Genomic DNA, 455,915 nt, shown 5'->3' on the forward strand with positions numbered 1-455,915 from the left:
GCCCAGGCGGCTGCCCGCTGTGGCGAACAGGAAGTTCTCGACGCCGTTCTCGCCGATGAACGCCTGAACCAGGTTCTCCCCGTGGGCCTGCACGAGAAGCCACGTCAGTGCGAAGTAGAAGAGCGTCATCGCGATGACGGCGACATAGGTGGCGCGCGGGATAGTGCGGTTCGGGGTGCGCGCCTCGGCGCGGTACAGCACGGTCGACTCGAAGCCGATGAACGCGCCGAACGCGAGGCCGAGCACGACGGCGAACTGCGGAGTGAACACGTTGGCCGCAGCGAAGGCGCCCGTGCCGAATCCTTCGGGCAGCTGCCCGGTGGCCAGGATGGCGACTCCGAGCACGATCAGCGCGAGCGTCTCCGCCACCAGCAGCACGCCGAGCACCTTCGCTCCGACGTCGATCCCGGTGAAGCCCATGGCCCAGACGCCGGCGATCGCGGCGAAGGCGAACAGCGGCCAGGGCAGATCGATGCCGAACACCGTCGCCACCATCGCCTTCGCATTGACGGCGAACAAGCCGTAGATCCCGATCTGCATCGCGTTGTACGACACGAGCGCGAGGATGCCGGCGCCCAGGCCCAAATGACGTCCGAGCGATTCCGCGATGTAGGTGTAGAAGCCGCCGGTCTTGGTCACGTGCCGGGTCATCGCCATGAACCCGACCGCGAACACCACCAGCGCGACGCCGACCAGCAGATAGGCGGTGGGGGCCGCCGGCCCGGCGATCAGGATCGCGAGGGGCACGGTGCCGGCGATCACGGTCAGAGGGGCTGCGGCCGAGACGACGAGGAAGGTGATTCCTCCCGCTCCCAGCGAGTTCTTCTTCAGGGCGCCGACGGTGCCGGTGGTCTCCGCGGGTGCGGAGGGGGTGTTCGTCCTCATTGACATGACTCCTCCAGAGGTCATTTATCTAACAGTGTTAGGCAGTATGTCGATCGATTGAGTCCCCGACAAGTACGCTGTGTAACTGTTCTGTTTCGGGGGTGCGTGTGGGAAGACCGAGGACCGCGCTGCTGTCGAGCGAGCGGATCGTCGACGAGGCGCTCGAGCTGTTCGACAGCGGCGAGCCGTTCTCGATGCGCGCCCTGGCGAAGCGTCTGGGTGTCGCCGCGGCCTCGCTGTACTACCACGTCGACGGGATCGACCACCTGATCGACGTGATCCGCGACCGCATGGTGCGCGACGATCCGCCTCCGGCTCCGGACGTGCATCGCGGGTGGCGCGAGGAGGTCGAGGCCATCCTCCGTGCCATGCACGCCGGATACGCGCGGCACCCACGCCTCGTGTCGGCGCTGGTGGGAGCTCCCATCACGTCGCAGAGTGTCCTCGATCTCTACGAGCGGCTCGCTTCCGCGCTGCAGCGCGCCGGCTTCGCGCCGGTGCAGGTCGCGGTGCATCTCGAGGTGCTCGACAGCTTCGCGCTGGGGGTGGCCCTCGAGCGGGCGGCGCCTGCCGAGGTCTGGCGGATCGCGAGTCAGGACGGCGCCCTCTTCGCTGCCAGCCGCGCCTGGGCCGATCCCGATGAGCGGCTCGATGCCGCGTTCGAGCACGGGCTGCACGGACTGCTCGACGCGATCGAGGCGGGGGTGCGGTCGCAGATCGCCGACGCGTGACGCCCGACACGGATTCAACGAAAAGCAAACGGGCGTCACGAATCTCTTGACTTTCACCGGTCGAACCCCGCACCATGAGGGGGTCAGCACGCTGCGGTGCCGACGCGTCGGGGGCTCGAGGTGGTGACTCCGCGTGACGGATGCTTCGCGTTGGCGTCCTGCTTACCCGTCACTGAGAGGCACTTCGATGAAGAAGACCCTTGCCGCCGTCGCTCTTGCAGCCGTGGCCGCCCTGACCCTGTCCGGTTGCACCGATTCCGCCGCGCCCGCCACATCCCCCTCGGGCGACTCCACCGCCGGCAGCGGCGAGATGCGCCAGGTGCGCGTCGCAGCTCTCCCCATCGCCGAGACGGGGGCCCTCTGGGCAGCCATCGACGCGGGCATCTTCGAGGACCACGGCCTCGACGTCGAGGTCGTCCCCGCACAGGGCGGTGCGCAGGCCATCCCCGCGCTGCTCAGCGGCGACATCGACTTCGCGATCGGCCAGCCCATGGGCCCGATCCGCGCCGCCCTGCAGGATCTCGGCGTCGTGATCTTCAGCAACTACGCGTCGAGCCTTGCCGACGGCGAGGACGTCAACTCCGTCGTCGCCCTCGGCAACTCCGGCATCACGAGCCCCGCCGACCTCGCAGGCAAGCGCGTCTCGGTCAACAGCATCGGCGCCGCCGGCGACCTCACCATCCGCAAGGCGGTCGACGACGCCGGCGGCGACTCGTCCACCATCCAGTTCGTCGAGGTCGCCTTCCCCGACGTGAAGGCCCAGCTCGAGGCGGGCAACATTGACGCCGGCTGGGTGCCCGATCCCTTCCGAGGCCTCATCGTCTCCGGCGGTGGCGTCGACGTCGTCTCGCCGTACCAGGCCACCATCCCGGGCCTGACGGTGCTCACGAACTTCACCACTCAAGAGAAGATCGACGCCGATCCGCAGCTCGTCGCCGACTACGCCGCGGCGATGGCCGAGGCGCAGCAGTACGCGACCGACAACGAGGATGCCGTGCGCGCCGCGATCGTCAAGAAGCTCGAGATCCCGGAGGCCGCGGCCGCCAGCATCACGCTGCCCAACTTCACCTCCGACCTCGACGACGCCGGCATCGAGAAGCTCGCCGCCCTCGCCGTGCAGTACAAGTACATCGACGCGGAGCCCGACTTCACGAAGCTGATCCAGCCGCAGTGATCCCGAGCGGGGGATGCGGCACGCGCCGCATCCCCCGCATCCCCTCTGGAAGGCCCCCCATGACCCTCGCTCCGCCTGCGCCGGTGCACACGTCGACGGTCGTCGTGCCGCGTCGTCGACGTCGACGTTCGTTCCGCGCACCGCTGCTCGGACTGCTCGGTGTCGTCGTGTTCCTCGGCACCTGGCAGCTCATCTCCGCTGCCGGACTCATCAATCCGTCGCAACTGCCCTCGGCCGCCGACACCTTCACGCGCCTCGGCACGATGGCGGGCGACCTCGAGTTCTGGCGCAACGTCGGGCGCACCCTGACCGCATGGGCGATCGGTCTCGCGATCGCCTCGGTGCTCGGCATCCTGCTCGGCGGGCTCATCGGTCTCGTGCCGGTGCTGCGTCGCGCAACCAACACCACCGTCGAGTTCCTGCGCCCCATCCCCTCCGTCGCCCTCATCCCGCTCGCGATCCTGACCTACGGCATCCAGATCCCGGCGGCGCTGGTGATCATCGTCTACGCCTGCTTCTGGCAGGTGTTCGTGCAGGTGCTCTACGGCGTCGCCGACATCGACACGGTCGCCCGCGACACCGCGCGCAGCTACGGTCTCACCCGGGGCGCGCAACTGCGCTCGCTCGTGCTGCCGACCGCGCTGCCCTACATCTTCACCGGGCTCCGACTCGCCGCATCCGTCGCCCTCATCCTGGCCATCACCGCCGAGATGACGATCACCAACCCCGGCCTCGGCAACGTCATCATCGTCGCCGCCAGCAACGGCAACATCGCGACCGTCTACGCGGTCGTGATCGTCACCGGTCTGCTCGGCCTCATCATCAATCTCGTCTTCCGCGTGCTGGAGCGCCGAGCGCTCGCCTGGCACCAGTCGGTGCGAGGGGAGGAGGTCCTGTGACCCTCTACACCAGCACCGTTCGCACGCCCCCGCGCGCGCCGCGGGTGTGGGCTCGTGTCACCGCCAGCACCGCCTACGCGCTCGCGCTGCCGATCGTCCTGCTCATCATCTGGGGCGTGTGGGGCACGATCGCTCCGGGCAAGTTCTTCCCCCCGCCGGGACGCATCGCCGAGGCCTTCGTGAAGACCTGGGTGGGCCCCGCGTTCCTCACCGACGTCGTGCCGAGCCTGACTCGACTGGCGATCGCCATCCTGCTCGCGATCGCCGTCGGCGTCGCCCTCGGAACGCTCATCGGACTCACGCGGTGGCTGCGCGAGCTCGCCGAGCCGCTGCTGGAGTTCTTCCGCGCGATTCCGCCGCCCGTGCTGATCCCGGTCTTCGTGGCCCTGCTAGGCGTGACCGACAACATGAAGATCGTCGTCATCGTCTTCGGATCGTTGTGGCCGGTCCTGCTGAACACCGTCGACGGGGTGCGCGGCACGGACTCGGTCATGACCGAGACGGCCAAGTCGTTCTCGCTGACTCCCGCGCAGCGCCTGTTCTCGCTCGTGCTGCCCGCGGCGAGCCCACGCATCATGGCCGGTGTGCGTCAGACGCTGTCCGTCGCGCTGATCATGATGGTGATCTCCGAGATGTTCTTCTCCTCGTCGGGCCTCGGGTTCCAGATCGCCTACTTCCAGCGCAACTACCTCATCGCGGAAATGTGGAGCGGCATCGTGCTGCTCGGCTTGGTCGGCGTCATCCTGTCGGTCATCTTCACCATCGTCGAGCGCAGGGTCCTGCGCTGGTACCACGGAATCAAGGAGGTCGAGCGTGCCTGAGACGCTCCTGCAGGTCGAGCACCTGAAGAAGGTCTACGAGTCCTCGACGGGTGTCGTCGAGGCGATCGGCGACATCGACTTCTCGATGCGCCGCGGCGAGCTGGTGTGCATCGTCGGTCCGTCCGGATGCGGCAAGACGACGCTGCTCAAGTGCATCTCGGGGCTGCTGCGCCCCACCGCGGGAAGCGTGGTGCTCGACGGCAAGCAGGTCACCGCACCGCCCCCGAACATGGCGCTCGTGTTCCAGGAGTACGGGCGCAGCCTGTATCCGTGGCTCACGGTGCGCGGCAACGTCGAGCTGCCGCTGAAGCACAAGAAGCTGTCGAAGAGCGAGCGCAACTCTCTCATCGACGACGCGCTGCTCGCCGTCGGACTCGACCACGCCGCCGACAGCTACCCCTGGCAGCTCTCGGGCGGCATGCAGCAGCGCGTCGCGATCGCGCGCGCCGTCGCCTATCAGCCCGAAGTGCTCATCATGGACGAGCCCTTCGCGGCGGTCGACGCGCAGACGCGCGCGGACCTCGAAGACCTCGTGCGGCGCCTGCACCTCGAGCGCGGCATGTCGATCCTGTTCGTGACGCACGACATCGACGAGTCGGTCTACCTCGGCGAGCGTGTCGTCGTGCTCTCCAAGTCGCCGACATGGGTGCAGGAGGATCTGGTGATCGACCTCGCGCCCGAGCGCGACCAGATCACGACGCGTGCGCTGCCCCGCTTCACCGAGCTGCGCACGCACGTGTACGAGCAGATCCAGCGCGCCAAGCGCGGCGAGGCCGTCCGTCCGGCCGCATGATATGTCGGTGACATCGGTGCAATCCCTCTCGCGGGAGGTCGAAACGACCCAGCGCGCGCCGCAGCGTCTGCTGCTCGCGCTGCTGGGCGAACTCCTCGAACGGGGGATCTCCCGCCCCGTGCGCGCGAGCTTCTATCTCGACGTGCTCGAGAGCGCGGGGGTGGCCGCTCCCACCACGAGGGCGGCCCTGGACCGGATGGCCGTCACCGGGCTGCTCTCTCGTGCGCGGGTCGGTCGGGGGATCGAGTTCGCCCTCACCGATCAAGGCCGCGCGGTGCTGGAGGAGGCTTCCGAGCGCGTGCACTCCCCGCATCCGTTCGATCCGGTCGGCAGCGGCTGGACTCTGGTGACCTTCACGGTGCCCGAGGATCAGCGCACGCTTCGCCACCGCCTGCGCGCGGCGCTCGCGTGGGAGGGGTTCGCCGCCGTGCGCGACGGCCTGTGGATCGCGCCGGGAGAGGTCGACCTGGTCGCCGCCCTCGGCGGCCTCAAGGATGAACTGCCGGCCGGCGCGGTAATCGCGTTCCGCGCGCGGGACCTCGCCGCGTTCCCGGTGGCGGATGCGGCGCGCACCGCGTGGGACCTCGCCCGCATCCGGGCCGCGCACGAGCGCTTCGCCATGGAGTGGAACACGGCCGAGACGATCGAGGCCCCGCCGCTGGCCGCGCTGACGATGCTGGTCGCCGACTGGCTGGAGCTGCTGCGCAGCGACCCGCGCCTGCCGTTCGACTACCTCGGCGAGGACTGGCCCGCCCAGCGCACGACGGAGATCTACCGCGCGCGCCGTGCGGCCTGGTCGGCGGCGGCCGCGGAGGCCCTGGCGGCCGCGCTTCCCGGGGACTGATCCCCGGCCTCGGGCCTCGGGTCTCGGCTCTCGGGTCTGCGGCACAGTTCAGCCGGGTCCGGCCGGAGCGGGGCCGTTTGCTGCCGGTGGTGTCGGTTCTGGCTGAGTCGCGCCCGAACTCCTGCAGAACCTGCTCGTCGGTGGGTTCCCGGGTGCCGGCTGCCGGTTTTGCAGGAGTTGGGGCCCGGATGCGGGGGTTGGGTACAGCGGGCCGGCACAGCTCAGCCGGGTCCGGCCGGAGCGGGGCCGTTTGCTGCCGGTGGTGTCGGTTCTGGCTGAGTCGCGCCCGAACTCCTGCAGAACCTGCTCGTCGGTGGGTTCCCGGGCGCCGGCTGCCGATTCTGCAGGAGTTCGGGCACGGAGAGCTCCGGCGGATGCGGGAAGGTGACACCATTGCGGCACCGGCGGCCGACCGGCTGTCGAACCAGAGGGGCTTCTCGTGTGGTCGGAAAACTCGAAGATCGCGATGATCCTCGTTGTCCTTGTGCACAGCCTCACTCTGTGGGTGCTGGTCCCCGTGGGGTTCGTCGTCTGGCTTGTCGTCGTGCCCTTCACGTTCCGGCGTCCGATACGCCCGGGCGCGTTCTTGGGGTGGTTGGCCTTCAACAACGTCGTCCTTCTTCAAAGGGTCCTGTTCCGTCCGTTGTTCAGGTTGCCGTTGAACTGGCTCGGACCGCGGGAGATGCGTGACGTGAAGCACCGCATCAGCGTTCATGATCTGTTCCTGATCCCACCGTTCTGAGGGCCGGCTTCGGGTACGTCTCAGCCGGAAGGCCCGCTCCTCCGCGTCGCCTCGTGTCACGCCCGTAGCTGCCCGAACTCCTGCAGAATCCGACCGCTCGTGCGGGGGCGGGCTGCCACCGGCCGGTTCTGCAGGAGTTGGAGCCTGGATGTGGGGTGTGGGCGCAGCGGGCCGGCACAACTCAGCCAGAACCTGCCGCATGGGGCGGGGTGCTGCCAGCGGTGGCGGATGCGGCTGAGTCGTGTCCGGGGCGCAGTAGCCTGGCCATCCCAGGAGGGGGAGAGATGAGCGAGTCCGAGATCACGGTGACGCCGCTGAACGCGCAGGTCGTGCTGTCGGCCTCGGAGGGCGCGGAGTTTCCCGAGTGGGTGACGGGCGAGGAGTCCGCCGTCGCAACCGACTCGGCGATCCTGGTCGCGACGCGAGAGGACCTCGACGGGAATGTGACGGTCCGCGTGCTGATCGACGAGTTCGCCCCGGAGGGCGAGAAGGTGTTCGAGAGCACCCTGTCGTTGCCGACGCCGACGCCGACGCCGACGCCGTCGGTGCGATTCGGGAGCTTCCTCTCCGGCGAGCTCGCCGAGATCGAGTTGCCGGGCGCGGGGGAGTACACCGCGCAGGTCTATGTCGACGATCCGGCCGGAGCCTCCACCGTGCTCGTGCTTCTGCGCCGACGCGAGGGGTGAGCGCAGGCCCTGGCGCACAGGGAATCCCGGGGCTACCGTGGAGCATGGCGCTCTATCGCTGGCGGCGGGCGCTCATCGTCGCAATCGTTCTCGGTGGCTTCGGCCTGTACTGGGCATCCATCGCCTTCGCGTGGCGGATCCCGCTCTGGGCGGTGATCATCGCCGCGGTCCTTGCTCTGGGCGCGGTGTCGCTCCTCTCGTTCCGGCCCCGCCGCAGCAGGAGCATCGAGAGCGAGACGCTCTACGCATCCGATCCCTATAGTGATGCCTACCTCGGGCGCAGCGCACCGAGGCCCCCGCACCGCGACGCGAAGCCCACGTCGCAGATCGGGCCCGCCTTGCCCGTCGACCCGCTCGCAGACGCGATCGACCAGGAGCCCGAGCGAGAGCAGCGCTGAGTCCGAGCGGTCAGGGCGTGGTGCCCGGCGCCTGCCATGCGGTCACGGAAACAGCGGTGCCCGCGACCACGTCGAGTTCCACCGGCCAGGAGCCGCGCGTCTCGCCCTCGACGACTGCCGCCCACAGCGTGCGTGCGATGAGGGCGCCGTGGGTGGACTGGGCATCCCAGCCGAGGTAGGCGACAGCAGAAGCACCCGCCGGAATGACGACGGATGCGGGGCCTGGATCGGTCGCCATGAAGGAACCACCGTGCTCGATCGTGGTGTCGAGCAGGTGGCCGTTCTGGTCGCCGAAGGCGATGTCGGGGTACCCCTCGATCGTGCAGGGAGCGTCGGAGAAGTTCATGAGTTCGAGCCGCAGACCTCGATGCCCGGTCGCCGCGTCGGGCTCTCCCTTCAGGATCATGGCGCGATCCGGGGTGCAGCCGTCTGCGCTCGTCACGCCGGCGCCCGCGGCGCGCTCCGGAACCGGGTCGCCCTCCGCCTGTGGGTCGGGCGGAATCGAACCGTCCGCGGGAGCCGGTTCCGCGGCGGCCTGATCGGCCCGCACCTGGGCTTGCGACGCCTCGTCGCCCAGCGCCTGCGTCGCGACGAGCAGGATGAGGGCCGCGACCGCAGCTCCCACGGCCAGAGCGCCGCGGAGCCGCATCGCTCCACCGGAGCTCTCACCGGCCGCCTCGCGTCGCGACATTCGCGAGGCGAGCAGCGCCGGCAGCCAGCCGTAGAGCAGCCCCCAGTACGCACCGATCGCGGCGCGGCTGCCGAGGTCCACAGCCCAGAGCGCCCAGCCGTGCGTGAAGAGCGTGCCGAAGACGAGCTGCGCATCGATCGTCATCCCGGTGATCGCCCCTGCCGCGACGACCGCGAGCCAGGTCGCGGCGAATGACCCGCGTCGGCGTACGACGTGCAGGACGGCTGCGACACAGGCCGCGACGGCGAGGGCCGCAACGAGAGGGGAGAGCAGCGACCACGGGGCGGGCCAGGACCAGGCATAGGGGCTCGGCGTCGGCAGGACCGCCTGTTGCACCCGCTGCAGCGGTGTGAGCGACACTGCCGCTGCGAGCCCGACCACCGCCAGCCAGAGGGCTCCCGCCGTGGCGGAGACCAGCCAGATTCCGCGTGATCTCCGCATCCGTCTCTTCCCCCGTCGGCCGCCGGGCGGCCCCCTCGGGAGCCTAGCGTGTCGACGGTCCCCGGATGCGGGCGAGCCGTCAGCCCTGCGCGGCGCGGATGTGCTCGGCGATGCGCAGGTAGTTCTCCCTCGCGAGCGTGTCATTGCCACCGTCGTAGCCGTGGTCGGCGCCCTCGACCTGCCAGAACTCCGCCAGGGCGCCGACGCGCTCGAGGCGCCGGGCGTAGCGCTCGTCCTCGTCGCGCAGGATGTCGTCGGATGCGGCGATGACGACCGTCGGGGCGATGCCCGTGAGATCGGCGGTGTCCGACGCGGCCGCCGGCGAGACGAGGGGATCGGCGCGGGTGGCCGGATCGGGAACGTAGGAGCCGTCGAAGACCTCCGACATCCAGGGACGCAGGAGGGGCTTCGCGAGCGGCGAGTGCTTCTCGGCCGCGGGGACCGTGAGATCCAGCGGCGGGTAGTGCAGCACCTGCAGGCGGATGCGGGGACCGCCCGCATCCAGTGCCTGCCGCGCGACCGCGGCGGCGATCGCTCCGCCCGCGCTCTGTCCGCCGACCGTGAGCCGCGTGGCGTCCCACCCCTGCGCGTCGGCATTGTCGATGACCCACTGCACGACCCGCATCGCCTGGTGCACCGCGGCGGGGAACGGATGCTGCGGAGCGACGGCGTAGTCGACGTCGATCACCACGACGCCCGCGCGGCTGGCGATCGCACGGCAGAGGGCATCGTCGCCGTGCAGCTGGCCGAGGATGTAGCCGCCGCCGTGGAAGTTCACGTGCACGCCCGGGGCGGCGGCCGCATCCGCCGCGCGATAGATCACGGCCGGCGCGGGCGGATCGGCGGGGATGATGAGCTCGCGCCGCTCGGCGGTGAACTCGGGCAGACGTTCGCGCGGGTCTACTCCGCCCGCCTGCGCCGCCATCATGCGCGGCATCGCCTTCTGCAGCCGACGCGCGACGAATCGTGCGACGGCGGGACGCGACAGCAGCGACACGATCAGTGCTTCCGGCCGAACAGCTCGCGCAGCGCGGCCTTGCGGACCTTGCCGGATGCGGTGCGGGGCAGATCCTCGACGACGACGACGTTCTTGGGGAGCTTGTACCGGGCGAGTACGCCGTCGAGCTGGGTGCGGACGGACTCTGTCGTCACCTCGGCCCCCTCTTTGACGGTCACCACGGCCCAAGGGACCTCGCCCCACCGCTCGTCGGGCACCCCGATGACGGCGACTCCGGAGATCCCGCGGATGTCGTTGATGAGGTTCTCGACCTCGGCGGGATAGATGTTCTCGCCGCCGGAGATGATCATGTCCTTCAGTCGGTCGGAGATGAACAGGTAGCCGTCCTCGTCCAGATAGCCGAGGTCGCCGGAGCGGAACCAGCCGCCCTCGCGGAAGGCGGCGGCGGTCTCGCCGGGGAGCCCGTGGTATCCGGGGAACACGTTGGGTCCCGCGATCTCGATCTCTCCCACCGTGCCCGCAGGCACCACGGCGCCGGTGTCGTCGGTCACGCGCACCTCGGTGAAGAAGTGTGGCAGGCCGACGCTGCCCTGCTTCGCGCGGGTCATCGCCGGTGCCAAGGATGTGGCACCCGGGGAGGTCTCGGTCATTCCGTAGCCCTGCGAGAACGACAGTCCGCGCGCTTCGAAGGCGTTGAGGATGCGGGTCGGCACAGCCGAGCCGCCGCACGTCAGCTTCTGCAGGCTCGACAGGTCGGTCGTGGGCCAGTCCGGATGATCGGCCATCAACTGATAGGTCGTCGGCACACCGCTGAGCATCGTGACGCGGTGACGTTCGATCAGCGTCAGCGCCCGACCGGCATCGAACCCCTTCTCCAGCACGAGGGTGGCGCCCTTGAGGATGACCGGCAGTGCGCCCATGCCGAGGGAGGCCACGTGGAACAGCGGCGAGATCATGAGCGCGATGTCGGTCGAGACCACGTCGTAGTCGATGATGCAGTTCAGTGCGACCCAGGTGAGGTTGCCGTGCGTGAGCACCGCGCCTTTGGCGCGACCCGTCGTGCCCGAGGTGTACACGATCGCAGCCGGGTCCTCGTGCGTGACTTCAGTGGTGCCGACCGAGGCGCCGTCGGCGTCGCGCACGAGCGCGGACAGACCGGGGTGGTGCGAGATGCCCTCCCCGGTGAGGATGACCTCGCCGATGGATGCGGCCTCGATCCCCGGGATGATGCGCTCCGCGAACTCCGGGTCGTGGATGAGCACGCGCGCACCCGAGTCCGTCAGCACGTGCTGGATCTCGGGAGCCGCGAGGCGTGTGTTGACCGGCACGAACACCGCCCCGAGCCGGGCGCACGCGAAGAGCACCTGCAGGAATGCCGGGCTGTTCTCGCCGAGGTAGGCCACCGCATCCGCCTTGCCGATGCCGCGTGCGCGCAGCACGGCGGCCGTGCGATCGACGGCGTCGGCGAGCTCGGCGTACGACAGCGTCTCGCCGCCGTCGACGATGATCGCCGGCTTGCCGGGGTTCTTCAGTCGTCTCTTGGTGATCCAGGATCCCAATCCGTGATCATGCATCGTTGCATCCTCGTGGTGGTGGGTTCGGAGCGGAGCCCCGGGGGAGGGGTCAGGCGTAGAAGCGATACAGCCCGCGAGCGACGGCGGCGGGCTTGGTGGCGCCCTCGATCTCGATCGTCTGATCGACGGCGAACTGATAGCCGCCGGGCACTTCGGTGACCTCGGCGATGACGGCTCCGCCGCGGATGCGGGCGCCGACGGCGACGGGAGAGACGAAGCGCACCTTGTCGAGGCCATAGTTCACCTTGGTGGTGACGCCATCGAGGTCGAAGAGCTCGGACCAGAACTTCACGGTCAGCGACAGCGACAGGAAGCCGTGCGCGATCGGGCCGCCGAAGGGGCCCTCCTTCGCGCGCTCCGGATCGACGTGGATCCACTGGTGGTCGTCGGTGGCGTCCGCGAAGAGGTTCACCCGGTCCTGGGTCACCTCGAGCCAGTCGGTGAAGCCGAGGTCGGTGCCCGCGAGGGATGCGGCGTCGGCGTAAGCGGCGGTCGTGGTCATGGTGGGTTCCTTTCGGTGGATGTTCAGACGAAGGCGGAGGAGCCGGTGAGCCCCCGCCCGACGATCAGGGCGGTCATCTCGTGGGTGCCCTCGTAGGAGTAGACGGCCTCGGCGTCGGCGAAGAACCGTGCGGCGCCGTGCTCGAGGAGGATGCCGTTGCCGCCCTGCACCTCGCGGGCGAGAGCGACGCTCTCGCGGGCGAGACGGGCGGTCTGCATCTTCGCCAGCGCCGAGTCCTCGTCGCGCAGCACGCCCGCATCCTGCCGTGCGGACAGGCGCGTGACGATGCCGAGGGATGCGGTGAGGTTGCCGAGGATGCGGGCCAGCTTCTCCTGCACGAGCTGGAAGCCGCCCAGCGGTGACCCGAACTGCTCGCGCTCGCGCACGTACGCGACCGCCGCGTCGAGGGCGCCGGCCTGCAGACCCGTCGCGATCCAGGCCACATCCGAGCGCAGCGACCGCAGGATCTCGGCCACGTTGCGCCAGGTGTCGACCCGCTGAAGGCGGGCGCTCTCGTCTACCCGCACACCCTCGAGGCGGATGTCGAAGTTCTGCATGGGTCGCAGCGACACCTTGCCCTCGATGCGGGTGAGGGTGACGCCCGGTGCGTCCCGCGGCACCAGGAACGCCTTGACCTCGCCGTCGTCCGTCGCGCGCGCGAACACGACGAGCACGTCGGCGGTGTCGGCGCCGCCGATCCACCGTTTCGCGCCGTCGATCACCCATCCGTCGCCGTCGCGGGTCGCGGTCGTGGCGAGTCCGCCGGCGATGTCGGAGCCGTGGTCGGGTTCGGTCAACGCGAAGACGCCCCGCAGTGCGAAGCTGCGGATCGCGTCGTCGAGTGCCGCCACCTGTTCGGGGGAGCCCCCGCGGCGCACGGCGGTGCGGAACAGGCCCGACTGCGCGTTGTACGCCGTGGCGACCGAGACGTCGGTGCGGGCGAGGACGAAGGCCCGGTATCCGGAGAAGACGGAGGATGCGGCCTCCGCAGGCTCCACGCCGACGGGCTGCATGAGATCGAGAGGGGCGAGGGCGTCGATGATCGCGGAAGGCAGCGTCGCCGTCTCCCACGCGGCCGGAAGCAGGGGCGCGACCTCGGCACGCAGGGTGTCGTCGAGTCGCGCCAGGGCCGCCCGGGCGCCCTCGCTGAGCGTCGCGTCGGCGAACCCGAGCGGATCGTGACCGAAAGGCGCTTCGCTGCGCAGTCTCGGAAGCATGGTCTACCCCAGCCCGAGCAGACGCGCGGCGTTGGCCTTGAGGATACCGGGCATGACCTCGGGCTTCATCTCGATCTGCTCGACGTCGCGCAGCCATCGGTCGGGAGTGAGCAGCGGAAAGTCCGAACCGAACAGGATGCGGCTCTTGAGGAACGAGTTCGCCGCGCGCACGAGCTGCGGCGGGAAGTACTTCGGGCTCCAGCCCGACAGGTCGATCCAGGTGTTGTGCTTGTGGGTCGCGACCGAGATCGCCTCGTCCTGCCACGGCACCGAGGGGTGGGCCATGATGATCTGCAGGTCGGGGAAGCGGGCTGCCACCGTGTCGAGCAGCATCGGGTTCGACAGGGCGAGGCGGAAGCCGCGACCGCCCCGCATCCCCGCGCCGATCCCTGTCTGCCCGGTGTGGAAGAGCGCCACGACGCCCGCCGCCTGCAGCGTCTCGTACAGCGGGAAGTACTGCTCATCGCTCGGGTCGAAGCCCTGCACCGTGGGGTGGAACTTGAAGCCGCGCACGCCGTAGTCCTCGATCAGGTGCCGCGCGCGATCGATCGCGGCCTGCCCCTGACGCGGGTCGACGGAGCCGAACGGGATCAGTACGTCGTTGTTGCGCGCCGCGCCCTCGGCGATCTCCTCGCTGGAGAGCGCCGGGTGCCCGAGCTCGGTCTGCGCGTCCACGGTGAACACCACCGCGGCCATGGAGCGCTCGCGGTAGTATGCCGCGACCGAGTCCAGGTCGGGGTGGCCCGCGTCGGCGCTGAAGTAGGCGGATGCTGCCTCGGCGAGGTCTTCGGGAAGCGAGGAGTGGCCGTGCGCGTCGACCTCGATGTGCACATGGACGTCGATCGCCGTGATGGCGGACAGGTCGATCGCGGGTTCGTAGCGCGTGGTCATCGGCGTTCCTCGTCGTCGGGGATGCGTGGTGCGAGGGGCCCGAGCGGGCCGGGCCCCTCGAGTCTCAGGGGCGGGGGCGCTGCAGCTCTTCGGGAAGCGCGGGGAAGCGCTCGCCGACCGACTGCAGGTTGTCGCCGACCAGGTCGGCGAACTCCGACTCCAGGGCCTCGGCGCTCCACCCGCCGTCGCGGTAGGCGGTGACGACGGGCTCGGGGTGCGACCAGAGTTGGATGCGGTCGCCGCCGACGCCGATCGCCTGGCCGGAGATGTTCGCCGCCGCATCCGAGGCGAGGAAGGCGATGAGGCCGGAGACGTCGTCGGAGGTGCCGAAGCCGAGATCGTGGCGGTAGAACGCGGGCATGGGCTCGCCCGCCGCGTCCGCCTCGACCGCCGCGGCGAAATACGGCAGGGTCGCCGTCATGGCGGTGGCGGCCACGGGGATCACCGCGTTGGCGGTGATGCCGGCCTTCTTGAGCTCGAGCGCCCAGGTGCGCACCATGCCGACGATGCCCGCCTTCGCGGCGGCGTAGTTGGTCTGTCCGAAGTTGCCGCGCTGCCCGGTCGGTGAGCCGATGCAGATGATGCGACCGGCGATCTCGTTCTCGCGCATGTAGGTCGCGGCCTCGCGAACGCAGGTGAAGGTGCCGCGCAGGTGCACGTCGATGACGGTGTCGAAGGCCTCGTCGCTCATCTTCCAGAGCACCGTGTCGCGCAGGACGCCGGCGTTGGTGACGAGGATGTCGAGCCGGCCGTAGGTGTCGACCGCGGTGCGGACGAGCTCTTTCGCGGTCTCGGAGGAGCCCACGGGGGCGACGACGGCGACCGCCTGCCCTCCCTCGCGCTCGATCGATGCGACCGCCTCGGCGGCGGTGGCCGCATCCACGTCGTTCACGACGACGCGCGCGCCCTGACGGGCGAGCTCCTGGGCGTAGGCGAGACCGAGGCCGCGGCCGGATCCGGTGACGATGGCGACTTTGCCGTCGAGGGACATGGGGGACTCCTTCGTTCGTGCTCTCATTGAAACCGGACTAGTTGAAATTGTCAATTATTGTTTCCCGCACCTTTTGTTAGGATCTGTCTATGCCGAAGAGCGAGGATGCTGCAGCGCAGGCCGACGCGCGCGCCCGGCTCACCGACGACGTCAGCTTCTTGCTGGCCCGCGCCAACGCCCTCTCGCTCGCCGCGGGGAACGCGGCTCTGGCCGCCGTCGGACTGAAAGTGCGGTCGTACTCGGTGCTGGCGCTGGCCTGCGACACCGCGGCGGGCCCCTCGCAGCGTGAACTCGCCGAGTTCCTGCGCCTCGATCCCAGCCAGGTCGTCGCCCTCGTCGACGACCTGCAGCGCCGGGGCCTGATCGAACGGCGGCCCGACCCCGCCGACCGACGCGCCAACGTCGTGGTCGCCACAGCCGAAGGTCTGGCCCTCCACGAGCGTGCGCTCGCCGCCGCCGAGGCCGCCGAGCGCGACCTGCACGGCAACCTCTCTGCCGCCGAGCGGGCGCAGCTCGCCGACCTCCTCCGCCGCATCGCCTTTCCGTGAGGCGGGATGCGTCTAGCCGCGTGTCAGCACGCGGTCCGGCACCCAGCCTTCGCGACCCGCGGCGTTGCGGCACCACGACCAGCCGCTCTCGGTGTCTTCGGTGAGGATCTCCACCACATCACCCGTGCGCGCGGGCAGTTCGGTGGTGTCGTAGCCGGTGCGCACGATTCCCGCCGCGCCGTCGATCTCGATGTGCCGAGCCGGCACCCACCCGCATCCGTTCGCCGCCGTGACGAACACGAACGCGGGCCACTCGGTGTCGCGCTCGCCGACCGCCACCCGCTCACCGGGCTGCACGTTCAGCGGGGCGCGCTCGGGGATCTCGTGGTCGGCGATCAGCTGCGCACGCATGACGTCAGCGTCGCAGGTACCGCCGACATCCGCTCACCGGCCATCGAGCACGTAACGGTCGCGGCCCACCGAGACCCCGACCACACACTGCCCGACGACCACGGCGATGTAGAGCAGCAGGGGCGCGGTCCAGCCGCCGTCGAGCGCATGGAGGGCGCCGAAGGAGATCGGCCCGGCGGCGGCGAGCAGGTATCCTACCGACTGCGACATTCCGGAGAGCGCCGAGGATGCGGCGGCGTCCCTCGCGCGCTGCGCCATCAGGGTCAGCGACATGCTCAGCGACGCTCCCGCCGACAGCCCCGAGATGAGGGCCCACGCGGTCAGGAGCTGCGGTGCGAGGATCATGCCGATCGCGGCGGCGATCGCGAGCAGTGGGAGGGCAGCAGGGACCGCGCGGCGCAGGCGCCCCTGCAGCGCGAAGGCGACGGCGAACGAACCGACCACGCCGAGGATCTGGTACAGCGCGACATCGACGCCTGCGGCGACGGGAGACTTGCCTGTCGATGCGGCGAGCGGTGCCATCCACGTCACGAGCATGTAGAACGACGCCGACTGCGCTCCCATGTACGCCGCGATCTGCCACGCGAGGCGGTCGCGCCAGATGCCCGTGCTGCGCGAGGTGCCCGGCGCGGGTGCCGCCGTTGTCGGCCCTCGACCGTGCTGCGCCCATGCCCACAGGGCGATCGTGAGCGGGAGGAGCGCGGCGGTCGCGGCCAAGGCCACGCGCCACCCGGCATCCGGATCGCCCACGGCGTGCGAGATCGGCACGACGACAGCCGAGGCGATGGCTCCCACGCCGCCGAGCAGCGCCGTGTACATGCCCATCATCACCGGCACGCGCCCCGGGAAATCGCGCTTGATCACCGCGGGCATGATCACGTTGGCGACGGCGAGAGACGCGCCGATCAGGCCCGTCCCCAGCCACAGGTTGACCTCGGTGCCCGGCAGCGACCGCCAGGCCGTTCCCGCCCCGAGCGCGATGAGGGCGACGAGCAGCACGCGCGACATCCCGAACCGGCGTGACAGTCCGTGGGTCAACGGCGAGACGATCGCCCAGGCCAGGAGGGGTACCGCGGCGAGCGAGCCAAGGGCTGCTGCCGTCGTGCCGAGGTCGTCCGCGATCTCCTCGAGCAGCGGGCCGACACCCGTGATGGTGGCGCGCATGTTGGCCGCGACCAGCGCCACGGCGATGAGCAGCAGCAACGCCCGACCGCGTCGATGCGGGCGCCCGCCGGGGGTCTGAATGCTCACGAGCACCGGACTCTACCCTGCCGGCCCGCGGCCACCGCTCCCGGTTTCGTGCGGCGGATGCGTGCGGGGCGGTGCGACATCTGCACGACGCGTGGTGCGGATGGTGTCCGGTGGGGCTGTTGGGGCGGCGCGGGTCGGGCTGGTCGTGCAGATGTCGCGGTACCCCGCGCGGCGCCGGTCAGGGCTCCGCTGGGCGGGTCAGCTGAGGCGGGTCTCGAACGGCCAGCCGGTGTACGCCTCGGCGAGGTAGGTGCGGCCGGCATCCGAGTCGATGACCGAGCGGAGTTCCCCGAGCTGTCGCTGGCGGTCGAAGTCGGATGCGTCGGGGGTGCGGTGGAGCATGCTGGTCATCCACCACGAGAAGTGCTGTGCCTTCCAGATCCGCCGCAGCGCTGTTTCGGCGAACGCGTCGATCGGCCCTTCGTCTGCCTCGAGCAGTAGCGCGCGTAGTGCGATATCGAGCAGCACCACGTCGGCGACGGCCAGGTTCATGCCCTTCGCGCCCGTCGGCGGCACGGTGTGCGCCGCATCGCCGATGAGCGCGACGCGGCCGCGGCGGAGTTCGCCGGCCACGAAGCTGCGGAAGCGCAGCACGTCGCGCTGGAAGATGGGTCCCTCGTGGAGGGTCGTCCCAGGGACGCGTGCCTGCAGCTCGTCCCAGATCTGCGCCTCGCTCAGCGCGTTCGGATCCGCCTCGGGGTCGCACTGGAAGTACATGCGCTGCACCGTGCTGCTGCGTTGGCTGATGAGGGCGAAGCCCGCATCCGAGTTGCTGTAGATGAGCTCCTCGGAGCTCGGCGGGGCCTCGCACAGGATGCCGAACCACGCGAACGGGTACTCGCGGAACGACCCGGCCGCCGATCCGCCGAGCGTCTGGCGCACGACCGAGCGCGAGCCGTCCGCGCCGACGACGAACTCGGCCTCGATCTCGACGCGGCGCCCGTCCGCATCCTCGCCGATGACGCGCGGCCGATCGGATGCGGCGTGCTCCACCGCTTCGACGCGCACTCCGAAACGCACGTCCTGCCCGGCTGCGAGGCGCGTCGCGACGAGGTCCTTGAGAACTTCGTGCTGCGGGTAGAGCCAGACGCTGCGGCCGGTGAGGGAGGGGAAGTCGATGCGATGACCCTCGCCGGCGAAGCGCAGCTCGATGCCGTCGTGCCGGTTGCCGTCGGTGAGCACGCGCGTTGATGCGCCGCTGTCGACGAGGAGGTCGACGGTTCCCTGCTCGAGGATGCCGGCGCGGATGGTGGTCTCGATCTGTTCACGCGTGCGGGAGTCGACGACGACCGACTCGATGCCTGCGTCGGCGAGCAGGTGGGACAGGAGGAGCCCTGCGGGACCGGCGCCGACGATCGCGACACGGGTGCGGATGGCGGTCATGACGTCTCCTTCGACGGCTGCCTGTGGGGTGCTGAAACAGTGTGCCCCGGGCTCCCGCATCCAGCACAGAACCTCCCGTTGAATGGGATTGCATCTCGTCGCGGTGTATCTGCCCGAGTTGCGGCGCATATGCGCAATTGCCACACCTTTGCGCATATGCGCCAGGAGTGAACTGTGGCGGATGCGGAGAAGTGTGGCGGATGCGGTGCGGATGCGGTGCCCCGCCCCCGGGCACGGCGCGCTCAGGCCCGCGTGGCGCGCAGCCCCGCCTCGATCTCGGCGGCGGCCTTCCGCAGGGGCGAGAGGGCGAGCTCCGCGTCGGCCTCTCGCGGCAGCACGACCGAGAGGGCAGCGATCACCTCGCCCTCCTCGCGCACCGGCACGGCGACCCCCGTCGACACCGTCTCGATCGAACCGGGCGCGATCACGTATCCGTCGCGGCGGATGCGGGTGAGGATGTGACGCAGCTCCGACGCATCCGTCACGGTCTCGCGCGACATGCGTCGCAGCGGTGCTGCGAGCACTCGCTCGCGAAGCGCGGCGGGGGCGTGCGCCAGCAGCACGAGTCCGGCGGACGATGCGTGCAGGGGGAGTCGGCCCGCGATGCGGGTGATGTTCGCGCCCGCATCCGGGTGTGAGAGCCGCTCGACGAACAGGGCCTCATCGGCCTCGAGCACGGCGAGCTGGGTGTGTTCGCGGACGACCTCCTGCACCGCCGACATCGCGGGAAGCGCCGCCTGTCGCAGTCGCAGCGCCGTCGATCCGCGCAGGGCGAGCTCCCACAGGTGCATGCCGATGCGGATGCGCCGCTCCTCGTCACGCTCGAGCAGGCCCTCGCCGACGAGGTCGTCGACGATGCGGTGAGCGGTGGATGCGGGAAGCCCCGCGCGGCGCCCGATCTGCGCCGCGGTCTGCACCGTGCGGTCGGCCGTGAACGTCTCGAGCACGCGCACGATGCGTGCCGTCATCGAGTCGCCGCTCGGCGAGTTGGCCATGCCGCCACCATCTCATGCGTCTGCCCGCATCCGTGTCCCACTTTCTGCAGGCCCCCGCCACTGGGCATGTCCCACTTTCTGCAGGTCGCCCATTGGCATGTCCCACTTTCTGCAGGTTTGGGGGTCGATTCTTGCGGCAAGTGGGACATGCGCTGCGGCAAGTGGGACATGCGCTGCGGCAAGTGGGACATGCGGGGACGCGAACCCCCGCGGCTAGGGTGAGGGCATGGCGGATGGCGTGCTGCGTCGGGCGATGGCGCTCATGCGGGCGTTCGACGAAGATGCTCCCGAACTCACCGCCGCCGAGCTCGCCGATCGTGCTGCCCTGCCGCTGTCCACGGTGCATCGCCTCCTCGCGCAGCTCATCGAGGAGGGCCTCGTCGAACGCACGTCGGCGCACACGTACGCCGTCGGCGCCAGGATGTGGGAGCTCGGCGAGCTCTCGCCTCTCGCCCTGCGGCTGCGCGAGCAGTCGCTGCCCCACCTCGTGCGGTTGTACGAGGCGACGGGGGAGAACGTCCACCTGGCGGTGCTGGACGCCCCGACCCCGCCGGAGGCGGTCGTGCTGTTCGCGGGCCGCATCACCGGCCGAGCCTCGGTGCCGACCCTCGGCCGGGCCGGCGGGCGCCACCCGCTGCACACGACGGGCGTGGGTCGTGCACTGCTCGCGACGTGCGACGAGGGTTGGCTGGACGCGTACCTCGCAGCCCCCCTCGTGCCCGAGACGCGGCACTCGATCACCGACCCCGCGGTGCTGCGCGCAGACATCGCCCTCACCAGGCGCCGCGGATACGCCGTGACCCGCGAGGAGATGACGCTCGGCAACATCTCCGTTGCCGCCGCTCTCGGCACGATCTCGGGGCTGCCGGCCACAGCGATCGGCGTCGTCACCCACCTCGACGGCGCCGACGAGAGGCGCCTCGCCCCGCTCGTCGTGCAGGCAGCGAAGGATCTGACGAAGACTCTCCGTGGCGCCAATTCTCACTGAGTGAGAATCGAAGAGAGAGCGCCGGACGCGTCGGGTGACGCTGGATGTCCCACCCGTGTGACGTCGAAGGAGACGGTTCCATGTCCACCCCTCCGCCCCAGGCTGCGGCTCCCGAGTCGCTGTTGGCCTCGGCCGACATGCCCACGCAGTCGAAGATCAACCAGGAGATCGCCGACGCGCACGCCGACGCCGCCCGGCGTGTGGCCGCCGGCGAGGACGTGCCCACGACGCTCTACGACTTCGCGCCGTACCGCTCGAGCCTGCTGCGCCACCCCACCAAGAACCCGCGACTCGTCGATCCCGAGACGATCGAGCTGTTCTCGCCCGCGTACGGGCAGCGGGATGTCGCCCAGATCGAGTCCGACCTGACGCTCCAGCACCGCGGCGAGCCGCAGGGTGAGCGCATCACGGTGACCGGGCGCCTCCTCGACAGCTGGGGCCGGCCGCTTCCCAACCAGCTCGTCGAGATCTGGCAGGCCAACGCGGCCGGTCGCTACATCCACCAGCGCGACCAGCATCCGGCCCCGCTGGACCCGAACTTCACCGGCGCCGGTCGCACGATCACGGGCGACGACGGCGGCTTCACCTTCACCACCATCAAGCCCGGCCCGTACCCGTGGAAGAACCACATCAACGCCTGGCGCCCCGCCCACATCCACTTCTCGCTCTTCGGCAGCGGATTCACGCAGCGTCTGATCACGCAGATGTACTTCCCCGGCGACCCGCTGTTCGCGCTCGACCCGATCTACAACACCATCCGCGATCAGCGCGATCGTGACCGCCTGATCGCCGCCTACGACCACGACCTCACGGTGCCTGAGTTCTCGATGGGCTACCGCTGGGACATCGTCGTCGACGGTCCGGATGCCACCTGGTTCGAGCCCGAGGGAGAGCACTGAGATGTCCGAATCCACGCGCCTTCCCGCGACCTCCGGTCAGACGGTCGGTCCCTTCTTCGCCTTCGGTCTCGAGTACCCCAAGATGCACGAGGTCGTCTTCCCGCACTCCAGCGGCGCGATCGTGCTGTCCGGCACGATCTACGACGGTGCGGGGGCGCCGATCCCCGACGCCGTGATCGAGATCTGGGGCGCCGACACCGACGGCACGATCTCCCGCGCACGCGGCTCTCGGCGCCGCGACGACCACACCTTCACCGGCTTCGGTCGCAGCTTCACGACGGATGAGGGTGCGTACGACTTCTGGACGCGCAATCCCGGTCCGATCGACGGCAAGGCGCCGTTCTTCGCCGCGGTCGTGTTCGCACGGGGGCTGCCGAACAAGCTGCACACCCGGATCTACCTGCCCGACGATGAGGAGCTGCTCGCAGCGGACCCGCTGCTCGCCTCGCTCGAGCCCCACGAGCGCGCTACGCTCATCGCGACGCGCACGCCCGAGGGTGATCTCACCCACGACATCCACCTGCAGGGCGAGAAGGAGACCGTTTTCCTTGCCTTCTGACGAACCCGGGGCGCCCTTCCAGGATGTGGGGCTGCTGTCCCCGGTGACGGTGTGGCACGACGCTCTCGTGGCCGACGACGCTGTGGCTGACGCCCTCGTGACCGCCGAGGTCGCTCTCGTGCGGGCGTGGGCGGCGGTCGGTGTCGCGCCGGATGCGGTCGCCGCGGCCGCATCCGAGGAGTTCGGATGGCACGGGGCCGGAACGCTCGTCGATGCCGACTGGCTCGATGCGGCCCGGCTGGCGGGCGCCGCTGTCGCCGGCGGAAATCCCGTCATCCCGCTCATCGCCCGGCTCGACGATCGTGCGTCGATGCAGGTGCGGCCCTGGCTGCACCGTGGTGCGACGAGCCAGGACATCCTCGATTCGGCTCTCATGCTCCTGTCGCGGCGTGCGGGGCTGCACCTGCTGGGTGTGCTGCGGCAGGTCGAGGCGCAGCTCTCCGGGTTCGCCGTCGTCCACCGCGGCATGGTCGCCGCTGCCCGCACGCTCACGCAGCATGCCGTGCCTACGACGGTCGGCGCCCGCGCGGCGGGGTGGCTGCGCGGTGTCACCCGCGCGCGCGTCCGCCTCGGTGACGCCGTCGGACAGCTCCCCGCTCAACTGGCCGGCGCGGGCGGCACCCTCGCCTCCTTCGTCGAGATCGGCGGGACGGATGCGGCATCCGCTCTTCCGTCGGCCTACGCCGCAGAACTCGCGCTCGCCGCCCCCGACGCGCCGTGGCACGTCTCGCGCTGGCCCGTCACAGAGCTCGGCGACGCCCTCGTGCAGGCGATCGACGCGCTGGGCAAGCTCGCCACGGATGTCGCAACCGGCTCGCGCACCGAAATCGGCGAGCTCGCCGAGGGTGTCGGCGGCGGATCGAGCGCGATGCCCCAGAAGCGCAACCCCACCGGTGCCGTGCTCGTGCGTTCGGCGGCGCTGCGTGCGCCGCAGCTGGGCGCGACCCTGCACCTCGCGGCCGCGCTCGCCGCGGACGAACGCCCCGACGGTGCGTGGCACGCGGAATGGCCGACGCTGCGGGAGCTGCTGCGCCTCGCGCTCGGCGCGGCCGAGACGACCCGCGCGCTCGTGACCGGGCTGCGGGTGGACGAGGCCGCCGTGGCCCGCTCGCTCGCAGTCACCGACGGGCTGCTGGTGTCGGAGCGGCTGTCCATCGTGCTCACGCCCGTCATCGGGTCAGACGACGTGCGCCGCATCGTCGGGGCCGCAACCGCGGGGGGCGACCTCCGCGCGCTCGTCCGCGAGGCGCTCGAGGCGGCGCTCGACCGGGTGCCGGGCGCCCCGCATCCTGCCGACGATGTCGACGCTCTGCTGGATCCTGCCGCCTACACCGGTCTCGCGGGCGTGCTGGTCGACCGGGCCGTCGCCGATGCGCCCGCGGATGCCGCTCGCGAGAGCATCGAAGCGCCGACGGAGGAGCCTGAATGACGCAACCCGCGATCGCACTCACCGAGGTCACCGGTCCTGCCGGTGCCCCGCTCGTCGTGCTCGGCCCGTCGCTGGGTACGTCCACCATCCTCTGGGAGGACGTCGTCCCGCTCCTCGCGGACGACTACCGCGTGGTGAGCTGGGATCTCCCCGGCCACGGCGCCGCCCCCGCGCCGACGGCGCCGTTCAGCGTCGGCGAGATCGCCGATGCCGTCGCGGATGCGGTCCGCTCGCTCGGCGGCGAACGCGTCCTCTACGCCGGGGTCTCCCTCGGCGGCGCGACCGGGCTCGAACTGCTCCTGCGCCATGCGGGCCTCGTACGCGGCGCGGCGATCATCGCCTCGGGTGCTCAGCTGGGCGATGCGGCGAGCTGGCGAGAACGCGCCGCCCAGGTGCGTGCGCAGTCGACGTCGTCGGTGATCATCGGCTCGGCGCAGCGCTGGTTCGCGCCGGGATCGATCGAGCGTCGGCCGGAGCTCAGCGGACGGCTGCTGCACGCGCTGCAGGATGCCGACGACGAGGGGTACGCCCGGTGCTGCGAGGCACTCGCCGCCTACGACGTGCGTCCGCGGTTGGGTGAGATCGCGACTCCGGTTCTCGCGGTCTTCGGGCGAGACGATCAGGTGGCGCCCGAGTCGAAGAGCGTCGAGATCGCCGAGGGCGTCCGTGACGGGCGCGTCGCCGTGATCGAGTCCGCCGCGCACCTGCCACCGGCCGAGGAGCCGGAGCAGACCGCGGCCGTGCTGCGGGAGTTCTTCCGCGAGGTCGCGCGATGAGCCGGCCGAGCGGTGAGGGACGCACCGACGAGCAGCACTACGACGACGGGATGCGGGTGCGCCGCGAGGTGCTCGGCGACGCCCACGTCGATCGTGCCGTCGCCGGCACCGTCCCCGAGACCGCGGACTTCCAGGACCTGATCACGCGTTACGCCTGGGGTGACATCTGGTCGCGGCCGGGTCTTGCCCGACGCGACCGCTCGATCGCGGTGCTGACGGCGCTCATCGCTCTCGGTCATCACGAGGAGTTCGCGATGCACGTGCGCGCCGCCCAACGCAACGGACTGAGCCGCGACGAGATCGTCGAAGTCGTGCTGCAGTCGGCGATCTACTGCGGCGTGCCGGCGGCGAACACCGCGTTCCGCATCGTCAAAGACGTCTTCGCGGAGGAGTGATCAGTCGGCGGCGCCGGGCTGTCCCTGACGCTGCAGGTCTGCCCGATACCGCCGAGGCGAGGTGCCGTATCGCCGGGTGAAGGCGCTCGAGACGGTGGCGGGGTCGGGAAAGCCCCACCGCGCGGCGATCGTGCCGATGCTCTCGCGGGCGTGGGCCGGGTCGACGAGTTCGTCGCGGATGCGCTCCAGTCGGCGCTCGCGCACGAGACTCGACACCGTCACGCCGTTCGCGGCGAAGACCCGCCGCACCGCGCGCGGCGACAGCTCGTGCGCGCGCGCGATGCGTGCCGCGTCGAGTTCGGCATCCTGCAGGTGCTCCTCGATCCACAGCACGAGCGAGTGGAACAGCGAGAGCACGGTCGCGGTGCCGGGCTCGCGACCGTCGGCGAGCACCGCGTGCACGGCGGCGACGAGCGCGTCGGCGACATGGCCGGTGGCGGCGGGGGATGGGCGGAACTCGGGTGACGCCAGCGTCGACATCGCCGCGCGGAGCAGAGGCGTCGAGCCGAGCGCGGAGAGGTCGGTGGCGAGCAGGGTCGTGAGTTCGCCGTGGCGGAGCGCGAGGACGGAGGTCGGGATGCGCACGAGAAGGTACTCGTGCGCCCCCGGCGTGCTGATGCGGTAGCCGTGGGCGCCCGTGTAGAGCACGACGTCGCCGGGGCCGAGGGTGACCGTCCGCTCCTCCTGCGAGACGCTCATCGATCCCGAGACGAGGTAGCCCACCACGACGCCCTGCCACTGGCGCGAGCTCTCCCAGGGCTCCACCTCGACGGCTCCGCCCGCGACGAGGGCGGCTTCCAACGCGCCGAGGGCGAAGCTCGCCCGTACCGAGGGCGTCTCGCCCGTCACCCCGGATACGACGATGACGTCGTCGTTGTCCCGCGCGTCGCTCTCTGCGGATGCGGGGTTCAGCCACCCGTAGACGAGGTCAGGCCCCTGCGGGTCATTCGACTCCTCGCGCGGCACCATGATGTGCCCATTCTGCCGGTCGTGCGGGCTTTCAGTCGGTCACCCAGTCGGGGTGGGCGAGGAACTCGCGGAACTCGGCGACGAGCCGCGCCGTGTGGAACCCGTCGGCGACGGCATGGTGGATCTGGACAGCGAGAGGAAGCAGCAGGCGATCTTCACGCTCGACGTACCGGCCGAGCGTGAAGATCGGGGCCAGGTGCCCGGAGCCGCCGTCGATGTTGAGGGTGAATCCGGTGAACGAGGTCCACGGCAGGCTCGAGACGTCGAAGCTGTTGGGCGGCGGGGCTCCCTGCGGGAAGAACTCCGTGGTCCCGGCGTGCTCCGCGATGACCTGCGCGGCCGCGTCATGGAAGGCGGCGTAGTCCGGGTCGAAGGGCGTCCAGACGCTCGCGAAGGTCTCGCGTTCGGCGTTGAAGATCGTGAACGAGGGATGCGTTCGCCCCCACACCGCCGGAGCGTCGGCGGCGTCGAGCGTCATCCGGAACTCGTCGTGGCGGTTGACGAGCTGGGCGAGCGCCCAGATCTGCGAGATGTAGGTGCGCCGTCCGGCCCGTCGGACGGCGGCGGCGAACTCCGTCGCGTCGACCTCGACGGTGATCGCATACGTGCACGGAACGGTGCGGAGGTAGTGCTCGAAGTGCTGGCGGCGCGGCCACGTCTCGAGATCGATCGGTTGCGGAGCGTCCATGCATCGATCGTCTCAGGTCGTGCACCCCGTCTCCATCCTCACGGGTTGCAGACCTCGCACGACGCGGGGTCGGCGCTCGTCACGGCCCGCGGGCGTTCACGGCGCTCGGGGCACGCGGCACAGCCGTCCACATCCGCTCGCACGCGCGAGGTGCGAGACCCGCATCCGGCGCAGCGGAGCCCGCGCACCACGTCGACGGGCCCGAATCCCGGGCAGTCGCAGACGGGGCACGGTGTCCGAAGGCGCGCCGCCATCACCCAGCCCAGGCGCCGGAGCGTCCGGCGCCGATCGGGGTTCATGTGCGCCCGGAGGTCGGGTTCGAGCCCGATCGAGCCGTGGCGCAGGAACGCGAGTACATCCGCTTCCTGCTGGAGGCCCTTGTGGATCTGTCCCTGTGCCCGCACCACGACGCCCTGGAGGGGGAAGCGGATGCGCGCGAGGTATCGGCGGGCCTCCGCGGCGTCGGCGACGACCTGCGCGGGTGCGACGCGCGCGTATGAGCGGAGTGGATGCGGCACCCGGATGCCGCGTTCGAGGTCGACGAACACTGCGAGCTCCTCGTGCGCGACCGGCCCGAAGCCCCCGAACGTCATCGAATAGGACGCCTCGGTGGCGAGTCCGAGCCCGGTGCCGAGCTCGGCCGCCGCCGCGGTCGCCTTGGCCGTCGCCGCATCCGCGGGGCTGAGCGCCCTCGGCACGTCTCGGGTGAACGTGCCGAGGGCGTCGGTGTCGAGATCGACGGTGGGGCGTACCTCCGCATCCAGCCAGCGGCGGAAGGCGGGAGCGAACGCCGACTCCTTCCCGTGCAGCGTGCCGATCGCGACGGTCATCCCGGCGTAGGGCGAGTTCGCGAAGCGGGCCGCGGCCATCACGCGAAGTAGTCGGGGCGGCTGACGGCCGTCTGAGAGACGAACATCACGCCCGAGGTGCGATCGAGCAGCGGCCGGATGCCCGCGATGATGGCGTCGGCGCGCTCCTCGGCGACGACCGTGACGAGCAGGGTGAGCGCGTCGTGGTCGTTGAAGAGCAGGCGCCCGCCGCGCATGCCGTGGTGGCCGAGTCCCGCGACGCCGGTGATCGCGGTGTACCCGCGGGCGCCCAGTGCCTGCATGAGTTCGGCGACCTCGGCGACGTCGTCGCTCGCGACGACCACCTCGATCTTGGTCATCGGGGTCAAAGCGGAAAGGCTCATGAACGGTTCTCCTTCTTACTGACGGTCTTCTGCGTGTTCGGCGGGTGCACCGAGACGTTCTTCGAGGGGGGATTCGGGCTCGCTCTCCCATCCGTACGCGCCGAAGCGCATCCAGCGGGCGGTGTCGTGCTCGCGCGCGCGGAGCGTGATCCAGCGGTTCATCACGAGAGTGCGCACCACGTCGGAGGACTGCACGATCTCGTTGACCCGCGACAGCGGGGCCTGCACGAAGACCTGCAGCCGCACCGGTTCGTGCCGGGGGTCGACGCCCACCCCGACCGACTGCCAGGGCAGGCCGATCCGCAGGTCGCCGCCGTAGCCGGAGAGCACCCCGACGGTTCCGACGACGTTGTGCAGGGGCTTCGGCCCCGCCCCGAAGCGGTCGGGCGCCGTCGTCGAGACGCCGTACTGGGCGTTGATCCACTGGGCCACGATCATCGGCGCGGTCAGGATCGTCTCCAGCCCCGCCCCGTCGGGGTCGGCCTGCGCATCGTAGCTGTGCAGGAACGCGCGGCGACCGAGATCCATGCCTGCCGTGATCGAGCGCGGACCGACGATGAACGCCGCGTTGCCCACGAGCCCCCACTCCGGATACGCCTCGGCCCAGTCCGTCGCCCGACGCATCGTGTCCTCGAGCGCTGCGGCGCCCTCCGGATCGCTCGGGGCGCCAGGGAGCGCGACGGTGCGGTCGACGGCATTCGCCGCCCGCGCCGTCTCGAGGTGACCGGCCAGCTCGAGCAGCGCCTTCTCGTGTGTCGCCGGAACGGTCCACGGCTCCAAGAGGGTCACCTGGTCGGTCACGGTGTCCATCTGCGCGGCGACGAACAGCGTGTCCTCGGGGATGCGGATTCCGCGCGCTGCGAGTCCTGCTCGCGTCGCCGGGTCGTTGAAAATCATGGCCGCGGCGCGGGCGTTCGGCTCGCCCTCGTGCCCGCCGCATGCACCGCACTGCAGGCTCGACGCGAAGGGGTTGTTCGTGACGGACGCGCCGTGGCCGGCCAGCAGCACGATGGGGGCGAATCCGTCGACGAGTCCCATCATCCGCAGTGCCGTCTCGGCGTAGAGCACGCGCTCGTCGAGGCTGAAGACGACATCCGCATCGACGTGCGTGGCGGGCTTCGCCCGCTCGATCGCGCGACGCACACGGTGCCACGTCGTCGGTGCGATCGTGCGCGCCAGCATGACGGCACCGAGGAACCATCCCGACGCCTCGGCGAACGCGTACGGCGCGACGGGAGACTCCTTCAGCGCATGTGCCGCATGCCCCCGCTCGGCGGCCGCGGTGCGCTGTCGCCGCCACCGGTCGATCTCGCCCCGTTCGATGGATGATTCGGTGATCGCCACGCGCGGCGTCAGCAGCACGGGGCACGACGCGACCTCGGGGGATCCGTCGGCGGGGCGGAAGGCGATCGGCACCGCGAAGAATCCCGCAAAGCCCAGGGTCTCCACCTCTCCCGCTGCCTCCAGATGCCGGCGGAAGCTCTCCGAGCGCGTGTCGATGCAGAAGACCGCCTGCGCGAGCGGACGCCGAGTCGGCGCGAGGTCGCGCAGCACCGGGGCTGCGGGCGGGGTGAGCTGCCGCGCGGTGCCCCGCTCGTAGGCCTCCTGCCAGACCGCGAGTCGGGTGAATTCGTCCGTGAGCGACAGGATGCGGCCGAGGGTCGTGCGTACGCGCGGGTGGGACGCATCGGCGGAGAGTGCGGCGGCGACCGCATCCAGGCGCGCCTTGTCCGGTGCCGCTGCGGATGCGAGGGCGGGAAGGTCCGCGTCGGCGGGCAGCAGGAGACGTTCCAGCGTGGCGCGGATCGCGACGAGGGAGGTGAGATCGACCGATCCCGAGGTCGCGGCGCTCTGGCGTACGAGGGCCGACCAGCCGGGCTGGGCGAGAACATGTGCGCGGATGAACTCCTGCGCCCGCTCACCCTCCAGGCCCCAGCGCGTCAGCGCCTCGTCGATGGCTCCCGCGGGGTCTGCGGGCGTGCGGCGGATGCCGGAGCGTGCGCGACGGGGCAGCGTCGGGTCGAGCGCCGCCAGGCGCCGCCAGGAGTTCCACATCCCCTCGCCGCGCACCGGCGCCGACCACGAGGGGGAGCCGAGCGCCGCGGCGAGCCACCGGGCGGTGAGGTCGTCGACCCGTGCCTGCACTCGCGGTGAGAGCACGCCGGCGGGAGTGACGAGGGTCGCCCCCGCATCCCGGAGCGGCGGTGAGACGAGCAGATCCTGCAGGAGAACCTCGCCCACGGTGGTGAGCAGGTCGTCGACGACTACAGGGTCCGTGACGCGCGCCTCGCGCACGGTGAACCGGAGCGCGGCGACCAGGTCGTCGTGCGAGATGCGTCCCTGCGCGTAGAGCTCCCGGAAACGCTGCTCCCCGAAGGTCAGCAGCACGCCGTGATCCTGGGCGATCCGGCGCATCGCCTCTTCGTGGTCGAGGTCCTCGTAGCTCGCCAGGGGGTTGCGGGCGATGAAGGTTTCGAGGGGGAAGTTCGGGGCGATCGCCCGTCCGGAGGCTGAGACCCAACCCCGGATCGTGGCGTGCCGTTGCGGTGGTGCGGTGGTGGTCATCAGAGTCTCCCGTACTCGAGGGGGCCGAAGGGTGCGGACGTGGATGCAGCGGCGCGGCGTGCGGGCAGGGGCGGTCGTCCCCACGAGAACGCGAAGGCGAACACGCGGTCGGCGACGGGACCCGTTCCCCGGGCGATGACCCCGAGGATGCAGGCGCTGACGAAGAGCGCCGCCGCGAAGGCGATCGGCAGGGTGCCGCCCGTCGCCTCGGCGGCGAGCGTCTCAGCGGCGGGGAACACGATCGCGAGGTAACCGATCGCCGCGAGGGCGACCGCGGCGATCCACGCGGCGCGTACCCCGGCGGCGACCGCGCCGGCGCCGACGGCGGCTCCTGCGACGACCGCGGTCGCGACCACGAAGAGCAGCAGGACGGATGCGGGGTGGCCGAGCGCGCCGGTCGCCACGGCGGTCCCCGCAGCAGCCACGAGCACGACCACGGCGCCGGCGACGGCACCACTCCGGGACCGCTTCGTGGGAACCGTGGTGCGCTGGGCGAGCTCGCGCTCGAGCGCGGATCCGGCGCCGAGGAACAAACTCGCCTTGAAGAGCGCGTGACCCATCACGTGGAAGAGCGCGACGCCGAAGGCGCCCATCGCGCAGGCCACGAGCATGAAGCCCATCTGCGCGGCCGTGGACTGAACGAGTCGTCCTTTGACATCGGGGCGGGTGAGCATCGCCACGGTGGCGACGAGCATCGTCGCACCGCCGGCGAGGCCGAGCACCCAGGGACCGAGTGACGACGGCACCGGCTGGAACCGGAGGAGCAGCAGAGCGCCGCCGTTGACGAATCCCGCGTGCAGCAGCGCCGAGACCGGTGTGCTCGTGGCGGCGGTGGCGGGCAGCCAACCGTGGAAGGGGAACGAACCGGCGCGCGCGACCGCCGCGACGGCCACGAGAACGCCCACGACCACTGCCGTGGAACCGCTCAGTCGACCCAGAGCGGTGAACGCGGATGAGCCTGTCGTCGAGACGGCCAGGATCACCGCCGCCCACAGCGCGCCGTCGCCGACGAGCAGCGCCCACCCCGCACGCCGTGCCGCGAGGCGCGTCTGCGGATGCGTGCCGCCGGTGCGGATCAGAGCGATCGTGCTGACGGTCGCGAGCGTCCAGCCGGACACGAGCAGCAGCACGTCCTGAGCCGCGATGCTGGCGACAGTGCCCGCGGCCGCGAGTGCGGAGAGGGCGAAGAACGCGCGGGCGCGGGGGTCGCCGCGCAGGTTGCGTGCCGCGTAGAGCTGCACGACGGCCGTCAGTGCGGTGACGAGCAGCATGAGCGCTGCGCCGGCGACATCGTGACGCTCGACGATGGCGTCGACCGTGCCGACGGCAGCGGCGACGGCGGCGAGGGCCACCGCCCAGGGGGTGAGCGAGCCGGGCGTGCGTCGGGGCGAGGTGGGGAGGAAGGCGACCACGACGGCGGCGACCAGCGCGGCGGCCGTGAGCGAGGCGAGCGGGGACATGTGCAGGACAATACCGGTAATGAAATGCAGGTGTCAAAGTGCAGGAGTAGCAAAACAGGTAATCCATAACCTGTTGCCCTGCTCCGCTATGCTGAGCCGATGGGCCAGTGGACGTTCCTCACGAATCACGCCCATGTGCTGATCTACGTCTCCCGCGACCCCGGTGCCCGAGTGCGGGAGATCGCGGACGCCGTCGGCATCACCGAGCGCACCGCGCACGGCATCCTCACCGACCTCGTCGACGACGGGTATCTGCGCCGCATCAAGGAAGGGCGACGCAACCGCTACGAGTGCGTCGAGAACCTGCCGTTGCGCCATCCGGTCGAGAGCGACCACCGGATCGGGGAGCTCCTGCGCGCCCTCGGTGGTCTGACGCCTTCGAGCTGAAGCCCATGAGCTGACGTGCGGCCGGTGGCCGGCGTCGCTGTCGGCCGGCTCCCCGGCCGATCCGGCGTGCGCATCGCGAGCCATCGAGCTGTTGCCCACATGGCGCACAAGTTGCCTGAGGAGAACCAATGTGCAGCAAATGAGACGAATGTGAATCAGAATGATGTGCGCGCATGCACATCGGTGCAGAACGGCACCTCAACCCGTTCTCGGTGTCGCCGCATCCCTACACTCCGAGGCAGGCCAGGCCCGAATGAGCCCGGCCGCGCTCCTCGCACACAACAAGGAAGTTGGTTTCGATGTCCTCTCCTCGAACCCTCGTGAGGCTGTGGTCGCTGTTCGCGATCGCGGTCGCGCTCGTGCTCGCCGGCGGCGCCACGGCCGCCCTCGTCCAGACGTCGGCGGGTTCCGTCCAGGTGCGTGATGTCACGTTCACCGGCACCGCGGGCACGAGCGTCTCCGGGCTGCTGTACGTGCCCGCCACGGCCACCCCTGAAACGCCGGCGCCCGCGGTGCTCGCGGTGCACGGCTACGTGAACTCGCGCGAGATGCAGACGGCGAATGCGGTCGAACTGAGCCGCCGCGGCTACGTCGTGCTCGCGCTCGACCAGGCGGGGCACGGTCGTTCGGACGCGCCCGCCTTCGGCAACGGCTTCAACGGTCCCGCGGGCCTCGCCTACCTCCGGGGTCTGGACATCGTCGACCCCGACAACATCGGCCTTGAAGGACACTCGCTGGGCGGATCGACCGTGATGAACGCGGCGGCCGCCTTCCCCGAGGGATACGCGTCGATGGCCCTGTTGGATTCGGCCACCGGCTTCTTCGGCCCCGAGGGGACGCCCGACTTCCCGCGCAACACCCTCGTGGTCTTCGCCGAGTGGGAGGAGTTCTCCGGAACGATGTGGGCCTCCCCGAACACGCGGGATCTGACGTCGAGCCCCAAGCTCATGACGATGTTCGGAACCGACGAGCCGGTCGTGCCGGGGCAGCTGTACGGCTCGATCGATGACGGCACCGCGCGCGAACTCCTGCGACCCGCCAACAACCACCCCGGGGTGACGCACGATCCGGCCGTGACGCAGGAGATCGTGGCGTGGTTCGACAAGACGCTCGAGGGCGGTCACGACGCGGCCGGCCAGACGTGGTGGATCAAGGAGCTCGGCACCCTTGTCGCGATGATCGGCGGCGTGCTCGTGATCTTCGCCACGGGCGGACTTCTGCTGGCTACCGGATTCTTCTCGGCGATCCGTCGGCCCGTTCCGTCGGCCGCGGGAAGCCGCTGGGGTTGGCCGTGGATCGTCTCGGCGATCCTCACGACCGGCATCCCCGCGCTCACGTTCTTCTGGTTCAACACCTGGGGTGCCGCGTGGATCCCGGCAGGTCCCGTGTTCGGGCAGTCCTATTCGACCGGCATCGTCGTCTGGGCGCTGTTGAACGGACTCATCGGCCTCGCGATCTACGCGGTCACCGCGTGGGTGCAGCGGCGCCGCAACCCGCTCGCATCCGTGCGCGCGGCGGAGGTCGAGGGCGCGCCGGGGCTTCGGCGCGGCGCGCTGATCGGTCGGGCCGCGGTGCTCTCGCTGCTCAGTGTGGGTGCGGCGTACCTGCTCGTGGTGATCTCGGACTGGCTGTTCAAGAGCGACTTCCGCTTCTACGTCCTGCAGCTGCAGCCGCTGACGGCGACGCGCTTCGCGTTGTTCGTGCTGTACCTGCTGCCGTTCACGGCGTTCTTCCTGATGCTCACCTTCACGCTTCACCGCACGCTCCGCTGGAGGGGGCGCCCGTCCACCATGCGGTCGGAGATGATCGCCTCTGCGATCGTGCTGCCGGCCGGCTTCGTCGTGCTGGAGATCATCAACTACGTCCCGCTCTTCGTCAGCGGTGAGCTGGCGCTGCCGGGTGAGTCGCTGCTGACGATCATCGGCTACCCGTTCATCGTCGTGCTGGCGGTCGTCGGTGCGCTGTCGACGTACTTCTTCCACAAGACCGGAACCATCTACGTCGGAGCGTTCGTCTCGGCGCTGCTGGTCACGTGGAACGTCGTGGGCGGCACGGCCGTGCAGGGCGACGTGCAGGAGTGGGGCGGCCTGGCGATGACGGTTCGGGTCGTCCTCCCGCTGCTGCTGTCCCTCGTTCTCGTCGTGGTGGCCGTGCGCCTACGTCGGCGCTCCGCCGACAGGAGCGAGATCGACGCCTGATCCGAACGGCGTCCGACGCGGGCGGTGGGGGAGTGCGATCCCCCACCGCCCGCGGTTCGTCAGCCGTCGAGGAATCGCTTCGTCGCGGCGGCGATCTGTGCCGAGAGCGTGTGGTGCAGGTAGTGGTCCCCGGTCATGACGACGGCCTCGCCGCGGTCGACCGACGCCGCCTGGCTTTCGTGCAGCGACACCCAGTCCGCCACATCCGTGTCGTTCTCCCGGACGAACAGCAGCACAGGGAGGGAAGCGGGGAATCGCGCGCCGCTCGCATCCGCGAAGTTCCGGCTCGCGTGCTGCATCTCATCGACCATGGTCGAAGCCGTCGTGTTGCGGGTAGCGAGCATGCGCATCTGCTGCTTCGTCTGCTCGTCGTAGGGAAGTCCCTCGTAGGGATCGGGCGAGATCGCCTGCAGTGCCCGGGTGATGCCGAGGTCGTTGAGCAGCACCATCGCGTCGGTGGGGATCGGCTCGTCCGATCCCGGCTGGTCCGGCACGCTGTTGTCGATGCCCACGAACGCGGTGACTTCGTCGGGGAACAGCGAGGTGTAGGTGAGCGCGTAGATCCCGGCGATCGAGTGCCCCATGAGCACGTACCGATCCGCCCCGAGCTGCTGCAGAGCCTCGTGCACCTCACGGGAGATGTTCTCGGAGGTGCGGGGGACGTCGGTGCCGTCGCTGAGCCCCGTGCCGAACGGCTCGACGGCGATCACGCGGTAGTCGTCGTCGAGCCGGTCGATGAGCGGGGCGAAATCGAGACCGGGGGCTGCCGTCCCGAGCCCGGGAAGCAGCACGATCGTCTGCTCGTGATCGCCGCTGACGACGACGTTCATCTCACGGCCGTCGACGCTGACACGCTGCCCGTAGGGGGTGATCTCCGAGGCTTCGGAGTTCGTGGCGACGGCGTTCACGGTCGCCATCGCACCGACGGCGACCGCCGGTGCGAGGACGAGGGCGGCGGCGACGGTGAGCGTGATCTTGGTGCGTTTCTTCATGGTGTCCTGAGGTGCGTGTCTCCTGCGCGACGCGGGTGGCATCGCCCCTTCAGCACATCAGTCGGGCGGCGATCACAGCAGTGTCGCCGCGTCATCGTCTGAAGTGACAAATGTCACCGGGCTGGTCTGCTGTGGTCGTCGCGCGCATCCCACTCATGTTCGAGGGGCTCGAAACGTCGCGTTTTTGTGCGAGCGGCCGCGTTTCGCGTCTCTCGGACAGGCGTTCAGTCGCGACGCCAGGTCTCGAATGAGTCGGCGACGGTGTCGATGGCCCTAGCGAAACTGCGCTCGATGTCGACGGGGAGTTCGAACGCGTGCGAGGTCTCAAGGGAGAGGAAACCGTGCAGCGAGGCGCGCAGGAACCGGATCGCATCGACCGCGTCGTCGCCCTCGAGGCCGTACCCGACAAGCACGCCCGCGACCACGGAGAGCACGGATGCGGATGCGCGCTCGTCCTCTTCGTCGCCCGCCACCGGGGCGGCGATCGTCAGCGGGTACTGGCCGGGGTGGGCGAGGGCCCAACCTCGGTAGGCGTGCCCGATCGCCCGGATGGCGTCGCCACGGGATCGTCCCACGGCCGCGCGAGCGAGCGTGTCACCGAGCTCGGTCTTGGCGCGCAGCATGATGCCCCGCTCCAGTCCGGCGAGCCCGTCGACGTGCTTGTAGAGCGACGGCGCGCGCACACCGAGGTCGTCGGCGAGCGCGGCGAAGCTCAGCGGCCCCGCATGCGGAGCGTCGAGCAGCGCGGCGGCGCGCTCGATGACGAGCGCGGGCGTGAGCCCCGCCCTAGGCACGGTCGACCCCTTCTCGCAGGAAGGCGAGGATGGCGTCGGCCGTGCGCTCAGGCCGCTGGGACTGCGGGTAGTGACCCGCATCCTCGACCATGACGGCCGTGCCGTGCAGCGTCTCGGCGATCCATGTGGCCTCGGCCGCGGGATCGGCGAAGTCGGGGTCGGCGTCGCCCATCACGACCAGCGCGGGCGCGGTGACACGTGCGAGGCTCCGCTCGGCGTCGAGGTGGTCGGTGCGTGTGGTGAGGCGGAAGGCCCGGGCATAGCCGGGGCGTCGGAGCGCCCGGATCATCGTGGCACGGTAGGCCTCGAAGTCGGCGGGCTTCTGGCCCGAGTACAGGGTGGGCAGGTACGCGTTCCACGCGGCGACGGCCCAGGGGCGCGCCATCAGCATCCGGAACATCAGTGCCGCCATCGCGCTCTGGTTCGGCGGGGTGCGCACGAAGGGTCCGACCAGCACCAGCCCCGAGACGAGCTCGGGGTGCTCGGCGGCGACGATCACGGCGGCTCCGGCCGCCATCGAGTTGCCGACGATCACCGCGGGGGCGCCGAGATGCCGGATGAGGGCGGCGATGTCGGATGCGGTGGGCACGTCGCCGTAGGCGTCGAAACCGGCGGAGCTGTCGCCGTGTCCGCGGAGGTCGGCGGTGGCGACGCGGTAGCCCGCCGCGACGAGCAGCGGTGCGAGGTGCCGGTACGAGGAGCGCAACTCGCCCATTCCGGGCACGAGCAGCAGGAGCGGGCCCTTGCCCGCGACGTCGAAGCCGATCTCGCCGCCCTCGACGCGAAGGTGCTGCGTCGAGGTGGCGGAGGAGGATGAGGGGGTCATGTCCGAAACATTACATAGCCTTCCAGCTATGCGCAATAGCCAACCCTGATCTCCCCGGATCGACCCACATGTTCAAGGGACTCGAAATGCGGCGATTCCGCCCGAATCGCAACGACTCGCGTCCCTCGAACAAGAGGGTGTCGTGTTCAAGGGACCCGAGATGTGGTGTTCCCGGCGACGGGGGCGCACTTCGGGTCCCTTGAGCACGGGTGAGGGGGTGACGAGCATGGGGGAGCGGGCATACAATGTTCGCTAGACGTACTTACGTTCGCAGAGCGAACATCCCGAGAGGGAGCGAGCACTTCCGAAGGAGGATGTGTGATCGACAAGACTGTCGCCGACGTCGCGTCGGCGGTCGCAGGCATCGAGGACGGCTCCACCGTCATGATCGGCGGGTTCGGCCGCGCAGGTCAGCCCGTCGAACTCATCGACGCCCTCATCTCGAACGGCGCGAGCGACCTCACGATCGTGAACAACAACGCCGGCAACGGCGACACGGGTCTCGCCGCCCTGCTCGCCACCGGTCGTGTGCGTCGTATCGTGTGCTCGTTCCCGCGCCAGTCGGACTCCTGGGTCTTCGACGAGCTCTATCGCTCCGGACGCATCGAGCTCGAGCTCGTCCCGCAGGGCAACCTCGCCGAACGCATCCGCGCCGCCGGCGCCGGGATCGGCGCGTTCTTCTCCCCGACCGGCGTGGGCACCGCGCTCGCCGAGGGCAAGGAGCACCGTGAGATCGACGGGCGCACGTATGTGCTCGAGCACCCCATCCGCGCCGACTACGCGCTGATCTCGGCGCGCGCCGCGGATCGCTGGGGCAACCTCGTGTACCGCGAGACCGCCCGCAACTTCGGCCCCATCATGGCGGCCGCGGCGACGACGACCATCGTGCAGGTCGACGAGATCGTGCCGCTGGGATCGATCGATCCCGAGACGGTCGTGACCCCGGGGCTGTACGTGGATCGTGTGGTCGCGGTCGGCGAGCGGCGCTGGTTGAAGGACGGCGTGTTCGTCGGCGGCACCGACCTGGAGGGCCGCCCGCTCGAGAAGGAGGAGCAGCGATGACCACCCGTGTCTCCCGCGCAGACCTCGCCCGCCGCATCGCGGCCGACATCCCCGACGGCGCGGTCGTGAACCTCGGCATTGGAGCGCCGACGCTTGTCGCCGATCATCTGCCCGCCGACCGCGAGATCGTGCTGCACACCGAGAACGGCCTGTTGGGGATGGGGGCGGCCCCCGCATCCGATCGCATCGATCCCGACCTCATCAACGCCGGCAAACAGGCCGTCACGGCCGTCGCGGGGGCCGCGTACTTCCACCACGCGGACTCCTTCGCGATGATGCGCGGCGGGCATCTTGACGTGTGCGTGCTCGGCGCCTTCCAGGTCGCGCAGAACGGCGACCTGGCCAACTGGTCGACGGGCGAGCCCGGTGCGATCCCCGCCGTGGGAGGGGCGATGGATCTCGCCATCGGAGCCAAGTCGGTCTACGTCATGACGGATCTGCTCACCCGCGCGGGCGAGCCGAAGCTCGTCGCCGCGTGCACGTACCCGCTGACCGGCGTGGGCTGCGTCTCGCGCGTCTACACGGATCACGCGGTCTTCGAGATCACGGATGCGGGCTTCGCCGTCATCGAGGCCTTCGGCGACAACACGATCGAGCAGCTGCGCGAGCTCACCGGTCTTGCGCTCATCGATGCGACGGATGCGGCCGCATCCGCGCCCCAGGAGGAGAAATGACCGCGAGCTTCGTCTACGACGCCGTCCGCACGCCGTTCGGTCGAGCCGGGGGCGCGCTCTCCGGCATCCGGCCGGACGATCTCGCCGCCCTCGTCATGCGCGCGACCGTCGAGCGCGCGGGGCTGGACCCGGCGCGCATCGACGACGTGATCTTCGGTGACGCGAATCAGGCCGGCGAGGACAACCGCAACGTCGCCCGATTCGGCGCGCTTCTGGCAGGACTCCCGACGACCGTCACCGGTGCGACCGTCAATCGCCTGTGCGCCTCGTCGGTGGAGGCCGTCATCCAGGCTTCGCGCGCGATCGAGTCCGGCGACGCCGATATCATCCTGGCGGGCGGCGTCGAATCGATGAGCCGCGCGCCCTTCGTCGTCGAGAAGTCGGCCAAACCCTGGCCCGCCGTCGGCAACCAGACGCTGTGGAACACGGCGATCGGCTGGCGCATGACCAACCCCGCGCTGCCGAAGCCCTGGACGATCAGCAACGGCGAGTCGGCGGAGAAGATCGCCCGCGAGTGGGGCATCTCTCGCGAGGCGCAGGATGCGTTCGCCGCGCGCTCGCATCGCCTCGCCGCCGAGGCCTGGGCTGCCGGTGTCTACGACGGTGAGATCGTGCAGGTTCCCGGCGCCGAGCTCGCCCGCGACGAGAGCATCCGGCCCGACACGTCGGTCGAGAAGCTCGCGGGCCTGCGGGCGTTGTTCGCCGCTGACGGTGATGGCTCTGTCACGGCGGGCAACTCCTCGCCCATCAACGACGGCGCCTCCGCCGTGCTCGTCGCGGCGGAGGGCGTGCTGCCCGGTGAGCCGCTGGCGCGCATCGCCGCCCGTGCGGCCCACGGCGTCGACCCCGACGTGTTCCCGATCGCCCCCATCGAGGCGGCGAACAAGGCGCTCGCCCGCGCCGGCTACACGTGGGGCGACGTCGACGTCGTCGAGCTGAACGAGGCGTTCGCCTCGCAGAGCCTCGCCTGCCTCGCCGGATGGCCCGACCTGGACCCGGAGCGGGTGAACATCCACGGCGGCGCGCTGGCCATCGGTCATCCCCTCGGCGCGTCGGGGGGTCGCATCATCGGCCACGCCGCACACGAGCTCGCGCGCCGCGGCGGGGGCATCGCGGTCGCCGCGATCTGCATCGGAGTGGGGCAGGGGCTCGCTGTCGTCCTCGAGAGGTGACCGGCGCCGATATGGTGAGCGGATGAGCGAGCAGGGTGACGCATCCGGCGAGTTCGTGCAGTCGCTCGCCCGGGGCCTCGCCGTCATCCGCGCGTTCGATGCGGAGCACGCAGAGCTCACCCTGAGCGATGTCGCGCGCCGCGCCGAGGTCACGCGCGCGGCCGCCCGCCGCTTCCTGCACACCCTCGTGAGTCTCGGCTACGTGCGCAGCGACGGACGCCTGTTCGCCCTCACGCCGCGGGTGCTCGAGCTCGGCTTCAGCTACCTGTCGTCGCTGTCGCTGCCCGAAGTGCTCCAACCGCACCTCGAACTGCTCTCGCGCGAGGTCGGAGAGAGCGTGTCGGCGGCGGTGCTCGACGGCGCCGACATCGTCTACATCGCCCGCGTGCCGGCCCGGCGCATCATGAGCGTGCGCATCACGATCGGCACCCGCTTCCCGGCGTACGCCACGAGCATGGGGCGCGTGCTGCTGGCGGCGTTGCCGGCATCCGCTCGAGCCGAGGCGCTGGCGGACCTGCATCCGCTCACCGATCGGACCGTGACGGATGCGGCGCGCCTGGCCGCCGAGCTCGACCGGGTCGCAGAGCAGGGCTGGGCCGTCGTGGACGGTGAGCTCGAGGCCGGGCTGCGCTCCATCGCCGTCGGAGTGCGCGACCGCAGCGATCGAGTGGTGGCCGCGATCAACGTCTCGTCATCCGCGACCCGCGACAGCGTCGAGCACCTCGTGCAGCACTACCTGCCGGCGCTCGTGGCCGCCGCCGATCGGGCGAGCGACGAGCTGCGCCGCGTTTGAGCGCTCAGCGCACACCTTTCATGAGTCGCAGCACGGGCTTCACCGCGAGCAGCAGCGCGACGCCGAGTGCGATCGCGATGAGTCCGAGGATCGAGAAGTAGCCGACCTCGTTCTCGGGGTCGTAGAACTCGCCCAGCGCGCCGGCGATCGCGGTGCCGAGCGCGACCGAGAGGAAGAACAGCGCGACCATCTGCGTGTGGAAGATCGTGGGCCCGAGCTTCGTCGACACCGACAGCCCGATCGGTGAGATGAACAGCTCGGCGACGGTGAAGACGAACAGGATGCCGATGACACCCAGCAGCGGTGTGGCGTTCTGTCCGCCGTCGGCCCAGATGAGGAAAAGCCAGAATGCGACGCCCATGACGATCGCCCCGATCGCGAACTTGACCGGCGTCGACGGCTGCCGTCGGCCGAGCTTCGTCCACAGGGCGGCGAAGACGCCCGAGAGCAGGATGATGAACACCGGGTTGATCGACTGCACCCACGAGACGGGCATCTCCCAGCCGAACAGGTCGCGGTTGAGTCGTTCGTCGGAGTAGATCGTCAGCACCGTGAACTGCTGCTGGTACAGCGACCAGAATCCGACGCTCACGATGAAGAGCGGAATGAACGCGTAGACCCGTGAGCGTTCGGTCGCGTCGATCCGCCGCGAGCCCAGGATGACGGCGAAGTAGGCGATCGCGGCGACGATCGTCACGACGATGACGACGAGTGCCAGGTTGTCGGCCCGCACGATGCCCAGCAGCACGCTCGCCGCGATCACGACCACGCCGGCCACGGCGATGCCGATCCACAGGGCGCGACGCTCGCGCGGCAGCGGGTTCGGCACGGCCCGCGCCTCGGCGGGCAACTGGCGGCGGCCGAACGAGTACTGCACGAGACCGATGGCCATTCCCACCGCCGCCAGACCGAAGCCCCAGTGGAATCCGGCCAGCGACTGCAAGAGCCCTGTCAGCAGCGCCCCGAAGAAGGCGCCGAGATTGATGCCCAGGTAGAACAGTGAGAACCCGCCGTCGCGGCGGGGATCGTCGTCGGTGTACAGCGTGCCGACGACGGATGTGGCGTTGGCCTTCAGTCCGCCGGAGCCGAGGGCTACGAGCGCGAGACCGATGCCGACGCCCACGAAACCGGGCAGGAGGGCCAGCGCGATGTGACCTGCCATGATCACGATGGCGCTGAAGAAGAGCACGCGTTCGGAGCCGAGCAGGCGGTCGGCGATCCACGCGCCGAGGATCGTCGAGAGGTACACGGCGCCGCCGTAGGCGCCGACGATCCCGGTCGCGACCGCCTTGTCGAGACCCAACCCTCCTTCGGTGGCGGAGTAGTACAGGTAGATCAGCAGGATCCCCTGCATCCCGTAGAAGCTGAAGCGTTCCCACATCTCCACGCCGAAGACGTGGGCGAGTGCCCAGGGCTGTCCGAAGAAGCGGGTGTCGCGCGTGGTGCTCTCGGGCGCAGTCATAACCGCCACCGTATCCCCGCGGCCTCAGTCGGCGCGGGAGGTTGCCTGCGGGGCTTTCAGCCCGCGACGGGTACGGATGCGGTCGCCGCTGCCCGGAGCTCGCTCTCCACCGCATCCAGCCAGAGCGTGAGGGAGGCACGCGCCTCGGAGGTGTCGGGGTAGCGGCAGCGCAGGTGCAGACCCGTGTCGTTGATCACGAACCAGACCATGACGCCGTTCGTGCGGATCACCGCGGAGATCCACGATGCTTGCGGGTCGTCGACCGAGACGGGCAGGCGTCGTGTGTCCAACCACGACAGCGCGAACATGCCCGGCGTTCGGGGCATCCCGCCGCGGGGCGCGAACACCGGAGCCAGCGGATGCGAGCCGAGCTGCAGCGCGCGGCGGACATCGGCGGCGCAGGCTGCCGGGTCGCCGTCCTCGCACTCGATGACCGAGTTCGTGATGAACCAGCCCACCGCATCCATCCACCGCGGATCGTTCCGGCTGTGCACGGGGAAGACGGCACGAAGCGGCGCGTCGGCGACGCGACGGGTGGCGCGCGTGACCGCCGCCAGCGCGACCGCCGTCGCCCGAACGCCTTGCTCCTGGGCGACCCGGGTCAGCTCCACCACCTGCGCGGGATCGAGCACGTCGCGCATCTCCACGACCTCGTCGTGCACTCGGCTCATGTCGCCGAGGGGGAGCGGGAAGCGCGGCATGGCCTGCTCGCCGGCCGCGAGCAGGCGCTCCCACTCGTCGCGCACGTCGGCGGGAGATTCGCCCATCGCCTCCAGCAACGCGGTGTGCTCGGCGAACGGATGCGCCGACCCTAGGTCCGGCTCGTCGCCCGCCTGCACGCGGCGCAGCGCCCGATCCAGGTCGCGACCCAGCACGAGCAGCGACCACATGTCGACGTGCGCGTGGTCGCTGCCGATGACGACGACCGGCTCGCCCGCATCCGGTTCCACGAGACACAGGAGGAAGGAACCCGCTGCATGCGGGCGGCAACCGGCGTCGAACGCCTCCCGCAGTGCCGCCGCGAGGTCGGTGGCGGCGGAATGTGCGCGCCACACGCCGGGGGTCTGCTCACCCGCGAACAGCCGCACGCGCTCACCCGCGCGGAAGACGGTGCGCAGGGTTCCGTGGCGGGCGACGACCGCATCCCACGCGCGGCCCAGGGCTTCGCGCTCGGCGCCCGGGATGCGGAACGACATCGCCATCCACGACCCCGGCCGGTCGCCTTCGCCCACGTGGCGGCCCTGATCGAACGAGACGGGCAGCTCCTGATCCGTCGCTTCGATGACGACGTCGTAGCTGTGCAGCCGCCCGGCCGGGAGCCGGAGGTGGGCGACATTGGTCAGGCGCATGGCGCCGTAGTCTAAGGGGCGCAGATTGCGCGCAGTGGACGGGTGGGAACGGAGACGCGGATGCCGGCGCTACGTGTGCGGGGCGCGAGCCTCGACTACGACATCACCGGCGACGAGGGGCCCCTCGTCGTGCAGCTGCACGGGCTGACCTCGAGCCGCAGTCGCGACGCGCAACTGGGCCTCGACCTCGGTCGTGCGCTGCGCGGCCACCGCATCCTGCGCTACGACGCGCGCGGACACGGCCGATCGAGCGGCACCGACCGAGAGTCGGACTACGGCTGGGACGCGCTCGCCGAAGACCTGCTCATGCTGCTGGACGCCGTCGCACCCGGTGAGAAGGTGCACGGCGTCGGTCCGTCGATGGGAACGGGAACTCTGCTGCACGCGGCGGCCGCCGACCGGCGCCGGTTCTCGACGCTCACCCTCGTCACGCCCCCGACCGCCTACAAGCGGCGCCGGGCCCAGGGCGACGTGTATCGGGCGAACGCCCAACTCGTCGAGCGCGGGGGCCTCGCCGCTCTCCTCGAGATCGGCAACACGGCCCCCGTTCCACCGGCCCTCGCGGACGCACCCGAGACGCGCCCCACCGTGCCTGCCGAGCTGCTGCCGACCGTGCTGCGGGGAGCCGCCGCCACGGATCTTCCGCCCAAGAAGCGCATCGCCCGCATCGAGGTGCCGACCCTCATCCTCGCCTGGACCGGCGACCGCACGCATCCGCTCAAGACCGCGCGAACGCTGCGCGAGCTCATCGACGACAGTCGCCTGATCGTGGCACGCAGTCCCTACGGGGTGATGGCCTGGCCCGGCCTGTTCGCCGAGCACGTCACCACCCGCGCCTGAGCCCCGACGGCCGTCTCTTTCCGGGTCCCACCCCTCTTCCTTCCCGCTCGCGGTCGAGAGGCGGGACGGGGTCGGATGCGGGCGCGTTCTACAGTGAGAGCATGCGGCTGCGGTTCTTCGGCGGTTTCGCGGCCGAGGATGCGGCGGGTACGCCCATCGAGGTGCGCGGATCACGCCAGCGTGCGCTGCTGCTGAGGCTCGCGCTGGATGCGGGAACGACCGTCAGCTACCGCGCTCTCGCCGAGGACGTATGGCCCGACGACGCCCCGGAGGACCCGCGCGCCTCGCTGCAGTCCCTCGTGTCGCGGATGCGGCGGACACTGCCGGACGGGGTCCTCCGTGCAGAGCCCGGCGGTTACACGCTCGACGTCGCCCGCGACGACGTCGATCTCGTGCGCTTCGCCGACCTCGTGCAGGCGGCACGCGCGGGCGCAGACCCCGCGCCCCTTGCCCGCGAGGCGCTCGCCCTGTGGCGCGGTGAGCCCTGGCTCCCCGACGGCTTCGACTGGGTGCTGCGGGACCTTCTCGAAGACCGCGCGCACGCGGAGCGGCTCTCCAGCGACGCGCCGCCGCGACAGGTGCCGCCGGATCCGGTCTCGGCCATCCCCGCAGCCCTCACGCCGCTCGTGGGGCGTTCGGCGGAGCTCGCCCTCATCTCGTCGCAGCTGCAGACGTTCCGACTCGTCACTCTGCTCGGGCCAGGCGGCGCCGGCAAGACGACCCTCGCCCTCGAGACGGCCCGCCGGCTGCCGCCCGCCGTCTTCGTCGAGCTCGCACCGGCCCAGCCGGGCGAGGTCTGGAGCACGGTGGTCACGGCCCTCGGGCGCAGCATCCGGCTCACCGACAACCCCGCGGGCGAGCTCTCCGCGGCGGACAGTGTGCTCGCCGCCCTCGCGGGTCGCTCCGTGCTGCTGGTGCTCGACAACGCCGAGCACGTGCTGCAGGAGACGGCCGAGGTCGCGGGGACCGTGCTCACGACGCCAGGCGTCAGGGTGCTGGTGACGAGCCGCGAGCCGCTGGGGCTGCCCGGTGAGGCGTTCGTCGAGCTCGGTCCGTTGCCGGATGCGGATGCCACCGCTCTCCTCGTGGCCCGCATCCTCGCCGCGCGCGGCACGCAACCGACCCCCGAGGAGCTTCCGGCCGTCGCGCGCATCGCCCGGCATCTCGACGGGCTTCCGCTCGCTCTGGAGCTGGCCGGCGCGAAGGCGCGCACGCTCGGTATCGACGAGCTGGAGTCCGGCCTCTCCGACCGGTTCGCGCTGTTCGATCGCGGCCCTCGTTCGGCGGCGGCCCGCCATCAGACGCTGCGCTCGGTCATCGACTGGAGCTGGGACCTGCTCGGCGAGCCGGAGCGTGAGGGACTGCTGGCACTGGCCGTGTTCCCGGACGGCATCGACGCGGCGGATGCGGGCGCGGTCGCCGCGGTCTTCGCCCTGCCCGCGAGCGTGTTCGACGAGCTCGTCGACCGCTCGCTCGTGCAGCGGGCGCGCGGGCGGTTCCGCGTGCTCGAGACGGTGCGCGAGTACGGCATCGAACAGCTGCGCCGCCGCGGGTCTGAGGAGCGGGCGCGCGATGCGCAGGCGCGGGTGCTCGCCGGGCGGGCCCTCGAGCGCGACGCGGAGCTGCGCACGCCCGCGGTGCGTTCCGCGATCGCGTGGTTCGATGCCAACGAGGAGAACCTGGCCGCCGCCACCCGCTGGAGCGGTGCGCGGGCGCAGATGAGCGAGACGGCGGTCGAGCTCGTGCGCGCCCAGATCTGGGTGTGGATCATGCGCGAGCGGCTCGAAGCACTGCGCACCGCCCTCGAACTCGTCGGCGAGGCCGCCACGCTCGATTCCGAGGCGGGCGTGGTCATCACCGGCGTGCGACTGATCTTCGCCTCGGCCGACGCGCACGTCTCTGGCGGGTTCACCGCCGAAGACGCCGATCGGATCGCGCAGGCCGCTGCGGCGCATCCGTCGGAGCTGACGCTGATCCTGCCCGTCCTGCTCAAGGCTCAGGCCCGCGCGATCGGCGACGGTCGCACCGGCACGCCCTGGCTGCCCAACTTCCGGCTGGACCCTGCCGATCTCGTGGGGGCGCCGACCTGGTCCCGCGGTGTCGTCGCCGCGATCGAGGCGGCGATCGCCCAGAACGGCGGCGACATCGAACGGCTCGACCGTCAGAGCGAGCAGGCGCTGCGTCTGCTGCGCGAGGTGGGCGACACGTGGGGCATCGCCCTGGCCAGTCAGATGCGCTCGGAGTGGCTCATGCTGCACGGCCGACTCGAGGAGGCGCTGGAGATCACGGATGCGGCCAGCCGTGCACTCGAGGGCCTCACCTCGGCATCCGACCAGCTGCAGCAGCAGGCCTTCGCGATCGTGCTGCTGGTGCGGCTCGGTCGCGTCGATGAGGCGCGGGCGCGCCTGGTGGGGATGCAGGAGGCGGCCCGCCGAGACGGCTCCGACCGCGCCATGCTCCAGGCGGCCATCACCGTGGTCACCTTCGAGGTGATCATGGGCGACGGGCAGGCCGCCCTGAGCATCCTGGACACCCTGCCGCTCGCACTGCGCGACGGGACGTTGCCGGGGATTCCGCCGCAGATCCACGCCTGGATGCACGCGCGTCATGCCCAGGCGCTCGTGCTTGCGGACCGTTTCGATGAGGCGCGCGACGAAGTGCGCGTCGGCATTGAGCTCGCGATCGGATCGGGCGACCAGCCGATCATGGCGGATGCGGCGCTCGCCGCGGCGGAGCTGTTCGCCGCGACCGATCGCCCGGACGACGCGCGGCACGCTCTGGCTCTCGCGGCGGCGCTGCGGGGCCGAGCCGACGAGACGGATCCCGTCGTGCAGCGCGTACGGGCCAAGATCGGAACGGATGCGGGGCCGGACGCTTCCGCATCCGGCCCCGCAGATCTCGCCGACCTGGCGGCGCTGCTCTGAGTCAGGCCTTGCGCATGTAGGCGCGCACGGTCAACGGAGCGAAGATCACCACGATGACGGCGGCTCCTGCGAGCGAGACGAACAGGTCGCTGCCGACGACGCCCGAGTTCGCGAGGTCTCGCACGGCGGTGATGAGGTGGGAGATCGGGTTGATCTCCGCGAACCAGCGCAGCACGTCGGGCAGCGTGTCGACCGGGACGAAGGCGTTCGAGAGGAAGGTCAGCGGGAACAGCGCCAGCATCGAGATGCCCTGCACACTGGCCGCCGTGCGGGCGATCACACCGAAGAACGCGAAGATCCAGCTCATCGCCCACGACGACACGATCACCAGCAGGCCCGCGCCGATCACGGCGAGCACGCCGCCGCCGGGACGATAGCCCATGACGAAGCCCATCCCGAAGGTGAGGGTGGTGGCGATCGTGTAGCGCAGGGTGTCGGCCAGCAGTGCGCCCGAAAGGGGTGCGATGCGGGCGATGGGCAGGGAGCGGAAGCGGTCGAACACGCCCTTGTCCATGTCTTCGCGCAGCTGCGTGCCGGTGACGACGGAGGTGGTGACGACCGTCTGCACGAGGATGCCGGGGATCAGCAGCGGCAGGTAGTTCTGCACGTCGCCGGAGATCGCGCCGCCGAAGATGTACGCGAACATCAGGGTGAAGATGATCGGCTGCAGCGTCACATCGACGAGCTGCTCCGGCGTGCGCCGGATCTTCACGAGACCGCGGTACGCCATCGTGAGGGTGTTGCTCACCGTCTGCGACAGGCTCGTGCGGTTCTTCAGTGCTCGCTCGGTCGCGGGCACGATGCGGTGGGGGGCGAGGGTGGTCATGCGGTCACCATCTCTTTCGTCTCGGTCTCGTCGGCGGTGTCCGCTCCGGTGTCGTGACCGGTGATGGTGAGGAACACCTCGTCGAGGGTGGGTTTCTGCACGCTCATCTCGGCCAGGCGCACGCCGCCGGTGCGAAGAGCCAGGAGCAGGTCGGTGACGCGGTCCGCATCCGCCATGGGGGCCGTGATGCGCGAGGCCTCGGGGGAGAGTGTCGCGCGCACCCCGAGCACGGTCTCGACGATCTCGAGAGCGGATGCGGTGTCGGCCGTCTCCGAGACGCGAAGCTGCAGGCTGGCGGTGCCCACGGATGCCTTGAGCTCGTCCGAGGTGCCCTCGGCGACGACGCGGCCGTGATCGATCACCGCGATGCGGTCGGCCAGCTGGTCGGCCTCGTCGAGGTACTGCGTGGTCAGCAGCACGGTGGAGCCACCGGCGACCAGCTCGCGGATCGTGTCCCACATCTGCCCGCGGGTGCGGGGATCGAGGCCCGTCGTCGGCTCGTCGAGGAAGATGAGCGGCGGCTGCGCGATGAGGGACGCGGCGAGATCGAGGCGCCGCCGCATCCCGCCGGAGAACTTCTTCAGGGGACGTCGTGCGGCCTCGGTGAGCCCGAAGCGCTCGAGCAGCTCGGTCGACTTCGCGCGTGCCTCGGCACGGCTGAGCCCCAGCAGCCGCGCGAAGATCATGAGGTTCTCGGTGGCCGAGAGGGTCTCATCGACGGAGGCGAACTGACCAGTGACGCCGATGAGCTGGCGCACGACCTGCGGCTGGGTGGTCACGTCGTGACCGAAGATCTCGGCTCTGCCCGCATCCGGACGCATGAGGGTTGCGAGCATGTTGATGGTGGTGGTCTTGCCGGCGCCGTTGGGGCCGAGCACGCCGTAGACGGTGCCGGTGGGAACGAGCAGGTCGACGCCGTCGACCGCGCGGTTGTCGCCGAACACCTTGACGAGGCCTTCGGCCCGGACGGCGGGAGGGGGTGTGGTGGTCATGGGGAGCCTTTCTGCTGGCGTGCTCCCAGAGTGCGCCGCACCCGCCGTCATGCCGCTGTCACGCCGCCCCCACCGCTGTCACCGCGCTGTCAGCCCCGACCCCACGGCCCGCGTCTCCTCTCCCCACCCTCCCCTACTTCCTCCGCGAGACTGCATTTCCATCACGAGATCACTGTCATTACCCGTGATCTCGTGCTCGAAATGCAGTCTCGCGGGCAGGTGGGCGGAGCGCGAGGGCGGTGCGGAGGGCGGATGCGGGGTCGTAGGGTGGCGGGATGAACCCGGACTGGACCCCGCACCGCCGCGACGACGGCGAGCTGCTCGGGTGGATCCGGCCGGAGGGATCCGGCTGGGTCGCCGTCGATCTTCTCGGCCACGACATGACCGCGCCCCTGGAGTGGCTCGACGCCGAAGAGGCGCTCGAGGCGCGCGGCCTCGGCTGGCTCGCCGACAAGTGGATGCTGGAGCGCGAGGGCGCGGCCCCGGTGGCGGTGCGTCTCGTGGAGGTGACGCCGGAGCGCATCGTCGTCAAGAGCGAGGACTTCGGCGCGATCGACGCGCCCCTTCGCACCTACGAACTCGGCTGGCCGGCGCCGGCGGCGCTCCGACCGCGTACGCCGGCGGACACCCCGCTCACCTTCTGACCACGCGGGCGGAGCACCGCGATGCCGACACCGATCAGCAGGACGGCACCGCCGACGAGCTCGGCGGGCGCGGGTGTCTCGCCCAGCGCGAGCCATGCCGCCGCGATGCCGACGGGCGGTACCAGCATCGTGAACGGGACGACGGCGGATGCGGTGTGCCGGGCCAGCAGGGTGTTCCAGATGCCGTAGCCGACGAGGCTCGCCAGCCACGCGGTATAGGCGGTCGACAGCAGCTGCGCCGTGGTCAGGTGCGTGAGCGCGGCGCCGACCGCATCCGCTCCGTCGAGCGCGACGGCGAGGAGCACCATCGGTACGGGGACGACGAGCGCCGACCAGGCGGTCATCGACAGTCCCGCGAGCGCGCCGCCCCGCCCTGCGCCGCCGAGCCGGCGTGCGATGACGTTGCCGATCGCCCACGAAGCAGCCGCCGCGAGCGTCACCACGAGGGCGAGAGCGGGTGTTGCGGCGTCCCGTCCTGCGGCGACGATCCCGAGGCCGGCGGCCCCGACGACCACGCCCACGACCTGCGTCCGGCGCGGAGTCTCGCGCAGGGCCAGGGCGGCGAACACGATCGTGAAGGCCACCTGGGCCTGCAGCACGAGGGAGGCGAGGCCCGGCGGCATCCCCATCGCGAGGGCCGTGTACAGCAGCCCGAACTGACCGAGGCTCATGAACAGTCCGATGAGCAGGATGTCCCGCATCCGGCCCTGGGGCCGCGGGATGAAGAAGATGGCGGGGAAGAGGACGGCGATGAAGCGCAGGGCGACGAAGAGCGCGGGCGGCATGCCGTCCAGGCCCGCATCGATGACGACGAAGTTCACGCCCCAGATGACGGCGACGAGGGTGGCGAGGAGTGAGGAACGAAGGGGCACCCGCCCATCGTGACCGAGCGAGTTCGTGCAGCACCAGCGCACGGTTCTGCATGGATCCGTGCAGCCTGGTGATACGTTCTGGTCATGATCGATCTCGCCGCCGTCGACGCGCTGCTCGCCCTCGCACGCACCGGCACCGTCCATGCCGCCGCGGCCGAGCTCGACTACACGCCGTCGGCGGTGTCGCAGCAGATCAAGCGTCTCGAGCGCGACCTCGGCGCCCGCCTCATCGATCGGCAGGGTCGCGGTGTGGTGCTCACCGCTGCGGGCCGCCGCCTCGTGGAAGAGGGGGCGCAGTTGCGCACCCAGGTGGAGCAGCTGCGCTCACGGCTGCACGACGCGGGCGCCCGGCCCACGGGCACGTTGCGTCTCGGCGTCTTCTCGACCGCCGTGCGCGGCGTCGTGCCCGGGCTCGTCACGCGGGCGGCCGTCGAAGCGCCCGATCTGCGCCTGACCGTCACCGAGATCGACCCATGGGATGCGGTCGCGGCGGTCACTGCCGGCACGCTAGACCTCGCGATCGTGCACCACTGGGAGGGCGTCACGCTCACGCTGCCGCCGAGCGTGCGCAGCGTCGAGTTCCTCCGCGACACGGCGGATCTGCTCGTCCACCGCGACGACCCTCTCGCGTCGAGGGATGCGGTCAGCCCCGCCGACGTCCGCGATCACGTGTGGTCCAGCACGCCCGACGGAACCATCTGCTACGAGTGGTTCTGCCACATGTTCCGGGGCGAGCCGCATCCGCCGCGCATCGACTTCTGGTGCCTCGAGTTCGCCTCGCAGATCGAGCTCGTGGCGCACGGGCTCGCCGTGGCGCTCGTTCCGAAGCTGGGGCGCGGACAGCTGCCGGACTCCGTGGTCGCGGTGCCGGTGCGCGATCCCGAGCCGACGCGTCCGGTCGCTCTCGTGTGGCGCACGAGCATGACCGACTCGCCCGCTGTGCGCCTCATCCGCGAGCTGCTCCCCGCATCCTGACCCCGGGCCCGCCCCGTCTCATTCACCGCGAGACTGCATCTTTGTCACGAGATCACGGGTAATGACCGTGATCTCGTGCTCGAAATGCAGTCTCGCGGGAACGATGACGTCAGTGGTTCGAGGGGGAGAAGGCGAGCTGGGCGGAGAGCAGACCATGCTCACGGCTCACGATCTGGGCGCGACCCGGCGCGGCGGGAGCGGCCTTCACACGGCCGATCAGCGGGCCCTCCTCGGGGTTTCCACCCAGCAGGATGCCCGTGACACCCAGATCGGTGAAGCGCTGGATGATGGGGTCGTAGGCCGCGCGGCTGGCGCCACCGGTGCGGCGGGTGAGGACCACGTGCAGGCCCAGGTCGCCCGCCTGCGCGAGCAGCGGCTGCAGCACGGCGAGGGGGTTGCCCTGACTCGTCGCGACGAGGTCGTAGTCGTCGACCAGCACGAAGCCCTCGGCGCCCTTCCACCAGCTGCGCTCGCGCAGCTGCTCGGGGGTCACATCGGGCCCGGGGATGCGGCTCGAGAAGAACTGCGCCAGCTCGGCGAGACCGCTCGTCGCCGGCTCGTGCGAGGTGAGGTATGCCCCCAGGTACTCCTGCGGAATCTCGCCCAGCAGCGAGCGACGGTAGTCGACCGCGAAGATCTTCGCCTCGGTCGGACCGTACTTGCGCATGATCTCCTGGGCGATGCCCCGCAGGAACGACGACTTGCCCATTCCCGAGTCGCCGTACAGGAACAGGTGGGGTTCCTTGCGCGAGTCGATACCGAACGGCGCCAGCTGGGCTTCGTCGACACCGAGCAGGATGCGGGGGTCGTCGGGTGTGGTCTGCGCGCGCACCTCGTCGAGCGTGATCATCTCCGGCAGCAGCCGTAGCTTCGGACCCGCCGGGCCCTGCCAGGCGGCGCCGACCCGGGCGACCATGTCGTCGACGCCGTCGACGAGGGCGGCCACATCCGAGGAGCCGTCGATGCGCGGCAGCGCGGCGAGCATCTGCAGGCGCTTGGCGCTCAGGCCTCGACCGGGCTGACCGGCCGGAACGTTGGCCGCCTGCTTGCGGTCGATTTCGGAGTCCGTCGGGTCTCCCAGACGCAGCTCGAGGCGGGTCTGGATGAGGTCCTTGAGGCTCGCACGGATCTCGAGCCAGCGGTTGGCGGTCACGATCACGTGCACGCCGAAGCTGAGGCCGCGCGCCGCGATGGTCTGCACGCGCGTCTCGAGCGCCTCGTAGTCGGCCCGCAGCGTCGCCCAGCCGTCGACGACGAGGAACACGTCGCCGTAACCGTCGTCGACGACGCCCTGGCTGCGGCGCAGGCGGTAGGTGTCGATCGAGTCGATGCCGTTCTGGCGGAAGTAGCGCTCGCGGTCGTCGATGATGGACTCCACCTCGGCGACCGTGCGGCGGATGGCCTCCGCCTCGGTGCGGGTGGCGACGCCCGCGACGTGCGGGTGGCGCTGCAGACCCGTGAAGGTGCCGCCGCCGAAGTCGAGCACGTAGAACTGGAGTTCGAGCGGAGTCGCCGTCAGGGCGAGTGCCGACACGAGCGTGCGGGCCAGCGTCGACTTGCCGCTCAGCGGGCTTCCGACGATCGCCACGTGACCGGCCGCGCCACCGAGCGAGACCACGAGGTTCTCGCGGCGCTGCTCGAGCGGCACGTCGACGATTCCGAGCGGAACCGTGAGGGCTCCGGCCGCTCGCCAAGCCGGCGAGTGCAACCCCATCCGCGGGTCGACGACGAGATCGGGCATGAGCTCGTCGAGCGACGAGGGCTCTTCCAGCGGCGGCAGCCAGACCTGGTGGGCGGCGGGGCCGCGTCCCTTCATCCGCTCGACCGCGATCTGGAAGGTGGAGCGCTCCTCGACCGGCTGCGACACGATGTCGCGCGAGTCGTCGACCGGCTCCTCGACCAGCTCGAGCGGCTGAGGCGCGGCCGTGAAGACCTCGATGCGCGCGGCCTCGCCGGAGCTGTCCGCCGACTCGCTCGAGCGTCCGCCGGTGAGCTTCGTCTTCGGCGTTCCCGACACGTAGGCCGCGCGGAACTGCACCAGGTTGTCGGTGTCGGCCTTGAGATAGCCCACACCGGGCTCCTGCGGCAGGGTGTAGGCGTCGGGGGTGCCGATGATCGTGCGCGACTCGGCGGCGGAGAACGTGCGCAGACCGATGCGGTACGACAGGTAGGTGTCGAGGCCGCGCAGCTTGCCCTCCTCCAGACGCTGCGAGGCCAGCAGCAGGTGCACCTGGAGCGAACGGCCGACGCGGCCGATGTTGATGAAGCTCTCCACGAACTCCGGCTTCGCGGCGAGCAGCTCGCTGAACTCGTCGGCCACGATCAGCAGGGCCGGAAGCGGCGCGAGGTCGGTGCGGCCGCCGCGGCGCGCCTTCTCGTAGTCCGACACGTTGGCGAAGTTGCCGGCGGCGCGCAGCAGCTCCTGGCGGCGCACGATCTCGCCCTGCAGCGCGTCCTGGAAGCGGTCGACGAGGGCGAGTTCGCTGCCGAGGTTGGTGATGATCGCCGAGACGTGGGGCATCCCCGCCATACCGGCGAAGGTCGCGCCACCCTTGAAGTCGACGAGCACGAAGTTCAGCTGCTCGGGCGAGTGGGTCAGCGCGAGGGCGAGCACGAGGGTGCGCAGCACCTCGGACTTGCCGGAACCCGTGGCGCCGATCATCACACCGTGCGGACCCATACCCTGCTGGGCGGCTTCCTTGAGGTCGAGCACGAGCGGGGCACCCGTCGTGTCCTGACCGATCGGCACGCGCAGGCGGTCGCGTTCGAGGCGCCCCGACCAGGTGCGGTCGAAGTCGATCTCGCGCACGTCGGGCATGCCGAGCAGCTCGACGAGCTCGCGCTGGCCCTGCTGGGCGCCGGGCGTCTCGGCGAGGGCCGCCGGGTTGGAGTACAGCGGCATCAGGCGGCGTGCGGTGGCCTCGGCGACGGCGATCGAGGTCGTGTCGGGGGTGAAGGTGCGCGAGCCCGACACGACGTCGATGAGCTCGGCGTGGCGATCGGATGCGGCGGCCTCCGGCATCACGATGCGGAGGACATCGGGGTTCTCGAGTTCGCCCCAGCGGCCGGGAAGCTCCACGACGGTGACGCCCAGCATCCCGTCGCCGCCGACGACGGGGTCGCCCATAGGCAACTGCACGCCGTCGACGACGAGGATCACGTGCGGGGTTGCGCCGCCGCCGCGGGCGAAGCGTGCGCGCTCGCGGAGTCCGGCGGGCAGGAGATCCTCGAGGTCATCCAGCGAGGAGGCGATCATGCGTGCGGGGCCCAACTTGTCGCTCGAGCGCGCCGACAGCGCGTGCGGCAGCCACTTGGCCCACTCCCACGCGGGCAGCTGGTCCGGGCCGGCGAGGATCGCGACCACGACGTCCTCGGGATCCTGCAGGGTCGCAGCACCCACCACCATGGCGCGGGCGAGCGCGCGGACGGAGTCCTCGTCGGGGCCGACGATCTCGATCCGCGCGTAGTCGGTCAGGGTGACGCCCAGCGGCAGATCGGGCTGGATCTCGTGGGTGAGCATGAAGCGGTGGGCGGCGGATGCGGCGACCGGGTCGAGCTGGGCGAGAGGGGGAAGCTCGGGAGCCTCGAGCGAGATGCACAGCGGCTGGTCGCACGCGCCGATGCGGGTGAGCAGGAAGTTCTCGTCGCCGGGCTGGCGTTCCCAGACGCGGGTGCGCTCCTCCGCGATGAAGGGCAGTGCCGACGGTGAGGGCGTCACCCACGCGCCGTGGCGCCGCTGCTTGCGGGCGGCCGTGCGCACGGTCTCGCGCAGGTCGCTGAGGTAGGCGAGGTACTCGCGGCGATTGCCGAGCACTTGGGCGTTGCGCTGCGCGCGCTGGCGCCAGCCGTTGACGGCGACGAATCCGAGCGAAGACAGCAGGAACATGCCGCCGGTGATGAAGCCGGTCGGTCCGTGGTTGGAGATCGTCACCATGACGATCGCGCCCACGCTGCCGAGCATCGGCAGCAGCGAGGTGAGCATGCTGCTGCCGCCCTCGTTCGGAACGAGCTCCGGCGGTGGCTGCACGACGATGCGACCACTCGGCACGGACGGCGGGGCCAGGCGTGGTCCCTTGCTCACGAAGCGGCTCCGATCAGTCGGCTGACGGTGAAGATGCGATTCCCGATCCGGATGCGGGTGTCGTCGTCGACGAAGGTGCGCGCGTGGGGCGCGAGAGGCACCACCTGGCCGTCATCGTCGAGCAGCTCTGTCCCGTTGGTCGAACCCGTGTCGGTGACCCAGAGGCCCGCGTGATCGAACTCGAGGCGGAGGTGGGTCTTGGAGACGCTCGAGTCCGGGTCTGCCACCGTCACCAGCAGATCGGTCTGCTCGGTCTGCTCGGGGCTGCGGCCGAGGTTGACGGCCATGGGCAGGGGCAGGCGCGCGCGCTGACCGGTGTCGAAGATGAGCAGCAGCTCTCCGGTGGGGCGCTCGCCCGACTCGGGCTGGTCGAGGACGGGTGCCGCGGCAGTGGGTCCCGCCCATCCTACAACCGCAGCGGCGGGAGCCTGGGCATCGGGGGCGACGCCGGCGGCGACGGGCGCTGCCGGCGGCTCGACGGGTGCGGGCGCGGCGATCGGTCCACGGGCCTTGCCGGACTCGACGGGTGCCGGCGACCAGGGGCGTGCGATCACGGTCGGGGACGGCACGGCGACGATCTCGTCACCGGAGTGCCGTCTGCTGCGACGCTCCGCTGCGGGGCGGCGGGGTACCGCGACCACGACGGTCTGCGCGGCGCGGTCGGCCCAGGAGCGGCGCAGCCCCGAGCGGTCGGCGGTGGCGGATCCTTCGACGACCCACGCTCCCGCGCCGAACACGAGGGAGCCGATGCCGACCAGCAGACCGCGTACGAAGCTCCGCCCTGCGCCGGGCGAGTACGGGGCATCCACGCGCGCGACGCGCAGTCCGAGCAGGGCCTTTCCCGGACCGGATCCGGTACGCGCCTGCAGCACCCACAGTGCAAGGACGGCCTCTGCTCCCACGAGTAGCCCGAACACGGCGGACCCGCTCACGAGGGCGACAGTGACGCTCAGTGCGACCACGATCGCGACGTCGATCGTGAAGGCGGCGAGTCGCGCTCCGACCCCGGCGGGCTCGCCCGTGAACTGCGGCGGGAGGCTCATGCGCCCATCATTCCACGCAGGATATCGACGGTATCGGCGGCGAGCAGGCCGGCAGGCAGTGACAACGCGATCGCAATCCATTCGATGACGTCCCCGAACCGCGACCAGCGCAGCGACTGCGCACCGCGGCTCGTGGGGATGATGACCAGGGCGGCGATGGCGCCGATGGCGAGGAAGATGCCCGCCAGAACGGTGAGCAGCGCAGGATTCGCTCCGCGGGTCGCGGTGAGCACCATGACGACCGCCACGGCTCCCGCGGCGAGCCGAGGCAGCCACCTCAGCAACGGGACCGAGAAGCGGCGCGCTCCGAGCAGGAGGGCGAGCACGACCGTGATCGCGAGGGCGATGCGGGCCGAGAGCACGAGCGGATCGAAGTCGTCCATGTCCGGCAGAGCGAAGGGGGCGCTCAGGGCGACGGCGACCGTCAGCACGAATGTGCCGGCGACGAGTCGCCCGGTGGAGCGCGCGACGAGGTCACGGGCGTCGGCGGCACCGATGGAGTGGATCTCCTCCGGAAGCTGCTGGCGCACACTCCAGCGGGTCGTCTGGTATCGCTCGTAGTCGATGAAGATGCCCGGTGGAACGTCGACGAGGGTTGCGAGCAGGATGCGCAGCGCCACGGGCGCGAGGCCGAGCGTGACGGCGGCGGGTGCGGCAAGCGGCAGCGAGAGGATGAGCGAGAAGCCCCACACCCCCGCCAACACGAGCAGCAGAGTCGTGGCGGCCGACAGGCGCGCGTGCAGTCCCGCGGGGCGTCCCACGAGCGCGAGCATGCCCGCCAGGACCGCTGCCGAGAGCAGACCGACGAACACCTGCAGCGTCGAGGTGGCGGCGGGGAACGCGGGCACCATGCCGGCGCCCGCGGCGAAGGCCAGTGTGAGGACGGCGACGAGTGCGGCGTCCGTGCCGTTGGCGACCCCCGTCGCACGGACCGCGAGCGCCATGCCCGCCGTGACGGCGAACGCACCCATGGCGAGCGCCAGCGGGAAGCGCAGCGATTCCCGGACAGCGTCGGGGGCGATGAGTGAGAACACCGCGAGCACGAGCGCGATGCCGCCGAGCACCCACCAGGCGCCAGGGGCCTCACCGCGAGAGGGGTCGCGGCGGCGTCGGCGATCCTGCTTGACCTTCTGCGAGAGATCGACGAGCGCGAGAACGGTGCCGTCGCTGAGGTCGTCCACCCGCAGCAGAGGACTCACTTCCCGTCCATCGACCTCGAGCAGCACGTCGCGTCCGACCTCCTGCCGGATGCCGAGCGTGGCGAGCGCATCGGCGATGCTCGCCGCGGGCGGGATGAGCAGATCGTGGCGCGCGGCTCCGTCGACGATGGCGATCCGGCGGCGTTCCTCGGTGTCGGCGGGCGTGGTCACTGCTGCCCTCCAGCCGCGGTGTATCGCCACGGCGCCCGGTGTGCGCCTGCCATCGTCGTGCCGCCCCCCACTTCTCACGTCTCGACAGCGTATCGTCCGGCGCCATTGCCCGATGCCCGCGCGCGGATTGTCCACAGAACCGCTACGATTCTGCGTCCGCCTCGATCAGGCGTCCAGTGCCGCCTCGGCGATGGCGCGCGTCGCCTCCACGTCCCGCATCCACAGCGGCGCGACGACCGACCGGATCCCGAGAGCGTCCACGGATGCGGCGGCGTCGGCATCCTCCTCCGCCAGGAGCCACGCATTCAGCACCCCGCCCGCGGTGCGGCTGCCGTAGTGGGCGGCCACTGCGGCGGCGGAGGTCTCGACGCCGATCGCGGTGAGGCACACATCCGCCATGCCGCGTACGACGCGCCCACCGATGATGGGCGAGACGCCGACGACTCGGGCCGAGGTCGCGGCCAGCGCCTCGCGGATGCCGGGGACGGCGAGCACGGGACCGACCGACACCACCGGGTTTGACGGTGCCAGCACGACGACGTCGGCCTGCGCGATGGCCTCGACCACGCCGGGGGCGGGTGCGGCCGCATCCATTCCCGGGTTCTCGAAAGCGCGCGGTGCGAGGGTGGCGCGGTGGCGCGTCCACCACTCCTGGAAGTGGAGGCGGCTGCCGTCCTCGAGGAGCACGTGCGTGTCCACCTCGGCGTCGGTCATCGGCAGCAGGCGGACTCCGAGCGGCCATCGCTCGGATAGGCGCGCGACGACTTCGGACACCGTAGCGCCCTCGCGCAGCCAGCCGGTGCGCGCGAGGTGGGTGCCAAGATCCAGATCGCCCAGCGTGAACCAGGGCCAGCCCGCTCCCCACGACTGGAGTTCCTCGTTGACCCGCTCGGTGTCGCCCGCGCGTCCCCAGCCGCGCACCATGTCGTTCTGGCCTGCGAGGCGGTAGAGCACGGAGTCGATGTCCGGCTGCAGGCGCACGCCCGACAGCCACAGGTCGTCGCCGGTGTTGACGATGATCGTCGCGGGGTCTGCGCCGCGACGGGAGAGCTCCGCCCGCATCCCTTCGCTGAACGTGGATCCGCCCACGCCGCCGGCGATGACGACGACACGGGGTTGCTCGCTCTGTGTCATCCGACAAGTCTCCCAGAGCGTGTGATGCGCTCCGCGGGGCGTCGCGCGGCGGAGTTACGCTACCCGCATGCTTTTCGGGAAGAAGAAGCGCGAGGCCGAGGCCGAACTCCGCCGACAGATGCGGCCGCAGGTGCTGGCGAACGGCTGGCAGTGGGAGGACGCCGCTCCGCCGCCCCCGATCGAAGTGCAGGAGGCGGTCCTGCGCATGACCCGGCCGTACGGCCGCATATGGACGGTCGGCATCAGCGAGAGCGTGTCGGGCGCGTTGCGCTCGCACACCTTCCGGGCCGGGAGGCTCGTGGGCTACGCCTACGGGACGACCAACAGCGGCACTCCTTACGGCCGGCTCGCGACGGCCAATGCCGTGTGGATGACGCTGCCGGGGGTCCTGCCCGAGATCCGTCTCGAGGATGCGACGCTTCCCGCGTGTGACGATCTCGGCCTGCGTCTGCCGCCCATCCCGATCGACACGGGCGGGCGCTGGATCGTGCAGGGCTTCATCCCTTCCTTCGCGACGGATCTGCTGACCCCCGACGTGGTCGCACTCCTGGCCACGGCTCCGCCTCGCTGCACGCTCGTCATCCGCGCGGGCTACGCGATCGCCTACGGCGCCGAGGCGTCCGACGCGCAGGAGATCGCGAGTCGGGTGGAGCTGCTGGCGGGACTGATCGAACGCGTGCCTGCGGGGGCGTGGAACCGCGCCGACGCTCTCGTCGCCGGAACGGGGGTCTTCCCCGTGGAGGCTGCGGACGGTGCCGCGCTGCGCCTCGATGAGCGCCTCGTCGCGCGCGACTGGCAGGGTTACGGCCTGCAGCGCATCCCGTGGGAAGACTCCCCGACGGCCGAGAGCTCCGTGGTGCTGCGCCACAGGGATGCGGTAGACGTCTGGCCAGCGGGCGAGACGCCGGCCGCGCCGTCCGGGCCTTCGCTCGGGTTCCGCATCGGAGGGGGCGCGATGATCGGTGCCGCGCCGCGGCCGCGCGTCGCGACGGTCGCGAGCACGCTCGCATCGAGCGGCTCCGCCGAATCCTGACCCAGCCGACAAGTCTTCCAGAACCCGGCGTGCTCATGGAGGCGCGCGGTTACGCTGAGCGCATGCTGCCGTTCGGTTCCAGGCGCCGCGAAGCTGATGCCGCCGCACGACGGGCCACCAGGCCGGTGTTCGAGTCTCGCGGGTGGCAGTGGGAGGACGCGGCGCCGCCGCCGTCGATCGAGATTGCGGAGGCCGCTTTCCGCGCCACCACGTCGGACGAGATCTGGCCCACGGGGATGAGTGAAGTGGTGACCGGGCAGGTGAATGGTCGCGAGATCACGGCCGCGCGCCTGGTCGGCTACGTGCAGAATCGCGGCAACCTGGGCAATGCGTGGGGCGATCGGTATGAGACGAACCTGGTCTGGATGCGGCTGCCCGCGTCGTTGCCGGAGATCCGCTTCGGTGATCAGACGCTGCGCCGCCGTAACGACTACGGCATCAAGCTGACGCCGCGCCGCCCTAACGATTACGGCATCAAGCTGCCGCCGATTCCGCCCCTCGGGCCGGTGTGGCCGAGCACACGCTGGAGTGTGGAGGGTTTCATTCCCGCGTTCGCGCAGGATCTGCTCACGCCCGCGTTCGTCGCGGCGCTCGAAGCGGCGCCCGAGCGCTCCCCAATCGTCATCCGTGCCGGGGTCATCCTCACCTACGGTGCCGAAACGCTCGACGTCGCTTCCGTCGACGCTCGAATCGCTCTGCTCGCGAGCCTCGTTGACGCGGTTCCCGCCGCGGCGTGGGGCCGGGCCGATGCGCTTGTGGCGGGCACGGGTGTTTTTCCGATCGTCATGCAGGATGGGGCCGCGCTGCGTCTCGATGATCGGCTCGTGGCCCGCGACTGGAAGGGCTACGGCTTGAGCAAGGTCGATTGGCGGGACACCCCGACGGCGAAGAGCTCGGTGGTTATGAAACTGGGCGAGGTACGCGAGGTATGGGACGAAGAGCCCCCGAACGTCGCCCCCACCGGGTTCACCGTCCGCTTCGACCGCACAGTGTTGGCGGGCGGACCGATCGACCGCGGCATCCCCACCGTCAAGTCGACCCTCACCCAGAGCTGACGGCGCGGTAATACCCTGGGCGCATGCTGTTCGGACAGAAGCTCCTCGAGGCGGAGGCTGCCACTCGGCAGGCGACACGACCGGTCTTCGAAGCACGCGGGTGGACCTGGCAGGACGCCGCGCCGCCCCCGGCGATCGAGATCACGGAAGCCGCGATGCGCGCCCGGCGTTCGTCGGATATCTGGCCCACGGGGATGAGCGAGGTGGTCAGCGGGCAAGCGCACGGCTATCAGGCCCATGCCGCGCGTCTCGTCGGCTACGAGCACACGATGGGCAGCGGCGGCAACGCGTGGGGTGAACTGCGCGAGGTGAACCTCGTCTGGATGCAGCTGCCCGCGGCTCTCCCCGAGATCCGGTTCGGAGACGGCACGCTTCGGCGCGGCAAGGACTATGGCATCCGCCTCCCCTGGATTCCTCCCCAGAGCCCAACGTGGCCGAGCCAACGGTGGAGCGTCGAGGGATTCATCCCCGCGTTCGCGCACGACCTGTCGACTCCCGGCTTCGTGGCGGCTCTCGAGGCGGCCCCCGAGCGGTGCCCGATCGTGATCCGTGCGGGATTCATCCTCTGCTACGGCGCCGATACTCTCGACGTGGCCACCGTGGATGCACGCCTCGCCCTGCTGGCTACGCTTCTGCAGCACGTGCCGGAGGGGTGCTGGGGGCGTGCCGACGCGCTGGTCGCCGGCACCGGAGTCTTCCCCCAGGAGCAGGGAGACGGAGCTCGCTTACGGCTTGACCAGCGCCTCATCGCCCGGGATTGGAAGGGGTATGGGTTGAACAAGGTGGACTGGCGTGACACACCCACGGCCGAGGACACGGTCTACCTCAAGCACGGGGAGTCGCACGATGTGTGGGACGACGACCCGCCCGGCGACGGCATCATCGGGTTCAGCATCGGCAAGACGAGGATTCTGGGCAGCCCCACCAATCACGGTATTCCGACGGTCGCGTCGACGCTCGATCCACAGTGATGTCCAGCCCCCTGCGCAGGCGGACGCCGTTTGCGATGATTACTCGGAGTCGTATCGTCCGTCATGACCAGGGGGTCGCGAATGTCTGATCACATCACCATCGACTTCGACCGCGTCGCACAGTCGGTGCAGGCGATTCAGCAGTCGTCGGCGGAGATCCGCGGGGTGCTCGACGAGATGGATGCGCAGCTCGCGCACCTCGATTCCGCATGGCAGGGACGTGCCTATCAGGCCTACGTCGGGATGCGGGTGCACTGGGAGGCCCAGATGCGCGCCATGCAGCGTCAACTCGACGCGTACGCGCGTGTGATGGAGGAGGCCGGCGGCGCCTTCGCCGAGCAGGAGCGCACACTCGCCCGCTCGTTCTGACTCGCAGCCTCAGCGTTCGCGTATGTCGGAGGCATCCGCATCCAGCGAGGCGATCGGTGCAGCCAGCGCGGTTCGCAACTCCGCCAGCATGGCGCCGCCTATCACGCCGCCATCTGCGTCCTCGACGCTCTGTGCGGCGCTGTCTTCGAGGTTGATCAGGGCCTGACGCAGCGTCGAGGTGAGCAGGCGGGACAGCGCTGCCGACCCCAGATCAAGCCCGGCCTGCTGGATATGAATGTCCTCGAGCAGCCCGGATGCGGTCACTCTGACGGTGACCTCTGCACGAAGAGACGTAGCGGAGGCGCCGCCGCGCTCTGCGAACTCGTGTTGGACACGCTCGGCGGCCTGCCCGCGCTCGAGGGCGGCGCCGTACTTGGCCGTGTGTGCGGCGACGAGGCGCTGGATGTCCTCAGGAACGCCGGCGAAGTCTCGAGCTTCTGCCATGCTCACTTGGCCTCCGCGTAGTTATTGTCGTAGCTGGTGCGCACGGCGTCGAAGATGTTCACGAGATCGACAACCGGCACCCTGATGGTGTCCGTGTTGCGGAACAGCACAGCGTCCACCTTCTTCAGATCGACCTTCAAGATGTCCTGGAACTGCGTGAGCTCTTCCACGGCCTTACTGATCTTCGTCATGAACTTCTGGATCTTCTCGACCCACTTCATGACCATGTCGATGGCCTTTGCGATCTTCGGGGAGCATTGCGCCACCACCGCGGGGGCCCCGAGGCCGACCGTGGCAATGGCGATGATCGCAGATTGGATGATCTGTCCGACGAGGTCGGAGATGATCGATTTCACGATCTCGTAAACGATCTCGACGACCATCGCCGCCATCCGCATACCGTTGGCGACCCCGTGGCATGCGCCGCCTACAGTCGCGGTAATCTGCGAGAGACCCTGCGCCACCCGTGCGTAAGCCTCCGACGCGACGCCCGCCCACCCGGCGCCGAGGGCAGCGATAGCCGCGTCGCGTTCGGTAGCGACCTCCTGGAGCGCAGTGCCGAGGTTGTCCCAGGTCTCGCCCAGAGCGCGCACCATCTCAGGGCTTCCGGTGATGAACTCGAGAGTCTCATGAAGCGGCGAGATGTAGTCGAGCATGAAAGACGCGCACGAGGAGATCAGTGTCGCGATGGGATTGACAACCATATCGACGACGTCAAGGGCGGTGCCCGCTGTATCGATGATTGCGGAACCGATGTCGCCATTGCCTAGGCTCTCCGCTGCCGAGGCGAAGTTGCCGGCGACCGGGATGGCTTCCAGGATGGCTTCGCCGGTCACGCCCTCATGGGACGGAGCGACCCACAGATCCGCCATCAGGCCACCGATCCGATCAGTTGGCGGATCTTGTCCGCCAGCTCGGAGTCCGCTGCGCGGTATCCGATCGCCGTAGCTTTGACCGCTGCGGACTCCGCCTTCACCGCACCTGAGAGTGCCGCCATCCCGGCGAGTGTGGCGCTCTGCTGCAGGGCGACCATCGGAACGAGGAAGGAGCACAGCAGTCCGAACGCTGCGGGCTGCAGCGCGACGGCGGTGAGTGCCGTGGACGACACTTCCCCGATGCGCGCGCCGGCCTCATCGATCTTCGAGGCATGGGCTTCTAGAGCTTCTGCTTGAACCTCCAGTTTGCTCATGGTTGGTCCCCCTTCGCATCATCGGCGGCTGCATCCTGCCCGGATGCCGTTCCGCGTTCGTATTCCTCGATCCGGTCGTAGAGTTCCTGGATCCGGTCGCCGAGATCCTCGCGCATCGGCGTCGCGGTGTGCGGCTGCAGCAGCGCGAGCCGGAGCGGCTCCGCCTTCTCCTGAACGTCCTGGATGGCACGTTGCGTCGCGTCGAGCACCATCGCCGACACCTGCGCACCGTCGTAGGCGAGCGCTTCGTCGTGCACGGTGATGTCGAGAGGGATGCCGTGATGGTCGACTGTGACCGTCACTTCCCCCTCCTCACTCGATCCGACGCCCTGCAGTCGGGCGATCTCCGCCCCGACTTCCTCCGCTACCGCCGACAACTGGGCAGCCTGCGCCAGTTGCGCCGTGATGGCCGTGATGATCTGTGCGGCAGTCTCCACGCAGAGCCTTTCCCTGGACGCGAATTTTCCCTCGGAGCCTACCCAGATTCAGCAACTGTCGTGAGGCACTTGTGGATGCGGTCACTTGAAGGGCATGCGCACCGCCGACCGCGATCGTGTCGACGCCCGCTCAGCCCTGAGCGGTGGCTTCCGCGGCCGCGCGCGCGGCCGCGGGGAGCGCCGAAAGCACGGCGGCAAGAGCGTCGTCGTCGTGCGCGGCGGTCAGGAACCAGGCCTCGTACACGCTCGGCGGCAGCGAGACGCCCGCATCCAGCATCGCGTGGAAGAACGCGGGATAGCGCCACGCCTCCTGCGTCTGCGCGGCCGCGTACGACAACGGCGCCTCCGGGAGGAAGGCCACGCCGAACAGCGAACCCGCCCGCGGCACGGCATGGGTCACACCGGCCTGTTCGAGCGCGCCCGACAGGGCCGCCGCGACGGTGGATGCGGCGGCGTCGACCCGCGCGTACACCTCGGGGGTGGCCAGGCGCAGCGTCGCCAGGCCGGCGGCGACCGACAGCGGGTTTCCTGACAGGGTGCCCGCCTGGTACACCGGGCCCACCGGCGCGAGGGTGTCCATCACCTCGGCGCGACCGCCGAGGGCGGCCAGCGGCATCCCGCCGCCCACGACCTTGCCGAATGTGAAGATGTCGGGGACGTAGTGCTCGCCTGCCTCCTGCTGCAGCCCCCAGAATCCCGCCGGGTGCACGCGGAAGCCGGTCAGCACCTCGTCGAGGATGAGCAGGGCGCCGTGCCGATGAGCGATGTCGGCGAGCGCGGCGTTGAAGCCCGGCGCGGGAGGGACCACGCCCATGTTCGCCGCGGCGGCCTCCACGATGACGGCCGCGATCCGGTCACCGTGCACCGCGAAGACCTCGCGCACCTGCGTCAGGTCGTTGTAGTCGATCACGAGCGTCTGCGCCGCGATCGGCGCGGGCACACCGGCAGATCCGGGGAGGGCGAGGGTCGCGACACCCGAGCCCGCCGCCGCGAGCAGGCCGTCGGAGTGGCCGTGATAGTGGCCGGAGAACTTCACCAGCAGGTCGCGGCCCGTGTAGCCGCGGGCGAGCCGGATGGCGGTCATCGTCGCCTCGGTGCCGGTGGAGACCAGGCGCACACGGTCGATCGGCGCGGCGTCGCCCACGCGCACGCGCTCGGCGATCAGGGCGGCCAGCTCGACCTCGGCCTCGGTCGGCGCGCCGAAGGAGAGCCCGCGCGCGGCCGCATCCTGCACGGCCGCCACGACCTCGGGGTGCGCGTGGCCGAGCAGCGCCGGCCCCCACGACGCGACGAGGTCGACGTAGCGGCGGCCGGCCGCATCCGTCACGTACGGACCCGAGGCGGACGCGAGGAAGCGCGGCGCTCCGCCCACCGAGCCGTAGGCGCGGACGGGGGAGTTCACGCCGCCGGGGATGACCTCGCGGGCGTGCGCGAACAGTTCGTCGTTGCGGTCGGTCATGAGTCGTCCTTCCGAGGATCTCGCCGCACCCCGCATCGCAGACGCGGCGTGATCGGATGCGGTGTCAGAGGCTCTCGCGCAGCCAGCCGGCCGCCTCGAGCGCCCAGTAGGTGAGGATGGCGTCGGCGCCCGCGCGGCGGATCCCGAGAAGGGACTCGGTGATGGCGCCGCGGCGGTCGATCCAGCCGTGCGCCGCTGCGGCCTCGATCATCGCGTACTCGCCCGACACCTGATACGCCCAGACCGGGACCTCGACGGATGCGCGCACGTCGGCGAGCACGTCGAGGTAGGGCATGGCGGGCTTGACCATGACGATGTCAGCACCCTCGGCGACGTCCACGACGGCCTCGCGCACGCCCTCGCGGCCATTCGCGGGATCGAGCTGATAGGTGCGGCGGTCGCCCTTCAGCTGCGAGTCGACGGCCTCGCGGAACGGGCCGTAGAAGGCGCCCGCGTACTTGGCCGCGTAGGCGAGGAGGATGGTGTCGGTGAAACCTTCGGCGTCGAGGGCGGCGCGCACGTGCGCGACCTGGCCGTCCATCATCCCCGAGAGCCCCAGCAGCTGGCTGCCGGCGGACGCCTGCGCGACGGCCATCGCGGCGTAACGTTCGAGGGTCGCGTCGTTGTCGACGGTGCCCTGCGGAGTCAGGACGCCGCAGTGCCCGTGATCGGTGAACTCGTCGAGGCACAGATCGGTCTGCACGACGAGAGCGTCGCCGACCTCCGCGACCAGCGCCGCGGTGGCCACATTGAGGATGCCGTCCGGGTCGTCCGCTCCCGAGCCCACGGCGTCGCGAACCGTCGGTACGCCGAACAGCATCACTCCGCCGACGCCGGCCGCCGCCGCATCCGCCGTCGCGCGACGCAGCGAGTCGAGCGAGTGCTGCACGACACCCGGCATGGAGCCGATGGGCTGGGGTTCGCTCAGGCCTTCGCGCACGAACATCGGCAGCACGAGCTGCGAGGGTGCCAGATGCGTCTCGCGGACCAGTCGCCGGACGGCGGGGGACTGGCGGAGTCTGCGCAGGCGATGGGTGGGAAAGCTCACGGCTGGAACTCGTCGGCAGCGTGCGGAAGTGCGAAGTGCGACACGGCTTCGATCAGCGCGTCGACGGTCTGCCGGTCGGCCACGACGGAGACACCGAGGCCCGCACGGCGTGCATCGTTCGCGGTCTGCGGACCGATCGCGGCGATGACGGTCGATTCGGGGATGTCGGGGAACTGCAGCTGCACCTGCTCGGCGACCGAGCCGCTCGTGACGAGGATCGCGTTGATGCGGCCCGATGCCACGTCGTGGGCGATGCGTTCGGTGACGGGCACGCCGACCGTGCGGTAGGCGACGACGCTGCGCACATCGTGCCCGGCCTCGGTGAGCTTGCGGGTCAGCACGGGCTTGGCGATCTCGCTGCGCAGCGTCAGGATGCGGCGGGGTTCGGGCTCGAGCGCGATCATCTGCTCGGCCATGCCGGCAGCGGAGTTGTCGCGGTCGGGAACCAGATCGACGCGGTAGCCGGCGGCCTGCAGTGCGGCGGCGGTCGTCTCGCCGACGGCGGCGACCTTGGTGGAGGGGGGAATGACCGCACGGTAGGCGAAGAGCACATCGACCGTGGTCGCGCTGGTCATGGTGACCCAGTCGAACCGGCCGGCGGCAAGGTCGGCGAGGGCCGCCTCGAGCGTCTGCTCGTCGTTGGTGGGAGCGAAGTTGATGAGGGGTGCGACGACGGGCACAGCACCCTGCGAGCGCAAGGTGGCTGCCACCCCGTCGCCCCAGGGGCCGCCGCGGGGCACGAGCACGCGCCAGCCCGTCAGGGGCTTGGCGGCTTCGTGCCGTCGGGGCTCTTCGTGCATGGCTTCGGCTTTCATGGTGAGACCTCGGCTGCTCCACGCTCGAGCAGCTCGCGTGCGACGTCGCTCCCGGTTTCGCGTGCACCTGCGATCGGGTCGTCATCGCCGGCAGCTCTCGCACCATCGCCGCTGCCCGTCGGCCCAGCATACCCGTCCCTCACGCACAGGTTTCTCTCAGCTTCGATCGCGCGGCTGCCGTCGGCGGCGTAGACCGCGGCCCGCACCCGCAGGTGATCGCCTTCGAGCACTGCGTGCACGCCGACCGGCGCCGAGCAGCCCGCATCCAGCCCTGCCAGCACTGCCCGCTCGAGGGTCACCGCGACGCGGGTCGCGGTGTCGTCGAGTCGCCCGATCGCCGCGAGCAGGTCGGCGGGTGCGTCCTGGCGTGCTTCGACGGCCAGCGATCCCTGTCCCGGAGCAGTGGGCCACTGTGCGAGCTCCAGAGGCTCGGAGAAGAGCTCGTTCGCGGCGCCGCCGAGGCGCGAGAGTCCTGCCGCGGCGAGGATGACGGCATCCAGCTCGCCGTCGCGCACACGCGAGAGTCGCGAGTCGACGTTGCCGCGGAGGTCATGGGCCACGAGACCGGGGTTGCGTCGGCGCAGCTGGGCGATACGGCGCGGCGAACCGGTGCCGATGACGCTGCCCGCGGCCATCTCGGCGATGGGGGTGCCGTCGCGGGTGATCACGACGTCGCGGGCGTCTTCGCGCCGAGGGGTCGCGGCGATCACGAGCCCGGGTGCCTCGGCGGTGGGAAGGTCCTTGAGGGAATGCACGAGCAGGTCGCACTCGTCGGCCAGCAGGGCCTCGCGCAGACGCGTGGCGAACACGCCGCGTCCGCCCAGCTGAGACAGCGAGGCACGCGAGACGTCGCCCTCGGAGGTGATGGGAACGAGCACGACGTCGCGGCCGGACACCGTCGCCAGCAGATCGGCGATCTGCTGCGACTGCGCGGTCGCGAGAGCGCTGCGCCGAGTACCCAGGCGCAGCGGTGCGCTCACGCCCGGCTCCGGCGATGGCATTCGTGGGTCACGACAGCACCTCGGCGATGGCCGAGGTGGGGATGAGCCGGCCGGTGAAGAAGGGGACCTCCTCGCGCACATGGCGGCGCGCCTCGGTGTACCGCAGGGCCCGCATCATGTCGACCAGGTCGCTCAGCTCGTCCGCCTCCATGGGCAGCAGCCACTCGTAGTCGCCCAGGGCGAAGGAGGCCACGGTGTTCGCGACGACGTTCGTGTAGGCGGCGCCCTTGCGGCCGTGGTCGGCGAGCATCGCGCGACGCTCCTCCTCCGGCAGCAGGTACCACTCGTAGCTGCGCACGAAGGGATAGACCGTGAGCCATTCGCGGGCATGCTCGCCGCGGAGGAACCCGGGGATGTGGGAGCGGTTGAACTCGGCGTCGCGGTGCACACCCATCGCGTTCCACACCGGAAGCAGGTCCTGCAGCAGATCGGTGCGGCGCAGGCGTCGCAGGTCTCGCTGCAGGTCTTCGGCGACGGGACCGTGCATCCACACCATGAGGTCGGCGTCGGCGCGCAGCCCGCTGACGTCGTAGAACCCGCGGATGGTGACGCCGCCGGCCTCGATCAGCTCGACGAGAGCGGCGAGCTCCGTGTCGTCGGTCGCGGTGACGGGCTTCGCGGGGTCGCGGCGGAAGACCGCCCAGAGGGTGAACTGCGTGGACGTCGACTCGGGTGCGGAGCTCATGACCTCCAGTCTCACCCCGTCGTCGTCAGACGCCAAACGGCGAGCGCCGGTGCTATCCGCGATGCGTCGACGCGGACGGCGGGATCAGCGCACGTAGGCGCGGATGGCGCCCCACACGATGACGCCGACGGCCGCCGCCGTGCCGATGACGGCCAGCGTCGCCGCCGCCGGTTCTTCGCGAGCGAAGCGGCGGAACTGGGCGATGCGGCGCTCGGCCGCCGTACCCACGCGGCGCGGGACGTTGGCCTTCTCCTCGATCGCGGCCAGGGTCGCCTTGAGCTCCGCGCGCGCCTTCTCGACGGGATCGGTGATTCCCAGGGGGACACCGGTGCGGGGAACGGGAACCGGAGCGGTCATTCGCCTGCCTCCTTCACGACGCGCACGTCTTCGGCGATGTGGGATGCGGGGTTGTCCTTGCCGATCCTGCGGAAGCGCAGGTACCCGAGCAGCGCCAGGACGATCGCGATGACGAGCATCGCGCCGAACAGAACGAGGGCGGCGACCCACGGCTGCCACCAGGACGAGAGCCCGATGATGATGAACGCGCCGAGCGCCGGGATCGACCAGAACAGGATGATCAGGGCGCCGAGCATGAGGCCGCCGCCGATGCCGGCGTTCTTGGCCGCCTTGCCGAGCCACTTCTTCGCGGAGTCGATCTCCGCCGTCACGAGGTTGCGGACGAGCTCGGGGACCTCACCGACCAGGGTCAGCAGGCTCTTCTCCGACTTGTCACGGAAGCCGCGGGGGGTGGTCATGTCACTTCCCGCCCGACGAGGAACCGCCCGTGCTGCGCTTGGCGGCGGGACGCTTCGTGGTCGTTGCGGACGTGGACTTCTTCGCGGCCGCCGCCGTGGTCTCTGCGGCGTCCGCCACATCCTCGGCCGCGTCAGCGCCGGCATCGAGCGCCGCATCCAGACGCTGGCCGGGGGTGCCGTCGGTCGTGACGGCCTTCGTGATCTTCACCGCACCGCTGAAAAGGGCGCTCGGCACTGCGAGGAGGGCCGACTTGCCCAGATCCTGCAGCTTGCCGACCTGCTTCTGCACGGGCGCCAGGTTCCACACCTTCTGCGCCTGCGTCTTGATCTGTTCGTAGCGCTCACGGCCTGCGCGCGTTCCGAGCACGTAGCCCGCTGCCAGTCCGATGACGAGTCCAGCCTTGCCCCTCATGGGGTCTCCTCACGTTCGGGGTGGATCAAGCGAGTGTGCGCCCAGCGTAGCGCCGTATGCCGTTCGGGGTATCCGGTTGACATGTGCGATCACTCCTGAGAACGCTGCGACCCCCACAGGGCCGAACGGCGCAGCCGATCGGTCTCTTCGCGAGCGTCGGGGACGACCTGGGCGAGCCCGGTTCCCGACAGCCACGCACCGACGGCGCCCAGGCCCGGCACGGCCCGGATCGCGCCGCGTGCGACGGCGGTGTGCTCCGCACGCCCGATCACGGATGCGGGCTGCGACTGCACCCAGCGGGCACGATGCGAGCCACGGACCGACGCCGGGTCGAGGCGGATGCCGAGGAGGGCGGACGCCTCTTCGAGCGCGAGGGAGGCGGCCGCGTCGTCGCCGAGTGGGGCGGTCGCCGGGTCTTCGCCCTGGGCGCCAAACGAGACGCGGAGGACGTGCACATCGGGGTCGGCCGCATCCGCGATCCACTCCCACTTCGCGCTCGCGTGCGTCAGCGCCTTCGCGCGGTGCGAGCCGGGCACCGTGAGCACCCCGGTTCCCCGCGGTGGGGTGTTCAGGCTCGGCTCGTGAACGACGAGGGTCACGATCTCGACCACGGGCGGCGCGGTCGTCATCGGCTCCAGCGCCGGAACGACCGGCGCGAGCAGGCGGCGTGCCTCGTCCTCGGTCGTCGCGACGACCACGAGGTCGGCCTCGATCTGCTCCTCACCGACCGTGAGCGACCACAGATCGCCGTCGCGCTCGAGCAACGTCACGGCGGCATCCGTGCGCAGTTCGACCCCCAGCTCCTCGAGGCGGGTGACGAGCGCCCGCACGAGGCGCGTCATGCCGCCGCGGAGCCCGGCGACCGCGCTTCCGGGCGTGCCGGTGCTGCGTCCGCGAAGCTCGCCCACAGCGCCGCTGAGCGAACCCGCGCGGGTGAGTGCGGCGTTCAGGCCGGGGGCCGCGAGGTCCACGTCGATGTCGTCGGGGCGCGCCGAGTAGACGCCGCTCGTGACGGGAGCGACGAGGCGGTCGAGCACGGCCTGGCCCATGCGGCTGCGCACGAGGTGGCCGAGGCTGCGGTCGTGACCGATCGTCAGCGGGGGGCGCAGACGATCCAGGTAGGCGCGCCAGGCGCCCGACCATCCGATGACGCGACGCACACTCGGATCGAACGGATTCTCCGGGATGCCGAGCACGCCGCCGCGCGGCAGGGGCGCGGCGCGCCCGCCGGGAAGGCCCGCGACCCAGGCGCCGCCGGCGGCAGGGGTCACCACCTCGTCGCCGATGCCGAGCTCGTCGATCAGAGCTCGTACCGTGCCGCCGCGCGTCGCGTAGCTCTCCGCTCCCACATCCACCGAGAGTCCCGCGACCTCTGCGCTGCGCAGCACGCCGCCGGGCTGCGCGGATGCTTCGAGTACCGTCACGCGGAAGCCCAGTTTGGCGAAGTCGAGGGCTGCGACGAGACCGGCCACGCCGCCGCCGACCACGACGACGCGTGTGGCCTCCGCCCGCGCGGCGAGATCGTCGAGATCGGCCGCGCTCACGCCAGCTCCTCGTGCGCCAGCTCGACGATGCGCGTCAGCACGTCGGGGTCGGTCTCGGGCGGCACGCCGTGCCCGAGGTTGAGGATGTGGGCACGCGCGGCACGCCCGCGCGCGATGACGTCGCGCACGTGTTCCTCGACGATCTGCCACGGCGCCTGCAGCAGTGCGGGGTCGATGTTGCCCTGCAGGGTGACGTCCTGGCCGAGGGTCGCGGCCGCCTCGTCGAGCGGTGTGCGCCAGTCCACGCCCACCGCATCCGTCGTGCCGTCCAAGCGCATGTCGGTCAGCAGGTGCCCGGTGCCGACGCCGAAGTGGATGCGGGGGGCGTCCGTTCCGGCCAGCGCCGCCCGCGAGTGGGGGGCGACGTAGGTGCGGTAGTCGGCGACCGACAGGGAGCCCGCCCAGGAATCGAACAGCTGCACGGCGGAAGCTCCCGCATCCGTCTGCGCGGCGAGGAACGTGCGCGACACCTCCGCGAGCCAGCCGGCCAGCGCGTGCCATGACTCCGGGTCGGCGTGCATGAGCGCCCGAGCGCGCAGGTGCTCCTTCGATGGTCCGCCCTCGACGAGATACGCAGCGAGCGTGAAGGGCGCGCCCGCGAAGCCGATGAGCGGAGTATCGCCGAGCTCGTCCACGACGATGCGCACGGCCTCGCGTACCGGTTCCGCGGCGGCGGCGACCGCCTGCGGATCGATGTCCACGATGCGGGCGACGTCGGAGGCGGTGCGCACCGGGTCGGGGAAGACGGGCCCGCGTCCGGGCTCGATCTCCACGGCGATGCCCGCGAGGCGCAGCGGCACGACGATGTCGCTGAAGAAGATGCCCGCATCCACGCCGTGGCGGCGCACGGGCTGCAGGGTGATCTCGGCCGCGAGGTCGGGGGTCAGGCAAGCGTCGAGCATGCGGGTCCCCACGCGCAGATCGCGGTACTCCGGCAGCGACCGCCCCGCCTGACGCATGAACCAGACCGGGAGGCGGTCGGTGCGCTCGCCCTTCAGGGCGCGGATGAGGGGGGAGGAAGCGGGTCCGGTGGAGCTCACTCCGACATCCTCGCATCCGGTGGGTGAGGGCCACATGTCGAGCAGGTGCACGTTCGTGCGCAACCTCCCGCGGCCGGTGATTTCGACGCGGCGTACAATCGATGCGTGCTGTTGTGTGTCAGCGCGAGTCACAAGACCGCGTCCTTCGAGCTCCTCGAGCGACTCAGCATCCACACCACCCGCGTCGCCCCCTTGATCGCCGAGCACGACGAGTGCGTGCAGGGTGCTGTCGTCGTGGCGACCTGCAACCGCTTCGAGGCGTACGTCGACATGGACGAGCCCGTCACGGCTGCCGAGGCCGTGGGCCTCGAGGCGGCACTGTCGGCGATCGAGTCCGCCACGGGCGTCTCGGCCGAGGAGTTCTCCGGCTCCTACGAGGTCATCTCCGGCCCCCGCGTGGCTCAGCATCTGTTCGCCGTCGCATCGGGTCTCGAATCGGTCGTCGTCGGCGAAGGTGAGATCGCCGGTCAGGTGCGTCGGGCGCTCACCGAGGCCCGCGGCGACGGAACGACCTCTCCCGAACTCGAGCGCCTGTTCCAGCGCGCGTCCGAAACGCAGCGCGGCGTCAAGAACAGCACCGCGCTCGGCCGCGCCGGCCGTTCGCTCGTGCGGCTGTCTCTGGACCTCGCATCCGCGCGGTTCGCCGATTGGGCCACGCTGCGGGTGCTGCTCGTGGGTACCGGCGCGTACGCGGCCGCCACCCTTGCTGCCCTGCGCGAGCGCGGCGTCACCGACATCACGGTGCACTCGCCGTCGGGTCGGGGCGAGCGCTTCGCCCGCAAGCACGGCCTCGCCGTCGCGGATGCCGCGGGCTTCGCCACGGCCGCCAAACTGTCGGACCTCATCATCACGTGCACCAGCGTCGAGCACCCCGTGCTCAGCGCCGCGACCTTCGGCGACGAGGCGTCCGTGGCGCGCACGGCTCCCGGTCACGACCGGCACCGCCGTCTCGTGATCGACCTGGGCCTGCCGCGCAACGTCGACCCCGACGTCGCGACCGTCAGTGGCACCGACCTGCTCGATCTCGAGACCATCCGCGTGCACGCGCCGCTCGAAGAGCTGCAGGCGACGGATGCGGCACGCGCCCTCGTGGCCGACGCGGCCCAGCGCTTCACGGTCGTCGGCGAACGCCGCACGGTCGCGCCGGCCGTCGTCGCGCTGCGCACGCACATGTTCGAACTCCTCGAGGCGGAGATCGCCCGCGGGCGCCGTCGCGGCGACGACGAGCGCACCGAGCAGGCGCTGCGTCATCTCGTGGGCCGCCTGCTGCACACCCCCACGACCCGCGCGCACGCGCTCGCCGAGCAGGGTCGTGCCGACGAGGTGTTCGCCGCGCTGGAGGTGCTCTACGGCCTCGCGCCGGAGGATGCCGCCTCCGAGGACGACGGCGACGCCGCCGCATCCGAGCTCGCCGGCTGACACGCCCGCGCCGCCCCACCGCGGACGCCCCTGCCGCCCCCGTCGGGCGGGTGGCACCATGGAGGCATGAGCGTCGAGCAGCCCACCGGCCCGCGCTGGGCACCTGACGTGCTGGAAGCGATGAAGGGCCGGGCGAACTTCAGGGTGAGTGCGCCGATCACGCTGATCGCCGGGTGCCTGTGGGACTTCGGCGAGGACGAACTCGCCGAGCGCGCTCTCGCCATGAGCGACGACGATCACGCCGCCATCCTGCGCATCGCCGCGGTCTACGAGAACCCGCGCTATCCGCTCCCCGTGGTGGGGCGCAACATCACGCATGGGCACGTGGACGCCCTGGCGGCGATCGCCTACTTCGAAGGTGCGCTGCGGCCGCTCGCGCAGAACAGGCGCCGGGCGCAGAAGAACCGCCCGGATCGCTTCCGCACGCCTCTCCCTGTCCGCGACCACGAAGGAGACGCATGAGCGCCGACCTGCACATCACCGCCGACGAGAACGCCGATGCGCTGCTGACGCGCGACCCGTTCGCCCTGTTGATCGGGATGCTGCTGGATCAGCAGGTCGCGATGGAGACTGCCTTCGCCGGGCCGCTCAAGATCCTCGACCGGGTCGGGACCCTCGACCCGGCCTCGCTCGCGGCGTACGACCCCGAGGCCTTCGCCGCATCGTTCGGGCAGACCCCGGCCGTGCACCGTTTTCCGGGATCGATGGCGGAGCGGGTGCAGAAGCTCAGCGCCGAGATCGCCGACCGCTGGCACGGCGATGCGGCGGCCATCTGGACCGACGGCGACCCCGACGGTCGGGAGGTGCTCAAGCGGCTCAAGGCGCTGCCGGGCTTCGGCGAGCAGAAGGCGAAGATCTTCCTCGCGCTGCTGGGAAAGCAGCGCGGTTTCTCCGGCACCGGGTGGCGGGAGGCATCCGCTCCGTACGGCGAGGACGGCTCGTTCCGTTCGGTCGCCGACATCACGAGTCCCGAATCCCTCACGAAGGTCCGCGAGACCAAGCGGGCCGCGAAAGCCGCCGCGAAGAGCTGAACCCTCAGGGAAGCCATAGGCGCCCCCCGGTTACAGTGCAGGTATGCCGAATGGGGGAGATGCCGCGTCTGCGAGGCCCGCGCGCCGTGGGGCGGCGCGTACTGGAGCAACGGCGGCGGCACTGCTGATCGCGGCTCTCGCGTTGGCCGGATGCGGCGCCCAGCCGCGCCCGGCGCCCAGCGCGACGGCGCTTCCGTCCGGCATCACGGCGACCCTCCTGCCCGCGACGCCTGCCCAGAGCGCCGACGAAGTGCGACTGTGGGTGGAGAACACCACCGACGAGAATCTCGCGCTCTCCCGCATCCGCATCGACGCTCCGGGATTCGCCGGCATCGGACGCAAGGTCGGGTCGGGAAGCATCGAGGTCGCGGCGGGGCAGAGCGCTGAGATCGTGGTCTCGCTGCCGCAGATCCGTTGCGAGGCGGACGCGAGCGCGCCCGCCGGAGCGGATGCGGCGCCGTTGCCCACTCCCTCGCCGTCGGCGAGCGGCGCGAGCGAAGACCCCACAGCGACGATCGGATTCGCGCTGGGCGCGGCCATCGGTGTCGCGGTCACGCCGCTGGCCGACCCCGAGGGCGTCGTGGCGGCTCGGATCGCCGCCGCGTGCGCCGCCGCGCCCGCCGGCTAACCCCCGTAGAACGCGCGGCGGAGCGCCGCACTGGCGCGGATAGAATCGGATGATCCCGCGCCGCATCTCCGATGCGCCCGCGCGCCCTTCGCACAGCGACCATTGGAGCCACCGTGGCCGAGCAGTCCCGTCTCGACAAAGTCATCGCCCTCGCCCGCCATCGCGGGTTCGTCTTCCAGGCGGGGGAGATCTACGGCGGATCGCGTTCCGCCTGGGACTACGGCCCCCTCGGCACGGAGCTCAAGGAGAACATCCGCCGCGAGTGGTGGCAGACCTTCGTCCGCGGCCGCGGCGACATGGTGGGTCTGGACTCGTCGATCATCCTGCCCAAGCGTGTGTGGGAGGCATCCGGCCACGTCGCGACCTTCACCGACCCGCTGGTGGAGTGCCTGCACTGTCACAAGCGGTTCCGCGCCGACAACCTCATCGAGGACTTCGAGGCGCGCAAGGGTCGCCCGGCGGAGAACGGGCTGGCCGACATTCCGTGCCCGAACTGCGGCACGAAGGGGCAGTACACCGAGCCCAAGGCCTTCTCCGGCCTCGTGAAGACCTACCTCGGCGTCGTCGACGACGAGTCGGGCCTGTACTTCCTTCGCCCCGAGACCGCGCAGGGCATCTTCATCAACTTCTCGAACGTGCTGACCGCGAGCCGTAAGAAGCCGCCGTTCGGCGTCGGCCAGGTGGGCAAGGCGTTCCGCAACGAGATCACCCCCGGAAACTTCATCTTCCGCACGCGCGAGTTCGAACAGATGGAGATCGAGTACTTCACGCCGCCGGCAGAGGCGAACGAGTGGTTCGAGCACTGGGTCGAGGCCTGCTGGAACTGGTTCATCGATCTGGGCATCGACGCCGACAACATGCGTCGGCTCGATGTGCCCGAAGAGGACCGCGCGCACTACTCCGCCGGCACGATCGACGTCGAGTACCGCTTCGGGTTCCAGGGCAAGGAGTGGGGCGAGCTCATGGGCGTCGCCAACCGCACCGACTACGACCTGTCGAGCCACGCCGAGGCGTCGGGCACCAAGCTCGCCTACTTCGACCAGGCCTCGAATACCACGTACACGCCGTACGTCATCGAGCCCTCGTTCGGTCTGACGCGCGCGATGATGGCGTTCCTCGTCGACGCCTACCGCGAGGAAGAGGTGCCGAACGCGAAGGGTGGCGTCGACACCCGCACGGTGCTCAAGCTCGACCCGCGTCTCGCGCCCGTCAAGGTCGCGGTGCTGCCGCTGAGCCGCAACGAGAACCTCTCGCCGCTGGCTCGGCGTGTGGCGGACGAGCTGCGCGGCCGCTGGAACGTCGACTTCGACGACGCCGGAGCCATCGGTCGCCGCTATCGCCGTCAGGACGAGATCGGTACACCGTTCTGCGTCACGGTCGACTTCGATTCGCTCGAAGACGACGCCGTCACTGTGCGCGATCGCGACACCATGACGCAGGAGCGCGTGCCGCTCGAGAAGCTGCACGCCTATCTGGCGGAGCGCCTGCGCGGCGCCTGAGGTCGATCAGCGTCGGAGGACGCATGGAGACGGACGCGGCGGGTCGCTTCCCGATAGAGGGCGGCCCCTTCATCAAGCCGACGTGGATCGTGCGAACGACGGCGCCCGCATCCGTCGCGCTCGACGCGTTTGCCCGAGGGCTGGTCGACGCGAAGTACCGTGTGATCGACTCCACGCCGTCGATGCGCCGGTTGAAGGCCGGCTCCGCGCTGCGTTTCATCGCCTCCAACGTGGTCGGCGTCGAGCTCATCCCGGGGATGCGGTCGTGGGGCTTCGAGGCGCGCGCGACGATGACGGCCCAGACGGATGCGGGTCGCACCCGCGTCGTGATCACGATCGACCGCCTCGCGCACGGAAGCATGGTCGCGGTGCCCTACACGGCCGACGCTCTCGACCGCGGGGCCGCGGCGCTCGTCGCGGCCGGCTACGAGTTCGAAGTGGCTCCGCTGATGGAAGGCAAGGGGCTACGACCGTCGGATGCGGGCCGGTAGCGTGGAACGAGGGCCCTCGAGCGTGCGGCCCGAGGGGAGACGGAGAATCCGTGGATGACAGCTCGGTCGTGCTGACCGTCATGATCGTCGCCGCCGTGGTCGTCGGCATCTTCGCCGCCGGCTGGCACGTCTGGTACGCCATCGGACTCTCGCGGGTGCTCCAGGAGCGCGAGACCGAGCCCTGGCGGGCCTGGGTGCCGATCATGAACGAGGCGGAGCTCTTCCGGCTCGGCAACGTCGATCCCGTGAAGGCCGCGCTGCTGCTCGTGCCCTTCGTGAACGTCTACGCCCTCATCCTCAAGATCATGGCCGTGCACCGCATCAACAGCGAGGCGGGCCGCGGTGCGGGAACCACGGTGCTGGGTGTGCTGCTGCCGCCCGTGTGGGCTGCGGTCCTCTCCGGCGGTCGTGCTCCGGCCGCGCCGCAGCAGCCGGCGGTGGCGCCCGGGCGTCCCGCCCCCGTGTTCGCCGTCGCCCCACCGGCACAGCGCCCGCCTGCGATCCCGGATGCGGTCGTCGCGCCCCCCGTGCCGCCGGTCGCTCCCGCCCCGATGGGGCCCGGTGCGGTTCCCCCCGCTGCCGCGCCCTCGGCGCCCGCGCCGAGTGGATACGGCCCCAAGCGACGCGGCGTGACCCCGGGAGTCCCCGCGGCTCCGACTGCAGCGGTGCCCCCCGCGGCAGCGCCGTCGGCGGTCCCCGCGCCTGCCGTCGCTCCCGCGGCAGCGCCGGTCATGCCGCCCGCACCCGCTGCGCCGCCGACTCCGGTGGCCCAGCCGCAGAGCGCGCCGTCGCCCGCCCCCGCCCAGCCCGCACCTGTCCTGCGCTCGGGAGCGGTCGAGCCGGAGCCCGCGCCTCTCACCCGACGCGCCCGACGCGGCGCGGAGGAGACGCCGGTGCCCACCGGATGGTCGCTCGCGCTCCCGTCGGGCGAGGTCGTCGCTGTCGCCGCCGCAGCCCTCGTGCTCGGACGCAACCCGCGTGCGACCGAGAGCGGCGTGCAGTACGTCGCGGTCACGGATGAGGCCCGCACAGTCTCGAAGGAGCACGCACGTCTCGTATGGGACGGCGCGGCGTGGACGATCACCGACCTCGGGTCTACGAACGGCGTCAGCCTGCTGGACGCCTCCGGCGCCGAGCAGGCCGTCGCGGCGGGCGGATCCGCCCCGGTGACTGATCGCTTCGTGCTCGGCGACGCCGTGGTGCAGATCCGCCGCGCGAGCTGATTCTCAGTCGCGCGGTTCGTCGTCGCGGTAGAGCCCGCCTCCGCGCCGCACAGGCTGCGCGGACGTCGCCGCCTGTCGGCGACGCGAGACGAACACTCCGAGCGCTCCGGCGCCTCCGATCGCGATGAGAGCCCCGACCGCAGCCGTGGTCCCGAAGAGGATGGCCTCCTCGTCGGGTGCGGGCTTGTGCACCACGACGACGGGGTCGGCGGCAGGTTGCTCCGGCGCGGCGGACTCGCTGTCGGGGAACGGACTCGCGGGTCCGCGAAGTCCCGGTCCCGGCTGCATCACGATGGCGTCGTACGGCTGCACGACTCCCCAGCCCGCCCGGTCGTCACGGGTGTCAGGGTCGCTGCGCACGGCCGTCGCGGTGAGGCGGTAGGCCCACTCGGCGGGGGTCTCGTCGGGATGCGCGGCCGCCACGAGCGCTGCTGCCGCCGACACATATCCGGCGGAGTAGCTGGTGGCCGGGGCGTCGTCGGAGTACACGCAGTCACCGCCGAACTGCGAGGTCGTGATGATGCTCTGCCCGGGGGCGGCGATGGCCACGTGCGAGCCGTGGATGCTGTCGTCGGTGACGACGCCCTGCAGATCTGTGGCCGAAACGCCCAAGACGCCGGGATAGTTCGCCGGATAGCGCGGAACGTCCGCCTCCGTCTGCACGAGCGAGAGGACGCTGTTGCGGTTGCCCGAGCTGCCGATCACGAGACTGCCGCGAGAGGTCGCGTAGGCGACCGCATCCGCCACTTCGGGCACGTCGTCGGTCGTGCTCATCGACACGTTGATGATCTGCGCCCCGGCGTCGGCCGCCCAGCGGATGCCGGCCGCCAGCTTGCCGATCTGCGGGCCGAAGCCCGCCTCGGCCGTCTGCTTGTCGTCGCTGGCGAAGACCCGCACCGAGAGGATCTTCGCTTCCGGAGCGAGGCCTTCGACACCAGAGGCGTCGAGCTTGCGCGCCGCGATCTGTCCGGCGATGGCCGTACCGTGGCCGTACACGTCGGTCGACCCGTCGGGCGCCCCGCCGTCGCCGACGAGGTTCACCCCGCCCGCGAACGCGTCGACGAGATGAGGGTTGATCGCGAGGACGCCGGAATCCACGACCGCGACGGTGACGCCCGCGCCCCGGGTGATCGTCCACGCCAGATCGCTCTGCAGCATCGACAGCGCCGGGGGTGCTGCTCCGATGCGTGTCGCGGCGTTGCAGCCCTGCGAGGACTGCGCGGATGCGGCGGGCGCATCCACAGGGACGGTGCCCAGCAGCAGGCCCGCGAGGGCCGCCGCGGACACCGCCGCGGCGGCGCGTCGGAGCGGTCGCGGACTCGTCGCGTGTGCGGAATGCACGCGATCAGCCTCCCGCCGTGGGGGTGGGGAGCGGACGGGATCCGTCTGTCGACAGGCCGGCCGCATCCTCGGTCAATGCGGGACCGGTGCGCAGCAGGTCGATCCACACGTCTGCGGCGGTGCCGATGTCGTCGGGAGTGAAGCCGAGTCGGGCGATGGTCTCCTCCGTGGCGCCGGGCAGCGCGTAAGAGGTTCCCGTGGCGTCGACCAGTGTCACCAGGGCGGTGTTCTGATCGCCGCGGCCCCCTGAGCGCACCAGTGCTCCCGCGCCGGCGGTGACACGCACCTGCGCGGTGACGTTGTCTGAGCGCGGCTGAGTGGCGAGCACGGTGCGGGTCTCGGTGTTGTCGCCGACGAGTGCGGCGCAGGGGCGGTCGTCGGTGTCGATGGCGGTGAAGCTCTGCGTGGGCCAGTCCGCTCCGCCGGCGCGCTTGTCGGCGGAGGGAAGGCTGCCCGTCTCGGCCTGCGTGACCTCGCGAACCTGCGAGGTCTGGCCGCCGAGCTGGTAGAGCTGCCAGGCGAGCGGCGTCAGTTCGGCGAGGGTGCCGTCGGATTGCACGAGAGAGCGCCTGTCTTCGGGCTCGCCCGCGGCGTGCACGACGTCACCGACGCGCAGCGACGTGCCTTGTACGGCGGCTCCCGCGTTCGACACGCGTAGGGGGGCGAGGTCCGCGCCCGGTGTGAACAGGTTCAGCCAGTCGACCGGTACCTTCACCGGGTTGAGTGTTGCGATGCCGGCGGCGCGCAGGACAGCATCGCCGTCGTTCGCAGAGACCGCGAAGCGCAGCCCGTCGGAGATGACGTAACGCGAACCGGCGGCATCGACGACGACCGCGCGCCCCGTCGCCTCCTGCGGTGTCGCGCCGCCGATGCGCACGTCGAGGGCCGCATCGTCGGTGACGCAGGCGCCCCATCCGCTGTTGGTCAGCCCTTCCGGCGTGGGAATCTCATCGGGCGCACCGACGATTCCGAGGGTCGGCCCGAGGCGCACCCCTTCGAGGTTCTGCTGATCGGTGTCGATCACCTGGAAGTCGCTGGAGGGGAGCAGGAGGCGGGCGCTGGCAGTGTTGATGACCGGGTACAGGACGCCGTCCTGGGTGATGAAGCGGGAGCCGGTGTCTTTGACGATGACGAGCTTGCCGTTGTCCCAGCCGTTCGGCAGCCCCGGCCGGATGAGACCGTAGAACACCCCGACGAGGATGACGCCGACGGTGAGCGCGATGGCGGCGATGACCGCGCGAAGCGGTGCGGTGGGCTCGAGTTCCTTGCCTCCGGGAGCGCCGCTGACGAAGGCGGTAAGCAGACGTCGGCGCGAGAATGTCTGCGCCTCGATGAGGTCGTTCTTGGTCGCCATGGATCAGGCCAGCCCAGCCGCGATGACACCCAAGGGCAGCAGCAGCGCGAGCAGCACGAGTTCGACCGTGTCGGACAGCCGTGCGAGGCGGGTGCGGGCCTTCGGCGAGAGCAGCGTGACGGTCACCACGATCGCTGCGGCCACCCCCAGCGCGATGAGCAGCGCGGCGCGCAGGTCGGGCTGAGTCAACGAGATCGTCAGGCCGGAGACGGCGAGGCCGGCGGTGCCCACGGCCATGATCGCCAGCACTCCCGAGCGGGCGTAGGTCTGGCGCGACGGGAACATCATTCCGAGGAACGCGAGCGTGCACAGGATCGCGCCCACAACGCCGTCGGACGCCACGAGCGGGGTCGCGGCGAGCACGGCGATACCGAGCGCGACGCGGAGGGCGACGAGGGTGCGCTGGCCCCGCGCCGTGCGCGCCCGCACGTCGGCGGCGTCGATCGGCTGCGGGTCGGCGAACATGTCGGCGTCGCTCTGGGGTGAGATGACGCGGAGTCTCGTCGAGCTGAGCACCAGCCAGGGCAGCGTGCCGGAAAGCGTGCCGACGATTCCGATCATGAGTGCGTAGGGGGCGACCGTCCCTTCCGGGAGCAGTGCCGTGATGGCCGCTGCGATGCCGACCACTCCGCCCAGAGCCACGGGGACGAGCTGCACCTCGGCGCGGTCGGGCATGAGTGCGAGCGTGGCCCCTCCCACGACGAGCATGCCGAGCCCGGCGGCGGCGAGCGGCCAGCCCCACAGATCCAGTGATGCGGGCACGGCGAGGTATCCCGAGAGAGCGGCGAAGACGGATGCGGCGATGCCGAGCCCCTGGCCCGCTTCGAGCTGCCCGAGTCGAGCGACCACGGCGGCGACGGTCGCAAGGATGACGGCTCCGCCGCCGGCGATGAGCGCGCCGAGCCCCAGCGAGGGGCCGGCCGCGAGCAGCAGCAGTGCGCACAGGCCGAGGAGGGTGAGGCTGACGGCCAGGGCGGTGCGGGCGTTGTCTCGCGCGGTCCACGGTCGGTTCTGCTGGCCGGTGGCGTCGATGACCGCTTCGACGATGTCGTCGTAGACACGTGGCTGGGCGATGAGACCGCCACGAGCCAGGGTGAGCACGTCGCCGTCGGACACGCCCTGGGGAGCGGCGCCCTGCGCCGCATCCAGCACAGTGCCGTCGGCCTTCTGCAGCGCGTAGCCCGCGTAGGTCATCGTGGGGTCGAGCACGCCGAGGCTGCGCGCGAAACCGGGCATGAACTCGATCAGCGGCACGTGCGCCGGAACGCCGATGTCGAGCCGGCGCCCCTCGCTCTGCACAGAGATGCGGAGTAGCGCGCGCGGCGCGCTGATCGTCTGGGCCACGGTGCGGGCTCCCCCTCCAGCTCGGGCGAATGCGCTGTCCTCGCGCGCGGCCATTCTATTGGCCGACGTGCGGCGGTCGTGGCTGCTGGACGATGAGGAGAAGGTGGGTTATAACGTGAGAGAAGTCTCATGGCAATGCCCTGTGGAGAGCTTGCTCACCCCTCCGAAACCTCCCTAGCTTTAGATCGGTCGGTTTCCTACGCCCTTCACATCAGGAAGAGCGGCCGGCTGGCGGGAACGCCGATGATGAGGGATGAGGGGGAAGTCGTGGCAGATGTGATCTCCGCTGAAGAGGGTGCTCTCAAGCGCGGCGCCCAGGCAGTCAACACGGCCAAGGCCGGTGTTGACCAGCAGGTCAAGAAGGTCCGTTCCGAGATCGAGCAGGTCTCCGGATTCTGGACGGGCGCCGCAGCCGGCGCTTACACGCAGCTCATGGCGCGGTGGAACCAGGAGACCACCAAGCTCAACGAGGTGCTGGTGACGCTCGAGGAGGCCCTGTCGGGCACGGAGCGCGACCAGGCCGCCTCGGAAGAGTCGCACCAGCAGACGATCTCCGGTCTCAACTCGATGATGGGCGCCTGACGCTTCGGCGCAGGCTTTCGGAAAGGAAACCTCAATGCAGTCCATGTCCGTCCGTCCCGAGCAGGTCATCGCGCTCTCGCAGCAGATCCGCGGCGGCGCCAACGGGATCAAGTCGCAGCTCGAGACCCTCGAGTCCGAGGTCGGCAAGCTTCGTGCTTCCTGGAACGGTGAGGCGCAGAACGCCTACGACGACGCTCAGCGCAAGTGGAACCAGTCGCTGATCGCCCTCAACACGCTCCTCGAGCAGATCGCGGCGAAGACCGAAGAGATCTCGCAGGGCTACGTCTCGACCGACCGTTCGGCTGCCGGGCGCTTCGCGCTCTGACACACCTCGTGTTGCGGGTCGGCCGGTGATCACCGCGCCGGCCCGCATCCGACTTTCACATACAGACTTACCGGGGGAACACCATGAGCTCCATCAGTCAGATCGCGTTGGACCTCGCGCAACTCGCGCAGAACATCGTCCGTCTCCAGGAGCAGGCGTCCGCGATCCCTGAGCGCGCACAGGTTGCCCAGGTGGAGGGAGCCAACCAGGAGGATGCGCAGCAGACATATCTCCTCAACTTGAAGACCGTTGCTTCCAAGGTGGCCGCTAAAACCGAGGTGATCAGGCTCTACATAGAGCACAACGCACAAGCGCTTCAAAAGGCAGCCGACGCCTTACAGAACACCGACGGCGACAACTCGCTCGCTGCGCGCCGTGCGACGGCATTTATCGACGCTTCGATCACCAGCGCTACGCCCCCGGCGACTCCCGGGGGAGTCGCCGCCCCGCAGACCTCCGGCGCGACTCCCAAACCGTGGTGATGCCTGCTGGGCGGCGCGGCCCGACTCGCCCATTACTCCTCAGTCTTCTTGCCATATCTTCGGTCGGGCTCTTGGCTTTCGGAGCTTCCGGCTCGGCCGCCGGGGCCCAAGACGACGGGCAGTGGTGGTACTCGGCCTACGGCGTGGCCGATGTCCACGCGGAGGGGTGGACCGGCAAGGGCGTGAAGATCGCTGTCGTCGACACACAGATCAATCCGGATCTGCCGGACTTTCAGGGTGCCGATCTGACGGTGGCTGAGGGGTCGGCGTGTGTCGGGAAGGATCCGTCGACGTCGGTTGCGAGTGCTGGGGCTCAGCACGGGTCGACGGTGACCGCGATGCTGATCGGCAACGGCACGGGTGTTGCGGGGACGAAGGGGATCGTACCGGATGCGTCGGTGACGTTCTACGGCGTCGGCGCGACCGCGGACTGTGACCCGCTGCCGGAGGTTGCGGAATCGAAGCTGACACCCATCATGTGGATGATCAAGCGCGCGCTAGAGGATGGTGCCGACATCATTTCCGTGTCGATGGTTGAGGGTGAAGTTAGCGTCCCGGGCAGTGAGGTTCTTGCGGAGGCTGCGGCGAAGAGGGTTCCTGTGGTCGCGGGCAACCCGAATGATGTGTTCAAGGAGGGTGGCAATCCCGCGGCGATGAACTCTGTCGTTGGGGTGAGTGCGGTTGACTCCGATCAGAAGCTTCCGATTGCCGCGCTGGGAGTAGAGAACGTTGTCACGAACACGACGGTGGTGGCTCCTGGTGTGAACATTGCGACGATAGGTGATGGCTCGGATCCGGGATCATGGGACGTGTCGGGGCGTGCAACGGGAACGTCGTTGGCGACGCCGCTGGTGGCAGGGATTCTCGCAGCGGCGAAACAGAAGTACCCCGATGCGACAGGCAACCAACTGATTCAGTCGTTGACGCACAACACGGGTGCCGATGATCACGAGCTCCAGTACAGCGACACCGACGGTTACGGGTACGGTGTGGCGTCGCTGCGTCACACTCTCAGCAAGGACCCGACACAGTACGAAGACGTCAACCCGCTGCTCAACAAGGACGTCGGGCCAACGCAGGAGGACATCGATGAGGCAGCTGCGGCGTTGGCGTCGCCACCGGCAGCGGGTCAGCCCTCGCCGGACGGGATCGGTGCTTTCCTGCCCGTGATCATCGGGATCGGAGTGGGAGTAGGAGTTTTAGTCATCGCGGGGGTCATCGTGACCGTCGTGCTCGTTCGAAGAAGTAATCGCACCCAGCGAAAGGGGCAGTCATGAGCGAATGGGAGCAGCGTCTCCGCAATCTCGCGGAGGGCCCGGCATGGGAGATGCCGAATCTCTCGGCGGTGGGGCCAGCGTTGACGTCGCTGACTACGTTGATGAACCGCGTGGCCAGTGAGACCGGGTTCACCGGGGAAACCGAGCGCGAAGCCATCGATCAGATGCAGAAGGCCAAGGCGGACATCGAGGATCTCCGTCGCTATGTCGAGCAGGACCTCCCCACGGCGATCAACGCTGCGAACGCCCGCAGGGAGGAAGCGCAGCGCCACCTCGAGGCGCTCGACTCAGGATCTTTGAGCGCAGACGCGCAGCAGACGATCCGCAACGCCGCTGCCGGCGCGACGATCGTCTTCCCGGGCTTCTCGGTGATCGCCGGTGAAGGAGCGATCGCAGCCGCCAACTGGTTCCTCGGCTCGCAGCGAGAGGCGCAGGCGAAGTCAGCCGTCGAGGCGGTGAGTAATGCGCTTGATCAGGACTCCGGCGCGTTCCCGGAACTGCCGCCGATGGAGAACGTCTACGGCAGCATCCCGAACATCCCCGACGAACTGCGCGACACGAACATCGACACGGGTGGGCCGTCAAAGCCGAGCTTCCAGAACTATCCGGATTACAACACCCCGATCGGGGTCCCGCCGGGCCAGGGCGGTGTGATCATGCCGGGTCCGGACGGTGGCGACCCGCGTTTCGTGCCGAACGACCCCGACGGGAGCGGCCCCAACGGCACGGCGCGCCCGCCGATCTACAACGCTCTGCCGGCTCCCGGTGTCATCGTGCACCCGGACGGCCCGGTCGACGGAGGCGTGGGCAACTACCCCGGCGGTGGGCTCGGCACGATGCCCGGTGGGGGGTCCGGAGGACTCGGAGGCAGCGGTTCGGGCGGGATGGGATCCGGTGGTCTCTCCAGTGGATTCATGGCGGGCGCCGGTGGCGCTGCCGCACTCGGCGGTCTGGGTAAGGCGGCCGCGGCCGGTGGTCTCGGTGGGCTTCGCGGTGCCGGTGGTCTCGGCGGCGCTGGTCTTGCCGCGCGCGGCGGTGCCGGCGGCCTTGGCGGTGGTCTCACCGCCAACGCCGGAGGCGGCGCGGGTGGTGGACTGCTCGGCAAGGGCGGTGCCGGTGGCGTCGGTGCTGGTGCAGGGGCTGCGGGTGAAGCCGCGGGCGGCTCGCGCGGTGCCACGGGCATGATGGGCGGCGGTGGGGCCGGTGCGGGCGCTGGCGGCGGAGGCCGTAGCGACAAGAAGGGTCGCGGTCTCGGTGGTCCGATCGCGCCGTCGATCGAAGACGATGCAGAGTTCGGCCCTCGCTCCGAGGGCGCGGGCGCAGGGGGAAGGGACTGACACATGAGCGAGAAGATCTCCGCAGAAGAGGGAGCGCTGCTGCGCGGTGCCGAGGCGGTCTCTGCGACCTACCTTGACATCGCCGACAGCACCCGACGCGTGATCGCGGAACTCGACCAGATCCAATCGATCTGGCAGGGGGAGGCTTCGCAGTCCTACGCGCAGATGATGCAGACCTGGACGGCGGGCGCGCAGAAGATCAACCAGACGCTGGTCCACCTGGAGGAGGCGTTGCGTTCGACAGAGCGTTCGCAGAGCGCTCTGGAGGAACAGCACCAGTCCACCATCGGTGGTCTGGGCGCGATGATGGGAGGTGCGTGAGATGGGCGATCTGAGCATCACGCCGGCGGCACTGACCGCATCCGCAGGCGAGTTGCGCCGCGAGTCGCAGCGCATCGAGGGCGCCTTGCGTGCTCTCGAGCAGGAGGCGAACCGCCTTCGCGGTAACTGGGACGGTGCGGCCCGCGTGGCCTATGACAACGCGCAGCGCGCGTGGTCAATGGAGTTCGAGCACATGAAGACGGTGCTCGCCCGCATCGCGTCGGCGACCGAGTCGATCGCTGAGGACTACGTCACGACCGACCGCAACTCGGCGAAGCTGTTCCAGCGCTGACGACAGCGCGAGCCCGCGAGACGCGGCTCGATCTTGGTCTCGGGGAGTGAACGCGCGCGTTCGCTCCCCGAGACCGCTTCCGGGGGGAGAAGACTTGCGAACGCGAACGCTTCGCGGGTACGTCATGACCGCGCTGCTTGTGGTCGCCGCGACGAGCACCACGGCTCCCGCGTCCGCTGCGGATGGCGGGCAGTGGTGGTATGAGGGTTACCACGTTCAGGATGCGCATGATGCTGGTTGGACCGGTAAGGGCGTGAAGATCGCGGTCGTGGACAGCCAGATCAATCCGGAGTTGCCGGATTTCGCGGGAGCAGACCTGACTGTCGCACCCGGTGCGGCGTGTGAGGGTGCGGAGCCGTCGACGACTGAGGCGAATGCTGAGTCGGAGCATGGGTCGACGGTGACGGCGATGCTGATCGGTAACGGCACGGGTGTGGCGGGAACGAAGGGTATTGCGCCTGAGTCTTCTGTGACTTTTTACGGGGTGGGTGCTCTGGCGGATTGCACGCCGACGCCCGACGTTGAGGCTTCTGGGCACTCGCCGTTGATGTGGATGATCCAGCGCGCCCTCGACGACGGCGCCGACGTCATCATGACTACCGTCGTCGTCGGTGAGGTTACGAGGCTCGACAGCGAAACGGTCGCCCAAGCGGTCGCGAACAAGGTTCCGCTCGTGGCGGGTAACCCCAACGACGCATTCAAGCAAGGCATCCTCCCCGCTTCCTTCAACGGCGTAGTCGCTGTGAGCGCGATTGACAGCAGTTCGAATCTCCCCTTGGGGGCTCTGGGAGTCCAGAACGCGATTCCTCAGACGACGGTGGTTGCCCCCGGTGTGGACATATCGACGATCGGTGACACCACCGGTTCATGGGACGTCGCGGGAATCGGTACTGGGACCTCGCTGGCGACGCCGTTGGTCGCGGGCATCCTGGCCGTCGGGATGCAGAAGTACCCCGACGCGACGGGCAATCAGCTGATTCAGTCGCTCGTGCACAACACAGGAGCCGAGGAACACCCGCTCCAGTACAACGACAGTGATGGATTCGGGTACGGGACGGCCTCCCTGACGCGCGTCTTGTCGGCGGACCCCCTGCAGTACACCGACACGAACCCACTCTTGGAGAAGAGCTCACAAGACCCGTCAGTTGAGCAGATCGCCGACGCAGAGAAGGTGCTCGCTTCAGCCGTGACGACCCCGCCCGCGGAATCAACCGGCGGGTCGCCGTTGCTCCCTGTCTTCATCGGGGTTGGCGTGGGGCTCCTGGTTTTGATCGTGGTGGGTGTGGTCGTGACCGTGGTGCTGGTTCGGCGGAGTCGTCGGCGGGTGGGGGCGTGATGGTGGTGTCGCGGAGGCGTTGGGTGCGTGCTGGTGCGGTGGTCGCGGCGGGGCTCGTGGGGGTTCTGGTGGGTGCGGCTCCCGCATCCGCTGCGGATGACGGGCAGTGGTGGTACCAGGCATACGGTGTTTCCGATGTCCACGCGGAGGGATGGACGGGCAAAGGCGTGAAGATCGCCGTGGTCGATACGCAGATCAACCCGAATCTCCCTGATTTCCAGGGCGCCGATCTGACGGTGGCTGACGGGGCGGCGTGTTCCGGTACGGAGCCCTCGTCTACGGAGCCCAGTTCGGGAGCACAGCACGGCTCGACGGTGGCGGCCATGCTTATCGGCAATGGCACTGGTGTCGCGGGGACGAAGGGGATCGTCCCGGATGCATCCGTGACGTTTTACGGAGTCGGCGCGACGGTGGGCTGTGAGCCTCTGCCGGAGATCGCAGAATCGAAGATCACGCCGATCATGTGGATGGTGAAGCGTGCCGTGGAGGACGGTGCCGACATCGTGTCTGTGTCCATGGTGACCGACGACGGCGGCATTCCGGACGATCTCGTCCTCGCGGAGGCCGCAGCTAAGAAGGTGCCCGTGGTCGCAGGAAACCCCAACGATGTGTTCAAGGAGGGCGGTTACCCGGCGAACTTGAACACCGTCGTGGGCGTGAGTGCCGTTGATTCGGATCAGAAGCTTCCGATCGCGGCGCTGGGTGTCGAGAACGCCGTGACGAACACCACGGTGGTCGCCCCAGGTGTCAACATCGCGACGATCGGCGATGGTTCTGACCCCGGGTCGTGGGATGTGTCGGGTCGTGCGACGGGAACGTCGTTGGCGACGCCGTTGGTGGCGGGGATTCTCGCGGCGGCGAAGCAGAAGTACCCCGATGCGACGGGCAATCAGTTGATTCAGTCGTTGGTCCGCAATACAGGTGTCGAGGATCACGAGGTGCAGTACAGCGACACCGGCGGTTACGGATACGGTGTGGCATCGCTCGGGCACACGCTCAGCAAGGACCCCACGCAGTACGAAGACATCAACCCCCTGATGTCCAAGGGCGTCGGGCCTACCCAGGGGCAGATTGACGAGGCGGCTGCGGCGTTGGCGTCGACGCCGACATCGGAGCAGCCGGGGCCTGGTGGCGTCGCGGCGTTCCTGCCGGTCGTCATCGGGGTCGGTGTGGGCGTGGTCGCACTGATTGTGGTGGGTGTGGTGGTGACGGTTGTGCTGGTGCGGCGGAGTCGTCGGCGGGTGGGGGCGTGATGGTGGTGTCGAGATCGCGTTGGGTGCGTGCTGGTGCGGTGGTCGCGGTGGGGCTTGTGGGGGTGCTGTTCGGTGCGGTTCCCGCGTCCGCTGCGGATGACGGGCAGTGGTGGTATTCGGCTTACGGCGTGGCCGATGTCCACGCGGAGGGGTGGACCGGCAAGGGCGTGAAGATCGCTGTCGTCGACACGCAGATCAATCCGGATCTGCCGGACTTTCAGGGTGCGGATCTGACGGTGGCTGAGGGGTCGGCGTGTGTCGGCAAGGATCCGTCGACGTCGGTTGCGAGTGCCGGGGCACAACACGGCTCTACCGTCACGGCGATGCTGATCGGCAACGGGACGGGCGTCGCGCAGACGAAGGGCATCGTTCCGGATGCATCCGTGACGTTCTACGGTGTGGGGGCGACCGCGGACTGTGACCCGCTGCCGGAGGTTGCGGAATCGAAGCTGACACCCATCATGTGGATGGTCAAACGAGCGGTAGACGACGGCGCGGACATCGTTTCAGTCTCGATGGTCACAGGTGAAGGCACGACTCCGGACGACCGAGTTCTCGCGGAGGCTGCGGCGAAGAAGGTCCCTGTGGTCGCGGGCAACCCGAACGATGTGTTTAAGGAGGGCGGCCTCCCCGCAGGACTGAACTCTGTCGTTGGGGTGAGTGCGGTTGACTCCGATCAGAAGCTTCCGATTGCCGCGCTGGGAGTAGAGAACGTTGTCACGAACACGACGGTGGTGGCTCCTGGTGTGAACATTGCGACGATCGGCGATGGTTCCGACCCGGGGTCGTGGGATGTGTCGGGGCGTGCGACGGGAACGTCGTTGGCGACGCCGCTGGTTGCGGGGATTCTCGCAGCGGCCAAGCAGAAGTATCCCGATGCGACAGGCAACCAACTGATTCAGTCGTTGACGCACAACACGGGTGCCGAGGATCACGAGCTCCAGTACAGCGACACCGACGGTTTCGGGTACGGTGTGGCGTCGCTGGGTCACGTGTTGAGCAAGGATCCGACGCAGTACGAAGACGTCAACCCGCTCCTGAACAAGGACGTCGGGCCAACGCAGGAGGACATCGATGAGGCGGCTGCGGCGTTGGCGTCGCCGCCAGCAACGGATCAGCCCTCGCCGGACGGGATCGGTGCTTTCCTGCCGGTGATCGTCGGGGTCGGTGTGGGTGTGGTGGTGCTGTTCGTGGCGGGTGTGGTGGTGACGGTTGTTCTGGTGCGGCGCAGTCGTCGGCGGGTGGGGTCGTGATGGTGGTGTCGCGGATGCGTTGGGTGCGTGCCAGTGCGGTGGTCGCGGTGGGGCTTGTGGGGGTCCTGGTGGGCGCGGTTCCCGCGTCCGCTGCGGATGGCGGGCAGTGGTGGTACGACATTTACGGTGTCGCGGACGTTCATGCGGAGGGGTGGACCGGTGCGGGCGTGAAGATCGCGGTGATCGATAGTCAGATCAATCCTGAGTTGCCGGATTTCGCGGGCGCAGACCTGACCGTCGCTCCAGGTGCGGCGTGCGAGGGCGCCGAGCCGTCAACGACGGACGCGAACGCAGAGTCGGAGCACGGGTCGACGGTGACGGCGATGCTCATCGGCAACGGAACGGGGGTTGCTGGCACGAAGGGCATCGTTCCGGATGCGTCGGTGACGTTCTACGGTCTGGGTGCGACGGGGGATTGTGAGCCGACGGCCGAGGTGAAGGATTCCGGTCATGAGCCGATGGGGTGGATGATTCAGCGCGCCATCGACGATGGAGCCGACATCATCACCACGTCGACGGTCGTCGGAGTCAGCACTGTTGCGGACGTGGAGACGATCGCTGAACTCGTCGCGAAGAAGATCCCCTTCGTGGCGGGAAATCCGAACGACGCCTTCAAGGAGGGCGCGCTTCCGGCGGGCTTTGCGGGCGTCGTCGCCGTCAGCGCCGTCGATCAAGAAGGAAAACTCCCGCTCGGAGCGCTCGGGGTGGAGAACCAGATCGGCGAGACGACCGTCGTCGCACCGGGCGTCGACATCTCGACGATAGGTGATGGTTCGGCATCCTGGGACGTAGCGGGTCGAGCGACTGGTACCTCGCTGGCGGCACCGCAGGTCGCCGGCATTCTGGCGGCGGCGAAGCAGAAGTACCCGGCAGCCACGGGGAACCAGCTCCTGCAGTCGCTCACTCGCAACACAGGCAACGAAGACCACGAACTCCAGTACAACGACAGCGATGGTTTCGGGTATGGGACCGCATCGTTGCGTCACGTGCTCAGCAAGGACCCGCGCGGGTACGAGGATGTGAATCCCCTCCTGAACAAGACGAGCCCGCGGCCTTCTCCCGAGCAGGTGACGGCGGCCGAGCAAACCCTTGCATCTGCGGAGTCCGATGGCCAGTCCGGCGGCACCGACGCCGATGGCATCGCGGCGCTCCTGCCCGTGATCATCGGGGTCGGCGTGGGCGTGCTCGCACTGATTGTGGTGGGTGTGGTCGTGACCGTGGTGCTGGTTCGGCGGAGTCGTCGGCGGGTGGGGGCGTGATGGTGGTGGCGAGATCGCGTTGGGTGCGTGCTGGTGCGGTGGTCGCGGTGGGGCTCGTGGGGGTTCTGGTGGGCGCGGCTCCCGCCTCCGCTGCGGATGACGGGCAGTGGTGGTACGACGCATACGGTGTCGCGGATGTGCACGCGGAGGGGTGGACCGGTGCGGGCGTGAAGATCGCGGTCGTCGACACGCAGATCAATCCGGATCTGCCGGACTTTCAGGGTGCCGATCTGACGGTGGCTGAGGGGTCGGCGTGTGTGGGGAAGGACCCGACCTCGTCGGTGGCGAGCGCCGGTGCGCAACACGGGTCGACGGTGACCGCGATGCTGATCGGCAACGGGACGGGCGTCGCGCAGACGAAGGGCATCGTTCCTGACGCTTCGGTGACGTTCTACGGCGTGGGCTCGGCCGCGGACTGTGACCCGCTCCCTGAGGTCGCCGAGTCGAAGCTGACACCGATCATGTGGATGGTCAAAAGGGCGGTAGACGACGGCGCTGACATCGTCTCAGTGTCCATGGTCGAAGGACAGAGCGGCCTTGCCAGCTATGGGGTCCTTGCGGAGGCTGCGGAGAAGAAGGTCCCCGTGGTCGCGGGCAACCCTAACGACGGATTCAAAGAAGGCCTGTACCCAGCCGGATTGAACTCGGTCATCGGCGTCAGCGCCGTTGATTCGGATCAGAAGCTTCCGATCGCGGCGTTGGGGGTCGAGAACCAGATCGGTGATACGACAGTGGTGGCTCCGGGTGTGGACATCGCGACGATCGGTGATGGTTCGGATCCGGGTTCGTGGGATGTGTCGGGTCGTGCGACGGGAACGTCGTTGGCGACGCCGTTGGTGGCGGGGATCCTCGCGGCAGCGAAGCAGAAGTACCCCGATGCGACCGGTAACCAGTTGATTCAGTCGTTGGTCCGCAATACAGGTGCTGAGGATCATGAGGTGCAGTACAGCGACACCGGTGGGTACGGGTACGGCGTCGCTTCGCTGCGTCACACGCTGAGCAAGGATCCGACGGAGTACGAAGACGTCAACCCGCTGCTGAACAAGGGTGTTGGTCCGACGCAGGAGGACATCGATGAGGCGGCTGCCGCGTTGGCGTCGCCGCCAGCAATGGATCAGCCCTCGCCGGACGGGATCGGTGCTTTCCTGCCCGTGATCATCGGGGTCGGTGTGGGCGTGCTCGTGCTGATTGTGGTGGGTGTGGTGGTGACGGTGGTTCTGGTGCGGCGCAGTCGTCGGCGGGTGGGGGCGTGATGGTGGTGTCGCGGACGCGTTGGGTGCGTGCTGGTGCGGTGGTTGTGGTGGGGCTTGTGGGGGTGCTGTTCGGTGCGGTTCCCGCGTCCGCTGCGGATGACGGGCAGTGGTGGTATTCGGCTTACGGCGTTGCCGATGTCCACGCGGAGGGGTGGACCGGGAAGGGCGTGAAGATCGCCGTTGTCGACACGCAGATCAACCCGGACCTGCCGGACTTCCAGGGCGCGGATCTGACGGTGGCTGAGGGGTCTGCGTGTGTCGGCAAGGACCCGTCGACGTCGGTGGCGAGCGCCGGGGCACAACACGGCTCTACCGTCACGGCGATGCTGATCGGCAACGGAACCGGGGTTGCGGGGACGAAGGGCATCGTTCCGGATGCATCCGTGACGTTCTACGGTGTGGGCGCGACCGCGGACTGTGACCCGCTGCCTGAGGTCGCGGAATCGAAGATCACGCCGATCATGTGGATGGTGAAGCGCGCGCTCGACGACGGCGCGGATATCGTCTCGGTGTCGATGGTCACCGGTGATGGCAATATCCCCGATGACCGTGTTCTCGCGGAGGCCGTGGCCAGGAAGGTGCCGGTGGTTGCGGGTAACCCGAATGATGTGTTCAAGGAGGGCGCCTTCCCGGCAGCGCTGAACTCTGTCATCGGTGTGAGCGCAGTCGACTCGGACCAGAAGCTACCTATTGCTGCACTCGGGGTCGAGAACGCCGTGGCGGGGACGACGGTCGTGGCTCCGGGTGTCAACATCGCGACGATCGGCGACGGCTCCGACCCGGGTTCGTGGGATGTGTCGGGTCGTGCGACGGGAACGTCGTTGGCGACGCCGTTGGTGGCGGGGATTCTCGCTGCGGCGAAGCAGAAGTACCCCGATGCGACGGGCAATCAGTTGATTCAGTCGTTGGTCCGCAATACGGGTGCTGAGGATCATGAGGTGCAGTACAGCGACACCGGCGGGTACGGGTACGGCGTCGCTTCGCTGCGTCACACACTGAGCAAGGATCCGACACAGTACGAAGACGTCAACCCGCTGCTGAACAAGGGTGTTGGTCCGACGCAGGAGCAGATCGATGAGGCGACTGCCGCGTTGGCGTCGCCGCCAGCAACAGATCAGCCCTCGCCGGACGGGATCGGTGCTTTCCTGCCCGTGATCATCGGGATCGGAGTTGGCGTGGTGCTGATCGTGGTGGGTGTGGTCGTTACGGTGGTTCTGGTGCGGCGGAGCAACCGGTCACGCTCAACGAACCCGTAGCGGCCCGGGCCGCATCCGAGTCAGGACTGGGCGAGACCCCGTGCGGCGTCCAACTCCTGGCGGAAGGCGGCGAGGCCCGCGGCGGGAAGCTCGAAGCCGACGCTCGAGCCCGCGTTCACAACGAGCCCTTCGCCTGCCGGCATGCGGCGGATGAGGTCGGCCCCGGTGAACGTCACCATCCACGGCGCGAGGGCGTCGAGCTCGCTCGCGAGGTCGGGGTCGGTGAACACGGCCAGCACACGCTCGGAGGCGCCCGGGTAGTACACCGGTTGGAAGCCGCGGAAATCCTCGCCGGGGTCGCCGCCGCTGGGCACGTAGACGGTGGATGCGGCGAACGTCCACAGCACGGTCTGCATCGTCAAACGCTGCTCGCGCGCCTGCAGGATCGCCAGATCGACGACGGTCGGTTCAGTCATTGCCCACCTCGTTCGGGAAGCGCTCGCGCGCCTCCTCGTCTGTCATCGGACGCAGCCCCCGACTGTTGTCGAACCACCACGTGCGGCACACCTCGCAACGATAGAGCAGGTCGACCGGCGAGGTCGACGTCACAAACCGCGGCTGCCCGCCGCTGTACGCGCCCTCGCGGCACACGGGGCACCCGAGCTCCGTCGCGGTGCTCAATACCGTCTCACGAGCACCCACGCTCCATTCTCCAGCTTCGTCAGCACCGCATTGCTGCGCATCGCGTCGCCGCCGGCGATCAGCGTCTCACGCGTGGAGTTCACCAGGTAGGCCCCCGTGCCCGTGTTGACGGCGGTGTGGCCGTAGGTGGTGCTCGTGTTCGTGGGGTCGGGATAGAAGTGTTCCCACCCGCCCGAATCCGCAACCGTCGGACGGCGCAGCTCACTGGGGTCGACCGGGAAGTGCACGGCGTAGATGTCGCCGCCGTTGAGGTACGCGTCCTGCGCCATCGGCGCCATGCCGGTCTCGCGCGCCGCCTGCGCGGGCGTGTGGATCTTGGCCGCATCCTCTGTGGGCATCGCCCACACATCCGAGCCCGACCGGCCGAGCGTCGCCGCCGAGTGGTCGTAGTGCTGCACGACCTTGTCGCTGAAGATCGACGTGTGATAGCCCTCGTCGATCATGCTCTTCAGGTCGGCGGGGGAGAGCGGTTCGCCGACGCGGGCACGGATGGTGGGGCCGTCCGGAACGCGCACCGACGGACCCGAGCCGCCGCCCTTCAGCACGCTGCTGAACAAATCGCCAGCCCGCTGCAACAGGCCCTTGAGGTCGTCGAGGAGCTTGCCGAGGTTCTTGCACGAGCGCAGCACCTTCGTGACCGTCTCACCGACCGTGGTCGCGAGCTGGCTGACGCGGGTCGTCACCTGGCCGATGACGACGGGGGTGGCAAGGCCCACCGTCACCACGAGCTCGGCGACCCACGAGATGATCGCGCCGGCGAGCTGCGACAAGACATCGCGCACCAGATCGTGCACGACCTGCACGATCGTCGACGCCATCTGAAGACCCGTCGACATGGCACCGGCCCAGGATGCGGCGCCCGAAAGGTGCTTGGCCGCATCCTGCTGGAATCGGCGGTAGGCCTCCATCGCCTCGCCCGCCATGTCGTCGACCTGGCCCACGACATGGGCGAGCTCCTGCGCCGAGGTCTCCAGCTGGGTCTGGATGTTCGACCAGGTCTGCGCGAACGCGGCGACTTCGCCCGCGTTGCCCGCGAAGTCGTTGAGCCAGCCCTTCAGCGGTTCGAGATGATCGATGATCCAGCCGAGACCCGCCCCGATCAACGACCCGAGCGGGTCGATCGCCGTCGCGGCCACGTCGATCGCGAAGCCGACGCCCGCAAGTCCCCCCTCGACCCAGGACCCGGAGTCCACCGCGGCGACGAGCTGGCTGCCCGAATCGAGCAGCCCCGCGCCGCTGAACGGTGTCGCCGTGTCGATGGGCGCCGCCACCAGCACGTTCGCGGTGCTCATCCGAGTCCCTGACCGAGCGTGTGGATGCCCTGCACCACGTCATCCTCGAACGAGGCCATGTCGCTGCCGACGCCGCGCAGCTCGGTCGCCGACCGGCGCAGCATCTGCTCCGCCGAGCCGATCGCCTGCTGCGCCATCGCCGCCGCGATCTGTGCCGGCGGAACGAGGAACGCGCACAGCACCCCGAAGGCGCCGCCGCCCATATTCGTGGAGCCGGCCGCATCCCGCGCGACCGAAACGTCGGACGCCACGAGCTCGACCCGCGACGCCTGTGCGGCGATCAGATCGCCGTCGAGCGCGATGTGATCCGCCATCACGACCACCGCACATTCGTGCCGCCGCCCTGCGGCAGGGCGTCTGCGATCTCGGCGCGCAGCCGTTCGGTCGCGCCGGCCTGCTCGCCGAACAACTCCGCGGCGATGCGCACCGCCTGCTCACCCGCCTGGCGCTGTGCGGCGCGGGCAGTGTCGACGAGTAAGCGGGACAGGGTCTGTGGGGAGAGCTCCATCGCCGCATCCGACAGGTCCGCATCGAGCAAGCGGCCCGAGGCGTCGACCGTCACGCGAAGCTCACGCCGGGGCGAGCTGGCCGTGGCGCGCACATCCGCGACGTCGCGCTGGAACTGCTGACCGCGCCTCGCCTGCTCCTGGGCGGCCGCGATCTGCTGCTCGACACGGGCGATCGACGCGTCCGCATCCCGCATGAAATCGTCGCTCACCTTTGGCACGTTACGCCTCTCGGGGGTGGCCTCCCTGCGAAAGGGCGCTACCTGTGGAGAACCGAACGGAGCGGGGTCCGAGCCCCAACGCGGCTGCCTCGGCGAGCTGCGCCATCGTGTCCACATCCCGACGCAGCGTCGACTGCTCCGACACATCCAGACGCACGCATCCGAGCGCCAGGTGGCGGGCCAGCGAGCCCTCCCCGAACGCGCTCTCCCACGCCACCCCCGCCCGCGCGGTGACGAGGGTCGAGCCGGTTCCCTCAGCGTCGGCGACCACGGCACGGTCGACGGATGCGGCCGCATCCAGCGCTCTGCGCAAGTCATCGGGGCGCAGCGCAGGCAGGTCGCCGAGGAGCGCCGCGCGAGGCACATCGGCCGCGGGCATGCCGAGCGCGATCGCCGCGTTCAGGCCGCGCGGTTCCTCTTCGGTCACCACGGTCACGCCGCTGATCGCGGCCGCATCCGCTGCCGTCCGTGGATCCGCCGTCACGACGACCACCCGCGCCACCGCGGCGGCCGCCGCCACCGTGTCGAGCCCGATGGCCCGCACGAGATCGGCGCTCGCCCCCAGCCGCGACTTGCCGGATGCCGCCGCCTTCAGCGGCACGACCACCGTCCAGTCGCGGTTCACGCGAAGCGCGCGCGCAGACGCGGAAGGATCTCCTCGCCGTAGGTGCGTAGGAACTGCTCCTGATCCTCACCCGGATCGTGGAACACCAGGTGCCGGAAGCCGAGGTCGACATAGCGGGCGATCTGCTCGACGTGCTCGTCGGGATCGGTCGAGACGATGAAGCGGGATGCGGCGCGCTCGATGGGCAGTTCGGCCGCCCGACGCTGCATCTCGATCGGATCGTGGATGCCCATCTTCTCCTCGGCGCTCAGCGCGAGCGGAGCCCAGAAGCGCGTCTTCTCGAGCGCCGTCTCGCGGTCGGCGGCGTACGAGACCTTGACCTCGATGAGGGTGTCGACGTCGTCGCTGGAGCGCCCCGCCTTCTCGATGCCCTCGGCGAGGGCGGGCAGGAGCGTGTCGGTGTAGAGCTTCGGGTCCTTGCCGCTCGTCGTGATGAAGCCGTCGGCGATGCGGCCGGCCAGACGCGTGGCCGCAGGCCCCGCCGCGCCGATGTAGATCGGCACCGGGGCCGTCGGGCGGTCGTAGACCGTCGCGTCGCTCACGCTCCAGAAGGTGCCCTCGAAGGTGACGCGCTCGCCGGCCCACAGCTTCTCGATGAGAGTGATGGCCTCCTTGAGACGCTGGAAGCGCTCGGGCGGCTCGGGCCAGTCGAGACCCAGGGTCACCTCGTTGAGAGCCTCACCCGTGCCGACGCCCAGGATCACACGACCGGGGAACATCACCCCGAGCGTCGCGAACGCCTGCGCGACGACGGCCGGGTGGTAGCGGAAGGTGGGCGTGAGCACGCTCGTGCCCAGCAGCACCCGCGAGGTCCGCGCTCCCACGGCCCCGAGCCAGGGCAGCGCCGCCGGGGCGTGGCCGCCCTCGTGCATCCACGGCTGGAAGTGGTCGGAGATGAAGACCGAGTCGAACCCGACCTCCTCCGCCAGCACGGCGAAGTCGGCGAGTCGATCGGGGGAGAACTGCTCGGCCGAGGCCTTGTAGCCCAGACGCAGGGGAACGGTCATGACTCTCCTCTCGCCCGCGACGCATCGCGGTGCAGCGGGGCCGGCAGGAACTCCGACCCGTCGGTGGAACTCAGCATGGCGCGGAACGCGTCGACGGTGTCGGGCCACAGCAGAGTGAGCCTGCCCGACCGGGCGTCGACGTACCAGTTGTCGCAACCCCCGGTGAGCCAGGGGCGGGATGCGGCCGCCGCATCGATGCGGGCGGTGTAGGCCTTCTCCGCATCCGGACGCAGCCGCAGAACGCCGTCGCCGGCGCGGTCGAGGCAGCGCGTCACGTACTCCGCCTGCGCTTCCAGCATCAGCAGCGACGAGTTGTGCCCGAGCGACGCGTTGGGGCCGTTGAGCACGAACAGGTTGGGGAAGCCCGCGACCACGGTGGACGCGTACGAGGTCATCCCTTCGCTCCAGTGCTCCGCGAGCGTCTCACCCTGCTCGCCCGTCACGAGTTGCGCGTACGGCTGCTCGGATGCGGCGAACCCGGTCGCCAGCACGAGCATGTCGGCGAGGTAGCGGGCGCCGGACGCGGCCACCAGCTCGCCGTCGTCCACGCGCGCGAGCGCCGACGGCTCGAACGCGACCGCATCCGAGGCGACGGCAGGGTAGAACTCATCCGACAGCAGCACGCGCTTGCAACCGAACGCGTAATCCGGGGTCAACGCGCGGCGAAGCGCCGGGTCCGCCACCTGGGCTTCCAGGTGGGCGAGCGCGACCGCGCGGGCGGCGCGCGCCGCATCCGCATCGCCCGAGCGTGAGGCGAAGCGTTCCTCGCCCTCGCGGTACAACTCGTCGCGCAACCGTGCCAGCTCGTCCGGATGCTGGGCGAACCGGCGCCGGTCGGCGGCCGTGTAGTCCACGTCGCCGCGCGGCACGATCCAGGCCGGTGTGCGCTGAAACAGCACGACCTCGGCGCCCTGCGCGACGAGCGCGGGAACCAGCTGCACGGCGGACGCGCCCGTTCCGACCACGGCGATGCGCCGGCCGGCGAGAGGTGCGGTGTGGTCCCACCGCGCGGAGTGGAACAGGGGGCCCTCGAAGGTCTCGAGCCCCGGGATGTCGGGGATCGACGGCTCCGTCAGCCGTCCGCATGCGAGCACGAGGCGGCGGGCGCGCACATCCTCGCCGCGTCCGGTCTCGACGACCCAGCCCTCGCTGTCCCACGCCGCCGACTGCAGCGGCGTCTCCAGCAGCAGGCGCTCGCCGAGCTGTTCCGCCTCCGCGATGTGCTGCAGGTAGCGGTGGATCTCGTCCCCGCGGGCGAAGAGCCCCGACCAGTCCGGCCACGGGTGGTTCTCGAGCCCGTACAGGTGAGAGGGCACATCGCACGCGACGCCCGGATACGTGTTGTCGCGCCAGGTGCCGCCGACCGAGTTGCCCCGGTCGAGCACGGCGAACGACTCCCGTCCCGCCCGCCGCAGCGCCGACGCCATCGCGAGCCCGCCGAAACCCGCGCCGACGATCGCGACGTCGACCTCGCGCGTCATCGCACCGCCGCCTTGCGCTCGTCCGACGGCTCGCCGTACGCCGTGGTGCGCTGGCGCAGCGGGCGGAAGAGTCGGCGGGCGATCCGCGCCGCATCCGTCAATGGAAGCTCGTTGCCCGACTCGATGCCGGCCTCGGGGCGCACGCGGCCGTCGAGCAGCGTGCCGCCGAGGTCGTCGCCGCCGGACTGCAACAGCACGGCGCTCGTTTCGAGGCCGTGCCTGGTCCACGGGATCTGGATGTGCGGGATGCTGCTCGAGAGGAACAGGCGCGAAACCGCTGCCATTGCGCGGTGCTCATCGAGCGCCGATCGTCCGGCGACCAGGCCGACCCCACCCGCTGGGCCGGGGAGGGGGATCGGCACGAACTCCGTGAACCCGCGCGTCTCGGACTGGATGCGGCGGAGAGCGCCCAGGTGCGCGATGCGCTCCGCCGCGGTCTCGATATGCCCGTAGAACAGCACGCTCGTCGAACGGAATCCGGCGCGGTGCGCGGCCCTGATCGTCTCGATCCAGCGGTCGATCTCGACGTCGCCGGGGGCGATGAGGCCGCGGACCCGCTCCGAGAGCACCTTGATCCCGGTGCCGGGAACGGTGTCGACGCCCGCATCCCGCATCGCGGCGAGAGCCTCGTCGAGCGTGAGGCCGTTGCGGGCGGCGAGGTCCCGCACATCCTGCGGACGGTAGGCATGCAGGTGGATGCCGGGTGCTCCGGCGCGCGCGGCCCGGACGATGTCGAGGTACGCGGTCGGCGCCTCGCCTGTGGGGATGAGGCCCTGGATGCAGAGCTCTGTCGCGCCGAGGTCCCACGCGTCGGCGGCGATCGCTGCCGCATCCGCGAGGTCGAACTGCTCGGGCGCCTGCGCGCCCGCAGCACGGAAGCCGGTCGAGGTGAGATTGCGGTTCACGGCGATGGTTATCGCCTCGCCGACCGTGTACCGGCGCACGTCGTCGGCGATGCGGGCGAGGTCGTCGAGGTCGGTACCCGTTGCCAAGAGCAGCCGCTGCCATTCGGTGTCGTCGAGCGCGAGCGGGTCGGCCGCCGCACGCTCCGCCAGCCCCCGCACGGTGCCGCCCGTGCCCGTGCCCGTGCCCGTGCCCGTGCTCGTGCTCGTTCCGTGTTCGAGGGACTCGTTTTGCGTCTCCGGGGCGTCCGGCGTCGCATTTCGGGTCCCTCGAACACGGGATGCGGCGGCCACTCCCTGTTCGAGGGACTCTTCTTGCGGCTCCGGGGCGTCCGGCGTCGCGTTTCGGGTCCCTTGAACATCGGAGGGGGCGCCGGCCCCGGACGCGCCGCTTCCCTGTTCGAGGGACTCTTCTTGCGCCCCGGAGCCCGCGGAGGCCACATTTCGGGTCCCTTGAACAGGGGAGGTGCGGGCGAGGTGGGTCGCGGGGTCGGCGAGGGCGGCGGTCGGTGCGTGCATCGCCGGGTCGAGCCAGGTCTCCGGATCGGCGAGGTACTCGGGGTGGGCGGTCAGGCGCTCGCGCAGTTCGTATCCGAGGGATGCGGTCGCCGCCGCCAGATCGTCGACGTGCGGCCACGGGCGCTCCGGGTTCACGTGGTCCGCGGTCAGCGGCGACACCCCGCCCCAGTCGTCGATCCCGGCGCCGACGAGCAGGGCGAACTCGGCCGGATCCGACAGGTTCGGCGGTACCTGGATCCGCATCCGCGCGCCCATCACGACCCGCGCCGCAGCGACGACCGTCGCGTACTCGAGCAGGTCCGCATCCGGGGCGTCCTGCATCGCGGTGCGCGGCTTCGCGCGGAAGTTCTGCACGATCACTTCCTGGATGTGGCCGTGCCGCTCCTGCGCGTCGCGCAGCGCGATGAGCGACTCCGCGCGATCCAGCGGGGTCTCGCCGATGCCGACGAGAATGCCGGTCGTGAACGGGATACGGGCAGCCCCCGCATCCTCGATCACCTGCAGTCGGAGCGCGGGATCCTTGTCGGGCGAGCCGAAGTGGGGCTGCCCCGGCGTCTCGAAGAGAGCGCGAGAGGTGGTCTCGAGCATCATGCCCATCGACGGCGCGACCGGGCGGAGCTCCGCGAGCTCGTGGGCGTGCATGACGCCCGGGTTCAGGTGCGCGAGCAGGCCGGTCTCCGCGGTGACGAGACGGGCGATCGCGGCGACGTAGTCGAGGGTCGATGCGTATCCGTGCTCGTCGAGCCAGGCACGCGCCTCGGGCCAGCGCTCCTCGGGGCGGTCGCCGAGCGTCAGCAGCACCTCTTTGCACCCCAGCGCCGCGCCCTGGCGCACGACCTGCAGCACCTGCTCCGGCGACATGTACGCGGGCTTGTTCTTCTTCAGGAGCTGGCCCGGGGTGTCGACGAAGATGCAGTAGTGGCAGCGGTCGCGGCACAAGGTCGTGAGCGGCACGAACACTTTGCGCGAGTAGGTGATGACGCCGGGGCGCCCGGCGAGAGCGAGGCCCTCGTCGCGCAGAGCGGATGCGGCCGCGAACAACAGGTCCCGGTCGGCGTCGTCCGCGGTCACGAGGGCCAGAACCTCGTCGACGCGCAGTCGCTCTCCGGCGCGCGCGCGATCGATCACGTGGGCGACGAGCACGGGAGCCTTCTCGGGCCCCACATCTGACCGGAGGTCGGTTCGAGGCGTGGGCACCGATACAGTCTTCCACCGCCGTGCGGGGTCGGGGTCGCACGAAGCTGGCGGATCGTTGTCCGTCTGTGAGCAAATTCGCTGCCGCGGTCGAGGGGTCGCTGGCAGACTTGGACCATGGTGACGCTCATGCTCGACTCGGGACACCTCGAGATCGTGCTGTCGGGCGCCGAGAAGGCGCTGGCATTCCGCAAGCGGAATGTGACGCTCGATCGTGCCGCGATCTCGCGGGTGCAGCTGACGGACGACCCCTGGACGTGGTTGCGCGGGGTCCGTTCCCCGGGCACGTTCATCCCAGCGACCCTCGCCATCGGCACCTGGCGGTACGCGGGCGGCAAGGACTTCGCCGTCATCCGCAAGAAGCGTCCCGGCGTGGTGATCGACCTCGAGGGCGACACCGAGTTCCAGCGGCTCGTGCTCGGTACTCGTCACGGCGAGGCCCTCGTGCGTGCGCTCCGCGTCGACGCGGGCGACGACCCGACCGACATCGTCGAGCTCGCCTCCAGCTGAGCCCGCATCCCCGGGAGCCTCCCGGGAGCCTCCCGCATCCCTCCGCATCCGCCGAGCGAGCATCCGTTCGCCGAATGAGCACTGAATGGGGTGCTCACTCGATGAATGAATACTCACTCGGCGAGGTCGTGCGGGTCCCCGCGGGCGAGGGTCAGCCGACGTCGCGGCGCCAGCTCGAGAGGTAGCCGAGCACGGTGAACAGCAGACCATAGGCGAGCAGCACGAGGCCGCCGACCCACCACTCCAGCGGCTGGCCCGCATCCCCTCCCGCGCTGGCCGAGAACAGGCTCGCGCCGACGAGGGTGTCACTCGCGGCGCCCGGAAGGAACCGGGCAGCGTCGCTCAGGCCGGAGACGAAGGCGCCGCCGAAGCGCAGCAGGGGCTCGACGAACTGCGTGAAGGCGAGCACGATCACGACGGCCGCGACCTGGTTGCGCACCACGAGACCCACACCGATGCCGACCACGACCCACAGCACGAAAGAGATCACGATGCGGCCCAGCATCGCCCACGTGTCGGACGAGTCGAGGCCCGTGTGCTGTCCGAATCCGGCCAGGATGCCGGCGGCGGGACCGACGGTGACGATCAGCGCGAGGGCGGCGTAGACCAGGCCCATGACGGCCCCGGCCAGGACCTTCGCCGTGAGCACCCGTCCTCGCTTCGGAGTGGTGAGGAACGTCGGGGTGAGCGTGTTGTGGCGGAACTCGCCGGTGACCAGAAGTGTGCCGATCAGCAGCGGGAACACATAACCGACGGATGCGGCGAGGCTGTAGATCAGGGCGCTGACATCACCCGGCACGCCCGTCGCCGTGAGGCCGCCGCCGCTCGAGGGCAGCGCGCCGCTCGCGGCCAGCGCGAACACCACGGTCAAGCCCGCCGCCGTGAACCCGACGTATCCGGCGAGGACGATGCCGAGGATCCACCAGATCGAGGTGGTGAACTGCTTGGTCAGCTCGGAGCGGGTGACGTTCACGAGGCTCATGCCCGGCCCCCTTCCTCGCGGTCGTCGGCTTCGGGATGCGGCTCGGCCTCATCCATCGGCTCGCTGATCTGGATGGCCTCGGTCGGGGCGGGCTCACCCTCGTGCACCGTCTCGCCGTCGGATGCGGGGGCACCGGCATGCTCCTCGCTCGAGGGTGACGCGACCTCGTCGGGGACGGTGACATGCTCCTCGTCCGCCGTCGATGCGGGCGTCGTCGCCCCGGGCTCATCCGCCGCTGCGGGCTCGTCGGTCGGTGCACCCTCGGCAGCATCCTCGCGGGCGGCCTCGGCGGCGCCCTCGGGGACGGGCGTGTCCAGCGGCACCTCCACGTCGGGCGCCTCGGTGATCTCCGACGTCTCCGGGGCGGGATCGTTCTCGGGCGCGAGCGGCGCGTCTTCGTCGACCGCAGGGATCGCGCCGGCCTCGCCCACCGGTCGGTGCACCCGGGTGCCGTCGACCAGCGCGAGGAAGATCTCCTCGAGCTCAGGGCCGCGGCGCTGCAGGCCCGACAGGGCGATGCCGGATGCGGCGGCGAGTGCGCCGACCTCCACGGGCTCCGCTCCGCGTACCGTGAGCCCCGAGCGCAACACCTCGAAAGAGTGCCCCGCGGCGGTCAGCGCGGCCTCGAGGGCGGCGCGATCGGGGGCATCGACGACCGTCGCGTACTCGTTGGGATCGGCGAGATCTTCGATGCCGCCGTCGAACACGAGCTTTCCCCGGGCGAGGATGAGCAGGCGATCCGCGGTCTGCTGGATCTCCAGGAGCAGGTGCGAGGAGACGAGCACCGTGCGGCCCTCGTCGGCGAACGCGCGCAGCAGCATCCGCATCCACTTGATGCCCTCGGGATCGAGTCCGTTGGACGGCTCGTCGAGCACCAGGATGCCCGGGTCGCCGAGCAGCGCCGTGGCGAGCCCCAGCCGCTGCCGCATGCCGAGGGAGTAGCCGCCGACCTTGCGCCCGGCCGCATCCGAGAGGCCGACGAGAGCGAGCGTCTCGTCGATGCGGCTGGTCGGCAGCCCCGCCGCCTGCGCGTAGACCTTGAGGTGGTTGGCGCCGCTGCGGCCCGGGTGGAAGCTCGAGGCTTCGAGCGCCGCGCCGACTGTGCGCAGCGGGTGACGCAGCTCGCTGTAGTGCGAGCCCCCGATCGTCGTCGTGCCGGAGGTGGGCCGAACCAGCCCCAGCAGCATGCGCAGCGAGGTGGTCTTGCCGGCGCCGTTCGGGCCGAGGAATCCGGTCACGAGGCCGGGCTCGATGCGCGCGCTCAACCGGGACACGGCGTCGATCGCGCCGAATCTCTTGGTGACCTCGGAGAACTCCAGGATCTGGCCGTCGGGCATGGGAACCTCCGTCAAGGTCAGAACGTTTCTCCATTCTGGCGGAAACACGCGGAAAAACGGGGATCGACTCTCATTGATCCCTGTCAGGGCGCGCCGGCGGCGCTAACGTGGCGGGCATGAGCGGTGCGGATGCGACGGTGCTGGTGCGGTCGGATCAGGGGGTGGGGCGGTTGACGCTCAACCGTCCGCGCGCGCTCAACGCGGTCGACATCGACATGGTGGGCCGGCTCGCTGCCGCACTGGATGCGTGGGAGCGAGACGCCGATGTCGAGGTCGTGCTGCTCGACGGCGCGGGCGAGCGTGGCTTCTGCGCGGGCGGCGATGTGCGTCTCCTACGCGAGCAGGCGATGAGCTCCGACGCGGAGCGCACCGCCGACTTCTTCCTCGCGGAGTACGCGCTGAACGCCCGCCTCGCCGAGTACCCGAAGCCGGTCGTCACGATCGCAGACGGGATCACGATGGGCGGCGGCGTGGGACTCGCCTCGCACGCCGGACACCGCGTGGTCACCGAGCGTTCGCAGGTGGCGATGCCCGAGACCCGCATCGGTTTCACCCCCGACGTCGGCGGCACCTGGTTGCTCGCCCACGCCCCCGGGCGCATCGGCGAGTACCTCGCGCTCACCGGCGGCACGATGGATGCGGCTGATGCGATCTACGCAGGCTTCGCCGACCACCTCGTTCCCGCTGACCGCATCGAGGCCTTCCGCGACGCGCTCGAGACCCGCGCGGACCCGCAGGGTCCGGCCGAACTCGTGCTGCTGTTCGACGAGACGCCGGAGACCTCTCGTCTCGAGAAGGCGAGGCCCTGGATCGACGACGCGTTCGCCGCCGACTCGGTGAGCGAGATCCTCACACGGCTGCGCGCGCACCCCGAACCGGATGCGGCCGCCGCCGCCGAGCTGATCTCCTCGCTCTCGCCGACCGCGCTGACCGTGACGCTCGAGGCCGTGCGCCGCGCGCGGCGCAAGCGGTCGCTGCGCGAGGTGCTGGAGCAGGAGTACGGGCTCGTGATGTGGTTCGCCCTCACGCAGCCCGACCTCGTCGAGGGCATCCGTGCACAGCTGGTGGACAAGGACCGCTCCCCGCGCTGGCAACCCGCCTCGCTCGACGAGCTCGATCCCGAAATCGTCGACCAGGCCTTCGCCTTCCGACCTCCGCGGGCGCTCTGGGGCTGATCGTGGCTGCGGGGGAGAAGGGCAAGCGCCGGGCATACTCGATCGGCGTCGCGCTCGACGGCTTCTTCTTCGTCTTCGCCGGCCTCGCCTCCATCTGGCTCGCGTATCTGAGCTTCACCGAGACGTTCCGTGTCGGATGGTGGGGCATCCCGCTCGCGGTCGCGTTCTGGGCGCTGCTGGCGTACCTCGTCCTGCCGCGGCTGCACCGCATCCTGACGATGATCTACGTGCCCGACTACTTCATCGGCCGCACGCGCACGAGCGACGGACTGCTCGGCGATCCGGTGAACCTCGCGTTCATGGGCAGCGCCGAGCAGATCGAGGACGTGCTGCGCCGCGCGGGCTGGACGAAGGCCGACCCGGTGACCCTCGCATCGTCCTGGCGCATCATCACGTCGACTGTGACCAGGCGCAGCTACGACGAGGCGCCCGTCAGCCCGCTGTTCCTGTTCTCGCGCCAGCAGGACTTCGCCTACCAGCAGGAGGTGGACGGCAATCCCGCGCAGCGGCATCACGTGCGCTTCTGGCGCTGCCCCGACGACTGGCTGCTGCCGGGCGGGCGTCGGGTGGACTGGCTCGCCGCCGGCACTTTCGACACCGCCGTCGGACTGTCGCTGTTCACCCTCCAGGTGACCCACCGCATCGACGCCGACACCGATATCGAGCGCGACCACATCGTGCAGACGGTGACCGCGGCCGAGCCGCGGGTGAGCGTGGACGTCATCGCAGACTTCTCCACCGGCTATCACGCCCGCAACGGCGGCGGCGACAGCATCCGCACCGACGGCGATCTGCCGATCGTGGACGTGCGGGGGGTGGCGGCGTGAGCGAGAGAGTCCCGCGCAAACGCGCGGCGTTCGAGTCGCCGGTGCGTCTCGCGCGCCCGCTGGCCTACGACCCGGACATGCCCCGGCCCGCTGCGACCGTCGCCGGCGGGCTCCTCGTGCTGCTGCGTGTGCTCGCGGGCGTGTTCTGGCTGCTGTCGATCAGCCTCGAGTGGCGTCACATCGTGCACGACGCGTCGCTCGTGATCGACGGCGTGCCCCTGAGCGAAGAGGAGCGGGCCCTCGGACTCGGGTTCGTGTGGGCCGTGGGCGGAGCCGTCCTGCTGTTCGACACCGTCATGGCGATCTTCGTTCTGCGCGGCGGAAACCGCTCGCGGGTCACCGTGCTCGTCTTCTCGGTGCTGTCGATCAGCTTCGCCTTCTTCACCTGGTGGGTGCAGGGGCAGGACATCCGCATCAGCGGCACCCTGCTGAACCTCGGCTTGGACATCCTGGTGCTGCTCGCGCTGTCCAGCCGCAAGGCCGCGGCGTACGCGCGACGCAACGAACGCCGCTGAGCTCACGGCGCCCGAACAGGCACGGGCCGGTAGCCTGGACGCTGCCGTGCGGCAGGTGAAAGCGAGGCGGCGTGTTCGACAGTCCCCTCTCCGCATCCGCGTACGACATCCTCCAGGTCGCGGCCGATGCCGATGACGAGACGCTGCGCCGTGCCTTCCGGGTGCGGTTGCGCGAGACGCATCCCGACACCGGCGGCGACGCCGTGCGCTTCGTCGAGGTGCAGCGCGCGTGGGAGCTCGTGGGCACGCCGGAGGCGCGAGCGGCGTACGACCGCGGCCGGGGCGCGGTGAGTGCCGCACCCGAGGCGGAGGGCGCGTGGACGCCGCCGCGTGCGCGGCAGGACACGCGTCCGCGCGCACGGTCGGCCGGCCAGCCCGGCGGATGGCGACGCGAGCGCTACCTCACCCTCATCCGTGAATGGGTGGGACGCGGCACCGAAGTGCCCGACCCCTACGACGCGCAGCTGGTGCGCTCGGCGCCGCGCGAGATCCGTCGCCTCCTTGCCGACGCGCTCGCCGAGGAGGCGACCGCGCGCATTGTTGCCGACCTCGGCATGGGCTACAGCGTCTGGCACGACGTCGCCGCATCCGGTCGCAGCGGAGATCTCGACGAGAAACTCGATCACATCGTGCTCGGTCCGAGCGGCCTGTACGGCGTGCTGTCGGAGGACTTCGGCGGCCCCGTCGGCTTCCGCCGCGGCGAGATCATCGGCCCCGCCGTCGTCGGCGCTCCCGTCAGCGACCTGCTCTCGCGGATGCGGGTCGTCGCCCGTGCCGCGCGGGTGCGTTTCAGCGGCGCCATCGTCGTGCTGCCCGACAACGACCTCGCCCAGCAGATCACCGAGCTCGGCAGCGTACGCGGCACACCCGTCGTGGTCGCCGGCCGCTCGGCGCTGGCCACCGTGCTGCGCCGCGGCGTGACGGGGGCGCGCGACATCGGCGGCAACGAGGTCTTCGACGTGCGCACGCGGCTCGACGCCACGGTGCGCTTCGTCTGATCGCACGGTCTCGCACCGGATGCGGCGAACGGCCCGCCGCTAGCGTGGAGGTATGGACCCCATCGCCGCCACGTTCCTCATCCTGGGGCTGGCGGTGCTCGCGTTCCTCTCCGGCCGCGTGCCCCTGGAGGTCGTGGCGATCGGCGTCGCGCTCGCCCTCTGGGCAACGGGTGTGCTCACCCTTCCCGAAGCACTCGCCGGCTTCGGCGATCCCACGGTGCTGTTCATCGCCAGCCTGTTCGTCGTGGCCAGCGCGCTCGAGCGCAGCGGCATCACTCGCTGGCTCGGGGGCCTGATCGTCGCGCGCGCCGGTCATCGCCGTAGCCCGGTCATCGCCGCGCTCGGTGCCCTCGTCGCGGTGCTGACCGCCTTTCTCAGCATCAACGGCGCTGTGGCCGCCCTGGTGCCCGTCGCCGCAGTGATCGCCCGGCGCGCCCGCATCCCCGCGTCGAAGGTCATGATCCCGCTGGCCTTCCTCGCATCCGCGGCGTCGCTGCTCACGCTCACCGGGACGCCCGTGAACGTCGTGGTCTCGGAGCTCGCCGAGGCGGAGACCGGTCGCGGATTCGGCTTCGCGGAGTTCGCGCTCGTCGGCCTGCCGCTGCTGGGCGGCGCCCTTGCGGTCATCATCCTGTTCGGCGACCGTCTGCTGCCCGCCCGACCGGATGCCCTCCCGGACCCCGTGCCCGGTCCTCGTGAGGCGGAGACGCTGTCGCTGGTGCCCGAGACCGTGCGCACGGGCGCCGTGCGGACCGTGCGCACCGGGATGCGGCGCGGGGCCCGGCGCACACTCGTCATCACCGGCATCATGGTTGTCCTTCTGGCGACCGGACTCACGCCGCCCGCGGTGGCGGGCCTGGTGGCGGCCGGTGCCCTCGTGCTCACCCGCGTCGTCACGCTTCCCGCCCTGTATCAGGACATCTCGTGGACGACGCTCGTGCTCATCGCCGGCATGATCCCGCTCTCGGCAGCCTTCTTGCAGACGGGCGCGGCGGAGGTCGTGGCCGACGGCGTCCTCCGCGTCGTGGGCTCGGCCGATCCGCATCTCGCCCTGCTCGCCGTCTGCGTGGTCACCGTCGTTCTCGGCCAGTTCATCTCGAACGTCGCGACGGTACTGATCGTCGCGCCCGTCGCCACGGCGATCGCGGTGAACCTCGGGGTCAGCCCCATCACCTTCCTCATGGCGCTGACCGTCGCGGGCGCCGCATCCTTCCTGACGCCCGTCGCGACCCCGGCCAACCTCATGGTCCTGGCCCCCGGCGGATACCGCTTCGGCGACTACTGGCGCCTCGGGCTCCCGCTCGCCCTGCTGTTCCTCGCCGCAGCCGTGCTGTACGTGCCGCTCATCTGGCGGTTCTGAGCCGACGCCTATCCGGCTCTGGCAGGCTGATGCGGTGATCACCGATGCCGCGCGCGCGTTCCTGTCCGAGTACCACCTCGCCACGCTGTCCACGCTGGACCGGCAGGGCCGCATCCACTCGGTGCCGGTCGGCATCACCTACGAGGACGGCATCGTGCGGGTGATCGGCTCCCGCGGCACGCAGAAGTTCCTCAACGTCGAGCGCACGGGCCGGGCGAGCGTCAACACCGTCGACGGTCGCCGCTGGCTCAGCTTCGAGGGTCCGGCGCGCGTCGTCGAGGATACGGATTCGGTGGCCCATGCGGTCGAGCTCTACACCCGCCGCTACCGCGAGCCCCGCCCGAACCCCGACCGCGTCGCGCTGGAGATCACGGTCGAGCGCGTGCTCGGCTCCCCCGACTTCCGCGTCTGAGCCCCCTCGGCCGGATCGTTCAGACGAGGCCGAACAGCTCGAGCGGGTGGGTCAGACGCCACCAGGGGCTCGGTCCGTCCAGTTCGCCGTCGAGAACGACGTCCACCGTCGACTGGTCCTTCGGGCCGGTCGCGACGAGCGAGCCGACGACGTCGCCCTGCTCGCTCGCGTCGCCGAGATCGAACGAGGTCGCCACGGTCGCGGCGGAGCCGTTCCACAGCACCACGTCGGCGTCGGCCGCGGTCACGATCGGGACCGTCGCGCCCCACTTCGTCTCGACCTGACCGACGGTCGTGCCGGCCGCGACGGAAGGCTTGAGCTGCAGCTCCTGCTCGACCTGGGCGAACAGTGCGCGCGTGGCCGCATCCCGCGTCTCGACGTCGGGCTGTCCGAGCGTCGCGGCGTAGATGCGCACAGTGGTGTCGCCGATTGTGACATCCTTCGCGGCGAGCAGGTTGTAGGAGTCGAGGGTACCGGTCTTGAGGCCGACGACGCCGGGGTCCGCGAGCAGTTTGTTCGTGTTCTCGACGAGACCGGCGCCGGGAAGCTCGACGGAGGGTGTACGCACGATCTCGGCGATGACGGGGTCGGCCAGCGCGCGCTTGGCGACCTCGAGCAGCGCCTCGGGGGTGGCCGCGTTCTCCGCCTCGATGCCGGCGGGGCCCGCGATCGTGATGCCCGAGACGCCGTGGGCGGCGAGCCAGTCGTTGGCTGCTCGCGCGTACACCGCGTTGTTGGGCCAGATGGTGTCGGCGAGGCGATCGGCGTAGTTGTTCGCGGAACCCATGAGCATGCCCTGCAGCATCTGGTACTCGGTCAACGTTCCGCCCACCGGAACGTTGAGAGCCGACTCGCCGTTGCGGCGATACGACCAGTAGCTGCTCTCATCGGCCGCGCTGAACGCGAACTCCTGGCCCTGTTCGCCTGGGGCGAGGGGCAGCTGGTCGAGCACGACCATCGCCGTCACGACCTTGGTGATGCTGGCGATCGAACGCGCGTCGGCGCTCGACGCGATGGGCGAGCCGACGCCGTCGACGACGACGGCGGCACTGCCCGCGCCGGGCCATGCCCCGACAGCCGCCGCCGAGGGAGTGGCCTCGACCGCGGACGCCTGCACCGTGGGGGCGACGGCGTGCAGCGGCCACAGCAGCGTCGTGCCGCAGTACGCCGCGATCACGGCGACGATCAGCGCGATCGGAACGAGGACGCCGGGACGCCATGGGGTGCGGCGGGGTGCGCGGGCGAGCAGGTCCGCGGCGACGGGGGTGAACGACGCCGCGCCGGCGGCCTCGAGCTGGGGGACCGCACGGGACGCGTGGGTGACGGTCGTCTCATCGACCCAGCTCAGCGCCGTGGTCGCCGGCGGCACGACGACCGGCACGGATGCGGCCGCATCCTGCGCTGGGGACGGGGTGGCGCCATCGGTCGTGTCGTCGAAGCTCGCGGCGGCGATGAGCGCGGGCGTGGATGCGGCATCCGCCGGCACGGAAGGCACCTCGATCTCGAGGTCGTCGGGCGGCAGCGGCGCCTCGTCGACGTGCGGCTCGTCGCGGCCGCCGCGGCGCAGCGAACGCCGAGTGGGCGGGGTCGGGCCAGTCACGGTCACCCGCCTACGGTAGCGCGAGCTGCGGGTCTATACTCGGCACGTCAACCACGGGAGTCCGGTGAGCCGGGCTGAGAGGAAGCGGATCCACGCTTCGACCGTCGAACCTGATCCGGATCATGCCGGCGCAGGAAGGAGCATCAATGCACACGTCCACGTCCACATCCGCTCGTTCATCCCTCGCCTCCCGGTGGCGGTGGCGAGTGGTCGACATCGTCGTCGCCAGCGTGATCGGTGTCGCGGCGGGTGTCATCTTCTGGGTCTGGGGCCAGGCCTGGACGCCGCTGAGCACGGCGCTCGCGTTCCTGCCGGGGCTCGAGGGTGTGCTCGCCGGGGGCTGGCTGTTCGCGGGTGTGCTCACGGGGCTCATCATCCGCAAGCCGGGTGCCGCGCTGTACGGCGAGATCGTCGCCGCCGTCGTCTCCATGGCGCTCGGCACGCAGTGGGGCTTCACGACCTTCATCTGGGGTGTCGTGCAGGGCGTGGGCGCCGAGCTCGGCTTCGCGCTGTTCGCCTACGCCAACTACCGGCTCTGGGTCGCTCTCGTCTCGGGTGCGCTCACGGGGCTGGCCGTGGCGCTGCTCGACACCAACTTCTCCTCTATCGCCGCGTACGACATCGGTCCCCGTGCGATCTACTTCGTCTCGGCGATCGTCTCGGGCGTCCTCATCGCGGGCCTCGTCTCGTGGCTCATCGCCCGGGCGCTCGCCGCGACGGGGGCTCTCGACCGGTTCGCCTCCGGACGTCAGGCGCGCATCGTCGAAGCCGCCGACGCGGCGTGACGCACGGCGCGCGGGTCGTCGCCCGCGGGTGGGGGTGGCGGCACGCGGGCCGCAGGCGCTGGGCCGTCGCCGACATCGACCTCACGATCGAGCCCGGTGAGCGGGTGCTGCTGCTGGGAGCGAGCGGTGCGGGCAAGTCGACGCTGCTGCGCGCCTTCGCCGGGGTGCTGGGCGGCGACGAGGACGGCGAGGCCACGGGGGAGCTGACCGTCGACGGCCAGCTCCCCGCATCCGTCCGCGGTGTCGCCGGCATGGTGCTGCAGGATCCCGACGCGCAGGTGATCCTCGCCCGCGTCGGCGACGACGTCGCGTTCGGCTGCGAGAACCTGGGGGTTCCCGCCGACGAGATCTGGTCGCGGGTCGGTGAAGCCCTGGAGGCGGTGGGTCTGTCGGTGCCGCTCGACCACCCCACGTCTGCACTGTCGGGCGGGCAGAAGCAGCGGCTCGCGCTCGCCGGTGCACTGGCCATGCGTCCGAAGCTCCTGCTGCTCGACGAGCCCACGGCCAATCTCGATCCCGACGGCGCGGTGCAGGTGCGGGATGCGGTCGCCGCCGTCGCCGCCCGCACCGGGGCGACGCTCGTGGTCGTCGAGCACCGTGTCGACCTGTGGGCCGAGCTCGTCGACCGTGTCGTCGTGCTCGCTCCCGACGGCGGGGTACTTGCGGACGGTGTCCCCGCCGACGTCTTCGCCGCGGCCTCGGATGCCCTGACCGATGCCGGCGTGTGGGTGCCCGGGGTGCCGGTGCAGATCAGCCCGCGTCCGCGCACCGGCGCGGCATCGTCGCTCGTGGTCGGCACGGGCCTCGCCGTCGGACGCCGGCGGGCGGCCCGTCGTGAGGCGCTCGCCGCCGCATCCGGGATCGACGTGCAGCTGAGCGCGGGTCGGGCGCTCGCGATCACGGGAGCCAACGGCGCCGGCAAGTCCACGCTCGCGCTCACCCTGGCGGGGCTGCTGCCGCCGATCGGCGGTCAGGTGCGAGCGGCGGATGCGTTGGCCGCCGGCATAGGACCCGATCCGTCCCGATGGCGCGCCGCGCAGTTGCTCACCCGCATCGGCACCGTCTTCCAGGAACCCGAGCACCAGCTGCTCACCGCGCGCGTGCGCGACGAGCTCGCCGTCGGTCCTCGCGCGCTGGGGCTGTCCGAAGCGGAGGTGGCCGCGCGGATCGATCCGCTGCTCGAACGCCTGCGCCTGGGACGCCTCGCTGAGGTGAACCCCTTCACGCTCTCCGGCGGGGAGAAGCGTCGGTTGACGGTTGCGGCCGTGCTCGCGACCGCGCCCCGCGTCATCCTGCTCGACGAGCCGACCTACGGCCAGGACGCGCGCACCTGGCGGGAGCTCGCGGAGCTGATCGACGAGCTGCGTGCCGACGGCACCGCGATCGGCTTCGTCTCGCACGATCCCTCCCTCGTCGCGCAGCTCGCCGACGACGAGCTGCGGCTGGGGCGGGCCTCATGAGCCTGTTCGCGATCGACGCCTCGGCGAGCCCGCTGGGCCGGATCAACCCGGTCGCCAAACTCGCCGCGACCCTCGTCGTCTCGGTCACCCTGCTGCTCTCGATCGACCCGGTCTCGGCAGCCGTCACACTCGCGGCCACCCTCGTGCTGCTGGCGTTCTCGCGGCTGCGGGCGCGCGAGGTGTGGCTGCGCGTGTGGCCGATCGCGGTCGCCGCGCTCATCGGCGGTGCCGCCACCGTGCTGTACGGCCGGCCTTCCGGCGCGGTGTTCTTCGAGTGGGGGCTCGTGCGCGTCAGTGAGGGCTCGCTCTCCCTCGCGGCCGCCATCGTGCTGCGTGTGCTGGCGATCGCACTGCCGTCCGTCGTCCTGTTCATCACGACCGACCCCACCGACCTCGCCGACGGTCTCGCCCAGCTGCTGCGTCTTCCCGCCCGCTTCGTGCTCGGTGCACTCGCCGGCCTGCGCCTGGTGGGCCTGCTGGTCGACGACTGGCGTGAGCTCGCCCTGGCCCGGCGTGCACGAGGGGTGGCCGATCGCGGCCGCATCCGCCGCTTCCTCGGTCAGGCGTTCGCCCTCTTCGTGCTCTCCATCCGCCGCGGCACGAAGCTCGCGACGGCCATGGAGGCCCGCGGCTTCGGGTCCGACGCACCGCGCACGTGGGCCCGGCCGTCGCGGCTGGGCTGGCGCGACGCGGTGCTGCTCGCCCTCGCCGCGGTGATCGCCGCCGCATCCGTGACCGCGGCGGTGCTCGCCGGCACCTGGACCCTCGTCTTCGCCCTCTGACCCGGGGCGGCGCTCCGGGTGCCCGCTGAGGGGCGTGACGATGGGACCGGGTGCCGCGTAAGGTGGAACCCGATACCGACGTACGAAGGAGAACGTATGGATGTCGCGGGCGCATCCGCGCTGATCACGGGCGGCGCGAGCGGACTCGGCTGGGCCACGGCTCAGCGACTCGCCGCCGAGGGGGCGCACGTCGTCCTCGTCGACCTGCCGTCCTCGGCGGGCGCGGAACGCGCGGCCGAGCTGGGCGGCACGTTCGCTGCGGCCGATGTCACGAGTCCCGAGCAGATCGCGGATGCGGTCGCCGCCGCATCCGCCGTCGCGCCCCTTCGCGTGGTCGTCAACTGCGCGGGCATCGCGCCGCCGGCCAAGGTTCTCGATCGAGAGGGCGTCCCGACGCCTCTCGCCGACTTCGAGAAGCTCGTGCGCGTGAACCTCGTCGGCACCTACAACGTCATCGCCCAGTCGTCGGCCGCGATCGCCCGCACCGAACCGACCGCGGGCGGTGATCGGGGCGTCATCGTGAACACGGCGTCGGTCGCCGCGTTCGACGGGCAGATCGGGCAGCCGGCGTACTCCGCGTCCAAGGGCGGCGTGCACGCCATGACCCTGCCGATCGCCCGCGAACTCGCCCGCCACGCGATCCGGGTCGTCACGATCGCGCCGGGCATCATGGAGACGCCGATGCTCGCGGGTCTGCCGCAGCCGGCGCAGGACTCGCTCGGTCAGCAGGTGCCCTACCCCGCCCGCCTCGGACGGCCCGACGAGTATGCGGGTCTCGTGGCCGAGATCGTGCGCAACGGCTACCTCAACGGCGAGACGATCCGTCTCGACGGCGCGATTCGGATGGCTCCGCGATGAGCGCCGACTCGATTCGGGTGGAGATCGCCGACGGTATCGCCCGCGTGACGCTGAATCGTCCCGATCGCCTGAACGCGATGGACTTCGCCATGGGCGAGCGCTGGCGGGACGTCGCCCGGCAGGTCACCGCCGATCCCGCGGTCGGCGCCGTGCTCCTGGATGCGGCCGGCCCCGCCTTCTGCGCCGGCGGCGACGTGATCTCCATGGCGACCTCCGGCGCCGCGGGCAGCGATGTCACAGCCGCAGCCCACGTGATCCACGAGGGCATCCGTGCCTTCACCGAGTCCCACGTGCCCGTCGTCGCCGCCGTTCAGGGGGCGGTCGCCGGCGGCGGACTGGGGCTCATGCTCACGGCGGACTACATCGTCGCGACCGAGGGGGCGAAGTTCGTCAGCCGGTACGCGAACATCGGCCTCACGCCCGATCTCGGCGTCTCGACCCTGCTGGCCGCCGCCGTCGGCCCGCGCCGCGCGCTGCAGCTGCTCCTCCAGGACCGCACGCTCTCGGCGGTCGAGGCGCTCGAATGGGGACTGGTCGCGGAGGTGGTCGCCGACCCCGCATCCCGTGCTCTCGAGATCGCCCGCTTCTGGCTCGACGGTGCGACGGGCGCGTTCGGCCAGGCCAAGCGGCTCGTCCGCTCCGGCGCCGACCGCTCCTTCGCCGAGAACCTCGACGACGAGGCGCGCACGATCGGCGCCGCCTTCGACACCCCCGAGGCGAAGGCCCGCATCCAGGCGTTCGCCGCCGCATCCGCCCGCCGCGGGTGAATCCGACGCACCAAGGAGACCCATGACCGAGCAGAAGCCGCTCGCCGGCAAGACCATCCTCATGTCGGGCGGCAGCCGCGGCATCGGCCTCGCGATCGCGCTGCGCGCGGCCCGCGACGGCGCGAACATCGCCCTGCTCGCCAAGACCGACACCCCGCATCCGAAACTCGAGGGCACCGTGCACACCGCCGCGGCGGCGATCGAGGAGGCAGGCGGGCATGCGCTGCCTCTCGTCGGCGACGTGCGCAACGAGGACGACATCACGCAGGCGGTGCTGACCGCCCACGGCGAGTTCGGCGGCATCGACATCGTCCTCAACAACGCGTCGGTCATCGATCTGTCAGGCTCTCTCGAGCTCACGACGAAGAAGTACGACCTCATGCAGGATGTCAACGTGCGCGGCACGTTCCTGCTCTCCCGCGCCGCGGTGCCGATGCTGAAGGATGCGGAGAACCCGCACATCCTGTCGCTGTCGCCGCCGCTGAACCTCTCGCCCCGCTGGCTCGGAGCCCACACCGGCTACACGCTCGCGAAGTACGGGATGACGATGGCGACCCTCGGCATGGCCGCGGAGTTCGCGGATGCGGGCATCGCCGCCAACACGCTGTGGCCGCGGACGACGATCGCGACCGCCGCCGTGCAGTTCTCGCTGGGTGGCGAGCGGATGATGGCCGTCAGTCGCACGCCCGAGATCTATGCGGATGCGGCGTACGAGGTGATCACGCGGCCCGCACGTCAGTACACGGGCCAGACGCTCATCGTCGAAGACGTGCTCGCCGATGCGGGCGTCACCGACCTCTCCGGCTACGCCGCCGTGCCCGGCACCCCCGACTCGGCGATGTTCCCCGACATCTTCCTCGACTGAGCGCGCTCGGGCGGCTCGCACCTGTCACACAGGCAGGGCCTCCTACCCTTGCGCAGTGTCATTCTCCGCGCATCGACCCGGCCGCTTCGGCTCCGACGGCCGCATCGACCTCGAGTCGCAGCCCGAAGAGGAGGCGTTGTACCTGAGCGACGTCCGCCCCTCCGACGACGTCGCGACCGGTCCGACCGAGGTGATCGACCCGATCGACGAGCCCGAGGCTGAGGCCTCCGTTCCTGACCCCGCGCCTCCCGTGGTGCGCGAGCGACGGAGCCCTCGCCGCCGTCCTCGTCAGCCGCTCTCGCGCACCCTCGCGGTGCTGGGCGGCGCCGAAGGCGAGGTGCTCGATGACGTTCCGAGCGAGACGCCGCGCTTCGTGCAGATGTTCTTCGTGCTGGTCGGCACCGCGCTCGTCTCCGCTCTCTCGATGGGGTTCGCACTCGTCACCGGTGTGCAGATCGCCGTCTGGGCCGCTGTGCCGCTCGCGATCATCTGGGCTCTCATCATCTTCAACCTCGATCGCTTCCTCACCTCCACGATGCGCTCGACCCGCAACGTGTGGCGCCTGCTCGGTCTCGCGTTCCCGCGCGTCATCATGGCCGCACTCATCGGCATCGTGGTCGCCGAGCCGCTCGTGCTGCAGGTGTTCCACAACGACATCGCGCGAGAGGTCAACTCGACCAACGTCGTGCAGGCGCAGTCCGACCAGGATGCGGTCGCCAACGGTCCCGAGAAGCAGGCGCTGGATGCCGCATCCGCCTCGCTCGCAGCCCTCCAGAACCAGGCGGCGACCGGCATCGTCGCGGGAACCTCCTCGACCTCGGCCGAGTCCGTGGCGGCGCAGGCGAACGTCGACCAGCTCACCCAGCAGCTCGCCGCGCAGCAGGGCGTGATCGATCAGGCCCGCGCGCTGTACCAGTGCGAGCTCACCGGCGAGGGAGCGGGCACCGTCCCCGGCTGCACCGGCGTGCAAGGATCGGGGACGAGCTCGGACGCCGCCCGGGCGCAGCTCACGCAGGCGCAGTCCGCGTACGACGCCCTCGCCACGCAGCTCAGCCAGGCGCAGGCGGCCCTCACCGCGGCCAACGCGGCCGGGACGGATGCGGCCGCCGCATCCGCCGACCAGAACAAGAAGCAGGCCGAGGACCAGCTGCCCGCCGCGCAGGCGCAGTACGACGCAGCGCTCGCCGCGTACAACGAGCGCGCCGCATCCATCGCCGGAGGCAACGCGCAGGCGGTCGGGCTGCTCAGCCAGATCAGCGCGCTGGAACGGCTGTCCGAGCGCGAGCCCACTCTTGCCTGGGCGCACTGGCTCATCGCGGCGCTGTTCTTCATGATCGAGCTGCTGCCGGTGCTCGTGAAGGTGCTGACGAGCTTCGGCGACCCTTCGATCTACGAGAAGGCCGATGCCCTCCGCCGGCAGGTGTCGCTCGATCGGGTCACCGCGAAGACGTGGCACGAGCGTGCGGCGATCGTCACCGCGCCCGCACCGCCCGCATCCGGCCCTCCCGCCGCCGCGGCGCCGTAGCGCGGAATCCTTCCTCCAACCCGCGAGACTGCATTTCGATCACGAGATCACTGTCATTACCCGTGAATTCGTGCTCGAAATGCAGTCTCGCGCCGGGAGGCTCGGCGGATGCCGGCTACGCAGGATCCCAACGGAGGACGGCATCGAGCAGGTCCGCCGTCGGGTGCACGCCGTCGAGCCGGAGGACCGGTTTGCCGAGCGCGGCGAGCCACGCTTCGTGGGTCGCTCGGCTCCGCCCGTCGAACGTCGGATCGTCGTAGCTCTGCGCCCAGTCCCGGAACACTTCCCAGGCCGGGTCATCGAGGGGGCGGCCCTCCCGCCGGCGCCGCTCGCGGGCCTCGAGCCGCCGCATCCGCTCCGTGGGATCCAGCGTGACGAACACGACGGCATCGCACTCCGCGGCGATGCCGTCGCCCCAGCCCATCATCGATCCGGAGAGCACCCATGCCGGACGCGGCACGAAGATCGCTCGCATGAGCGCCACCCGATCGGCATCCGCGCGCTTCTCGGTGAACGGCGGGTCGGTGGGTAGCCAGAAGTAGTCGTCGGCGTCCGCGTGCGGCACGCTCCATGCCGAGGCGAGGGCCGCGCCGAGCGTCGTGGTGCCGCTGCCGCTCGCTCCCAGGATGTGGATCCGTGCGCGTCGCATGAACCCATCCTCGCAACGCGCGCCGCACCCGTCACCCCGACCCGTGAGTTCGGCCGGGGCAGGATGCGGGCCGGGACAGGATGCAGTGGCGTGCCTCATCCGTCCGGGGGGCGACCGGTCGCCGCGCGCGTGCCGCCACACTTCTGCGCAGATGCGCCAGTCAATGACAGCTGCATCTGCGCAGAAGTGGCGCATCTGCGCAACTGCGACGCAACTCGGGCACGGAGGAGAGGGAGCCCCCGGGGTCAGATGAGGCCGTGGCGGACGAAGGCGTTGTGCACGCCGTCGTCGAGCACCGCGGTCGTGACCTCGTCGGCCAGGTCCTTCAGCTCCTGCGCCGCGTTGCCCATAGCGATGCCGGTGCCGCACACCTGGAACATCTCCACGTCGTTCCAGCTGTCGCCGATGCCGATCGCGTCGGCGGCATCGATTCCGAGGTGGTCGAGCACGGCGGTGATCGCCGAGCCCTTCGTGACGCCCTGCATGCCGATCTCGCCGTTGGTGCCACCCGGAAGCGGGATGCTGCCCGGCACGACGTGGAAGCGATCGCCGAGTTCGGACTGCGCGCGCGAGACCGCATCCGTCGAGTCGCTGAGGAAGACCGCCTTGGCGACGCGGGTGCGGTCCACAGTGGCCAGATCGCGGAAGCGGGGTCGACCCTGCGGCGCCGTCTGCGGCTCGTCGCCGGCGAGCTGAGCGCGCAACGACGAGAGCATCGCGACGACCGCGGCCTGCACCTCGGCCGAGGCATACACGGCCTCGTCCGTCTGGAGGAAATAGTGGATGCCGTGCGAGTCGAAGAATCGCTCCAACCGGTCGACCGCATCCGCCGGCATGGGATCGGCGACGATCTCCTCCTCGCCTGCAACGGCGTACGCACCGCCGTTGGTGATCGCCCCGTCGAAGCCGATCTCCCGCACGGCGGGATGGATGTCGCCGGCCGAGCGGCCCGTGCTGAGGTACACGAGCGCGCCGCGCTCGCGGGCGGTGCGGATCGCCGCCACCGTGGAGGGCGCGATCGTGGTGCCGTGATCGAGGATCGTGCCGTCGACGTCGAGGAATGCGATGCGGGGAGGGGTCACGATGATCCATTCTCCCCGCTCCCGCCTGGGAGGCGCGTCGGGGTGAGTCGGGCAGGACGGCACAGGCGTGTGCCCACGAGACGTTCCGCGGGGAACGGTCGTGGGCACACGCGCGGCGTGGTCTCAGCGGGTGAGGCTGGCGCCGTTCGTACGGATGACCTCGGCGTACCAGCCGAACGACTTCTTCTCGAAGCGCTCGAGCGTGCCGGTGCCGTCGTCGTTGCGGTCGACGTAGATGAATCCGTACCGCTTGCTCAGCTGGGCGGTGGAGGCGCTGACGATGTCGATGCAGCCCCACGAGGTGTAGCCCAGCACGTTCACGCCGTCGGTGATGGCTTCGCCGACCTGCACGAGGTGATCGTTGAGGTAGGCGATGCGGTAGTCGTCGATGACGGTCTTGACGCCGTCGACCTCCACCAGCTCGTCCCTGGCGCCCAGGCCGTTCTCGACGATGAACAGCGGCTTCTGCCAGCGGTCCCAGAACTGGTTGAGCACGAGACGCAGACCCACCGGATCGATCTGCCAGCCCCACTCGCTCGCCTCGAGCGTGGGATTGGGCACGCCGCCCATGATGTTGCCCTCACCGGTGACCTTCTTGGCGGGGTCGGCAGTCTGAGCGACCGACATGTAGTAGCTGAACGAGACGAAGTCGACCGTGTTCGTCAGGTCCTCGCGGTCCTGATCGGTGATCTCGAGCTCGATGCCCTTCTCGCGGAGAGTGCGCAGGAAGTAGCCGGGGTACGCACCGCGCGTGTGCACGTCGCCGTAGACGAGGTTGGAGTGGTCGAAGTCCATGACGGCGAGGGCATCGGCGGGCGACGGCGTCAGCGGGTACACGGGCATCGACAGCACCATGCAGCCGATCTGCGCGTTCGGGGCGACCTCGCGGGCGATGCGCGTGGCGCGAGCGGATGCGACCAGCTCGTGGTGCATGGCCTGGTACAGCTGCGCGTCGCTCAGCTGCTCCTTCGGGGTGTTGATGCCGCCCGACATGAACGGGGCGTGCAGCAGCGAGTTGATCTCGTTGAAGGTCAGCCAGTACTTCACACGCGAGCCGTAGCGCTCGAACAGCGTGCGGGCGTAGTTCTCGTAGAAGCCGATGAGGCGGCGGTCGGTCCAGCCGTCGTAGGTCTCGGCCAGGTGCAGCGGCGTCTCGTAGTGCGAGATCGTCACGAGCGGCTCGATGCCGTGCTTCTCGAGCTCGTCGAGCACGCGGTCGTAGAACGCGAGGCCTTCCTCGTTCGGCTCGGTCTCGTCGCCCTTCGGGAAGATGCGGCTCCAGGCGATCGAGAAACGGTAGACCCCGAAGCCCATCTTGGCGAACAGGGCGATGTCCTCCGCGTAGCGGTGGTAGAAGTCGACGGCCTCGAGCTTGAGGTTGTCGGCCGTGGGCTCGGCCGTGCGCGGGCCGACGATGCCGCGGGGCATGACGTCCTGGACCGACAGGCCCTTGCCGCCCTGATCGTAGGCGCCCTCGACCTGGTTGGCGGCGGTGGCGCCGCCCCAGAGGAAGCCCTGGGGGAACGGGGTGGTGGTGCTCATGGTTCTCTTCCGTTTCGTATCTCGGATGCGGCGTGCGGGCGGGAGCCTCGGCCCCCGCCCGCACGGGGTGTCACTTGGCGGCGACGACCTGCTCGACGGCGACGGCGAAGAACAGCGGCTCACCGTGTGCGATCGGACCGGATGCGGGCGAGCCGACAGCCGGGTACAGGTCGGCGTTGGTGACGATGACGGGGGTCGTCAGGTCGTAACCGGCCGCGGCGATCGCCTCGAGGTCGAACTCGACGAGCAGGTCGCCCTTGCTCACCTGCTGTCCGCTGGTGACCTTGAGGCTGAAGTGCTCGCCCGCGAGCTTGACGGTGTCGATACCGATGTGGATCAGCACCTCCGCGCCGTCCGCGTGACGCAGGCCGATGGCGTGACCGGTCGGGAACGCGGCGACCACGGTCGCATCGAACGGGGCGTAGAGCGCGCCGCTGCGAGGGATGATGGCGACGCCCTGGCCGAGCGAACCGTCGGCGAAGGCCGCATCCGGCGTCTCGGACAGCGGGACCACGGTGCCGTCCACCGGGCTGAAGACCTCGAGGTCGGTGCTCTCCGCGGGGGCGACGGCGTCCTCGGCCGGCTCCTTGAAGCCCACGATCACCGTGAGCAGGAAGGGAACGATGATGGCGGCACCGAGGCCGAGGGCGAGGAAGACCATGTTGCCGTTGCCGAGCAGGGCGGGGATCGCCAGGCCCGACGGCACCACGAACGCGGTCGAGAAGACGCCGCCGAGCGAGATGATCGCGCCGCCGATCGCGCCGCCGACGATACCGAAGGCGAACGGGCGCTTGAGGGGCAGGTTCACACCGTAGATGGCGGGCTCGGTGATGCCGGCGAGGAAGCCCGAGAGCGTCGCCGGGGCGGCGAGCGACTTCAGGTTCTTGTTGCGAGCGCGCAGCCACACGCCGGCCACCGCGGCTGCCTGCGCGAGGACGGCCGCGAAGACGGGGGCCACGAGGAACAGCTGACCGTTGTTCTGCAGTTCGAGCTGGAACAGCGGCACGAGGCCCCAGTGCAGACCGAAGATCACGAACACCTGCCACAGGCCGCCCATGACGGCGCCACCCAGCCACGGCACGGTCTCGAAGACCCAGCCGATGCCCGAGCCGACCCAGCCGCTGATGATGGCGGAGATCGGGCCGATGACGACGAAGACGAGGGGCACCGCGATGAGCACCACGATCATGGGGGTGACGAACCGGCGGACCGCGGCCGGGAGCTTCGCGTAGAGGAAGCGCTCGGCGTGGCTCTGCAGCCAGACCACGATGATGATCGGGATGACGCTCGAGACGTAGTTGACCATCGTGAACGGGATGCCGAAGAAGGTGAGATCCGGAGCTCCGACGAGCGCCGTGATGCTCGGATACAGGAGTGCGCCGGCGATGGCGAGCGAGGTGAACTCGGACGCCTTGAAGTAACGCGCGGCCGTGATCGCGAGCGCGAGCGGCAGGAAGTTGATGAACGCGTCGGACAGCGCGTTCAGCACGACGTAGGTCGACGTGGTCGTGTCGATCCAGCCGAACGTCACGGCCGCGGCCAGGAACGCCTTCAGCAGTCCGGTGCCGGCGAGGGCCCAGAGCGCGGGGGTGAAGATCGCGGAGATCATCGCGATGAAGCGGTTGAACAGGTTGCCCTTCGGGGCATCCTGCGCCGGGGAGGACGACCCGCCCGAGCCGCCGAACTTGGAGATCTTGCCGATCTCCGCGTACACCTCGGGCACCTCGTTGCCGATGACGACCTGGTACTGGCCGCCGGCCTGGGCCACGGTGACGACGCCGGGAACGGCCTTGATCGAGGCCGCATCCGCCTTGCCCTCGTCCTTGAGGACGAAGCGCAGTCGGGTGGCGCAGTGGACCAGCGAGGTGATGTTCTCCTCGCCGCCGACGCCCTTCAGGACGCCGGCTGCTGTCTTCGAGTAGTCCATCTCGGACTCCCTCTTTCCGCCGCATCAGCGCGGCACTCGCGTGGGTGACGCGCCGGGTCGGGCCGTTTCCGGGCAACAAAAAAACCTGAACTCGTTCACCGTCGGTCAAGACGATGTGAGTTCAGGTTTTGCCTGCTGCCGCAGTAACAATCCGTCGCGTCGCAGGGCTTCTCCGCCCTGCGCGAGTTACCGTAGCACCTCTTCGATGCCGCCGCCACCGTCGCCCGGTTCGGCCTTCGCGCCGACCTGCGAAGCCAGTCGCTCGACGTGCACGATGAGATACAGCAGCTCCTCGTCGGTGAGGTCGGAGCCGGTCGCCGCGCGCACGTAGGCCTTCACCTGCTCGGCGATCGCGTAGGAGCGCGGGTAGCTGTGTTTGGCGAACTCGAAGAACGAGGTGTCGTTCGATCGCAGCATGGTCTTGGAGACCAGCCGCTGCAGCAGGAACTGCACGTGCAGGATGAAGCGCGCGTAGTCGGGGCTCTCGACGTCGAGGGTGACGCCCAGACCCGTCTCCACCGTGGTCGCCACGTGCTGCACGCGCCGGAACAGGAGGGCCGCCGTGCCGTTGGGCTCGTCGCGGGTCGCGTTCAGCAGGTGCATCGTGAGGAAGACGGCCTCCTCGGGCGGAAGCTCACGTTCCAGCGCGGTGGCGATGTGGGCGGCCATGTGTTCGGCCGCGCGGAACTCGTGCGGATGCAGCACCCGCAACTCGGGCATGTGGGTCGCGGGGATGCGCACGCCCTGATCGAGGCGCTCCAGCACGTACTGGATGTGGTCGATGACCGGGATCACGAGCCGTCGACCGAGGTGGTGGCCGAGTTCGCGCTCGGCCAGGTCGACGGCGCCGGTGACCGCTTCGATGACCGGGTAGGGCACATCCGTGAGCAGCTGGCGCTCCCGCTCGCCCTCGGCGCCGGAGTCGAGGACGAACGTCTTCTCGACCTTCGCCGGATCCAGCCGGTCCTCGGGCTTCAGCTGGAACCCGAGGCCGCGCCCCATGAGCACGCGCTCGCGACCGTGCTCGTCGATCGAGATGACGACGTTGTTGTTGAGGACCTTGTGCGCGACGACGTGGTTCTCGCGCGCGCCATCGCGCCCTTCGGGTGAGGGCATGCGTGCATCTTAATGGGACCGCGAACTCCTGGTCCGGCGTGATGCCGATCGCCGAGCGAGCATCCGTTCGTCGAGTGAGCATTCGATCGGATGCTCATTGGATGATCGAGTGCTCGTTCGGCGGGCTCTGTCAGCGGGCTCTGTCGGGTCGCCGTGCCCAGGGCCTTGGCAGCCGCGCACCGGTAGCCTGGAGGGTATGACCGACCAGCCCCCCATCCGCACGACTGTGCCGCGCGATGCCGCATCCGCCGTGCGACAGGTGCGACCGCGCACTGAGGGCTGGTCGCAGCAGAAGGACGAGAGCGGCCGGCCGCTCCTGCAATTCGCCAGCCCCAAGCGCGGCAAGCCGCCGGTGCACCTCGCCGACCTCACGCACGATCAGCGCGCCGAGAAGCTCGTCGAGCTCGGGTTCCCGAAGTTCCGCGCCGCGCAGCTCGAGAAGCACTACTTCACGCACTACACGAGCGACCCCGCGCTCATGACCGACCTGCCCGCATCCGGTCGCGAGGAGCTCGTGGCGGGCCTGCTGCCGCCGCTTCTGACCGAGGTGCGCCGGCTTGAGACCGACCGCGGCGACACGATCAAGTTCCTCTGGAAGCTGCACGACGGCGCCCTCGTCGAGTCCGTGCTCATGCGCTATCCGGGCCGCATCACGCTGTGCGTCTCGTCGCAGGCCGGATGCGGGATGAACTGCCCGTTCTGTGCGACCGGTCAAGCGGGCCTGACCCGCAACATGAGCGCCGCGGAGATCATCGAGCAGATCGTCCGCGCCAACCGGCTGATCCGCGATGGTGGCCTCGGGCCCGCCGAGCACCCGGACGAGCGCGTCACCAACATCGTGTTCATGGGCATGGGGGAGCCGCTGGCGAACTACGCCCGCGTCATGCACGCGGTGCGCGTGATGACCGACAAGAAGCACGGTCTCGGCATGAGCGCACGCGGCATCACGGTCTCCACCGTGGGGCTCGCTCCCGCCATCCGCAAGCTCGCGGACGAGGACATCCCGGTGACCTTCGCCCTCTCGTTGCACGCGCCCGACGACCAGCTGCGCGACGAGCTCATCCCCGTCAACTCGCGCTGGAAGGTCGACGAGGTGCTCGACGCCGCGCGCGGATACTTCGAGAAGACCGGCCGGCGCGTGTCGATCGAGTACGCGCTGATCAAGGACATGAACGATCACGCGTGGCGCGCCGATCTGCTGGCCGAGAAGCTCAACGCGCGCGGTCGAGGCTGGGTGCACGTCAACCCGATTCCGCTGAACCCGACGCCCGGGTCGGTGTGGACCTCGTCCGAGCGTCCCGTGCAGAACGAGTTCGTGCGGCGTCTGAACGATGCCGGCATCCCGACGACCCTGCGCGACACCCGCGGCAAGGAGATCGACGGCGCGTGCGGTCAGCTGGTCGCGACCGAAGAGGACCAGGCGGTCGCCGCGGCGACCCCCGTCGACTGATCCGCCGCCGATAGCCCCCCTGCGCCGCCCCTGACGCGGTAGCGTCGTCGCACAGGGGAGGGTGCGATGCCGCAGATCGTGTGGGTGATTCTGTTCGTCGTCGTGTTCGCGGCCGTCGCGGCGTGGGTCGCACGCCGGCTCCTGGGGATGCCGATCGGCTGGATCCGGCCCTTCGTGACAGGGGTGCTCGTGGTCGTCGCCGGCGCCCCGTTGGCGCTGTGGGCGCTGCAGCAGGCGGATGTCGTCGACGGCGACGTGCTCACGGTCAACGACGCGATCGGGGCGCTGTTCCTGCTGCTGACCATCGGGTGGCTCTTCGCGATCGACGTCATCGCGATCGTCGCGCTCGAGTTCCTCTGGCCGACCCGCCCCCTGCGCAACCCCGTCGCCGTGGTGCGGGAGATGTTCCGCCGCCGCGACCGCGCCCGACGCTACGCCGAGATCATCGCGATCGCCTCGCGGCACGGGCTCGGGGTGTACCGCGGCCGGCACCGCCCCGATCGCGAGGAGCTGCCGGCGGCGATCGTCGCGGCGTTGAACGATGCGGGGGTCACCTTCATCAAGATCGGCCAGGTGCTCTCGGCCCGCGATGACGTGCTGCCGCCGGAGTTCACAACAGCCCTGTCGACGCTGCAGATGGAGACAGTTCCGATCCCCTGGAGCGAGGCGCGCCACGCGATCGAGACACAGCTCAGCCGGCCCATCGGCGAGGTCTTCGCGCGCGTCGACGAGACGCCGCTGGCGGCCGCATCCGTCGCCCAGGTGCATGCGGCGACGCTGCAGGACGGACAGGACGTCGTCATCAAGATCCAGCGCCCGAGCGCGCGAGCCCAGGTCGCGACCGACCTCGACATCGTCGAACGTCTGGCGGCGGATGCGGAACGTCACACGACGTGGGCCCGCGACTACGGCGTGACGGCGCTGGCCGCGGAGTTCGCGAGGTCGCTGCGGGAGGAACTGGACTACCGCATCGAGGCGGCGAACACCGAGATGCTGCGCGGGGCGGCGGCCCGCTCAAAGCTCACCCCGCTCGCGGTGCCGAAGGTGTACGCCGAGTACACGACCGCGCAGATGCTCGTGCAGGAGCGCGCCGAGGGCATCCCGTTCGGCCACGTCGACGCGTCGACGCTGGACCCGGATGCGGCGACGAGGATCGCCGACGGGGTCGTCGACGCGGTCTTCGAGCAGATCGCGGTGCGGGGCGTGTTCCACGCCGACCTGCATCCCGGCAACCTCATGCTCGCGTCGGACGGCACCGTGACCCTCATCGACTTCGGCTCCGTCGGCGTGCTCGAGAAGAGCATGCGCCGCCTGCTGCTGCCGCTGCTCGTCGCGATCGCGAACGAGGACGACGTCGCCGCCACCGACATCGTGCTCATGCTCGTGACCCCGCCCGACACCGACACATTCGACCAGGTCGCGCTGCAGCACGACATCGGCGTGATCCTGACCCGCATGCACAACGCGGGCGTCGACCAGAACGTCTTCGCGGCCCTCGTGGACGTCATGCGCCATCATCGGCTCGCCCTGCCGCCCTCGCTCCTGCTGGTGTTTCGCACACTGGCCTCTCTCGAGGGGTCGTTGCGGCGGCTTCGTCACGATTACGACATGGTCGGCCGGGCGCTGTCGCAGGCACCCGCCTTCACGCGCGCGTTGACCTCGCCGAAGGGCTTCGCGCTCACGGCGCAGACGCAGGCGGCGATCGTGGGCGAGCAGCTGCGACGGCTGCCGCGAACGCTCTCCACCCTCAGCCAGCAACTCGAGGACGGGACGTTCTCGGTGCGACTGCGCAGCTTCGACGACGCGACCGGCCGTGGCTTCGTCGAGCAGCTGTTCTCGCGCTTCACCACCACGCTGGTCGGCATCGCCCTCGTGATCTCCGCGGTCCTGCTGGGCGTCTCGGACGCGGGGCCGCACCTGACCGCACAGGTTCCGCTGTTCCCGTTCCTCGGTGCGGTGGTCGGGCTCGGTGGGCTCCTCCTGTTGCTGCGGAGCCTCCGCGCCGCCTTCGAGCGGCGGCGATAGCGCCCAAGCGACCCTCGCCGTCTGAGACCCCGCTAGCGTGGACGGGTGCGGCGAAGAAGCGACGGGATGCGGCCATGACCGCGTACAGCGCGGGGCTCCTTCTCTTCCGGCCCGACACCGCCGAGGTGCTGATCGCGCACATGGGCGGGCCGTTCTGGCAGCGCAAGCAGGCGGGAGCGTGGTCGATCCCGAAGGGGGAGTACGACCCCGCATCCGAAGATCCGCTCGCCGCCGCGGAACGCGAGTTTCAGGAGGAGCTGGGGCTTACGCCGCCCGCCGGGGAGCGGGTGGAGCTCGGCGAGTTCCGCTACTCGTCGGGCAAGCGCCTCCGGGTGTTCGCGCTCGACGCCGACGGTTTCGCCCTGGTCGGGATGCGGTTCGGCGAGTTCTCGCTCGAATGGCCGCCCCGTTCGGGGCGTATGGAGTCGTTCCCCGAGGTCGACCGTGCCGAATGGGTGCAGGTCGACGACGCGCGGGACCTGTTGGTCGCCGCGCAGCGCCCCGTGCTAGATGCTCTCGCTCCGCACCTGGTGGGCTGAACGCCGGGGACGCATTGTGTATACCCTAAGCGCTCATCGTCTCTGCGGGTGGCATCATGATGGCTGTTGTGCATACACTGTGCGAGTTCATCGACGTGCCAGAGGAGGCAGGATGCGTGCGAGTGACCGTGCGTACCGCACTCTCCTCGAGCAGATCCAGTCCGGTGAGCTGGCGCCGGGAACCGTGCTGGGCGAGGTGGAGCAGGCGCGCCGGCTCGGCGTGAGCCGCACCCCGCTGCGAGAGGCCATCGGACGCCTCGCCGCCGACGGCCTCGTGGCTCAGGCCTCGCCGCGGGTCACCGTCGTCACCGACATCGACGCCGACGACATCCGCGCGCTCTTCGCCGTGCGCCGCGCCCTCGAGGAGTCGGCGGCCCGCATCGCGGCGGAACGCGTGGCAAGCGGCGCGCCGGGGGAGGCATTCGCCGCGCTCGCCGAGCGCTGGGCGGCGGAGGACCCGCAGGCGGATGCGGACGCCTACTACGCCACGATCGCGCAGTTCGACCAGGCGCTGGACGCCGCCGTCGGCAACGACTACCTCATCGCCGCGCTGCGGACCGTGCGCACCCACCTCGTCCGCGTGCGCCGCCTCGCGCGCGACAACCCCGCACGCCTCGCCGCATCCGCCGCCGAGCACCGGTTGATCGCGCACGCCATCGCCGACGGCGACGCCGAACTCGCAGCGCACGCCACTCACGTGCACCTGCATCACGCCCTGACCGCCATCCTCGCGTCGCTCGCCGACGCATCCGACGCCCCCCGCGTCGCACGATCCACACCGGGAGCAGCATGATCACGCACCACCTCCGTGTCCACACGAGCGAAGAGAAGCTCGCCCGCGAGGGTCAGCTGGCCTGGCACATCGCGGAGGTCGCCACCGACCCCGTGGCGGTCGATGCGGACGTCGTCGACATGATCGTCAACCGGCTCATCGACAACGCGGCCGTCGCCGCCGCATCCCTCACCCGCCGACCCGTCGTCGCTGCGCGCCAGCAGGCACTGGATCACGCCGTCTCCGTCGGCGGCGCCGGTGCGACGGTGTTCGGGTGCGCGCTCGAGCGCCGCACCTCGCCCGAGTGGGCCGCGTGGGCGAACGGCGTCGCCGTCCGCGAGCTCGACTACCACGACACCTTCCTCGCCGCGGACTACTCGCACCCCGGTGACAACATCCCGCCGATCCTCGCCGTCGCGCAGCATGTCGGCGCCGACGGCGCCGCGCTCGTGCGAGGCATCGCGACCGGTTACGAGATCCAGATCGACCTCGTGCGCGCGATCAGCCTGCACAAGCACAAGATCGACCATGTCGCCCACCTCGGCCCTTCGGCGGCAGCCGGGATCGGCACCCTGCTGGGGCTCGACGCCGAGACGATCTACCAGGCCGTCGGGCAGGCGCTGCACACGACGACCGCGACCCGGCAGTCCCGCAAGGGCGAGATCTCCACCTGGAAGGCGCACGCACCCGCGTTCGCCGGCAAGATGGCGGTCGAAGCCGTCGACCGTGCGATGCGCGGCGAGACGTCACCGTCGCCCATCTACGAGGGCGAGGACGGCGTCGTCGCCTGGCTGCTCGACGGTAAGGATGCCTCCTACGACGTGCCGCTGCCGGCTGCGGGGGAGTCCAAGCGGGCGATCCTGGACTCGTACACGAAGGAGCACTCCGCGGAGTATCAGGCACAGGCGTGGATCGATCTGGCCCGCAAGCTCGGCACCGAGCGGCCCGAGCTGCGCGATCCCGCGAACATCGCGTCGATCGTGCTGCACACCAGCCACCACACGCACTACGTGATCGGCTCCGGGGCGAACGACCCGCAGAAGTACGACCCGACCGCATCCCGCGAGACGCTCGACCACTCGATCCCGTACATCTTCGCGGTCGCGCTGCAGGACGGAACGTGGCACCACGTGGACTCCTACGCGTCCGAGCGCGCGGCGCGCGCGGACACCGTCGAACTGTGGCACAAGGTCACCACGGCCGAGGATGCGGAGTGGACCCGCCGCTACCACTCCGAGGACCCGAACGAGAAGGCGTTCGGCGGGCGCGTGGTCATCACCCTCACCGACGGATCGGTCAGCGAGGACGAGATTGCCGTGGCCGACGCGCATCCGCTCGGCGCCCGCCCGTTCGTGCGCGAAGACTACGTGCGCAAGTTCCGGCTGCTGGCGCAGCCTGTGCTGGAGGAGGCGGAGATCGAGCGTTTCCTCGAGCTCGTCCAGCGCCTGCCGGAGCTGACCGCCGACGAGGTGCGCCAGCTCTCGATCGTCGCGAAGCCGGGCCTGCTGCTCTCGCAGCCGGCGCCCAAGGGGCTGTTCTGATGCTCGGGTCGAGCGCCTCCGCATCCGACAAGCGCCGCGCCTTCCGCGCCGGACTCGCCTCGGGAGAGCTGATGCGGCTGCCGGGCGCCTTCAATCCGCTGTCCGCGCGACTGATCGAACGCAAGGGCTTCGAGGGCGTCTACATCTCGGGCGCCGTGCTGTCGGCCGATCTCGGTCTTCCCGACATCGGTCTGACGACCCTGACCGAGGTCGCCGGACGCGGGGCCCAGATCGCCCGCACGACCGAGCTTCCGGCGCTCATCGACGCCGACACCGGCTTCGGCGAGCCCATGAACGTCGCGCGCACGATCCAGATGCTCGAGGACGCCGGCGTCGCCGGCGCCCACATCGAGGATCAGATCAACCCGAAGCGCTGCGGGCACCTCGACGGCAAGGCCGTGGTCGACGAGCAGACGGCGCTGCGCCGCATCCGTGCCGCCGTGGATGCGCGCCGCGACCCCGACTTCCTCGTCATGGCACGCACCGACATCCGCGCGATCGAGGGACTGGATGCGGCGATCGACCGCGCGAAGGCGCTCGTGGATGCGGGGGCGGACGCGATCTTCCCGGAGGCCCTGGCGACCCTCGACGAGTTCGAGGCGATGCGCCGCGCCGTCGACGTGCCGATCCTTGCCAACATGACGGAGTTCGGCAAGAGCGAGCTCTTCTCGGCCGACCAACTGCGCGACGTGGGCGTGAACATCGTGATCTGGCCGGTCTCGCTGCTGCGCATCGCGATGGGCGCCGCCGAGCGGGCACTGGACGATCTCGCGGACAAGGGACACCTGCGCGACAAGGTCGGCGAGATGCAGCATCGCGCTGAGCTCTACGACCTGATCGACTACGAGCAGTACAACAGCTTCGACGACAGCATCTTCACCTACACGCGTCCGTGACGCGCGGCCGAGCACGAAGGAGTGACATGACCGAGCAGGACCAGATCCGGAAGGGACTGGCGGGGGTCGTCGCGGACGAGACCGCCATCTCCAAGGTCAACCCCGAGTCGAACTCACTGCTGTATCGCGGATACCCCGTGCAGGAGCTCGCCGCCACGCAGCCCGTGGAGGCGGTCGCCTACCTGTTGTGGCACGGCGAGCTGCCGAGCGGCGAACAGCTCACCGAGCTCCGGCTCGCCGAGCGTGAGCACCGGGCGCTCACGGCCGCCGTGCAGGCGGCGATCGAGCTCGTACCGCTTGACGCGCACCCGATGGACGAGGTGCGTACCGCCCTCAGTGTGCTGGGAGCGGCGGATCTCGCCGGTGTCGGTTCGGTGTTGGATGCGGTCGGCACCCCCGACGAGAACCTCGCGCGCAGCCTCCGGCTGTTCGCCGCACTGCCGGCGATCGTCGCCTACGGTCAGCGACGCCGCCGAGGACAGCTTCCGATCCCGCCGCGCGACGATCTGGACTACGCGGCGAACTTCCTGTGGATGACCTTCGGGGAAGAGGCGGATGCGGTCGTCGTCGACGCCTTCAACCGATCGATGATCCTGTACGCCGAGCACTCGTTCAACGCGTCCACCTTCACCGCGCGGGTCATCGCCTCGACGCTCAGCGACCTGCACTCCGCGGTCGTCGGCGCGGTCGGTGCGCTGAAGGGCCCCTTGCACGGCGGTGCGAACGAGGCGGTGCTGCACATCTTCGACGAGATCGGCGAAGCGGAGAACGTCACCGCCTGGCTCGACGACGCGCTCGCGAACAAGCGCAAGATCATGGGCTTCGGCCACCGCGTCTACAAGCGCGGCGACTCTCGTGTGCCCACCATGAAGGCAGCGCTCGACGGGCTCGTCGCCCACTACGACCGGCCGGATGTGGCACGGCTCTACGACGCGCTCGAGAGCGAGTTCGTGGCGCGCAAGGGCATCTACCCCAACCTCGACTACCCGTCGGGGCCCGCCTACAACCTCATCGGTTTCGACACGGTGACCTTCACCCCGCTGTTCGTCGCCGCGCGGGTGGTCGGCTGGACGGCCCACATCATGGAGCAGTACAGCCGCAACGCCCTCATCCGTCCGCTCTCGGTGTACGTCGGTCCCGACGAACGTCACGTTCCCGGCTACGTCCCCGACGAGGCTGCTGAGCAGGTCAGCGAGCGGCCCGAAGAGAAGGGCTGAATCCGTGCGCGAGGCGGTGCTGGTCGATGCGGTTCGCACGCCCTCGGGGCGCGGCAAGCCCGGCGGTGCGCTCAGCGGCGTGCACCCCGTGGATCTCGCCGCCGGTGTGCTGCGCGCCGTCGTCGAGCGCAACGAGCTCGACGATGCGCTCGTCGACGACGTGCTGCTCGGCTGCGTCAGCCAGGTCGGCGAGCAGTCCACGAACATCGCGCGTCAGGCCGTGCTCGCCGCCGGGTTCGCCGAGACGGTGCCTGCCGCCACCTTCGACCGCCAATGCGGCTCGGGTCAGCAGGCCGTCCACTCGGCGGCGCACGCGATCATGGCGGGCGCGGCCGACATCGTCATCGCCGGCGGCGTCGAGTCGATGAGCCGCGTGCCCCTCGGCTCGGCGGCCGCATCCGGATCCCCCGTCTCGCCGCTGCTCGGTGAGCGCTACCCCGACGGACTCGTGTCGCAGGGCATCGCCGCAGAGCTGATCGCTGCGAAGTGGGGGTTGTCGCGTGAGGCGCTGGACGCGTACGCGGCCGAGTCGCATCGCCGCGCCGCGGCGGCCGCTGCGGCAGGGCTCTTCGCCTCGCAGGTCGTGCCCGTCGAGACGCCCGCAGGTCTCGTCGAGGTCGATGAGACGATCCGCGCGGCCACGACGGCGGAGGCGCTTGCGGGGTTGGCGCCGGCGTTTCGCACCGATGACGCAGGGTCCCGCTTCCCCGAGCTTCAGTGGCGCGTCACCGCCGGATCGTCGTCGCCGCTGACCGACGGAGCGTCCGCGGTGCTGCTCATGAGCGCAGAACGCGCGGCGGAGCTCGGGATGCGGCCGCGCGCCGTGCTGCGTTCGTTCGCCGTCGTGGGCGACGACCCGCTCATGATGCTCACCGCGCCGATCCCGGCGACGCGTCGCATTCTGGATCGCGCGGGGCTGACGATCGACGACATCGACGCGTACGAGGTGAACGAGGCGTTCGCCCCGGTACCGCTCGCGTGGCTTGACGACCTCGGCGCCGACCCGGCGCGTCTGAACCCCTGGGGCGGTGCCATCGCGCTCGGGCACGCGCTCGGGTCTTCGGGGACGCGTCTGCTGGGAACCCTCGTCGCGCACTTGGAGCACACGGGCGGAAGCCTGGGGCTGCAGGTGATGTGCGAGGGCGGCGGCATGGCGAACGCGCTGATCGTCGAACGGGTCTGAGACGGATTCCTCCGGGATCGACCCTGCCGCGCTCGGGTGTGCGCATGCCACGATGGGCAGATGAGCGCCTACGAGACGATCCTGATCGAGCAGCACGGTCGCGTCGGGTGGATCACCCTGAACCGCCCCGACGCCCTCAACGCCCTCAACTCGACCCTGGTGGGTGAGCTCGCCGCAGCCGTCGCCGCCTTCGACGCCGACGAGGGCGTCGGGGCGATCGTGCTCACGGGCAGCGAGCGCGCGTTCGCGGCGGGCGCCGACATCAAGCAGATGGCCGACAAGTCGACGCGCGACATGCTCGTGGACAACCCGTTCGCAGCGCTCGAGGACGTGGCGCGCGCCCGCACGCCGCTGATCGCCGCGGTCGCCGGATTCGCCCTCGGCGGCGGGTGCGAGCTCGCCATGATCTGCGACATCATCCTGGCCGCGGACACCGCCCAGTTCGGTCAGCCCGAGATCTCGCTGGGCGTGATCCCGGGCCTCGGTGGCACCCAGCGGCTCACCCGCGCCGTGGGTGCGTACAAGGCGGCCGAGCTCGTACTGACGGGCCGGCGCATGGGGGCCGAGGAGGCCGAGCGTGCGGGACTCGTCTCGCGCGTCGTCCCCGCGGCTGACCTGAGGGATGCGGCGATGGAGGTCGCCGAGGCCGTCGCCGCGAAGTCGCTGCCCGTCGTCTACGCCGCGAAGGAGGCCCTGCGTGCCGCCCAGGAGACGACGCTGGCAGAGGGCCTGCGGTTCGAGAAGCAGAGCTTCGCCACGCTCTTCGCACTCGACGACCAGAAGGAGGGGATGGCCGCCTTCCGTGAGAAGCGTGCGCCTGAGTTCCGCCATCGCTGACACCGAGTGTCGTCTAGACTCGTCCTGTCGAAGGAGCACCGCCCCATGAGAATCGTCGTGCTGGTCAAAGAAGTCCCCGACACCTACGGTGACCGCGTCCTGGATCTCGAGACCGGCCTCGCCGACCGCGCCGCCAGTGACCGCGTCATCGATGAGATCGGGGAGCGCGCCCTCGAAGTCGCCCTCTCCTACGCCGACGCGCACCCGGGAACCGAGGTCGTGGCCATGATGATGGCCGCCGAAGAGGCGACGCCCACGCTGCGCAAGGCGCTCGCTCTCGGTGCGGCCTCCGCCGTTCAGATCGTCGACGAAGCGCTCCGCGGTGCCGATCTGGGACTCACCGCCCAGGTGCTCGCCGCCGCCATCTCACGTACCGGATTCGACCTCGTCATCGCGGGCAACCAGTCCACCGACGGTGTGGGCGGTGTGATCCCCGCCATGATCGCCGAACGGCTCCACGTGGCCTCGGCGACCGGTCTCGCCCGCGTCGAGCTCGCCGAGGACGCCGTCGAGGGCGACCGTCCCGGCGACGGCGCCGTGCGCCGCATCCGTGCCGAACTGCCCGCGGTGATCTCGATCACGGAGGCGATGCCCGAGGCGCGGATGGCGGGCTTCAAGGGCGTCATGGCGGCGAAGAAGAAGCCCATCGAGACGCTGTCGCTCGCCGACCTCGGGATCGATGCCGACGATCCCGACACCGCCCGCTCGATCATGATCGCCATCGCTCCCCGCGCCGCGCGTGCGGCGGGACAGGTGATCGTCGACGACGGCGACGGCGGCAACCGCCTCGCCGAGTTCCTGATCCAGAACCGCCTGGTCTGAGAGGTGACGACGATGACCGACTTCGCCGACGACGCCATCCTGGTGCTGCTCGAGACCTCACCCGGCGGGGGGCTCGCCGCATCCGGGGCCGCGCTCATCGGGGCCGCGTCCCGCGTGGGGACACCCGTCGCCCTCGTCGTGGGTGACGCGGAGCTCGCCGCGACCGCCGGTCAATGGGGCGCGCCTCGTGTGCTCGTCGCGCCGGCCGGCGAGGGTCTCGGCGTAGCCGAGGTCGACGCGCTCGCCGCTGCGGTGGCGCACGTGAGTCCCGAGGCCGTGCTCGTGTCGCACTCGCTCGACGGGCGCGACGTCGCGGCCAGGCTCGCCGCGCGCTTGGGCGCGGCTCTTGCCGTCGACATCGTCGGCCTCGATCGCGACGACGAGGGCGTGATCGCGCACCACTCCGTGTACGGCGGCGCGTACTCCGTCGACGCGGCGGCGACCTTCGGACCGCTCGTGGCCACGGTGCGGCAGGGAGCGGTCGAGGATCGCGCGGGGGCCGCGGAGCCGGTCGTGACGGAGCTCGCCGTGACCGCATCCGGTGCGCCGGCCGCATCCGTCGTGTCGACCGAGGTGATGGAGAAGTCCTCGTCGCGGCCAGAACTGCGAGGAGCCGCGCGCGTCGTGTCGGGCGGGCGCGGACTCGGCTCGGCCGAGAAGTTCGCCCTCGTGGAGCAGCTCGCCGACACGCTCGGCGCCGCCGTCGGCGCCTCCCGCGCGGCGGTGGATGCGGGCTTCATCGCCTACGAGCACCAGGTCGGTCAGACCGGTGTCTCGGTGTCGCCCCAGCTGTACGTCGCGCTGGGGATCTCCGGTGCGATCCAGCACAAGGCCGGCATGCAGACCGCGAAGACCATCGTGGCCGTCAACAAGGACGCCGACGCGCCGATCTTCCAGATCGCGGACTTCGGCGTCGTGGGCGACGTGTTCCAGGTGGTGCCGCAGCTCATCGACGCCCTCGCGGCGAAGCGAGGCTGAGGGTGGCCGATCTCCCGCGTCGCGTGCGCCGGGGGCTCCCGCGCGTCGCCGGCGGGGAGCCGTGGCCCCCCGCATCCTTCGTCCCGGCCGTTGCCGCCACGGGTGGTGAGGTTCCCGCTCGTGCCGGCGGTCCCGAGCCCACCATTGGTATCGATGACGCCCCTGTTGGTGCCGGCGTCGCGGATGTTCAAGGGACGCGCGATGCGGTGTTTTCCGCCCCGGAGGAGCATCAAGGGTCCCTCGAACCTGCGGTGGGTGTCGGTGTCGAGGCCGCGCGGTCCGCGTCCGCGCGGGTGAAGCGGCGCCGGGGGTTGCCGAGGGTGGCCGGCGGCGAGCCCTGGCCTCCCGCATCCGTCGGTTCGTCCGTGGCGGGCGCCGCATCGACACCGGCGCCGGAGTCGGTGTCGATGGCGCCGATCGCCCCGGACGAAGCGCCCTCTGCTCCCGCACCGCCCGTCGAAGGGACGCACGATGCTGTCCCCGAAGCCGCGCCGGCGCATCAAGAGTCCCTCGAACCGGATGCGCGACCCGTGCGTCGGGGACTGCCGCGCGTCGCGGGCGGCGAGCCGTGGCCCCCGGCGGGACGGATGCGGCCGGCCGCCGCCGCGGCACCCGCCACGGACGGCACAACCCCCGCTGCCGCCACGCCCGCCGCGAACCCCGCTGCCGCGGCGAACTCCGCACCCGCGCCCAGTGTTCAAGGGACGCCACCTGCGCCGAGTTCGGGCGCGGAGCCGCATCCGGAGTCCCTCGAACAGGGGAATGCGGACGTGGAACGGATGCGGGAACCGCTGCCGTTCACCCCGACGGTCTTCCCCGGACGCGCCGCCCTCGAGCGCCCCGCGCCGCGGCCGGAGCCGCGCCGCTACGGGCCGTTCACCGCGCTGCAGTGGGCGGGTGCGGGATTCATCGCCGGCGCGGGGGTGTTGTTCGCCCTCGCGATGATCGTGTTCGCGACGCGGTGGCTCGTCTCGCTCGATCCGCTCCGCGACTTCCTCGCCACCTATCCGGGCGAGTACCACCTCCCCGAGAGCGCCCCCGTGGGACTCCCCGCGTGGCTGGGGTGGCAGCACTTCCTCAATGCGTTCTTCATGCTGCTGATCATCCGGTCGGGTCTGCAGGTGCGGCGCGAGAAGCGGCCGGCGGCGTTCTGGACGCCGCGGTGGAACAGCAAGCGCAAGACCAGCCTGACGATCTGGTTCCACCAGTCGCTCGACCTCTTGTGGCTTGTGAACGGGCTCGTGTTCCTCGTGCTGCTTTTCGTGACGGGGCAGTGGATGCGGATCGTCCCGACCAGCTGGGAGGTGCTGCCCAACGCGCTGTCCGCGATGCTGCAGTACGCGTCGCTGGACTGGCCGACCGAGAACGGCTGGGTGAACTACAACAGCCTGCAGCAGCTCGCCTACTTCACGACGGTGTTCGTCGCCGCGCCGCTCGCGATCCTGACGGGCGTGCGGATGAGCGGGCTCTGGCCGCGCAAGGCGGAGACTCTGAATCGCATCTACCCGATCGAATGGGCGCGCAAGGTGCACTTCCCGGTGATGCTCTACTTCGTCGCGTTCATCGTCGTGCACGTCGCCCTCGTGTTCGCAACGGGTGCGCTGCGCAACCTCAACCACATGTATGCCGCGCAGGGGTCGGCGGATCCCACCGCATACGCGGACAACTGGGCCGGATTCTGGATCTTCGCCGCATCCGTCATCGTGATGGCCGGCGGGTGGATCGCCGCGCGCCCCCTCGTGCTGGCCCCTATCGCGCGCCTCTTCGGCACCGTCAGCGCCCGCTGACCCGCATCCGGTCGCCGCGCCCACCCCTCCAACGACCGCGAGACTGCACTTTCGCCACGAGATCACGGGTGAATACCGTGATCTCGTGCGAGAAATGCAGTCTCGCGGAAAAGGGAGGCCGGGTCAGCGGGTGAAGCGCACCTCGGTCAGCGTCTCGCCGAGGAACGGCTCGGTGTGCGTCGCGCCGTCGAGGGTGAAGCCGTTGCGCGTGTAGAAGCGGTGAGCGCGGGGGTTGTCCTCGGCGACCCACAGGTACAGCCCCTCGCCCTCCTCGACCGCGGCGTCGAAGAGCTTCTGGCCGATGCCGGTGCCGTGCCACGCGTCCAGCAGGTAGATGAAGTACAGCTCGCGCTCGCGCGGGGCGTCCTCGTCGCGGGCGGGGCCGGAGCCCACGAAGCCCACGATCTCGCCCTCCACGAGAGCGGCGGACATGCGGTAGTCGGGGCCCTGCTCGGCCCAATGGGTCCAGAGCTCGGCCAGGCGGCGGGGCGAGACGCGCTCCAGTGCGGCCTTGCTGATCAGGTGGTCGTAGGTCTCGTGCCAGCACGTGGCGTGCACGCGACCGAGGGCTTCGGCGTCCACGTCGCGTACCGGGCGGACGATCACATCGGTGGTGAGGTCGGCTTCCATGGCCAGACTCTACGCGGGCGGCACGAACGGCGGAAATCGGCTCCGCCGGGTCATTGCGGGCCACCAGCGACGACCCGGATGCGGCGGCCGCCGCTGTCGGGATCGCACAATCGAATCCCGCATCCGCCTGCCTTCTCCTACGATCTGTCGTCGTGAACGTGATCTGGCGCACCCTGCTTCTGCTTGCCTCGTCCCGCCGCCGTTACCGTCGCGAAGGTGCGATGGACTCGCTCGGCGTCGGACGCATCCGGCTGACGACCCTTCCCACCGACCTCGACGTCGTGGGACACATGAACAACGGCCGGTATCTCTCGCTGTTCGACCTCGGACGCTTCGACCTGCTCATGCGCACGGGACTCTGGGACCTCATGCGCGAGCGCGGCTGGTACCCGGTCGTCGCCAACGCGACCATCAGCTACCGCAAGTCGCTGCACCTGTGGCAGCGCTTCGACGTGGAGTCGCGCGTGATCGCCGCCGATGATCGCGCCGTCTACCTCGAGCATCGGGCCGTCGTCGACGGCGAGATCTACGCCCAGCTCATCGCGCGCGGGCGTTTCGTGCGCCGCTCGGGCGGCACGGTCGGCCTCGCCGAGCTGTTCGAGGCGCTCGGGCAGGACCCCGCCACCGTGCCCGCTCCCGAGGAGTGGATGCTGCGCTGGTCCGAGGATGTGGCGCTCCCCTCGACGCGCCGTCCCGCCCCCAGCATCTGGCACTGAACCGGCGCCGCCGGCGGGCTCGTGTCACGCCCGTGGGGCCGCCGGGCCCCGACGTAGGCTGAGCGCATGTCCTCCAGCACCGAGGCGGGGCCGCCACGAGCGCCGCGTCCCGCATCCCTCGCCGACGACGCGGTCACCCTCGCGCGCCGTTGGGTCACCGAAGCCGCAGATGCTCACGCCGACCCCGCGGCGGAACGCCTCGCCGGGGTGCTGCGCGACCCCAACGGACTGCCGTTCACGATCGGGTTCGTCGACGGCGTCATGCGCCCCGAGAGCCTGTCGGCCGCGGCGGCGAACCTCAGCCGCATCGCCCCGCTCGTGCCGGACTTCCTGCCCTGGTACCTGCGCTCCGCCGTACGGGTCGGCGGTGCGGTCGCCCCCGCGGTGCCGACGCCCGTCGTGCCGATCGCCCGCCGCGCCCTCCGCGACATGGTGGGCCACCTCATCGTCGATGCGCGCCCCGAGAAGCTCGGTGCGGCGATCGCCAAGCTGCGTGAGGGCGGCGCGAAGCTGAACCTCAACCTGCTGGGCGAGGCCGTGCTGGGCGAGAACGAGGCGCGGCGCCGCCTCGACGGCATCCACGAGCTCATTCGCCGACCCGACGTCGACTACGTCTCGGTCAAGGTCTCGGCCATCGCCGGACACATCTCGCTCTGGGCGTTCGACGAGGTCGTCGAACGCGTCGTCGAGCGTCTGCTGCCGCTGTACCTGAGCGCCGCCGCCGACGGCACGTTCATCAACCTCGACATGGAGGAGTACCGCGACCTCGACCTGACGATCGCGGTGTTCACCCGCATCCTCGAGGACGAGCGGCTCACGCGGCTCGAGGCGGGCATCGTGCTGCAGGCGTACCTGCCCGATGCGCTTCCGGCTCTGCAGGAGCTGACCGCATGGGCTCGGCAGCGCGTCGCGGGCGGGGGCTCCGGCATCAAAGTGCGCCTGGTGAAGGGCGCGAACCTCGCGATGGAGCGCGTCGACGCCATCATGCACGGGTGGCCGCAGGCGCCCTACGACACGAAACTCGACACCGACGCCAACTATGTGCGCTGCCTCGACTGGGCGCTGGATGCCGACCACGCCGCCGCCGTGCGTGTGGGTGTCGCCGGTCACAACCTCTTCGACGTGGCGTACGCGTGGCTCCTCGCCGGAGAGCGCGGGGTGCGCGAGCGCATCGAGTTCGAGATGCTCCTGGGCATGGCGGCGGGTCAGGTCGCCGCGGTCTCGCGCGACGTGGGCGCCGTGCTGCTGTACGTGCCGGTCGTGCGTCCCGACGAGTTCGACGTGGCGATCAGCTACCTCGTACGCCGCCTCGAGGAGAACGCCTCCAGCGAGAACTTCCTCTCGGCCGCGTTCGATCTCGACACCGATCCCGAACTGTTCGCGCGCGAGCGGGATCGCTTCCTCGCTTCGATCGAGCGATCGACGGATGCGGGGCTGCGCACCGGCCCCCGGCGCGGGCAGAACCGCCTGCAGAGCGCACCGGATGCGGCAGAGCCCGCCATCCTGCGCGAGCCCGCACCCACGCAGGAGATCGCGGGACTCACCCAGGCCGTGCTCGGTATCGCGGCCGACCGCACCGAGCCCGACGCGCACTCGGTGCTGTTCGGCGGCGCCGAGTTCGTCGAGACGGCGGTCTTCTCGCCGCGGGAGTCGAACGCCGGCGCGCACGGCGCCCCGGGCTTCCGCCCCGCCGCCGACACCGATCCGGCGCTTCCCGCCAACCGCGAGTGGGCGCAGCGCATCATCGAACGGATCGAGACCTCGACCGCCGGCGATGCGACCATCGGCGGCGCTCGCATCGGCGACGCCGACACGCTCGAGCGCACGATCGCGAGGGTGCGCGACGCGGCCGCCGGCTGGGGCGCCCTGCCCGCGGCCGACCGCGCCGTGGTGCTGCAGGCGGCGGCGCGATCGCTCGACGCGCGCCGTGACGTGCTCATCGAGGTCGCCGCATCCGAGACCGGCAAGGTGCTCGCCGAGGCCGACGTCGAGGTGAGCGAGGCGGTGGACTTCGCCAACTACTACGCGGCCACCGCGCGCGAGCTGGACCGGGTCGCCGGCGCCGTCTTCGTCCCGGCGCGGCTGACGGTCGTCGCGCCGCCGTGGAACTTCCCGCTCGCGATCCCCGCCGGAGGTGTGCTCGCAGCCCTCGCGGCCGGATCCGGTGTCGTGTTCAAGCCCGCCCCGCAGGCGCGCCGCTCGGCGGCCGTCGTCGCCGAGGCGCTGTGGGATGCGGGCGTGCCCCGCGACCTGCTCGCCCTCGTCGACATCGACGAGGGCGAACTGGGGCAGCAGCTCATCTCCCACCCTGCCGTGGACCGCGTGATCCTCACCGGGTCCTGGGAGACCGCGCAGCTGTTCCGCTCCTGGCGCCCCGACCTGCCGCTGCTGGCCGAGACGAGCGGCAAGAACGCCATCATCGTCATGCCGTCGGCCGATCTCGACCTCGCCGCATCCGACCTCGTCAAGAGCGCGTTCGGGCATGCCGGACAGAAGTGCTCCGCCGCATCCCTCGCGATCCTCGTCGGCTCGGTCGGGCGCTCGGCTCGCTTCGCGCGCCAGCTCGTCGATGCCACGCGTTCTCTCGTGGTCGCGTCGCCCGCCGATGCCGCCGCCGAGGTGGGGCCGGTGATCGAGCCGCCGCAGGGCAAGCTGGCGTGGGCGCTGACCACGCTCGACGACGGCGAGAAGTGGCTCGTGGAGCCCGAGCAGATCGACGGCGCACCGGAACTGGCGGGCCGGCTGTGGCGTCCCGGCATCCGTACCGGCGTCGCGCCCGGGTCTCGCTTCCACCTCGAGGAGTTCTTCGGGCCGGTGCTCGGCGTGATGCACGCGTCGTCGTTGGCCGAAGCCATCGAGCTGCAGAACGCGGTCGCCTACGGCCTGACGGCGGGCCTGCACACCCAGAACCCCGATGACCTCGCGCTGTGGCTCGACCGTGTCGAGGCGGGCAACCTGTACGTCAACCGAGGCATCACGGGCGCGATCGTGCAGCGCCAGCCGTTCGGCGGCTGGAAGCGCTCATCGGTGGGCGCGGGCACGAAGGCCGGCGGTCCGAACTACCTGATCGGCCTCGGCAGCTGGCGACCCACCGCCGCCGGCGGATCGACGACGTTGCACCTGCGCGGGCTCGACTCGCGCATGACCGCCATCATCGAAGCAGCCCAGCCGTCGCTGGACTACGAACGGTTCGAGTGGCTACGCCGTGCCGCGCTGTCGGATGCCGTGGAGTGGGATCGGGAGTTCGGCCGCATCAAGGATGTGACGGGGCTCGGCGTCGAGCGCAACCTCTTCCGCTACCGGTCGGTCGACGTGGCCGTGCGCGCGACCGCGGGTGCCGAGGTGCAGGAGGTGCTGCGTGTGGCGCTCGCCGCCCTGCGCGCGGGCTCGGCCGCATCCCTCAGCGCGGCGACGGGGCTTCCACCTGCCGTGCGCCGCGCGCTGGGTGAAGCGGGTCTCACGGTGCACGTCGAGACGGATGCGCAGTGGATCGAGCGCCTCACCCGTGCCGAGGCGGACGAGACCGGCGTCAACGTGAAGCCGCGCGTCGCCCGGGCGCGGCTGGTGGGGCCCGCATCCGAGACCGAGATCCTGCACCGCACGCTCGCCGAGGCGATCGCGGGAGACCCGGATCTCGCCGTCTACGCGAACCCGGTGACCACCGCCGGACGCCTGGAACTGCTGCCGTTCCTGCACGAACAGGCCATCGCGATCACCGCGCACCGGTTCGGTAACCCCGATGCGTGGAGCGAAGCCGTCATCTGAGGGTCGCTCGGGCCGGACGGCCTGTCATTGCTCCGGCCGGTTCCCGCATCCATGTCCCACTTGCTGCAGAAATCAGCCCCGATTCCTGCAGCAAGTGGGACATGCTCTGCGGGAAGTGGGACATGCCCTGCAGCCGAGGCCGCGGTCGTCGGTCCCGCGGGGGCGGGGCGGCACCGACGGGGCTCAGGTGCGGAGGTCTCGCCGGGTGAGCGGGCGGTCCGCGGTGGGCACGGGGCCGGTGTCGGGCGCCACCAGTGCACCCGCATCCGCCGCCGCGGCCTGAGCGAGCACGGACGGGTCGTCGGACTCGGATGCGGCGGCCGCCTCATCCGCCGCCTCCTGCAGCGCGGACTTCGCCCGCAGCGGCGGGGTGCGGAAGAACAGCGTCAGCACGAAGGCGAGCAGCACGACGCCCAGCGCCACGCGGTAGACCACCGTCGCCGAGTCGTTGAACCCCACGAGGATCGGCGCGGTCAGGCGCGGGTCGGCGCCGTTCAGGAACGACGTGTCGTTCATGACCGAGCCGTCGAAGCTCTGGTCGTCGCTCTTGGTGGCGAGAGCCTCCTGCACCTGCGGCACGGCCTGGGCGACGAACGCCTCACGCGCCGCATCGTTCGACAGGTCGACGGATGCGGCACTCGCCGCCTGCTGCAAGTTCGCCACGATCGGGTCGTAGATCGTCTTCATGATCGCCGCGTTCTCGGGGGCCTGGGTGACCGCGGGGTCGAGCGCCGCCTCCAGCGCGTTCGTTACGGTCCCCTCATCGGCGAACGAGTTCTGGATGTTCGAGGGCACCAGGGTGAACAGGAGCGAGAGCAGCACCGCCGTGCCGAGCGTTCCACCGATCTGGCGGAAGAAGGTCGATGCGCTCGTGGCCACACCCATGTCGCGCAGGCCGACGGAGTTCTGGCTGGCGATCGTCAGCGTCTGCATGAGCTGGCCGAGGCCGAGGCCGAGCAGCAGCATGGCGCCGGCGAGGAACCAGTACGAGCTGTCGACGCGAAGGAACGTGAGCAGCACGTAGCCGCCGGAGAGGAACAGCGTGCCGAGGATCGGGAACATGCGGTACCGGCCGGTGCGTGCGATGATCTGTCCGCTCGCGATCGAGGCGATCATGAGGCCGAGGATCATCGGCAGCATCTGGAAGCCGCTCTCGGTGGGCGTCGCACCCAGCACGAGCTGCAGGTACAGCGGCAGCGTCAGCATCGCGCCGAACATGCCGAAGCCGACGAGCACGCCGATGACGGTCGCCATCGAGAACGTCGACGAGTGGAACAGGCTCAGCGGGATGAGCGCATCCGTCTTCATGGCGCGCTCGACGAACACGAACGCGACCGCGCCCAGGGCGCCCACGACGTAGCAGGCGATGGCGATGGGAGAGTCCCAGCCCCATTCGCGGCCCTGCTCGGCCACTAGCAGCAGCGGGACGAGGGCGACCACGACGAGCGCCGCGCCCCACCAGTCGATGCGTACCGACTCGCGCGGGTGGTGCGGGATGTGAAGGAAGCGCACGACGATGAACAGGGCGATGATCCCGATCGGCACGTTGATCAGGAACACCCAGCGCCATCCCGCGATCCACAGGATCTGGTTCGCGCCGGAGAAGAGGCCGCCGACGAGTGGACCGATGACGCTCGAGATGCCGAACACGGCGAGGAAGTAGCCCTGGTACTTGGCCCGCTCGCGCGGCGCGAGGATGTCGCCCATGATCGCGAGCGGCATCGACATGAGGCCGCCGGCGCCGAGTCCCTGCACGGCGCGGAACGCGGCGAGCTGCACCATGTCGGTCGAGAAGCTCGCGAGCACGGAGCCGACGATGAACACGATGATCGCGAAGAGGAACAGCGGGCGACGGCCGAAGATGTCGGAGAGCTTGCCGTAGATGGGCGTGGCGATCGTCGAGACGATCAGGTAGGCGGTCGTCACCCACGCCTGCAGGCTCAGCCCGTGCAGGTCGTCGCCGATCGTGCGGATCGCCGTGCCGACGATGGTCTGGTCGAGGGCGGAGAGGAACATGCCGGCCATGAGGCCGAAGATCACCAGCAGGATGGCGCGGTGCGTCATCACGGGCTGGTCGGTGCGCGTGGCGTCGGACATGAGGCCTCCGGTGGGGATGCGGCGGAAAAAGTTGACTATCCGCAACTATCGGACGTCTGATCATAGACCTATCGTGTGTCCACGGGGCGCCAGTGGCGGGGCACCGCGATGAGCGAGGGGCGGAATCGCGCCAGTACAACGTTGTACAGTGAGCGGATGGGGGACCGATGACACCGACACTGCACGACGTCGCGCGTCTCGCCGGGGTCTCCATCAAGACCGTCTCGAACGTGATCAACCATCACCCGAACGTGCGCCCTGCCACTCGTGAGCGCGTGGAGCTGGCGATCGCCGAACTCGGCTATACGCCGAACCTCACCGCCCGCAACCTGCGCAGCGGGCGTACGGGGGCGTTCGCGCTCGCGGTTCCCGATCTGGGGCTGAGTTACTTCGCCGAGCTTGCGGCGACGATCATCCAGGAAGCGGAGAGTCGTGGGGTGGGGGTGCTGGTCGAGCAGACCGGCGGCGACCGGGAGCGTGAGATCGAGCTCTTGCGCTCGCCTCGGCGCGGGCTCACCGACGGGCTCATCTTCAGCCCGTTGGGGATGGGGCAGGAGGATGTGGCGCATCTCGACGTCTCGTATCCGCTCGTCCTGCTGGGCGAGCGCATCTTCGACGGGCCGAGCGATCACGTCACGATGCAGAACGTCGAGGCTGCGCGTGCCGCGACGGAGTATCTGCTCGAGCAGGGGCGGCGCAGGATCGCGGTGGTCGGTGCGCACGCGGGTGAGGTCATCGGCTCGGCAGGGCTGCGGCTGGCGGGCTACCGTGCGGCTCTGGATGCGGCCGGCATCGACTACGACGACGATCTGGTCGGGTACACGACGATGTGGCACCGCGCGAACGGCGCGGAGACCATGAGAGAGCTCCTCGATCGCGGCGTCGCGTTCGACGCCGTGTTCGGGCTGAACGACACCCTTGCGCTCGGTGCCATGCGCGCCCTGCAGGAGTCGGGGCTGCGGGTTCCCGACGACGTGTGGGTCGTGGGCTTCGACGACCTCGACGAGGCGCAGTACTCCATCCCCTCGCTGGCGACGATCGATCCCGGGCAGGACTGGATCGCCCGTACGGCGGTCGAGACGCTGCTGGCGCGCATCGAGGTGCCTGGTGAGCAGGGCCCGGCGCGACGACTGCTGGCCGACTTCCGTCTCGTGCGCCGCGAGTCGGCGCCGGGCGACGCGCCGCGCGATTGACCTCTTGACACCGTCGTCCTTCGCGCGGCACCATACATTTACAACGTTTACTTACAACGTTGTAAAGCGGGTGCAGCGTGGCACGGGAAGATGCCGGGCTGACCGCATCCACTGACGCGAGACACAGATGTCCGCACCGCGAGAGGAAGCACACAGCCCATGAAGAACAGACTCATCGCTGGCCTCGGCGTCGTCGCCGTGGCCGCCGCGGCACTCACCGGATGCGCGGCATCCGGCTCCGCCGAGGCATCGTGCACGAACAAGATCCTCAAGCCCGACGCCACCCAGGTCTCGGTGTGGGCCTGGTACCCGTCCTTCGAGGATGTCGTCGATCTGTTCAACGAGAACCACGACGACGTCCAGATCTGCTGGACCAATGCCGGCCAGGGCAACGACGAGTACACGAAGTTCTCGACCTCGATCGAGTCGGGTTCGGGCGCTCCCGACGTCATCATGCTGGAGGCGGAGGTGCTCTCGAGCTTCTCCATCCGCGACGCGCTCGTCGACCTCTCGCAGTACGGCGCATCCGACGTCAAGGCGAACTACACGGACGGCGCGTGGAAGGACGTCTCCAGCGGAGACGCCGTGTACGCGATCCCGGTCGACGGTGGCCCGATGGGCATGCTCTACCGCAAGGACATCCTCGACAAGTACGGCATCGCGGCGCCGACGACGTGGGCGGAGTTCGCGGACGCCGCGCAGAAGCTGAAGGATGCCGGCGCCCCCGGCGTGCTGGCCAACTTCCCGCCCAACGGCCGCGCCTTCACGCAGGCGCTGTTCGCCCAGGCCGGGTCCACGCCGTTCGAGTACGACAGCGCATCGCCGCAGGACATCTCGATCGACGTCAACGATGCCGGCTCCAAGAAGGTGCTCTCGTACTGGCAGGACCTCGCCACGAAGGGACTCGTCGCCGTCGATGAGGCCTTCACCGCCGACTACAACACCAAGCTGGTGGACGGGTCGTACGCGATCTACGTCGCCGCCGCGTGGGGGCCCGGATACCTCCAGGGTCTGGAAGGCACCGACGAGAACGCCCAGTGGCGCGCCGCTCCCATCCCGCAGTGGGACACGGCCCAGCCGGTGCAGGTCAACTGGGGCGGCTCGACCTTCGCGGTGACCAGCCAGGCCAAGGACAAGGAGGCGGCAGCCACCGTGGCCAAGGAGATCTTCGGCACGGAGGAGGCCTGGAAGATCGGCATCGAGAAGGCGGCGCTGTTCCCGCTGTGGAAGCCGATCCTCGAGTCCGACTACTTCCGCGACCTCGAGTACCCGTTCTTCGGCGGCCAGCAGATCAACAAGGAGGTCTTCCTCCCCGCTGCGGCCGGCTACAGCGGCTTCACCTTCAGCCCGTTCCAGAACTACGCCTACGACCAGCTGCAGCAGCAGGTGACCGCGGTCGTCGTGGACAAGTCCAAGGATGCCGCTCCCGCGCTCGACGATCTCCAGACGACGCTCGAGCAGTACGCCAAGGAGCAGGGCTTCACGCTCGGCTGATCGACCGGTGGGCCGGCCGCGTGCCGGCCCACCGCATCCGCCCGTTCGTCCACGCCCGCAGGGAGCTCTCATGTCCACGCACGCCATCGCCGCGCCTCGACGCGCGAGCGGCCACATCCGCCGCCAACGGGTCGGCTGGCTCTTCATCGCCCCGTTCCTCGTCGTCTTCGCCGCCTTCCTCGTGTTCCCGCTGATCTACGCGTTCGGGATGAGCCTGTTCAGCTCGACGCTGGCCACGGGCACGAAGTTCGTCGGCATCGACAACTACCTGAAGGCGTTCACCGATCCGCTCTTCCTCGGAGGGCTGGGGCGGGTGGCGCTGTACGCGATCGTCATGATCCCGGCGCAGCTGCTGGTCGCCCTGGTGGCGGCCCTCGTGCTCGACAACCTCGCGACCTGGCTCTCCAAGCTCTCGAGACTGCTGATCTTCGCCCCGTACGCGATCCCCGTGGTGATCGGCGCGCTGATGTGGAGCTTCCTCTACAGCCCCCGCTTCGGGCCGGCAGGGACGATCTTCGGATTGTTCGGACTGGATGCGCCGAACTTCCTCGCGAGCGACACGATCTTCGGGAGCCTCGTGAACGTCGTCACCTGGCAGTGGTCCGGCTACTACATGATCGTCATCTACGCCGCCCTGCGCTCGATCGACCCGGCCATCTACGAGGCGGCGCGCATCGACGGCGCGAACGGCTGGCAGATCGCGACGCGCATCAAGGTGCCGATGATCTCGTCCTCGATGGTCATGGTGATCACGTTCGCGCTGATCGGCACCCTGCAGTTCTTCACCGAACCGACGGTGCTGAGATCGATCGCCTCCGGGGCGCTCCCCGCGGAGTACACGCCCAACATGTACGCCTACGCGCTGGCCTTCAGCTACAGCCAGTTCAACTACGCCTCGACCATCGCGTTCTCCCTCGCGATCGTCGTGTTCATCGGATCGTTCGGGTTCCTGTTCCTGACGCGCAAGCAGAGCGGACTGAAGTGATGGCCATCCCCACTGCTGTGACAGACCACACCCGCGCCGTCGTGACGGCGGGGGCCCCGCGGCTCGACCGCGCCGCGCGCCGCGACGCCCGGCGCCACCGCATCCGGATGCAGGGCGGACGACGCATCGGCTCGCACGTGCTGCTGCTGATCCTCGCCCTGTACTTCGTGATCCCGATCTGGTGGCTGTTCGTCGCCTCGACCAAGAGCACCGGCGGCCTCTTCTCCAGCCCCGCCTTCTGGTTCGACGATCCCGCGCAGTTCTTCACGAACCTGGCGGGTCTGTTCGAGCACCAGGGCGGCATCTACTGGCGGTGGCTCGGCAACTCGTTCCTGTATGCGTTCGTGTCGGGTCTCGGTGCGACGGTGGTCGCGGTGCTCGCAGGGTACGGCTTCGCCAAGTACCGCTTCCGCGGCCGCGGGTTCGTCTTCGGCATGATCCTCGGCTCGGTCATGGTGCCGCTCACGGCGCTCGTCATCCCGCAGTTCATGCTGCTCAGCCAGTACGGACTGGTGAACACCGGCTGGGCCGTCATCCTGCCCTCGCTGCTGAATCCCTTCGGCGTCTACCTCATGCGGGTGTACACCCAGGACACCGTGCCCGACGAGCTGTTGGAGGCAGCGCGTATCGACGGAGCGGGAGAGTGGCGTACCTTCACGCGCATCGTGCTGCCACTCCTGCGCCCCGCGATCGTGACGGTGCTCCTGCTGTCGATCGTCGGCACGTGGAACAACTTCTTCCTGCCGCTGGCGATGCTCACCAACCCCGACACCCTGCCGGTGACGGTCGGCCTCAACCGCTGGCTCGCGCTCTCGAACGCCGGCGCGGGCGGCGAGCAGGTGTGGAACCTCATCACCTCCGGCGCCTTCATCTCGGTGCTGCCGTTGCTGCTGTCGTTCCTGTTGCTGCAGCGCTACTGGCAGGGCGGCTTGACGCTGGGCAGCGTCAAGTGACCGCATCCCACAGCGAACCGACCCCGACCTCCTCGACAGAAAGCACATCCATGCCCTCTGCACGTCTCACCCTCGACCCCGCGTTCGCGATCGGGTCGATCCGCCGCCAGATCTTCGGCGGGTTCGTCGAGCATCTCGGCCGGCACGTCTACGACGGCATCTACGAACCCGGCCATCCCACCGCGGATGCGGACGGGTTCCGCCAGGACGTCATCGAACTGGTGAAGGAGCTCGGCGTCGACACCATCCGCTATCCCGGGGGCAACTTCGTCTCCGGCTTCCGCTGGGAGGACTCGGTCGGTCCCCGCGAACAGCGTCCGCGCCGGCTCGACCTGGCCTGGCATTCCACGGAGACCAACGAGGTCGGGCTGCACGAGTTCTCCTCGTGGTTGGAGAAGGTCGGCAGCGACCTGATGATGGCGGTCAATCTCGGTACCCGCGGCACGCTCGAAGCGCTCGATCTGCTCGAGTACTCCAACATCCGCTCGGGCACGGCGCTCAGCGAGCGGCGGATCGCCAACGGGCGCGCGGAGCCCTTCGACGTGCGGATGTGGTGCCTCGGCAACGAGATGGACGGACCCTGGCAGCTCGGCCACCGCTCGGCCGACGACTACGGCAAGATCGCGTCGCAGACCGCGAAGGGGATGCGCCAGCTCGATCCGGATATCCGGCTCGTGGTGTGCGGCTCGTCCAGTGCCCACATGCCGACCTTCGGCGAGTGGGAGCGCGTCGTGCTCACGCACACCTACGACGACGTCGATCTCATCTCATGCCATGCGTACTACGAGGAGCGCGGCGGAGATCTCGGCAGCTTCCTCGCATCCGCGGTCGACATGGACGGTTTCATCGAGACAGTCGTCGCCACGGCGGACCACGTGGGAGCAGTGCGCGGCTCGAGCAAGCGCATCGACATCTCGTTCGACGAATGGAACGTCTGGTACATCGACCGCTTCCACGGCGTCGACAAGATCACCGGCATTGACAACTGGCCGATCGCCCCCCGCCTGCTCGAGGACATCTACTCGGTGGCGGATGCGGTCGTCTTCGGCAACCTGATGATCTCGCTCCTCAAGCACGCCGACCGTGTCGCGAGCGCCTCGCTCGCGCAGCTCGTGAACGTGATCGCCCCGATCATGACCGAGCCCGGCGGTATCGCCTGGCGCCAGAGCACGTTCTACCCGTTCTCGATCACCTCTCGGCTCGCGCGGGGCGAAGCGCTGCGCCTGAAGCTCGACGCACCCACGTACCTGACCGAGGCGTACGGCGAGGTTCCGCTCGTCGATGCCGTGGCGACGCACGATGCGGACAGTGGGCGCAGCGCCGTGTTCCTGGTCAACCGCTCGACGACCGAGGCGATCGAGGTCACCGTGGACGTCTCCGCGCTGGGCGAGGTCTCGCTCCTCGAGACGCACACACTGTCGGACACGGACGTGTACGCGAAGAACACGCTCGAGGACCCCGAGCGCGTCGCGCCTCGCGCGAACGACACCGCCGCAATCGCCGACGGTGTGCTGACGGTTTCACTGCCGCCGGTCTCGTGGAGCGCGCTCGCCCTCGGCTGACGCTTCCCGCCCTGGGGGGCGGAGAAGAGGCGGCGAGGGGAGACAGCGCGGCAGGCACCTCCTCCGCTCGCCGCGCTCCTCCCCTCGCCGCCGGGTGCTCAGGCGTCGATGCCCACCGAGAACGACAGCCGCTCGATCTCCTCCGCGGTGAGCTCCAGATCGGCCGCCTTGGCGCTGTCGGTGATGGATGCGGCACGCCGCGCGCCCGGGATCGGGATCACGGTGGCTGCGAGGGCGAGCTCCCAGGCGAGCACCACCTGCTGCGGGCTGACGCCGTGCGCCTCGCCGACCTCGGCGAACACGCGGAAGCGCTCGCCGACCGAGCGTCCGCCGCCACCGGTGCCGCCGAGCGGGCTCCAGGGGAGGAACGCGAGCCCCGCATCCGCGCAGTAGGTCAGCTCCTTGTAGCTGCCGGGGTGGCGCGGCGAGAACTCGTTCTGCACGCTCACGAGCGCGTCGCCGAGCACCTCCTGAGCGATCTGGATCTCCTCGATGCTCGCGTTCGAGATGCCGAGGGCTCGCACCTTGCCCTCGTCGTGCAGCGTCTTGAGGTTCTGCATGATCTCGCCGTAGACGATCCAGCGGTCGGGGCGGTGGTACTGGTACAGGTCGATGACGTCAGTTCCGAGTCGTCGCAGCGATGACTCGACCGCGCCGCGGAGGTAGGGCAGCGACCCGTCGCGGCCGAAGTCCTTCTCCTCGGTGCGGGTGATGCCGCCCTTGGTCGTCACCACGATCGACGATCTGTCGCCGCCCCAGGACGCGAGGGCCTCCGCCACGAGCTCTTCGTTGTGCCCCATCGCGTCCCAGCTCGGGGCGTAGATGTCGGCCGTATCGATGAGTGTCACGCCGGCATCGAGAGCCGCGTGCACGGTCGCGATCGCGGAGGCGCGGTCGGGGAGCTCGTTGTCGTTGTTCATCGACAGAGGCATGGCTCCGAGTCCGATGGCCGAGACGGAGAACGGGCCGAGGGTGCGCTGCTTCATGGGTCTCCTTCGACAGGGGGTGTGCTCTCCAGACTGGCACGACCGCATCCGGGAACGCGCTTCCGGTCGTGATCCGGATCATCGTGCGAGAATGTCATCCGGCGTGCCCGTGTCGCCGGCTCTCTGACAGCTCCGCCGGGCCCCAGGACAGCGTCCGCCGTGTGTCGAAGGAGCTGAATGTCCACCGCATCCGTGCCCTCATCCCGTATCGCCCAGCGCCGCAGCTACCTGATGTGCCGTCCCGAGCACTTCACGGTCAGCTACTCCATCAATCCGTGGATGCGGCCCGCCGACCCGACCGACACGGCCAAGGCCGTTGCGCAGTGGCAGACGCTGCACGACGCCTACGTCGCGCTCGGCCACGAGGTGCGCCTCATCGATGGCGTGCCCGGCCTTCCCGACATGGTCTACACGGCCAACGGCGGCTTCGTCATCGACGGTATCGCGTACGGCCCGAAGTTCCGCTTCGCCGAGCGCGCCGACGAGGCCGAGCCCTTCATGGACTGGTTCGACGCCAACGGGTTCCGCGTCGCCCGCCCCGAGGAGGTCAACGAGGGCGAGGGTGACTTCCTGCTGGTCGGCAACACGATCCTCGCCGGCACCGGCTTCCGCTCCACCGGCGACAGTCACCGCGAGGTCGGAGAGGTGTTCGGGCGCGAGGTCGTCTCGCTGACGCTCGTGGACCCGCGCTTCTACCACCTCGACACCGCGATCGCGGTACTCGATCCGGTCGAAGGCCCGGGCGGCGTCGAGAAGGCCAACATCGCCTACCTCCCCGGCGCGTTCGACGAGCAGAGCCAGAAGGTCCTCGCCGAGCGCTACCCCGACGCCATCCGCGTCTCGGATGCGGACGGCGACGTCTTCGGGCTCAACTCCGCCAGCGACGGCTACAACGTGTTCATCTCGCCCCGCGCGAAGGGCTTCGAGACGCAGCTGCGCGAACGCGGCTACAACCCCGTGCTGATCGATCTGTCCGAACTGCTGCTGGGCGGCGGCGGCATCAAGTGCTGCACGCTCGAACTGCGCCGGTGACCTCGGTGAAGGAGACCGACATGTCCGTGCTCGACACCACCACGAGCGACATCATCACGGCCGAGGACGCGCACCTCGCCCACAACTACCACCCGCTGCCGGTCGTCATCTCGCGCGGCGAGGGCTCGTGGGTCACCGACGTCGAGGGCAAGCGGTACCTCGACCTGCTGTCGGCGTACTCGGCCCTCAACTTCGGGCACCTGCATCCGGCGATCGTGGCGGTCGCGCAGGAGCAGCTGACGCGCCTCACTCTCACCAGCCGGGCGTACCACAACGACCAGCTCGGGGTCTTCGCGGCGGCGCTTGCGGAGCTCTGCGGCAAGGACCTCGTGCTGCCCATGAACACGGGAGCCGAGGCGGTCGAGACCGCCATCAAGGTCGCCCGCGCGTGGGCGTACCGGGTGAAGGGCGTGCCTGCGGGAGCTGCCGAGATCGTCGTCGCGGGCGGCAACTTCCACGGGCGAACGACGACCATCGTCGGCTTCAGCGACGACCCCGAGGCGCGCGGAGACTTCGGGCCGTTCACCCCCGGTTTCGTCGCGGTGCCTTTCGGCGACGCGGCCGCGCTCGAGGCGGCCATCACCGACCACACCGCCGCCGTGCTGATCGAGCCGATCCAGGGCGAGGCCGGTGTCATCGTGCCCCCCGCGGGTTACCTCGCCGCCGTGCGCGAGATCTGCACCCGCCGCGGGGTGCTGTTCATCGCCGACGAGATCCAGTCCGGTCTCGGGCGCACCGGCTACACGTTCGCGTGCGAGCGCGAGGGTGTCGTGCCCGACATGTACGTGCTCGGCAAGGCGCTCGGCGGCGGCATCCTTCCCGTGTCCGCCGTCGCGGCCGACGCGGCCGTGCTGGGTGTCATCCGTCCGGGCGAGCACGGCTCGACCTTCGGCGGCAACCCGCTGGCCGCGGCGGTGGGCCACCGCGTGGTCGAGATGCTCGCCACGGGTGAGTTCCAGCAGCGCGCGAAGGCCCTCGGCGAGCACCTCGAGATGCGGCTGAACGACCTCGTCGGTCACGGCGTGACGGCGGTGCGCGTCGCGGGACTCTGGGCCGGCGTGGACATCGACCCCGCGCAGGGCACCGCGCGCGAGGTCGCCGAGCGACTGCTCGGGCGCGGCGTGCTCGTGAAGGACACCCACGGTCAGACCATCCGCATCGCACCGCCGCTCGTGGTGCGCGCGACGGAGCTGGACTGGGCGATCGAGCAGCTGAAGCTCGTCCTCACCGCCTGACGCGCGGGCACGGGGACGCGCGATCCCCTGGGGCGCGCGACCTGTGCTCGCACGCGCCCGTGAGTTCATGCACAGGGTGCGCTGTGCACCCCTGCGTGTCTCACTTGTGCACGTTGGAGGGGCGTGAATCGTGCACGGGTGAGACACGGATGTGCGCGCGGCCCTGCGTGTCTCGGTTGTGCAGGATTCGGGGGCGCTGGGCGTGCATAAGTGAGACACGGATGCGGGTGTGGGGTGCGCGCGGCGCTGCGTGTCTCGGTTGTGCAGGATTCGGGGGCGTTGGGCGTGCATGAGTGAGACACGGATGCGCCGGGGCACGATGGGACGCGCGGGCGCGGGTTCCACGCAGTGGAAACGGACCATAGCCAGGGCGGGACGCATCCGCGATGATGGGGGCATGGCGATGGCGCTGGAGGGTACGTCCGACGACGGCGCGCGCTCTCTGATCGACCGGGCCTTCGCCATCCTCGGCACCTTCCAGGGCGGGCGCGTGCGGCAGTCCCTCTCCGACATCTCCCGCCGTACCGGGCTACCGATCGCGACCTGTCACCGCATCGTGAAGCGTCTCACCGAGTGGGGCGCGCTGGAGCGCGACGGCGACGGGCGCTACAACATCGGGTTGCGGCTCTGGGAGACGGCGTCGCTCGCGCCGCGGTCGGTCGGGCTGCAGCGGCTCGCCCGGCCCTACCTGCTCGACCTATACGAGACGACGGGCTACGCGGCGCACCTCGCGATCCGCGAGGGGCTGGAGCTCGTCTCGATCGAGCTGCTGCAGAGCCCCCGGCGCCAGGCCCCGAGGCCCCGCGTCGGAAACAGGTATCCCCTGCACGCGACCGCGATCGGCCTCGTGCTCCTCGCGCACGCTCCTGAGGAGGTGCGGGAGGAGGTCCTCTCGCGCCCGCTCACCGCATTCACCTCGCGCACCTACACCGACCCGGTCCTGCTCGAGCGCCTGCTCGCCGACATCCGCCGCAGCGGCTACGCCGTCAGCGACCGGCAGGTGGACAACGTGCACATCAGCGTGGCCGCCCCCGTCTACGCCGCAGACGGCTCCGTCGTCGCCGCCTGTTCGCTGGCTCTGACCGAGCAGGATGTGGACGGCAAGAACATGATCCACCTCGTGCGTCTGACGGCGACCTCCATCTCCCGTCAGCTCGCCGCCGCCGGATACGCCCGCCCGGAGACCTGACCCTCAGCGCGTGAAAGCACTGAGACCGGTGACGGCGCGCCCCACGATTAGGGCATTCATCTCCCGCGTCCCCTCGAACGTGTAGAGCGCCTCGGCGTCGGCGAAGAAGCGGGCGACGTCGTTGTCGACGCGGATGCCCTCGGCGCCGCAGATCTCCCGAGCAAGGGCGACCGTCTCGCGGGCGTGGTCGGCGGCCCAGCCCTTCACGAGCGCCGCCTGCATCTCGTCCGCGCCGCCGTTGTGGCGGGCGTCGGTGATGGCGACGGCCAGCGCGAGTGTCGCGGTCGCGTTGCCCAGCATCCGCGACAGCTTCTCCTGCACGAGCTGGAAGCCGGCGATCGGCCGCCCGAACTGCCGCCGGCGCATCGCGTACGCCAGCGCCGCCTCGTACGCCCCGATCTGGAGCCCTGCCGCATTCCACGCGACGACGAACCGCAGGTCGGCGAGGATCGCGGCGAGATCGGCGAACGAGTCGATGCGCTGCAGTCGGTCGCGCTCGGGCACACGCACGTCGCGCAGCTCGATGTCGCCGTTGCGCACCATCCGCAGCGCGATCTTGCCCGTCACGTCGCGCACCGTCACGCCCCCGGCCTCCCGCGGCACGAGGAACGCCTTCACCCGATCGTCGGCGGTGTCGCGGGCGACCACGACGATCACCTCCGACAGCGCCGCGTTGCCGATCCACCGCTTGTGCCCATGGATGCGCCACGTGTCGCCCTCGCGGGTCGCCGTGGTCTCGAGCCCACCGGCCACGTCGGAGCCGTGGTCGGGCTCGGTGAGCGCGAAGCATCCGGTGAGAGCGAACGAACGGATGCGGGGATCCCACCGTTCGACCTGCTCGGGGGAGCCGCCCCGGCGTACGAGCGTGCGGAACATGCCGACCTGCCCGCCGTAGAGGGTGCCGATCGACATGTCGAAGCGGGCGAGCTCGAGGTGGCGGAAGCCCACGTACAGCGGCCGCGGCTCGCCGTCTGCGCCGAGGATCGCGGGATCGTCCTCGAGATGCAGCGCCGCGATCTCCTGGCGGAGGTGAGCGGGGCAGTGCGCGTCCTCCCACCAGGTGGCCAGGTGCGGTCGGGCGCTGCGCTCCAGCAGCTCCCGCAACGCGGTGAGCTTGGCTGCTTCGGCGTCCGTGAGCCGCCCGGCGTAGCCGAAGACGTCGGTGGGTGCCGCCGTCACGACAGTCCCAGCAGCCGTGCCGCGTTCTGCTTGACGATCATCTCGTGCACGTCCGCGGGGAGATCGAGCGTCTGCACGTCGTTCAGCCACCGGTCGGGGGTGAGGGCGGGCATGTCGGAGCCGAAGAGCATCTTGTGCTTCAGATACGTGCGCGCCGCCCGCACGAGCGCGGGCGAGAAGTACTTCGGCGACCAGCCGGACAGATCGATCCACGTGTTGAGCTTGTGGGTGGCGATCGAGAGCGCCTCGTCCTGCCAGGGCACGCTCGGGTGGGCCATGATCACCTGCAGATCAGGGTGCCGGGCAGCGACGTCGTCCAGGAGCATCGGGTTCGACAGCGACAGTCGGAACCCCCATCCGCCGGGGGTGCCGGCGCCGGCGCCGGTCTGCCCGGTGTGCACGATGATCGGCACGCCGAGCTCCTCGATCGTCGACCAGAGCGGATCGAACTCGTCCGCGGACGGGTCGAAGCCCTGCACCGAGGGGTGGAACTTGAAGCCGCGCACGCCCAGCTCGCCGACCTGGCGGCGGGCCTCCTCGACCGCCGCCTCGCCCTGGAGCGGGTCGACGCTGCCGAACGGGATCAGTACGTCGGCGTTGCGGTGCGCGCCCGCGGCAAGATCGTCGATGCTGTTCGGCGCGTGGCCCAGGTTGGTCGTCGCGTCGACGGTGAACACGACCGCAGCCATCTTGCGCTCGCGGTAGTAGTGCGCCGTCGCATCCACCGTGCGAGGCGGCTCGCTGCTGCCGAAGTACGCCGCCATGGCGGCGGTCAGGGCGGGCGGCGACGCGGTGCGTCCGCTGTCGTCGATCTGCACGTGGACGTGCACGTCGATCGCGGAGACGGCGTTCAGATCGATGGTCATCGTGCTCCCTGCATCCGTTCTGCCTGTTCGGCGGCGGCGTCGGCCTTGACGCGCGCGAGTTCGATCTTGCCGGTCTGGCTGCGCGCGAGCGTCGGGCGCACGAAGACCTGACGGGGCTTCTTGTATCCGGCGAGGCGCTCGTCGAGGTACGCCGCGAGGGCGTCGAGGTCGACCACGGCCCCGGCGACGGGAACGATCATGGCCGAGACCACCTCACCGAACCGCGGATGCGGCAGGCCGAACACGACGGCGTCGTCGATGTCGGGGTGCGTCAGCAGCTGCTCCTCCACCTCGGCGGGGAAGACCTTCTCGCCGCCCGTGTTGACCACGGCGCTGAGTCGGCCGAGGAGCTCGATCGAGCCGTCGCCGCGCGCCAGAGCCCAGTCGCCGGGCATCACATAGCGGTGCTCGCCGATGGTCGGGAAGGTGCGCGCGGTTTTCTCGGGGTCGCCGTAGTAGCCGCGGGGGAGGACCCCGCGGAAGGCGAGGATGCCGCGCGCCCCTGCAACCGGCGGGATCTCGGTCAGATCCTCGTCCAAGAGCACGGTGCCCGGAGTCAGCATGAGCTTGGCGGGCAGATCCTCGGCCGTTCGGGTGATGCCGAACGCGAACGGACCGCCCTCGCTGGAGGCGAGAAGATCGACGATCATGACGTCGCCCTGCGCGTGCAATCGGCGCTTGACCTCGTCGCTGAAGCGCATCCCCGAGCTCATGATCGAGTCGATGCGGCCGAGGCCCCGCCCGTCGGACTCGACGGCCTCGACGAAGGGCAGCGCGACCGCGTCCCCGGCGACGACGAGACGGGTCACGCCGTGCTGATGCACGAGAGCGAGGGCGTCGGAGACGTCCAGGTGGGCATCTTCGAGCAGCACGATCGTGCCGCCGAGGGCCAGGGTGCCCATCGTCGTGGACTGCGCGGTGCCGTGCAGCATGGGCGGCAGAGGCAGCGTCACCACGCGCGGGGTGGCGGGGTCGGTCGCGATGCGCGTCGCCTCGTCGAGGTCGTCCGGCGGCTCGATCCCGATGACGCCCCACGTCGACTGGCGGCGTGCCTGCAGCAGGGTGTCCATCTCCCACACGACGGCCTTGGGGGCGCCGGTCGTGCCGCCCGTGTAGAGCCGCAGGTCCGCGCCGCGGGGTGCGGCCAGGGGGATCTCGCCTCCCGCCGCGACGATCGTGTCGTAGTCCTCGGCGCCGGGGATGGATGCGGCGGCGTCACCGTCTGCGACGGCGATCAACGACACGGCGGGGTCGAGTCCCGCCACGGCCTCGGCGGCGACGGTCGCGAGAGAGGTCGGTGCGATGAGCACCTTCGCGTCGCAGTCCTCCAGCAGGGCGCGCACCTCGCCCGCCCGGTAGCGGTAGTTGATCGCGACGGGCGAGGCTCCGACGGCGAGGCACGCCCAGAAGAAGGTGAGGTACTCGGCCCGGTTGTACAGCAGCAGTGCGGCGGCATCGCCGAGTCCGACGCCGTTCTCGCGCAGGTGCCGGGCGAGAGCACCGGCCTCCGCGGCGAAGCGCGCGTAGCTGAGGCGCCGTGTCGGGGTGACGATGGCGGTGCGGTCGGGATCGGCCCGGGCGATCCGCGCCCACAGATCGCTGTAGTGGATGCCACTCACGCGTTCTCCTTTCGCGACGGCGGCCCCGAGGGCTGCGCCTGCGCGGCGAAGCGATCGGTCCAGGCGGCGTCGATCTCCTCCGCGCTCCACCCGCCGTCACGGTGGTCGGTGTCGAGCACCTGCGGGTGGGCGTAGAGAGTGAGCCGGTCACCGCCGATTCCGATGGCCTGTCCCGTCACCTCGGCCGCCCGATCGGAGGCGAGCCACACCACCAGCGGCGCCACGTCGTCGGGGGTGCCCAGCGCCTTCTCGCGGCGGAGCTCCGGCGGAACCGGGAGGCCCGCGAGGTGGTCCTCCCACGCCTGCGCGTAGGCGGGGATCGTCGCTGTCATGGGGGAGAGCGCCGTCGGCACGACGGCGTTGACGGTGATCTCGGCACGGGCGAGCTCGAGCGACCAGGTGCGCGCCATCGCGACGATCCCCGCCTTCACGGCCGCGTAGTTCGTCTGGCCGAAGCTGCCGAACTGGCCGGCCGGGGACCCGATGAGGATGATGCGCCCGCCCTCGCCCTGCTCGCGCAGGAAGGATGCGGCGGCTCGGCCGCACGTGAAGGTGCCGCGCAGGTGCGTCTCGACGACGAGGTCGAACTCCTCGTCGCTCATCTTCCACAGCACCCGGTCGCGCAGCACCCCGGCATTGGCGACGAGGATGTCGAGCCGGCCGAAGGCGTCCACGGCGGCACGGACGAGCTGCTCGGCGGCTGCCGTCGTACCGACTGCGGCCACGGCTGCCGTGGCGGCCCCGCCCGCGGCGCGGATCTCCTCGACCACGGCGTCGGCCGATGCCGCATCCACGTCGTTGACGACGACCGCGGCTCCCGCGGCCGCGAGGGCGAGCGCGTAGGCCCGGCCGAGGCTGCGCCCCGCTCCCGTGACGATCGCGACCCGGCCGTCGAGTCGGATGCTGCTCACCGGAAGTGCCTCAGGATCAGTTCGGCGACGACTCCCGGTTTCGCAGACCCCTCGACCTCGAAGGTGAGCGCGAGCGTGACCTGCAGCGCGTCGCCGCGGTCCTCGACCTCGGCGATCCGACCGGTGAGGCGGATGCGTCCGCCCGACGGCGTCGGGGCCGGGAAGCGGATGCGGTCGAAGCCGTAGACGATGCCGGCGCTCGCGCCGCTCACGCGGTAGATCTCCCGCAGGGGGAGCACGACCATGCTGAGGGTCAGCATGCCGTGCGCGATGCGTCCGCCGAACGGCGATGCGGCCGCGGCGGCCTCGTCGACGTGCAGCGGGTTGTCGTCGCCGGTCAGATCCGCGTAGACGTCGATGTCGTCCTGCGTGATCGGGTACCAGGAGGACGGGCCCAGCTCTCTTCCGCGGGCGGCGGGGAGTTCTTCGATCGCAATGGCGTCGGTCGTCATCGGGTCTCCTCTTCTCTGATGCGTCGGGGGATGATGATGGCCCGACCGGTGATCTCGCCCCGCGCGAGTGCCGCGTAGGCGGCGTCCGCGTCCTCGAGGTCGAAACGGCGGGTCACGAGTCGGTCGGTGTCGAAGGCGCCGTCGGCCGCGAGGCGGACGACGGCGGGAAGGTCCTCGCGGGTGCGGGCGCCGAACGAGCCGACGATCTGCTGGCCGCGACGCACGAGGGGGGTGATCTCCACCTGCGCCCGGGTTCCGGCGGCGGCGATGCCGATCGCGACGAGCCGCGCGCCGTCGCCGAGCATGCCGAGCCCCTGCTCCAGGGTCTCGGCGCGTCCCAGTGCCTCGAACACCACGTCGACGCCGCCCGAGCGGGCGCGCACGGCCTCGACCGGGTCCTCCGACGACGCATCGACGGTGGCGGTCGCGCCGAGCTCGCGGGCGCTGCGCAGTTTGTCCGCCGCGATGTCGACCGCGATGACCTCGCGCGCGCCGGCGGCGAGGCACAGCGGGATGAGGCTCGAGCCGATCCCCCCGACGCCGATGATCGCGACGGTCGTCCCTTCGGCCACCTCGCCGGCGCGGAAGACGGCGCCGTAGGAGGTGAGCCCCGCGCAGCCGAGGATGCAGGAGGTCTCGGGATCGAGGCCGGGGGAGAGGACTGCGAGCGCCGAGATCGGGACGACGCAGTACTCGGCGAGCCCGCCCATCGAGTACATCGCGAGGAACGACCCGTCCGGCATCCGAAGTCTGCTGCGGCTGTCGAACAGGGTCCCCTCCAGTCGATTGCGCCGGAAGAACTGCTCGCACAGGTCGTCGCGGCCGCGCAGGCACGCCCTGCAGGTGCGGCAGGGCATGATGAACCCGGCCACGACGGTGTCGCCGATCTCGAACGACGTGTCGCTGCCGGCGCCGATGGCCACGATCCGCCCGCTCACCTCGTGCCCCATGACCGCGGGGCGCGGGAAGGCGACCTCGCCCTTGATCACGTGCAGGTCGGTGTGGCAGACGCCGCACGCGATCACCTCGAGCAGCACCTCGTCGGGCCCGGGTTCCGGGACGGCGATCGTCATCATCCGCATCGCGGCGCGCTCGTCCGCCAGCACCGCTGCCCGCATCGTCGCGGGGATGGGAGTCAACACGGATCGTCCTCGTTCCTGTGGTCTCCCAGCATCCTGTCCGCTGCCCTCCGGACGAGCACGCACCCTTCCGTGGAGTGAAAACCAGCCTCCGAGCGAGGCGAGCGCGCGTGTCATCCTGACCGCCGCGCAACTGGCGCGACGAAGGGAGAGCGAGATGGCACCGCAGGAAGCGCTGCTGGATCCGACCGGGATGAGCGCGGGCGCCGACGACGGCACGCTCGCCGCTCGTCCGGTGAGCCTGCGAGGACTCCGGGTCGGGCTGCTGGACAACACGAAGCCGAACGCCACGATGCTGCTGGAGGAGATCGCCGCGATCCTCCAGCGCGAGCATGCCGCGGGCGAGGCCACGCTGTACACCAAGGACTACTTCGGGACCCCCCTGTCCGAACCGCTGCTGGAGCGCATCGCGGCGGAGAACGACATCGTGATCACCGCGGTCGGCGACTGCGGCAGCTGCTCGGCGGCGACCGTCGCCGACGGGATCATGTTCGAACGCGCGGGAGTGCCGACGGTGTCGATCACCTCGGACTCGTTCTTCATGTCTGGTCGCGCCATGGCCTCGGTGCAAGGCTTCCCGGGGTTCGAGTTCACCGCCGTCGCGCATCCGATGGCGAGTCTGACGGAGACCGAGGTGCGCGAGCGCGCGGCCGCGGTCATGCCCGAGGTCCTGCGGATCCTGGGCGTGGAGGAGGGATGACGATGACGCTTCTGACGGACGAGACGCCCACGGTCGACGCCGACCGCGTGCGCGAGCTGGTCGAGTACTACTACGAGAACGACTGGACCGACGGCCTGCCCGTGGTGCCGGTCACCGAGACGCTCCTCGAGGAGTTCCTCGCCGCCACGGATCGGGGCGCGGACGAGGTGCTGTTCACGATCTCGCACCTCAACCGCTCGATGACGGTGCGGCTGGCGGCGATCAACGCGGCCATGGCCGGATGTCGGGCGGACTACTTCCCGACCGTGATCGCGGCGTGGGAGGCCATCGCGAAGGAGCCGCATCCGGCTCGCGGGATCTGGCAGTCGACGACCGGCACGGCGCCCATGCTCGTCGTCAACGGGCCCGTCCGCGAGCGGATCGGGCTCAACGGACGCGGCAACGTCTTCGGATCGGGCTTCCGCGCCAACGCCACGATCGGGCGCGCGATCCGACTCGGATGCATCAACGTGTTCGGCCTGCATCCGCACAAGCTCGACCAGGCGACGCAGGGGACTCCCGCGAAGTACTCGGCGTGCATCGCCGAGAACGAGGAGCAGAGCCCGTGGGAGCCGCTGCACGTCGAGCACGGCTTCGCCCCTGGCGACGACGTCGTGACAGCGTTCGTCATCCGCTCGGTCGTGCACATCGAGGCGCGGCACACGCAGGAGCCCGAGCAGCTGGCGCGGGACCTGATCGACACGATCGCCCGCACGGGTGCGCTCATCCACGAGTACACGAGCGCGCTGCTCGTGCTCACGCCCGAGCATGCGCAGGTGTTCGCCCGTGCCGGCTGGAGCAAGGACGATCTGCGCACCTTCGTGTTCGAGAACGCCCGTCGCACCCGCGCGGAGCTCGCCGCCGTCGGCAAGGACGCGCTGTCGCACAAGACGCGCTGGCGGTTGCCGAGCACCCACCCCGACTCGATGCCCGACACGGCGAGCGCCGGCGACGAACCCGAGGCGGTCGCATCTCTGCACAGCCCCAGCTCGGTGCAGATCATGGTCGCCGGCGCCGACAACGCGGGCGTCTCGGCGGTCGTGGAGATCTTCACCCTGAACCCGCCGCGCGAGATCCCCTTCTCGCAGAGCCGGATCGGCGGCGAGCGATGAGCGCCGCGACCTCGGTCGACGAGGCCCTCGCCCCCTTCGGGGAGATGATGGGCGCCGACGGGTACCTGCTCAGCTGGGAGCCCTCCGGTGACGATCGGATCGTCGTGCGCATCGCGGCGGGAGAGGGCGCCTGTGCGGATTGCCTCGTGCCGCTGAGCGTCATGGAGGCGATCATGGGCCAGGCGCTCGCGCCGACCGCGTACGAACTGGATCACGTCGTGCTGCCCGAGGGCGCCGCGCACTGAGCGGGCCGCGATCATGCACCTCACCGATGAGGAGAAGCGCATGCGCGACGGCGTCGAGGGCGACGCCGTCGCGGTCGCGATGGACCTGCTGATCCGCTACGGCGACGCGCTCCAGGCGGAGCGTCTGGTCGCCACCCGCAACGTCGCCGGCACCATGACCCAGCCCTCGCCCGCCAAGGCGAAGCTGGTGGCCGAGGGCGGCTGGGCCAAGGCGTTCGCCGTCATGAACCTCGACAGCGACCGGGAGCTCGAGATCCCCTCGATGCGCGTGCCCACCTGTCAGCTGCAGCACGGTTTCGGCGCAGACGCCGAAGGGCTCACCCGCTACCCGGCCGACAGCATCCGGCTGCAGGAGGATGCGGAGTCGTACTTCACCGAGCGGGGCGTGCGGGTGCTGGGCACCTGCACGCCCTACCAGGTGGGGAACCTTCCCGTCCTCGGCGAGCACTGCGCCTGGATGGAGTCCTCCGCCGTCGTCTACGCGAACTCCGTCCTGGGGGCGCGCACCAACTGCGAGGGAGCGGCATCCACCGGCGCCGCGTCGCTGACCGGCCGCATCCCGTACTGGGGCAACCATCTGCCCGCGAACCGTCTCGCCACCCACCTCGTGCGGGCCGAGACGCCCGTGGAGGGATTCCGAGAGTGGGGGCTGCTCGGCTACTTCGTGGGCGAGCTCGTCCAGGAGGCGAGACCGGCGGTCGTCGGCTCGCTCGCGCCGGCATCGGATGCGGACCTCAAGCACTTCGGTGCGGCCACCGCGACCTCGGGCGGTGTGGAGCTGTACCACCTGCCCGGTGTCACGCCGGAGGCGCCGACCCTGGAGGCGGCGTTCGGGAGATCCCGGATCCCGGAGGCGGTGACGTACGGCTCGCGGGAGCGGCGGGCGACCTACGAGACGCTCAACGCGCAGGGCGAGAGCACGGAGGTCGACTTCGTGCTGCTCGGCTGCCCGCATGCCTCGCTCGCACAGGTGCAGGAGATCGCGGGGCTCCTCGAGGGGCGTCGGTTGGCCGACGACGTGCAGCTGTGGATCATGCTGCCGCGTGCGCTCGCCGCCGACGCCTTGCGCCAGGGCTGGACGCGCACGATCACCCGCGCCGGAGGGCGGGTGCTGACCGAGTCGTGCCCCGCCATGTCGCGCGCAGCGCCGCCCGGCACCCGCGTGATGGCGACGGACTCTGCCAAGCAGGCCCACTACCTGCCCGCGATCCTCGGCATCGAGGCGTGGTTCGGCACGACGTGGGAGTGCGTGGATGCGGCCGTCACGGGCCGCTGGCGGGGGGAGCTCACGTGATCGAGCTGGTGGGGCGGGGTATCGTGCCCGGACGCGTGCGCGCGCCGGCGCTCGTCACGCGGGAGCCGATCTCCGGCTTCGGGGGTATCGACGTCGCGACCGGCACGGTGATCGAACCGCGGCACGAGCTGTTCGGGCAGTGCTTCACGGGTCGGGTGCTCGTCTTCCCCGGCGCCAAGGGCTCGTCGGGCTGGTCGGGGTTCTTCCAGAGCACGCGGCTCATGGGCACCGCACCCGCAGCCCTCGTCTTCGACGTGATCACGACGAAGGCGGTGCTCGGCGCCATCGTGACGCGGGTGCCCACGGTCGTGCAGGCTGCCCCTGCGCCTGTGGACACGATCCGCACGGGCGACCTCGTGGAGGTCGACGGCGACACCGGTCGGATCGTCGTGATCCGGACCGACGGGGTGGCGGTGCATTCCGGTGAGTGAAAAGGTGGTTGGACCCCGGCGTACTGGTTCGCAGACTCGTCGTGTCGCTCGCAATGGCGTGAGCGGATCATCCCGACACAGGAGTCAGACATGATCACAGCAGTTCGTCGTCCGAAGACCCGCCGTCTGTCGCTGGTCGCAGCGTCGCTCGCGGTGGGCGCGCTCGCGCTCACGGGATGCGGCGGAGGTGCCGCGGAGGAGTCGGGCTCCACGCCCGGTGCCGGCGGGGATCTCGGCTCCATGACGGTGGTCACGTTCCTGCCCCTGGAGTCGTTCAGCTTCGGCCCGGAGATGTTCGCGTACTCGGGCGGCTACTTCGAGAAGCACGGACTCGACGTGACGCTCCAGCCGGTGCAGGGCACGTCCGCCGCGATCCAGTCGCTGCTCGGCGGCGCCACCACCTTGACCCGTGCGAGCACGGTCGACGTGTTCCCGCCGATGGTCGACGGACAGCCGATCCGCGCCGTGGGCACGATGGCGTACAAGTCGAACCTGCGCATGATCTCGGTCGAGGACGACCCGATCACGACCCCCGCCGACATGGAGGGCAAGGTCATCGGCATGGGCTCGATCGGCGGGACGAGCGAGAAGCTCCTGAACCTGACGCTGGACGACGCGGGCATCGCGGAGGACACCGTGACCCGCCAGGCGGTGCCCGTCACGGCGGCGACCCTGGAGGTCGTGCGTCAGGGACAGCTCGACGGCTACATCGTCAGCCTCGACACCTCCCTCGCCATCGGCCAGCAGAACCCGGATGCCGTCGTCGACGACGCCGGACTCGGCGACGCTCCCGACATCCAGACCTGGATCACGACCGAGTCGAACCTCAAGGACGAGAAGAAGGTCGCGCAGATCGAGGCGTTCATGGCCGCCATCCGCGAGGCCGTGCAGGACATGATCGACGATGCGCCGAACGACTTCGCCAACGTGCTGAAGACGCTGCGCGACAGCGGCGACTGGAACTTCCCGGCGCTCGCCGACGACAAGATCGCAGCGGCGGCGCTCGAGGTGTACACGACCCAGACCTGGATCGACGCCGACGGCGGCGTGCCGCTGCTGGAGAACGACCTGGACGCCTGGCAGGCGACCTACGACACCTACGTCAAGGCGGGGATGCTCGAGGGTGGCCAGAACCCGGGCGACTGGATCACGAACGACTACGTGCCCGCCGACTGAGCACGGGAAGGAACGATCATGAGCAACGACACCGTCGTCACGGCTGATCCGCCGCTGACTCAGACCGCGACGCAGCCCCGCCTGCGCATCCGGGGCGTCGGGCGCGACTTCCAGACCCGGGCGGGCGTGACCCACGCCGTGTCGGGTGTCGACCTCGACATCCAGCGCGGCGAGTTCGTCGCCCTGATCGGGCGCTCGGGATGCGGCAAGACGACGCTTCTGCGCATGATCGGAGGCCTGCTCGCGCCGACCGCGGGTTCGATCGAGGTCGACGGGCGCCACCTGTGGCGTGACGGCCGGGTCGAGCCGTCCGCCGTGACCCGGCTCGGGTTCGTGTTCCAGGAGAGCAACCTGTTCCCCTGGTTCTCCGTGCTCGACAACATCGCGCTGCCGTTGAAGCTGCGCGGTGTGGGCAAGACGGAGCGCCGAGTGCGTGCGGCCGAGCTCGCCGACCTCGTGGGGCTGAAGGGCTTCGAGCGTTCGTATCCGCGTGAGCTGTCGGGCGGGATGCGTCAGCGCGCCGCGATCGCGCGCTCGCTGAGCACCGAGCCCGACCTGCTGCTCATGGACGAGCCGTTCGGGGCGCTGGACGCGCTGACGCGCGAGCGGATGAACCTGGAGCTGCAGCGCATCGTCCTGCAGACCAACTCCACGGTCGTCTTCGTGACGCACGACATCCCCGAGGCGGTGTTCCTCGCGGATCGGGTCGTGCACATGACGCCGCGGCCGGGCCGCATCCGACAGATCCTGACCGTTCCGGACGCCAAGCCGCGCGACATCGAGTTGCAGACGACGCCCGGATTCAACGACATCGTGCGCAGCCTTCGCCACGACCTCGACGAGGAGGAATGAGCGCATGACCACCGTGCAAGCACCCCCGGACCAGCCGACCACCACCTCGGTCGTCACCCTCGAACGCCGGCGCGCCCGCGCCCGGACCATGAAGATCCTGCCGTGGATCGTGACCCCGGCCCTCGTGGTCGTGATCATCGGCCTCTGGCAGCTCTACGTCAGCGTCTTCGAGGTGAACCCGTTCGTCTTCCCGCCGCCCGCGGCGGTCGGCGAGGCGTTCGTCGCACTCGTGGCCGACGGCAAGACGTGGGCGGAGGCGGGCGTCACCGTCACCGAGATCCTCGTCGGCTTCGCCGTGGCCGTCGTCCTCGGTGTCGTCGTGGGCGTCGTGCTCGGCAAGCTCCCGTGGCTCGAGGTCAGCATCCGCCCGCTCATCGTCATCGCCCAGGTGGCCCCGAAGGTCGCCTTCGTGCCCCTCTTCGTGATCTGGTTCGGCTTCGGGATCACCTCCAAGATCGTCCTCGCCGCGCTGCTGGCGTTCTTCCCCGTCATGCTCAACGTGCTGCTGGGCGTGCGGTCCGTCGAGCGGGGACAGCGCGAGGTGATGCGCAGCCTCAACGCCTCCAGGGCGCAGACGTTCACGCAGCTCGAGATGCGCAGCCTGCAGCCGTACCTGTTCGCCGGGATGGAGGTCGCGATCGTCCTCGCCACGATCGGCGCCATCGTCGGCGAGTACCTCGGCGGCAGCGTCGGACTCGGCGCGATGGTCGTGCGAGCAATGAACTCGCTGGATGCGGCGCGCACCTTCGCGCTGATCCTGCTGCTCTCGCTGATCGGTCTCGTGCTGTATCTGATCGTCAACGAGGCGAAGCGGTTCTTCATCCCGTGGCACGAGTCGGTCTACGGCCTGCGCGAGAACCTCTGATCCGCACATCCCCGACGCCGCGCCCTCGCCACGGGCGCGGCGTCGGCGCGCGTCGTGGGAAGGTAGCCAGGTGACGCAGGAGGACAGATCGCGCGACCGCATCCAGAGCGTGGAGCGCGCCGTCGCGGTGCTGCGCGCCTTCGGCGGACACGACGCGACCTCGAGCGTGAGCGAGCTGGCGGCGCGCGTGCAGCTGCCGAGGCCCGTCGTGCGCCGCATCCTGCTCACCTTCGAGCACATCGGCTACGTGCGAAACCAGAACGGCCGCTGGGCGCTGACCGCCCGCATCCTCGAGCTCGGCGCGGGCTACTTCGCCGCCTCGTCGCTGCCCGAGATCGCCCAGCCGATCATGGCGGAGATCGTCGCGCAGACGGGCGAGACCTGCAGCATCGGGGAGCTGGACCTGCCCGACGTGATCCACGTCGCACGCGTCGAGGAACGGCGCCCGCTGCCGGATGCGGTGCGGGTGGGCACGCGCCTGCCGGCGCACGCGACGGCGGTGGGGCGCGTGCTGCTGGCGGATCTGCCCGAGGCGGAGCTCGATGCCTACCTGGAGCGCCCGCGTGAGGTGTACACCCCGCTCACGATCGTCGAGACCGATGCACTGCGCGAGCGCCTGCGGCAGGTACGCGTCGACGGCTACGACGTGTCGATCGAGGAGCTGCACCCCGGGATGATCGCGGCCGCCGTACCGATCGTCGTCGCGGGGCGAGCCGTGGCGGGACTCACGGTGTCGTCCACCACGCTGCGCTCGCGGGAGGCGGCGCTGCGCGAAGAGATCGTCCCCGCGCTGCGCGACGCGGCCGGGCGCATCGCCGACGCCTATCGTGCGGCGAATCCCGGCGCGTACCGCACGCCGCCCGCGGCCGGCTGACGCTGTCTCAGCGCGCCGAGACGGGCGTCGGCGCCACCATCTCGGCCGTCGGCTCCTCGGTCCCGAGGTAGGCGCCGTCGGCGATCAGGCGCGCCTGGAGCGCCGTCACGTCCACGTCGCCCACGGCGACACCCGCGCCCAGCGCGAGCGCGGCCGCGGTACCGGCCGCCTGGCCCATCGCGAAGCAGGGGCCGGTGACGCGCCCGGAGGACTGCCCGCCCTGCGTCATCGACGCACAGCGCCCCACGACCAGCAGGTTCGGGACGACCTGCGGGACCAGCATCCGGTACGGCAGCTGGTTGAAGCCTCTGCTGTCGGCGGGCGCGAAGCGGAACTCGACGTCTCCCGCGACATGCGCCTCGACCGGCCAGCCGTTCACACCGATCGCGTCGGGGAAGTCGGCGCAGCCGAGCACGTCCTGCTCGGTGAGCATGTAGCGACCGCGGATGCGGCGCGTCTCGCGGATGCCGATCTGCGGGGCGATGTCCACGACATACGACTCCTCGAAGCCGGGCGTGCGCTCGCGGATGAAGGCGAACGTGTCGCGCACCTGACGCCGCCCCTGCAGCTCGCCGTGCGAGAGCTGCCGCACGTCGGTGCCGTCGACGGCAGAGCCGTCGTCGTTGCTGAGCTGCGTGAGGTTCGAGCGCCACTCGAGCGGGTTGCGCTGCGGTCGCACGATGGGCTTCTTGCGGGGGAAGCGGTGCGTGCCGGCTGCCTCCGCATCCTCCATGAGGCGACGGATGGTGCGCCACGCCGGGCCCGCCTTCTCGTGGTCGACCCCGTTGATGCGGAACATCAGCGAGGGGTACAGCAGGTGCTCCGACCGCTCGAACGGCGCACCCGCGAAGGCCGCGATGTCGGCGTCGCCGGAGCCGTCGATGAAGACGGATCCGCGTACGGCCTGCCGGCCCGACTTCGACTCGATGACGACCGCGTCGATCGTGCCGTCGTCGGCGAGCACCGTGTCGACGGCGCTCGTGTGGAACAGCACCTCGGCGCCGGCCGAGACGAGCAGATCGTCGGCGGCGATCTTGTAGGCCGAGATGTCGAACGCCTGCGCCATGATGCGGTCGTCGACGCTCAGGTGCGGGTCGTTGAGGCCGTCGAGAGCGATGAGACGATCGAGCAGGTCGTCGGTGATGCCGCGGATGACGCGCATGTCGACTCCGTGCACGCGGGCGTGCAGACCGCAGAAGGTGCTCAAGCCGCCCATGGTCCCCGCGCCGCCGAGGAATCCGTAGCGCTCCAGCAACACCACGGAGCGTCCGGCGCGCGCGGCGGCCGTGGCGGCGAACAGACCCGCGGGTCCGCCTCCGACCACGACGACGTCGTATTCCCCGATGACGGGGATGCGGGCGGCGGGCAGGGTGATCGTCGAATCGGTCATGCGTCCTCCAGGCTCGGGGTCTCGGTGTCGTCTCGGTCGCAGAGCCCCGGTCGGGCGCACAGCACGGCGCCGCATCCCAGGGGCTGAACGAGGTGCTCGTACTGGTCGAGCATGCCGCCTCCGGAATCGCGGTCCACGGGAGGGCGGTACGGTTCGCGAGCGGCGAGCTCGGCGGCGTCGACGAGCAGGTCGACGCGTCCTTCTGACAGGTCGATGTCGATCACATCGCCGTCCTGGACCCGTCCGAGCGGCCCGTCGTCCGCGGCCTCGGGGGAGACCTCGCCGATCGAGATTCCCTGGTTGACCAGCCCGCTGAACTGCCCGTCGGTCACGAGCGCGACCTCGTCGGCCAATCCCCGCGCGTGCAGGGCGAAGATGAACGCGGAGGTCAGCCCCATACCCGGGGCGCCCCGCACTCCGATGCCCCGGATCACGGCCACGTCGCCGCGCTGGAGCCGACCGTCGCCGATCGCCCCGATCGCCTCCTCCCGGTTCGCGAACACGCGCGCCGGTCCGCGGAAGCGGTGCGGACCGGGATCCGGGACGGGGCGCTTCGCCACAGCGCCGCCCGGTGCGAGCGAGCCGCGCAGCACGGAGATCGCAGGATCCGTGCCGAACGGGTCCTCGAGCGAGCGGATGATGACCCCGTCCGGGGCGGGGGCGGCCGCCGCGTTCTCTGCCACGGTCGTGCCGGCGACGGTGGGCCGCTCGCCGTGCAGCAGCGGCAGTAACGCGCGCAGCAGCGTGGCGCCGCCTCCGGCATCGTCGAACTCCTCGATGAGGGCGGGCCCGTTGGGGCGCACGGACGCCAGCAACGGCGTCTGCCGGCCGAGCGTGCGGAACAAGCCCCAGACGTCGACGTCGACGCCGGCCTCGATCGCGATCGCCTGCAGGTGCTTGATGGTGTTCATCGACCCGCCGACGGCGAGCATCGCGCGCACCGCATCCTGGACCGCCTCGGCGGTGATGATGGAGCGCGGCCGGATGTCGCGGGCGATCAGATCGGCCATCGCGACAGCCGAGCGGCGCACGCTGTCCCACATCCGCGCGCCGTTCGCGCGGACGGGGGCGGCGCGGGGGACCGTCATGCCGAGCGCCTCCGCGACGACGTGCATGGAGTTCGCGGTCGCCATCCCGGAGCAGACGCCGGGACCCAGAATGGCGTCGTCCGCGAGGTCGATGAGGTCGTCTGTGGGCGCCCCCGTGACGGCCGCTTGCGCGGCGAGCAGGAAGACCTCTTCGACGTCCGCCTCTCGCCCCTCGGCCAGGCCCGAGTGCTGATAGCCGCACGGCACGATCACCGTCGGTACGTTCAGGCGCCCAGCCGCCATGAGGTGCGCCGGCGTCGTCTTGTCGCAGGAGCTGAGACAGATCATGCCGTCGAGCAGCGCACCCTCGACCGCCGCCTCGATGTCGTTCACGATCAGGTCGCGGCTGGGCAGGATGTAACGCCCCGCGCGCCCCGCGCTCGTGACGAAGTCGGAGGGGGCGGCGGTGCGGATCTCGAACGGCAGCAGGCCCTGCGCGCGGAGTTCTTTCTTGAGCACCGTGACGATGTCGTCGAGATGAGCGAAGCAGGCCGCGAGGTCGGACGAGGTGTTCACGATCGCGATCTTGGGGCGGTCGAGCTCCGCCGCGGGAATGCCGAGGGAGCGCCACTGCGCGCGCCGGGCGACCCCGAGCGCGGAGGTGGGAGGGAGATTGCTGCGCAACGCGGACATCCGTCGTCCTTCCAGTCGTCATCGACGCTCACCAGTGTACGCATTGCGATCGAATGCACGCAATGCGTACACTGGAGTCTCGTGCAAGCGGTGCTCCGATGACGGCGTCGCGGCCGCTGACCGCGGGTCTCGTCCTCGTGCTCGGTCTGCTCATGACCGCCAACCCGCTCGCAGCCAGCCTCTTCCTGCCGGGCCTCGGCGTGATTGTGGACGAACTCGACACGACCACCGCGGGCGGCCAGATGGTCTACACCGGGTTCCTGATCGGCGTCGCGGGCGGACAGCTTCTGATCGGACCGCTCTCGGATGCGACGGGCCGTCGCCCCGCGCTGTTGTGGGGGCTGGGGCTGCTCGCCGCATCCGCGGCCGCATCCGCTGCCGCAGGCTCGATCGAGCTGCTGGTCGCGACGCGCGTGGCGCAGGGGCTGGGGGCGGCCGCCGTGGTCGTGGTGGCACGAGCGGTGGTGGCCGATCTTGCGACCGGTGTCGCCGCAGCCCGTGCGTACAGCATCCTCATGTCCGTGATCGCGGCGGGCCCCTTCGCCGCGCCCATCCTCGGCGCGGCCGCGCTGCAGCTCGGCGGATGGCGGGCGGGCTTCGTCGTGCTCGCCGCGTTCGCCGCGCTGGCGCTGGCCGCGGCGGCCGTCTTCGTCCCCGAGAGCCTGGAACGCGGGCGGCGCCAGACCCTCCGCCTCGGCGCCATGGCTGCCAACTACGGGCGCCTGCTGCGCGATCGCGGCTACGTCCTGCCCGCCCTGTCGATGGCGTTCGGCTTCGCGGCGCTCGCGGTGCACTCCGCCGCATCCTCCTTCGTCGCACAGGAGATCCTGCACACCGGACCCTGGGGCTTCGCGCTCGTCTACGCGTTGTACGCGGGGTCCGTCCTCGCCGGCAGCACGATCAACGCCGTGCTGGTCGGGCGCTTCGGCGTGCGGCGGATGATGGCCGCCGCTCAGGGCACCGCGCTCGTGGCCACGACCGCGCTGCTGGTGTTCGCGCTGTGGGGGCCGTTCACGCTCGCGACCTTCCTGGTGCCGGTTCTCGTGAGCGGTGCGGCGGTGTCCGCGGTGCTGGCCGGTGCGAGCGCGCTCGCCCTGTCGCGGGCCCGGTTCGCGGCGGGCGCGGGAGCAGCGCTGATGGGCTCGACGCAGTACGCCGTCGCCGCCCTCGCGGCGCCCGTGGGCGGCATCCTCGGCTCCCACACCGCCGTTCCGATGGCGGCGGGCATGCTCGCCTGCCTCATCGTCAGCGCGCTGTGCGCCGCCCGTACCCGCCCGTGACAGGGCGGCTCGGACTGGCGGGGGTGCGGTGTGGTGCGGTGCGCGCGGTGTGTGGCGGTTGGTGCTGTGCGTGTCTCAGTTGTGCAGGTTATTGGTACGTGTGGCGTGAGTAAGTGAGACACGGATGCGGGTGGCGGCGGTGCGTGTCTCAGTTGTGCAGGTTTCGGGGGTGCGCGGCGTGAATAAGTGAGACACGGATGCCGGATGGTGCGCGCGTGGGGCGGGGCGGCGCCCCACGCGCGGCGGCGGGCCCGTATCCACGACGCGGGTGGCGGAGAAACATCCTGGCAATACGCGCCCGATTAGGCTCATCGCATGGGCGACTTGTTCGACGGCTACGGCTCCACTCTCGCGCCGCGCAAGACCCCGCAGGGGCTGCCCGCGTTCGACGAGATGTTCGGTCATCCCGCGCACCCCGGGGCGGCGGCGGAGTCGCGCAGCGCCTACCGCGAGCTCTACCAGGCGCTGGCGCGGATGACGCAGGAGGAGCTGCGCGGACGCACGGAGTCGCTCGCCTCCAGCTACCTCGCGCAGGGCGTCACCTTCGACTTCGCGGGTGAGGAGCGGCCGTTCCCGCTGGATGCGGTGCCCCGCATCATCGACTACGCGGAGTGGAGCGAGATCGAGGCCGGCGTCAAGCAGCGCGTCCGCGCCCTCGAGGCGTTCCTCGACGACGCCTACGGCCGCCAGAACTGCGTGCGCGACGGGGTGATCCCGGCGCGCCTGATCGCGTCGAGCCAGTACTTCTACCGCCAGGCCGCCGGCATCCACTCGGCGAACGGCGTCCGCATCCAGGTGTCCGGCATCGACCTCATCCGCGACGAGCACGGCAAGATGCGGGTGCTCGAGGACAACGTGCGCGTGCCCTCGGGCGTCAGCTACGTCATCTCCAACCGACGGGTCATGGCGCAGACCCTGCCGGAGCTGTTCCTCTCGATGCGGGTGCGTCCCGTGGGCGACTACCCCAACAAGCTGCTCGCCGCCCTGCGCGCCTCCGCGCCGCCCGGGATCGACGACCCCAACGTCGTCGTGCTGACGCCCGGCGTGTACAACTCGGCGTACTTCGAGCACACACTGCTCGCGCGACTCATGGGCGTGGAGCTCGTCGAGGGGCGCGATCTGCTGTGCATGGGCGGACGCGTCTTCATGCGCACCACCCGCGGGCCCAAGCGCGTCGACGTCATCTACCGCCGTGTCGACGACGACTTCCTCGACCCGCTGCAGTTCCGCGCCGATTCGATGCTGGGCGCTCCCGGGCTCATGCTCGCCGCGCGCATGGGCAACGTCACGATCGCGAACGCGGTGGGCAACGGTGTCGCCGATGACAAGCTGCTCTACACGTACACGCCCGACCTCATCCGCTACTACCTGTCGGAGGAGCCCATCCTGCCGATCGTCGACACGTGGCGGCTCGAGGACCCGGCGGCGCTCGAAGAGGTGCTCGATCGGCTCGACGAGCTCGTCGTCAAACCCGTCGACGGCTCCGGCGGCAAGGGCCTCGTCGTCGGCCCCGACGCCTCGCGCGCCGAGCTCGACACGCTCCGCAAGACCCTGCTGGCCGACCCGCGCGGGTGGATCGCGCAGCCGGTCGTCATGCTCTCCACCATCCCCACCCTCGTCGAGGACGGGATGCGGCCGCGCCACGCGGACCTGCGACCGTTCGCCGTGAACGACGGCGACGACATCTGGGTGCTGCCCGGCGGGCTCACGCGCGTCGCGCTTCCGGAGGGCCAGCTCGTCGTCAACTCGAGCCAGGGCGGCGGATCCAAGGACACCTGGGTCGTCGGCGGCGCGGCCCCCGGTCACGTCGAGTACGGACAGGGTCAGGGGCTGGCGGGGCTCGTGGCCGACCAGGCCTCGACGATCACGCAGGCCATTCCGATCATCACGGATGCGGCGCTCGAGGTCACTCCCGACGAGGTCGATCACTCGCCGCAGGACCGCCCGCGCTCGAACGTCGAGCAGCAGGAGCAGCAGCAGCAGACCCGCGCCGCCGCATCCGCCCCAGGGCATGTCCCACTTGCCGCAGAATTCGACCCCGAAAACTGCGGCAACCGGGACATGCGTTGCGGCAATCGGGACATGGAGGGGGGTGTGGAATGCTGCTGAGCCGGATCGCCGAGAGCCTGTTCTGGATCGGGCGCTACATCGAGCGCAGCGACGGCACCGCCCGCATCCTCGACGTGCACCTGCAGCTGCTGCTGGAGGACCCGTGGATCGACGAGGACACCGCGTGCCGCTCGCTGCTGGCCGTCATGGGATCCTCGCCGCCCGACGGCGTCGAGACGGTGACGCGCGAGCACGTGCTCGCACGCCTCGCCGTCGACCGCATGAACCCCTCGAGCATCCTCTACTCGCTGACCTCGGCGCGGGAGAACGCCCGCCGCGCGCGCGAGATCGTCTCGACCGAGCTGTGGGAGTGCCTCAACACGACCAACGCACGGATGCCGCGGCGACTGCAGACCGACAAGGTGCACGAGTTCTTCCAGTGGGTGCGCGAGCGCGCCGCCCTCGCCGTCGGTGTCGTCGATTCCTCGACGAGCCGCGACGAGGCTTGGCAGTTCTTCACCCTGGGACGATCGATCGAGCGCGCCGACATGACGGCGAGGCTCCTTGCCACCCGATCGCTGACCGAGGCGTCGGGTCCGTCGTGGACCACCATCCTGCGCTCCTGCGGCGCGTACGAGGCGTACCTGCGCACGTACCGCGGGATGCCGAGTGCGCGAAACGCCGCGGAGTTCCTGCTGCTCGACCGCCTCTTCCCGCGCTCGATCATCTACTCGATCTCGCGGGCCGAGGAGTGCATCTCGGCCATCGACCCGCGCGAGGACCGCGTGGGGCAGTCCAACCAGGTGCTGCGGGCGCTCGGCCGCATCCGCAACGATCTCGAGTACCTGCCGATCGGTGACATCCTGAGCGAGCTTCCCGCCCATATGCTGCGGGTGCAGACGGTGACGCGCGAAGCGTCCGACGCCATCCGCCAGCGCTTCTTCCCGACGCAGGCCGAGCCCAGCTGGATCGGAGAGACCTCATGAAGCGGCTGCGGATCGAGCACGAGACGGGCTTCCGGTACGGCGGCGACGTCTCGGCCTCCTACAACGAGGCGCGGATGCTGCCCGGCACCACCGAGAGCCAGTTCGTGCTCAGTGCGGCGCTCGAGATCGAGCCGTCGACCGCGGTCAACACCTACGTCGACTACTTCGGCACGCGGGTGAGCGCGTTCGACGTGCTCTCGCCTCACCAGGCGCTGACGATCACCGCGCGCTCCCTCGTCGAGGTGCGTCCGAGACCCATCGAGCACACCGGCATCACCTGGGACCGGCTCGCCGTCGAGGCAGCGCGGTCGCTCGAGACGGTCGAGCAGCTGACGCAGACGCACCGCACGCGCCCGCATCCCGAGGTCGCGGAGCTCGCGGCATCCTACGCGTCACGTCACGACGACCCGGGCCGCGCGGCGCACGAGATCTGTGTCGCGATCGGGGATGCGGTCGAGTACATGCACGGCGTCACGGGCGTGCACTCCACGGCGATCGACGCGTGGGAGGCGCGCAAGGGTGTGTGTCAGGACATGGCGCACATCGCGATCGGGGCGCTGCGCTCCGTCGGTATCCCGGCGCGCTACGTGTCGGGGTACCTGCATCCGCGTCCGCAGGCCGAGGTCGGCGTCGCGGTGACGGGGGAGTCCCACGCCTGGGTCGAATGGTTCGCCGGCGAGTGGACCGGCTTCGACCCGACGAACAACATCGAGATCGGCGACCGCCACGTGCTCGTGGGTCGCGGCCGCGACTACAACGACGTGCCCCCGCTGCGCGGCGTGTACGCCGGCCCGTTCAAGAGCAACCTGCACGTGAAGGTCACGATCACCCGCGAGGCCTGAGCCGCTCGCGCGCCTTGCCGTGGCCGCGGTCGGAGGATCGGCCGGATGTCGGAGGATGCGGCCCGAAACCTCCGACTTGGCCCCGGAACTCCGACGCAACGTCGGCGCCGCGGTCGACGCGCGTCAGGGGCGCGGGGCGCGGGCGGTGCGGGTCGGGCTGTGGCGGATGCGGCGGCGAGCGGCCGCATCCGGGAGGGTGACCGGGGCGGTCGCCGCGGCGACCTCATCGCTGAACTCCTCGGGGGCGACGACGCGCACGGGTCGGGTCTCGTCGATCTCGAAGCGCAGACGCGCCTCAGGATCCCGGTGCACGCGACCGGATGCGAGGAGCCAGGTGACGCCGATCGCGCAGCCGATGAGCCCCGCGACGGCGCCGACGTCGATCGCCGTGCGCGGGCCCCAGGCATCGGCGACCCAGCCGGCGATCGGCGCGCCGATCGGCGTGGCGCCCATGATGACCGCCATGTACAGCGCCAGCACGCGGCCGCGCAGCGCCGGGTCCGTCGTGGTCTGCACGTAGCCGTTCGCCGTGGTCAGGATCGTCACGGTGCTGAAGCCGACGAACACGAGGCTCACGGCGTAGAGCGGGTAGGTCGGCATCGCTGCGGAGATGAGCGAGAAGACGCCGAAGGCACCGAGAGCTGCGATCACGACCCGCATCCGGGCGCGATCGCGCCGCGCGGCGAGCAGTGCGCCCGCGAGCGAGCCGATCGCGAGGACGGAACTCAGCAGTCCGTACCCGTCGGCCTGCTGCCCGAACTGCACCGCCATGGTCGAGGCGAAGATCGGGAAGTTCATGCCGAACGCGGCGATCAGGAACACCATCGCGAAGATGACCTTGAGATCCGGTCGTCCCGCGACGTAGCGGAAGCCGTCGGCGAGGCGCGCACCGCCCGGCGCCCTCGTGCGCGGGACCAGCTCGCGTACGCGCACGAGCATGAGTGCGACGAGCATCGCGAGGAACGTGCCAGCGTTGACCATGAAGACCCAGCCGGTGCCCACGAGCACGATCAGCACGCCGCCGATCGCCGGTCCGAGCAGGCGCGCGGCGTTGAAGGATGCGGAGTTGAGGGCGACGGCATTGGAGGCGTCGTCGCGCGACACGATGTCGGTCACGAACGCCTGACGCGCGGGTGCGTCGAACGCGTTCGCGACGCCGAACGCCGCCGCGAAGCACCACATGAGCGGCAGTGTCATGACGTTCGTCAGCAGGAGGATGCCCACGGCCACCGCCAGCAGCATCAGCGTCGACTGGGTGACCAGCAGCATCCGTCGGCGATCGAAGCGGTCGGCTGCCCAGCCGGTGACGCTCACGAGCACGAGAGGCGGGCCGAACTGCAGCGCCATCGTGACGCCCATGGCCGTGGCGTCGTTGTCGGTGAGCTGCGTCAGCACGACCCAGTCCTGGGCGGTCGCCTGCATCCACCCGCCGATGTTCGACACCAGCGCACCCAGGAACCAGACGCGGTAGTTGAACAGCCGCATCGAGCGGAACATCGCGCTCATCGCTCGGCCACCTTCCGCAGGATCTCGGATGCGGCGTGCAGCGTCGCGCGCTCATCGGCGTCGAGCTCGTCGAGCGCCTCCTCGAGCCAGGCGTTGCGGCGACGCACGGTCTCTTCGACGACGGCGCGGCCCGCATCCGTGAGCACGATGTTGACCTTGCGTCGGTCGGTGTCGTCGCTGCGGCGCTCGAGGTAGCCCGACTCCTCGAGGCAGTTGACCGTGCGGTTCATGGACGGCGCGGTCACCCGCTCGCGCGCGGCGAGCTCGCCGAGCGTGCGGGTGCCGTTGACCTTGAGTGCCATGAGAACCGAGAACTGCCCGTCGCTCATCGTGTCGACCGCGCGCTGGGCGCGCAGGCGCCGGGCGAGACGGAAGACGGACATGCGCAGCTCTGCCGCTTCGGCGGCGCGGGGGGATTCGTCGGTCATCTCGATCCTTAGCATAGCTCATTAGTCTTGCTAAGGATCGAGATGGCTACCCCTTCTCGACCTCTTCTGGACGCCGCACGCCGAGGGTGAGGGTCGCCACCAGACCCACGGCGATGAATCCCGCCGCGGTGAACGCGGCGTAGCGGGTCCCGTCGGAGAAGGCCGTCTCGGCGGCGGTCGCGATCTCGGCCGTCTGCGGGTTCGCGGCCAGGCCCGCGATGGCCCCGCCCGCGGAGTCGACAACGCTCGACACGATCTCGTCGCGCTGGGATGCCGGCACTCCCGCACCGTCGAGCGAGCTCGCCAGCAGGCCGCCGGTCGAGGTGAACAGCACGGTTCCGAGGATCGCGACGCCGAGGGCCGCGCCGACCTGGCGGGAGGTGGACTGCGTGCCCGAACCCTGCCCGGAGAGCTCGACCGGCACGTCCTGCAGGATGACGCCCGTGAGCTGTGCGGTCGCGAGTCCGACGCCGAAGCCGTAGACGAAGAGCGCCGGCAGCAGCCAGCCCCACGCCGCATCCGGGGCGACGACGAGGCCGACCCAGACGACGCCGATGATCTCGGCGAGCAGCCCTACTCGCACGATCGTGAGGGGGGTGATGTGTCCGGATGCGGCGCCGGCGAATCCGCTCGCGACGAAGGAGCCGATCGCGAGAGCCAGGAGCACCAGGCCGGTCTGCAGCGCGTCGAAGCCGAGCACGAACTGCAGCCACAGCGGGAGTGACAGGATGATGCCGAACTCGCCCAGGGCGACCGTGAGCGCGACGAGGTTGCCGTCGCGGAAGGTTCCGATGCGGAACAGGGAGAGATCGAGCAGCGCCGCGCGTCCGCGGTGCACCCGGTGCACGCTCCACGAGATGAAGGCGACGAGTGCGACGACGGCGATCGCGAAGGCCACGGGCACGGGCGAGATCGAGAACGGCCAGGTGAACGAGCCGAGCGAGAAGGTGGTGTCGGTGTTCTGCCACCAGCCGTAGGTGCGCCCTTCGATGAGTCCGAACACGAGCGAGCCGAAGAGGATGACGGACAGGAGGGCGCCCACCCCGTCGATGCCGCGCCGGGCCGACTCCCGCGACTCCGGGACGGTCAGCAGTACGCCGATCACGATGATGACCGCGAGAGGCAGATTGATGCCGAAGGCCCAGCGCCACGAGAACGCCGTGGTGAGCCAGCCGCCCAGCAGTGGTCCGACGGCCGCCATGCCGCCGATCGTCGAGCCCCACACGGCGAACGCGATGCCGCGCTCCTTGCCGCGGAAGGTCGCGTTGATGAGGGAGAGGGTCGTCGGCAGGATCATCGCGCCGCCGACGCCCTGCACGAGTCGGGCGAGGATCAGCAGGCGTCCGTCGGGGGCGAGCGCTGCGCCGATGGAGGCGAGCGCGAACAGGACGACGCCGATGAGCATGAGCCGTCGCCTGCCGATGCGGTCGGCGATCGACCCGAACAGCAGGAGGAACGCGGCGAAGACGAGCGTGTACGCCTCCTGGATCCACTGCACCTCGGTCGAGGAGACGCCGAGTTCGTCGACGATCGAGGGCACCGCGACGTTCACGATCGTCGAGTCGACGATGATCAGCGACACGGCGACGCTGATGAAGACCAGGCCCGCCCAGCGACGGGATGACGGAGCGTCCATGATTTGTCTCGCTTTTCTAGCTTTCTCGACGAGAGACTACACCCGTCCGAGCCGCGCGCGACCCATAACATCGAGAGCATGCCGGAGTTCACCGACGCGCTCGGCGTCGCGATCGTCTATGACGTCCATCCCGCCCAGGGCACCGCGCGCGGTGTCATCCAACTGCTCCACGGCGTCGGTGAGCACGCGGGCCGTTATCCCGTGCTCATCTCCGCCCTCACCGCCGCGGGCTTCACGGTGTACGCGGACGACCACCGCGGGCACGGGCGCACAGGCCTCAAGCAGTGGGGGGATCCCGCGCGGCTCGGCCGGCTCGGCCGCGGCGGGCACCGGGCGGCGGTGGATGCCATCTGGCAGCTCACCCGCCGCATCCGCGACCAGAACCCCGACCTGCCGCTCGTGCTGCTGGGTCACTCCTGGGGGTCCTTCCTCGCGCAGATCCTGGTGAACCGGCATCCGGAGGCGTACGACGCCGTCGTGCTGTCCGGGTCGGCGCTGCGCCTGCCCGGCACACTGAACGCCGGCAACCTCAACGCGCCCTGGCGGCGCGAGGATGCCACGGGCACCGCCTGGCTCGCGAGCGACCTCTCGGTCGGACGCGCCTTCATCGACGATCCCCTCACCACGAGCACACCGCTGCTGAAGCTCTTCGGCCCCGTCGACGCCGCGCGGTTGTTCGGCCGTCCGCGCCGGAGCCTGGGCCGCGACATCCCGATCCTGCTCATGGTCGGGCGTGAGGACACCGTGGGCGGCCCCCGCAGCGTCCACAAGCTCGCCGCCGAGTACCGCGAACGATCCGGGCTCACCGACGTCACGACCCTCGTCTACCCGGGCGCGCGCCACGAGATCTTCAACGAGGTGATGCAGGCCGACGTGCGCGCCGACCTCCTGGCCTGGCTCGACGCCCGCATCCCCTCCCGCGTCTGAGCCGCCCTTCCTCCCGCGAGGGGACGGCGGCGGCGACGCGGGGGAGCGGGCGACCTAGGCTGAGAGCATGCACGGTGAGTACAAGGTCCCCGGGGGCAAGCTCGTTGTCGTCGATCTCGAGGTGCGGGAGGGGCGCATCGCCGACGTGCACCTCGCCGGCGACTTCTTCCTCGAGCCGGACGAGGCGCTGATCGACATCAACCGGGCGATCGAGGGACTCTCGGTCGAGACGGATGCGGCCGCGATCGCCGCCGCGGTGCGCCAGGCGCTTCCGGACGGCGCGCAGCTGCTCGGCTTCTCGCCCGAGGCGGTCGGCACGGTCGTTCGACGGGCGCTGGTCACCGCTCCCGGATGGAAGGACTTCTCCTGGGAGGTCGTGCACGACGCGCCCGTCTCGCCGCGGATGAACCTCGCGCTCGACGAGGTGCTCACCGCCCGCGTCGGCGACGGTCGCCGCAACCCCACGCTCCGGCTCTGGGAGTGGAACGAGTCCGCCGTGGTCATCGGCTCGTTCCAGTCGCTGCGCAACGAGGTCGACCCGGAGGGTGCGGCGCGCCACGGCTACGACGTCGTGCGCCGGATCTCGGGCGGCGGCGCGATGATGATGGGCGCCAACGCGATCATCACGTACTCGCTGTACGTGCCGGCATCCCTCGTGGCCGGCATGACGTTCGCCGACTCGTACGCGTTCCTCGACGACTGGGCGCTGCAGGCGCTGCGCTCGCTCGGGGTGGAGGCCACGTACCAGCCGCTCAACGACATCTCCTCCCCGCAGGGCAAGATCGGCGGTGCCGCGCAGAAGCGCCTCGCCAACGGCGGCGTGCTGCACCACGCGACCCTGAGCTATGACCTCGATGGCGAGGTCATGACCGAGGTGCTGCGCATCGGCCGCGAGAAGCTGAGCGACAAGGGCACGGTGTCAGCCGCGAAGCGCGTCGACCCGCTGCGGCGCCAGACGGGGCTGCCGCGAGAGCAGATCATCGAACGGTTCATCAGCACCTTCTCCACCATGTACGGCGCGACCACCGGGCATATCACCGAAGAGGAATACGCCGAAGCGGAGGCGCTCGTTCAGAGCAAGTTCGCGACGGATGCGTGGCTGCAGCGCGTGCCGTGACCGAACCCACCCGCGGAACCGTCGCCATCCACCACGGCGACAACCTGGCCATCGCGAAGGAGCTCCCCTCCGGAGCCTTCACGCTCGTCTACCTCGATCCGCCGTTCAACACGGGGCGCTCCCGCATCCGCGCGATCGAGACGGCGACCGCGTCCACCCCGGATGCGGTCTCGCGTCCTGGCTTCCGCGGGCAGGAGTACGCGCGCCTTCGGGGCGACCTGCGCGCGTACGACGACCGGTTCGACGACTACTGGGGGTTCCTCGAGCCCCGGTTGCTCGAGGCCTGGCGTCTGCTCGCCGACGACGGCACGTTGTACCTGCATCTCGACTACCGCGAGGTGCACTACGCGAAGGTCATGCTCGACGCCCTCTTCGGTCGCGAGCGGTTCTTGAACGAGATCGTGTGGGCCTACGACTACGGCGCCAAGAGCCGCCGCCGGTGGCCGACGAAGCACGAGACGATCCTCGTGTACGTGAAGGACCCGGCCCGGTACTTCTTCGACGCCGACGCGGTGGACCGCGAGCCGTACATGGCGCCGGGGCTCGTCACGGCGGAGAAAGCGGCGCGCGGCAAGCTGCCCACCGACGTGTGGTGGCACACGATCGTGCCGACCTCCGGCAGCGAGAAGACCGGGTACCCGACGCAGAAGCCCGAGGGCGTCCTGCGTCGGATCGTGCAGGCATCGAGCCGTCCCGGCGATGCCGTGCTCGACCTCTTCGCGGGCAGCGGCACGACCGGCGCGGTCGCCGCTCCCCTCGGCCGGCATGCGGTGCTCGTGGATGACAACGCGGATGCGGTCGCCGTCATGCGTCAGCGGATGCCGCGCGCCGTCCTCATCCCACCCCTGTCCCGCGAGGCCTGAGCCCGCGCTCGGGACCCGCGAGACTGCATCCGCGCCACGAGATCACGGGTAAACACCGTGATCTCGTGCTCGAGATGCATTCTCGCGGGAAAAGAAGGGGAGCGTCAGAGCAGCGCGGCCGTGCCGGCGTAGCCGTCTTCGACGACGGGGGAGTCGACGTCGAAGACCTGCGTGATGCCGGGGGCCTCGCGCCACGGCGTCCAGGGCGCCCGATGCTCGCGGATGAAGGCCACCGCCGTCGCGTGCATCCGTTCGGCGAGGGATGCGGGCGGGTTGGCTCCCGCGATCCGGGCCACGCCGTCCGCCTCGAGCCGCCCGAACCAGAACGGCACGTCGAGGCAGTGGCAGGCCCAGCCGATCGTCGGCGAGGGCCACGTGAACCGGTACGCCCACGTCGGGGCAGCCGACCGGCGGGCATCCGCCACGCGCGGCACGAGCGCGCCGAAGACGCGGTCGGTCACATAGCGCCCGAGCACGGCGGCGGTCCCCTTCGCGCGCGGGCCGGGGTTGTCCCGCAGGTAGGCGCGCCGCCGGCGGCGGTCGAGCCCCAGGATCGCAAGTGCCAGCCAGGCCGGGACGAGGCGGAGCTTCGGGGCGAAGGAGTCGGTCACCATCGTGAACTCGTCGGCCGTGGAGCCGATCAGCAGCGGCTTGTCGGCGCCGACGCCCGAGGCGATCGAGGTCGGGGTGTCGGTGCGGAGCAGCTCGCCGTCGACGGCGGGGCCCCACGCGCGCTCGGCGATCATCTCCCGCAGCGGTGCGAGCCGTCCGCGGTGCGGGGCGAGCTCGATCGTGCTCTGCAGGGCGTGCAGCCTCTCCTCGGGAACCGAGGCGAAACCGTCGAGATCGGCGCTCACTCCGGCCGCGACGGCCAGGCGGGCGGCGCGGGCGCGCGCCTCGTCGAGCGGAACATCTCCCAGGGCGCCGGAGATCGACCAGGCTGCCGCGAAAAGGTGCTGCGCCGCCGGCATCCCGAGCAGCGTCAGCACCGCCCCGCCGCCGGCGGACTGTCCGCCGATCGTCACCCGGGCGGGGTCGCCGCCGAACGCGGCGATGTTCTGCTGCACCCACTCGAGGGCAGCCATCCAGTCCCGCACGCCGCGATTGCTCACCGCGCCCTCGATCGCCCCGAAGCCGTCGAAGCCGAGCCGGTACGAGAGGGTCACGACGACGATCCCCTGGCGGGCGAACGTGTCACCGTCGTACCAGGGGCTCGCGGGCGAGCCGGAGATGTAGCCGCCGCCGTGAATCCACACGAGGACGGGGAAGCCGTCCGCCGCATCCGTGTCGGGGGTGAAGACGTTCACGTTGAGCGTCGCCTCGCCCGGCACGGACGGCTCGGGGATGAGGGTGATGCCGGTGTCGCCGCGCTGCGGGGTCGGGCCGTAGGAGGTCGCGTCGCGCACGCCGTCCCACGGTGCCACGGGCTGAGGCGCCGCGAAGCGGTTCGCGCCGACCGGGGCGGCCGCGAAGGGGATGCCGAGGAAGGCGAGGGAGCCCGGCCGGCGGACGCCGCGAAGGGCGCCGGTCGAGACGGTGACGAGAGGATCGGTCATCGCCGTTGCATCTGCCTTCCGGTCAGGGCGCTCTGAAACGCCGCACGGACGATCGCGGCCATGTCGACCGACGGATCCAGCAGCCACTGCAGCTGCGCGCCGTCCCACGCGGCCTGCACGAGTCGGCTGGCGGTGGCCGGCGACACCTCGGGCGTCATCCGGCCGGCATCCGCTGCCTCCTGGAACCAGCCGCGGAGGCCGTCGAGGAATCCGGACGTGCGCTCGGCGAAGTACGCGTGCGCCGGGTGTGCGGGATCGCTCGCCTCCACCGACATCCGCGCGAACAGGTGCACGAGCCCGGGCACCTGGGCGTTGTGCGCGATCATCCGCTCGTAGGCCGCGGGCAGGTCTTCGGCGCCCTCCGGGTGGTAGGCGCGCAGGTCGAGCTCGTCGCGCTTGCGGAGGATCTCGACGAACAGGTGCTCCTTGCTGTCGAAGTAGTGCAGCAGCCCCGCCTGGCTGAGCCCTACGGCATCAGCGATCTCGCGGACGGATGCGGCGCGGTAGCCCTCGCGCGCGATCACCGCGAGCGCCGCCTCGAGGATCTGCTCACGCCGGGCGACGCCCTTGGCGTAGGACCCCCGTTGCGTCATGTTCCCGAGGATATGCCGGAAACCGCTTGTGCGACGAAAACCGAGCGACATAAGCTTTTCGCGTCGGCGCGGAGCAGCGCCGCGATCACGAAGGAGCACCATGACGGATGTGTCCCCCGCCGAGCTGACGCTCGAGGAGAAGGCCTCGCTCACGAGCGGCCGCGATTTCTGGACGACCAAGCCGATCGAGCGGGTCGGGGTGCCCTCGATCATGATGACCGACGGTCCCCACGGACTGCGCAAGCAGTCGGCCGCGAGCGACCACCTCGGCCTCGCGCAGAGCGTCCCCGCCACGTGCTTCCCGCCCGCCGTGGGTCTGGGCTCGTCGTTCGACCCCGAGCTCGCCGAGCGGGTGGGCGTCGCCCTGGGCACGGAGTCAGCTCTGGAGAACGTCGCCGTGATCCTCGGCCCCGGCGTCAACATCAAGCGCTCCCCGCTTTGCGGCCGCAACTTCGAGTACTTCTCCGAGGACCCGATCGTCTCGGGCGTCATGGGCGCGGGCCTCGTGCGCGGCATCCAGTCGCGGGGTGTGGGAGCATCGCTCAAGCACTTCGCCGCGAACAACCAGGAGACCGACCGGCTGCGCGTCTCGAGCGACGTCGACCCCCGGCCCTTGCGCGAGATCTATCTGCGCGGCTTCCAGCGCGTGGTCGAAGATGCGCAGCCGTGGACGGTCATGTGCTCGTACAACCGCATCAACGGCGTCTACGCGTCCGAGGATCCGTGGCTGCTCACCTCCGTGCTCCGCGGCGAGTGGGGCTTCGAAGGGCTCGTCGTCTCCGACTGGGGCGCGGTCAACGATCGGGTCGCCGGTGTCGTCGCCGGGCTCGATCTCGAGATGCCCTCGAGCGGCGGCCGCACCGACGCACAGCTCGTCGCCGCAGTGAAGGACGGCTCGCTGGACGAGGCCGCCGTGGATCTCGCTGCCGGCCGCGTGCTCGATCTCGTGCGCAAGGCCGCTGCGCGACCGGCCGCATCCGGCGCGCTGGACGTCGACGCCCACCACGCCCTCGCCCGCGAGGCCGCGGGCCGCTCGATCGTGCTGCTGAAGAACGACGGCGACATCCTCCCGCTCGATCGCTCGCAGCGCATCGCCGTCATCGGCGCGTTCGCCGTCGAGCCGCGCTTCCAGGGCGCGGGCTCCTCGCTGATCAACCCGACGCGGGTGGATGCGGCCCTCGACGCGATCCGCGAGGCGGCCGACGGCGAGGTCGCCTACGCCGCCGGCTTCACCTTCGACGGCAGCGGGGATGCGGACGCGCTGCGCACCGAGGCGGTCGCCGCGGCCGCATCCGCCGAACGTGTCGTGCTGTTCCTGGGCCTTCCCGCCGCGGAGGAGTCGGAGGGCTTCGACCGCACGCACATCGATCTGCCGGCCGCGCAGCTCGCCCTCGTCGACGAGGTCGTGAAGGCGAATCCGAACGTGGTCGTCGTGCTCTCCAACGGCGGCGTCGTCGCGCTGCCCTTCGCCGAGCGCGTGCCGGCGATCCTGGAGGGATGGCTGCTCGGACAGGCCGGCGGCTCGGCCACGGCCGACGTACTCTTCGGCGACGTGAACCCGTCGGCCAAGCTCACCGAGACGATTCCGCTGCGCCTGGAGGACACCCCCTCCTACGGCAGCTTCCCGGGTGAGTTCGGCCACGTGCGCTACGGCGAGGGTCTCCTCGTCGGCTACCGCGGGTTCGACGCGAGCGGGAAGGATGTCGCCTTCCCGTTCGGCCACGGCCTCTCCTACACGAGCTTCTCCTACGGGGATGCTGCGGCCGAGATCACCGAGACCGGCGACGTGCGCGTTCGGGTCGACGTCACCAACACGGGTGACGTCGCCGGCCGCGAGATCGTGCAGGTCTACTCCTCGCTGCCAGGCTCGGCGGTGCAGCGGGCGCCGCGGGAGCTGAAGTCGTTCCTGTCGGTCGCACTGGAGCCGGGCGAGACGCGCACGGCCGAGCTGATTGTGCGTCGGAGCGACCTCGCATACTGGGACATTCGGGTCGACGGCTGGGTCGTGGAGCCCGGCGAGTACGTCTTCGACGTGGCCTCATCGAGCCGCGACATCCGCTCGTCCGTCGCGCTGCAGCTGGCAGGCGACGAGGTGCGTCCGCCGCTGTCGCGCGAGTCGTCGATCGGCGAGCTGCTGGACAACCCCGCGACGGCGGCGATCATCGGCCCGGCCATCACCTCGATGTTCGGTGACGACGCGGGGATGATCAAAATGATGGCGTCGTTCCCGATCGGCCGCCTGGCGGCGTTCCCGAACGCGCCCGTGAGCGAGCAGCAGGTCGACGAGCTGATCGCAGCCGGCAACGCCTGAGGTTCAGGATGCGGTGAACGGAGGGGATCCGGTGAGCGGAGGGCGTGCATCCCTCGAGGCGTCCTCCGCTCACCGCATCCCCACCGCTGCCCGGGTCAGTCGAGGCGGCGCACGTCGAAGAGCATCGCCTGCTGCGGATCGAGCGTTGGCAGCGGAACGCCTGCGGTCGCCAGGACGGCGCCCGCCAGCACGATCTCTTCCTCCAGTGCGCGGCTGATCCACTCCGGCGGCGCGACGTCGCGACGCTTCGCCATCCCGACCTCGGTGCGGATGCGGATGCCGTACCGCGCTGACGCATCGAGCCCGGGGAACGGGACGCGGCCGACTTGACCGTCGGCGGAGCTCGCCAGCCGAGCCCAGGTGAAGAGCGCGCGCGATCCGTCCTGCGCGACGATCCCGGTGAGCTGCGTCGCATCGTCCATGAGGTCCGCGTTGACGATGCGACCGGTGTGCACGAGAGGGCGCAGTTCGCGATAGAGGTCGGCCCAGGCGCGCGTCGCTGCCAGCTGTGCGTCGTCCTGGCGGGTGAGGTCCGCTTCGATCCCGGCGTGCGCGGTGAGCGCCGTGAGGAACCGGAACGACAGATCGGTGACGCGTGAGGTCGTGTGCGCTTCGGCGTCGCCCAGGTGCGAGCCGATCAGCTCGGGCGGAACAATCAGGCGCGTCCAGCGTTCGATCTGCGACCGCTCGACGGGATCGTTGCAGTCCGATGCCCAGACCCGGTCGGTGCGCTCCAGGATGCCGAGATCCACGCGCCCGCCTCCGGCAGAGCACGTCTCGATCTCGAGCGCGGGATGCCGGCGCCGCAGCTCATCGAGCAGCCGATACAGCGCGAGGGTCTGCGCGTGGACCGCGGGGCGGTCGCCGTCGGCGCGGTGCGCGACGGCCTCGAGCAGGTCGCGGTTGTGATCCCACTTGAGGTAGTCGATGTCGTACGTCGCGACCAGTGAGCTGATGCGCTCCAGCAGGTACTCCCACGCCTCGGGCCGGGCGATGTCGAGAACCTGCTGGTGGCGCGATGTGCCGCCCAGGCCCTCGGCGGGGGCGAGGATCCACTCCGGATGCTTGCGCGCCAGGTCCGAGTCCGGGCTGATCATCTCCGGCTCGAACCAGAGGCCGAACTGCATGCCGGCGGCGCGTACCTGTTCCACCAGAGGGCCGAGTCCGTCGGGCCAGACGCCCTCGTCGACGTACCAGTCGCCGAGGCCGGCGCGGTCGGATCGGCGGTGGCGGAACCAGCCGTCGTCGAGCACGAGGCGTTCGACGCCGACCTCGGCGGCGCGCGCGACGAGCGCGGACAGACGCGTCAGATCGTGGTCGAAGTAGACCGCCTCCCAGGTGTTGAGCGTCAGCGGCCGGGGCGAGGAGGGATGCGTGGCACGCGCGCGCAGGCGCCGGTGCAGGCGGTCGGAGATGCCGTCGAGGCCCGCATCCGACCAGGTGAAGATCGCGAGCGGTGCGTCATAGCGCTCGCCGGGGGCGAGACGGATCTCGCCGGCGCGCAGGAACTCGCCGACGCCGATGACCGAACGCAGCGCTCCCGCGCTCTCCGGCAGCCGCTCCGCGAGGTACTCGGCATCGCCCGAGAACGCGAGGTGCGCGCTCCAGAGCTCGCCGTGCCCGAAACCGAACCCGGGCGTTCCCAGTGCGAGCAGGAACGGTGAGTCGTGCCCCGGCTTGCCGCGCCTGGCACGCCGCACATGGCTGCCGTCGCGGAGGAGCCCACGCTGCGGAGCGCGCTCGCGCACCCACTTGCCGGAGAAGTCCAGCACCTCGCTCGCCCGCGCGGGAACCGGCATGAGGGCGCGTAGCGCCGCCAGGTCGTAGAGCGAGTCGGTGCCCTCGTCGCCCGGACGCGTGACGGAGAGGGCGACGCTCAGCACGCCGAAGCGATCGAGGGCGTACACCGCCTCGCTGTCGAGGCCCGTCACCTCATCGCGCATCAGGATGCGGACCAGACCGCCCCCCGCATCGGCGTGCGAAACGTGCGTGTCGATGAGGCGCGGGCGAGGCGTCGTGGCCGCGCCGGCAGCGTGGCCCTCCTGTGCCGAGGTGCCCGACCAGCCGTCGCGCTCGGTCGGCCAGATCGTGAACGCGCGCGCCGCATCCGGAGCATTGTTCAGGACGGCGGCCGCGCCCGTGAGACGCATGCCGTCGTCGAGACCGATGTCCGCGCCCAGGTCTGCTCCCCAGTGCAGGATGCGGGGGACCGGCTGGGTGAGCTCGATCAGCAGGCTCACCCCCGCCGCACGCAGGTGCGCCGTGGCGTTGTCATCGCGGTGCATCGCAGCTCCTTCGCGCGGGTGGGGTGGTCGCCGCTCTCAGGCGTCGCGGTGCGCGCCGGCCGACGGGGTCACGGTGAAGATCGTGGGGGCCGTGAACCCGGCATCGGCGAACGCGCGGCGCACCGCATCCGACACCGTATCGGTCCGGTCCGCATCGACGAGCGCGATGGCCGCGCCGCCGAAGCCGCCGCCGGTCATACGCGCGCCGATCGCCCCCGCGGCCATGGCGGCCTCCACCGCGGTGTCGAGCTCGGGAACCGAGATCTCGAAGTCGTCGCGCATGGAGGCGTGCGAGGCGAGCAGCAGCTCGCCGATGGCGCGCGGGCCGTGTTCGCGGAGCGTCCTGACGGTGTCGAGCACGCGCTGATCCTCGGTCACCACGTGCCGCATCCGCCGGAAGGTGACATCGTCGGTCTTCGCCTCTGCGTCGGCGAGATCTTCGACGCGCACGTCGCGAAGCGCCGGAACGCCCATGATCGACGCGCCGAGCTCGCACGACGCGCGGCGCTCGCGGTAGCCGCCGGTCGAGTGCGAGTGCTTCACGTTCGTGTCCATGACCAGCAGCTCGAGACCCGCGGCCGCGAAGCCGAGGTCGACGATCGTGGTGTCCAGCGTGCGGCAATCGAGGAAGATCGCCGCATCCCGCTCGCCGAGCATCGAGGCCATCTGATCCATGATGCCGGTGGGCGCGCCCACCGCCTCGTTCTCCGCGACGCGGCCGACCTTCGCGAGTGCGACGCGGTCCAGGCCCAGCTCCCACACGTCATTGAGAGCGGATGCGGTCGCGCCCTCGATCGCGGCGGAGGACGAAAGCCCCGCCCCCACCGGAACGTCGGACGCGATCGCGATGTCGACGCCGGTGACGCTCGCCGCATCCCGCCCCGAAGCAGCCAGGAGCGCCCACGCGACGCCGAGCGGGTACGTGGACCACTCGGGGACGTCGTCGCGGCCCTCGGGGAACAGCGCATCGAGCTGGTCGAGCGCGACCTCGACCGGCACCGGGTCGAACGTCGACACGACGCGGATGCGGCCGTCCTCGCGCAGGCCCAGCTGCACGTGCGTGCGGTGCTCGATCGCGAACGGCAGCACGAAGCCGTCGTTGTAGTCGGTGTGCTCGCCGATCAGGTTCACCCGTCCGGGGGCCGACCAGTGCCCGAGGGGCTCGCGGCCGGTCAGCTCGACGAACAGGTCGCGGGCGGCGGCGGCCGCATCCGTCTGGGTCACAGTGATACTCCTTCTACGGCCTCGCGCAGGCGTGCGGCGGCGGTCTCGGGCGGAACGTCGCCGATCCAGGCGCCCATCGCCGCCTCGCTTCCGGCGAGATACTTCAGCTTGTCGGCCGCGCGGCGCGGCGAGGTCAGTTCGAGGTGCAGGCGAGCACCCGCGCGTCCGGTGTGGACCGGAGCCTGGTGCCACGCCGCGATGTAGGGCGTCGGGGTGTCGTAGAGCGCGTCGACGCCGCGCAGCAGCCGCAGGTACAGCGGTGCGAGTTCGTCGCGCTCGGCGTCGTTCGTCTCGGCGAAGTCGGCGACGTGGCGGTGCGGCACGAGGTGCACCTCGAGAGGCCACCGCGCGGCGAACGGCACGAAGGCGGTCCAGTGCTCGCCGGTGAGGATCACGCGCTCGCTCTGCGACTCCATCTCGAGGATGCGGTCGAAAAGGTCGTCGCCGGTGCGCTCGAGCGCGGCCAGCAGTCGCTGTGTGCGCGGGGTGACGTACGGGTACGCGTAGATCTGCCCGTGCGGATGCGGCAGGGTCACACCGATCTCCTGCCCGCGGTTCTCGAACGGGAAGACCTGCTGGATGCCGGGCAGTGCCGAGAGTGCTGCGGTGCGATCCGCCCAGGCCTCGATCACGGTGCGTGCGCGCGTGACGGTCTGGGTACCGAAGGAGCCCGCGTGCTCGGGGCTGAAGCACACCACCTCGGTGCGTCCGACGGACGTGCGGGTGCGGCCGAGTCCGTACTCGGCGAGGTCGGCGAGGCTGCGCGGCGGGTCGACGGCCGCCGGGGCATCATCGGTCGCCGCGGCGAGGGCCGGGCCGAACGAGGGCGACTTGTTCTCGAAGACAGCCACGTCGTAGCGCGATGGGATCTCGGAAGGGTTCGTCGGCGTCTGCGGGGCGAGCGGATCGAGCTCGGCCGGAGGCAGGAACGCGCGGTTCTGCCGGTTGGCGGCGATGGAGATCCAGTCGCCGGTCAGCACGTCCAGACGCATCGTCGCGGTTTCCGGACGCGGTGCCAGCTCGCGGGCGTCGATGCTGCGCTCGGGCGGGAGGGTCGTGTCGGGGTCGTCGTAGTAGATGAGCTCGCGGCCGTCGGCGAGGCACGTGGGTCGCTTCACGACGCCCGCACCGAGGAGTGCGACATCCTGCTGAGGTGTGTTCACGATAACACGCTACATTTCAGGCGTGATATCGTCAACATGACGACGGGGGCGCGATGGTTCGGGTATCGATGGCGGATGTCGCCGCGCATGCGGGCGTCTCCGCCCAGACCGTGTCGCGTGTGGTGAATCAGAGCCCGCGCGTCGACCCGGCCACGCGCGCCAGGGTCGAGGCTGCGATGAGCGCGCTGGGCTACCGGATGCACCGCGCCGCACGTGCGCTGCGCACCGGGCAGACCCGCACGATCGGTCTCGTCGTGTCCACTCTCGCCTCGGTCGGCAACTCGCGCATGCTGCAGGCGATCGCGGAGGCCGCAGCCGTACGCGACTACGCGCTCGCGATCGTCACGGTCGCAGGCACCCGCGACATCGCGGAGGCCTTCTCGCAGCTGCGCGATCAGGGGGTCGACGGAGCCGTCGTCCTGAACGAGGCGACGCGACTCGCCCGCGGAGCCGAGCCGCCCGCGGGGCTCCGTCTCGTCGTGGTCGACTCGCCACCCGACGACCGCTTCACGATCGTGCAGACCGATCACGCGGGCGGCGCGAGGCTCGCGACGCGGCACCTGCTGGATGCCGGCCATCGCACGGTGCATCACCTGGCGGGTCCGGTGACCTCCTTCGCGGCGTCCGAACGCGAGCGCGGCTGGCGCGAGGCCCTCGCCGAAGCGGGCGTCGATGAGCCCGAGCCGGAGCGCGGCGACTGGACCTCCCGCTCGGGTTACGAGCGCGGCACGGCGTTCGCCGCCGCGTCCGCCGTCTTCGTCGCGAACGACCAGATGGCCCTCGGTCTGCTGCGCGCCCTTGCCGACGCGGGCCGACGTGTTCCCGAGGACGTCGCGGTCGTGGGCTTCGACGACATCGTGGACGCGAGCGAATACCGTCCGCCGTTGACAACAGTGCGGCAGGACTTCGACGCGCTGGGCTCTCGTGCCGTCGAGGTGCTCGTGCGCATGATCGAGACGGACGAGGCCGCATCCGCGCACTCGATCGGTGCCACACTCGTCGTCCGCGACAGCGCCTGACGCGTTCCGCAAACGCGTGACGCCCCGGGACGCGGCGGCATCCCGGGGCATCACTGTCGGTGCTACTTCTGGACCGGGATGGACTGCGACTCGAGTGTCTTGATCGTCGAGTCCTGACCCTTCTGCAGAGCGTCGGCGAGCGTTCCCGAACCCGAGACGGCAGCCTTGAAGCCGTCGGAGACGTCGGCGTAGGTCTGCGTCATCGTCGGGCCCCACACGAAGTCGGGGGTGACCTCGGTGGCCGCCTGAGCGAACACGTCGTAGATCTTCTGTCCGCCGTAGAAATCGACGCCCTCGGCCAGCGACGGGAGCTTCAGGCCCTCGGTGGTCGCGGGGTAGATGTTGGCGGCCTTGTTCAGCGCGGTCAGCGCCTCGTCAGAGGTGTTCAGCCACAGGGCGAACTTCGACGCCTCGTACGGGTGCTTGCTGCCCTTGAGCACGGCGATCGACGAACCGCCCCAGTTGCCGGAGACGGCGTCGCCGGCCTTCCACTGCGGCATCTGCGCGACCGACCACTTGCCGGACGTGTCGGGTGCGCCGCTGGAGATCGAGTTGGCGCCCCAGACGGCCGAGTTCCAGGTCCAGACCTGGCTCGAGTTGTAGGCGTTGTTCCACTCGTCGGTCCAAGCCGGGTACGTGCTGACGAGGTCCTCGGAGATGAGGTCCTGCCAGTAGTCGGCGACCTTGGTCGAGGCGTCGTCGGTCAGCGAGACCTTCCACCCGTCGGAGCCGTTGTCGAACCACTGTCCGCCGGCCTGCCAGACGAAGCCCGCGAACTGGTTGATGTCGGACTGCGAGAAGTTGGTGATGTAGCCGCCGAGAGCGCGGATCTTCTTCGCGGCCTCCTTGTACTCGTCCCAGGTCGTCGGCACGGGGATGTTGTTGGCTGCGAACAGGTCGGAGCGGTAGAACAGCCCCATCGGACCGATGTCCTGCGGGATGCCGTAGACGCCGCCGTCGAGGGCGACCTGGCTCCACGCCCAGCCCACGAACTGATCCTTGGCGGAGCTCACGTCGCCGCAGTTCGCGATGTTCTCGACACCGTCCTGCACGAGGAAGTTGGGGAGCGCGTCGTACTCGATCTGGCCGAGGTCGGGGGCGTTGCCGGCCGCGATCTGGTTGAAGAAGTTCTGGTAGGTGCCGCTGTTGCCGTTGGGGCCGGTCTGCACCTTGACCTGGATGTCGGGGTTCTCGTCGTTCCAGATCTTCACGACATCCTCGATGCCGGGGATCCACGAGGTGAACTCGAGCGTGACCTGACCGTCGGCCGGTGCGCAGTCGGTTGCAGCGGCGTCGCTGCCCTGGTCGCCGCCCGCGGCACAGCCGGCGAGCAGGAACGCCGACAGCGCGAGGGCTGCGACCGCCTTCTTTCTGGGGTGCTGCATTTCCATCCCTTTCTTGGTGGTGCGTCCTTCGGGCCTTTCCGTCGGACGAGGGCCGGGCGGTTCCTTCCGCCCGGAGTCTGGGGTCACTTGATGGCGCCCGCTCCGAGGCCGCCGCGCCAGAAGCGCTGCAGCAGCAGGAACGTCACGATCAGGGGGATCACCGACAGCAGAGCGCCGATGAGGACGAGTCCGCGCAGTTCGGGCAGCTGATTCAGCTGGTTGTTCCAACCGAACAGGCCGTAGACCACGGGGAAGAGCTCTTCGCTTCGCAGCATGATCAGCGGCAGGAAGAAGTTGTTCCAGATGGCGACGAACTGGAAGAGGAACATCGTCACGAGCGCCGGCGTCATCAGCCGCATGCTCACGGTGAAGAAGGTGCGGATCTCGCCCGAGCCGTCCAGGCGCGCAGCCTCCAGCAGCTCGTCCGGCACGGAGGATGCGGCGAAGATGCGCGCGAGGTAAACGCCGAACGGGCTCACGAGCGAGGGGAGGAAGACCGCCCAGAACGTGTTCGTCAGCTGCACCTGGCTGAAGATCAGGAACAGCGGCAGAGCGAGCGCCGTGGCAGGAACGAGCACGCCGCCGAGCACGACGTTGAAGAGGAACTCCCGCCCCGGGAAGCGGTACTTCGCAAGGGCGTACCCCGCCATGGCCGCCAGCAGCGTCGCGATCGCACCGCCGAGGCCGGCGTACAGCAGCGAGTTGCCGAGCCAGCGCAGGTAGATGCCGTCGCGGTAGGCGAACAGGTCGCCGATGTTCGCGAACAGGCGGAAGTCCGCGAACCAGAGCGGGTTGGTCGTGAGGATGTCGCCGGTGTCCTTGCTGGAGGCGACCAGCAGCCACCACAGCGGCAGCAGGAAGTAGACCGTGAACACGGCCATGATGAGCATCGCCGAGCCGCGCGAGACCAGGGGTTCGCGCACGCGACGGGTGGCGCCGGTGTTCCGGCGGGTGGCGACGGTGGCGCTCATGCGTTGCCCTTCCGCTGCATGTACTTCATGAATCCGAACGAGAGCACGAACGTGGTCACGGCCAGCACGACCGAGAACGCGGCCGCGAGGTTCGGGTTGGGGATGGATGCGGTCGCGTAGACCGTCATGTTCGGGGTGTAGGTGCTGGTGACCGCAGAGCTGAAGGAGCGGAACACCTGCGGCTCCGCCAGCAGCTGCAGCGTGCCGATGATCGAGAAGATCGCGGTCATCACGATCGCCGGCCGCACGAGGGGGATCTTGATCGACCAGGCGATGCGGAACTGCCCGGCCCCGTCCAGGCGCGCTGCCTCGTAGATCTCCGTCGGGATGGACAGCAGCGACGAGTAGATGATCAGCATGTTGTAGCCGACGTAGACCCAGGTCACGACGTTCGCGATCGACCACAGCACGAGATCCGCGCCGAGGAAGTCGACGTTCTTCGTCAGGGCGGTGAACGGCGACAGGTTCGGCGAGAAGAGCGAGCCCCACATGATCGCGGCGATGACGCCGGGCACCGCGTACGGCACGAAGAACGCGAGGCGGAAGAAGCGCTTGCCCTTGACCAGCGGCGAGTCCAGCAGCAGCGCGAACAGCAGTGCGAGACCGAGCATGACGGGCACCTGCACGACGCCGAACAGCAGCATCCGCCCGACCGAGCTCCAGAACGCCTCGTTCTGGAAGACGAGCACGTACTGCGCGAACCCCCCGAAGACCTGCTCGGCCTTGCCGAAGGTGCCCTCGCGGCGCACGACGAGGGTCGACTGCACGATCGCGAACAGGATCGGGGCGACGTAGAACAGGGTGAACAGGATGCCGAACGGCACCAGCAGGAACGCGATCGCCGCCTTGTGCGGCACCCGCGTCCGGCGCCGCGCGGGCGCGTGGGTGATGGTCACAGGGACTCCTCGATGATCCGGACGGCGCCGGCGGCCACGACCGCGGTGCCGTCGACCGGCTGGTCGGTGAGCAGATCGCGGCCGCGGGCATCGACGGCGACCTCGTTGTCTGAGTGGTTGATGACGAACAGATACGAGCCCTGCTCGCCTCGCCGGCGCACGACCTCGACGCCGGGGATGCGCGAGGCGTCGGGCTCGAGCCCGGCCTCCGCCGCCATCCGCGAGACGATCCCGGCGTAGGAGGACGCGTCCGGCTGGGTTGCGAGGTACCACGCGGAGCCCGTGCCCACGGTGCGACGGGTGAGGGCGGGCATCCCGCTCGCCGGGCCGTCGACGAACGTGTCGACGACCTCCGCATCCGTCGCCCGCATCCGCTCGGTCCACACGCTCCCGACGGCGCCCGAGTCGAGGCGCACCGTGTGCCCGGGCTCGAGCGGGGCGAACTCCTCCGCGGTGACTCCGAGCAGGTCGCGGAACGCGCCGGGGTAGCCGCCCAGGCGCACCGCGTCGCGCTCGTCGACGGTGCCGCTGAAGAAGGTGATGAGCACCGCGGCGCCGGACGCGGCACGGTCGGCGATGACCGCCGCATCCGCATCCCGCACGAGGTGGAGAGCGGGGACGACGACGAGGTCGTAGCCGTCGAGAGGGGCGCCAGGACGCACGACGTCGACCGTGAGACCCGCCGCCGTCAGCGCGGCGTGCGCGGCGTGCACCTGCTCGAGGTAGGCGAGCGCCTCGCTCGGGCGCCCCTCGCCCTCCGCGGCCCACCAGCTCTCCCAGCTGAAGAGGAGGGCGGCCTGTGCGTGAACCCGCGTGCCCACGACGGGCGCGAGCGCGCGGAGCGTGCGGCCGAGCTCGCGCACGCGCTGCCAGGCCTCGGTCTCGGTGCCGGCGTGGGGAACCAGGGCGGAGTGGTACTTCTCCGCACCCTGCGCGGAGGCCCGCCACTGGAAGAAGCAGATGCCGTCGGCGCCGCGCGCGACGTGCGCGATGACGTTGCGCAGCAGCTCGCCGTCGCTCTTCGCGAGGTTGTACGGCTGCCAGTTGACCGCACCGGTGGAGGTCTCCATGAGCAGCCACGGCGCGCCCTGGGCGAGTCCGCGGGTCAGATCGGCCGCGAACGATAGTTCGGCGCGGGGGAGCGGGAGGCGGTTGTCGAGGTAGTGGTCGTTGGCGATGACGTCCATCTCGCCCGCCCACGACCAGTAGTCGAGGTTGCGGATGTGGGCGGTCACCATGAAATTCGTGGTCACCGGCACCGCGCTCGACGCGCGGATGATGGCGGCCTCCGCGCGATAGAGACCGAGCTGCTCGTCGGAGCTGAAACGGTGGAAGTCGAGCATCTGGCCGGGGTTGCGCAGCGACAGGGCGCGGCGCGGGGGCAGGACGTCGTCCCAGGTGCCGCAGCGCTGGCTCCAGAACGCCGTGCCCCAGGCGTCGTTGAGCGCCTCGATCGTCTCGTAGCGGCGCTGCAGCCAGCCGCGGAAGGCGTCGGCGCTCGCATCGCAGTAGCAGAGCGCGTTGTGGCAGCCGAGCTCGTTCGACACGTGCCACAGGACGACCGCCGGGTGGCTCCCGTAGCGCTCGGCGACCCTGGTGACGACTTCGGCGGCGTAGGAACGGAAGACGGGGGAGCTGGGGCAGTAGGCCTGACGTCCGCCCGGCCAGGCGCGCACGCCGTCCTCCGACACGGGCAGGACCTCGGGGTGGATGCGGCTGAGCCACGGCGGCGGGGAGGCGGTGCCGGTGCCGAGGTTCACCCGGATGCCGTGGGTGTGCAACAGCTCGATGATGTCATCGAGAGCGGTGAAGTCCCACTCGCCCGGAGCGGGGTTGATGTCCGACCAGCCGAAGACGTTGATGGCCACGAGGCTGACGCCGGCCTCGTTCATCAGGCGGACGTCCTCTTCCCACACCGACCGGTCCCACTGCTCGGGGTTGTAGTCGCTGCCGAAGACGATTCCGTCTGCGGCGAGGGTGGCGAGATGGGCGGCGTCGGGCATCCCGTGGCGCTCCTTTGCGTGGCTGTGAACGTGCACACATTCGCGTGCGAAGAATCTCGGGCGAGAATCTGTGAACGTGCACAGATTGTCACGGTTCGCCGCATCCGTCAAGCGCAGCAGCGCCGATAGGCTGGCGCCCATGGCCGCATCCCCATCCGGACCCCGCCGCTCCACGGTGCACGACGTGGCGCGCGCTGCCGGGGTGTCCCGGGGCACGGTCAGCCGCGTGCTCAACGGCGGGTATGTGTCGGAGCAGGCGCGCGAGGCCATCCACCGCGCCATCAGCGAGGTCGGGTACGTGCCCAACACGGCGGCGCGCAACCTCGTGCGCCAGCGCACGCAGGCGGTCGGGTTCATCGTGCACGAGCCGCACTCGCTGTTCCTCGAGGACCCCAACATCGGCGGCATCATGCTGGGTGCCAACACGACGCTCTCGCAGGCGGACTACCAGATGGTGTGCGTCGTCGTGGACACCGCACGCGACACCGACCGGGTCGCCCGGTACCTCTCCGGCGGCTTCGTCGACGGTGCCGTCATCGTCTCGGCCCGTCACCAGGACCCCATCTCCGACGTCGTCGAGCGGCTCCGGCTCCCCGTCGCCTTCGTCGGCCACCCGCCCGGGATCAGCGGCGCCTGGGTCGGCATCGACAACCGCGGCGCCGCCGAGGCCGTCGTCACCCGACTCCGCGAGACGGGTCGCCGGCGCATCGGCATGATCGCCGCGGCCCTGGACCGGGACTCGGGCAGCGACCGCCTCGCCGGGTTCCGCGCGGCGCTGGGCGACGCGTTCGATCCCGCGCTGGTGGAACCCGTCGACCTGTACGCCTTCGCCGACGGTGCTGCCGGCATGGCTCGCCTGCTCGAGCGCGCCCCCGACCTCGACGGCGTGTTCGCCGCATCCGATGCCGTCGCAGCCGGTGCCATGCAGGCGCTCCGTGCGGCAGGGCGGAGGGTCCCCGAGGACGTCGGGGTGGTGGGCTTCGACGACAGTGCGTGGGCGACGCGCACGTCGCCCCAGCTGTCCACCGTGCACCAGCCCGCCGAGGGACTCGGCGCCGCCGCCGCCGCCGCCGTGCTCGCACAGCTCGACGGCGACCAGAGCGTGCGCACCGGCATCCTGCTTGACGCGCCCGTGGTCTGGCGCGACTCCGCCTGACGCGCGGGGTGGTGGCGACCGCATCCGTGCCCGAACTCCTGCAGAATCGCCCGTCGGGGGCGGATGCGGGGGCTGCACGCTGGTTGTGCAGGAGTTCGGGTGCACAGTTCGGCCGGAACGTGCCGGTGCCGGGGTTGCCCCGCCCGAGCGGGCCGGTGCTGGCTGAGTTGTGCTGGCTGGGGTGTCGGGGCGGCGCGGTCGGAGCTGATCCTGGCGCGGGTCGGGTGGTGGCGGCCGCATCCGTGCCCGAACTCCTGCAGAATCGCCCGTCGGGGGCGGATGCGGGGGCTGCGCGCCGGTTGTGCAGGAGTTCGGGCGCGCAGCTCCGTCAGCACCCGCACGGAACCGGCACCCGCACGGAACCGGCACCCGCACGGAACCGGCACCCGCACGGAACCGGCACCCGCACGGAACAGCAACGACCCGGAACCGCACCGCCCGGAAACCTGAAACGGGCGTCCGCGGCCGCGATCCGGAGGGATGCGGCGGCGGACGCCCGCTCGACGTGCGGTGGTCAGGCCCGGCGGCGGGCCTCCCAGCCCGAGCGCACCATCTCGTCGACCGAGTACCGGTTCGCCCACTCGAGGTCGCGCGCGGCGAGCTCGCCCGTGGCGACGATGCGGTCGGGGTCGCCGGCGCGGCGCGGGCCGACGACGGGCGTGAAGTCGATGCCGGTCACGCGGGCCATCGCGTCCATGATCTGGCGTACCGAGAGGCCGTTCTGCGACCCGAGGTTGTACGCGGCCTCGAGCGGCTCGCCCGCGGCGAGCCGGCGGGCGGCGACGGCGTGAGCGGCGGCGATGTCGGCGACGTGCACGTAGTCGCGCACGTTGGTGCCGTCCTCCGTGTCGTAGTCGTCGCCGTTGATCTGCGGGGTCTCGCCCGCGATCAGCTTCTCGAACACGATGGGAAACAGGTTGTGCGGGCTGGTGTCGTAGACCTCGGGGTCACCCGAGCCGACGACATTGAAGTACCGCAGCGAGGTGTGCCGCAGCGGCGCATCCTCGTCGGCCGTCGCGACGGCCTGGTCGCGGATGAGCCACTCGCCGATCAGCTTCGACTCGCCGTACGGCGAGGCCGGGCGCTTGGGCAGATCCTCGACGACCAGCGGCACGTCAGGGGTGCCGTAGACGGCGGCACTGGAGGAGAACACGAGCTTGTCGACGCCTGCCGCCGCCATCGCGGCGAGCACGACGCGCGTGCCCTCGACGTTCTGCTCGTACGTGTGCAGCGGGCGCTTCACCGAGACGCCGGCGTACTTGTACCCGGCGACGTGGATGACGCCGGTCACCTCATACTGGCGCAGGGTCTGTTCGACGAGGTCGCGCTGCAGGATCGAGCCTCGGACGAACGGGACGCCCTCGGGTACGAATGCGGCGTGACCGCTGGAGAGGTCGTCGAGCACGATGGGGGCGAGGCCCGCCGCCGTGAGGGCGCGCACCACGTGCGCGCCGATGTATCCGGCGCCGCCGGTCACAAGCCAGGTCATGTCATCCATCCTGCCCGAGTCGGGCGCTCACTCTTCACGGTGGCCGAGGTCGGGCTCGGCGACGAACGAGGCCACGGCCTTCGCCACCTGCTCGAGCTCGAGCACCACGATCTCGTTCTCGCCCGCGCGGGTCGCCGGCGCGGGCACGTAGAGCGTGCGCTGCGGGCCGTTGACCCAGTAGCGCCCGAGGAAGAAGCCGTTCACGAACGCGAAGCCCTTGCCCCAGGATGCGGTGTCCAGGTACAGGTCGGCGGGGCTCTCGAGCGGGAAGGTGCCGCGCAGCGCCGTGCGCCCGGCGATGGATCCGGATGCGGCCGCGCTGATGCTCGCGGCGATGCGCTCCACGTCGACGACGGTCCCCGTCCATCCGGTCAATGCGCTGCCGCCGAGGGTGACGGGGGCGATGAGGCCCTTGGTCTCGCCGAGGCGGTGGTCGTAGTTGACGCGGCCCTGGTCCTCCACGAGCACCGTGAGGTGTGCGCCGCGAGGGATCGTCAGGGTGCGCTCGTGCAGTGCCCGCGAGAGCCGTCCGACCGTGACGCCGTCGACCGACACCCATGCGAGGTCACGAACCTCGGCGAACGCGAGGACCGCGGAGTCGTCGTCTCCGAAGGCCGCCGCGGGCAGCGGAGCGTCGTAGCGGACGAGGGGTCCGAGCTGACCGAGGTCCTCGAACGTGCAGGGCTCGACGCTCGCGGGTCCGGCGGATGCGGGGAGCCAGTCGCCGGCCGCGGTGAGCGCGACGGACAGCTCGGGGGCTGCGGGACGCGAGGGCACCGACTCGGGCGGGACATCGGTGTACTTGGCGAGCACCTCGCGGAACGCATGGAACTTCTCGGTCGCGTAGCCGGACTCGTCCAGCGGGGCGTCGTAGTCGTAGGACGTGACGATCGGTGCGTAGCGACCCTTGTCGTTGGCGCCGTTCGTGGTGCCGAAGTTGGTGCCGCCGTGCAGCATGTAGATGTTCACGGACGCGCCGGCGGCCAGCAGGGCGTCGAGCTCGGCGGCGGATGCGGCGGCGCTGGTCGTGTGGTGCACCCCGCCCCACCAGTCGAACCAGCCGTCCCAGAACTCGGAGCACATGAGGGGGCCGGTCGGCTGGTGCTCGCGCAGGGTCGCGAGGCGCTCGGCGGCGCGCGAGCCGAACGAGCCGGTGAGGTGCAGTTCCGGCAGGCTGCCGTTGTCCAGCATCCACGGTTCTGGCTGGTCGACGGTGGTCAGCGGCACCGTGATCCCGGCTTCGCGCGTGAGGTCGGTGAGGATTTTCAGGTACTCCTTGTCGGAGCCGTAGGCGCCGTACTCGTTCTCGATCTGCACGAGCACGACGTTGCCGCCGCGGTCGATCTGACGCGGCACGACGATCTCGTACACGCGCCGCAGGTACTCGCTGACGGCCTCGATGTACTGCGGCTCCGAGCGGCGCAGTCCGATGCCCGGCGTCCGGGTGAGCCAGACGGGCAGTCCGCCGTTGTGCCACTCGGCGCAGATGTAGGGGCCGGGGCGCACGATGGCGTGCATGCCCTCGGCGGCGACGAGGTCGAGGAAGCGTCCGAGGTCGTTCCAGCCCGTCGCATCCCACTGGCCGCGCACGGGCTCGTGGGCGTTCCAGGCGACGTAGGTCTCGATCGTGTTCAGGCCCATGAGGCGGGCCTTGCGGATGCGGTCGGCCCAGTGATCGGGGTGGATGCGGAAGTAGTGCAGCGCGCCGGAGAGGATGCGGTGCGGCTCGCCGTCCAGCAGGAAGTCGGTCTCGCCGACGGTGAAGGTGCTCACGGTTTCTTTCGTTTCGTTCAGCGGGCCGCGCGCAGCGTGATGCGCGCCCAGGACAGCGGGGGAAGGGTGAGGTGCACGCGGGTGCCGTCGACGACCGTGGCGAGGGATGCGGGGGCGACGGGCTGCGCCTGGGCGGAGTTGACGGTGTGGCGGTCGCCGCCCTCGGGAACGGTGACCACGAGCGCGTCGGCGGCGGCGATCTCGCGGTCGAGATCGATCACGACCTCGCTTGCCTCGTCGAGGTCGCGGTGTGCGGCGAAGACGACGATCTCGTCGCCGTCGACGGTGGCGACCGCATCCACAGCTGCGACGGCGCCGTGCTTGGTGGTCTCGATCGACGCGCTCTCTACGGTCGGGACGACCACGGTGCCGTGGGCGGCGGCGGCCGTCAGCTGGAAGGGGAAGAAGGTCGTCTGCCGCCAGGCGGGACCGCCGGGCTCGGTGCGGATGGGGGCGATGACGTTGACCAGCTGCGCGAGGTTCGCCATGGAGACGCGGTCGGCGTGGCGCAGCAGGGTGATGAGCAGGGAGCCGACGACGACCGCATCCGTGACGGTGTAGTCGTCTTCGATGAGGCGCGGCGCGACGGGCCAGTCGCCGGTGAACACGCGCGGCTTGTCGACCTCGTTCCAGCGTGTCTGGTTCCAGACATTCCATTCGTCGACGCTGATGCCGATCGCGCGGGTGGAGCCGGTCTCGGCGCGCACCTCGTCGATGATCGCCGCGACGTCGTCGAGGTAGCGGCTGAGAGCTACGCCCGAGGCGAGGAAGCTGGCGGGGTCGCCCGGCGTCTCCTCGTAGTAGGCGTGCACGGAGATGTGGTCGATGAGCTCGGCGGTGTGGCGCAGCACGGTGCGCTCCCACTCGCCGAAGGTCGGCATCTCATGGTTGGAGCTGCCGGCGGCGACCAGTTCGATGTCGGGGTCGATGAAGCGCATGAGGCGGGCCGACTCTGCGGCGAGGCGACCGTATTCGTCCGCGGTCTTATGGCCGATCTGCCAGGGCCCGTCCATCTCGTTGCCGAGGCACCACAGGCGGATGTCGAACGGCTCGTCGCGGCCGTTCTGGCGGCGACGCTCGCTGAGTGCGGTGCCGCCGGGGTGGTTCGTGTACTCGAGCAGCTCGGCCGCCTCGGCGACGCCGCGCGTGCCGAGGTTGACCGCCTCCATGAGCTCGAGGCCCGCGGACTCGGCCCAGTCGGCGAACTCGTGCAGGCCGACCTGGTTGGTCTCGGTGGAGTGCCAGGCCGCATCCAGGCGCACGGGACGCTCTTCGCGCGGTCCGACGCCGTCCTCCCAGCGGTAGCCCGAGACGAAGTTGCCGCCCGGATAGCGCACGACCGTCGCACCGAGCTCGCGCACGAGCTCGAGCACGTCGGCGCGGAAGCCGTTCGCGTCGGCGCTCGGGTGCGCGCTCTCGTGGATGCCGTCGTACACGCAGCGGCCCATGTGCTCGACGAAGGTGCCGAAGACGCGGCGGGGGACGGCGGGGCCGTCGGCGTTCGTCGCGACGGCGATGCGGGTGGCGGAGGTCATGATCGCTTTCGGGTCGGGATGCGGCGAGGGGTGGGTCGGATCGGCAAGCGATGCGACCCACCCCTCGTCGGTGATTACTTGTTGACGCTGAAGCCCTGCTCGTTGCCGTAGCTGACGAGCTGGTCCTGCCAGGTCATGAGGCCCTCGTTGAGGTCGCTCTTGTTGGCGTAGGACTGGCCGACGGTGTCGCTGAAGATGCTGTTCGCGTACACCTGGAAGGGCAGGTACTGCCATCCCTTACGGACGTCGGATGCGGCCTGCACGAGCACCTGGTTGATCTGCTGTCCGCCGAAGTAGTCGCTCTTGGCGTTCAGGAAGGCGTCCGACTGCAGGTCGGCCGTGGTGGAGGGGAAACCGCCCGACTTCGCGAAGATGTCGATGCTCTCCTGGTCGTTGTTCAGCCACTTCAGGAAGGCAGCGGCCAGCGCCGGGTTCTTGCTCTGCTTGGTGACCGACTGGCCGCCGCCGCCGTTCTCGGCCGACACGGGGGTGCCGTCGTAGGTCGGCATGGGCGCGACGCGCCAGTTGCCCGCGGCGCTGGGCACCGAGGACTCGAGGTTGCCGGGCATCCAGGCGCCGATGATCAGCGTGGCGATGGAACCGTCACCGAGGCCCTTGAACCACTCGTCGCTCCAGCTGGAGGCGTCCGAGAGCAGGTTCTGGTCGACGAGCTGGTTCCAGGTGTCGGCCCACAGCTTCGAGCCCTTGTCGGAGAGGTCGATCTTCACGTTGGTGCCGTCGACCTTGAACGGCTGGCCGCCGGCCTGCCAGATCATCGAGGTCGCGAAGCCGGCGTCGCCGGTGTCGTTCGTGATCTTCTTGGTCGGGTCGGCCGCGGTGAGCTTCTTCGCGGTCTCGATGTACTCGTCCCAGGTGGTGGGAACGGTCAGGCCGTACTGGTCGAACACGGCCTTGTTGTAGAACAGCGCCATGGGGCCGGAGTCCTGCGGCAGGCCGTAGATCTTGCCGTCGAAGTCGACCGAGCCCCACGTCGAGGCGGTGTAGTCCTTCTCGAGGTCGCCGAAGCCGTACGACGACAGGTCGAGCAGGCCGTCGGTGAGAGCGAACTGCGGCATGGCGTAGTACTCGATCTGCACGACGTCGGGGGCGCCCGAGCCGGCCTTGATCGCGTTCTGCAGTTTGGTGTACTCGTCCTTGTTGGTGCCGGCGTTGACGACGTTCACCTTGACGTTCGGGTACTTCTTCATGAACGCGGCCGCCTGGTCCTCGGCGGAGGGCGTCCACGACCAGTACGTGATCTCGCCGCCGGCTTCGAGAGCCTTGTCGAGGTCGTCGGCGCTTCCGCCGCCGGAGGCTGCACCGCCGCCGCCGGCGCAGGCAGCCAGCGCGATGCCCGCGATGGTGGTCATGGCCACGACGGATGCGGCGCGACGCAGCACCGAACCCTTGCGCATGTGTGACATGGGACTTTCCTTCACTTCGTTGTTGTGGATGCCGGAGCAGGACGCGCCGGTGGTGAGGGGGAATCGGGTGTCAGACAGTGCCCCTCGTCACTGCTTGACGCTTCCGGCGCTCAGCCCCGACTGCCAGAACCGCTGCAGCATGAGGAAGGCGACGACGATGGGGATGATCGACAGGAGCGAGCCCGTGATCACGAGGTTGTAGATCGGCTCGGCGGCGGCACCGGTGGCCTGCGCGTTCCACTGGTTCAGACCGACCGTGAGCGGGTACCAGGCCGGGTCGCTCAGCATGATCAGCGGCAGGAAGTAGTTGTTCCAGGTGGCGACGACCGTGAAGAGCACGACCGTGACGATGCCGGGGGTGAGCAGCTTCACCGAGATCGTGAAGAAGGTGCGGAACTCGCCCGCCCCGTCCACGCGTGCCGCCTCCAGCAGCTCGGTCGGCACGGCGTCGCTGGCGAATACCCACATGAGGTAGAGGCCGAACGGGCTGATGAGCGAGGGGATGATGATCGACCACGGGGTGTTCGTCAGACCCATCTGGCTGAACATCAGGAAGGTGGGGACGGCGAGGGCGGTGCCGGGCACGGCCACCGCGCCGATGACGACCGCGAAGACCGCCTTGCGGCCCCGGAAGTTGTACTTCGCCAGGCCGTATCCGGCGAGGGTCGCGAGCAGCGTCGCGCCGCCGGCGCCGACGACGACGTAGAGCAGGGTGTTGCCGAGCCACCGCAGGAAGATCCCGTCACGGTAGGTGAAGGTCTCCACGATGTTGTCCCACAGGTGGAACCCGTTGCCGAACCACAGGCCGAAGGTGGTGAACAGGTCGCCCTGCTCCTTCGTCGCGTTGATCAGCAGCCAGAACAGCGGCAGCAGCGTGTAGAGGATGAACAGGCTCATCACGATGGTGAGGATGAGCGACTTGCGCCGCATGAACGGCGACGTGCGGGCGAAGGCGGGAGCGGTCATCGCATCTCCTGACGGGATCCGCGCAGCTGCACGACGTAGGCGACGATCGCGGTGATGAGGCCCATGATGATCGCGACGGTGGCGGCGTAGTTGTACTGCTGGCCGGCGAACGACAGGTTGTACGCGTACATGTTGGGCGTGTAGAACGTCGTGATCGTGTTGGGGGCCAGCGGCTTGAGGATGTTCGGCTCGTTGAAGAGCTGGAAGCTGCCGATGATCGAGAAGATCGTGGCGATGACGATCGAGCCGCGCAGCGCCGGCAGCTTGATCGAGAAGATCGTGCGCCAGGTGCCGGCGCCGTCGAGGGATGCGGCCTCGTACAGCTCGCCCGGAATGGTCTTGAGCGACGAGTAGAAGATCAGCATGTTGTAGCCGACGAACTGCCAGGTCACGATGTTGCCGATCGAGACCATCATCCATTCGGGCACGAAGGGTGTGATCACCTGGGCGCCGAACAGGTCGTTGATGTTGCCGGCGAGACCGAACTGGTCGCCGTAAATGTAGCCCCACATGAGCACCGCGACGACGGCCGGCACCGCGTAGGGCAGGAAGATCACGATCCGGTAGAAGCCGGAGGCGTGCAGGCGTGCGCTGTCGATCGCGAGAGCGGCGGCGAGTGCCAGCACGAGCATGATCGGCACCTGGATGATCAGGAACAGCAGCACGCGCAGGAAGCCGTCCCACAGCTTGGTGTCGGTGAACGCGGTGAAGTAGTTGTCGAGTCCGACGAACGCGTTGCCGCCCACGATCTGCTCGCGGAAGAAGCTGAGGTACAGCGAGTAGGCAAGCGGCGCCAGGAACACGAGTGCGAACACGATCGCGAAGGGGGCGACGAACAGCCAGCCCTTCTGGTCGACCGCGAAGCGCCGCCGCTTGGGTGTGCGCAGCGCGGGTGGGGGAGCCGCTGTGGTCGTCATCGTCCGATGCCTCTTCTGTGAACGCAATGCTCCGCAGAATTCGGGTTCCGCGGTATGTTGACGTAAACATAACTCCGCTCTCGCTAACATGTCAACGTCAACATCGAGGAGGATCCGGGCATGAGCCACGTCACGGCAGCAACACCGGGCGAACCTCGTGCGCGCCGTCGCGAAACCTCGATGGCGGATGTGGCGGCCCTCGCCGGCGTCTCCGGCCAGACCGTCTCGCGGGTCGCGAACGGGCGCGCCAACGTCGATCCCGACACCCGTGCCCGCGTCCTCGCCGCCATGGACGAACTGGGCTACCGGCCCAACAGCGCCGCGCGGGCGCTGCGCTCGGGCAAGTTCCGCTCGATCGGTGTGATCATGTTCTCGCTCTCGAGCTACGGCAATACCCGGACGCTGGATGCGGTCGCTTCCGTCGCCGCATCCGCCGGCTACTCGCTGACGCTCATCACCGTCGAGACGGCGTCGCAGTCCGATGTCTCCGGCGCCTTCGTGCGCCTGCGCGAGCATGCCGTCGACGGCGTCGTCATCCTCATCGAGTCGCATCGCCTCGACGAGTCGGAGATCGCCCTGCCCACGGGTTTGCCCGTCGTGGTCGTCGACTCGCACGCCGCCTACGCCTACCCCGTCGTCGACAACGACCAGGCGCAGGGGGCCCGCCTGGCCACCGAGCACCTGCTGGATCTCGGGCACGAGACCGTGTGGCACGTGTCGGGTCCGCTGGAGTCGTACGCGGCCGAGCGTCGGCGTGACGCGTGGCGCGAGACGCTCGAGCGCCGCGGTGCACCCGTGCCCGAGGTCGAGGTCGGCGATTGGACGGCCGATTCGGGGTACGAGATCGGCACACGGCTCGCGCAGGACGAATCGGTCACCGCGGTCTTCGTCTCCAACGACCAGATGGCGCTCGGGCTCGTGCGCGCCCTGCACGAGGCCGGTCGTGCCGTGCCCGACGAGGTCAGCGTCGTGGGCTTCGACGACATGCCCGACTCGGCCAACTACTGGCCGCCGCTCACCACCGTGCGCCAGCACTTCGACCGCGTCGGCTCGGGCGCCATCCGGGCCCTGCTCGCCGAGATCGAGGGCGAGGGTGCCAACGACCGCACGCTCGTGCCGACCGAGCTCGTCGTGCGCCAGAGCTCCGGCCCCCGCATCCGCTGACGCGCGCGCCCAGCGCCTGGCCGTAGCGGGTCGCCCGTCCCGCCGCGTGCGCCGGAACCCCCATCCCTCCGCGAGACTGCATTTCGAGCACGAGATCACGGGTAATGACCGTGATCTCGTGACGGAGATGCAGTCTCGCGGAGAGTGGCGAGTGGCGGATGCGCGCCGATGCGACGGCGTGACGCAGACGTTGTGCCGGCGACTGGGAATCCGCTATGTTTCGTGTTGACGTCAACATGTTTACGTCAACACGAAACACCATCCCCCCAGGGCTGCGACGACGCGGCCGGAAGGATCGACGATGAAGTCCCTCAGATTCCTGTCGCTGCTGTGCGTCGGAACCCTCAGCGCCGGCGCTCTCGTCGCGGGAGCCGCGGTGTCCCCGCCGCAGGCCCAGGCCGCGAGCAGCGTGCGCATCACCCCGAATCCCGCCGTCGCATCGGACCCGTTCGAAGGCTGGGGCACGAGTCTCGTCTGGTTCGCCAACGCGACCGGCGAGTACCCCACCGAGGTGCGGCAGAAGCTGTTCGACGCCGTGTTCGGTGAAGACGGACTGAACCTCAACATCGCGCGGTACAACATCGGCGGCGGCAACGCGACGGACGTTCCGTCGTACCTGCGTCCGGGCGGAGCGGTCCCCGGATGGTGGAACCCCGAGCTCGGGGAGAGCGACGACGACGGCGAGATCACCTCGAACTACGCCGACCGCGACCGCTACGCGGCCGCCTGGGACGGCGAGAATCCCGACCATTACAACTGGGACGCGGATGCCGGTCAGCGCTGGTGGCTGGACGCGCTCAAGGACAAGATCACCCACTGGGAGGCCTTCAGCAACTCGCCGCCCTACTTCCTCACGCAGAGCGGGTACGTGTCGGGCGGTATCAACAACGCGACGAGCGAGCAGCTCGCCCCCGAGGACATGGCGGCATTCTCGAGCTATCTCGTGAACGTCGTGGAAGAGCTCGAGAAGGCCCACGGCATCACCTTCGACACGTTGGACCCGTTCAACGAGCCCAACACCGACTACTGGCAGACCCGCATCCCGAACGGCGCGACGTGGCCCACCAGCGCCAGTCGTCAGGAGGGCGCCCACATCGGTCCGACGCGTCAGGACCAGATGATCAAGGCTCTCGCCGCGCGCCTGGCAGAGCCCGGCACGACGACCGACGTGAGCATCTCGGCGATGGATGAAACCAACCCGTCGAAGTTCGTGCAGAACTGGAACGGCTGGAGCGACGAGTCCAAGGGGCTCGTCGACCAGCTCAACGTGCACACCTACGGCACGGCTGACCGACTGATCGTCCGCGACATCGCCAAGGCCTCCGACAAGCCGCTGTGGATGAGCGAGGTCGAGGGCGACTGGAACGGCGGCAGCGGGTTCAACCAGACCAACATCGAGAACGGCATCGGAATGGCGACGCGCATCGTCGACGACCTGCGCGAGCTCGAGCCCACCGCCTGGGTGTTCTGGCAGCCGGTCGAGGATCTCTACAACATGGAGAAGGTCGAGAAGCTCAACTGGGGCAGCGTCTTCATCGACTTCGACTGCAACGCCGACGGCAACTCGGAGAGGCGCATCGCCGACGGCGACGCAGACCCCTCCTGCCAGGTGCTGACCAACTCGAAGTTCAACACGGTGCGCAACTTCACGCACTACATCGAGCCGGGCGACCGCCTCATCCCCACCGACGACACGCAGACCACCGCGGCCCTCACGGCCGAGGGCGACGGCGTGACGCTGGTGCACATCAACTCCGAGGCGTCCGAGCGCACGGTGCAGGTCGACCTGTCCCGCTTCGCCGATATCGCCCCCGGCGCCACGGTCACCCCCATCGTGACGACCGAGTCGTCGGCCGATGACGTCACCGACCATGCGCTGGTGGAGGGTGCCGCCGTTCCCGTCGACGCAGCATCCAAGTCGGCGACGGTGACGCTGCCGGCGAAGTCGGTCACGACGCTCGTCGTGTCAGGTGTCTCGGGCGTCGCGGCGGATGCGGCCGTCTTCGAAGACGGTGAGACCTATCAGCTCCTCGGGGTGCAGAGCGGCAAGGCTCTCGCGGCCGACCCCAACGGTCTCGCGATCCGCACCGGCGCGACGACCGCGGATGCGGCACCCGCGCAGGTATGGACCGTGCACTCTCTCTCGGGCGAGGGTACGAACCGACACCGCATCGCCCTCGAGGCGGGCGATGGGCGCTTCCTCGCCGTGAACGGCACGAGCACGACGCTGGTCTCGGCGGATGCGGCCGCCGCCGCATCCGATCCGGCGCTGCAGTGGATCCCCTCCACGACCGATGGGCGCACGTACTCGCTGCTGAGCGCGTCCGCTGAGCGCGTGCTCGATGTGAACGGGCAGGGTACGGCCGACGGCACGACGGTGGGAACCTGGACCTCGAACAACGGCGGCAACCAGCGGTGGACGCTCGCGTCGACGCGGGTGACGAGCGTCACGCCCGTCGCGGCCTCGACCGCCGTCGGTGAGGAACCCGAGCTTCCGGCCACGGTCACGCTGAACTACCGGGGCGGCGTGCAGCGCACCGCCGCCGTCACGTGGGACCTGACCGGCGCGGACTTCTCCGCTGCCGGAACCGTGCAGGTGCCGGGCACGGGGACGGATGTGTTCGGAGCGGACTTCGAGGCCGCCGCGACGGTCGAGATCGGGGCCTACACCGCCACGCGCCCTGTCTCGATCACGACGTACGCCGGTGCAACGTTGGAGCGCTTCAAGGCGGCGGCGCCCGCGACGGTGCCCGCCGAGGTGCACCTGGGCGGGACGGCGTACGACGCTGCGGTGACCTGGGACTTCAGCTCGCTCGACGATGCCGACTTCGCGCAGCCGGGCACGGTCACGGTTCCCGGAGCGATCACCCTGCCGGACGGCGCCGCGATCGAGGCGCGCCTGAGCGTCATCGTGACGACGCCGGGTACGCGCAACGTCGCCGGCGAGAGTCAGGCGTCGGCGACGTTCACCGAGAGCCCGAGCTACAGCGTCGACCGCACGAAGAACGGGATCACGACCGACAAGGGCTGGTCGAACTGGCGCTCCGGTGCGAAGAACACGCAGGACACCCTGACGTACGCGCTGAGCGCGACGCAGCAGGTGTCGAACGTGAAGGTGTACTTCTATCGCGACGGCACGGCGAGCTGGGCACAGTCGCTGCGCGTGGAGCACCGCACCTCCGGCGGCAGCTGGATCGCCGGCGAGGACATCGCCGTTCCGGTGCCGGACTCCGGTGCGCCCGTCGTCGAGGTTCCGCTGGGCGGGATCGTCGCCGACGAGGTGCGGATCGTCATGCAGGCCCGCGAGAACACGCACATGATCGTCTCCGAGGTAGAGATCAACGCGCTCGCGGCGTCCGCATCCAGCGTCGCCGACCTTGCACGCGTCACGGTCGACAGCGCGCTGCTCGACGGGTTCGATCCCGCTCGCGACGCGTACACGATCGACACGAACGGGGCTGCCTGGCCGAGGATCGGGGCGGTGGCGGTCGACGACGAGGCGACGGTCGAGATCGTGCAGCCCGCGGATGCGGGCGGCGCGGGATCCATCACGGTCACGGCCGTCGACGGCACCTCGCGCACGGTCACGATCACGGTGACGCGTCACGTCGTCGCGGGGGCCGTGTCGCTCTCGGGCGCCGCCGAGGTGGGCGCGACCCTGACCGCCCAGGTCGAGGACAGCGACCCTGTCGACGCCGCCCTCACCTACGCCTGGACCCGCGACGATCAGCCGATCGAGTCGGCGACCGCGGCCACCTACACCGCGACCGAGGCTGACCTCGGCCACGAGCTGCGTGCGGTCGTCACGGCATCCGCCGACGGCTTCGCCTCCGGCACGGCTACCTCGGCCGCCGTCGTGGTCGTCGCCGCTCCGGGCAACCCCGGCAACCCCGGCAACCCGGGCAACCCGGGCAACCCCGGCAACCCCGGCAACCCTGGTGAGCCTGGTGAGCCTGGCAACCCCGGTCAGCCCGGTAACCCCGGTGTGCCCGGGACAGGTGGGCCGCAGGCGCCGGCCGAGTCCGCGCTCACCGATGCGACGCGCGGCGGCATCACGGCGCCCAGCGCGGTGACCGCCGGGTCATCGGTCACGATCGGCGTCGGTGCGTCCCGTGCAGGCTCGTCGGTCGACGCGTGGCTGTTCTCCACGCCGATGCATCTCGGGACCAAGGTCGTCTCGACGGCGGGCGCGATCACGGTCTCGATCCCGGCGGATGCGCCCGCGGGTCAGCACCGGTTGGTCGTGACGGATGCGTCCGGCGCCGTCATCGGCTGGGTGCCGCTCGAGGTGCGTACCGCATCCGGTCCGCTGGCACTGACCGGTCTCGACCTCGGCCCGACCCTGCCGTTCGCCCTCGGGGCGCTGCTGCTGGGCTCGCTGCTGGTTGGCGTCTCCACACGCCGCCGCTCACCCGCGGAGTAACCACACGGAAAGGGGGGCGGAGCCGCACACCGGCTCCGCCCCCCTTTCGCGCGCACCCCGTTGCCCGTCCAAAGACCGCGAGACTGCATCTTCCGCACGAGATCACGGGTAAACACAGTGATCTCGTGAAGGAGATGCAGTCTCGCGGAGAAGGGATGCGGACGCGGGTCAGGCGCCGGAGAGAGCCTCGGACACCACGGCACGGGCCTCGTCCTGCACGTCGTGCAGGTGGGCTTCGCCGCGCAGCGACTCCGCATAGAGCTTGTAGACGTCCTCGGTGCCGGACGGACGCGCGGCGAACCACGCATCCGCCGTCACCACCTTGAGGCCGCCGATCGCCGCGCCGTTGCCGGGGGCGTGCGAGAGCTTCGCCGTAATGGGTTCGCCGGCGAGCTCGGTGGCGGTGACCGCATCCGGCGACAGCTTCGAGAGCGCTGCCTTCTGCTCGGGCGTGGCCGGGGCATCGACGCGCTGGTACACGGATGCGCCGTAGGTGTCTTCGAGCTCCGCGTAGCGCTGCGAGGGCGTCTTGCCGGTCACGGCGAGGATCTCTGCGGCGAGCAGGCACAGCAGGATGCCGTCTTTGTCAGTGGTCCAGACGGTGCCGTCCTGGCGGAGGAAGGATGCGCCGGCGGACTCCTCGCCGCCGAAGGCGACCGATCCGTCGAGCAGACCCGGGACGAACCACTTGAAGCCGACCGGGACCTCGTAGAGCGTGCGCCCGAGCGCCTCGACGACCCGGTCGATGATCATCGACGACACGAGGGTCTTGCCGACGGCCGCCTCCGCGGGCCAGCCGGGGCGGTGCGAGAACAGGTAGTCGATCGCGACCGCCAGGTAGTGGTTCGGGTTCATGAGCCCCGCGTCGGGGGTGACGATGCCGTGGCGATCCGCATCCGCATCGTTTCCGGTGAGGATGTCGTACTCGTCACGCCGGGCGACGAGAGCTGCCATGGCGTTGGGCGAGGACGGATCCATGCGGATCTTCTCGTCCCAGTCGAGGGTCATGAACTTCCACGTCGGGTCGACGTCGGGGTTCACGACCGTGAGGTCGAGGCCGTAGTGCTCGGCGATCAGCGCCCAGTAGTCCACGGATGCGCCGCCGAGCGGGTCGGCGCCGATGCGGATGCCGGCCCTCTTGATCGCCTCGATGTCGATGATGGCGTCGAGGTCGCGCACGTACGCCTCGCGGAAGTCGTACTGCGCGAGGGTGTCGCCGTCGATGTCGGCGTAGGGGGTGCGCTTCACGCCCTCGAGCCCGGCCGCGATGAGCTCGTTGGCGCGATCGGCGATCCACGAGGTCGCATCGGTGTCGGCGGGACCACCGTGGGGCGGGTTGTACTTGAAACCGCCGTCGCGCGGCGGGTTGTGGGAGGGCGTCACGACGATGCCGTCCGCACGCCCCGTGTCGTCGGCGGCGCGATCGCGGTTGTAGGTGAGGATCGCGTGGCTGAGGGCGGGGGTGGGAACCCACGAGTCGCGGGCGTCGACGCGCACGTCCACGCCGTTGGCGACGAGCACCTCGATGGCGGTTCGCTCGGCCGGCAGCGACAGGCCGTGGGTGTCGCGGCCGAGAAAGAGCGGACCGGTGATGCCCTGACCCGCGCGGTAGTCGACGATCGCCTGGGTGGTGGCGAGGATGTGGTTCTCGTTGAAGCTGGTCGACAGGCTCGACCCGCGGTGTCCGCTCGTTCCGAACACGACCCGCTGCGCGGGTACCGAGGCGTCGGGCTTCAGGTCGTAGTAGGCGGCGATCAGCTCGTCGATGTCGATCAGATCAGAGGGCTCAGCAGGCTGTCCGGCACGGCTCATGCCCCTAGTCTGCCGTGCCGGCAGGGTGTCGTCACTCTCCGCGCCCACAGCGGCCTCATTTCGGCTGTTCACCGGAGGCCGTCGGGTGCGGTCTAGGCTGAGTGCCCGTGAGCACCGCATCCGTCGACCGTCGTACCTACAGCTATCTGGGTCCGGCCGGAACCTTTACGGAGGCGGCCCTCGCTCAGGTCCCCGAGGCGCGCGGTCAGATCTGGCGTTCGGTGCGCAACGTCGGCGAGGCGCTCGCGGACGTCGTCGAGGGTCGATCGGATGCGGCGATGATCGCCATCGAGAACTCGGTCGACGGCGGGGTCTCCACGGCGCAGGACGCGCTGGCCACGATGCCGGGGCTGCGCATCATCGGCGAGTACCTCGTGCCGGTCAACTTCGTGCTCGTCGGCCGGCCCGGACAGCGCCTCGAGGACGTCTCGCTGGTCGCCGCGCACCCCGTCGCCTACGCGCAGTGCCTGCAGTGGCTCAGCCGAGAGCTTCCCGCGCACGCCCACCTGCCCGCATCCAGCAACGTCGCCGCCGCCCTGGGACTGCTCGACGGGACCAGCGATGCGGATGCGGCCATCGCCCCTCCCGGCATCCTCGAGCACCACGAGCTCGACCTGCTCGCGGAGGGCGTCGGCGACAAGAAGGACGCCGTCACCCGCTTCGTGCTCGTGGCCCGCACGGTGGCGCCGCCGGCACCCACCGGAGCCGACAAGACCTCGCTCATCGTGGAGCTGCCGGAGGAGTACCCCGGTGCGCTCATGGAGATGCTGGAGCAGTTCGCGACGCGCGGGATCAACCTGTCGCTGCTCGCATCCCGTCCGATCGGCGATGCCCTCGGCCGGTATCGATTCGTGATCGACGCCGACGGGCACGTCCTCGACGAGCGTGTGGCCGACGCCCTCATGGGGCTGCGCCGTTTCAGCCCGAAGGTGATCTTCCTCGGCTCGTACCCGCGGGCCGACCGCGCCATCAACCGCTACCCCGAGCGGTACTCCGACGACGTGTTCGTCGAGGCCCGCGACTGGCTGCGCGCGTTGGTCAGCGGAGAACCCGAGGCCTGACCTCCCCGCCTCGCGAGGCTCACCTGTCACAGATCGCGCCGCGGACGTCGATCTGTGACAGGGGAAGCGGTCCGACCGGCCGAAGCCTGACCCGGCGGGCTCAGGCGGCGAGCAGCGGCGTGAGCAGCTCGAGCGTCTGGACGCGCCCGCCCGCGGTGTCCATCGGCTCCGCGTCGTAAGCGCCGGCCACGGGCGAGACCATGATCTCGTCCACGCCATAGCGGGCCGAGAACGCGCGGAGCGCATCGGCGGTCTGCTCGGGCGCCCCGACGAACCAGGTGCGCCGGGCGTTGTCGATGATGTGCGCGGCGAGGTTGTCGTGCGCTTCCGCATCCCGCGCCTGCTCGACGGTCTCCATCGGCACCAGCGGGCGGCCGGAACGGATGCGGGACATCATGCGCAACTGCGGCAGCGCACGCTCCCACGCTTCGGTCTCCGTCGGAGCGACGACCGCGTTCGCGGTGACGAAGGTGCGCGGGCTCGGGTGTGCCTCGGAGGGCTGGTACTGGTCGCGGTACAGAGTCAGCGCGCGCTCGAGGCCGTCGCCGGCGAAGTGGTTCGCGAAGACGTAGGGCAGGCCGGATGCCGCGGCCAACTGCGCGGAGTAGTCGCTCGAGCCGAGCAGCCACACCTCGGGGAGAGTCGTCGCGGCCGGCGTCGCGTGCACGCTGTAGGTGTCGCCGGAGGTGAAGCGCACCGTGGCGCCCGCGTCGCTCGTGAGCGAGAGGATGTCGGAGATGTGCTGCGGGAACTGCTCCACATCGCTCGTGGTGCCGCTGCGGCGCAGCAGCTGGGTGATGACAGGGTCGCTGCCCGGCGCACGCCCGATGCCGAGGTCGATGCGGCCCGGCGCGAGAGCCTCGAGCGCCGCGAACTGCTCGGCGACGATGAGGGGCGAGTGGTTGGGGAGCATCACGCCTCCCGAGCCGACCCGCATCCGCTTCGTTCGTGCGGCAGCGGCGGCGATGAGTACGGGCGGGCTCGTCGAGGCGACCGCGGGCATGTTGTGGTGCTCCGCGAACCAGTAGCGGCCGATGCCCAGCTCGTCCGCGCTCTGCGCGAGGTCGAGGGATGCGGCGACGGCCTGCGCGCTGGTCTGGCCGGTGTGCACGGGAACGAGGTCGAGGACGGAAACGGTGATGCTCATCCAAGAGAGCAACCGAAGCGGCCGTGGGAGCATTCCCCGGCGACCCGGCGATGCTGAATATGGTGGGACTCATGCGAGGGGGAGCGATGCGTTGGTTGAGCGCGGCCGTGGCCGTGGTGACGGTGGCGGGCGTGGCGTGGTTGGGGTTCGCTCCGACATCCGCCGCGCTGTCCAACTGGGTGGGCTCGATCGAGTGCCGAGCGGTGCTCGCTCCGCTCGAGGGCGTGAGCCTGGTATCGAATCTCACGCCGCAGCAGAACGAGATCGCTGAGGAGTGGCTCGTCGCCGTTGGCTACCTGGACGATGGCCGGTCGCCCACGGCCGACCAGATGAGCTCCGTCGTATCGAACGTGCATGACGTCTGCGCCGACGCTCAGCGGCAGCGCTCGACGTGGATGCTGCTCGCCGCTGTCTTCGGCAGCGCGCTTGCGCTCGCGCTCGCACCGCGCCGTCGCACGCGAGAGTAGTGGTGTTCACGGCCTATGCGGGCCGCCGCATTCCGCGGTGCGCCGGATCGCAGCGGCGGTTACGGCTTCCAGGTCACGGGCTGCTCGGCGTAGGGGTGATCCTCGTCGGGGAAGGTCGCCGTTCGGCTGGTGCCGTTGAACTCGACGCCACCCAGATCGGCGCCGGTCGTCAGGGCGACCCAGCACTCCAGTGCGGTCCCGTCCTTCGGCTCGGGCAGCGTGAGCCCGCACGCGTCGGCGTCGCCCATCGCGACGTTGCCGACGTCGTTCGCGAGCCACCCTGCGAACGATCCGTCGGACTCCAACGGGATGAGCGGCACGGTTCGCGGCGTGCTGTCGTACTCGCTGACCGGTGTCCACGTGTACTGGACGACGATCGCGAACGGATGCCGGCTGGCCACCTCCGCCGTCTGCGCGAAGCCTTCGATGCGGTCGGCGTCGATCGGGTCCATCGACAGCACCGTCGCGCCGACGAGTTCCTCCTCGCCGCTCGCTCCCGGGACCTTCACCCACGCGGTGTCGCCGATCGACAATGCCGTGCCGGGCACGGTCGCCTCAGCCGGGGCGTCACCGACCTCGACGGGGGACACATCGGCGGCCGCCGAGCATCCCGCCAGGCACAGGGCGGCTGCGGCCAGGACAGGGAAGCTCACGCGGCGTGCGATGCGGGGCATGTCGGGTCCTTCCAGGGCGCTCAGTGCGCGGCAGCTTTGACGTTCTCGTACGCGTCCAGCGCGCGCCTGCGCGATGCCCCCAAGTCGACGAGTGGTTCCAGGGATGCGGAATCCGGAGCCCACTGCGAGACGTACAACCCATCCTTGTCGAACTTCTCCGCCTGGGTGAGGGGGTTGAAAATCCGGAAGTACGGTGCTGCGTCGGCGCCCGAGCCGGCGACCCACTGCCAGTTGAAGGGATTCGAGGCCGCATCCGCGTCGACGAGGGTGTCCCAGAACCACTGCTCGCCGTGACGCCAGTCGATCATGAGGTTCTTGATCAGGTATGAGGCGGTCACCATGCGCACGCGGTTGTGCATGGTCCCGGAATGCCAGAGCTCCCGCATCCCTGCGTCCACGAGCGGCACGCCCGTGCGCCCCCGTTGCCACGCCTCGAGGTGCGAGCGCTGCAGCCGAGGCCAGGGGAACGCGTCGAACGACCCGCGCAGGTTCTTGCGGGCCAGATCGGGGAAGTGGAACAGGGTGTGCCAGGCGAACTCGCGCCAGCCGACCTCGGAGAGGAAGCGCCCCGCATCCGCGCCGGTCGCCAACGTGTCGTGCCAGACGGTGAAAGGACTCAGCTCGCCCCAGCGCAGTCGCGGCGACAGCAGGGACGTGACGCCCGCGGCGGGCTCGTCGCGCGCGGTGTCGTAGCCCGCGAGATCGTCCTTCAGAAACTCTCGGAGCCGGGATCGCGCGGCGGGCTCGCCCGGCTCCCACGTCTCCCGCAGGCCCCCCGCCCAGTCGGGATGCGTCGGAAGCAGCTCCCAGTCGTCCAGCGCGTCGGATGCGGGCGGCCTGCCCACCCCGTCGATCTCCCGCGGCTCCGGCAGCGGCGCCCGCGGTGCCGGCAGATGCAGACAGGCGCGCCAGAAGGGCGTGAACACGGAGAAGTGCGTGTCGGAGCCGGTGCGCACGGTCCACGGCTCGAACAGCAGCGACGCCTGGAACGAGCGCACCTCGAGGCCGTCACCACGCAGGCTCTGCTTGAGGCCGGCATCGATCTCGCGTTCGGGCCCGCCGTAGCGGCGGTTCCAGAAGACCGCGCCGGCGCCCGCATCCGACACCAACTCCCGGAGCACGGATGCGGCAGCGCCGCGGCGCAGCACCAGGCTGCCGCCTCGCTCCCGCAGCCGCTCGCCGAGCGACGCGAGCGAGTGGTGCAGCCACCAGCGAGCGGCGCCGCCGAGGGTGCGGACACCCGGCGACTCCTCATCGAGCACGTACACCCCGACGACGGGTTCGCCGCGGTCGATCGCCGCGCGCAGGGCCGGATTGTCGGCCAGGCGCAGATCGTCGCGGAACCAGACGAGGGTGGGGCTGCTCACCCGCTCATCCTCGCGAACGGCCCGGAATCGGAGCCGAAGGGTTGACAGTCAGAGCCGGCTGAGGTCGTGCCCGGTGGGCACCGTCACGCGCAGCGCGCCGGCGTCGATGCGGCTCACGATCCGCACCGCCTCGCCGAACTCGTCGCCGTCGAGCTGCACCGGATGCGGCTCGGCCGCCGCGACCTCCATCGTCCGCCCGCGCATGTAGCGCACGGCGTTGTCGCGGGTGCGCAACTGCAGCACCCGGCGGCCGGCGCGGAACCGGCGCAGCACGCTGTTGTCCCACGCGACCCGGCGCCAGACGAACAGCCATCCCCACCACGCCTTGGGCTGGAACAGCACGACGTCCATGGTCCCGTCGGTCACCGAAGCCTCGGGGATGAGGGAGAGCCCCGCCGGCAGCGACCCGCAGTTCGCGTAGAGCACGCTCTGCACGCGGGCGGAGTGCAGGCGCTGGTCGCCGACCTGGTAGACGATGCGAAACGGCGCGGCCCCGACGAGCGAACGGGCTGCTCCGTCGACGTAGGCGACCCAGCCGACGCTCTTCTTCAGCGACGGACGGGTGTTGGCGATCATCGCCGCATCCAGCCCGATACCGCCCATCACGACGTACGCGTGGGTCTCGCGCGCGCCGTCGACGCGGTGCAGCTCTGCGAAGCCGACGTCGATCATCACGGTGTCACCGGTGAACGCGGTGGCGATCACGCGGTCGGCGTCGTCGAGCGGGAGCCGAAGGTTGCGGGCGAGGAGGTTCCCCGTGCCGCTGGGCACGATCGTCAGCGGAACGCCCGTGTGGGCGAGGGCCTCGGCGACCGCGCGCACCGTGCCATCGCCGCCGGCGACCAGCACGGCGTCCGCTCCCTGCGCGAGCGCCGTGCGCGTCTGGCCCTGGCCGAGATCGTCGGGGGTCGTCTCGAAGAACAGGGGCGCGCCCCATCCCGCTTGCTCGGCGGCGTGCACGACCTGGGCGCGCAAGCGGCGGGCGTCGACCTTCACAGGGTTGTAGACCAGCGCCGCGCGCCGTGCGGCGGCAGCATCCGAGGTCATGGTCACAGAGTAGGGCCGCGGCGGCGCCGGCGGATGCCGGGATGGCGCCGCTTCTGCGGTTGTCTCCGCATCCGCCCGCTCGCGCTCTGCATGTCCCACTTGCGGCACTTTTCGGGGCCGGTTGACTCTGCATGTCCCACTTGCGGCAGTTTTCGGGGTCGATTTCTGCGGGAAGTGGGACATGCCTTGCGGGAAGTGGGACATGGCGGGCGGAATCCGAGGCGCACACACCGCGTCTAGACTTCACGGGTGATCGATCTGGCCCTCCTTCGCGACAACCCCGAGCTCGTCAAGCGCTCCCAGGAAGCCCGCGGCGAGTCCGCGGAGACGGTGGATGCGGCGCTCGCCGCCGATCGCGAGCGGCGTTCGGCCATCACCGCGTTCGAAGAGCTGCGTGCCGCGCAGAACGCGCACGGTAAGCGGGTGGCCGCTGCTCCCAAGGAGGAGAAGGCCGCGCTCGTCGCCGAGGCGAAAGAGCTGAGCGCGCAGGTCAAGGCCGCGCAGGCCGCCGTGACCGAGGCGGAGGAGGCAGCCGCGGACGCTCTCGCGAAGATCGAGAACATCGTCATCGACGGTGTGCCGGTCGGTGGCGAGGACGACTTCGTGACCCTGCGCACGCACGGCGAGATCCCGACGTTCGACTTCACCCCGCGCGACCACCTCGAGATCGGGGAGATGCTCGGGGCGATCGACATGGAGCGCGGCACGAAGGTCTCCGGCAGCCGCTTCTACTTCCTCACCGGCGTCGGCGCGCGCCTCGAGATCGCCCTGATGAACCTCGCGCTCGATCGCGCGCTGCAGGCCGGGTTCACGCCGATCATCCCGCCGACTCTCGTGCGCCCCGAGGTCATGCGCGGCACCGGATTCCTCGGCAAGCACGCCGCTGAGGTCTACCACCTCGACGACGAGGACCTCTACCTCGTCGGAACGAGCGAGGTGCCCCTCGCCGGGTACCACATGGACGAGATCCTCGACCTCGGTCGCGGCCCGAAGCGCTACGCGGGCTGGTCCACCTGTTACCGCAGCGAGGCGGGCTCGTACGGCAAGGACACCCGCGGCATCATCCGTGTGCACCAGTTCAACAAGCTCGAGATGTTCGTCTACGTCGACCCGGCCGAGGCCGAGGCCGAGCATCTGCGCCTCGTCGAGATGCAGGAGCGGATGATGCAGGATCTCGGCCTGTCGTACCGCGTCATCGATGTCGCAGCGGGTGACCTCGGTTCCTCGGCAGCGCGCAAGTACGACATCGAGGCGTGGGTTCCGACGCAGGATGCGTATCGCGAGCTCACCAGCACGAGCAACTGCACGACGTACCAGGCCCGTCGCCTGTCGATCCGGTACCGCCCCGAAGAGGGCAAGACGCAGCCGGTCGCGACGCTGAACGGCACGCTGGCCACGACGCGCTGGATCGTGGCCATTCTCGAGACGCATCAGCGCGCTGACGGGTCGGTCACCGTGCCTGAGGTGCTGCGCCCGTTCCTCGGCGGTCTCGAGGTTCTGGAGCCGATCGCGTGAGTGGTGCGCGGCTGCCGGAGACCGGAGAGATCGAGATCGAGACGCCGGCTGAGGCCGCCGCGCTCGTCGAGGAGATCGCGACCGCGGATGCGGGCCGCATGCTGATCGTGCTCGACATCGACGGCACGGTGCTGCTGGAAGATGAGTCGCCGAGCCCGGGCATCGTCGACGCCGTGGCGGATGCGCGACGCGCCGGTCACGAGGTGATGCTCGCGACCGGGCGCAGCTGGGAAGCGACCCGCGGCATCCAGGAGCTGCTGCAGATCGCGCCCGACTACGCGGTGTGCTCCAACGGCGCGGTGATCATGGCGCGCGTGGGTGCGGCGGATCCCGCATCCCTCGTCTACGAGCGCAGGCACGTCGAGACCTTCGACGCGGCCGAGGTGCTGACGCTGCTGCGCGAGCACCTTCCCGACGCGCACTACCTCGTCGAGCTGCCCGACGGGCGCCGGGAGTACACCGACTACATGGACGACTGGAACCTCGACCGCGCGTCGAAGGTGGCGTTCGAGGATCTCGCGCGCCAGCCGGTGACCCGCGTCGTCGTGGTCTCGCCGGAGCACGATGAGGGCGACTTCGTCGAGCTCGTCGATCGCGTGGGGCTCAATCAGGTCTCGTACGCCGTGGGGTGGACGGCGTGGCTCGACATCGCTCCGAAGGGCGTCGACAAGGGCACCGCGCTCGCGCTGGTGCGCGACTGGCTCGATGTGGCGCCCGCGAACGTGCTCGTCATGGGCGACGGCCGCAATGACGTCGGCATGTTCGCGTGGGCGAAGCAGCACGGTGGCCGCGCGGTCGCGATGGGGCAGGGGCCGCAGGAGGTGCAGGACGCGGCGGGCGAGGTGACCGCATCCGTGCTCGACGGTGGCGTCGCCGAGGTGCTGCGCCGCCTCTGAGTCGCCGACGCGTCGACTAGACTCGGCCCGTTCGGCGCGTGCGATCTGCGCGTCGGGAGGGTTGTCCGAGCGGCCGAAGGACCCGGTCTTGAAAACCGGTGGGCAGCAATGTCCCGTGGGTTCGAATCCCACACCCTCCGCAACGATGAAAGCGGGCCCCGCAGGGGCCCGCTTTCATCGTTATGACGAGTTGAGCGGGTTCGAACGGAGTTGGGCCCACGCCGCCCGAGGCTCCGCGCGTCGCGCAGCGGCGCGTGGAGGGGGCGGTGGGGAGAATCCCACACCCTCCGCAACGATGAAAGCGGGCCCCGCAGGGGCCCGCTTTCATCGTTATGACGAGTTGAGCGGGTTCGAACGGAGTTGGGCCCACGCCGCCCGAGGCTCCGCCCGTCGCGCAGCGGCCAGGGGTATTGTTGGCGCGGCTTCAGGGCTTGTTGCCGGCGAGGATCAATGCAACGGACGATGGGGTAGTCATGGGCTGGTTTTCACGGTTGAAGAGCACCAAGACGTCGGGTTCCGTCGTCTCCGCTGTCCGGCGTGACCTGGTCGTTCCGATGATGTCGGGACAGGCCTGGATGGATGCCAACGAGGAGCTGTTTGCTCAGATCCCTGACTTCCCTGCGGGGGAGTACCCGGCTGCCACCGCCGTCACTGATGGGCTGTATGTCACGTACGCGGTTGATCCCGGTCCCTCATGGGAAGTCGTCAGCAAAGACAGTGTCCGTGCGTTCGGAGGAATTGACCTTCTGAAGTCCGTGGCCCTGGCGAATCTGCGGAATCGGGGTGATATTCACATCCAAGGCGCAGCGGGGCGGTTCGTGCTCACGGTCCCTGACGAACTGGATCTCAGCGCTTCGTTGCTTCTCGACCCCGATCGATGGCGTTCGGCACTCGGTATCTCTGGAGACATCATTGTCGGTGTGCCCACGCGCACCGTTGTCTGGGCATGCAGCGCCGATGACCACGAAAGCGTCGGTGACCTCGCACGCATCACGCAGCATGGCTTCGCAGCAGGGGAGGGTAAACCTGTTGCCCCGACGCTGTTCCGCCTCACCGGCACGGCGCTATCCCCTCACTCGCAGGTCGTGTAGCCAGCGGAGGGTCGAATCAATTCCGGTCGAATCCCTGGTTCTCGCCCGGTTATGCTGCAGCTTTCCTTTCGGTGCGCAAGTCGCGGAAATGCAAAAGCTTGATGTGTCATACTCCGTGGCTATGGCCAAACAGCATTTCACCCGACTCATCGACGACCTCGACGGCGAAGTTCTCGAGGAGGGAAAGACGATCCATTTCTCTCTCGAGGGGCGCTCGTACGAAATCGACCTTTCCGAGAAGAACGCCGAGAAGCTCCGTGAGGCGTTCGAGCCGTTCATCAAGGCAGGCCGCTCAATCGGTAGTGCGTCGCGCACCACGTCGCGCGGCCGCAGTGCGAAGAAGGACACGCGCGACCTCGGCGCCGTGCGCGAATGGGCCGCGGCGAACGGCCACGAAGTGAGCGCACGCGGACGAGTTCCCGCAGCTGTTCTCGAGGCCTACGACGCCGCACACTGATTCCCTTAAGCGAGAAGCACCCGGCCGCCCCTCGCGGGTTGAACCCCGGGTGCTTTTCCACAAGCAGTAAGAGGATGTGGGTCGGCGCGCCTAGCCTTTTCCTATGCCCGAGTACGCCGCATCCGCGGACACACGTAGGGCGCGTCGACGGGTTGTCGTCACCGCCGCTGCCCTGGCCGTGTCGGCGCTCAGCGCGTGCGCGAACGGGCCGCAAGAGGAGATCACGCCCGAGGCGTCTCGTCAGGCACTCATCGCCGTCGTCCAAGACACAGCGACACTTCTCGCCGCGGATGGCTGGGACGAGATCAGCCCGCCTGTCTGGGGACCTTGTTCCCTTGATTCTGACGAAGGCGCGAATGTCGCTTGGGCATACGCCCGCGAGCCGTTGACTGATCATGAATCCAACGCCAAAAAGGTCGCGGATTACTGGGAGTCGTTAGGCATGGCGGTGCGTATCGTTTCAGAACCCGCGTACTCGGTGTATGCGACGGGCGGTCCCGTTGACGGGTTGGCGTTCCACACGGAACCGGGTCTCTATGGGCTGTCAGGAACGTCGCAGTGTGTGCCCGGCGACGCGGTCGATCTGATCGACGAGCAGCAGGGTGAACGTCGGTGACGCTTATAGTGCAGAGGCCGAGGTCTGTCGTCTTCGCCGCGATGGCCGTATGTGCAGGGTTGATGGTCTCCGCGTGCGTGCCGGCCACCGGCGATCAGGCTTCTCCGGAACGGGCGCAAGATGACCTGGTGAATCTGGTCACGAAAACGGCCACCCTCGTGGATCCTGAAGGCTGGTCGGATCTCGGAAAGCCCTCCTGGGGCTCGTGCTCGGTGGACGGCGGGGACGGCGTGAGGGCATCGTGGTTCTATACCCGCGAGCCGCTGGCTGAACATACATCGAACGCCCAGAGGGTGGCGGACTATTGGGCCTCGCTGGGCATGAACGTGCGGGTCGTGTCCGAGCCGACCGTGTCCGTCTACGCCGAAGGCGCCGCCGCCGCATCCATCGCGTTCCACACGGAGCCCGGCCTCTATAGCGTCTCCGGCACATCAGTCTGCGTTCCCGGGACGCCCGAGGAGATGATCCGGCGCGAGGCGGGCCTCGAATGAACCGCGGCGTAGATCGCTGGGCGGGGGATCAGGCTCCAGGCGCTACCTTCTCGGTCGAGATGGGCAGTGGGCGCTTCGCAGCGCTGGTCGACAACGGGACCGAACTCCTGCAATTCCTGCTCAGCAGGAACGCGAATGGATGAGAAACGCGTGTCTGCAGGAGTTTGAGCAGACGGCGGTGCGCGACCACGCATGACGAGGCCCCGACGGGTGATCCCGTCGGGGCCTCGTCATGCGCTCAGGCTGCGCGGCGGCGACGCCGCACGAGGTAGGCCCCCGCGCCCAGCAGTGCGAGTGCTGCAGCACCGATCGCCCACAGCGGCGACGTGTCGACACCGGTCTGCGGCAGCGATCCGCGCTCCGCGGGCGCGGCGGGCGGGGCCGGCTCCGTGGTCGGGGGATCGGTGGGAGTGGGTGCGATCACCGTGGGCGTGAACGTGGCCGTCACCTCGGTGCCGCGCGTATCGGCCACGCGGTACGTGACCGGGGTCGCGGTGCCGACGAAGCCGGCCTCGGGGGTGAAGACGATGCGCTCACCGTCGAGGTTGTACCGACCCTGGCCCGTGACCGTCACGGACGTCACGGGAGCCGAGGCCGCCCGGGCGGACGCGTCGCCGGCCGCATCCAGCAGCGTCAGAGTCGCCGCATCCAACGGGATGTCGGCGTCGCCGGCGCGGTCGTTCGCGAGCGGCTCGACGCTGATCGGCTCGCCCGGAGCACCGGATGCGGTGTCGTCGACCGCGACCGGGGTCACCGCGACGAAGCCGTCACCGAGGTCGGCGACGAAGGACGCCACCCAGGCGAGCGCGGAGTTCCAGTTGACGGTGATCTCGTTCACCGACCACGCGCCGATGTCGTCGACGTAGCAGGCCTGCGGTGCGCAGCCCGCGAGCCACGCACTCGCGACCGGGTCCTGGATCGACGAGTTCGGTCCGCCTGCCACCGTGCCGATGGGCGGATGCGGCAGCTGCGGGTCGAGGGCGTTCGCGTACCACCGGCTGTGCTGGTTGCGCGAGTCGTTCGTGCCGTAGCCGGTGACGTAAGACTGGCCCAACACGTTGCGGCCGAACAGGTAGTCGTACGCCTCGATGACGGCATCCGCGTAGCGCGGGCGCTGTGTCAGATCGAACGCCGTCGCCAGCACCACCTGGTTGTTCAGCACTGCCGAGTTCGAGCCCCAGTCGTAGCGGCCCTCCTTCGGCGCGTAGGGCTGACCGAACGGCTGCGCCTTCTGGTCGGCGATGAGCTTCTCGGCCGCATCCACGACGGACTGACGGATGCGGTCGATGTCGGGGAGGTCCGTGCCGAACCGCGCGAGCTGCATGCGCCCGAGGGCGGCGACCTCACCCCAGTAGAAGCCGCCCGCCGTGAAGATGTCGGCGGTGTGCAGCGGGTTGTTCTCGACCTCGTCGCGGTAGCGGTCGCTGCCGGTCGTGAGGTAGAGCTCCGCCGCCGCCCAGTAGAACTCGTCGGTGACGGTGTCGTCGGCGTACGTGCCGCCGCCCACGCCGTCCTCCTCGGGGGCGAGCAGGTCCGGGTGCGCAAGGGCTGCGTCGTACGCGGTCTGCGCCGCCTCGAGCAGGCGCGTCGCGAAAGCCGCGTCATAGGGCTCGAACAGGCGGGATGCCTGCGCGGCCGTGGCGGCGAGGTTCAGCGTGGCGGCCGTCGACGGGCGGTGCAGCAGTCGCTCCTGCGGGTCGTCGTGCGGCATGAGCGGCAGGCCCGTCCAGTCGCGGTCGGTGACCTTGTGCCAGGCCATGCCCGCCAGCGGATCGCCCGCGGGCACCTGCATCTTCAGCAGGAACTCCAGCTCCCAACGCGACTCATCGAGGATGTCGGGGGTGCCGTTGCCGCGCTCGGGCACGGCCAGAGTCGAGTCGCCGAGAGCCGCCTGGGTGCCCGCGGGAAGCGAACGCTCGTACGTCGACAGCAGCTGGGCCACGGCGATGCCGCCGTTGACCACGTACTTGCCGTGGTCGCCGGCGTCGTACCAACCGCCCGTGACGTCGTGACGGTCGGAGCAGGTCCACCCGTCGGACCACGTCTGCGGCTCGAGGCAGCCGACATTGCTGTCGCCCTGGTTCGCGCCCTCGTTCAGGTGCCCCGCGGGTCGTGCGTACTCGGCCCCCGCGATGTCGCCGTCGATCGCGATGCCGGATCGGTTCGTGTAGAAGAAGCGCAGCGAGTCGGTGCGCAGCGACTGGAACACGTCGGCGGCGATGCGGAACGGGTGGCTGAGCTCCGCGCCGACGCGCAGCCGCATCCCGTCACCGGCCGTGGTGACGTCGGAGAAGTCGATCGTGTGCACGTCGACCCCGGCGCTCGCATCGAACCCGGCGGGCGTCGTCGTGCCCGTCGCCACGGCGGCGCCGTTCGCGTCCTCCAGTGTCCAGGTGAGCGGCTCGACCGCATCCGTCACGACCGTCGCACGCTTCGGTCCGCGCGGAAGGTAACCGACCTGGTTGACCTTCACCGCCGGGCCGGTGTCGGCCTGGTAGGTGTACTTCGTGCCCGTGAGCATCACGTCGTCGAAGCAGATGACCGTGCCCGCAGGCACGCCGCCGACGCGGAACTGCACCTGCGAGAGGTGGAAGGTGTCGGCGGGTGTCGTCTCGAACGTGTACGCGTAGGTCTGCGGCGAGGCTCCGACGGAGAAGGTGCGCTCGAGGAAGTCCTCGGTCGATGCGCCCGAGTAGGTGCCGACCTTGGTCGAGGCCGTCACCGGTGTCGAGGCGGATGCGGTGAAGCTGAGTCGGAAGGCGGTCTCGCCCGGCAGGGGGATGTCGTTGTGTCCGACGAGGACGTCCCACAGGTTGGCCGTGGCCTCGTCGACCGTGGCGCAGAGGTTGCTGTCGGGGTTCGACAGCGCGACGGGGCCGGCCGTCCACCACGGGCTCGTTCCGCTGTCGAACGTGGGGTTCGGCAGCAACTGGTCCGTACCCACCTCGGGCTCGACGGGATCCGGGTCTACAGGATCCGGATCGACGGGCGGCACGGAGTCCTCCTCGATGAGAGAGACGTTGTCGACGCAGAAGGTGGTGGGGGTGCTGTTCGCGCCGAGGCGGAACTGCAGGTCGGAGACGGTGCCTTGACCGAAGTCGCGGGCGGTGAAGGTGTAGCTGAGCGTCTGCCACGCGTCTGTGAGCGAGGCGGTCTGGCTGGTGTAGGTGCTGAACGATGCGTCGGCGACCTTCGGGGCCACCTGGGTCACGAGCGTAGCGGGATCGCTCGCGCGCACGTCGGCGGTGACGACGTAGTCGACGCCCGCGGTCAGCGGCATGTCGCTCTGCCCCACGAGGACGTCCCACGGGTTGGCCGTGGCGGGAACGTCCGCGCAGAACACCCCGCCGTCGGTGCGGAACGCATCGACCCCGGCGGACCACCAGGGCTCATGGCCCGTCGTGAACGTGCCGTTCTGTACGTACTCCGTGGGCGCCGCATGGGCGGCGGTGGGGAGAGACACGGCGCCGGCGGTCGCCAGTGCCCCGATCATCAAGACGGCAAGGTTGCGTCTCACGTGCCGCGTCGTCGCGCGCATTCAAGCTCCTTCGCTCTGGGAGCGCTCTCAGGGAGCGCTCCCACGGAACTTAGCAGAACCCATGCGCGCGTATCGAAAGATTTCGACACCTGTGGATCGCTCAGGCGACCGCCCGCCGGATCGATCGCACGAGGGGCTCGGTCGAGGCGAGCGAGGCCAGCACGAGCGCGACGCCCACGGCGAAGGTCCCGGCGATGATCACCAGCGACGTCGGCGCCAGTACGAGGGTGATGCCGATGACCGGCAGGCTCAGCGCGATGCCCGCGATCGCTCCGCCGAGCGCTGCCCAGCGCAGCGGGAGCAACACCGTGATGCGCCGGGCGCGGGCGAGGTCGGCCGCGGGGACACCGAGACGGTCGAGACCCACGATCAGCTCGCGATCCTCGAGGACGGATGCGGCCTGTGTCACCCCGACCGAACACGCCAGCAGTAGGAAGGCCGACGCGAGCGTGACGAGCACGCCCGAACGGATGTCGGCGAACACGGTACCGCTGCCGGCCGTGTCGTCGCCGGCCAGCGCGACCAGGCTCATCCCCGCCCCGCCGACGACCGCGATGAACGAGACCATCGCGATCGCGGAGACGCGTCGCCAGGCGACGGATGCGTGGGCGGCGAGTTCGCGCCCCGCGATCAGGTGCGCCGCATCCCCGGCGCGGCGTGCCATCGCACGTCCGCGCGCGGCGACGATCGGGGTGCCGATGAGATTCAGCAGGCCGAGCGACCCGGCGAACAGGGCCAGCAGCAGCGCGACCGAGATGGCGGGGCCGACCAGCTGCCCGATGGCCGAGAGGTTCAGGACGATGAGGGTGACGGCGGCGACGCCGATCACGCCCACGACCACCGCGGTACGCCGACGGGGTGCCGGATCCGAACGCCGGCGCACGCCGAGCGGTGTGAGCGCGACCCGGCGGAGCCCGAGGGTGGCACTCACGGTCGCGAGGGCCACGACCCCCACGAGCACGAGGGCGAGGACGTCGAAGCCGGCCCACACAGCGGCCGCGCCGATGGGACCGCCGAAGAACGGCAGCAGGCCCACGAGCGGCAGGACGGCAGCGTAGACGATCGCCCCCAGTGCGGCGCCGACGGCGGCCGTCGCGGCGGCTTCGAGTACCGTCATCGCCGCGACCTCGCCGGAGGTGGCGCCCAGCAGGCGCAGGGTCGCGAGGCGGTCGTCGCGCCTCCGGCTCGACAGTCGTGCCGCGGCGGCGCCGAGGGTCGCGAGGGGAACGGCCAGCAGCACGAGCGCGAGCACCGCGAGGATGCCGTACATCCCGGTGAACTCGCCCCCGCGGTCGTCGGTGAGGAACATGCGTGTGCCGCCGGCGACGATCAGCAGCAGTGTGGTCGTGGCGGCGAACGCGACGACAGGCAGCACGATGGCCGCGCGGGACTGGCGCGACGGCCGAGCGAGTAGGCGGGACAGTGTGAGCGTGCGCCGCACCGCGCCCTGCGTGGCGACCGCGCTCATCGCTGCACCTCCGACACCGACGCGGCGTCGAGGATGTGGCCGTCCCGCATCCGGACGACGCGATGGCAGCGGGCCGCGACGTCGGGGTCGTGGGTGACGACGACGAGGCTGCGGCCCTGACCGACCGTGGCATGCAGGAGCGCCGACATCACCTCAGCCGAGGTGGCCGAGTCGAGAGCTCCCGTGGGTTCGTCGGCGAAGACGAGCGGTGCACCCGTCACCTGCGCGCGGGCGATCGCCACCCGCTGGGCCTGGCCGCCCGAGAGCTGACCGATGCGGCGGTCCTCCATGCCGGCCAGTCCCAGGGCGTGCAGCCACCCGGCGGCGTGCTGCTCCGCGTCACGCCGCGGCACGCCCTGCACCAGCAGGGGGAGGGCCGCGTTCTCCAGAGCGGTGAGCTCCGGCAGCAGCAGGTGCTCCTGGAACACGAAACCGAGCTGGCTGCGACGGATGGCGGAGCGTCCCTTCTCGTCCATTCCGACCAACTCGACCGGATTGTCCTGACCGAGGCGGACGGACCCGCCGTCCGGGGCGATGACCGCGGCGAGGCAGTGCAACAGGGTCGTCTTCCCCGACCCCGATGCACCCATGACGGCCACGGCCTCGCCCGCGGCGATCGTCACATCGACGCCCGCCAGGGCTGTGAGCGTGCCATAGCGCTTCACGAGATCGCGCGCGACGAGAACAGGGCGAGAAGATGAGGGAGCGTGCATGTCTTCGAGCATCGTCGGCGGATGCGGCCATGTCGTCGGCCTCGAGCATCATCCGCATCATCCGCGGGGATGATCGCGGCCGTGTCGCGGGATTGATACACAGGTGCGACCCTCCTGCGACCGGCGGGCCGCGCCCTCTCGATACGGTCAGTGCATGAGCAGCACCGTCCCCCGCATCCTGGCCCTCGTCGCGGCTGTCGGCGTCCTGGTCGCCGGATGCGCCGCCGAGCCCCGCCCGGCTGCATCCGCCCCGGCCGCCGCGAGCACGCCCAACGCGTCCTCGATACCGACTGTGCCGGTCGTCGCGGGATACGCGGCCGGCGAAGTGCCGCCGGTCCCGCTGTTCACGATGCCCGATCTGTCGCTGCTCGACAGCTCGCTGGGCGGCTTCGCGATTCAGCTGGACCGTCAGATCGAGCCGCGACCCGGCATCGAGGTACGTCCCGCCGCCTGCGGCGACGTGACGGAACGCGCGAGCGCGCAGGGGTCGGTGCTGCTGTACGGCGACGGTTCGGGAACCTTCACCGGACCCGACGGCACGGTGCACAACTACGGCGACGGCTCGGGGAGCTTCACCGTCAACGGCGTGACCGCGAACGTCTACGGCGACGGTTCGGGCTCCTACATCGCCGACGGCATCGAGATCTGGAACTACGGCGACGGCTCCGGCTCGGTGACCACCCCCGACGGCGCCACCTGGGTCTACGGCGACGGCTCCGCCTCGCGCACCGGCAACGGCGTCGAGCATTGGAACTACGGCGACGGCTCCGCGATGTACCGCGACGCCGACGTCGAGATCCACAATTACGGCGACGGCTCCGGCTCCTACGTCGCGAAGGGACTCGACATCCGCAACTACGGCGACGGCACCGGTGCCGTCAATGGCGAGCCGGTCGAGGTGGATCCGCTGCCCGCCGTCGCGCCGGTCGGTGCCTTCCCGCCGCTCGGCACACTCGCACCCATCACCTCCTGCGGCACCACCATCACCCTCAGCGACGGCGTGCTCTTCGACTTCGACCGCTCCGAGATCCGGGCGGATGCGGCGGGCGTGCTCGATGAGCTGGCGGCCGCGATGACCGAGCTCGACGTTCCGACGGCCGAGATCGGCGGCCACACCGACGCGATCGGCTCCGACAGCTACAACCAGGAGCTGTCAGAGCGCCGTGCCGCATCCGTCGTCGCCGCACTGAAAGACCGCGGTGTCACCGCTTCGCTCAGCGCCGTCGGATACGGCGAGAGCGCACCCGTCGCCGCGAACGAGATCGACGGCGTCGACAACCCCGCCGGGCGCCAGCTCAACCGCCGCGTCGAGATCTTCATCCCGGCCTTCTGAGCGGACGAGACGATGAAGAAGACGCTGCCGCTCACGCTCGCCGCCCTGGCCGTTCTGCTGACCGGATGCTCCGTCGCCTATGAGGCCCCGGGAGCTCCCGCCGCCCAGCCCGCTCCCTCATCGACACCGGCGCCGGCTGCGTCGGCTCCGGCGGAGCGCGAGCAGGGGCAGTCGCCCGGCGCATCGGTGCCTCCTGCCTCCGCGTCCGACGACCTGCGCGAGCGCTACGCCGATGTGGCGCAGCAGACCTCGTGCGCCGCGGGGGACGTCGTCGTCTCGCAGGCGGGTGCGACGGTGTCGATCCCGGGGGAGTGCGCCCTCGTGACGGTCACGGCGAGCGGCGTCGTCGTGCTCGCCGACCGCATCGGCACGCTCGAGATCACCGGGGCCGCGAACCAGGTGCAGGCCGCATCCATCGACGTCGTCCGTTTGGGCGGCAGCGGCAACGACGTGCGGTGGGAGAGCGGTGCCGCCGACGTGACCGACACCGGAGCCGCGAACACCGCGCGCGCCACGACCGGAGGATGACCACCATGTCTCAGCCGCAGCAGCAGTACGTCTACGTCACCCGCCCCACCGACGGGCTCGCCATCACCTCGTTCGTGCTCGCGCTGCTGGGGTTCAACCTGCTCGCGGTGATCTTCGGCCACGTCGCGCTCGCCCGCATCCGCCGCACCCATGCCGGGGGAGCGGGTTTCGCGATCGCGGGACTCGTGATCGGCTACCTCACGATCGCGGCGATCGCCCTCCTGATCCTCGCGGCGCTGGGCATCGGCATCTGGGCGGTGAACGCCTCGTGAGCGACGAGCCGCGCACCCGCGTGCTGCTCGTGGACGACGAGGAGGCGATCACCTCGACTCTCGCGCCGTTTCTCGAGCGCAGCGGATTCGACGTGCGAGTGGAGGCCGACGGGCAGAGCGCGCTCGACGCGCACGCCGCCTTCGCTCCCCACATCGTCGTCTCCGACGTGCTCATGCCCCGCATGGACGGCCGCGAGCTCGTGCGGAGCCTGCGCCGTGCGGACGCGTGGACCCCGGTCATCATGCTGACCAAGGTGGATGCGTCCTTCGAGCGCACCGCCGCGCTGGAGGAAGGCGCCGACGACTATCTCGGCAAACCCTTCGATCCACCGGAGCTCGTCGCCCGCATCCGTGCGGTCCTGCGCCGCACGGCCGGCGGCGGCAAGCCGCTGACCGCTTCCTCGCAGCTGGTGAGCGCGGGACTCCGACTCGACCGCGTGGCCCGTCGTGTACTGCGCGACGGGGCGACGCTCGAGCTGACGCCGAAGGCGCTCACCCTGCTCGAGTACCTGATGTCGCACCCGGACGAGGTGCACACGCGGGAGCACCTGCTCGAGACCCTGTGGGGCTTCGAGTTCGCGGTCACGACGCGCGCCGTCGATCACCGGATCGCAGAACTGCGCCGCGCACTGGGCGACGACGCCCAGCAGCCGCGCTGGATCGAGACGCTGCCCGGGGCGGGGTACCGCTTCTGCGCACCGGTGAGCGCGTCATGAAGGCCGTACGGCTGGCGCTCGTGACCGCGCCGCTCGCGGTCGCGGTGCTCATCGCCGTCGTGCTCGTGCTCGCCGGCGGCAACGGCTCTCTCGTGCTGCGGATGCCGCTGGCCACCGTGATCGTCGTATCCGGAGCCCTCGCGTCGGTCGTGCTGATCCTCGTGCTGGTCGTGCGGCCCATGACGGCCAGGAGGCGCGATGCGGCCATCGTCGCGGCCCGCGCCGAGGGTGCGGTCGCCGAACGCGATGCGCACCGGCGGTTCTTGCGCCGCCTCGATCACGAACTCAAGAATCCGGTGACCGCCATCCGTTCGGCGCTCGCCGCCGGCGAACAGACACCGCCGGAGAACCTCGTGATCGCGTCGGCGCAGGCCACCCGGCTGAGCGGCGTCGTCACGCAGCTGCGAGCCCTGTCCTCGCTGGAGACGCGGCCCATCGAAGCGTCCCGCGTCGATCTGGCGGTCATCGTGGAGGAGGAAGCGGCGGCGTTGCGCGACGAGCTCGCCGCGCGCGGTGCACGCCGGAGCGTCGAGACCGTGCTGCCCACCGTCCCCTGGCCGCTGCCGCCCGTCACCGGCGACCCGGATCTGCTGGCCGTGGCCGTGCGCAATCTGCTCCTCAATGCGGCGAAGTACTCCGGCGAGGGTGCGCGCATCGAAGTCCGCGGCACGGAGGAGACGGACACCGTCGTGATCGAGGTCGCCGACACCGGCTGGGGGATCCGCGCCGAGGACCTCCCGTTCGTGTGGGAGGAGCTCTGGCGGGCACAGGATGCGCGGGGCGTCGAGGGCACGGGACTGGGTCTCTCGCTGGTGCGTGTGGTCGTGCACCGGCACGGCGGAGAGGTCTCTCTCCGCTCGCAGTTCGGTCGCGGCACGAGCGTGCGGCTCACCCTGCCGCGGGCACCGCGCTGAGCGCGCCCAGGCGATCCGCACGTCGTTCTCAGGTCGCCACTCCTAGGATGGGCTCTGATCTATGGGGGCAGGGCGTGTGGATCGCGCCGCGCCTGCAGCTAGTGCGTACGAGAGGATCCGCGTGAGCCCGACCCGAAGCGGGCGCCGCCAGACGGTGGCGCGCCACGGCCGTTTGCGCTCGCCGCATCCCGTCGCACAGTTCTTCAAGCTCGTCGCCGTCTCGCTCGCGGTGGTGCTGGTCGCGGGCATCGGCATCGTCGGGTACAACGTCTGGAGCCTGACGACCAACCTCACGCAGGACGCGGTCGCGCTCGAGGGCCAGAGCGCCGTCCCGCCCGACATCGGGGCGATCGAGGGCGGAGTGAACCTCTTCCTCGCCGGTACCGATGCCTGTGAGCCGGAGTACGCCGCGCTCTTCGGCGACCGATGCTCGGGCGCCGACGCCGAGGGCGACCTCAACGACGTCAACCTTCTGCTGCACATCTCCGACAACCCGCGTCGCGTGACGGTGATCTCCTTCCCCCGCGACCTCATGATCCCGATCCCGTCCTGCACGCGGCCGGATGGCTCGACGACCTCCGCCATGAGCAAGCAGCAGCTGAACTCGACCTTCTCCTACGGTGGTCTGAGCTGCGCGGTGAAGACCATCTCGGAGCTGACCGGGCAGAACATTCCGTTCGCGGCATCCGTCACCTTCGGCGGTGTCATCCAGATCACCGACGCGATCGGCGGCGTGGATGTCTGCATCGCCAACGGGATCCGCGACCCGTACACGGGCATCGACTGGCCCGCCGGCACGCGCAACGTCCAGGGCTGGGACGCCCTGCAGTTCCTGCGCACGCGTCACGGCGTCGGCAACGGCGGCGACCTCGGCCGCATCTCGAACCAGCAGCAGTACATGTCGCGGCTGGCCCGAAAGCTCGTCGGCGAGGGCGTGCTCAGCGATCCCGCCACGCTCTACAAGCTCGCGACCGTGGGTGTCGAGAACGTCACACCGAGCCAGAGCCTCACGAACCCCATGACGCTCGTGCAGATCGCGCTGGCCGTCAAGGAAGTGCCGTTCAACGAGATCGTCTTCGTCCAGTACCCCACGCTCACTGACCCTGCCGACCCGAACCGCGTGGTGCCGAACAAGAACGCCGCCGACACGTTGTTCGCCGCTCTTGAGGCCAACCAGCAGCTCGTGCTGACCGGCTCGACGAGCCAGGGCGACGGCACGATCGTCGCTGATCCGACCCAGGCGCCGACCGACCCGACGGCGCCCACGCCCACCCAGTCGGCAGATCCGGCACAGCCCACCACCCCGACCGACAGTGTGGCTCTGCCCTCCTCGATCGCCGGGCAGACGGCGGCCGAGGAGACCTGCTCGAACGGAAACCTGCGCTGATGCGGAAGCGGCGCCTTCGCGGCGCGCCCGTGGCCCAGCACGGACGGTTGCGGTCCCCGCATCCGCTGCTGCAGGCGTTGTCTCTCGTCGGCGTCGCCGCCCTGGTCGGCATCGCCTCGGCTGCGGGGGTCGTGGGTTTCCACGTTTGGGATGCGGCCGCGACCATCGGTGGCAACTCGGTCGAGATCGGGAACGAGGGGGACCCCGCGCTGCCGCCGGGGCTCGGCGAGATCGAGGGCGGCGTGAACCTGCTTCTCGTGGGCACGGATGCGTGCGAAGGACAGGATGTCGCCCTGTTCCCGCGGTGCGGCATGGACGACGACGGCGGTGAGCGCAACGACGTCACGATGCTCGTGCACATCAGCGACGAGCCTCGCCGCGTGACGGTCGTCTCCTTCCCGCGTGACACCTACGTGCCGATCGCCGAATGCCAGAACGCCGACGGCGACACGGTGGGCGGCGGCACCGAGAAGATCAACGCGTCGTACATGTACGGCGGGCTGCCGTGCACGGTGCGCACGGTCGAGGAGCTCACCGGCGAAGACATCCAGTTCGCCGCCGCCATCCGCTGGACCGGCGTCATCAACCTCTCGGATGCGGTCGGCGGCGTCGACGTCTGCGTGCAGGGCGACATCTCCGACCGGCACACGGGTCTCGTGCTGACAGCCGGGACGCACACGCTGCAGGGCGTGCAGGCGCTGCAGTTCCTGCGCATCCGTCACGGCATCGGAGACGGTTCGGACCTCGGTCGTATCTCGAACCAGCAGCAGTTCATGTCGTCGCTGGTGCGAAAGATGCAGAGCGATGCCGTGCTCGGTGACGCCGGCAAGCTCTTGAACTTCGCGAACGTCGCGATGACGCAGGTGCGCGAGAAGCAGCTCGTGCTCGACAAGCAGCTCGCGAACCCGACCCGCATGGCGCAGATCGCGATGGCGCTGAAGGACGTGCCGTTCGAGGACATCGTCTTCGTGCAGTACCCGGCGGCCTACTCCGGAGACGGGCTCGTTCCGATCTCCGGCGCCGCGGATGCGCTGTTCGCGGCCCTCCGCGAGAACCGTCCGCTGCAGCTCACGGGCGAAGCCAGTGGTGGGTTCGGTGTGGAGGTGACGGGCGAGGTTCCCGACACGGCAGCTCCCGACCCGGCCGCAACTGCTCCCGCGCCCGCGGCGACGGAGGGCGGCGAGGCGCTACCGCCGAACGCTGCCGTCGAACTGCCGTCGTCGATCTCGGGACAGAACGCCAGCCAGGTGACCTGCACGGTCCCGCAGAGCTAGACCTCAGAGGTCGAAGCGATGCGGGATGACGCCGGGGAGCCCCCGATAGGGCGTGAAGCCCCGATCATGTGCTGATTCTCCGCGTCACCCTTCTGGCGACGTCGCTGGCCGTGCGCTCCGGCGGAGAATGAGCACGGCCGCCGTCGCCGCTGCGGCGAGGGCGGGAAGCCAGAGCGCTACGGGGCCGACCAGGCGCGCCGCCGCCGCGCCTGCGATCGCTCCGATCGCGATCGCGAGCCACAGCGCGAGGTGCCGCATCCACGCGCGCCGGTCGCCGCCGCGGAAGGCGGCGACGATGTTCTCGGCGAGCTTCATGAGCTGCCCCGTCATGTAGGTGATGCCGAAGGGCGCGGCGCCATTGCGGGAGTGCACCGCGTTGGTGGCGCCCATCGCGGCCGCCAGCACCGGTCCGGCCGCGAGCACCGCGCCTACCCCTGCCAGAGTCGCGGCCCCGAGGAGTGTGAGCGCCACGAGGGTCATCACCCCGCGCGCTTTGGCGCGGATCGACACGGCCGTGCCCGTCACGCCGCCGGCGACGAAGGCCGCGACGAGCAGACCCGCGTATCCCGCGCCGCCCCACGCGCCGCCCGTCAGCTCCGCGGAGGCCTGCGTGGTGTTGCCGCTCATGAACGACACGAAGAAGCCTCCGAGCATCACGAACGCGAAGCCGTCGACGAAACCGGCGAGCAGCGCGAGCGCCGCCGAACTGACGAGGTGTTTCGGGTCCACCGCTTGTCCTTCCGGATGCGGTGCGCACCGCATCCGCTATCGAGTATCCGGGACCTGTTCGGCGGGGACGAACCGACCCGTTATGATGGACGGGTGTGTTCGGCGCAAGCCGCCACTGGAGACGTCGCATAGTCAGGCCTAGTGCACCACCCTGCTAAGGTGGAGTCCCCGTAAGGGGACCGAGGGTTCAAATCCCTCCGTCTCCGCCATGAGCCCCGGTCCGCCGGGGCTTTTGTGTTTCGTTCAGGCCCCGCCCCGCATAATGGGCACGTGTCCTACACCGTTGAACGTCGCCGCAACCCGAGCGCCTGGGCGGGATTCTGGTTCGGTCTCGCCGGCCTCATCCTCATGCCGATCCCACTGTTCATCGGATTGATCCTCGGCGGTGGGCTCTCCATCGTCGCGGCCGTGTTTACGGTGATCGGCCTGCTGAAGGGGCTCGCGCGCAGTGGCCAGGGCATCGCGCCCGTCGTGTTCGCGATCATCTTCATCCTGCTCACCTGGGGTGGCATCTCCGTCGGCGGCGGCACGATCTGGTGAGAGCCGACCCTCGCTGAGTCAGCGCATCGCGGGCGGCTCCGCCTCAAGCCCGCGCGCGAGCGAGCGAGGATCGCGGATGCGGCGAAGCGGAGACGCGCTGACCCAGATCGCCGTCAGCAGCACCCCCGCGCAGCCGATCGCCATTCCCCATCGCGTGCCGACGGCCTCGCCGACCAGGCCGCCCGCCGCTGCGCCGATCGCCACGACTCCGTAGGAGATCCAGCGCATGGTCGCGTTGACGCGGCCGAGAAGGTGGTCGGGCGTGCGCAGCTGACGCAGCGTGACGGCCACGACGCTCGACAGCGACGTGCCCGCGCCGTTGACGGCGAATACGGCCACGAGCGCGGCGACGAGCGCCGGCGCGCTCCACTCGGAGGGGAGCAAGGGCAGCGCCGCGAGCGCCATACACTCCGCGGCGGCGCACGCGACCAGCACGGGTCCGGCGCCGAAGTGCTTCACGCTCGCCGGCGCGACGGCGGCGCCGACGACCGCACCCACCGCGCCGAGGCCGAACACCAGTCCCAGGTGGCCCGCCTCGAGGGAGAGATCGCGCACCGCGTGCAGCGTGAAGAGCACCATGAACAATCGCGTTGCGCGCCACCAGGCGCGCAAGGGGGCGTGAGCATGCCCCCGGGCCGATATCCTCGCTGAGGGCATCCGCCCCTGCAGCCGTTCGGCTGCGGCCCTCGCATCCGGGAGAGTGCATATGTCGGTCGGCCTGCTCGCCGTCGTCGATGACATCCTGACCGCCGCCATCAAGGCGAGCGCGAAGACCGCGGGCGTCGTGATCGACGACGCCGCCGTGACCCCGCAGTACGTGCAGGGCATCACGCCCGCGCGGGAGCTGCCGGTGGTGTGGAAGATCGCGCTCGGCAGTCTCGTCAACAAGTTCGTGATCATCATCCCGATCGCGCTGCTGCTGACCGCGTTCGCTCCCTGGGTGCTGCCGTTTCTGCTGATCCTGGGCGGCGGGTTCCTCTGCTTCGAGGGCGCGGAGAAGGTACTCGAGTGGTTCGGCGCGCACCACGAGGACGCCGACGATGACGGCCCGCGCGACGAGAAGAAGCTCGTGTTCGGCGCGGTGCGCACCGACCTCATCCTCAGCACAGAGATCATGCTCATCGCGCTCTCGAGCCTCGACCCCGACTTCGGCATCTGGATGACGCTCGGTGCGCTCCTGGTCATCGGTCTCGCCATGACGGTGCTGGTCTACGGGGCGGTCGCGCTGCTCGTGAAGATCGACGACATCGGCCTGCGCCTCATGAAGAGCGACGCGCGCCGCATCCGCCGTTTCGGTGTGCGCGTCGTCGCCTCGATGCCCGCCGTGTTCCGGGTCATCAGCATCGTCGGCACCGTCGCCATGCTCTGGGTCGGCGGTCACCTCGTCGTGGGCAACCTCGCCGAGACGCTCTGGAGCGGACCCGAGCACCTGGTGCACGCCGTCACCCACCTCGTGGAGGCGGCCGGCCCCGTCGTGGTGTGGATCGTCGAGACGGCGATGTCCGCCGTCTTCGGCCTCGCGCTCGGACTCGTGATCGTTGCCGTCGTCACCGGAATCTCCCGTCTGACCAAGCGCGGCGCCCGCGCGGATGCGGCCCACTGAGGGTTCCGGCGGATTCACGCGTCGAGCCGTATCGACGAGCGTCGCCGACTGTCATGATCGCGGCGTGAAATCTCTCAAGCCGCTCGTCCTGGTGGCTGCAGCCCTGGTGCTCACCGGCTGCTCGCAGGCCGCGACGAACACCACCGAGCCCGCGGGGAGCTCGGCCACGGCGGACGCTGATTCGGGTTCGGCGTCCACACCGGAGGCGGGGTCGGGCACGGGCGACGCATGCGCGCTCGTGCCCTCCGCCGACATCGCCGCAGCTCTCGGCGTCGACGCGATCGAGGGAGTGGCCGCCGAGGGGCAGCAGGGACTGCAGCAGTGCACGTGGGCCTACGCCGACACGCACAGCGCGATCGCCCAGTACACCGGCGACGCCGACGCGTTCCTGCCCGCCGAGCTGTATCCCCAGGGCGCGAACGCGCAGCCGATCCCGGGCGTCACGCGCGGTTGGGCCGACGCCTCCATCGGCACGATCCTCGTCGTCAAGGGCAACGAGGGCCTCCTGCTCGTCGACATCGACCCGGGTGGATCGGGTGCCGACCCCGCGCTGTGGACGAGCCTCGGAGAGACGATCGCGAACCGCATGTAACGACGAAGCTGCGGGTTTCGGCGGATTCCGCATCCGGTTCGTATCCTTGCGGGTCGAGCGCGTGGCACGATTCCCCCGGAACCGGCAGAGGGGCGGATCGCGTGGGGGACGATGTCGAGGGCAGCGTCGAAGCGTGGCGATATGTCACCGGCATCCTGCTGCGCGTCTTCGGCGGGGATGCCGCCGCTGAGCTCGCCGGTGCCTCCGCGCGCTCGGACGCGGCGACGAACCGCGCCGACCGCACGCTCTTCCGGGTCGCCGCCACGATCGCCGCGGTGATCGCCTGCCGCTTCCCGGATGCGGCCGCGCACGCCCGGCGTGCACGGGATGAGAGCGAGGGGTGCGCGGCTCCGGTCGTGCGCCTGGCGGCATCCGCGATGCTGACCGCCGACGCCATGGCGGGCACCGATCACAGCCACCGGCTCGGCGTGGATGCGGGCGCTGTCGCCGACGGCCTGTCCGAGGCGGGCGAAGGGGCGCTGCTGACGAGATACCTGCTGGCCGAGGCCGCGCTCAGCTCGGGCGGCTTCGAGGTCGCCGATGAGCTGATCCGCGGTGCAGGGCTCGCACCCGGGCAGACGGTGACGGTCGACGCAGAGCGCGCCGACGCGGCCGCCGTGGCACTCCAGCTGCTCGCGGCCCGCAGCGCTGCCTTCCACGGACGGCGGGATGAGGTGAGGGCGATCGCGGCAGGGCTCTTCCGCAGCGCCGCGATCGTCCCGCCGCGGCCCCTCGTCGTGCTCCAGGCGATCGGCAGCTACGGGGCTGCCGTCGCGGGCGACCGGGACCGGTTCTTCTCGCTCGCGGATGCCGTCATCGCCCGCACGCGCCGAGACGAGAACTACCTCTCCGTCGGATCGTCGTTGTACGTCGCCTGGGGCTTCCGCGCCGTCGGACAGTTGCAGCGAGCGGCGGCGCTGCTCGTGTCGGCGGCGGGCGCCGACCTGTCGCGGTGCAAGGTGTGGGACCGTGCCTTCGCCACGGAGGTGCTCGTCGAGGCGGCGTTGTCGCGCGGTGACACCTACCGCGCCGGGGTCCTCCTGCGGCGCAGCGGCGCTCTGGCCCGTCACCGTGTGGCGACGTCGTCGCTGACCCGCGCGCGAGGAGCACTCGCCCTGTCGCAGGGGCAGGCGGCGGATGCCGAGGCGCTCGCCGCCGCATCCGTCCGCATCGACGAGGCTGCGGGAGCGGCCACCGAGGTGCTGCGCGGCGAGCTCGTTCGCGCAGACGCCCTGGCTGCGGTCGATCCCGCGGCAGCACTGGAGCTGCTGCTGCATCTCGCACGGCAGGCGGATGCGGTGGGCTACGAGCGTCATCGCCTGCTCGCCGCCCGGCGTTGGCGCGAGCTGGCCTCGCGCGTCGAGGGCGCGCGCGGAGATCTGGCCGTCATGACCGAGAAGCAGCGCGAGGTGGCGGTGCTTCTCGCCGAGGGGAACACGAACGCCGCCATCGCGCAGGTGCTCTACCTCTCGCCGCGCACCGTGCAGAGCCACGTCGAGGACATCCTCCGGATCACGGGAGCGCCGACCCGCGGCCGCGCGGCTGCTCTTCTCGGCCCCCGGCGCGGGCTCGATCTGGCGCGATTGAGCCCGCGTCAGCGCCAGATCGCCGCCCTGGCCGCGGCGGGAAGCCGCAACGCCGAGATCGCCGCATCCGTCGGTCTCAGCGTCAAGACCGTCGAGCACCATCTCGCCGAAGCCCTCCACCGGCTCGGTCTTCCGTCGCGCGCGGGGCTGGCGACAGTCGCGTTCGAGCCGGTGGAATCGGAGACGGACGCGCTCAGCGCGCGACCGACTCCTTCTCCGTCTCGGTGACGTCGCGGCCCGCGCGCCGCCGGGCGACGATGCGCCCGCGCACCGAGAATACGAGGACCGCGGCCAGCAGCACGTAGAGCGTGATCGTGATGGGGCTGTGCACCAGCACCGAGAAGTCGCCGTTCGCGCTCATCGCGGCATCCCGCAGGCTCGTCTCGGCCAGCGGGCCCAGCACCATTCCGATGATGAGCGGTGCGAGGGGGAAGTCCATCGCCCGCATCAGGAAGCCCAGAACGCCGATTCCGAGCAGCATGAGCAGGTCGAAGGTCGACCCGGAGGTGGCGTAGATGCCCAGCGCGCAGAACACCGTGATGCCCGCGTACAGGTAGGGGCGGGGGATCAGCAGCAGTTTGGCCCACAGCATCGCGAACGGCAGGTTGAGGATCAGCAGCACCACCATCGCGATGAAGAAGCTCGCCAGCAGCGCCCAGACGAGCTCCGGGGCGCGGTCGAACAGCAGCGGACCCGGCTGCAGGCCGTACTGTCGGAACGCCGCCAGCATGATCGCGGCCGTCGCGGAGATCGGCAGGCCCAGCGCGAGCAGCGCGCCCATCGCCATTCCCGTCGTCGCGTTGCCCGCAGCCTCGGGAGCCGCGAGACCTCGGATGGCGCCGCGCCCGAACTGCGGCTTCTTGCGGCGGGCATCCAGTCGCTTCTCCAGTCCGTAGGCGAGGAACGTCGGGATCTCGGATCCGCCGGCCGGCACGACGCCGAACGGCAGACCGATCGCGGTGCCGCGCAGCCAGGCCGGCGTCGCCTCCTTGAGCTCCTTCCGGCTCAGCCACGGCCGACCGGTGGGCTTGATGATCTTCTTCGCGGTGTCGTGACGCGCGAGGCATGCGACGAAGATGACCTCGCCGAGCGCCAGGATGGCGACCGTCACCGTGACCAGCGAGATGCCGTCGAACAGCTGCGGCGACTCCATCGTGAAACGGGGTGCTCCCGAGACCCCGTCGATGCCGATCACGGCGATGCCGAGGCCGATGAACAGGGAGGTCAGCCCCTTGATGACGTTGTCGGTGACGACAGACGAGGTGGCGGCGAACGCGAAGACGGCCAGGGCGAAGAACTCCGCGGGGCCGAATCGGCTCGAGAAGTCCGCGAGGGCGGGCGCGAGGAACACCACCACGATCGATGCGATGAACCCGCCGATGAAGGCACCGATGGCGGCGGTGGCCAGGGCCTGGGCGGCCCGGCCGTTCAGCGCCATCTTGTGGCCCTCGAACGTGGAGGCGATGGCGGATGCCTGCCCCGGGGTGTTCATGAGGATGCCCATTGTCGAGTCGCCGAACAGGCCGCCGAAGTAGACGCCGGCGAACATGATGAACGCGGCGGTGGGATCGAGCGAGAACGTGATGGGCAGCAGCAGAGCGACGGCCATCGAGGAGCCGAGGCCGGGCAGCACGCCCACGGCCGTGCCCAGAAGGCAGCCGACGAGCACCCACAGCAGGTTCTCCGGGGTGAAGGCTCCCGCGAAGCCCTGTGCCAGAAGTTGCAGAGCATCCATGTCAGAACCCCCCGAGGATGCCGGACGGGAGAGGCATCCCGAGCAGCATGTCGAATCCGATGTAGGCGAGCGAGCTCAGGGTCGCGCCGACCGCGAGCATCTGGATGGGCTTTGACGCCCCAAATCCACGTGCGATGCACCAGAAGAGCAGGGTTGCCGCGATGATCCAGCCCAGCAGATCCAGCAGCAGCGCGAAGGCGAAGAAGGAGACGATCACCCACGCCAGCGAGCGGACGTCCACGCGTACGGGTCGCGGCGGTGCTGCATCGTCGTCGGCAGTCTCGGCCGCCAACAGCTCTGCCGTGAGCGGGTCGGGCATCGACCGCACCTCGCGCACGGCGGTGACGGCCAGGGAAACGGCGAACACGTAGAGACCGGCGGTGACGATCCCCGGGAAGAACTGCGGACCCGGGAACGCGGCGCCCTCGGGGACCCGCATCGTCAGGATGCCGATCAGCAGGTACGTCGCGAATGCGGCCACGATGACGGGCATCGTGAGGCCTTTCAGCAGTGCCGCGATGCCGGGGCCCGACACGAGTCGCAGCCGGTCGCCGAGAACGGCCGAGGTTGCGGTGGGATTGGCGGGGAAGGTCACAGGCCCATCTCCTCGTAGAGCGTGCGGATGCGGGACTCCTCGTCGTCGAGGAAGCCGGTGAGCTCGTCTCCGGTGATGACGCGCTCGGTCCAGCGGTAGCGGTCGATGGCGTCCTGCCACTGGGGTGTCTCGACCGAGTCGAGGATGAGCTGCGTGAGCTGATCCACCTCGCCGTCGGTGAGCCCCGAGGGCGCGGCGAGCATGCGCCAGTTGGTCAGAGAGATGTCGTATCCCTGCTCGGCCGCGGTGGGGATGTCGATCCCCTCGACGGGTTCTTTCGCGACGAGGGCGAGTGCGCGCAGGCGCCCTGCCTCGATCTGGTCGATGTTGTCGGGGTATCCGCCCGCGGCGGCCTTGGCGGTGCCGTTGAGCAGCGCCTGAATCGCCTCGCCGCCTCCGTCGGAGGAGATGTAGGTCGTGTCCACCGGGTCGATCCCCGCGGCGAGGGCGAGGTCGGTGACGACGAGCTGGTCGAACGACCCGCCACCCGTCCACGGCAGCGCCTTGGGGTTCTGCTGCCACGCGGCGACGAGATCATCGAGGCTCTCATAGGGGGAGTCGGCGGGCACAACGATCACGTCGTACTCCTCGACGACGACGGCCAGCGGCGTCACGTCGGCGAGGGTCGCCGCGGAGTTGAACTGGATGGTGGCGGCCAGCAGGCCCGTGCCGCCGACGAGCAGATTGTTCGCCTGGCCGTTGAGCACCGACACGTTGCCGAGGGCGATCGTGCCACCGGCTCCCGGCATGTTCACGACCTGCACGTTGTTGACCAGGCCGTTCGCCTTCTGCGCCTGCTGCAACTCGCGGGCGACACCGTCCCAACCGCCGCCGGCGGCCGCCGGGGCGACGATGGTCATCGAGGCGCTGATCTCCTGACCGCTGGCAGCCGAGCTGATCGAGCCGAACGCGGCGATGCCGACGGCCGCAGCGGTCACGACGCCGCCGATCACGCGGCCGATCACTGTCCTGGCGGTGGTCTTGGTCCGGGGGGTGGACTCATCCGAGGGGGTGGTCATCATTGCTCCATTCGCGCGGACATCGTCGTCTCCGCGAGATCGACCTAGGATGGCAGCGCGCGAGACGGTGGAGCCGATCGCGCCGATTTGTTCCCATAAACGCGCACGCGGCGACGAGGCCGTCGGGCGAGGAAGCGAGCACGATGGCGTTCGGGCACCGGCAGCGCGCCGTCCGGCTCGCCATGCTCGTGCTGCCATCGATCGTCACCCTTGCCGCCCTCGGAGTCACGACGGCGGTCGCGCTGGCGCTGCAGGAGACCCGCATCCGCGAGGCGACGGCGGAGCGTGTGCAGGAGGTCGCGACCAGCCTCGCTGCGCTCAGCGAGGTGCGGCAGACGGTCGCATCCGTATCCGACGCCGGCGCGCCGGGTGATCTCGCGGATGCGGCGGATCTCGCCGATGCCACCGAGACGCTGCAGCCGATCGCCGAGCTGGTCGCGCGGGCGGCGGGTGTGTATTACGTCGTCGTGACGGATGACGAGGGGGTGCGCATCACGCATCCGCTCGCCTCCGAACGCGGGGTGCAGGTCTCGACCACCAACGCCTCGGTGCTCGCGGGCAGGCCCTTCCTCGGCACCGAGACGGGACCGTCGGGGCCGTCGCTGCGGGCGAAGGTGCCGGTCGTCGACGGCGATCGCGTGGTGGGTATGGTCGCGGTGGGGGTGCTCGAATCGGACATCGCCGCCGAACGCGAGCAGGCGCTGGGCGCACTGCTGCCCTGGGCGGTCGGAGCGCTCATCGTGGCGACGCTCGCCAGCTCCGCGCTCACGGCGGCGGTCGAGCGTCGCTTCCGCCGCCTCGACGAGCTCGCCCTCGCGCACGAGCAGATGGGGCGGACGACCGCGGCGCTGCGCGAGCAGTCGCACGAGTTCACGACACGCCTGCACGTCGTGCACGGCCTCGTCTCCCGGGGAGACGCGGACGAGGCGCTCTCCTACATCGAGGATCTCGTGCCCGTCTCGGGCGCGGCGCACGACGAGCCGGATGCGGGAATGCCGCTGCGCGATGCCACCATCCACGCCGTGCGCTCCGACGTGCTCGCCCACGGAGCACAGGTCGAGTTCGACATCGCCGTCGCGCGCGACATCGACGACGAGGTCGTCACCGTGCTCACCAACCTCTGCCGCAATGCCGCGGAGGCGGGAGCGACCCGCATCCGCTGCATCCTGCGCGAACGCGGCGACCTGCTCATCGGAGCTGTCGACGACGACGGGCCGGGTGTGGATCCGCGCCAGGCGACGCGGATCTTCGCTCTCGGGTTCTCCTCGAAGCCGGATGCCTCGGGCAGTGGACGGGGCATCGGACTCGATCTGGTGCGCCGGCTCGTCACCGCCCGCGCAGGCACGATCGAGGTGGGCGCCTCGGCGCTCGGCGGCGCCCGGTTCTCGTTCGAGATGGCGCGGCACCCATGACAGGGAACATCCGTGTGCTCGTCGTCGACGACGACAGGGGAGCCCGCGCGCTCCACAGCGGCTTCGTCGCGGCTACCACCGGCTTCACGGTCGTCGGCACCGCGGCGAGCGGGCGGGAGGCGCTGAGCTTCGAGCTCGACGCGGTCGAGCTCATCCTGCTCGACATGCGTCTGCCCGACATCAGCGGCATCGAGGTGCTGCACCGCCTGCGCACCATCGGCGACTCGGGGGTCGACGTCCTCGTCATCAGCTCCTCGCAGGATCAGACGACCGTGCGGCAGGCGCTCGCTGCGCACGTGGTCGGGTATCTGATCAAGCCCTTCACCGAATCCGCGCTGCGCGCTCAGCTCGAGCAGTATCGAACGCGTCGTCAGCAGACGCCCGAGGATGCGCGCGAACGCCCGTTGAGTCAGGGGGAGATCGACAGGCTGCTGATCACGGGAGGCATCCGCACAGGGGCGCACGGCGCCTCGGCGCCGGTTGCCGCACCGGCCTTGCCGAAGGGTCTGGCGCAGCCCACGCTCGATCGGGTGGCGGCGGCGCTCGATCCCGTCATCGCGCGCTCGGGCGCGGAGGTCGCCGACACGTGCGATCTCTCGCGGGCGACCGCGCACCGTTATCTGACGCACCTGGTCGATCTCGGGCTCGTCGACCGCGCCCACCGCTACGGCAGGCGCGGGCGTCCTGAGGTCCTCTATCGGCTCGCGCCGTCTCACGCTGCGGGCTCGGCGGGCTGAGAGTTCTCGCTCTCACGGGCGAGTCGTGATTGTGTGGGCGCACGCGAACCCACGCCGGAGGCAGCAATGAACGCTCGTCGAGGTCCCCACCGTCCGCCCGCCGCAAGCGAGGGCAGGCTCAGCATCAATCCGGTCTTCGTGCGCCCGGGGGAGGCGACCGAGTTCGACCGCTATCGGCTCCCGGCCGGACCGAGCCTGCCCGAGACGGCGTACCAGATCGTGCACGACGAAGCGATTCTCGACGGCAACTCGCGCCTGAACCTCGCCACCTTCGTCACGACGTGGATGGACGACCACGGGCAACGTCTGTACCGCGAGGCGTTCGACAAGAACATGATCGACAAGGACGAGTACCCGGCGACCGCCGAGATCGAAGAGCGATGCTGGCGGATGCTCGCCGACCTCTGGCACGTGCCGGAGGGTGCCGACACGATCGGCACCTCGACGATCGGCTCGTCGGAGGCCTGCATGCTGGGTGGGCTCGCCCTGAAGCGGCTGTGGCAGGAGCGTCGCAGGGCCGAGGGGAGATCGACCGATCGGCCCAATCTCGTCATGTCCGCCGCTGTCCAGGTGGTGTGGGAGAAGTTCTGCAACTACTGGGAGATCGAACCGCGGTACGTCCCGGTCTCCCCGGGTCACCTCGTGCTCGACGGGGAAGGGCTGCAGCAGTACGTCGACGAGAACACGATCGGCGTCGTCGCGGTGCTCGGACAGACCTTCACCGGCCTGTACGACCCTGTCGCCGCCATCGCGACGAAGCTCGACGAGATCGAGGCCGACACCGGCTTCGATGTCCGCATCCATGTCGACGGCGCGTCCGGCGCCATGATCGCCCCGTTCTGTCAGCCCGAGCTGAACTGGGACTTCCGCGTCGCCCGCGTCAACTCGATCAGCACCTCGGGGCACAAGTACGGGCTCGTGTATCCCGGCGTCGGCTGGGTCGTGTGGCGGGACCAGTCGGTGCTGCCGGAGAGTCTCGTGTTCCATGTCAGCTACCTCGGCGGGGACATGCCCACCCTCGCCCTCAACTTCTCGCGGCCGGGCGCGCAAGTGCTGCTGCAGTACTACCAGTTTCTCCGCCTGGGGCGAGAGGGGTATCGCGCCGTCCAGCAGAACTCGCTCGACGTCGCGCAGTTCCTCTCCGGCGAGATCGAGCGCATGGGTCCCTTCGAGCTCGTGAGCCGCGGCGACACCATCCCGGTGTTCGCCTGGACCCTCAAAGCCGGGCACACCGAAATCTGGAACCTGTACGACCTGGCGGACCGCCTGCGGATGAAGGGGTGGCTCGTGCCTGCCTATCCGATGGCCGCCGACATGAGCACCACGGTGCTGCAGCGCATCGTGGTGAAGGTGGGCCTCAGCCGCGATCTCGCGTCGTCCCTCATCTCCGACATCCGCGCCGAGGTGGAGTTCCTCGACCGCCTGGATGCCCCTCTGCCGCGCGAGCGCACGACGGGCCCCGGCTTCCACCACTGAGATCGCTCCCACGCCCTCGCGCGGGCCATATCCTGACCGCATGGGAAAGCGGGAAGAGAACGCCGCGCAGACGCGTCAGCGGGTGGTCGCCGCGGCGATCTCCTCGTTCAGCGAGCGTGGATTCGAGGCGACGACGATGGAGTCCATCGCGAACGCCGTCGGCATCGGCAGTGCGACGCTGTACCGGCATTTCCCCTCCAAGGAGAGCATCCTCATTTCGCTCGCCGAACCGGGCCTCAGGCGGGTGGGCGACCTGCTGGAGGAGCGGCCGGACGATGAGCCGCTGTCGGAGGTCATGGGCTCGGCGCTCAGTCAGTGGATGGAGGAGGCGGCCCCGGATTCGGACTTCGGCCAGCAGGTGTACCGCCACCTCATGAGCGTGTCCGAGTTGCATCGGCAGGTGCTGCAGATCTGGGACGACGAGCGTCATCGCATCGAGCGGGAACTGCGCCGGCGCGTCGGAGCGGGCCCGGACGAGCTCTGGGTCGATGTCACCGCGCACGTCATGGTGATGATGTGCACGATCGTCTTCGAGCGGCTGCGTGGTGACATGGATGACGGGGCGGCGCTCGCCATGCTGCGTTCATTGTCGGCGCTCCTGCGCGCCCCCGCCTTCGTCACGCCTGCGTTCGCTGGTCCGGAGACGGCGTGAAATGAGAGGCGCACTCTGGTTTGGGTGCGGTCCCTCCCGGAGATTTCGCGGTAGTGGGGGCTCTTAGTGAGATAGTGGATCAGTTGCGACGCGACAGTCGCTGCTCCCACCCACTCGGAGTCGGTTGTGCTCGATGCCCCCGACGTCTTCGACGTCTTCACCCCCAGCAGTCCCGCACGCCTGGCGCTCGTCGATCGCCGCGCCATCACCGAGCGTGTCGCGGCGGCCGTGCTCACGCCCGGGCGGCAGCTGCTCGTGTACGGGCCGACGGGTGCCGGCAAGACCAGCGTCCTGCAGCAGGGCCTGGATGTGGTCGGGGAGCCGGTGGAGGTCGAGGTGCGTCGCCCCGGGGCGACCGTGCTCACCGTCGGCGAGGTCGCCGAGCATGCCGATGCAGCCCGTGCTGTGGGCCGGAGTCGATTGTGCATCGTGTACGACGATGTGCATCGCTTCTCGGAGCCGGATCGGCGTGCGCTCTTCGATCACTGGAAGGGCGTCAGCGATCTGGCCACCATCCATCCCGGCCTGACTCAGATCGCGATCGCCGCGGTGGATGAGCCGGGGCAGCTCGGTCGCCTCTCCCTCGAGCTCGAGTCGCGCCTGGCCGAGGTCGAGGTGCCGCCGATGGCGCGGTCGGAGGTGACGGCGCTGCTCGAGGCGGGGGCGGCCGTGCTCGGCATCGATGCGTCCGCGGTGCTCGGTGATCTCGTTCGCTGCAGCGGCCATCTGCCGGGCGTCGCGCACCAGCTCATGCTGGACACGTGTCTCGACGCCGGCATCCTGCGCTCGGGTGGAGTCGCGCGCCTCACCGCGGCGAACGCCCGCGCGGCGTTTCGGATCCGCCATGCGGCCATGCCGCGGAGGATCATGGCGAAGTTCGTGACCTTCGATCGTTCCGCCGATCCCAGGGAGCGTCTGCTCGCGGCGCAGGCTCTCGATCTTCTGGTCGATGCGGCGGACGAGGTGGTGAGCATTCGCCGGCTGGCCCGACTCGTCGAGCACGTCTATCCGGGTGTCGGACAGCAGGACGTCTATCGCGCCGTGAGCGCGCTCACGGCCGTGACCGTCTCGCCGCTGGTGGAGCGGGTCGGCGACGGCGTGCGGTTCCGTGATCCGCTGGTGCGCAGCCACTGGGCGATCGCACGCGTGCTCGGCGAGTTCTGACGCGCGACCTGCGCCGAGTGATGCGCGCTCGCGTAGGGGCGGGAGAACGACCGGTGGTCACGGGATTACGCTCGCCGTGTGAGCGCGAACCTCGATGACCTCGTCTTCCGTCAGGCCCGTGTCGAGGACATCGCCCGCATCCTCGCGTTCTGGGCGGATGCGGCAGAGAACGATGCTCGTCCGTCCGACGACGCCGCGACGGTGGAGGCGTTGGTGCTCCGGGACGCGATGGCTCTCGAGATCGTCGTGCAGCAGGAGCGGGTGGTCGGCACGCTGATCTCCGGCTGGGACGGATGGCGCGCGCACCTCTACCGCCTCGCCGTTCACCCTGAGCTGCGAGGCCGCGGGATCGCGGGTGAGCTGCTTCGTCGCGCCGAGGACCGGCTGATGCGTCTGGGAGCGAGGCGGCTCGACGCGATGGTGCTGGAGCAGAACGGCCTGGGGCAGTCGTTCTGGGCCGCCGCGGGATTCAGCCCTCAGTCCGAGTGGCGGCGGTGGGTGCGCTCCGCCGAGTGAGCACCCGTTTGTCGAGTGAGCACCCGATTGGATGCTCACTCGACAAACGGATGCGCGCTCGCGGGAGGCGGTTGCTGCTTTCCGAGTGCGGGGGATGGCGCCTTCCGTGGGCGGCGAATGGCAACCGGTTGCGGCAACCGATTGCATCGTCTAACGTGATGCGCAGCACACACGACGTGCCGCCGCGCCGGACATCCCGACGGCCGGTACGAGCCGCCGCGAGTGCCCTTCTCCAATGGTGTCCAGAAGGGACAGACAATGAAGTTCACAGCACGAGTGAGCGCGCTCGCCGCCCTGGGCGTCACGGCCGCGGTCGCCGTCGTCGGCTGCTCGGCCGGCGGCTCGACCCCCGCCAGCAGCGGCGGCTCCGGTCATGGCGGCACGCTCACCCTCGGCATCATCGCCGAGCCCACCTCCTGGGACCCGTCGCAGGCGCACGTCGGGCACGGCCTGCAGCCGTTCCAGGTGACCTACGACTCCCTGCTGCTGCGTGAGCCGGACGGAACTCTCACGCCCATGCTCGCCACCTCGTGGCAGTACAACGACGACAACACGGCGCTGACCCTGGACCTGCGCGACGACGTCACCTTCAGCGATGGCGCGGCCTTCGACGCGGAGGCGGTGAAGGCGAACCTCGAGAACTTCAAGTCCGGCAACGGTCGGCAGGCATCGCAGCTCGCCGCGCTGGAGAGCGTCGACGTCGTCGACGACGACACGGTCACCCTCAACCTCAGCCAGCCCGACCCCGCCCTCGAGTTCTACCTGTCGCAGGCGGCCGGTCTCATGGGCAGCCCCGCATCGATCGGCACCGAGAGCATCATCTCGACGCCGGTCGGATCCGGTCCGTATGTCATGGACACGGCATCGTCGGTGCCCGGCTCACAGCTCGTCTTCACGGCACGTGAGGGCTACTGGAACCCCGACCTGCAGAAGTACGACAAGATCGTCCTCAAGTCGTTCCAGGAAACGACCGCGCGACTGAACGCGATCCTTTCCGGTCAGGTGGACGCGACGATCCTCGACGCCCCGACCGCCGCGCAGGCGAAGTCGGCGAACCTCGCGCAGATCGAGGACTACCGCGTCGACTGGCAGGGACTCGTGCTGATGGACCGCGACGGCTCCATCGTGCCGGCCCTCGCCGACAAGCGAGTCCGTCAGGCCATCAACTACGCGCTCGACCGGGACACCCTGCTCGAGTCGATCCTCCTCGGCTACGGAAAATCGACCGACCAGGTGTTCGGCCCGGACAGCGGCGCGTACGTCGACGACCTGGACGGCACCTACGACTACGACCCGGCCAAGGCGAAGAAGCTCCTTGCGGATGCCGGATACCCCGACGGGTTCGACCTGCCGTTGCCCGCTATTCCGGGCTTCGAGACGCCGCTCGCAGCCCTCACTCAGCAGCTCGCCGACGTCGGCATCCGCGTGCAGTCGGAGCCCGTTTCGACCTCCACGTTCCTCGCAGACCTGGCTGCGGGCAAGTTCCCGGCGGTGTACTTCAACTACTTCCAGGGCGAGCCGTGGGTGGCCATCAACCAGCTCATCTCGACGAACGCGCTCTACAACCCGTTCAAGACGACGACGCCGGAGCTGCAGCAGCTCATCGACGCCGTGCAGACCGGCGGTGCGGAGTCCTCGGAGCTGGCGAAGAAGGTCAACGAGTACGTCACGGATGAGGCGTGGTTCGCGCCCGTCTATCGAATCGATCAGATCTACGTCTACAAGTCGGACGTGGTCTCGGTCGAGAAGCAGATCCAGTCCGCCGTGCCGGCGATCTACAACTACACGCCGGCAGGCTGACATCCGGATGCGGGGGCCCCGCGCCCCCGCATCCACCCCCGGACATTGGAGTCTTCTCGATGATCTCCTTCATCATCCGACGACTGATCTCAGGCGTGATCCTGCTGGTCGTCATCTGCGCGCTCGCCTACTCACTGTTGTTCTTCAACGGCAGCAGCATCGCGCGCAACATCCTGGGCGACCAGGCGACGCCCGAGCAGGTGGCGCTCAAGGAGCAGCAGCTCGGCTTGGACCAGCCGCTGCCCGTGCGCTTCTTCCACTGGGCGACCGGAGCCCTGACCGGTGACCTCGGGCGCAGCTGGTTCGGCACGCTCACCGTGTCCGACGCCCTCGTCACCCGTGTACCGGTAACCCTCACTCTCGTCATCGTCTCGATCGTGCTCGTCGCGGTCTTCGCCACCATCCTGGGAACCGCGGCAGCGATCAAGCGCGGCTGGGTCGATCGGCTCGTCCAGGTCGGGGCGATCGTCGGCGACGCGATCCCCGGCTTCGTGCTGGCCATCGCCCTGGTCACGATCTTCGCGGTGCAGCTGAAGCTCTTCCCGGCCGTCAGCAGCATCAGCCCTGGCGCCGGCATCGACGCATGGGTCGCTTCTCTCACCCTCCCGGTGGTCGCGATCGTGCTGAACTACGTGACCGCCAGCGCGCAGCAGATCCGATCCGCCGTCATCGTCCAGCGCGAGCGCGACTTCGTGCGTACCCTCCGCAGTCGCGGCCTGGGTGAGCGCGAGATCCTGCTCAAACACGTGCTGCGCGGGGCGGCCCCCGCCGGACTCACGGTGCTCAGCCTGCAGTTCGTCGGACTGCTCGGCGGGGCGGTCATCATCGAGCGCATCTTCGCCATCCCCGGCATCGGACAGCTCGCCGTGGACGCGACGGTCAACGGCGACATCCCCATCGTCATGGGCGTCGTGCTCTACACCGTCGTGATCGTCATCATCGTCAATCTGCTGGTCGACCTCGCCAACGGCTGGCTCAACCCGAAGGTGCGCACCTCATGAGCTCCACGGTCGCGATCGCACTCGCTCCGCATGCCCCCCGTCGGCGCCCCGTCATCGTGCGGGTGCTCACCAATCCGCTCGGCGCCGTATCGCTCGTCGTCCTCGTCGCCGTCACCATGATCGCCGCGCTCGCCGGAGTGCTGGCACCGTACGGGCCGAACTTCGCCGAGGTCGGCAACACCCTCGCGCAGCCGGGTGCCGACCACCTGCTCGGCACCGACTCCGCCGGCCGCGACGTTTACAGTCGCCTCCTGTGGGGAGCTCAGCTCACCCTCCTGTCCGCCCTGCTCTGCGCCGCGGTCGCGATCGCGATCGGTCTGCCGGCGGGCCTGCTCGCCGGCTACTACGGGCGCTGGTTCGACACCGCGTCGAACTGGACGGCCAACCTGCTGCTGAGCCTGCCCGCGATCATCGTGCTGCTCTCGGTGCGCACGGCGCTCGGCCCCTCCGTCTGGCTGGCGATGGTCGTCTTCGGCATCCTGATCTCACCCGGCTACTACCGGCTGACCCGCACCGCCGTGCAGTCGGTGCGCAACGAGCTCTATGTCGATGCCGCCCGCGTCTCCGGACTGAGCGACGCGCGCATCATCGGGCGTCACGTCATGTCGGTCGTCCGTGCGCCGATCATCATCCAGACCGCCCTGGTCGCCGGTGTTGCGATCGCGATCCAGTCCGGTGTCGAGTTCCTCGGTCTCGGCAACCCCCAGGAGGTCACCTGGGGAGCCATGCTCAGCGAGGGGTTCCGCAACATCTACATCGCCCCTGGTCTCATCGTCTGGCCCGCCGTCGCCATCGGCGTCACGGTCGGCGCGTTCGTGCTGCTGGGCAATGCGCTGCGCGATGCGCTCGAGGACGCCCCCCAGGTCAAGGTGAGTCGCAAGGCCGTCGAAGCCGCGCTCCAGACGGGCATCGTGACGGATGCGGTCGCCGGCACGAACCTCGTCCTGCCGGTCGAGGAAACCCGGGAGGAGCCCACCGCGGTGCCCACGCCGTCCTCGGCACCCTCATCGGCACCCGAGGTGCCGAGCGGGTCGCACCTGCTGGAGGTGCGTGACCTCGCGATCGGCTACCCCACGCCCGCCGGGTCGATCAAGCGCGTCGTCGAAGGCGTCACGCTCCACGTCGACCGGGGGGAGGTGCTGAGCATCGTGGGTGAATCCGGCTCGGGCAAGAGTCAGACGGCCTTCGCGATCCTCGGCCTGCTGCCGGACGCCGCGCGTATCGTGGCCGGCTCGATCGTGATCGACGGTGTCCAGACGGTCGCCTCCGGCAGCGGCACGGTCTCGCAGCAGCGTATCGCCGCGCTGCGCGGACGACGGGTCTCCTACATCCCGCAGGAGCCCATGTCGAACCTCGATCCGGCCTACACGATCGGCCACCAGCTGAGCCGACCGATGGTCAAGCTCTTGGGCATCGGAAAGTCCGAGGCGAAGAAGCGGGTCCTCGATCTGCTGGAGCGGGTCGGCATCGCCGATCCCACCCGCACCTTCGACCTGTACCCGCACGAGATCTCCGGCGGCATGGCTCAGCGCGTGCTCATCGCGGGAGCGGTGAGCTGCGGGCCGGACCTCATCATCGCCGACGAGCCCACGACGGCGCTGGATGTGACGGTGCAGGCGGAGGTGCTCGAACTCCTCCGCGAGATGCGCGACAAGCTGGGAGTGGCCATCGTGCTGGTCACGCACAACTTCGGCGTGGTCTCAGACCTCGCCGACCGGGTGGCGGTCATGCGAAACGGACGGCTCATCGAGACGGGCGCGGTGCGCGATGTACTGCGCGCCCCGCGCGAGGAGTACACCCGCACACTGCTGGATTCGATGCTCGAGGGCAAGCAGCCCCTGCAGATGCTGACGAAGGAGGCCCGCGGATGAGCGGTGCACTGCTGGAGGTCGACTCGCTCGTCGTCTCCTACCCGGGAAAGGGATGGCGCAAGCCTGCGAGCGAGATCCTGCACGGCGTCTCGCTCGAGATCGCCGAGGGTCGCACGCTGGGTCTCGTCGGGGAGTCTGGATCGGGAAAGACGACGATCGGTCGCGCCATCCTGGGACTCGCGCCCGTGACAGCCGGATCCATCCGCTTCAAAGGGGCCGAGATCTCCGCGGCTGGGCGTCGTCAGCGTCGCCGTCTGGCGCGCGACATCCAGGTCGTCTTCCAGGATCCGTACTCCTCGTTGAATCCGGCTATGCAGGTGGGGGACATCCTGGCCGAGCCTTTGATCACCCAGGCGCTGGGTCGTCGTGAGAGCGCGTCGCGGGTGCGTGCGCTGCTCGACCGTGTCGGTCTTCCCGCCGACGCCGTCGGTCGCCTGCCGCGGGAGTTCTCCGGCGGACAACGTCAGCGCATCGCCATCGCGCGTGCGCTCGCTCTCCAGCCGAAGCTGATCGTCTGCGACGAGCCGGTGAGCGCGCTCGATCTGACGACGCAGGCGAAGGTGCTGGACCTCTTCCTCGAGATCCAGCAGGACACCGGGGTGTCCTACCTCTTCGTCTCGCATGACCTGGATGTCGTTCGCCACATCAGCCACGACGTCGCCGTTCTGTACCGGGGTGACATCGTCGAGCAGGGTCCCGCCGCCCAGGTCACCACGGAGCCGTCGCATCCCTACACTCGACGCCTGCTGCTGGCTTCGCCTTCGCCGGACCCCGACGTGCAGCGCGAGCGTCGCCTGCTGCGCCAGGCGGCGCGCGCGGATGCGGAGGCGGCATGAGCGCGCGCTGGCCTAGGCTGAGAAACGGGGTGGCCAGATGAGCGCGCAGACAGAGGCTGACGAACCCCGGCCCGGGGGTCGCAGCACCGGTGCGCCGACGATCTACGACATCGCGAAGATCGCGGGCGTGGCTCCCTCCACGGTGTCGCGGGCGTTCAGTCAGCCTGCGCGCGTGAACACCAAGACCGCGGAGCGCATCCACGAGGCGGCGCGGGAGCTGGGCTTCCGGCTCAATCCGCTGGCCCGCGCACTCCCGACGGGGCGCACGCACACGCTGGCTCTGCTGGTGGCTGACATCACGAACCCCGTGGTGTTCGACATCATCCGCGGCGCGGCGCGAGAGGCCTCTCTCCACGACTACACCGTCATCATCTCCGAGTCGGAGGAGTCGAGCGAGCGTGAGCTCGTCGACGCGCAGCGCCTGCTGCCGTCGGTGGACGGCATCATCCTCGCGACGACGCGACTCGACCCGCCCTCGATCCGTGCCCTGGCCAAGTCCAAGCGCCTGGTCACGATCAACCGGGATGTCGGCGAGGCGGTGGCCAGCGTCCTGCCGGATCTGAGCACCGGCGTCGACGAGGCCGTGGCGCATCTCGCGGGCCTCGGACACGAGGTGATCGGCTACGTCCCGGGCCCGACCTCTTCCTGGATCAGCGAGCGGCGCGCGGCAGCGATCGCCCGCGCGGCGGATGCGCACGGCATCGAGCTGGTGGAGTTCGCCAACACGATTCCCACCCGTGAGGGCGGCGCAGCGATCCTCGACGACCTGCTGGAGTCCGCGGCCACGGCGATCATGGGCTACAACGACCTCATGATGCTGGGTGTGCTTCAGGCGGCGACGGCGCGAGGGGTGTCGATTCCGGGTGAGTTGAGCCTGGTCGGCTTCGACGACATCTTCGGAAGCGACTTCACCGTGCCCGCGCTGACGACGATCCGCTCGCCGCTCGCCGAGGCGGGCAGACGCGCCGTGCGAGCCGTCCTGGGCATTGAGGACCCTCACGATCTCCTGCCCACCGAACTCGTCGTGCGCGACTCCACGGGCGCGCGCGCCTGACTCGTTCCCCCATCTCCGGTCGCGTCCGACATCGCGGATGGCAACCGGTTGTACCCCGAGAGACCCCGAATGACAGACTTCAACGAGGATCGCCTGCTCCCCGTCGACCCGACCGCGCGCGCCATCGCCCGCGACCTCTACGCATCCGTGCGCGAGCTTCCGATCATCTCGCCTCACGGCCACGTGGATGCCGGGATGCTGCGGCGCGACGACGCATGGACGGATCCGACGCAGCTGCTGATCACCTCCGACCACTATGTGACGAGGCTGCTCCACGCGGGCGGCGTGACGTACGAGTCGCTCGGGTTGGATGCCGGGCGCAGCCCCGGTATCGAGGGGTGGCGCACGTTCGTCGACCACTGGCCCTCGTTCGCGGGAACCGCATCCGGATACTGGATCGAGCAGACGCTGCGCGCGGTGTTCGGCATCGAGGAATCGTTGTCGTCCGAGAATGGCGACGCGGTGTACGCACGGATCGCCCAGCGCCTGGCCGATCCCTCGTTCGCCCCGCGCGCGCTGTTCGACGCTTTCGGCATCGAGGCACTCGCGACGACCGACGATCCGCTCGACGACCTCGGCGACCACGCCGCCCTCGCGGCGGATCCCTCCTTCGGCGGACGGGTCATGCCGACCTTCCGGCCGGACCGCTACCTGGATCCCGAGGGTGCGGACTTCGAGGAAGCCGTGACGGCACTCACCGCACGGGCCGGCGCGACCACGTTCGCCGCGTATCTCGAAGCCCTGCGCGCGCGTCGTGAGCACTTCATCGCTCATGGCGCCGTCTCGGCGGACCACGGTGTGGCGGAGCTGCTCACGACCGATCTCGCCGACGACGCCCCGGCCTTCTTCGACCGGGCGCTGCGGGGGAACCTCTCGCCGTACGAGAGCCAACTGTTCCGCGGGCACATGCTGCTCGAGATGGGGCGCATGAGCGCCCGCGACGGACTGGTCATGACCATCCACCCTGGCGTGCGCCGCAACCATCACACGGCGGCGTACGAGAGGTTCGGTGCCGACCGCGGACATGACATCCCGCTCGCGACGCGGTTCACGGACGAGCTCCGCCCGCTGCTGCAGGAGGTCGGTCTCGTGCCCGGCATGCACATCGTGCTCTTCGCGGTCGACGAGACGACCTACTCCCGAGAGATCGCTCCCTTGGCGGGCTTCTACCCCTCGGTGTTCATCGGCGCACCGTGGTGGTTCCTCGACGCACCGGATGCGGGGATGCGTTTCCGGGAGGCGGTCACAGAGACGGCAGGCTTCACCCGGAACTCCGGCTTCATCGACGACACGCGCGCGTTCTTGTCGATCCCGGTACGTCACGACATGTCGCGTCGGCTCGACGCGGCGTTCCTGGCCCGGCTCGTCGTTCAGGGGCGCGTGCGCCCCGAGGCCGCGTTCCGGATCATCCACGACCAGGTCGACGCGCAGCCCCGGAAGGTCTTCAAACTGTGAACGTTCGTCTCAGCAGAGGCGCGATCAGCCGCCCGTCGAAGCCCGTGCGCATCGTGCACCTGGGGCTCGGAGCGTTCCACCGTGCCCACCAGGCATGGTTCACGGCGATGGCGTCGGACGGGCAGGACTGGGGTATCGCCGCGTTCTCAGGGCGCCGCCCGGACGCGGCCGCCGCGCTCGCCGCGCAGGGCGGTCTCTACACCCTCATCGAGCGTGCCGCGGAGGGAGATCGTGCGCAGATCATGGATCCTCTCTCGCAGGCGCATGACGGAGCGGACGTCGCGGCCCTCACGCGACTGGTGGCCGACCCGAATGTGTCGATCGCGACGCTGACCATCACGGAGGCAGGGTACGGAGCCGGCCGCGCGGAGTTGAGCGAGGCGCTGCGTCGGGACCGCGACATCCTGCGCGCCCGCTTCGCCGACGTGCACCTGCGCGGCCGCGTCGACCCGGTCACGCCTCTCGGACGACTCGCGCTCGGACTCGAGACGCGTCGCCGTGCGGACGCGGGCGGGCTCACGATCATCGCCTGCGACAACCTGCCCGACAACGGTGGTGTGACGCGCGACCTGTTGCGGATGCTGCTGGAGCCGGCCGGCGAGCAGGCGCTCGAGCAGTTCGACAAGCTCATCGGCGTCGCCTCCGCATCCGTGGACCGCATCACGCCGCGCACGACGGCGGTCGATCGTGAGGACGCGCTCCGGCTCACCGGATTCGCCGACGCCGCACCGGTGGTGACCGAACCCTTCGCCGACTGGGTCATCGCGGACGCCTTCCGCGCGCCGCGCCCGGACTGGGAGTCCGCCGGCGTCAGGATCGTCGACGACTTGGAGCCGTTCGAGCGGCGCAAGCTCTGGATGCTGAACGGTGCGCACACGTTGCTGGCGACGGCGGGTCGGGCGCGCGGTCATGCGACCGTCGACGCGGCGATGAACGACCCGGTCGTCGGCGGATGGGTGGAACAGCTGTGGGATGACGCCATCCGTCACCTTCCCGCTGAGCTCGGCGCCGAGGAGTACCGCGTCCGATTGCGCTCGCGGTTCGCGAACGGCAGGATCCGGCACCTGCTCGACCAGATCGCGCTCGACACCGAGAGCAAACTGCGCGTGCGCGTGATCCCGCTCATCCGTGCGGAACGCGCGGAGGGGAGATCCGCGGATGCGGCCACCCGCGCGGTCGCGTCGTGGATCGCCGATTCGGCCCGCGATGACAGAGCCGGCGTCGACGCGGTGCGCACCGCGCTGGCCGGACTCGACGCAGAGCTCGCGGGCGACGAGGCATACGTGGATGCGCTCGCCGAGGCCGTGCACGAAGAAGGCGCTGCCGGGCGGGCTGCGAGCTCCCGGGTGGTCGTTCGATGAGCGACGTTGTGACATCGACGAAAGGGAAGACGACATGCTGACACCGCGTTCGAGTCGGAGCCGCGACATGAGGTCGCTGGACGGACTGTGGGCCTTTGCGCTCGACACCGAGGTCGGGGAGCGCCCGTGGGAGGCTCCATTGCCCGTGACCCGCGTGGCTCCGGTGCCCGCCAGTTACAACGACATCTTCCTCGAGCCCGAGATCCGCAATCACGTGGGTGTGGTCTGGTACCAGCAGCGCATCGACGTCCCCGCGGGCTGGGAGGGGCGACGGATCGCGCTGCGGGTGGACGCAGCCACCCACGCCGGCACCGTGTACGTCGACGGGCGCAGGCTCGCCCACCACGAAGGCGGCTACACCCCGTTCGAGGTGGAGTTGACCCAGGCCGTCACCCCGGGGACGTCGGCGCTTGTGACCATCGCCGTCGACAACCGGCTCACCCAGGCCACCATCCCGCCCGGGGTCGTCGGCGAGGGACCGGATGGACGCGAGACGCAGCGCTATCGTCACGACTTCTTCAACTACGCCGGCCTCGCACGCAGCGTGCGACTGATCTCGACTCCACGGGAGTACATCGCGGACATCGCCGCGGTCACCGATGTGCACGGCGCGGATGCGAGCGTCGACTACAGGGTGAGCGTCGACGGCGGGCAGCCGACGGTGCAGGTGGAGCTGCTCGACGAGGACGATGTCGTCGTGGCGACGTCCGTGGGAGCGAGCGGCCGCCTCACGATCACCGACGTGCGCCTCTGGCAGCCCGGGGCAGCCTACCTGTACCGGATGCGGGTGCGTCTGGGTGAGGACGGCGACGTCTACGAGCAGCCCATCGGCGTGCGCACCGTCGAAGTCGTGGGGCAGCGGTTCCTCATCAACGGCGCACCGTTCTACTTCACCGGGTTCGGCAGGCACGAGGACTCGCCCATCCGGGGCAAGGGGCACGACGCCGCCGTCCTGGTGCACGACTTCCAACTCATGCGGTGGATCGGCGCGAACTCGTTCCGGACCTCGCACTACCCGTATGCCGAGGAGTGGCTCGACTACGCCGACCGGCACGGCATCGTCGTGATCGACGAGACCGCAGCGGTCGGTCTCAACATCAACATGGTCGCGGGATTCAACGGCGACAGGCCTGAGCCGACGTTCTCACCCGACGCGATGAACGACCGCACGCAGGCCGCGCACGCCGCCGCCATCCGGGAGCTGATCGCGCGCGACAAGAACCATCCCTCGGTCGTGATGTGGTGCATCGCCAACGAGCCGGCCTCGAGCGAGGAAGGCTCCCGCGGCTACTTCGAGCCGCTCGTCGCGCTGACACGGCAGCTCGATCCGACCCGTCCGGTGACGTTCGCGAACCAGGGCGCGGCGCGCTTCGACAACGACAGGATCGTCGACCTCTTCGACATCGTCTGCCTGAACCGCTACTACGGCTGGTACGAGATGACCGGAGACCTGGTGGCGGCGGAGCGGGCGCTCGAGACGGAGTTGCGCGGCTGGCAGAGCACATGGGACAAGCCGATCATCATGACCGAGTACGGCGTGGACACGATGGCGGGTCTGCACTCCGCGCATCCCGGCCCGTGGAGCGAGGAGTACCAGATCGAGTTCCTCGCGATGTACCACCGTGTCTTCGATCGCATACCGGCCGTCGTCGGAGAGCAGATCTGGAACTTCGCGGACTTCCAGACCACGAGCGGTGTGGTCCGCGTCGACGGAAACAAGAAGGGCGTGTTCACCCGCGACCGGCGTCCCAAGTCGGTGGCGCGGAGTCTGCGGGAGCGGTGGACGGCCATCGGAACGACCCACGAGAAGAAGGAGAGCGGCGCATGATCATCGAGAAGGCCGAAGTCATCGTCACCAGCCCCGACCGCAACTTCGTCACGCTGAAGCTGACGACGGATGAGGGGATCACCGGTCTCGGGGACGCGACGTTGAACGGGCGTGAGCTCGCGGTCGTCGCCTACCTCCGCGATCACGTGGCGCAGCTGCTGATCGGGCGCGATGCCTCGCGGATCGAGGACACCTGGCAGTTCCTGTACCGATCGGCGTACTGGCGACGCGGACCCGTCACGATGGCGGCCATCGCCGCCGTCGACATGGCGCTGTGGGACATCAAGGGCAAGCAGGCAGGGCTCCCCGTGTACCAGCTGCTCGGCGGGGCGTCCCGCAACGGCCTGCTCGCGTACGGTCACGCCTCGGGAAAGACGACCGAGGAGTTGTTCGACTCGGTGCGTGCGCACCAGGAACAGGGCTATCGCGCGATCCGCGTCCAGACCGGCGTTCCCGGACTCAAATCCATCTACGGAATCGCCTCGAACGCGACGTACGAGGCCAACAGCGGTGTGCGATACGACCATGAACCCGCACAGCGCGGCGCGCTGCCCAACGAAGAGGACTGGGACACGCGCAGCTACCTGCGTCACGTGCCGACCGTGTTCGAAGCCGTCCGCAACGAGTTCGGCCCGGAACTGCCGCTCCTGCACGACGCTCATCACCGCCTGACCCCGATCCAGGCTGCGAAGCTCGGCAAGTCGCTCGAGCCGTACGACCTGTTCTGGCTGGAAGATGTGTCCCCAGCCGAGAACCAGGAGGCGCTGCGTCTGGTGCGCCAGCACACGACGACCCCGCTGGCGATCGGAGAGATCTTCAACACCGTGTGGGACTACCAGCAGATCATCCGCGAGCAGCTCATCGACTACGTGCGCTCCGCCGTCACGCACACCGGGGGCATCAGCCACCTCAAGAAGGTGCTCGACTACGCGGCCCAGTACCAGATCAAGTCCGGGATGCACGGGCCGACCGACATCTCGCCGGTCGGGATGGCCGCCGCCATGCATCTCGGACTCTCGATCCACAACTTCGGCATCCAGGAGTACATGAAGCACGGCGCGAAGACCGACGCGACGTTCGAGCAGTCCTTCACATGGAAGGACGGCTTCCTGCACCCCGGTGACAAGCCGGGCCTCGGAGTCGAGTTGAACCTCGACGAGGCGGGCAAGTATCCGTACGAGCAGGCCTACCTGCCCTACAACCGCCTCGCCGACGGCACCGTGCACGACTGGTGAGCGAGAAGCCTCTGCCGCGACGGATCTGCGTGATGGGTGTCTCCGGCGCGGGGAAGACGACCACGGCGATGGCGCTCGCGTCGCGCCTGGACGCCGTCTTCCTCGACGCCGACGACCTGCATCCGGCGGCGAACGTCGCGAAGATGGCAGCGGGTGTTGCGCTCGACGACGACGACCGCGCGCCCTGGCTGCGGGCAGTCGGGGAGGCGGTGGCCGCGGCGGAGCATGTGGTCGTCGCCTGCTCGGCGCTCAAGCACTCCTACCGCGACCTGCTTCGTGACGCCGCTCCGGATCTCGTCTTCGTGTTGCTCGAGCCGTCGGACGACGAGCTCACCCGACGGCTCGCCGCGCGCGAGGGACACTTCATGCCGGCGAGTCTGCTGCGCTCGCAGCTCGCGACCCTCGAACCTCTCGGTCGCGATGAGGCGGGTGTCACGGTGGCCGTATCGGGCGCCGGTCTCGACGCCGTCGTGGACGCGGTCGTCGAGGGGCTTCGAGGTGCCCCGGCGGTCATTGAGGCGGCGGCGCGCTCCGCTGAGTGAGCACCCGTTTGGCGAGTGAGCACCCGATTGGATGCTCACTCGACAAACGGATGCGCGCTCGCGCAGTCCGCGCTCCGCCACCGGGGGACCCAGCACCGCACCCGGCGACGGTAGTCGAGGAACGCGGCGCCGAAGCGCTCCTCGAGGTCGCGCTCCTCATGCGGGCGGATCGCGTAGTTCCACACGAGCGACCCGCAGACGGCGTAGACGACCACGAGCCAGGACGACAGCATCATGCCGACGGCGATTCCCTGCGTGATGCCGGCGACGGCCATCGGATTGCGGATGAAACGATAGGGGCCCGCAACCACCAGTCGCGTCGCCGTGTCCGACGGCAACGGCGTGCCGCGCCCCTTCGTCGACATGACGGCGGCCGACCAGATGCCGAGTGCGCTCGCGGCGGCGAAGAGGACGACACCGGACAGGACGACCGGGGCGCCGAGCCACATCGCGAGCTGCCAGCGCCGCTCCAGCCACGCGATCACGAGGGGGACGACACCCAGGGCGGCGCCCCAGAAGAGCACCAACTGCATCCCGGTCGTGAGGACGTGGCGTCGTACCGGCGCGGCCGCATCCGCCTCACGGAACCGGAACGGGCCGCGCAGGAGCAGCTGCGTCGGCACCCGTCCGTCGCGCACGAGGAAGAGTGCCACGACGGATGCGGCCGCCGCGCCGCTCATGAGCACGACACCTGCTCCGGCCTCACGGGTGACGGTGGCGTAGATCGCGAGCCCGACGGTCACCAGCAGGGTCCATCCGGTCGCGGTCGCGGCCGCCCACCGGACGCCGAATGCGGCGACGGCGGAGGCGCCGACGAAGAACGGGATGTCGAGAAGCGCCATCAGTGCCGGATCGATTACCCCGAGGGTGAGGGTTCGCACCAGCGGCACCGTGAACACCGCGACCCACCAGGCGGCACCGAGCACGGCCTGCGCGGCGAAGTACGCTCTGCCCCAGCCCATAGCTGAACCGTACCGGGTGCTCTCGGCGCCGCCTGATCCGCGCTCAGTCGCCCGCCGACGGCAGGAACACGATCTTCCCGTGCACGTCACCGGCCTCGGCGCGTTCGTGCACCCGCGGCAGTTCCGTGAGCGGCAGGCGCTCGGCGACGTCCACGCGGAGCTCGCCCCGATCGATGAGCGACACCAGGCCCGCGAGCTCGTCGACATCGGAGCTTACGAAGATCGTCACCGCACGGACGCCACGCGCCTCGTCGCCGGGTGTCGGCACCGTCGGGGTGGTCGAGACCACGACGCCGCCGTCGCGCACCAGAGGCACGAGCGACTCGAAGCCCTCCGCCGTGATCGGTGCGAGATTCAGCAGGACGTCGACCGGCTCAGTCACGGCATCCCGCAGTGTGGTGACGGTGTGGTCCACGATCTCGTGGGCACCGGCGGCCTCGACCTGGCCGCGGCTGCGTCCGCTCGCGGTGGCGATCACGTGGGCTCCCGCGCGTCGGGCCAGCTGCACCGCGTAGCCGCCGACCGGGCCGCCGGCGCCGTTGATGAGCACGCGCTGCCCGGCGACGAGACCGGCCGCCCTGAACAGGGCCTGGGATGCGGTGAGTCCCACCGAGGGCAGGCCCGCCGCATCCGCCAAGGGGATGGTCCGCGGGGCCTTCACGAGGACGGCGGCGGGCGCGACCACGTACTCGGCGGCCGCGCCATCCGACTCCATGGGGATCAGCCCGATGACGCTGTCGCCGATCTCCAGATCGTCCACACCCTCGCCCAGCGCATCGACGGTGCCCGCGACGTCGTACCCGGGCGTGTGCGGAAGCGTGATCGGGATGGGGAGGAAGCCTCCGCGCATCCCGCCGTCGGCCGGGTTGTACGCGACGCCGGCGACGCGGATACGTACCTGGCCGCTGGCGAGGGCGGGCATCGGCGCGTCCTCGTAGTGCAGCACCTCGGGGCCGCCCGTCTCGTGGAACCGTACTGCCTTCATGATTGTCTCCTCAGATATGTGCTTCGGATTCGAAGCATGGAGCCGACCATAGCAGTGGTTCGAGTTCGAAGCAACTACTTCGAATCGGTAGCACTGATACTCTCGCTCTATGGGTTCCTCGCCGACGGGTCCGAGCGCCGTCCAGCTCGCCGCATACTTCGGTCTGATCGAGGTCAGCAGCCTCCTTCGTCACGCCGTGGAACAGCAGCTCAAGGAGGCGGGCGATCTGAGCTATGTCCAGTTCCAGCTCCTCGCGACGCTCGGCGATGCGCCGGACGGCTCGCTGCGGATGACGGATCTCGCCGACGGCGTCGTCTACAGCCGCAGCGGCCTGACGTACCAGGCTCAGGTGCTCGAGAAGCGGGGGCTCGTCGCCCGATCGACGTCGCCCGACGATGAGCGCAGCGTCGCAGTGACTCTCACCGCGCAGGGCAACGAGGTGCTCGGGAGGGTCTTCCCCGGGCACATCGCCATCCTCGACGACCTGCTCTTCGCGCGGCTCACGCCCGGCGACGTCGATGCCCTCGCCGACATCCTCGGGCGGGTGCGCGACCATATGAGGCACACGCCACCGCGGTCTGCGGCCGCCCGGCGTCGCCGCGTCGCAGCACCCGAGGGGGGTCTCGCATGATCGAGCTCGATGCGGTGCGCGTCGTCTCCGGTGATGTCACCCTTCTCGACACGATCACCCGGCGTGTGGATGCGGGCACGGCGCTGGCCGTGCGCGGCGGCAACGGTTCGGGGAAGACGACCCTCCTGCGCGTGCTGGCCGGGATGCGCGCACCGTCGTCGGGATCGGCGCGCATCGCCGGCGCTGCCGTCTCGCAGCGCGACCGCAGCTATCGTCGACGCGTTGCGGCGATGATCGGGCTGCCGCCGTTCGCGCCCGATCTCACGGTGCTCGAGCATGTCCGCCTCGTCGCGGTGACGTGGTTCGCGCCGGATGAAGCGGAGGCCCGTGCGCGCGCCGTGCTGCGCGAGCTCGGGTTGCAGGCGCTGCACGAGCGGTTCCCCCATGAGCTGTCGTCGGGGCAGACGCAGCTCTTCGGCCTCGCGCTCGCGCTCGTGCGTCCGTGCGAGGTGCTCCTGCTCGACGAACCCGAGCAGCGTCTCGACCCCGAGCACGCGGATGCGGTCATCGCGGCACTGCGGGCGCGACGCGATGCGGGGGTCACGCTCGTGATCGCGACGCACCATCCGCGGCTCGCGGAGATCGTCGCCGACGAGACGGTGCACCTGGAGCGCGTCGCGTGAGCGGCAGCGTGCGCACCGCCGTCGCCCTGTGGCGGCAGCGGGGCGCCAGGAGCGGCGGCGAGCGGGCCTTCACGGTGTACCTGCTCGCGATGGTCGCCCTCGTTGCGGTGGCGCCGGTCGTGCGAGCGGTCTGGCTGGAGGCGGCGGGGCCCGGCGGGCTCTCGCTGTTCGCAGACCCGCGCGCTCCGCGCGTGATCGCGCTGATCACGTCGATCATCTGGGCCGCCGCACTGGCGTGGGGTCCGTCGCGCGGGCCGGCCCTCCGCCCGCCCGCGCTCACCTGGGCGCTCGGCACCAGCGCCCTCTCGCGCCGGCGGGCCTTCCTGGGGCCCGTGCTGATCGCGGGAATCCTCTCGATCGGACTGTGGACTGCGGGAGCAGTGCTGGCGGGCGCGAGCCTCGCCGTGAACGGGGTGGCCTCCGCTGCCGCCGTCATCGGGTTCGCCGTGGCCGGTGCGCTCGGCGGTGCGGTCACGATCTGCGCGTGGCTTGTCGGGCAGGCGCTGCCGCGCCTCGCGCTCCCGGCTGCGGCTATCGTGCTCGGCCTCGGGGTGCTGGCGATCGCCGTTCCCGCCGTCGGCATCGCGACCCCGATGGGCTGGGTCGCCGCGTCATACCCGCTCGGCGAAGCGACGAGCGCTCCCATCCCGCTGGCCGCCCTGGCGCTCGTCCTATCGGCATTGATTCCCTGGCTCCTCGACCGACTGCGCACCGACGAGCTGCTCGCCCAGGCGGTACGCGCCCAGACGGCCCAGACATCGGCGGTCGGGCTCGATCTCGGAGGGGCCGCGGACGTCTACCGCGCCCGTCCCTCGCACGGTCGGCGCCTGCGCGCCGTCGGTGCGCACGGCCGGCTGTGGTCGGCCGTGATCCGCCGGGATGCGGTCGGTGCACTGCGCACGCCGCTGCGTCTCGCCCTGGGCGTCGCGGCGCTGTCGCTCGCCGGCGTCCTTGCGGCGATCGCGGCCGCGCCCGGCACCCCGGCGATGGTCCTCGGTGCCGTCGCCGGACTCCTCGCCTTCGCGGGCCTGGGTCCGGTGACCGACGGCATCCGTCATGCTGCGAGCGCTGCCGCCGATGTGCCGCTGTACGGGGTGGCGGATGCGTCGCTCGTCGCGCTTCACGCGGTGTTCCCGCTCGCGGCGGCGATCGCCCTTGCGACGATCGCCGCCGGGCTCGCCACGACGGTCTCGGGAGTCGGGGCGGCGCCCGTGCTGGCCGGAGCGCTCCTGGTGCTGATGACGCTCGCCCTTCGGCTGGCGAGCGCGCTGAAGGGGCCGATGCCGGTGGCCCTGCTCGCCCCCGTGTCGACGCCGATGGGCGATCCGATGGCCGGCGTGCGGCTCGTGTGGGCGCTGGATGCGGCCGTGCTGGCCGCCGCGTCCGGAGCGGCGATCGTGGTTCTGCCTGCGGCTCCGCTCGCGACCTGCGTCGTGGCGGGTGTGATCGCCGTCATCATCGCGGTGCGCTGGCGCGGCCGGCGTTGAACCGGCCGCGCCGGCCGCTCATGGCCGCCGTCGAAGCGCCATCGCCGCCGCCGGGATCCCGACGAGGGTGACGGCTGCGATGCCGAAGATCAGCCACCGCGCGGATGCCAGCGCGAAGCCGTCGCCCCAGGCCAGCAGGTTGCCGGCCAGCGCCGATGCGAGCGTGAACGCGATCAGCTGCGTGGTGCTGACAGCGGCGGCGGCCTTCGCGCCCTCGCCGCTGTCGCCGCCGCTGCGCATGGCCGCCACCGAAAGGTGTGGGAACGCCATGCCGACGCCGGCGCCGGAGACGAGAAGGGCGACGGCTCCCAGGAGCAGTTGCCACCCCGAGGCGGATGCGGTCTGCAGCAGCCCGTAGGCCGCGAGACCCGCGAACAGCACGATCGGTCCGATGCGCACGGCCCATCGCGCGGCGATCGGGCCCGCGCTCACGCTGACGAGCTGCGCCAGCGTCCACCCCAGCGACATCGCCGCGCCCACGAGGCCGGCGACGAGGGGAGTGGCTCCCGCGAGCTGCTGCGCGAACAGGGGGATGAAGTTCTCCGCCGTCACGCCCGCGCACAGCGCCGCCACGGTCAGATAGACCCACGCCAGCGGGTTGCCGCGTCGGTAGGCGAGCCGGGGCAGCACGCCGTGCGGGTTGCGGGCGTCGATGACGAAGAAGGCGATCAACAGGGCCAGTGCGGCCAGCGCGGTGACCGGGGCGGCGATACCGGTCACCGTGGAGCTCACGCTCAGCAGCGCCGCGGTGAGGGCGAGCGCGGTGATCGAGAGCAGGGGGAGCGGTGTGCGCTCGCCCTGCTCTCCGGTGGCCGCGGGAAGCGCGCGACGTGAAGCGAGGATCAGGGCCAGGGCGACGACCACGACGGCCGCGAGGGCGATCCGCCATGCGCCCAGCTGCGCGAACACCCCGCCGAGCGCCGGGCCCACGAGGGTGCCCACGCCGAACATGGCCGACACGAGGCCGGTGGCGCGCGTCCACAGCGACGGCGGGAGGACGCTGCGGATCGTCGCGTAGCCGAGACCGGTCAGCATGCCGGCGCCGAGTCCCTGCACGGCCCTCCCCGCGACGAATACCTCCATGACGGGGCTCGCGGCCGAGACGGCGGTGCCCAGAGCGAAGAGCAGGAATGCGATGAGGTAGGACCCGCGCGACCCCCGCGCGGCGAGGATGCGCCCGATGAGCATCGTGGCGACCACTGCGGCAATGAGGTACGCCGTCGACGCCCACGCGTAGTAGCGATCCCCGCCGAGGTCGGCGGCGATGGAGGGCATCAGCGCCGCGGTGAAGTAGAGGTTCATCGCGTACAGCGCGACGCCGCTCGCCATGACGAGGACGGCGGCCGCGTGCGGTGCGGCGAACAGGTCCCGCCAGCGGGGAGGATGCTCCCCGACGTCCGAGGGAAGATCGATGGGTTTGGTGCTCATTCCTCTACGCTAAGAGTTCAAGTGAACTTTAAGTCAAGGAGGTCTGATGCCGCAGACGCCCGTCGATCTTCTGAGTGTGGGTGAGGTCGCCCGCCGCGCCGGCATCGCCCCGAGCGCCGTGCGGTTCTACGAGGACCAGGGCCTGATCTCCTCCGTCCGCACGGCGGGCAACCAGCGTCGCTATCCCAGGTATGTCCTGCGAAGAATCGGGATCATCGTCGCGGCCCGGCGCTTCGGCATCCCGCTCGCCGAACTCGCCGACGTCTTCGCGGAGCTTCCCGCCGAGCGTATGCCGAACAAATCGGACTGGCGGCGGATCTCGCGTGACTGGCATGCGCGGCTGGAGGCGCGTCGGCGCCAGCTCGAGAACCTCGAAGCGGAGCTCGCCGGCTGCATCGGATGCGGCTGTCTCTCCCTGCGCACCTGCCGGGTGCTCAACCCCGACGACATGCTGGGCCGGGAGGGGGCCGGCGCCCGGCGGCTGCGTGCGGAGGCCGACGGCGACGAACCGCGCACCGCGTAGGCTCGATGGCTATGGCTGCCGGCGCGACGATGTACACGTTCGATGTGACGCTGTCGGATGTGGACCGCGGGGTCTACGAGCAGTTCACGGTGCGGGCGGCGCGGCATCCCTCCGAGACGGATGCGTTCATGCTGACCCGCGTGCTCGCGTTCTGCCTGGAGTACGAGGAGGGCATCGCCTTCAGCGAGGGCATCTCGCAGGCCGAGGAGCCCGCGGTGCTCGTGCGGGACGCGACGGGCGCGATCACGGCGTGGATCGAGGTAGGTGCTCCGGATGCGGCGCGGCTGCACTTCGGCAGCAAGCTCGCCGGTCGCGTCGTGGTCTACACCCACCGAGACCCGGCGAAGGTCGCCGCCTCGTGGGACGGCAAGAAGATCCACCGGGGCGACGCGATCCGCCTGGTCAGTTTCACGCCGGGCTTCATCGACGAGGCTCGTCCCGCTCTCGCGCGCCGCAACACCGCGACGGTATCTGTCGTGGAATCGCGCCTCTACCTCGAGCTGAACGGCACGGCCGTCGACGCCGAGGTCATCGCGCAGCCCGCGCAGTAGCACCGCTCAGCGGGTGGCGAGCACCCGCGCCAGTCGACCGGCGAGACCCGGTGCCGAGTTCGGCGGCAGCGCCGCCACCGGCCACCAGGCCACCGCATCCGATTCGTCGCTGACGATGAGCGGGGCGGCCACGTCCTGGATGCGGCCCACGACGCCGATATCGAGGTGCGACGCGCACCGGCCGAACCCGCCGCCGAGGGCGTGATGATCCAGATCCGCCACCGCGATGCTGCGCAGCTGCGCGGGCGACACCCCGGTCTCCTCCTGCAGCTCGCGCAGTGCGGCGCCTGCCACCGAGGTGTCACCCGCCTCGAGGTGCCCGCCGGGCTGCACCCAGAACCGGCCCTTGCCGTGGAAGCACAGCAGCACGTGCGCTGCGTCGTCGTCGAAGACGAAGGCGCTCGCCGTGACGTGCGTCGGCGGCCCCGAGCGCTCCAGGGCTGCCTGGCCGTGGTCGCGAAGCGCATCGACGAAGTCTCGGCGCGTGCGCTCCTCGGCGTCGTCGCGGGCGCGCCACTCGTCGACGGCGGTGGTCACGGATGCGAAGAGCGCGCTCATCCCTCGACGCTAGGCGATGCGCGTAGCTCTCCGCGCCGTCCTGGTCAAGGTTCCAGCGCCGGGCGCCGGGCGGGAGTAGGAATATCGGCGGCAGGGGCAGCGGTGCCGCCTGCGGAAGGAGTGAGCCATGTCGCTGCAGCCCACCGAGATCCGATCCCTCGTCCCCGCCCGCATGGATCGCCTGCCGTGGTCGAGATTCCATTGGATGATCGTCGTGGGTCTGGGCTTCTCGTGGATCCTCGACGGACTCGAAGTGCAGATCGTCGCGGCGACCGGCTACGCGGCGACCCTCGGTATGGGGTCGTTCGAAGTGGGGCTCGCCGCGACCTTCTATCTGCTGGGGCAGGTCACCGGCGCCCTCGTGTTCGGACGCTTGACCGACAAGCTCGGGCGCAAGAACCTCTTCCTCATCTCCCTCGCGATCTACCTCGTCGGCAGCGCTGTCGCCGGTCTCGCCTTCGCCCCGTGGTTCTTCTACATCTGGCGCTTCGTCGCCGGCGCGGGCATCGGCGGCGAGTACGCCGCGATCAACTCGGCCATCGACGAGATCATCCCCGCCAAGTACCGCGGACGCGTCGACATCGCGATCAACGGAACCTACTGGGGCGGTGCGGCGCTCGGTGCCGTGGCGAGCTCGTTCTTCCTGAACCAGGACATCTTCGCGGAGGACCTCGGGTGGCGGTTGAGCTTCTTCGTGGGGCCCGTGCTGGGCATCCTCATCATCTGGCTGCGCCGCCACATCCCGGAGAGCCCGCGGTGGCAGATGACGCACGGGCGCGAGGAGGAGGCCGAACGCGGCGTCGACGACATCGAGGAACGCATCCGCAAGGAGGGCAAGGAGATCCCTCCGGTCGACGAGAGCAAGGCGATCGTCGTGAAGGAGTACGGGCGCGTGCCGTTCCTCGTGATCGCGAAGGTGCTGTTCCGCCAGTACCCGCGGCGCACGCTGGTCGGGGTGACGATGATGGTGACGCAGTCGTTCCTCTACAACGCGATCTTCTTCACGTACGCGCTCGTGCTCGAGAACTTCTACGACGTGCCGCCCGCATCCGCCTCGCAGTACTTCATCGTCTTCGCGCTCGGCAACCTCGCCGGCGCCCTCGTGCTGGGGCACTTCTTCGACACGTGGGGCCGGCGACGGATGCTGTTCGGCACCTACGTGCTGGCCGGGCTCATCCTGTTGGTCAGCGCGTTCCTGTTCCACGTCGGCGCGTTGGATGCGGTGACGCACACGATCTTCTGGTGCGCGTCGTTCTTCTTCGCCTCCGCCGGCGCCTCGGCGGCGTATCTGACGGTGAGCGAGATCTTCCCGTTGGAGCTGCGGAGCCAGGTGATCTCATACGTCTTCTCGATCGGTCAGCTCGTGGGAGCCGCGGCGCCCGCTCTCTACGGCGCACTGATCGGCGATGGATCGGATCGCGGACCGCTGTTCTGGGGCTACGTGCTGGGCTCGGCCGTGATGATGCTCGGCGGTGTGGTGTGCGGGATCTTCGGCGTCAGCGCCGCCGGAAAGTCGCTCGAGGACATCGCCGATCCGCTCTCGCTGGTCGACGCCAACAGCAAGGATCGCTCGTGATCCGTCGAGACTCAGCCGTCCTGGCGGCGCAGCGCGCGCAGGCGCGGGAAGCTCTCGCGCCAGGACGCGCGCGCAGCGGGGATGTCGCCGACGAGCACGACGGCAGCGGGGGAACGCGTGTCTCCCAGCGCGTAGCCGTCGGGGAGATCGTCCACGAGCTGCCCGGCTCGGGGTCCGCCGTCCAGCATGTACATCCCGGCAGAATAGCGCGCGACGATCTTCGGGTGCCGAGGGGTTGCGGAAAACCCCGTCCTTGTCCCCGAACCCGGCTTGTGGTCGGCTCGCCGGTCGACCAGGATTGTCGCTAGACAGACTAGTAGTTAATCTGCGAGCGGAGCGACATGGCGGGCAAGACGGCAGAGGAGCGCATCATCGATCCGGCGGTCTCGGCGATCGAGCGGCTGCGTCTCGCCGAGGCGAGTCTGAGCCGGCGTCGCCAGACCGCCTGCGGCCCGAGCGAGAACGCGCGCGCCGCAATGCGTCTGATCCTCGAACGCGCGGATGCGGGGGAGGATCTGACTCCCGGCGACATCGCGGAGCACCTGGGCGTCTCGCCCGCGGCGGTCAGCGGCATCCTCGACAAGCTTCACGCCGGCGGGCTGGTGGCCTTCCGGACCAATCCCGATGATCGGCGCAGCAAGCTCGTCGTGCCCTTCGACCGCGACACGGACATCGACGACCTCGACCCGGTGGGAGCCCGCATCCGTCAGGCGGTCGGCGAACTCGACCCCGAGGTGTCGGCCGCCGTGGTGCAGTTGATGGAGAAGATCACGCAGGCTGTCGATGCGGAGTGTCGCTGACAGCGGGCTCCGGCGAGAGCGTGAGTCCGTTCGGTCCGTTGGCCTCCGCCATCATGGCGTCGAGCCATTCCCTGTTGAGCGCGGGGTTACGGCTGCCGTAGAAGGAGAAGACGAGCGAGATCGACGGGTGCACCCAGAGGCTGCGCGTGCCGATGCCGCTCGTGTCCGCGAGGTGCAGCAGGAAGGGTTCTCCGCGCCGCAGCTTGTTCATGAAGACGAGGCGCAGATGCGCGAGGGCTCGGTCATCGATGTCGAAAGACTGGCTCCCTCCGTCGTAAAGCAATTGGCCCATTGCCCTAAGGTAACCCCGGGGGCGCGCTTAACTAATTCCGTTTAACTAGCTTAACTACTTTGGGTATCATGCCGGAACCGGCGGGGGAGCACGACCCAGAGTCCCACAACCAGCACCGCGCCCACGATGAGTGCCACCGCTCCGGCCGTCCGGCCGAGGACGACGTCCACGATGAGGGCCGTGACGCCGATGCTGAGCAGGGCGATGACAGCGAGGTCCACCGCGATGATCTGTGCGGCGACGCGTACGAGGGCGGGCTTCATCCGGCGGGCGAAGACGGTGCGGTGCAGGGTGACGGGAGCCAGTGCGAGAAGCGTCGAGAGGCCGGCGAGCACGACGAGCGCGATGTAGAGCGCGACCTGCACGCCGTCGAGGTCGGCGAAGCGGGGCTGGAAGGCGACGGCGAGCAGGAATCCGGTGAGGATCTGGGTGCCCGTCTGCATCACGCGAAGCTCCTGCATGAGCTCGTCCCAGTTGCGATCCGCCCGTTCGTTCGCGCTCTCGTCGCGGCCGTCTCCCGGTACGGCATCCCGTGGTTGCTCCAACATGTCGCCTCCTCTGTGCCTCCCGTGACTAGCAGATCGATTCTTCGGCTGCCAGGGGCACCCGGGTGTCGGAGGTTCGACGCAGAATCTCGGATGTGGAAGCTCACACGATGATCCAGCGGATGCCCGACGCGGCGCCGCGGGCGCTGTGGGTGCAGGTCGAGCATGGTCTCCACGTCGCCAGCACCGTGTCCGCGTTCGTCGGCACCGTCACCGAGACGGCGAACGGCTTCGAGGCCGTGGACGGGCTCGGCACCTGCCGGGGCGTCTTCGCAAGTCTCGACGACGCCAAGGCCGTGCTCGAAGCCGCAGCCTCCGCCGACGCGGTGCTCTGACGCGTCAGGCGATCGTCACCGCGGTGCCGTAGGCGCAGACCTCCACGCCACCGGTGTCGCCGTAGTCGTTCGTCTCGAACCGGAACGCGACGACCGCATTCGCGCCCTTCTGCTGCGCCTCCGCGGCGAGGCGTGACAGGGCCTCGGTGCGGGTCTCCTGCAGCAGCTCGGTGATGCCCTTCAACTCGCCGCCGGCGAGAGCCTTGAAAGACGCGCCGATGTTCGAGCCGATATGGCGCGAGCGCACGGTGAGGCCGAAGACCTCGCCGTGCACCTCGGTGATCGTGCGGCCGGGGATGTCGTTCGTCGTGACGATGATCATGCGCCACACCCTAGGGCAGGCCCTCCCGCATCCGACAGGGTCCTCGGCGCGCCGCGCGGCGGGGTGAGCAGGGTGTGAGGATCCGCCGGACGGGCGTTCGGATTCCGTTAGGACCACGGGATCCGGCCCACGCAGGGCGTTCGATCGACGAGTGCCCCGAGTGGGGCGCCCGCGCCGACCGCGCGGCGTGTTCTCTGGAGAGTCCCCGTGCTCGATCTCGTCTACGTTCTCGCGACGCTCGCGCTGTTCGCGCTCGTCGCCCTCGTGCTGAAGGGGGTCGACGCACTGCAGGCGGGCGACCGTGCGTCCACCCGCCCGGCCGCCACCGCCCGGAGCGAGCGCTCATGATCGTCATCTCCCTCGTGGCCGCGGCCCTCGCCGTCGCCGCCGTCGTCTACCTCGTGATCGCGCTCGTGCGCCCGGAGAAGTTCTGATGGATGCGGAGTCGATCACCTTCGGCATCCTCCAGATCGCGACCCTGCTGCTGGCTCTGGGGCTCGCCTATCGGCCGCTCGGGGACCTCATCGCCTTCGTCTTCACCTCGCCCCGCCACGCGCGCATCGAACGCGGCGTCTACCGTGTGATCGGTGTCGACGCGGACGCGGAGCAGAGCTGGCAGGCCTACGCGCGCGGCGTGCTGATCTTCTCCGCGGCCGGCGTGCTGCTGGTCTACCTCCTGCAGCGCACGCAGCAGTTCCTCCCGTACGCACTGGGCCTTCCCGCGGTGCCGGAGGGGCTCGCTTTCAACACCGCCGTCTCCTTCGTGACCAACACGAACTGGCAGTCCTACTCGCCCGAAGCCACCCTCGGCTACACCGTGCAGTTCGCGGGACTGGCCGTGCAGAACTTCCTCTCCGCCGCCGTCGGGCTCGCGGTCGCCATCGCGCTCGTGCGCGGCTTCGCGCGGCGCGGCTCCGCAACGATCGGGAACTTCTGGGTCGATCTCGTTCGCGGTGTCGGCCGCATCCTCCTTCCCCTCGCGGTCGTCGCAGCGATCGTGCTCATCATCGGCGGCGTCGTGCAGAACGTCGCGGGGTTCACCCCCGTCGACACGATCAGCGGCGCGGTGCAGAACCTGCCCGGCGGTCCCGTCGCCTCCCAGGAAGCGATCAAGGAGCTCGGCACCAACGGCGGCGGCTTCTTCAACGCCAACTCCGCGCATCCGTTCGAGAACCCGACACCGTGGACCAATCTCTTCGAGATCTTCTTGATGCTCGTGATCCCCGTGTCGCTGCCCCGCGCCTTCGGTCGGATGGTGGGCGACAACCGTCAGGGCTACGCGATCCTCGCGGTGATGGGGACGCTCTTCGCGGTGTCGCTGTCGCTGCTGACCTGGTTCGAGGTACAGGGCTTCGGCAGCGCGCCGCAGCTGGCCGGCGGTGCGATGGAGGGCAAGGAGACCCGGTTCGGCATCTGGGCCTCCACCCTGTTCGCCACCTCCACGACCACCACCTCCACCGGTGCCGTCAACTCGATGCACGACTCGTACACGGCCGGCGGCGGAGCCATGACCATGATCAACATGATGCTCGGCGAGGTCGCGCCAGGCGGTGTCGGATCGGGTCTGTACGGGATGCTGATCCTCGCCGTCATCGCGGTGTTCATCGGCGGACTGCTGGTGGGTCGCACCCCCGAATACCTCGGCAAGAAGATCGGTCCCAGCGAGATCAAGCTCGCGAGCCTGTACATCCTCGTGACCCCCGTGCTCGTGCTCGCCGGAACCGCTCTGAGCTTCGCGGTGCCGGGCGTGCGCGACGACGTCGAGTCCACCTCGATCCTCAACCCCGGACTGCACGGCTTCAGCGAGGTGCTCTACGCGTTCACCTCCGCGGCCAACAACAACGGTTCGGCGTTCGCCGGGCTCACCGCGAACACCCCGTGGCTGAACACCGCGCTCGGCATCGTGATGCTGCTCGGGCGCTTCATCCCGATCGTGCTGGTGCTGGCGCTCGCGGGCTCGCTCGCCGCGCAGGAGCGCATCCCCGGCACCTCCGGCACCCTCCCGACTCACCGGCCGCAGTTCGTCGGCCTCCTCCTGGTCGTGAGCGTGCTCATCACCGCACTCACCTATTTCCCCGTTCTCACGCTGGGTCCCCTGGCGGAAGGGCTTCTGTGACCTTGTCCCGACTTCCCGCATCCCCCGATCTCGTCGAGCCGGCCGAACCCGCGCCATCGGGTGCCGCACACGGCGCCCGCCGCGCATTCGGCGCGGCGCAGATCGCCGAGGCGCTGCCCGGCGCGCTCGCCAAGCTCAACCCCGCAGCGCTGTGGCGCAACCCCGTCATGTTCCTCGTGTGGGTGGGAGCGGCGCTCACGACCGTCATCGCGATCGCGGAGCCCTTCCTCGGCGGCCCCGAGAGCACGGGCGGCTCGCCCGTGCCGTTCGGCTTCACGTGGGGCATCGCTCTCTGGCTGTGGCTGACCGTGATCTTCGCGAACCTCGCCGAGGCCGTCGCCGAGGGGCGCGGCAAGGCGCAGGCGCAGGCGCTGCGCTCGACACGCACGAGCACGATGGCGCGGCGCCTGCTCGCCTACGACCCCGAACGCGACCGTGCGGCCGAGAAGACGGCGACGACCCAGGTGGCCTCCAGCGAGCTGACCCTCGGCGACGTCGTCGTGGTCTCGGCGGGTGAGCTCATCCCCGGCGACGGCGACATCGTGTGGGGCATCGCGACCGTCGACGAGTCCGCCATCACGGGCGAATCGGCGCCCGTCGTGCGCGAATCCGGCGGCGACCGCAGCGCCGTCACCGGCGGCACGCGCGTGCTCAGCGACCGCATCGTCGTGCGCATCACCTCACGCCCCGGCGAGACCTTCGTCGACCGCATGATCGCGCTCGTCGAGGGCGCCTCGCGTCAGAAGACGCCCAACGAGATCGCCCTCAACATCCTGCTGGCGAGCCTGTCGATCGTCTTCGTGGTGGTCGTTCTCACGCTGAACCCGATCGCCTCCTACGCCGCGGCCCCCGTCTCGGTGCCGGTGCTCGTGGCACTGCTCGTCTGCCTGATTCCGACCACGATCGGAGCCCTCCTCTCCGCGATCGGCATCGCCGGCATGGACCGTCTCGTGCAGCGAAACGTGCTCGCGATGTCGGGCCGTGCCGTCGAAGCGGCCGGCGACGTCACGACGCTGCTGCTGGACAAGACCGGCACGATCACCTACGGCAACCGCCGCGCGACCGCGTTCGTTGCGCTACCGCAGGTCGAGGCCGAGGAACTGGCCCGTACGGCCGCGCTCTCCTCGCTCGCCGACCCGACCCCCGAGGGCACCTCCGTCGTCGACCTCGCGCGCACGCAGGGCATCGACGCCGTCGAACCCGAGGGTGCGGTCGTCGTGCCCTTCACCGCGCAGACCCGGATGAGCGGGCTCGACCTCCCCGACGGCACCCGCATCCGCAAGGGCGCCGGTTCCGCGATCATCGCGTGGGTCGAGTCGGAGGGGAGCACGATCGCCACGGCGACCAGGGCTCAGCTGACCAGCGAGGTCGAGGCGATCTCCTCCGCCGGCGGCACCCCGCTCGTCGTCGCCGTGGCGGATGCGGCCGGCGCCCGCATCCTGGGCGTCATCCACCTCAAGGACATCGTCAAGGAGGGACTGCGCGAACGCTTCGACGAGCTGCGCGCCATGGGCATCCGCACCGTGATGATCACGGGCGACAACCCCCTGACCGCCCGGGCGATCGCCGCCGAGGCCGGTGTCGACGACTACCTCGCCGAGGCCACCCCCGAGGACAAGCTGGCCCTCATCCGCAAGGAGCAGGCCGGCGGCAACCTCGTCGCCATGACCGGTGACGGCACGAACGACGCGCCCGCTCTCGCGCAGGCGGATGTGGGCGTCGCGATGAACACGGGCACGTCGGCCGCGAAGGAGGCCGGCAACATGGTCGACCTCGACAGCGACCCGACCAAGCTCATCGACATCGTCCGCATCGGCAAGCAGTTGCTCATCACTCGCGGCGCCCTCACCACGTTCTCGCTCGCGAACGACGTCGCGAAGTACTTCGCGATCATCCCCGCGATGTTCATGGGCGTCTTCCCGGGGTTGGCGGCGTTGAACATCATGCAGCTCAGCTCGCCGGCATCCGCCGTCACGAGCGCAATCATCTTCAACGCCATCGTGATCGTGTTCCTCATCCCGCTCGCCCTGCGCGGCGTGACCTACCGTCCCGCATCCGCGTCGCAGGTGCTCAGCCGCAACCTCCTCATCTACGGACTCGGCGGCGTCATCGCCCCGTTCATCGGCATCAAGCTCATCGACCTGCTCGTGAGCCTCATCCCGGGCTTCTGAGCCCCTCTGGAGACGACACCATGTCCCTTCGTTCCGCCCTCCGCCAGTCCGGCGTCGCCGTGCGCACCATGCTCGCGGCGACTCTCGTGCTCGGCATCGGCTACACCGCCCTCATCACGGGTATCGGCCAGCTCGCCCTGCCGGCGCAGGCGAACGGCTCGCGCGTGACGGATGCCGCCGGCACGGTCGTCGGCAGCGCGCTGATCGGTCAGTCGTTCACAGATGCCGACGGCGCCGCCCTGCCGCAGTACTTCCAGTCGCGGCCCTCCGCCGCCGGTGACGGCTACGACCCGGCCGCATCGTCCGGCTCCAACCTGGGGCCCGAGAACCCCGACCTGCTCGCCTCGATCGCCGAGCGCCGGCAGGCGGTCGCCGAGCTGGAGGGCGTCGACCCCGCATCCGTGCCGGTCGATGCGCTCACCGCATCCGGGTCCGGACTCGACCCGCACATCAGCCCCGCCTACGCCGATCTGCAGGTGGCCCGCGTCGCCCGCGCGCGCGGACTCGACGAGGGGGAGGTGCGCCAGCTCGTGGCGGCGCACACCACAGGTTCCGACCTCGGCTACCTGGGCGAGCCGCGGGTGAACGTGCTCGAGCTGAACCTCGCCCTCGACGCCCTGAATCGGTGAGGCGGGCTCGCTGGCGGAGATTAGGGTGAGGGCATGAAGCGCGGGAAGCTGCGCGTGCTGCTGGGCGCGGCGCCGGGCGTCGGCAAGACCTTCCAGATGCTGCGCGAGGGAACCAGGCTCGCCCAGGAGGGCAGCGACGTCGTCATCGCCGTCGTGGAGACCCACGGGCGGGCCGCCACCGCGCAGCAGGCAGAGGCGCTCGCGCAGATCCCCCGCCGGCGGTGGGCGCATCGCGGCGTGGAGCTCGACGAGATGGATCTGGATGCGGTCATCGAGCGGCATCCGGATGTCGCCCTCATCGACGAGCTCGCCCACACCAACGCCCCCGGATCGCGCAACGAGAAGCGCTGGCAGGACGTCGAGGAGGTGCTCGCGGCGGGCATCGACGTGATCACCACGGTCAACGTGCAGCACATCGCCTCGCTGGGCGATGTGGTGGAGCAGATCACGGGCGTCGCCCAGCGCGAGACCGTCCCCGACACGGTCGTGCGCGGGGCGGACCAGGTGGAGGTCGTCGACCTGGCGCCCCAGTCGCTGCGCGACCGGCTCTCGGCGGGGCTCGTCTATCCCGCCGAGCGGGTGGATGCGGCGCTGTCCAACTACTTCCGCCTCGGCAACCTCACGGCGCTTCGCGAGCTCGCCCTGCTGTGGCTCGCCGACGAGGTCGACAGCGCTCTCAACGACTACCGGAGTGCGAACGGCATCCGGGGCACGTGGCAGACGCGCGAGCGGGTGGTGGTCGCTCTCACCGGGGGCCCGGAGGGGGAGACTCTCCTCCGTCGCGGCGCCCGGATCGCGGCGCGCTCGGCCGGCGGCGAGCTGCTGGCGGTGCATGTCTCCAGCGCCGAGGGGCTGCGCCGCGCGACACCGGGCGCGCTCGCACAGCAGCGCGCGTTGGTCGAATCGCTCGGCGGCACCTACCACCAGCTCGTCGGCGACGACGTCCCGCGCGCCCTCGTCGACTTCGCGCGCTCGGTCAACGCGAGCCAGCTCGTCATCGGCGTCAGCCGCCGCTCCCGATGGGCAGCAGCCGTCACCGGTCCCGGCATCGGGGCCACCGTCATCCGGCTCTCGGGTGATATCGACGTGCACATCGTGAGCCACGCGGCCGCTGCCGGCGGACGGATGCGGCTGCCCTCTGTGCAGCGCGGAGCGCTGAGCGTGAAGCGCCGCATCCTCGGCTTCGTGATCGCACTGACCGCCGGTCCTTTGCTCTCCGCGCTGCTGTTCGCCTTCCGCAGCGACGAGTCCATCACCTCCGACGTGCTCGCCTTCCAACTGCTCGTGGTGGTGGTCGCTCTCGTGGGCGGCATCTGGCCCGCGCTGTTCGCCGCGGTCCTATCGGGGCTGACACTGGACTTCCTCTTCGTCGCGCCGACCTTCACCGTGTCGATCGCGCATCCGCTGCACGCACTCGCCCTCGGGCTGTATGTCGTGATCGCGATCCTCGTCAGCTACATCGTCGACCAGGCCGCCCGCCGCACCCGCCGTGCGGAACGAGCCGCGGCCGAATCCGAGCTGCTGGCCACCGTGGCGGGCTCCGTGCTGCGCGGCGAGAGCGCCGTACCCGCCCTCATCACGCGCACCCGCGAGGCGTTCGGACTCGCGGGGGTGCGCCTCGTCGCCGCCGACGGCGAGGTCATCGCGACCGATGGCGAACCGGTGCGCGGCGGTGACTTCACCACGCTCCCCGTCGGTGACGCGGTGCTCGAGCTGCACGGACCCGACCCGGATGCGTCGGCCCGCCGCCTGTTGGAGGTGATCGTCGCGCAGCTCGCCGCCGCCCTCGAGCACACCGACCTGTCGGCGGCGGCGCGAGAGGTCGATGCGCTCGCCGCCACCGATCAGGTGCGTACCGCCCTGCTCTCCGCGGTCAGTCACGACCTCCGTCGCCCGCTGGCCGCCGCCGTCGCGGCCATCGGGGGCCTCCGAGCCGCGGGGGCGCACATGAGTCCCGCCGATCGGCGGGAGCTGCTCGATACCGCGGAGGAGAGCCTCGCGACCCTGTCGACGCTCGTGACCGACCTGCTCGACGTGAGCCGGGTGGAGGCCGGCGTGCTCGCGGTCGCGCTCGCGCCGGTGGACGCCGCCGGCTCCGTCCTCGCCGCTCTCGACGAACTGGGACTCGGTCCCGACCGGGTCGAGCTCGCGCTCGACCCGGCCCTGCCCGCGCTCGCCGCCGATCCCGTGCTGCTGCAGCGCGTGATCGTCAACGTGCTCGCGAACGCCGCGCGCCACTCGCCGCCCGATGCGCGGGTGCGGGTGGCGACCAGCAGCCTCGGCGAACGGGCCGAGATCCGCATCGTCGACCGCGGCGAGGGGGTACCGGCGGAGCGTCGGGACGACATGTTCGCGCCCTTCCAGCGTCTCGGCGACACCGACAACACGGTCGGTCTCGGCCTCGGGCTCGCGCTGTCGCGGGGGTTCGCCGAGGGAATGGGCGGCACACTCACCGCGGAGGACACGCCCGGCGGCGGGCTCACGATGGTCGTCTCGCTCCGGCTCTGGCCAGCGGATGCGGCATCCGAGGGGAGGATGGGCTCGTGAAGATCCTGGTCGCGGACGACGACCCGCAACTCGTGCGCGCCCTGCGCATCACCCTCGCCGCGCACGGCTACGACGTGGTCGCCGCCGCCGACGGTGCCGCGGCGATCACCCTGGCCGCGCAGTCGCACCCCGACATCGTGCTGCTCGATCTCGGCATGCCGCATCTGGACGGCGTGCAGGTGATCGAGGCGCTGCGCGGGTGGACCACCGCGCCGATCATCGTCGTCTCCGGCCGCACCGGTTCCGCCGACAAGGTGGACGCACTGGATGCGGGTGCCGACGACTATGTGACCAAGCCGTTCCAGATCGACGAGCTGCTGGCGCGGCTGCGCGCGCTCGGGCGACGGGCCGCCGCATCCGTCGACGATCCGGTCGTGCGCTTCGGTGACGTCGAACTGGATCTGGCGACCAAGACGGTCACGCGCGCGGGTGTCCGGGTGCATCTGACTCCCACGGAGTGGCGGATGCTGGAGTTCCTCGCGCGGCATCCGGGTGCCCTCGTGACGCGCCAGAGCCTGCTGAAGGAGATCTGGGCGAGCGAGAACGTCAACGACTCCGGGTATCTGCGCCTCTACATGTCGCAATTGCGAAAGAAGCTGGAGGCGGACCCCGCACGGCCGGTGCATCTGCTCACCGAGACCGGAATGGGATACCGCCTCCAGCTCTGAGGGAGGATCAGTCCTCGACGACGCGAACCGTGACCTCGATGTTGCCGCGGGTGGCGTTCGAGTAGGGGCAGACCTGGTGAGCGGCGTCGGCGAGGGCCTGCGCCTGGTCGGCGGGGAGATCGGGGATGACGACCTCGAGCTCGACGGCCAGCTGGAAACCGCCCTGGCCGTTGGAGCCGATGCCGACGCGCGCGCCGACGCTCGTGTCGTGGATCGCGACCTTCTGCATCCGGGCGACCGACAGCAGCGCGCTGTGGAAGCAGGCCGAGTAGCCGGCGGCGAACAGCAGCTCGGGGTTCAGTGCGCCGCCCGCTCCGCCCATCTCCTTGGGAACGCGCACGTCGGCGTCGAGCAGCCCGTCGCTCGTGGCGACGTGTCCGTTGCGGCCGTCTCCGGTGGCGAGGGCTTCTGCGGTGTAGAGGATGTCCATGGGGGATACCTTTCGTTGATTCTTCGGGGGGTCTTCGGGCTCAGTCGGCGTCGGCGTGCAACGTGTCCGTGAGCGAGTGGAGCGCCGTCAGCAATGCGCGGGCTGCATCCGGTTCGAGTCCGTAGCAGTTCCACATCTGGGAGGGCAGATCGGACATCTCGGCGCGCAGGGCGGTGCCGCGCTCGGTCGGTGCGACAGTAACCACGCGTCCGTCACCGTCGGCGCGGGTGCGGCTGACGAGTCCCGCCTTCTCGAGGCGCTTGAGAAGCGGCGACAGCGTGCCCGAGTCCAGTCCGAGCCCGTCGCCGAGCTGACTGACGGTGCGCGGCCCGCGGTCCCAGAGCTCGACGAGCACGAGGTACTGCGGGTAGGTGAGCTGCCACGGTTCGAGCAGGCGACGGTACACCTGGGTCGTCGCTCTGCTCGCCGAGTAGAGCGAGAAGCACAGCATCCGATCCAGCGCCGGTCCCGTCGTCTCCGTCATGGAAGAAGCATTGCACGCAATTCAGTTGTGCACAACTCATGTTCTCATCTCTGGCTCTGAGCGCGCTCTGTGACGGGGTGTGACGTCGAGTGACGTGCTGTTGCGGCGGGCCGTGAAAGCCGGATGCCGGGCGTGCAGGCTCGCGGTATGACGTCCCCACCCGTCATCGACACCCACGACCTCCGCAGCGCGCTCGCCGACGCTCGGCGCCCCGTGCGGCTGCTCGACGTGCGCTGGCGGCTCGACGTGCCGGAGGGTCGCCCGGCCTATCTCGCAGGGCACCTGCCGGGCGCCGTCTACGTCGACCTGGAACGAGAGCTCGCGCGTCCCGGGCACCCGGAGGAGGGCCGGCATCCGCTGCCGACGCTCGCCGACCTGGAGCGTTCCGCGCGCGCCTGGGGGCTGGATGCGGGGGACATCGTCGTGGCGTATGACGACAACGACGGCGTCGCCGCGGCCCGAGCATGGTGGCTGCTGCGCCGACGGGGCGTTCAGGTGCGCGTGCTGGACGGAGGACTTCGCGCGTGGATCGCTGACGGGGGGCTGCTGGAGGGCGGCGACGTGCGCCCGGAGCCGGGCGACGTCGTGCTCGAGGACGTCGACCCCGGCATCGCCTCGATCGATGCCGCCGCCCGGGCACCGCAGGACGGCGCGCTGATCGATGCCCGTGCTCCGCAGCACTACCGGGGTCTCGCCCCCACCGCGGATCCCGCAGCGGGCCACATCCCCGGTGCGATCAACGTGCCGACCCTCGCCCACATGCAGGCCGACGGGCGGCTGCGGCCTGCCGCCGATGTGCGGCGGACGCTCGCGGATGCGGGCGTCGACGCATCCGCCGAACTCGTCCTCACGTGCAGCTCGGGTATCGCTGCCGCTCACAGTGCGCTCGCGCTCGCGGCCGCCGGCATCGAGGCGCGAGTGTTCCCAGGCGGCTGGAGCCGCTGGTCCCGCGCCCCCGGGCGCCCGGTCGCCGTCGGTCCCACGCCCTGGGGCGAGGTCTTCGCCCGCTGAGTCGGCCTCGGCGCGCCTGCCCCGCCGCGTGCGTGCTCCGCCGCGTGCGTGCTTTGCCGCGTGCGTGTCCCACCGCGTGCGTGCTTTGCCGCGTGCGTGTCCCACCGCGTGCGTGCTTTGCCGCGTGCGTGTCCACCGCGTGCGTGTCTCACTTGTGCACGCCGACGGGCGCTTTCCCGTGAACGGTTGGGACATGGAGGTGTGGGTTCGTCGGGCAGAGGGTTGCGTGTCTCACTTGTGCACGCGGGCGGGCGCTTTTCCGTGAACGGTTGGGACATGGAGGTGTGGGTTCGTCGGGCAGAGGGTTGCGTGTCTCACTTGTGCACGCCGACGGGCCCTTTCGCGTGAACGGTTGAGACACGGAGGTCTGCGTTCGCGCGGGGAGGGTTGCGTGTCTCACTTGTGCATGCGGGCGGGCGCTTTCGCGTGAACGGTTGGGACATGGAGGTGTGGGTTCGTCGGGCAGAGAGATGCGTGTCCCACTTGTGCACGCCGACGGGCGCTTTCCCGTGAACGGTTGAGACAGGCATGCTCCGACGCCCGTGCGGGAGGGGCGCCCCGTGCGGGAGGCGGGAGGCGGGATGCGGGTCAGCGGCGGGCAGGATGGGTCTCGGGCAGATGATCGCCGGCGCCGAACAGGCGGTCGCGCAGGGTGGTGGGCTCGCTGTCTTCGCGGAGCCGCCCGCGTCGGCGGAGTTCCGGAACGACGAGCTCCGCGACATCCCGGAGCGTGTCGAACGAGTGGTACTGGCGCAGGTTGATCCCGTCGATGCCGTCCTCATCCAGCCACCGTTCGACCTCGTCTGCCACGACCCCGGGGGTGCCCACCACGAAGTACCTGTCCTCCCTGCTGCGCCGGAACGCGTCGAGGGTCTCGGCGACCGTCCGCTCGAGAGCGAGCCCCAGGCCGGTGACGTCCGCACCCGCCAGCGCCGCCGCCTCTGCGACGGTCAGGGACCCGTCGAAGGCGGTCAGATCCAGGGGCACGCTCGCATGGGCGAGGATGCCGTCGAGACTCGTGAACTGCCGGTAGGTGTCCCACTTGCGCGTCGCCTCCGCCTCGGTCCGTCCCACGACGATCCCCGCCTGCACGAGGAAACGAAGATCGTCGGGCGAGCGCCCTGCAGCGGCGGCGGCGTCCCGCATCCGGGCTCTGTTGCGGCGGAAGTCCTCGGCGCTCTTGCCGCCGGTGAAGACCACCTCGGCGTGGCGGCCCGCGAGGGCGATCCCGGCGGGAGATCCCGTCGCCTGGAACAGCACGGGGGTGCGCTGCGGCGTCGGCTCGACGAGGTGCGGCCCGGCGACGCGGAAGCTCTCGCCGACGTGATCGATGTAGTGCACCTTCGCCGGGTCCGTCACGACAGCCCCATCCGCGTCGAACACCACCGCGTCCTCGTCCCACGAGCGCTCCCAGAGCGCGTACACGACCGAGAGGAACTCGTCGGCGATCCGATACCGCTCGTCGTGCGGGATCTGCTCGTCCAGGCCGAAGTTGCGCGCGGCGTTGGGCAGATAGGACGTGACGATGTTCCACCCCACGCGCCCCCTCGTCAGGGCGTCGAACGTCGACATCCGTCGGGCGAAGGTGAACGGCGGCTCGTAGCTCGTGGAGAACGTGATGCCGAATCCGAGACGGCGGGTCACGGCAGCCATGAGGGGAACGACGAGCAGTGGGTCGTGCGACGGGATCTGCAACCCCTCCCGCACCGCCGTCTCGGGGCCGCCGCGGAAAACGTCGTAGGCGCCGACGACGTCGGCGAGGAAGACCGCGTCGAAGCCGCCCGCCTCCGCCAGCTGGGCGAGCTCCTGCCAGTATGCGATCTCACCGTGGCGGTGCCGGTTGTTTCCGGGCAGGCGCCAGAGCCCGTGCGTGATATGGCTGACCGTGTTCATCTCGAACAGGTTGAGGATGAGCTTCTTCGGCTCGGGCATGGGGCTCTCCCGCGGTCGGGTTCAGGTGGCAGGAACGGATGCGGCGACACGCGTCGCAGCGCCCGGGGCGGCCCAGGCCGGCCGCGTCCCGTCCAGTTCGAAGCGTCCCACGGCGGCCACGCGCTGCAGGACCGGATTGTGGGAGGCGATGGTGCGCACATTGCGCCAGTGGCGATCCAGCCCCCGTGACCGCGAGGTGGCGCTCGCTCCGCCGACCTCGAAGAGACGGCTGGTCGCGGTCAGCACGCTCTCGGTGACCGTGTGCTGCGCGCGATACACGTCGAGTTCGGCCCTTGTGAGAAGCTCCGCGTCGCGGACGGATGCGGCCGTCTCCAGGTCGGCGGCGACGCCGAGCACGATGCGTCTGGCGGCGGATGCGGTCGCGCTGATCTCTCCGACGACGAGATGGACCAGCGGATCATCGATCGGGCGGGTCTCGCCGGCGTGGCCGAAGGTGCGGCGGCGCGGACGGACGAAGTCGACGGTATCCGCCACGGCGCGCCGCGCGATACCGGCGACCACGGCGAGCAGGCTGAGCTGGTACACCCCGCGCAGATAGCGGTGGCGGTCCTCGTCCTCGGGTGTCACGGGGAACACATCGGCGGGGTCGACCGCGACGGCGTCGAGGATCGTCGTGCCGGATGCGGTCAGCGGCTGACCGAAGCCGTCCCAATCGTCGATGATGCTGACGCCGGGGGAGTCGGTGCGAACCGCCAGCGCGACGCGCTCGCCGGATGGGGCGATGGCTGCCACGTGCACCCAGTCCGCGTAGAGAGAGCCCGTCGTGTAGTGCTTGGTCCCCGTCACCCGCAGTCCGTCCTGACCCGTGTCGACGAGGCGCGTCGTGAGCTCGGCCGTCTCGGCCCGCTCGCTGAACGCGTTGCCCATGACCTCGCCGGCGGCCAGACGCGGGAGCCAACGCGCTGCGGCATCCGTGTGCCACCCGTCCCAGCGCAGCTGCTCGACGAAGGCGATGTGCCCGCGCCAGATGTGCGCGAGGTTCGAGTCCACCTCGGCGAGTTCCACGATGCGGGTGAGCACGTCGACCAGCGAGGCGTCGGCGCCGCCGATGGTCCGTGGCAGACGGAGGGCGCCGAAGCGCTGCTCGCGCAGCTCGGCGACGGCCGCGAACGGCAGATCGCGCCCCCGCTCGCGTTCTGCGGCGCCCGTGCGCCATCTCGCGAGCAGATCGTTCCATGCGTCGGGCATCAGTGCATCACCTTTCTCGAGACCCAGTTGCCGAGCAGCTGGGCGGCCTGGACGAGGACGATCAGGACGACGACGATCACGAGCACCACGAACCAGTCGAAGCGCTGATAGCCGTACTTGAGCGCGAGATCGCCGAGCCCGCCTCCCCCGATCGCGCCGGCGACGGCCGTGGTGTCGACGAGGGCGACGACGATGTAGGTCAGTCCCAGCGTCAGCGGTCCCATGGACTCGGGGAGCACGACGGTGAACAGCACGCGCACCGGGCTCGCCCCCATCGCCACGGCCGCTTCTATGGCTCCCGGATCGACCGCAACGAGGTTCGATTCGACGATGCGCGCGATCGCCATGGACGCCACGATCGTGATCGGCACGGTCGCCGCGAGCGGTCCGATGCTCGTGCCGATCAGCAACCGGGTGAGGGGGATGATCGAGACCGCCAGGATGATGAACGGCACCGGTCGCACGATGTTGATGACGAGGTTCAGCCCGCCGAAGACGACCCGGTTGGCGAGCAGGTTGCCCGGCCGGGTCGCGTACAGGAGCAGGCCCAGGCCGAGCCCGAGGATCGTGGCCAGAGTGAACGAGATCGTCACCATGAGCAGGGTCTCGAACAGCGCCCGGCCGATGCGCGGCAGCAGAGCGTCGAGGTAGGCCGCATCCATCAGCGTGCTCCTTCCAGCTCGGTGACCAGCGCCGCATCCCGAAGATCGGCGAGCGCGCGATCCACGTTCTCGTCGGTGCCGAGCAGCTCCACCGTGAGGCTGCCGAACAGACGCGCCTGCAGCTCGTCGACGCCGCCGTAGACGACGTTCACGTCGACGTCGTGAGCCCGCGAGATGCGGGAGAGGAAAGGATCGTTGGACTCGCGGTTCTCGATGTGCAGCTGCGCGAGGCGCCCGGTGTGCACCGTGCGGATGCGGCGGATCGTCTCGGCCGAGGGCAGGTGGTGCAGCACGGAGGACACGAAGCGCCGCGAGGTCGGGTGCTGCGGGTGCGCGAACACGTCGTACACGCTGCCCTGCTCGACCACGCGGCCGTCCTGCATCACCGCGACACGGTTGCAGACGTCGCGGATCACCTCCATCTCGTGCGTGACCACGAGGATGGTGATGCCGTACTCCGCGTGCACACGGCGCAGCAGATCCAGGACCTCGCCCGTGGTCTGCGGATCGAGCGCGCTCGTGGCCTCGTCGCTGATGAGCACGTCGGGACGGTTCGCGAGCGCGCGGGCGATGCCCACACGCTGCTTCTGCCCGCCGGAGAGCTGCGAGGGGTACTGGAGTGCCTTGTCGGACAGTCCCACGAACTCGAGCAGCTCGGCCACCCGGTCGATCGTTTCGCTCTCCGAGACGCCCGCGAGCCGCAGCGGGTAGGCGATGTTCTTGTAGACGGTGCGAGAGCGCAGCAGGTTGAACTGCTGGAAGATCATGCCGATCCGCTGACGCGCTCGACGCAGCCGGGCCGCATCGAGCGCCGTGATCTCCCGATCGCCCACGAACACCCGTCCGCTCGTCGGGCGCTCCAGCGCGTTGACGGTGCGCAGCAGCGTGGACTTGCCGGCGCCGGAGTATCCGACGATGCCGTAGATGTCGCCGGCGTCGATGGCGAGGTTCACATCGTCGAGCGCGGTGAGGGTGCGCCCGCGGGTCGTGGTGAAGGTCTTCGAGACGTGCTCGAAGCGGACGGCGGTGCTCATGCTCCTCCAGGCAATGGATGCGGGGTGTCGATCCGCCCGCTCGACGACCGAGGCTCCTGTCGGCCGTCGAGCGGGCGAGGCGGTACCGATCAGCCGTTGGCGGCTGCGGACTTCTCCAGATCGGCCAGCTTCGTACGCAGCGTCTCGACGGGCACCTGCACGAGGACCGTGGCACCCTTGTCCTCCTTCTCGAGAGCGGCGGCCGCCCGCGGGTCGGCGTACGCCTCCTCGAGGATCTTCCAGGCCGGGTCGTCCGCGTTGTCGGCGCGGCTGGCGACGACGTTGATGTACGGAAGGTTCTTCTCATCCAGCGAGTCGTCCAGGTACAGCGCCTTGTCGGCAGTGATGCCCTGCGAGGGGTCGAAGTAGGACAGGCCGACGACGACGGCGGACAGGCTCGGGTCGTCGAACTGCTGCGGAATTGTCGTCGCCGCGATCGGCACGAACTCCAGGTTCTTCGGGTTGGCGGTCACGTCGTCGACCGAGGGGAAGTCGCCCGCATCCTCACTCAGCTCGATGAGTCCCGCCGAGGCCAGGATGCCGAGTGCGCGCCCGCCGTTGGAGGGATCGTCGGGAATCGCGATGCGGCCGCCGTCGGGGATCTCGTCGGTGTCGCCGAGGGTCGCAGAGAAGATGCCCCACTGGGTGATGAGCGTCGAGAAGACCGGCGTGAGGTCCTCTCCGTTCTGGGCATTGAAGTTGGAGAGGTACAGGATGTGCTGGAACGCGTTGCCGTCGACCGTTCCGGCGGCGAGCTCCGTGTTCGGCAGCACCCAGTCGTCGACGTTGACCCAGGTCACGTCGAGCCCCTTCTCGGAGGCGATGTCGGCGACGGCGGCCTGGAAGTCGTTGTCCTCGCTGACGGCGATGCGCAGCGCCGCACGCTCGGTGCCGGCCGCCGCGGCAGCAGGCTCCTCCGACCGGGTGAGGTTCGCGACGATCGCGACGACGCCGACGATGACGGCCACGACGGCGACGGCCGCGACGCTCAGCCAGGTGGTGCGCCGACGCCTGCGCGACGCGTCGAGGGCGGTACGCAGGTCGGGGGATTCGGGTGACTTCTCGGACATGGATCTCTGCCTCTCTGGCCGAGGCGCCGGTGACGCTCACGGCTCGGTGTGCTGTGCGGGGGCGACGCGGGGTCGCGATGCCCCATTGCGCCACGCGGAATCGGTCGGGCTCCACCGCATCCGTCACACCCCGTCGTCGGTCGTCACATCCCGTCACGCGCGGCCGGCGGATGCGGCGAGAGGGAGAGCCGGGCTCTGGTAGGGTCGCAGCGTGCTTACCTGTCGTTGTTGTCGCTGAGTGATCCCGTGCGCCCTCTCGCGCACCCTCACCGATAACCTCCGACAATCCGCGGGCTCCCGATCTCAGGCCCCGCCGCACCCAGGGACACCTCCATGCGTTACGCATCCAACGTCGCCGCGCTCGTCGGCAACACCCCGCTCGTCAAGCTCAACCGCGTCACCGACGGCATCGCTGCCACGGTGCTCGCCAAGGTCGAGTACTTCAACCCCGGCGGCTCCGCCAAGGACCGCATCGCGAAGAACATCATCGACGCCGCGGAGCGCGACGGCCTGCTGCGCCCGGGCGGCACGATCGTCGAGCCCACGAGCGGCAACACCGGCGTGGGCCTTGCGCTGGTGGCTCTCGAGCGCGGCTACCGCATGATCTTCGTCGTCCCCGACAAGTTCGCCGGCGAGAAGGTCGCGGTGCTGCGGGCCTACGGTGCCGAGGTCGTGATGACTCCGACCTCGGTTCCACCCGAGCATCCGGACTCCTACTACAGCGTGTCCGACCGGCTGGCGAGTGAGATCCCCGGGGCGTTCAAGCCGAATCAGTTCGCCAACCAGAACGGCCCGCGCGGACACTTCGAGACCACGGGGCCGGAGATCTGGGCCGACACCGACGGTGCCGTCACCCACTTCGTCGCCGGCATCGGCACCGGCGGCACGATCAGCGGCACGGGTCGCTTCCTCAAGCAGGCGTCCGAGGGACGCGTCACGGTGATCGGCGCCGATCCCGAGGGGTCGATCTACTCCGGCGGCCCGTTGCACGGATACCTCGTCGAGGGCGTCGGCGAGGACTTCTGGCCGACCACCTTCGACCCCGCCGTCGTCGACCGGTACGAGCGCGTGGACGACGCCGAGGCCTTCGCCATGACGCGCCGCCTCGCGCGCGAGGAGGGTCTGCTCGTGGGCGGATCGGGCGGGATGGCGGTGGTCGCCGCCCTGCGCGCAGCCCGCGAGCTGCCCGCCGATGCCGTGGTCGTCGTGGTGCTGCCCGATCACGGCCGCGGCTACCTCAGCAAGATCTTCGACGACACCTGGATGACAGACCACGGATTCGCCGTCGAACCCACCACGAGCCGGCTCGCCGAAGCGGGCACCGACGAAGGAGCACAACGATGACCAACCCCGCAGCCCGCGCCTTCGCCAGCCTCGCGGTTCACGCAGGCCAGGACTTCGATCCGACCACGGGGGCGGTCATCCCCCCGATCCACATGAGCACCACGTTCGCCCAGGACGGTATCGGGGGCCTTCGCGGCGGCTACGAGTACGGCCGCAGCGGCAACCCCACCCGCACCGCGCTGGAGACGCAGCTCGCCGCCATCGAGCACGGCGAGCACGCGCTGTCGTTCTCCTCGGGCCTTGCCGCAGAAGACGCACTGCTGCGCGCCGTGCTGAAGCCGGGCGACGAGGTGCTCCTCGGCAGCGACGTCTACGGCGGCACCTACCGGCTGCTCGCCCGCGTGCTCGGCCCGTGGGGCGTCACGCTCCGCGTGGTCGACATGAGTGATCTGGATGCGGTCGCTGCCGCCCTCGAGGAGCGGCCCGCCCGCATCCTCTGGGTCGAGACACCGTCCAATCCGCTGCTGAAGGTCAGCGACATCGCGGGACTCGCCCGCCTCGGGCACGCGGCGGGCGCACTCGTCGTGGTCGACAACACGTTCGCGACCCCGGCGCTGCAGCAGCCGCTGGCTCTCGGCGCGGACGTGGTCGTGCACTCCACGACCAAGTATCTGGGCGGCCACTCCGACGTCGTGGGCGGGGCGCTCGTGACGAACGACGCGGAGCTCGCCGAGGCGGCGCGTTTCCTGCAGTTCGCGGTCGGCGCGGTCTCGAGCCCGTTCGACGCCTGGCTGACCACGCGCGGCATCAAGACCCTCGGTGTGCGCATGCAGCGGCACAGCGAGAACGGCGACGCCGTCGCGCGCTTCCTCGCCGGCCACGAGCGTGTCGCCGCCGTCTACTACCCGGGGCTCTCGACCCATCCCGGCCACGATGTTGCACGCACCCAGATGAGCGGGTTCGGCGGCATCGTGTCGCTCGCGCTCGCCGACCAGGCCGCAGCCCGCCGCTTCGCCGAGTCGACGCGCCTGTTCACCCTCGCCGAGTCGCTCGGAGGCGTCGAGTCCCTGGTGAACTACCCCGATGCCATGACCCACGCGTCGGTGCGGGGAACCGAGCTCGCGGTCCCCACCGAGGTCGTGCGGCTCTCGGTGGGCATCGAGGACGCGGAGGATCTCATCGTAGATCTGGATGCGGCACTCGCCACGCTCTGAGCGCAGACCTCCGACGCCGCGAACGCGAAACGCAGCGTGACGCCCCGTCGGGCGTCCGGCTGGGTACAGTAGTCGCGCAAAGCAGGTCGACCCGACGGCCTGAGGGGATCTATGAGATCGATCGTGCGCGGAGGTTCCGTGTCGTCGAATGCGTCCAGCGACGCCGTGACCGGACGGAACCGGCGATGACGCCTGCCCGCGCGTACGCCGAGATCCGCGGCGGTGGTGTCCGCGCCGGTGTGCGACGCGTGGCGCGCATCTGGTGGGGAACGCTGACCAGCGGCCGCTTCTTCAGCGGATGGAGCGCCGCCGTCTCGCTCCTGATCGCGGTGACCGTGCTCGGTGCCTACCGCTCGGTGAACTCGACGGCGGAGTATCTTCCCGCCATCGGCATCTCGGTGCTCGTCTGGGCCGTGCTGGTGGTGCTCGTGCTGCCGGTGGCGTGGGCCGAACGCCGGGTACGGCGCCGTCGCTGGCGCGCCGTTCTGGTGCTCGGCACGGTCGCCGCCGCGGGTGCCGCGAGGCCCCTGCTCAACGATGCTGCCGGCCTCGTGCTGCTCGGCGAGCCGAGCAGCGGGTCATGGCTCGAGCGCATCACGACGAACGTGGTCATCTGGCTTCTCGTGCTCTCCCTCGTCGCGACGGCGACGGTCGCCTACGACGCCACCCGCAGCGCGGGCGCGCGTCTGCGGGTCGCGCTGGCGGACTTGGGCGAGGCCGACCGACGCGCCGACGCCTACGCTCGCCGCACCCGCATCCTGCTGCACGAGCAGATCGCCAAGCTCCGCGCCGCGCTCGCGGAGCTGGTGGTGCGAAGCCCCGGCTTCGACGAGGTCAGCGCCTTCTCGCAGTCGGTGCGCTCGGTCAGCCACGACCTCGAGGACGAGGCAGGGCTGCCGCTGTCCGAGATCGCCGCGGGAACCGGGCCGGTGGAGGTGCCCACACCTCCCCGGCGCCCGCTTCTGGCTCGACTGCGGCCGCCGAGCCCGGTCGTCGTCAGCATCGCCTACGTGGTCGGCAGTCTTCCCTACACGCTGACGACCGTGCCGACGTGGCTCGCCCTCATCGCCGTCGTGCTGGTCTTCGTGTGCGGGTTCGTGGCGAACGCGGTCGCCCGCAGATCCGCGCGCCGTCGATCCGCCACGGCGCGCGGCGGCGCCATCCTGTTCGCCTGGTTCGCGGCCGGGGTGCTGTTCTCGTCCGTCGCGATCCTGCTCGCGCCGCACACCCTGCCCACGGCCCTCGTGCCGATCCTCGCCTTCCCCCTGCTGGCGGCCATCATCGGTGTCTCTTCCGACGCCATCCACAGCTCGATCGTCCAGACGCGTCGCCTCTCGCGCGCCCTCGCCGCGCAGACGGATGCGGTGGCCACGCGCACGATGCGCGCGCGCGGCGAGCTGCGCCGTGCGGCTGAGCAGTTGCATGGGCGTGTGCAGGGGCGGTGCGTGCTGTTCGCCGCGACGGTCGACGAGCGCGCCGCGACGTCCGAGGAGCTCGATGCGTTTGCGACGACGATCGCACGCTCCCTCGCGGAGATCGAGGGCACGGCCCCGGCACTCGCCGCGCCCGTGCCGGTAGCACCGTCGGATGCTCTCGCCCAGACGATCGAGACCTGGTCGCATGTGCTCGAGATCTCCAGCGACATCGACGAAGAGGCACGGCTCGCCCTCGGCGACGATGAGGTGACGCGTCGTGTCGTCGACATCGCGAGCGAGGGCTTCCTCAACGCGGTGAAGCACTCCGCAGCGAAGCGGGCGAGGCTCGAGGTGACTCACGGTGACCCGGATGCGGCTCCGGGGCTGCGCGTGGAGGTCTCGTCGCCCGGAAGGCTCGGTTCGGCGCTGCCGCTCACCTCCGGTCGAGGCATCGCGAATCTGGGCGGTGCGCATCTGTTCCAGCGGGGTCGTGACGTCGTGCTCGAGGCGCGGGTGCCGTTGCCCGCCGCCTGACCGCCGCGCGTGTCGGCGGTGCCCCCGTGGTGCGGCGGCGGCCGTGTGGGCACAGGGGCCGCGCCGCGCGTGGTGCCCCGTGGCGAGCCCGGTGTGCCCCCGCGTGTGGCATGCCGCGGTGCGGGGCATGCCGTGGTGTGTAGGCGTGCCCCGGTGTGGCGAGCCCCGTGCGAGCGAGCCCCGGTTCGCGATAAGCCCTGCTCTGCGTGTCTCAGTTGTGCACGGTGGGGCGTGGGTTTGCGTGCATTTGTGAGACACGGAGTGAGGGTGGCGGTGTCTTCGAGCCTGCGTGTCTCAGTTGTGCACGTTGGGGCGTGGGTTTGCGTGCATTTGTGAGACACGCAGTGAGGGTGGCGGTGAGCCCAGGCGGGTGCGCGCGTCGGCGGTGTCCGTCGACCGGCTGCGGGGGTGAGACGCTCAGGCGGACTGGGGAGCCGCCGGCAACCGCAGCACCGCGCGCAGGCCACCGGATGCGGGTGAGACGAGCTCCAGCGTCCCGCCGTTGCGCTTCGCGAGCCGCTGCGCGATCGACAGGCCGAGACCGACGCCGGGCGTGCCCGACTGCTCCGCCTCCGGGGCTCGGAAGAACCGGTCGAACGCACGTTCCCGGTCGGTGTCGCTCATGCCGGGCCCGCTGTCGCTGATCGAGAACTCGGTGGTCTCGCCGTCGTCGCGCACGCGCACGAGGACGTCGCCGTCGACCGGCGTGAACAGGATCGCGTTCGACAGGAGGGCGGCTAGGGAACGGTGGATGTCGGCGGGAACGCCGTGCACGTTGGTTCCGGCATCGATGTCGATCTCGAGGCGCAACCGCTTCTCGTCGGCCGCCGCGCCGTGCGATGCGACGATGGCCGCCACCACGGAACGGGTCGAGATCGTGCGCTGCTCGCCGGGGCTCACCGGCGTGGCGTGAGCGCCGCCGACCATCAGCAGGTCCTCCACGAGATCCGACAGGCGCAGACCGTTCCGCCGGATGCGGGCGACCCAGTCGCGCTCGAGCGCGGTCAGCGCGGGCGACTCCTCGAGAAGTTCCGCGTAGCCCAGCACATTGGTCAAGGGCGTCCGGAGTTCGTGACTCGTGGTCGAGATGAAGTCGTCGCGCTGTCGGCTGAGGTCGGCCCGCAGTTCCGTAGCTGCGGCGCGCTCGCGCTCCGCGTCCGCGCGCGCCTGGATCATGCGGACGGTGCTGGACACATCGAGCAGCTGCACGGCGAACAGCCCGGGATCGTTCTCGATCGGGTTCGCCACGAGACGGAGCGAAGTGTCGCCGTCGGTGTGCACCCGCTCCACGCCGTCGCGGCTCGCGTGACGGGCGACGTGCTCGAGCGGTCCCTTCCAGTCGTCGCCGTCGAGTTCCGCCGCGATCAGGGAGCGGGCGGCGGGATTTGCCCACAGCAGCTGTGTGCTCTCACCGTCGCGGCGCGCGACGGCGAGACCCACTTCGGTCTCCACCAGGCCGCCCGAGAGCAGGTGGCTGGTGCGTGCTGTCACGCGCGCCGCCTCCCGCTGCTCCGCGCGCGCGGTGAGCAGCAGCAGCGATACGGTGGCCAGCGCGATCAGGAAGATCTCGACGGTGACCGCGCGCTCGGCGGGGGAGAGCCCGAGCGCGAAGGGTCCTCGGCCCGCCAGGGTGACCATGAGGATCGCGACGCCCGCGATCACCACTTCGATGAGGGCGACGACGAACGGCAGGCGCAGGCATCCCCACGCGATGATCATGAACGGCAGGAAGGTGAGGGGGATCTCCACGCGCGGGAATGCGACGAACGCGAGCACGCCGAACAGCAGCGCGGGCTGCAGCACCGCCTCCCAGCGCGGTACCGGTGTAGGACCGGAGGACGGCGGGATGCAGGCGAACGGAGCGAACAGAAGGATGGCGGCAGCGTGGGAGGGGAACACGCTGAACACCGTCTCCGGGAAGTCGCCGCCGCCGAGCAGCGCGGCCGTCGCAGCGGCGATCACCGCGGCCACGACGGCGCCGGTGAGGCTGGCGACCACGAGGACGAGTGCTTCGCGCGGCCGTCGCAGCACGAACGGGTTGGATCCGCGATAGCCCCAGATCGCCAGCACGGCCAGCAGCGCTGCGATCTCGGCCGCGTTGCCGAGCGCATAGCCCACAGCCACCGCGAGCGAACGTCCGTGGATGAGGTTGGGGATCACGGTGACGACGAGCACGAGGAGGACGACGGCTCCGCGACGGCGCGGTGGGTTGAGGAGCGCGAAGAGGGCGGCCGCTCCCGCGGCCGGCCACCATGCCGCGGTGCTGCCACCGGGGGGCGTGAAGATCGTCCCCGTGAGGCCGAGGACAGCGATGACGATCGCGGCGATCGGCCACGCCCACCACGGGGGGATCCATTCGGACCTCGACGGGGCGCCGAGTGTCGCGAACGGGGCCGCAGCCTTCATACTGTGAACGTACCCTCTCGGCGGCACCCGCCCCGTACACGGGGCACGGGTTGCAAGGAGGTGGCGGCCATCGCGAGCATCCTGGTCGTCGAGGACGACGCCGATGTGGCGCAGCTGATCCAGCACCGTCTGGCGGCGTCGGGCCACGAGGTCGCTGTGGCCGGGGACGGTGAACAGGGCCTCGTCGCCGCGCGCGACGCGCGCCCCTCCCTCGTCATCCTCGACTGGATGATGCCGCACCGCACCGGCCTGGAGGTGTGCGCCGAGCTGCGAAGTGACACATCGTTCGCCGGCACCCGCATCATGATGCTCACCGCCAGGGCGCAGGACGAGGACATCGCGCGCGCGTTCTCCGCAGGCGCCGACGACTACATGACGAAGCCCTTCTCGCCGCGCGAGCTCGTCGCGCGTGTGGGGGCCCTCCTCGCCTCGTGACGCGCCGCCGGACGGCTTTCGCGCGGATGCGGGCCGCGTCCGCCCTCGTGCTGGTCGCCGGTGTCGGCATCGCTGTCGCCGCGTGCGCGAACCAGCCTGCTGAGACGTCGGCTGCTCCCTCTTCGCCATCGACCCCGCTCTCTGCGTCGCCGCCGCCCGCCGCGACCCCGGTCGACTATCAGCTCGGCGGCGCGTACCCGCCGGATCCGCGGGTGGGGATCGTGGCGCGCGATCGTACGGCGGCGCCCGCCGACGGGGTGTACTCGATCTGCTACCTCAACGCCTTCCAGACGCAGCCGGGCGAGCGCGAGGAGTGGGCCGACGACCTCGTGCTGCGCCAGGACGGCACGGACGTGATGGATCCGGACTGGCCAGATGAAGCGCTTCTCGACACCCGTTCGGACGATGCCCGCCAGCGAATCGCGGCGCGTGTCGGCGAGTGGATCGACGGCTGCCAGGCTGCGGGCTACGACGCCGTGGAGTTCGACAACCTCGACACCTACACCCGCTCCGACGGTCTGTTGAGCGCCGAGGACAACCTCGCGCTCGCGACGCTGCTCGTCGAGTGGGCGCACCACGCAGGCCTCGCGGCGGGTCAGAAGAACGCGGCGGAGGATGCCGAGCGCTTGCGCGCCGAGGCCGGCTTCGACTTCGCCGTGGTGGAGGAGTGCGCGTACTACCGGGAGTGCGCGGCCTATACCGATGTCTACGGTGACGCCGTGGTGGCCATCGAGTACACCGACGCGATCGACCGGCCGTTCGAGGACCTCTGCGCCGACCCCGCCGTGCCCGCATCCCTCGTGCTTCGCGATCGCGACCTCACGACGCCGGGGGATGCGGACTACGCCTTCGAGATCTGCCCGCGCTGACGCGACTCCCGCCCCCCCGGGGCGGGAGTCGGATGTCAGTGGTCGTCGACCTCTGCCGCGGCGACGGGGTGTCCCTGCACCTGGTCGCGGTCGGCCTTCAGCCGGTCGCCGCGCGTCTTCAGCAGGCTCGCGACGGTGGCCACCGCGATGGTCGCGCCGATGAACAGCAGTGAGAACCAGATCGGGATCTCGGGGACCCACTCGATGTGCTGCCCGCCGTTGATGAAGGGGAGCTCATTGACGTGCAGGGCGTGGAAGACGAGCTTCACACCGATGAAGGCGAGGATGACCGCGAGCCCCTGCGCCAGGTACACCAGGCGCTCCAGCAGGCCGCCGATGAGGAAGAAGAGCTGACGCAGACCCATCAGGGCGAAGGCGTTCGCGGTGAAGACGATGTATGCCTCCTGCGTGAGCCCGTAGATCGCGGGGATCGAGTCGAGGGCGAAGACCAGGTCGATGAATCCGACCGCCACGATCGTGAGCAGCATCGGGGTGACGAAGCGCTTGCCGTCGATCTTCACGGTCAGTCGGTCGCCGTGGTACTCGTCGTGCACCGGAAGGATGCGGCGCATGAACCGCACGATGCGTCCGTTCGAGGGGTCGGACTCGTGGCTCGAGAACGCCTGCTGCCAGGCCAGGTAGAGCAGGAAGGCGCCGAAGATGTAGAAGACCCAGGAGAAGTTCTCGATGAGGGTGGCGCCCAGTGCGATGAAGGCGCCGCGCATGATGAGCGCGATCACGATGCCGATCATGAGCACCTTCTGCTGGTACTCCTTCGGCACCGCGAAGCCCGTCATGATGATGAGGAAGACGAAGAGGTTGTCGATCGACAGCGCCTTCTCCGTCAGATAGCCGGCGAAGTACTCGCCGCCGAAGCTCCATCCCGAGACCACGCCGATCCCGACGCCGAACAGCAGCGCCAGACCGATGTAGAAGGCCGACCAGACGGCGGACTCACGGATGGTGGGGGCGTGCGGCTTGCGCACGTGCACGAAGAACTCGAAGACGAAGAAGGCGATCGTGATCGCGATCGTGATGAGCCAGATGGCGGGGGTGACGTTCACGGAGAACTCCAAGGGGTGGGCGTACGGTCATGACGCCAAGGTCTCCTCCGCCCCGATGCTGGTCGGGACCGGCGGCCCGGGATCCGACGTTGGATCCGTACTGACGAGCCGACCGCGAGCGGGAGTACTCCCCTTGCTTGAATGACAGAATACGGCATCCGCGGCGCGCCGGGAGCACGCCGGCGGTAGCGTCGGATCTGTGACGCATCCTTACGACGAACGCGGCCGCGAGACGCTCGATCGGCCGGAGAGTCGCAAGTGGAGCCTGCATCCGGGCAAGATCGGCGCGTGGGTGGCTGAGATGGACTTCGGCACGGCGCCGGTGGTGAGCGCTGCGCTGCACCGTGCGGTCGAGGAGGAGACGCTCGGCTATCTGTCGCCGGCCCTTGCCGAGCGGATGTCGGTCGCGACGGCGGGATGGATGCGGCGCGCCTACGGATGGAGCATCGAGCCACAGCGCGTGCACCCCGTCGCCGACGTGATGGCGGCGCTGGGTGTCGCGGTGCGGACGTTCGCCCCCGCCGGTTCGCCGGTGATCGTTCCCACGCCCGCCTACATGCCGTTCCTCACCTACTTGCCGGCCATCGGGCATCCGGTGATCCCGGTGCCGGGTCGCGTGGTGTCCGGGCGGTGGGAGCACGACATCGACGGCATCGACGCCGCGTTCTCCGCGGGCGCGCGCACGCTCGTGCTGTGCAACCCGCACAACCCGACCGGCTCGGTCCTCAGCCGTGAGGAGCTCCGCCGGATCGCCGATGTCGTCGACCGCCACGGCGGGCGCGTCTTCGCCGACGAGATCCATGCGCCGCTGCGCTACGGCGGCCGTGCGCATGTGCCGTACGCCTCCCTCTCCGAGGCGACCGCCGCGCATACCGTCACCGGCACGAGCGCGTCGAAGGCGTGGAACGTCCCAGGTGTCAAGGCCGCGCAGCTCATCACATCGAACCAGAACGACGACGACATCTACCGGCGAGTCGGTTTCGCCCACGTGCACGGTGCATCGACACTCGGTGTCGTCGCATCCATCGCCGCGTACGAGGACGGAGAGCCCTGGCTCGCCGAGACCCTCGACTACCTCGACGGCAATCGCATGCTGCTGGCGGACCTGCTGGCCGAGCACCTGCCCGAGGTGCGATACGCGCCGCCCGAGGGCACCTACCTCGCGTGGCTCGACGCGCGCAGCCTCGAGCTGCCGGGCGCGCCCGCCGACTTCTTCCGCGAGCGCGCCGGCGTCGTGCTGACCGACGGCGCGCTGTGCGCGGCTCCCGGATTCCTCCGGCTCGTGCTCGCGATGCCTCGGCCGTTGCTCACCGAGGCGGTCACGGCCATGGCCGCGAGCGCGCGCGAGTAGACCGGTCGCAGCCGATACGCAACCCCCGTGGCGCGTCGCATCCGCCGACCTACCGTGATCGCAGCAGGAGGCGGTCATGAGTATCAAGGAGCACGACGATCTGCGCGATGACGCGGACTACTTCGAGGATGACGTGCGGCGGGAGTTCGAGGAGCGCTTCGGTACCGCTCGGCCGGAGCCGGCCAGCCCCGTCAGCAAGCCCATTCCCATCCCGAGCTTCCGGCCACTGCGACGGCGGTAACGCAACGGGTTTCTCCGTCCTCGGCTGACCGAGGCGCCGTCTCCCGCGTAGCATGGCGTTCTCATTCTGCGGCGGAAGGGACGGCCATGGACGCGATGACCGGCCTGCCGCTGGTGGGCGTCAGCATCGTCGCGACATTCGTCGTTCTCGCGGCCTTCCTCTGGGTGCGCGGCCCCGCCTATCGTTCGGGGTCCTTCCTCGGTATCGCCACCGCCTCCGCGGTGTTCGCGGTCTTCTCCAGCCTGCTTTACGTCGTCTACTTCTCGTTCCCGCACATGGCGTGGACCCTTGCCGCGGGCGACGCGGCCATGGTGCTGGCGCCGGCTCTGCTGTGGGTGGCGGTCGGTGCGCTGAACGACAGACGCCCGTGGCGCCTGTGGGTCGTGATCGCCGGCGGCGCCGCGATGTTCGTGTGCAGCACGCTGCTGTCGGAGACGGTGTCGTCGGGGATCAAGATCCTGCTGCTGATCGTTGGCTGCACGCTCACCGCCGTCGAGGCGCGCATCGGCCGCGCGCGTGCCACGAGCGGCACGCTGGCGATCGCGGCCACGATGGCCGGCTACGCGATCTACTCCGTCGGTCGCGCGATCTTCCTGGCGATCAACGGCCTGTACGACGGGATCTACGCGCAGTTCTTCTCGACCGGTCCGACCACGATCGCGGGCGTGATCGCCGTGATCCTCCTGGCTTTCGGCGTGCTCGCCGCCGCCCGAGACGAGCGAGCCAGCCGCCGGGTGCAGCAGGTGAGCACGCGCGACCGGCTCGCGGCTCGTGCCCGGACGATCCTCGCCGAGAACGGGGCGGTCTCCTGGCGCGTGGCGACCGTCGACGAGCTGGAGCTCATCCGCGAATCGTTCGGTCAGGAGTACATCGACGAGGTCAACACGGCGCTGGTCGCCGCCTGCACAGCAACGCTCGCGGGGGATGCGGAGGTCGGGCTCATCGGCGCCGGTCGAGTCGCCATGGTGTGCCCCGTCACGATCCCTGAGGTGGCCGCTGATGAGCTCCGTCAGCGGTTCGCGCAGAGTTCGGCCCGGCTGCGCGAGACGTATGTGCCCGACCTCGAGGTGGCCGCGACGAAGATCGAATCCGACGTCGTCCTGGACAGCGTGGTCGCCCACAGCTGAGCTCCGAGAGAACGGCCCCTCGCCGGCGATGGCGAGGGGCCGTTACGGAGTGTGAGCGCTCGGGCCTTCGCGGGGAGCGGGCGCTCGCTGCGAGTAAACCACGAGACGCCGCCGCCGTGGAAGAGGCGAGCCGTGAGAATGCCCTCACCGGGCGGAGACAGGCACCGTGAGCATCACGACGGCACCCGCGCCGGGCTCGCTGACGATGTCGATCGCGCCGCCATGCGTGTGGGCGATCGCGCGCGAGACCGCGAGTCCGAGGCCGAGACCCGGTACGGCGCTCGCGCGTGCGTCGCGGCCGCGGTGGAAGGGTTCGAACACGTGCGCCAGTTCCGTCGGCCGGAACCCGGGCCCCTCGTCGATCACGACGATCTCCACCCGATCGGCAGCACCGGAGGTGAGGGCGACGGTGACGGTCCCGCCGCGCGGTGAGAAGCGCACGGCGTTGCCGACGAGCGCGTCGACCGCCATCTGCAGGCGTTCCGCATCCGCCACGATCGTCGTCGGCGCGACGTCGAGGAGGATGCGCACTTCTCGCGCCCTCGCATCCTCCGCGCGCGCGGCGACCGCCGCCGCGACCACACTCGCGGCATCGCACTCAGCCATCACGAGCCGTGGGGCCAGGTGCTCCAACAGGAGCAGTTCGTCGAGTCGGCGGACCACGCGGTCGACGTTGCGTCGCAGGATCGCGAGCCGAGCGGATGCGGTCTCGTCGCCGTCGCCGAGGTCGTCGGAGAGGAGCTCGAGGTGCCCGACGATCGGGGTGAGGGGGTTGCGCAGTTCATGCGACGTCGAGGCGAGGAGGTCGTGGGGGAGCCGGTCATGGTGGGCGCGTCGCGACACGTCGCGGGTGAGCAGCGCGGTGCCCTCGAGGCCGTCGGTGGCTGACACGATGCGGTGCGACGACTTGCGCAGCGCGCGGCGGCGGTCCACGGGGCCCGCCCACACGGTGCGTTGCGCCTCTCGACCCTGGGCCGCGGCGAGGATGACGGACTGCTCGACGCGCAGCGGCGCGTCGTCGATGTCGTAGCCGTGCGGGCCCTCCCGCAGGGACCGGGCGAGGTCCGCGTCGTGCAGATCGACCCCCTGCAGTCGGGCGAAGCGGTGCGCTGCGGCGTTTGCGGCGCGCAGGCGACCGGCCGGATCGAAGATCGCGATCCCGGTGTCGAGGTGGTCGAGGAATCCGGCGTCGACCGGGAACCCCCCGACTGGCGGTGCGCCCATCACGGCCTCTCTTCTCTGTCGCATTCTGCCTGCTGACGCGGGCGGGTCAGGGCCGGTGACGGAAAAATACTCACTCGCAACCTGCTGGAAAACATGCGCGGGTATCGTCGGGACAGTTCGGCGGATACGGGCTTCCGGCCCTGATGCCGCCGAGTTTCACGGTCTTTCCTGTTCAACCGTTCGGTCCTTGGGAGGACACATGGAGGCGACGCACTCGCGCTCAGAATATCGGTCGAGCATCGAGGCGCGCGAAGCCGGATCGCGCGGGCCGCAGGCGAAGTCGCGCGCCCGGCGGCGGCGACGTCTGCGCCGCCAGCTCTCGCAGCGCATCCACTGGAGCCTGTATGTCGGCGTCGGCCTGCTCGGCGCCGGAGTGATCTCGCTCGTCGCCGCGGCTCTGATCACGCGCTGAGCCGAGAGGAGGAACCCCCTCCCACGGCGGCGCCGGGGAGGGGGGTATGAGCTTTCGGCCAGGGCCCCCAGCTCGGGTTGGAGCGGCCGGGCCTTCGCGGGGAACGGACACTCGTTGTTATTACATCACATTGCGGAGGTTTCTCTCGATTTTTCGTCGTGTTGCTCCCCGAGAATCCCGAAGATTCCTCATCTTGTGCGGAGACTCTCTCACTTCGACGGGTCAGTCGCCCTCGCGCTCGCCGTTCTCCGTGCCGCCCTCGGCGTTCTCATCGCTCTCCGTGACGGCGGAGCTCAGCACGCCCTCGGGGCGGATCAGCTCGCGCACCTCCGACATGAAGCTCGTGAGCTGCTGCTGCTGCCAGCGCAGCGCACGGGTGCGATCCTCCGCGTCGCGCAGCACCGTGGTGGAGTGCTCGATCACGGTCGAGACGATCTTCTGGGCCTTCGTGCGCGCCCGGTCGAGGTTCTCCTGCGCGCGCATGTGCGCATCGGCCTCGATCTGAGCGGCCTGGGCGCGCATGAGCTTCTCGTAGTCGTCCGCCTTGGCGGAGATCCGCTGCGCGTGCTCCAGGGACGCGGCGACCTGCTCGTTGGCGTCCGAGGTGATGCGTTCCGCGTGCGCCACGGCCTGATTGTGCAGCACCAGGAACTCCTGCTGCGCGTCATCCTGGCGACGGGTGAGCGTCTCCTCGAACTCGAGCAGTCGCGCGTTCATCTCCCGCACGTCGCGCTCGGTGTCGCTGCGCAGCTGCGCCGTCTCGCGGGTCACCATCGCGCGCAGCGCCGCGGCACCCTTCTCGGCCTCCGAGCGGATCGTCTCGGCCTCGCGTTCGGCCTGCGCGAGCTTCTCGGCCGCGTGCGCCGCCTCGCGCTGAATGGTCGCCTCGTGCGCCGTGTATTCCGTGTCGATGCGCAGGCGCACCTGATCGGCGTCGTGCTGCGCCTGCGCCTGGATGCGGGCGACGTCCGCCTGCGCCTGTGCGCGCTGGGTCGCGACCTCCTCACGCGCGGCCTCGAGAAGGCGTTCGGCCTGCGCCGCTGCGTTCTGCACGATGAGATTCGCCTGCTCCTCGGCGACGCGCAGGACCGCCTCGAACTGATCACGCGTCGACGGGTCGTCGGATGACGACGCGGCCGCATCCGAGCCTTCCTCACCGTCCGGACGCTCGACGAGCTGGGCGGTCAGAGCGGCGATGCGCGCCTCGGCCTCGGAGATCTGCGCGGTCGCCGTCTGCAGGTCCGCCTCGAGGCGAGCGGCCTGTTCGCGCTGCTCCTCGCGCGCCCGGTTGACGGACTCCTCGGTTTCGGCCACGAGCCGTTCGATCTCGGCCTGCTGATCGGCGCGGAGGCGATCCATCGTCTCGCGCTGCCGGGCCTCCGCCGCGCCGAGCTCTCCCGTCACCCGCTGCAGTCGACTGGTCAGATCGGAGATCGCGGCGTCGACCTCGTGCCGGTCGTAGCCGCGGAAGCCGACGGAGAAGGTGCTGCCCTCTTCGCCCGAGGCGGGGCGCATCAGCTCGTCGAACGGGCTGGAGCCCGTCTGCGTGTCGTCGGGGGAATCGGGGCGCGCGTCGCTCATGCCTTGCCTTCCGGAAGGGGGTGGAGGGTGTGTGTTTCTACTCTGCCCGTTCTCGCCGACTTATGGGCAGGGAAGAACCCCTGCTTCACCCGTTCGGTGGTGATGAAGGCGCACGCACGTCGCCCGAGCCGGTCAGAGACGGGTGGCGAGCTCCTTGATCCAGTCCGCCAGATCGGGTCCGAGGTCGGGGCGGTCGAGGGCCAGCTGGACGTTCGACTTGATGTAGTCGAGCCGGTCGCCGGTGTCGTACCGGCGGCCGCGGAAGACGACGCCCAAGACCGGGCCGCCGATGCCCTCGTCCTCGGCCAGCGCTTCCAGGGCATCGGTGAGCTGGATCTCGCCGCCCTTGCCGGGGGCGGTCTTCTCGAGCACGTCGAAGATCTCGGGTTTGAGCACGTAGCGTCCGATGACGGCGAGGTTGCTGGGCGCATCGGCGGCAGACGGCTTCTCGACGAGGCCCGTGATGGTCACGACGTCCGCCTCTTCTGTGGGCGCGACGGCCGCGCAGCCGTAGAGATGGATCTGCGACGGTTCGACCTCCATGAGGGCGACGACGGTCGCCGACCGTGCCTGGGACACCTCGATCATGCGCGCGAGCAGCACGTCGCGGGCGTCGATCAGATCGTCGCCCAGGAGGACGGCGAACGTCTCGCGACCCACGTGCTTGCGGGCGCGGAGGACGGCATGGCCGAGTCCGAGCGGGTCGCCCTGGCGCACGAAGTGCACATCGGCCAGGCGGCTCGCCTGCATGACCTTCTCGAGCCTCGCGGCATCGCCCTTCTGCTCGAGCGTGTGCTCGAGCTCGGCGACACGGTCGAAGTGGTTGGCCAGTGCGTTCTTGTTGCGTCCCACGATCACGAGGACGTCGTCGCTTCCCGCGGCCACCGCCTCCTCGACCACGTATTGGATGGCGGGCTTGTCGACGACCGGGAGCATCTCCTTGGGCATCGCCTTCGTGGCGGGCAGGAAGCGGGTACCGAGTCCCGCGGCGGGGATGACGGCCTTGATCGGTGCGTGTGCCATGCGCCGAACACTAGGGATCCTTCATGAACGCGGTGTTTCCGGTTGAGCAGTTCTTCGCGCCCGTGCAACGGGTGAATCATCGGGCGAAATCACATGACCCGCAGGGTGGGTACCCGAGTCCATCGAAGATGATGGGCGCTGCAAGGTCCCCGCGAAGGCTCTTGCGCGGCGGGCCCCGGTCCCGAACATCCGGGGCCCGCCGCTCATCTCGGTTCGCCATCGATCGCGTCACATCCATTGCCCGGACCGGGTGGGGGAGTAGTCTTCTCCTGTACACCTCATGTGTCACGTCTGACGGGCCACCCCGACCCCCTCTGAACGCGGCACGACCCGGGCGTCTCTGCCCGGGGGCCGCAGTGGAAGAGGGAGCGTCATGGACCTGATCGTCTGGGCACGCGAGAACCCCGTTCTCGTCGTCACCGCCCTCGCGATCGCTGCCCTGATCGTGGTGGCGATGCGGATGGCGCGCGTGCCCGACAGCGCGGAGGAGCCGCATCCGACGGTCGCCGAACGCCCCGCCGTCGAGAAGGCCGTACCGCCGCGCGTGCCCTTCGCGCGGTCGATGCCCGCACCGCCGCAGCCGGTTGCCGTGGCGCAGCCCGCACCGCAGGTCGCGCCCGCCGGCTACGTCCCGCTCGAGGTCCCGGAGCTCTGGGAGCCCCCGGTCGGGTACCTCGGCGCAGCGGGTGCGCCGTCATCCGCGCCGTCGACACCCGTGAACCGCGCCGCTGCGACCTCGCCGGCGGGGCCGGGATCTCCCGCAAGATACCCCGCTCGTACTGCTCCGTTCGTGCAGCCTGTCGCCCGCGCACAGGCTCCTTCCTCGACTCCGCTCGCGCCGGCCGCGCCGAGCCGCCCGCCGCGGTCCTTCGACGACCTCCGCAGCGGTGCGCTCGCGGGCCGCACCTTCGAGTCGCTGCAGCAGTTCGCGGTCGCTGCGGTCGTCGAGGCCGGGCATCCGGTGGTACTCGTCGCCCGTATCTTCCGCGTGCCGAGCTGGAAGCTCGAGAGCTGGGTCGAGGCGGCTTTCCACGCCGCGCCGGTGCCCGTGCATCGGCCGTGGCGCGGCACGATGCCCCGCGCCGTCTGACGGTCTCCGCGCGAATCGTCCCCGAGGCGGATGCGGGTCATCCCGGCGTCTGATGTGCTCGAACGCCCGGGTGGCGAGGCTTATGGCATGACCACCGAGAACCTCCGCACGCTGTCCTTCCACCCGCCGCTGCGTCCGCGTGGCGGAGGGTCCGCGCTGGCGCTCGTCGTGCTCGGATGGATCGGCGTCATCGGTCTCGTGGCCGTCGCGGCCGCTGCCCCGTTCGTCTTGGCCGGCGGCTGGGTGCTCACCCAGGTGATGGGTCGCTGACGCGGCTGTCGGCCGTCAGCCCAGCCCGAGGCGCCGGACGGCTGCCTCCGCCTCCTTGCGCGAGGAGACGCCCAGCTTGCGATAGGCGCTGCTGAGCTGCGTCTTGACCGTGTTGGGGCTCACGAACAGCCGTTCGGCGATCTGGGCGGTGGTGGCGCCGGTCGCCAGCTCCCGCAACACCGCGCGCTCCCTGGCGGTCAGCTGCGGCGCGGATGCGGCATCGGGGAACTGGGCCCGCTCGTGCACGAGGGTGACGAGATCGTCGTCCTGCAACGCCGCCGCCGCGGTCAGCTGGACGAAGTCGCTGTGGCCGACCGTCGCCATGCTGCCGGCGAGGCCGTACTCCCGGGCGAGGCGCAGGGCGTGGCGCATCGCGCCGGCGGCGTTCTCGGGCTCCTCGAGACGCAGGCAGGCGACGGCGGCCGCCATCAGAGCCTCGGTCAGCAGTCGCGGACGCGACCCCGCCTCCTCCACCAGAGCCGTGAGCGTGGCGAGGGCGCGGCGATGCTGCCCGGATGCGGACTCCACGCGCGCCCTGGCGAGCGTGAGGTGACCCGGCTCCGCGGGCCACAGCTCGAACCCGTCGAGGCGCGAGCCGCGGGCGAGCGCATCCTCCGCACGTTCGAGCTCGGCTGTCGCACGTGTCAGGTCCCCCCGACGCAGCAGCAGGTCGATACGCGCGCTCGCCAGCAGCTCTCCGGCCAGGCCCGCCTCGCTCAGAGGGTCCGGGTGCGCAGCCGCGGCGACATCGATCTCGATGAGCAGGGCCCCCGCATCCTCCGCCGGCGTGATCCGTGCCTTCGCGTGCAGCACGTGGGCCCAGTACTCGCCGAGCGTTGCGGGATCGATCGCGGCGAGCGTGCGCCGGGCCGCGTCGTCCTGCATCCGGTCATGCTCCCGCAGCGCCTGGGCGACCCGGGCCGGCACTGCGTACTTCGCGGCGGCGCCCAGCGCATCCGGCGCGGCGATGCGCGACCAGTGGTCGGCGGCGGAACGGTGTCCGGCGAGCGCGTGGATGCCGGCGAGCGATGCCGATGCCGATGCGCGGATGAGGGCGTCCTCCATCAGCACGGCGAGGTCGTACGCATCCTGGTACTCGGTGACCGCCTGCTCGATCTGCCCGGCGAACTCTCGCACTCGCGCCCATTGGGCGTGCAGGTGCGGGAGTGCCGACTGGGCCGCTTCCACGGCCTCGGTCGAGGCCGCGTGGAGCGCGTCGCGACCTCGTTCTACGCGGGCGACGGCGGCCGCCACGTGCCCGGCGCTGCGCTCGGCTGCCGCGCGGCTCGTGTGCTCGACGAGCACGTCGAGCAGTGCCGTCGGCCGCTCGAAGGTGGAGTGTCGGTAGCGGTGCACGCTGCCCGTGCCCTCGGAGAGGTGTCGCAGATAGGTGCGCGCGGCGAGGTAGCGCGGCTGCGCGGCGAGCGTGGACGCCGGGAGGCGTTCCAGAGCGCGGAGGAGCGCGGGGGCGTCGGTGAGGATCAGTGCCGACCAGTGCTCGGCGATCAGCGCGGTCACGCGATCCCAGTCCTCGTCGTCGACGGCGCTGTTCAGGGCGCGTTGCGGTTCACGGGTGACATCGCTCACGATCTGCGTGGCCTCTCGGGTGTGCGGTGACGCGGAGATCGCGTTTCCTACGAGGAGAGATGCGTCGCACGCGGTTTCGTGACGCGGTTTCCGAGATTCGTCGATCAGAACGGGAAGCAGAACCATTCCCAGGGCCACGGGCATCCCGGCTCCGTGGGCTCCGTGGGCCCGCTCGGGCTCGGCGAGGGACTGGGGCTCGGCGACTCGCTCGGGGTCGGGCTCGGTGTCGGCGTCGGGCTCGGGGTTGGGCTCGGTGTCGGCGAGGGCGACGGGCTCAGGGAGGGGGCAGGTGTCGCTGACGGCGAGGGCGACGGGCTCGGGGAGGGGGCCGGTGTCGGTGACGGCGAGGGAGTCGCGGAAGGTGAGGGCGTCGCGGAGGGCGATGGCGAAGGGCTGGGAGACGGCGCGGATGTCGGTGACGGCGATGCGCTGGGCGTCGGTGCGGGCGTGGGACGCGGTGTCGGCGCCGGTGTGGCCGCGGGGATGACGGGGGCGGGGCCTTCGGCCGCGGGGGAGCTCTCGGGGCGGGGTGTGCGCGGGGTGCGCGGCGTGGGCTGGGGTTCGGGCGCCAGCGTTGCGGTCGGGGTCACGGACGCCTCGGGTGAGGAGATCGCCGCGTCCGCAGCGGGGGCGGCGGGCGCTTCCGCGGCCGCCGGTGCGACGACCGAGGAGTCGGACGGGGCGAGGAGTCCACCCAGGCCCCCGGTCGCAGCCCACGTCACCCCGCCTGCGACCACCGCGACCGCCGACACCGCGACGACCGTCGCGAGCTGCCAAGAGCTCCGGCCGGCTCCGCGCGGGCGGAGCAGGCCCAGCAGTCCACCGCTCGCGTTCGAGGCGGCCTGTCCGCTGCCCGCGGCCATGGCCACGGCTGCGGCCTGCGCGCCGCCGGACTGCGCCCACGCCGCGTAACTGGCTGTCGCCGACACGCCGACGACGAGCGGGATGAGCACGAGGGCGAGCCGCGACGCGACGTCGCGCGCCTCGCTCCAGGCCAGCGCGCATCCGGTGCAGGTCTCCAGATGGGCATCGACGCGACGCGCGTCGCGCCGGGACAGGGCGCCACGGGTGTGCGTGCCTAGCAGCGGAAGGGTCTCGTGGCAGTCGGGGCCGCTCGGGTTGCGCAGCTGCGCCGTGACCCACGCGTCGCGGAATCCGCGGCGGGCTCGCACCACGAGGGCGGAGGCGGCGTTGGGCGCGAGTCCCATCAGCGGCGCGAACTGTCGCGGCTTCAGGCCGTCGACCTCGCTGTACCAGAGCGCCTCCTGCCAGCGGGTCGGCAGGCCCCGGAACACATCCGCGGTCGTGCCGCGCTCCAGGGCCGACAGAGCGGCATGCTCTGCGTCGACGGATGCGGCCGCCGCCGCATTCTCGAGGTCGGTCGTGTCGGCCTTGGTCTGTCGCGCACCCCATTCGGCCGCGACGTTACGCACCGACGTCAGCAGATACGGGCGGAAGCCCATGACCGGTCCTTGGCCGCGTCCGATCGCGGCGAGGATGCGGGTGAAGGCCTCGGCCACCACATCGTCGGGATCGAGCGAGGTGAAGGCGCGCGCGACCGCGTGCGCGGCGGCGGAGTGGCGCAGCCACAGTTCGCCGTAGGCACGGGAGTCGCTCGCGCGGGCGCGCTCGACGAGATCGTCGTCAGACAGCTCGGGCATGGGCTTTCGGGTCTTCGGGAATTCTGAGAAAGCTCTCATCTTCGGGTCCGTCCAGACTAGGGCGACGGCGCGGTCAAGCGGGAGAGATCCCAGGGATCCTGTGCAGAATCGCCGATCGACTCGAAGTTCCGGAGATGGCGGACGAGGTCGGTGAAGGTGTCATCCGCGAATGCGCGGCAGTCCAGGACCCGCGGCGCACCCCCGGTGACGTTCGCGACGATGCAACGGCGCAGGCGCCGACCCGCGACCGCATCCGTCGGGCGGGGAACCGAGAAGTGCACCAGCCCTCTCCGCCAGATCGCGGTGTCGGCGCCGTGATAGAGGTGCACGAGCGGGCCTCGGATGACGATGCGTTCGGGCCGGATGGCGCCACGCGAACCGGCCAGTCGCCGCGGCAGCCAGCGTCGCCAGGCGCGAAGGACCGGGACGGCGAACTCGGTGTGTGCGGGATGCATACCTGAGAGATGCGATTGCTCGCAGAACGTGACGCGGTTTCACGAACTTTCTTCGCCCGTCAAGGGGGCCGATTCCGTGGCGGGCGCCGCGCAGACTGGGCTCATGGTCGGAATCGCTGTTCTCCTCGTCATCATCGGCATCGTCCTGCTTCTTCTGGGCGTCTTCGTCGAAGCGGTGAAGTTCCTGCTCTGGATCGGGCTGATCATCCTCGTCATCGGGATCATCGCGGCCCTCATGCGATTCATCCGACGACAGGCGTAGTCCAACCGGCTCGCGCGTTCGTCCGGTCGTTGAGCGAACGCAGCGAGACGAAACGCCGACGCCGCGGCCGCGCGTGTCAGGCCGCGGGGCAGAGCGTGATGCCGTCGGTGCGATCGCCCTCGCGAGGGGTCCCGTTCAACGCGGCCACGACCCGTACCGCGCGGTCCCAGAACCGGGCGTAGTGCAGCGGATCCGCGTTGACCTGCGTCTCGTGCGCGACCTGGGTGGGATCGAGAGACGCCCGATCGGGCACACGTTCGGCCATGGCACGGTAGAAGATCGTGGCGGCCGTGTACGGGTCGAGCCGTTCGTCGCGGGAGCCCCAAGAGTCCTGCTGCTGGAACAGCCCGATCGAGGTCGTGGGTGTCCCATCGGGATTCGTGACGCCGCTCGTCTCCCAATCGCCGTAGTCGAGGTTTCGCAGCGACGACTCGCCCATCGCCGTCATGATCGCGATGGTCTGATCGCGTTCGTCGAAACCGAGATCGCGCCCCGCGGCGAGGATGGTGCACGCGTTGGCGAGCTGGCCCGACCCGTATCCTGCGATCGCCGGCTGGGCGATGCCGGGCGGGCGCGGTGCATCGCCGATTCCGACGTCGATCCGGTCGGCGGAATCGAAGGCGCCGATCGCGGCGCTGCCGGCGGCCAGGAGCGCCACGATGAGGATGAGGGGCGCGGCGGCCAAGGCGATGACCGCGGCGACGAGTCCACCGCGCGCGCCGCGTCGGCGGGCGGGCGGGCGGCGCCTGCGGGTCGAGGGACGTCGGGCCATCGCGGTCAGCGTAGAGGGTGCACCTGGAGTTCCCCCGGGGGCTCAGCCGAGGGTCGCCGCCACGTCGTCCCACCACTGCGAGGCGCGTGCGCGGTGCGCGTCGAATCGCTCGGTCGCCGCTTCGCGCAGGAACGCGGCGCGGGAGACGAGGGCGGGCAGCAGAGCGGATGCGGCCGCGGCGTCGTCGATGTCGATCACACCCTCCTGGCCCCAAGGCTCGAGGGCGCCTGTCAGCTTGATCCGCGTGTACTCGTCCGCCGCGAGGGCGAGCACGGGCACCCCCGACGGTGCCGCGAACACCACGGGGTGGTAGCGGGAGCTGATGAGCAGGCGTGCGGAGCGGGCGAGCGCGACGGCGTGCGCCGTGTCCGCCGTGGTCTCCAACCTGCTGGGGGTGCGCAGATGAGCGCGGACGCGTTCGTGCACGACGACGTCGCCGCGCACGTCGCCGTCGGTGAGCGGACCGAAGTGCGCGTGGAAGACGACGGGCGCGTCTGTGACCTCTGCGGCCGCGTCGATCATGCGGGCGAGGGCGGCGTCGACCGCATCCGTCGGGCGGTGCGCATACCAGCCGGACAGGCTCACGAGCAGCGGTCCGGATGCGGGCGCGACGACGGGGGCGTCGAGGAAGGACGCGTCGTCGACCTGCCGGCGGGGATGCAGCCCCCACGAGTGCACGAGCGCCTCGGTGCTGCCCTCGCGCACACCGACGAGCGCGGCGTCCGCGAGCGCCGCGCGCAGCCGCGTCTCATCATCGGTGGTCAGGTCGGGCCCGAAGGTCTGCCCGCTGAAGACGACCGGCAGCCCGCGCGCGGCAGCCATCCGGCTGAGCGTCGTGCGCTCGTAGATGTGCACCGGCCACCGCGAGGCGAGGTTGCCGCCGCCGGTGTGCAGCACTCCGGTGACCCCGTCGAGCGCATCGAGCACGCCCCGAGCCGTGTCGTCGGCGGTGAGCACGGTGCGACCGTCCGCCGCATCCACCAGCTGCTCGCTCCGGCGGGCCGCAGCGTCTCGATCGAGTCCCGTGAAACCGAGTCGGTTGACAGCGGAGATCCCGTAACGCTCGCGGGTCTCGGCGGGAGCCGAGGAGACACCGATCGTGTCGAGGCCGCGACGGCGGAGCTCGACGACGGCGGCGTCGAACATCGCCTCGTCGCCGACATGGAACAGATCGTCGACGACGCCGACGTCGCCGATGGCAAGAACGCTCACGCGGGCTCCGGGATCGTAGCGGGGGAAGGGGTGCGACTCAACGCTAGCCTGCTGCACAGACGTGTTCTCTACGATCGATCCGCTCGTGGCCGTCCGGCGACGGTGAAGGGAAGTGGGACGTGGGGATTCAGACGTCCATGGATGCGGTGCAGAGCGCTCCGACGATCGTCGATGCGCTGCGCCGCGCCGACGAGCTGGCGTTCGAGGCGGGCCGCGAGCCCGGTGTGCGCTCGTTGCGTCATCTGGCCGCGGCGCTTGCGAGCGAGGACGACGTGCGCGCGATCGCGGCCGTGCACGCGCTGGGAGCGATGACCGACGAGGAAGCCGGCAGGATGCTGGCGGCGCTGCTGTCGGACCGCCGTGCGTACGTGCGCGAGCACGCGGCGTGGGCGCTGTCGCAGGGACTGCCGCGGCTCGACGCGGTCGGGCGTCTGATCGCGATGGTCGCCGCCGGCGGGTTCTCCGCCATGCTCGCCCAGCGCACCCTCGAGGGCTGGTCGGTCCCCTCCGGCGAGGTCCTGGCCGTCGCTCTCGAGGCCGCGCTCGTGTCCACCGACGACCCCGCCGCCCGGGCGCGCCTGGTCGAGACCCTCGGGCTCGTGCGCGCACCGCTGGCGACGAGACCTCTGCTCGCGATCGCCCGCGACGAGGCGGAGGACGACGCGGTGCGCGAAGCCGCCATCGCCGCGCTCGGCCAGCGCCCGGGACACCCCGGCGTCGAGAGCACCCTCGACGAGCTCATGGCGGGCGCGGGCCGGTTGGCGTCCGTGGCCCGACTGGCGCTGCTCGATCTCGTCCCGCCGCGACCGGACGCGGCCGACGCGCCGCGCACGATCGCGCAGCTGTTCCTGCATGCCGACATGGACGCGCAGCTGGCGACGGCCGGCGCGGGGGACAACGGCGGCATCGCCACGCTGCTCGTGCGCCTCGGTGACGCGCTGGTCGCCGACGAGTCGGGACTCGTGGAGCGCGTGATCACTCTCGGACGCGGCAGCGTCGACCAGGCCGCGAGCGACCTCCTGGACGTCGCGGGCACCCGCGGCGGACACCGCTTCGGGCGTGTGCCCATGGCGGCCTCGCCCGTTCCCTCCGCCGCGGCGTGGGGACTGCGCGTGCAGGCGCGGCGCGGTATCCGCCGGGTGCTGCGGGCCGCGGGCCGCGTGGACGTGCTGCATCTGCGCATGGCGGATGTGGGAAGCCTCGCGGCGGTCGATGTCGCCCGCGAGCTCGGCATCCCCACCGTGTTCACGCTGGCACCCGACCCGCACTCCGTGATCACCTCGCTCGAGGAGTCCGGCCAGCTCACCCGCGAAGGCTTCGGCGACGCCGACCTCCGCGAGCACTACTGGTTCCGTGCCCGGCTCGTGCAGTCGCTGGCGGCGGGCGCCGAACACACCGTGCTCTTTCCCCGGCCCACGCTCGCCGACGACATGAAGCGGCTGGTCGGTGTGGACATCACCACGCACGCCGAGCGGCACACCGTGGTCGCCGAGGGTGTCGACCTCGCCGTCGTCGACGACGCGGTGTCCCGCGTCGCCGCATACGGCGCCGAAGGAGAAGCGCCGGAAGGTCTGGCCGAACTCGAGCGGATGCTGGGAGAGCTGCCGGAGGAGCGCCGCGGCCTGCCGCTGCTGGTGAGCGTCGGGCGCCTCCACCGGGTGAAGGGCATGGCGTCGCTCGTCGAGGCGTGGAGCACCTCCGACGTCGCCGCGCGCGCGAATCTGCTGATCATCGGCGGCGACCTCACGCATCCGTCCGTCGACGAGCGGGAGCAGCTCGAGCGCATCGACGCGATCGTCCCGCCCGCCGAGCGCGCCACGCGGGGCCTCCTGCTTCCCGGACACCGCCCGAACGGCGTCACCGCGCTGTGGCTGGCGGCCGCCCGGCTCGGGCTGCCTTCCCTCGCTGCGCCCGGCGGTGTGTACGTCTGCGCGAGCATCAAGGAGGAGTTCGGCATCGCCCTGCTCGAGGCGATGGCGACGGGCCTCGTCGTCGTGGCGCCGGATGCCGGCGGCCCCGCCACCTACGTCGAGCCCGGCCGCACCGGGTTCCTGGCGCCGACCTGGGATCGGGAGCGCTTCGTCGCAGCGATCACCGAGGCGCTCGCCCACGCGGTGATCGATCCGGAGGCGATCGCTCAGCGCTCGCACGCGATGGTGGCCGAGCGGTTCACCATCCAGGCGATGGCGGCGACCCTCGCCCCGCTGTACCAGGCCGTCGCGTCGCAGAACGAGGACCTGGCCCGGCTGGCGGTGCTGCCCTCGTGAGGCTTCTCGTCATCAGCCCGGACTACGCCTCGCACCTGCTCCCGCTCGCGACTCTCGCGACCGCCTGGCAGGAGCGCGGGCACGAGGTGACCGTGGCGACCGGGCCCGCGACGGCCCCCATCGTCGCGGAGGCCGGATTCGCCCACGTCGAGCTGTCGCTGGGGCGAGGCGCGAACGCCGGCGTGATGCGCACCGCCCAGCAGCAGGCGGATGAGGCGTCCTCGCTGGAGGGGTTCTTCGCCGCGACGCGCCTGGGCATGGTCGAGACGCTCACCTACCAGGCGCGCGAGCGGCTGACGGATCTCATGTGGGACCCGGTCGGCCGTGGCCGGCAGACACTGGAGATCATCGATCGGGTGCAGCCCGACCGCATCCTGGTCGACCACCTCGCCTTCAGCGCCCGCATGGCGATGCAGGCCGCGGGTGTCGCGTACGGCGACGTGGTGCTGGGTCACCCGACCGCCCTGCCGGTGGCGGGGGAGCTCTACGGCGTGCCGCCGTTCTGGCCCCGCGCCTTCGACCCGGATGCGGCGAGCCTGGCGGCGTTGCGCACGCTGGCGGCGGAGGTGTCCGAGCGGTTCACCGCGCAGTGGAACGCCGCCGCATCCGAGATCGATCCCGCGGCTCCCGTCGTGGCCGACGCCTTCGCGTCGCACGGTGCGACGGTGCTCTACAACTACCCGGAGCAGCTCGCCGCCGGCGACGGCCGGGCCATGCCGGCCGGGGTGTTCCTCGGCTCGACGCTGCGTGAGGAGGCCGTCGATGCGTCGATCTCCGGGTGGATCGACGAGGGCGAGCCGTACGTGTACGTGAGCTTCGGCAGCTTCCTGTCGGTGCGCGACGACGTGCTGGCCCGTGTCGCCGATGCGCTGCGCTCGCTCGGCGTGCGCGCCGCGATCGCGACGGGCGCCGCCGACACCTCGGCGTGGGGCGAGATCCCCGCCGACTGGCTCGTGCGCGAATACCTGCCGCAGGTGCGCCTGCTCGGCTCAGCGGCGGCCGCGATCACCCACGGCGGCAACAACTCCGTCACCGAGGCGTGCGCGCAGGGTGTGCCGCTGGTGGTGCTGCCGTTCTCGACGGATCAGTTCGCGGGTGCCGCGGCGCTGGAGCGCACGGGAGTGGGCATCGCGTGCGATCCCAACCGCGCGAGCGCGGCCGAGCTCGCCGACGCTGTCGCCCGGCAGCTGCGACCGGATGCGGCCAGTCCCGCGCTGCGGGCGCAGATGCGCCGCGACGGCCGTGAGCGCCCCGGGCCGCTCCGGGCCTTCGACGCGCTGGCCTGACTCCCCCGTCGTGGCGCCAGCCCGGTGGCGCCAGCCCGTGACGCCAGCCCGGCGGCGCGAGTGAGCATTCGTTCATCGAGTGAGCATCCGATCGAGTGCTCGTTCGATGAAAGGATGCTCGCTCGGCGAGAGTTTTCGGGATCAGGAGATACCGACGAGGCGCGCGATGGCGCCGGGGTCGCTGGCCGCAGCGCGGTAGAGGCCCATGCGCGCCTCGTTAGCCTCGTAGCCGGCGCCGACGCGCTGCTCTGCGGCGTGGTGCAGCGCGTACACGCGTCCGGTATGGCGGCGCGGCGGCTCGCCGAGCACAGCCTGATGGGTGAGGTACCAGGCGGCGTCCTCGAACCCCCATCCGCGAAACGCCTCGTCCTGCCCGCCGTGCGCGAACCAGGTCTGCGGCGTGGCGACGTAGACGCCGGAGCAGGCGCCCTCGACGTACTGCTCCACCGTGCAGTCGACGAGCGGCGTGCCGGACGCGTACTCGGCCGAGCCGCTCGCGCCGAGCCAGCGGTACTCGTCATAGGGCAGGTGCACGCGCCCGCTCGTGCGTGCGGCGGCGATCGCGGCGCGCAGCGGCTCCTGCTCGGGAAGGGTGTCGGCGTCGCCGATCACGACCACGGCGTCCGGATGCGCGGTGCGCATCGCGAGGTTGCGGCACGCGGCGAGCACGAACACGTCGTCGTCGGTGTCGATCGTGCGCACCGAGGCCTCGGGCAGGTGGGTCTCGTACCAGCGGCGGACGAGGGCGAACGGGGCGCGGCGGGTCGGCGCGTCCCGCCAGGGGATCACGACCTCGACGGGGGGAACGAGAGCTGTGGACATCGCGCTCAGCATAAGCATGTTCCGGGCCCCCGCTGACCCCTTGCGCTCACCGGGTTCGGCTCACTGGGTTGCTGGCCGCATCCGCCGGTCGTGGGGCGCATCCGTTGGTCGCGGGGCGCCGGGAAGGGCGCGCCTGCTCAGTCGCAGATGACGGTGACCCCGGCGGCGGCGAGGGCCGCGGCAAGGTCGGCGGGCGGGGGAGCGTCGGTGATGAGGTAGTCGGCGCCCTCGAGAGCCGTGACCTGCGCGAAGAGGCGGCGCCCGAGCTTGGTGGAGTCCGCGAGGATGGCGGTGCGATCGGCGCGCTGGATCATCTCGGCCATCATCGTCGAGTCGCCGAGGTTGGATGCGGAGTATCCGGATGCGTCCACGGCGCCCACCGCGACGAAGGCGATGTCCGCGCGGATGTCCACATCCGGGCCGGCCGAGGTCATCGCGAGGGTCACCGGCCCCGTCGTCGCCTGGGTGATGGTGCGCACGGCGCCGCCGAACACGTACAGGTCGCGGAAGACGCTCGGCGGGATCTCGGCGGGGACCCGCAGGTTGTTCGTGGCGATCGTGAGGTCGCGGTGGTTGCGCAGCGCGCGGACGAGGGCGAGCACGGTCGTGCCGCCGTTGATCATGAGCACCGCGCCGTCGTCGACGAGCTCGGCGGCGAGCTTGCCGATCTTCTCCTTCTCGGGCACTTGCATACGCAGGCGCACATCCAGTCCGCGGTCGCGGCCCGGGCCCTCGGAGGCGCTCATCGCGCCGCCGTGCGTGCGCACGAGCGCGCCCTGGCGATCGAGCTCGTCCAGGTCGCGGCGGATGGTGTCGATCGAGACGCCGAAGTGGGCCGAGAGGTCGGCGACCGTGACCTGTCCGACCTCCTCCACGTAGGCGGCGAGATCCGCCTTGCGTCCGGCGGGCAGTCGACGGGAGGTGCTTTTGCGCTGCGCGTCCATGGCCTCATATCTAGCACAGGACTGCACAAAACGGCGGAGACAGCCGCACGCATCCGCAACATTTTGGACCGGGAGTCCATCGCGAAACTCCCCAGAATCGCCGTGTTTCGGCGCCTCTCGTGATCAATCCGTGTCTTGACGGGATGCAGGCATCGCTGCATAATCGTGCTTAAACAGGCACGAAGCTGCAGAAATCAGCGGAATGCCGCACCATCTCGAAGAGGAGAGACATGTCCGCATTCCGGCGAGGACGCCGTACCGCAATCATGCTCATGGGTGTCGCGACAGCGGCGACCACGCTTCTGGCTCTGACGGGCTGCTCGTCGGGCGGCAGCGGTTCGGGCGACAGCGGCGGCGACGTCACGATCGAATTCGCGCAGTGGTGGGAGCCCGAACTCCCCGACGGCGAGTTCCGCGCCCTCATGGACGAGTTCGAACAGGCCAACCCCGGCATCAAGGTCGACCTCGTCAGCGGCCCGTACGCATCGACGAAGGAACAGCTCTTCGCCGGCGCCGCATCCGGCACGATGCCCGACGTCGTCGGCCTCGACGGCGCATGGGTCAACGACTTCGCCTCCAAGGGCGTCATCACCGACCTCGGTCCGCTGCTGAAGGACGCCGGCTTCGACGAGAGCGAGCTGGCCGCCCAGATCAAGGTCGACGACAAGACGTACATGATCCCGGTGGTCAACTTCGTCTACCCGATGTTCACCAACGACGCCCTGCTCTCGCAGGCGGGAGTCAGCGCACCGCCGTCCACCCGCACCGAGTTCGAGGATGCGGCCAAGAAGATCACGGCCCTCGGCGGCGACGTGCACGGCTGGGTGCTGCCGCTCTCGCTCGAGGCGCCGAACGGCGTGCAGAACGACGTCATGTCGTGGGTCTGGGCCTCGGGCGGCACGATGCTCGACGGCGGCAAGCCCGACCTCACCAACGACGACGTCACGAGCGCCGTCGAGTACATCGGCGACCTGTGGAACGAGGGCGTGATCGCCCCCGGCAGCTTCACCATGAAGGAACAGGACAAGGTCGAGGAGTTCACCAACGGTCGGGTCGGCATGATGATCGACTCGCTCGCGCACATCAATCTGATCCGCGAGAACAACCCCGACCTGAAGTTCTCGATCTCGGCGATCCCCGCCGAGGACGGCTTCACCGGTGAGCGCGGCATCCCTTACGCCTCGTGGGGCATCGGTGTGGCCGAGAACTCGCAGCACAAGGATGCGGCCGCCAAGCTCGTCTCCTTCCTGATGAGCAAGGACACCAACTCGAAGCTGTCGACGATGGCGAAGGCCTTCCCCGGCAACACCGGCTCGGAGCCGGACTTCGTGAACGACGACGAGCTGTTCAAGACGGCGTTCGAGATCTACAAGGCCGGCTACCCGGCGAACGAGTTCACGGGCCTCCCCGTGGCCGAGGACCTCATGCGTCAGCTCGGCGAGCAGCTGCAGTCCGCTCTCGACGGACAGCAGTCCATCCCCGACGCGCTGAAGAAGGCGCAGGAGAGCTGGACGGCGGAGTTCTGATCCCCTTCCGCCACCGGGTGCCGCACCGCGCGGTGCGGCACCCGGATACGTCAGGAGTTGACCGAGCATGACACTCAGAACGCTGACCGCGCCCGACACGGAGACACTCGTCACCGGCCGGCCGCCCGGCAAGAAGCGCCGCCAGCTGCGGCGCACGACGGAGTCGTACGGCTTCCTCGCCCCCACCCTCATCCTGCTGTTCATCCTGATGGTCGTGCCGATCGTCATGGTCATCGGCTACTCGCTGCAGGACAGCGCGATCCTCGGACCCCCACCGGAGTTCGTCGGCATCCAGAACTACCTGACGGTCCTCGGCGACCCGGGCTTCTGGAAGGCGACCGGCAACACGATCTTCTTCAGCGTCGTCAGCGTCGCCGCCCACCTCGTGCTGGGTCTCGGCTTCGCGATGATGCTCAACAGCCGCCTGCTCGGCGCGCTCACCCGCACGGTCTTCCGCGCCCTCTACGTGCTGCCGTGGCTGTTCACCGCCGCCGTCATCGCGGTGCTGTGGCGGATGCTGCTCGCACCCAACGGCGTCATCAACTTCCTGCTCAACACGAACATCGAGTGGCTCGCCTCGCCGCAGCTGGCGCTGGGCACCGTCACCTTCATCAACATCTGGGCGGGCTACCCGTTCTTCATGGTCAGCCTCCTCGCGGGGCTGCAGGGCATCCCGCAGGACCTGTACGAAGCCGCGACCGTCGACGGCGCGACCGCGTGGCAGCGCTTCTGGAACGTCACCGTTCCGCAGCTGCGTCCGATCATCATCAGCCTCGTGCTGCTGGATCTCATCTGGACCTCGCAGCAGTTCGCGCTCATCTGGATGACCACCGGCGGCGGCCCGATCGATGTGACCGAGATGCTCAGCACGTTCACCTACAAGCTCGCCTTCGCCAAGTACGACTTCTCGCTGGCGGCCACATCCGCCGTGCTCGTGCTGCTCATGTCGATGGTGCTGGCCGTGTTCTACGTGCGCCACCAGAAGGCGAGGGACTGACATGTCGATGACCACCGCTTCGCGCACGCGTCTCGCACGCACCCTGTTGCTCGTCGGCCTCGTGGCCGGTGCCGTGTTCGCCGCAGGTCCGGTGCTCTGGATGCTGTCGAGCTCGTTCAAGCCCAACACGCAGATCTTCGAGAGCCCGCCGCGACTGGTGACCGACGCGTTCTCGTTCGACGCCTACGTCAAGATCTTCACCAACGCCGAGACGATGCGGTTCTTCCTGAACAGCTACATCGTCGCCGGAGCCGTGACGATCCTGACCCTGCTGGTCGCGATCCAGGCGGCGTACGCGTTCAGCCGCTTCGACTTCCGCGGCAAGCGGGTGCTCAACGTCATCATCGTCAGCGTCCAGGCTGTCCCGCCGATCACGCTGCTGATCCCGTACTTCGGTCTGATGGTCGCCCTGGGGCTGTACAACACCTACCCGGGCCTCATCTTCACCTACATGGTGTTCACGCTGCCCTACGCGATCATCATGATGACGGGGTACTTCAACACCCTGCCGCGCGAGCTCGACGAGGCCGTGCGCGTCGACGGAGCGGGCTCGTTCACCGCGCTGTGGCGCGTGCTGGTGCCGATCTCGGTACCGGGCATCGTCTCGGTCGGCATCTACACGTTCATGATCGCGTGGAACGAGTACCTGTTCGCCCTGACCCTGACCCGCACGACCGACATGCGCACGGTGCCGATCGGCATCCAGCTGCTCATGGGTCAGCACTCGTACGAGTGGAACCAGATCATGGCGATGAGCATCCTCGGCTCGATCCCGGTGCTGATCCTCTTCCTCGTGCTGCAGCGCTTCTTCATCAGCGGCCTCACGGCCGGCTCGGTCAAGAGCTGACCCGCACCACACGTTTGTTCCCGACGTCCTGTCACCCACCCCACTCAAGGAGAATCCATCGTGCTGTACACCGGTAAGTCCATCCTCGACGTCGCCAACGAGCACAACTTCGCCATCCCCGCGTTCAACATCAGCGACTGGGCGATGTTCAACGGCGTCATGGACATCAGCGAGGAGAAGCAGGCCCCGGTGATCATCGCGATCCACCCGGATGAGGTCTCGCACATCACCACCGACCTGATCGCCGCCATGCACTCCCGCGCCCACCGCTCCTCGGTGCCCGTCGCGATCCACTGGGATCACGGCGGCAGCTACGAGCAGATGATCGTGGCCATCAAGTCCGGCTTCACCTCGGTGATGATCGACGCCTCGCTCCTGCCGTTCGAGGAGAACGTGGCCCTGACCCGCAAGGTCGTCGAGGCCGCGCACGCCGTCGGCATCCAGGTGGAGGGCGAGCTCGGCACGATCGGCGCGAACGACAGCTACGGCGAGTCGGGCGCCGCGGAGATCATCTACACGAACGTGGCGGATGCGGTGCGCTTCGTCGAGGAGACCGGCGTCGACAGCCTCGCGATCGCGATCGGCACCTCGCACGGTCTGTACCCCGCCGACAAGAACCCCGAGCTGCGCCACGACCTGCTCGAGGAGATCAAGGCGGCCGTCGGCATCCCGCTCGTCCTGCACGGCGGATCGGCGAACCCGGATGCGGAGCTGCGCCGGGCTGTGGAGCTGGGCGTCAACAAGATCAACATCTCCAGCGACATCAAGGTCTCGTACCACAACAAGATGCGCGAGATCCTCGGTACGGACGAGCGTCTGCGTGAGCCGAACGCCATCCAGCCGGGTGCGATCGCGGCGCTGAAGGTCACCGCGGCCGAGAAGATCGACCTGTTCGGGGCCACCGGCAAGGCCGCGCTGTACTGACCGGCAGGGTCACAGGATTCACGAGAGGGACGCCGTGGTGGGAAAGCTCGTTCTGGGGCTCGGTGGCACCGTCGACTATGAAGTGCGATGGGATGCGGCCGTGCTCGAGCAGCTGGCGCGCGCGTACGGCGTGCGTCGGGGCGAGCTGACCACCGCGGCGCCCATCGACGACGAGCGCGCACTCGTCGTCACGGTGCTGGGCTTCCTGGCCGCCGGAGGCGGCGGCGAGCGGTTCGTGGCCGCATCCGAGATCGTGACGCGGTTCGCCGCCCGGTTCGAGACGCGGGTGACCCTGGGCGGCACGGGCGTGCGCGCGGGGCTCGCGCTGGCGAGACTCGGCATCCCGAGCGTGCAGCACCTCGTGAGCATCGACGACAACGTGCGGCGGCTGCTGCCGCCCGAGCTCTCCTACGTCTGCTCGGCGACCCACGACACCCTCGACCCGCACCTCATCGTGCAGTACCCGGCGGGTGCCCGTGTCGGCCTCGTCGACGGCGAGGTGATCGCGCCCGCGCCGAACCGGATCATCTTCGCGAACGACGCGCCCAACCGCGAGATGGCACTGGCGCCGGAGCTGGCCGACGCGCTCGCCGACGCCGACGCCTTCCTCGTCTCCGGCTTCAACACGATGCAGGATGAGGCGCTGCTGCGTTCGCGCCTCGACCATCTGCGGGCGGCGATGACGCGCCTGCCCGCGGATGCGCTCGTCTACTACGAGGATGCGGGCTTCTACCGCCGCGAGTTCTCCGACATCGTCCGCGCGCGCCTCGGCGAGGTCATCGACGTGCACGGCATGAACGAGGACGAGCTGCAGGAGTACGTCGGGCGGCCCGTGTCGCTGACCGACGCCGCGGATGTCGCCGACGCGCTCGCCGCGGCCCAGCGGCTGATCGCGGCCCCTGCGCTCGTCGTGCACACGCGCTACTGGGCGATCGCGACAGGGCCGGAGGCCGGCCGCCACGGTCGGGCGCTCGAGAACGCCGTGCGGCTCGCCGCCACCCGGTACCGGCTCGGCGACGCCGCCACCGCGGACGACATGGCGGCCACGGCCGGGTTCGACCGGCATCCGGATGGTGAACGTGTCGTGTCGGAGGTGGCGCGCCTGGTCCCCGGCGCGGTGGGTGTCGCCGCGTACCGCATCGAGGTCGACTCCCCGACGACGATCGGCCTCGGCGACACGTTCGTCGGCGGGTTCCTGGCATGAGCGGGTTGCCGTCATGATCGTGCGGCTGCCGTCGAACCGGCCTGCCCGCCGCTTCTACCGCGGCGGGCGCGGGATCACCGACTTCCGTCGCGAGGCGCCCGCCGGCAGCTACGAGCCGGAGGACTGGATCGCCTCGTGCACGAGCGTGTTCGGTGAGCGCGAGGTCGGGTTGAGCCGGCTGCCCGGCGGCGCTCTACTGCGCGAGGAGATCGCGGCAGACCCCGAGCGCTGGCTCGGCGACGCGCACGTCGCCCGGTGGGGTGCCGACCCCCTGCTGCTCGTGAAGCTCTTGGATGCGGGGCAGCGGTTGCCCGTGCATGCCCATCCCGACGACGCGTTCGCCGCCGAGAGGCTGGGGCACGCGCACGGTAAGGCGGAGGGCTGGTACATCCTCCGCGGCGGCTGGGTGCATGTGGGCCTGCGTCGTCCCGTGGCGGCCAGTGAGCTGCACGACCTCGTCGAGAACCAGGACACGGCAGCGCTGCTCGATCTGCTGCACGCCGTTCCGGTGCGACCGGGCGATGTGGTGTGGATCCCGCCCGGCGAGCTCCACGCGATCGGCGAGGGCGTGCTCCTGCTGGAGCTGCAACAGCCCGAGGACCTCTCGATCCTGCTGGAGTGGCGCGGCTTCGAGCTCGACGGCGCCCGTGACGGGCACCTCGGCCTCGGCTTCGCGCGAGCGCTCGAGGCCGTGAACCTGGACCGCCGCGCGCCGGCCGATCTCGCCCGGCTCGTGCAGCACGCGCCCTTCGCGGCCAGGCCCGCGTCCGTGTTCCCGCCCGAGGCAGACCCGTTCGTGCGGCTCGAACGGCATCGCGTGACGGATGCGGTGCGTCTCGCGGCGGGCTTCGCGGTGCTCGTGGTGACCCGCGGAGTGCTCGACATCGCCGGGGAGCGCGCTCCGGCGGGGAGCGTGTTCCTCGTTCCGGCGGCCGAGGGCGACGTGGCGGTGACCGGGGAGGGCGAATTGCTCGTCGCCCGCCCGCCCGCGCCCTGACCGGGAATCTTGCGGCCGCATCCGTCCGGGCGCGGCGGGCGCGTCTTAGGCTCGGGGCATGACGGATGCGCTGCTCGCCCACCTCGATGCCACCTCGACCGTGACCGTGGTCACGACCCGCCGCGACGGGGGCGCCGTCGCAACTCCGATCTGGGCGGTGGTCGTCGGTGACGCCGCTTACGTGCGCGCCGCGTACGGCGACAAGACGGCGTGGTTCCGCCGCGCCGTGTCCGGACGACCCGCCGCGTTCACGCTCGCCGACGGTGCGCGCGCCGAGCAGGATCCGGTGGCCGCCCTCGACGACCCGCGGGTCGCGGTGACATTCGAGCGCGTGGCCGCCGACGACCCGGTGCAGGATGCGGTCTCCGCCGCCTACGAGGCGAAGTACGCGGCCGACTTCCCCGAGCACGTGCCGCCCGTGGTCAGTGCCGAGTCGCTGCAGTACACGCTCCTCGTCCGCCCCGCCTGAGCGGGAGGAAGCCCGGGAGGGCGGGTCAGCGCCGGTAGCGGGCGGCGGGGTGCCAGTCGGGAAGGCGTGGGCCGTCGGCATCCGTGAGCATCTCGCGGAGCGTTCCGGTGCGGGGCGTCTCGGGGAGAAGCCCCCGGCGGCGCAGCTCCGGCATGAGCTGGTCGGTGAACTCGGTGTAGCCCTCGATGCCGCCGTACCAGTTCTCGACGAGGAAGCCGTCGACATCCGTTTCGGCGACGAACGCCTCGACCTGATCGGCGACCGAGGTGACGGTGCCGGTGAACTTCATGCCGCCGAAGGTCGAGGGCAGCGAGTCGAGGATCTCGCCGATCGTCGGGCTCGTGCCGTCGGGGCTGCGCCACATGGCGAGCATCGTGTGGCCGACCTCCGTCGACACGTCGTCGAGCGTCGCCTCGGGGTCGAGCTGCGCGAGGTCGACACCCGACCAGCCCAGGAAGAGAGCGGCCGTCGCCTCGCGGGTCGCGGTCGAGTTGAGCTCGGCGCGCAGGCGCTGTGCCTCTTCCTCGGTGTCGGCGATGATGAACGACGCACCGTTGACGACCTTGATGGATGAGGCGGGGCGGCCCGCATCCACCGCCTTCTGACGCAGGCGGGCGATGCCCGCCGCGAGGCGCGCGGCGTTGCGGTCCTGCGTGAACACGCACTCCGCGTACTGCGCAGCGAACGTCGTGCCCGCCTCGGAGGTGCCCGCCTGGAACAGCGTGGGCGTGCGTTGCGGCGACGGCGTCGCGGGGAAGTAGCCGTCGAAGGTGAAGTACGTGCCGTCGCGGCGGATGCGGTGCACCTTGCTCGGGTCGGCGAAGACCTTGTTCTTCTTGTCGGCGCGGACGGCGTCGTCCTCCCAGGCGCCCTCCCAGAGCTCCAGGTCGAGGTCGACGAACTCGGTCGCTGCCGCGTAGCGCTCATCGTGCGGGGTGACCTGGGTGCGGCCGAGCAAACGCACGAGGGCCTGTTGGTTGTCGCTCGTGACGATGTTCCAGCCGATGCGCCCGCCGGTCAGGTGATCGAGCGTCGTGAAGGTGCGCGCATTCAGCAGGGGCTGCTGTGCGGTCGTGGATGCGGTCGCGACGAAGCCGATGCGCGGGGTCGCCGCCGCCAGCGCCGACATGATCGTGAGCGGGTCGTGCACGGGGAACTGCACGGCCTCGCGGATGACGGCCTCCGGCACCTCGCCGGCGTCGTTCATGGGGTAGCCGATGGCCTCGGCCATGAAGAAGAAGTCGAAGCCCGCCGCATCCAGCTTGGTGACCATGTCGGTCCAGAACTCGAGCGTGGCGAAGGCGGCCGTGTCGCCGCGCTCGTGGTGCCAGCTGTTGCCGATGAAGTTGGGTGTGAACTCCTCGAACGCGCCGAGGACGAGCTGTTTGGTGGGCATGCGGCCACGCTAGGAATCGCGTGTTTCGCGGGTGTGACCGCCGCCCGCCGTCGATGTAACGATTCGTGTGAGTTATCGCTCAGGGTCAGCGCTGGAGCCGTGGCGGTGCGTTGCTCCCGCGGCGGTGATGAGCAGGAGCTCGGTGATGCCGGTCTGCGCCGTGGGCACCGTCCAGGAGTGCGCGTTGCGCGCGTCGACCCAGAGGGTGTCGCCGGAGTGCAGCTCGACGTCGTCATGCTCGGCGTAACGGTAGATCAGCGAGCCTGCGAGCACGTGCACGATGTCCTCCCCGTCGTGCGCGTAGGTCTCGTCTTCGTAACCCGGCGTGAGCTCGAACCGGTACGCCCCGAGCTGACGCCCCCGCGCGCCGGCGATGAGCTGCGTGTAAGTCTCCCGGTCACTGCTCTTGTCGCCGTCGCCGTCGCGCATCGGGATGCGGGAGCCGCCGCCGGCGCGGACGACCTCCAAGCGGATGGGCTGCTCGGGCAGCAGCGCCGCGGCGGAGACCCCGAGGGCGCCGGCGAGGCTGTAGAGCGAGGCGATGCTGGGCATGACCCTGCCGTTCTCGACGTTGGTCAGAAACGGCTGCGAGACCCCGGCGGCCGCCGCCAGCGCGCGTGTCGAGAGCTGACGGCGCGTGCGCTCCTCGCGCACGGCGCGGCCGATGGCGGCGGCGGTGGGGGAGGGCGGCTCGCTCATGCGCCCCAGCCTAGGTGAGGCGACGTGTGCGATTCGTCGTCGCTATCGGATCAGCGCACGGCGTAAAGCACGACATCGTCCAGGTAGCGCCAGACCGTGCCCGTTTCGCGAAAGCCCGCGCTCCGCAGGGCCGCGAGATGGAACTCCAGCGACACGGTGGGTGGGGCGACGTGCAGTTCGTCGCCCCAGACCCGTTCCCGTGCCGCGAACGCGTCGCGGTAGCGCTCGACGGATGCGGCTGCCGCCCACCAGGCGTCCCATATGTCAACCTTCGACTCTGCGGCGTCGCCGGTGAAGGATGCGTGCTGCATCGCAGCGTCGTCTTTGGCCGCGATCTCGCGCAGCGTGGGCTCAGCGGCCGCATCGTACGAGAGATGGTCGCCGTTGAGCACGATGCCGCCGGGGCGCACCAGTTCGGCCAGCTCGCGATACACCCGCACGAGCGTCTCGGGCTGCAGCCAGTGCAGCGCGGTCGAACTGACGACGGCATCGAAGGGCGCTGCGGCGACGGCGGGAGCCTGTGTCCATGCCGCATCCGCCAGATCGACCGCGACCACCTCGGCGTGCGCGTCGCCCGCGAACGTGTCTGCGGCGATCTGCAGGAGGACCGGGTCCTTGTCGGCCACGACGAGGTGACCAGCGGGTACCTCGGCGCGCACGGCGCGGGCGAGGGATCCGGGCCCCGCGGCGAGGTCCAGGATGCGTGGTGCAGACGTGCCGTCGACGACGGCCGCCACGACGCGCGCGATGGTCTGGAATCGCTCGGCGCGATGGCGGATGTACCCGGTCTGCTGCGCGTCCCAGCGGGCGAGCAACGTGCGGGCCTCGGTCAGTTCGGCGGGAGTTGCGGAGTCGGCGGCGAGAGTCATGCGGGTTTCTTTCCGTGGAGGGGGCTGGCTGTGGGGGAGTGTCGGCGGAACGCGAGGGCGGTGTCGCCCTCGCCGGTCGGGAGCTCGAGGGTGCGCACGCGATAGAGCGGATCGATGACGGTGGCGGTGAGTACGTCTGCCGCGGAACCGGATGCGGCCACTCGCCCATCGTCGAGGACGAGGATGTCGTCGCACACGTGCGCGGCGAGTTCGAGATCGTGGAGGACGACCACGACAGTCTCGGCCACGCGCCGCAGGAGCGCGCCGATCTCGAGACGATGGTGGATGTCGAGATGGTTGGTCGGCTCGTCGAGCACGGCATGCGATGCGCCGTGGGCGATGGCGCGGGCCAGACTCACGCGCTGCAGCTCGCCGCCGGACAGCTCGGCGACGCGTCGCCGCGCGTGCGGGAGAAGTCCGACCGCGTCGAGGGCGTTCACCACCCGGCGGTCCGTCTCGGCCGCACCGCGCACGCGCGCCGACAGCGCGCCGAGGGCGACCTCGTCGCTGACGCGCACCGAGGGATCGGGGTCGACGTGCTGACCGACGAAGGCGATGCGCTCTGCGGCCCACCGGCGTGATCGGCGGTGGAGGATGGCGCCGTCCAGTGCGACGGTGCCGCTGCGCGGGGTGCGGGCGCCGACCAGGCAGCGCACGAGGGTCGACTTGCCGCTGCCGTTCGGTCCGACGATGCCGGTGACCCGGCCGGTGCGAGCGACCAGGTCGACGCCGCGCAGCACGAGGTGCCCGCCCAGCTCGACGACCAGGCCGCTCGCGGAGATCACGGCAGTTCCGCGAGGAGCTTGCTGAGCTCGGCCGGCCCGCGGGTCGAGAGTACCGACGGCGGGTCGGTGTAGGGGAACGCGAGGGCGACGACGCGGCCGCCCTGCACGGCGGAGAGGCCCGAGACGCCGGGCGCGGAAAGGAACGCGTCGATCGTGGCCTGCGGGTCGCCGCCGGAGTACAGCAGCACGATGGTGTGCGGATCCCGTGAGAGGAGGTCTTCGAGGCTCGCGTCGAACACACGCTCCGGAGTGTCGGTGTAGACGTTCTGCAGCCCCGCCGCGGCGAACACGGGGGTGACCATGCTGGGCCCGCCGTAGGGCGAGAGTGTCGTGCCGCCCGACGATACGTACAGTGCTGCCGCGGTGCCCTTATCGGCGACGCCGGTGCTGCCCAGCTCCGCCTGTGCGTCGGCGATGGCGGACGCGGCGAGCTCGGGCACGCCGAGCATGGCGCCGAACATCGTCAGCTCGTCCCAGACGCGCTGGAAGGTCGCCGTCTGCGTATATGCGGGCGGCGGGTTCTGGCAGTACGCACTGGGGCTGTAGACAGGAATGCCCGCCGCGGTGAGGGCGGCCCGGTCGACAGCGCTTTCCGGGGCGATGACGAGGTCGGGCTGCGCCCCCAGGATGCTCTCCTGCGAGACGATCGAGCCGCCGGTGGCGTTCTTCTGCGTCGAGAGCACGGAGAGCTTGTCGATCATCGCGACCGTAGCGGGCTGGTACAGCTCTGCCTGCGGGGTGGCAGTGACAGCGACGACGCGGTCGACCGCATCCAGTGCCTCGAGCGTGGCAAGCGCATCGTTGTTAACCATGACGATGCGCTGCGGTGCGTGCGTGAGTGTCACGTCGGATCCGCAGTTGTCGATCGTCAGCGGGTACTGCGCGTCCGCCGTGGGGGAAGCGGGGGCATTCGATGCCGTGGATGCGCTCGTGCACGCAGTGAGCGATGCGGCCGCCAGGACGACGGCGATCAATCCCGCGATGCGGGGAGGGTGGGCTTTCATGGGGTCCTTTCGGGTGGGGACGGGCTCAGCTGTGGCTGCGTCGGAGTAGGAGGAGGAGGACGGGGGCGCCGAGGGCGCCCGTGATGACCCCGACGGGGATCTCCTGGGGGGCGAAGGCGGTGCGCGCGACGGTGTCGGCTGCGACCAGGAGCGCGGCGCCCAAGGCCGCAGCGGCGGGCAGCGCGAAGCGGTGCCGCGCTCCCACGAGCGCGCGGGCGGCGTGGGGGACGATGAGCCCGATGAAGCCGACGCCGCCGACGCCCGAGACGACGATCCCCACCATCGCCGACGTTCCGGCCATGAAGGCGAACCGTGCGTGTTCAGGATCGAGGCCCACGGCTCGGGCCGAGTCGTCGCCGGAGGCGAGTGCGTCCAGACGCCCGGAGAGCAGGGAGAGCAGCAGCAGACCGACGATGGTGGCGATCGCTGCAGCGGTCAGAACCGCTGGCTGAACACTCGTGAGCGAGCCCAGAAGCCAGAACAGCACGGACCGTGCCGCCTCGGGTGAGTCGGTCCAGAACAGCAGGAAACTCGTGATGGCTGTCAGTGCGTAGCCGACGGCGAGCCCCGACAGCACGAGCCGGGAGGGCCCGCGCATGGCGGCGCCCCCGGCGATCGCGAGCACGAGGACGGTCGCCAGGACCGCGCCGGCGAGAGCCGCTCCCGAGAGTGCGAGGCCTGTGGCCGCGCCCGCCACGAGCACGACGAGTGCGACACCGGCGGATGCGCCCCCGTTGATGCCGAGCAGGTATGGATCGGCGAGCCCGTTGCGGGTGAGGGACTGCAGCACGATGCCCGCGACGGCCAGCGCTGCCCCGGCCACGACGGCCATCGCGATGCGGGGCGTCCGCGTCGTCCAGACGATCTGGTCGGCCATGGGCGGGATGTCGGCGGGCAGCGCAGATCCGGTGACGTGTGCGGCGATGATGCGCACGATCATGGCGGGGTCGAGGGGCACCGGCCCGATGCCGAGCGCCGCGATGGCCACGATCAAGGCGGCGAGCCACAGCACGGCCACGGTCGAAAGGGCATGCCGGCGCGATGCTGCCAAGGCGACGAGGACGCGGGTGCGCGTGGGTGGCGCCGCTGTTGCGGTGGCGTCGAGCACGGAGATCTACCTGTCTTATTGAGAACCATTCTCAACTATACGGGATGTGGGGCACGGTCCTGACCGTTCCGCATCCGTACACTCGACGCGTGACTGATCTCGCCGCCGACGCAGCGTTCCGGGCGCAGGAGTCGCGGATGCGGATGCGGCACAGGGCGCAGCTGCTGTGGGCGCTGGTCGTGATGTGCGTCGTGGTGAGCGCACTCATCTGGGCGTTGTGGGTGGTGCCGGTGTCGCGGTCGGTCGCGGCGGCGCAGCCGGTGCCGCTGGGCCAGACGGTCGAGCTGCCCGCGGAGGGCGTCACGGGAGTGTGGGCGTCGGGAACGGCGCCGCTGCTGGGACTCGTCGAGTGCCGAGCCGAGACCGCCGACGGGCGCGCGCTCGGCACCTGGTCGGTGCCGTCGCCGGGATGGGACGACACGCTGTGGTGGATGACCCACGGCGGCGGCTTCTCGCCCGTGCTGAGTATCGCGGATGCGGGCGGCGCTGCCGCATTCGTCACCTGTTCTTCGCAGCTCGACGCGTACGACGGGCAGTTCCTGCTGGCCGGCGACGTGACCGCCGGCGGCGGTGGCGTGGGCCTCGGGCGGATGGGAAACGTCGACTATCGCACAGGCACGCTCCTCGCGCTCGGCGCCGTGGGGCTGCCGCTGTTCGCGTTCCTCATGACGATCGTGCTGCTCGTGCAAGGCCTGCGTGCCCGTCGCTCGGGCCGATAGCCTCGATCGGTATGAGCGCCGTCACCTACTCCTGTGTCGAGCCGGACTGCGGATGGCATCAGACCGTTCCCTCGCACCGCGCGCGGTCGACGGATGCGGCGCGCGAGCGGACCGAGCACGGCGGCTCCCATGAGCCCGAGGCGAGCTTCTCGGTGCGGGAGCGCTGGGTGTGGCTCTGGCCCCTGTTCGTCATCAACCTCGTGTGGCTGGGGGTGAGCGTGTACGCGGCGGTCGAGAACGACTTCACGCTCGGGGTCTTCGCGCCGCAGGTGGCGATGCTGCAGGCGTGGTGGATCGGGGCGATCGAGGCCGTGATCATCGCGGTCGGCACCTTCTCGTATGCGTCGACCGTGCCGGCAGGCGCGTCGTTCTGGCGTCGCGCCTTCGCGGGGCTCACGATGTCGGCCGTGCTCGTGATGATCGGCAATGGGGCGGCCGTCCTGGCGTTCCTGGGCTGGATCTCGTCGGCGCTGTGATCGCCCGTCTCGCGGTGACGGATGCGTGCCACCCGCCCCTTCTCGCCGGGGCCGCCGACGATACTGGTGGCATGTTTGCCTTCGACGATTCGCCCCAGCGGGCGCGACGGACACCCGCTGTCGTGACCGAGCTCGCCGACGGCGAGGTGTTCGTGTTCGGCAGCAACGCGAGCGGCCACCACGGTGCGGGGGCGGCGCGCGCCGCCTTCGAGAATTTCGGTGCCGAGTGGGGCGTGGGTGTCGGGCCGACGGGTCGCTCCTACGCGATCGACACGATGAGCGGCTTCGACACGATGATCGAGCAGATCGTCGACTTCCTCGACTACGCCCGCGCGCATCCCGACACGACCTTTCTCGTCACGCCCATCGGCACGGGCATCGCCGGACACAAGGTGGAGGACGTCGCGCCGCTCTTCCAGGGTGCTCCCGCGAACGTCGTGCTCCCGCAGGTGTTCGTCGACGCGTTCGACGCGCAGTGAGCGCAGAGCCGCCCCGTCGCCGCTTCCGGCCGCCGCGCACCGTGCTGTGGCGGCTGTTCGGAATACAGATGTGCGGGATCGTCCTGATCGTGGTGGGCACGGTCCTGCATGTGCACCTCGCGGTCGTGCTCCTGGCCGCCTTCCTCGTGCTCGTCAGTCTGCTGCGCGTGTGGTGGGAGCCGTTGCCGACGACCCGCTGGATGGCATGGATCTCGCCGGTGCTGCTGGTCGCGGCGGTCATCGTCTGGCTTGTCGCGGGCTGAGCGCGGCTTGCTCGCATCCGCGCTTTCTCCGACGAACGGCGGGATGCGGGCTACGCGACCGTTGCGCTCGGCGACTCGCTGCGGCACGTTGGATGTATGCCGTTCCTCGCGTTGATCATCTTCGCCGTCATGGTGGTCGCGCTCATCGATGCCATCACGCGCCGCGACGATCAGATCCGGTTCCTGCCGAAGGTCGCGTGGATCTTCTTCATCGTGCTGCTGCCGCTCGTCGGCTCCATCCTGTGGTTCACGCTCGGCCGTGAGCACGGCGGCGGGCGCGAGGCCATGAGCTTCGGCGACCCGCGTCGCTGGTCGAAGGAGGAGGCGGCCCCTGCTCCCGCGCCGCGTCCGCGCGACACCCGTACGACCGAACAGCAGCTCGCCGACCTTGAGCGCGAGGAACGTGCGGCTGCCCTGGAGGCGGAGATCCGCCGGCGCCGGGCCGCGAAGGACGGCGGCTCCGCGAGCGCGTGAGCGGCGCAGGGTTCTTCTTCCGCACGCGCTTCTTCCTCACACGCTGAGGCGTGCCGGGTGGGTTGCCGGTGGGGTGGGATGTGGCGGAGTTGTGTCCGAACTCCTGCGGAACCAGATGTGGGGGCCGATTCGGCGCCGGATAGGTCGAATCTGCAGGAGTTCGGGCTCGAGAGGGTCCGGCTCAGGGGCTGCTGAGGGGGTAGGGGTGCTGCGGGATCTCCAGGGTGAAGGTGGTGCGCTCGCCGGGCTCGCTCTCGATGTGGATGTGGCCGCCGTGCGCCGCGACGATGGCGCGCGCGTTGGTGAGGCCGAGGCCGAAGCCCTGGATCGCCTGCGCGCGGGCGTAGGGCGCGCGGTAGAAGCGGTCGAAGGCGCGGCGCTGTTCCGAGAGGGTGAGTCCCTGGCCGGTGTTGGTGACGGCGAGCATCACGCGGCCCTTCGCGACGCCGTAGCGGAGGATGACGGCCGCATCCGCCGCGCCGAACTTGATGGCGTTCGTCAGGAGCTCGGCGACCGCGATCGTGAGCTGCTCCTGGTCGGCATGCACGGGGAGCGCCTCGGGACCGGTGAGCTCGATGCGCACGTTGCGTGTCTGGGCGAGGGCGGCGACACGTTCGGATGCCGCCCGGCAGATGCGGGCGGCGTCGGTCTCGACCCAGTCGAGCACCTTGTTGCTGTCGTTCGCGGCGAGCAGGTCACGGACGCGATCGAGCAGGTCGTTGGTCTTGCGGGTGACGATGTCGATGTAGCCGCGAACCTTCGTGTCGGCGGGGTCGACCGCGTCGTCGATCAGGTCGAGGAAGCCCGTGATGCTCGTGATGGGGGTGCGCAGCTCGTGCGAGACCGTGCGCAGGAACTGCTCGCGCACCTCGATCGCGTCGGCGAGTTCGGTGACGTCGTAGGCGACGACGACCGTTCCCAGCAGCTCGCCGTCTTCGCGGCGCACCTGGCCTGACGAGGCGATGATGGCGATCTGCGAGTCGGGCGGGCCGATCCACTCGAGGTGGTCCTCGATGGCCTCGCCGCGCAGGGCTCGCGGGATGATCTGCTCGTCGTAGGGGATGCGGGTCACGCGGTCGGCGGCGAAGGCGTTCTCGCCGCTGTAGGGCGGGATGTCGAGGCGGAAGCCGGCGACGACGGTCATCTCGCGCGCGGTGGTGTTGGCCACGTCGAGCCGGCCTTCGGCGTCGAAGAAGGCGACGCCCGCGCTGACGGTGTTCAGGATGCCGAGGGCGATCGCCTCCGCATCCTTCGCGTCGCGCAGCGCTTCGGCCTGCGCGCGGGATGCTGCAGCCAGGCGCACGCCGTTGCGGCGCAGGGTGCCCGCGGCGACGAACACGATGACCGCGACGCCGATGATGAGGATCGGGAAGGAGACCACGTTGGCCCATTCGACCGCGGTGTCGGGCCAGTCGGAGGTGTAGAAGAAGCGGAACGAGGTGATGAACGCGCCCCCGAGGACGCCGGCGATCATCCCGTACCAGGGGAAGCCGTAGGCGAGCCAGAGGATCGGGAAGAGCGACAGGATCGTGACCGCGGCGACGCTGGCGCCGATCTCCGCGCGGAAGAAGGCGACGGCGAGCAGGTCGAGGGCGGCGACGGTGATCATCCAGGAGCGGTGGATGCGTTCCCACGGCACCGCGAGGGCACCGAGCGTGGCCACGACGGTGAGCACGACACCGGCGATCATCGGCCATGCGCCCCACCGGGCGGGCTCGACGAGGGTGGTCAGTGCGGCGATGTAGATGACGCCGAGTGCGAACGGAAGCTGCGCGCGGAGGAAGACGCGCAGGCGGCCCCGGGGGCTCGCCTCCATCTCGAACAACGGCATTGCTGCTCCTCGGGTCGCCTCTTCTGAGATGACCATGCCATTGCGGAGCGCTGAGCGCCACAATCGGGCGTCCCGGCCGATCCTGCGCTATGTGCGCTGCGGCTTGGGATAGGCGGCGCGGAGGTAGTCCGATTGCAGGTAGTCCGAGACGCCGATCAGCAGGATGGCGAAGACGATCTGCTCGCTGATGACCCACCACGGATAGAGGCCGGGGATCGCCGCGAGCACGAGCGCGATGATCGGGAAGATGCGGCTGAACAGCTGGAGCCGACGGATGGCCCAGTACCAGCCGGCGCGCGCCCGCCACAGGAAGTAGAAGAGCGTCGCGGTGATGCCGAGGACGACGAGGCACCGCATCCAGACGGCGAAGCCGACGTTCTGGCCGGATGCGGTGAGCCAGGCCGATGTGACGACGGTCGCGATGCCGAGCAGGAAGCAGGCGACGAGCAGGATCGTGATCGCCCGAAAGGCGCGGGTGACGCGGGGATCGTCGGAGGGGGCGACGCGGTAGTCCGCCATGCGGCCGCCGGCGAGGCGGTCGAGTCGGAGTAGGAAGGTCTCCATACCCTCAACCTTACGCCTTACTGAAGGTTGATGGGAGAGTGCGGGAGGTGGGTCGTCTTCCGTAACGCGGGCACTGCGGCGTCGGAGACGGTCGCTAGGGTGCGATCGTGGGGGTGGACGTGGACGAGAGATATGTGCCGGGTATTCCTGCGGGTCGGGGGCGGCAGGCGCTGACTGCGGTGGCGTCGGGCGTGCTCTTTGCGCTGGCGAGCGCGATCATCGTGTTCGCGCCGGTGCTCGAAACGAGCGACCCGCACGCATCCTTCCGTGACCTGATGGCGCTCAGCCACGGGTTCCGTGAGACCGCGATCGCGACCTTGGGTTTCATCGGGAGCGGCGTTCTCGTGCTGCGCATCACGTACGCGATCGGCGACCGGCGTGACGTCGATCGCGAGCAGTACGCCGAAGCGGATCAACGCTTCTCGACGGTCGCCCGCGTCGCAAGCGTGCTGGCCGTGTGGCACGCGACGCTGGCGCTGCCGTCGGCGCTGACCGGCTTGGATGAGATCGGCACCGCCGCGGCGATCGTCGCGATCGTGCTGCTCACGCTGCTGTTCGCTTTCGCGGTGGGGGCATCGTGGGCCCCGGGGGCGCGTCGTCAGCGAGAGGTTGCGATCGCCGAGCGGGATGAAGCTCAGCGGAGAGTCGACGCGGTGGGGGCAGCGCGTTCACGAAGCTATCCGCGGTCGATCCTGGCGGCGCTCGCGTGGATCGCCGTGACGGGGGCGCTCGTGCCCGCTGGGCTCGGGTTTCTCGCGATCCGGCTCTTCGCCGTGACGGATGCGTCGAGTGTCGGAGCGCCTGTGGATATCGGATACGCCACGGCGATCGCGGCGATTGCGGCGATCATCGGAGCAGCCAGTTGGTACGGCATCTACATCGCTCAGCTCGGGCGCTACTTGCGTACGGGCATCCTCGCCGTTCTCGCGCGGGTCGCGGGAGTTCTCTTCGCGACGGTCGGGTGGATCGCACTGGTGCTTGCGTCGGTGTCGGGCTGGGTGGAGAGCAGGTGGGACGGGTGGGTCGTGAGCGGCATCCTCTTCTTCGTTCTCGGAGCGCTGGCCGCTCTCGCGAGCCTGTGGTGGGGCGGCGACTCGCGGTCCTCACCGGTGACGGCGTTGCGACGGATGCTCGTCAGAGCGGATGTGCGGGCCATCGACCGGCTGGACGAGCGCATCCGGGCGCTCAATGAGCGCATCCACGAGAAGACGCTGATTCGCGCCACGTAGTGGCACCCGCGTCTGTCAGAGCGCGTCGAGGATCATCGACACGAGTCCGAGCGCGATGAACGCGGCCGGCACGATCGTGGAGGCGACCGCTCCCCAGGAGGGGCGGGCGCGCAGGCGGCGACCGGGGGTGGCGATGGCGGTGTGGGCGTCGGCGTGGTCGTCGTGGTACAGCTCGGTGCGGGAGCGCATCTTGCGTCCGACGAGGTCGATGAGTGAGATGAGCCGGGTGAAGCCGCGCGGCGTGGACAGGCGCCAGGGGCGACCGCTGTAGAGCACGAGCCATCCGTCGAGGAGCTCTGCTTCGCAGTCGGATGCGAGGTCGATCATGAGCGCCATGAGGTCGGGCGTGAAGATGTAGAGCGCGTCGGTTTCGTAGCCGCGGGGGCAGTAGAGGGTGAAGGTGCGGTCGAAGTCCCCCTCGAGGCTCAGCTTCTGTTGGCTGCGGAAGCGTCGACCGGTGGTCTGCAGGACGCGGGCGCGGCGGTTCTCGAGCACGATGTGCGGAGTCTGCCGGTCGAGGGCGATGGCGGCGATGCCGTGGCGACGGCGGGTGCCCGCGACCTGCGGTGCGAGGGTCGCTGCCGTGAAGCGGGGGAGGTCGTTGTCGGGCGGGCCGCCGCTGAGAACGTCGGTCGTGACGACGAAGGCGTTCGCGCCGGCCATGACCGAGCCGGGCAGCCGCGGGCCGATCGGTCCACGGTCGCTGTAGGTGAGATGGTTCGCTTCGGCGGTGCGGAAGATACGGGCCGGGCGCGCGGCGTTGCGCCAGATGATGGAGCCGAGCATGAGTGCGTACAGGCCGGTGAAGACGAGGAAGCCGCCGTAGACGGCGTCGGACAGGGCAGAGTCGAGTCCGAAGGCCGGCATCATGACCTTCAGGAAGATCGCCTCGGCGGCGAGGAACACCGCGATCGTGATGGCGACGGACCACCAGCGACGCCCGACGGGCACTCTCGTGCGACGGTAGAACTCGTTCACCTCGCGCAGCGAGACCGGCCCCGTCAGCCCTGTGAGATTGAGTGCCGCTGCGGTCTGCGGGAGGCGGCGCGAGGGCATGCTGTCAGTTTATGGATGCGGGTGCGCCGGTCAGATCCGCGCGAGCAGCCCGAGGAACTCGTCGGCCATCGCGACGTGTCTCGTGAGTCTCTCGCGACGTTCGGACGCTTCCTGCTGGATCTGCTCGAGGCGTTGGCGCAGGTGACCCGGGTGGCGGATGAGGGCGCCACTCGCGTCGAGCAATGACCTGGCCACGCACTTCACCTACGAGGACGACCCGGATCGTGTGGTGGTGGAGATGAGCCGTTCACACCTGTGGGACGCATCCACGGTTGCCGCTCTGGATGCGATCGTGACGACGTATGGTCGGCTCGGAAAGACCGTCGAGATCGAGGGGCTGAACGCGACGGCTTCGGCTTTCCACGGCCGGCTCACGGGGACGCTCGACCGTGGGCACTGATCAGGCAGAGTTCTCCCACGGAGGGGGATCGACGTCGTCTCGCGTTCGTCGGTCGTGATGATCGGGGGAGCTTCGATCCGTCTCGGGGGCGGAGCTCGGCGGCTCGGGTTCGTCGGTGAAGAACACGACGGGCGGCGACGCATGGTCGGTGTAGGTGTGTCCGAGCGGTGAGGTCCACGAGACCTGGCCGTCATCGAGCAGCGAGACTCTCCACCCCGTGAACTGCTTCATGGAGTGGTGGCGCTGGCAGAGTGCCTGCAGGTTGCCGGCGGCGGTGGGGCCGCCCTGCGCCCAGTCGACGACGTGGTCGATCTCGCATCGGACGGCGGGGGTCGTGCAGCCGGGGAACCGGCAGTGCTGGTCTCGTGCCTGCACCCACCTGCGTAGGTCGGTCGGGGCGAGGCGCCGATCGCTCGTGAGCACCCGGCCGTCAGCGGGGTCGGTGAGGATGCGTCGCCATTCGACGTTGCCGCCGGCGAGGCGTCTCGCGGTGTCGGCGTCGATGGGGGAGCGCCCGGCGAGATCCGCGGCACCCTCGTCGGCGCCCAGAAGGGAGAGCGCGGGCACGACGACCTGGATCTGGGCGCGAATCGCGCCGAGTGTGCCCGGCCCGTCGCCGGGGAGTGCCGCATCCGCTCCGGGGTTGCCGGTGAGAAGCAGGTCGGCCATGAGGTCGGCTCGCAGCTGGTCTGTGGTTCGCGTGTCGGATGCGAGGGTGGCGTCGGCGGTGTCGGGCTCGCGGCCTGAGAGGCGCGCTTCGCGCACCCGTGCTGCCGCCTGCGCGCGGAGGTCGAGCAGAGCGCGGGCCATGCGGGTGGCGCGATCGTAGGCGCCCTCGACGAGCACGGTGGGTGCGTCGATGCCGAGATGGCTCATTCCGTCGCCGAGGGCGGAGACCGAGACCCCACGCCTCTCGCGCGCGTCGAGGTGACGCTCGGTGAACGACCGAGGATGCAGGCGCTGCGCCAGCATCTCGATGGCGCGCTTCGCCCGCCCGGGCGTTTGCGCCTCGCACTGGGCGAGCGCGTGCGTCTCGAAGACGGCGCGGGTCTCGGCCGGCAGGATTGCTCCGGCGTCGGTGATGACGCGGACATGACCCATATGGATGCGGCCCGACTCGAGCGCGGCGAGGGTGCGCGGGTAGTCGGAGGTGAGCTCGGCGGCCGCATCCATGCGTCGCTGCACCGCGCGGTCGGAGAGGTGCAGCGCGGCGCCGATCTCGGACGAGACCGCGCGCTCGGCCATGTCGCGGGCGCGCACCTGCGCGGGTGAGGAGGCGGCGACGTCGCGAGCCAACTCGCGCGCAGCGGCGAGCGCACGCGCCATGCCGGCTTGGGCTGCTGCGAGTGCCGCATCGGCCGATTGGACGGCGTGGACGATCTCGGCGAAGCGCGCATTGTGTGCGTCGCTGAAGCCGATCACCTCGTCGCGTGCCATGAGTGCCATCCCTGGTTCGGACGCGCTCGCGCGCGACCTGTGATGCCGGGGCACTCGGCGGGAACAACAGCCGAAGACCAGGTGATCTTCGACCTGCTGAGAGTCTGCCACCGACCTCAGACATCGAGTGGGGTGGCGCCTTCTCCTGTCGGAAGCCGCTGCTTTCGACGTGAAACGAGCATCGCACGCACCTCGGACATCCGACACGGGAGGGGCACGGCGGTCGTCGGAGCACCCGGTGGTGGGGTGGCCGCGTGGATAGAGTGGATCGGTGTGAGGCGACGGCGCAGGGCGGCAGCGATGAGCGAGCGAGTGCTCGCAGTCGGGGCGGCTCTCGCGCTTACGGCGATGCTGGTGTCCGGTTGCACGGGAGACGGCGAGGCGGGAGCGTTCGCGGCGGAGTTCGCTGACGATCCGGCGGTGGCTTCGGTGGAGCTTACGAGTCACGACAATCAGCCGTTCACCGGAGGGGTGAGCGGCCAGGTGGTGGCGCGCGAGGGGCTGGCCGATCATGAGGTGTCGGCGCTCGCTGACCGGCTGAGCTCGTACACGCGGGAGAACGGCGAGCGGATGCGGGGGCTGGTCTCGCTGCTCGCGGACGATGTCGAGCTGATCGTCACCGGACATCTCGAGACGGATGCGGCGGCCGTGGGGACGGCGCTCGCCCTCCGCGCCGACGAGCGCGTGGTGTCGGGGGAGATCGCCGAGTCGTTCATCTCACTCGTAGGCGTCGATGTGAGCGCGGCGATCGAACTGATCCGCGATCTTCCCGAGCTCGTGGTGGCCGCTCCGCCGGAGGCGCGTGCCGAGCTGTTCGTTCGCACCGAGGACCGCGTCGTGGATGTCGGGGATGCGCCGGCACGGGTCGCGGGCGCACTGGCCGCGTGGGACGCCCTGGCCGCCGAGGTTCCGATGACGGGGATGAGGCTGCGCGAGGATGCGTTGGTGATGACGCTGGCGCAGGAAGCGGACTACCCGCGCGCCGCTGACCGTGCAGCTGTGCTCCACGGTGATGCCGAGCCGCGGCTGGCGTTCGCGAGCGACCTCATTCGACTCGGCGAGACGGACGGCGTCCATGCCCGTGACCTCGTCGCGAGGCTCGATGCGTCGCAGCTGGAGCACATCGCCTATGTCTGGGAATCGGGCACGCGGCTTCAGATCGCGGTGACGTCGAAGCCTCACCTGGATGCGGTCGCCGGCTCCGTCACCTCAGCGCTGCCCGAGGGGACGACCGAAGCGTGGGTCGTGGTCGACGGCGACCCCGATTCGCGGGTCAACCTCGTCGTGCCGTAGGGGCAGTCACTCGTCGTCGCTCGTGCAGGAGGTTGCGGCGGCTTTCACGAATGCGGTCGTCTGATACGCGAACTGATACATCCAGTCGCCCGGTGTGAGGTGGTCGTCCACACCGATGACTTCGACCTGGACGTCTGGTGAGCACCTCGCGAAGATGTAGCGTGTCCGTGCCACATGGGGAGTAAAGGTGACGACTGCGACCTTTTGCACCTCGTGGGTGCGGGCGTAGTCGTTGAGCATGAGAGCTTCGCCCTTCGTCGTGAACGGCGTCGGCGACTCACAAGTGACGCCTTTCTCGGCGCAGACGGCCATCTTGGATGCCATGAACGCGCCGCCACTTTCGGGCGGGGGGACGGAAACGAGAAGAGCACGGTGAGAATCCGAGTTCAACATAAGCCGCGCCTCGTCCATGCGCGCCGGCGTCGGTGGGCCGATCACATAGACGAGATCCGCTCCGGTCTCGTCGCCCTGCGGCGGGTAGACGAAGACCGCAGTCAGCACCACGATCAGCGTGAGCGACATCATGGTGGCGCCCATCGTCCAACGTAGTGAGCGGCGACGGTCATTCGCTGTCGGCCTTCTCGGCCGGGACCGGTCGGCGAGCGAGTTCGGCGTCATAGCGGCGACCTTACGAGCAGCACGTGAACGAGCCGTTTCGTTACATGACGGCCTGGGGCCGTCACCGATTTGTAACCGGCATCGGCTTGGCTGATGTCATGACTCAGCCGCCGAAGCTCGTTGCGTTCGATCTGGACGACACCCTCGCGCCGTCCAAGAGCGCGGTCGACCCGCGGATCGCGAACCTGCTGCTCGAGCTCGCCTCCCGCGTCGAGGTCGCGATCATCTCCGGCGGCCAGCTCGCCCAGTTCCGCGCGCAGGTCGTCGAGCAGCTGCCCGAAACAACCGACGACATCCTCGACCGCATGCACCTGCTGCCCACCTGCGGCACCCAGTACTACCGCCTCACCCCCGCTGGCATCACCACCGTCTACGCGCACAGCCTCACCGACGACGAGAAGACCCGTGCCCTGACCGCGGTCGAAGAGGAAGCCAAGCGCCTGGGACTGTGGGCAGAGCAGACCTGGGGCCCGATCCTCGAAGACCGCGGCTCGCAGATCACCTTCTCCGCCCTCGGCCAATCCGCACCCCTCGACGCGAAGACCGCGTGGGACCCCACCGGCGAGAAGAAGAACACCCTCCGCGAAGCCGTCGCCGCCCGCATCCCCGACCTCGAAGTCCGCTCCGGCGGATCCACCAGCGTCGACATCACCCACCGCGGCATCGACAAGGCCTACGGCATGCAACGCCTCGCCGAACACACCGGCATCAGCCTCGACGACATGCTCTTCATCGGCGACCGACTCGACCCCGACGGCAACGACTACCCCGTCCTCGCCCTCGGCGTCACCTGCCACGCCGTCCACGGATGGCAAGACACCGCCGACTACCTCGACACCCTCATCCCCACCCTCCCCACCCGCTGAACGAGTTCGCCCTGATTGAGTAGAAGTGCTCAACCCGGGCGAACTGCGCGTAGGAGGCTACGGACGCCCCATGCCGAGGTAGGTCCACCCGGCGGCGCGCCAAGCTGCCGCATCGAGCCCATTGCGGCCGTCCACCACGACTCGTCCCGCGGCCAGAGTCGATGCGTGCTCGGGGTCGAGCTCGCGGCGGTACTCGTCCCACTCGGTCACCATGATGACCGCATCGGCACCGCGCAGCGCCTCGTCGCGGTCCTCGACGTAATTGAGCTGCGGGTGTACGCGACGGGCGTTCTCGATCGCTGCCGGGTCGGTCACCGTCACCCAGGCGCCGAGGCCGTGCAGGCGCACCGCGACGTCGAGGGCAGGCGAGTCGCGGATGTCGTCGGAGTGCGGCTTGAAGGCCGCACCGAGCACGGTGACGTTCTTCTTGAAGACCGACCCGCCGAGCCCCTCGACCACGAGCTGCACGGCCCGCTCACGACGGCGGAGGTTGATCTCGTCGACCTGGCGGAGGAACGCGACGGACTCGCCGCGGCCGAGCTCCTCAGCGCGCGCGCTGAATGCGCGGATGTCCTTCGGGAGGCAGCCGCCGCCGAAGCCGATACCGGCACCGAGGAAGCGACGACCGATGCGCGCGTCGTGTCCGATGGCATCTGCCAGCTGCGTCACGTCGGCGCCCGTGACCTCGGCGATCTCGGCCATGGCGTTGATGAAGCTGATCTTGGTCGCAAGGAAGGCGTTCGCCGAGACCTTGACCAGCTCGGCCGTCGCGTAGTCGGTGACGATGAAGGGTGTGCCCTTGGCGACGGACGGGTGGTAGACCTCGCGGAGCACGGATGCGGCGCGCTCGCCCTCATCGCCAGCCGGCACGCCCGCGACGAGGCGATCCGGATCCACCGTGTCTTGCACGGCAAAGCCTTCGCGTAGGAACTCGGGGTTCCACACGAGGGTGGCGCCCGTGGCGCTGACGCGCGGAGCGAGACCTGCCGCCGTGCCCACCGGCACGGTGGACTTGCCGGCGACGATGTCACCCTCGGTGAGATAGGGCAGAAGTGCGTCGACCGCGGCGTTGACGTAGGTCAGGTCGGCCGCGTAGCCGTCCTTCTGCTGCGGGGTTCCGACACCGACGAAGTGGACCTTCGCGCCCTCCGCAGCGGACATATCGGTGGTGAAGTGCAACCGGCCGGAGGCGATGCCCTCGCGCAGGATCCCCGTCAGGCCGGGCTCGAAGAACGGCGCCTCGCCCGTCGACAACGCGTCGATCTTGCGCTGGTCGACATCGATGCCGACCACGTCGTGGCCGATCGACGCCATCGCCGCCGCGTGCACGGCGCCGAGGTAGCCGCAACCGATGACCGATAGCTTCATGAGTCCCCCATCATGGCTCAGTGATGTGTCTTTGTTATCAGACCGAAGTGACGTCCTGATGACGACTGTCGATCGAGACGTCGGCATTCACACTGAGGGTCGGGCGGTCGTCGAGCTTGGTACGTGTCGCAGACAAGGTGGCGTCCACTTAAGACACTGCGCGCAAGTATCAATGGTTGCTGCGTCCAAAATTGTAACGAACAGCAGGCTTCTGGTCGGGCCTTTGATCGCCGGGGTGGGCACGTTCGGATACCGCCGTGCGTGTTCCACGATCATCGCGCGGTCGCGGACGTGCGGTTGAGTGGTTCGCCATAACAGTACCGAACACCACTCCGATGAGAATGCCGAACAGGGCGTTGAACGTAGGGCCGAACAATGTCTGAGACGCGATAAAGATGGCGCACAATGCCGCTGCTTCGTTCAGATGAGCCCGCAATTGCCGCAACGCGAGGGCGATGATGCTGATGATCAGAACGAGCAGAGCGACGGCTGCGAGCAAGCCGTATCGCACGAGCGTGTCGACGAAGAGATTGTCGGCCGCTGACTCAACCGGCCGCCCCACGACGTAAGCGAACGGATTACCGACAGATCCAAGCAGGTTCAGCCGGGCGACGAGAGAGTCGTCGTTCGCAGAGAAGCTCGTGTAACGATCGGCAGTGAGGATTGTGGACCCGGTTCCGAAACGTGAGAGCACGACGGTCAGCAGGTAATAGGCGCCGCCGAGGAAAGCCACGAGGAGTATCCGGGTAAACCCTCGTGCGCGTACGAGTGCCAGCACGACGGCACAGATGGCTACCCCAAGCAGCACGGATCGAACTCCGCTCAGCAGCAGAGGGAACGCGAGGTAGGCGCCGAGCGCAATCCAACCGAAGCGACGGATTCCGCCCTGCGCGGTGACTGCACTCGCAAGACAGAGGGTGATGACGAGGCCGATGAACAATGCGTAAGGGCCAGGCGACTCTGAGGCGCCAAACACCCGGACCTGGAGAGGGAAGGGGTGCCCGATGCTGGTCAACAGACTTGAGCGCATCCATGCTCGATCCCAGTTAGGGAGAACGAAGAATTGGTAGATGCCGTACGTGCCGACCACGATGCCGAGCGTCGGTAGGACACGCACGACTGCATCCCATACCGGCGGTAGCTGACCCGTCGCAAGCGCTACTGCTAGCAACAGAGGCACGATGATCAGGCCTGCAAAGAAGAGCCCTTCGACGGAGAAGGAGCCTGTGAGGATCACCGTTCCAGCCACGCCCGCGACCACCGCGAGGATGAAGACCTGAGAGACACGCAGGCGCTTGTCGGTGCGTGGTTGCGTCAAACTGGCGATCAGCACGCCGGCCGTCAATGCCAAGGGCAACAGGATCAGCGGGTCTCCTTCGGTGTACCCGGTCTCTCCGGCGACGAGCCTGCGCAGGAGGCTCAGTGTTGGTACGAGCGTTACCGCGAAGACCACTACTCGCCGGCGCCCGCCGAGAAAGCACCCCACCAGCAGGCCGAGGATGACGATCGAGATCTGAACTGAGCTCGCGAGAGCAGCGGCCACGAGCAGTGTCGTTAGGGCGACCACCGCGATCCAGACAATGGCGGGCTGTAGCGATGCGCGACGCCCGGTCATGGTCGCGAGTCTATCGACGTCGTGTTTAGCGGGCGGGGACGACGGCGAAGAGCGCCCCAGGTGCGGCGGGGGAGCAACATGATCGCGTTACGTGAGCGACGAGGCATTGGTCGCCCAGCGTGACGCTGCGCGGTCAAGGGCTCGCTCACTCCGGTGAGCTGAGGTGGAGGGTCCTGATCACCCGGGCAGGCACTCCAGCCACTAAGACCCCGGGAGGTACGTCGGACGTAACCACCGCACCTGCGGCTACGACGGCGTCATTCCCGATCACGCAAGGGCCGATCACGGTGGCGTTAGTCGCCACGAAGGCACCTGCGCGGACGACGATGTCGTAGCCCTCGTGAGGGATTGCGGACTTGCGGGCCGCCCCCACCTTCGAGATGTCATGAGATCCGGCAATGAGCGTTACGCCGGAACCGAGCATGGCGTTCTCTTCGATCGTGACCGTGCCGCCCGTGGCGTTAATCATCACGTTCCCCAGGGTGGCCGTCGGGTGGAACGAACACCTAGGGCCGTTGGATCCCACGATGTAGTAGTTGCGCTCATAGGCGTACCGCACGAATCGCCCGATCGGGCCATCGGCGAGGCGTCGACGGACGCCAGCGAGGATCGTCTGCAGAGAAGATGGTGACGCAACGGGTAACCGGTGCGCTCGAGCGGGCGGCTGGTACCCCAGCGGACGCGGATTCACGATCGGCATGCGCCCCAGGGTACAGACGGCACGTTATCGGCGCGTGACGGCATGAATACACTGGCTCGGTCGTGCGCTTTGAACCGGTCGTCCGCGCGGCGCGGGCGCTGGGCGAAGACGAGAACCTGCGGGGATTCGGTCGCGCTAAGGCAGGCTCAGAATGCCGTCAGCGTCGGGCGGCCGTGCCGGGGGCGCCGCCACTAACGCCCGGAGATCAGGAGCTGCCCGTCACACCATCGCCGCGCGTTTGAGAACGGCTATTGCCGACGTTGGTCCCGACTAGTTGAGCAGTTCAACTCAACGGGATCCGCCTCTGCAATGCAACCGTGCTCACGACAGCGGTACAGGTGTCGAACCCGTGTAGGTTTGCTTCGAACGCACTGTGGCGGCAGGTTCTCTGGTCACCTCACTGCCGTCCTCTACGGACCCGGTCTGAGTCACCTGGTGATCTGCGGGAATCACCACTGTTCTTGGGAGGCGCCCTTGCGAGGTTCGTGGTCACATAGCGCGAGGGGCGGGGGGTTTTTCCGCGTCCGGTGGATTCTCACGAAGGCTGTTCACGCAAAGTCACCTATGTCGCAGGCGTTGGCTGATCGGTCGGTATGAGCGGGCAGGTGTGGTTCCATCGCATTCGTCGCCTTGCACGATCCCGTCAAGCTAGGCAAGCCGCGTTAGCGAGTTTGGTGACCTACGCGGGCATGGGGCTGTCCGTTGTGTCCGCGCCGATCATTGCGCACACTCTGGGGGCGGACGGACGAGGCGTGCTCGCGGGAGCGTTCGTCGTGCTTCAGGTTGTGGGTTGGGTCGCTTTCTTGGGCTTGCCGGGCGGGTTGGCCTTGCAGCGGGAGAAACGGAACGAAGTCTCGGTTGCTGGCGTCTGGGTGGTGGGGGGCATCGGTCTAGTCGCCGCGGTCGTGACCTTCTTGGTAGCGCCAGACCTCGCTAATGGCGACTCTCGCATCGAGCTCGGGATACGCATTGGCGCGGGCCTGCTGGTGTTCTGGGGGCTAGGTAACGTCGGCGACCAGCTGGCGTGGGTGAGCGGCAAGATCATCACCTACAACGTGATCCGATCTGCGACGCTCGTCTTCCCCTCCTTCGCGATCATCGTGCTCTTCTTTGTCGGGCACCTCACTCTCCCCGCTGCGTACATATCGATGTTCGCGGGTCAGGTCCTGTCGATCGTCCTGGGTGTAATCGTGGCTGTACGAGGACTCCGCGCGCCGGGGCGTGCGGCAATACCCTGGCGCTTCAGCTTGCGAAGTTGGTTCGCGATTGTCTTCGACTCGGTCGGAGGTCGTGGAGACCAGCTTGCTCTGACGGCATTGAGCTCTTCGTCCGTGGTCGGCGTTTATGCAATCGCGGTGACTTGCGCCAATGCGGCAAGCGGTATTGCCCAGGGTGTGGCGCAGGCGAGCCTCACACATTTTGTGAAGCTCACGAAGCAGGGTGTGCGGGTTAGTCTCGCGCGACTTACCCTGATCTCGCTCCTGTGTACTTTAAGCGCTGGCGTCGCCATCTTCTGGGTTGTTTCTGCGTTCGGACAGGTGATCTTCGGCCCCGATTTCGGATCGCTAGCGCCTATCGTTGCTGTGCTAGTTGTAGCGAGCGCGCTGCAAGATGTGTGGAAGCTCCGTGTGGCTCGTGACTCTGCACGAGAGACCGCAGGGATGCTCGCGATAGCCTCTGCGATCGGTCTCGCCGTGATGGCTGCGGTCATCGTCATCCTGACGCTGAACAACGCGTTGACGGGACTCTCAATGGCGGGAGCGTTCTTGGCGATGGGAGTTTCGCGGCTACTTGCTCACATCGTTCTCAGCCGTCTAGGTGCACGGCGATCACGCGACACGTAAGCGACGGGACGCCTCTTCGGGAGCGTCCCGTTCCGTCAGCGGTAGGCCTCGTCGAGGAGCCGCGCGACCGACGCATCCGCCAGGAGCGCGCTCACGCCGGCGCGACCGGCCTCCTGCTGCGTCGCAGACAGCTCCGGCCCCGCATCCAACCGGGACTCCAGCGCGGCGGCGAGTTCATCGGGTGAATCGACCAGGACCAGGCCCGATCGTTCCGTGAGGACGTCCGCCTGGTAGCGAGAGCCCGGATTCGGTGTCGCGATCACGGCGGTGCCCAGCGCGCTCGCCTCGAAGATCGGGATGCCGAACCCCTCGTACTCCGAGGGCGACAGCAGCGCCCAAGCAGCTGCGATCGCCGTGTGCACCTCGTCGTCCGAGGCGCCCGCGCGATGCACAGTGAGTGGCGACCAGTGGGCGGCGTCCTCATCCGGCCCGAAGACGATGAGCTGCACCTGACGCCCCGTCGCAGCCCGTACCTTCTCGACGGCCTCTTCCGCGAGGCGGCCGCGTTTGCGGCCGCCGTGGGAGCCGACGAACACCACCGTGGGCTCCGCGGTCTTGGCGACATCGACGGCCGGCACCGCCACGACCGGCGGCATGATGGCTTCGCACCGGAACGCCTCGTAGCTCTCCGGCCCGATGGCGATTCGATAGTCCGCCCGCCACTGTGAGTACTTCTCGAGCGCCGCGAGGACGTAGTGGTTCAGGCGACGAAGTCCCCGTGACGACCGTGCCTCTGAAAGCGACAGCCCCAAGAAGTGGCGAACCCGCCGCCACGGCCCGCGCCCGAGCGCCCAGTCGTCGCCGAACGAGTGGACGACGTCAACGTCGCCGAGGCTGCGCACCACCCGCCGAAGTCGGAGCGCCTGACCGTAGTACCGGCTGAGTCGTGACGAGGATGCCGGCACGTACATCATGCGTGCGCCCGGGAGCGGATCGCCGCCGGCCTCTGTGACGATCGTCAGTTCTACGAGTGGCGCCAGCTCACGGGCCAGGCGATAGGCGTAACGAGCGACACCGCCGCGGTGCTCCTCGCCCGGCCACTCGAGGCACAGCCACACGACGGAAAGCCGTTTCTCCTGCTTGGCCATCCTCATGCTCCGAGCGAGAGGTAGAGATCGAGATGTCTGCGAGCCGTCGCGTTCCAGGAGAAGGCCGCCGCATGGTCGACGCACTCCTGAGCTGTCGGGCGCTTGCCGTCCAGAGCCTGGATGATCCTCGCCCCCAACGCGCTCGCATCCCCGGGTGGCACGATGAGCGAGGCGTCGAGTCCGCGTACGGCGTCGGGAAGCCCGCCGCAGTCGGTCACGACCGCCGCCTTGCCGGCAGCCAGCGATTCGAGCGCGATGAGGCCGAAGCCCTCCAGGCTTGTGGTGGGAACGACGGTGATCGTCGACGCCCGGTACTCATCGATCAGCGCCTCGTCGCTGAGTCGCCCCGTGAAGACGATCGACTCCGGGTTCCGGGCGCGCCCCGCGAGCTCGCGAAGCTCCGCCTCGGCCGTGCCCGTTCCGACGATGCGCAACTGTGCACCGGGAATCGCCGCCGAGATGTCGTCCCACGCTCGGATGAGGACGTCGATCCCCATGCGGTGCTCCAGCCGCCTGACGCACAGAACGATCGGCCTCGCTTCGCCCGCCGGCTCGGCCGTCGGCCCGGTCTGCGCGGAGGCGAACCGCTCGGTGTCGACGCCGGGAGGCAGGATCGTGATGCGCTCGCGGGCGATGCCGTAGTCGTCGACCAGGATCTGGGCGAACGGGGCGGACAAAACGATCAGATGGTCGGCCTCGTGATACCGGCGCCGTTCAACGAGCCGCTTGGCCCTCGTGCTGACACCGCCGCCGCCGGCCACCCGGCTCTCATCAGCCCAGGGGCCCTGGAAGTGCACGATCTGCAGTGCCTTCGGGTAGCGCCGCGGGGGTGGCCCGTACAGTGCGAAATGCCGGTCGACGACGCGGGGCGCCTCTCGCGCGCTCTCCGCGCGGCGCGACGCCGCGACCCGCGCGACGATGTTGCCGCCGCTGCGCCAGCTCTTCGCACCGGTCAGCGAGGGAGTATCGCCGAACGCGAGACCGGTGACGTCGACGTCGTCGAGCGCATCGAAGGCGCGGAACAGCTCGAGGAAGTACCGGTTGAGTCCGCCGGGACGCGAGGCGAACCACTCCGACCCGGTCATGAGCAGGGGGAAATCGTGAGTCATTGTGTGCTCTTTCGAGGAGGGATGTCGGATGCGGCTCGGAAGACCGCCCCGTGGGCGGCCGCGACCTCCGCGTCGGAGGAGAGGCCGGGTGTCTGCGGCGCGTTCTCAGCGACCCGCCTGCGAGCAGCGGGGTCTTTCGCGGCGACGAGCGTCTCGGTGAGCGATTCGAGATCACCCATGCGGAACGTCCACCCGTTCCACCCCGAACGCACCCATTCGCCGGGTCCGCCTTCCTGAGTGGCGATCGTCGGACGCCCGGCCGCGAGATACTGCAGCACGTTTTGCCCGAGGGGCTCGGGCCGCGTGGAGGCTTGGACGCAGATGTCCCAGCTCGCGATCAACGCGGGCACGTCATCGACATGACCGAGGAAATCGATACGGGATCGGACGTCGAGCTCGGAAGCCAGCTCTTCCAACGAGCGGGCGTACGCTTCGCGGTCGAAGTCGGCGCTTCCGGCCAGCGCGAGCCGAGTCGTGCTGTCGCCGGGGAAGGCGAGCGCGAAAGCCCGAATGAGAAGCTCGTGGCCCTTCCAGGTGTCGAGTCGCGCGACCATGCCGACGGTGGTGACCTCGTCGGAGATGGGAGGCGCCTCGGTGGTGGGCAGGATCCCGATCGCGCTGTGGATCACCTCCGCCACGGCCGACGAGCGGATGAACGGCCGGGCGGACGCGAGCGACGCGCGCGAGTTCGCGATGACGCCGCTCGCGCGCGGCAGCACGAACCTGGTCGTCAACGCGTACCCCAGCCCGCCGAGGTTCGCCCTGTCGACGAGGTCCCTCAGATGCACGACGACCGGCTTTCGAGTACCCAACGCCGCCAGCGTGCAGTAGAGGCCGGCGCGGGAGGTGTTCGCGTGCAGAACGTCCGCGCGCGCGAAGGCTCGACTGCGTCGCACCCTGACCGCCTGCCCCAGGACCTGGCGCGCAAAGCGCAGGATGCCGCCGCCCCGACTCGCGCCGGCGGTGTGGGCCGTTCCGACGAACTGCACCTGGCCGCTCTCGGCGGGGGACACGAGCTGCCACACTCCCGCGTCCGATCCGCGCCCGGGCACGAGCACCGTCGCGTGCCAGGGGTGCTCCGCGTTCAGCATCCGGATGAGGGCGAACTCGGCACCGCCTCGGGAGGTCGAGTGGTCGGCGTGGACGACACGCAGCGGCCTGTCAGCCGTCATCGTGCGGCTTCCCGGTTCTCGATGGCGACGATCTCGTCACGCAGCCGTCGCGCGAAGTGCTCTTCTGTGAACAGCGTGCTGTGCGCGCGGATCGCGGCCTCGTCCCACGCCACCTGTCGGCTCGCTTCGACTCCTCGGGCCACGGCCTGGGGCGTGGGCGCGTCGAAGTACACCCCGGTCTCACCTTCGCGGATGGTGTCAAGGAACCCTCCCCACCGCAGCACGACGGAAGGCTTGCCATGGACGGCGCCCTCGATGGGCGTCAACCCGAAGTCCTCGTAGCTGGCCGACACCACCGCGGTGCAGTGCGCGTAGAGCCACTGCATCTGCCCGTCGGTGAGGTTCTTCAGCATCACGCAGTTCGGCCCGGCCAGGGCGGCGAGATTCTTCTCCTCCGGGCCCGACCCGACCACGACCAGCGGGAGGTCCAACTGTGTGAACGCGCCGATCACCGCGTCGACGTTCTTGTAGGGCAGGAGGCGCGACACGCAGAAGTAGAAGCCGTCCAGGAACCCGCCGGGCAACTCGACCGCCTCCTGCGGCACGGTGAGATCGACGGAGTGCGGCGCCGGGAGGACCTCCGATTCGATCCCGTAGGTCGCCTTGATCCGCTCCTGCACCACCGTGGAGATGGCGAAGTACTTCGTCGCGGTGGCCGCTTTGCGGCGGTCCCAGCGTCGGAGGAGAGGCGAGAGGATCTTCAGCACCGCGCTCTTGGGAGTGAGCTTGTTCGTGCCGAGATACGCGTCCTGCTGGTACAGCCAGCGCGCGGGCGAGTAGCAGTAGACGATCTTGGACCCCGCCGTGCGGAAGCCGTGTGCCCAGCCGCTGGTGCTGACGATGGTGTGACGCGCCGGCACCCGCATCCGATTCGAGGCCCAGGCGAGGAACGGCAGAGCGAGCCGGTGCGAACGTCGAAGAGGGGCCACGCGGTTCAGCGGCGAGGTGAACACCCGCGTGTCCGCGAACTCGGGATAAGTGTCCTGCGGCTCGTACAGAGTCGTGTAAATGGGTGCATCCGGGAAGGCGCGATGGATAGCCAGAACGACCTTCTCCGCGCCGCCGCGCTGGGTGAGGTAGTCGTGCGCGATCGCGACGTCGCTGATACCGCTCGGAGGCGTTCGATCGTTGGCCACGTGTGCTCCCTTGTCCCTCGCGTCAGGCGCGCGATTGCGCGATGTAGTCGGCGATGGAGGTGGTGTAGTCGATGGTGGGGGTCCAGCCGAACTCGGTGCGGAGGCGGTTGGCGTCGCCGGTGATGCGCGGGGGATCGTTGGGGCGCAGGCGGCTTTCGTCGACGACGAGTCGCGGGGCGGGGCGTTCGAGTGCGGTCGCGATGGCGTGGAGGATCTCGTGGCCGGTGTGGGAGGTGCCGGTGGCGACGTTGTAGAGGTCGTGCTGGTGGGTGGGCGCGAGGGCAAGGGTCAAGTAGGCGCGGGCGACGTCGCGGACGTCGGTGTAGTCACGAGCCGCGTCGAGGTTGCCGACGGGCAGTGCGGCGCCCGACGGGAGGGCCTGCAGCGAGGCGGTGAGGTCGGGGATGAGGAATCCGGGGCCTTGGCCGGGGCCGATGTGGTTGAAGGGGCGGGCGATGAGGGTGTCGAGGCCGCGGGTGCCGTAGTAGCGGGCTTGGGTTTCGACGAGGAGCTTCGCGACGGCGTAGGGGGAGTTGGGGGTCGTGGGGTCGGTCTCGGAGACGGTCTCGTCGGGTGCGGGGGTGGCGTAGACCGAGCCGGAGGAGACGACCACGACGCGGGGACGGTGCGAGTGGGTCAGCAGGGTCTCGCACATGCGGGTGGTGATCGTGCTGTTGACGGTGAGGTAGCGCTGCGGGTCGGCGAAGGAGGGGCCGACCGCGGCCAGGCCCGCGAGGTGCACGATCGCGTCGGCGCCCTCGGGGACGGGCCAGTCGGTCTGCAGGTCGGCGCTGACGTACTCGTCGGCGTGCGGCGCGAGGCGCGGGCCGGGGGCGGTCTCCCGCCCCACGGCCCACACGGTGTGCCCGTCGGCGTGGGCGATGGCGGCGAGGTGGCTTCCGACGAAACCGTTCGCGCCGGTGATGACGAGGGTGCTCACGCGATGGCGGCCTTGCGGGCCTGGTCGGCGAGGTCGTGTTCGACCATCAGCTTCACGAGGCCGGGGAAGTCGACTTTCCGCTTCCACCCGAGGACCTGTTCGGCCTTGGTCGGGTCGCCGAGCAGGATGTCGACTTCTGCGGGGCGCATGAACGCGGGGTTCTGCACGACGTACGGCTTCCAGTCGTCGATGCCGATCTCAGCGAACGCGAGGGTGAGGAACTCCTCGATCGAGTGGGTCTCACCGGTGGCGAGGACGAAGTCGTCGGGCTCGGTGTGCTGCAGCATCCGCCACATGCCCTCCACGAAATCGCCCGCGTAGCCCCAGTCGCGCTTGGGCCACAGGTCCCCGAGCTCGATGTTCGGCTGCAGACCCAGCTTGATGCGCGCGACGGCGTGGGTGATCTTGCGGGTCACGAACTCCACCCCGCGACGTTCACCCTCGTGGTTGAACAGGATCCCGCACGCGACGAACATGTCGTAGCTCTCGCGGTAGTTCTTCGCGATCCAATGCCCGTACAGCTTCGCGACCCCGTAGGGGCTGCGGGGGTGGAACAGGGAGTTCTCGTTGTAGCCGGCGCCGGGACGGTTGTAGTCCAACCCGCCGAACATCTCCGACGTCGACGCCTGATACACCCGCGTGTGCTGCGCGCGGCCCGTGATCCGCACCGCCTCCAGCACGTTCAACACGCCCTTCGCGGTCACATCCGCCGTCAACGTCGGGTTCTTGAACGAATACCCCACGTGACTGATCGCGGCGAGGTTGTACAGCTCGTGCGGATCCGACACCTCCACCGCACGCACCAACGAGGTCGGGTCGATCAGGTCCCCCTCTATCAACGTCACGAACGGGAACTCCGCCACCACCTGCTCACGCCGAGGATTGTTCTGGCCCCGGATCAGCCCGAACACCTCATATCCCTTCTCGTGCAGCAGAGCAGCCAGATGGCCGCCATCCTGCCCCGTGATGCCAGTGATCAGCGCGCGCTTCGCGTCGGCCATGTGTGCTCCTTCGGGTCGGGGTAGAACAGATGAACGGTGGTATGCAAGATCAGTGCGCCGTCTCGCCCGGCGCGAGCGCAGCTTTCGCAGTCTTGCCCATGATCAGAAGGTCGCCGAGCAGTGACCAGTTCTCGACGTAGGAGAGGTCGAGACGCACGGTCTCTTCCCACGAGAGGCTGGAGCGGCCGCTCACCTGCCAGAGGCCGGTGATGCCGGGCTTCACGAGGAAGCGGCGGTGCACGTGGGTGGTGTACTGCTCGACCTCGTTCGGCAGCGGCGGGCGCGGGCCGACGAGTGACATCGAGCCGCCGATCACGTTGAACAGCTGCGGCAGCTCGTCGAGGCTGAACTTGCGCATGATGCGTCCGATCGGCGTGACGCGCGGGTCGTTCTTCATCTTGAACAGCACTTCATTGCCCGAATCGATGCCCTCTTCGCGTCGCTGGCGCTGCAGGTTCTCGAGCAGCTCCTCGGCGTTGGTGACCATCGAACGGAACTTGAGCATCGTGAACTCGCGACCCCCGCGTCCGATGCGCGTCTGGCGGAAGAGCACGGGGCCCTCCGACGACAGCCGGATGCTCATGGCGAGGAAGGCGAGAACAGGGCTGAGCAGGATCACGCCGATCGTGCTGGCGAGGATGTCGACCGTGCGCTTCAGGAAGAGTTGCCCCTTGCTGAAGCGCGGCGTCTCGACGTGGATCAGGGGGAGTCCGGCGACGGGGCGGGTGTGCAGGCGCGGGCCTGCGATATCGACGATGCTCGGCGCGAGCACCAGGTGCTGGCGGCCGGCTTGCAGCCCCCAGGAGATCTCTTTGACTTTCGTGGGCGGGAGTTCGTCGGTGCTCGTGACCGCGACCGTGTCGGCGCCGGCTCGCTCCATGGCGCGGTCGACCGCATTCACGCTACCCATCATCGGGATGTCGGTTCCCGGCACGACTCCGCCGACCTTGCCAGTAGGTGTACACGCGCCCACCACCTTGTAGCCGGCGCTGGGTGTGCGGGCGAGCTCGCGAGCGATGTTCGCGACGGAGTCGACCGAGCCGACCAGTAGCACCCGGGCCGCGTACTCGCCGACCGACCGCTGCGCGATGAGCCACTGTCGCCACAGCCAGCGAACGATGAGGAGCACGAGGATGCCGAACGGCAGGCTGATGAGCAGGAATCCGCGCGCCAGGTCGATCTGAAAGAGGAACGCCACGATCGCGACGGCGCCGAACAAGCGCAGACTCGAATCCGCCACGCGCACGTACTCCGACGAGCCCGTGCCGAACACGCGCGGGCTGCGAGAGTCGCTCCACGAGAGCGCCCCCATCCACGCGATGACGAGGATGGCGGAGAACACCCAGTAAGAGAGGTCCGTCCAGCGGGAGTCGTGTGCCAGGACGACCTGGGCATTGCCGAGTCCGAACCACGCGATCTGGGTGCCGTAGACCACCCAGACGACGGCGAGCAGGTCGCTGATCCACAGGCGGCGCTGATAGCCACGGCGCCAGTTCGTCGGCATCCGGTCGGCCGTCTGGACGGGACCGGTCGTGAGGGACTGGCGGGCCGCATCCGAGATCACGGTCTGCGGCGAGGTCGCCGGAGTCTTGGGCTGCAGAAAATGGTCGGGAAGAGACGGTGACGCGTTCTTCGCTTTCAGCGACTCCGTCGTCGCATCGACCTCAAAATCGGTCGACACACTCTCCCCCTTCATCAGTCGTGCCTTGCTGACGGGCCGCACGTTATCAGGTGAATGTGACGGTGATGTGTCGGGTGATTCATCTGGATTCATGGGGCGCGTCTCTGCGTGCGATGTTACGGTGACCGGTTCGTTGGACACAGTCCACCGAATGGGGGACAAGCACATACTGTCCTGATCCGGGGCGGATTGGGGACGTGTTGCTTTCTGGTGCGGGGTGAGTAGTTCTGCGTGGTGGGGTGCGTTTCGTCTCGCTGCGCTCGCTCAACGACCGGCGGGCGGGAGGGCGGCGGAGAGGTGGGTGAGCTGGGTGGAGACCCACGCCGCGTACTGCTCGTCCGACCAGCCGCGCGCGTGCGTGAAGTGGAGGTACGTCGCCGGCCCCGTCAGGTGTCCCAGCACATCCGCCGCGACGTCGACCGAGGACTCGGGGATGCGGCCGCGAGAGGCGAACCAGCCCGCGCTCAGGCGCATGTCGCGCTGGCGGCGCTCCTCGAGCTCGAGGTAGGCCGCGCGCGCCGCCGCATCCGCATCCGCCGCCGCCATCATCGCCTGCACGATCGCCGCCGACCGCCGGTTCGCCTCGGTGAGGAACGCGACATAGCGCTCGAGCGCGGTCTCGAACTCCGGCTCGGCCATGATCTCGGCGATCAGCGGACGCTCGGTGAGCGAATGCGTGCCCTCGTCGCCGGCGAACGACGTCTCGAACGCCGCGATGAGCAGCGCGTGCTTCGGGCCGTGCAACTGCACCGTCTGCGCCGAGACGCCCGCCTCCGCGGCGATCGCCTTCATCGACGTCGCCGCGTAGCCGTCACGGATGAACAGCCGCGCCGCCGCCGCCACGATTCCGGCCCGCGTCGCCGCAGCCTCGGCCTCGCGGCGAGGGGAGTGGTACGCGCGGGGCATCCTCAGACCGTACCGCCGCTCGCGGCTGGACGCGCCGCGAGGAACACTCCGCCGACGACGATCTGCGCCACGCACGACGACAGGAGCGCGATCGTCACCGTCGCCACGTCAGTGCTCCCCGACGCGATCCCGCCCGCCACCGCCACGACCACGGCCAGCGCCAGCAGCGCCCACCGCGCCGCGCCCGTCGCGATCCCCGCGCGCACGGCACCCACGGCGCCGACGATGAGGAGCACGAGCTGCACGATCCCGAGGGTGAGCGGCAGCCATCCGCGTGAGGCGTCCGCGCCGCCCGGCGTGCCGTAGGTCATCACGTAATAGACGAGCTGGTTCGCGAAGAACACGGCTCCGAAGCCGAGCAGTGCGAAGGTGCCCCGCACGCGGCTCCCCGTGATCCCGTTCGCCGCCATCGTGCCCAGCCCGAGCGGCAGCATCGCCGCGGCGAGAATCGCTGCGCTCGCCAGGAACAGCACGGCGAACAGCGGCAGGGTCGGGCCGGTCGGCTCGGTGCGGAGCGCGACCTCCAGGACGGTCGCCGCGGCGAGCAGTGCGCCGCCGACGGCGATCAGACCACCGCCCCACCGCGACCACACCCTTGCGTCCGTCTCGGCGAAGGCGGGATGCTTCGTGGTCGCTGACGTCGTTACTGTGCTCATGATCGGTCCTCCGCGGATCTGTTGGTGTGCCTCAATATCCATTAGTGTGGCGAACATGTCAATTACGAATCGGTCGGCGCTGCTCTGTGCGATGCCCGCCGTGGGCCACGTCGACCCGATGCTCGTCGTCGGACGGGAGCTGTTGCGACGGGGCTGGCGCGTGCGGATGCTGACCGGATCGCGCTACGCGGATCGGGTGCGTGCTGCCGGCGTCGACTTCGTCGCCCTCCCCGCCGAAGCGGACACGCTCGACTCCGTCGGGGCCGCCGGGCGCAACCGCGGCATCGCGACGATCAATGCCGGTGTGGAGGAGGCCTTCGTGCGCCCGGCCCTCCCCGCCGCGCACAAACTCGACGCGCTCCTCGCGGACGATCCGGTCGACGTCGTGTTCCACGACATGACCTTCCTCGGTGTGCAGGGGCTGCTCGCGCGCCCCGCATCCGACCGGCCGCTCGTGGTCATGTGCGGCGTCGGCCCCGCGGGTTTCTCCAGCCGCGACTGCCCGCCCTACGGACTCGGGATCGTCCCCGCGCGCTGGCGTGCCGGCGGGCGGATGCGGGATGCGGTACTCAACCGCTCGGCGCGCTGGGTGCTGTCGGGTGCCCACAGCGCACTCGACGACCTGCTCGCCCGGCTCGACGCCCCGGCGCTCGACGGCGCCTTCTTCATGGACGTACTCGCCCGGAGCGACCTGCTCGCCCAATTCACCGTCGCCGAGTTCGAGTACCCGCGCAGCGACGCCCCCGCCCACCTCCGCTTCTACGGCCCGATGGCAGCGCCCGCCGCGTCCAGCGGTTCGGCCGGCGAACTCATCGACCGGCTCGACCCGGACCTTCCCGTCGTGCACGTGACCCAGGGCACCGTCGCGAACACCGACTTCTCCGAGCTCATCGGCCCCTCACTGCGCGCGCTGGCGGACCGGCGGGTGCAGGTCGTGATCACCGCCGGCGGGCGAGCCGCATCCGATCTTCCGCCGCTGCCGCGCAACGCGTTCGCGGCGGACTACCTGCCCTACGACCGCCTGCTGCCGCGCACGAACGTCTTCGTCACGAACGGCGGATACGGGGGCCTCCACCAAGCCATGCGCTACGGCGTGCCGATCGTCGTGGCCGGCGACAGCGAGGACAAGGTCGAGACCTCGGCGCGGGTGCAGTTCTCCGGCGCCGGCCTCAGCCTGCGGACGGGTCGGCCCTCGCCGTCGCAGATCGCCCGCGCCGTCGACCGTGTGCTGGCGGATCCGCGGTTCGCCGCCGCATCCCGCCGGATCGGAGAGCGGATCGCGATGGCGGGCGGCGCGCCGGCGCTCGTCGACGACGTGGAGGCGATGCTCTGGGGGTGACGGACGTTTCGTCTCGCTGCGCTCGCGCAACGACCGGGGCAGTGCGGTCGCTCAACGACCGGCGAGGGCGAGTCGTTGCGCGATCCAGGCGGCCGCGCGGGAGGGGGCGAACCGAGCGTGCATCGTGCCGGAGTGGTGCGTCGGCCACCAGCGCCAGGTGAGATCGACGCCTGCCCGTCGGTAGTCGCGCAGGAGCGCGCCGGTCAGCGGAGCGGGCGCCACCTCGTCGAAGGTCGCCGCATCCACCCGCACCGGAGCGCGAAATCCACGCAACGCAGCGACCTCGTTCTGGCGGAACGACGCGAGCAGCCGCGCGCGGAGCTCTCCTCCCGTGCTGCCGAGAAGCGCCGCCGGCGCGATACCGCCCCACGAGGAGCGGTGCGAGAGCTCGGTGAGTGAAAGGGCGGCCAGGCTCGGCCACACGGCCCGGGCACGCGGACTCAACCCGTCGCTCGCGCACAGGCCCGCAAGCTCGGCGTCGACGGCAGCCGCGCCGCGCACCATGAGCCCGATCAACGCGGAGAGGACGCCACTGCCGGGCGCTGTGATCGGCACTCGCAGCGCGGCGCCGACGCTGAGATCCATCCGCGTGACCGGTGCGAAGGCGGACGTGCCGACCAGCAGGGAATGTTCGTCCGGCTCGGGTGAGACCGACGCCCACAGCGCGCCGACGGCACCTTCCGAATGTCCGGCGGCGAGCCACGTGTCACCGAGGGAAGCCGCGAAGTCGGCGCGGGCGCGCACCATCGCGATCATGGACTCGGCCAAGGACGGCCCGATCAGATACGGGTGGATGCCGGGGCCGCCGATTCCCTCGTAGTCCGGGCGAAGAACCGCGATCCCCTGTGCGAGCAACGCATCGCACAGGACATCCCCCTGCGACATCCGGCGCCACTCCGGATGCGTGGGATCCGCCGTACTCGGCGCGGAACGGGGGCCGCCACCGGTCGTCATATGGCCGTAGACGACAATCGGGAAGCCGGTCGCCGGAGCCGACCGATACGGAACGTGCACGAGCCCCGCCTGCTCGTGCACAGCCCCGTCGACGCCGATGGCGGGAAACACGACTCGGCGGGTCGTACCGTGGTGAATCACCAGCGCCCGCGGGGTAGGAGCTGCCGCACACGACGCGGAAGGAAGCCGAGCAGACCGCCTCGGCGGCCATCCGCATCGTCGATGATGCGGGCGAAGAACCGCGCGACCGGAACCAGCTGCGTGCGGTCGATGCGTTCGATGGTGTCGGCGTCGTCATAGAGATACAGCGGCCCTGAGATCAGGCTCACCGTCGGAACGCCGGAGACCAGAGTGAACGACGCATCGGTGGGGATGCCGTTCGCGAAGAACTCGAGCGCGGTCGCATCCAACAGGGTCGTGCTGTGCAGCCCGTTCTCCCGCACGGCGCGCGCGATCCGCAGGGCGAAGGCCGGGTTCACGTTCAGGAAGATCCCGCGCGGCTCGGTCTCTCCGACATCGGCGAACCCGCCGTCGGCGCCCTCGACGGCGCGCAGGCCGATGTGCTCGATGGTCGTGTTCAGGACGATCCGCCACGGCGCGCAGCGCGAGAGCACGAAGCGTCGCGCGAACTCCTGATGCGCCTGGTACCCGGTGAAATGCGTGTCGAACGTGACGAAGATCAGCGTCTTCTCTCGCGTCCCGGGATCGCGCGCGGCGAAGTGCTCGGCCAACGCGATCACCTCCGCCGTGCCCGAGGCATCCTCCACCGCGCCCGGACCGACGGAGTCGTGATGGGACTGCACCATCACCGCGTCCGTGGTGCGCCCGGGCAACACGCCGATCACGCTCCGTGACGTCACCGTGCGACGCTCGACCCCTAACGTCAGAGCCGCCTCGGACGGTGACGAATGGAGCAGGCCCCGAAGCCGTCGCCCCTCGGCGCGCGTCACCCACACGCCGGGCAGGGAGAACAACGTGCGGCGGTAGTACTCGTTGTGATAGCCGCGCGAGTCGGGGTAGTCGCGGAGAACTCCGATGAGACCCACCGCGCCCGCGGCTGCCGCAGCGCGCATCACCCGCGCGAGGGAAGTCACATAGGGGTTACGGCTTGCGAGCACGTCGCGGCGCAGCATCCGCCGATTCGGATCGTGGATGTAGCGAGCGAGAGGCAGAGCGTGCGCCAGCGTCATGTCGAACGTGAGATCGAACAGCACGATCGCGCCGCGCACGTCGTGTGCCGCCACCCGGCCGGATCCGACGTCGACGACCCGGGCGACGAGGCGGTGGGAGGCGCTCCCGGTCCACTCGTGGGATACGAGACCCGAATGCAGGATCGGTGCGCAGTCGATCGTCTCGCTCCCGAGCTCGAGTCGGCACTCGCTCGCCTCCCACCGAAACGAAGGAACGCGCAGTTCCTGGGTCGCCAGCCCGGCGCGCTCGAAGCGGCCCCGGACGTAGTCCGCGGCCGCGTCGCCTCCCGGAGTTCCGGTGGCGCGCGGAGCGAGGGCGACCATTGCCCGAATCGTCGCCATCATCGCCGATTCCGTCATCGTCATGCGGACAAAGCTATGTAGAGCCCGGTATCCGAGGTCATCAAGCCATCTATTCGTCACCGGACTCCTGATTCGTGAGAATATTCGTCGCATGTCCGACTCGCTCAGCGAACTCGATCTCGCGATCGTTCACGCGTTGCAGATCGACGCCCGGGCGCCCTGGGCGCGGATCGCTGCTGCCGTCGGGGCAGACACCGGAACCGTGACTCGCCACTGGCAGGCGCTGCGCGCCGACGGGCTCGCCTGGACCACGATCTGGCCGACGCCCGAGCGGTGGGCACGAACGACCGACGTCGCGCTCGTCTTGATGGATGCGGATACGGCGACGCGCGACGCGATCACTCTGCTGCCCTGGGTCATCGCCCTCGACGAGACGTCTGCGGGCGTCCTGGCGGTCGTCGCCGCGTCGGGGGGACTCGAGGCGATCGGCGCGCGCGTGCGCGCGATCGCCGGACGGGGCGCCGGCATCCGGCGCACCGACGTCGCCGCATCCATCGTGCAGGAGGACTCGACGTGGCGACTGCAAGCCCTCTCGCGCGCACAACAGCGCGTGCTGGTCGCACCCCCAGGTGCCCGTCGCGACGCGCGCCCGCCGTCGCCCGAGGTCACCGCGGAGATCGCGGCGGCGCTCGCCGATGATCCTCGACTGGCTGTGCTGACTCTGGGGAAACGGTTGGGCGTATCGGAGCCGACGATGCGCCGAACCCTCGATCGGTCGATCGCTGCCGGGGTCCTGCGCTTCGGCTGCGACCTCTCCATGTCGGCGGCGGGTCTCGGGCGCGCGGCGATGCTGTGGGCGCGCGCCCGAGACGTCGACGCCGCGGCGGATCGCGCGGGTCTACTCGCCGAGACGCACCGGGCGGGTGTCGTCGTCGGTCCGTCGCCCGTCTTTGCGAGTGTGCGGATGCGGACCCTCACCGCTCTGCCGTCCATCGAGCATCGTTGGCAGGATGCCGCCGCCGTCGAGGTCGCCGACCGGTGGACCGTCCTGCGCACATGGAAACGCAACGGGCATCTCCTCGACGGTGAGGGACGTTCAATCAGGCGGATCCCCGTGGAGTGGTGACGGCCGCCCGCCGCAGTCGCGCATCCAGCGTGTAGCGCGAGAGCGGCAGCAGGCTCACGGCGCACAGGAGTGCAGGGGCGAGAGAGGTGCCGATGATGATCGCGGTTCTGGCCGCATCCGTCTGCGGGAGATCGATCTGCGTGGAGGCGACGTAACCGCCGATGCTCATCGTCGCCCCGAGAAGCGCCGGGCCCAACGCGTAGCCGAGCAGCTCGAACCCCGACCACACCCCGGCGATCATCCCGATCCGGTTCAGTCCGGAACGCTTCGCGTCCTCGGCGGCGATATCCGGAAGCATGGCGAGAGGAAAGAGCTGGCCGCCCGCGTACCCGACGCCGACGACGGCGGCGGCGGCGAGCAGCATCCCTTGCCCCATTCCCGCAGCCACGAACAGCCCGATGAAGCCCGCGATCTGGACCACGGTGGCGACCGCGAACCCGTTGCGCTTTCCGATGCGCCTCCCGAGCGCCGCCCACCCTGGAGTCAGCAGAATGGCCGGGGCCACGAAGCAGACGAAGCAGGTCGTCGCCAGGGATGCGTCGTCGAACACATGCCGTGCGACGTAGATCACGCCGCTGAGCACCATGCCCATGGCGATCGCCTGTAAGACGAAAGGGATGACGAGAAGGCGGGCATCCGGGTTGCTCAGCACGGCGGCCAGCTGCGTGCGCAGTCGCCCGCCGGCGGGCTCGCTTCGCACACGGGCGGCGCCGCGGGTTCCCCACCAGACGCCGACGGTGCCGACGAGGATCAGCGCCGACATCGCCCCCGCCATGATCCGATAGCCGGCGAGTCCACCCGCCGCCTCGACCAGTGCGGGAGCGGCGGCGCCGGAGAGGAGGATCGCCAGAGTGAAGACGATCACACGCCAGGTGACGAGGCGTGTCCGCTCGCCGTAATCGTCGGTGATCTCTGCCGAGAGCGCGAGATAGGGCACCTGGAAGAACGCGTACGCCGTCGCCGATGCGACGAAGAGAGCGAGCACCCAGAGCGCGCCGGCCACAGGGGGTGCACTCGGGCCGAAGAACATGGCGGCGAAGGTGAGCGCCAGGACCACGCCGGCTCGCAAGAGGAAGGGGCGGCGCCGGTCCGTACGGGGGGATCGGTCCGACACTCGGCCGGCGATCGGGTTGAGGAAGAAGTCCCACGCCTTCGGGATGAACACGATGAGCCCGGCGACCGCCGCCTCCACCCCGAGGAGGTCAGTGAGGTACGGCATGAGGATCAGTCCCGGCACGGTGCCGTACGTGCCGGAGGCGATACCGCCCAGCGCGTACCCGAATCGCGTCGTCGCCCACATCCTGATCATCCCCGGATGCTAAGCGGCCCCTTCGCCTCGGTCGGGGCTCAGCCCTGCTTTTCGTCGCGACGGAGCTGCGGCATCCGCGTATTCGTCACGACCGAGTTTCGTCTCGCTCCGCTCGCGGGGCGACCGGTGAGGGGCGTTTCGTCTCGCTGCGCTCGCTGCGCTCGCTGCGCTCGCTGCGCTCCCGCGGCGACCGGGGCCTCAGCCGGCGGAGAGGAACCGATCGATGTCGTCGAGCACCTTGTTGCCGCCGAGCGGGCCCACACCCGAGAGCCAGTAGCTGGCATCGACGGGCGTCAGAGACGGGAACAGCGCCGCGTTCTGGGTGATCGCATCGGGGATCGTCGTCGGGTCGTCCACATCCGCGGTCGTGACGAAGACGTAGTCGGCCTCCGCATCCGCGATGTTCTCCGGCGAGATGTCGCGCCCGATGCCGCCGTCGCCGTCCCAGGTCTGCTCCGGGATGGTGAAGCCCACGCACTCGAGCGCGCTGCCGGCGAAGGAAGTGGGGGAGTAGATGCGCAGCTTCGACGCATCCATCGGGCGGATCAGGTTGGCGGTCTTGCCGGCGACGTCGTGCTCCGAACCGATCTGCGCGCAGCGCGCGTTGAAGCCGTCGAGCAGCTGCTGGGCGTCGTCCTTGCGGTTCAGCGCATCGCCGATGAGCAGCACGTTCTGCTGCCACGGGTCGGCCTGCGTCGCCATGAAGACGGTGGGCGCGATCGCGCTGAGCTGGTCGTACAGCTTCGAGTGACGCGCCTCGGTGCCCAGGATCAGGTCGGGCTTGAGAGCGGCGATCGCCTCGAGGTCGGGCTCCGCCACCGTGCCGACCGTCGCCACATCCGCGACGCCGAGATAGGACGGGATGCCGGTGGTCGTCGCCGCGACGGCGGCGCCTACCGGGGTGACACCCAGCGCCACGGCGGTGTCGAGCTCGAGCGGCTCGAGAGCCACCACGCGCTTCGGTGCGTCGGGCACCGCGACCTCCCCGCGCGCGTCGGTCACCGTGTGCGTCGCGGCGGCCGTCGACTCCGGGGCGGCGGCTGTCTGCGCGCATCCGGCGAGCAGAGCGGCAGCGACAGCGAGCGAACTCGCGAGCAGGAGGCGGCGGCGCAGGAGCGAGGGCATGCGGAGACCTTCCGGGGAGAGGGTGAGGTGAGGCGCGCCTAACCTAACATGACGTTTCGTCTCGCTTCGCTCGCTCAACGATCGGAGGGTGGAGCGTTTCGTCTCGCTTCGCTCGCGGGGCGGCCGATCACGCCCGCAGGGCCCAGGGGAGGGCGCCTGCGGGCGTGAGGGTGGGTGGGTCAGTGACCGCTTCGGGTGCGGCGACGCCACCCGGCCACGATGACGATTCCTGCGCCGGGTACCGCGACATCTGCACGAGAGGCGGGGCGGATGTGGCCCGGTGGGGCTGCCGGGGCGGCCGGAGGGTGAGTGGTCGTGCAGACGTCGCGGGGCGGGGTGTGGATGGGTCGTGAGACCGCCGCGAGGTTGGTTAGGCTGTGCTTACCTGCTCGTCGCTGGCGCGACGGCGGGGTCCCGAACGCACCACCCGAAAGGCGGCCGCATGCCCGCTCGCTCCCGTTCCCTCGCAGCCCTCGCGCTCGCCGCCGTCGCCGCCCTCGGCCTCGCCGGCTGCGCGGCCGCATCCGCCGAACCCGCCGCCTCCACCCCGGCCGCGGCCTCCAGCCATGAGGTCACGCACGCCCGCGGCACGACCGAGGTGCCCGCCGACCCGCAGCGCGTCGTGACGCTCGAGCCGCTCGAGCTCGACACCGCCGTGGCTCTCGGCATCACGCCCGTGGGAGCGGCGGTCGCGAGCAACGTGTCGGGCATCCCCGCCTACCTCGACGCCTCCGGCGTGCAGCCGGTCGGCACGGTGCCCGAGCCCGACCTCGAGGCGATCGCGGCCCTCAAGCCCGACCTCATCCTCGGCACCGAAGCGCGCCACTCGAAGCTGTACGACCAGCTCAGCGCCATCGCGCCCACCGTCTTCATCGCGACGCAGGCCGACCCCTGGCGCGACAACGCCGTGCTGATCGGAGAGGCGCTCGGGCACGAGGACGAGGTCACGGCGCTCCTGGACGACGTCGACGCGCGCTGCGACGAGATCGGCAAGGAGTACGCGGTCGACGGACAGACCGCACAGCTGATTCGTCCCCGCGACGAGACGACACTGAGCCTCTACGGCCCCACATCCTTCGCGGGCAGCCTGCTCGAGTGCGTCGGCTTCACCATCCCCGACCAGGACTGGGCCGACGGCATCCAGGCCGACATCTCGCCGGAGAACATCCTGCAGGCGAAGGCGGACCACGTGTTCGTCACCGCGACCGACGTCTCCGACACCTCCCTCATCCCCGCCGCCATTGCGCAGAACGCCGCGGAGTTCCCGGACGTGACCCTCGTCGACACCAGCTACTGGGTCTCGGGCGTCGGACCCAAGGGTGCGATGAAGGTGCTCGACGACATCGAGAAGTACCTCCAGAACGCTCGGTGACCCTCACGCTCGCAGCCCGTTCACGGCGGCGCGCACGGCCCAGAAGCCTGCGCGTCGCCGTGGGCGCGTTCGCGCTCGTGGGCGCCCTCGTCGCCGCGGTGCTGCTGTCGCTGGCGCTGGGGGCGAACCCGCTCTCCCCCCGCCTCGTCATCGACACCCTCGCCGGCGGCGGCACCCCCGAATCGCAGTACATCGTCTGGCAGCTGCGGGTGCCCCGCACGCTCGCAGGCATCGCAGCGGGTGCGGCTCTCGGCGTCGCCGGGGCCCTCATCCAGGCCTTCACGCGCAACCCGCTCGCCGACCCCGGCATCCTCGGGGTCAACGCGGGAGCGGCCTTCGCGGTCGCGCTCGGTGTCGCGTTCCTCGGGATGCGGGACCCCGCATCCTTCGTCTGGCTCGCCTTCGCGGGCGCGCTCGTCGTGACGCTCGGCGTCTACCTCATCGGGTCGTCGGGACGAGGGGGCGCCGACCCGATCCGCCTGACCCTCGCCGGCGTCGCGCTCGGCGCCGTGTTCTCCGGACTCGTGACCGGGATGACCCTCAGCAACCCCGACGCCTTCGACGCCATGCGCAGCTGGCACGCCGGGAGTCTGCTCGGCGCAGGCATGGACGCGCTCGTCGCGATCGTGCCGTTCATCGGGGTTGGACTGCTCATCGCGTTCGCCGTCGCGCCGGGGCTCAACGCCCTCGCGCTCGGCGACGACGTCGCCCGATCGCACGGGGCGAACGTGCGCCTCATCCGCGTCTTCGTGGTCGTCGCGGTGACACTTCTCGCGGGTGCGGCCACGGCGCTCGTCGGGCCGATCGCGTTCGTCGGGCTCATGGTGCCGCACGTCGCCCGGTGGGTGTTCGGCGTCGACCAGCGCGTCATCCTGGGCGTCTCGGTCGTGCTCGCCCCGGTCGTCGTGCTCTCCGCCGACGTGCTCGGGCGTGTGCTGATCGCCCCCGCCGAGATGCCCGCCGGCATCGTCACCGCCTTCGTCGGCGCGCCCGTGCTCATCGCCCTCGCGATGCGCCGACGAGTGAGCGGGCTCGGATGAGCGCCCTCGTGGACGTCGGCTACCGCCGTGTCGTCGTCGGGCTCGGCGGTTTCCGCATCCGCCTGCGCGCGCGGAGCCTCGTCGTGGGGATCGCGCTCGCCGCCGCGGTGATCGCGCTCGCCGTCGTCTCGCTCGGCCTCGGCTCGTACGCGCTCGATCCCGCCCAGGTGATCACCGCCTTCGCCGGCGGCGGCACCGACCTCGATCGCACCGTCGTGCTCGAGTGGCGACTGCCGCGCACGCTCGCCGCCGTGACGCTCGGTGCTCTCCTCGCCGTCAGCGGCGCGCTCTTCCAGACCGTCACCCGCAATCCGCTCGCCAGCCCCGACATCCTGGGTCTGTCGAACGGTGCGTTCGCGGGCATGCTGCTGACCCTGACCCTCGTCTCGAGCAGTTGGCCGGCTCTGACGGTCGGCGCCGTCGTCGGTGGTGTGAGCGTCGCCCTCGTGATCGGCGCGCTCGCGCGACGCGGCGGGGTGCAGGGCTTCCGCCTGATCGTCATCGGGATCGGCATCTCGGCCATGCTCGCCTCCCTCAACACGTGGATGCTGCTGCAGGTCGAGCTCGAGACCGCGATGTTCGCCTCCGCGTGGGGAGCCGGTTCGCTGAACGGCGTCACCGCCGCGCCGCTCGGCGGTGCCCTCGCCTGCGCCGCGCCGCTGCTGGTCGGCGTCGCCGTGCTCGTGCCGCGCCTGCGGCAGCTCGACCTCGGCGACGACGTCGCCGCCGCCACGGGAGCGCGCCCCGCCCTCGTGCGCGGCGCGGCACTGCTGCTGGGGGTGGGCCTCGTCTCCATCGCCACCGCCGTGGTCGGGCCCATCGCCTTCGTCGCTCTCGCGGCGCCGCAGATCGCGCGGCGCCTCGCGCGCACGCCCTACCTCTCGCTCGCGCTCGCAGCCCTCGTCGGCGCTCTGCTGCTGCTCGCCTCCGACGTGATCGCGCAGCATCTGCTTCCCGTCATGCTCCCCGCCGGTGTCGTCACCGTCACGCTCGGCGGCATCTACCTCGTCGTCACGATCATCCAGGAGATCCGCCGCCGTGCCTGAGTCCCCGCATCCGTCCGCCCCTCGCCTCGCCGCCGCCGGGGTGAGCCTCGCGTACGACCGTCGGACGGTGGTGTCCGATCTGACGGTGAGCGTGCCCGACGGCTCGTTCACCGTGATCATCGGCCCCAACGCGTGCGGAAAGTCGACGCTGCTGCGCGGACTCTCGCGCCTGCTCGCGCCGCAGTCCGGAAGCGTCGTGCTCGACGGGCGCGCGATCTCCGCCTACCCCGCGAAGGAGGTGGCCCGCCGGCTGGGGCTGCTGCCGCAGACCGCGATCGCCCCCGAGGGGATCACGGTCGCCGACCTCATCGCCCGCGGTCGCTATCCGCACCAGGGCCTCATCCGGCGCTGGTCGGATGCGGACGAGCGCGCGGTCGACGAGGCGCTCGACGCGACGGGCACCCGCGAGCTCGCACCGCGCCTCGTCGACGAGCTCTCGGGCGGGCAACGACAGCGCGTCTGGGTCGCGATGGTGCTCGCGCAGCAGACCGACCTGCTGCTGCTCGACGAGCCCACCACCTTCCTCGACATCGCGCACCAGGTGGAGCTGATGGAACTGTTCGGCAGGCTCAACCGCGCGGGTCGCACCATCGTGGCCGTGCTGCACGATCTGAACCACGCCGCCAGGTACGCCAGCCACATCGTCGCGATGCGCGACGGCGCGATCGTCGCCGAGGGATCACCCGCCGACGTCGTCACGTCGGAGCGCGTGGAAGAGGTGTTCGGCCTTCGCAACATGGTGATCGCAGACCCGGTGACCGGCGGACCCCTCGTCGTGCCGCTCGGGGGAGCATGATGCGGCCCTGGGAGTACAGCGCCTTCGCCGTGACGGTGGCGGATGCACGCGACATCGCGCCGGGATGGCGACGCCTCACGCTCGCCGCGCCCGAGCTCCGCGACTTCGCGCCCTGGGGCCTCGACCAGCGGATCAAGCTCGTGCTGCCGTTGCCGGATGGTGGTCTTGCCGACTTCGGGCTCATGACGCAGCCCACCCCGCATCCGTCCGACTGGTACGCCCGGTGGAAGGCGCTGCCCGAGACGGAGCGCAACGTGCTGCGGACGTACACGCCGTCGGCGATCCGCCCCGAGCAGGGCGAGATCGACGTGGACGTGCTGCTGCACGAGCCGCCGGGCCCCGCATCCGCGTGGGCCGCGCAGGCGACGCCGGGGGAGCGTCTGTGGATCACCGGTCCCGACCGGCGCAACGGCTGGACCGGGTACGGCCTGCACTGGCAGCCGGTTGCCGGGGCCACGCGGTGGCTGCTGGTGGGCGACGAGACCGCCTTCCCGGCGATCGCCAACATCCTGCGCACGCTGCCCGAGGGCGGCCGCGCAGACGTGCTGCTGGAGGCGGCGGATGTGCGCGACGACATCGTGAGCCCCGGGGCGCCCGACGGGGCGCATGTGCGGCTCGTTTTGCGCGGAGCGGTGGCGGGCGACGCGCTCGAGGCGGCCGTGCGGGACACCCCCGTGGATGACGCCGAGTACGTGTGGCTGGCGGGCGAGGCGGGGGCTGTCACCCGCATCCGTCGCCACCTGACCGCCGAGCGCGGCGTGCCGAAGGACCGCGTCTCCTTCCTCGGGTACTGGAAGCTCGGCGGTCCCCTCGTCGGATAGCGCGTTCCGGCGGGGTGGGTGCGGGTGCCCGAGTTGCGTCGCATGTGCGCAGATGCGACACCTTTGCGCACACGCGACAGGGAATGACTGTGGCGGGTGCGTAAGAGTGTGGCTCCTGCGCGACCCCACGGATGCCGGACTGCCTCGGTGCGGGCGGATGCGGCGGGTCAGGGGACGGGGCGGACGGTGTCGCCCGCCCAGAGCCACAGGGCGTCGGCGGATGCGGCGAGTGCTGCGGGGCCGGCGGGGGCGTCCGCGAGGCAGGTGTCGCCGACGAGCAGTCCCGCGCAGGACGCGTCCGCTCGCGCGGCGCGCGCGCCGTCCGCCGTCGCGATGACGGCGACGGCGCCCTCCGCGACGCGCTGCCATGCCGCGCCGTCCCACTGCTGCGCGATGCCGTCGCAGACCACGGTCAGCGCGGCGGCGTCGCCCTGCGCACCCCAGGGCGCAGCGCAGGGCGCCTCGACGCGACCCGAGGGCGTGGCGATCACGGCCGGTGCCGCGGGGTCGACATAGGTCGCCGCGGCGAGAGTCGCCGCATCCTGCTCCCAGAACCGGCCCTGGGTGAAGGTGCGCAGCCCCTGCGTCTCGCACGCGGAACCCATGCGGGCGACGATGCGCGCCTCGGAGCCGACGAACGCCTCGACGTGCAGAATCTCGCCGATGCCGAGATAGCGCGGCGTGACATCGCTCCAGGTACGACCGCCGTCGGCGGAGCGCTCGAGCACGGGCGCCACGGTGCCGCAGTCGCCGGCGGAAGCGCGCCACATCGCCTGCTCGCCGATGGCGAGAAAACGTTCGTCGGCGCCCGGGGCCGCAACCAGAGCGCCCGGAACGGTCGACGCCGACGCAGAGGGAGAGGGAGAGGCAGAGGGTGACGGCGCGACGGAGGGGGTGATCGTGCGGAGCGGATGCGGGTCGGGCGGGGTGCGGGGCGTCAGCGCGAGCACCGCGAGGGCGATCGCTGCGACCGCGAGCACAGAAACGAGAACCCCCGCCAGCGCGCGGCTGACGGGGGTGGAGCGATGAATCGGGCGACGACGTGAGGACATCGCACGAACGCCTCTCTGGTCAGGAGCCCTTCACGAGCTCGTCGAGTCCGCCGTCGTCCTCCGGCGTCCGCTTGCGTGCGTTCTTCTTCGGTGCCGGCTCGGGCGGGGTACCGTACGTGCCGTAGCCGCCGTATCCGTAGCCATAGCCGTAACCGTAGGCATCCGGTCCGCGGGTCGGGACCATGCTCATGACGATGCCGCCGACCTTAGCGTCCACCGTCTCGAGGGCGGTGAGCGCGGCCGTCAGCTGACCGGTCGTCGTGCGACCCGCGGCGACGACGAGGATCGCGGCGGTCGTCTCGCGCGAGAGGATCGCCGCGTCCGTGACCGGAAGCAGCGGGGGGGCGTCCAGCAGCACCACGTCGAAGTCGCGGCTGATCGCCTCGAGCAGCTGCGCCATCTGACGGGAGCCGAGCAGCTCGCTCGGGTTCGGCGGCACCTTGCCCGCGGGCAGCACGAACAGCGGCCGCTTGCCCCAGGGGAGCATGACGTCGCCGACCTTCGCCCGGCCGATGAGCACGTCGGTGAGGCCCGCGCCGCCCTCGATGCCGAGGTACTCGGCCACCTTGGGCTTGCGCAGGTCGGTGTCGATGAGGGCGACGCGCTTGCCCGCATCCGCGAGAGCGATCGCGAGGTTGACGGTCGTCGTGGACTTGCCTTCGCTCGGGATGGAGGAGGTGATCACGAAGGAGTGACCGCCGTCCATCTCGATGAACTGCAGGTTTGTACGCAGGGCCCGGAACGACTCCGATCGCGTGTTGTACGGATCGGCCTGGATGATGATGGGCCGCTCCGCCGCCTTCGGGTCGTAGGGGATCGCGCCGAGAATGGGGCGGTCGGTGATCTGGTTGACGTCGCGGATGGTGCGGATGCGGGTGTCGAGCACGGTCCGCAGCACCGCGATGCCGATGCCCACCGCGAGACCGATGAGCGCACCGAGCGCGAGGTTCAGCGGAACGTTCGGGCTGACCGGCACGTTCGTCGGGATGGCGGTGCTGGCCGTCGTGAGGCGCACGGGGCTCTCGCCGCCGGTGGACGGCTCGATCTCCTCGACCGCGAGCGGCAGCTGAGCGGCCACCGCGTTGGCGATGTCGGCGGCCTTGACGGGGTCGGCATCGGTCACCGCGATCGTGATGAACGTGGTGTTCAGCGTGCTGCTGACATTGACGCTCTTTGCCAGGGCGCCGGCGGTGACGTCGAGTCCGAGATCGCGGATCACGGGGTCGAGCACCAGAGGTGTGGTGGCGACGTTGACGTAGGTGGCCACGCGCTGCTGCGTGAAGGTCGAGCCCTGCGTGATCTCCTGCACGCTGCCGCTGGACTGAGTCGAGACGACAACCGAGGCCTGCGACTCATAGAGGGGCGTGCGGGTCAGCGAGTATCCGGCGGCCGCCCCCAGCCCGACGAGAGTTGCGACGACGATGATCAGCCAGTTCTTCCGCAGAACCCGGATGTAGTCGCTGAGTTCCATGGTGCCTCTCAGATCGGGAGTATCGCGCACCATCCTGCCACAGCGCGTATTTCCGGCCGGTGAACGATGACGCCGCGTGGATACCGCTCCCATAACGGTCCGGGAGGGGGAAACTACTCACCCGCCGCGGCAGAAACCTGGACGGCGTCTACGTTTTTCACGGCGGGCTCCTGGGGGAGCCTCCGGTTCCGGGGAAGGATGTTCGATGTCTCTCGCGAATGCTGCCGGATGGGCGGTCACGGCGACGGAGGGTCTGCCGTGGATCTGGGCGGCGTTGGGGCTGGCGGGCATCTCCGCGCTCACCGCGATCGTCGTCCGCGGGCGTCGTGGGCGCCGCGTGCGAGAGTGAGCGAGAACGCCCCCGCCGACGCATCCGAGGACCGTGCGCTCGCGCGGACGCGGAACTCGGGCGCGGTTCGTCATCGTGCTCTCGCTCGCCGTGGGCGCCGCCGTGGTCCGTGCCCTGCTGCAGGTGCTCAGCGGGGCGGTGGAGCTGAACGCGGCGAGTCCGGTGCGGATCATCGGGCTCGAGATGGCCATGACGTTCCTCCTGGCGGTGCTCGCTCTCGGCAGCGGCCTCCAGTTCGCCGACTTCTGGCGCCGTGCGCGGGAGGCGGACCGCACGCGCCTCGAGGCGCAGGAGAGGGCGTTGAGCCTCATGGACGATGTGCGCGCGGAGGAGCTGCGCGTGCGTAAGGATGTGGCCGCCACGATCCACGGGTCCGTGCAGGGCACCTTCGTCGTGATCGAGGCCGAGCTGCGCGAGATCGCCGCGGGCAATGCGTCGGCCGAGCGGATCAGCGCCGTCGCCGACACCCTCGCGCTGCTGCGCGAGCAGGAGCTGCGAGTACTCAGCGAGCGGCTGTACCCGGTGGAGCTCGATCGGGGCCTCGCCCCCGCTGTGCGTGCGCTCGCCGCCCGCACCCCGGCGCACGTCGAGGTCGCCGACGACGCATCCGCACCGCTCGCGACCCTGGGCGCGCGCCTCGACAAGCGGATGCGGATCGTCGTCGTACGCGTGCTGGAGGAGGGACAGACCAACGCGCTGCGTCACGGCGGCGCGCGCCGCATCCGGTTCGCCGCGCACATCCGGGACGACTGGCTGCTGCTCGAGGTCGCCAGCGACGGCGCGTCTCCCGCGGCGGACGTCAGGATGTCGGGGCTCGCGCGGCTGCGGCAGCAGCTGGGAGTCGTCGGCGGCAGTCTCGAACTGGCTGCGGGAGTCTCCGAGGGCGCCGTTCTGCGCGCTCGGCTGCCGCTGCCCTGATCGAGGGCGACACCCTATCCGACGCCCCGACGACGATCCGCGGCGTCTTCCCAGATGGGAAGACGTTATGCGATCCCTAAGCTGGGCATGTGCGTCGTCGCATCGGCGCCGGTGATCCTATGGGGGAATCATGGTTCGTTCACGCCTGCTCGCCATCGCGCCGCTCAGCGTCGTCGCGGCACTCGCTCTCGCCGCCTGCTCACCCGCATCCGACGGCGACAAGGGCGACGACCGGCCCGAGTCGCCGCTGTCGGCCTACCTCTCCTCGATCTGGGGCGGCGACCTCTCGACCGAGGAGCAGGAGGCGCGCTACACCGAGCAGCAGAAGAAGTCCGAGGAGCTCGTGGCGCAGTGCATGTCGGAGGAGGGCTTCGACTACACGCCCAACATCCAGTCGGTGTCCTTCAGCAGCGGCAACGACATCGAGTGGAAGCCCGACGACCGCGACTGGGTGACGCAGTACGGCTACGGCATGGTCAACTATCCCGGCCGTGACGAGCCGCCCACAGATCAGCAGGAGTACGTCGACCCGAATCAGGACTACGTCTCGAGCCTGTCGGAGTCGGAGCAGACGGCGTTCTACGAGGCGCTCTACGGCCCGTCTCCCACCGAGGAGGAGCTGAACGAGGACGGCTCCTACGAGTACGACTGGACGAAGGCGGGCTGCCAGGGCTGGGCGCAGCACGAGTCCGGCGCCAACCCGATGATGGACGAGGAGTTCGAGTCCATCAACGACGCCATCAACGACTTCTATACGAAGATGGCGGAAGACCCGGGCTTCGCGAAGATCGATGCGGACTGGGCGTCCTGCATGGCGGATGCCGGACACTCCGGTTTCGCCAAGCAGGCGGATGCCCAGACGAGCATCTCGGACAAGCTGAACGAGTACTACAACGGGCAGACGGCGTACGTCGAGGACGATCCGAAGCTCGCCGCTCTCGGCGAGGAGGAGATCGCGCTGGCGATCGCGGACCTCGACTGCCGTGAGAAGACCAACTACCGCGACGAGTACGAGAAGGTGCAGTTCGCGCTCGAAGAGCAGTTCATCGCCGACAACAAGGCCGACCTCGACGCCCTCAAGGCGGCCGCCGAGCAGGCGAGCTGACCGAGGTGGCGCGCAAGCCGGTCGAGCCCGCCCCCGACGATGCCGCAGACGACTCGGCGCTCACGCGCGAGCTCCTCGGAGAGGATGCGGTCGCTGCCGCGGCCGAGGCGGAGGATGCGGGAGCCCCTCGCGGACGTTTCGCCTTCCTGCGCGGGTGGGGGCGCGTGTTCCGCGGAAACCGCCCGTTGTGGATCACCTCGGCGATCGCGGTGGCGAGCCTGGTGATCGGGCTGCTCGTGGGAACCTTCGTCGTCTCGCCGGTGGAAGCCGCATCCCGCGCCGACGCGCCGGAACCCGGACTCATCACGGTTCCCGTGGAGTTCGGTGAGCTCAGCAACGACGTGACGGTCCGCGCGGATGTCGGCTACGCCGACGCGGTCGAGGTGACCATCGACACGGCCACCCTGTCGGGTCCGGCCGTCGTCACGGGGCAGGTGCCCGAAGTGGGCGCCGAGCTGAATTCGCTGTCGATCGCTCTCGAGGTCGCGGGGCGCCCCGTGATCGTGCTGCCCGGCGACCTGCCCGCGTACCGGAGCCTGCGCTTCGGCGTCTCGGGGCCCGATGTCGTACAGCTCAAGAACGCCCTGCGCAGTGTGGGCATCGACGGCGGAGACCCCGCCTCGAGCGTGTTCGACGCCCAGACTGCCGCGGGCATCACGGCGCTGTACGCGGCCGTCGGATACCCGGCGCCGTCGGGCGACGAGGGTGCCGCCCAGACCGTGAGCGCCGCCGAGGCCGGAGTGCGTTCCGCCCAGCAGGCGGTCGCCGCCGCCCAGGCGGAGCTGGACAAGGCGCGGGCGGGAGCCGACATCGTCACCCTCAAGGCGGCCGACAACGCGGTGGCGGCGGCCCAGCGCGCGGTGAACGATGCGATCGCGGGCGGCAAGGCGTCCGAATCCGAGATCGCGGGTCTGCAGGACACGCTCGCGCTGCGCCAGCTCGAGCGTCAGCAGCTGGACGCGCCCGCCGACACCTCGGCGCAGCGCGCCGCCGTCGACGCCGCGAACGGGCAGGTCCAGCAGGCGCAGGAGGATCTGCAGCGCGCGCGTGAGGGCTCGATGGCCTTCCTGCCGTCGTCCGAGGTGCTGTACCTGACGGGCCTGCCGCGGCGTGTCGACGCGGTCAATGTGACCCGCGGAGCGGTGCTGCAGGGCGCCGCCATGACCGTGTCGGGTGCCACCGTGCGCCTCACCGGCTCGGCGGGGGAAGCGGATGCCGCTCTGCTGCAGGTGGGCGGCGAGGCGAGCTTCGAGCTTCCCGACGGGACGCCCCACCGCGCCGTCATCACCGCGCTCGCCCCCAGCACGAACAAGGACTCGGCCGGGCGCTGGTCGATCGAGCTGGAACCCGACCCGCTGACGCCCGAGCAGATCCAGCAGATGCAGGGATCCAACGTGCGTGTCGCCATCCCCGTGGGGGCGACCGAGGGCGAGGTCCTCTCGGTCCCCGTCGCGGCGCTGACCGCCGGTCCCGGCGGCGAGGCCCGTGTCGAGGTCGTCGAGGGCGACCCCCGCGACCCCGACGCGAAGACCCGTCTCGTCACGGTCAAGACGGGCCTCGCCGCCAGCGGCGCGGTGGAGATCACTCCACTCGAAGGCGCCGTCGACGAGGGCGACCTGGTCGTGGTCGGGCGATGACGCAGACCGCGGCCGTGACGGATGCGGCCGGGATCGATCCGGGATCGCCGGCGCCGCTCGTGCAGCTGCGCGATGTCACCCGGTCCTTCCCCGGTCCTCCGGAGGTGCAGGCGCTCAAAGGGATCAACCTCACGGTCGAACGCGGCGACTACGTGTCGATCGTCGGCCCCAGCGGATCCGGCAAGTCCACGATGCTCAGCATCCTGGGTCTGCTCGACCGGCCCAGCGTCGGCGAGTACCACCTGGACGGCGTGCTCACCTCATCCCTCGACGAGGACAGCAGGGCCGCGGTCCGGGCGCGCCGCATCGGGTTCGTCTTCCAGGCCTTCCACCTCATGTCGCGGCGCACCGTGCTCGACAACGTGCTGATGCCGATGCTCTACAGCGGCGTGCCGCGCGCCGAGCGCGAGGACCGCGCCCGTGCGGCGCTCGAGCGCGTCGGACTCGGTGGGCGCACCGGGTTCCTTCCGGGGCTGCTCTCGGGCGGTGAGCGCCAGCGCGTCGCCGTGGCGCGCGCGGTCGTCAGCCGGCCGAGCCTCCTGCTCGCCGACGAGCCGACGGGAAACCTCGACCGTCGCACCTCCGACGAGGTCATGGACCTCTTCGACGAACTGCGCGCCGACGGGCTCACCCTCGTCGTCATCACGCACGACGACGCCGTCGCCCGACGCGCGAGCCGCCGCGTGCGGATCGCCGACGGCCGCCTGAGCGAGGTGGCATGAAACGCCGCCGCGCCGCCGCCCGCGAGCGCGTGGATCTCAGCGCGCTCGTGGCGCCGACTCCCCGTGCCGACCGCTTCACGTCGCAGGATCTCGTCGCCGAGGCGACCGCCGACATCGGCTCGCGGCCCGCGCGACTCATCATGACCATCGCCGGTACCGTGCTCGGCATCGGCGCCCTCGTCGCGACCCTCGGGTTCGCCCAGACCGCCGCGGGCCAGATCGCCCGCCAATTCGACCAGGCGGCGGCCACACGGGTCGAGATCACGCCGGCCGAGGCGCGCACGCAGTCCGGCAACTCCGTCGCCACGGCGCGCCTGCCCTGGGACGGCGCCGAGCGCGTCGAACGGCTCGCGGGAGTGGTGGCCGCGGCGACCCTCGCCGAGGTGACCCTGCCCACGGGCGCGGCGATCACCGCCGTGCCCGTCTACGACCCTTCGGCCGCATCCGCAGCTCCCGCGCCGGTCGTCGCCGCATCCGAGGGCCTGCTCGATGCGCTGGGCGGGAGGGTCGCCGAGGGGCGGATGTTCGACGCCGGGCACGATGCGCGCGGCGACCGCGTGGCCGTGCTCGGAGCCCGCGAGGCCGATCGGCTCGCGATCAATCGCGTCGACAGTCAGCCCTCGATCTTCATCGACGGGCTGGCCTACGCCGTCATCGGCATCGTCGACTCGTTCGAGAGGCGCGCCGACCTGCAGGACGCGGTCATCATCCCGGTGGGCACCGCGCGCGCCGACTTCTCACTCGGCGCACCCGGCAGCATCCAGGCGCGCGTCGACGTCGGCGCGGGGCCGCAGATCGGCGAGCAGGCACCGCTCGCGCTGGCGCCCGACGCGCCGGACTCGATCAAGGTCGCCGCTCCCAGCGGACGCAGCGACCTGAGCCAGAACGTGCAGGCCGACGTGAACGTCGTCTTCATCGCACTCGGTGTGATCGTGCTGCTGGCGGGAGGGCTCGGCATCGCCAACGTCACCCTGCTGTCGGTGATGGAGCGCACACCCGAGATCGGCCTGCGTCGGGCGCTCGGCGCGACCCCGCGGCAGATCGCGGGCCAGTTCATCGCGGAATCCGCGATCATCGGGATGCTCGGCGGCATCATGGGCTCGGCGGTCGCCGTGCTCTCGGTCGTGCTGGTATCGGTGATCGCCGGGTGGAGCCCGGTGATCAACCCGCTCGTCGCCGTGGGAGGTGCCTTCCTCGGCGCCGTCGTGGGTCTCGCCGCCGGCTGGCTGCCCGCACGGCGCGCCGCGCGCATCGAACCCATCGCGGCCCTGCGGGGATGAGCCGGGCGGCCACGCTGCGGCGTGCGGTCAGCGCTGCGGCGGCCGTGGTCGCCTGTGCCGTTCCCCGACCGGGGCTGGCGCCGCATCCGCGTGCCCGAACTCCTGCAGAACGGGCGATTCGGGGGCGGATGCGGCGGCGGACTTCGGTTCTGCAGGAGTTCGGGGCTGCGGGCGGCGCGGGAGAAGAGGCGCGGGCGTGGGGTGCGGATGCGGGGTGCGGGCGCGGGGCGTACCGGGGCGTCCTCGGCATCCGTCGTGCCCGAACTCCTGCAGAACGGGCGGTTCGGGGGCGGATGCGGGGGCTGACTGCGGTTTCGCAGGAGTTGTGTCACCGGGCGGGGCGCGAAACCGGGGCGACACACGCGCGGCGTAGCCTCCGGGCATGCCCGCAGACACCTATCTCGCCCAGGTCGGCAGCCAGCAGATCACGCTGCCGATCATCCCGGTCTCCGACGACCTGTCGATCGCGTTGATGATGGTGATCGATCACGGCGTGCGCTTCGCCGAGACCGCGGGGCGGGAGCTGGCGGTGCAGTTCGCGGATGCGGGTGTCGAGGTCGTCGTGGCTCCCGCGACGCTCGGGATCCCCGTGGCGATCGAGGTCACCCGCGCGCTCGGTCTCGACGACTACGTGATCCTGCAGAAGACCCGCAAGGTGCATCTCGGGGATGCGCTGGAGGAACCCGTGCACGCCATCACCAGCACGACGGGTGCGGCTCTCCTGCTCGACCGGGCGCGCCTGGCGGCGGTCGAAGGCAAGCGGGTGCTGTTCGTCGACGACGTGATCTCCAGCGGCTCCTCGTCGGGTGCCGCGCTGCGTCTGCTCGAGCGCGCCGGGGCGGAGATCGTCGGCATCGGTGCGCTGCTGGCCGAGGGCGAGGGGTGGCCCGCGGCGCTCGCGCCCTATGCGGACCGTGTCGCGGTGCTCGGCCGCATCCCGGTGTTCCCGCGCGCGTGAGCGTCGTCGACACGGTCATCGACGACGCGCTCGTCGTCACGATGGATGCCGCCCGGCGAGTCGTCAGGGGATGGATCGCGATCCGCGACGGCGTCGTCGAGGCCGTGGGCGAGGGGCCGGCGCCCGCGGGCAGCGAGCGGATCGATGCGCGCGGCGGCATCGTGCATCCGGGGTTCGTCAGCGCGCACACGCACTCCATGGATGCGGCCGCCGCAGGCGCGTTGGACGTGTCCGCACCGTTCTTCGACTGGCTCTTCGGTACGTACTACCGCACCGTGCTCGCCCTCACTCCGCCGGATGCGGCGCACGCGGTGCGTGCGCTGGCGACGGATGCTGCTCGCGCCGGCATCACGACGGTGCTGGACTGCTGGGGCGTCGGCGACGTCGGCACGCGCCGTGCGGACGAGGCGTTCGCCGCGAGTGCGGCGGCCGCAGCGGCGTCCGGCATCCGGTGGATCCTGGCGCCCATGGTCTCCGACCGCCTGCCGCTCGAATGGACACCCGCGCTCGAGGCCGCGGAGGAGGCGGGCGGCTTCCGGCGCGAGGCGCTCATCGCCCCCACCGAGACCGCTCTGCGCTTCGCCGCGTCGGCCCTGCGCGAGGCGGCGGGTCGCCTGTCCGTGTTCGCCTGCACGGAGCTTCCGGAGATGGCGTCGGACGCGCTCTTGAGCGGACTCGCGGGCCTCGAGGCGCCAGGCTTCACGACCCATCTGTGCGCCTCCGATGCCGGGGCCGTCGGGATCGAAGGCCCCGACGGGAGCCGCGAGCGGGCGGTCGCCCGTTTGGAGCGGCTGGGACTTCTGAGCCCGCGTCTGGTGGGCGCGCATCTGAGCGCGACCGATGCCGGCGATCGGGAACGGCTGGCGTCCCACGGATGCGGCGGTGTGCACTGCGCGGCATCCGCCATGTACTCCGGCTCGCCTCGCAGCGCTCTCGGGGAGCTGCGGGAGTCCGGCATCCGCGTCGGGCTCGGTCTCGACAACCGCAGTCTGAACACGCCCACGGACATGGTCGCCGAGATGCGCCATGCGCTCGCCTTCGACCGTGCTGCCGGCACCGGGACGCACCGCGTGAGGGCATCCGATCTTCTGGCGCACGCCACGATCGACGCGGCGCGGGTGCTGGGGATGGCGGGGGTCATCGGCTCCCTCGAGCCGGGTAAGCGCGCCGATCTGGTGGTCCGGGCCGCACCGGACTCTCCGTCGATGCCGCCGGAGGCTCGGATCGTGCTGGCCTCTCGTCCGGAGGACGTGCAGCTGGTGCTCGTGGACGGGGCGCCCGTCTTCACCCGGTGATCGCGCCCGGACCGCCGAAGGTCCGGGCGCGAGGCGTCACAGTTCGACGGTCTCGTTCTCGCCCTCGACGCGGTGGCCGGTGAGGGCGGCGACGGCGCGGACGATCTTGCCGCCCGGCGCCGTCCAGTACTCCGCGCTGTCGGCGCGGAAACGCAGGAGACCCGCGGCGGGGTCCTCGGGGCCGCCCTCGAACCAGGCGTCGACAGCGGGGCTCCACAGCTGCTCGAGCTTGCCGTGGTCGTCGACCATCGCCGCGGTCCCCGACAACGAGACCCAGGTGTCGTCGCTGCTGAGCGACACGTTGACGCGGGGTTCGCGCGCGACGTTGACCGCAGCCGAGGTCCCTGTGCCGACGATGAACCACAGATCGCCGTCGAACTCCGCCTCCTGCACGGTGAGCGGGTGCGCGACGAGCTTGCCGTCGGCTTCGGTGGTGGTGACCATGGCGAACCGGAACTTCTTGATCAGACCGGCGAGCTCTTCGTGTGCGTTCTCGGACATGTCCGTTCCTCCTCTGCGGATGCGTGTCGCCATCGTCGCCCGGGCGCGGCGCTCGGTCGAGCGCCCCCCTCCGGTCACGCGGATGTGCTACACACATGAGCGGATGCGGCGTCGGCGCGTTTGCGGCAGAATCCAGATGACGCGTACCCGACGCGTCGATCCGACGAGCGATGAACTGATCGACGTCCCGATGGGAGCCGACATCTCCGAGCCCGATTCCTCCGCCGCGCCGCCGTTCGACCAGGCGCCGGCCGCGGCAGCGCCCGCATCCGGCGTCGGCCTGCCGGTTCCGGTGGGTGCCGTCCCTGCTGACGCCCCGACGGGCGCGCTCGTGCAGGACTGGACCGCGCAGGTGACCTCGGTGGCCATCGTCCACCTCGACATCGAGGGGCGGGTGGCGGGGTGGAACCCCGGTGCCGCGAAGCTGAAGGGGTACACCGCCGACGAGATCCTCGGCTCCTCGTTCACCCGCTTCTACCGCGAGGAGGACCGGCTGCGCGGCCTGCCGCTGCGTCTGCTCGCGATCGCCGCGACGCGAGGTTCGGTGGAGGACAACGGGTGGCGGGTGCGCGCCGACGGATCGTTGTTCTGGGCGCACGTGATCATCACCGCGCTCCGCGACGGCACCGGCGAGGTCTCGGGCTTCGTGAAGATCGTGTCCGATCTCACCGCATCCAAACAGCGCGAGGACGCGGAGCTGGACTTCCTGCGCGCCTTCGCGCACGACTTCCTCTCGCCGATCACCGCGCTGCGCGGTTACGTCGACCTGATGGCGGAGCCGGGCGGCAACACGACCGCCGCCATCGAGCGGATCTCGGCCGTCACCGACCATCTGGCGACGATGATCCAGGATCTCTCGGCCCGCCTGGTTCCCACCCGTGCCCGCCAGACGCGCAGCCGAGCAGACGCCTCGGTCACGGTGCGTGAGGCGGCCGAGCTCGTGCTCCCCGGCGACGCCTACGGGCGCATCCGCTACCGCTCGCCGCACTCGGTCGCGGTGCAGGCGGACCCGGTCGCTCTGCGGCGGGCGATCGCGAATCTCGTCGACAACGCTGCGAAGTACAGCGAGGGTCCCATCGACATCTCGGTCGAGGTGGACGGTGCCCAGGCGCGCATCGCGATCTCGGACCGGGGTCGGGGCATTGCTCCGGAGGACCTCGAGCGCATCTTCGATCCCCTGGAGCGCGGGCGGCTGTCGAATCCGGATGACGGCGGATCCGGAATCGGATTGGCGAGCACGAAGGCGCTCATCGAGCGACAGGGCGGCGAGGTGCTGCTGTGCAGCACGGTGGGCAAGGGCACCACGGTGACGATCACGCTTCCCGTCGACGACGACAGCCCTCTCGCATCGGACGATGCGCCCGCCTCTGCTGTGCGCGACATCCGGGCAGCCGGCGAGCGAGGCGGTGCGGGTGGCGGGTCGGTCACGGGCTGCACGACACGACCCGCCGCGTGACGATAGCTGACGGCAATCGATTGATCGCCGTCAGGCATCTTCATTCCGCCGTAAAGCCCGCGTAACACCGGCTTCGTAGCGTGGCCGTGCGCCCGCGGACTGCGCTTCGCGGGCGTGAAGGAGAGTCGCCATGACCTGGAACCACCCGTGGGCCGAGATCGTCCCCGGACCCGACGGGACCGCCCGTACCGTCCTGCCCGCAGCTCCCAAGGATGCGGATGCGGTGCGCGACATGTTCGCGCAGCATCCCACCGGCATCGCGGCGATCTGCGCCGTCACCCCGGAGGGCCCGCAGGCGATGGTGGCGACCTCGTTCGCGCTCGGGATCTCGTTCGATCCGCCTCTGGTGCTGTTCTCGGCTCAGCAGTCCTCGCGCACGTGGCCGTTGATCGCCGGCGCTCAGCGCATCGGAGTCTCGGTGCTCGGCGAGGAGAACGCGGCGGCGGTGCGCACGCTCGCATCGCGCTCGGGAGACCGGTTCACGGGCCTGGTCACCGCGCAGACCGACGGCGGCGCCATCCTCATCGACGGAGCGCGCATGTGGCTCGAGTGCAGGGTGCACAGCGACGAGCCCCTCGGCGATCACCGACTGGTGGTGCTGGAGGTGCTCGGCGGATCGAGCCACCGCGGCACGGCTCCGCTCGTCTATCACGACGGGGGAGTGGGGAGCCTGGCCGCGTCCTGACGCGCGTGGGCCGGTCGTCTCGCGATGAGGGGGGCGATCGGCATCCCGAGCCCCGCCCGCCCCACCGCGACACGATCGGCTCGACGGTGAACCACTCGGACCGCTGCGACGGCGTCGAAGCGCACCGCAGCGGTCCGAGTGCGGCCGCAGATGGTGGCCGGTCCCGACGTCTGCGCTTGTGCGGGAACCGACGATCACCTCACGACACGGAAGGCGTGACGGGGAGAGAGACCGCCAACCCACCGCAGGGGTCTGTCTCCACCGGCACCCGTGTCGCATTCTCTGCGTCCACGTGCCCTACTCAACTCGCTTTCGCGGTCGAGATGCGCGCCGCAGACCGTGAATAACACGACGGATGCCGGCGCCGGCATCCGTGCGGCAGGAACGACGAGGGGCCGCATCCGACTGGATGCGGCCCCTCGCCTCACGACGGTGCGTCAGTAGCTGTTCACGCTCACCGCTGCGATCCCGCCGGCGATGGCGAGGATCGTGACGATGAGGCCGAGGGCGAACAGCACGGCCCCGATGATGATGCCGACGAGGGCCGGGGTGTTCTTGTAGCCGGCCTTCTTCGACTGGTTGAAGGCGATGGCGGAGATGATGAGACCGATGACGTTGAAGAAGATCGCGACGACCAGGCCGACGACCCCGAGAGTCTTGCCCGGGTAGTCGACGCCGGGAGCGGGCTGCTGAGTCATGAGAAGTCCTTTTGCTCGAGACGTGTTGACCGCACCACTGTGGCAGAAACCTGGGAGTCAGCGCAGAGCTCTTGACGCAAACGGTTGAAAACTCTAATGAAGCGTCACGCCCGAACGGCGAAGTCGAGCAGTCGCACCGTCTCGCCCAGGGCGGGCATCAGCTCCGACGCCATCTGCTCGTACACCTCCCAGTCCCGACGGTACGGGTCGACCACGTCGTCGAGCGTCGGATCGGCGGGCGACTCGATCTCGCCGCGCACCGAGATGAGGTGGGCGAGCAGAGCGTCGAGCCGCTCGCGCGGGTCGGTGCCCGCAGCATCCGCCACGGCACGGGCGTCGTCATCCGACACGTGCGCCGCCAGGCGGGCGAGCTCGCGCACGGTGAAGGTGCGCCGTGTCGCCGCGGGGGCGAGTTCGACCACCGCGCGTCGGTGCTCACGCGTCATCGCCAGTACGAGCGCAGGCGTGCGCAGGTGGGCTTCGTTCAACCAGCGTGCGCGGTGCGCATCGATCAGATCGCCCGGGACTCCGTAGGCGCGGGCGAGCGCCGCAGCCTCCGGTGTCATGGGCTCGTCGACGAGCGCCCGCATCCCGGCGCTGGCCGCCGTGATTCCGCTCGTGCCCAGCTCGTCGCGGAGGATCACCTCGGCGAACGGCGAGCGGCAGATGTTGCCGGTGCACACCGTCAGAACCTCGAGCATCGCCGGTGTCTCCTGTCCGCCGGTCCCCGCCCGGTAACCTGGCCCCTGTGAGCGAGTCTACCGAGCCCGGAAGCGGCGAGTCCGGCGCCTACCGTTCGTCGCGCTTCGAGCGCTCGGCGGACGGAGCCTGGACCGCTCACCGCCAGGAGGCGGCCCCCGCGGGACGCTTCGACAACCTCGGTCTCGTCGAGGCGGAGATCGAAGAACGCCCCGAACCCGAGCGTCGAGGTCGGCGGCGGCGTCCGCCTGTACCGCGTGTCTGGCTGCAGGGCGGCAGTACGACGCAGCGGTGGAGCTGGCCGCTCGTGGGCGGCGCCCTCATGGGGCTCGGCGCGGGGCTGTTGATCGCGACCGCGGCGTCGACGCTCATCGGCGGAACGCTGGGCGGGTGGGTCGGCAGCATCGTGCTGTGGGTCTCGATGATCCTGCCCGTCGTGTTCGCCTACTCGCGTTCGGTGCCCCGGGGCCTCCTGCGCTTCCGGGCGGCGGATCTCCTGTTCGGGCTTGTCCTCGGGCTCGCTCTGCGCGTCGTCAGCGGATGGTTGGCGCAGGCGGAGCGGGGTACCGCGCCCTGGCCCGCGCTGCCCACCACCAACGGCGGCCTCTCGGGGGTGGACTGGCTCGCCGATGCCGTCGTGCCCATCCTCGTCTCACCCGTCGTCGAGGAGTTCTTCTTCCGCGGGTTCCTGCTCGTCGCGCTGTACACCGTGTTCCGTCGCCTCACCCGGTTGCCCTCGGCGGCCGGTGCGGGGGCGGCTCTGATCAGCACGGGCATCTTCCTGCTGCTTCACCAGTTCACCGGATCGCTGTCCGGCGACGCATCCGGGGCCGCATCCATCGCGCTCTTCGGGCTCGCGACGGGGGTGCTCGTGCTCGTCACGGGCAGATTCTGGGCGGCCCTCATCGCCCACGTCGTCTTCAACGGCTCGTATGTCGCGCTCGCCGTCGTCGGCACCCTCGCGGGGCTCAACGGAGGGATCGTCGCGGCCTGAACCGCTGCGGGTGAAGCGGCGGGTGAAACCCGGCGCTGACGCGATCCGGCATCCGCATCGCGCCGTTAGCGTCTGTTCACCCGATCTCCCCTGTCGTAGATCGACGCGGCGTCGTCGATCTACGACAGGGCAGCACCCTCATTCGTCCGGAGGCCCCTATGCCCCGCTCTTCCCGCGCCGCCGTGCGCATGGCCATGCTCGGTCTCACCCTGATCCTCGCGGCGAGCGTCCTGCTCGGTGCGATCGCGCTCATGCGCGGCACCCTGGCGCTCTGAGCCTCAGCGTCCGAGGCTCGCGCCGAGGGCGCCGTCGGTGCGTCCCGGCACGATGAGGAACGACGCGGATGCGGTCGGCGTGGCGAACGTCATCAGATCGTCCGTCTCGTCGAGGCGATGCTGCGTGCGCACGAAATCGTCGAGCTCGCGCTGGAAGCACATGAACAGCAGGCCGTCGTCGGGCGCCTCACCCGGGCCCGCGGCATTGCTGTACGCGTACCCGCGTCGGAGCATGAGCCGGCTGCCTGTGAAGGAGGGGTGGGCCGCGCGCACGTGGGAGCGGGATGGCACGAGATAGCTGCCGTCGGGGCTCTTCGCGGTGAGATCCGCCTCGGCCGTGGGCCCGCCGCCCGAGAGGGGGTCGCCCGTGGCGCGGACGCGGCCGACGACCGCATCCTGACGCTCGCCCGGCAGCGCGTGGAAGCCCGTGGTGTCGAGCCGGAGGCGTCGGATCACCGCGATCGTCCCGCCCGCCGCGGGGCCGTCGGCGATCCAGACGTTCTCGTCGAGCTCGTCGTCGCCGTGGGGGACGATGATGCCGTCGTGGTAGCCGAGGGGGTTGCGCACGATCGTGCCCTCGCCCGCGCCTCGCACGCACGGCTGCGTCCACCGGCGGACGGCGCCGGAGGCGGCGGCGAGGACGTCGGCGATGCTCGCGTGCAGTGCGCCCGCATCCGATGCGTAGGCCGAGATCAGCAGATCTCCGCCGCGCATGTCGTCCGCGAGCGACGCATCGCTCGCGAAACGCGGGAGCTCGTCCGCCCCCGGAAGGGAGGCATCGATCGCGGTGACCAGTCTCGGGCCGATCCCGATCGTGATCGTGAGGTCGCCGGGGCCGTCGGGCAGCACGATGCGCTCGGTGGCCGCGGGGTCGGTGAGGGCGTCGATGCGCTCGCCGAGCGCCGCCAGCATCGCGAGCACCCCCGCCGCGGTGGTGATCTCGGGGGTGTCCGCGACCACGACCAGTCCGTTGCGCTGCGGCGTGGCCGGACGGGCGATGCCCGCCTGCGTGCGCCCGCGGGAGGGTACCGCCCCGGTCTCGGTCGTCGGTGCGGCATCGGGGGCGCCCGGCACACCCTGCGCGAGCGCCCATCCGCCCGCGGCGCCGAGGGCCGCCCCGCCGAGGCCGATGCCCCCGCTCAGCAGCAGCGCCCGTCTGCTGATCCCGGATGCGGGCCTGTCGCTCACGGTGCCGTCTCCGCCGCCGCGGTGAACACGTCGGGCAGCGTGACACCGCCGGCATCCGCGAAGGCGACCGTGGTCCACTCCGCCGCCCCGCCGAGGCGCACATCGAGCCTGCGCAGGAGCGAGGTGTCGTCGAGCCAGTAGCGCACGGTCGCCGAGTCGGGGTCGGCGGCGGGCGTCGCGGCGACCGCGTCGCTCTCGGGTCCGGCGTACACGGTCAACGTCTCACCGTCGACGTCGCGGGTGCCGAGCCAGAGCGCTCCGCCCTGCTGCAGCAGCAGCGGGTTGTCGGGCCGGTCGGCACCGAGCTGCGCGATGACGGCCAGCACCGCGTCGCGGCGGGATCCGGTGGGATCGAGCGCGGCGCCGGTCCAGGCGGTGTCGAGCTGATCCGCATCCGGGATGGGCAGCGGCGCGGGGTCGTCACCGGTGGGCGTCGCGGCCGAGGCCGGATGCGTGCCCGCGACCTGCGCGTTCCACAGCAACAGCTGCGGGTCGACGCTCTGCCACAGGCCGTAGCCGATCGCCGTCGCGTAGTCGTACCAGCCGTCGAAGCGCGTTTCGCTGCCGCCCTCGGTGAGCGAGAACGAGATCGCGCGAGCGCCCGCATCCTGGTTGCGCAGCCGCATGATCGCGAGGTTCTGCGCCTCCTCGCTCGTGAGCGGGCGCGCATCGGATGCGGCGAAGTCGTCGGAGGAGGCCCCGGCGCACCCGGTGAGAGCGGTGATCGTGACGGCGGCGACCGCCAGCGCGGCGGCGAGGCGGCGTCTCATCCGCGCGCTCCGGCGGCGAGCAGGTCGGCCGCCGGAAGCGGGTAGCGGCTGAGGTCGGGGGCGCCCACGGAGTCGGGGAGCGAGCGCGCCGGAGCCTGGGGATCGGGCAGCTGCGGCTGCGGCGGCGGCGGGGGCACGGCGCGGAAGCTCACTCCGGGCGGTGCGACGGATGAGGGCAGCTCCGCCGCACTCGCTGCGGGCTGGTCCACACCGCCCGCGCAGTCCGCGGTGAGGCCCGCAGGCAGCACCGTCACGGCGGCGGGATCGACGCAGTTGCCCTGCGCGGGCGCCCGGGGCCCCGAGATGTTCGCGGTGTCGACGCCGTTCGCCTCGAAGGCGTTGCCGCTGAAGTCGTTGCTCGCAGCTCTCAGATCCTCGGTGCCCGCCAGCAGCACACCCGCCCGCGCGTTGCCCGCGATGCGGTTGTCGCGGATGTCGTTGCTCGTGCCGCCGCTGATGCCGATGCCGATGCCGAACCCGCCATCCGCCTGCACGGGCGAGGTGGGCTCGACGTTGTCCGAGACGAGGTTGCCGACGACCGTGTTGCCGGACTGTGGGACGAAGGCCTCCTGGTAGTTGGAGATCAGCGTCAGACCCACGCGGTTGCGGCTGAAACGGTTGCCCACGATGTAGACGCTGTCGGAGGCATTGGCGTTCTCGAAGCCGACGGCGTTGTTCTCGGCGATGTTGTCTCTGACGGTGATGTCGCAGTCGCGGCACTGCCCGACGTAGATGCCGCTGTCTGCGGAGCCGGAGGCGTAGGAGTTCGAGATGACGCCGTGCTGGGCGTCGAAGGCGTATAGCCCGTACAGGCCGTTGTTGTACGCGGTCACGTGATCGATCGAGAAGCGCTGCACCGGCGGGAACTTCTCGGGATCGAGGTGCGTGTACCCGCCGCCGCCGTGCGCCGTGGGGCCGTTCTCGTCGTGGAGGCCCGTCACCAGCACTCCGTAGAAGGTCGCGCCCGTGACAGTGAGGTTCTCGACGCTGACGCCGTCGGCGATTGCGACGATCCCGTAGGGGCGCTGTCCTTCGCCGTCGACGACGGTCTCGTTGCGATTCAGACCGCGAACCGTCACGCCCGGCTTGTCGACGAGGACCTGCTCGGGATAGACGCCCGGCGAGACGAGGATGAGCCCGCCTTCGGCGACCCGTGTCACTGCCTCGGAGATCGTGGGGGCGTCCGCCGGCACGGCGACCGTCTCGAGCGTCGCGGGTTCGGCGGCGCACGCGGCGAGAGCGGATGCGGCCAGGGCGAGGGCAGCGAGAGCGGCCGCGAGACGGCCCCTCGAGGAAGCAGGCATGACCGGATACTAACCGGGCCCGACGCCGGTCTCCGCGTCCGCATCGGATGCGGGTGAAAGGGCGGGTGAAATACCCGGCTCACCCGGCTGGACGTGCGGTGCGAACGAGAGCCTGAGTTGTCATCCCTGCCCGAGGGAGGACTTCCCCTGTTCTCGCACGCCCGCCCGAGAGTCCGCCGGAGGACCGTCATGCCCACTGCCCTTGCCCGCCCCAGACATGCCCGCCGGCGCCTGCTCGGCGCGGCCATGGCGTGGACGCTCGCCCTCACCGGCGTTGGCCTCGCCGCGGCGGCACCCGCATCCGCCGCGCCCGAGGACGAGGTTCGCGGAACCGTCTTCCGCGACTTCAACGGCAACGGCTTCTTCGACACCGGCAACGCCGCAGGAACGGGTCAGGCCAACGACCGCGGCCTCGCGGGCGTCACGGTCACGGTCGTCGACGGCGCCGGTACGACGCTGGGCACGACGACCTCCGCGGCCGACGGCACCTACGCGATCGACGCGTCGGATGCGCTGAGCTCCCACGTGCGCGTCGAGTTCTCCGACTGGCCCACCGCGTACGAGCCGAGCGGCACGAGCACGGCGGGCAGCAACGGCACGAGCGTGCAGTTCGCCGAGGTCGGCCAGTCGGGCGTCGACTTCGCCCTGAACCAGCCGGCCGACTACTCCCAGGCGCAGGCGCCGATCGTCACCTCCATCCAGCGGGCGGGCGCCCCTTCGGCGGCGCAGGGCGGCTCGGCTGCGGCCATCAACGGTGCGGCGATCACAGCGCTGCCGTACCAGGCGAGCTACCGCGGTGCGCAGCCGTCCGGATTCGCGAACCTCACCACGCTGGCCACGTTCGGCGAGGTGGGTGCGGTCTCGAGCGTCGTCTATCAGGCGCAGTCCAACACCGTGTTCGCCTTCGCCACCTACAAGCGTCAGAGCGGTCTCGGGTCCCTCGGCATCGGCGGCGTGTACCGGGTGAGCGACGTGCTCGGCGCCGACGGCAAGCCCTCGGATGCGGGCTCCGTCACACCGTGGCTCGATCTGACCGACCTGGGGATCGATCTCGGTACGGCAGCAAGCAACGCCGCGCGTGGGCTCACCTCCGCGACCACCGCCACCCACGACGTGGACGGGTTCGAGAAGGCCGGCAAGATCGGCGTCGGCGGCGTCGCCCTCTCGGCCGACGGCTCGACGCTGTACTTCGTCAACCTGAACGACAAGAAGCTATACGCGATCGACGTCTCCGACCCGGCGGTGACCCCGACGACCTACACCTCGTGGGACCTCGGCCTCGGCGACGGTCAGCGCCCCTGGGCCGTGACGGTGCACGGCGGCTCGATCTACGTCGGCTACGTCGACTCCGGCGAGACCGCGGCCGGCCCGCGGCCCGGGCTCGCCGCCGCCGCCGCAGACATGTCGCTGCACGTGCTCGCCACGCCCGCCGATGCACCCGGCACGTGGACCGAGGTGCTCTCCTCGTCGCTGGGCTACGCCAAGGGTGACGTCGCCATGGGTGCGCTCGGCACCCAGGCCAAGCGCTGGAACAGCTGGACCGACACGTGGACGTGGTCGGGCGGCTCGGTCAGCGAGGCCAACGGCGGCTGGCACATCTACCCTCAGCCGATCCTCTCAAGCCTCTACTTCGACGACCAGGGCTACCTCAGCCTGGGACTTCTCGACCGCACGGCGGTCCAGGGCGGCAACCGCAACTGGGGCACCGTCAGCACGGGCTTCTACGAGACCGCATCCGGTGGCGACCTGCTGATCGCCGCTCCCAGCGGAGCGGGCTTCGTGATGGAGAACAACGGTGTCGTGGGCACCCGCACGGCGGCCGTCGGCGCGACGCCCGAAGGCCCCGGCGGACGGGAGTTCTACGACGACCGCCAGAACCTCGGAGGCGGTACCTACCACCGGGAGAACTCGCTCGGCTCCGTCATCGGCATGCGCGGCACGGGTGAAGTCGTCGCGACCACCTACGACCCGCTCGGCGGCATCCGGCTGGCCGGACTCCAGTGGTTCAACCAGAACAACGGACGCTCGATCTCCGGCTACGAGCAGACCCTCGACGGCGGCGGCTCGGCCTCGCCCGACGGCACGTTCCAGAAGGGTGGCGGCCTCGGTGCCGTGGCCCTGGTCGCCCGCGAAGCGCCGGTCGAGATCGGCAACCGTGTGTGGTTCGATGCCGATCAGGACGGCATCCAGGATGCCGACGAGCCCTCGATCGCCGGCGTCACGGTCGAGCTGCGCGACAGCACCGGAAACGTCGTCGCCACCAAGGTCACGGACGAGAACGGCGAGTACTACTTCCGCTCCGACGCCGACGGCTTCGCCACCTCCGGCGACTACACGGTGACGTTCGTCAAGCCCACCTCGGGCAACGTGGATCTGCGTGGACCCAACGCCGCGAGCTTCGGCGACGTGCGCTGGGAAGACGCATCCTTCACGAAGACCGCCCAGGGCGGCGACCGGGCGATCGACTCGAACGCCGACGCATCCGGCAACGCGCCGGTCACGATCGCCGGCGCAGGGTTCAACGACCACACGATCGACGCCGGCTTCGTCGCGAACGTCCCGTTCACGGTGGAGAAGGACATCGACGCCTCGGGAGGCGCTGCCACAGACGGGCAGCAGTTCACGATCGATCTCGCCGCGCGCGACTTCCGCGGCGGATCCCTCTCGCCCCCGCTCACTCAGAACAGCGTGACCCTCGAAGCGGGTGAGGTCTCCGGCGCGTTCACCGTGCCCGTCGGGACCCGCATCAAGCTCTCGGAGAGCGACCCCAAGGTGAAGTCCTACGTCGTGTCGGGCGCCGGTGCAGCGGATGCCGACGGCTACCACGCGCTGACCGGGACGGGTACGACGCTCGCCCTCGTCGTGACGAACACCCTGTTCGCCCCGGGCACGATCACGGTGACCAAGGACGTCACCGGCGACTTCAGCCTCGCCTCGGACCAGCTGGCGGACGCGGTCTTCACCGTCGCGTACACCTCGGCCGCAGGCAGCGGCACGCTCGAGCTGAAGAGCGCCGACTGGAAGGCGACGAGCATTCCGTTGCCCTACGGCACCGTCGTGACCTTGAGCGAGCCCACCATCACGGGCGTCGACCCGAGCGTCGCCTTCGCTACGCCCGTGTGGAGCTCCGGCGACAACGGCGACGGCACGGCCACCGTGACCGTCGGCGACGGCACCGATACCGCGCTCACGCTCACCAACCCCTCGACGCTGTTGACCGGGAGCTTCTCGATCACCAAGGACGTCACCGGGCCCGGCGCATCCCGGGTGCCCGCGACGACGGCCTTCGTCGCGGAGTACTCCGTCGACGGCGGCACGACGTGGACCGACCTCGCCGAGGTCGTCGACGGCGAGACCGTCGCGGGACCCGCGGCGCTGCCCACCGGATCCTCGGTCCTGGTGCGCGAGAAGGCAGCGCCGACCCTGCCCGATGTGGCCTGGGGTCAGGTCGCCTTCTCCGGAACCGGCGTCGTCGACAACGGCGACGGGACCGCGACGATCACCATCGGCAACGGCACGACCGTGCAGGTGACGATGCAGAACCCGACGACGCCGTTGAACGGCCAGTTCTCGGTGACGAAGGACGTGACGGGACCGGCCGAGACGCTTCTGGATGCGGACACGACCTTCGACGTCGACTACGTCTGGTCGGGCGGCAACGGCACCCTCACCGTGCGCAACGGCGAGACGGCCACGTCACCCTCGTTCCCGACGGGCACGGTCGTGACCGTGACCGAGGTCGCGCCGACCGACGGACTTCCCGCAGGCGCCGACTGGGGCACTCCCGCGCTCACGATCGACGGAACCCCGGCGGCGAACGGGTCGACCATCACGATCGGCGACGCCACGACGATCGCCGTCGTGGTCGATAACCCGACGACCGTGACCCCCACCGTCGAGATCCGCAAGGGCGACGGCGACGAGGCGACGAGCACCATCGTGCACGAGGCGGACACCGTCGCAGACGGCCAGGCCTACGGGCCGGACGAGTCGCGCAGCGTCGTGTTCCGTGTCGTGAACACGGGCCCCGAGCCGCTGCGCAAGGTGGCCATCACCGACGCCACGGTCGCCGGAGGCGCGGTGACGCAGCTGAGCTTCGCCTTCCCCGACGGATCGACGACGGCGGCGGACTACGACGCCGCCACGGGCGTCTGGACGGCCGAGTGGGCGAACACGTTCGCTCCCGGCACCACCGAGTGGGCCGTCGGCGATGTCATCGTCGGCACCGCCCAGCTCACGCCCCGCGTCGGCGACGGTGCGCACCAGGACGTCGCGACAGTAACGGCAGAGGGTGCGCTCTCCGGCCAGCCCGTCGGCGACGAGAACGGCTACAACGCCTTCACGGGTGCGATCCAGGTGATCAAGTACGACGGCAACCTGCCCGACCCGGTCGTGAAGGACGCGACCGGCGGCTGGACCACTCCCGCGAAGCCGCTGCTCTCGCCCGCGCAGGACGCGAACACCCAGGACACCGCCGTGACCTACCCGGTGCTCACGCCGCAGAAGGTCCGGTGGGTGGTCACCAACACGGGCGACACCTGGCTCACCGATCTCTCATTGGTCGATCTCACCCAGAACGGCCCCGCGGTGGGTGACGACTGGACGGCAGACCTGTCCGCCTTCGGCGGGCCCGCGGACTACTCGTTCACCGCGAACGGCAACTGGCAGGGACTCCTGCCGCCCGGAGCCTCGTTCTTCGCCGAGGGGACGCTCACGCTGCCCGCATCGACGACGCACGCCGACGAGGTGACCGTGGTGGGAACGGTCGTCGTGCCCGAGACGGATGCGGACGGCAAGCCGACCGATCAGCCCGCCACCTCCGGCGGCACGCCGGTCACGGCCAAGCACGACGACGGCACCCCCTACACCGTGACCGACGAGGACCCCTTCCACGCCGAGACCGGTGTGGGACCTATCGTCGACATCCAGAAGGGCGACGGCTCGGGGACGACCATCGACAACGAAGCCGACACGATGGCGGACGGCGAGGCGTACACACCCGGTGAGACGCGCACGATCGTCTTCCGCTCCACCAACACCGGCGACGAGCCCCTCGTGTCGGTCGAGCTCGGCGACGTGACGATCGCCGGCGGCGCCGTGGTCTCGATGAGCTGGACCCTGCCCGACGGCACAGCGCTGCCGGCGACGCAGGACGCCGCCACCGGCGCGTGGACGGCGTCATGGCCCGGTCCCTGGCAGCCCGGCGACGTGATCACCGGCACGGCATCGCTCACCCTGGGGGCAGCCTCCGAGGCGCACGTCGACCGTGCGAGCGTCGACGCGGTCGGTCAGCTCTCCGGCATCCCGGTCACGGACTCGAACGACTACAACGCGTTCACGGGTGCGATCCAGGTGATCAAGTACGACGGCAACCTCGCCGACCCGGCCATCACCGACGAGACGGGAGCGTGGGTCACGCCCGCCAAGCCGCTCGCGGACGCCGCGCAGGACGCGAACGACGCCGATCACGCCGTGGAGTATCCGGTGGGAGTGGCTCAGCCCGTGCGCTGGGTGGTCACGAACGCCGGGACGACGTGGATGACCGACATCACGCTGACGGACACGACGGATGCGGGTCCCGCCATCGGTGCCGACTGGACGGCCGACCTGTCGGCGTTCGGTGGGCCCGCGGACTACTCCTTCGCCGAGAGCGGACCCTGGGACGGCCTCCTGCCGCCCGGTGCGTCGTTCTTCGCGCAGGGGACGCTGACGCTGGCGGCCGCCGCATCGCACGCCGACACGGTCGATGTGACGGGAACCGTCGTGGTGCCCGCGGTCGGAGCCGACGGCGTGACCCCGAACGGCGAGCCGTTGCTCGTCGACGGCGACGCCGTGCGCGCCACCGTGCCCAGCCCCGACGACCCGTCGGTGCGCGTTCCCTTCGTCCTCTCCGACGACGACCCGTTCCACGCCCGTACGGGCGTCGGCCCCTACGTCGACATCGAGAAGGGCGACGGCGAGGGCACGACGATCGCGAACGACGCCGACACGATGGGCGACGGTCAGAACTACGCGAACGGCGAGACCCGCACGATCGTGCTGACCGTCACCAACACGGGCGACGAGGACCTGCACCGTGTGGTGCTGAGCGACGAGAACCTCTCGGGCGCCTCCATCCAGTCGCTGGTGTGGACGCTTCCCGACGGCTCGGCGCTGCCGGCGACGCAGCAGGGCTCCGGCTGGAGCGCCCGCTGGGAGCAGACGTTCTCGGGCGACGCGGTCTGGCGTCCGGGTGAGGTCATCACGGGCTCCGCGACCCTCACGCTCGACGGGGGACAGCCTCATGTCGACCGTGCGGTGGTCGATGCCGAGGGTGTCGCCAGCGGCATCCCGGTCACGGATCGAGACGACTACAACGCGTTCACGTCCGGCATCCAGGTGATCAAGTACGACGGCGATAAGGCCGATCCGGCGGTGAAGGATGCTTCGGGAGGCTGGGTCGTGCCCACCAAGCCGCTCGTCGACGCCGCTCAGGACGCCAACGACCGTGACCACGCCGTGAAGTACGAGGCGGGCAGCACCCACACGGTGCGCTGGGTCGTCACGAACACCGGCTCGACGTGGCTGACGGCGATCGACCTGACCGACGCCACGGCGAACGGTCCCGACGTGGAACGCTGGAGCGCCGACCTGTCGGCGTTCGGGGGACCCGCGGCGTACGACTTCGTCGCGAGCGGAACGTGGCACGGGATGATCCCGCCCGGGGCGTCCTTCTTCGCCGAGGGCACCCTGCGCCTCGGTGAGGGGGTCAGCCACGCGGACACCGTGAGCGTCGGCGGCACTCCCGTCGTGCCGGCCACCGACAGCAACGGTGTGCCGACCGGGCAGCCGCAGGTCGACGGGTCGGGTACGCCCGTCCCCGTGACCGACCGATCGGGAGCCCCCGTGCGACTGACCGACAGCGATCCCTTCCACGCCTATGCGCCGGGAGCGCTGGCGGTGACCGGAATCACCCTGTCGATCACCGGTGCGGTGCTGGCGGCACTCCTGCTGCTGACCATCGGACTCATGGCCGTGGTCGTCGCCCGAGGACGACGCCGGGCCCGAGCCTGACCCGCGTCGCCACCCCGCCGAGCGCGGGGTGGCGACGCCAGCCGACATGTCGCATCCGGTGAGCGCACGCCCGCCCCTGTCCGCTGACGTGGACGGGGGCATCGGCGTGCGCCCGGAAGCCGCATCCGATCGGCTCCGTTGCCGCGCCGTAAGGTGGAAGCGGCGGCGAGACGTTCGATACCCGGGCCCACCGCCGGAGACGACCCGATGAGCCTGTCCGCTGTGCCGCGTGCCGGCGTCGGCGTCCTCGCGCGATCCCGCCTGGTGACCGCGCTCGATGACGCGGCGCCGCTGGTGGTCCTGCACGCGCCCATGGGGTACGGCAAGACCGTCGCGATGGCGCAGTGGGCGCGCAGCACCGACCGGCGCGGCGTCTGGATGCGGGTGCGCGACGGCGGCGGCGAACCGCGCCCCTTCGTGCAGCAGCTCGCCGCCCAGCTCGCGGACGCGGGTCTGCTGGACGAGGGCGATCCGCTGCGTACCGCGGCGGAGACGCTCGCCGTCGACGACGATCCGTGGGGGCTGCTCGCCCGGGGCCTGCGGCGCCAGAGGGGGCCCATCGCCATCGCGCTCGACGACGGCGATCGACTGTCGGAGGCCACGGTGCGGGGACTCATCGAGGTCCTCGCCGACGTGCCCGAGCTCCTCGTGCGGGTCGCCGTGCGCCGTGCCTCCCTTTTCACCGAGCCGAGCCTCGCGGTCCTCGTCGACGCGGTCATCGTGGGCAGGGAGGAGCTCGCGCTCACCGCATCCGAGGCGCTGGAGCTCACCGCCGACCCCTCGACCGCCGACGAGATCGTCGCCGCCGGCGGCGTTCCCGCCCTCGCCCGGATGCTGGCGCTCGGCGATGTCGGCGCCGGGACGGGCGCGAACGTGGAGCAGGCGGCCCGCTCGCTGCTGCGGCTGCGCGGCGGAGCGTGGGACGACGCCTTCGTGAGGTTCCTCGAGACGGTGGCCATCGCCGACGCGCTCGATGTGCGTCTGGCCGAGGCGATCTCCGGCCGATCCGATGCGCTGCGGTTGCTCGAGACAGCGGAGGCGGAGGGGCTTGGCTCCTGGGAGACGCCGGGACTGCGTGACTCCTCGGCCGTGTTCGTCTTCTCCCCGTTCCTGCGCCTGGCCGCGGAGGAGAGCCTGCGGCGCGAGCGGTCGCGGCCCGAGGTGCGCGAGATCGTGCGCCGTGTCGCGCGCTGGGAGCTCGAGCGGGGCCTCGCGTTCTCGGCGTTGCGGCGGGCGGTGGAGATCGATGACGCCGCCCTCATCGACGACGTCATCCGCCGCCACTGGAACGAGCTGGTCACCTACCGCGGCCGTCTGACCGAGCTGTTCGCCCACGTGCCGCTGCTGTCGCTGCGCACTCGGCCGCTGGTCGCGATGGTGCTCGCGATCGTCGCCAACGCCAGCGGCACTCAGCGCCTGCGCGCCCTCGAGTACTTCGGTCTGGCGGTGTACGGCGCCCGGATGCAGCGGGCCACGGCACCGCCCGCCGACCGCGTGCTGCTCCGGGCGATCGAGACGACCTCCTATCGCGTGTCCGGTCGCTCCGGAGCGACAGCCGCGGCGCGAGACGGCTACCGCGCACTGCAGGAGATGGATGCGGCCGAGCGGGACCGGCTCGGGCGCAACGAGCCGACCGTGTACAACCAGATCGGCACGTCACTGTTCTACGGCGGGTTCACCGCCGAGGCCCTCGACTGCTTCCGCCGCTCGACGGCGGTCAGCGACACGAAGGGACTGTTCGCGGGACTTCAGGGCCTCGCCCTCGCCGCGGGCACGCTCGCCGTCGCCGGCGAGGTCGAGGATGCGCGCGAGGTCATCGAGGAGGCGCTCTCGCGGGCCTGGCCCGAACGCTGGATCGACGGCTACCCCGGGAGCTTCCTCCAGCTGGCGCGTGGCTTCTCGGCCCTCGAGGACGGCGACCCGGACGCGGCGGATGCCGCGATCCGCATCCTCGATCCGCATCGCGCGACGATCGAGCACTGGCCGCTGCTGACGCACGTCGACGTTCTCATCGCTCTCGCGCGCGGGCGGGTCGGCGCAGCGCACGCCCTGTTGTCGAACGCGCTGCGCACCCAGCAGGCGCGTCACGCGACGAGTGAGCTGACGCTCAGCAGGCTCCGCCACACGCGCGCTCTCGTGCTGCTCGCGGCGGGGGACGCCGCCGGGGCGGAACGGGTCGTGACGAAGGAGAAGGAGCCCATGCGCCGCGGCGTGAGCCTCGGGCGCATCGCGCTCGCGGCCGGCGACGTGGAGGGAGCCGTGCGCGTGCTGCAGGCCTCGGCGGGCATGGCGGCATCCCCGCGCATCGAGACCGAGCACCTCGCGCTCACCGTCGGGGCGCTCGCTCTGGCGGGCGCGGACCTGGACGGAGCCAGGCGGATGCTGGGGCGTCTGAGCGCGGTGCTCGATCAGCGGGGGCTGTTCGTTCCGCTGGCGATGGTGCCGACGAACGCTCTCGAGGCCATGGCCGAGATCGCGGTCGACCCGCACGCGAGGGAGCTGATCGCGCGTGCGTTGCGGATCGGCATGATCCCGGCGACCCGCCGCCGCGTGCAGCTGACTCCTCGTGAGATCGCGGTGGCCGACGAATTGACGCGCAGCGAGACGGTCGCAGAGATCGCGGCCGCGCTCGTCGTCTCGCCGAACACCGTGAAGTCGCAGCTGCGCAGTCTCTACCGCAAGCTCGGCGTCAGCTCGCGCGCCGATGCTCTTCGGGCACTCGCGGCGCTGGATCTTCTGGGTTCCCAGCACTGACGGGGCGCCGCGCGTAGGGCGCGACCAGTCGCAGCAGCACCAGCGCGAGCAGTGCCACCGCCGCCGCCGTGACGTACAGCGCGACGTAGTTGCCGCCGCGGCCGCCGAGCGCGTCGCCGCCGGTGGCGAGCAGCGCGGCGGCCGCGAGGGGCCCGACGACCTGGGGGATGGTCTCGGTGGCGTTGAGGATCCCGAGGTAGGCGCCGGTGCGTTCGGCGGGGATCGTGCGCAGCGCGAGCGCGAAGTCGACGGCGAAGAAGGTGCCCATGGCGAGGCCGCCCACGACCGCACTCGTCCACAGCTGGAGCGGATCCGCGGCGAATGCGCGCAGGAGCGATGCCGCGATGAGACCGACGATGGCGGCCGCGAGGAACGGCCGGTAGTCGCCTCGGCGACCGGCGAGCAGTCCCATCGTGACGGCGGCGATGACGATGGCGCCGCCGCCGAGCACGGTGGACAGCGAGGTGACGCTCGTCGCCGATGCCTGATCGCGCAGCATGCGATCCATGACGAAATACAGGGTGAAGGCGGTGGTCAGCGAGAACGCCGACTGCAGCAGGAGCCGCTGCACCCACACGAGGGCGAAGCCGGGGGCGATGGCGAAGCGGGACGGTCGCGGCGAGGGCGCGGGTGCCGGGGCGGATGTGACGGCTCTGTCCGGCACGAACAGCACGCACAGCACGACCGCGATCACCGCAGCCGCGGGCATGATGGCCGAGGCGAGCACCAGCTGGGTGGGGAGGGTCGCCGCGATGACGAGCGGGGGAACGGTGCCGAGGAAAGCAGCAGCGGCGAAGATCCCGGATGCCGCCGCGCGCCACCTCTCCTGCACCGTATCGGCGAGTTGCGCTGCCGCGGTGGCCAGCACCGCGTTGTAACAGATCTGCATCCCGATCCACGCGAGAACCAGGGTGAACACGTCGCTCGCACTCAGCAGCCACCACGTCGCCAGCGGGCCGCTGAACGCGCCGGCCAGCATCCAGGGACGGCGTCTGCCCCACCCGGAGCGCGTGCGGTCGGAGAGGAACCCGACGAGCGGGTTCGCCACGATCGCGGCGACGGCACCCGCGGCGATCACCATCGCGAGCGTCCCCGCGCGGTCGGCCGCGGGGACGAAGGCCGCCACCCGCACCGGAAGCCCGACGACCGCGGGGGCGGTCAGTGCCCCGAGGGCTGCGAGATTGACGGCGGCCAGGAACGGGACGGTGCGCAACCCGCGGACGGGGGTCGCTGCATCGGGTATCACAGCCTTACGTTACGGAATGTCGGCGACCTCGGCTCACGCCGTGCGCCGTTCTGTGGACGAAGAGTCCACGGCGACCGTCTCACCCGGGGTCGGCAGCGCGCTCGGCCCGCCAGGCGGGCAGATAGCACAGCGCGCCGAGAACGCTGAAGGCGCCGGCGACGGCGAAGGCGATGCCCGTACCCGTGTGCTCGGCCAGCGCCGTCAAGGCGATGAGGCCCGCGCTGTAGACGCCACCGGAGACCATGGCGTTGGCGGAGAGCACGCTGGCACGCGTGCCGGCGTCGGCCTGCCGGTGCAGCAGCGTGTTGTGCATGGGTCCGGCGGCGCCGTGGGACAGGTACGCGGCACCGTACGCGGCGAGCAGACCCACGGGCCCCGCGACGATCCCCATCACGACGACGAACGCGCCGTTCAGGATGCGGGCGAGCGCCGCCGTGACAGCCACGCCCCATCGCCGCGCCGCCCGCCCCGCGAGGAGCGAGCCCAGGGCGAAGAGCCCCCAGGCGGCGGCGGACGCCGGCCCGAACAGAGCGCCCGCCACGTCCTCACCGCCGGCGAGCTCCGCCAGCCGCACCGGTGTGAGGGTCTCGAAGGCGACCAAGGCCACGGCCCAGAAGACCTCCACGGCCAACAGCGCCCGCAGGATCGGGGAGCGGCGGAACAGGCGCAGCGCTCCCCGCAGTCCGGAAGACGAGGCGCCGGCGCCTCGCAGCCTCGGGCGGGGACGGGCCGGCTCCACGACGAGGATCGCCGTGACGACCACCCCCACGGCGGACAGGGCGAGACTCACGAGGAAGGGCAGAACGAGCGCCGACAGGCCGGGGAGGGGCGCCCATGCGACGAGCAGGCCGCCCCCGAGCGCTCCGGCCGCGATCGAGACGCCGAGCACCGTGGCCGACCGGGCGAGACCCTGCTCGACAGGGGCGGCGGGATCGTCGGCGTGCGCTGCGTCGACGTACCAGGCCTCGAGCGGGCCGGAGTCGAGGGTGCGGAACACGCCTTGCAGCAGCATGGCGACGGCGAACGCGGCCACGTCCTGTGCGAGCACGAACAGCACGGTCGACGCGAGACCGATGAGGGCCGCGATCAGCAGCACCGGTCGGCGCCCGAGCGCGTCGGCGAGCCCGCCGGTCGGCAGCTCCAGCAGGAGGGCGACGACGCCCTGCACCGAAAGGATGGCACCGACCTCGACGAGACTGAGACCGCGCTCCAGCGGCAGGAGTGCGGTGAGTCCGAAGGTGAATCCGACCGGGAGCCAGCGCAGCGCGGTCAGCCACAGCAATCGGCGCTCGGCACCGGCGGCGTCGATCACGCGTCATCCAGGTCGAGAGGCCTCGCGAACGAGGTGACGTGGATGCGGCGCGCCCGCGGGTCGGCCGCGCCCGCGTCGCGGTAGCGCGCCATGAGATCCGCCAGCTCAGCGGAGAAGGCGGCGGTCTGCTCGGGTGTCACGGTGAGGAAGCCGTCGGACAGACCCAGCACGTCCACCCATTCCGCCGGCCAGTGCTCTGCCGCATCCAGCCAGCGCTCGGCGCCCGTCGCGAACTGACGCACGTAGTCACGACTCAGCCACGCCAGGGCGGTGCGAGCGTCCTCATCGCCGGCGAAGTCGGAATTGACCCATGAGTGACGCTCGCTCGCCGCACGCCACTCGCGGCGACGGCCCTCGCCCTCTCCGGTGTCGGTCACGAGCCCGACCTCGCCGAGAGCGCGCAGGTGGTAGCTCGTGGCGCCCGAGTTGGTGCCCAGGGCGGCGGCGAGCTCGGTCGCGGTGGCGGGGCCGTGGGTGCGCAGTCGGCTCAGGATGCGCGAGCGCAGCGGATGAGCGAGCGCGCGCACGGCGCGGCTGTCGAGGCGGATGGTGCTGTCGCGTCGGGACTCGTCCATGCGGTTACTCTAGGCATGCATAGTTTCTTTGCACAAGTTGTGTGCATGCCCATCCTCGACCGCGATGGCTGGTGGATGCGGGGCGGGGGAGCTCCGCGTGCTAAGCTTCTCGTTTGGTGCCGCATCCCTGCTGATCGGTACCACGAACGTGAGCCCTCCACTGGCGTCTTCTCTTGCGAGAAGCACCCCGGAGCGGGATTCACGAACCTCTCCGTTCGATCAAGAAAGCAGCACTAACGTGACGCGCACTTTCACCCCCAAGGCTGGCGAGATCCAGCGCGAGTGGCTGGTCATCGACGCGACCGACGTCGTCCTCGGACGCCTCGCCTCGCACGCGGCCACCCTTCTCCGCGGCAAGCACAAGCCCACCTTCGCCAACCACGTCGACACCGGTGACTTCGTCATCGTCATCAACGCCGACAAGGTGGCCCTCACCGGGCAGAAGCTCGAGCAGAAGAAGGCGTACCGCCACTCCGGCTACCCGGGCGGCCTCAAGTCCGTCACCTACTCGGAGCTGCTCGAGAAGAACCCCGTCCGCGCAGTGGAGAAGGCCGTCCGCGGCATGCTCCCCAAGAACAGCCTGGGTCGCCAGCAGCTCTCGAAGCTGAAGGTCTACCGCGGTGCGGAGCACCCGCACGCCGCGCAGCAGCCCACGGCTTACGCCTTCGACCAGGTCGCCCAGTAAGCGCCGCTCAGACTAAGGACACTCTCGTGGCGAACACCGAAGAAACCTCCAACTACTCCACCGAGACCCCCACCGACGTCGCAGCCGTCGTCGCCGAGCGCCCCGTGCTCTCGGTCCCCGGCGCAGCCGTCGGCCGTCGCAAGCAGGCCATCGCCCGCGTGCGTCTGGTTCCGGGCTCGGGAACGATCACCATCAACGGCCGCACGTTCGAGGACTACTTCCCGAACAAGCTGCACCAGCAGCTCGTGACCGACCCCTTCACGCTCCTCAACCTCACCGACGCGTACGACGTGATCGCGCGCATCCACGGTGGCGGCCCCTCGGGCCAGGCCGGTGCGCTGCGTCTGGGCATCGCCCGCGCGCTGAATGAGATCGACGTCGAGAACAACCGCCCGACCCTCAAGAAGGCCGGCTTCCTCTCGCGTGACGCTCGTGTGAAGGAGCGCAAGAAGGCTGGTCTCAAGAAGGCCCGCAAGGCTCCTCAGTACTCGAAGCGCTGACACGCCGAATGGCGTTGTTCGGTACGGACGGCGTGCGGGGGCTGGCCAACGGCCCCCTCACTGCCGATCTGGCGCTTTCCCTGGCCCAGGCGACCGCTGTCGTCCTGGGCCAGGGCCGTTCCGCAGAAGCCCGCCGTGCGGCGGGCAAGCGGCCCACCGCGGTCGTCGCACGCGACCCGCGGATCTCGGGAGAGTTCCTGGCGGCTGCCGTCGCCGCGGGCCTCGCCTCCTCGGGTGTCGACGTCCTGGATGCCGGTGTGCTCCCCACGCCCGCGGCCGCCTTCCTCATCGGCGACATCGACGCCGATTTCGGAGTGATGGTCTCGGCATCGCACAACCCCGCTCCCGATAACGGGATCAAGATCTTCGCGCGCGGCGGCGTGAAGCTGCCCGACGCCGTCGAGCAGCGCATCGAGTTCGCCCTCGCGGGCCCCAAGCTCCAGCCCACGGGCGCCGAGGTCGGCCGCATCCGTCGCTTCGCCGACGCCGAGGACCGCTACGTCGTGCACCTGCTGCAGTCGCTGCCGCACCGTCTCGACGGTCTGCACGTGGTGCTGGACTGCGCGCACGGCGCCGCTGCCGGCGTCTCTCCCGAGACGTTCCGCGATGCGGGCGCGCGTGTCACTGTCATCGGTGCCGACCCCGACGGGCTCAACATCAACGACGGTGTCGGCTCGACGCACCTCGACCATCTCACGGCGGAAGTGCTGCGCGCGGGTGCCGATCTCGGCATCGCGCACGACGGCGACGCCGACCGCTGCCTCGCCGTGGATGCGGCCGGGCGCGTCATCGACGGCGACCAGATCATGGCGATCCTGGCCGTATCGATGCGCGATCGCGGTGTGCTGCGCGACGACACCCTCGTCGCCACCGTGATGAGCAACCTCGGGCTTCACCGGGCGATGGCCGCCAACGGCATCCGCGTCCTGCAGACGGCCGTCGGCGACCGATACGTGCTGGAAGAGATGAACGCCGGCGGGTACGCGCTGGGCGGCGAGCAGTCGGGTCATGTGATCATGAGCGACTTCGCGACCACCGGCGACGGACTGCTGACGGGGCTGCACCTGATGTCGGAGATGGCGCGCCAGCAACGCTCGCTCGCCGAGCTCGCCGCCGTGATGACGGTGTTCCCGCAGGTGCTCATCAACGTCAAGGGCGTCGACCGCACCCGGGTCGCCGATCCGGGTGTCGCCGAGGCGGTCGCCGAGGCGGAAGCCGAGCTGGCATCGAGCGGGCGGGTGCTTCTGCGCGCGTCCGGCACGGAACAGCTCGTGCGCGTCATGGTCGAGGCGGAGGACGCCCAGCAGGCTCAGCGCATCGCTGAGCGTCTGGCGGGCGTCGTGCGCGAGCGTCTCGCGCTCTGAGCTCTCAGCCCCGCGGCATGCGGGCGACGAGCTGGGCTCCCGACGGCGTCGGTGAGAGCTCCAGACTCCCGCCGAGTCCCTGGAGCAGGTCGGAGAGGCGGCGCAGCCCGCTGCGGGCGGCCGTCGGATCCACTCCCGCGCCGTCGTCGCGCACCGTGAGCGTGATCTCATCGATGCCGACGTGCAGCACGGTGTCGACCCGTGTGGCGCGGCCGTGGCGCAGAGCATTGGAGACGCCCTCCTCGGCGACCCGCGCCAGGGTGAGGCGTCGGCCGAGATCGAGTGCGGGCTCGGCTCCGGAGGGAATGATCACGAGCGATGCGTCGATCGCCGCCGGGATGCGGGAGGTCAGCGCGCGAAGCGCCGCGACCAGCCCCCGGTCGATGCCCTCCGGATACAGGGCCGCGCTGGCTCCGCGCAGCTCGATCTCGCGCAGTGCGTCCAGCTCGCGGCCGATGTGCTCCGCCCGGGCGCGGGCCGCGTCGTCCAGATCGGCGGCGAGGTCGCGGAGTTCGACCTGCAGCATGACCACGCGACCCTGCAGCGTGGTGTGCAGGGCGTCCGCGAGTTCGCGTCGCATGTGCAGCTCTTCGTCCGCGAGTGCTGCCAGAGCCGTGAGCCCCATCGTGGCCTGTGCCAGGCGCGCGCGTTCCGACTCGCGGGCGCGGCGCCGCGAGCTGACGCTCTGCAGAGCGAACACGAACGTCACCGACATGAGGACGGCGGCGATCACCGATTCCGCGAGAGCCACGTCGTCCGGCGACGAGATGCCCACGAGCAACTGAATACCGGCGCGACATGCCTCGGCGACCACCGAGCAGGACGCGAGGACCGCGAAGCGCACGATTCCGGTGAGCGAGATGAGCTCGGCCGAGACGGCGAGCGCCGTCGCGATGGCCACGCCGATCAGGTTGATCGCCGCGCGCACCAGCAGATCGACGGCGGGTGCGAGGTCGCCGCCGAGCAGGAGGACGGCCTGCAGGCTCGCCGCCAGGGAGAGGGTGCCGCCGAGGGCCAGTGCGACCAGAGAGAACTGCCGCTGGTCGGCGGCGTGATCCATGAGGGCGCTGGGGCCCGGAGGATCTGCGCTCACGCGCTCTCCTCGAGGAAGATACGCACGGCGCTCACGCGCGGGTTGCGCTCCGCGTCCCCGCCGAGCCCGAGTGAGCTGTAGACGGCGTTGACATGGTTGTCGACGGACCGGTCGGCGAGATCCAGCCGCCGGGCGATCGCGGTGTTCGTGAGTCCTTCGGCCAGCAGCGTCAGCACCTCGAACTGACGGGCGCTGAGGGCGGCGAGCCGTCCGCTCGGGCGTGCCCGACGACGCTCGACGAGCTCCCGGTCGAGCACGCTGCGTCCGCTCGCGCTGGCGCGCAGGGCCGAGACCAGCGAGGGCGCCGACAGTGCGGAGGTCTTGGAGAGGTAGCTCCACCGACGGCGCTGCTCCTCGGGCACGTCGAGCAGGGTGTTGAGTCGGTCCACGGCCGACAGCAGCACGATCGACAGCGAGCCCTGACGTTCCTGCAGGCCGCGGCCCACCTCGATTCCGTCGCCGTCGGGGAGGGTGATGTCCAGCAGGGCGACGTCGAGGTCGCGAGGGAAGTCGGCCGCCTCGGCGGCCGAGCTCACGGCGGCGACGAGATCGAAGTCGGGAACCGCCCGAAGGAGTCCGGCGAGCATGTCGCGGTAAAGGGGCTGATCCTCGACGAGGGCGATGCGCAGTCTCGCCACGGTGTTCCTTCGCAAGCAGGAGAGGGTCGGCGCGCCGAGGGTGGGCTTCTGGAGCGCCCCCGTAGCCTATCGGCTCGCCCGGCGGTGCTCAGGCCGTGTGACGGGGTTCACCGGTGGGGCGGGTCAGGCCCATCAGCAGCGACCAGAACGCGAGCGCCGGCAGCTCCCAGGGAACGTCCTCGCCGTCGATGCCGGTGCGCAGCACCACGTCGTCGATCCCCTCGATGCCGACGAGGCGTTTGCTGGCCATGCCCTCGATGAGCGACGCGCCGGCCGCGGCGATCTGCAACCACGTGACGCCCGGGGCCGGCTCCCGCCCGACACGGGCGAGGACTCGCTGGTAGATGTCCGCGATCTCGGCCAGGAACCGGGTCTCGCTCGCTGCGAGCGCGCGGCGCACCTCCGCCTGCTGGTCGAGGGGGAGCGAGCTGACCGACACGGACAGCGCCATGTAGTTCTTCCACTCGGTGGAGGCCATCGTGTCGAGAACGTTCTGCCCGATGGCTCGGCGCACGGACTCCTGCAGGACCCGCTCGATGCCGGCGGGGTCGGGTGCGCCGTGCGGGTCGACCAGGTGGTCGGCGTACTGCTCGAAGACCGCCGTCGCGATCTGGATGGTGGCGGCGGAGTAGCCGATCGGGTGCGGGCCGCGCGGCTCGAGCAGGCGCAGCATGAGTGCGGAGAGCAGCTGGTCCTTCCCGCCGAACGCCGCGAAGGCGGAGCTTCGGGGCACACCGACCCGCCGGATGAGCTCCTCCATGTTCAGCTGGTGCAGTCCCACGCTCACCGCGCCGTCGGCCAGGAGATCCGCCGCCGCATCCAGGACGCGACGACGCAATTCGTCACGGGGGATGCGTCGCGCGCGGCCCGTCTGTGACGAATCGTTATGGACTCTGCGTCCAGAGTCTTGTTGTTCGTCCTGAGTTGGCATATTTTCGTTCCTACCGACGGAAGGTCCTGCTATCGAGATGGCGGCGGCCGCCAATGGGGGGACGTCGGTTCCGTGATCCGCGGGACGGGTGCAGATGGCCCCCCGCGGATCACGGCGGTCAGTCTATGTTCGCCCCCGCTGCGGGGGCTACGGGTCGTCAGCCCCAGGCCATCGCCTCGATGTATCGCAGAAGCACGCCCTCGCGCAGCGCCCAGGGGCTCACCTCGAGCTCGTCGATCTCCAGCGTGCGCATCGCGGTGTGCAGCACCACGGCGCCCGCCACGATCTGGAAGGTGCGATCGGGGGTGATTCCGGGCAGTTCCTGGCGTGCGCTGGCCGGCAGTCGCGCCAGACGGGGGATCCACGAGCCGAGGGCTTGACGCGGCAGCAGCAGCCGTTCGCTCCCGGACCATCCCGGCACGGGGTAGCCGGCGAGTCGGGCGAGCGAGCGGATGGCCTTCGAGGAGCCTGCCACGTGGTCGGGCCGCGGCAGTGCCTGGAAGTCGGCCGCCACGGGGGCGAGCACCTCGGCGGCGTGTGCGCGCAGCCGCTCGAGCGCCTCCTCTCCCGGAGGATCCTCTGGCAGGTATCCCACCGTCATCCGGCCGGCGCCGAGAGGGACGGATGCGGCGAGCTGGGGCAGTTCGTCGGCACCGGCGGCGATCTCCAGCGAGCCGCCACCGATGTCGAGGAGCAGGATCTGACCCGCCGACCAGCCGAGCCAGCGCCGGACCGCGAGGAAGGTGAAGCGCGCCTCGTCCTCGCCGCCGAGGACCTGGAGGGGTTGGCCCAGCGCCTCCTCGATCCTGGCGATCACGAGCTCCCCGTTGGTCGCGTCGCGCACGGCGGAGGTGGCGGTCGCGAGAAGTTCCGCGACCCCCTCGCGCCTGGCCGTCTCGCGCGCCTCGGCGACCGCATCCTCGAGCGCACGGACGCCCTCTTCGCTGATGGCGCCCCCAGGGGTCAGGTAGCGCATGAGGCGCAGGACGGTGCGGTGGCTCGTCGTCGCGAGCGGCCTTCCGCCGGGGTGCGCATCCGCGACGAGCAGATGCACGGTGTTGGAACCGATGTCGAGAACTCCGAGCCGCACCCGATGAGAGTAGCGGCGCCGACCTATCCGCGCGCTGCGAGGGAGAACGCCACGCCGACGCGCCGCCACTACGATGGGCGGGTGCCAGAGGAGACCACCCTGTCGGCGGCGTCAGCCGAGTCCCTGTACCGCGAGATCGAGCGTGCCGACTGGGCGCGACTGGCCCGCGGTATGGACCAGCCGTTGACCGAGGCCGAGGTCGTGCAGCTGCGTGGTCTGGGCGACATGCTCGATGTCACTGAGGTGCGCGAGGTCTACGTGCCGCTGAGCCGGCTGCTCTCGCTGCGGGCATCCGCCACCAAGCGCCTCGGCGCGGAGGAGAGCACCTTCCTCGGCGAGCCCGACGAGACGACGCCGTTCGTGATCGGCGTGGCCGGCTCCGTCGCCGTCGGGAAGTCCACGATCGCCCGACTTCTGCGCGAGCTCGTCAGTCGTTGGCCGGGCACCCCACGCGTCGAGCTGGTCACGACCGACGGCTTCCTCTATCCGAACGCGGAGCTGGAGCGGCGCGGGCTGATGGACCGCAAGGGCTTTCCCGAGTCTTACGACCGCCGGGCGCTGATCGCCTTCCTCACGGCGGTGAAGTCGGGGGCGGCCGAGGTGCAGGCGCCGTACTACTCGCACATGCGGTACGACATCGTCCCCGACGCCCACACGAGCGTGCACCGTCCCGACGTGGTGATCGTCGAGGGCCTGAACGTGCTGCAGCCACCGCCCGTCCCGCACGACGTCGCGGTGAGCGACCTGTTCGACTTCTCGATCTACGTGGATGCGGAACCGGAGCACATCCAGCGCTGGTACACCGATCGGTTCCTGGCGCTGCGGGATGCGGCCTTCAGCAACCCGAGCTCGTTCTTCCGGGTGTTCGCGGACATCTCGGACGAGGACGCACGCGAGCGAGCAGCCTACTACTGGAACAGCATCAACCTGCCGAACCTCCTCGAGAACGTGCTGCCCACCCGTCACCGCGCCTCCCTCGTTCTCCGCAAGGGCGCCTCCCACGCCGTCGAGACGGTGCTCCTGCGCAAGCTCTGACCCGCCCGCCCCGGGTAACCCTCCGGTGCCCGAGTTGCGTCGCAGTTGCGCGGATGCCACACCTTTCCGCATCCGCCACAGTCATTCACTGGTGCGGATGCGGGAAACTGTCGCCCCTGCGAGAGGCACGCGTTCGGCACCACCGGCCCGACACGCGTTCGGCACCACCGGCCCGGCACGCGCGGGCCCCGACTGGGCCCACGGATTGCACGGCCCGGCACCGGGCGGCTTCACGGCTGCGCGCAACTACGATGGAGTCCATGTGTGGAATCGTCGGATATGTCGGCCCTCGGCCGAGCCAGGACATCCTGATCTCGGGCCTGGCCCGTCTCGAGTACCGCGGATACGACTCGGCCGGCATCGCGGTGATCGACGCCGACGGCGGCCTCGGGATGCGCAAGCGCGCCGGCAAACTGAGCGTCCTGCGCGATGACCTCGCTCGTGTCCCGCTCGCGGACGGCACGACGGGGATCGGCCACACGCGGTGGGCCACCCACGGCGGACCGACCGACGCGAACGCGCACCCGCACCTGGCCGACGACGACAAGCTCGCCGTCATCCACAACGGCATCATCGAGAACTTCGCGGCTCTGAAGGCCGAGCTGGTCAGCGAGGGCTACACGTTCCGCAGCGAGACCGACACCGAGGTCGCCGCGGTCCTGATCGGCCGCGAGTACGCCGCATCCGGCGACCTGATCGCCGCCTTCCGCGCGACCGTCGGCCGCTTCGAAGGCGCCTACACGCTGCTGGCGATGCACAAGGACCACCCGGGGCTCGTCGTGGCCGCCCGCCGCAACTCGCCGCTGGTCATCGGCCTGGGCGAGGGGGAGAACTTCCTCGGCTCCGATGTGGCGGCGTTCGTCGAGTACACCCGCAATGCGCTGGCGATCGGCCAGGACGAGATCGTGGCCATCACGCCCGAGGGCGTCGAGGTCACGGACTTCGACGGCAACGTCGTCGAGCCCGAGCCGTTCGAAGTGACGTGGGATGCTGCCGCCGCCGAGAAGGGCGGATGGTCCTCGTTCATGGCGAAGGAGGTCTCGGAGGAGCCCGAGGCCGTCGCCAACACCATCCGCGGACGCATCCGCGACGGCGCGGTCGTCGTTCCCGAGCTCGACGGTCTCGACGAGCTCTTCGCCGACATCGACCGCGTGGTCATCATCGCGGCGGGCACGGCGGCCTACGCCGGTCAGACGGGCAAGTACGCGCTGGAGCTGTGGACCCGCATCCCGGTCGACGTCGAACTCGCCCACGAGTTCCGCTACCGCGACCCGGTGATCGGGCCGCGCACGCTCGTCGTGTCGATCAGCCAGTCGGGCGAGACCATGGACACCCTCATGGCGGTCAAGTACGCCCGCGAGCGCGGCGCACGCACGCTCTCCATCTGCAACACGCAGGGCGCCACCATCCCGCGCGAGTCGGACGCGATCGTCTACACGCACGCCGGACCCGAGGTCGCGGTGGCCTCGACGAAGGCCTTCGTCGCGCAGATCACCGCGATCTACCTGCTCGCGCTGCACATCGCGCGCGTGCGCGGCTCGCTCACAGCCGCCGAGATCGCCGACCACGTGCGCGAGCTCGAGTCGGTGCCCGGCAAGATCAGCACGATCCTCGAGACGCAGCAGGAGCGCATCACGCAGCTCGCGCACTGGATGGCCGACACCCGTTCGGTGCTGTTCCTCGGCCGTCACGTCGGTTACCCGATCGCGCTGGAGGGCGCCCTCAAGCTCAAGGAGATCTCCTACATCCACGCCGAGGGCTTCGCCGCGGGCGAGCTCAAGCACGGGCCCATCGCGCTGATCGAGCCCGGTCAGCCGGTGTTCGTGATCGTGCCGTCGCCGCGGGAGTCCTCGGTGCTGCACGACAAGGTGGTCTCCAACATCCAGGAGATCCGCGCGCGCGGCGCCCGCGTCATCGTGATCGCGGAGGAGGGCGACGCGAGCGTGCTGCCGTTCTCCGACGAGGTGCTGCACATCCCGCTCGCGGGTCCGCTGTTCGAGGCGCTGCTCGCGGTCGTGCCGCTGCACATCTTCGCGATGGGTCTCGCCACGGCCAAGGGCCTGGATGTGGACCAGCCGCGCAACCTGGCCAAGTCGGTCACGGTCGAGTAAGAGCCACACTTCTGCGCAAGCGCGCCTGTGATGAACAGGCGCGCTTGCGTGTTCCTGTGGCGGTTGCGCACGGGCGACGCAACTCGGGCATCCGGGGGCGCGGATAGGGTGGCGGATGCGGCGAGCGGCCGCATCCGGGAGGGCACATGATCGTCGGAATCGGCGTCGACCTGGTCGACGTGCCGCGGTTCGAGCGCACGCTCGCGCGCACGCCGGGCCTGCTGACCCGCCTGTTCTCCCCGGCGGAGCGCGTGCTGAAGCCGCGCTCGCTGGCTGCGCGCTACGCCGCCAAGGAGGCGCTGATCAAGGCGCTCGGCGGTTCGGACGGCGTGCACTGGGTCGAGATCGAGGTGGCCTCGGAGCCGTCGGGGCGACCGGTCTTCGCGCTGACCGGCTCCACGGCCGAGGTCGTCGCGGCACGCGGTGTCGTGGCGCTGCACCTCTCGATGAGTCACGACGCGGGCCTCGCCACGGCGTATGTCGTCGCCGAGGCGGCACCGGAATGATCGCGCGCGTCGCCGTCTACACCGGCTCGGCCCTCGGCGCTTCGCCGGCCTACGCCGAGGCCGCCGCCGCAGTGGGCCGGGCTCTCGCTACGGCCGGCCTCGGGCTCGTGTACGGCGGTGGGCGTGCCGGACTCATGGGCGTCGTGGCGGCTGCCGCCCTCGCCGCCGGGGGTGAGGTGCATGGAGTGATCCCGCAGGCCCTGGTGGATGCGGAACTCGCCCACCCCGGCCTCACGCGGCTCGAGATCGTGGCCGACATGCACGAGCGCAAGATGCGGATGGCAGAGCTCGCCGACGCGTTCGTGGCCCTCCCCGGCGGGGCGGGAACGCTCGAGGAGCTCTTCGAAGCGTGGACCTGGCTGCAGCTGGGCCTGCACCGCAAGCCCGTCTCGCTCTACGACGTCGACGGCTACTGGGCGCCCCTGGGCGCGATGCTGGACGGCATGGTCGACGCCGGCTTCCTGACCGCCGACTTCCGCGACACCCTCGGTGTCGCCGCCGACCCGGAGGAGCTGCTCGCGGGATTCGCGGCCTGGGAGCCGCCCGCCGCCAAGTGGCGGCGCTGAGCGCCCTGCGTCACCCGGTACCGTGGATGCGGCGACGGGAGGTCCCATGAGTACGCTGCCGGCCGGGGTCATGCGAGAAGCGATCATCGATGTCGAAGCGATCGCCGACAACGTGCGCCATCTTCGGCGATTGACGGGCGTCGAGGTCATCGCCGTCGTCAAGGCCGACGGGTACGGACACGGAGCCGCGCGCTCCGCCGCGGCGGCGCTCGCCGGCGGTGCGACGCGGATCGGCGTCGCCGACGTCGCCGAGGCGCTGGCCCTGCGGCGCGCCGGGATCGATGCGCCCATCCTCGCCTGGTTGCATGCCCCCGGCGCCTCCTTCGGTGAGGCGGTCGAGCGCGGCATCGAGCTGGGCGTGTCGAACATGGACCAGCTGAGCGCCGCGGCCGCCGCCGGAAGCGGCGATCGCCCCGCCGTGCTGCACCTCAAGCTCGAGACCGGGCTGGGGCGCAACGGCGCCTCACCCGCCGACTACGCGGCACTGTTCGCGGAGGCCGCTCGCTGGGAGCGGCTGGGCCGGGTACGTGTGATCGGCATCTTCAGCCACCTCTCCAACGCCTCCGCCCAGGACGACCTGGCGGCGCTCGCGCGCTTCGAGGATGCGGTCGCTGCCGCATCCGTCGCGGGGCTGACGCCTCGCCTGCATCACATCGCGGCGACGCACGCCGCCCTGGCGCTGCCGCAGACCCGCCTGAACTGCGTGCGCATCGGGATCGGTATCTACGGCCTGTCGCCCTTCGAAGACCGTTCGTCCGCGGATCTGGGCCTGCGCCCGGCGATGACGCTGCGCGCCGCCGTCGCCGCCGTCAGGCGTGTCGGTGCGGGGCAGGGCGTCTCGTACGGATACGACTACCGCACCGAGGCCGACACGACGCTGGCGCTCGTGCCCCTGGGCTACGCCGACGGCGTGCCGCGGCAGGCATCCGGCGCGGGTCCCGTGCGCATCGCGGGCCGGCGCCACCGCGTGGCCGGACGCATCGCGATGGACCAGTTCGTCGTCGACGTGGGCGATGCCGAGGTGCGCCTGGGCGACGAGGTCGTGCTCTTCGGCGACCCGACCCTCGGCGCGCCCTCGGCGACCGACTGGGCGGATGCGGCGGGCACCATCAACTACGAGATCGTCACACGGATCGGTGCACGTGTGCCCCGGCGCCACATCGAGCGATGAGCGGGCATGAATCCGGCACCCCCGGTGTTCCAGACGACATGACGGACGAGGTCGGTGAGCGCACGATGGACGAGTTGCTCGGCGAACGGGAGATCGTCTCGCCGCAGGCGATGGAGCAGCTGGGGCGGGAGATCGGCGAGCGTCTGCGCGCGGGCGACGTCGTCGTGCTGACGGGGGCGCTCGGCGCGGGCAAGACGACCCTGACGCGCGGGATCGCCGCGGGGCTCGGCGTGCGCGGTCCGATCCAGAGCCCCACCTTCGTGATCGCACGCACGCATCCCTCGCTCACCGGCGGAGCGCCGCTGGTCCACGTGGACGCCTACCGCTTGGGATCGGCGGCGGAGCTCGACGACCTCGACATCGATCTGCCGGGCTCGGTCGTGGTCGTGGAGTGGGGTCACGGGCTCATCGAGGCGATCGCGGACTCCTGGTGGGAGGTCGAGCTCGACCGCGAGTGGGATGGTCGCGGCGTCGACAGCGCCTGCGGCACGTATCAGCGGCACAACGACGACCTCGATGCCGAGACGCCGCGTCTGGTGACGATCACGCACCACACCCTCTGAGGGCCGACGCGCTGCCCCATTACCCTGGAGAGGTGTTCCTCGGCATCGACACCTCGCTCGGAACGGCGCTGGCCGTCATCGACCCCGACGGCGTCGTGCGCGCCGACGTCTCCAGCGACAACCCTCTGGGCCACGCCGAGGTCATCGGCGACCTGCTTCTCACCGTGACCCAGGCTGCCGCGACGACGGCTGCGCACGGCTCGGGGCTGGGAGCCGACGACGACGCCCGCATCACGCACGTCGTCGCGGGCATGGGTCCTGGCCCCTTCACGGGATTGCGGATCGGCATCGCCGCCGCGCGCGCCTTCGCGCTCGCCCGGGGCGTGCCCGTGGTGCCCGTCGCGAGCCACGACGCCGTCGCGCTCGGTGTGCTGCTCGCCTCGACGATGGAGGATGCGGACGCCGGCACGTTCGCCGTCGTCACCGACGCGCGGCGTCGCGAGTTCGCCTACACGGTCTACCGCGGCCTCGACGACGACGGCCTGCCCGAGCGGGTCACCGGTCCCGCCTTGAGCCCGCGCGACGAGCTGGATGACCGGCTCGCGGCGCTCGGCGCTGCGCGCATGGACGCGAGTGCGATCCCCGCCACGGTGCTCGCGCTGTGCGGAGCGCGCGCGGTGGCGGCAGGCCGCTCGATCGCCGCGGATGAGCCGCTGTACCTGCGTTCCCCCGACGTCACGAGCCCGCACGCGCCCAAGCGGGTGGGGTCGTGATCCGCCCGGCGATGCCGGCCGATCTCGACGCGATCATGCGCCTGGAGCGGGCGAGCTTTCCGACGGATGCGTGGAGCGATGCCATGATGCGCGAGGAGCTCGCCTCGCCCCACGGGCACTACGTCGTGCTGGAGGAGGGCGGCCGGCTGATCGGCTACGCGGGCCTGCGTGCGCCGGCCGGAGCGCGCGACGGCGACATCCAGACGATCGCCCTGGACGAGACGGCGCGGGGGCGGGGCTTCGGACGGGCGCTGCTGCGCACGCTGTTGGCGAAGGCCGACGAACGAGGCGTCCGTGAGGTGTTCCTCGAGGTGCGCGACGACAACCCCGTCGCTCGGGGACTGTATGCCTCGGAGGGCTTCGTCGAGGCAGGCCGGCGCCCCCGCTACTACCAGCCCGACGACGTCGACGCGATCGTCATGCGCCTTGACGTGCCGGCGTGGGCGGCGGCCCGCGGTGAGGATGCGGCGGCATCCGGTGTGAACGGAGGATGGTGCTCGTGAGCGGACCACTCGTGCTCGGCATCGAGACAAGTTGCGACGAGACCGGTATCGGCATCGTCCGAGGTCGTGAGCTGCTGACCAACACGATCGCCAGCTCCATGGACGAGCACGCCCGTTACGGCGGGGTCGTCCCCGAGGTCGCCGCGCGCGCTCACCTGGAGGCGCTGCAGCCCGCGATCCACGCCGCGCTCGCCGAGGCGGGAGTCGGCCTCCACGACCTGGATGCGGTCGCCGTCACCTCCGGGCCAGGACTCGCGGGCGCCCTCATGGTGGGTGTGGGGGCGGCGAAGGCGCTCGCTGTGGGGCTCGGCAAGCCGCTGTACGCCGTCAACCACCTCGTCGGGCACATCGCCGCCGACATCCTCGATGCGGATGCGGCACCCCTCGAGTATCCGACGGTGGCCCTGCTCGTCAGCGGCGGGCACACCTCCCTGCTGCTCGTGCGCGACCTCACGAGCGATGTGGAGCTGCTCGGCGAGACGGTGGACGACGCCGCGGGGGAGGCGTTCGACAAGGTCGCTCGCATCCTGGGCCTGCCCTACCCGGGAGGTCCGCAGATCGACCGCGCCGCCGCCGAGGGCGATCCCACCGCCATCCGCTTCCCGCGCGGGCTCTCCCGCGCGTCCGACATGGCGGAGCACCGCTACGACTTCTCGTTCTCGGGTCTGAAGACGGCCGTGGCGCGCTACCTCGAGCAGACGCCGGACGCCTCTGTGCCCGACGTCGCCGCATCCTTCCGCGAGGCGGTCGTGGACGTGCTCGTGACCAAGGCGCTGGATGCGTGCGAACGCTACGACGTGCCGCGCCTGCTGCTGGGCGGCGGCGTCATCGCCAACCGCAGGCTGCGCGACGTGGCTGTGGAGCGCGGCACGGCGGCCGGCGTCGCGGTCCGCATCCCGCCGCTGAGTCTGTGCACCGACAACGGGGCGATGATCGCGGCCCTGGCCGCCGAGCTCATCTCTGCGGGGCGCGCTCCCTCGACGCTGCGCTTCGGCGCCGATTCCACGCTGCCGGTCACCGAGATCCAGGTCGCGGAGCAGCGGTGAGTCACGAGCGGGAAGGAGACGCGCCGGAAGAGCCGGCGTCGATGACATCGGCGTTCGGGCCGGACGACGCGGCCGCGCAGCCGCTGCTGGCCGCGGCCCTGGATCCCTCGCCGGAGAAGAGCCCCGTCGACGACCGGCCGGTCCTCGCCCGCGTCGAGTCGCCCTCGGACGACGTCGTCGTCCCGACGCAGGCCGCCGCGCTGCCCGGCACCCATCGCGGTGGATTCACCCGCCCGCCGACCGCGCCCGTCGACGTGCAGGAGCAGGTCGCCGAGCACGAGGAGCCCCTCGCGACGACCGCGACCCTGCCCACGACGGATGCGGGCGCGCCCGCCAACTTCGCGACCCTCTCGCTCGGGTTCGCGGTGGTGGCCCTCATCGTCGCCATCGTGGTCGGCTGGGGGTTCCCGATCGGGGTAGGGGCGGTCGTCCTGGGGCTTATGTCGCTGCGCGGGAGGGTGGAGAGCCGCCCGATCGCGGCGTGGGGCGTGGCCCTCGGCGCCCTCTCGTTGGTCTACAGCGCGGGATGGCTCGTGTACGCCGGTATTCGGTCGGGCTGGCTCGGCTGACGTTTCTCCCCTCCGAGCGTGCCGTGTGGGCCGGCTGCGCTTGATAGGTTCGCAAGCATGGGGATCGAGTGGGGACGAATCAGCCCTGTCATCGTGGTCACTGCCGGGATTCTGGCCTGCATGCTGGTGCCGAGCGTCGTGTTCATCGCCGTGTCGGCGTTTCTCGACGACAACGCGCTGCTGGGGGCGGCGGCGGTCGTTGCGGCAGGCGGGATCGTGATCGGAGCCGCCGCGGCATTCGTGTGCGCGGGGGCGATGTTCCGACGACGCAGGGCCGTCGGCGAGGGCTGATCAGACGCGATCCGCCAGGATCGCCGTCCGTTTGTCGCCGATCCGCGTCAACAGCAGCGTGGCCGAGGCATCGCCCTTGAGCTTGAGCCGGGTGCGCAGCTGGGCCGGGTCCACGTCGACGCCGCGCTTCTTGATCTCGAGCGTGCCGATGCCGCGTTCGCGCAGAGCCCTGGCGAGCTTCTTCTCGTCGGCGGGGAGCTGCTCGCGCACGCGGAAGCTCTGCACGAAAGGGCTCGTGACCGGCTCGTCCGAGGTGAGGTACGCGATGCGTTCGTCGAGCGTACCCGCATCCAGCGATCGCGCCACGTCTCCGATCAATCGGGCCCGGATGACGGCGCCGTCGGGTTCGTGCAGGAACGCGCCGAGCGGGCGGGGGGCGACATCCTCCGCGTCTCGGGCGGAGGTGAGCTCGTGCACCTCGTCGCCGCGGACGACGAGCGCCGCGCGCCGTACCCCCTCGCGCGCCAGCTCCCGGGAGAAGAGCACGAGCTCGATCGTCGACCCGTCCACGCTGATCCACTGCGCCTCGACATCGTCGGGGATGCTGTCGCGGTCGAAGCCGGGGCCGAGCTTGATCCCGGTGGGGACGCGTCCGGCGAGCTCGAACGCCCAGCTGAGTGCCGGACTGTACTCGTCCTGGTGCAGCCGATCGTTGTGGCTGCCGCCCACCGGGCGGCGCGCGGGGTCGAGCCACACCGCATCCATGTCGCTGAGATCGACGTCCTCCGCGCGGGCGTGCGAAACCGTGACGGTGTCGCCGAAGGGGGCCAGATTGTAGGCGGCGACGGCGGCCGTCGGCTCATCGGCGTCCACCGCGGTGACCTCGAGCCCGAGGGCCGCGAAACCCAGGGCGTCGCCGCCGATGCCGCACCCGAGATCCGCGATGCGGCGGCGACCTGCGTCGCGGAACCGGCCGGCATGGCGGGCGGCCACGCTCAGGCGCGTGGCCTGCTCGAGACCCGCCGGGGTGAAGAGCATCCGGGCGGCGAACGGCCCGAACTTCACTGCGGCGCGCGAACGGAGTCGCGCCTGGCCGACGACGGCGGAGACGAGGTCGGGCCCGTGGCCCGCGGCGCGGAGCCTGCTGACGGCCGCCGCGACGGCTGCCGTCGATTCGACCGGGCCCGTCTCATCCAACAGGCGCAGGCCCTCGGGGGTGAGAAGGGCGCGCAGCTCGCTCATCTCCATCGCTCCAGCCTAGGCGCGAGGCCGTGTTGGCACTCGCGTTGCACGAGTGCCAGGACGCCTCTAGACTTGCCATTAGCACTCTCGGTGTGAGGGTGCTAACTGAGTCTTCCGTTTCACGAAGCGAGAAAGAAGAGGTAGACCGTGTCGGTTTCCATCAAGCCGCTCGAGGACCGCATCGTCATCCAGCAGGTCGAGGCCGAGCAGACCACCGCTAGTGGCCTGGTCATCCCCGACACCGCCAAGGAGAAGCCCCAGGAGGGCGAGGTCGTGGCCGTTGGTCCCGGCCGCATCGACGACAACGGCAACCGTGTTCCGCTCGACGTCGCCGTCGGCGACCGCGTGATCTACAGCAAGTACGGCGGCACCGAGGTCAAGTTCGGCGCCGACGAGTACCTCGTGCTCTCCGCACGCGACGTGCTCGCGGTCGTCGTTCGCTGACATCGCCCCCTCGAAGCCCCCGGCCACTCGGTCGGGGGCTTCGTTCATTGCGGGCGCGTCCCGGTGGCGGCTGCGGTTCTAGGCTGGATCGGTGAACCCACGCACCCCCACCGAGCAGGGCCTCGCCGGCGGCCTCTACGCCTTCTCCGCATATCTGCTGTGGGGCGTGCTCCCGCTGTACTTCCTGCTGCTCGCGCCCGTGGGCGCCTTCGAGATCGTCGCGTGGCGCATCCTGTTGTCGCTCGTGTTCTGCGCGCTCCTGATCGTGGTGACGCGCTCGTGGCGGCGCCTCGCGGCGATCCTGCGCCAGGGCAGGCTCGTCGCCCTCACCGTGCTCGCCGGCATCCTGATCTACGTCAACTGGCAGACCTACCTCATCGGCACTCTCAGCGGCCACGTCATCGAGACGAGCCTCGGCTACTTCATCAACCCGATCGTCACGGTGCTGCTGGGCGTGCTGGTGCTGCGAGAGCGGCTGCGCCCTACCCAGTGGGTCGCGATCGGGCTCGCGACCGCCGCGGTCGTGGTGATCGTGGTCGGCTACGGCGCGATGCCGTGGATTGCCCTCATCCTCGCGTTCTCGTTCGGCTTCTACGGACTCGTGAAGAAGAAGATCGGCCCGTCCGTGGATGCGGTCAGCGGGCTCACTCTCGAATCGCTCTGGCTCACGCCGCTCGCCCTCGTGCAGCTGGTCGTGGTGGGACTGACGACAGGACTGGGCTTCGCGTCCGCGGGGGTCGGCACCACGGTGGCCCTCGCCCTGGCGGGGGTCGTGACGGCCGTTCCGCTGCTGCTGTTCGCCGCGGGCGCGCGCCGGGCGCCTCTGACGTTGCTCGGCATCATCCAGTTCGTCGCACCCGTGCTGCAGTTCCTCATCGGATGGTGGGTGCTGGGTGAGCCGATGACGGCCGGACGCTGGGCGGGCTTCGCGCTCGTGTGGGCGGCGCTCATCCTGTTGACCGCGGATTCCGTCGTCGCCTCGCGCCGTGCACGCCGGGGCGCAGGATTGCAGAACGCTCCGTCTGACGTGGCCGAATTGGCGTAATGCGTCGAAAAGCGGCGTGATTCATAACGATTTCGTCGCGAAAGGGTGCGGGGACTGTGCGCGACGCGCGCCTACAACACACTCGTAACAATGCGCGGCTAGCTTCTGGCGCAACGCGGCGTCCAGGTCGCGCATTGAAGAGTGAAAGGACGGAACCAGATGGTTCACTCCAAGAAGGCGTGGTTTGCCGCGACCGCCCTCGCGGGCGTCTCGGCGCTTGCGCTCGTCGGGTGTGCCGGCGGGGGCGAAGCAGCGCCCTCCGGCAGCTCAGACGCAGGTGGCGGCGACTACTCGGCGCAGAACTGCGCCGACGGCACCACGAGCGCTGACATCCTGAAGGTCGGCACCCTGCTGCCCACCACCGGAACCCTGGCATTCCTCGGCCCGCCCGAGATCGCCGGTGTCGGCCTGGCTGTCGACGACATCGTCGCCGCGGGCGACAAGGCATGTACGTTCTGGACCGACTCCGGTGACAGCAACGACATGACGGTCTCCTCCGCCTCGGCCGACGAGCTCATCAACGCGAAGGTCTCGATCGTGATCGGCGCCGCATCCTCCTCGGTGTCGCTGAACGTCGTCGACAAGCTCACCAAGAGCGCGAGCCCGATCGTGCAGATCTCGCCCGCGAACACGGCGGCGTCGCTCTCGGGCTACTCGCCCTTCTACTTCCGCACCGCTCCGCCGGACACGGTGCAGGGTTCCGCGCTGGGTCAGCTCATCACGAGCGACGGCAACGCGAACATCGCCTTCCTCGTGTTCAACGACGCGTACGGCACGGGTCTGCGCGATGTGATCGAGCAGACGGTCACGGGCGCGGGTGGAGCGGTCACCTACGGCGCCAAGGGCGCCGGCCAGGAGTTCCCTCCCGGTCAGACCACCTTCTCGTCCGAGGTGACGGCGGCGCTGGCCACCAACCCCGACGCGATCGTGATCATCGCCTTCGACGAGACCAAGGCGATCATCCCCGAGCTCGTGTCGCAGGGCTGGGACATGTCCCGCACCTACTACACGGACGGCAACACGTCGGACTTCTCGAAGGACTTCGAGCCCGGAACCCTCGAGGGAGCACAGGGAACGATTCCTGGTGCCAACCCCGCCGAGGACTTCAAGGAGAAGGCCTCCGCGTGGCACAAGTCGGTCGAGGGCTCGGCCCTGGACGACTACTCCTACTCGGCTGAGTCGTACGACGCCGTCATCCTCTCGGCCCTCGCGGCCCTGAAGGGCGGCGCCACCGACCCCGCGACCATCCAGGCGAACCTGGCGGCGGTGTCGGGCGCGACGGGTGGCGAGGAGTGCTCCACGTACGCGGACTGCAAGGAGCTCATCGCCGGCGGCAAGGACATCCACTACACGGGTGTCGCCGGTACGGGACCGTTCAACGACAAGAACGATCCCTCGAGCGCCTTCATCGGCATCTACAAGTTCGACGGTGACAACAAGCCCGTCTGGCAGAGCGCTGTCGAGGGCAAGTCTTGATCTGACTGCTCCGCTCACACGAACGCCCCCGGGTCCGCCCGGGGGCGTTCGTGCGTTTCCGGGTCCGCCCGGGGGCGTTCGTGCGTTTCCGGGGCGGTGCCCTCGCGCGCGTCCCGCCCTCGCCCCGCATTCGCCCCGCCCTCGTCCCGCTCGGGTCTCTTGAGCGTGTGGGTTGCGCGTTCGAGGGACGCCTCTTGTCGTGTCGGGGGCGTTGGCGTCGCGTTTCGGGTCTCTCGAACGGGTGGGGCCTGTGTTCGAGGGACGCGTGTTGGAGGGACGCGTGTTGTCGTGTCCGGGGGCGTTCGGGTCGCGTTTGGGGTCTCTTGAACCGGCGGCGCCTGTGTTGGAGGGACGCGTGTTGTCGCGCCGGGGGCGTTGGGGTCGCGTTTGGGGTCTCTTGAACGGGCGGCGCCTGTGTTGGAGGGACGCGTGTTGTCGCGCCGGGGGTGTTCGGGTCGCGTTTCGGGTCTCTCGAACGGGCGGCTCGCGCGGGCGAGCACAGGGCGCGCGGTGGGGTGGGCGCGCGGCGAGGTGGGGCGGGAACCGAGGCTCCGCGCCGCAGGAGCGGGGCTGAGGGCCGGCAACGGAGAAGGGGGCGGATGCGGGTGCATCCGCCCCCTTCGGAGCGCTCAGGCGGCGTGTGGCGCCGCGCGGATCTCAGGCCTTGCCGGCGTCGGGCTCCACGCCCGGCTCCGACATGGGCTCCGCACCGGGCGGCAGGTCTTCCGCCGCGCTCGAGCCGGAGGTCACCGAGGTCGGGACCTGCTCGTCGGGCGTGACGGTGCCCGCGGGAGCAGGCTCTGCGGTCGCGGGTGCGGTAGGGGCGGCACCGGATGCGGGTGCGGACTTGTCCGCATCCACGTCGGCTGCGAGCGTGCCGAGGTAGAGCTGGATGACCTTCGGGTCGTTGGCGAGTTCGCGCCCTGTGCCCGTGTAGGCGTCGCGTCCCTGGTCGAGCACGTACGCGCGGTCGCAGATCTGCAGGCAGCGGCGCGCATTCTGCTCGACCATGATCACGCTCACGCCCGCCTTGTTGATGCGCCGGGTGCGGATGAAGGTCTCGTCCTGGCGGACGGGCGACAGGCCGGCCGAGGGCTCGTCGAGCAGCAGCACGGACGGGTCCATCATGAGCGCACGGGCCATCGCGACCGACTGGCGTTCACCGCCCGAGAGGGACCCGGCGCGCTGATCGCGACGGTCGGCGAGCACCGGGAAGATCTCGAAGATCTTGTCGAGCTGCTCGCGGAACTTCCGCGGCTTCTGGTAGATGCCCATCTGCAGGTTCTCCTCGATCGTCAGCGAGGGAAACACGTTGTTGGTCTGCGGCACGAACCCCACACCGGTCGAGACCAGCTTGTTCGGCTTCCAGCCGGTGATGTCGGTGCCCTTGAGTGTGACGGAGCCGCCGCGGATCGACACCTGGCCGAACACCGCCTTCAGGAACGTCGACTTGCCGGCGCCGTTCGGGCCGATGATGCCGATGAGCTCGCCCGGGTGGGCGACGATGTTCACGCCGTTGAGGATGTTGACCCCCGGCAGGTAGCCGGCGTGCAGGTCCTTCGCGACGAGGACCGGTTCGGTCGCGTTCGTCATGAACGGTGCTCCTTTCCGAGCGCCTCGTCGATCTGCCGCTCGGCGGCCGCGTCGGCGGCCTCCGCCTCGGCCTCGAGCTGTTGGATGACCGAGGTGTCGAGCAGCGAGTCGTCACCGAGGTCGGTGTCGTGGTGCGCACCGAGGTACGCGTCCACGACCGCCTGCTGGTTCATGACCTCGCCCGCGGGGCCTTCGGCGACGATCGCGCCCTGCGCCATCACGACCACCCAGTCGGAGATGTGGCGCACCATGTGCATGTCGTGCTCGACGAACAGCACCGTGGTGCCGTCGTCGCGCAGGGCCTGGATGTGTCCGAGCAGCGACTGCGTGAGCGCCGGGTTCACACCCGCCATGGGCTCGTCGAGCATGATCATCTTCGGGTCGCTCATGAGAGCACGCGCCATCTCGAGCAACTTCTTCTGCCCGCCCGAGAGGGAGCCTGCGAGGTCTTCGCGCTTCTCGTACAGTTTGAAGCGCTGCAGGAGATCCATCGCCTTCTCGGTGATCTCCTTCTCCCGCTTGCGCCAGAGCGCGGGGATCAGAGCCACGGCCATGTTCTCGCCGGGCTGGTCTCGCGCGCCGAGCAGCATGTTGTCGAGCACTGTCATGCGCGAGAGCGCCTTCGTGAGCTGGAAGGTGCGCACCATGCCGCTGCGGGCGACCTTGGATGCGGCGGTGCTCCCCAGCGTCCGGCCGTCGAACGACCATCTGGCCGCCTTGTCGGCCGGCGGCCCGCCGAAGGCGCGCTTCGCGCTCGTCGGCTTGTCGAAGCCGGTGATGAGGTTGAAGAACGTCGTCTTGCCCGCACCGTTGGGGCCGATGAGGGCCGTGATGGCGCCGCGCTGAACCTCCAGGTGGTCGACGTCGACGGCCGTCATACCGCCGAAGCGGCGGATGATGTTGTCGACGACGAGGATGGGGTCGGGCTTCGGTGCGCCGGGCGTCTGCGCGACGTGCGACAGGCTTTCCTGTGCGGCCGCCTGGGCCGCCGTGATCGGCTCAGACATTGAAGCTCAGCTCCTTCTTGCTGCCGAGGATGCCCTGTGGTCGGAAGATCACCAGGAGCATCAGCGCGATGCCGATCACGATCCACGAGAACTGATCGGTCTGCTGGGTGGACATGATCGAGTCGGGCACGACGATGTCGGTGATGCCCTGGATGAAGATGCGCACCGCGAAGAACAGGATCGAGCCCAGCACGGGTCCGAAGATGGTCGCGGCGCCGCCCAGCAGAAGCGCGGTCCAGATGAAGAACGTCGTCGAGCGTCCGAGTGCGTCCGGCTGGACGGAGGACGGGAGCACGTAGATGATGCCGGCGAACGCGCCGAGCACACCGCCGAGCACCAGTGCCTGCATCTTGTAGGAGTAGGCGCTCTTGCCGAGGCTGCGCACCGCATCCTCGTCCTCGCGGATGCCCTTGAGCACACGACCCCACGGGCTGCGCATGAGCAGCCACACCAGCACGAGGAAGACCGCGACGAGCGCCCAGGCGACGATGCGGATCCACCATCCGCTCACGCCGTTGTTCTCGTACGTGAACCAGAGGATGGTCGTGGAGCCGTCCGGCAGGAACGAGAGCTCGTTGAACGGGTCACGGTAGGTCGCACCGGGGAGGCCGTTCGAGCCGCCGGTGATGGGACCCATGATCGAGGAGCGCCCGACCATGCGCACGATCTCGGCGGCCGAGATCGTGACGATCGCGAGGTAGTCGCCGCGCAGCTTCAGCGTGGGGATGCCCAGGATGAGGCTGAAGATGACGACCGCGATGATCGCGATCAGCAGTGACGGCCAGAATCCGAGGCCCGCGCCGATCGACACGGCGAAGCCGTAGGCGCCCAGCAGCATGAAGCCCGCCTGGCCCATGTTGAGCAGACCCGTGTAGCCGAAGTGGATGTTCAGGCCGATCGCCGCGATGGCGAAGGCCGCCGTGGCGGGTGAGATGGCGCTGGCCGCCATCTGGGTGAGGAGGTTCAGGAATTCCATGTGTCAGCCCACCCGTTCCTTACGACCGAACAGACCCTGAGGTCGCACCAGCAGCAGCAGGATCAGCAGCAGCAGGGCTGTCGCGTACTTGAAGTCGCCCGGCAGCCAGATATTCGTCAGCTCGACCGTCATCCCGATGATGAGGGCGCCGAACAGGGCGCCGAAGGCGGTGCCGAGACCGCCCAGGGTCACCGCGGAGAAGAGCAGCAGCAGCAGCTGCATGCCCGTCATCCAGTTGATGCCGTTGAGCACGAGACCGAGCAGGATGCCGGCGAGTCCGGCCAGCGCCGCCGATGCGGTCCAGATCAGGCGGATCACCCCGTCGACGTTGATGCCGGATGCGGCGGCCAGAGCCGGGTTGTCGCTGACTGCGCGGGTGGCGCGTCCGACGCGGGTCTTGACCAGGAACAGGCCCACGGCGACGAGGACCACGACCGCGATGCCCATGGCGATCAGCGAGTCCTGGCTGAGCGAGACGGGGCCGATCTGCACGGGCTTCGGGTTGGCCATGACGATACGCACGGTCGATGCGCCGATGAAGAACTGGAACACGTACTGCAGTGCCAGCGACATGCCGATCGTGACGATCATGAGCTGCGTGAGCGAGAGCCTCTTCTTGCGCAGCGGTTTCCAGATCGCCAGATCCTGCGTGTAGCCGAAGGCGGCGCAGAGCACGATGACGATGATGCCGGCGAGCCAGATGTTCAGCCCCAGCAGGTTCGCGAAGACGAAGGCGAGGAGACCGCCGAGGGTCACGAGCTCGCCGTGGGCGAAGTTCGAGATGCCGGTCGTGCCGTAGATCAGCGAGAGTCCCACGGCCGCGAGTGCGAGCAGCAGTCCGAGCCGGAGTCCGGACGCCGCCTGCTGGGCGAGGCGGTCCCAGTTGAATCCGGAGTCGGCCGTCGTGCCGCCGTTCGTGGTACCGCCGTCACCGCTGCCGCCGGCCGATTCGAGCGAGAACAGTGCGGCGGTGTTGGCGCCGAGCGTCACGGTCCGAACCTGCGGTTCGTCGCTTCTCAGGGTGACGCCGTCGGGCAGCGTGTCCGCGTCGACAGTGACCGAGTACTCCCCGGGCTGCTTGACGCTCAGCGACCAGCGGCCGTCGTCGTCGGTCTCGGTGGAGACGGTGCCGCCGGGACCGGTGGCGGTGACCACGACTCCCGCTCCGGCGTCGCGCAGCGTTCCGGAGAGGCAGCCGACGGTGGCGCTGGGGGCGCAGACCTCGGTCTGCTTGGCGCTGTCATCGGTCGTCTCGGCGTGAGCCGCGGTAGGGATAAAGGTCAGCAGCGCGACGATGAGCGCGGCGAAGAGGAGAAGAATCCCGGGTAGGGATCGTCTCTCGGTCGCAGTGGTGGAAACCACGGAACCTCCAGTCGGGGACACGCACCCAGGATGCGGTCGGCATCGGCAATGACGACGACGCTACGAGCGTATTGTGTCCGTCGTGTTTCAGCGAGGACACGCCCCGGCCACGATCGCCTCATCGACGGATTCCGTCACCGGATGCCGTCCGAGCCTACGTAATCCGCAATCGCGCATCCCGCTGTCGCCCGCCCCTGTGGATACGTCGGAGCTCGCGGACGTGCGCGCGCGATAACGGATGCGGGAACAAATCCGCATCCGTGGCCGCTTACAATCGACAGACGTCGGGAAACCCTCGCCCGGACCGTGATCGGCCGGTGTTCGGGGCCTGCTCCCGCGTCTGAGGTCTAAGGCGACCCGCCGCATCCGCGAGTGCCGGCGGGGGAGGAGAGCGCGATGGAAAACAACGACCCGTTCGGCTTCGTCGGACTGACCTACGACGACATCCTGCTGCTTCCCGGGCACACCGATGTCATCCCGAGCGAGGCCGACACCTCCTCGCGCGTGACCCGCCGCATCACGGTGGCGACGCCCCTGATCTCGGCGGCGATGGACACGGTCACCGAGGCGCGCATGGCGATCGCGATCGCCCGCGAGGGAGGTCTCGGCATCCTGCACCGCAACGCCTCCATCGCCGATCAGGCCGCGATGGTCGACCGTGTCAAGCGCAGCGAGTCCGGCATGATCTCCGACCCCGTCACCACCACCCCCGACGCCACGGTCGAAGAGGTTGACGCGCTGTGCGCCCAGTATCGCATCTCGGGGCTCCCCGTCGTCGACGAGGAGGGGCACCTGGTCGGCATCATCACGAACCGCGACATGCGCTTCGTCTCCGGCTTCGAACGCCGCACGACCTACGTCCGCGACGTCATGACGAGCGAGAACCTCATCACCGCTCCGGTCGGCGTCAGCGCAGGTGACGTGATCGCGGCGTTCGCGAAGCACCGTGTCGAGAAGCTGCCCCTCATCGATGAGGAGGGCAAGCTCGCCGGTCTCATCACCATCAAGGACTTCGACAAGAGCGAGAAGTACCCGCTCGCCACGAAGGACGACCAGGGGCGTCTGCGCGTCGGTGCTGCCATCGGCTTCTTCGGCGACGCATGGGAGCGCGCGGAGGCGCTGCGCGACGCCGGCGTCGATGTGCTGGTCGTCGACACCGCCAACGGGCAGTCGGCGGGTGTCATCGACATGGTGCGTCGTATCAAGGCGGACCCGTCGTTCGCCGACATCGACGTGATCGGCGGCAACGTCGCGACCCGCGAGGGTGCCCAGGCGCTCATCGACGCCGGCGTGGATGCCGTCAAGGTCGGCGTCGGACCGGGCTCGATCTGCACGACCCGCATCGTCGCGGGCGTCGGCGTCCCCCAAGTGACAGCCATCTGGGAAGCCTTCCAGGCCGCACGCGAGGCCGGCGTGCCGGTCATCGCCGACGGCGGCCTGCAGTACTCGGGCGACATCGCCAAGGCGCTCGTCGCCGGTGCCGACACCGTGATGCTCGGTTCGCTCCTCGCCGGCACCGACGAGTCCCCGGGCGAGATCGTCTTCCAGGGCGGCAAGCAGTTCAAGCTGTACCGCGGCATGGGTTCGCTCGGCGCGCTGCAGACGCGCGGCAAGAAGACCTCCTACTCCAAGGACCGCTACTTCCAAGCCGACGTTCCCAACGACGACAAGCTGATCCCCGAGGGGATCGAGGGTCAGGTTGCCTACCGCGGGCCGCTGTCCGCTGTGGCCTACCAGCTCGTGGGAGGCCTTCGCCAGTCGATGTTCTACGTCGGTGCGCGCACCGTCGAGGAGCTCAAGGCCAAGGGACGCTTCGTGCGGATCACCCCGGCAGGGCTCAAGGAGTCGCACCCGCACGACGTGCAGATCGTGGTCGAGGCGCCCAACTACAAGCGCTGACCGAGCCCGTCCGAAACGCCGCATCCCGTCGGGGTGCGGCGTTTCGCGTGCCGGGGCTACGCTGACGCTCGTGATCCGCAGGCGTCAGCACCCCGAGGCCACTGTCTCGACGCGGCGGCTCGAGGCCTACACCGATGGCGTGTTCGCCATCGCGGCCACCCTGCTCGTGCTGGATCTGACGGCCCGCACCTTCGACGGCGTGCGCACCGACGCCGACCTGTGGGCGGCGCTGGTCGGCATGACGCAGCCGTTCTTCACGTTCTTCATCAGCTTCCTCATCCTGAGCCTGATGTGGCGGGCGCACGTCGAGCAGTTCGAGCACATCTCCCGCATCGACACGCTCGGTACGTGGATCAACTCGGCGCGGCTCTTCTTCATCGTGCTCGTGCCCTTCACCTCGACGATCAACAACGAGTTCACCGACCTGGTGCTCGGGCGGATGCTTCTGCCGATCAACTTCCTGCTGGCGATCGGATGCAGCTGGGCCCAGTGGGCGTGGGCGATGCGCACGCGCGATCGGTCGATGCCCGACTTCCCGCTCTCCGAGGCCCGCATCCAGGGCGGCGGAGCGCTCAGCGCCCTCATCATCTCGGCGGGTGTCGTTGCCCTCAGTCCGCTCGCCGGCTCGCTCGCCTTCCTTCTGTTCCTCGTCGACGGCCCGCTCACGCGCTTGCTATCCCGACCGCGTGCGACGCCGGACGCCGATGCGCCGTCACCGGACGCGTCCGCCGGCTAGCGGCGCGACCGAACTCCTGCAGAATCGCCTGGTTCCCGGGGCCGGAAGCCGAAGAGGCGCGTTCTGCAGGAGTTCGGGCCGTGCTCAGACGCCGACAGCGACCTCCTCGCGAGCGGAGGCGGATGCGGATGCGGCGGGCGTCTCGGTGGCGGGGCGCGCCGATCGGCCGGCCGGCAGCCACAGGGCCGCGACGGCGGCGATGACCAGAACGGCGGCGCCGACGTAGACAGCGGGCCGTGCCGCATCCACGTAGGAGTCGGGGAGGAGCTGGCCGCCCGCGCCTACGAAGATCGCGGTCATGACGGCGGTTCCGAGCGCGACGCCGATCTCGCGAAGGGTCGAGTTCACCCCTGATGCCTTGGCGTGGTCGACGAGCCCGAGGGTTGCGAGCAGCGCCGTCGCGGAGGGGGCGAAGACGAGTCCCATGCCGATCCCCGCGAGCAGGAACGGCGCGATGAGAGAGGGGTAGTCGAGCGAGGTCGAGAGGATCGTCGCGATCCAGGCGAGGGCCGCCGCCTGGAAGGCGAGGCCGGCGACCATGAGGGCCCTGGTGCCGATGCGCCCCGAGAAGACGCCGGCCAGCGGCGCGACGAACATCGGGGCGATGGTCCAGGGCGTCGTCTGCAGCGCCGCCTCGAGCGGAGAGGCGCCCTGCACGACCTGCAGGTACTGGATGAGGAGGAAGACGGCGCCGAAGGTTCCGAAGCTGAAGGCGATGCCGACGACGTTCGTGAGGGTGAACGAGCGGTCGCGGTACAGGCGCAGCGGCATGAGGGGCGCCTTCGATCGCCACTGCCAGACGAGGAAGCCGAGGATCAGGGCCGTGGCCGCGGCGATCTCGCCGACGACGGATGCGGAGCCCCATCCGTCGTCGTTGCCGCGGACGACCGCGTGCACGAGAGCCAGTACGCCCACGCCGGAGACGATCGTGCCGACGACGTCGATGCGGGCGCGCTCGCCGCGGTCGTTGCCGAGCGCGTAGAGGGCGAGCGGAATGGCGACGATGGCGACGGGCACGTTCAGCCAGAAGATGGCCTGCCAGTTCCAGCCCTCCATGACGGCGCCGCCCACGAGCGGTCCCACCGCGACACCGAGCCCGGAGACGCCGCCCCAGATGCCGATGGCGAGGGGGCGGCGCTGGATGGGAACGCCGCCCGAGAGCAGAGCGAGCGAGAGGGGGAGTACCCCTGCGCCGCCGAAGCCCTGCACAGCTCGGGCGACGATGAGCTGCGTCGGATCGGTGCTGAGGGCCGCGAGTACGGAACCGATCCCGAAGACGGCGATTCCGACGAGGAAGACCGATCGTCGGCCGAGCCGATCGCCGAGGGCGGCGGCGAGCAGGATCGTCGAGGCGAACGCGAGCGTGTAGGCGTTGACGAACCACTGCAGCTGCTCGACGCTCGCACCGAGTTCGGTGTGGAGCGCGGGCAGCGCGTTGGTCATGACGAGGTTGTCGAGCGTCGCCATGAACATCGGGAGCGATGTCGCAGCGACGACGAGGGCGAAGGGGCGTGAGGGAGTCGACACGAGGAGTCGTCCTTTCGGTTGTAATCGAATGATTACTAAACTGAGGCGACTGTAGTTATCGACTGATAACATGTCAACATGGCTTCCGAAACGATGGCGTCGAAGAAGCGATTGAGCTCCGAGGAGCGCCGCGCGCTGATCACGGAGGCCGCGATCGCCGTGTTCGGAGCGAAGGGGTACGTCGGCACAACCACCGACGACGTCGCACGCGCGGCCGATATCTCGCAGCCCTACGTGGTGCGACTGTTCGGCACGAAGGAGCAGCTGTTCCTCGCGGCCTTCGATGAGACGTTGCGGTTGCTGTTCGAGGCCTTCGAACGTGCGGCCGGTGCGGGCGTGGACGATGAGATCGAGGCGCGGATGGGGCACGAGTACATCGGCCTGCTGCGCGTGCGCGGGCTCCACCAGACCCTCTCGCATGCGTTCCTGCTCGGCGCCCATCCGGTCATCGGCCCGCGTGCGCGCGACGGATTCGCCCGGGTATGGCAGTACGTGCGGGATCTCGGACTGTCCACTGCTCGCGCGCAGGAGTTCCTGGCGCAGGGCATGCTGATCAACACGATGATCGGTCTGCGGGTCGCCGACGAATCCGAGGGTGATCCTCGCATCTCCGATCTGTTCGCCGCGTGCTTCCCGCGCGACAAGGCGACCGTGCTCGCGCTCGCTCCGCGCGTCGACGAACCGTGGTGACGTCTCTGACGACGGCTAGGCTGGTGTGGTGAGCATGGACATCGAGATCGGCCGCGCCAAGCGGGCCCGGCGCGCGTACACCTTCGACGACATCGCCGTGGTGCCGTCGCGCCGCACGCGCAACCCCGAGGATGTTTCGACCTCGTGGACGATCGACGCCTTCTCGTTCGACATCCCGGTGCTCGGCGCCCCGATGGACTCGGTGGTGAGCCCCCGCACCGCGATCATGCTCGGCCAGCTGGGCGGGCTGGGCGTGCTCGATCTCGAGGGCCTGTGGACGCGCTACGACGACCCGGAGCCGCTGCTGTCCGAGATCGCGACGCTGTCCTCGGTCGATGCGACGCGGCGGATGCAGGAGCTGTACGCCGAGCCGATCAAGCCCGAACTCGTGCGCGACCGCCTCGCGGAGATCCGCGCCGCGGGTGTGACGGTGGCAGGCTCCCTGACGCCGCAGCGCACGCAGGACCTCTACGAGACGGTCGTCGCCGCAGGGGTCGACCTCTTCGTCATCCGCGGTACAACGGTCTCGGCCGAGCACGTCTCCTCCGTCGATCAGCCGCTGAACCTCAAGAAGTTCATCTACGACCTCGACGTGCCCGTCATCGTCGGAGGAGCGGCCACATACACCGCAGCCCTGCACCTCATGCGCACGGGTGCGGCCGGTGTGCTGGTCGGCTTCGGCGGGGGAGCGGCCTCGACCACGCGCGCGACGCTCGGCATCCACGCGCCGATGGCCACCGCGGTCTCCGACGTCGCCGGCGCGCGCCGCGACTACCTCGACGAGTCCGGCGGGCGCTACGTCCACGTCATCGCCGACGGCGGCGTGGGCACATCGGGTGACATCGTCAAGGCGCTCGCGATGGGCGCCGACGCCGTCATGCTCGGCGTCGCGCTCGCTCGGGCGACGGATGCCCCGGGTCAGGGCTTCCACTGGGGCCCCGAGGCCCACCACCCCAAGCTGCCGCGCGGCAACCGTGTCAAGGTCGATCAGGTCGCATCCCTCGAAGAGGTGCTCTACGGGCCGGCGCCGGTCGCCGACGGCACGGCGAACCTCATCGGGGCCCTGCGCAAGTCGATGGCCACGACCGGATACTCCGACCTCAAGGAGTTCCAGCGGGTCGAGGTCGTCGTCGCCCCCTACGGACGCTGAGGTCGGCCGTCCCATCGTGAGCTCCCCCGCATCCGACGACCTTCCCGAGGTCTTCCCCCCGACTCTGCGCGAGGTCATGCTGCGCGGTCGCTGGATCGCGATGCTGCTGCTGTGCCTCGCCGTCGCGGCGGTGTTCGCGTGGCTCGGCCAGTGGCAGCTCGCGCGCGCGGTCGACACGGCTCCGCGCGAAGAGGGGGCAACCGAGCAGGTCATGCCGATCGCCGAGGTCGCCGTCCCCGGGGAGTACCTGACGGATCCGCTCATCGGTCAGCGCGTCGAGGTCAGCGGTACGTTCGTTCCGAGCGACTTCATCGTCGTCGCCTCGCGGTACAACGGCGGTGTCGAGGGGTACTGGGTCACCGCCCACCTGCGCGCGGTCGATCCGGACGCCTCACTCGCGGTCGCCGTGGGCTGGGCCGCTTCGCGGGACGAGGCGGATGCCGCCGCCGAGGCGCTGTCCCAGAGCACCGACGCGAACGAGGTCGTCACGCTCACGGGACGGATCGTCGCCGACGAGGGGCCCGTGCCGCCGCCCAAGAGCGACCCGTGGGAGATCACGCGGATGTCGCCCGCCGCGCTGCTGAGTCGTTGGCAGGACATCGGCGACACCGACGTCTACCGTCAGTTCGTCGTGGCGGACGACCCGATGGGCGGCCTCGCCGACATCGATTCGCCGGCCCCGGATGCGGGATCCGCCGTCAACTGGCTCAACATCTTCTACGCTGCCGAATGGGTGATCTTCGCCGGCTTCGCGTTCTATCTCTGGTACCGCCTGGCGAAGGATGCGTGGGAGAAGGAGCTCGAGGAGCTCGCGGACGCCGAGGCCGTCGACGCCTGAGTCCCGGGGCCGGGCGGGCGCTCGGTCGCACGACTAGACTGGGGTGCATGCCCGCCCCGAAACTCGCCACCTTCCCGGCGATCCGCAAGGCGCTGCGGTTCTACCAGATCTGCTCCGTGATCACCGGCGTCGGCCTGCTGTTGCTGGTCACCGAGATGATCCTGAAGTACACGCCCTCGCTCGCCGTCGAACTGTTCCTCGGCGGATCGGGCGGATTCCTCTGGTTCGCGCCGGTCGTGCCGGGCCCCGAGGGCGACTTGGTCTCCACCGGCGACGGCGTCAATCTGTCGCTCGGCATCCTCATCGTGCACGGCTGGTTCTACGTCGTCTACCTCATCGCCTGCTTCCGCGTGTGGAGCCTCATGCGGTGGCCGCTGTGGCGTCTGCTGCTGCTCGCGGCGGGCGGTGTCGTGCCCTTCCTCTCCTTCGTCATGGAGGCGATCGTCGCCCGTGACGTCAAGCGCTACCTCGCGGTCCGTGAAGCCGCCGAGGCACCTCCCGCATCCGCCGCCGCGACAGAGAGCAGCCGTTGACCGAGCAGACCGATACCTCCCAGCGTCCCGTGCTGGTCGTCGACTTCGGCGCCCAGTACGCGCAGTTGATCGCCCGTCGTGTGCGCGAAGCCGGCGTCTACAGCGAGATCGTGCCGCACACCGCATCCGCCGCCGACATCGCGGCGAAGAACCCGGTGGGCATCATCCTCTCCGGCGGACCGTCGTCGGTGTACGAAGACGGGGCCCCCGCACTGGACACGGAGGTCTTCGATCTCGGTGTGCCGACCCTCGGCATCTGCTACGGCTTCCAGGTCATGGCCCAGGCCCTCGGCGGCGAGGTCGCGAACACGGGACTGCGCGAGTACGGCGCCACCGATGCGACGATCGTGACCGAGGGGACGCTGCTCGAGGGCACCCCGGCCGAACAGAACGTCTGGATGAGCCACGGCGACCAGGTCTCTCGTGCGCCCGAGGGCTTCGACGTGCTCGCGCGTACCGCGGCGACGCCCGTCGCCGCCTTCGCCAACGACACGCGCCGGTTCTACGGCGTGCAGTGGCACCCTGAGGTCAAGCACTCCGACTACGGCCAGACCGTGCTGGAGAACTTCCTCCACAAGGCGGCGGGCCTCGGGGCCGACTGGAACAGCGGCAACGTCATCGCCGAACAGGTCGAGAAGATCCGCGCGCAGGTCGGCGAGGGCCGCGTCATCTCGGCGCTGTCCGGCGGCGTCGACTCCGCCGTGTCCACCGCGCTCGTGCACAAGGCCGTCGGCGACAAGCTCACGGCGATCTTCGTCGACCACGGGCTGCTGCGAAAGGGCGAGCGGGAGCAGGTCGAGAACGACTACGTCGCCTCGACGGGTGTGCGCCTGATCACGATCGACGCGCGCGAGCAGTTCCTCGGCGCCCTCGAGGGCGTGAGCGACCCCGAGCAGAAGCGCAAGATCATCGGCCGCGAGTTCATCCGCGCCTTCGAGGCCGCCGAGCGCGACCTGGTCGCGGAAGCTGCTGCCGACGGCGAGCCCATCCGGTTCCTCGTGCAGGGCACGCTCTACCCCGACGTCGTGGAGTCGGGCGGCGGTGCGGGTACCGCCAACATCAAGAGCCACCACAACGTGGGCGGTCTGCCGGAAGACCTGCAGTTCGAGCTCATCGAGCCGTTGCGCACGCTGTTCAAGGACGAGGTGCGCCAGATCGGCCGCGACCTCGGCCTTCCGGAGGCGATCGTGGCACGCCAGCCCTTTCCGGGCCCCGGCCTCGGCATCCGCATCGTGGGTGAGGTCACCGCTGACCGCCTCGAGATTCTGCGGGACGCCGACGCCATCGCGCGTGCGGAGCTGACCAAGGCGGGCCTGGACGGCGAGATCTGGCAGTGCCCGGTCGTGCTGCTCGCGGACGTGCGTTCGGTCGGTGTGCAGGGCGACGGACGCACCTACGGACATCCGATCGTGCTGCGCCCCGTCTCCAGCGAGGACGCAATGACGGCGGACTGGACCCGTCTGCCGTACGACGTCCTGTCGAAGATCTCCAACCGGATCACGAACGAGGTGCGCGACGTGAACCGCGTGGTTCTCGACGTCACGTCGAAGCCCCCGGGGACCATCGAGTGGGAGTGAGCTCGGGGGACACCGAGCTCAGGGTGTCCCTTCTCAGGCACGAGCGGGGACCCCTGCACCCCGATTGCCCGAGAAGGGACACCCCTTCGCTCTCCGCTCAGGAGAGTGGAGAGAGATGATCGCCTCGTGAACGGCGCGCTCGAGGGTGTGACCGCGCTCGTGCTCACGTCGCGACTCATCCCCGGACTCGACGGCGGCTACACGGTCGCGACGCTGCAGCGGGCGCGGCTGCTCGCCGACGCGGGAGCGCGAGTGCACCTGCTCAGCGTCGACCCCGGCACGCCGGGCGACCACGCCGCGCACCGTGAGGCCTTCGTCGCCGCCGGCGCCGCCGCGTCCGTCGAGGCGTTCCGCAATCTCTTCGACGACGCCGCAGCCGACCCCGGATGGCTGATCGCCGCCGCGACACCGGGTGCGGCCACCCCCGATGTCGAATACCGCGAGATCCGGGATGCGGCGGGCCGGCCCCTGCTCGCGCTGCCGGTGATCCCCGGTGACCCCGACTGGCACCTCACACAGGCGGCGGTCGTCGTGCACGCGCCGGACGGCGACCGCATCCTGCCCGGCTTCGGCGGGCTGTACCGTGCCTGGCTCGCGCACGTCGTCGCCGCGCTCGCGCAGCAGGTCGTGCTGTTCTGCGAGTCACGCCAGCTCGGCGAGCTGCTCGCGGATGCTCCGCCGGCGGGCGTGCGGATCGCGCACACCATCCATACGACGCATCTCGGCGCACCCTACGCTCCCGACGCGCCGGTCAACGATCTCTGGCGACGGTGGTTCGCCGTCGCAGACCGCTTCGACGCGGTGCTCTGGCCGACCGCCCAGCAGCGCACCGACGCCGAGGAGCGGTTCGGTGCGCATCCGGGGGCGACGGTGCTGCCGAACGCCGCGCCTCCCGTCGTCGACGAGCCGGCACCGACCGACCCCCACCGTGTCGTCATGCTGGGGCGTCTCGCGCCGGGAAAGCGCATCGATCAGGCCGTTCGGGCGTGGCGGCGCGTCGTCGCCGCCGTGCCGGAGGCGCGGCTCGAGATCTGGGGCGACGGGGCGCTGCGCGCCGATCTGCAGCACCTGATCGACGAGCTCGGGCTCGCCGCATCCGTCTCGCTCGAGGGGCGCAGCGAGGCGGGGCCCGCGCTCTTCGACGGCGCGGCGCTCATGGTGCAGACGACGGCGTTCGAGGGTCAGGGGCTCGCGGCGCTCGAGGCCATGAGCCGCGGCGTTCCGGTCGTCTCGTACGACGTGCGCTACGGCCCCCGCGACCAGCTCGGCACCGGCGGCGGCGTCCTCGTCGCGGACGGCGACGAGGAGGCGTGGGCGGACGCCGTCATCTGCGTGCTGCGCGATCCCGCCGCGCGCGAGCGACTGTCTCGCGCCGCGCTCGCGCGTGCCGCCGACTTCGCGCCCGATCGCATCCGCGACGCCCTCGCCGCTCTCGTGCGCCGCATCCTCGCCCCGCGCTGACGCACCTGGGCTCCCGCCCGGCCCCTCCCGTCGTCGCGGTCGGCGCGCCCCGGCCGGAGCCGGAGGGGGAGGGGAGGGAGGACGGTCAGGTGCGGGAGAAGCGCAGCGTCACGATCTGGAACGGGCGCAGGGCGAGCTCGGTGCCGCCGGCATCCGTCGCGACCAGCGCGCTGGCGGACACCTCGCGTTCGAGCAGATCCGTCTCCGTGACGCCGCGGTGCTCGAACCCGGCCGTGACGGCCGTGCGGATGCGGCGGCCGAGCGACTCGTAGAGCCGGACGATCACATCGGAGCTGCCGTCCTCGGCGAGCTTGACCGCCTCCACCACGACGGACGGGTCCGACACGGTCACGATCGGCGCGATCCGGGCCGCCTCGGATGAGGGGACGACGCGCTCGGGGAGATTGATGCGGTACCCCTCGACGATCGCGTCGTGCACCTCGGCGCCGACCACGATGCCGACCTCGAGGTGGTGCGGACCCTGGTCCTGCTGCGGGTCGGGGAACAGCGCGCCGCGGATGATCGACAGGCGCACAGTCGAGGACGTGCCCCCGTCCTGCCGGGGCTGACGAGTGATGTCGTGCCCGTACGTGGAGTCGTTCACGACGGCGACGCCGAACCCGGGCTCCGCCACATGCACCCAGCGGTGTGCGACGGTCTCGAAGCGGGCCGCATCCCACGACGTGTTCGTGTGCGTCGGGCGCACGATGTGCCCGAACTGGATCTCGGAACGCGCCTGGTCGGTGTGCACATCGACGGGTACGGCGAGCTTCAGCAGCTTCTGCTGCTCGTGCCAGTCGACGTCGATCGCGAGCCGCACGGTACGTGAGCCCGCGTCGAGGGTGAACCGCGTCTCGAGCGTCGAGGCGCCGAAACAGCGGCGCACGACGACCGCGTCGCCGTCGATGTCCACCTCGTCCGCCTCGACGAGGTCGGTGACATGGCGGCGGTAGTGCTCGTCGATGTCCCACGCATCCCACTGCGTCGGGGTGTCGCGGTGCAGCTGGAACAGCGCCGCCCGCTGAGCGGGGGGCAGGCTCTCGCGCCCCGTGCGCAGGTCGACGAGGGAGGCGATCATCCCGTCCGCATCGATGCCGACCCGCACCAGCTCGTTCTCCAGGACGAATCCGGATGCGGTCGCCACCGGCGTCACGGCGACGGAGGAGGCAGCGGCGCCGGCGCCGAGAGCAGGGACGTCGCCGCGGGCGTGGGGCGCCGCGTTGACCCGCAGGGTGCGCGTGCCGGTGCCGGCCAGCGCCCGCAGGCTGCGATCGATGATCTGCTCCAGCTCGGCGGCGATCGCCGCGTAGTTGCGCTCGGCGTCGCGGTGCACCCACGCGATGGAGGAGCCCGGAAGGATGTCGTGGAACTGCTGCAGCAGCACCAACCGCCACAGGCGCTTGAGGTCCGCCGCGGGATAGTCCGCGCCGGTGCGAACTGTGGCGGTCGCGGCCCACAGCTCGGCCTCGCGCAGCAGGTGCTCGCTGCGCCGGTTGCCCTGCTTGGTGCGCAGCTGACTCGTGTAGGTGCCGCGGTGGAACTCCAGATACAGCTCGCCCGCCCACGTCTCGGGGCTCGTGTACTCGCGCTCCGCCGTCTCGAAGAAGCGCGCCGGCGTGGAGTGCTCGACGAGGGGCGCGCCTTCCAGGGAGCGCGTGCGGGCGATCGCCGCCGTCATCTCCGCTGTCGGGCCGCCGCCGCCGTCGCCGTACCCGTAGGGCAGCAGCGACACGTTCGTGCGGCCTTTGTCGGAGAAGTTGCGCTGGGCGTGTGCGAGATCGTGCGCGGACACGTCGGAGTTGTACTTGTCGACCGGGGGGAAGTGCGTGAACACCCGCGTGCCGTCGATCCCTTCCCAGAGGAAGGTGTGGTGCGGCATCCGGTTCGTCTCGTTCCAGGAGATCTTCTGCGTCAGGAACCACTTCGACCCCGACGCCCGGATGATCTGCGGGAGCGCAGCGGAGTAGCCGAAGGAGTCGGGCAGCCACACCTCGGGGGTCTCGATGCCGAACTCCTCCAGGAAGAAGGTCTTGCCCTCGAGCAGCTGACGAGCCATGGCCTCGGCGCCGACCATGTTGGTGTCGGATTCCACCCACATCCCTCCGACGGGGATGAACCGGCCCTCGCGCACGCGAGCGAGCAGGCGCTGCCAGAGTGCCGGGTAGTGCTCCTTCATCCAGGCGAACTGCTGCGCGGAGGAACTCGCGAACACGAAGTCCTCGTCCTCGTCCATGAGCGAGAGCACGTTGGAGAAGGTGCGCGACACCTTGCGCGCGGTCTCTCGGACGGGCCAGAGCCACGCCGAGTCGATGTGCGCGTGCCCGACCGCGTGCAGGGTGTGCGCACTCGCGTGAGCCGGCCGCGCCAGGAGCGGTTCCAGAACGCGTCGACCCGCGGCGACCGTCGTGCTCACCGCTTCGGGATCGACCGCATCGACCATCCGATCCAGCCCCTCCAGGATCTCCGCGCGGCGTGCGGATGCGGGATCGAGCTCGTCGGCCAGCGTGCGCAGCATGACGGTGTCGGCCAGCAGCTCCTGCACCCCGATGTCGCGGAGCGCGATATCCACCGCGCGCAGCACGTACGACGGCGAGACGCCGGCGGTCGCGGGGTCGCCGAGGTGCGTGGGCTCGAACGTGAACAGGCTGCCGACGTCGGGGTTGGATGCGGCCTCGATCAGCACGTCCACGTGCCCTGCCGCGTCGACGGCTGCGGGTACGGCCGTGTTGAAGGGCGAGATCCCCTTCATCGGCGCGCCCGAGCGATCCCACACGAGCGCCTCCGCCTGGAACCCGCTCTGGCCTGCGGTGAAGCCGAGGTCGACGACCAGTTCGACGCGGGTGTGCTCGGGCAGTCGGCCTTCGGCGTCGCGCCACGGGGCGGGGACGTCGCCCGTGACGGCGAACCATGTCGTACCCCACGGACGGCCCCAGGGTGAGCCGACGGTGAAGGGCGCGTACGGCGCCGCGGCGGCGACGTCGAAGGCGACGGGTTCGCCCGGTGCCTCCCACGCCGACACCGACAGTGGCTGGCGTGCCCGGTAGAGCGCTGGCTGCAGGCGTTCACGGATGAAGCGGTCGATGCGCAGCAGGATGAGCGCAGAGCGGTCGTGCATAGTGGGGATTCCTTGATGGTCGGGGTCAGCCCTTGACGCCGCCGGCGAGGGCGAACGAGCTGCCGGTGATGCGCTGCATCACGAGGTAGAGGACGAGGATCGGCACGGAGTACAGCAGCGCGAATGCGGCCAGCTGCCCGTAGGCGACGGCTCCGTGGTTGCCGAAGAACGTGAAGATCGCCACGGCCGCGGGCATCTTCTCCGAGCTGAACAGGAGGACGAAGGGAACGAAGAAGTTTCCCCAGGCCTGCGTGAACACGAAGATGAAGACGACGCCGATGCCCGGTCGCATGAGGGGGAGCACGATCTGCCCGAGGGCCCGCATCGCGGATGCCCCGTCGACCCAGGCCGCCTCTTCGAGCGACACCGGTACCGAGTCCATGAAGTTCTTCAGCATCCACACGGCCATCGGCAACGATGTCGCGGACATGAACAGCACGACGCCCACGAGCGAGTCGAGCAGCTTCATCTGCACGAACATCGCGTAGACGGGGACCATGAGCGCGGTGATCGGCAGGCACGAGCCGAAGAGCACGCCCGAGAGGAAGCTGCGCTGGAAGCGACTGTTGAAGCGCGACAGCGGGTAGGCGGCGAGGATGCCGACGACGACCGTCAGCGTTGCGGTGCCGAAGGAGATCAGCGCCGAGTTCGCCAGGGGGACGAGCGTCTGCGAGACGTTCAGCACCGCGGCGAAGTTGTCGAGCGTGAGCGCATCCGGAATCGAGATCGAGACGGTGGCCGACGGATCCAGCGCCGAGAACACGATCCAGGCGATGGGGATGAGGAAGGCGGCGCCGATGACGATGAGGACGAGATCGGCGAGCAGCTTCACCCGCCGTCGCCGCGGAGAGGCGACGCTGAGGGCTCCCGTGCGGTGCCGCCCGCGAGTGACGATGGCGCTGGTCGCCGTCATGACTCCACCTCCGGCTTGAGGATCTTGATGTACAGGGCGGCGAAGACGGCCCCGAGCACGATCGTCACGGCGGCGATAGCTGTGCCGTAACCGACCTGCGCGAAGCGGAAGGCCTCCTGGTAGGCCAGCACCGGCAGGGTCGAGCTGCGGGTGCCGGGCCCGCCTCCGGTCATCACCCAGATCAGACCGAACGTGCCGAGGGTCTGAAGGGTGGTCAGCATGAGGTTGGTCGCGATCGAGCGCCGGATGATCGGCAGGGTGACGAGGAAGAAACGCTGCACCGTGTTCGTGCCGTCCAGCTGCGCGGCTTCGTCGACCTCCGGCGGGACCTCGCCGAGTGCGGCGTTGTAGACGAGCATCGAGAAAGCCGTGCCGCGCCAGATGTTCGCGAGGATCACCGACAGCATGGGGTAGTCGATGAGCCAGCTCACACTGCCCAGCCCCATCGCGTTCAGCGCAGAGTTGAGTGTGCCGTCGGAGGAGAAGAACGCGTACAGCGCGAAGGCCGCGACGATCTCGGGCAGCACCCATGCCACCACGACGAGGGTGCTGACGATCGAGGAGACGATCTTCGACGAGGCACGCAGCAGCACCGCGAGTGCGAGGCCCAGCACGTTCTGGCCGATGATCGCCGAGAACAGCACGAACACGACGGTCAGCAGCAGGGAGTTCCAGAAGTCCGCATCGCCGAACAGCGCGACGTAGTTGTCGAGGCCGATGAACTGGGGGCGTGCGGCGCGGTAGCCCGTGAGCGCGGAGTTCGTGAGCGATCCCCACAGCGCGAAGACCATAGGGCCCACGAGGAAGACCGTCAGCAGGACGAGCGCGGGGAGGAGGGGCGTCGACTGCGAGATGGCGCGCAGGGTGTTCCGCCTGCCCCCACGCCCGCGAGGGCGTGAAGGCAGGCGGGCGGCGGTGATCGTCATGCGATCAGTCGCCCTGCTTGGTGCCGGAGGCGCCCACGATCTTGGTGACGTCGGCGTCGTAGTCGGATGCGGCCTGCTCAGGTGTCTTGTCGCCCGTGATAACCGACTCGGCCGCCTGCTGCAGCGAGCTCGAGATCTGCGAGTAGTCCGGCGTCGCGGGGCGGAAGTGCGTGTACTGCACGAGGTCCGAGAAGAACTTGAACGTGGGGTTGTACGAGAGGTACTCGTCGGAGGTCGCGACGTCGTCGCGCACCGCGATCTGGCTGTTCTCGGTGTCGTACTTGAGCGAGTTCTCCTGGTTGAGGGCCATCGCGATGAAGTCGAAGGACGTCTTCGGGTGCTTCGACTGCGAGCCGACGGCGAGCGTCCAGCCGCCCGACATCGAGGTGAAGCCGGGGTCGCCGCCGTCCTGCGTCGGCATCTTGGCCAACCCCATCGTCTGCTGCCACTCGGGCCAGGCGTGGTCGCCCTCGATCCAGCCGCCGGGAAGCCACGAGCCGTCGATCGCCATCGCGAGCTTGCCCTGCGGGATCAGTTCCGTCGACACGCGGCTGCCGATGGTCGGGTCGAGTGCGAGATCGAGCGGCGTCGCGAGCGACTCGGAGTAGAGGTCCTTATAGAAGCCGAAGGTGTCCTTGAGTCCGGCCGAGCCGGTCACCCACTTCTGCGCGTCGGTGTCGTAGAGGGTGGAGTCGGTGCCGTAGAGCAGCATCTCGATGCCCTGCATCGACGCCTGCTCGCCTGCGGCCTTGCTGCCGTAGATGTTGAGCGGGATGACGTCGGGGTTGCTCGCCTTGATCTTGCGAGCGGCATCGAGGATGTCGTCCCAGCTCTCCGGCTGCCAGTCGGTCGGCAGCCCCGCGGCGGCGAACAGTGTCTTGTTGTAGTAGATCCCGCGCGTATCCGTCCCCATGGAGACGCCGTAGGTCTTGCCGTCGTCACCGAGTCCGGCCTGCTTCGCGGCGTCGTAGAACTGGTCCCAGTCCGCCCAGTTGTTCACGTAGTCGTCGATCGGCAGCAGGTATCCGGCCGCCGCGTCGGAGCGGATCTGGAAGGTGTCTTCGTAGATCACGTCCGGGGCGGTGTCGGGCGAGCCGTTCATGAGGGCGAGTTTCGTGAAGTACTCGTCCTCGGACTCGATGGGCTGGAGGTTGACGGTGACGCCGGGGTTGGCGGCCTCGAACTCGGGCTTGACCTTCTTGAAGAGGTCGTCCAGCTGATGGAAGGCCGACGTCTTCTGGTAGGCGACCGTGATCGTGCGCTCGCCGCTCTCGTCCGCGGTGGACGGCGACGCCGCGCTGCACCCGGCGACGATGAGCCCGGCCGCCGCGAGGGCGGCGAGGGCGAGGGGACTCCTGTGACGCATTCCTGCTCCTTTGCTAGGGCTGAGCGCCATCCGGGCGCCGCGCGGAGTAAATCTATCAAATGGAGTAATCGCGTCAAGTCTCGATTTCACAACAGCGGTGAGAGCTCAGCGGGTGATGAGCAGATCGGATGTGCGGGCTGTGAACGCGCCGTCCAGCAGCAGACAGGCCGCGCCTACGGCGGCCGCATCCGTTCCCAACCGCGACTCGCGCAGGCGCAGCGGTCGCATCGTCCGCACGGCCGGATCTGCGGCGACGAAGGCCTGCAGCGGCTCGCGCAGTACGGGTGCGAGGCGCGCCCAGACCGGGCCCGCCATGATCGCGACGCCCGCGTCGAGCAGGTTGTCGATCTGCACGAGCCCGCGGGCGAGCCGCTTGGCCGCCCGCTCGATCGCACCGAACGCGCGCGCGTCGCCGCTCTCGGCGAGCAGGCGCAGTCGGTCCAGTTCGGGACGAGGATCCACCGGGACATCGGCTGCGCGCATGCCCGGCTCCCGGATCCCGGCCTCCGTCAGCACGGACGCCGGTTCGAGCGCGATGCCGAGACATCCGGGCATCCCGCACTCGCAGAGCGGGCCGTCGCGGTCGACGGTCAGGTGGGCGATGTCGCCCGCGTTCCCGGTGGCGCCGCGTACCGGGGTGCTCGCGACCGCGAGGCCCGCCCCGATGCCGGCGCCGTAGTAGAAGAAGATGGCGTCGCCGACGTCGTCGCTGCGATCCAGCCACAGCTCGCCGACGACCGCCGCGGTGACGTCCTTCTCGACGACGACGGCGAACCCCGTCGCCGTCGCGAGTTCGCCGCGGATGTCGACGCCGTGCCACGCGGGCAGCAACGGCGGGTTGAGGAACCGCTCGGACTCGAGCGGTCCCGGGGCGGCGACGCCGATGCCGAGGATGCGCTCCACGTCGATGCCGGAGCGGGCGATGATGTCCGAGACGGCCGCCGCCATCGACGCGATCAGTTGGGTCGTCTGCATCGATCGCGCGGGGGGATGCTCCGCCTGCGCGATGACGGTTCCGGCCATGTCGACGAGGACGATCGTGTCGACGGCCGGGTCGAGATGGATGCCGATGGCGTAGCGGGAGCGCGGATTGAGGGCGAGCAGCGTGCGGGGCTTGCCGGGGCCGGAGATCACTTTGCCCGCCTCGACGATGAGGCCCTGCGCACTCAGGCGCCGGGTCACGTTGCTGAGGGTCTGCGCCGAGAGCCCGGTCTGCTCAGACAGCTCCACGCGGCTGAGGCCGTCGCGCGAGCGTCGGATGATGTCCAGCACCACCGTCTGGTTGTACGTGCCGACGGCGGGCAGGTTCGAGCCTCTTCGCACCGTCGCTCCTCTCCCGCCTGCTGCTGCGACTTTACTCCGGGCGGCAAGCCGGACCCGGAGCCAACGACGAAGGGCCGCCCCGAGGGGCGGCCCTTCGAAGCGCTGCAGCGCTAGTTGTTGCCTCGGAGGATCGCGATCATTCGCAGGATCTCCAGGTACAGCCACACGACCGTGACCATGATGCCGAAGCCGCCCATCCAGGCGAACTGGCGGGGAGCGCCGTTGCGCACGCCCTGCTGGATGGAGTCGAAGTCGAGCACCAGCGAGTACGCGGCGAGGATCACGACGAACACGCCCAGGATCAGGCCCAGCGGAACACCGAAGATCAGCTGGCTGCGCAGGCCGAACATCTGGCCGGCGGGGAAGACACCGAAGAGCATCAGCACGACGTTCAGCAGGCTGAACACCAGGTAGCCGACCATCGCGATGAGGAAGATCTTCGTGGCGCGCTTGGAGGCGCGGATCTTGCCGCTCGCGAACAGGGCGAGAGTGACGCCGACGACGGCGACCGTCGCGAGGGTGGCCTGGATGACGATGCCGGCCCACTGCACCTCGAAGAACGCCGAGATGCTGCCGACGAAGATGCCCTCGAACGCGGCGTAGGCGAAGATCAGCGCGGGACGCACCTTCTTGCGCGAGGTGAAGATCACGACGAGCGAGAGCACGAAGCCGACCAGCGCCGAGATGATCATGGGCGCGACGACGAGGGTCGTGGCCTCACGCGGCAGCAGCGTGCCGCCGAGGGTGACGAACCATCCGGCGACGGCGCCGATCAGGAGAACCGCGAAGAGGGCGGCGGTCTTGTGGACGGTGTCCTCGACGGTCATGCGACCGGTGTCGGCGGCGCCGGCGGGCGGGGCGGCGAACGCACCCTCGAGGCCGGCCTGCTGGCCGGGCGTCACCGTCGACGCGGGGGGCGGGGTCAGGCCGATCCCCGCCGCGTTGGAGCCACCGGGGTAGCTCTTGACGGCGCGGGGGTCCTGGAATGCAGGGTTGTTGAACGCGGGGTTGGACGAAGCCATCGGCAGGGTCACACTCCAGAGTCAGGTGGCGGCACGGTGCCGCAAACCCACGATATCCCAGTGTTTCCGCGGGTGGGGAGGGTATCGCTGTGAGTGAACTTTGAGCCGGACACGAGCACGCCGCCGCCGGCATATGAGGCGAGCGGATGCGGGTTAGCCTGGGCGCGATGTCTCCTCTCGTGATCGGCCACCGCGGCGCACCCGGCTATCTGCCCGAGCACACGCGTTCTTCCTACGAACTCGCCATCGCTCAGGGGGTCGACGCGTTGGAGCCGGACGTGGTCGCCACGCGGGACGGCGTGCTGGTGATCCGGCACGAGAACGAGATCTCCGACACCACCGATGTCGCCGATCGCCCCGAGTTCGCCCACCTGAAGCGCACGAAGCAGTTCGCGGGCCACTCGATGACGGGCTGGTTCACCGAGGACTTCACCTGGGAGGAGCTGGCGACGCTGCGGTGCCGGGAGCGACTGCCCCTCATCCGCCCGCAGAGCCGTGCGCACGACGACACGGAACCGATCCTGCGCCTGATCGATCTGCTCGAGATCATCCGCGCCGCATCGCGGCCGATCGGCCTCGTGCTCGAGATCAAGCACGCCGCGTACTTCCAGGCGATCGGCCTCGACCTCGTCCCGCTTCTCGAACACGACCTGACACAGGCGGGCTGGCTGGACGCGGGTGCGCCGCTGATCTTCGAGTCCTTCGAGCCGACCGTGCTCACGACGCTGCGCGAACGCGGCGTGCCGGGCACCTACATCCACCTCATCGAGGCCGAGGGCTCACCCGTCGACCTCCTCGTGGACCACGGCTCCGACGCGCCGACCTACCGGGACATCGTCTCGCCGCGAGGCCTCGACGCGCTCGTCGGCAGGTTCGACGGGATCAGCCTCGACAAGAAGCTGATCCTCGCGCCCAACGCCCTCGGGCGCATCACGCGTCCCGCTCCGGTCGTCGCCGAGGCGCAGCAGCGTGGCCTGCGGGTCTTCGCCTGGACGGCCCGACCGGAGAACCGGTTCCTGTCCCGGCAGTTCCGCGTCGGCGGCGAACCGGCGCGTTTCGGCGACTACGAGGGTGAGTGGGAACTGCTGCGCGAGGCGGATCTCGACGGGATCTTCGTCGATCACGCCGACCTCGGTGTCGCGTTCTTTCGTTGATCGAGAGTTTCCCGTGCGAGCGACTGCGGCCGCCCCCTAGTGTCGGAGCATGACCTCGACCGGCATCGTCGCGAGTGACGTCACCCGTTCCTTCGGCCCGGTGCAGGCGGTGAGAGGTGCGACGTTCGTCGCCGAACCGGGGCGTGTGACCGGGCTCGTCGGGCCCAACGGCGCCGGCAAGACCACCCTGCTGCTCATGCTCGCGTCGCTCCTGCGTCCGGACTCCGGCGCGATCAGGATCCACGGCATCGATCCCGTCGAGGATCCCGCTGCGGCGCGC

422 protein-coding genes, 2 tRNA genes, 2 pseudogenes and 1 riboswitch (2 of these 427 cut by a window edge) are annotated in these 455,915 nt (G+C 70.2%); of the genes and pseudogenes, 239 read left to right on the forward strand and 187 right to left on the reverse strand.

Translation table 11 applies throughout. The features are described 5' to 3' along the window. Positions 1-885: the 5' portion of an APC family permease gene (locus PQV94_RS01415; RefSeq protein WP_274287027.1), read on the reverse strand. 576 nt of this gene lie to the left of the window's left edge; the window shows 885 of its 1,461 coding nt (coding positions 1-885); its start codon is at positions 883-885; its stop codon lies beyond the left edge, outside the window. 107 nt (positions 886-992) lie between these two features. Here PQV94_RS01415 and PQV94_RS01420 point away from each other — a divergent pair, with 107 nt between their 5' ends. The 9 genes from PQV94_RS01420 to PQV94_RS01460 all read left to right on the forward strand — a co-directional run bounded on the left by PQV94_RS01420 (position 993) and on the right by PQV94_RS01460 (position 7,973). Then, positions 993-1,616, forward strand: coding sequence for a TetR/AcrR family transcriptional regulator (locus PQV94_RS01420; RefSeq protein WP_274287028.1), 624 nt, complete (start codon positions 993-995; stop codon positions 1,614-1,616). 187 nt (positions 1,617-1,803) lie between these two features. Further along, positions 1,804-2,790 (forward strand): ABC transporter substrate-binding protein, encoded by a 987-nt coding sequence (locus PQV94_RS01425; protein ID WP_274287029.1) that lies wholly within the window; start codon positions 1,804-1,806, stop codon positions 2,788-2,790. Between the two features lie 59 nt (positions 2,791-2,849). Further along, positions 2,850-3,689, forward strand: coding sequence for an ABC transporter permease (locus PQV94_RS01430; RefSeq protein WP_274287030.1), 840 nt, complete (start codon positions 2,850-2,852; stop codon positions 3,687-3,689). Next, on the forward strand, positions 3,686-4,510 hold the full coding sequence (locus tag PQV94_RS01435; protein ID WP_274287031.1) for an ABC transporter permease: 825 nt from the start codon (positions 3,686-3,688) through the stop codon (positions 4,508-4,510). Before PQV94_RS01430 ends, PQV94_RS01435 begins: the two co-directional genes overlap by 4 nt. Next, entirely contained in the window at positions 4,503-5,303 is an 801-nt protein-coding gene (locus tag PQV94_RS01440; protein ID WP_274287032.1) for an ABC transporter ATP-binding protein, read from the forward strand. The genes PQV94_RS01435 and PQV94_RS01440 overlap by 8 nt, the downstream gene beginning before the upstream one ends. A 7-nt stretch (positions 5,304-5,310) precedes the next feature. Then, the gene (locus PQV94_RS01445; protein ID WP_274287033.1) at positions 5,311-6,147 is read left to right on the forward strand and encodes a PaaX family transcriptional regulator C-terminal domain-containing protein; all 837 of its coding nucleotides are present in this window, start codon (positions 5,311-5,313) and stop codon (positions 6,145-6,147) included. 466 nt (positions 6,148-6,613) lie between these two features. After that, complete coding sequence (locus PQV94_RS01450; protein ID WP_274287034.1) at positions 6,614-6,889, forward strand: hypothetical protein; 276 nt, start codon at positions 6,614-6,616, stop codon at positions 6,887-6,889. 284 nt (positions 6,890-7,173) lie between these two features. Next, entirely contained in the window at positions 7,174-7,575 is a 402-nt protein-coding gene (locus tag PQV94_RS01455) for a hypothetical protein (RefSeq protein WP_274287035.1), read from the forward strand. Positions 7,576-7,619: 44 nt separating this feature from the next. After that, positions 7,620-7,973 (forward strand): hypothetical protein, encoded by a 354-nt coding sequence (locus PQV94_RS01460; protein WP_274287036.1) that lies wholly within the window; start codon positions 7,620-7,622, stop codon positions 7,971-7,973. 10 nt (positions 7,974-7,983) lie between these two features. On the opposite strand, the gene PQV94_RS01465 is transcribed toward PQV94_RS01460, so the two are convergent. The 7 genes from PQV94_RS01465 to PQV94_RS01495 form a co-directional block, all read right to left on the reverse strand. Continuing rightward, positions 7,984-9,105 (reverse strand): DUF4232 domain-containing protein, encoded by a 1,122-nt coding sequence (locus PQV94_RS01465; RefSeq protein WP_274287037.1) that lies wholly within the window; start codon positions 9,103-9,105, stop codon positions 7,984-7,986. Between the two features lie 79 nt (positions 9,106-9,184). Beyond that, positions 9,185-10,102, reverse strand: coding sequence for an alpha/beta hydrolase (locus PQV94_RS01470; protein ID WP_274287038.1), 918 nt, complete (start codon positions 10,100-10,102; stop codon positions 9,185-9,187). 2 nt (positions 10,103-10,104) lie between these two features. Next, positions 10,105-11,637 (reverse strand): o-succinylbenzoate--CoA ligase, encoded by a 1,533-nt coding sequence (gene menE, locus PQV94_RS01475; RefSeq protein WP_274287039.1) that lies wholly within the window; start codon positions 11,635-11,637, stop codon positions 10,105-10,107. 49 nt (positions 11,638-11,686) lie between these two features. After that, positions 11,687-12,139, reverse strand: coding sequence for a MaoC family dehydratase (locus tag PQV94_RS01480; RefSeq protein ID WP_274287040.1), 453 nt, complete (start codon positions 12,137-12,139; stop codon positions 11,687-11,689). Between the two features lie 23 nt (positions 12,140-12,162). Then, complete coding sequence (locus PQV94_RS01485) at positions 12,163-13,356, reverse strand: acyl-CoA dehydrogenase family protein (protein WP_274287041.1); 1,194 nt, start codon at positions 13,354-13,356, stop codon at positions 12,163-12,165. A 3-nt stretch (positions 13,357-13,359) separates the two neighbouring features. Further along, on the reverse strand, positions 13,360-14,247 hold the full coding sequence (locus PQV94_RS01490; RefSeq protein WP_274287042.1) for an amidohydrolase family protein: 888 nt from the start codon (positions 14,245-14,247) through the stop codon (positions 13,360-13,362). 64 nt (positions 14,248-14,311) lie between these two features. Continuing rightward, entirely contained in the window at positions 14,312-15,238 is a 927-nt protein-coding gene (locus PQV94_RS01495; RefSeq protein WP_274287043.1) for an SDR family oxidoreductase, read from the reverse strand. A gap of 89 nt (positions 15,239-15,327) precedes the next feature. Here PQV94_RS01495 and PQV94_RS01500 point away from each other — a divergent pair, with 89 nt between their 5' ends. Next, positions 15,328-15,786 (forward strand): MarR family winged helix-turn-helix transcriptional regulator, encoded by a 459-nt coding sequence (locus PQV94_RS01500; protein WP_274287044.1) that lies wholly within the window; start codon positions 15,328-15,330, stop codon positions 15,784-15,786. A gap of 12 nt (positions 15,787-15,798) precedes the next feature. Here PQV94_RS01500 and PQV94_RS01505 read toward each other — a convergent pair whose 3' ends face one another. The 4 genes from PQV94_RS01505 to PQV94_RS01520 all read right to left on the reverse strand — a co-directional run bounded on the left by PQV94_RS01505 (position 15,799) and on the right by PQV94_RS01520 (position 19,766). Next, positions 15,799-16,137 (reverse strand): SH3 domain-containing protein, encoded by a 339-nt coding sequence (locus PQV94_RS01505; RefSeq protein WP_274287045.1) that lies wholly within the window; start codon positions 16,135-16,137, stop codon positions 15,799-15,801. A gap of 33 nt (positions 16,138-16,170) precedes the next feature. After that, positions 16,171-17,388, reverse strand: coding sequence for an MFS transporter (locus PQV94_RS01510; protein ID WP_274287046.1), 1,218 nt, complete (start codon positions 17,386-17,388; stop codon positions 16,171-16,173). Positions 17,389-17,586: 198 nt separating this feature from the next. After that, on the reverse strand, positions 17,587-18,771 hold the full coding sequence (locus PQV94_RS01515; protein ID WP_274287047.1) for a 4-hydroxybenzoate 3-monooxygenase: 1,185 nt from the start codon (positions 18,769-18,771) through the stop codon (positions 17,587-17,589). Between the two features lie 242 nt (positions 18,772-19,013). Continuing rightward, positions 19,014-19,766, reverse strand: coding sequence for an IclR family transcriptional regulator (locus PQV94_RS01520; RefSeq protein WP_274287048.1), 753 nt, complete (start codon positions 19,764-19,766; stop codon positions 19,014-19,016). A 226-nt stretch (positions 19,767-19,992) separates the two neighbouring features. Here PQV94_RS01520 and PQV94_RS01525 point away from each other — a divergent pair, with 226 nt between their 5' ends. The 6 genes from PQV94_RS01525 to pcaC all read left to right on the forward strand — a co-directional run bounded on the left by PQV94_RS01525 (position 19,993) and on the right by pcaC (position 24,812). Further along, entirely contained in the window at positions 19,993-20,754 is a 762-nt protein-coding gene (locus PQV94_RS01525; RefSeq protein ID WP_274287049.1) for an IclR family transcriptional regulator, read from the forward strand. An 80-nt stretch (positions 20,755-20,834) separates the two neighbouring features. Next, complete coding sequence (gene pcaH / locus PQV94_RS01530) at positions 20,835-21,653, forward strand: protocatechuate 3,4-dioxygenase subunit beta (RefSeq protein ID WP_243226538.1); 819 nt, start codon at positions 20,835-20,837, stop codon at positions 21,651-21,653. A 1-nt stretch (position 21,654) separates the two neighbouring features. Then, positions 21,655-22,212: a protocatechuate 3,4-dioxygenase subunit alpha gene (gene pcaG, locus PQV94_RS01535; protein WP_274287050.1), complete on the forward strand. Its 558-nt coding sequence runs from the start codon at positions 21,655-21,657 to the stop codon at positions 22,210-22,212. Next, a complete protein-coding gene (locus tag PQV94_RS01540; protein WP_274287051.1) occupies positions 22,202-23,641 on the forward strand; it encodes a lyase family protein in 1,440 nt (479 codons plus the stop codon). The genes pcaG and PQV94_RS01540 overlap by 11 nt, the downstream gene beginning before the upstream one ends. Then, positions 23,638-24,417 (forward strand): alpha/beta fold hydrolase, encoded by a 780-nt coding sequence (locus PQV94_RS01545; protein WP_274287052.1) that lies wholly within the window; start codon positions 23,638-23,640, stop codon positions 24,415-24,417. The genes PQV94_RS01540 and PQV94_RS01545 overlap by 4 nt, the downstream gene beginning before the upstream one ends. Further along, positions 24,414-24,812: a 4-carboxymuconolactone decarboxylase gene (pcaC, locus tag PQV94_RS01550; RefSeq protein ID WP_274287053.1), complete on the forward strand. Its 399-nt coding sequence runs from the start codon at positions 24,414-24,416 to the stop codon at positions 24,810-24,812. The genes PQV94_RS01545 and pcaC overlap by 4 nt, the downstream gene beginning before the upstream one ends. Here pcaC and PQV94_RS01555 read toward each other — a convergent pair whose 3' ends face one another. The 6 genes from PQV94_RS01555 to PQV94_RS01580 are packed head-to-tail and all read right to left on the reverse strand — an operon-like array spanning position 24,813 to position 31,686. Then, positions 24,813-25,781 carry a helix-turn-helix domain-containing protein gene (locus tag PQV94_RS01555; RefSeq protein WP_274287054.1) on the reverse strand — a complete coding sequence of 323 codons (969 nt, stop codon included), beginning with the start codon at positions 25,779-25,781 and terminating at the stop codon, positions 24,813-24,815. 31 nt (positions 25,782-25,812) lie between these two features. Then, a complete protein-coding gene (locus PQV94_RS01560; RefSeq protein WP_274287055.1) occupies positions 25,813-26,469 on the reverse strand; it encodes a CatA-like O-acetyltransferase in 657 nt (218 codons plus the stop codon). A gap of 38 nt (positions 26,470-26,507) precedes the next feature. After that, positions 26,508-27,338, reverse strand: coding sequence for a DUF6671 family protein (locus PQV94_RS01565; protein WP_274287056.1), 831 nt, complete (start codon positions 27,336-27,338; stop codon positions 26,508-26,510). Further along, on the reverse strand, positions 27,338-27,661 hold the full coding sequence (locus PQV94_RS01570; protein WP_274287057.1) for a DUF190 domain-containing protein: 324 nt from the start codon (positions 27,659-27,661) through the stop codon (positions 27,338-27,340). The genes PQV94_RS01565 and PQV94_RS01570 overlap by 1 nt, the downstream gene beginning before the upstream one ends. A gap of 15 nt (positions 27,662-27,676) precedes the next feature. Continuing rightward, positions 27,677-30,226 (reverse strand): DUF2309 domain-containing protein, encoded by a 2,550-nt coding sequence (locus PQV94_RS01575; RefSeq protein WP_274287058.1) that lies wholly within the window; start codon positions 30,224-30,226, stop codon positions 27,677-27,679. After that, complete coding sequence (locus PQV94_RS01580) at positions 30,226-31,686, reverse strand: proton-conducting transporter transmembrane domain-containing protein (RefSeq protein WP_274287059.1); 1,461 nt, start codon at positions 31,684-31,686, stop codon at positions 30,226-30,228. Before PQV94_RS01580 ends, PQV94_RS01575 begins: the two co-directional genes overlap by 1 nt. Positions 31,687-31,785: 99 nt before the next feature. On the opposite strand from PQV94_RS01580, the gene PQV94_RS01585 reads away from it, so the two are divergent. Next, the gene (locus tag PQV94_RS01585) at positions 31,786-32,073 is read left to right on the forward strand and encodes a helix-turn-helix transcriptional regulator (protein WP_274287060.1); all 288 of its coding nucleotides are present in this window, start codon (positions 31,786-31,788) and stop codon (positions 32,071-32,073) included. Between the two features lie 299 nt (positions 32,074-32,372). Further along, positions 32,373-34,271 carry an alpha/beta hydrolase gene (locus tag PQV94_RS01590; protein WP_274287061.1) on the forward strand — a complete coding sequence of 633 codons (1,899 nt, stop codon included), beginning with the start codon at positions 32,373-32,375 and terminating at the stop codon, positions 34,269-34,271. Positions 34,272-34,330: 59 nt separating this feature from the next. Here PQV94_RS01590 and PQV94_RS01595 read toward each other — a convergent pair whose 3' ends face one another. The 3 genes from PQV94_RS01595 to PQV94_RS01605 form a co-directional block, all read right to left on the reverse strand. After that, entirely contained in the window at positions 34,331-35,263 is a 933-nt protein-coding gene (locus PQV94_RS01595; RefSeq protein WP_274287062.1) for an alpha/beta fold hydrolase, read from the reverse strand. 224 nt (positions 35,264-35,487) lie between these two features. Continuing rightward, positions 35,488-36,057 (reverse strand): TetR/AcrR family transcriptional regulator, encoded by a 570-nt coding sequence (locus PQV94_RS01600; protein ID WP_274287063.1) that lies wholly within the window; start codon positions 36,055-36,057, stop codon positions 35,488-35,490. Next, the gene (locus tag PQV94_RS01605; protein ID WP_274287064.1) at positions 36,050-36,883 is read right to left on the reverse strand and encodes an alpha/beta fold hydrolase; all 834 of its coding nucleotides are present in this window, start codon (positions 36,881-36,883) and stop codon (positions 36,050-36,052) included. The genes PQV94_RS01600 and PQV94_RS01605 overlap by 8 nt, the downstream gene beginning before the upstream one ends. Before the next feature lie 318 nt (positions 36,884-37,201). Here PQV94_RS01605 and PQV94_RS01610 point away from each other — a divergent pair, with 318 nt between their 5' ends. Genes PQV94_RS01610 through PQV94_RS01625 form a run of 4 tightly spaced genes read left to right on the forward strand, consistent with a single transcriptional unit; the run spans position 37,202 to position 40,584 of the window. After that, positions 37,202-37,945 carry a 3-oxoacid CoA-transferase subunit A gene (locus tag PQV94_RS01610; protein ID WP_274287065.1) on the forward strand — a complete coding sequence of 248 codons (744 nt, stop codon included), beginning with the start codon at positions 37,202-37,204 and terminating at the stop codon, positions 37,943-37,945. After that, positions 37,942-38,619 carry a 3-oxoacid CoA-transferase subunit B gene (locus tag PQV94_RS01615; protein WP_274287066.1) on the forward strand — a complete coding sequence of 226 codons (678 nt, stop codon included), beginning with the start codon at positions 37,942-37,944 and terminating at the stop codon, positions 38,617-38,619. The genes PQV94_RS01610 and PQV94_RS01615 overlap by 4 nt, the downstream gene beginning before the upstream one ends. Continuing rightward, the gene (locus PQV94_RS01620; protein ID WP_274287067.1) at positions 38,616-39,791 is read left to right on the forward strand and encodes a thiolase family protein; all 1,176 of its coding nucleotides are present in this window, start codon (positions 38,616-38,618) and stop codon (positions 39,789-39,791) included. The genes PQV94_RS01615 and PQV94_RS01620 overlap by 4 nt, the downstream gene beginning before the upstream one ends. Before the next feature lie 22 nt (positions 39,792-39,813). Continuing rightward, positions 39,814-40,584, forward strand: a complete 771-nt coding sequence (locus PQV94_RS01625; protein WP_274287068.1) for an IclR family transcriptional regulator domain-containing protein — start codon at positions 39,814-39,816, stop codon at positions 40,582-40,584. A gap of 4 nt (positions 40,585-40,588) precedes the next feature. On the opposite strand, the gene PQV94_RS01630 is transcribed toward PQV94_RS01625, so the two are convergent. Both PQV94_RS01630 and PQV94_RS01635 read right to left on the reverse strand, forming a co-directional pair. After that, positions 40,589-42,046, reverse strand: a complete 1,458-nt coding sequence (locus PQV94_RS01630; protein WP_274287069.1) for a peptide MFS transporter — start codon at positions 42,044-42,046, stop codon at positions 40,589-40,591. A 56-nt stretch (positions 42,047-42,102) separates the two neighbouring features. Next, on the reverse strand, positions 42,103-43,395 hold the full coding sequence (locus PQV94_RS01635) for a condensation domain-containing protein (RefSeq protein WP_274287070.1): 1,293 nt from the start codon (positions 43,393-43,395) through the stop codon (positions 42,103-42,105). A 60-nt stretch (positions 43,396-43,455) separates the two neighbouring features. On the opposite strand from PQV94_RS01635, the gene PQV94_RS01640 reads away from it, so the two are divergent. Both PQV94_RS01640 and PQV94_RS01645 read left to right on the forward strand, forming a co-directional pair. Then, on the forward strand, positions 43,456-44,235 hold the full coding sequence (locus tag PQV94_RS01640) for an alpha/beta fold hydrolase (RefSeq protein WP_274287071.1): 780 nt from the start codon (positions 43,456-43,458) through the stop codon (positions 44,233-44,235). A 101-nt stretch (positions 44,236-44,336) separates the two neighbouring features. Continuing rightward, positions 44,337-47,159: an ATP-binding protein gene (locus PQV94_RS01645; protein ID WP_274287072.1), complete on the forward strand. Its 2,823-nt coding sequence runs from the start codon at positions 44,337-44,339 to the stop codon at positions 47,157-47,159. A 1-nt stretch (position 47,160) separates the two neighbouring features. Here PQV94_RS01645 and PQV94_RS01650 read toward each other — a convergent pair whose 3' ends face one another. Then, a complete protein-coding gene (locus PQV94_RS01650; protein WP_274287073.1) occupies positions 47,161-47,985 on the reverse strand; it encodes an ABC transporter permease in 825 nt (274 codons plus the stop codon). Then, entirely contained in the window at positions 47,982-48,977 is a 996-nt protein-coding gene (locus PQV94_RS01655; RefSeq protein ID WP_274287074.1) for an ATP-binding cassette domain-containing protein, read from the reverse strand. The genes PQV94_RS01650 and PQV94_RS01655 overlap by 4 nt, the downstream gene beginning before the upstream one ends. A gap of 275 nt (positions 48,978-49,252) precedes the next feature. On the opposite strand from PQV94_RS01655, the gene PQV94_RS01660 reads away from it, so the two are divergent. Further along, positions 49,253-49,621, forward strand: a complete 369-nt coding sequence (locus PQV94_RS01660) for a hypothetical protein (RefSeq protein ID WP_274287075.1) — start codon at positions 49,253-49,255, stop codon at positions 49,619-49,621. Here the strand turns inward: PQV94_RS01660 and PQV94_RS01665 are convergent. Then, positions 49,549-50,493 carry an EamA family transporter gene (locus PQV94_RS01665; protein WP_274287076.1) on the reverse strand — a complete coding sequence of 315 codons (945 nt, stop codon included), beginning with the start codon at positions 50,491-50,493 and terminating at the stop codon, positions 49,549-49,551. The two genes, PQV94_RS01660 and PQV94_RS01665, sit on opposite strands and share 73 nt — an antisense overlap. 84 nt (positions 50,494-50,577) lie before the next feature. Here PQV94_RS01665 and PQV94_RS01670 point away from each other — a divergent pair, with 84 nt between their 5' ends. Then, positions 50,578-51,468, forward strand: coding sequence for a LysR family transcriptional regulator (locus PQV94_RS01670; protein ID WP_274287077.1), 891 nt, complete (start codon positions 50,578-50,580; stop codon positions 51,466-51,468). Between the two features lie 109 nt (positions 51,469-51,577). Here the strand turns inward: PQV94_RS01670 and eccCa are convergent, their stop codons facing one another. The 4 genes from eccCa to cofD all read right to left on the reverse strand — a co-directional run bounded on the left by eccCa (position 51,578) and on the right by cofD (position 59,096). Further along, positions 51,578-55,549, reverse strand: a complete 3,972-nt coding sequence (gene eccCa, locus PQV94_RS01675; RefSeq protein ID WP_274287078.1) for a type VII secretion protein EccCa — start codon at positions 55,547-55,549, stop codon at positions 51,578-51,580. Continuing rightward, positions 55,546-56,592, reverse strand: a complete 1,047-nt coding sequence (locus PQV94_RS01680; RefSeq protein WP_274287079.1) for an RDD family protein — start codon at positions 56,590-56,592, stop codon at positions 55,546-55,548. The genes eccCa and PQV94_RS01680 overlap by 4 nt, the downstream gene beginning before the upstream one ends. Beyond that, on the reverse strand, positions 56,589-57,962 hold the full coding sequence (locus PQV94_RS01685) for a hypothetical protein (protein WP_274287080.1): 1,374 nt from the start codon (positions 57,960-57,962) through the stop codon (positions 56,589-56,591). The genes PQV94_RS01680 and PQV94_RS01685 overlap by 4 nt, the downstream gene beginning before the upstream one ends. A 165-nt stretch (positions 57,963-58,127) precedes the next feature. Continuing rightward, the gene (gene cofD, locus PQV94_RS01690; protein WP_274287081.1) at positions 58,128-59,096 is read right to left on the reverse strand and encodes a 2-phospho-L-lactate transferase; all 969 of its coding nucleotides are present in this window, start codon (positions 59,094-59,096) and stop codon (positions 58,128-58,130) included. Between the two features lie 67 nt (positions 59,097-59,163). Between cofD and PQV94_RS01695 the strand changes: the two genes are divergently transcribed. The 4 genes from PQV94_RS01695 to PQV94_RS01710 all read left to right on the forward strand — a co-directional run bounded on the left by PQV94_RS01695 (position 59,164) and on the right by PQV94_RS01710 (position 62,524). Then, on the forward strand, positions 59,164-60,129 hold the full coding sequence (locus PQV94_RS01695) for a hypothetical protein (protein WP_274287082.1): 966 nt from the start codon (positions 59,164-59,166) through the stop codon (positions 60,127-60,129). Positions 60,130-60,191: 62 nt separating this feature from the next. After that, the gene (locus PQV94_RS01700; RefSeq protein WP_274287083.1) at positions 60,192-61,184 is read left to right on the forward strand and encodes a hypothetical protein; all 993 of its coding nucleotides are present in this window, start codon (positions 60,192-60,194) and stop codon (positions 61,182-61,184) included. 23 nt (positions 61,185-61,207) lie between these two features. After that, positions 61,208-62,155 carry a hypothetical protein gene (locus tag PQV94_RS01705; RefSeq protein ID WP_274287084.1) on the forward strand — a complete coding sequence of 316 codons (948 nt, stop codon included), beginning with the start codon at positions 61,208-61,210 and terminating at the stop codon, positions 62,153-62,155. 81 nt (positions 62,156-62,236) lie between these two features. Continuing rightward, entirely contained in the window at positions 62,237-62,524 is a 288-nt protein-coding gene (locus tag PQV94_RS01710; RefSeq protein ID WP_274287085.1) for a WXG100 family type VII secretion target, read from the forward strand. A gap of 9 nt (positions 62,525-62,533) precedes the next feature. Here PQV94_RS01710 and PQV94_RS01715 read toward each other — a convergent pair whose 3' ends face one another. From PQV94_RS01715 to hemE, 14 genes are all read right to left on the reverse strand, one after another. Beyond that, positions 62,534-62,968: a YbaB/EbfC family nucleoid-associated protein gene (locus PQV94_RS01715; RefSeq protein WP_274287086.1), complete on the reverse strand. Its 435-nt coding sequence runs from the start codon at positions 62,966-62,968 to the stop codon at positions 62,534-62,536. A 2-nt stretch (positions 62,969-62,970) separates the two neighbouring features. Continuing rightward, positions 62,971-63,804: a WXG100 family type VII secretion target gene (locus PQV94_RS01720; protein ID WP_274287087.1), complete on the reverse strand. Its 834-nt coding sequence runs from the start codon at positions 63,802-63,804 to the stop codon at positions 62,971-62,973. 35 nt (positions 63,805-63,839) lie between these two features. Next, complete coding sequence (locus PQV94_RS01725) at positions 63,840-64,157, reverse strand: type VII secretion target (RefSeq protein ID WP_274287088.1); 318 nt, start codon at positions 64,155-64,157, stop codon at positions 63,840-63,842. Continuing rightward, positions 64,154-64,594 (reverse strand): YbaB/EbfC family nucleoid-associated protein, encoded by a 441-nt coding sequence (locus PQV94_RS01730; protein WP_274287089.1) that lies wholly within the window; start codon positions 64,592-64,594, stop codon positions 64,154-64,156. Before PQV94_RS01730 ends, PQV94_RS01725 begins: the two co-directional genes overlap by 4 nt. 130 nt (positions 64,595-64,724) lie before the next feature. Then, the gene (hemL, locus tag PQV94_RS01735) at positions 64,725-66,053 is read right to left on the reverse strand and encodes a glutamate-1-semialdehyde 2,1-aminomutase (protein ID WP_274287090.1); all 1,329 of its coding nucleotides are present in this window, start codon (positions 66,051-66,053) and stop codon (positions 64,725-64,727) included. Positions 66,054-66,117: 64 nt separating this feature from the next. Beyond that, on the reverse strand, positions 66,118-67,101 hold the full coding sequence (gene hemB, locus PQV94_RS01740; RefSeq protein WP_274287091.1) for a porphobilinogen synthase: 984 nt from the start codon (positions 67,099-67,101) through the stop codon (positions 66,118-66,120). Beyond that, complete coding sequence (locus PQV94_RS01745; RefSeq protein ID WP_274287092.1) at positions 67,098-67,916, reverse strand: uroporphyrinogen-III synthase; 819 nt, start codon at positions 67,914-67,916, stop codon at positions 67,098-67,100. Before PQV94_RS01745 ends, hemB begins: the two co-directional genes overlap by 4 nt. Then, positions 67,913-68,896 (reverse strand): hydroxymethylbilane synthase, encoded by a 984-nt coding sequence (gene hemC / locus PQV94_RS01750; RefSeq protein WP_274287093.1) that lies wholly within the window; start codon positions 68,894-68,896, stop codon positions 67,913-67,915. The genes PQV94_RS01745 and hemC overlap by 4 nt, the downstream gene beginning before the upstream one ends. Before the next feature lie 28 nt (positions 68,897-68,924). After that, complete coding sequence (gene hemQ, locus PQV94_RS01755) at positions 68,925-69,602, reverse strand: hydrogen peroxide-dependent heme synthase (protein WP_274287094.1); 678 nt, start codon at positions 69,600-69,602, stop codon at positions 68,925-68,927. 84 nt (positions 69,603-69,686) lie between these two features. Further along, a complete protein-coding gene (locus tag PQV94_RS01760) occupies positions 69,687-69,959 on the reverse strand; it encodes a DUF3618 domain-containing protein (protein WP_234073821.1) in 273 nt (90 codons plus the stop codon). Beyond that, positions 69,956-70,357: a phage holin family protein gene (locus tag PQV94_RS01765; RefSeq protein WP_274287095.1), complete on the reverse strand. Its 402-nt coding sequence runs from the start codon at positions 70,355-70,357 to the stop codon at positions 69,956-69,958. Before PQV94_RS01765 ends, PQV94_RS01760 begins: the two co-directional genes overlap by 4 nt. Before the next feature lies 1 nt (position 70,358). Beyond that, entirely contained in the window at positions 70,359-70,769 is a 411-nt protein-coding gene (locus PQV94_RS01770) for a hypothetical protein (RefSeq protein WP_274287096.1), read from the reverse strand. Between the two features lie 89 nt (positions 70,770-70,858). Further along, a complete protein-coding gene (gene hemG, locus PQV94_RS01775) occupies positions 70,859-72,313 on the reverse strand; it encodes a protoporphyrinogen oxidase (protein WP_274287097.1) in 1,455 nt (484 codons plus the stop codon). Further along, positions 72,310-73,389 carry a uroporphyrinogen decarboxylase gene (gene hemE, locus PQV94_RS01780; RefSeq protein ID WP_443192728.1) on the reverse strand — a complete coding sequence of 360 codons (1,080 nt, stop codon included), beginning with the start codon at positions 73,387-73,389 and terminating at the stop codon, positions 72,310-72,312. Before hemE ends, hemG begins: the two co-directional genes overlap by 4 nt. Positions 73,390-73,458: 69 nt before the next feature. Between hemE and PQV94_RS01785 the strand changes: the two genes are divergently transcribed. The 7 genes from PQV94_RS01785 (at position 73,459) to PQV94_RS01815 (ending at position 79,644) form a co-directional block, all read left to right on the forward strand. Continuing rightward, the gene (locus PQV94_RS01785) at positions 73,459-74,772 is read left to right on the forward strand and encodes a glutamyl-tRNA reductase (protein WP_274287099.1); all 1,314 of its coding nucleotides are present in this window, start codon (positions 73,459-73,461) and stop codon (positions 74,770-74,772) included. 66 nt (positions 74,773-74,838) lie between these two features. Continuing rightward, complete coding sequence (locus tag PQV94_RS01790; protein WP_274287100.1) at positions 74,839-75,234, forward strand: hypothetical protein; 396 nt, start codon at positions 74,839-74,841, stop codon at positions 75,232-75,234. Next, positions 75,231-75,803, forward strand: a complete 573-nt coding sequence (locus PQV94_RS01795) for an HhH-GPD-type base excision DNA repair protein (protein ID WP_274287101.1) — start codon at positions 75,231-75,233, stop codon at positions 75,801-75,803. The genes PQV94_RS01790 and PQV94_RS01795 overlap by 4 nt, the downstream gene beginning before the upstream one ends. Before the next feature lie 43 nt (positions 75,804-75,846). Next, positions 75,847-76,431 carry a hypothetical protein gene (locus PQV94_RS01800; RefSeq protein WP_274287102.1) on the forward strand — a complete coding sequence of 195 codons (585 nt, stop codon included), beginning with the start codon at positions 75,847-75,849 and terminating at the stop codon, positions 76,429-76,431. Between the two features lie 113 nt (positions 76,432-76,544). After that, positions 76,545-77,930 (forward strand): glycine--tRNA ligase, encoded by a 1,386-nt coding sequence (locus tag PQV94_RS01805; RefSeq protein WP_274287103.1) that lies wholly within the window; start codon positions 76,545-76,547, stop codon positions 77,928-77,930. A gap of 23 nt (positions 77,931-77,953) precedes the next feature. Next, positions 77,954-78,421 carry a hypothetical protein gene (locus tag PQV94_RS01810; protein WP_274287104.1) on the forward strand — a complete coding sequence of 156 codons (468 nt, stop codon included), beginning with the start codon at positions 77,954-77,956 and terminating at the stop codon, positions 78,419-78,421. Positions 78,422-78,471: 50 nt separating this feature from the next. Next, the gene (locus PQV94_RS01815; RefSeq protein WP_274287105.1) at positions 78,472-79,644 is read left to right on the forward strand and encodes an FHA domain-containing protein; all 1,173 of its coding nucleotides are present in this window, start codon (positions 78,472-78,474) and stop codon (positions 79,642-79,644) included. A 3-nt stretch (positions 79,645-79,647) separates the two neighbouring features. On the opposite strand, the gene PQV94_RS01820 is transcribed toward PQV94_RS01815, so the two are convergent. From PQV94_RS01820 to eccD, 3 genes are read right to left on the reverse strand one after another with little or no spacing between them, the layout of a single operon-like run. Further along, complete coding sequence (locus PQV94_RS01820; protein ID WP_274287106.1) at positions 79,648-80,985, reverse strand: S8 family serine peptidase; 1,338 nt, start codon at positions 80,983-80,985, stop codon at positions 79,648-79,650. A 4-nt stretch (positions 80,986-80,989) separates the two neighbouring features. Continuing rightward, the gene (gene eccB, locus PQV94_RS01825; RefSeq protein WP_274287107.1) at positions 80,990-82,339 is read right to left on the reverse strand and encodes a type VII secretion protein EccB; all 1,350 of its coding nucleotides are present in this window, start codon (positions 82,337-82,339) and stop codon (positions 80,990-80,992) included. Positions 82,340-82,342: 3 nt separating this feature from the next. Beyond that, complete coding sequence (gene eccD / locus PQV94_RS01830) at positions 82,343-83,683, reverse strand: type VII secretion integral membrane protein EccD (protein ID WP_274287108.1); 1,341 nt, start codon at positions 83,681-83,683, stop codon at positions 82,343-82,345. Between the two features lie 267 nt (positions 83,684-83,950). On the opposite strand from eccD, the gene PQV94_RS01835 reads away from it, so the two are divergent. The 13 genes from PQV94_RS01835 (at position 83,951) to PQV94_RS01895 (ending at position 95,909) form a co-directional block, all read left to right on the forward strand. Continuing rightward, positions 83,951-84,265, forward strand: a complete 315-nt coding sequence (locus tag PQV94_RS01835; protein WP_137418805.1) for a WXG100 family type VII secretion target — start codon at positions 83,951-83,953, stop codon at positions 84,263-84,265. A gap of 34 nt (positions 84,266-84,299) precedes the next feature. Beyond that, complete coding sequence (locus tag PQV94_RS01840; protein ID WP_234073807.1) at positions 84,300-84,590, forward strand: WXG100 family type VII secretion target; 291 nt, start codon at positions 84,300-84,302, stop codon at positions 84,588-84,590. An 83-nt stretch (positions 84,591-84,673) separates the two neighbouring features. Further along, positions 84,674-85,072 (forward strand): hypothetical protein, encoded by a 399-nt coding sequence (locus PQV94_RS01845; protein WP_274287109.1) that lies wholly within the window; start codon positions 84,674-84,676, stop codon positions 85,070-85,072. Between the two features lie 143 nt (positions 85,073-85,215). Next, positions 85,216-86,349, forward strand: coding sequence for a S8 family peptidase (locus tag PQV94_RS01850; RefSeq protein WP_274287110.1), 1,134 nt, complete (start codon positions 85,216-85,218; stop codon positions 86,347-86,349). Next, a complete protein-coding gene (locus PQV94_RS01855) occupies positions 86,346-87,686 on the forward strand; it encodes a hypothetical protein (protein WP_274287111.1) in 1,341 nt (446 codons plus the stop codon). Before PQV94_RS01850 ends, PQV94_RS01855 begins: the two co-directional genes overlap by 4 nt. A gap of 3 nt (positions 87,687-87,689) precedes the next feature. Next, positions 87,690-88,007 (forward strand): WXG100 family type VII secretion target, encoded by a 318-nt coding sequence (locus PQV94_RS01860; RefSeq protein WP_274287112.1) that lies wholly within the window; start codon positions 87,690-87,692, stop codon positions 88,005-88,007. A gap of 1 nt (position 88,008) precedes the next feature. After that, positions 88,009-88,299 carry a WXG100 family type VII secretion target gene (locus PQV94_RS01865; protein WP_243226584.1) on the forward strand — a complete coding sequence of 97 codons (291 nt, stop codon included), beginning with the start codon at positions 88,009-88,011 and terminating at the stop codon, positions 88,297-88,299. Between the two features lie 124 nt (positions 88,300-88,423). Continuing rightward, positions 88,424-89,635 carry a S8 family peptidase gene (locus PQV94_RS01870; protein ID WP_274287113.1) on the forward strand — a complete coding sequence of 404 codons (1,212 nt, stop codon included), beginning with the start codon at positions 88,424-88,426 and terminating at the stop codon, positions 89,633-89,635. Between the two features lie 167 nt (positions 89,636-89,802). Further along, positions 89,803-90,888, forward strand: a complete 1,086-nt coding sequence (locus PQV94_RS01875; RefSeq protein WP_274287114.1) for a S8/S53 family peptidase — start codon at positions 89,803-89,805, stop codon at positions 90,886-90,888. Then, a complete protein-coding gene (locus tag PQV94_RS01880) occupies positions 90,888-92,141 on the forward strand; it encodes a S8 family peptidase (protein WP_274288307.1) in 1,254 nt (417 codons plus the stop codon). Before PQV94_RS01875 ends, PQV94_RS01880 begins: the two co-directional genes overlap by 1 nt. Beyond that, positions 92,141-93,400, forward strand: coding sequence for a S8 family peptidase (locus tag PQV94_RS01885; protein ID WP_274288308.1), 1,260 nt, complete (start codon positions 92,141-92,143; stop codon positions 93,398-93,400). The genes PQV94_RS01880 and PQV94_RS01885 overlap by 1 nt, the downstream gene beginning before the upstream one ends. A 167-nt stretch (positions 93,401-93,567) precedes the next feature. Further along, positions 93,568-94,653: a S8/S53 family peptidase gene (locus PQV94_RS01890; RefSeq protein WP_274287115.1), complete on the forward strand. Its 1,086-nt coding sequence runs from the start codon at positions 93,568-93,570 to the stop codon at positions 94,651-94,653. A 167-nt stretch (positions 94,654-94,820) separates the two neighbouring features. After that, positions 94,821-95,909, forward strand: a complete 1,089-nt coding sequence (locus tag PQV94_RS01895; protein ID WP_274287116.1) for a S8/S53 family peptidase — start codon at positions 94,821-94,823, stop codon at positions 95,907-95,909. A 20-nt stretch (positions 95,910-95,929) separates the two neighbouring features. Here PQV94_RS01895 and PQV94_RS01900 read toward each other — a convergent pair whose 3' ends face one another. From PQV94_RS01900 to cofG, 9 genes are read right to left on the reverse strand one after another with little or no spacing between them, the layout of a single operon-like run. Beyond that, positions 95,930-96,325 carry an SseB family protein gene (locus tag PQV94_RS01900; protein ID WP_137418814.1) on the reverse strand — a complete coding sequence of 132 codons (396 nt, stop codon included), beginning with the start codon at positions 96,323-96,325 and terminating at the stop codon, positions 95,930-95,932. Next, on the reverse strand, positions 96,318-96,551 hold the full coding sequence (locus tag PQV94_RS01905) for a hypothetical protein (RefSeq protein WP_274287117.1): 234 nt from the start codon (positions 96,549-96,551) through the stop codon (positions 96,318-96,320). The genes PQV94_RS01900 and PQV94_RS01905 overlap by 8 nt, the downstream gene beginning before the upstream one ends. After that, entirely contained in the window at positions 96,527-97,843 is a 1,317-nt protein-coding gene (locus PQV94_RS01910; RefSeq protein WP_274287118.1) for a hypothetical protein, read from the reverse strand. Before PQV94_RS01910 ends, PQV94_RS01905 begins: the two co-directional genes overlap by 25 nt. Continuing rightward, positions 97,840-98,157 carry a hypothetical protein gene (locus tag PQV94_RS01915; RefSeq protein ID WP_274287119.1) on the reverse strand — a complete coding sequence of 106 codons (318 nt, stop codon included), beginning with the start codon at positions 98,155-98,157 and terminating at the stop codon, positions 97,840-97,842. Before PQV94_RS01915 ends, PQV94_RS01910 begins: the two co-directional genes overlap by 4 nt. Further along, complete coding sequence (locus PQV94_RS01920) at positions 98,157-98,561, reverse strand: YbaB/EbfC family nucleoid-associated protein (RefSeq protein ID WP_274287120.1); 405 nt, start codon at positions 98,559-98,561, stop codon at positions 98,157-98,159. The genes PQV94_RS01915 and PQV94_RS01920 overlap by 1 nt, the downstream gene beginning before the upstream one ends. A gap of 10 nt (positions 98,562-98,571) precedes the next feature. Further along, the gene (gene cofC, locus PQV94_RS01925; protein ID WP_274287121.1) at positions 98,572-99,195 is read right to left on the reverse strand and encodes a 2-phospho-L-lactate guanylyltransferase; all 624 of its coding nucleotides are present in this window, start codon (positions 99,193-99,195) and stop codon (positions 98,572-98,574) included. Continuing rightward, positions 99,192-100,202 (reverse strand): glucose-6-phosphate dehydrogenase (coenzyme-F420), encoded by a 1,011-nt coding sequence (gene fgd, locus PQV94_RS01930; protein ID WP_274287122.1) that lies wholly within the window; start codon positions 100,200-100,202, stop codon positions 99,192-99,194. Before fgd ends, cofC begins: the two co-directional genes overlap by 4 nt. Continuing rightward, complete coding sequence (locus tag PQV94_RS01935) at positions 100,199-101,683, reverse strand: flavin-containing monooxygenase (RefSeq protein WP_274287123.1); 1,485 nt, start codon at positions 101,681-101,683, stop codon at positions 100,199-100,201. The genes fgd and PQV94_RS01935 overlap by 4 nt, the downstream gene beginning before the upstream one ends. Beyond that, complete coding sequence (cofG, locus tag PQV94_RS01940) at positions 101,680-104,268, reverse strand: 7,8-didemethyl-8-hydroxy-5-deazariboflavin synthase CofG (RefSeq protein ID WP_443192729.1); 2,589 nt, start codon at positions 104,266-104,268, stop codon at positions 101,680-101,682. The genes PQV94_RS01935 and cofG overlap by 4 nt, the downstream gene beginning before the upstream one ends. 147 nt (positions 104,269-104,415) lie before the next feature. Between cofG and PQV94_RS01945 the strand changes: the two genes are divergently transcribed. Continuing rightward, a complete protein-coding gene (locus PQV94_RS01945; RefSeq protein ID WP_243226595.1) occupies positions 104,416-104,808 on the forward strand; it encodes a hypothetical protein in 393 nt (130 codons plus the stop codon). Between the two features lie 151 nt (positions 104,809-104,959). Here the strand turns inward: PQV94_RS01945 and PQV94_RS01950 are convergent, their stop codons facing one another. Continuing rightward, on the reverse strand, positions 104,960-105,790 hold the full coding sequence (locus tag PQV94_RS01950; RefSeq protein WP_274287125.1) for an ABC transporter permease: 831 nt from the start codon (positions 105,788-105,790) through the stop codon (positions 104,960-104,962). Further along, positions 105,787-107,127, reverse strand: a complete 1,341-nt coding sequence (locus PQV94_RS01955; RefSeq protein ID WP_274287126.1) for an ATP-binding cassette domain-containing protein — start codon at positions 107,125-107,127, stop codon at positions 105,787-105,789. Before PQV94_RS01955 ends, PQV94_RS01950 begins: the two co-directional genes overlap by 4 nt. 116 nt (positions 107,128-107,243) lie before the next feature. Between PQV94_RS01955 and PQV94_RS01960 the strand changes: the two genes are divergently transcribed. The 6 genes from PQV94_RS01960 (at position 107,244) to PQV94_RS01985 (ending at position 112,414) form a co-directional block, all read left to right on the forward strand. Then, on the forward strand, positions 107,244-108,302 hold the full coding sequence (locus tag PQV94_RS01960) for an enoyl-CoA hydratase/isomerase family protein (RefSeq protein ID WP_274287127.1): 1,059 nt from the start codon (positions 107,244-107,246) through the stop codon (positions 108,300-108,302). Between the two features lie 2 nt (positions 108,303-108,304). After that, positions 108,305-109,129 carry an LssY C-terminal domain-containing protein gene (locus tag PQV94_RS01965; protein WP_274287128.1) on the forward strand — a complete coding sequence of 275 codons (825 nt, stop codon included), beginning with the start codon at positions 108,305-108,307 and terminating at the stop codon, positions 109,127-109,129. Next, a complete protein-coding gene (locus tag PQV94_RS01970; protein WP_274287129.1) occupies positions 109,126-109,644 on the forward strand; it encodes a hypothetical protein in 519 nt (172 codons plus the stop codon). Before PQV94_RS01965 ends, PQV94_RS01970 begins: the two co-directional genes overlap by 4 nt. Before the next feature lie 71 nt (positions 109,645-109,715). Continuing rightward, a complete protein-coding gene (locus PQV94_RS01975; protein WP_274287130.1) occupies positions 109,716-110,642 on the forward strand; it encodes a J domain-containing protein in 927 nt (308 codons plus the stop codon). 52 nt (positions 110,643-110,694) lie between these two features. Beyond that, positions 110,695-112,002, forward strand: coding sequence for an SLC13 family permease (locus PQV94_RS01980; RefSeq protein ID WP_274287131.1), 1,308 nt, complete (start codon positions 110,695-110,697; stop codon positions 112,000-112,002). Positions 112,003-112,036: 34 nt separating this feature from the next. Then, a complete protein-coding gene (locus PQV94_RS01985; protein ID WP_274287132.1) occupies positions 112,037-112,414 on the forward strand; it encodes a PPOX class F420-dependent oxidoreductase in 378 nt (125 codons plus the stop codon). A gap of 19 nt (positions 112,415-112,433) precedes the next feature. Here PQV94_RS01985 and PQV94_RS01990 read toward each other — a convergent pair whose 3' ends face one another. Further along, positions 112,434-114,020 carry a D-alanyl-D-alanine carboxypeptidase family protein gene (locus tag PQV94_RS01990; protein ID WP_274287133.1) on the reverse strand — a complete coding sequence of 529 codons (1,587 nt, stop codon included), beginning with the start codon at positions 114,018-114,020 and terminating at the stop codon, positions 112,434-112,436. A gap of 37 nt (positions 114,021-114,057) precedes the next feature. Continuing rightward, positions 114,058-114,168: riboswitch (TPP riboswitch) on the forward strand. Between PQV94_RS01990 and PQV94_RS01995 the strand changes: the two genes are divergently transcribed. From PQV94_RS01995 to PQV94_RS02025, 7 genes are all read left to right on the forward strand, one after another. Then, positions 114,161-114,799 carry an ECF transporter S component gene (locus PQV94_RS01995; protein WP_274287134.1) on the forward strand — a complete coding sequence of 213 codons (639 nt, stop codon included), beginning with the start codon at positions 114,161-114,163 and terminating at the stop codon, positions 114,797-114,799. Its footprint overlaps the riboswitch before it by 8 nt. Further along, the gene (locus PQV94_RS02000) at positions 114,796-116,259 is read left to right on the forward strand and encodes an ABC transporter ATP-binding protein (protein ID WP_274287135.1); all 1,464 of its coding nucleotides are present in this window, start codon (positions 114,796-114,798) and stop codon (positions 116,257-116,259) included. Before PQV94_RS01995 ends, PQV94_RS02000 begins: the two co-directional genes overlap by 4 nt. Then, a complete protein-coding gene (locus tag PQV94_RS02005) occupies positions 116,256-117,041 on the forward strand; it encodes an energy-coupling factor transporter transmembrane component T family protein (protein WP_274287136.1) in 786 nt (261 codons plus the stop codon). Before PQV94_RS02000 ends, PQV94_RS02005 begins: the two co-directional genes overlap by 4 nt. A gap of 96 nt (positions 117,042-117,137) precedes the next feature. After that, positions 117,138-117,899, forward strand: coding sequence for an SDR family NAD(P)-dependent oxidoreductase (locus tag PQV94_RS02010; RefSeq protein WP_274287137.1), 762 nt, complete (start codon positions 117,138-117,140; stop codon positions 117,897-117,899). Then, the gene (locus PQV94_RS02015) at positions 117,896-118,666 is read left to right on the forward strand and encodes an enoyl-CoA hydratase/isomerase family protein (protein WP_274287138.1); all 771 of its coding nucleotides are present in this window, start codon (positions 117,896-117,898) and stop codon (positions 118,664-118,666) included. Before PQV94_RS02010 ends, PQV94_RS02015 begins: the two co-directional genes overlap by 4 nt. A 22-nt stretch (positions 118,667-118,688) precedes the next feature. Then, positions 118,689-119,531 (forward strand): SDR family oxidoreductase, encoded by an 843-nt coding sequence (locus tag PQV94_RS02020; protein ID WP_274287139.1) that lies wholly within the window; start codon positions 118,689-118,691, stop codon positions 119,529-119,531. A 55-nt stretch (positions 119,532-119,586) separates the two neighbouring features. Next, complete coding sequence (locus PQV94_RS02025) at positions 119,587-121,056, forward strand: DUF4407 domain-containing protein (protein ID WP_274287140.1); 1,470 nt, start codon at positions 119,587-119,589, stop codon at positions 121,054-121,056. A gap of 115 nt (positions 121,057-121,171) precedes the next feature. Here the strand turns inward: PQV94_RS02025 and PQV94_RS02030 are convergent, their stop codons facing one another. The 5 genes from PQV94_RS02030 to PQV94_RS02050 form a co-directional block, all read right to left on the reverse strand. Continuing rightward, positions 121,172-121,705: an AAA family ATPase gene (locus PQV94_RS02030; RefSeq protein WP_274287141.1), complete on the reverse strand. Its 534-nt coding sequence runs from the start codon at positions 121,703-121,705 to the stop codon at positions 121,172-121,174. A 245-nt stretch (positions 121,706-121,950) separates the two neighbouring features. Beyond that, positions 121,951-122,793: a Cof-type HAD-IIB family hydrolase gene (locus PQV94_RS02035; RefSeq protein ID WP_443192715.1), complete on the reverse strand. Its 843-nt coding sequence runs from the start codon at positions 122,791-122,793 to the stop codon at positions 121,951-121,953. Positions 122,794-122,910: 117 nt separating this feature from the next. Beyond that, positions 122,911-124,329, reverse strand: coding sequence for a glycoside hydrolase family 1 protein (locus PQV94_RS02040; protein ID WP_274287143.1), 1,419 nt, complete (start codon positions 124,327-124,329; stop codon positions 122,911-122,913). A 70-nt stretch (positions 124,330-124,399) separates the two neighbouring features. Further along, positions 124,400-126,256 carry a beta-glucoside-specific PTS transporter subunit IIABC gene (locus PQV94_RS02045; RefSeq protein WP_274287144.1) on the reverse strand — a complete coding sequence of 619 codons (1,857 nt, stop codon included), beginning with the start codon at positions 126,254-126,256 and terminating at the stop codon, positions 124,400-124,402. A 186-nt stretch (positions 126,257-126,442) separates the two neighbouring features. After that, positions 126,443-127,372 carry a PRD domain-containing protein gene (locus PQV94_RS02050; protein WP_274287145.1) on the reverse strand — a complete coding sequence of 310 codons (930 nt, stop codon included), beginning with the start codon at positions 127,370-127,372 and terminating at the stop codon, positions 126,443-126,445. A 196-nt stretch (positions 127,373-127,568) separates the two neighbouring features. Here PQV94_RS02050 and rlmN point away from each other — a divergent pair, with 196 nt between their 5' ends. The 12 genes from rlmN (at position 127,569) to PQV94_RS02110 (ending at position 141,419) form a co-directional block, all read left to right on the forward strand. Then, positions 127,569-128,822, forward strand: a complete 1,254-nt coding sequence (gene rlmN, locus PQV94_RS02055) for a 23S rRNA (adenine(2503)-C(2))-methyltransferase RlmN (RefSeq protein WP_243226616.1) — start codon at positions 127,569-127,571, stop codon at positions 128,820-128,822. Between the two features lie 66 nt (positions 128,823-128,888). Further along, the gene (locus PQV94_RS02060; protein WP_274287146.1) at positions 128,889-130,847 is read left to right on the forward strand and encodes an ABC1 kinase family protein; all 1,959 of its coding nucleotides are present in this window, start codon (positions 128,889-128,891) and stop codon (positions 130,845-130,847) included. 74 nt (positions 130,848-130,921) lie between these two features. Beyond that, positions 130,922-131,386, forward strand: coding sequence for an NUDIX domain-containing protein (locus PQV94_RS02065; RefSeq protein ID WP_274287147.1), 465 nt, complete (start codon positions 130,922-130,924; stop codon positions 131,384-131,386). Between the two features lie 112 nt (positions 131,387-131,498). Further along, on the forward strand, positions 131,499-132,179 hold the full coding sequence (locus PQV94_RS02070; RefSeq protein WP_274287148.1) for a GntR family transcriptional regulator: 681 nt from the start codon (positions 131,499-131,501) through the stop codon (positions 132,177-132,179). Beyond that, complete coding sequence (locus PQV94_RS02075; protein ID WP_274287149.1) at positions 132,176-133,699, forward strand: MmgE/PrpD family protein; 1,524 nt, start codon at positions 132,176-132,178, stop codon at positions 133,697-133,699. Before PQV94_RS02070 ends, PQV94_RS02075 begins: the two co-directional genes overlap by 4 nt. Next, positions 133,699-134,595, forward strand: coding sequence for a methylisocitrate lyase (prpB, locus tag PQV94_RS02080; protein ID WP_274287150.1), 897 nt, complete (start codon positions 133,699-133,701; stop codon positions 134,593-134,595). The genes PQV94_RS02075 and prpB overlap by 1 nt, the downstream gene beginning before the upstream one ends. A gap of 26 nt (positions 134,596-134,621) precedes the next feature. Then, positions 134,622-135,812, forward strand: a complete 1,191-nt coding sequence (locus PQV94_RS02085) for a bifunctional 2-methylcitrate synthase/citrate synthase (protein WP_274287151.1) — start codon at positions 134,622-134,624, stop codon at positions 135,810-135,812. A 4-nt stretch (positions 135,813-135,816) separates the two neighbouring features. Next, positions 135,817-136,995: a thiolase family protein gene (locus PQV94_RS02090; RefSeq protein ID WP_274287152.1), complete on the forward strand. Its 1,179-nt coding sequence runs from the start codon at positions 135,817-135,819 to the stop codon at positions 136,993-136,995. 60 nt (positions 136,996-137,055) lie between these two features. Further along, complete coding sequence (locus PQV94_RS02095) at positions 137,056-137,832, forward strand: enoyl-CoA hydratase-related protein (RefSeq protein ID WP_274287153.1); 777 nt, start codon at positions 137,056-137,058, stop codon at positions 137,830-137,832. 45 nt (positions 137,833-137,877) lie between these two features. Continuing rightward, positions 137,878-138,654, forward strand: coding sequence for an electron transfer flavoprotein subunit beta/FixA family protein (locus PQV94_RS02100; RefSeq protein ID WP_274287154.1), 777 nt, complete (start codon positions 137,878-137,880; stop codon positions 138,652-138,654). Between the two features lie 12 nt (positions 138,655-138,666). Next, positions 138,667-139,632, forward strand: coding sequence for an electron transfer flavoprotein subunit alpha/FixB family protein (locus tag PQV94_RS02105; RefSeq protein ID WP_274287155.1), 966 nt, complete (start codon positions 138,667-138,669; stop codon positions 139,630-139,632). A gap of 2 nt (positions 139,633-139,634) precedes the next feature. Further along, positions 139,635-141,419: a cytochrome b/b6 domain-containing protein gene (locus tag PQV94_RS02110; RefSeq protein WP_274287156.1), complete on the forward strand. Its 1,785-nt coding sequence runs from the start codon at positions 139,635-139,637 to the stop codon at positions 141,417-141,419. Between the two features lie 123 nt (positions 141,420-141,542). Here the strand turns inward: PQV94_RS02110 and PQV94_RS02115 are convergent, their stop codons facing one another. Next, positions 141,543-142,049 carry a GNAT family N-acetyltransferase gene (locus PQV94_RS02115; RefSeq protein ID WP_274287157.1) on the reverse strand — a complete coding sequence of 169 codons (507 nt, stop codon included), beginning with the start codon at positions 142,047-142,049 and terminating at the stop codon, positions 141,543-141,545. Between the two features lie 152 nt (positions 142,050-142,201). Between PQV94_RS02115 and PQV94_RS02120 the strand changes: the two genes are divergently transcribed. Together PQV94_RS02120 and PQV94_RS02125 are read left to right on the forward strand one after the other, a co-directional pair. Further along, positions 142,202-142,765: an acyl-CoA thioesterase gene (locus PQV94_RS02120; RefSeq protein WP_274287158.1), complete on the forward strand. Its 564-nt coding sequence runs from the start codon at positions 142,202-142,204 to the stop codon at positions 142,763-142,765. Between the two features lie 66 nt (positions 142,766-142,831). Beyond that, complete coding sequence (locus PQV94_RS02125) at positions 142,832-146,530, forward strand: bifunctional proline dehydrogenase/L-glutamate gamma-semialdehyde dehydrogenase (protein WP_274287159.1); 3,699 nt, start codon at positions 142,832-142,834, stop codon at positions 146,528-146,530. 183 nt (positions 146,531-146,713) lie between these two features. On the opposite strand, the gene PQV94_RS02130 is transcribed toward PQV94_RS02125, so the two are convergent. Beyond that, entirely contained in the window at positions 146,714-148,627 is a 1,914-nt protein-coding gene (locus PQV94_RS02130; protein WP_274287160.1) for an MDR family MFS transporter, read from the reverse strand. A 167-nt stretch (positions 148,628-148,794) separates the two neighbouring features. On the opposite strand from PQV94_RS02130, the gene PQV94_RS02135 reads away from it, so the two are divergent. The 5 genes from PQV94_RS02135 to arfA (PQV94_RS02155) all read left to right on the forward strand — a co-directional run bounded on the left by PQV94_RS02135 (position 148,795) and on the right by arfA (PQV94_RS02155) (position 154,814). After that, entirely contained in the window at positions 148,795-149,820 is a 1,026-nt protein-coding gene (locus PQV94_RS02135; protein WP_274287161.1) for a LacI family DNA-binding transcriptional regulator, read from the forward strand. Between the two features lie 159 nt (positions 149,821-149,979). Further along, positions 149,980-151,314, forward strand: coding sequence for an ABC transporter substrate-binding protein (locus PQV94_RS02140; protein ID WP_274287162.1), 1,335 nt, complete (start codon positions 149,980-149,982; stop codon positions 151,312-151,314). 70 nt (positions 151,315-151,384) lie between these two features. After that, a complete protein-coding gene (locus tag PQV94_RS02145) occupies positions 151,385-152,299 on the forward strand; it encodes a carbohydrate ABC transporter permease (protein ID WP_274287163.1) in 915 nt (304 codons plus the stop codon). Continuing rightward, on the forward strand, positions 152,299-153,252 hold the full coding sequence (locus PQV94_RS02150; protein WP_274287164.1) for a carbohydrate ABC transporter permease: 954 nt from the start codon (positions 152,299-152,301) through the stop codon (positions 153,250-153,252). Before PQV94_RS02145 ends, PQV94_RS02150 begins: the two co-directional genes overlap by 1 nt. 50 nt (positions 153,253-153,302) lie before the next feature. After that, a complete protein-coding gene (arfA, locus tag PQV94_RS02155; protein WP_274287165.1) occupies positions 153,303-154,814 on the forward strand; it encodes an arabinosylfuranosidase ArfA in 1,512 nt (503 codons plus the stop codon). 98 nt (positions 154,815-154,912) lie between these two features. Here arfA (PQV94_RS02155) and PQV94_RS02160 read toward each other — a convergent pair whose 3' ends face one another. After that, entirely contained in the window at positions 154,913-155,800 is an 888-nt protein-coding gene (locus PQV94_RS02160) for an aldo/keto reductase (protein WP_274287166.1), read from the reverse strand. Positions 155,801-155,977: 177 nt separating this feature from the next. On the opposite strand from PQV94_RS02160, the gene ddaH reads away from it, so the two are divergent. The 3 genes from ddaH to PQV94_RS02175 all read left to right on the forward strand — a co-directional run bounded on the left by ddaH (position 155,978) and on the right by PQV94_RS02175 (position 159,256). Beyond that, a complete protein-coding gene (gene ddaH / locus PQV94_RS02165; protein ID WP_274287167.1) occupies positions 155,978-156,832 on the forward strand; it encodes a dimethylargininase in 855 nt (284 codons plus the stop codon). 20 nt (positions 156,833-156,852) lie between these two features. After that, positions 156,853-158,067, forward strand: a complete 1,215-nt coding sequence (rocD, locus tag PQV94_RS02170) for an ornithine--oxo-acid transaminase (RefSeq protein ID WP_274287168.1) — start codon at positions 156,853-156,855, stop codon at positions 158,065-158,067. Positions 158,068-158,464: 397 nt separating this feature from the next. Beyond that, on the forward strand, positions 158,465-159,256 hold the full coding sequence (locus tag PQV94_RS02175; RefSeq protein ID WP_274287169.1) for an IclR family transcriptional regulator: 792 nt from the start codon (positions 158,465-158,467) through the stop codon (positions 159,254-159,256). A gap of 3 nt (positions 159,257-159,259) precedes the next feature. Here PQV94_RS02175 and PQV94_RS02180 read toward each other — a convergent pair whose 3' ends face one another. Genes PQV94_RS02180 through PQV94_RS02205 form a run of 6 tightly spaced genes read right to left on the reverse strand, consistent with a single transcriptional unit; the run spans position 159,260 to position 165,425 of the window. Further along, positions 159,260-160,435: an acyl-CoA dehydrogenase family protein gene (locus PQV94_RS02180; RefSeq protein ID WP_274287170.1), complete on the reverse strand. Its 1,176-nt coding sequence runs from the start codon at positions 160,433-160,435 to the stop codon at positions 159,260-159,262. Further along, on the reverse strand, positions 160,432-161,301 hold the full coding sequence (locus PQV94_RS02185; protein ID WP_274287171.1) for an amidohydrolase family protein: 870 nt from the start codon (positions 161,299-161,301) through the stop codon (positions 160,432-160,434). Before PQV94_RS02185 ends, PQV94_RS02180 begins: the two co-directional genes overlap by 4 nt. After that, on the reverse strand, positions 161,298-162,920 hold the full coding sequence (locus PQV94_RS02190; protein ID WP_274287172.1) for an AMP-binding protein: 1,623 nt from the start codon (positions 162,918-162,920) through the stop codon (positions 161,298-161,300). The genes PQV94_RS02185 and PQV94_RS02190 overlap by 4 nt, the downstream gene beginning before the upstream one ends. Next, entirely contained in the window at positions 162,917-163,831 is a 915-nt protein-coding gene (locus tag PQV94_RS02195) for an SDR family NAD(P)-dependent oxidoreductase (RefSeq protein ID WP_274287173.1), read from the reverse strand. The genes PQV94_RS02190 and PQV94_RS02195 overlap by 4 nt, the downstream gene beginning before the upstream one ends. Beyond that, positions 163,828-164,283 carry a MaoC family dehydratase gene (locus tag PQV94_RS02200; protein WP_274287174.1) on the reverse strand — a complete coding sequence of 152 codons (456 nt, stop codon included), beginning with the start codon at positions 164,281-164,283 and terminating at the stop codon, positions 163,828-163,830. The genes PQV94_RS02195 and PQV94_RS02200 overlap by 4 nt, the downstream gene beginning before the upstream one ends. Beyond that, positions 164,280-165,425 (reverse strand): zinc-binding dehydrogenase, encoded by a 1,146-nt coding sequence (locus PQV94_RS02205; protein WP_274287175.1) that lies wholly within the window; start codon positions 165,423-165,425, stop codon positions 164,280-164,282. The genes PQV94_RS02200 and PQV94_RS02205 overlap by 4 nt, the downstream gene beginning before the upstream one ends. Before the next feature lie 154 nt (positions 165,426-165,579). Here PQV94_RS02205 and PQV94_RS02210 point away from each other — a divergent pair, with 154 nt between their 5' ends. The 9 genes from PQV94_RS02210 (at position 165,580) to PQV94_RS02250 (ending at position 172,971) form a co-directional block, all read left to right on the forward strand. Then, positions 165,580-166,122, forward strand: a complete 543-nt coding sequence (locus tag PQV94_RS02210) for a UGSC family (seleno)protein (protein WP_234073747.1) — start codon at positions 165,580-165,582, stop codon at positions 166,120-166,122. A 2-nt stretch (positions 166,123-166,124) separates the two neighbouring features. Beyond that, positions 166,125-167,234 carry a hypothetical protein gene (locus PQV94_RS02215; protein WP_274287176.1) on the forward strand — a complete coding sequence of 370 codons (1,110 nt, stop codon included), beginning with the start codon at positions 166,125-166,127 and terminating at the stop codon, positions 167,232-167,234. After that, on the forward strand, positions 167,231-167,479 hold the full coding sequence (locus tag PQV94_RS02220; RefSeq protein ID WP_274287177.1) for a hypothetical protein: 249 nt from the start codon (positions 167,231-167,233) through the stop codon (positions 167,477-167,479). Before PQV94_RS02215 ends, PQV94_RS02220 begins: the two co-directional genes overlap by 4 nt. A 13-nt stretch (positions 167,480-167,492) precedes the next feature. Beyond that, positions 167,493-168,773 carry an aconitase X catalytic domain-containing protein gene (locus PQV94_RS02225; protein ID WP_274287178.1) on the forward strand — a complete coding sequence of 427 codons (1,281 nt, stop codon included), beginning with the start codon at positions 167,493-167,495 and terminating at the stop codon, positions 168,771-168,773. Then, positions 168,770-169,204, forward strand: a complete 435-nt coding sequence (locus PQV94_RS02230; RefSeq protein WP_274287179.1) for an aconitase X swivel domain-containing protein — start codon at positions 168,770-168,772, stop codon at positions 169,202-169,204. The genes PQV94_RS02225 and PQV94_RS02230 overlap by 4 nt, the downstream gene beginning before the upstream one ends. Before the next feature lie 90 nt (positions 169,205-169,294). After that, the gene (locus PQV94_RS02235) at positions 169,295-170,380 is read left to right on the forward strand and encodes an ABC transporter substrate-binding protein (protein ID WP_274287180.1); all 1,086 of its coding nucleotides are present in this window, start codon (positions 169,295-169,297) and stop codon (positions 170,378-170,380) included. Between the two features lie 18 nt (positions 170,381-170,398). Next, positions 170,399-171,232: an ABC transporter ATP-binding protein gene (locus PQV94_RS02240; protein WP_274287181.1), complete on the forward strand. Its 834-nt coding sequence runs from the start codon at positions 170,399-170,401 to the stop codon at positions 171,230-171,232. A gap of 4 nt (positions 171,233-171,236) precedes the next feature. Continuing rightward, positions 171,237-172,097 carry an ABC transporter permease gene (locus PQV94_RS02245; protein WP_274287182.1) on the forward strand — a complete coding sequence of 287 codons (861 nt, stop codon included), beginning with the start codon at positions 171,237-171,239 and terminating at the stop codon, positions 172,095-172,097. Between the two features lie 70 nt (positions 172,098-172,167). After that, a complete protein-coding gene (locus PQV94_RS02250; RefSeq protein ID WP_274287183.1) occupies positions 172,168-172,971 on the forward strand; it encodes an IclR family transcriptional regulator domain-containing protein in 804 nt (267 codons plus the stop codon). A gap of 7 nt (positions 172,972-172,978) precedes the next feature. Here PQV94_RS02250 and PQV94_RS02255 read toward each other — a convergent pair whose 3' ends face one another. Together PQV94_RS02255 and PQV94_RS02260 are read right to left on the reverse strand one after the other, a co-directional pair. After that, positions 172,979-174,361 carry an FAD-dependent oxidoreductase gene (locus PQV94_RS02255; RefSeq protein WP_274287184.1) on the reverse strand — a complete coding sequence of 461 codons (1,383 nt, stop codon included), beginning with the start codon at positions 174,359-174,361 and terminating at the stop codon, positions 172,979-172,981. Then, positions 174,358-176,082, reverse strand: a complete 1,725-nt coding sequence (locus tag PQV94_RS02260; RefSeq protein ID WP_274287185.1) for a dihydroxy-acid dehydratase domain-containing protein — start codon at positions 176,080-176,082, stop codon at positions 174,358-174,360. The genes PQV94_RS02255 and PQV94_RS02260 overlap by 4 nt, the downstream gene beginning before the upstream one ends. A gap of 98 nt (positions 176,083-176,180) precedes the next feature. Between PQV94_RS02260 and PQV94_RS02265 the strand changes: the two genes are divergently transcribed. From PQV94_RS02265 to PQV94_RS02280, 4 genes are all read left to right on the forward strand, one after another. Next, the gene (locus PQV94_RS02265; protein WP_274287186.1) at positions 176,181-177,362 is read left to right on the forward strand and encodes a Bcr/CflA family efflux MFS transporter; all 1,182 of its coding nucleotides are present in this window, start codon (positions 176,181-176,183) and stop codon (positions 177,360-177,362) included. Between the two features lie 315 nt (positions 177,363-177,677). Further along, the gene (locus PQV94_RS02270) at positions 177,678-179,471 is read left to right on the forward strand and encodes a circularly permuted type 2 ATP-grasp protein (RefSeq protein ID WP_274287187.1); all 1,794 of its coding nucleotides are present in this window, start codon (positions 177,678-177,680) and stop codon (positions 179,469-179,471) included. Continuing rightward, complete coding sequence (locus PQV94_RS02275; RefSeq protein ID WP_137419271.1) at positions 179,465-180,397, forward strand: alpha-E domain-containing protein; 933 nt, start codon at positions 179,465-179,467, stop codon at positions 180,395-180,397. The genes PQV94_RS02270 and PQV94_RS02275 overlap by 7 nt, the downstream gene beginning before the upstream one ends. Next, positions 180,394-181,239: a transglutaminase family protein gene (locus PQV94_RS02280; protein WP_137418863.1), complete on the forward strand. Its 846-nt coding sequence runs from the start codon at positions 180,394-180,396 to the stop codon at positions 181,237-181,239. The genes PQV94_RS02275 and PQV94_RS02280 overlap by 4 nt, the downstream gene beginning before the upstream one ends. 123 nt (positions 181,240-181,362) lie before the next feature. Here PQV94_RS02280 and PQV94_RS02285 read toward each other — a convergent pair whose 3' ends face one another. From PQV94_RS02285 to PQV94_RS02295, 3 genes are read right to left on the reverse strand one after another with little or no spacing between them, the layout of a single operon-like run. Then, positions 181,363-182,736 (reverse strand): MFS transporter, encoded by a 1,374-nt coding sequence (locus tag PQV94_RS02285; RefSeq protein ID WP_274288206.1) that lies wholly within the window; start codon positions 182,734-182,736, stop codon positions 181,363-181,365. Positions 182,737-182,741: 5 nt separating this feature from the next. Continuing rightward, positions 182,742-183,173 (reverse strand): MarR family winged helix-turn-helix transcriptional regulator, encoded by a 432-nt coding sequence (locus PQV94_RS02290; RefSeq protein WP_274287188.1) that lies wholly within the window; start codon positions 183,171-183,173, stop codon positions 182,742-182,744. Between the two features lie 46 nt (positions 183,174-183,219). Further along, positions 183,220-184,809 carry a DHA2 family efflux MFS transporter permease subunit gene (locus PQV94_RS02295; RefSeq protein WP_274287189.1) on the reverse strand — a complete coding sequence of 530 codons (1,590 nt, stop codon included), beginning with the start codon at positions 184,807-184,809 and terminating at the stop codon, positions 183,220-183,222. Positions 184,810-184,887: 78 nt separating this feature from the next. Here PQV94_RS02295 and PQV94_RS02300 point away from each other — a divergent pair, with 78 nt between their 5' ends. From PQV94_RS02300 to PQV94_RS02310, 3 genes are all read left to right on the forward strand, one after another. Then, positions 184,888-185,736 (forward strand): alpha/beta hydrolase, encoded by an 849-nt coding sequence (locus PQV94_RS02300; protein ID WP_274287190.1) that lies wholly within the window; start codon positions 184,888-184,890, stop codon positions 185,734-185,736. A 67-nt stretch (positions 185,737-185,803) separates the two neighbouring features. Then, complete coding sequence (locus PQV94_RS02305; protein ID WP_274287191.1) at positions 185,804-186,853, forward strand: lipoate--protein ligase family protein; 1,050 nt, start codon at positions 185,804-185,806, stop codon at positions 186,851-186,853. Continuing rightward, positions 186,850-187,716, forward strand: coding sequence for a DNA-methyltransferase (locus PQV94_RS02310; RefSeq protein WP_274287192.1), 867 nt, complete (start codon positions 186,850-186,852; stop codon positions 187,714-187,716). Before PQV94_RS02305 ends, PQV94_RS02310 begins: the two co-directional genes overlap by 4 nt. Positions 187,717-187,820: 104 nt before the next feature. Here PQV94_RS02310 and PQV94_RS02315 read toward each other — a convergent pair whose 3' ends face one another. Further along, the gene (locus tag PQV94_RS02315; protein ID WP_274287193.1) at positions 187,821-189,272 is read right to left on the reverse strand and encodes a carboxylesterase/lipase family protein; all 1,452 of its coding nucleotides are present in this window, start codon (positions 189,270-189,272) and stop codon (positions 187,821-187,823) included. Beyond that, positions 189,269-189,865 carry a TetR/AcrR family transcriptional regulator gene (locus PQV94_RS02320; RefSeq protein WP_274287194.1) on the reverse strand — a complete coding sequence of 199 codons (597 nt, stop codon included), beginning with the start codon at positions 189,863-189,865 and terminating at the stop codon, positions 189,269-189,271. Before PQV94_RS02320 ends, PQV94_RS02315 begins: the two co-directional genes overlap by 4 nt. A gap of 100 nt (positions 189,866-189,965) precedes the next feature. Between PQV94_RS02320 and PQV94_RS02325 the strand changes: the two genes are divergently transcribed. Further along, on the forward strand, positions 189,966-192,176 hold the full coding sequence (locus tag PQV94_RS02325; protein WP_274287195.1) for a glycoside hydrolase family 3 C-terminal domain-containing protein: 2,211 nt from the start codon (positions 189,966-189,968) through the stop codon (positions 192,174-192,176). A 95-nt stretch (positions 192,177-192,271) separates the two neighbouring features. Here the strand turns inward: PQV94_RS02325 and PQV94_RS02330 are convergent, their stop codons facing one another. Genes PQV94_RS02330 through galT form a run of 3 tightly spaced genes read right to left on the reverse strand, consistent with a single transcriptional unit; the run spans position 192,272 to position 196,848 of the window. Next, entirely contained in the window at positions 192,272-194,461 is a 2,190-nt protein-coding gene (locus PQV94_RS02330; RefSeq protein WP_274287196.1) for an alpha-galactosidase, read from the reverse strand. A gap of 36 nt (positions 194,462-194,497) precedes the next feature. Continuing rightward, positions 194,498-195,685, reverse strand: coding sequence for a galactokinase (gene galK / locus PQV94_RS02335; protein ID WP_274287197.1), 1,188 nt, complete (start codon positions 195,683-195,685; stop codon positions 194,498-194,500). Next, entirely contained in the window at positions 195,682-196,848 is a 1,167-nt protein-coding gene (gene galT, locus PQV94_RS02340; RefSeq protein WP_274287198.1) for a galactose-1-phosphate uridylyltransferase, read from the reverse strand. The genes galK and galT overlap by 4 nt, the downstream gene beginning before the upstream one ends. A gap of 53 nt (positions 196,849-196,901) precedes the next feature. Here galT and PQV94_RS02345 point away from each other — a divergent pair, with 53 nt between their 5' ends. Further along, positions 196,902-197,867, forward strand: a complete 966-nt coding sequence (locus PQV94_RS02345) for a LacI family DNA-binding transcriptional regulator (RefSeq protein WP_274287199.1) — start codon at positions 196,902-196,904, stop codon at positions 197,865-197,867. A gap of 62 nt (positions 197,868-197,929) precedes the next feature. On the opposite strand, the gene PQV94_RS02350 is transcribed toward PQV94_RS02345, so the two are convergent. The 4 genes from PQV94_RS02350 to PQV94_RS02365 all read right to left on the reverse strand — a co-directional run bounded on the left by PQV94_RS02350 (position 197,930) and on the right by PQV94_RS02365 (position 203,122). Then, positions 197,930-199,252, reverse strand: a complete 1,323-nt coding sequence (locus PQV94_RS02350; protein ID WP_274287200.1) for an ABC transporter substrate-binding protein — start codon at positions 199,250-199,252, stop codon at positions 197,930-197,932. A gap of 83 nt (positions 199,253-199,335) precedes the next feature. Continuing rightward, entirely contained in the window at positions 199,336-200,223 is an 888-nt protein-coding gene (locus PQV94_RS02355) for a carbohydrate ABC transporter permease (protein WP_274287201.1), read from the reverse strand. Continuing rightward, positions 200,220-201,119: a carbohydrate ABC transporter permease gene (locus tag PQV94_RS02360; protein ID WP_274287202.1), complete on the reverse strand. Its 900-nt coding sequence runs from the start codon at positions 201,117-201,119 to the stop codon at positions 200,220-200,222. The genes PQV94_RS02355 and PQV94_RS02360 overlap by 4 nt, the downstream gene beginning before the upstream one ends. After that, positions 201,116-203,122 carry a beta-galactosidase gene (locus tag PQV94_RS02365; RefSeq protein ID WP_274287203.1) on the reverse strand — a complete coding sequence of 669 codons (2,007 nt, stop codon included), beginning with the start codon at positions 203,120-203,122 and terminating at the stop codon, positions 201,116-201,118. Before PQV94_RS02365 ends, PQV94_RS02360 begins: the two co-directional genes overlap by 4 nt. A gap of 139 nt (positions 203,123-203,261) precedes the next feature. On the opposite strand from PQV94_RS02365, the gene PQV94_RS02370 reads away from it, so the two are divergent. Beyond that, positions 203,262-204,278, forward strand: coding sequence for a LacI family DNA-binding transcriptional regulator (locus tag PQV94_RS02370; RefSeq protein ID WP_274288207.1), 1,017 nt, complete (start codon positions 203,262-203,264; stop codon positions 204,276-204,278). A gap of 514 nt (positions 204,279-204,792) precedes the next feature. Here PQV94_RS02370 and galE read toward each other — a convergent pair. The 6 genes from galE to PQV94_RS02400 form a co-directional block, all read right to left on the reverse strand. Beyond that, positions 204,793-205,767: a UDP-glucose 4-epimerase GalE gene (gene galE / locus PQV94_RS02375; protein ID WP_274287204.1), complete on the reverse strand. Its 975-nt coding sequence runs from the start codon at positions 205,765-205,767 to the stop codon at positions 204,793-204,795. Positions 205,768-205,794: 27 nt separating this feature from the next. Next, positions 205,795-207,540 (reverse strand): glycoside hydrolase family 35 protein, encoded by a 1,746-nt coding sequence (locus PQV94_RS02380; RefSeq protein WP_274287205.1) that lies wholly within the window; start codon positions 207,538-207,540, stop codon positions 205,795-205,797. Positions 207,541-207,557: 17 nt separating this feature from the next. After that, positions 207,558-209,075, reverse strand: coding sequence for an arabinosylfuranosidase ArfA (gene arfA, locus PQV94_RS02385; RefSeq protein WP_274287206.1), 1,518 nt, complete (start codon positions 209,073-209,075; stop codon positions 207,558-207,560). Between the two features lie 74 nt (positions 209,076-209,149). Next, the gene (locus PQV94_RS02390; protein ID WP_274287207.1) at positions 209,150-210,499 is read right to left on the reverse strand and encodes an ABC transporter substrate-binding protein; all 1,350 of its coding nucleotides are present in this window, start codon (positions 210,497-210,499) and stop codon (positions 209,150-209,152) included. An 87-nt stretch (positions 210,500-210,586) separates the two neighbouring features. Then, positions 210,587-211,465 (reverse strand): carbohydrate ABC transporter permease, encoded by an 879-nt coding sequence (locus PQV94_RS02395; RefSeq protein ID WP_274287208.1) that lies wholly within the window; start codon positions 211,463-211,465, stop codon positions 210,587-210,589. Continuing rightward, entirely contained in the window at positions 211,462-212,382 is a 921-nt protein-coding gene (locus PQV94_RS02400) for a carbohydrate ABC transporter permease (protein WP_274287209.1), read from the reverse strand. The genes PQV94_RS02395 and PQV94_RS02400 overlap by 4 nt, the downstream gene beginning before the upstream one ends. 120 nt (positions 212,383-212,502) lie before the next feature. Here PQV94_RS02400 and PQV94_RS02405 point away from each other — a divergent pair, with 120 nt between their 5' ends. Together PQV94_RS02405 and PQV94_RS02410 are read left to right on the forward strand one after the other, a co-directional pair. After that, positions 212,503-213,546: a LacI family DNA-binding transcriptional regulator gene (locus PQV94_RS02405; protein ID WP_274287210.1), complete on the forward strand. Its 1,044-nt coding sequence runs from the start codon at positions 212,503-212,505 to the stop codon at positions 213,544-213,546. Between the two features lie 301 nt (positions 213,547-213,847). Then, positions 213,848-217,969: a glycoside hydrolase gene (locus PQV94_RS02410; RefSeq protein WP_274287211.1), complete on the forward strand. Its 4,122-nt coding sequence runs from the start codon at positions 213,848-213,850 to the stop codon at positions 217,967-217,969. A gap of 168 nt (positions 217,970-218,137) precedes the next feature. Here PQV94_RS02410 and pgm read toward each other — a convergent pair whose 3' ends face one another. Further along, positions 218,138-219,781 (reverse strand): phosphoglucomutase (alpha-D-glucose-1,6-bisphosphate-dependent), encoded by a 1,644-nt coding sequence (gene pgm / locus PQV94_RS02415; protein ID WP_274287212.1) that lies wholly within the window; start codon positions 219,779-219,781, stop codon positions 218,138-218,140. Between the two features lie 107 nt (positions 219,782-219,888). Here pgm and pheA point away from each other — a divergent pair, with 107 nt between their 5' ends. Then, positions 219,889-220,842: a prephenate dehydratase gene (gene pheA, locus PQV94_RS02420; RefSeq protein ID WP_274287213.1), complete on the forward strand. Its 954-nt coding sequence runs from the start codon at positions 219,889-219,891 to the stop codon at positions 220,840-220,842. Positions 220,843-220,942: 100 nt separating this feature from the next. On the opposite strand, the gene PQV94_RS02425 is transcribed toward pheA, so the two are convergent. After that, positions 220,943-221,989, reverse strand: coding sequence for an LLM class flavin-dependent oxidoreductase (locus PQV94_RS02425; protein ID WP_274287214.1), 1,047 nt, complete (start codon positions 221,987-221,989; stop codon positions 220,943-220,945). Positions 221,990-222,075: 86 nt separating this feature from the next. Between PQV94_RS02425 and PQV94_RS02430 the strand changes: the two genes are divergently transcribed. Then, the gene (locus tag PQV94_RS02430) at positions 222,076-222,456 is read left to right on the forward strand and encodes a hypothetical protein (protein WP_274287215.1); all 381 of its coding nucleotides are present in this window, start codon (positions 222,076-222,078) and stop codon (positions 222,454-222,456) included. A gap of 59 nt (positions 222,457-222,515) precedes the next feature. Here the strand turns inward: PQV94_RS02430 and PQV94_RS02435 are convergent, their stop codons facing one another. From PQV94_RS02435 to PQV94_RS02445, 3 genes are read right to left on the reverse strand one after another with little or no spacing between them, the layout of a single operon-like run. Continuing rightward, complete coding sequence (locus PQV94_RS02435) at positions 222,516-223,130, reverse strand: hypothetical protein (RefSeq protein WP_274287216.1); 615 nt, start codon at positions 223,128-223,130, stop codon at positions 222,516-222,518. A 20-nt stretch (positions 223,131-223,150) separates the two neighbouring features. Continuing rightward, positions 223,151-224,497: a cryptochrome/photolyase family protein gene (locus PQV94_RS02440; RefSeq protein WP_274287217.1), complete on the reverse strand. Its 1,347-nt coding sequence runs from the start codon at positions 224,495-224,497 to the stop codon at positions 223,151-223,153. 48 nt (positions 224,498-224,545) lie between these two features. Beyond that, positions 224,546-225,544: a diacylglycerol/lipid kinase family protein gene (locus PQV94_RS02445; protein WP_274287218.1), complete on the reverse strand. Its 999-nt coding sequence runs from the start codon at positions 225,542-225,544 to the stop codon at positions 224,546-224,548. Positions 225,545-225,793: 249 nt separating this feature from the next. Between PQV94_RS02445 and serS the strand changes: the two genes are divergently transcribed. From serS to PQV94_RS02480, 7 genes are all read left to right on the forward strand, one after another. Next, on the forward strand, positions 225,794-227,059 hold the full coding sequence (gene serS, locus PQV94_RS02450) for a serine--tRNA ligase (RefSeq protein WP_274287219.1): 1,266 nt from the start codon (positions 225,794-225,796) through the stop codon (positions 227,057-227,059). Further along, the gene (locus PQV94_RS02455; protein WP_274287220.1) at positions 227,056-227,955 is read left to right on the forward strand and encodes an HAD family hydrolase; all 900 of its coding nucleotides are present in this window, start codon (positions 227,056-227,058) and stop codon (positions 227,953-227,955) included. Before serS ends, PQV94_RS02455 begins: the two co-directional genes overlap by 4 nt. A 55-nt stretch (positions 227,956-228,010) precedes the next feature. Next, positions 228,011-228,095, forward strand: a tRNA-Ser gene (locus tag PQV94_RS02460). Positions 228,096-228,428: 333 nt separating this feature from the next. Beyond that, on the forward strand, positions 228,429-229,046 hold the full coding sequence (locus PQV94_RS02465) for a hypothetical protein (protein WP_274287221.1): 618 nt from the start codon (positions 228,429-228,431) through the stop codon (positions 229,044-229,046). 121 nt (positions 229,047-229,167) lie between these two features. Continuing rightward, entirely contained in the window at positions 229,168-229,503 is a 336-nt protein-coding gene (locus PQV94_RS02470; protein ID WP_274287222.1) for a histone-like nucleoid-structuring protein Lsr2, read from the forward strand. A 103-nt stretch (positions 229,504-229,606) separates the two neighbouring features. After that, positions 229,607-230,119 carry a hypothetical protein gene (locus PQV94_RS02475; RefSeq protein ID WP_274287223.1) on the forward strand — a complete coding sequence of 171 codons (513 nt, stop codon included), beginning with the start codon at positions 229,607-229,609 and terminating at the stop codon, positions 230,117-230,119. A 77-nt stretch (positions 230,120-230,196) separates the two neighbouring features. Then, entirely contained in the window at positions 230,197-230,610 is a 414-nt protein-coding gene (locus PQV94_RS02480; RefSeq protein ID WP_274287224.1) for a hypothetical protein, read from the forward strand. A 238-nt stretch (positions 230,611-230,848) separates the two neighbouring features. On the opposite strand, the gene PQV94_RS02485 is transcribed toward PQV94_RS02480, so the two are convergent. The 3 genes from PQV94_RS02485 to PQV94_RS02495 all read right to left on the reverse strand — a co-directional run bounded on the left by PQV94_RS02485 (position 230,849) and on the right by PQV94_RS02495 (position 236,329). Then, positions 230,849-234,127 carry a glycoside hydrolase family 9 protein gene (locus PQV94_RS02485; RefSeq protein WP_274287225.1) on the reverse strand — a complete coding sequence of 1,093 codons (3,279 nt, stop codon included), beginning with the start codon at positions 234,125-234,127 and terminating at the stop codon, positions 230,849-230,851. Between the two features lie 121 nt (positions 234,128-234,248). Continuing rightward, positions 234,249-235,616, reverse strand: coding sequence for an FtsX-like permease family protein (locus PQV94_RS02490; RefSeq protein WP_274287226.1), 1,368 nt, complete (start codon positions 235,614-235,616; stop codon positions 234,249-234,251). Beyond that, the gene (locus PQV94_RS02495; protein ID WP_274287227.1) at positions 235,613-236,329 is read right to left on the reverse strand and encodes an ABC transporter ATP-binding protein; all 717 of its coding nucleotides are present in this window, start codon (positions 236,327-236,329) and stop codon (positions 235,613-235,615) included. Before PQV94_RS02495 ends, PQV94_RS02490 begins: the two co-directional genes overlap by 4 nt. Before the next feature lie 154 nt (positions 236,330-236,483). Between PQV94_RS02495 and PQV94_RS02500 the strand changes: the two genes are divergently transcribed. From PQV94_RS02500 to PQV94_RS02530, 7 genes are all read left to right on the forward strand, one after another. Beyond that, positions 236,484-237,662, forward strand: coding sequence for an OmpA family protein (locus PQV94_RS02500; protein WP_274287228.1), 1,179 nt, complete (start codon positions 236,484-236,486; stop codon positions 237,660-237,662). Between the two features lie 12 nt (positions 237,663-237,674). Beyond that, entirely contained in the window at positions 237,675-238,190 is a 516-nt protein-coding gene (locus PQV94_RS02505) for a DUF3060 domain-containing protein (protein WP_274287229.1), read from the forward strand. Positions 238,191-238,195: 5 nt separating this feature from the next. Further along, entirely contained in the window at positions 238,196-238,462 is a 267-nt protein-coding gene (locus tag PQV94_RS02510; RefSeq protein ID WP_274287230.1) for a DUF4190 domain-containing protein, read from the forward strand. After that, positions 238,459-239,178: a response regulator transcription factor gene (locus PQV94_RS02515; protein WP_274287231.1), complete on the forward strand. Its 720-nt coding sequence runs from the start codon at positions 238,459-238,461 to the stop codon at positions 239,176-239,178. Before PQV94_RS02510 ends, PQV94_RS02515 begins: the two co-directional genes overlap by 4 nt. Further along, positions 239,175-240,092 (forward strand): sensor histidine kinase, encoded by a 918-nt coding sequence (locus PQV94_RS02520; protein ID WP_274287232.1) that lies wholly within the window; start codon positions 239,175-239,177, stop codon positions 240,090-240,092. Before PQV94_RS02515 ends, PQV94_RS02520 begins: the two co-directional genes overlap by 4 nt. A 115-nt stretch (positions 240,093-240,207) precedes the next feature. Further along, complete coding sequence (locus tag PQV94_RS02525) at positions 240,208-241,479, forward strand: LCP family protein (RefSeq protein ID WP_443192716.1); 1,272 nt, start codon at positions 240,208-240,210, stop codon at positions 241,477-241,479. Then, positions 241,479-242,753, forward strand: coding sequence for an LCP family protein (locus PQV94_RS02530; RefSeq protein WP_274287234.1), 1,275 nt, complete (start codon positions 241,479-241,481; stop codon positions 242,751-242,753). Before PQV94_RS02525 ends, PQV94_RS02530 begins: the two co-directional genes overlap by 1 nt. Before the next feature lie 84 nt (positions 242,754-242,837). Here the strand turns inward: PQV94_RS02530 and PQV94_RS02535 are convergent, their stop codons facing one another. Beyond that, the gene (locus tag PQV94_RS02535) at positions 242,838-243,482 is read right to left on the reverse strand and encodes a YoaK family protein (protein WP_274287235.1); all 645 of its coding nucleotides are present in this window, start codon (positions 243,480-243,482) and stop codon (positions 242,838-242,840) included. Between the two features lie 117 nt (positions 243,483-243,599). On the opposite strand from PQV94_RS02535, the gene PQV94_RS02540 reads away from it, so the two are divergent. Together PQV94_RS02540 and PQV94_RS02545 are read left to right on the forward strand one after the other, a co-directional pair. Further along, positions 243,600-243,691: transfer RNA gene (locus PQV94_RS02540), tRNA-Ser, on the forward strand. A 61-nt stretch (positions 243,692-243,752) separates the two neighbouring features. Then, positions 243,753-244,022, forward strand: coding sequence for a hypothetical protein (locus tag PQV94_RS02545; protein WP_274287236.1), 270 nt, complete (start codon positions 243,753-243,755; stop codon positions 244,020-244,022). Positions 244,023-244,040: 18 nt separating this feature from the next. Here the strand turns inward: PQV94_RS02545 and PQV94_RS02550 are convergent, their stop codons facing one another. Next, positions 244,041-244,601: an MFS transporter gene (locus PQV94_RS02550; protein ID WP_274287237.1), complete on the reverse strand. Its 561-nt coding sequence runs from the start codon at positions 244,599-244,601 to the stop codon at positions 244,041-244,043. Positions 244,602-244,728: 127 nt separating this feature from the next. Between PQV94_RS02550 and PQV94_RS02555 the strand changes: the two genes are divergently transcribed. From PQV94_RS02555 to PQV94_RS02565, 3 genes are all read left to right on the forward strand, one after another. Next, positions 244,729-245,625, forward strand: a complete 897-nt coding sequence (locus PQV94_RS02555; protein WP_274287238.1) for a DUF808 domain-containing protein — start codon at positions 244,729-244,731, stop codon at positions 245,623-245,625. 64 nt (positions 245,626-245,689) lie between these two features. Continuing rightward, the gene (locus tag PQV94_RS02560) at positions 245,690-246,217 is read left to right on the forward strand and encodes a hypothetical protein (protein WP_274287239.1); all 528 of its coding nucleotides are present in this window, start codon (positions 245,690-245,692) and stop codon (positions 246,215-246,217) included. A gap of 101 nt (positions 246,218-246,318) precedes the next feature. Then, positions 246,319-248,031, forward strand: coding sequence for a helix-turn-helix domain-containing protein (locus PQV94_RS02565; RefSeq protein WP_274287240.1), 1,713 nt, complete (start codon positions 246,319-246,321; stop codon positions 248,029-248,031). Here PQV94_RS02565 and PQV94_RS02570 read toward each other — a convergent pair. Genes PQV94_RS02570 through PQV94_RS02580 form a run of 3 tightly spaced genes read right to left on the reverse strand, consistent with a single transcriptional unit; the run spans position 247,997 to position 251,152 of the window. Beyond that, the gene (locus tag PQV94_RS02570; protein WP_274287241.1) at positions 247,997-249,538 is read right to left on the reverse strand and encodes a tripartite tricarboxylate transporter permease; all 1,542 of its coding nucleotides are present in this window, start codon (positions 249,536-249,538) and stop codon (positions 247,997-247,999) included. The genes PQV94_RS02565 and PQV94_RS02570 overlap by 35 nt on opposite strands. A 1-nt stretch (position 249,539) precedes the next feature. Then, the gene (locus PQV94_RS02575; RefSeq protein WP_274287242.1) at positions 249,540-250,133 is read right to left on the reverse strand and encodes a tripartite tricarboxylate transporter TctB family protein; all 594 of its coding nucleotides are present in this window, start codon (positions 250,131-250,133) and stop codon (positions 249,540-249,542) included. After that, entirely contained in the window at positions 250,130-251,152 is a 1,023-nt protein-coding gene (locus PQV94_RS02580; RefSeq protein ID WP_274287243.1) for a tripartite tricarboxylate transporter substrate binding protein, read from the reverse strand. Before PQV94_RS02580 ends, PQV94_RS02575 begins: the two co-directional genes overlap by 4 nt. Positions 251,153-251,295: 143 nt before the next feature. Here PQV94_RS02580 and PQV94_RS02585 point away from each other — a divergent pair, with 143 nt between their 5' ends. From PQV94_RS02585 to PQV94_RS02660, 16 genes are all read left to right on the forward strand, one after another. Next, positions 251,296-252,564 carry an ATP-binding protein gene (locus PQV94_RS02585; RefSeq protein ID WP_274287244.1) on the forward strand — a complete coding sequence of 423 codons (1,269 nt, stop codon included), beginning with the start codon at positions 251,296-251,298 and terminating at the stop codon, positions 252,562-252,564. Continuing rightward, the gene (locus PQV94_RS02590; RefSeq protein WP_274287245.1) at positions 252,561-253,301 is read left to right on the forward strand and encodes a response regulator; all 741 of its coding nucleotides are present in this window, start codon (positions 252,561-252,563) and stop codon (positions 253,299-253,301) included. Before PQV94_RS02585 ends, PQV94_RS02590 begins: the two co-directional genes overlap by 4 nt. A 66-nt stretch (positions 253,302-253,367) precedes the next feature. Then, positions 253,368-254,777, forward strand: a complete 1,410-nt coding sequence (locus PQV94_RS02595; RefSeq protein WP_274287246.1) for a glutamate decarboxylase — start codon at positions 253,368-253,370, stop codon at positions 254,775-254,777. 40 nt (positions 254,778-254,817) lie between these two features. Further along, positions 254,818-255,429, forward strand: a complete 612-nt coding sequence (locus PQV94_RS02600; RefSeq protein ID WP_274287247.1) for a TetR/AcrR family transcriptional regulator — start codon at positions 254,818-254,820, stop codon at positions 255,427-255,429. Positions 255,430-255,555: 126 nt separating this feature from the next. Further along, positions 255,556-256,593, forward strand: a complete 1,038-nt coding sequence (locus PQV94_RS02605) for a hypothetical protein (protein ID WP_274287248.1) — start codon at positions 255,556-255,558, stop codon at positions 256,591-256,593. 78 nt (positions 256,594-256,671) lie between these two features. Beyond that, positions 256,672-257,109, forward strand: coding sequence for a GNAT family N-acetyltransferase (locus tag PQV94_RS02610; protein ID WP_274287249.1), 438 nt, complete (start codon positions 256,672-256,674; stop codon positions 257,107-257,109). A gap of 258 nt (positions 257,110-257,367) precedes the next feature. Next, complete coding sequence (locus PQV94_RS02615; RefSeq protein WP_274287250.1) at positions 257,368-258,909, forward strand: ABC transporter substrate-binding protein; 1,542 nt, start codon at positions 257,368-257,370, stop codon at positions 258,907-258,909. Between the two features lie 59 nt (positions 258,910-258,968). Further along, positions 258,969-259,910 carry an ABC transporter permease gene (locus PQV94_RS02620; RefSeq protein WP_274287251.1) on the forward strand — a complete coding sequence of 314 codons (942 nt, stop codon included), beginning with the start codon at positions 258,969-258,971 and terminating at the stop codon, positions 259,908-259,910. After that, a complete protein-coding gene (locus tag PQV94_RS02625) occupies positions 259,907-261,781 on the forward strand; it encodes a dipeptide/oligopeptide/nickel ABC transporter permease/ATP-binding protein (protein WP_274287252.1) in 1,875 nt (624 codons plus the stop codon). The genes PQV94_RS02620 and PQV94_RS02625 overlap by 4 nt, the downstream gene beginning before the upstream one ends. Beyond that, the gene (locus tag PQV94_RS02630; protein WP_274287253.1) at positions 261,778-262,617 is read left to right on the forward strand and encodes an ATP-binding cassette domain-containing protein; all 840 of its coding nucleotides are present in this window, start codon (positions 261,778-261,780) and stop codon (positions 262,615-262,617) included. The genes PQV94_RS02625 and PQV94_RS02630 overlap by 4 nt, the downstream gene beginning before the upstream one ends. A 37-nt stretch (positions 262,618-262,654) precedes the next feature. After that, entirely contained in the window at positions 262,655-263,671 is a 1,017-nt protein-coding gene (locus tag PQV94_RS02635; protein ID WP_274287254.1) for a LacI family DNA-binding transcriptional regulator, read from the forward strand. Positions 263,672-263,740: 69 nt separating this feature from the next. Next, the gene (uxaC, locus tag PQV94_RS02640) at positions 263,741-265,126 is read left to right on the forward strand and encodes a glucuronate isomerase (RefSeq protein ID WP_274287255.1); all 1,386 of its coding nucleotides are present in this window, start codon (positions 263,741-263,743) and stop codon (positions 265,124-265,126) included. After that, complete coding sequence (locus PQV94_RS02645) at positions 265,123-266,487, forward strand: mannitol dehydrogenase family protein (protein ID WP_274287256.1); 1,365 nt, start codon at positions 265,123-265,125, stop codon at positions 266,485-266,487. The genes uxaC and PQV94_RS02645 overlap by 4 nt, the downstream gene beginning before the upstream one ends. 67 nt (positions 266,488-266,554) lie before the next feature. Continuing rightward, positions 266,555-268,315, forward strand: coding sequence for a beta-glucuronidase (uidA, locus tag PQV94_RS02650; RefSeq protein ID WP_443192700.1), 1,761 nt, complete (start codon positions 266,555-266,557; stop codon positions 268,313-268,315). After that, on the forward strand, positions 268,312-269,550 hold the full coding sequence (gene manD / locus PQV94_RS02655; protein ID WP_274287258.1) for a D-mannonate dehydratase ManD: 1,239 nt from the start codon (positions 268,312-268,314) through the stop codon (positions 269,548-269,550). The genes uidA and manD overlap by 4 nt, the downstream gene beginning before the upstream one ends. Then, a complete protein-coding gene (locus tag PQV94_RS02660; RefSeq protein WP_274287259.1) occupies positions 269,547-270,092 on the forward strand; it encodes a gluconokinase in 546 nt (181 codons plus the stop codon). Before manD ends, PQV94_RS02660 begins: the two co-directional genes overlap by 4 nt. A gap of 35 nt (positions 270,093-270,127) precedes the next feature. On the opposite strand, the gene PQV94_RS02665 is transcribed toward PQV94_RS02660, so the two are convergent. Then, positions 270,128-271,054 carry a methyltransferase family protein gene (locus PQV94_RS02665; protein ID WP_274287260.1) on the reverse strand — a complete coding sequence of 309 codons (927 nt, stop codon included), beginning with the start codon at positions 271,052-271,054 and terminating at the stop codon, positions 270,128-270,130. Between the two features lie 43 nt (positions 271,055-271,097). Then, positions 271,098-272,039: an NADP-dependent oxidoreductase gene (locus tag PQV94_RS02670; RefSeq protein WP_274287261.1), complete on the reverse strand. Its 942-nt coding sequence runs from the start codon at positions 272,037-272,039 to the stop codon at positions 271,098-271,100. Positions 272,040-272,148: 109 nt separating this feature from the next. On the opposite strand from PQV94_RS02670, the gene PQV94_RS02675 reads away from it, so the two are divergent. The 3 genes from PQV94_RS02675 to PQV94_RS02685 are packed head-to-tail and all read left to right on the forward strand — an operon-like array spanning position 272,149 to position 274,780. Further along, positions 272,149-272,670 (forward strand): MarR family winged helix-turn-helix transcriptional regulator, encoded by a 522-nt coding sequence (locus PQV94_RS02675; RefSeq protein WP_274287262.1) that lies wholly within the window; start codon positions 272,149-272,151, stop codon positions 272,668-272,670. Beyond that, on the forward strand, positions 272,667-273,293 hold the full coding sequence (locus PQV94_RS02680; protein WP_274287263.1) for an ABC transporter ATP-binding protein: 627 nt from the start codon (positions 272,667-272,669) through the stop codon (positions 273,291-273,293). Before PQV94_RS02675 ends, PQV94_RS02680 begins: the two co-directional genes overlap by 4 nt. Then, positions 273,290-274,780, forward strand: coding sequence for a DUF6297 family protein (locus tag PQV94_RS02685; protein ID WP_274287264.1), 1,491 nt, complete (start codon positions 273,290-273,292; stop codon positions 274,778-274,780). Before PQV94_RS02680 ends, PQV94_RS02685 begins: the two co-directional genes overlap by 4 nt. A gap of 18 nt (positions 274,781-274,798) precedes the next feature. Here PQV94_RS02685 and PQV94_RS02690 read toward each other — a convergent pair whose 3' ends face one another. Then, the gene (locus tag PQV94_RS02690; protein ID WP_274287265.1) at positions 274,799-276,208 is read right to left on the reverse strand and encodes an MFS transporter; all 1,410 of its coding nucleotides are present in this window, start codon (positions 276,206-276,208) and stop codon (positions 274,799-274,801) included. Positions 276,209-276,254: 46 nt separating this feature from the next. On the opposite strand from PQV94_RS02690, the gene soxR reads away from it, so the two are divergent. Both soxR and PQV94_RS02700 read left to right on the forward strand, forming a co-directional pair. Further along, positions 276,255-276,731: a redox-sensitive transcriptional activator SoxR gene (gene soxR / locus PQV94_RS02695; RefSeq protein WP_274287266.1), complete on the forward strand. Its 477-nt coding sequence runs from the start codon at positions 276,255-276,257 to the stop codon at positions 276,729-276,731. A gap of 11 nt (positions 276,732-276,742) precedes the next feature. After that, positions 276,743-277,282 carry a YaeQ family protein gene (locus PQV94_RS02700; protein WP_274287267.1) on the forward strand — a complete coding sequence of 180 codons (540 nt, stop codon included), beginning with the start codon at positions 276,743-276,745 and terminating at the stop codon, positions 277,280-277,282. A 6-nt stretch (positions 277,283-277,288) separates the two neighbouring features. On the opposite strand, the gene PQV94_RS02705 is transcribed toward PQV94_RS02700, so the two are convergent. Next, complete coding sequence (locus PQV94_RS02705; RefSeq protein WP_274287268.1) at positions 277,289-277,840, reverse strand: NUDIX hydrolase; 552 nt, start codon at positions 277,838-277,840, stop codon at positions 277,289-277,291. A gap of 127 nt (positions 277,841-277,967) precedes the next feature. On the opposite strand from PQV94_RS02705, the gene PQV94_RS02710 reads away from it, so the two are divergent. Next, positions 277,968-279,416: an MFS transporter gene (locus PQV94_RS02710; RefSeq protein WP_274287269.1), complete on the forward strand. Its 1,449-nt coding sequence runs from the start codon at positions 277,968-277,970 to the stop codon at positions 279,414-279,416. Between the two features lie 11 nt (positions 279,417-279,427). On the opposite strand, the gene PQV94_RS02715 is transcribed toward PQV94_RS02710, so the two are convergent. Next, positions 279,428-279,610, reverse strand: a complete 183-nt coding sequence (locus PQV94_RS02715) for a hypothetical protein (RefSeq protein WP_274287270.1) — start codon at positions 279,608-279,610, stop codon at positions 279,428-279,430. A 147-nt stretch (positions 279,611-279,757) separates the two neighbouring features. Between PQV94_RS02715 and PQV94_RS02720 the strand changes: the two genes are divergently transcribed. Then, on the forward strand, positions 279,758-280,216 hold the full coding sequence (locus PQV94_RS02720) for a MarR family winged helix-turn-helix transcriptional regulator (protein WP_274287271.1): 459 nt from the start codon (positions 279,758-279,760) through the stop codon (positions 280,214-280,216). Here the strand turns inward: PQV94_RS02720 and PQV94_RS02725 are convergent. Together PQV94_RS02725 and PQV94_RS02730 are read right to left on the reverse strand one after the other, a co-directional pair. Next, on the reverse strand, positions 280,185-280,508 hold the full coding sequence (locus tag PQV94_RS02725; protein ID WP_274287272.1) for a DUF7882 family protein: 324 nt from the start codon (positions 280,506-280,508) through the stop codon (positions 280,185-280,187). The genes PQV94_RS02720 and PQV94_RS02725 overlap by 32 nt on opposite strands. Positions 280,509-280,558: 50 nt before the next feature. Next, the gene (locus tag PQV94_RS02730) at positions 280,559-281,056 is read right to left on the reverse strand and encodes a DUF6328 family protein (RefSeq protein WP_274287273.1); all 498 of its coding nucleotides are present in this window, start codon (positions 281,054-281,056) and stop codon (positions 280,559-280,561) included. 92 nt (positions 281,057-281,148) lie between these two features. On the opposite strand from PQV94_RS02730, the gene PQV94_RS02735 reads away from it, so the two are divergent. Further along, a complete protein-coding gene (locus PQV94_RS02735) occupies positions 281,149-281,388 on the forward strand; it encodes a hypothetical protein (protein ID WP_274287274.1) in 240 nt (79 codons plus the stop codon). Positions 281,389-281,392: 4 nt separating this feature from the next. Here the strand turns inward: PQV94_RS02735 and PQV94_RS02740 are convergent, their stop codons facing one another. Beyond that, positions 281,393-281,710 carry a YbjQ family protein gene (locus PQV94_RS02740; RefSeq protein ID WP_274287275.1) on the reverse strand — a complete coding sequence of 106 codons (318 nt, stop codon included), beginning with the start codon at positions 281,708-281,710 and terminating at the stop codon, positions 281,393-281,395. A gap of 207 nt (positions 281,711-281,917) precedes the next feature. Here PQV94_RS02740 and PQV94_RS02745 point away from each other — a divergent pair, with 207 nt between their 5' ends. From PQV94_RS02745 to PQV94_RS02775, 7 genes are read left to right on the forward strand one after another with little or no spacing between them, the layout of a single operon-like run. Next, positions 281,918-282,058, forward strand: coding sequence for a hypothetical protein (locus PQV94_RS02745; protein ID WP_274287276.1), 141 nt, complete (start codon positions 281,918-281,920; stop codon positions 282,056-282,058). Beyond that, positions 282,055-282,144 carry a potassium-transporting ATPase subunit F gene (locus tag PQV94_RS02750; RefSeq protein WP_137418923.1) on the forward strand — a complete coding sequence of 30 codons (90 nt, stop codon included), beginning with the start codon at positions 282,055-282,057 and terminating at the stop codon, positions 282,142-282,144. Before PQV94_RS02745 ends, PQV94_RS02750 begins: the two co-directional genes overlap by 4 nt. Beyond that, positions 282,144-283,826, forward strand: coding sequence for a potassium-transporting ATPase subunit KdpA (gene kdpA, locus PQV94_RS02755; RefSeq protein ID WP_274287277.1), 1,683 nt, complete (start codon positions 282,144-282,146; stop codon positions 283,824-283,826). Before PQV94_RS02750 ends, kdpA begins: the two co-directional genes overlap by 1 nt. Further along, positions 283,823-285,997, forward strand: a complete 2,175-nt coding sequence (gene kdpB / locus PQV94_RS02760; protein ID WP_274287278.1) for a potassium-transporting ATPase subunit KdpB — start codon at positions 283,823-283,825, stop codon at positions 285,995-285,997. The genes kdpA and kdpB overlap by 4 nt, the downstream gene beginning before the upstream one ends. A gap of 20 nt (positions 285,998-286,017) precedes the next feature. Beyond that, the gene (gene kdpC / locus PQV94_RS02765) at positions 286,018-286,626 is read left to right on the forward strand and encodes a potassium-transporting ATPase subunit KdpC (RefSeq protein WP_274287279.1); all 609 of its coding nucleotides are present in this window, start codon (positions 286,018-286,020) and stop codon (positions 286,624-286,626) included. 33 nt (positions 286,627-286,659) lie between these two features. Beyond that, entirely contained in the window at positions 286,660-289,173 is a 2,514-nt protein-coding gene (locus tag PQV94_RS02770; RefSeq protein ID WP_274287280.1) for an ATP-binding protein, read from the forward strand. Next, entirely contained in the window at positions 289,170-289,841 is a 672-nt protein-coding gene (locus PQV94_RS02775) for a response regulator (RefSeq protein ID WP_274287281.1), read from the forward strand. The genes PQV94_RS02770 and PQV94_RS02775 overlap by 4 nt, the downstream gene beginning before the upstream one ends. A gap of 7 nt (positions 289,842-289,848) precedes the next feature. On the opposite strand, the gene PQV94_RS02780 is transcribed toward PQV94_RS02775, so the two are convergent. Beyond that, the gene (locus PQV94_RS02780) at positions 289,849-290,271 is read right to left on the reverse strand and encodes an organic hydroperoxide resistance protein (RefSeq protein WP_274287282.1); all 423 of its coding nucleotides are present in this window, start codon (positions 290,269-290,271) and stop codon (positions 289,849-289,851) included. Positions 290,272-290,311: 40 nt separating this feature from the next. Then, on the reverse strand, positions 290,312-290,755 hold the full coding sequence (locus PQV94_RS02785; protein ID WP_274287283.1) for a MarR family winged helix-turn-helix transcriptional regulator: 444 nt from the start codon (positions 290,753-290,755) through the stop codon (positions 290,312-290,314). A 147-nt stretch (positions 290,756-290,902) separates the two neighbouring features. Here PQV94_RS02785 and PQV94_RS02790 point away from each other — a divergent pair, with 147 nt between their 5' ends. Continuing rightward, entirely contained in the window at positions 290,903-291,766 is an 864-nt protein-coding gene (locus PQV94_RS02790) for a sulfurtransferase (RefSeq protein WP_274287284.1), read from the forward strand. A gap of 588 nt (positions 291,767-292,354) precedes the next feature. Here PQV94_RS02790 and PQV94_RS02795 read toward each other — a convergent pair. From PQV94_RS02795 to PQV94_RS02815, 5 genes are all read right to left on the reverse strand, one after another. Further along, a complete protein-coding gene (locus PQV94_RS02795) occupies positions 292,355-293,698 on the reverse strand; it encodes an NtaA/DmoA family FMN-dependent monooxygenase (protein ID WP_274287285.1) in 1,344 nt (447 codons plus the stop codon). A gap of 21 nt (positions 293,699-293,719) precedes the next feature. Then, positions 293,720-294,907, reverse strand: coding sequence for an acyl-CoA dehydrogenase family protein (locus PQV94_RS02800; RefSeq protein WP_274287286.1), 1,188 nt, complete (start codon positions 294,905-294,907; stop codon positions 293,720-293,722). Then, complete coding sequence (locus PQV94_RS02805) at positions 294,907-295,569, reverse strand: methionine ABC transporter permease (RefSeq protein WP_243226730.1); 663 nt, start codon at positions 295,567-295,569, stop codon at positions 294,907-294,909. Before PQV94_RS02805 ends, PQV94_RS02800 begins: the two co-directional genes overlap by 1 nt. After that, positions 295,569-296,603, reverse strand: coding sequence for a methionine ABC transporter ATP-binding protein (locus PQV94_RS02810; protein ID WP_274287287.1), 1,035 nt, complete (start codon positions 296,601-296,603; stop codon positions 295,569-295,571). Before PQV94_RS02810 ends, PQV94_RS02805 begins: the two co-directional genes overlap by 1 nt. Before the next feature lie 89 nt (positions 296,604-296,692). Continuing rightward, positions 296,693-297,673 (reverse strand): MetQ/NlpA family ABC transporter substrate-binding protein, encoded by a 981-nt coding sequence (locus PQV94_RS02815; protein WP_274287288.1) that lies wholly within the window; start codon positions 297,671-297,673, stop codon positions 296,693-296,695. 333 nt (positions 297,674-298,006) lie between these two features. On the opposite strand from PQV94_RS02815, the gene PQV94_RS02820 reads away from it, so the two are divergent. From PQV94_RS02820 to PQV94_RS02830, 3 genes are all read left to right on the forward strand, one after another. Next, on the forward strand, positions 298,007-299,017 hold the full coding sequence (locus PQV94_RS02820; RefSeq protein ID WP_274287289.1) for a pyridoxal-phosphate dependent enzyme: 1,011 nt from the start codon (positions 298,007-298,009) through the stop codon (positions 299,015-299,017). Further along, on the forward strand, positions 299,014-300,171 hold the full coding sequence (locus PQV94_RS02825; RefSeq protein WP_274287290.1) for a cystathionine gamma-synthase: 1,158 nt from the start codon (positions 299,014-299,016) through the stop codon (positions 300,169-300,171). Before PQV94_RS02820 ends, PQV94_RS02825 begins: the two co-directional genes overlap by 4 nt. A 185-nt stretch (positions 300,172-300,356) precedes the next feature. Continuing rightward, entirely contained in the window at positions 300,357-302,120 is a 1,764-nt protein-coding gene (locus PQV94_RS02830; protein ID WP_274287291.1) for a hypothetical protein, read from the forward strand. Between the two features lie 417 nt (positions 302,121-302,537). Here PQV94_RS02830 and PQV94_RS02835 read toward each other — a convergent pair whose 3' ends face one another. Next, the gene (locus PQV94_RS02835; RefSeq protein ID WP_274287292.1) at positions 302,538-304,526 is read right to left on the reverse strand and encodes a sensor histidine kinase; all 1,989 of its coding nucleotides are present in this window, start codon (positions 304,524-304,526) and stop codon (positions 302,538-302,540) included. A 60-nt stretch (positions 304,527-304,586) separates the two neighbouring features. Here PQV94_RS02835 and PQV94_RS02840 point away from each other — a divergent pair, with 60 nt between their 5' ends. Both PQV94_RS02840 and PQV94_RS02845 read left to right on the forward strand, forming a co-directional pair. Beyond that, a complete protein-coding gene (locus tag PQV94_RS02840) occupies positions 304,587-304,961 on the forward strand; it encodes a response regulator transcription factor (protein WP_274287293.1) in 375 nt (124 codons plus the stop codon). Continuing rightward, positions 304,958-305,830 (forward strand): endo alpha-1,4 polygalactosaminidase, encoded by an 873-nt coding sequence (locus PQV94_RS02845; RefSeq protein WP_274287294.1) that lies wholly within the window; start codon positions 304,958-304,960, stop codon positions 305,828-305,830. The genes PQV94_RS02840 and PQV94_RS02845 overlap by 4 nt, the downstream gene beginning before the upstream one ends. A gap of 35 nt (positions 305,831-305,865) precedes the next feature. Here PQV94_RS02845 and PQV94_RS02850 read toward each other — a convergent pair whose 3' ends face one another. After that, positions 305,866-306,894, reverse strand: a complete 1,029-nt coding sequence (locus PQV94_RS02850; protein WP_274287295.1) for a TerC family protein — start codon at positions 306,892-306,894, stop codon at positions 305,866-305,868. Between the two features lie 199 nt (positions 306,895-307,093). Between PQV94_RS02850 and PQV94_RS02855 the strand changes: the two genes are divergently transcribed. From PQV94_RS02855 to PQV94_RS02865, 3 genes are all read left to right on the forward strand, one after another. Continuing rightward, positions 307,094-308,245 (forward strand): MalY/PatB family protein, encoded by a 1,152-nt coding sequence (locus tag PQV94_RS02855; RefSeq protein WP_274287296.1) that lies wholly within the window; start codon positions 307,094-307,096, stop codon positions 308,243-308,245. Between the two features lie 76 nt (positions 308,246-308,321). Further along, positions 308,322-308,486, forward strand: coding sequence for a hypothetical protein (locus tag PQV94_RS02860; RefSeq protein WP_274287297.1), 165 nt, complete (start codon positions 308,322-308,324; stop codon positions 308,484-308,486). A gap of 86 nt (positions 308,487-308,572) precedes the next feature. Further along, positions 308,573-309,613 carry a hypothetical protein gene (locus tag PQV94_RS02865; RefSeq protein WP_274287298.1) on the forward strand — a complete coding sequence of 347 codons (1,041 nt, stop codon included), beginning with the start codon at positions 308,573-308,575 and terminating at the stop codon, positions 309,611-309,613. Positions 309,614-309,757: 144 nt separating this feature from the next. Here PQV94_RS02865 and PQV94_RS02870 read toward each other — a convergent pair whose 3' ends face one another. Further along, on the reverse strand, positions 309,758-310,837 hold the full coding sequence (locus PQV94_RS02870) for a sensor histidine kinase (protein ID WP_274287299.1): 1,080 nt from the start codon (positions 310,835-310,837) through the stop codon (positions 309,758-309,760). 199 nt (positions 310,838-311,036) lie between these two features. On the opposite strand from PQV94_RS02870, the gene PQV94_RS02875 reads away from it, so the two are divergent. After that, on the forward strand, positions 311,037-311,249 hold the full coding sequence (locus PQV94_RS02875; RefSeq protein ID WP_274287300.1) for a hypothetical protein: 213 nt from the start codon (positions 311,037-311,039) through the stop codon (positions 311,247-311,249). A 222-nt stretch (positions 311,250-311,471) separates the two neighbouring features. On the opposite strand, the gene PQV94_RS02880 is transcribed toward PQV94_RS02875, so the two are convergent. Next, on the reverse strand, positions 311,472-312,830 hold the full coding sequence (locus tag PQV94_RS02880; protein ID WP_274287301.1) for a cell division initiation protein: 1,359 nt from the start codon (positions 312,828-312,830) through the stop codon (positions 311,472-311,474). Between the two features lie 132 nt (positions 312,831-312,962). Next, on the reverse strand, positions 312,963-313,853 hold the full coding sequence (galU, locus tag PQV94_RS02885; protein WP_274287302.1) for a UTP--glucose-1-phosphate uridylyltransferase GalU: 891 nt from the start codon (positions 313,851-313,853) through the stop codon (positions 312,963-312,965). Positions 313,854-314,226: 373 nt separating this feature from the next. Between galU and PQV94_RS02890 the strand changes: the two genes are divergently transcribed. Then, entirely contained in the window at positions 314,227-314,943 is a 717-nt protein-coding gene (locus PQV94_RS02890) for a hypothetical protein (protein ID WP_274287303.1), read from the forward strand. An 87-nt stretch (positions 314,944-315,030) separates the two neighbouring features. Then, complete coding sequence (locus PQV94_RS02895) at positions 315,031-315,213, forward strand: hypothetical protein (RefSeq protein WP_274287304.1); 183 nt, start codon at positions 315,031-315,033, stop codon at positions 315,211-315,213. 15 nt (positions 315,214-315,228) lie between these two features. On the opposite strand, the gene PQV94_RS02900 is transcribed toward PQV94_RS02895, so the two are convergent. The 3 genes from PQV94_RS02900 to PQV94_RS02910 form a co-directional block, all read right to left on the reverse strand. Then, positions 315,229-316,800 carry a helix-turn-helix transcriptional regulator gene (locus PQV94_RS02900; protein WP_274287305.1) on the reverse strand — a complete coding sequence of 524 codons (1,572 nt, stop codon included), beginning with the start codon at positions 316,798-316,800 and terminating at the stop codon, positions 315,229-315,231. A gap of 104 nt (positions 316,801-316,904) precedes the next feature. Then, on the reverse strand, positions 316,905-318,461 hold the full coding sequence (locus PQV94_RS02905) for a zf-HC2 domain-containing protein (RefSeq protein ID WP_274287306.1): 1,557 nt from the start codon (positions 318,459-318,461) through the stop codon (positions 316,905-316,907). 56 nt (positions 318,462-318,517) lie between these two features. Then, positions 318,518-318,916 carry a hypothetical protein gene (locus PQV94_RS02910; RefSeq protein ID WP_274287307.1) on the reverse strand — a complete coding sequence of 133 codons (399 nt, stop codon included), beginning with the start codon at positions 318,914-318,916 and terminating at the stop codon, positions 318,518-318,520. A gap of 103 nt (positions 318,917-319,019) precedes the next feature. Here PQV94_RS02910 and PQV94_RS02915 point away from each other — a divergent pair, with 103 nt between their 5' ends. Next, the gene (locus PQV94_RS02915) at positions 319,020-319,178 is read left to right on the forward strand and encodes a hypothetical protein (RefSeq protein ID WP_274287308.1); all 159 of its coding nucleotides are present in this window, start codon (positions 319,020-319,022) and stop codon (positions 319,176-319,178) included. A 76-nt stretch (positions 319,179-319,254) separates the two neighbouring features. Here the strand turns inward: PQV94_RS02915 and PQV94_RS02920 are convergent, their stop codons facing one another. Further along, entirely contained in the window at positions 319,255-319,950 is a 696-nt protein-coding gene (locus PQV94_RS02920; RefSeq protein WP_274287309.1) for a peptidase M23, read from the reverse strand. A 42-nt stretch (positions 319,951-319,992) separates the two neighbouring features. Beyond that, positions 319,993-321,162: a polysaccharide pyruvyl transferase family protein gene (locus PQV94_RS02925; protein WP_274287310.1), complete on the reverse strand. Its 1,170-nt coding sequence runs from the start codon at positions 321,160-321,162 to the stop codon at positions 319,993-319,995. Positions 321,163-321,281: 119 nt separating this feature from the next. Between PQV94_RS02925 and PQV94_RS02930 the strand changes: the two genes are divergently transcribed. Together PQV94_RS02930 and PQV94_RS02935 are read left to right on the forward strand one after the other, a co-directional pair. After that, positions 321,282-323,429 (forward strand): glycosyltransferase, encoded by a 2,148-nt coding sequence (locus PQV94_RS02930; protein ID WP_274287311.1) that lies wholly within the window; start codon positions 321,282-321,284, stop codon positions 323,427-323,429. Continuing rightward, positions 323,426-324,715 (forward strand): glycosyltransferase, encoded by a 1,290-nt coding sequence (locus PQV94_RS02935; RefSeq protein WP_274287312.1) that lies wholly within the window; start codon positions 323,426-323,428, stop codon positions 324,713-324,715. The genes PQV94_RS02930 and PQV94_RS02935 overlap by 4 nt, the downstream gene beginning before the upstream one ends. Positions 324,716-324,856: 141 nt before the next feature. Here PQV94_RS02935 and PQV94_RS02940 read toward each other — a convergent pair whose 3' ends face one another. Together PQV94_RS02940 and PQV94_RS02945 are read right to left on the reverse strand one after the other, a co-directional pair. Next, positions 324,857-325,537 carry a hypothetical protein gene (locus PQV94_RS02940; protein WP_274287313.1) on the reverse strand — a complete coding sequence of 227 codons (681 nt, stop codon included), beginning with the start codon at positions 325,535-325,537 and terminating at the stop codon, positions 324,857-324,859. A 137-nt stretch (positions 325,538-325,674) separates the two neighbouring features. Continuing rightward, a complete protein-coding gene (locus tag PQV94_RS02945) occupies positions 325,675-326,481 on the reverse strand; it encodes a DeoR/GlpR family DNA-binding transcription regulator (RefSeq protein WP_274287314.1) in 807 nt (268 codons plus the stop codon). Between the two features lie 230 nt (positions 326,482-326,711). Here PQV94_RS02945 and PQV94_RS02950 point away from each other — a divergent pair, with 230 nt between their 5' ends. The 7 genes from PQV94_RS02950 to PQV94_RS02980 all read left to right on the forward strand — a co-directional run bounded on the left by PQV94_RS02950 (position 326,712) and on the right by PQV94_RS02980 (position 333,445). Further along, positions 326,712-328,007 carry an ABC transporter substrate-binding protein gene (locus PQV94_RS02950; RefSeq protein WP_274287315.1) on the forward strand — a complete coding sequence of 432 codons (1,296 nt, stop codon included), beginning with the start codon at positions 326,712-326,714 and terminating at the stop codon, positions 328,005-328,007. 67 nt (positions 328,008-328,074) lie between these two features. Continuing rightward, on the forward strand, positions 328,075-329,004 hold the full coding sequence (locus PQV94_RS02955; RefSeq protein ID WP_274287316.1) for a carbohydrate ABC transporter permease: 930 nt from the start codon (positions 328,075-328,077) through the stop codon (positions 329,002-329,004). Between the two features lies 1 nt (position 329,005). Next, positions 329,006-329,851 carry a carbohydrate ABC transporter permease gene (locus PQV94_RS02960; protein ID WP_274287317.1) on the forward strand — a complete coding sequence of 282 codons (846 nt, stop codon included), beginning with the start codon at positions 329,006-329,008 and terminating at the stop codon, positions 329,849-329,851. A 60-nt stretch (positions 329,852-329,911) separates the two neighbouring features. Next, positions 329,912-330,775, forward strand: coding sequence for a ketose-bisphosphate aldolase (locus PQV94_RS02965; protein ID WP_274287318.1), 864 nt, complete (start codon positions 329,912-329,914; stop codon positions 330,773-330,775). Positions 330,776-330,812: 37 nt separating this feature from the next. Next, the gene (locus PQV94_RS02970; RefSeq protein WP_274287319.1) at positions 330,813-331,979 is read left to right on the forward strand and encodes an ADP-dependent glucokinase/phosphofructokinase; all 1,167 of its coding nucleotides are present in this window, start codon (positions 330,813-330,815) and stop codon (positions 331,977-331,979) included. A 13-nt stretch (positions 331,980-331,992) separates the two neighbouring features. After that, on the forward strand, positions 331,993-332,976 hold the full coding sequence (locus PQV94_RS02975) for a class I mannose-6-phosphate isomerase (RefSeq protein ID WP_274287320.1): 984 nt from the start codon (positions 331,993-331,995) through the stop codon (positions 332,974-332,976). Positions 332,977-333,034: 58 nt separating this feature from the next. Beyond that, on the forward strand, positions 333,035-333,445 hold the full coding sequence (locus PQV94_RS02980; RefSeq protein ID WP_274287321.1) for a DUF2255 family protein: 411 nt from the start codon (positions 333,035-333,037) through the stop codon (positions 333,443-333,445). A gap of 25 nt (positions 333,446-333,470) precedes the next feature. Here the strand turns inward: PQV94_RS02980 and PQV94_RS02985 are convergent, their stop codons facing one another. From PQV94_RS02985 to PQV94_RS03010, 6 genes are all read right to left on the reverse strand, one after another. Beyond that, entirely contained in the window at positions 333,471-334,841 is a 1,371-nt protein-coding gene (locus tag PQV94_RS02985; protein WP_274287322.1) for an NtaA/DmoA family FMN-dependent monooxygenase, read from the reverse strand. Positions 334,842-334,913: 72 nt separating this feature from the next. Further along, positions 334,914-335,540, reverse strand: coding sequence for a helix-turn-helix domain-containing protein (locus PQV94_RS02990; protein WP_274287323.1), 627 nt, complete (start codon positions 335,538-335,540; stop codon positions 334,914-334,916). Between the two features lie 50 nt (positions 335,541-335,590). Beyond that, entirely contained in the window at positions 335,591-336,409 is an 819-nt protein-coding gene (locus PQV94_RS02995) for a class I SAM-dependent methyltransferase (protein ID WP_274287324.1), read from the reverse strand. Further along, positions 336,406-337,194, reverse strand: a complete 789-nt coding sequence (locus PQV94_RS03000; protein WP_274287325.1) for an ABC transporter ATP-binding protein — start codon at positions 337,192-337,194, stop codon at positions 336,406-336,408. Before PQV94_RS03000 ends, PQV94_RS02995 begins: the two co-directional genes overlap by 4 nt. Then, positions 337,191-338,198, reverse strand: coding sequence for an ABC transporter substrate-binding protein (locus PQV94_RS03005; protein WP_274287326.1), 1,008 nt, complete (start codon positions 338,196-338,198; stop codon positions 337,191-337,193). Before PQV94_RS03005 ends, PQV94_RS03000 begins: the two co-directional genes overlap by 4 nt. A 25-nt stretch (positions 338,199-338,223) precedes the next feature. Then, a complete protein-coding gene (locus tag PQV94_RS03010) occupies positions 338,224-339,306 on the reverse strand; it encodes a FecCD family ABC transporter permease (RefSeq protein WP_274287327.1) in 1,083 nt (360 codons plus the stop codon). 89 nt (positions 339,307-339,395) lie between these two features. Between PQV94_RS03010 and PQV94_RS03015 the strand changes: the two genes are divergently transcribed. The 5 genes from PQV94_RS03015 (at position 339,396) to PQV94_RS03035 (ending at position 341,717) form a co-directional block, all read left to right on the forward strand. After that, the gene (locus PQV94_RS03015) at positions 339,396-340,025 is read left to right on the forward strand and encodes a hypothetical protein (RefSeq protein ID WP_274287328.1); all 630 of its coding nucleotides are present in this window, start codon (positions 339,396-339,398) and stop codon (positions 340,023-340,025) included. A gap of 11 nt (positions 340,026-340,036) precedes the next feature. After that, positions 340,037-340,501 carry a hypothetical protein gene (locus PQV94_RS03020; RefSeq protein ID WP_274287329.1) on the forward strand — a complete coding sequence of 155 codons (465 nt, stop codon included), beginning with the start codon at positions 340,037-340,039 and terminating at the stop codon, positions 340,499-340,501. Positions 340,502-340,572: 71 nt separating this feature from the next. Continuing rightward, positions 340,573-340,980, forward strand: coding sequence for an A1S_2505 family phage non-structural protein (locus PQV94_RS03025; RefSeq protein ID WP_274287330.1), 408 nt, complete (start codon positions 340,573-340,575; stop codon positions 340,978-340,980). A 68-nt stretch (positions 340,981-341,048) separates the two neighbouring features. Beyond that, a complete protein-coding gene (locus tag PQV94_RS03030) occupies positions 341,049-341,243 on the forward strand; it encodes a hypothetical protein (protein ID WP_274287331.1) in 195 nt (64 codons plus the stop codon). Positions 341,244-341,339: 96 nt separating this feature from the next. Further along, the gene (locus tag PQV94_RS03035) at positions 341,340-341,717 is read left to right on the forward strand and encodes a PLD nuclease N-terminal domain-containing protein (RefSeq protein ID WP_274287332.1); all 378 of its coding nucleotides are present in this window, start codon (positions 341,340-341,342) and stop codon (positions 341,715-341,717) included. A 181-nt stretch (positions 341,718-341,898) separates the two neighbouring features. On the opposite strand, the gene PQV94_RS03040 is transcribed toward PQV94_RS03035, so the two are convergent. Further along, positions 341,899-343,548 (reverse strand): sensor histidine kinase, encoded by a 1,650-nt coding sequence (locus PQV94_RS03040; RefSeq protein ID WP_274287333.1) that lies wholly within the window; start codon positions 343,546-343,548, stop codon positions 341,899-341,901. Between the two features lie 87 nt (positions 343,549-343,635). Then, complete coding sequence (locus tag PQV94_RS03045) at positions 343,636-344,112, reverse strand: hypothetical protein (protein ID WP_274287334.1); 477 nt, start codon at positions 344,110-344,112, stop codon at positions 343,636-343,638. Between the two features lie 107 nt (positions 344,113-344,219). On the opposite strand from PQV94_RS03045, the gene PQV94_RS03050 reads away from it, so the two are divergent. Continuing rightward, positions 344,220-345,341, forward strand: coding sequence for a hypothetical protein (locus tag PQV94_RS03050; protein ID WP_274287335.1), 1,122 nt, complete (start codon positions 344,220-344,222; stop codon positions 345,339-345,341). A 15-nt stretch (positions 345,342-345,356) separates the two neighbouring features. Here the strand turns inward: PQV94_RS03050 and PQV94_RS03055 are convergent, their stop codons facing one another. After that, positions 345,357-346,397, reverse strand: a complete 1,041-nt coding sequence (locus PQV94_RS03055; protein ID WP_274287336.1) for a hypothetical protein — start codon at positions 346,395-346,397, stop codon at positions 345,357-345,359. Positions 346,398-346,418: 21 nt separating this feature from the next. On the opposite strand from PQV94_RS03055, the gene PQV94_RS03060 reads away from it, so the two are divergent. Both PQV94_RS03060 and PQV94_RS03065 read left to right on the forward strand, forming a co-directional pair. Continuing rightward, positions 346,419-346,583: a hypothetical protein gene (locus PQV94_RS03060; RefSeq protein ID WP_274287337.1), complete on the forward strand. Its 165-nt coding sequence runs from the start codon at positions 346,419-346,421 to the stop codon at positions 346,581-346,583. Next, a pseudogene (locus tag PQV94_RS03065) lies at positions 346,570-346,797 on the forward strand (SulP family inorganic anion transporter); the annotation flags it as partial. The gene PQV94_RS03060 and the pseudogene PQV94_RS03065, both read left to right, overlap by 14 nt. Here PQV94_RS03065 and PQV94_RS03070 read toward each other — a convergent pair. Continuing rightward, positions 346,798-348,234: an HNH endonuclease signature motif containing protein gene (locus PQV94_RS03070; RefSeq protein ID WP_274287338.1), complete on the reverse strand. Its 1,437-nt coding sequence runs from the start codon at positions 348,232-348,234 to the stop codon at positions 346,798-346,800. 300 nt (positions 348,235-348,534) lie between these two features. Between PQV94_RS03070 and PQV94_RS03075 the strand changes: the two genes are divergently transcribed. Continuing rightward, a complete protein-coding gene (locus PQV94_RS03075; protein WP_274287339.1) occupies positions 348,535-349,527 on the forward strand; it encodes a hypothetical protein in 993 nt (330 codons plus the stop codon). A gap of 6 nt (positions 349,528-349,533) precedes the next feature. Here PQV94_RS03075 and PQV94_RS03080 read toward each other — a convergent pair whose 3' ends face one another. After that, complete coding sequence (locus tag PQV94_RS03080; RefSeq protein WP_274287340.1) at positions 349,534-350,064, reverse strand: hypothetical protein; 531 nt, start codon at positions 350,062-350,064, stop codon at positions 349,534-349,536. 179 nt (positions 350,065-350,243) lie between these two features. Here PQV94_RS03080 and PQV94_RS03085 point away from each other — a divergent pair, with 179 nt between their 5' ends. Further along, positions 350,244-351,011 carry an HAD-IIB family hydrolase gene (locus PQV94_RS03085; protein WP_274287341.1) on the forward strand — a complete coding sequence of 256 codons (768 nt, stop codon included), beginning with the start codon at positions 350,244-350,246 and terminating at the stop codon, positions 351,009-351,011. A gap of 57 nt (positions 351,012-351,068) precedes the next feature. Here PQV94_RS03085 and PQV94_RS03090 read toward each other — a convergent pair whose 3' ends face one another. The 3 genes from PQV94_RS03090 to PQV94_RS03100 form a co-directional block, all read right to left on the reverse strand. Beyond that, positions 351,069-352,379 (reverse strand): UDP-glucose dehydrogenase family protein, encoded by a 1,311-nt coding sequence (locus PQV94_RS03090; protein ID WP_274287342.1) that lies wholly within the window; start codon positions 352,377-352,379, stop codon positions 351,069-351,071. Between the two features lie 169 nt (positions 352,380-352,548). After that, on the reverse strand, positions 352,549-353,994 hold the full coding sequence (locus PQV94_RS03095) for a hypothetical protein (protein ID WP_274287343.1): 1,446 nt from the start codon (positions 353,992-353,994) through the stop codon (positions 352,549-352,551). Positions 353,995-354,139: 145 nt separating this feature from the next. Next, positions 354,140-354,694, reverse strand: coding sequence for an acyltransferase (locus tag PQV94_RS03100; protein ID WP_274287344.1), 555 nt, complete (start codon positions 354,692-354,694; stop codon positions 354,140-354,142). A gap of 704 nt (positions 354,695-355,398) precedes the next feature. Between PQV94_RS03100 and PQV94_RS03105 the strand changes: the two genes are divergently transcribed. Beyond that, on the forward strand, positions 355,399-356,538 hold the full coding sequence (locus PQV94_RS03105) for a hypothetical protein (RefSeq protein ID WP_274287345.1): 1,140 nt from the start codon (positions 355,399-355,401) through the stop codon (positions 356,536-356,538). Between the two features lie 35 nt (positions 356,539-356,573). Here the strand turns inward: PQV94_RS03105 and PQV94_RS03110 are convergent, their stop codons facing one another. The 9 genes from PQV94_RS03110 to PQV94_RS03150 all read right to left on the reverse strand — a co-directional run bounded on the left by PQV94_RS03110 (position 356,574) and on the right by PQV94_RS03150 (position 366,227). After that, entirely contained in the window at positions 356,574-357,626 is a 1,053-nt protein-coding gene (locus PQV94_RS03110) for a glycosyltransferase family 4 protein (protein WP_274287346.1), read from the reverse strand. Positions 357,627-357,628: 2 nt separating this feature from the next. Next, positions 357,629-358,735 (reverse strand): glycosyltransferase family 4 protein, encoded by a 1,107-nt coding sequence (locus PQV94_RS03115; protein WP_274287347.1) that lies wholly within the window; start codon positions 358,733-358,735, stop codon positions 357,629-357,631. Next, the gene (locus tag PQV94_RS03120; RefSeq protein ID WP_274287348.1) at positions 358,732-359,907 is read right to left on the reverse strand and encodes a glycosyltransferase; all 1,176 of its coding nucleotides are present in this window, start codon (positions 359,905-359,907) and stop codon (positions 358,732-358,734) included. The genes PQV94_RS03115 and PQV94_RS03120 overlap by 4 nt, the downstream gene beginning before the upstream one ends. After that, positions 359,904-361,043, reverse strand: a complete 1,140-nt coding sequence (locus tag PQV94_RS03125) for a glycosyltransferase (RefSeq protein WP_274287349.1) — start codon at positions 361,041-361,043, stop codon at positions 359,904-359,906. Before PQV94_RS03125 ends, PQV94_RS03120 begins: the two co-directional genes overlap by 4 nt. A 22-nt stretch (positions 361,044-361,065) precedes the next feature. Then, entirely contained in the window at positions 361,066-361,983 is a 918-nt protein-coding gene (locus PQV94_RS03130; protein WP_274287350.1) for an NAD-dependent epimerase/dehydratase family protein, read from the reverse strand. After that, positions 361,980-362,984 carry a GDP-mannose 4,6-dehydratase gene (locus PQV94_RS03135; RefSeq protein ID WP_274287351.1) on the reverse strand — a complete coding sequence of 335 codons (1,005 nt, stop codon included), beginning with the start codon at positions 362,982-362,984 and terminating at the stop codon, positions 361,980-361,982. The genes PQV94_RS03130 and PQV94_RS03135 overlap by 4 nt, the downstream gene beginning before the upstream one ends. Before the next feature lie 49 nt (positions 362,985-363,033). Then, positions 363,034-364,488: a sugar transferase gene (locus tag PQV94_RS03140; RefSeq protein ID WP_274288208.1), complete on the reverse strand. Its 1,455-nt coding sequence runs from the start codon at positions 364,486-364,488 to the stop codon at positions 363,034-363,036. Between the two features lie 441 nt (positions 364,489-364,929). Next, on the reverse strand, positions 364,930-365,571 hold the full coding sequence (locus tag PQV94_RS03145) for a TetR/AcrR family transcriptional regulator (protein WP_274287352.1): 642 nt from the start codon (positions 365,569-365,571) through the stop codon (positions 364,930-364,932). Positions 365,572-365,573: 2 nt separating this feature from the next. Next, on the reverse strand, positions 365,574-366,227 hold the full coding sequence (locus PQV94_RS03150) for a hypothetical protein (RefSeq protein WP_274287353.1): 654 nt from the start codon (positions 366,225-366,227) through the stop codon (positions 365,574-365,576). 55 nt (positions 366,228-366,282) lie between these two features. On the opposite strand from PQV94_RS03150, the gene PQV94_RS03155 reads away from it, so the two are divergent. Continuing rightward, on the forward strand, positions 366,283-367,566 hold the full coding sequence (locus PQV94_RS03155; RefSeq protein WP_274287354.1) for a nucleotide disphospho-sugar-binding domain-containing protein: 1,284 nt from the start codon (positions 366,283-366,285) through the stop codon (positions 367,564-367,566). A gap of 51 nt (positions 367,567-367,617) precedes the next feature. On the opposite strand, the gene PQV94_RS03160 is transcribed toward PQV94_RS03155, so the two are convergent. Further along, positions 367,618-368,631, reverse strand: a complete 1,014-nt coding sequence (locus tag PQV94_RS03160) for a lipase family protein (RefSeq protein ID WP_274287355.1) — start codon at positions 368,629-368,631, stop codon at positions 367,618-367,620. 26 nt (positions 368,632-368,657) lie between these two features. Further along, entirely contained in the window at positions 368,658-370,076 is a 1,419-nt protein-coding gene (locus PQV94_RS03165; protein WP_274287356.1) for a M28 family peptidase, read from the reverse strand. Between the two features lie 88 nt (positions 370,077-370,164). On the opposite strand from PQV94_RS03165, the gene PQV94_RS03170 reads away from it, so the two are divergent. Beyond that, positions 370,165-371,139 (forward strand): AsnC family transcriptional regulator, encoded by a 975-nt coding sequence (locus tag PQV94_RS03170; protein WP_274287357.1) that lies wholly within the window; start codon positions 370,165-370,167, stop codon positions 371,137-371,139. On the opposite strand, the gene PQV94_RS03175 is transcribed toward PQV94_RS03170, so the two are convergent. Next, positions 371,114-372,448, reverse strand: coding sequence for an MFS transporter (locus tag PQV94_RS03175; protein WP_274287358.1), 1,335 nt, complete (start codon positions 372,446-372,448; stop codon positions 371,114-371,116). The two genes, PQV94_RS03170 and PQV94_RS03175, sit on opposite strands and share 26 nt — an antisense overlap. A 198-nt stretch (positions 372,449-372,646) precedes the next feature. Further along, the gene (locus tag PQV94_RS03180) at positions 372,647-373,573 is read right to left on the reverse strand and encodes an ABC transporter substrate-binding protein (protein ID WP_274287359.1); all 927 of its coding nucleotides are present in this window, start codon (positions 373,571-373,573) and stop codon (positions 372,647-372,649) included. Between the two features lie 442 nt (positions 373,574-374,015). On the opposite strand from PQV94_RS03180, the gene PQV94_RS03185 reads away from it, so the two are divergent. The 5 genes from PQV94_RS03185 to PQV94_RS03205 are packed head-to-tail and all read left to right on the forward strand — an operon-like array spanning position 374,016 to position 378,648. Next, the gene (locus PQV94_RS03185) at positions 374,016-374,945 is read left to right on the forward strand and encodes an ABC transporter substrate-binding protein (protein WP_274287360.1); all 930 of its coding nucleotides are present in this window, start codon (positions 374,016-374,018) and stop codon (positions 374,943-374,945) included. Beyond that, entirely contained in the window at positions 374,942-375,985 is a 1,044-nt protein-coding gene (locus PQV94_RS03190; RefSeq protein ID WP_274287361.1) for a FecCD family ABC transporter permease, read from the forward strand. The genes PQV94_RS03185 and PQV94_RS03190 overlap by 4 nt, the downstream gene beginning before the upstream one ends. After that, a complete protein-coding gene (locus PQV94_RS03195; protein ID WP_274287362.1) occupies positions 375,982-377,031 on the forward strand; it encodes a FecCD family ABC transporter permease in 1,050 nt (349 codons plus the stop codon). The genes PQV94_RS03190 and PQV94_RS03195 overlap by 4 nt, the downstream gene beginning before the upstream one ends. After that, a complete protein-coding gene (locus tag PQV94_RS03200) occupies positions 377,024-377,827 on the forward strand; it encodes an ABC transporter ATP-binding protein (protein ID WP_274287363.1) in 804 nt (267 codons plus the stop codon). The genes PQV94_RS03195 and PQV94_RS03200 overlap by 8 nt, the downstream gene beginning before the upstream one ends. After that, entirely contained in the window at positions 377,824-378,648 is an 825-nt protein-coding gene (locus PQV94_RS03205) for a siderophore-interacting protein (RefSeq protein ID WP_274287364.1), read from the forward strand. The genes PQV94_RS03200 and PQV94_RS03205 overlap by 4 nt, the downstream gene beginning before the upstream one ends. Positions 378,649-378,815: 167 nt before the next feature. On the opposite strand, the gene PQV94_RS03210 is transcribed toward PQV94_RS03205, so the two are convergent. Together PQV94_RS03210 and PQV94_RS03215 are read right to left on the reverse strand one after the other, a co-directional pair. Further along, positions 378,816-379,700 (reverse strand): hypothetical protein, encoded by an 885-nt coding sequence (locus PQV94_RS03210; protein WP_274287365.1) that lies wholly within the window; start codon positions 379,698-379,700, stop codon positions 378,816-378,818. Between the two features lie 19 nt (positions 379,701-379,719). Continuing rightward, entirely contained in the window at positions 379,720-381,171 is a 1,452-nt protein-coding gene (locus tag PQV94_RS03215) for a polysaccharide biosynthesis tyrosine autokinase (RefSeq protein WP_274287366.1), read from the reverse strand. Positions 381,172-381,376: 205 nt separating this feature from the next. Here PQV94_RS03215 and PQV94_RS03220 point away from each other — a divergent pair, with 205 nt between their 5' ends. The 8 genes from PQV94_RS03220 (at position 381,377) to PQV94_RS03255 (ending at position 389,435) form a co-directional block, all read left to right on the forward strand. After that, a complete protein-coding gene (locus PQV94_RS03220) occupies positions 381,377-381,520 on the forward strand; it encodes a hypothetical protein (RefSeq protein WP_274287367.1) in 144 nt (47 codons plus the stop codon). Positions 381,521-381,595: 75 nt separating this feature from the next. Then, a complete protein-coding gene (locus PQV94_RS03225; RefSeq protein ID WP_274287368.1) occupies positions 381,596-382,438 on the forward strand; it encodes a sensor histidine kinase in 843 nt (280 codons plus the stop codon). Positions 382,439-382,568: 130 nt separating this feature from the next. Then, the gene (locus tag PQV94_RS03230; RefSeq protein ID WP_274287369.1) at positions 382,569-383,543 is read left to right on the forward strand and encodes a hypothetical protein; all 975 of its coding nucleotides are present in this window, start codon (positions 382,569-382,571) and stop codon (positions 383,541-383,543) included. Between the two features lie 5 nt (positions 383,544-383,548). Beyond that, entirely contained in the window at positions 383,549-385,180 is a 1,632-nt protein-coding gene (locus PQV94_RS03235; RefSeq protein WP_274287370.1) for a hypothetical protein, read from the forward strand. Continuing rightward, positions 385,177-385,902: an ABC transporter ATP-binding protein gene (locus tag PQV94_RS03240; RefSeq protein ID WP_274287371.1), complete on the forward strand. Its 726-nt coding sequence runs from the start codon at positions 385,177-385,179 to the stop codon at positions 385,900-385,902. Before PQV94_RS03235 ends, PQV94_RS03240 begins: the two co-directional genes overlap by 4 nt. Then, positions 385,899-387,182 (forward strand): ABC transporter permease, encoded by a 1,284-nt coding sequence (locus tag PQV94_RS03245; protein WP_274287372.1) that lies wholly within the window; start codon positions 385,899-385,901, stop codon positions 387,180-387,182. The genes PQV94_RS03240 and PQV94_RS03245 overlap by 4 nt, the downstream gene beginning before the upstream one ends. Positions 387,183-387,564: 382 nt before the next feature. Further along, complete coding sequence (locus PQV94_RS03250; protein ID WP_274287373.1) at positions 387,565-388,140, forward strand: phosphoribosyltransferase family protein; 576 nt, start codon at positions 387,565-387,567, stop codon at positions 388,138-388,140. Further along, positions 388,137-389,435 carry an amidohydrolase family protein gene (locus PQV94_RS03255; RefSeq protein WP_274287374.1) on the forward strand — a complete coding sequence of 433 codons (1,299 nt, stop codon included), beginning with the start codon at positions 388,137-388,139 and terminating at the stop codon, positions 389,433-389,435. The genes PQV94_RS03250 and PQV94_RS03255 overlap by 4 nt, the downstream gene beginning before the upstream one ends. 36 nt (positions 389,436-389,471) lie before the next feature. On the opposite strand, the gene PQV94_RS03260 is transcribed toward PQV94_RS03255, so the two are convergent. Next, entirely contained in the window at positions 389,472-389,936 is a 465-nt protein-coding gene (locus PQV94_RS03260) for a pyridoxamine 5'-phosphate oxidase family protein (RefSeq protein WP_274287375.1), read from the reverse strand. 136 nt (positions 389,937-390,072) lie between these two features. Here PQV94_RS03260 and PQV94_RS03265 point away from each other — a divergent pair, with 136 nt between their 5' ends. Both PQV94_RS03265 and PQV94_RS03270 read left to right on the forward strand, forming a co-directional pair. Further along, entirely contained in the window at positions 390,073-391,392 is a 1,320-nt protein-coding gene (locus PQV94_RS03265) for a PAS domain-containing sensor histidine kinase (protein WP_274287376.1), read from the forward strand. A 130-nt stretch (positions 391,393-391,522) separates the two neighbouring features. Further along, complete coding sequence (locus tag PQV94_RS03270) at positions 391,523-392,077, forward strand: flavin reductase family protein (RefSeq protein ID WP_274287377.1); 555 nt, start codon at positions 391,523-391,525, stop codon at positions 392,075-392,077. A 437-nt stretch (positions 392,078-392,514) separates the two neighbouring features. Here PQV94_RS03270 and PQV94_RS03275 read toward each other — a convergent pair whose 3' ends face one another. Together PQV94_RS03275 and PQV94_RS03280 are read right to left on the reverse strand one after the other, a co-directional pair. After that, a complete protein-coding gene (locus tag PQV94_RS03275) occupies positions 392,515-392,775 on the reverse strand; it encodes a hypothetical protein (RefSeq protein WP_274287378.1) in 261 nt (86 codons plus the stop codon). A 104-nt stretch (positions 392,776-392,879) separates the two neighbouring features. After that, positions 392,880-393,476: an arsenate reductase/protein-tyrosine-phosphatase family protein gene (locus PQV94_RS03280; RefSeq protein ID WP_274287379.1), complete on the reverse strand. Its 597-nt coding sequence runs from the start codon at positions 393,474-393,476 to the stop codon at positions 392,880-392,882. A 47-nt stretch (positions 393,477-393,523) separates the two neighbouring features. Here PQV94_RS03280 and PQV94_RS03285 point away from each other — a divergent pair, with 47 nt between their 5' ends. Further along, positions 393,524-394,468: a CPBP family intramembrane glutamic endopeptidase gene (locus PQV94_RS03285; RefSeq protein WP_274287380.1), complete on the forward strand. Its 945-nt coding sequence runs from the start codon at positions 393,524-393,526 to the stop codon at positions 394,466-394,468. Positions 394,469-394,746: 278 nt separating this feature from the next. Here PQV94_RS03285 and PQV94_RS03290 read toward each other — a convergent pair whose 3' ends face one another. Genes PQV94_RS03290 through PQV94_RS03300 form a run of 3 tightly spaced genes read right to left on the reverse strand, consistent with a single transcriptional unit; the run spans position 394,747 to position 398,005 of the window. Then, entirely contained in the window at positions 394,747-395,931 is a 1,185-nt protein-coding gene (locus tag PQV94_RS03290) for a Dyp-type peroxidase (protein WP_274287381.1), read from the reverse strand. After that, positions 395,928-396,701 (reverse strand): hypothetical protein, encoded by a 774-nt coding sequence (locus PQV94_RS03295; protein WP_274287382.1) that lies wholly within the window; start codon positions 396,699-396,701, stop codon positions 395,928-395,930. Before PQV94_RS03295 ends, PQV94_RS03290 begins: the two co-directional genes overlap by 4 nt. Then, on the reverse strand, positions 396,698-398,005 hold the full coding sequence (locus PQV94_RS03300; protein ID WP_274287383.1) for a right-handed parallel beta-helix repeat-containing protein: 1,308 nt from the start codon (positions 398,003-398,005) through the stop codon (positions 396,698-396,700). Before PQV94_RS03300 ends, PQV94_RS03295 begins: the two co-directional genes overlap by 4 nt. A gap of 189 nt (positions 398,006-398,194) precedes the next feature. On the opposite strand from PQV94_RS03300, the gene PQV94_RS03305 reads away from it, so the two are divergent. Both PQV94_RS03305 and PQV94_RS03310 read left to right on the forward strand, forming a co-directional pair. Further along, a complete protein-coding gene (locus PQV94_RS03305; RefSeq protein ID WP_274287384.1) occupies positions 398,195-405,058 on the forward strand; it encodes an SdrD B-like domain-containing protein in 6,864 nt (2,287 codons plus the stop codon). A 207-nt stretch (positions 405,059-405,265) separates the two neighbouring features. Next, a complete protein-coding gene (locus tag PQV94_RS03310; protein WP_274287385.1) occupies positions 405,266-407,812 on the forward strand; it encodes a LuxR C-terminal-related transcriptional regulator in 2,547 nt (848 codons plus the stop codon). On the opposite strand, the gene PQV94_RS03315 is transcribed toward PQV94_RS03310, so the two are convergent. The 3 genes from PQV94_RS03315 to PQV94_RS03325 all read right to left on the reverse strand — a co-directional run bounded on the left by PQV94_RS03315 (position 407,748) and on the right by PQV94_RS03325 (position 410,945). Further along, positions 407,748-409,058, reverse strand: a complete 1,311-nt coding sequence (locus PQV94_RS03315) for an MFS transporter (protein ID WP_274287386.1) — start codon at positions 409,056-409,058, stop codon at positions 407,748-407,750. The two genes, PQV94_RS03310 and PQV94_RS03315, sit on opposite strands and share 65 nt — an antisense overlap. A 79-nt stretch (positions 409,059-409,137) precedes the next feature. Next, positions 409,138-410,370 carry an MFS transporter gene (locus tag PQV94_RS03320; RefSeq protein WP_274287387.1) on the reverse strand — a complete coding sequence of 411 codons (1,233 nt, stop codon included), beginning with the start codon at positions 410,368-410,370 and terminating at the stop codon, positions 409,138-409,140. Continuing rightward, positions 410,367-410,945 carry an ArsR/SmtB family transcription factor gene (locus PQV94_RS03325; protein ID WP_274287388.1) on the reverse strand — a complete coding sequence of 193 codons (579 nt, stop codon included), beginning with the start codon at positions 410,943-410,945 and terminating at the stop codon, positions 410,367-410,369. The genes PQV94_RS03320 and PQV94_RS03325 overlap by 4 nt, the downstream gene beginning before the upstream one ends. A gap of 238 nt (positions 410,946-411,183) precedes the next feature. On the opposite strand from PQV94_RS03325, the gene rplM reads away from it, so the two are divergent. Genes rplM through glmM form a run of 3 tightly spaced genes read left to right on the forward strand, consistent with a single transcriptional unit; the run spans position 411,184 to position 413,494 of the window. Then, positions 411,184-411,630 carry a 50S ribosomal protein L13 gene (gene rplM, locus PQV94_RS03330; RefSeq protein WP_243226823.1) on the forward strand — a complete coding sequence of 149 codons (447 nt, stop codon included), beginning with the start codon at positions 411,184-411,186 and terminating at the stop codon, positions 411,628-411,630. Positions 411,631-411,656: 26 nt separating this feature from the next. Next, a complete protein-coding gene (gene rpsI / locus PQV94_RS03335; RefSeq protein ID WP_274287389.1) occupies positions 411,657-412,130 on the forward strand; it encodes a 30S ribosomal protein S9 in 474 nt (157 codons plus the stop codon). An 8-nt stretch (positions 412,131-412,138) separates the two neighbouring features. Further along, on the forward strand, positions 412,139-413,494 hold the full coding sequence (glmM, locus tag PQV94_RS03340) for a phosphoglucosamine mutase (RefSeq protein ID WP_274287390.1): 1,356 nt from the start codon (positions 412,139-412,141) through the stop codon (positions 413,492-413,494). Positions 413,495-413,498: 4 nt separating this feature from the next. Here the strand turns inward: glmM and PQV94_RS03345 are convergent, their stop codons facing one another. From PQV94_RS03345 to PQV94_RS03360, 4 genes are all read right to left on the reverse strand, one after another. Then, positions 413,499-414,587, reverse strand: coding sequence for a sensor histidine kinase (locus PQV94_RS03345; protein WP_274287391.1), 1,089 nt, complete (start codon positions 414,585-414,587; stop codon positions 413,499-413,501). Further along, positions 414,584-415,225: a LuxR C-terminal-related transcriptional regulator gene (locus PQV94_RS03350; protein WP_274287392.1), complete on the reverse strand. Its 642-nt coding sequence runs from the start codon at positions 415,223-415,225 to the stop codon at positions 414,584-414,586. The genes PQV94_RS03345 and PQV94_RS03350 overlap by 4 nt, the downstream gene beginning before the upstream one ends. An 88-nt stretch (positions 415,226-415,313) precedes the next feature. Beyond that, a complete protein-coding gene (locus PQV94_RS03355) occupies positions 415,314-416,063 on the reverse strand; it encodes a TetR family transcriptional regulator (protein WP_274287393.1) in 750 nt (249 codons plus the stop codon). 250 nt (positions 416,064-416,313) lie between these two features. Next, positions 416,314-417,246 carry a Ppx/GppA phosphatase family protein gene (locus PQV94_RS03360; protein ID WP_274287394.1) on the reverse strand — a complete coding sequence of 311 codons (933 nt, stop codon included), beginning with the start codon at positions 417,244-417,246 and terminating at the stop codon, positions 416,314-416,316. A gap of 81 nt (positions 417,247-417,327) precedes the next feature. Between PQV94_RS03360 and coaA the strand changes: the two genes are divergently transcribed. The 11 genes from coaA to PQV94_RS03415 all read left to right on the forward strand — a co-directional run bounded on the left by coaA (position 417,328) and on the right by PQV94_RS03415 (position 426,320). Then, positions 417,328-418,281 carry a type I pantothenate kinase gene (gene coaA, locus PQV94_RS03365; RefSeq protein WP_274287395.1) on the forward strand — a complete coding sequence of 318 codons (954 nt, stop codon included), beginning with the start codon at positions 417,328-417,330 and terminating at the stop codon, positions 418,279-418,281. Between the two features lie 260 nt (positions 418,282-418,541). After that, the gene (gene glmS, locus PQV94_RS03370) at positions 418,542-420,392 is read left to right on the forward strand and encodes a glutamine--fructose-6-phosphate transaminase (isomerizing) (RefSeq protein ID WP_274287396.1); all 1,851 of its coding nucleotides are present in this window, start codon (positions 418,542-418,544) and stop codon (positions 420,390-420,392) included. A gap of 146 nt (positions 420,393-420,538) precedes the next feature. Continuing rightward, positions 420,539-420,898, forward strand: coding sequence for a holo-ACP synthase (locus tag PQV94_RS03375; RefSeq protein ID WP_274287397.1), 360 nt, complete (start codon positions 420,539-420,541; stop codon positions 420,896-420,898). Beyond that, the gene (locus tag PQV94_RS03380) at positions 420,895-421,464 is read left to right on the forward strand and encodes a TIGR00730 family Rossman fold protein (protein ID WP_274287398.1); all 570 of its coding nucleotides are present in this window, start codon (positions 420,895-420,897) and stop codon (positions 421,462-421,464) included. The genes PQV94_RS03375 and PQV94_RS03380 overlap by 4 nt, the downstream gene beginning before the upstream one ends. Before the next feature lie 46 nt (positions 421,465-421,510). After that, complete coding sequence (gene alr, locus PQV94_RS03385) at positions 421,511-422,635, forward strand: alanine racemase (protein WP_274287399.1); 1,125 nt, start codon at positions 421,511-421,513, stop codon at positions 422,633-422,635. A gap of 65 nt (positions 422,636-422,700) precedes the next feature. Further along, a complete protein-coding gene (gene tsaE / locus PQV94_RS03390; RefSeq protein ID WP_274288209.1) occupies positions 422,701-423,198 on the forward strand; it encodes a tRNA (adenosine(37)-N6)-threonylcarbamoyltransferase complex ATPase subunit type 1 TsaE in 498 nt (165 codons plus the stop codon). A gap of 32 nt (positions 423,199-423,230) precedes the next feature. Next, on the forward strand, positions 423,231-423,911 hold the full coding sequence (gene tsaB / locus PQV94_RS03395) for a tRNA (adenosine(37)-N6)-threonylcarbamoyltransferase complex dimerization subunit type 1 TsaB (RefSeq protein ID WP_274287400.1): 681 nt from the start codon (positions 423,231-423,233) through the stop codon (positions 423,909-423,911). A gap of 11 nt (positions 423,912-423,922) precedes the next feature. After that, positions 423,923-424,414 (forward strand): ribosomal protein S18-alanine N-acetyltransferase, encoded by a 492-nt coding sequence (rimI, locus tag PQV94_RS03400; RefSeq protein ID WP_274288210.1) that lies wholly within the window; start codon positions 423,923-423,925, stop codon positions 424,412-424,414. Continuing rightward, positions 424,402-425,460 carry a tRNA (adenosine(37)-N6)-threonylcarbamoyltransferase complex transferase subunit TsaD gene (gene tsaD, locus PQV94_RS03405; RefSeq protein ID WP_274287401.1) on the forward strand — a complete coding sequence of 353 codons (1,059 nt, stop codon included), beginning with the start codon at positions 424,402-424,404 and terminating at the stop codon, positions 425,458-425,460. The genes rimI and tsaD overlap by 13 nt, the downstream gene beginning before the upstream one ends. A gap of 41 nt (positions 425,461-425,501) precedes the next feature. Then, complete coding sequence (locus PQV94_RS03410) at positions 425,502-426,029, forward strand: hypothetical protein (protein WP_274287402.1); 528 nt, start codon at positions 425,502-425,504, stop codon at positions 426,027-426,029. Positions 426,030-426,086: 57 nt separating this feature from the next. Further along, positions 426,087-426,320, forward strand: coding sequence for a hypothetical protein (locus PQV94_RS03415; RefSeq protein WP_274287403.1), 234 nt, complete (start codon positions 426,087-426,089; stop codon positions 426,318-426,320). Here the strand turns inward: PQV94_RS03415 and PQV94_RS03420 are convergent, their stop codons facing one another. Continuing rightward, a complete protein-coding gene (locus PQV94_RS03420; RefSeq protein ID WP_274287404.1) occupies positions 426,321-427,508 on the reverse strand; it encodes a class I SAM-dependent methyltransferase in 1,188 nt (395 codons plus the stop codon). Between the two features lie 141 nt (positions 427,509-427,649). Between PQV94_RS03420 and groES the strand changes: the two genes are divergently transcribed. From groES to PQV94_RS03435, 3 genes are all read left to right on the forward strand, one after another. Further along, positions 427,650-427,946, forward strand: a complete 297-nt coding sequence (gene groES / locus PQV94_RS03425; protein WP_047543013.1) for a co-chaperone GroES — start codon at positions 427,650-427,652, stop codon at positions 427,944-427,946. 91 nt (positions 427,947-428,037) lie between these two features. Next, positions 428,038-428,991, forward strand: a complete 954-nt coding sequence (gene rarD / locus PQV94_RS03430; RefSeq protein WP_274287405.1) for an EamA family transporter RarD — start codon at positions 428,038-428,040, stop codon at positions 428,989-428,991. A 159-nt stretch (positions 428,992-429,150) separates the two neighbouring features. Then, positions 429,151-430,467, forward strand: a complete 1,317-nt coding sequence (locus tag PQV94_RS03435) for an ABC transporter substrate-binding protein (RefSeq protein WP_274287406.1) — start codon at positions 429,151-429,153, stop codon at positions 430,465-430,467. An 843-nt stretch (positions 430,468-431,310) separates the two neighbouring features. On the opposite strand, the pseudogene PQV94_RS03440 reads toward PQV94_RS03435, so the two are convergent. From PQV94_RS03440 to PQV94_RS03455, 4 genes and pseudogenes are all read right to left on the reverse strand, one after another. Then, positions 431,311-432,060 (reverse strand): annotated as a pseudogene (locus tag PQV94_RS03440) (ABC transporter ATP-binding protein); the annotation flags it as partial. Then, entirely contained in the window at positions 432,057-433,067 is a 1,011-nt protein-coding gene (locus PQV94_RS03445; RefSeq protein ID WP_243226849.1) for an ABC transporter ATP-binding protein, read from the reverse strand. The pseudogene PQV94_RS03440 and the gene PQV94_RS03445, both read right to left, overlap by 4 nt. Beyond that, entirely contained in the window at positions 433,060-434,043 is a 984-nt protein-coding gene (locus PQV94_RS03450) for a branched-chain amino acid ABC transporter permease (RefSeq protein WP_274287407.1), read from the reverse strand. Before PQV94_RS03450 ends, PQV94_RS03445 begins: the two co-directional genes overlap by 8 nt. 3 nt (positions 434,044-434,046) lie before the next feature. Further along, positions 434,047-435,405: a branched-chain amino acid ABC transporter permease gene (locus tag PQV94_RS03455; RefSeq protein ID WP_274287408.1), complete on the reverse strand. Its 1,359-nt coding sequence runs from the start codon at positions 435,403-435,405 to the stop codon at positions 434,047-434,049. 396 nt (positions 435,406-435,801) lie between these two features. Between PQV94_RS03455 and guaB the strand changes: the two genes are divergently transcribed. Continuing rightward, the gene (gene guaB, locus PQV94_RS03460) at positions 435,802-437,304 is read left to right on the forward strand and encodes an IMP dehydrogenase (RefSeq protein WP_274287409.1); all 1,503 of its coding nucleotides are present in this window, start codon (positions 435,802-435,804) and stop codon (positions 437,302-437,304) included. Positions 437,305-437,374: 70 nt separating this feature from the next. Continuing rightward, positions 437,375-438,040: a TMEM175 family protein gene (locus tag PQV94_RS03465; RefSeq protein ID WP_274287410.1), complete on the forward strand. Its 666-nt coding sequence runs from the start codon at positions 437,375-437,377 to the stop codon at positions 438,038-438,040. Between the two features lie 84 nt (positions 438,041-438,124). On the opposite strand, the gene PQV94_RS03470 is transcribed toward PQV94_RS03465, so the two are convergent. After that, the gene (locus tag PQV94_RS03470) at positions 438,125-439,567 is read right to left on the reverse strand and encodes a DHA2 family efflux MFS transporter permease subunit (RefSeq protein WP_274287411.1); all 1,443 of its coding nucleotides are present in this window, start codon (positions 439,565-439,567) and stop codon (positions 438,125-438,127) included. A 78-nt stretch (positions 439,568-439,645) separates the two neighbouring features. Between PQV94_RS03470 and PQV94_RS03475 the strand changes: the two genes are divergently transcribed. The 6 genes from PQV94_RS03475 to PQV94_RS03500 all read left to right on the forward strand — a co-directional run bounded on the left by PQV94_RS03475 (position 439,646) and on the right by PQV94_RS03500 (position 445,816). Beyond that, a complete protein-coding gene (locus PQV94_RS03475; protein ID WP_274287412.1) occupies positions 439,646-440,257 on the forward strand; it encodes a TetR/AcrR family transcriptional regulator in 612 nt (203 codons plus the stop codon). 34 nt (positions 440,258-440,291) lie between these two features. Next, the gene (locus PQV94_RS03480) at positions 440,292-441,407 is read left to right on the forward strand and encodes a GuaB3 family IMP dehydrogenase-related protein (protein WP_274288211.1); all 1,116 of its coding nucleotides are present in this window, start codon (positions 440,292-440,294) and stop codon (positions 441,405-441,407) included. A gap of 13 nt (positions 441,408-441,420) precedes the next feature. Further along, complete coding sequence (locus tag PQV94_RS03485) at positions 441,421-442,245, forward strand: SURF1 family protein (RefSeq protein WP_274288212.1); 825 nt, start codon at positions 441,421-441,423, stop codon at positions 442,243-442,245. 47 nt (positions 442,246-442,292) lie between these two features. Further along, the gene (locus PQV94_RS03490; RefSeq protein WP_274287413.1) at positions 442,293-442,778 is read left to right on the forward strand and encodes a DUF3817 domain-containing protein; all 486 of its coding nucleotides are present in this window, start codon (positions 442,293-442,295) and stop codon (positions 442,776-442,778) included. Further along, positions 442,775-444,355, forward strand: coding sequence for a glutamine-hydrolyzing GMP synthase (gene guaA / locus PQV94_RS03495; RefSeq protein ID WP_274287414.1), 1,581 nt, complete (start codon positions 442,775-442,777; stop codon positions 444,353-444,355). The genes PQV94_RS03490 and guaA overlap by 4 nt, the downstream gene beginning before the upstream one ends. 126 nt (positions 444,356-444,481) lie before the next feature. Next, positions 444,482-445,816: a glycosyltransferase gene (locus PQV94_RS03500; RefSeq protein WP_274287415.1), complete on the forward strand. Its 1,335-nt coding sequence runs from the start codon at positions 444,482-444,484 to the stop codon at positions 445,814-445,816. A gap of 85 nt (positions 445,817-445,901) precedes the next feature. On the opposite strand, the gene PQV94_RS03505 is transcribed toward PQV94_RS03500, so the two are convergent. The 6 genes from PQV94_RS03505 to PQV94_RS03530 form a co-directional block, all read right to left on the reverse strand. Continuing rightward, positions 445,902-448,931, reverse strand: a complete 3,030-nt coding sequence (locus PQV94_RS03505; RefSeq protein WP_274287416.1) for an alpha-mannosidase — start codon at positions 448,929-448,931, stop codon at positions 445,902-445,904. A gap of 25 nt (positions 448,932-448,956) precedes the next feature. Beyond that, positions 448,957-449,844 (reverse strand): carbohydrate ABC transporter permease, encoded by an 888-nt coding sequence (locus PQV94_RS03510; protein WP_274287417.1) that lies wholly within the window; start codon positions 449,842-449,844, stop codon positions 448,957-448,959. After that, complete coding sequence (locus PQV94_RS03515; RefSeq protein ID WP_274287418.1) at positions 449,841-450,770, reverse strand: carbohydrate ABC transporter permease; 930 nt, start codon at positions 450,768-450,770, stop codon at positions 449,841-449,843. Before PQV94_RS03515 ends, PQV94_RS03510 begins: the two co-directional genes overlap by 4 nt. Positions 450,771-450,774: 4 nt before the next feature. Then, a complete protein-coding gene (locus PQV94_RS03520) occupies positions 450,775-452,136 on the reverse strand; it encodes an extracellular solute-binding protein (RefSeq protein ID WP_274287419.1) in 1,362 nt (453 codons plus the stop codon). A gap of 105 nt (positions 452,137-452,241) precedes the next feature. Beyond that, positions 452,242-453,459 (reverse strand): ROK family transcriptional regulator, encoded by a 1,218-nt coding sequence (locus PQV94_RS03525; protein WP_274287420.1) that lies wholly within the window; start codon positions 453,457-453,459, stop codon positions 452,242-452,244. A gap of 110 nt (positions 453,460-453,569) precedes the next feature. Then, positions 453,570-454,481, reverse strand: a complete 912-nt coding sequence (locus PQV94_RS03530) for a Bax inhibitor-1/YccA family protein (protein WP_274287421.1) — start codon at positions 454,479-454,481, stop codon at positions 453,570-453,572. 167 nt (positions 454,482-454,648) lie between these two features. Here PQV94_RS03530 and PQV94_RS03535 point away from each other — a divergent pair, with 167 nt between their 5' ends. Further along, positions 454,649-455,635: a glycerophosphodiester phosphodiesterase family protein gene (locus tag PQV94_RS03535; protein WP_274287422.1), complete on the forward strand. Its 987-nt coding sequence runs from the start codon at positions 454,649-454,651 to the stop codon at positions 455,633-455,635. Positions 455,636-455,684: 49 nt separating this feature from the next. After that, positions 455,685-455,915, forward strand: partial view of an ABC transporter ATP-binding protein gene (locus PQV94_RS03540; RefSeq protein ID WP_274287423.1) — the start only. The gene runs 717 nt beyond the window's last position; only the first 231 of its 948 coding nucleotides appear in the window; it begins with the start codon at positions 455,685-455,687; its stop codon lies beyond the right edge, outside the window.

Source organism: Microbacterium sp. Clip185 (assembly GCF_028743715.1).
In the GTDB taxonomy this organism is placed as follows: domain Bacteria; phylum Actinomycetota; class Actinomycetes; order Actinomycetales; family Microbacteriaceae; genus Microbacterium.

What these genes read in the sequence shown, in the direction of transcription:
- PQV94_RS01425 (WP_274287029.1), top strand. Translation starts at nt 1,804, where the DNA reads ATGAAGAAGACCCTTGCCGCCGTCGCTCTTGCAGCCGTGGCCGCCCTG.
- PQV94_RS01430 (WP_274287030.1), top strand. Translation starts at nt 2,850, where the DNA reads ATGACCCTCGCTCCGCCTGCGCCGGTGCACACGTCGACGGTCGTCGTG.
- PQV94_RS01450 (WP_274287034.1), top strand. Translation starts at nt 6,614, where the DNA reads ATGATCCTCGTTGTCCTTGTGCACAGCCTCACTCTGTGGGTGCTGGTC.
- PQV94_RS01455 (WP_274287035.1), top strand. Translation starts at nt 7,174, where the DNA reads ATGAGCGAGTCCGAGATCACGGTGACGCCGCTGAACGCGCAGGTCGTG.
- PQV94_RS01460 (WP_274287036.1), top strand. Translation starts at nt 7,620, where the DNA reads ATGGCGCTCTATCGCTGGCGGCGGGCGCTCATCGTCGCAATCGTTCTC.
- PQV94_RS01465 (WP_274287037.1), bottom strand. Translation starts at nt 9,105, where the DNA reads ATGCGGAGATCACGCGGAATCTGGCTGGTCTCCGCCACGGCGGGAGCC.
- menE (WP_274287039.1), bottom strand. Translation starts at nt 11,637, where the DNA reads ATGCATGATCACGGATTGGGATCCTGGATCACCAAGAGACGACTGAAG.
- PQV94_RS01480 (WP_274287040.1), bottom strand. Translation starts at nt 12,139, where the DNA reads ATGACCACGACCGCCGCTTACGCCGACGCCGCATCCCTCGCGGGCACC.
- PQV94_RS01485 (WP_274287041.1), bottom strand. Translation starts at nt 13,356, where the DNA reads ATGCTTCCGAGACTGCGCAGCGAAGCGCCTTTCGGTCACGATCCGCTC.
- PQV94_RS01490 (WP_274287042.1), bottom strand. Translation starts at nt 14,247, where the DNA reads ATGACCACGCGCTACGAACCCGCGATCGACCTGTCCGCCATCACGGCG.
- PQV94_RS01495 (WP_274287043.1), bottom strand. Translation starts at nt 15,238, where the DNA reads ATGTCCCTCGACGGCAAAGTCGCCATCGTCACCGGATCCGGCCGCGGC.
- PQV94_RS01500 (WP_274287044.1), top strand. Translation starts at nt 15,328, where the DNA reads ATGCCGAAGAGCGAGGATGCTGCAGCGCAGGCCGACGCGCGCGCCCGG.
- PQV94_RS01505 (WP_274287045.1), bottom strand. Translation starts at nt 16,137, where the DNA reads ATGCGTGCGCAGCTGATCGCCGACCACGAGATCCCCGAGCGCGCCCCG.
- PQV94_RS01515 (WP_274287047.1), bottom strand. Translation starts at nt 18,771, where the DNA reads ATGACCGCCATCCGCACCCGTGTCGCGATCGTCGGCGCCGGTCCCGCA.
- PQV94_RS01520 (WP_274287048.1), bottom strand. Translation starts at nt 19,766, where the DNA reads ATGGCCAACTCGCCGAGCGGCGACTCGATGACGGCACGCATCGTGCGC.
- PQV94_RS01525 (WP_274287049.1), top strand. Translation starts at nt 19,993, where the DNA reads ATGGCGGATGGCGTGCTGCGTCGGGCGATGGCGCTCATGCGGGCGTTC.
- pcaH (WP_243226538.1), top strand. Translation starts at nt 20,835, where the DNA reads ATGTCCACCCCTCCGCCCCAGGCTGCGGCTCCCGAGTCGCTGTTGGCC.
- pcaG (WP_274287050.1), top strand. Translation starts at nt 21,655, where the DNA reads ATGTCCGAATCCACGCGCCTTCCCGCGACCTCCGGTCAGACGGTCGGT.
- PQV94_RS01545 (WP_274287052.1), top strand. Translation starts at nt 23,638, where the DNA reads ATGACGCAACCCGCGATCGCACTCACCGAGGTCACCGGTCCTGCCGGT.
- pcaC (WP_274287053.1), top strand. Translation starts at nt 24,414, where the DNA reads ATGAGCCGGCCGAGCGGTGAGGGACGCACCGACGAGCAGCACTACGAC.
- PQV94_RS01555 (WP_274287054.1), bottom strand. Translation starts at nt 25,781, where the DNA reads ATGGTGCCGCGCGAGGAGTCGAATGACCCGCAGGGGCCTGACCTCGTC.
- PQV94_RS01560 (WP_274287055.1), bottom strand. Translation starts at nt 26,469, where the DNA reads ATGGACGCTCCGCAACCGATCGATCTCGAGACGTGGCCGCGCCGCCAG.
- PQV94_RS01565 (WP_274287056.1), bottom strand. Translation starts at nt 27,338, where the DNA reads ATGGCCGCGGCCCGCTTCGCGAACTCGCCCTACGCCGGGATGACCGTC.
- PQV94_RS01570 (WP_274287057.1), bottom strand. Translation starts at nt 27,661, where the DNA reads ATGAGCCTTTCCGCTTTGACCCCGATGACCAAGATCGAGGTGGTCGTC.
- PQV94_RS01575 (WP_274287058.1), bottom strand. Translation starts at nt 30,226, where the DNA reads ATGACCACCACCGCACCACCGCAACGGCACGCCACGATCCGGGGTTGG.
- PQV94_RS01580 (WP_274287059.1), bottom strand. Translation starts at nt 31,686, where the DNA reads ATGTCCCCGCTCGCCTCGCTCACGGCCGCCGCGCTGGTCGCCGCCGTC.
- PQV94_RS01585 (WP_274287060.1), top strand. Translation starts at nt 31,786, where the DNA reads ATGGGCCAGTGGACGTTCCTCACGAATCACGCCCATGTGCTGATCTAC.
- PQV94_RS01590 (WP_274287061.1), top strand. Translation starts at nt 32,373, where the DNA reads ATGTCCTCTCCTCGAACCCTCGTGAGGCTGTGGTCGCTGTTCGCGATC.
- PQV94_RS01595 (WP_274287062.1), bottom strand. Translation starts at nt 35,263, where the DNA reads ATGAAGAAACGCACCAAGATCACGCTCACCGTCGCCGCCGCCCTCGTC.
- PQV94_RS01605 (WP_274287064.1), bottom strand. Translation starts at nt 36,883, where the DNA reads ATGACCCCCTCATCCTCCTCCGCCACCTCGACGCAGCACCTTCGCGTC.
- PQV94_RS01615 (WP_274287066.1), top strand. Translation starts at nt 37,942, where the DNA reads ATGACCACCCGTGTCTCCCGCGCAGACCTCGCCCGCCGCATCGCGGCC.
- PQV94_RS01620 (WP_274287067.1), top strand. Translation starts at nt 38,616, where the DNA reads ATGACCGCGAGCTTCGTCTACGACGCCGTCCGCACGCCGTTCGGTCGA.
- PQV94_RS01625 (WP_274287068.1), top strand. Translation starts at nt 39,814, where the DNA reads ATGAGCGAGCAGGGTGACGCATCCGGCGAGTTCGTGCAGTCGCTCGCC.
- PQV94_RS01630 (WP_274287069.1), bottom strand. Translation starts at nt 42,046, where the DNA reads ATGACTGCGCCCGAGAGCACCACGCGCGACACCCGCTTCTTCGGACAG.
- PQV94_RS01635 (WP_274287070.1), bottom strand. Translation starts at nt 43,395, where the DNA reads ATGCGCCTGACCAATGTCGCCCACCTCCGGCTCCCGGCCGGGCGGCTG.
- PQV94_RS01640 (WP_274287071.1), top strand. Translation starts at nt 43,456, where the DNA reads ATGCCGGCGCTACGTGTGCGGGGCGCGAGCCTCGACTACGACATCACC.
- PQV94_RS01645 (WP_274287072.1), top strand. Translation starts at nt 44,337, where the DNA reads ATGCGGCTGCGGTTCTTCGGCGGTTTCGCGGCCGAGGATGCGGCGGGT.
- PQV94_RS01650 (WP_274287073.1), bottom strand. Translation starts at nt 47,985, where the DNA reads ATGACCACCCTCGCCCCCCACCGCATCGTGCCCGCGACCGAGCGAGCA.
- PQV94_RS01655 (WP_274287074.1), bottom strand. Translation starts at nt 48,977, where the DNA reads ATGACCACCACACCCCCTCCCGCCGTCCGGGCCGAAGGCCTCGTCAAG.
- PQV94_RS01660 (WP_274287075.1), top strand. Translation starts at nt 49,253, where the DNA reads ATGAACCCGGACTGGACCCCGCACCGCCGCGACGACGGCGAGCTGCTC.
- PQV94_RS01670 (WP_274287077.1), top strand. Translation starts at nt 50,578, where the DNA reads ATGATCGATCTCGCCGCCGTCGACGCGCTGCTCGCCCTCGCACGCACC.
- PQV94_RS01680 (WP_274287079.1), bottom strand. Translation starts at nt 56,592, where the DNA reads ATGAGCCTCCCGCCGCAGTTCACGGGCGAGCCCGCCGGGGTCGGAGCG.
- cofD (WP_274287081.1), bottom strand. Translation starts at nt 59,096, where the DNA reads ATGACACAGAGCGAGCAACCCCGTGTCGTCGTCATCGCCGGCGGCGTG.
- PQV94_RS01695 (WP_274287082.1), top strand. Translation starts at nt 59,164, where the DNA reads ATGCTTTTCGGGAAGAAGAAGCGCGAGGCCGAGGCCGAACTCCGCCGA.
- PQV94_RS01700 (WP_274287083.1), top strand. Translation starts at nt 60,192, where the DNA reads ATGCTGCCGTTCGGTTCCAGGCGCCGCGAAGCTGATGCCGCCGCACGA.
- PQV94_RS01705 (WP_274287084.1), top strand. Translation starts at nt 61,208, where the DNA reads ATGCTGTTCGGACAGAAGCTCCTCGAGGCGGAGGCTGCCACTCGGCAG.
- PQV94_RS01710 (WP_274287085.1), top strand. Translation starts at nt 62,237, where the DNA reads ATGTCTGATCACATCACCATCGACTTCGACCGCGTCGCACAGTCGGTG.
- PQV94_RS01715 (WP_274287086.1), bottom strand. Translation starts at nt 62,968, where the DNA reads ATGGCAGAAGCTCGAGACTTCGCCGGCGTTCCTGAGGACATCCAGCGC.
- PQV94_RS01725 (WP_274287088.1), bottom strand. Translation starts at nt 64,157, where the DNA reads ATGAGCAAACTGGAGGTTCAAGCAGAAGCTCTAGAAGCCCATGCCTCG.
- hemL (WP_274287090.1), bottom strand. Translation starts at nt 66,053, where the DNA reads ATGACCGACCGCAACGACGAACTGTTCGCGCACGCCCGCGAGGTCATC.
- PQV94_RS01745 (WP_274287092.1), bottom strand. Translation starts at nt 67,916, where the DNA reads ATGAAAGCCGAAGCCATGCACGAAGAGCCCCGACGGCACGAAGCCGCC.
- hemQ (WP_274287094.1), bottom strand. Translation starts at nt 69,602, where the DNA reads ATGAGCTCCGCACCCGAGTCGACGTCCACGCAGTTCACCCTCTGGGCG.
- PQV94_RS01760 (WP_234073821.1), bottom strand. Translation starts at nt 69,959, where the DNA reads ATGACCGCTCCGGTTCCCGTTCCCCGCACCGGTGTCCCCCTGGGAATC.
- PQV94_RS01765 (WP_274287095.1), bottom strand. Translation starts at nt 70,357, where the DNA reads ATGACCACCCCCCGCGGCTTCCGTGACAAGTCGGAGAAGAGCCTGCTG.
- PQV94_RS01770 (WP_274287096.1), bottom strand. Translation starts at nt 70,769, where the DNA reads ATGAGGGGCAAGGCTGGACTCGTCATCGGACTGGCAGCGGGCTACGTG.
- hemE (WP_443192728.1), bottom strand. Translation starts at nt 73,389, where the DNA reads ATGTGGCCCTCACCCACCGGATGCGAGGATGTCGGAGTGAGCTCCACC.
- PQV94_RS01790 (WP_274287100.1), top strand. Translation starts at nt 74,839, where the DNA reads ATGAGCGTCGAGCAGCCCACCGGCCCGCGCTGGGCACCTGACGTGCTG.
- PQV94_RS01795 (WP_274287101.1), top strand. Translation starts at nt 75,231, where the DNA reads ATGAGCGCCGACCTGCACATCACCGCCGACGAGAACGCCGATGCGCTG.
- PQV94_RS01800 (WP_274287102.1), top strand. Translation starts at nt 75,847, where the DNA reads ATGCCGAATGGGGGAGATGCCGCGTCTGCGAGGCCCGCGCGCCGTGGG.
- PQV94_RS01810 (WP_274287104.1), top strand. Translation starts at nt 77,954, where the DNA reads ATGGAGACGGACGCGGCGGGTCGCTTCCCGATAGAGGGCGGCCCCTTC.
- eccB (WP_274287107.1), bottom strand. Translation starts at nt 82,339, where the DNA reads ATGGCGACCAAGAACGACCTCATCGAGGCGCAGACATTCTCGCGCCGA.
- PQV94_RS01840 (WP_234073807.1), top strand. Translation starts at nt 84,300, where the DNA reads ATGCAGTCCATGTCCGTCCGTCCCGAGCAGGTCATCGCGCTCTCGCAG.
- PQV94_RS01845 (WP_274287109.1), top strand. Translation starts at nt 84,674, where the DNA reads ATGAGCTCCATCAGTCAGATCGCGTTGGACCTCGCGCAACTCGCGCAG.
- PQV94_RS01855 (WP_274287111.1), top strand. Translation starts at nt 86,346, where the DNA reads ATGAGCGAATGGGAGCAGCGTCTCCGCAATCTCGCGGAGGGCCCGGCA.
- PQV94_RS01860 (WP_274287112.1), top strand. Translation starts at nt 87,690, where the DNA reads ATGAGCGAGAAGATCTCCGCAGAAGAGGGAGCGCTGCTGCGCGGTGCC.
- PQV94_RS01865 (WP_243226584.1), top strand. Translation starts at nt 88,009, where the DNA reads ATGGGCGATCTGAGCATCACGCCGGCGGCACTGACCGCATCCGCAGGC.
- PQV94_RS01870 (WP_274287113.1), top strand. Translation starts at nt 88,424, where the DNA reads ATGACCGCGCTGCTTGTGGTCGCCGCGACGAGCACCACGGCTCCCGCG.
- PQV94_RS01880 (WP_274288307.1), top strand. Translation starts at nt 90,888, where the DNA reads ATGGTGGTGTCGAGATCGCGTTGGGTGCGTGCTGGTGCGGTGGTCGCG.
- PQV94_RS01885 (WP_274288308.1), top strand. Translation starts at nt 92,141, where the DNA reads ATGGTGGTGTCGCGGATGCGTTGGGTGCGTGCCAGTGCGGTGGTCGCG.
- PQV94_RS01900 (WP_137418814.1), bottom strand. Translation starts at nt 96,325, where the DNA reads ATGACTGAACCGACCGTCGTCGATCTGGCGATCCTGCAGGCGCGCGAG.
- PQV94_RS01910 (WP_274287118.1), bottom strand. Translation starts at nt 97,843, where the DNA reads ATGAGCACCGCGAACGTGCTGGTGGCGGCGCCCATCGACACGGCGACA.
- PQV94_RS01915 (WP_274287119.1), bottom strand. Translation starts at nt 98,157, where the DNA reads ATGGCGGATCACATCGCGCTCGACGGCGATCTGATCGCCGCACAGGCG.
- fgd (WP_274287122.1), bottom strand. Translation starts at nt 100,202, where the DNA reads ATGACCGTTCCCCTGCGTCTGGGCTACAAGGCCTCGGCCGAGCAGTTC.
- PQV94_RS01935 (WP_274287123.1), bottom strand. Translation starts at nt 101,683, where the DNA reads ATGACGCGCGAGGTCGACGTCGCGATCGTCGGCGCGGGTTTCGGCGGG.
- PQV94_RS01945 (WP_243226595.1), top strand. Translation starts at nt 104,416, where the DNA reads ATGGTGACGCTCATGCTCGACTCGGGACACCTCGAGATCGTGCTGTCG.
- PQV94_RS01950 (WP_274287125.1), bottom strand. Translation starts at nt 105,790, where the DNA reads ATGAGCCTCGTGAACGTCACCCGCTCCGAGCTGACCAAGCAGTTCACC.
- PQV94_RS01955 (WP_274287126.1), bottom strand. Translation starts at nt 107,127, where the DNA reads ATGCCCGACGGCCAGATCCTGGAGTTCTCCGAGGTCACCAAGAGATTC.
- PQV94_RS01960 (WP_274287127.1), top strand. Translation starts at nt 107,244, where the DNA reads ATGAGCGGTGCGGATGCGACGGTGCTGGTGCGGTCGGATCAGGGGGTG.
- PQV94_RS01980 (WP_274287131.1), top strand. Translation starts at nt 110,695, where the DNA reads ATGGACCCCATCGCCGCCACGTTCCTCATCCTGGGGCTGGCGGTGCTC.
- PQV94_RS01995 (WP_274287134.1), top strand. Translation starts at nt 114,161, where the DNA reads ATGCACACGTCCACGTCCACATCCGCTCGTTCATCCCTCGCCTCCCGG.
- PQV94_RS02005 (WP_274287136.1), top strand. Translation starts at nt 116,256, where the DNA reads ATGAGCCTGTTCGCGATCGACGCCTCGGCGAGCCCGCTGGGCCGGATC.
- PQV94_RS02010 (WP_274287137.1), top strand. Translation starts at nt 117,138, where the DNA reads ATGGATGTCGCGGGCGCATCCGCGCTGATCACGGGCGGCGCGAGCGGA.
- PQV94_RS02015 (WP_274287138.1), top strand. Translation starts at nt 117,896, where the DNA reads ATGAGCGCCGACTCGATTCGGGTGGAGATCGCCGACGGTATCGCCCGC.
- PQV94_RS02020 (WP_274287139.1), top strand. Translation starts at nt 118,689, where the DNA reads ATGACCGAGCAGAAGCCGCTCGCCGGCAAGACCATCCTCATGTCGGGC.
- PQV94_RS02030 (WP_274287141.1), bottom strand. Translation starts at nt 121,705, where the DNA reads ATGCGACGCGCACGGATCCACATCCTGGGAGCGAGCGGCAGCGGCACC.
- PQV94_RS02040 (WP_274287143.1), bottom strand. Translation starts at nt 124,329, where the DNA reads ATGAGCACCACCACCCCGTTCCCCCAGGGCTTCCTCTGGGGCGGCGCC.
- PQV94_RS02045 (WP_274287144.1), bottom strand. Translation starts at nt 126,256, where the DNA reads ATGGACTACTCGAAGACAGCAGCCGGCGTCCTGAAGGGCGTCGGCGGC.
- PQV94_RS02050 (WP_274287145.1), bottom strand. Translation starts at nt 127,372, where the DNA reads ATGCCCTCACCCGAAGGGCGCGATGGCGCGCGCGAGAACCACGTCGTC.
- rlmN (WP_243226616.1), top strand. Translation starts at nt 127,569, where the DNA reads ATGACCGACCAGCCCCCCATCCGCACGACTGTGCCGCGCGATGCCGCA.
- PQV94_RS02060 (WP_274287146.1), top strand. Translation starts at nt 128,889, where the DNA reads ATGCCGCAGATCGTGTGGGTGATTCTGTTCGTCGTCGTGTTCGCGGCC.
- PQV94_RS02065 (WP_274287147.1), top strand. Translation starts at nt 130,922, where the DNA reads ATGACCGCGTACAGCGCGGGGCTCCTTCTCTTCCGGCCCGACACCGCC.
- PQV94_RS02070 (WP_274287148.1), top strand. Translation starts at nt 131,499, where the DNA reads ATGCGTGCGAGTGACCGTGCGTACCGCACTCTCCTCGAGCAGATCCAG.
- PQV94_RS02075 (WP_274287149.1), top strand. Translation starts at nt 132,176, where the DNA reads ATGATCACGCACCACCTCCGTGTCCACACGAGCGAAGAGAAGCTCGCC.
- prpB (WP_274287150.1), top strand. Translation starts at nt 133,699, where the DNA reads ATGCTCGGGTCGAGCGCCTCCGCATCCGACAAGCGCCGCGCCTTCCGC.
- PQV94_RS02085 (WP_274287151.1), top strand. Translation starts at nt 134,622, where the DNA reads ATGACCGAGCAGGACCAGATCCGGAAGGGACTGGCGGGGGTCGTCGCG.
- PQV94_RS02095 (WP_274287153.1), top strand. Translation starts at nt 137,056, where the DNA reads ATGAGCGCCTACGAGACGATCCTGATCGAGCAGCACGGTCGCGTCGGG.
- PQV94_RS02100 (WP_274287154.1), top strand. Translation starts at nt 137,878, where the DNA reads ATGAGAATCGTCGTGCTGGTCAAAGAAGTCCCCGACACCTACGGTGAC.
- PQV94_RS02105 (WP_274287155.1), top strand. Translation starts at nt 138,667, where the DNA reads ATGACCGACTTCGCCGACGACGCCATCCTGGTGCTGCTCGAGACCTCA.
- PQV94_RS02115 (WP_274287157.1), bottom strand. Translation starts at nt 142,049, where the DNA reads ATGGAAGCCGACCTCACCACCGATGTGATCGTCCGCCCGGTACGCGAC.
- PQV94_RS02125 (WP_274287159.1), top strand. Translation starts at nt 142,832, where the DNA reads ATGTCCTCCAGCACCGAGGCGGGGCCGCCACGAGCGCCGCGTCCCGCA.
- PQV94_RS02130 (WP_274287160.1), bottom strand. Translation starts at nt 148,627, where the DNA reads ATGTCCGACGCCACGCGCACCGACCAGCCCGTGATGACGCACCGCGCC.
- PQV94_RS02135 (WP_274287161.1), top strand. Translation starts at nt 148,795, where the DNA reads ATGACACCGACACTGCACGACGTCGCGCGTCTCGCCGGGGTCTCCATC.
- PQV94_RS02140 (WP_274287162.1), top strand. Translation starts at nt 149,980, where the DNA reads ATGAAGAACAGACTCATCGCTGGCCTCGGCGTCGTCGCCGTGGCCGCC.
- PQV94_RS02145 (WP_274287163.1), top strand. Translation starts at nt 151,385, where the DNA reads ATGTCCACGCACGCCATCGCCGCGCCTCGACGCGCGAGCGGCCACATC.
- PQV94_RS02150 (WP_274287164.1), top strand. Translation starts at nt 152,299, where the DNA reads ATGGCCATCCCCACTGCTGTGACAGACCACACCCGCGCCGTCGTGACG.
- arfA (WP_274287165.1), top strand. Translation starts at nt 153,303, where the DNA reads ATGCCCTCTGCACGTCTCACCCTCGACCCCGCGTTCGCGATCGGGTCG.
- PQV94_RS02160 (WP_274287166.1), bottom strand. Translation starts at nt 155,800, where the DNA reads ATGAAGCAGCGCACCCTCGGCCCGTTCTCCGTCTCGGCCATCGGACTC.
- ddaH (WP_274287167.1), top strand. Translation starts at nt 155,978, where the DNA reads ATGTCCACCGCATCCGTGCCCTCATCCCGTATCGCCCAGCGCCGCAGC.
- rocD (WP_274287168.1), top strand. Translation starts at nt 156,853, where the DNA reads ATGTCCGTGCTCGACACCACCACGAGCGACATCATCACGGCCGAGGAC.
- PQV94_RS02175 (WP_274287169.1), top strand. Translation starts at nt 158,465, where the DNA reads ATGGCGATGGCGCTGGAGGGTACGTCCGACGACGGCGCGCGCTCTCTG.
- PQV94_RS02185 (WP_274287171.1), bottom strand. Translation starts at nt 161,301, where the DNA reads ATGACCATCGATCTGAACGCCGTCTCCGCGATCGACGTGCACGTCCAC.
- PQV94_RS02200 (WP_274287174.1), bottom strand. Translation starts at nt 164,283, where the DNA reads ATGACGACCGACGCCATTGCGATCGAAGAACTCCCCGCCGCCCGCGGA.
- PQV94_RS02210 (WP_234073747.1), top strand. Translation starts at nt 165,580, where the DNA reads ATGGCACCGCAGGAAGCGCTGCTGGATCCGACCGGGATGAGCGCGGGC.
- PQV94_RS02215 (WP_274287176.1), top strand. Translation starts at nt 166,125, where the DNA reads ATGACGCTTCTGACGGACGAGACGCCCACGGTCGACGCCGACCGCGTG.
- PQV94_RS02220 (WP_274287177.1), top strand. Translation starts at nt 167,231, where the DNA reads ATGAGCGCCGCGACCTCGGTCGACGAGGCCCTCGCCCCCTTCGGGGAG.
- PQV94_RS02225 (WP_274287178.1), top strand. Translation starts at nt 167,493, where the DNA reads ATGCACCTCACCGATGAGGAGAAGCGCATGCGCGACGGCGTCGAGGGC.
- PQV94_RS02235 (WP_274287180.1), top strand. Translation starts at nt 169,295, where the DNA reads ATGATCACAGCAGTTCGTCGTCCGAAGACCCGCCGTCTGTCGCTGGTC.
- PQV94_RS02240 (WP_274287181.1), top strand. Translation starts at nt 170,399, where the DNA reads ATGAGCAACGACACCGTCGTCACGGCTGATCCGCCGCTGACTCAGACC.
- PQV94_RS02245 (WP_274287182.1), top strand. Translation starts at nt 171,237, where the DNA reads ATGACCACCGTGCAAGCACCCCCGGACCAGCCGACCACCACCTCGGTC.
- PQV94_RS02255 (WP_274287184.1), bottom strand. Translation starts at nt 174,361, where the DNA reads ATGACCGATTCGACGATCACCCTGCCCGCCGCCCGCATCCCCGTCATC.
- PQV94_RS02260 (WP_274287185.1), bottom strand. Translation starts at nt 176,082, where the DNA reads ATGTCCGCGTTGCGCAGCAATCTCCCTCCCACCTCCGCGCTCGGGGTC.
- PQV94_RS02265 (WP_274287186.1), top strand. Translation starts at nt 176,181, where the DNA reads ATGACGGCGTCGCGGCCGCTGACCGCGGGTCTCGTCCTCGTGCTCGGT.
- PQV94_RS02270 (WP_274287187.1), top strand. Translation starts at nt 177,678, where the DNA reads ATGGGCGACTTGTTCGACGGCTACGGCTCCACTCTCGCGCCGCGCAAG.
- PQV94_RS02280 (WP_137418863.1), top strand. Translation starts at nt 180,394, where the DNA reads ATGAAGCGGCTGCGGATCGAGCACGAGACGGGCTTCCGGTACGGCGGC.
- PQV94_RS02285 (WP_274288206.1), bottom strand. Translation starts at nt 182,736, where the DNA reads ATGTTCCGCTCGATGCGGCTGTTCAACTACCGCGTCTGGTTCCTGGGT.
- PQV94_RS02290 (WP_274287188.1), bottom strand. Translation starts at nt 183,173, where the DNA reads ATGACCGACGAATCCCCCCGCGCCGCCGAAGCGGCAGAGCTGCGCATG.
- PQV94_RS02295 (WP_274287189.1), bottom strand. Translation starts at nt 184,809, where the DNA reads ATGGACGCTCCGTCATCCCGTCGCTGGGCGGGCCTGGTCTTCATCAGC.
- PQV94_RS02300 (WP_274287190.1), top strand. Translation starts at nt 184,888, where the DNA reads ATGCCGGAGTTCACCGACGCGCTCGGCGTCGCGATCGTCTATGACGTC.
- PQV94_RS02305 (WP_274287191.1), top strand. Translation starts at nt 185,804, where the DNA reads ATGCACGGTGAGTACAAGGTCCCCGGGGGCAAGCTCGTTGTCGTCGAT.
- PQV94_RS02315 (WP_274287193.1), bottom strand. Translation starts at nt 189,272, where the DNA reads ATGACCGATCCTCTCGTCACCGTCTCGACCGGCGCCCTTCGCGGCGTC.
- PQV94_RS02320 (WP_274287194.1), bottom strand. Translation starts at nt 189,865, where the DNA reads ATGACGCAACGGGGGTCCTACGCCAAGGGCGTCGCCCGGCGTGAGCAG.
- PQV94_RS02325 (WP_274287195.1), top strand. Translation starts at nt 189,966, where the DNA reads ATGACGGATGTGTCCCCCGCCGAGCTGACGCTCGAGGAGAAGGCCTCG.
- PQV94_RS02330 (WP_274287196.1), bottom strand. Translation starts at nt 194,461, where the DNA reads ATGCACCGCGATGACAACGCCACGGCGCACCTGCGTGCGGCGGGGGTG.
- PQV94_RS02345 (WP_274287199.1), top strand. Translation starts at nt 196,902, where the DNA reads ATGGTTCGGGTATCGATGGCGGATGTCGCCGCGCATGCGGGCGTCTCC.
- PQV94_RS02350 (WP_274287200.1), bottom strand. Translation starts at nt 199,252, where the DNA reads ATGCAGCACCCCAGAAAGAAGGCGGTCGCAGCCCTCGCGCTGTCGGCG.
- PQV94_RS02355 (WP_274287201.1), bottom strand. Translation starts at nt 200,223, where the DNA reads ATGAGCGCCACCGTCGCCACCCGCCGGAACACCGGCGCCACCCGTCGC.
- PQV94_RS02365 (WP_274287203.1), bottom strand. Translation starts at nt 203,122, where the DNA reads ATGCCCGACGCCGCCCATCTCGCCACCCTCGCCGCAGACGGAATCGTC.
- PQV94_RS02370 (WP_274288207.1), top strand. Translation starts at nt 203,262, where the DNA reads ATGGCCGCATCCCCATCCGGACCCCGCCGCTCCACGGTGCACGACGTG.
- galE (WP_274287204.1), bottom strand. Translation starts at nt 205,767, where the DNA reads ATGACCTGGCTTGTGACCGGCGGCGCCGGATACATCGGCGCGCACGTG.
- arfA (WP_274287206.1), bottom strand. Translation starts at nt 209,075, where the DNA reads ATGACCTCCGCCACCCGCATCGCCGTCGCGACGAACGCCGACGGCCCC.
- PQV94_RS02390 (WP_274287207.1), bottom strand. Translation starts at nt 210,499, where the DNA reads ATGTCACACATGCGCAAGGGTTCGGTGCTGCGTCGCGCCGCATCCGTC.
- PQV94_RS02395 (WP_274287208.1), bottom strand. Translation starts at nt 211,465, where the DNA reads ATGACCGCTCCCGCCTTCGCCCGCACGTCGCCGTTCATGCGGCGCAAG.
- PQV94_RS02400 (WP_274287209.1), bottom strand. Translation starts at nt 212,382, where the DNA reads ATGACGACCACAGCGGCTCCCCCACCCGCGCTGCGCACACCCAAGCGG.
- PQV94_RS02405 (WP_274287210.1), top strand. Translation starts at nt 212,503, where the DNA reads ATGAGCCACGTCACGGCAGCAACACCGGGCGAACCTCGTGCGCGCCGT.
- PQV94_RS02410 (WP_274287211.1), top strand. Translation starts at nt 213,848, where the DNA reads ATGAAGTCCCTCAGATTCCTGTCGCTGCTGTGCGTCGGAACCCTCAGC.
- pgm (WP_274287212.1), bottom strand. Translation starts at nt 219,781, where the DNA reads ATGAGCCGTGCCGGACAGCCTGCTGAGCCCTCTGATCTGATCGACATC.
- PQV94_RS02425 (WP_274287214.1), bottom strand. Translation starts at nt 221,989, where the DNA reads ATGAGCATCACCGTTTCCGTCCTCGACCTCGTTCCCGTGCACACCGGC.
- PQV94_RS02430 (WP_274287215.1), top strand. Translation starts at nt 222,076, where the DNA reads ATGCGTTGGTTGAGCGCGGCCGTGGCCGTGGTGACGGTGGCGGGCGTG.
- PQV94_RS02435 (WP_274287216.1), bottom strand. Translation starts at nt 223,130, where the DNA reads ATGCCCCGCATCGCACGCCGCGTGAGCTTCCCTGTCCTGGCCGCAGCC.
- PQV94_RS02445 (WP_274287218.1), bottom strand. Translation starts at nt 225,544, where the DNA reads ATGACCTCGGATGCTGCCGCCGCACGGCGCGCGGCGCTGGTCTACAAC.
- PQV94_RS02465 (WP_274287221.1), top strand. Translation starts at nt 228,429, where the DNA reads ATGGGCTGGTTTTCACGGTTGAAGAGCACCAAGACGTCGGGTTCCGTC.
- PQV94_RS02470 (WP_274287222.1), top strand. Translation starts at nt 229,168, where the DNA reads ATGGCCAAACAGCATTTCACCCGACTCATCGACGACCTCGACGGCGAA.
- PQV94_RS02475 (WP_274287223.1), top strand. Translation starts at nt 229,607, where the DNA reads ATGCCCGAGTACGCCGCATCCGCGGACACACGTAGGGCGCGTCGACGG.
- PQV94_RS02490 (WP_274287226.1), bottom strand. Translation starts at nt 235,616, where the DNA reads ATGAGCGCGGTCGCCACGCAGGGCGCGGTGCGGCGCACGCTCACACTG.
- PQV94_RS02495 (WP_274287227.1), bottom strand. Translation starts at nt 236,329, where the DNA reads ATGCACGCTCCCTCATCTTCTCGCCCTGTTCTCGTCGCGCGCGATCTC.
- PQV94_RS02500 (WP_274287228.1), top strand. Translation starts at nt 236,484, where the DNA reads ATGAGCAGCACCGTCCCCCGCATCCTGGCCCTCGTCGCGGCTGTCGGC.
- PQV94_RS02505 (WP_274287229.1), top strand. Translation starts at nt 237,675, where the DNA reads ATGAAGAAGACGCTGCCGCTCACGCTCGCCGCCCTGGCCGTTCTGCTG.
- PQV94_RS02510 (WP_274287230.1), top strand. Translation starts at nt 238,196, where the DNA reads ATGTCTCAGCCGCAGCAGCAGTACGTCTACGTCACCCGCCCCACCGAC.
- PQV94_RS02520 (WP_274287232.1), top strand. Translation starts at nt 239,175, where the DNA reads ATGAAGGCCGTACGGCTGGCGCTCGTGACCGCGCCGCTCGCGGTCGCG.
- PQV94_RS02530 (WP_274287234.1), top strand. Translation starts at nt 241,479, where the DNA reads ATGCGGAAGCGGCGCCTTCGCGGCGCGCCCGTGGCCCAGCACGGACGG.
- PQV94_RS02550 (WP_274287237.1), bottom strand. Translation starts at nt 244,601, where the DNA reads ATGGTGCTCTTCACGCTGCACGCGGTGCGCGATCTCTCCCTCGAGGCG.
- PQV94_RS02555 (WP_274287238.1), top strand. Translation starts at nt 244,729, where the DNA reads ATGTCGGTCGGCCTGCTCGCCGTCGTCGATGACATCCTGACCGCCGCC.
- PQV94_RS02570 (WP_274287241.1), bottom strand. Translation starts at nt 249,538, where the DNA reads ATGGATGCTCTGCAACTTCTGGCACAGGGCTTCGCGGGAGCCTTCACC.
- PQV94_RS02580 (WP_274287243.1), bottom strand. Translation starts at nt 251,152, where the DNA reads ATGACCACCCCCTCGGATGAGTCCACCCCCCGGACCAAGACCACCGCC.
- PQV94_RS02585 (WP_274287244.1), top strand. Translation starts at nt 251,296, where the DNA reads ATGGCGTTCGGGCACCGGCAGCGCGCCGTCCGGCTCGCCATGCTCGTG.
- PQV94_RS02590 (WP_274287245.1), top strand. Translation starts at nt 252,561, where the DNA reads ATGACAGGGAACATCCGTGTGCTCGTCGTCGACGACGACAGGGGAGCC.
- PQV94_RS02595 (WP_274287246.1), top strand. Translation starts at nt 253,368, where the DNA reads ATGAACGCTCGTCGAGGTCCCCACCGTCCGCCCGCCGCAAGCGAGGGC.
- PQV94_RS02600 (WP_274287247.1), top strand. Translation starts at nt 254,818, where the DNA reads ATGGGAAAGCGGGAAGAGAACGCCGCGCAGACGCGTCAGCGGGTGGTC.
- PQV94_RS02615 (WP_274287250.1), top strand. Translation starts at nt 257,368, where the DNA reads ATGAAGTTCACAGCACGAGTGAGCGCGCTCGCCGCCCTGGGCGTCACG.
- PQV94_RS02620 (WP_274287251.1), top strand. Translation starts at nt 258,969, where the DNA reads ATGATCTCCTTCATCATCCGACGACTGATCTCAGGCGTGATCCTGCTG.
- PQV94_RS02625 (WP_274287252.1), top strand. Translation starts at nt 259,907, where the DNA reads ATGAGCTCCACGGTCGCGATCGCACTCGCTCCGCATGCCCCCCGTCGG.
- PQV94_RS02630 (WP_274287253.1), top strand. Translation starts at nt 261,778, where the DNA reads ATGAGCGGTGCACTGCTGGAGGTCGACTCGCTCGTCGTCTCCTACCCG.
- PQV94_RS02635 (WP_274287254.1), top strand. Translation starts at nt 262,655, where the DNA reads ATGAGCGCGCAGACAGAGGCTGACGAACCCCGGCCCGGGGGTCGCAGC.
- uxaC (WP_274287255.1), top strand. Translation starts at nt 263,741, where the DNA reads ATGACAGACTTCAACGAGGATCGCCTGCTCCCCGTCGACCCGACCGCG.
- uidA (WP_443192700.1), top strand. Translation starts at nt 266,555, where the DNA reads ATGAGGTCGCTGGACGGACTGTGGGCCTTTGCGCTCGACACCGAGGTC.
- manD (WP_274287258.1), top strand. Translation starts at nt 268,312, where the DNA reads ATGATCATCGAGAAGGCCGAAGTCATCGTCACCAGCCCCGACCGCAAC.
- PQV94_RS02665 (WP_274287260.1), bottom strand. Translation starts at nt 271,054, where the DNA reads ATGGGCTGGGGCAGAGCGTACTTCGCCGCGCAGGCCGTGCTCGGTGCC.
- PQV94_RS02670 (WP_274287261.1), bottom strand. Translation starts at nt 272,039, where the DNA reads ATGAAGGCAGTACGGTTCCACGAGACGGGCGGCCCCGAGGTGCTGCAC.
- PQV94_RS02675 (WP_274287262.1), top strand. Translation starts at nt 272,149, where the DNA reads ATGGGTTCCTCGCCGACGGGTCCGAGCGCCGTCCAGCTCGCCGCATAC.
- PQV94_RS02680 (WP_274287263.1), top strand. Translation starts at nt 272,667, where the DNA reads ATGATCGAGCTCGATGCGGTGCGCGTCGTCTCCGGTGATGTCACCCTT.
- PQV94_RS02690 (WP_274287265.1), bottom strand. Translation starts at nt 276,208, where the DNA reads ATGAGCACCAAACCCATCGATCTTCCCTCGGACGTCGGGGAGCATCCT.
- soxR (WP_274287266.1), top strand. Translation starts at nt 276,255, where the DNA reads ATGCCGCAGACGCCCGTCGATCTTCTGAGTGTGGGTGAGGTCGCCCGC.
- PQV94_RS02700 (WP_274287267.1), top strand. Translation starts at nt 276,743, where the DNA reads ATGGCTGCCGGCGCGACGATGTACACGTTCGATGTGACGCTGTCGGAT.
- PQV94_RS02705 (WP_274287268.1), bottom strand. Translation starts at nt 277,840, where the DNA reads ATGAGCGCGCTCTTCGCATCCGTGACCACCGCCGTCGACGAGTGGCGC.
- PQV94_RS02710 (WP_274287269.1), top strand. Translation starts at nt 277,968, where the DNA reads ATGTCGCTGCAGCCCACCGAGATCCGATCCCTCGTCCCCGCCCGCATG.
- PQV94_RS02715 (WP_274287270.1), bottom strand. Translation starts at nt 279,610, where the DNA reads ATGTACATGCTGGACGGCGGACCCCGAGCCGGGCAGCTCGTGGACGAT.
- PQV94_RS02720 (WP_274287271.1), top strand. Translation starts at nt 279,758, where the DNA reads ATGGCGGGCAAGACGGCAGAGGAGCGCATCATCGATCCGGCGGTCTCG.
- PQV94_RS02725 (WP_274287272.1), bottom strand. Translation starts at nt 280,508, where the DNA reads ATGGGCCAATTGCTTTACGACGGAGGGAGCCAGTCTTTCGACATCGAT.
- PQV94_RS02730 (WP_274287273.1), bottom strand. Translation starts at nt 281,056, where the DNA reads ATGTTGGAGCAACCACGGGATGCCGTACCGGGAGACGGCCGCGACGAG.
- PQV94_RS02740 (WP_274287275.1), bottom strand. Translation starts at nt 281,710, where the DNA reads ATGATCATCGTCACGACGAACGACATCCCCGGCCGCACGATCACCGAG.
- PQV94_RS02750 (WP_137418923.1), top strand. Translation starts at nt 282,055, where the DNA reads ATGATCGTCATCTCCCTCGTGGCCGCGGCCCTCGCCGTCGCCGCCGTC.
- kdpA (WP_274287277.1), top strand. Translation starts at nt 282,144, where the DNA reads ATGGATGCGGAGTCGATCACCTTCGGCATCCTCCAGATCGCGACCCTG.
- kdpC (WP_274287279.1), top strand. Translation starts at nt 286,018, where the DNA reads ATGTCCCTTCGTTCCGCCCTCCGCCAGTCCGGCGTCGCCGTGCGCACC.
- PQV94_RS02770 (WP_274287280.1), top strand. Translation starts at nt 286,660, where the DNA reads ATGAAGCGCGGGAAGCTGCGCGTGCTGCTGGGCGCGGCGCCGGGCGTC.
- PQV94_RS02780 (WP_274287282.1), bottom strand. Translation starts at nt 290,271, where the DNA reads ATGGACATCCTCTACACCGCAGAAGCCCTCGCCACCGGAGACGGCCGC.
- PQV94_RS02785 (WP_274287283.1), bottom strand. Translation starts at nt 290,755, where the DNA reads ATGACGGAGACGACGGGACCGGCGCTGGATCGGATGCTGTGCTTCTCG.
- PQV94_RS02790 (WP_274287284.1), top strand. Translation starts at nt 290,903, where the DNA reads ATGACGTCCCCACCCGTCATCGACACCCACGACCTCCGCAGCGCGCTC.
- PQV94_RS02795 (WP_274287285.1), bottom strand. Translation starts at nt 293,698, where the DNA reads ATGCCCGAGCCGAAGAAGCTCATCCTCAACCTGTTCGAGATGAACACG.
- PQV94_RS02800 (WP_274287286.1), bottom strand. Translation starts at nt 294,907, where the DNA reads ATGCCCGACGCATGGAACGATCTGCTCGCGAGATGGCGCACGGGCGCC.
- PQV94_RS02805 (WP_243226730.1), bottom strand. Translation starts at nt 295,569, where the DNA reads ATGGATGCGGCCTACCTCGACGCTCTGCTGCCGCGCATCGGCCGGGCG.
- PQV94_RS02810 (WP_274287287.1), bottom strand. Translation starts at nt 296,603, where the DNA reads ATGAGCACCGCCGTCCGCTTCGAGCACGTCTCGAAGACCTTCACCACG.
- PQV94_RS02815 (WP_274287288.1), bottom strand. Translation starts at nt 297,673, where the DNA reads ATGTCCGAGAAGTCACCCGAATCCCCCGACCTGCGTACCGCCCTCGAC.
- PQV94_RS02820 (WP_274287289.1), top strand. Translation starts at nt 298,007, where the DNA reads ATGCGTTACGCATCCAACGTCGCCGCGCTCGTCGGCAACACCCCGCTC.
- PQV94_RS02825 (WP_274287290.1), top strand. Translation starts at nt 299,014, where the DNA reads ATGACCAACCCCGCAGCCCGCGCCTTCGCCAGCCTCGCGGTTCACGCA.
- PQV94_RS02830 (WP_274287291.1), top strand. Translation starts at nt 300,357, where the DNA reads ATGACGCCTGCCCGCGCGTACGCCGAGATCCGCGGCGGTGGTGTCCGC.
- PQV94_RS02835 (WP_274287292.1), bottom strand. Translation starts at nt 304,526, where the DNA reads ATGAAGGCTGCGGCCCCGTTCGCGACACTCGGCGCCCCGTCGAGGTCC.
- PQV94_RS02860 (WP_274287297.1), top strand. Translation starts at nt 308,322, where the DNA reads ATGAGTATCAAGGAGCACGACGATCTGCGCGATGACGCGGACTACTTC.
- PQV94_RS02865 (WP_274287298.1), top strand. Translation starts at nt 308,573, where the DNA reads ATGGACGCGATGACCGGCCTGCCGCTGGTGGGCGTCAGCATCGTCGCG.
- PQV94_RS02870 (WP_274287299.1), bottom strand. Translation starts at nt 310,837, where the DNA reads ATGGGCGCACCGCCAGTCGGGGGGTTCCCGGTCGACGCCGGATTCCTC.
- PQV94_RS02875 (WP_274287300.1), top strand. Translation starts at nt 311,037, where the DNA reads ATGGAGGCGACGCACTCGCGCTCAGAATATCGGTCGAGCATCGAGGCG.
- PQV94_RS02880 (WP_274287301.1), bottom strand. Translation starts at nt 312,830, where the DNA reads ATGAGCGACGCGCGCCCCGATTCCCCCGACGACACGCAGACGGGCTCC.
- galU (WP_274287302.1), bottom strand. Translation starts at nt 313,853, where the DNA reads ATGGCACACGCACCGATCAAGGCCGTCATCCCCGCCGCGGGACTCGGT.
- PQV94_RS02890 (WP_274287303.1), top strand. Translation starts at nt 314,227, where the DNA reads ATGGACCTGATCGTCTGGGCACGCGAGAACCCCGTTCTCGTCGTCACC.
- PQV94_RS02895 (WP_274287304.1), top strand. Translation starts at nt 315,031, where the DNA reads ATGACCACCGAGAACCTCCGCACGCTGTCCTTCCACCCGCCGCTGCGT.
- PQV94_RS02905 (WP_274287306.1), bottom strand. Translation starts at nt 318,461, where the DNA reads ATGCCCGAGCTGTCTGACGACGATCTCGTCGAGCGCGCCCGCGCGAGC.
- PQV94_RS02910 (WP_274287307.1), bottom strand. Translation starts at nt 318,916, where the DNA reads ATGCATCCCGCACACACCGAGTTCGCCGTCCCGGTCCTTCGCGCCTGG.
- PQV94_RS02915 (WP_274287308.1), top strand. Translation starts at nt 319,020, where the DNA reads ATGGTCGGAATCGCTGTTCTCCTCGTCATCATCGGCATCGTCCTGCTT.
- PQV94_RS02920 (WP_274287309.1), bottom strand. Translation starts at nt 319,950, where the DNA reads ATGGCCCGACGTCCCTCGACCCGCAGGCGCCGCCCGCCCGCCCGCCGA.
- PQV94_RS02940 (WP_274287313.1), bottom strand. Translation starts at nt 325,537, where the DNA reads ATGTCCACAGCTCTCGTTCCCCCCGTCGAGGTCGTGATCCCCTGGCGG.
- PQV94_RS02945 (WP_274287314.1), bottom strand. Translation starts at nt 326,481, where the DNA reads ATGGACGCGCAGCGCAAAAGCACCTCCCGTCGACTGCCCGCCGGACGC.
- PQV94_RS02950 (WP_274287315.1), top strand. Translation starts at nt 326,712, where the DNA reads ATGTCCGCATTCCGGCGAGGACGCCGTACCGCAATCATGCTCATGGGT.
- PQV94_RS02955 (WP_274287316.1), top strand. Translation starts at nt 328,075, where the DNA reads ATGACACTCAGAACGCTGACCGCGCCCGACACGGAGACACTCGTCACC.
- PQV94_RS02960 (WP_274287317.1), top strand. Translation starts at nt 329,006, where the DNA reads ATGTCGATGACCACCGCTTCGCGCACGCGTCTCGCACGCACCCTGTTG.
- PQV94_RS02975 (WP_274287320.1), top strand. Translation starts at nt 331,993, where the DNA reads ATGATCGTGCGGCTGCCGTCGAACCGGCCTGCCCGCCGCTTCTACCGC.
- PQV94_RS02980 (WP_274287321.1), top strand. Translation starts at nt 333,035, where the DNA reads ATGACGGATGCGCTGCTCGCCCACCTCGATGCCACCTCGACCGTGACC.
- PQV94_RS02985 (WP_274287322.1), bottom strand. Translation starts at nt 334,841, where the DNA reads ATGCCCACCAAACAGCTCGTCCTCGGCGCGTTCGAGGAGTTCACACCC.
- PQV94_RS02990 (WP_274287323.1), bottom strand. Translation starts at nt 335,540, where the DNA reads ATGAGCGAGCCGCCCTCCCCCACCGCCGCCGCCATCGGCCGCGCCGTG.
- PQV94_RS02995 (WP_274287324.1), bottom strand. Translation starts at nt 336,409, where the DNA reads ATGACTCTCGCCGCCGACTCCGCAACTCCCGCCGAACTGACCGAGGCC.
- PQV94_RS03005 (WP_274287326.1), bottom strand. Translation starts at nt 338,198, where the DNA reads ATGAAAGCCCACCCTCCCCGCATCGCGGGATTGATCGCCGTCGTCCTG.
- PQV94_RS03020 (WP_274287329.1), top strand. Translation starts at nt 340,037, where the DNA reads ATGAGCGCCGTCACCTACTCCTGTGTCGAGCCGGACTGCGGATGGCAT.
- PQV94_RS03025 (WP_274287330.1), top strand. Translation starts at nt 340,573, where the DNA reads ATGTTTGCCTTCGACGATTCGCCCCAGCGGGCGCGACGGACACCCGCT.
- PQV94_RS03030 (WP_274287331.1), top strand. Translation starts at nt 341,049, where the DNA reads ATGTGCGGGATCGTCCTGATCGTGGTGGGCACGGTCCTGCATGTGCAC.
- PQV94_RS03035 (WP_274287332.1), top strand. Translation starts at nt 341,340, where the DNA reads ATGCCGTTCCTCGCGTTGATCATCTTCGCCGTCATGGTGGTCGCGCTC.
- PQV94_RS03040 (WP_274287333.1), bottom strand. Translation starts at nt 343,548, where the DNA reads ATGCCGTTGTTCGAGATGGAGGCGAGCCCCCGGGGCCGCCTGCGCGTC.
- PQV94_RS03045 (WP_274287334.1), bottom strand. Translation starts at nt 344,112, where the DNA reads ATGGAGACCTTCCTACTCCGACTCGACCGCCTCGCCGGCGGCCGCATG.
- PQV94_RS03055 (WP_274287336.1), bottom strand. Translation starts at nt 346,397, where the DNA reads ATGCCCTCGCGCCGCCTCCCGCAGACCGCAGCGGCACTCAATCTCACA.
- PQV94_RS03070 (WP_274287338.1), bottom strand. Translation starts at nt 348,234, where the DNA reads ATGGCACGCGACGAGGTGATCGGCTTCAGCGACGCACACAATGCGCGC.
- PQV94_RS03075 (WP_274287339.1), top strand. Translation starts at nt 348,535, where the DNA reads ATGAGCGAGCGAGTGCTCGCAGTCGGGGCGGCTCTCGCGCTTACGGCG.
- PQV94_RS03080 (WP_274287340.1), bottom strand. Translation starts at nt 350,064, where the DNA reads ATGGGCGCCACCATGATGTCGCTCACGCTGATCGTGGTGCTGACTGCG.
- PQV94_RS03085 (WP_274287341.1), top strand. Translation starts at nt 350,244, where the DNA reads ATGACTCAGCCGCCGAAGCTCGTTGCGTTCGATCTGGACGACACCCTC.
- PQV94_RS03090 (WP_274287342.1), bottom strand. Translation starts at nt 352,379, where the DNA reads ATGAAGCTATCGGTCATCGGTTGCGGCTACCTCGGCGCCGTGCACGCG.
- PQV94_RS03095 (WP_274287343.1), bottom strand. Translation starts at nt 353,994, where the DNA reads ATGACCGGGCGTCGCGCATCGCTACAGCCCGCCATTGTCTGGATCGCG.
- PQV94_RS03100 (WP_274287344.1), bottom strand. Translation starts at nt 354,694, where the DNA reads ATGCCGATCGTGAATCCGCGTCCGCTGGGGTACCAGCCGCCCGCTCGA.
- PQV94_RS03110 (WP_274287346.1), bottom strand. Translation starts at nt 357,626, where the DNA reads ATGGCCAAGCAGGAGAAACGGCTTTCCGTCGTGTGGCTGTGCCTCGAG.
- PQV94_RS03115 (WP_274287347.1), bottom strand. Translation starts at nt 358,735, where the DNA reads ATGACTCACGATTTCCCCCTGCTCATGACCGGGTCGGAGTGGTTCGCC.
- PQV94_RS03120 (WP_274287348.1), bottom strand. Translation starts at nt 359,907, where the DNA reads ATGACGGCTGACAGGCCGCTGCGTGTCGTCCACGCCGACCACTCGACC.
- PQV94_RS03135 (WP_274287351.1), bottom strand. Translation starts at nt 362,984, where the DNA reads ATGGCCGACGCGAAGCGCGCGCTGATCACTGGCATCACGGGGCAGGAT.
- PQV94_RS03140 (WP_274288208.1), bottom strand. Translation starts at nt 364,488, where the DNA reads ATGCCGACGAACTGGCGCCGTGGCTATCAGCGCCGCCTGTGGATCAGC.
- PQV94_RS03145 (WP_274287352.1), bottom strand. Translation starts at nt 365,571, where the DNA reads ATGCCCCGCGCGTACCACTCCCCTCGCCGCGAGGCCGAGGCTGCGGCG.
- PQV94_RS03150 (WP_274287353.1), bottom strand. Translation starts at nt 366,227, where the DNA reads ATGAGCACAGTAACGACGTCAGCGACCACGAAGCATCCCGCCTTCGCC.
- PQV94_RS03155 (WP_274287354.1), top strand. Translation starts at nt 366,283, where the DNA reads ATGTCAATTACGAATCGGTCGGCGCTGCTCTGTGCGATGCCCGCCGTG.
- PQV94_RS03165 (WP_274287356.1), bottom strand. Translation starts at nt 370,076, where the DNA reads ATGACGATGACGGAATCGGCGATGATGGCGACGATTCGGGCAATGGTC.
- PQV94_RS03170 (WP_274287357.1), top strand. Translation starts at nt 370,165, where the DNA reads ATGTCCGACTCGCTCAGCGAACTCGATCTCGCGATCGTTCACGCGTTG.
- PQV94_RS03175 (WP_274287358.1), bottom strand. Translation starts at nt 372,448, where the DNA reads ATGATCAGGATGTGGGCGACGACGCGATTCGGGTACGCGCTGGGCGGT.
- PQV94_RS03180 (WP_274287359.1), bottom strand. Translation starts at nt 373,573, where the DNA reads ATGCCCTCGCTCCTGCGCCGCCGCCTCCTGCTCGCGAGTTCGCTCGCT.
- PQV94_RS03185 (WP_274287360.1), top strand. Translation starts at nt 374,016, where the DNA reads ATGCCCGCTCGCTCCCGTTCCCTCGCAGCCCTCGCGCTCGCCGCCGTC.
- PQV94_RS03195 (WP_274287362.1), top strand. Translation starts at nt 375,982, where the DNA reads ATGAGCGCCCTCGTGGACGTCGGCTACCGCCGTGTCGTCGTCGGGCTC.
- PQV94_RS03205 (WP_274287364.1), top strand. Translation starts at nt 377,824, where the DNA reads ATGATGCGGCCCTGGGAGTACAGCGCCTTCGCCGTGACGGTGGCGGAT.
- PQV94_RS03210 (WP_274287365.1), bottom strand. Translation starts at nt 379,700, where the DNA reads ATGTCCTCACGTCGTCGCCCGATTCATCGCTCCACCCCCGTCAGCCGC.
- PQV94_RS03215 (WP_274287366.1), bottom strand. Translation starts at nt 381,171, where the DNA reads ATGGAACTCAGCGACTACATCCGGGTTCTGCGGAAGAACTGGCTGATC.
- PQV94_RS03220 (WP_274287367.1), top strand. Translation starts at nt 381,377, where the DNA reads ATGTCTCTCGCGAATGCTGCCGGATGGGCGGTCACGGCGACGGAGGGT.
- PQV94_RS03230 (WP_274287369.1), top strand. Translation starts at nt 382,569, where the DNA reads ATGGTTCGTTCACGCCTGCTCGCCATCGCGCCGCTCAGCGTCGTCGCG.
- PQV94_RS03240 (WP_274287371.1), top strand. Translation starts at nt 385,177, where the DNA reads ATGACGCAGACCGCGGCCGTGACGGATGCGGCCGGGATCGATCCGGGA.
- PQV94_RS03245 (WP_274287372.1), top strand. Translation starts at nt 385,899, where the DNA reads ATGAAACGCCGCCGCGCCGCCGCCCGCGAGCGCGTGGATCTCAGCGCG.
- PQV94_RS03250 (WP_274287373.1), top strand. Translation starts at nt 387,565, where the DNA reads ATGCCCGCAGACACCTATCTCGCCCAGGTCGGCAGCCAGCAGATCACG.
- PQV94_RS03260 (WP_274287375.1), bottom strand. Translation starts at nt 389,936, where the DNA reads ATGTCCGAGAACGCACACGAAGAGCTCGCCGGTCTGATCAAGAAGTTC.
- PQV94_RS03265 (WP_274287376.1), top strand. Translation starts at nt 390,073, where the DNA reads ATGACGCGTACCCGACGCGTCGATCCGACGAGCGATGAACTGATCGAC.
- PQV94_RS03270 (WP_274287377.1), top strand. Translation starts at nt 391,523, where the DNA reads ATGACCTGGAACCACCCGTGGGCCGAGATCGTCCCCGGACCCGACGGG.
- PQV94_RS03275 (WP_274287378.1), bottom strand. Translation starts at nt 392,775, where the DNA reads ATGACTCAGCAGCCCGCTCCCGGCGTCGACTACCCGGGCAAGACTCTC.
- PQV94_RS03280 (WP_274287379.1), bottom strand. Translation starts at nt 393,476, where the DNA reads ATGCTCGAGGTTCTGACGGTGTGCACCGGCAACATCTGCCGCTCGCCG.
- PQV94_RS03295 (WP_274287382.1), bottom strand. Translation starts at nt 396,701, where the DNA reads ATGAGACGCCGCCTCGCCGCCGCGCTGGCGGTCGCCGCCGTCACGATC.
- PQV94_RS03300 (WP_274287383.1), bottom strand. Translation starts at nt 398,005, where the DNA reads ATGCCTGCTTCCTCGAGGGGCCGTCTCGCGGCCGCTCTCGCTGCCCTC.
- PQV94_RS03305 (WP_274287384.1), top strand. Translation starts at nt 398,195, where the DNA reads ATGCCCACTGCCCTTGCCCGCCCCAGACATGCCCGCCGGCGCCTGCTC.
- PQV94_RS03310 (WP_274287385.1), top strand. Translation starts at nt 405,266, where the DNA reads ATGAGCCTGTCCGCTGTGCCGCGTGCCGGCGTCGGCGTCCTCGCGCGA.
- PQV94_RS03325 (WP_274287388.1), bottom strand. Translation starts at nt 410,945, where the DNA reads ATGGACGAGTCCCGACGCGACAGCACCATCCGCCTCGACAGCCGCGCC.
- glmM (WP_274287390.1), top strand. Translation starts at nt 412,139, where the DNA reads ATGGCGTTGTTCGGTACGGACGGCGTGCGGGGGCTGGCCAACGGCCCC.
- glmS (WP_274287396.1), top strand. Translation starts at nt 418,542, where the DNA reads ATGTGTGGAATCGTCGGATATGTCGGCCCTCGGCCGAGCCAGGACATC.
- PQV94_RS03375 (WP_274287397.1), top strand. Translation starts at nt 420,539, where the DNA reads ATGATCGTCGGAATCGGCGTCGACCTGGTCGACGTGCCGCGGTTCGAG.
- PQV94_RS03380 (WP_274287398.1), top strand. Translation starts at nt 420,895, where the DNA reads ATGATCGCGCGCGTCGCCGTCTACACCGGCTCGGCCCTCGGCGCTTCG.
- alr (WP_274287399.1), top strand. Translation starts at nt 421,511, where the DNA reads ATGAGTACGCTGCCGGCCGGGGTCATGCGAGAAGCGATCATCGATGTC.
- tsaE (WP_274288209.1), top strand. Translation starts at nt 422,701, where the DNA reads ATGGACGAGTTGCTCGGCGAACGGGAGATCGTCTCGCCGCAGGCGATG.
- rimI (WP_274288210.1), top strand. Translation starts at nt 423,923, where the DNA reads ATGCCGGCCGATCTCGACGCGATCATGCGCCTGGAGCGGGCGAGCTTT.
- tsaD (WP_274287401.1), top strand. Translation starts at nt 424,402, where the DNA reads ATGGTGCTCGTGAGCGGACCACTCGTGCTCGGCATCGAGACAAGTTGC.
- PQV94_RS03410 (WP_274287402.1), top strand. Translation starts at nt 425,502, where the DNA reads ATGACATCGGCGTTCGGGCCGGACGACGCGGCCGCGCAGCCGCTGCTG.
- PQV94_RS03415 (WP_274287403.1), top strand. Translation starts at nt 426,087, where the DNA reads ATGGGGATCGAGTGGGGACGAATCAGCCCTGTCATCGTGGTCACTGCC.
- PQV94_RS03420 (WP_274287404.1), bottom strand. Translation starts at nt 427,508, where the DNA reads ATGGAGATGAGCGAGCTGCGCGCCCTTCTCACCCCCGAGGGCCTGCGC.
- PQV94_RS03435 (WP_274287406.1), top strand. Translation starts at nt 429,151, where the DNA reads ATGGTTCACTCCAAGAAGGCGTGGTTTGCCGCGACCGCCCTCGCGGGC.
- PQV94_RS03445 (WP_243226849.1), bottom strand. Translation starts at nt 433,067, where the DNA reads ATGTCTGAGCCGATCACGGCGGCCCAGGCGGCCGCACAGGAAAGCCTG.
- PQV94_RS03450 (WP_274287407.1), bottom strand. Translation starts at nt 434,043, where the DNA reads ATGGAATTCCTGAACCTCCTCACCCAGATGGCGGCCAGCGCCATCTCA.
- guaB (WP_274287409.1), top strand. Translation starts at nt 435,802, where the DNA reads ATGGAAAACAACGACCCGTTCGGCTTCGTCGGACTGACCTACGACGAC.
- PQV94_RS03475 (WP_274287412.1), top strand. Translation starts at nt 439,646, where the DNA reads ATGGCTTCCGAAACGATGGCGTCGAAGAAGCGATTGAGCTCCGAGGAG.
- PQV94_RS03480 (WP_274288211.1), top strand. Translation starts at nt 440,292, where the DNA reads ATGGACATCGAGATCGGCCGCGCCAAGCGGGCCCGGCGCGCGTACACC.
- PQV94_RS03490 (WP_274287413.1), top strand. Translation starts at nt 442,293, where the DNA reads ATGCCCGCCCCGAAACTCGCCACCTTCCCGGCGATCCGCAAGGCGCTG.
- PQV94_RS03505 (WP_274287416.1), bottom strand. Translation starts at nt 448,931, where the DNA reads ATGCACGACCGCTCTGCGCTCATCCTGCTGCGCATCGACCGCTTCATC.
- PQV94_RS03510 (WP_274287417.1), bottom strand. Translation starts at nt 449,844, where the DNA reads ATGACGGCGACCAGCGCCATCGTCACTCGCGGGCGGCACCGCACGGGA.
- PQV94_RS03515 (WP_274287418.1), bottom strand. Translation starts at nt 450,770, where the DNA reads ATGACGATCACCGCCGCCCGCCTGCCTTCACGCCCTCGCGGGCGTGGG.
- PQV94_RS03520 (WP_274287419.1), bottom strand. Translation starts at nt 452,136, where the DNA reads ATGCGTCACAGGAGTCCCCTCGCCCTCGCCGCCCTCGCGGCGGCCGGG.
- PQV94_RS03530 (WP_274287421.1), bottom strand. Translation starts at nt 454,481, where the DNA reads ATGGCTTCGTCCAACCCCGCGTTCAACAACCCTGCATTCCAGGACCCC.
- PQV94_RS03535 (WP_274287422.1), top strand. Translation starts at nt 454,649, where the DNA reads ATGTCTCCTCTCGTGATCGGCCACCGCGGCGCACCCGGCTATCTGCCC.